The organism is Variovorax sp. MSC1_012, assembly GCF_023667525.1.
In the GTDB taxonomy this organism is placed as follows: Bacteria; Pseudomonadota; Gammaproteobacteria; order Burkholderiales; family Burkholderiaceae_C; genus Variovorax; species Variovorax beijingensis_B.
In genome coordinates this window covers 4219939-4665285 of record NZ_CM174443.1, presented here as the reverse complement: position 1 = coordinate 4665285, position 445347 = coordinate 4219939, and the positions used below count along the sequence as shown (strand labels likewise).

The window sequence follows — 445347 nt, the reverse complement described above, 5'->3', positions numbered from 1 at the left end:
AAGAAGGCGCGGGCTGGCTCGCCTACGACGCCATCGGCCTCGACTACAAGGTGACGCGCCTGATGGCCGACCCCGCCAAGCTCGCGGCCATGGCCGAACGCAGCCGCGCGCTCGGCAAACCGCGCGCGGCGGCCGCGGTGCTGCGCCACGTGCTGGGCGAAGCCGCATGACGGCCGCCGTGGAAAAGACGGGCGTGGCCCGCACACTCGGCTACCTGGCATGGGTGGTAGTGATGGCCTTCTTCTTTGCCAACGCCGAAATCCAGATCGAGGGCGGCGCCGGCTGGGCCACCTCGCTGCCCACCTGGCGCATCGAGAACAGCATCTGGCTCGACATCTTCTGGGGCGGACGCGCGATGACGGGCTATCACGCCTGGGTCTTCACCTTCATGGTGCTGGTGTTCTTTGCGCCGCTGGCCTTCAACGGACGCTGGACCTGGCGCGATGCGGGGCTGGCCGTGGCAGGCCTGATCGTGTTCTGGGTCTGCGAGGACTTTCTCTGGTTCATGATCAACCCGGCCTTCGGCTGGGCCCGCTTCAATGCGGTGGACGCGTTCTGGCACAAGCACTGGATCTGGGGCGCGCCGGTCGACTACTGGGGCGGCCTGGCGGTGGCCCTGCTGATTCTGGTGACGCGGCACTGGCGGCGCGCGAAATGAGCGCGAGGAAACCGACGCGCAGGCACGGCGACGCCGCGGCACACACCGCGCCGCGCCCCGGGCACTGGGCCGATCCGCTCGACACGCTCGGGGTCGAGAACCTGCACCGCATCACGCCCACGCTGTACCGCAGCGCGCAGCCGCGCATTGCCAACGTGGCGGCGCTGAAGGCGCTGGGCATCCGCACCATCGTGAGCCTGCGCTCCTTCAACGACGACCGGAAGGTGTTCGCGGGCAGCGGCATCCGCCTGGTGCGCGTGCCGATCAACACCTGGTCGATCGACGACGCCAAGGTGCTGCGCGCGCTGGTGGCCATTCGCGAGGCCGAGAAGCAGGGGCCGGTGCTGATCCACTGCATGCACGGCGCCGACCGCACCGGCGTGGTCGCGGCGGCCTACCGCATGGCGGTGCAGGGCTGGGACAAGGAGAGCGCGCGCCAGGAGATGTTCCGCGGCGGCTACGGCTACCACACGCTGTGGCGCAACATTCCGCGCTACATCGACCGCTTCGATCCGCAGAAGATGGGCCATGCGCTGGCCCATGCACCGGCGATTCCTGCCGTGTCCTGAAGGCGTCTGCAGCTTTCGCGCACCGCTCCTATACTGGCCGCCCCGTGGCCCCGGGGCCACCTTCGAACTCGCCTCTTTCACGAGGCACAAGGGGCTCATCCATGGCACTGCAACTGCGCTCCCTCATCCGCGCGAACGGCGAACTCGAACTCTCGCTGCACGACGAGCCGATTCCTGAACCCCAGGCGCATGAAGTCGTGATCCGCGTCGAGGCCTCGCCGATGAATCCGTCGGACCTGGGCCTGCTGTTCGGCGCGGCCGACATGGGCACCGCCAAGGTCTCCGGCACGCCCGAGCGGCCCATCGTGACGGCCACGGTGCCCGAGCGCGCCATGCCGGCGATGGCCGGGCGGCTGGACCAGTCGATGCCGGTCGGCAACGAAGGCGCCGGCGTGGTGGTCAAGGCCGGTTCGTCCGCGGCGGCGCAGGCGCTGCTGGGCAAGACGGTGGCCGCGATCGGCGGCGCGATGTATTCGCAGTACCGCGCGGTGGCCGCGGCCCAGTGCCTTGAATTGCCCGCGGGCACGCCGCCGGCCGAAGGCGCGTCATGCTTCGTGAATCCGCTCACTTCGCTCGGCATGGTCGAGACGATGCGGCGCGAAGGCCACAAGGCGCTGGTGCACACCGCCGCCGCATCCAACCTGGGCCAGATGCTCAACAAGATCTGCCAGAAGGACGGCATCGCGCTGGTCAACATCGTGCGCAAGCCCGAGCAGGAGGCGCTGCTGCGCGGCATCGGCGCAAAGTACGTGTGCAACGCGAGTTCGCCCACCTTCCTCGAAGACCTGACGCAGGCCCTGGTCGAGACGGGCGCCACGCTGGCCTTCGACGCCACGGGCGGCGGCAAGCTCGCGGGCCAGATCCTCGGCTGCATGGAAGCAGCGCTGAACCGCACCGCCAGGGAATACAGCCGCTACGGCTCGACCACGCACAAGCAGGTTTACATCTACGGCGGCCTGGACCGCTCGCCGACGGAGTTCGTGCGCAACTTCGGCATGGCGTGGGGCATGGGCGGGTGGCTGCTGTTTCCGTTCCTGCAGAAGCTGGGGGATGAAGGGGTGCAGCGGTTGAAGGCGCGCGTGGTGGCGGAGTTGAAGACGACGTTTGCGAGCCATTACACGCGGGAGGTTTCGTTGTTCGAGGCGCTGCAGCTCGATGCGATCGGGGTGTATGGGAAGCAGGCGACGGGGGAGAAGTTCTTGCTGAATCCGAACAAGGGCGTGGCGGCGTGAATGCCGCGGCCCTCACCCCGGCCCTCTCCCGGAGGGAGAGGGAGAAATACACCGGCCCGGCGCCGTGCATTCGGTCTTGTCCCCTCTCCCTCCGGGAGAGGGCTAGGGTGAGGGCTCTGTGCCCTCGACAAAGCGCGGCGCCCGCCAGCTAAACCACCAGCCGATATCCCACGGCCGTTTCGGTCAGCAAATGCCGCGGCTGCGCCGGATCAGCTTCCAGCTTCTGCCGCAAATGCCCCATGTAGATGCGCAGATAGTGGCTCTGGTCCGTATGCGACGGGCCCCATACCTCGCGCAGCAGCTGCCGCTGCGTGAGCACGCGGCCGGCGTTGGCGACGAGCACTGAAAGCAGTCGGTATTCGGTCGGCGTCAGGTGTACCTCGGCGCCGGCGCGCCGCACGATTCGCGCGGGGCGGTCCAGCTCGACCTCGCCGAAACGGAACACCGCTTCTGCCGTTTCGTCGCCGCCGGCCGCGCGCGGCCGGCGCAGGTTGGCGCGTACGCGCGCGAGCAGCTCGCCGGTGCCGAAGGGCTTGGTCAGGTAGTCGTCGGCCCCGGCATCGAGCGCGGCGATCTTGTCGGCCTCGTCGCTGCGCGCGGACAGCACGATGATCGGCACGGCCGACCAGCCGCGCACATCGCGGATCAGCGACACGCCGTCACCGTCGGGCAGGCCGAGGTCGAGCACCAGCAGGTCGGGCTGGCGCGTGCCGGCCGCCGCGAGGCCTTCGCGCAGCGTTCCGGCCTCGTGCACCAGCCAGCCTTCGGCCTCGAGCGCGCCGCGCACGAAGCGCCGGATCTGCGGCTCGTCCTCGATCACGATGGCGGTGGGCGATGGCATGGGTTCAGAGTTGGGCTTCTTCGGCCGGTTCCGGCGGCTCCCGGCGCGGCAGGGTGACCGTGAATTCTGCACCGCCGCCCTGCGCATTGGCCGCGGCAATCTCGCCGCCGTGCGCACTCACCACGGCGCGGCAGATCGCCAGGCCCAGGCCCACGCCCGGCGTGGCCGATTCGGTTTCGCCGCGGGTGAACTTGTCGAACAGCCTCTGCTCGCGGCCCAGCAGCGCGGCGGGCAGTCCCGGGCCATGGTCGCGCACCGTGAGCACCAGCGCGCCGGGCTCGGCCCGCGCGCCGACCGCGATGGGCGGCGCGCCGTACTTGGTGGCGTTCTCGATCAGGTTGACCAGCACGCGCTCGATCAGCACGGCATCGAACTCGACCAGCGGAAGTCCGGGCTCGAGCGCGGTCTGCACCACGGTATTGCCGAGCGCGGTGCGCGCCGCGCGGATGGCCGAGCCGACCACCTCTTCCACCGATTGCCAGTCGCGCCGCAGATTCACCGCGCCGCCCGCAATGCCGCTTTCGAGCCGCGCCATGTCGAGCAGGTTGTTGACCAGCGCGTGCAGTTCATGCGCCTGCGCAACGATAGCGCGCGCCGCCTCGGCATGCGCTTCGGGCGGCAGCGTCTGCAATGATTCGGCCAGCGCGATCAATGCGGTGAGCGGCGTGCGCACATCGTGCGAGATGGCGCCGAGCAGCGCGTTGCGCAGGCGCTCCGATTCCATCTCGACCACCGCCTGCTGCGCCACCTCCACATAGTGCACGCGCTCCAGCGCAATCGCGATCTGCCGGGCCAGCGTGTCGAGTTGCTGCGCCTGCTCCGGAATCAGCAGCCAGCGCGGCTGCGCCGGCGACAGCGCGAGCACGCCGCGCACGCGCATCGGCGCCTGCAGCGGCACGTAGTGCCAGGGCTGCGCCGCCAGCGTGGCAGTGGCGAGGCCTGCGGGCTGGCCATGGCGGAAGGCCCAGTCGGCCACCTGCGCATCGAAGCCCTCGGGTGGGCTCTGCGGCAGCACGAGCTGGTCGGCCGCGTCGGTGACCAGCACCAGCGCATGGCCGCCGAAATGCCCCTGCACCGCGGCGGCGCCCAGTGCCACCACCTGCGCGCTCTCCAGCGCGGCCGAGAGTTCGCGCGTGAGCTCGAACAGCGAGCGAGCGCGCCGCTCGCGGCTGGTCGACACGCCGGCCGCAAAGCGCAGCCCCGCCATCAGCTGGCCCACGAGCAGGCCCACGCCGAGCATGATGGCGAAGGTCAGCACGTACTGCACGTCGCTCACCGCGAACGACAGGCGCGGCGGCACGAAGAAATAGTCGAACGCCGCCACGTTGAGCAGAGCTGCGAGCGCCGAGGGCCCGCGGCCGAAGCGCATGGCCACGCCGACCACGCCCAGCATGAACAGCATCACGATGTTGGACAGTTCCAGCACGCTGGCCAGCGGCGTACAGACGAGCGTGAGCGCGATGCTCGCGGCCGTGGCCCAGGCATAGCCCGGCCAATGGACGGGAGCCTTCTCGTGTTCGTCGTCATCGGCGCGCGTGCCGTTGATGGACGCGCGCGCCAGGCGTCGCGAACTGTCGGCGCGGCCGACTTCCATGATGTCGAGCGCGGGTGCGCGCAGGGCCAGCGCGCGCGAAAGCGGCATCGGCGCGGCGGGCCACCAGCGGCGCCATCCGCCGGCCGGCTCCGGGCGCCCCAGCACCAGGGTTGCGCAGTTGAGCCGCCGCGCCTGTTCGGCGAGTTGCTCCGCCACGTCGGAGCCGGTGAGCACCGCGGTGGCTGCGCCCAGTTCCTCGGCCAGCTTGAGCACCGCGAGGATGCGGTCGCGCTCCTCGGCGGCGAGCCGCTGCAGCCGCGGCGTCTCGACGTATGCCGCATGCCAGCGCACATTGAGCTGGCCCGCGAGCCGCGCCGCGGTGCGCACCGTCTGCGCGGCGCCTTCGTGCGGCCCGACGCACGCGAGGATCGCGCCCGAGGTGTTCCAGGCCTGCAGCTCGCCGCCCTGCCCATTGCTTGCGTTGCGGCCGGTCGCGCCCGACTGCTCGACGCGCCAGCCGCGCACGTCGTCTTCCACATGCTCGGCGGTGCGGCGCAGCGCAATCTCGCGCAGTGCGATCAGATTGCCCTTGCGGAAGAAGTTCTGCGCGGCGCGCTCGGCTTGCTGCGGCAGATAGACCTTGCCCGCCGCCAGCCGCGCCGCGAGCTCATCGGGCGTGACGTCGACCAGCACCACCTCGTCAGCTTCGTCGAGCACGGTGTCGGGCACGGTCTCGTGCACCCGCACGCCGGTGATGGCGCCGACGGTGCCGTTGAGGCTTTCCAGGTGCTGCACATTGAGCGCCGACCACACCTCGATGCCCGCGGCCAGCAGCTCCTGCACGTCCTGCCAGCGCTTGGCATGGCGCGAGCCGGGCGCATTGGTGTGGGCCAGTTCGTCGACCAGCAGCACGGCGGGCCTGCGCGCGAGGGCAGCATCGAGATCGAACTCGGCCAGCATGCGGCCGCGGTAGTCCAGCTCGCGTGGCGGCAGCACCTCGAGCCCCGCGAGCAGCGCCGCGGTTTCGCTGCGGCCATGGGTTTCGGCCACGCCGACCAGCACGTCGCGGCCCGCCGCGTGCTCGCGCTGCGCGGCGCTGAGCATGGCCCAGGTCTTGCCCACGCCGGCGCTGGCGCCGAAATAGATGCGCAGCTTGCCGCGCAGCGCACGCGCCTCGTCGCTGCGCAATTGGGCAAGCAGGGTATCGGGATCGGGGCGGGTGTCGGGCATGTCGGTTGGCTGCGCAGGTTAGCGCATCGGGCCGCCCTTGCGGCGCCTGGCATGCCGCCGCGCGGTGCGCGACAGCACCCACCAGGCAAAGACCAGCGGCGCGAAGAGTGCTGCGAACGCCAGCAGCAAGTGAAAGAGGTCAGCGGCCATCGAGCGCGAGATTCAATGCCAGCACGTTGACGCGCGGTTCGCCCAGCAAGCCCCAGAGCGGCGCCTGCGTGTGGCGGGCGACCAGCGCATTCACCTGCTCGAGCGGCACGCCGCGCACACGGGCCACGCGCGCCGCCTGGTAATGCGCGGCGGCGGGGCTGATGTCGGGGTCGAGGCCGCTGGCCGAAGCCGTGACGAGATCGACCGGCACCGGCGCAGTGTTGCCCGGGTCCGCGGCGCGCAGCGACTCGACGCGGCCCTTGACCGCTTCGGCCAGCGCCGGGTTGAGCGGCCCGAGGTTCGAGCCGCCCGAGGCGCTCGCGTTGTACGGCTGCGGCGCGGTGGCCGAGGGCCGGCCCCAGAAGTGCTTCGGATCGCTGAAGTTCTGGCCGATGAGGCTGGAGCCCACGGTGGCGCCGCCCTGCACGACCAGGCTGCCGGCGGCCTGCGACGGAAACAGTGCCTTGGCGGCACCGGTGACGGCCAGCGGATAGACCAGGCCGGTGAGCGCGCTCAGCAGCGCGAAGAGCACGAGCGCGGGACGAATGACGTTGTTCATGGTGAAGAACTCCTCAGACCAGATGGACTGCGACCAGCAGCCAGTCGATCAGCTTGATGCCGATGAAGGGAACGAGCAGGCCGCCCAACCCATAGATGGCCAGGTTGCGGCGCAGCAGCGCGGCCGCGCCCACCGGCCGGTAGCGCACGCCCTTGAGGGCTAGCGGAATCAGGAACACGATGACCAGCGCGTTGAAGATCACCGCCGACAGAATGGCCGACGACGGGCTCGCGAGCCGCATCACGTTGAGTGCGCCCAGCTGCGGATACGTCGAGACGAAGATCGCCGGAATGATCGCGAAGTACTTCGCCACGTCGTTCGCGATCGAGAAGGTGGTGAGCGAGCCGCGCGTCATGAGCAGCGCCTTGCCGGTCTCCACCACCTCGAGCAGCTTGGTCGGATTCGAGTCCAGGTCGACCATGTTGCCGGCCTCCTTCGCGGCCTGCGTGCCGCTGCCCATGGCCACCGCCACGTCGGCCTGCGCGAGGGCGGGCGCATCGTTGGTGCCGTCGCCGGTCATCGCGACCAGGCGGCCTTCGGACTGGTACTGGCGGATCAGCGCGAGCTTGTCCTCGGGCGTGGCTTCGGCCAGGAAGTCGTCGACGCCGGCCTCGGCCGCAATGGCCGCGGCGGTGAGCTTGTTGTCGCCGGTGATCATCACGGTCTTGATGCCCATGCGGCGCAGCTCGGCAAAGCGCTCCTTGATGCCGGTCTTGACGATGTCCTTGAGCTCGACCACGCCGAGCACGCGGCTGCCCTCGGCCACGGCCAGCGGCGTGCTGCCGCGGCGCGCCGCTTCCTCGGACGCACGCAGCACCTCGGCGGGCACGCTGCCGCCCAGCGATTCGACATGCCGGCGGATCGCATCGACCGCGCCCTTGCGCAGCAGCACCGCGTCGGTGTCGAGGCTGTTGGATGCGGCCGGCAGGTCGACGCCGCTCATTCGGGTCTGCGCGGTGAACGAAATGAAGCGCGCGCCCTCGACCGGCACGGCATCGAGCCCGTCGCGGCGCGCGAGCTCCACGATGCTGCGGCCCTCGGGCGTCTCGTCGGCCAGAGACGCAAGCATCGCGGCGCGCGCGAGGCGGCCCTTCGGCACGCCGGGCGCGGGCAGGAAGGCGCTCGCCTGGCGGTTGCCGTGCGTGATGGTGCCGGTCTTGTCGAGCAGCAGCACGTCGACGTCGCCGGCCGCTTCCACGGCGCGGCCCGAAGTGGCGATCACGTTGGCCTGCATCATGCGGCTCATGCCGGCCACGCCCACGGCCGAGAGCAGGCCGCCGATGGTGGTGGGAATCAGGCACACCAGCAGCGCCACCAGCGCGGTGAGCGACACCACGGCGCCCGCACCCGCAGCCTCCACGCTGAACACCGAGAACGGCAGCAGCGTGACCGTGACCATCAGGAACACGAGGGTCAGCGCCACCAACAGGATGGTGAGCGCAATCTCGTTCGGTGTCTTGTGGCGCTTGGCGGCTTCGACCATGCCGATCATGCGGTCGAGGAACGACTCGCCCGGGTTCACCGAGATGCGCACCACCAGCCAGTCGGACAGCACGCGCGTGCCGCCGGTCACCGCCGAGAAGTCGCCGCCCGATTCGCGCACCACGGGCGCCGATTCGCCGGTGATGGCGCTCTCGTCGACCGAGGCCACGCCTTCGATCACCTCGCCGTCGAGCGGGATGACGTCGCCGGTCTCGACCAGCACCACGTCGCCCTTTCGGAGATTCGGCGCCTGTTCGGGAAGCCACTGCGCGCCGTGGTGCGGCTCCTTGAGCTTCCTGGCCCAGGTGTCCTTGCGCAGGCCGCGCAGCGAGGCGGCCTGCGCCTTGCTGCGGCCCTCGGCCAGGGCTTCCGCGAAGTTCGCGAACAGCACGGTGAACCACAGCCAGACGGTGATGGCCAGCACGAAGGCGGGCTTCATGCCGGTGTCGCCGGGGAAGCTCAGGGAATGCACCCAGAGCAGCGTCGTCAGGATGCTGCCGACGTAGACGATGAACATCACCGGGTTGCGCCACTGCGCGCGCGGGTCGAGCTTGACGAAGGCGCCCCACAGCGCGGGCTTCACCAGCGCCGCGTCGAGCAGCGAGAGGGAGGTCTTTGAATTGGTCATGGTGCGCTCCTTCATTTCCAGAGCACGAGGTGTTCGACCACCGGCCCCAGGGCCAGCGCCGGCACGTAGTTGAGCAAGCCGACCAGCACCACGGTGCCGATCAGCAAGGAGACGAACAGCGGCCCGTGCGTGGGCAGCGTGCCGCCGGTGACGGGCAGGCGCTTCTTGGCCGCAAGCGCGCCGGCAATGGCCAGCACCGGCACGATCACGCCGAAGCGGCCGAGCCACATCGCGAGGCCGAGCAGGCCGTTGTAGAACGGCGTGTTGGCCGAGAGGCCCGCGAAGGCGCTGCCGTTGTTGTTGGCAGCCGAGCTCAGCGCATAGAGGATTTCGGAGAAGCCGTGGGCGCCGGGGTTCGCGATGCCGGCCTTGCCCGCACCGGCCAGCACCGCCACGGCCGTGCCCGCCAGCACCAGCACCGGCGTGACCAGGATCGCGATGGAGATCAGCTTCATCTCGCGCACCTCGATCTTCTTGCCGAGGTACTCGGGCGTGCGGCCGATCATCAGCCCCGCGATGAACACCGCGAGCATCGCGAAGATCAGCATGCCGTACAGGCCGGTGCCCACGCCGCCGAACACCACCTCGCCGAGCTGCATGAGCACCATCGGGACCATGCCGCCCAACGGCGTGAGCGAGTCGTGCATCAGGTTCACCGCGCCGCACGAGGCGGCCGTGGTGATGGCGGCAAATAGCGCCGAGGCATCGATGCCGAAGCGCACTTCCTTGCCTTCCATGTTGCCACCGCTTTGCAACGCGCTCGACGCCTGGTCGACACCGAGCGCGCCGAGCAGCGGGTTGCCCGCCTGCTCTGCGGGCGTGATCACGATCACGGCGATGACGAACATGATCGTCATCGCGGCAAGCACGGCCCAGCCCTGGCGCATGTCGCCGACCACGCGGCCGAAGGTGAAGCACAGGGCCGCCGGAATCAGGAAGATCGCGAGCATCTGCAACAGGTTGGTGAGCGCGGTCGGGTTCTCGTACGGGTGCGCCGAGTTGGCATTGAAGAAGCCGCCACCGTTGGTGCCGAGCAGCTTGATGGCCTCCTGCGAAGCGACCGGGCCCATGGCCAGCGTCTGCGTCCGGGTGGTGGCGTCTTCCAGCACCGGGGCGCCGGCGGCGTCCTTCAGCGGCTGGCCGTCGGCGCCGTTCTTCGGTTGCTGGAAGGCGGTGGCCTCGAGCGTGTCCACGGTCTTGTAGGCGCCGAAGTTCTGGATCACGCCCTGCTCCGCGAGGCACAGCGCGAGCACGAACGACAGCGGCACCAGCACCCACAGCGTGATGCGCGTGACGTCGGCCCAGAAGTTGCCGACCAGCCCCTTGCCACCGCCGCGGCGGGCGAAGCCGCGCACCAGCGCGAAGGCCACCGCAATGCCGGTGGCGGCGGAGAAGAAGTTCTGCACCGTGAGGCCGAGCATCTGTGTGAGATAGCTCATGGTCGACTCGCCGGCGTAACCCTGCCAGTTGGTGTTCGACACAAAGCTCACCGCGGTGTTGAAGGCCGAGTCGGGCGACACGGCCGCCATGCCCGCGGGGTTGAGCGGCAGCCAGCCCTGCAGGCGCTGCAGGGCATAGACGAAGAGCGCGCCGATGGCATTGAAGGTCAACAGCGCGAGCGCGTAGCGCAGCCAGTGCATCGATCGCTCAGGCTGGGTGCCGGCGATCCTGTAGAGCGGTGCCTCGACGCGCCGCATCCAGCGCGGCACGCGCTCGTTGCAGAGCTCGGCAAGGAATTTACCGGCAGGCCAGGCCAGCACCAGCAATGCGACCAGGAAAAGGGCCAACAGGCCCCAGGCGGAGGAAGTCATCTCAGAATTCCTCTGCGCAGATCAGCGCGAAAACAAGGTAGGCGAACAGGATCACGGCGATCAGGGCGCCGAATCCATAGAGAACGTCGAGGCTGATCACGATGCTTCTCCGTTGCCGGTTTTCGGCGGGTTCGGTCCTTCGAGCCTGTTCAGCCCGACGACCAGGGCCGCCACCACGGCCCACAGCGCCAGCAAGGCGCCCATCCAGACGAAGTCCATTCATCACTCCTCAAGCGAAAACAAGGACTCGAGTCTCGGCAGGCGCCCGTAAAAACGGGGAACAGAGTCGGCCAGGGCGCATAAAGAAACCGTAAAAGCGTCTCCTCTTTTCCAAAGGGCTCGACAACACCTCGGCCACCGCTTGATAATCAAAGCAGTTTCTTTGAATAAGAAAGATGACCACGCGCCCCCTCGACGCCAAGCCCGGCTGGATGCCGCACCAGCCGGCGGACCGCATCCTGTCCACGCTCAAGACCCGTGGTGCGCTCGGCATTCCCGACATCGCCAAGGTGCTCGACGTCACGGTGGAGGCCGTGCGCCAGCAGATGGTGAAGCTGCAGGCCGAGGGCCTGGTCGATGCCGAGAGCCGCCCCGCGGGCCGCGGCAGGCCCACGCAGATATGGCGCCTCACCGGCGCCGGCCATGCACGCTTTCCCGACACGCATGCCGAGATGACCGTGCAGATGATCAGCGCCGTGATCAGCGTGTTCGGCGAGAAGGGCATGGACCGGCTCATCGGCGCGCGCGAGGAGGCCATGCGCACCAACTACCGCGAGGCCATGCGCAGCGCGCGCAGCCTCAGGAACAAGCTCGAGCGGCTGGCCGAGATCCGCAGCCGCGAGGGCTACATGGCCGAGTTCCGGCCCGAGGGCGACGGCTTCCTCTTCATCGAGAACCATTGCCCCATCTGCACCGCGGCGCGCGCCTGCACCGGCTTTTGCCGCAGCGAACTGCAGCTCTTCAACGAAGTACTGGGCCCCGGCGTGAGCGTGAGCCGCGTCGAGCACGTGCTCGCGGGCGCGCGGCGCTGCGCCTACCAGGTGAGCCCGAGGAGCGCGCCTTGATCCGATCTGATTTCTAAACCCGAAAGGAAAAACCCACCATGGAACACACCCTGCCACCCCTGCCCTACGCCCTCGACGCGCTGGCACCCGAGTACTCGAAGGAAACCCTCGAGTACCACTACGGCAAGCACCACAACGCCTACGTGGTGAACCTCAACAACCTGCAAAAGGGCACCGAGTTCGAGTCGATGACGCTCGAGGAGATCGTCAAGAAGTCCAGCGGCGGCATCTACAACAACGCCGCCCAGATCTGGAACCACACCTTCTTCTGGAGCTGCATGAAGCCCCAGGGTGGCGGCGCTCCGAGCGGCGCGCTGGCCAAGGCCATCGATGCCAAGTGGGGCAGCTACGACGCCTTCAAGGAAGCGTTCGTGAAGTCGGCCGTGGGCAACTTCGGTTCGGGCTGGACCTGGCTGGTGAAGAAGGCCGACGGTTCGCTGGACATCGTGAACATGGGCGCCGCAGGCACGCCGCTGACCACCGGCGACACCCCGGTGCTGACGGTGGACGTCTGGGAGCACGCCTACTACATCGACTACCGCAACCTGCGCCCGAAGTTCGTCGAGACCTTCCTGGCCAAGCTGGTGAACTGGGACTTCGCGGCCAAGAACTTCGGCTGAAGAGGCGGGTTCGGCCCCGGGGGCATCCTCACTCGTTGATGAGGTTGAGGATGTTGCCGTCCGGGTCCTTGAACCACGCGACCTTCATGTCGCCCATGACATGGATGTCGCCTTCGAGCCTTGCGCCGGGCATGTCGTAGTGCTCGAAGCGCACGCCCTTGGCCTTCAGCGCGGCCACGAGCCGCTCGATGTCGCCACCGACCGGCCAGGTCACGGCCGTGGCCTGGTTGGTGCCCGCAAAGGCCGAGCGGTACACGTTGATGCGAGAGTTGCCGCTGCGGTAGACGATCACCTCGTCGCCCTCGGCATCGACCTGCGCCAGGCCTAGCGTGTCTTCATAGAAGCGGCGCGCCACGGCGAGATCCTTCACCGCTAGATTGGCCACCGCGTTGATGTTTCCGAGCATGAGAGTCTCCTGTGAAGCCCATCGCACAGTGGAAGCGCGGCGGGCGAGCCAAAAATACTCAACCATTTGGTGGAGTATTTGGCGTTGGCGCGCCGCTGTCAATCCATCGGAAAATACCCCGCCAGCCGATATGGGACCCATCGCGAATGAAGAATCCGCAGGGCCCCGCTTCCGGCACACTGCACCCCCGGTGCAGTGACCGCCATCCACGGCTGCAACCCCGAATCGCTCAGACAAAGAGACAAGCAAACCCATGATCCGCAGACACTTCGGCTCGCTGGCCCTCGCGCTGGCACTTCCCCTGGCCTTCACCGCCCCCGCGCAGGCACAGTCCTACCCCTCCAAGCCCATCCGCATGGTCGTGCCCTTCCCGCCCGGCGGCGGCACCGACATCCTGGCGCGGCTGGTCGCGCAGAAGCTCACCGAGGCCAACCACTGGACCGTGGTGCCCGACAACCGCGGCGGCGCCGGCGGCACCATCGGCATTGCCGAGGCCGCGCGCGCCGCGCCCACGGGCTACGACATCGTGATGGGCCAGAAGGACAACATGGTCGTTGCGCCCTGGCTCTACAAGAACCTGAGCTACCACCCGGTGAAGGACCTCACGGCCGTGGCCCACGTGGCCTACACGCCGGTGGTGATCGTCACGCAGGCCAATTCGAAGTTCAAGACGCTCGACGACGTGGTGAAAGCCGCGCGTGCCGCGCCCGACACCGTCACCTACGGCTCGCCGGGCAACGGCACCACCATCCACCTGGCCGGCGAGATCTTCAACGGCGCCGCCCAGATCAAGATGCGCCACGTGCCATACAAGGGCTCCAACGCGGCCATGATGGACGTGCTCGCGGGCAACGTCGACCTGATGGTGTCGTCGGTGCCCTCGGCGCTGGCGCAGATCAAGGCGGGCAAGCTGCGCCCGCTGGCCGTGACCTCGGCCAGGCGCAGCACCTCGCTGCCCGAGACGCCCACCGTGGCCGAGCTCGGCTACAAGGGCTTCGACGTGTCGACCTGGTACGGCCTCTTCGTGCCCGCCAAGACGCCGAAGGACGTGATCGCCACGCTGAATACCGAAGTCAACAAGCTGCTGGCTACGCCCGAGATGAAGGCCGCCATCATTGCGCAGGGCGCCGAGCCGCAGAGCATGACGCCCGAGCAGTTCGAAACGCTGCTGAAGACCGACTACGAGAAGTGGAAGGGCATCGTGCAAGCCTCGGGCGCGACCATCGAATAAGCGCCGCCGTCGCAGAATGGCGTCTCCACCACAGGCCGCAGCAACGGCATGGAGACACCGATGGCAGCACAGCGCAAGAATTCGAAGAACGCCCTTCTGAAGGCCACCGCCCTGGCAGCGGTTGCCGCCCTGGTGCAGGGCTGCGCGCAGACGCCGGCGGGCAGCACCGCAGCGCTGGCCGCCACCCCGTCGGAGGCCAGCGTGGCGGCCCATGTGGCCACCGCCACGCGCGCGGCGGGCACCGACCTCAGGGCCCTGCTGACCCTGTGCCAGCCCGCCCCCGCCGCCCGGCCGCCGCAGGACGCGCTCGACAAGAGCCTCACCGGCTTCATCAACCGGCCCGCGCCGCCGCCGGGCCAGGCCTTCGACAACCTGTACTTCGTGGGCGCCGACTGGGTCAGCGCCTGGGCGATCAAGACCTCTCAGGGCATCATCCTGATCGATGCGCTCAACACCCAGGCCGAGGCCGCGGCGCTGATCGAAGGCGGCATGCGCAGGCTGGGGCTCGACCCGGCGCAGATCAAGTACGTGATCGTGACGCATGGCCACGGCGACCACTACGGCGGCGCCAGCTACCTCGCGCAGAAGTACCGCGCGCGCGTGGTGATGAGCGAGGCCGACTGGACCATGACCGAAACCAGGCTCGAGTTCGCGACGCCGATCTGGGGCGCGCCGCCCAAGCGCGACATCTCGGCGAAGGACGGCGACCGCATCAGGCTCGGCGACACCAGCGTCACGCTGTACCTCACGCCGGGCCACACCATGGGCACGATCTCGCCCGTGTTCGACGTGAGCGCGGGCGGGCGCAAGCACCGCGCGATGCTCTGGGGCGGCACGGGCTTCAATTTCGGCAAGGACGTGCCGCGGCTGGACGCCTACATCGGCGCCACGCAGCGCATGGGCGCGATCGCGCAGAGCCAGCGCATCGACGTGCTGCTGTCGAACCATTCGAACATCGACGGCTCGCAGGCCAAGCTCGCCGCCCTGCGCCAGCAGCCCGCGCCGGCCGCGAACCCCTTCGTTCTGGGCACCCCGACGGTGGAACGCGCGCTGGCCGTGATGGGCGGATGCGCGCAGGCGCAGCGCGACCGGTTCCTGCTGTAGCGACGTCGCCTTGCTCCTTCCCCCTCTGGAGGAAGGTCGGGATGGGGGCTGCCCCGCATTTGGCGCTGCGAGGGAATTGATGCCGCCGTGCCCCCACCCCTGCCCTCCCCCGGAAGGGGAGGGAAAAATGCGGGATCAGTCCGGCGTGAACTTCTTGTTGAAGATGTCGACGTCCGATGCCAGCTCGAAGGTCGCCACCTGGCCCATCTTGCCGTCGCTGAGGCGGCAGGCGGAGAACAGGCTGTAGCGGCCCTTGAAGTAGAACTCGTCCATCACGATCAGCGCGTACGGATACGGCACGAAGACCTGGTGCTCGAAGATGACGCGGTGCACGTTCCTCGGCGACGGAAAGAGCTTGTAGTCGCCGGTGTCGATCGACTTTGCGGTGGCCATGGTGTGCTCGCTTTGCTGGCGCTCAGGCCGGATCGCGCACGTCGGCCACGGGGTTGCGGCCGAAGTCTTCACGTGCCAGGTACTTGAGCACCTTGGCCGCGGCGGTGGCCGGGCTGTCGAGCCGGCCTTCCTCCTTCATGCTCACGAAGCGCGTGCGGTCCGGAAACTTCTCGGCCGATGCGCCGCGCAGCTGCACCTGCATGTCGGTGTCGATCACGCCGGGCGCGAGCGAGACGATGCGCGCGCCGTTCGGTACGGCAGCCTCCTCGAGCGCCACGGCGCGCGAGAAGTGGTCCATGCCGGCCTTGGCCGCGCAGTACGGCGCCTGGCTGCCCATGGCATTGCGCCCCAGGCCCGAGGAGATGTTCAGCACCTTGCGCGCGCCGCGCCATTCGCGCGTGGCGCCCAGGAAGGCGGCCGTCAGCAGCATTGGTGCTTCGAGGCCGATGCGCAGCGCCTGCGACAGTTCGGCGCCGACCGCGCTCGCCAGCGGTGCGGGGTTGCCGACGGTGCCGGCATTGTTGATCAGGGTGGCGCTGTCGAAGCGCTGGCCGTCGAGCGTCTTGAGCCAGGCCGCGAGGCGCGCCGATGCGGCGACCGGATCGGACAGGTCCTGCTCCCACTGGATGAGTTCGACGCCGGCCTCTTGCGCCAGCTGCGCAAGCTGCGGCTCCTGCCGGCGCGAAATGCCGAGCACCATGTGGCCGGCCTGCAGCAGCTGTTCGGCCATGGCACGGCCCAGGCCGCGCGAGGCGCCGGTGATCAGGGTGAGATGGGAGGAAGCGGTCATCGGGAAAGTCTTTCTGGAACGAAGGCGCGAGGTTAAGGGGTATCGAGAGGCCCCGGGGCTCAACCGGTACGGAACTGCTTGCGCAGGAAGCTGCGGTGCCGCGCAATGTGCTGCAGCTGCGCCGGCGCGATGGTGCCGCCGAGGTCGACCTCGTCGGCCCCGTTGAGCACCGCGTTGGCATGGGTCATCGCACGCGCCACGACCTCTTCCTCGCCCACGCCGAGCTGCGCCGCCAGGTCGAGCGCCACGCGGCGCATGGCGCGCTGCGAAAGCATCCACATCGCGCCGAAGCGGTCCCAGGCGAGCGCGGCCTCGTCGGCCTTCTCGCGCTCGGCAAGGATCTCTGCGAGCGGCTTGGCGAGCACCGCGTCGAGGGCGTCGATCTTCTCGGCGAGCGCCTTGTTGCGCGCGAGGGCTTCCTCGAGCGTCGGGCCGGTGTCTCCGGCCTTGGCCTTTGTTGGTGCCTCGGGCGGCGGAACGAAGGCGGTCTGCGCATCCGCGGGCACGATCTGGAGCTGGTCTTTGAGAGTCATGGATTTTCCGTTTCGGGTGAGCGGCTGTTGTTGTTGCTCTTCTTGTTCGACATCGCGCTCGCGCGCAGGCCCGGCAGATCGAGCACGCGCAGCCCACCGTACTCCACGCGGATCAACCCCTCTGCCGACAGGCCGTTGAGCGCCTCGTTCACGCGCTGGCGCGACAGGCCGACCAGGTAGGCCAGCTCCTGCTGCGTGATGCGCAGCACCTCGCCCACGCCCGGATAGAGCACCGGGTTGAACAGCGAGACCAGGTTGCGCGCCACGCGCGCATCGGGGTTGTTGAGCCGGTCGGTCTCGAGCGCCGCAATGAACTGGCCGAGCCGCTCGTTGAGCTGGTTCATCACGAAGCGGTTGAAGCCGATGGAATGATCGAGCAGCCAGTGGAAGCTCTCGATCGGCAGCCCCGCCACCACGCTGCGCCGCAGCGCCTGGATGTTGTAGCGGTAGGGCTCGCGCTTCATCACCGTGCCTTCGCCGAACCAGCCGCCGGGCGGCACGCCGGTGTAGGTGACGGAGCCGCCGTCGGCGTTGTCGTTGCTCATCTTGAGCAGGCCTTCGACCACGCCGAACCAGTAGGTGGGCGAGCGGCCGACGCGACAGACCAGGTCGCCGACCTCGGCCTCGCCCACCACCAGCGCGGCTTCGGCGCGGCGGCGCTCGGCTGGCGTGAGCGTGAGCAGCCACGGAATGCCGCCGAGTTCGGCACCGCTAGGGGGACGAACTCGGTCCTTGATAGAACCGCCCAGCACGTTGCGTTGATTGAGATTGCCGTGAGGCATCGGGAAACTCCGGGGAGTAGTGTCCCTAGGATTGTCGTTGGAACGACAACCTGACGTCAAAGTGGGGCCTACGATCCGCCCACTGTGCAAACCACCGCCCCCACCTTTCCCCGTCTGCTGCTTGCGCATGCGCAAGCCCAGCCCCAGGCGCCCGCCATCCGCGAGAAGGATCTCGGCATCTGGCAAACATGGAGCTGGAGCGCCGTGGCGCAGGAGGTGCGCGAAATGGCCTGCGGCCTCGCGAGCCTGGGCTTCAAGCCCTTCGACAACCTGTCCATCGTGGGCGCCAACCGCCCGCACCTGTACATGGCAGTGCTCGCGGCGCAAAGCCTGCGCGGCGTGCCGGTGCCGCTTTACCAGGACGCGGTGGCCAGCGAGATGGTCTTCATGCTGCAGGACGCGGCCATCGACTTCGTGATCGTCGAGGACCAGGAGCAGGTCGACAAGCTGCTCGAATGCCGCGAGCTGCAGAAGGACCAGCAGCACGGCATCCGCCACATCATCTACGACGACCCCAAGGGCCTGCGCCACTACGACCAGCCCGGGCTCATGAGCTACGAGCAGCTGCGCGAACTGGGCCGCGAATTCGACAAGGCCCACGTCGGCTACTACGACCGCGCGGTGGCGAGCGGCGAAGCCACCGACGTCGGCGTGATCCTCTACACCTCGGGCACCACCGGCCGGCCCAAGGGCGTGTGCCAGACGCATGCGAGCTTCATCGCGGCGGGCCGCGGCGGCGTGGAGACCGACAGGCTCGGCCCCTGCGACAACATCATGAGCTACCTGCCGATGGCCTGGGTCGGCGACCACCTGTTCTCGGTGGCGCAGTGGCTGGTGGGCGGCTTCACGCTCAATTGCCCGGAGTCGAGCGAGACGGTGATGAACGACATGCGCGAGATCGGACCGAGCTACTACTTCGGCCCGCCGCGCACCTTCGAGGGACTGCTCACGGCGGTGTCGATCCGCATGGAAGACGCGGCGCGACCGAAGCGCTGGCTGTATGCGAAGTTCATGGCGCTCGCGCAGCGCGTGGGCGCGGACATCCTCAACGGCGCGCTAGTGAGCACGGGCGACCGGCTGATGTATGGCCTTGGCAACCTGCTGATCTACGGGCCGCTGCGCAACGTGCTGGGCATGAGCCGCATCCGCGTGGCCTACACGGCCGGCGCGGCCATCGGGCCCGACCTGTTCCGCTTCTACCGCTCGATCGGCGTCAACCTCAAGCAGTTCTACGGCCAGACCGAGACCTGCGCTTATGTGTGCCTGCAGCAGGACGGCAAGGTCAAGCTGCAGACGGTGGGCACCGCGGCACCGGGCATCGAACTGAAGATCGCCGAAGACGGCGAAGTGCTGGTGCGCGGCGTCTCGGTGCTCAAGGAATATTACAAGCGCCCCGACGCCACGGCCGAGGTGCTCGATGCCGAAGGCTACTTCCACACCGGCGATGCCGGCGTGCTCGACAGCGAGGGCCATCTGCGCATCATCGACCGCGCCAAGGACGTGGGCAAGCTCGCGAGCGGCGCGATCTTTGCGCCCAACTACATCGAGAACAAGCTCAAGTTCTTCCCGCAGATCAAGGAGGCCGTGTGCTTCGGCAACGGGCGCGACGAGGTCTGCGCTGCCATCAACATCGATTTCGAGGCGGTGGGCAACTGGGCCGAGCGCCGCGGCCTGGCCTACGGCGGCTACGTCGACCTGGCCGGCAAGCCCGACGTGCTGGCGCTCATCGCCGACTGCATTGCCAAGGTGAATGCCGACCTCGCGAGCGAGGACGGCATGGGCGAGACGCAGATCGCGCGCTTCCTGGTGCTGCACAAGGAACTCGACCCCGACGACGACGAACTCACCCGCACGCGCAAGGTGCGCCGCGGCTTCATCGCCGAGAAATACGCGGTGCTGGTCAGTGCGCTCTATGGCGGAAAGACCGAGCAGTACATCGAGACCCAGGTCAAGTTCGAGGACGGGCGCACGGGCGTGGTGAATGCCACGCTGAAGATCGTCGAGGCCAGGACCTTCCCCATCGTGAAGGCGGCGGCATGAGCAGCAACAACAGAAAAGTCGGCGACGTCATCCTCGACGTGCAGAACATCTCCTTGAGCTTCGGCGGCGTGAAGGCGCTCACGGACATCAGCTTCGACGTGCGCGAGCACGAGGTGCGGGCCATCATCGGGCCGAACGGCGCGGGCAAGAGCTCGATGCTGAACTGCATCAACGGCGTCTACTGGCCGCAGCAGGGCTCCATCACCTTCCGCGGCAAGACCTTCAAGCACATGAACTCGCGCCAGGTGGCCGAGATGGGCGTGGCGCGCACCTTCCAGAACCTGGCGCTCTTCAAGGGCATGAGCGTGCTCGACAACATCATGACGGGGCGCAACCTGCGCATGAAGTCCAACCTCTTCCAGCAGGCGATCCGCTGGGGCGCGGCCGAGCGCGAGGAAACGAAGCACCGCGAGTTCGTCGAGCAGATCATCGATTTCCTGGAGATCCAGGCGCACCGCAAGACACCGGTCGGCCAGCTTCCCTACGGCCTGCAAAAGCGCGTCGACCTGGGCCGCGCGCTCGCCATGGAGCCGCAGGTGCTGCTGCTCGACGAGCCGATGGCCGGCATGAACGTGGAGGAGAAGCAGGACATGAGCCGCTTCATCCTCGACGTGAACGACGAATTCGGCAGCACCATCGTGCTGATCGAGCACGACATGGGCGTGGTGATGGACATCTCGGACCGCGTGGTGGTGCTCGACTACGGCAAGAAGATCGGCGACGGCACGCCGAACGAGGTGCGCAGCAACGAAAACGTGATCCGCGCCTACCTCGGGGTCGAACACTGATGGCCTTCTTTCTCGAAACCCTCTTCGGCGGCCTCATGGTGGGCATGCTGTATTCGCTGGTGGCGCTCGGCTTCGTGCTGATCTTCAAGGCCTCGGGCGTGTTCAATTTCGCGCAGGGTGCGATGGTGCTGTTCGCCGCGCTCGCGATGGCGCGCTTTGCCGAGTGGATCCCGATGTGGACCGGCATCGAGAGCCGCTGGTTCGCCAACGGCGCGGCCTTCGTCGTCGCGGGGCTGGTGATGTTCGCGGTGGCATGGCTCATCGAGCGGTTGGTACTGCGCCACCTGGTCAACCAGGAAGGCGCGACGCTGCTGATGGCTACGCTCGGCATCGCCTACTTCCTGGACGGCGCGGGCCAGACGCTGTTCGGCAGCAACATCTACAAGATCGACATCGGCATGCCGAAGGATCCGATCTTCCTGCTCGACAAGGTGTTCGAGGGCGGCATCCTGATCAACAAGGAAGACCTGTACGCCGCCGCGATCGCGGCCGCGCTGGTGGCGCTGCTCTCGCTGTTCTTCCAGAAGACCGGCACCGGCCGCGCACTGCGCGCGGTGGCCGACGACCACCAGGCCGCGCAGTCGATCGGCATTCCGCTCACGCGCATCTGGGTCATCGTGTGGTGCGTGGCCGGCGTGGTGGCGCTGGTGGCCGGAATGATCTGGGGCAGCAAGCTCGGCGTGCAGTTCTCGCTCACCACGGTGGCGCTGCGCGCGCTGCCGGTGGTGATCCTCGGGGGCCTCACCTCGGTGCCGGGCGCCATCATCGGCGGGCTGATCATCGGCGTGGGCGAGAAACTCTCGGAGGTGTACCTGGGCCCGTACGTGGGCGGTGGCATCGAGATCTGGTTCGCCTATGTGCTGGCGTTGGTGTTCCTGCTGTTCCGGCCGCAGGGTTTGTTTGGCGAGAAGATCATCGATCGGGTCTGAACATGTTCTACAGAGAAAACGGCCAGTTCAAGACCAGCTACCGCGCCGATCAGCAGGTCTTCCCGATCCTGCAGGACCGCGTGGCGATCGGCCTGCTGCTGATCTTCGCGTTCGCAGTCGTGCCCTTCCTGGCCAGCGACTACCTGATGCGCGCGATCCTGATCCCGTTCGTGATCATCTCGCTGGCGGCGCTGGGCGTGAACGTGCTGGTGGGCTACTGCGGCCAGATCTCGCTGGGCTCGGGCGCCTTCATGGCGGTGGGCGCCTACGGTGCCTACAACTTCTTCGTGCGCTTCCCGGGGCTGCCGCTGATTCCCGCGCTGATCCTGGGCGGCCTGTGCGCCACGCTGTTCGGCATCCTGTTCGGTCTGCCCAGCCTGCGCGTGAAGGGCCTGTACCTCGCGGTGGCCACACTGGCCGCGCAGTTCTTCAGCGACTGGATGTTCCTGCGCATCAAGTGGTTCACGCTCGACACGCCCTCGGGCTCGGTGTCGGTGTCGAACCTGCAGGTCTTCGGCTGGCCGATCGAGAGCGCCGCAAGCAAGTACCTGTTCTGCCTCGCGATGCTGGTGGTGATCGCCGTGCTGACCAAGAACCTGGTGCGCGGCGCCATCGGCCGCGAGTGGATGGCGATCCGCGACATGGACGTGGCGGCCGCGGTGATCGGCATCCGCCCTATGTACGCCAAGCTCAGCGCCTTCGCGGTCAGCTCGTTCATCATCGGCGTGGCCGGCGCGCTCTGGGCCTTCGTCTACCTGGGCGCCTGGGAGCCGGCGGCGTTCTCGGTCGACCAGTCGTTCCGGCTGCTCTTCATGGTGATCATCGGCGGGCTCGGCTCGATCACCGGGGCCTTCTTCGGCGCGGCCTTCATCACCGTGCTGCCGATCGTGCTGAACCAGGTGCTGCCGGTCATTGCCGGCTGGTTCGGCGCGCAGATCTCGACCGTCGGCATCGCGCATGCGGAACTGATGATCTTCGGCGGCCTCATCGTGTGGTTCCTGATCGTCGAGCCGCACGGGCTGGCCAAGCTGTGGTCCACGGGCAAGCAGAAGCTGCGGCTGTGGCCCTTCCCTCATTGAAGACAGCAATGCTTTTTTCGAGCGTGACTTTCCCATACAAAACCAGGAGACAACCATGAAGCTGAAATCACTCGCACTCGCCGTGGCCGCCGCATCCGCGCTGGCAGGCGCGGCCCCTGCGTTCGCGCAGGCCAATGAGCAGTTCATTCCCGTGCTGTCGTACCGCACCGGCGCCTATGCGCCGAACGGAACGCCCTGGGCCAATGGCTATGTCGACTACCTCAAGCTGGTGAACGCGCGCGGCGGCATCAACGGGGTGAAGATCTCCTTCGAGGAATGCGAGACCGGCTACGACACGGCGCGCAGCGTGGAGTGCTACGAGCGCCTGAAAGGCAAGAACGGCGGCGCCTCGCTGGTGCAGCCGCTGTCCACCGGCGCAACCTTTGCCATCACCGAGAAGGCACCCGTCGACAAGATCCCCGTGGTGACCGTGGGCTACGGCCGCAGCGAAAGCGCCGACGGCACGGTGTTCAAGTGGAACTTCCCGATCGCCGGCACCTACTGGGTGGCGGCCGACGCGATCATCCAGGCGATCGCCAAGAAGGAAGGCGGGCTCGACAAGCTCAAGGGCAAGAAGATCGCGCTGATCTATCACGACAGCCCCTATGGCAAGGAGCCGATCCCACTGCTGCAGGAGCGCGCGAAGATGCACGGCTTCGACCTGCAGCTGCTGCCGGTGACGGCGCCGGGCGTGGAGCAGAAGGCCACCTGGCTGCAGGTGCGCCAGGCGCGGCCCGACTACGTCCTGCTGTGGGGCTGGGGCGTGATGAATTCCACCGCGCTCAAGGAAGCGCAGGCCACCGGCTACGCACGCGAGAAGATGTACGGCGTGTGGTGGGCCGGCGCCGAACCCGACGTGAAGGACGTGGGCGACGGCGCCAAGGGCTACAACGCCGTGACCATGCAGCACGGTGCCGAGCCGCAGTCCAAGCTCGTGAAGGACGTGGTCTCGATGCTGCACGACAAGAACCAGGGCACCGGCCCGAAGGACGAAGTGGGACAGGTGCTCTACATGCGCGGCGCCATGAGCGCGATGCTCGGCGTGGAAGGCATCCGCGCCGCGCAGGAGCGCTTCGGCAAGGGCAAGGTCATGACGGGCGAGCAGGTGCGCTGGGGCCTCGAGAACCTCAACCTCACGCAGGCCAAGCTCGACGGCCTGGGCTTCGCCGGCGTGATGCGCCCGATCAGCACCTCGTGCACCGACCACATGGGCGCGGCCTGGGCGCGCATCCACACCTGGGACGGCAAGGCATGGAAGTTCACGTCCGACTGGCTGCAGGCCGACGAGCAGATCATCAAGCCGCTCGTGAAGTCGACCGCCGCCAAGTACGCGGCCGAGAAGAAGCTCACGGCGCGCACGCCCGCCGACTGCCAGAGCTAGACCCGCCCACCGTCTTCGCCAGTCCCTGGAAGCACCATGAGTTCACCCAGCATCGTCCTCAACGTCAACGGCATCGAGGTCATCTACAACCACGTGATCCTGGTGCTCAAGGGCGTCTCGCTCGTGGTGCCAGAGGGCGGCATCGTGGCGCTGCTGGGTGGCAACGGTGCCGGCAAGACGACCACCCTGCGTGCGGTGTCCAACCTGCTGGCCGGCGAGCGCGGCGCGGTGACCAAGGGCAGCATCGAGCTGCGCGGCGAGCGCATCGAGGCGCTGTCGCCTTCCGAACTGGTCAAGCGCGGCCTGATCCAGGTGATGGAGGGCCGGCACTGCTTCGCCCACCTGACCATCGAGGACAACCTGATGACCGGCGCCTACACGCGCAAGGACGGCAAGGCGGCAATCGCCGAGACGCTGGAGAAGGTTTACGCTTATTTCCCGCGGCTCAAGACGCGGCGCACTTCGCAGGCGGCCTACACATCGGGCGGCGAGCAGCAGATGTGCGCCATCGGCCGCGCGCTGATGGCCAATCCGACCATGGTGCTGCTCGACGAGCCCTCGATGGGCCTGGCACCGCAGATCGTGGAGGAAGTGTTCGAGATCGTGAAGGACCTCAACACCAAGGAGCGCGTGACCTTCCTGCTCGCCGAGCAGAACACCAACATGGCGCTGCGCTACGCCGACTACGGCTACATCCTGGAGAACGGCCGCATCGTGATGGACGGCGAGGCCAGGAGCCTGCGCGAGAACGAGGACGTGAAGGAGTTCTACCTTGGCGTCGGCGGTGCGGACCGCAAGAGCTTTCGCGACGTCAAAAGCTACAAGCGCCGGAAAAGGTGGCTGGCTTGATGGCATGCATTTCGTGTTGTCCCCTCTCCCTCCGGGAGAGGGCTAGGGTGAGGGTGCAGCGGCACTTGCACATGACCGTCGTGGCCTCGAGGCTACGGCCCTCACCCCAGCCCTCTCCCCAAGGGGAGAGGGAGCAAGACCGAACAGAAAGACAAAGGGTGCGGACATGACCGACCACTACGACAAGCTCGAAATCCGTGATCCCGCCGAACGCGAACGCGACCTGCTGGCCGCGCTGCCGAAGCACATTGCGCAGGCCCAGACTGCCGCGCCCGCGTTTGCAAAGATCCTCGACGGCGTGAAGCCCGCCGACATCACCACGCGCGAGGCGCTCGCCAAGCTGCCCGTCACGCGCAAGACCGAATTGCTCGAACTGCAGAAGCAGCGCCGCGCCGACGATCCCTTCGGCGGCTTTTCCACCATCGGCCGCGGCACCCGCATGCCGCGCGTGTTCGCGAGCCCCGGCACCATCTACGAGCCCGAGGGCGAGGCGCGCGACTACTGGCGCACGGCGCGCGCGATGCATGCCGCGGGCTTTCGCGGCGGCGAACTCATCCACAACAGCTTCAGCTACCACATGACGCCCGCCGGCTCCATCATGGAAAGCGGCGCGCGGGCCATCGGCTGCACCGTGTTCGCGGGCGGTACCGGCCAGACCGAGCAGCAGCTCGAGGCCATGGCCGACCTGAAGCCCGAGGGCTATGCGGGCACGCCGAGCTTCCTCAAGATCCTCTTGGAAAAAGCCGAGGAAAAAGGCCTGAAGCTGCCCTCGCTCACCAAGGCGCTGGTGTCGGGCGAAGCCTTTCCCCCGAGCCTGCACGACTGGATCGCTGCGCACGGCGTGCAGGGCACGCAGTGCTACGCCACCGCCGACCTGGGCCTGATCGCCTACGAGACCAGCGCCCGCGAAGGCTTGGTGCTCGATGAAGGCGTGCTGGTCGAGATCGTGCGCCCCGGCACCGGCGACCCGGTGCCCGACGGCGAGGTCGGCGAGATCGTCGTGACCACCTTCAACCCCGACTATCCGCTGGTGCGCTTCGGCACCGGCGATCTTTCCGCCGTGCTCGCGGGCACCTGCCCCACCGGCCGCACCAACAAGCGCATCAAGGGCTGGCTCGGCCGCGCCGACCAGACCACCAAGGTGCGCGGCATGTTCGTGCACCCCTCGCAGGTGGCGGAGATCGCGCGCCGCTTTCCGGAAGTGCAGCGCGCGCGCCTCGTGGTCTCGGGCGAGATGGGCGACGACCAGATGACCTTCAGGCTCGAATGCGCCGCAGGCGCGCCGGCCGGGCTCGAGGCGCGCATTGCCGATGCGGTGCGCGAAGTGACCAAGCTGCGCGGCACCATCGAGCTGGTGGCGCCGGGCACGCTGCCGAACGACGGCAAGGTGATCGAGGACGCGCGCAGCTACAAGTAGCGGCGGTAGAACCGGCGCGTGAGCGCGCGCATCGTCACCACCAGCAGCACCAGGTAGATTGCCGCCACCGCGATGGCGAGTGCCGCAAGGCGGCTGCCGCTGCTCACGCCCGAGAAGCTCGCGCTCGCGATCCACAGCAGCCCGCCGAGCGCGAGGGCGGCGCAGACCACCTGCAGCAGCACGAAGGCCGACACCGCGGCCGCCACGGCACGAAACGGACGCGTCTGCGCAGGCCCTGGCGCGGCGCCGAGCCAGCCGCCCCAGAACGCCAGCGCCCAGACCAGCAGCGGCACCGCGAACCAGCCGAGCAGGAGCGGCACCAGGTCCGAGTCCCTCGAGGTGTCGACCCAGCCGCTTGCCACATGGCCGATCCACGCCTGCAGCGAGACGAAAGTCGCGGCGGCCACGAGTGCCACCGCGCGGCGCGGCGCTGCCATGCTCGCGCCGCCATCCGTCGCGCCCGGCAATGAACCCGCGAGCCCGGCGCCGCGCTCGCGCAGCGCGAAGCGGGCGGCCAGCCACACGCTCGCGATGAGCACGAGCATCTGGATGGCCGACTGGACGAACATCGACACGGCCATGACCGGGCGCAGGCCGTACATGCCGACGCGTTCGTGCAGCGGCCCACCGGGCATGAAGAGCAGCTGCGCCTGGTAGAACAGCGGCGTCAATGCAAGCATGTTGACGACCATCACCGCAAGGAACACGGCAGCGAAGCGGCTGCCAGGGCCGCGAAGCTGCGCGATGCGGGCCGCGCCGCGCTCGTCGAGCGCCTTGCGCGCATAGCACCAGGCCAGCGTGGCCGCCAGCAGCCATACCGTGGCAACGCGCGACAGCAGCGGCACCCATACGCCGGGTTGCGCATACACGCCGCGCATCTGCTCGCCGTGCGGCGAGAGAGGCAGCAGCTGCGCCGCCATGCCCAGCGCGAACAGGGCCGCATCGACCGCCACCGCGATCCATGCGAAATTTCCGGGCAGGCGCTGCGCGCGCTCGAACGAAGAGGATGCCGCCATGGGATGCGAGCGTACCGGAACCCGCGGCCCCATCCGCGCGCGCGCGCACACCAGCCGCAGGCTCAGTGAATCGCCGCCTCGTGCGCGAGCTCGAACATCGTCGTCATCTCGCGAATGAACGCGGGCAGGTCGCCGGGCCTGCGGCTCGTCACCAGGCCGCTGTCGACCACCACCTCCTTGTCGATCCACGTCGCGCCGGCGTTGTGCAGGTCGGCGCGCAGCGAAGGCCACGAGGTCATCCTGCGGCCCTTCGCACCGCCGGCATCGATGAGCGTCCATGGCCCATGGCAGATGGCCGCGATGGGCTTGCCCGACTCGACGAAGGCACGCACGAAGGCCACGGCCTTCTGGTTGATGCGCAGCGCGTCGGGGTTGGCAACGCCGCCGGGCAGCAGCAGCGCGTCGAAGTCATCGGCATTGGCGTTCTTGAGCGGCACGTCGACCTCGAAGGTGTCGGCGGGCTCGAGTTGCTTCCAGGCGCGCACGCTGCCGTCGAGCGGCGAAACGATCTGCGTCTGTGCGCCGGCATGGTCGAGCGCCTTGCGCGGCTCGGTCATCTCGGCCTGCTCGAAGCCGTCCGCCACGAGGATGGCAACCTGCATTCCGTCCAGCGAAGAAGAAGAGATGGTGGGCATGGGTGAGTCACTCCTTGAAGGTGGTTTTTTGATGGCAATGACACTTCACCCTAGGGCCCGCTCCCGTGGCGCGCATCGGCGCCCGCCGGGTCCGCCTGTCGGACGGTTCGACGGGCGGCAACCTTCTCTTACGACGAGCTGCCGCTATTTGCGGCAGCTGGCCGGCAGCGCCTTTTCGGACAGGTCGTCGCCGGCCACGCAGTTCCAGGCAATGCCGTCCTCGGTGGCCGAGGGCTCCATGCGCAGCGTGCCCTTGGCCTTTGGAAGCACCGCTTCGACCACCATGGTGTCGGGGTCGAGGGTCAGCTCCGAGCCGCCGGGCAGGGTTTCGGGCGCGCCGGCCGTGGCCAGGGAATCGGGAATCTCTTCCTTCTGCTTGTAGTAGTTGCCGAGCGCTTCGCGCACCGGCGCGGCTTCGGACCAGGCCTGCGAAACGGCCGCGCGCGACTCGTATTGCTGATAGGCCGGCAGCGCCACCGCGGCCAGCATGCCGATGATGGCCACCACCACCAGGAGCGCCAGCGCGCCGCCGCCGGCGCGGCCGGTGTACGGCACGAAGACCGCGAGCAGGTAGGCGACCGGATTGCGGCTCGGCAGCTTCGCGCCCGGATCGATGGCGCGCGCGACGCGCTTGGTGAGCCAGGGATAGCCGGCGATCAGTTCATGGAACGAGGCCCAGAAGCCGCTGTTGCCCACCGACTGGTCGGCGTAGCGCTGCAGGTCGACGTGGCGCCATTGCTGCGCGCCGGCGGCCAGCGCCACCAGCGCGCGGGGCGCGGAGTCGGTCTGCTTGCAGCAGGCAGCGCCGTGCAGGTCGCAGGTGTATTCCTGGGCCCGCGAATAGGCAGCGCCGAGCAGCGGCAGCCATAGCACCGGGGCGCGCCAGATGTGGCCCGTGAGGTGACCGCGCCGGATGTGGCCCAGCTCGTGGCCGATGTAGAAGTTGATGCCGTCGGGCTGGGCTTCCATGGCGTCGACCACGTCGGACAGCAGCACCACGAAGTTGCGGCCGAAGAAGCGCGTGGCAAAGGCATTGAAGATGCCGTCGCCGTGCAGCAGGTAGGCCTCGGGCGGGTTCTCGATGCCCAGATGGCCGCAGCAGGCCTGGAACCGCGCATGCAGCTCCGGCAGCTGGGCGGGCGAGAGCTTCACGGCCGTGCCCTTGATCCAGGCGATGACGGCCGACTGCGCGAACACGTAGGCGATGAAGCCGAGCAGCACGTAGACGAGCGCGATGCCCAGGGTGCCCAGGACCAGCAGCACCCAGACCAGCAGGCCGAGCCAGAGCGTGATGTTGCCGAGCCAGCGCTCGCGCGGATAGACCCATGGATCCATTGGAATTTCCTCCTCGATGCGGCCCGAAGGCCTGCGGTGTTGTGGTTTTTCTTCGCGCCTCCCCAGGCGCGACTTGCGAGCGCGCATCATGCCCCAGGAAGGGGCGGATTCAGGCCCGTACCTAAGGGCTATTCGCTATTCGTCAGGTCATGGTCAGCCTTTATGATCGCGGCCGTTTTTGCATTTCACCAACCCGAGAGACACTCATGAAGAAACTGCTTGCACTCACGGCGTTCGCCGCTGCTGCCGCTGGCGCCTATGCCCAGGATTTCCCCGCAGGCAAGACCGTCACGCTGGTGGTGCCTTTCTCCGCCGGCGGTCCGACCGACCGGGTGGCCCGCGACCTGGCCGAAGCCCTGCAAAAGACCCTTGGCACGACCATCGTGGTGGACAACACTGCGGGCGCCGGCAGCTCCATCGGCACCGCCAAGGTGGCCCGCGCGGCGCCGGACGGCCACACGCTGCTGCTGAACCACATCGCCATGTCGACGATGCCGGCGCTCTACCGCAAGCTGCCGTTCAACGTCGAGAACGACTTCGAATACCTCGGCATGGTCAATGAAGTGCCGATGACGCTCATCGGCAAACCCGGCCTGCCGGCCAACAACTACAAGGAACTGACGACCTGGATCGCGGCCAACAAGGGCAAGATCAACCTCGGCAACGCCGGCCTGGGCGCTGCCTCGCACCTGTGCGGCCTGCTGTTCCAGAGCGCGCTCAAGACCGAGATGACGCCGGTCCCCTACAAGGGCACCGCGCCGGCCATCGCCGACCTGCTGGGCGGCCAGATCGACCTCTTGTGCGACCAGACCACCAACACCACCTCGCAGATCGAGGCCAAGAAGGTCAAGGCCTATGCCGTGACCACGACCAAGCGCCTGACCACGCCGGCCCTGAAAGACCTGCCGACGCTCGCCGAATCGGGCCTGAAGGACTTCGAGGTCACGATCTGGCACGGCGTGTACGCGCCCAAGGGCACGCCGGCACCGGTGCTGAAGAAGCTCAACGAGGCCATCAAGGCCGCCATGAAGGACCCGGGCTTCATCAAGCGCCAGGAAGGCCTTGGCGCCGTGATCACCACCGACAAGCGCACCGAGCCGGCCGAGCACAAGAAGTTCGTCTCGGCCGAGATCGGCAAGTGGGGCCCGATCATCAAGGCCGCCGGCGTGTACGCCGACTGACTGCGGCCCACCCCCGATGCGGCTCACTTCGTGTAGCCGCCTCCCCCTCGAGGGGGCAACACCAGCGGCCCGGCAAAGCCGGCTCCGCGGTGTTCCTGGCCTTGGATTCGGAAGCCGCCGCCCCCTTCGGGGTCGGCGGCTTTTTTTCCGGGAGCGCGGCGTCTACTTCGGCCGGATCGCGTCGGCCGTGCCCTGGATGAAGGCCTTGATGCTCTCGATGTCCTCGCCCGAGAGCTTGCCGGTGAAGTCGGGCATGCCGCGCGCCATGGCCGGGCCCTTGAGGATGAACTTGTCGAGGTTCTCGATGTAGGCCGCGTCCATGTAGCCGAGGTTCGGGATGTTGCCGCCGCGGTCCACGCCCGGCACGCCGTGGCAGAACACGCAGTTGCTCACATAGAGCATGGTGCCGGCCTGGACCTTGGCGGGGTCGTACTTCACGCCCTGCACCAGCTTGTCCATGCGGTACTGCACGAAGTCGGGCATCTTCGCGGTGCCGCCCACCGCGAAGGTGTAAACCGTGCCCGGGCCCTGCCGCTCGGTGGCGCGCTGCGCGAGGCCGTACACGCCGCCCCAGCCCACCGCGACCGACACGTACTGCTTGCCGTCGACCATGTAGGTGGCGGGCGCGGCCACCACGCCGGTGCCGGTGGCCGTTTCCCAGAGCTTCTCGCCGGTCTTCGCGTTGTAGGCCACCAGGCGGCCGTCGGCCGTGCCCTGGAACACGAGGTTGCCGGCGGTGGTGAGCGTGCCGCCGTTCCAGGGCGAGACGTAGTCCACGCCCCAGGCCTCCTTCTGCGCCACCGGGTCCCAGGCGACGAGGCGGCCGAAGGGCTTGCTCTTGGGCGCCTCGGCGTTGATCGACATCGCGGTGTTCCAGCCCAGCGCGGCATGCGGGCGGCCGGGCGCGTTCTGGTCGAACTTCCAGTCCTTGTCGTCCATCAGGTTGACCGGGATGTTCTGCGCCGGCAGGTAGGCCAGGCCGGTCTGCGGGTTGAACGACATCGGGTGCCAGTTGTGCGCACCGAAGGGGCCGGGGATGCTGTCGCCGGGCTTGTCGTTCTGGCGCGCGGCGGCGATCTCGACGGGACGGCCGTTCTTGTCGTAGCCCGTGGCCCAGTTCACGTCGACGAAATTCTTCGCCGAAATGAACTTGCCGTTGGTGCGGTCGATGACGAAGAAGAAGCCGTTCTTCGGCGCATGCAGCAGCACCTTGCGCGCCTTGCCGCCGAGCGTGACGTTGGCTAGGATCATCGACTGGGTGGAGGTGTAGTCCCAGTTGTCGCCGGGCGTCTCCTGGTAGTGCCACACGTACTTGCCGGTGTCGGGGTTCAGGGCCACCACCGAGCCGAGGTAGAGGTTGTCGCCGCCCTTGGGGCTGCGCTTCCTGTGCGCCCAGGGCGAGCCGTTGCCGGTGCCCACGTACATCAGGTTGAGCTCGGGATCGAAGGCGAAGCTGTCCCATGCGGTGCCGCCGCCGCCGGCTTCCCAGTATTTGCCGCTCGGGTCCCAGGTCTTGGCGGCGCGCGCCATCGATTCGTCCTCGAAGGGCTTGGCCGGGTCGCCCGGCACCACGAACCAGCGCCACTTCTGCTCGCCGGTCTTCGCGTCGTAGGCCGTGACGTAGCCGCGCACGCCGTACTCGGCGCCGCCGTTGCCGATGATGACCTTGCCCTTGAAGACGCGCGGCGCGCCGGTGATGGTGTAGGAGCCCTTCTGCCCCTCGATCGTGTTCTTCTCCCAGACCTTCTGCCCCGTGGCCGCGTCGAGCGCGATCAGGCGGCCGTCGTAGGCGCCGACGTAGACCTTGCCCTCGTGCAGCGCCACGCCGCGGTTCACCACGTCGCAGCAACCCCTGAAGCCCCTGGACTTGTCGACCTGCGGATCGAAGCTCCAGAGCTTCTGCCCGGTGCGCGTGTCGATGGCATGCACCACGCTCCACGATGCGGTGACGTACATGATGCCGTCCACCACCAGCGGCGTGGCCTCGACGCCGCGCGTGGACTCGAGGTTGTAGGACCAGGCCAGGCCCAGCTGCTTCACGTTGCCGGCGTTCACCTGGTCGAGCTTGCTGAAGCGCGATTCGGCGTAGTCCAGGCCGTAGCTCGGCCAGTCGGGCGTCTTCTTCTGGGCCGCATTGGCGCGAATGAAGTCGCCGTTCACCTGCTTGGCGGCCGAGGCCTGGGCCGCGGCGGGCGAGCTGCCCAGGCACAGCAATGCACCGGCGAGCACAAGCAAACCGGAGTGGATCTTTTTCATCGTGGGTCTCCTTTGTGCCGCAAGGATCGTTTTTGCCGCACTCGCGTTCACCTTCGGGATTTCCCCAGTCCGGCGCTGTTCCATTGCGGAACACATTCGACGGGGGCAGCGATCTCCCTTTCCTGATTCCCCCGATTTGCGAGGAGCGGCGAACAGCATGGCTTTCGAACGGCTGGGCACGGCAACCGCGCCGCGCCAACTTTTTTCCAGCACGCCGGCGCAGCGCGTGGCGCTCGCGCGGCAGCAGTTCTTCGAGGAAGGCGTGCGGCCTTCGGGCCTGGTCGGCGAGGCGGTGATCCAGTCGTGGCTGCGCTGCACCCGCAACCACAGCGACCGGCAGCGCATCGTGCCTTTCGACGCGGTCACGCCGAGCCGCCTGCACGCCACGCTGGCGCGCAACCGCGAGCTGCTCGAGGTGGCGCGGCAGGAACTCGCGAGCATGGAAAGCGCGCTCGCAGGCACCGACTGCCGCGTGATCCTGACGGACGGCGAAGGCGTGGTGGTGCACGTCACGCACCAGCCGGCCGCCGCGCACCAGCCGGTACTGCGCAAGACCGCGCGCGTGGGCGTGAACATTTCCGAGCGCATCGTCGGCACCACCGCCCCCGGCATCGTGGCGACCACCGGGCAGGCCTGCACGGTCGACGGCGCGGAGCACTACTTCGACGTGCTGTCGCAGATGCAGTGCGCCGCGGCGCCGATCCGCGACGTGGCGGGCCGGCTCGCGGGCGTGCTCGACATCACGATGGAGGCGCGGCGCTTCGGCTTCGATGCGGCCTCGATGGTGGGGCTCTACGCCACGACCATCGAGAACCGCCTGCTGCAGGCGCAGTCGCGCGACCACCTGATCCTGCGCTTCCAGGCCAGCCCCACCCTGCTGGGCACGCCCATGGAAGCGCTGGCCGGCGTGGCGCCCGACGGGACCATCGCCTGGCTCAACAGTGCCGGCGCGCGGCTGATCGGACGCCTGCCCGAAGAGGCCTGCGAACGCGATGTCGAATCGATGCTGGGCCACGACCTCGCGAGCCTGCTGCGGCTCGAAAGGCGCGAAGCCGCGCAGCCACTGCGCCTGGCGAGCGGGCTGGGCGTGTGGGTGCAGGCGCGCCTGAAAGCTGCGGACGGCGTGGACTTCAGGCATGCGGTGGCGATGCCCGGCAACGCCGGCGCGATGCTGCCCGCCGAGCCTGCAACGGCAGCCGAGCCGTTGACGGCGCACGAGCATCCGCCAGCGATCGCCTCGCACCACGTGCCGCCGGAACCGCCGCCGGGCGAAACCCTGCGCGAGCACAGCCGCAAGCTGATCGAGGAAACGCTGGCGGCGCAGGAGGGCAACGTGTCGCAGGCGGCGCGGCAGCTGGGCGTGTCGCGCGGCACGCTGTACCGGCGGCTGCGCGGCTGGCGCGAACAGGACAAGGGCCTGCCGCCGCGCGCGCCGGGCTGAACGCTCAGCGCCTGGGCAGCGCGTAGGCGATCACGTGGTCGCCCGTGCGCGTGCCCAACGAGCCGTGGCCGCCCGCTGCCACCACCACGTACTGGCGTCCGTCGCTGCCGCGGTAGCTCATCGGCGTGGCCTGCCCGCCCGCGGGCAGGCGGCTGCGCCAGAGCTCCTTGCCACTGGCCACGTCGTAGGCGCGCAGGTAGTAGTCGAGCGTGCCCGAGAGAAAGGCCACGCCGCCAGCCGTCATCATCGGCCCGCCGAGGCTGGGCACGCCCATCGCAAAAGGCAGCGGCAGCGGCGAGCTGTCGCGCACGGTGCCATTCTTGTGCTTCCACACCACCCGGCCTGTGCGCAGGTCGGCCCCGGCCACATGGCCCCAGGGCGGCGCCTGGCACGGCAGGCCGAACACCGAGGTGAAGGCGCGCAGCTGCACCGCGAATGGCGCGCCGAAGTTCTCGTTGAGCGCGGGCAGGCTGTCGTTGGGCCGGTCCTTGCCCTGCACGTAGAGCGAGGTGTCGTCGGCGCGCGGAATGAGCCTGGACACGAAGGCCAGCGAAGCCGGCGTGGTGAACGCCATCTGCCGCACCGGGTCGACCGCCACGCCGCCCCAGTTGAAGACGCCGAAGTTGCCGGGGTAGATCAGCGAGCCCTCGGTCGACGGCGGCGTGTAGCGGCCTTCGTAGCGCAGCCGGTGAAAGGCGATGCGGCAGGCCAGCTGGTCGAACACGGTGCCGCCCCACATGTCGGCCGGCGTGAGCGCGGGCGGATCGAAGGACAGCTCCGACACCGGCTGCGTGAGCGAGGTGTGGTCGCCCGCGGCCGGCCCCTGCGGCGCGGGCCGTTCATGGACCTTGGTCACGGGCTTGCCGTCGCGCCGGTCGAGCACGAACAGCTCGCCCTGCTTGGTCGGCTGCACCAGCGCGGGCACCGTCTCGCTGCCGATGCGCAGGTCGACGAGGCTGGGCTGCGAGGGCACGTCGTAGTCCCAGAGGTCGTGGTGCACGGTCTGGAAGCTCCAGCGCACGCGGCCGGTGGCCAGGTCCAGCGCCACCACCGAGGACGAGTAGCGCTCGGCCCCTTCGGTGCGCTTTCCGCCCCACTGGTCGGGCGGCTGGTTGCCGGTGGGCACGTAGACCAGCCCCAGCGCCTCGTCCACGCTGGAGATCGACCAGCTGTTCGGCGAGTTGGCCGTGTACGTGCGGTCGGCCGCGATGGGTGCGGTGTCGTCCGGGTTGCCCGAGTCCCAGTTCCACACCAGCGCGCCGGTGTCGATGTCGAAGGCCCGGATCACGCCCGAGGTCTCCTTGGTCGAGACGTTGTCCAGCACCGTGCCGCCCACGATGACGAGCGAGCGTGTCACCACCACGGGAGAGGTCGAGTAGTAGGCGCCGGGCTTCACGTTGGGCATGTTCTTCCAGAGGTCGATCTGGCCCGTGCCGCCGCCAAAGCGCATGCAGGGCCTCCCGCTCCCGGGGTCGAGTGCGATGACGCGGCCGTCGGCCGTGGGCATGAAGAGCTTGGCGTCGCAATCGCCACCCGCAGCGGGGGGCGATGAAGCAGCCGCGGCCGGCGCGGCCCGCACCGCGCTGCCCGGGTCGTAGGACAGGCCGCGGCAGGTCAGGTGCTGCAAGGCCAGCGGGCGCCGGATCTCGGGCGTGTAGCGCCAGAGCTGCTCGCCGGTGGTCGCGTTCAGCGCCACCACCGACTGGTGAGGCGTGCAAAGAAAAAGCCGCTCGCCGATCTTCAGCGGCGTGACCTCGAAGGTCGTCTCCTCGGGGTCGCCGCTCTGGCCGCGCATGTCACCGGTGCGAAAGTGCCACGCCTCCTGCAGCTCGCCCACATTGGCCGGCGTGATCTGGTCGAGTGCCGAATAGCGCTGGCCCATGCCGTTGCCGCCGTAGGCCGTCCAGTCGTCCTTCGGCGGGGCCGGTGCGGCGTTCGCCGATGCCGCGGCGGCTGCCGTCGGCGCCGGCATGGCGCCCTCCACGCGCGTCGCATCGCGCGTCCACGAGAACACCGCGGCGGCCAGGAAGGCCAGCAGCACCACGCCGAGGAAGCCGCGCGCGGGCGCCACGCCCGCGGCGCTGCGGCGCCCGAGCGCACGCGCCACCCAGGGCGTGAGCAGGAACACGCCGAGCACAAAGAACACGTCGCCGCGCGCCGCCAGCGGCCACCAGTCGAAGCCCACTTCCCACAAGGCCCACATCAGCGTGAACGCCACCACGGCCGCATAGACCCAGAGGCCCGCGCCGCTGCCGCGCGGCAGCAGCACCGCCGCGACGATCAGCCCGAACCCCGCCACGAGGTAGTACCACGAGCCGCCGAGCACGACGAGCCATGCGCCTGCCGCCGCCAGCCCCAGGCCTGCAAGGCCGATGACAACAGCAGTGATGTTGAGCAGCGCGGAAGAAGGCGCACGAACGCGCGCGGCAGCATCGGGCATGGCTTGGGCTCCAAGTTTTTTCTCGAACCTAGGCCAAGGCAGCGGCGATGCGCGTAGGCGGTTTGCGCATGTCGCCGTGTATCACCGGACGCGCGGCCACGCGCAGCCGATCTTTTTTAAACAGAAGGTATTCGGTATTCGCTGCGCGCGGCGCGGGCCCGGCGCGTGCGCGCATCGGGCTGCAGCGGCCGGAGGTATTCGTGCAGTGCCAGCGCGGCGGCGCCCACGGCGGGTGCAAGCGCGCGATAGCGCGCGATGCGCAGATCGGGCGCGGGCATGCCGGCTGCATCGGCATGGCGTCCCACGCTCTCGAAGGCCGCCTGCGCCAGGCCGAGATGGCCGGTGCAGGACTTGCCGCCGAGCACGATGGCGCGCGGATCGAAGGTGACCCACAGGTTCTGCAGCAGCACGCCGAAGAAGGCCGCCGCGTGCGCCATGCCGGGCGCTTCGCGCTCGAGCGCGCGCGAGCCGAAGAAGGCCTCGGCGCAGCCGCGGCGCCCGCACGAGCACAGCGGCCCATCGAGCTGCAGGATGGTGTGGCCGATCTCGCCCGCCATGCCTTGCGCGCCCGTGAAGAGCCGGTCGTTCAGCACCACCCCGGCGCCCACGCCCACGTCGCAGCTCACGAAGATCAGCGGATCCGCGCTTTCGCCACCGGAGAACTCGTACTCGCCGAGCGCGGCGGCATCGGCGTCGTTCTGCAGCTGCACCGTGACGCCCGGCAGCCCGGCCGCGGCAAAGGCTTCTTCCAGCGCGGGCAGCAAGCTCACGTTGCGCCAGCCGAGGTTGGGCGCAAAGCGGACCATGCCGGTGCAGTCGTCCACCGCGCCGGGCACGCAGACGCCGATGCTCGACAGGCGCAGCCCCAGTGCGTTGAGCTGCCCGTGCGCTGCCGCGGCCATGCGCGCAACCTGCGCGCAGGCGCCGGCCGGTGCGCTGTCGGTCAGCGCCTGCGTGTCGGCATGCAGCACCTCGCCCTGCAGCGAGACGCACACCAGCCGCACCGTTTCAACGGCGATCTCGACCCCCATCAGCGCGCGCACGCCGACGTTGATCCGCAGCGGCGTCGAAGGCCGCCCCAGGCCATCGGCAACGGTGGTGCCGGCTTCGCTGAGCCAGCCCTCGTCGAGCAGCTCGCGCACCAGCAGGCTCACGGTCGACTTGGTGAGGCCGCTCTCGCTCGCGAGCCGTGCGCGCGACAGGCCCGGGCGCGCACGCAGGAGGCGCAGCAGCACGCTGCGGTTCATGCGCTTGAGCAGCTGCTGGTCGCCGATGGTCACGGGGCCACCCTGCCTTCGTTCACCTGTGGGCCTGCTCTTTTCCCTCGGGGCGCTTGCCCGCGATGATCATGCCGAGCACTTCGTCTTCGGTGACGTCCGCGGTGCGGTAGGTGCCCACGAGCTTGCCGTTCTTCATGACCGCGACGCGGTCGCTCAGCGAGAACACGTCGGGCATGTCGTGCGTGATCAGGAAGATGCCGACGCCGTCGGCCTTGAGCTGCTTCACGAGCCCGCCGACCATCGCGGTTTCTTCGGGGCCGAGGGCGGCGCAGGGCTCGTCCATGATCAGGATGCGCGCGTTGAAGTACAACGCGCGCGAGATCGCCACCACTTGCCGTTGCCCGCCCGAGAGCCTTCGCACCGGAATGCGGATGTTGCTGAAGTTCTTGTTCAGGCGCTGGAACACCTTGCGCGCCTGCACCTCCATGAAGTGGTCGTCGAGCGTGTTCCAGCGCGTCATCTTCTCGCGGCCGAGAAAGAGGTTCGATACGGAGTCGAGGTTGTCGGCCAGCGCCAGCGTCTGGTAGATGGTCTCGATGCCGAGCGCCTGCGCTTCGGCGGGCGTGCGGATGTGGACCTTCTCGCCCGCGATCAGCGTGTCGCCCGAATCGACCGGGTAGGCGCCCGCGAGCATCTTCATGAGCGTGGACTTGCCCGCGCCGTTGTGGCCGAGCACAGCCACCACTTCGCCGGGATGGAGGTTGATGCTCACGCCGTCCACGGCCTTCACGCCGCCGAAGGCCTTGCGGATCTCCTTCAGTTCGACCAGGGGCGTTGATGTGTCGACCGTGGTCATTTGAATTCCTTTTGCGGTGTGCCGTGGAAAGGACTTTTTGCATCCTGGGTTCCGATGTTCAGGGCGCGTGCACAGGCCACCGGGTACTCCCCTCCGCGAATGTCCCCCGCCTTCGGCTCCTCCTTTATTTCGCTGCGGGGAGCACCCGATGCCCTGCGCACAGGGCACGCTCTGCGTGTACCGCCGATCAACAGCGGCTCTGTCCAACGCACTTGCATCCTAGTTCTCCCCGAACTTGCGCCGATACAGCACGTCGAACACCACCGCCACGATCAGCACCTGCCCGATGATCACCATGCGCTTGCCGATCGGCACGTCGAGCAGCAGCATGCCGCTGTCGAGCGACTGCATGATGAGCGCGCCCAGCACCGAGCCGAAGATCGAGCCGGTGCCGCCCGCGAGCGCCGTGCCGCCGATCACGGCGGCCGCAATCACATACAGCTCCATACCCGTGCCGAGCGAATTGGTACCCGCGTTGAGCCGCGCGATCGACACGATGGCCGCCACCGTCACCAGCACCGCGAGCAGCGCGAACAGCATCAGCGTGACGCGCTTGACCGGAATGCCCACCAGCGCCGCCGCATCGGGGTTGCCGCCCATCGCGAACACATAGCGGCCGAAGCGCGTGCGGTGCACGATGAACGACAGCACGATCGCCACCACGGCCCAGATCAGCACCGGGATCGGCAGGCCCTGCGGCGCGTCCTTCGAGGCGATCTGGTAGTTGTTCATGACCGCCGCGAAAACGAACACCACGGCCGCCGGCACCGCCGTCAGCAGCAGCTCCAGCCAGAGCGGCTCGTTGGGCATTTCGTGGTGCGCGCGTGCGCGGCGCTTCTGCAGCATGCGCGCGAACAGCACCAGCGCCACGAAAGCCGCGAGCACCCAGGTCATGGTGGTGCCGATGCCGCCGTCGTAGCCGCCGCCCAGGCGCTGGAAAAATTCGTCGTTCACGGGCTGGGTCTTGCCGTCGGCCACCAGGAAGGCGGCGCCGCGGAACGACATCAGCCCGCCGAGCGTGACCACGAACGAGGGCACGCCCAGCATCGCCGTGAGCCAGCCCTGGTAGATCGACACCAGCAGCGCCACAGCGAGCCCCGCGAGGCAGGCCGCGGGCCACGACCAGCCCGAGGTGTACTGCAGGTAGGCGATCAGCACGCCCACGAAGCCCATGACCGAGCCGACCGACAGGTCGATGTGGCGCGCCACGATCACCAGCACCATCACCGTCGACACGATGCCCACCACCGCCGTCTGCTGCGCCACGTTGTAGAGGTTCTCGGGCGACAGGAACACGCCGCCCGACATCACGTTGAAGACCACCCCCATGGCGATCAGCAGCACGCTCATCAGCAGGAGCCGCAGGTCGACGCCCGTGCGCCGCCACCAGCCTGGCGTTGGATTGCTCATTTTTCAGATCCTCTCGAAGGAACAACAGGTGCGCGGCGGCGGTCCGGGCGGGCCCATGGGCCGGCCGAACGCGGCAATGCGGCGCGGATCGGGGCGCTGCTTGCGGCTCGCTCTGCTACTTGCAGGCCGCGGGTGCGGTGGCCGCCGGGACGCCCTTGCAGAGCTCGTCTTTCTTGATCCAGCCGGCCTTCACGACCACGTCGAGGTTGTCGCGCGTGATCGGCACCGGCGTGAGCAGGCGCGACGACAGCGAGATCTTCTTCGGCCCGGAATTCCAGGGCGCGGCCTTCTCGGCCGGCTTGCCCTGCGACAGCGCGATGGCGGCGCTGGCGGCTTCACGGCCGAGTTCGCGCGAGTCCTTGAAGATGGTGGCGGTCTGCGTGCCCAGCGCAATGCGGTTGAGCGCCGCGAAGTCGGCGTCCTGGCCCGACACCGGAATGCCGCGCAGGCCCTTGGCGGTGAGCGCGGCCACCGCGCCGCCGGCCGTGCCGTCGTTGGCAGCCACCACCGCGTCGACCTTGTTGGCGTTCTTGGTGAGGATCTGCTCCATGTTCTTCTGCGCCACCTCGGGCTTCCAGCCTTCGGTGTATTCGTCGCCGACGATCTTGATGTCGCCCTTCTTGATGGCGGCGTCCAGCACCTCCTGCTGGCCCGCGCGCAGGAAGTCGGCGTTCGGGTCGCTCGGCGAGCCCTTGATGATCACGTAGTTGCCCTTGGGCTTGACCTTGAAGACCTCGCGCGCCTCCATGCGGCCGACCTCGACGTTGTCGAAGGTGATGTAGAAGACGCCCGGCGCCTCGATCAGCCGGTCGTACGCGACCACGGGCACCTTCTGGCGCGTGGCCTTGGTGACGGCGGGAAGAATCGCGTCCTTGTCCATGGCCAGCACGATCAGCGCCTTGGCGCCCTTCGACATCAGCCCCTCGATGTCGCCCAGCTGCTTCTCGGGCGAGCCGCCCGCATCGGCGCTGATGTACTTGGCGCCGAGCTTCTCGAGCTGCGCCTTGATCGCGGCCTCGTCGGTCTTCCAGCGCTCTTCCTGGAAGTTGGACCAGCTCACGCCGACCACGGTCTGGGCCACTGCGCCCACGGCAGAAAGGCCGAAGGCCATGGCGGCCAGGGTGTGCTTGAGTTGCATGGATGTCTCTCCTTGGAAGGGTGTGCCCGGCGAAGAACGCCGTGTAAGAAATTAGTTAGTTTGAAGGGCGAACTAACTATCCCATCGCGGCCACGCGCTGGGCACCCGGGAATTCCCGGGGGAATGCGCACGCCGGCGCGGCGGACCGAGCATCGAAAAAATCGATGCTCAGCAAGAAAAGATATCGTTTTCAGTTATGAGCGCGGCTGCTTAAAGTCCGGGCCATCCCGACCCCATCGATGCGATCGCTGCCATGAATGCACCCCACCCGAGAATTCCGTTCCACCTGGCCTTTCCCGTCCGCGACATCGCCGAAGCCCGCGTCTTCTACGGCGATCTGCTGGGATGCCCCGAGGGCCGCAGCGCGCCCGAATGGGTCGACTTCGACTTTTACGGCCACCAGATCGTGGCGCACCTGGCGCCCGATGAATGCGGCCACAAGGCCAGCAGCGCGGTGGACGGCCACGACGTGCCGGTGCGCCACTTCGGCGCCATCCTTCCCATGGACCAATGGCAAGCGCTGGCCGACAAGCTCATGGCCCGACAAACCCGGTTCGTGATCGAGCCCTACATCCGCTTCAAGGGCGAGCCGGGCGAACAGGCGACCATGTTCTTTCTCGATCCGTCGGGCAATGCCATCGAGATGAAGTCCTTCGCGAATCTCGATTCGCTGTTCGCCGTCTGAAGGCGCCAACGACAGTCCATCGTGATGAATCATTGAACCAGGCATCGATTCTTGAGATGCTCGGTTCATGATCAACGAGCTCAGAACCTTCATCGCCGTCTGCCGCCACGGCACCTTCGCCGCCGCGGGAGAGCGGATCGGCTTGACGCAGTCGGCGGTCAGCAGCCAGGTCAAGCGGCTCGAGGAAGCCCTGGGGTTCGCGCTGTTCGAACGGACCGGGCGCTCCGCCACCTTGAATGCGGCCGGCCAGACGACGCTGGCGCGCGCAGAGGAGATCTGCGCGCTCTACGCCAAGCTCGGCGAGCTTCCCGATGACGCCGCGAGCGGCGGGCTGCTGCGCATCGGCGCCATTGCCTCGGCGCAGTCGACGCTGGTCGCGCGGGCGCTCGCAAGGCTGCGCAAGGAACTGCCGCTGCTGCGCGTCCATGTGTCACCCGGCGTATCGATGCGGCTGATGGACGAGCTCGACGCAGGCACGATCGATGCGGCGGTGATCATCCGGCCGCCGTTCGGCATTCTTCCGGAGCTGGCGTGGCAGCCGCTGGTGCAGGAACCGTACGTGCTCATCGCGCCCAGGAAACTGCCGGGAAAGGACTGGCGCGCGCTCCTCCGGGAGCAGCCCTTCCTGCGCTACGACCGCGCATCGTTCGGTGGCCGCATGGTGGAAAGATTCCTCCGGCGCGAAGGCATTGCGGTCAACGATTCGATCGAACTGGACGAGATCGCCGGGCTCATCCACATGGCGTCCAAGGGGCTGGGCGTCGCGCTCGTTCCGCTGGTCGAAGCGCACCTTCCGCTGCCCGCGGGTGTTCGCATGCTCTCGCTCGGCGAGCTCACGTTCCACCGCGAGGTGGGGCTCCTGCTGCGCAAGCCGCGCGCAAGCCCGCCTGCCGCCGCACAGTTTGCGCAGTGCCTGCGGGAAGCCGCTCAGTAGACATCGCGCCGGTAGCGGCCCGCTGCCACCAGCGCGTCGCAGGCCGGCGCGCCCAGCACCTCGCGCAAGGCCAGGTCGACGCCCGGCGCCATGCCTTCGAGGCTGCCGCAGACGTAGACCACCGCACCCTCGGCCACCCATTGGCGCAGCAGGCCGGCCGCTTCGCGCAGCCGGTGCTGCACATACAGGCGCTCGGCCTGGTCGCGCGAGAACACCAGATCGACGCGCTCGAGCGCTGCGGCCGCCTGCCATTGCGCGACCTCCTCGGCGCAGAAGGCATCGTGCGCGGCGTTCCGCTCGCCGAACACCAACCAGTTGCGCCCGTGGCCTCGGCGCACGCGTTCGCGAAGATGCGCACGCAGGCCGGCAAAGCCGGAGCCATTGCCGATGAAGACGCAGGGCACCTCGTCGTCGACGAGTGCAAAAGCGGGATTGGGCAGCAGGCGAAGCTCGACCTGCGCATCCAGTGGCGCCCCGTCGGTCAGCCAGCCCGAGGCCACGCCCATGCCGTCCGCGTGGCGGACCTGGCGCACCAGCAGCTGCACGCAGCCATCGGCCATGGTCGAGGCCACCGAATAGCGCCGCGGTGCAAGCGGCACCAGCATGTCGGCCATCGCCTGCGCACTGGCCGCCGGTGCGGCCGGAAGCATGCTGCGAGACAGCGCGTCTTCGAGCGTGCACTCGCGGCCATCGCAGCGCACGTGCGTTCGCCCGTCGAGGCCGGCGCGGCGCAGGAATTGCCCGACGGCGTGGCCGGACTGGCGCGGCAGCAGTTCGACGAGCGCACCCGGCACCCAGGCGGCCTGGCCCGCATGCGCGAGCTCGATCTCGAAGAGCGGATCGCCCTGGCTGCCGGCATTGAGCAGGGTCCGCCGCACGAGCCGCCAGGGCTCGAAGGACGCCGCCTTCGGTTCGTGCGACTTCCATGCGCCGGGCTGCAGCACGCCGAAGGCCTCGGCCAGCGCATGCTGCCAGCGCGCCAGCGCACCGGCATCGCCGTTGTGCACTTCGATCATCGGGAACAGCGCCTCTGCGCCATGGCCGCGCAGGTCGTGGTCGAGCGACCGGCCGAAGCCGCAGAAGTTGGCGTAGTGCCGGTCCCCCAGCGCGAGCAGGCCATAGCGCACATGCTGCAGCCCGGAGCCGGTCTGCAGCGCGAACTGGCGCGCAAAGGCGCGCAGGCTGTCCGGCGGATCGCCATCGCCGAAGGTGCTGGCCACCAGCAGCACCTTGCGGTAGCGCCGCAGCGCATCCACGCTCAGGCGCACCAGCGGCTGCAGCACCACCGCGACGCCGGCCGATTGCAGCACCGCGGCCGTCTGCAGCGCGATGCGCTCCGCCTGGCCGGTCTGGCTCGCAAAGGTGAGCAGCACGGGCTCGGCGCCGGCCCCCTCGGGCCGCAGCGCAGGACCGAGTCGCATGCGCTCTTCGCGCACGGCCCGCTTGGTGCGGCGGCGCCCGAGGTAGAGCATCCACCCCGTGACCGCGAACAGCGCCAGGCCCAGGCTGCTGAGCAGCATCACGATGCGGCCCGGCAATCCCCAGTAGGTGCCCATGTGCATCGGATAGATGCTGTTGACCAGGCGGCCGGCCAGCGGCTTGTCGGCGTAGCGCTGGTGCCGGGTGGGCTCGCCGGTGGCGGCGTCGAGGTAGAGGCGGTTGCGCGCGCGTTCGTGTTCAGGGTGGGCACGCAGGTAGGTCACTTCCATCTGCGATGCATTGCGCGCTGGCGGGCGCAGCGTGGCCAGGCTCCAGTCGCCGCCGGTTTCGGCGAGGAAGGACTGCCACACGCGCTGCAGGTCGGGCGCCGCCTGCGCCTTGGCGGGCGCGCTGCCGGCATGCATGCCCTGCGCACGGACCACGCGCCCTTCGCCGGCGGCGTTGTCGACCACCGTACGCACGGCATCGAAGGCCCAGTAGATGCCCGTGAGGCTCGAGACCAGGTACACCAGCAGCGCGAGGGTGCCGGCCACCGCATGCAGGTTCCAGAGAAACGCGCGGCCGGTCAACGCGAAGTCCAGCTTCAACCAGGCCCGCCACGCGAGCGGCCGACGCGGCCAGCGCAGATAGAGGCCCGACAGCGCAAGCACCAGCAGCCCCGCGGCCAGGGTGCCGGTGACGGGCTTGCCCGCATCGCGCGGCAGCAGCAGCCAGCGATGCAGGTGCTCGGCGAACTCGAAGAAGGCATCGCCCGTGGGCACGGGCAGCAGCGCGCCGGTCCAGGGATCGATCAGCCGGACCTCGCCCTGGCGCTGGCCTTCGGTCGGCGCGAAGTTGACGCGCGCCGGCCGCCCGGGTTCGGCGAACACCGTGAGTGCCGCGATGCGCAGTGCCGGTTCCGCCGCCTGCACCTGCGCCGCCAGCGCCGCGGGCCGCAGCGCCGATGCACCGGCGGGGTTGGGAATGTGGCGCAGCGCAGGATTGAGCGCGTCGACGATCTCGGCGCGAAAGGAGAGCACCGCGCCGCTCAGCCCGATCACGACGAGCACGCTTCCGGCCGTGATGCCGATGAACCAGTGGATCTGGAACCAGATCCGTCTCAGGAGAGCCATGGAAAAACGCCGAAGGATGTGGAGGGCCGCTGCCGCCTTGTTGCGGATGCGTTCAAAGATCGACCTTGAGCGTCGCCTTGATGCTGCGTGGCGCGCCCACGGCCAGCCGCGTGCCGGCCGCCGCCCAGTAGCGCTTGTCGGCCACGTTGTCGATATTGACCTGCCACAGCGTGCGCTTGCCGAACAGCTGCGTCACGTAGCGCGCGCCCAGGCCGAAGAGGGTATTGCCGCCGATGAAGGCCTGGTTCAGGTCGTCCACCGGCCGGCGCCCCGTGTAGTAGGCGCCCGCGTTGACCGACAGGCCCGGCACCGCGGCAATGTCGTACGAGAGGAAGGCGCTGGCCGTTTGCCTGGCGGTGTTCTCGGGCATCTTCCCGTTGTATTGCGCGTTGATGCCGCGGAACTCGGCATCGAGCGACTGGGCCGACAGCTGCCAGGCGAGCGCGCGCGTCAGGCGGCCCTGCGCCGAAATTTCGAGTCCGCGGTAGCGCTGGCGGCCATCGGCCACGAAGGTGTTGGCGCTGTTGGTGTAGGCGCCGGGGCGTTCGATGTCGAACAGCGCGCCCGACAGCAGCATGCCGCCGTCGGTGAGCCAGCGCAGGCCGATTTCCTTCTGCTTGCTCACGCCGGGCGGCATGTGGGCGTTCTGGTTGGCGGTGCCGGCCGGTGCGATCTCGCCTTCCTCCACGCCCTGCGCATAGGAGACGTAGCCCACCAGCGCGGGCGTGAACTTGTAGCTCAGCGCCGCGAGCGGCGTGGTCTTGCGCACGTCGTAGGCGAGCGACGGGATCGTGGCGCTCGCGCCCTGCGTGCTCTCGTAGTGGGTGCGGCGCAGGCCGGCCACCAGCTGCCACTGCGGCGAGAAGGTGATGCGGTCGAGCGCATAGAGCCCGAGCTCCTCGCTCTCCTGGGCACCGGTGGTGGGCCGGGTCGGCCGCGCCGTCAGCGGCAAATAGCCGATGGGCACCGGGTTGTACAGGTTCTGCACGGTGCTGGCGCCGCCGTAGTTGCGCTGGAAGATCGGGTCCTGCGTCTTCTTGCTGCGCGCAGCGCCGAGCGTGAGTTCGTGCTGCACGCTGCCGGTCGAGAAGGTGCCGAACAGCTCGGTGCGCAGCAGGTCCGAGGTCTGCTTCAGGCTCTGGTCGTTGCCGGTGATGCGGCCGGCGCCGGTCAGCACGTTGTAGTTGCTGAAGCTTGCAAGCCGGCGGTCGCGCTCGGCTTCGGAGTGGCCGGCTTCCACGGTCAGCGCCCAGTTGTCGCCGAGCGAATAGTCGGCGCGCAATTGCGTGTTGGTGACCTCGGCGTCGAACACGGCCCACGGCGGCCCGAGCAGCTTGTCGGGGTTGGGCAGGGCGGGCAGCGCGATCACGCCGTTGACGGCCGCGAGCCGGGTGATGCCGGCCTGCTCGGTGATGCGCTTGCGGTAGTTCTCGACGTCGGCCTTCAGGGTGAGCCGGCTGTTGACGCGCCAGTCGAACGCGGCCGACACGAACCTGCGGTGGCCGTCCACGTTGTCGATGCTGGAGCCGATGCGGCCGCCGGCTGCGTTGATGCGCAGCCCGTACTGCTTCTGGTCGCCGAACTGCCGTCCGAGGTCGACCAGCGCCTGCGCCGAGCCGCGGTCGTCGAGCGTGAGGCCGACGGTGCTCACGGGCGTGCTGCCCGCGCGCTTGGTCACGAGGTTGACAATGCCCGCGGGCGTGGTGAAGCCGTAGTAGAGCGCCGATGCGCCTTTCAGTACCTCGACGCGCTCCTTGTTCTCCATGGGAATCTCGGAGATGTTGGGAATCGCGAGCGAACCGTTGAGCCGGTAGTTCGTGCGGTTCTCCACCGCGATGCCGCGGATCACGAGCTGGTCGAAGGTGTCGCCGCCGTTCTGCTGGCGCGTCACGCCGGCCGTGTTGCGCAACGCCTCGTAGATGCTGGCCGCGCCCTGCAGCTCCAGCACCTCGCGCGTGACGGTGTTGACCGTGGCGGGCACGTCCATGATGCCGGCGCCGCGGAAGGTGCCGGCCTCCACCGTGTTGGCGACGAAGCCGGTGGTCGCGCTGGATTCCACCGTGACGGTGCCGAGCTGCCCGCGCGCCTCGGCGGCGGCTGGATCGTTGGCTTGCGCGTAAGAGAAGGTCCCCGCGAGCGCGAGAGGCGTTGCCAGAAAAAGCTTGTGCATGGAGAAAGGCAAGGGCGGGCGCTGCGTCGCTCGACGCGAGCAGCACCCGGAGAAAGAATCGTGCGAACGGGGGCGCCATTCTACCGATGCACTTGAGAATCATTCTCAAATCATCCTTATTGAAGAGAGGCAGGGGGTAAGCACTGTGACGCCATGTCGTCACGCTTGATACGATTTTTGCCGGAACGCCCCCGTCAAGGGCGCTGGAGACACGATGGACCCGAGCAATTCAGGCACGGCGCTGTACCGCGCCATGGTGCGCATCCGCGCCTTCGAAAACGCCGCCGAAACCGCGAGCCAGGGCGGCGTGAGCGCCTATGGCCAGCAGGCCGCCGGCGCCGCCAAGGTGCGCGGACCGCTGCACCTGTCGACCGGCCAGGAGGCGGTGCCCGCGGGCGTCTGCGCTCATCTGCGGGCCAGCGACTACCTCACCTCCACGCACCGCGGCCACGGCCATACGCTGGCCAAGGGCGCCGACCTCGCCCGCATGATGTGCGAGCTGTTTGGCAAGGCCACCGGCTTCAACGGCGGCAAGGGCGGCTCGATGCACATCGCGGACTTCTCGGTCGGCATGCTGGGCGCGAACGGCGTGGTGGCCGCGGGGCTGCCGATTGCGGTGGGCGCGGCGCATGCGCAGAAGCTGCTCGGAAAGGGCAATGACATCACGGTCTGCTTCTTCGGCGACGGCGCCATCAACCGCGGACCTTTCCTCGAAGCGCTGAACTGGGCGCGCGTGTACGGCCTGCCGGTGCTCTTCGTCTGCGAGGACAACCGCTGGAGCGCCACCACCGCGAGCGGCCCGATGACGGCGGGCGAGGGCGCATCGGCGCGCGCCGCCTCGATGGACATCGCGGCCACGCAGGTCGATGGCAACGACGTGTTCGCGGTGCACGAAACCGCCGCGCGGCTGGTCGCCGAAGTGCGCGGCGGCAGCGGACCGCGGCTTTTGCATGCGCTGACCTACCGGGTGAAGGGGCATGTGTCGGTCGACCTTGCGGCCTACCGCGATCCGGCGGAGCTGGCTGCCGCACTCGAAACCGATCCGATCGCGCGGGCACGCGGGCACCTGCTCGCAGCCGGCGTGGGCGCGGCCGCGCTCGACGCCATCGAGAACGCGGCGCGCGACGAGGTCGATACCGCGCTCGCCATCGCCGAGGCAGCGCCCTGGCCCGAGCCCGGAGCCGCCTACACCGACGTGCAGACCACCGGGGCAGGCCAATGGCATTGAAGGATTTGAGCTATTCCGAAGCCGCCGTGCTCGCGCTCCAGCGCGAGATGCAGGCCGACCCGCGCGTGATCGTGCTCGGCGAGGACGTGGGCCGCGGCGGCATCTTCGGCCAGTACAAGGGCCTGCAGCAGGCCTTCGGCGACGAGCGCGTGATCGACGCACCGATCAGCGAGGCCGCGATCATGGGCGCCGGCGTGGGCATGGCGCTCGCGGGCCTCAGGCCCGTGGTCGAGATGCGCGTGGTCGACTTCGCGCTCTGCGGCATGGACGAGCTGGTGAACCAGGCCGCCAAGAACCGCTTCATGTTCGGCGGCCAGGGCCGCGTGCCGCTGGTGGCGCGCATGCCCGGCGGCATCTGGGACGCCTCGGCCGCGCAGCATTCGCAATCGCTCGAGGCCTGGTTCGCGCACCTGCCGGGCCTGGTGGTGGTGAGCCCGTCGACGCCGCAGGACAACTACGGCCTGCTGCGCGCCGCGCTCGCATGCGGCGACCCGGTGGTCTACATCGAGCACAAGACGCTCTGGGGCCTGCGCGGCGAGGTCGACGAAGACATCGCGGTGCCGCTCGGCAAGGCGCGGCGCGTGCGCGAAGGCAATGCGCTCACGCTCGTGAGCTGGAGCCGGCAGATGCAGGCCTGCGCCGCGGCCTGCGACGCGCTGGCGGCCGAAGGCATCGCGGTCGACCTGATCGACCTGCGCACGCTCTGGCCCTGGGACCGCGAGACGGTGCTCGCATCGTGTGCGCGCACCGGGCGGCTGCTGGTGGTGCACGAGGCGGTGCAGGTCGCAGGCTTCGGCGCCGAGATTGCCGCTAGCGCCGCGGAGGCCGCGGGCTGCCGCGTGGCGCGGCTTGGCGCGCCGCGCATTCCGGTCGGCTATGCGCCGGTGCTGGAGGCGCAATCGCGCGTCGGCCCCGAAGCCATCGCGGCCGCGGCGAGAAAACTGCTAGGCTGAACCGCGCCGCGCCATGGACCCGCTGTTCTTCAAGCTGGTGCGGGTGGTCAACCTCACGGCGCGGCCCTTTCACGAGAAGGTGGGCCGCGAGCACCATCTCACGCTCAACGAATGGCGCGCCATGGCGGTGCTTGGCGCACAGCCGGGGCTCAATGCCACGCAGATCGCCGATCTCACCGGGCTCGACAAGATGGCGGTGAGCCGCGCGCTGGCCGGCCTGAAGCGCCACAAGCGCGTGCAGCGCCTGGGCGACCCCACCGACCGGCGCCGCAGCCGGCTCTACCTGACGGCGGCCGGCAAGGCGCTGCACGAAACCGTCGGCATGCTGGGCCGGCAGCGCGAGGCCGCGCTGTTCGAGGGCATCGCGGCCGACGAGCTCGCCCGCCTCGACGCCACCCTGGACAAGCTCATTGCCGCCGTCCAGCGCGCCGGATAGCCATCAGGCCGCGAAACCGCCGTCGATGTTGAGGCTGGCGCCGGTGACGAAAGCGGCTTCCGGGCTCGCAAGGTAGGCCACCATGCCGGCGATTTCCTCGGGGCGCGCGTGGCGGGCCAGCGCCATCAGGCCGTGCATCGCGGCGGCGTTCGGGCCGTCGACCGGGTTCATGTCGGTGTTGACCGGGCCGGGCTGCACGTTGTTGACCGTGATGCCGCGCGGTCCGAGGTCGCGCGCGAGACCCTGCACCAGGCCCTTGAGCGCCGACTTGCTCATGGCATAGGCGCTGCCGCCGGGCCAAGGCATGCGCTCGGCATTGGTGCTGCCGATGTTGATGATGCGCCCGCCCTCGCCCATGTGGCGCACGGCGGCCTTGGCCGCCACGAAGACGGCGCGCACGTTGATGTCCAGCGTGCGGTCGAAATCCTCGAGCGAGAAGTCATCGAGGGTGCCGGGCAGGAAAACGCCGGCGTTGTTGACCAGCACATCGATGCGGCCGAGCTTGCGCGCGGCTTCGTCGATGCCGGCGGTGAGCCCGGCGGCATCGGCGCTGTCGATCTTCAGCGCCAGCGCACGGCCGCCCTCGGCCTCGATGCTGCGCACGAGTTCATCGGCCGGCGCGCCGGAGCTGGCATAGCTGAAGGCGACGGCGGCGCCGTCCTCGGCCAGGCGGCGCACGATGGCGGCGCCGATGCCGCGCGAACCGCCGGTGACGAAAGCGACCTTGCCCGTGAGCACAGGGGAAGTGGATTTGCTGAGTGCCATGGTGATGGTTTCCTATCGGTTGTGAGGTGGAAGAGCTTCAGTGTCGGGATTCCATTACCGTTCCGGTAGCCATCAATTGGTCCAATCAAATTCAACCATTGGTTGAAAATAGGCCCATGGAACCGCTCAATCACCTCCAGTCCTTCGTGCAGAGCGCCGAAAGCGGCAGCTTCTCGGCCGCCGCCCGACGGCTCGGGCTCACGCCGGCCGCGGTCAGCAAGAACGTCGCGCGGCTCGAAGCGCGGCTGGGCGTGCGGCTGTTCCAGCGCAGCACGCGCCGCCTGACGCTGACGGAGGGCGGCGAGCGTTTCCTGGGCCAGATCGGCGGGGCGCTGGCCACGCTGCAGGACGCCGTGGCCGGCCTGTCGCAGGACGACGGCCAGCCCGCCGGCACGCTCAAGGTGAGCATGGGCCAGGCCTTCGGCCGCGAGCATGTGCTGCCGATGATGGGCGACTTCCTCGCGCGATATCCGTCCATCCTGCCCGACTGGCACTTCGACAACCAGCAGGTGGACCTGGTGGGCGAAGGCTTCGACGCGGCCATCGGCGGCGGCATCGAGCTGTCGCCCGGCGTGGTGGCGCGCGAACTGGCGCGCATCCATGTGGTGGCGGTGGCCGCACCGGGCTACCTGGCAGGGCGCACGCTGCCGGCGCAGCCCGCGGAACTGGCGCAGCTCGACGCCCTGCTGCGCCGCTCCTCGCCCACCGGCCGGCTTCGCAGCTGGACGCTGCAGCATGCGAGCGGCAACCAGGCCACGGTGGAGTTGCCGCGGCCGCGCGCGATCTTCAACGATCCGGAAGCGATTGCGCATGCCGCGCTGATGGGGCTCGGCGTGGCCATGCTGCCGATGCCCTTCGTCGAACGCGGCCTGCGCAGCGGCGAGCTGGTGCGCCTGCTGCCCGAGTGGCATTTCGACGCGGGCGCGGTCTGGCTCTACTACCCGAGCAAGAAGCTGCTGCCCGCGAAGACGCGCGTGTTCATCGATTTCGTGCTCGAGCGTTTTCGCAGCGAGCGTTTCGCGCAGCGAATGCAGGTGGCATAGCCGGCATGCCCACGGGGTTTTTACCCGCCACACGCGCGGTGGTTCCCCTGTACAAACGCCCGCATGACTTCTTCAAACTTCAAGACGAACCGCCGCGCCGCGCTGGCCGCTTCCGCCGCAGTGATTGCCCTCGCGGCCACCCCTTCCTGGGCCCAGAACACCTGGCCGAACAAGCCGGTGCGCATCGTCGTGCCCTTCGCGGCCGGCGGCACCACCGACATCCTGGCGCGCGCCGTCGCGCCCGAGCTGTCGAAGGCCTTCGGCCAGCAATTCATCGTCGACAACCGTGCGGGCGCGGGCGGCAACGTGGGCGCCGAACTCGTGGCGCGCGCGCCGAACGACGGCTATACGCTCTTGATGGGCACGGTCGGCACGCACGGCATCAACCGTGCGCTCTATCCCAAGCTGCCGTTCGACCCGATCAAGGATTTCGTGCCGATCACGCTGGTGGCGGCCGTGCCGAACGTCATGGAAATGAACGCCGATAAGGCCAAGGCGCTGAACATCCACAATGTGCAGGACTTCATCAAGTACGCCAAGGCCAACCCGGGCAAGCTCAACATGGCCTCGAGCGGCAGCGGCACCTCCATCCACCTGGCAGGCGAGCTTTTCAAGAGCATGACCGGCACCTTCATGGCCCACATCCCCTACAAGGGCTCGGGGCCGGCGCTGCTGGACCTGGTGGGCGGCAATGCCGACGTCATGTTCGACAACCTGCCCTCGTCGATGGCGCAGATCAAGGCCGGCAAGCTCACGGCCCTGGCCGTGACCAGCGCCAAGCGCTCACCGGCGCTGCCCGACGTCCCGACGGTCGAGGAAGCGGGCGGCCCGGCGCTCAAGGGCTTCGAGGCGAGCTCGTGGTTCGGCCTGCTGGCGCCGGCCGGCACCTCGCCCGAGATCGTGAACCGGATCCAGCAGGAAGTGGCCAAGTCGCTCGGCACGCCCGCCATCAAGGAAAAGATGCTCGCCCAGGGCGCCATCCCGAGCGGCAATTCACCTGCCGACTTCACCAAGCTGATTGCCAGCGAGCACGTGAAGTGGGCGAAGGTGGTGAAGGACTCCGGCGCGAAAGTGGACTAACCCCCAGGCTTCGCGCACTTCGTGTCGCTTCTCCCTCCCCCTTGCAGGGGGCAGCGCCTGCGGCCCGGCGAAGCCGGTTCCGCGGCGCTCCTTGAAATGAAAAGACAGGCGCTCAGGTCTTCCAGGTCACGTCTTTTTTGTCGGCCAGGGAATCCCTGAGCATGTGGAGCAGCGGGGCTGCGCGCTGGTGCAGGCCCACGTGCTGCTTCTCGGCCTCGTTGGCATGGCCTTCGACGGCGTAGTCGTCGTGGTTGTGCGGATTGCTGGCCTCGCGTGCCAGCGCGGATTCGAGCGCTGCAATGGCGCCGGGAATCTGCTCGAGCGTGATGATGCCTTGCGGCGCAGGCGCCTTGCCGACGATGTCGAACAGCTGGCGGGCATGCACCTCCAGCATCACGAAGTCAGGGGAGGCCCGGGACTGGAATCGGTACAGCATGGTTGTTCTCACTCATTTGTAGATGTAGTCACGGGCAAAAGGGTACACCGATTGCGAACCGCGCAAAACACCATGCTCGACCCGGCCGTCGGGCTTGGTCGAAAGCATCTGGTGCAGTGAGATCCAGCCCTGCTCGAAGCTCATGGCCGAGCCCGCCAGGTAGAGGCGGTAGGCCCGCAGAATGCGCTCGGCATTCTCGCCCTGGCGCCCGCCCGCGCGCGCGAGCACTTCGCGCGCCGTGTCGAGCTGCGACTCCAGCGCGTCGGACCAGGCCCACAGCGTGCGTGCATAGTGCGGGCGCAGGCTTTCGGTATCGACCATCTCCAGGCCCGCGGCCGCCGTCTCGCGCAGCACGTGCGTCACGTGCAGCAGTTCGCCGCCCGGAAAGATGTACTTCTCGATGAAGTCGCCCATGCCCGCCCCCAGCTGGCGGTAGTCGAGCTGGCCCGAGGTGATGCCGTGGTTCAGCACCAGGCCGCCGGGCTTGAGCAGCGAATGGATCTTGCGGAAATAGGTGGGCATGTTGGCCGCGCCCACGTGCTCGAACATGCCGACCGACGAGATCTTGTCGAAGGGCGCGTCGGCGGAAAGTTCGCGGTAGTCGCGCAGCTCCACCCGCACGCGGCCCTGCAGGCCCTTTTCCTCGATCAGGCGCTGCACGTGCGCATGCTGGTTCTTCGACAGCGTGATGCCTGTGGCGTCGACGCCGTAGTGCTCCGCCGCCCACAGCAGCAGCCCGCCCCAGCCGGAACCGATGTCGAGAAAGCGCTCGCCGGGCTGCAGCAGCAGCTTGCGGCAGATGTGGTCCAGCTTGGCCTCCTGGGCCTGCGCCAGCGTCAGCCCGGGGGTGCGGAAATAGGCGCACGAATACACCCGGCGCGGGTCGAGCCACAGCGCGTAGAAGTCGTCGGAAACGTCGTAGTGGAACTGGATCTGCTCGGCATCCTTGTGCAGCGAATGCGAGTTGTGGGACTTGGCCAGCCGCATCAGGCGGGTCCACCAGGTGGTGTTGGTCTCCGCGGGATTGCCCGGCAGCATGCCGACCGTGGCATCGATCAGGTCGCGCATCGCGCCTTCGATCTGGACCCGGCCTTCCACATAGGCCTCGCCGATGGCCCCCACCTGGTGCGCCGCCAGCTTGGCCAGCGCCGACCACTCGCTGAACGCCAGGGTGACGCGCGACCCCGGCTTGGCAACTCTCCGACCATCAGGCAGTTCCAGCGCGATGGGCACGGGCAGCGACGCAAGCTGCGACTCGATCTTGGGTATCAAGCTTTGCATGGTGAAGCGATGGTATTGAGTTTTTCAGTTTTTTGCATGCCGCCCGCAGCACCCGGGGTACCCCGCTGGGGATGGTCCCGTTGACACCAGATTGTTTATGCTTAAACTATTCAATCATGAACAGCCTAACCGCCGGCTCCTCTGCCGCACCCGCCATGGACCTTCAACGCATCCTGTGCATCGGCGGCGGCCCCGCGGGCCTGTACTTCGCGCTGCTGATGAAGGCGCGCAACCCCGCCCTCGAGATCACCGTGGTGGAGCGCAACCGCCCCTTCGACACCTTCGGCTGGGGCGTGGTGCTCAGCGACCAGACGCTCGCCAACCTGCGCGCGGCCGACGCCGAGACCGCGGCGCTGATCGGCAGCGAGTTCCATCACTGGGACGACATCCAGGTGTTCTTCAAGGGCCGGCAGGTGCGCTCGGGCGGCCACGGCTTCTGCGGCATCGGCCGCAAGCGGCTGCTGAACATCCTGCAGGAGCGCTGCCTCGCGCTCGGCGTGAAGCTGGTCTTCGAAACCGACGCCACCGACGACCAGGCGATCGCCGCCCAGTACAACGCCGACCTGGTGATTGCGAGCGACGGCCTGAACAGCCGCATCCGCCAGCGCTATGCCGACGTGTTCAAGCCCGACATCGACCTGCGCAACTGCCGCTTCGTGTGGCTGGGCACGCACCAGACCTTCGACGCCTTCACCTTCGCCTTCGAACAGACCGAGCACGGCTGGTTCCAGGCCCATGCCTACCAGTTCGACGACAAGACCTCGACCTTCATCGTCGAAACGCCCGAGGCGGTGTGGAAGGCCCACGGCCTCGACCAGATGGAGCAGCCCGAGGCCATTGCCTTCTGCGAGAAGCTGTTCGCCAAATACCTGGGCGGCCATTCGCTCATCAGCAATGCCACGCACCTGCGCGGCTCGGCCAACTGGATCCGCTTTCCGCGCGTGGTGTGCGAGCGCTGGACCCACCGCATCGATGTCGAGGGCCGCTCGGTGCCCGTGGTGCTGATGGGCGATGCGGCGCACACGGCGCACTTCTCGATCGGCTCGGGCACCAAGCTTGCGCTGGAAGACGCCATCGACCTTGCAAACGAATTCGAGCGCGGCGGCACCGTGGACCATGTGCTCGAGGGCTACGAGGCGCGCCGCAGCGTCGAGGTGCTCAAGATCCAGAACGCCGCGCGCAATTCCACCGAATGGTTCGAGAACGTGCCGCGCTACACCGGCATGCAGATCGAGCAGTTCGCGTATTCGCTGCTCACGCGCTCGCAGCGCATCAGCCACGAGAACCTGCGCGTGCGCGACACGCAGTGGCTCGGCGGCTACGAGCGCTGGCTCGCCGGCGGCAAGCCCGTTGCGCCCATGCTGATGCCGCTGCAGGTGCGCGGCCTCACGCTGAAGAACCGCATCCTGGTGTCGCCGATGGCCACCTACAGCGCGGTCGACGGCGTGCCGCAGGACTTCCTGCTGGTGCACCTGGGCGCCCGCGCGCTCGGCGGCGCCGCCATGGTGTTCGTCGAGATGACCAGCCCGGCGCCCGAAGGCCGCATCACCCCCGGCTGCACGGGCCTGTACAACGACACGCAGCAGGCCGCGTTCAAGCGCATCGTCGACTTCGTGCACACGCAGTCGAGCGCGAAGATCGCCATGCAGCTCGGGCACAGCGGTCCCAAGGGCTCGACCCGCGTGGGCTGGGAAGGCACCGACGAGCCGCTGGCAAGCGGCAACTGGCCGCTGCTGGCCGCCAGCGCGGTGGCCTACGGCGAACAGAACCAGCTGCCGGCCGCCATGACGCACGAGCAGATGGACGCCATGCGCGACCAGTTCGTGGCGTCCACGCGCCGGGCCGCCGAATGCGGCTTCGACTGGCTCGAGCTGCACTGCGCGCACGGCTACCTGCTGTCGGCCTTCATCAGCCCGCTCACCAACCTGCGCACCGACGAATACGGCGGCGGCATCGAAGCGCGCTGCCGCTATCCGCTCGAGGTGTTCCGCGCCATGCGCGCCGCCTGGCCGCAAGACAAGCCAATGAGCGTGCGCATCTCGGCGCACGACTGGGCACCCGGCGGCAACACCGATGCCGATGCCGTGGTGGTGGCGCGCCTCTTCAAGGAAGCCGGCGCCGACTTCATCGATGTGTCCTCCGGCCAGACCACGCGCGCCGCCAAGCCGGTGTATGGCCGCATGTATCAGACGCCGTTCTCGGACCGCATCCGCAACGAGGTCGGCATCTCGACCATCGCGGTGGGCGCCATCACCGACGCCGACCAGGCCAACAGCATCATCGCGGCCGGCCGCGCCGACCTCTGCGCCATTGCGCGCCCGCACCTTGCCGACCCCGCATGGACCCTGCACGAAGCCGCCAAGCTGCAAAGCCGCGACGTCGACTGGCCCAGGCAGTACCTGAGCGGGCGCGACCAGATGTACCGCGAGATCGCCAAGCAGCAGCAGCTCGCGGCGGCCGCCAATGCAGCGATGGCCGCGCAAAGCAGCGAGGAGGCGCACTGACATGGACCTCGAAGCACGCGCCCACAGCGAGCACCCCGAGGCCCTGCGCCTCTGGCTGCGGCTGCTCACCTGCACCCAGCTGATCGAGAAGCAGGTGCGCAACGAACTGCGCTCGCAGTTTTCAACCACGCTGCCGCGCTTCGACCTGATGTCGCAGCTGGAGCGCTCGCCCGATGGCCTGAAGATGAACGAGCTGTCGCGCCGCATGATGGTGACGGGCGGCAACGTCACCGGCATCACCGACCAGCTCGTGACCGAAGGGCTGGTCGAGCGCATCAACGTCGAGGGCGACCGCCGCGCCTGGCGCGTACGGCTCACCGCGCGCGGCCGCAAGCTCTTCAACGAGATGGCGCAGCAGCACGAGGACTGGATCGTCGATGCCTTCGCGGCGCTCAGCGCCAAGGAGATCGCGCAGCTGCACAAGCTGCTCGGCAAGGTCAAGCAACACTCACACAGCCAGATGGCGGAGGCCGAATGAAGCACTACATCGGCGCGGGCAATCCCATGCACGCGCAATTCGAGGCCAAGGCGCCTTACGCGGCGAAGCACTTCGCATGGCACTGCGAAGCGGGCGTCGGCACCATCACGCTGAACCGCCCCGAGCGCAAGAACCCGCTGACCTTCGATTCGTACGCCGAGCTGCGCGACCTGTTCCGCGCCTTGACTTATGCGACCGACGTGAAGGCCATCGTGGTCACCGGCGCCGGCGGCAACTTCTGTTCGGGTGGCGACGTGCACGAGATCATCGGCCCGCTCACCGGCATGCGCATGCCCGAGCTGCTCGAGTTCACACGCATGACCGGCGACCTGGTCAAGGCCATTCGCCATTGCCCGCAGCCGATCGTCGGCGCGATCGACGGCGTGTGCGCTGGCGCCGGTGCGATGATCGCGCTGGCCTGCGACCTGCGCTACGGCTCGCCCGCCACGCGCACCGCCTTCCTGTTCACGCGCGTCGGCCTTGCCGGCGCCGACATGGGTGCCTGCGCGCTGCTGCCGCGCGTGATCGGCCAGGGCCGCGCCTCGGAACTCCTCTTTACCGGCCGCGCGATGACGGCGCAGGAAGGCCAGGCCTGGGGCTTCTTCAATGCGCTGCACGAAAGCGAAGCACTGCTCGAAGCGGCCACCAAGGTGGCACGCGAACTGGCCGAAGGCCCGAGCTTCGCGCACAGCATGACCAAGACCATGCTCTCGCAGGAGTGGTCGATGACCATCGACCAGGCCATCGAGGCCGAAGCGCAGGCGCAGGCAATCTGCATGCAGACCGAGGATTTCAAGCGCGCCTACGAAGCGTTTGCGGCCAAGCGCAAGCCCGTGTTCGGCGGAGACTGAAGTCATGATGACCAAGTTCCCCGCACCGCCCTCGACAGCGCACCTCGCGCTGCCGTTCTTCGACGACGCGCATCGCGCGCTCGCAAGCGAGCTGCTGCCCTGGTGCGCCGCGCAGGAGATAGACGAGCGCGACGACCGCGCGGCCTGCCGCGAATGGGTGCGCCGCCTCGGCGACGGCGGCTGGCTGCGCTATGCCGTGCCCGGCAGCGCAGGCGGCGCGCTGGAGCGCCTCGATTCGCGCGCGCTCGTGCTGCTGCGCGAAACGCTCGGCTACCACTCGCCGCTGGCCGACTTCGCGTTTGCGATGCAGGGACTGGGCAGCGGCGCGATCACGCTCGCGGGCACGCCAGAGCAGCAATCGCACTACCTCGGGGCCGTGGGCAAAGGCGAGAAGATCGCGGCCTTTGCCCTCAGCGAACCCGATGCGGGCTCCGACGTGGCAGCCATGGCCATGCGCGCCGAGGCCACGGCCGACGGCTGGCGCCTTCACGGCGAGAAGACCTGGATCAGCAACGGCGGCATCGCCGACTTCTATTGCCTGTTCGCCAAGACCGACCCCGCGGGCGGCACGCGCGGCATCACGGCATTCATCGTCGATGCAACGGCGGCCGGCCTCGACACCTCCGAGCACATCGACGTGATGGCGCCGCATCCGCTTGCCACGCTGCGTTTCGAGAACTGCATCGTGCCGCGCACGGCGCAACTCGGCGAGCTCAACAGCGGCTTCAAGCTCGCGATGCGCACGCTCGACATCTTCCGCGCATCCGTTGCGGCGGCGGCATTGGGCATGGGGCGCCGCGCGCTCGCCGAAGCCATCGCGCATGCGAAAGGCCGGCGCATGTTCGGCCAGACGCTCGCCGATTTCCAGCTCACGCAGGCCAAGCTCGGCGAGATGGCCGCGCTGATCGACAGCGCCGCATTGCTCACCTACCGCGCCGCATGGATGCGCGACGACGCCGAACAGCGCGGCGCCCCCGCGGCGGGCGACGTGTCGGCCGCCGCCGCCATGGCCAAGATGTGCGCCACCGAGAACGCGAGCCGCGTGATCGACATGGCGCTGCAGATGCATGGCGGTCTCGGCGTGAAGGTTGGCACGAAGATTGAGAGCCTCTACCGCGACATCCGCTCGCTGCGCATCTACGAAGGCGCGACGGAAGTTCAGCAACTGATCATCGGCAAATCCGTTTTGCGGGGATAAACATCGTGTCTGTCCAAGTCGACCGCTTCGTTCACGACCGCCTGCCGCCCGCCGAGCAGCTGCCGGTCTTCCGCTACGACCTTCCGGAGCTGCAGCTGCCCGACCAGCTGAACCTCGTCGAGGAGCTCCTGGACAAGGCGCCCGCCAAGGGCTTCGGCGACAAGCCGATGCTGCGGTCACCCGCCAGCACGCTGACCTATTCGCAGGCCGCCGTCGAAGTCAACCGCATCGCGCAGGTGCTGACCGAAGACCTCGGCCTCGTGCCCGGCAACCGCGTGCTGCTGCGCGGCGGCAACTCGGTGGCCATGGCGCTGTCGTGGCTCGCGGTGGTCAAGGCCGGCTTGATCGCGGTGGCCACCATGCCGCTGCTGCGCGCCAAGGAACTCGGCGAGATCATCGAGAAGGCACGTCCCGTGGCGGCGCTGTGCGACGGACGCCTGCTCGACGAGCTCGTGCTGGCGCAGCGGGAGCATCCCGTGCTCGCATCGGTGATCGCATTCAACAAACCCGACGCGCCCGATTCGCTGTCGGCACGCGCGACGAGCAAGAGCGGCGTGTTCACCGCCTGCCCCACGGCTTCGGACGACATCGCCCTGCTCGCGTTCACCTCCGGCACCACGGGCAGGCCCAAAGCACCGGTCACCACGCACCGCGACGTGCTCGCAATGTGCGAAACCTGGCCGCGCCACGTGCTGCAGGCGCGCAGCGACGACATCGTGATCGGCTCGCCGCCGCTGGCCTTCACCTTCGGGCTCGGCGGGCTGCTGGTGTTCCCGATGTGGGCCGGCGCCTCGGTGTACTTTGCCGATGCGCCGTTCACGCCCGAAGGCCTGGTGAAGCTCATCAACGAGGTCGGGGCGACCATCTGCTACACCGCGCCCACCTTCTATCGCCAGATGGCGCCCTTCGTGCGCCAGCACGGCGCGCCGAGCCTGCGCATCTGCGTGAGCGCCGGCGAGGCACTGCCCGACGCCACGCGGCAGCTGTGGAAGGAAGCCACCGGCATCGAGATGCTCGACGGTATCGGCGGCACCGAGGTGTTCCACATCTACATCTCGGCCGCCGGCGACCAGGTGCGCCGCGGCGCGGTCGGCAAGGTGGTGCCCGGCTTTACCGCCAAGGTGGTGGACGACCAGGGCAACGAAGTGCCGCGCGGCACGGTCGGCAAGCTGGCGCTGCAGGGCCCCGTGGGCTGCCGCTACCTCGACGACCCGCGCCAGGCCGACTACGTGAAGAACGGCTGGAACTACCCCGGCGACTCGTTCGTGCAGGACGACGACGGCTACTTCTTCTACCAGGCGCGCGCCGACGACATGATCATCACGGCCGGCTACAACGTCGGCGGACCCGAGGTCGAGGATGCACTGCTCAAGCACCCGGCCGTTGCCGAGTGCGGCGTGATAGGCAAGCCCGATGCCGACCGCGGCATGATCGTGAAGGCCTTCTGCGTGCTGAAGCCCGGCCATGAAGGTGATGCGGCGCTCGTCAAGGCGCTGCAGGACCACGTGAAGGCCACCATCGCGCCCTTCAAATACCCGCGGGAGATCGAGTTCGTGACGGTGCTGCCGCGCACCGAGACCGGCAAGCTCCAACGATTCAAACTGAGACAACTCAACGACGACACCACATCATGATGAACAAACTCTTGCAGCCCTCGGGCTGGTTGCCCCCCAAGGGCTATGCGAATGGCGTGGCCGCGCGCGGCACCATGGTGTTCGTCGGCGGCCAGATCGGCTGGAATGCGCAGCAGCAGTTCGAGTCGGACGACTTCATCGAGCAGTGCGGCCTGGCGCTGCGCAACATCGCCGAAGTGCTGCGCGAAGCCGGCGCCGGTCCCGAGCACATGGTGCGCATGACCTGGTACGTGACCGACCGCGACGAATACAGCCGCCGCCTCGGCGAACTCGGCCCGGTCTACCGCGACGCGATGGGGCGCAACTTCCCGGCCATGACCTGCGTGCAGGTGGCCGCGCTGGTCGAGCATCGCGCCAAGGTCGAGATCGAGGTCACGGCGGTCATTCCGGACTGACGGAACGCCTGCGAGAAGCCGCAGCGCGGCATAAACAAGAATGCCCTCTTCGCGAGGGCATTTTTTATGGACGCATGGATCTGCCGATCCGAAGATCGACGGCCAAAGAAAAAAGGCCCTTTGAAATTCAAAGGGCCTTTTAAATTGGTTGCGCGAGCAAGATTTGAACTTGCGACCTTTGGGTTATGAGCCCAACGAGCTACCAGGCTGCTCCATCGCGCGGCAAGATGGAATTATACCTTATTCAGCAGCGCCTTGCTCGGCGGCTTCTTCTTTAATTTCAGGACGGTCGACCAGTTCGACGAGTGCCATGGGTGCATTGTCGCCAACGCGGAAACCCATCTTCAGGATGCGGGTGTAGCCGCCCGGACGCGCTGCGAAGCGCGGGCCGAGTTCGCCGAAGAGCTTGACGACGCTGTCGCGGTCGCGCAGGCGGTCGAAGGCCAGGCGCTTGTTGGCAACCGTGGGCTTCTTGGCGAGCGTGATCATCGGTTCGATGACGCGGCGCAGTTCCTTGGCCTTGGGGACCGTGGTCTTGATGACTTCGTGCTCGATGAGCGAATTCATCATGTTCTGCAGCATCGCAAGGCGGTGCGAGCTGGTGCGGTTGAGTTTGCGGAGTCCGTGTCCGTGACGCATGGTGCTTTCCTTTACTTTATTAAACAGGCAGCCGTATCAGGTACTGCCCGGGCACGAGCCCTCATGGGCTCAATTCAAAAATCAACGCTTGTCGAGACCGGCCGGCGGCCAGCTTTCAAGCTTCATACCCAAGGTCAGGCCGCGCGAGGCAAGCACTTCCTTGATTTCGTTGAGCGACTTGCGACCCAGGTTAGGGGTCTTGAGCAGCTCGTTCTCGGTGCGCTGGATCAGGTCGCCGATGTAGTAGATGTTTTCGGCCTTCAGGCAGTTGGCCGAACGCACGGTGAGCTCGAGCTCGTCGACAGGGCGCAGCAGGATCGGATCGAATTGCTGTGCGCTGCGCGGTGCCGGCGCATCGAATGCAGCCAGTTCGCCGCCTTCGAGCTGCGCGAACACGGCCAGCTGTTCAACCAGGATTTTAGCCGAGGCGCGCACGGCGTCTTCGGCGCTGATCGCACCGTTGGTTTCGATTTCGACCAGCAGCTTGTCGAGGTCGGTACGCTGTTCGACACGGGCGCTTTCGACCGTGTAGCTCACGCGCTTGACGGGCGAGAACGAGGCGTCCAGGACGATGCGGCCGATCGACTTGGTCGGCTCGTCGGCATAGCGGCGCATCGTGCCGGGCACGTAGCCACGGCCCTTTTCGACCTTGATCTGCATGTCGAGCTTGCCGCCTTGCGACAGGTGCGCGATCACGTGGTCGGGGTTGATGATCTCGACGTCGTGCGGGGTCTGGATGTCCGATGCCAGCACCGGGCCTTCGCCGTCCTTGCGCAGGCTCAGCGTGACTTCGTCGCGGTTGTGGAGCTTGAACACCACGCCCTTGAGATTCAGCAGGATGTTGACGACATCTTCCTGCACGCCGTCGATCGACGAGTACTCGTGCAGGACGCCGGCGATCGTGACTTCAGTGGCCGAATAACCGACCATCGACGACAGCAGAACGCGGCGCAGCGCGTTGCCGAGCGTGTGGCCGTAGCCGCGCTCGAAAGGCTCGAGCGTGACCTTGGCCTTGTTGGCGGCAAGTTGCTCGACCTGGATGGTCTTGGGTTTCAGCAGGGTGGTTTGCATGCAGACTTCCTCTCAATACCCCCGGCTCGTTACACCGGTAAGGCTGGTGAAGCACCCGTCGGGAGTGCCTCCCGATGGGAACAAAAAAATCAAAATCGGGCCGCGAAGCGCGGCCCGTTGTCGCCCGTTTAGCGCGAGTACAGTTCGACGATCAGCGATTCGTTGATGTCGGCTGCGAATTCGTCGCGATCGGGCACCTTCTTGAAGGTACCTTCGGCCTTGTCGGCGTTCACTTCGACCCAGGCCGGAATACCGACTTGCTGGGCGAGCTGGAGCGCTTCGGCAATGCGGGTCTGCTTCTTCGACTTGTCGCGAACGGCGATCACGTCGCCGGTCTTCACCAGGTACGACGGGATGTTGACCGACTGGCCATTCACCGTGATCGCCTTGTGCGACACCAGCTGGCGTGCCTCGGCGCGCGTCGAGCCGAAGCCCATGCGGTAGACGACGTTGTCCAGGCGCGATTCGAGGATGAACAGCAGGTTGGCGCCGGTGTTGCCGCGGCGGCGGTCGGCTTCTTCGAAGTAGCGGCGGAACTGCTTCTCGAGCACGCCGTACATGCGCTTGACCTTCTGCTTTTCGCGCAGCTGCAGGCCGTAGTCGGAGGTACGCTGACCCGAAGTGCGGCCATGCTGGCCGGGCTTGGAATCGAACTTGGCCTTGTCCTGGATGGAGCGGCGGGCGCTCTTGAGGAACAGGTCGGTGCCTTCACGGCGGGAAAGTTTGGCCTTGGGGCCGAGGTAGCGTGCCACGATTTTTCCTTTGTGTCATCTGCCGCAGTTGCCTGCGGGAGCCATCGGCGAGGACGCGGATGGCGGTGGGCTTAGTAAAAAAACAAATGCGCAGCCGCTCAAAAGCCGGCTGCGCCTTGCGGACTGACGATCAGATGCGGCGACGCTTCTGGGGACGGCAGCCGTTGTGCGGAACGGGCGTCACGTCGGCAATGGAATTGATCCGGATGCCGAGCGCAGCCAGTGCGCGCACAGACGATTCGCGACCGGGGCCAGGGCCCTTGATCTCGACGTCGAGGTTCTTGATGCCTTGTTCGACAGCAGCACGGCCGGCCACTTCGGAAGCCACCTGCGCAGCGAACGGCGTCGACTTGCGCGAGCCCTTGAAGCCCTGGCCACCCGACGAAGCCCACGACAGGGCGTTGCCCTGACGGTCGGTGATCGTGATGATGGTGTTGTTGAACGAGGCATGCACGTGGGCGATGCCGTCCGCAACGTTCTTGCGAACCTTCTTGCGAACGCGCTGTGCGGCGTTGTTTGCAGGTGCTTTAGCCATGCTGGTCTATCCTTATTTCTTCAGGGACTGCGCAGCCTTGCGCGGACCCTTGCGGGTGCGGGCGTTGGTGCGCGTGCGCTGGCCGCGCATCGGCAGGCCGCGACGGTGACGGAAGCCGCGATAGCAGCCGATGTCCATCAAACGCTTGATGTTCATCGTCGTCTCGCGACGCAGATCGCCTTCGATGGTGAACAAGGCGATCTGGTCGCGGATCTTTTCGAGATCGGCGTCAGTCAGGTCCTTGATCTTCTTCGAATATTCGATGCCGCTCGCTTCGCAGATCTGACGGGCGCGGGTGCGACCGATGCCGAAGATGGCGGTCAGGCCGATTTCAGCGTGCTTGTGCGGCGGAATGTTGATGCCAGCAATACGTGCCATGTGCGTCCTCTAATACTCTTCAATCAACCCTGGCGCTGCTTGTGGCGCGGGTCGGTGCAAATCACACGCACCACACCTTTACGGCGGATGACCTTGCAATTACGGCAGATGGTTTTGACCGAAGCCGAAACTCTCATTTCATTCTCCTAAAACTGTTTAACGTGGCGGTACACCGCCCACACCCAAATTCTCAATACTGAAACTCACAGCCCTACGATGTCTTGAAGTTGGCCTTCTTCAGCAGCGATTCGTACTGCTGGGACATCATGTAGTTTTGCACCTGGGCCATGAAGTCCATCGTGACGACCACGATGATCAGCAGGGAGGTACCACCGAAGTAGAACGGTACGTTGTACTTCAGGATCAGGAACTCGGGCAGCAGGCAGACGAAGGTGATGTACACCGCGCCGGCCAACGTCAGGCGAACCAGAATCTTGTCGATATAGCGAGCGGTCTGGTCACCCGGACGAATGCCCGGAATGAATGCACCGCTCTTCTTCAGGTTGTCGGCCGTTTCCTTGCTGTTGAACACGAGTGCCGTGTAGAAGAAGCAGAAGAAAACGATCGCGGCAGCGTACAGCAGCACGTAGATCGGCTCGCCCGGACGCAGTGCGCCGGCAATGTCCTTGATCCAGCCGAAACCACCTTCGCCGGTGCTGAACCAGCCGACCACCGTTGCGGGCAGCAGGATGATCGACGAGGCGAAGATCGGCGGAATCACGCCGGCCATGTTCAGCTTCAAGGGCAGGTGCGACGACTGGCCGCCATAGACCTTGTTGCCGACCTGGCGCCGCGCATAGTTCACGAGGATCTTGCGCTGGCCGCGTTCGACGAACACCACGAAGTAGGTGACCAGCACCACGATCGCGATGATGAACAGCGCGATGATCGGGTTCATCGCACCGGTGGTCACCAGCGAAGCGAGGCCGCCGATGGCTGAGGGCAGGCCGGCCGCGATACCTGCAAAGATCAGGATCGAGATGCCGTTGCCGAGTCCGCGTTCGGTGATCTGCTCGCCGAGCCACATCAGGAACATCGAACCTGCCGTGAGGCTCACCATGGCGGTCAGGCGGAAGCCGAAACCAGGGGAGTTCACCAAGCCGGCCGAAGACTCGAGCGCCACTGCAATGCTGAACGACTGGAACAGGGCCAGGCCGAGCGCGCCATAGCGCGTGTACTGCGTGATCTTGCGGCGGCCGGCCTCGCCTTCCTTCTTCAATTGCTCGAAGGTCGGAATCACGTAGGTCATCAACTGCATGATGATCGACGCCGAGATGTACGGCATGATCCCCAACGCGAACACGGTGAAGCGCGACAGCGCCCCGCCCGAGAACATGTTGAACAAGCTCAGGATGCCGCCCTGCTGGCCCTGGAACAACGCTGCCAGCTGGTCCGGGTTGATGCCCGGCACAGGAATGTGCGCGCCGATCCGATAGACCACGAGCGCGAGCAGCAAGAAGACGAGCCGGCGACGCAGGTCGCCGAACTTGCCTGTCTTTGCGATCGTTGCCGCGTTAGTTGCCACGAAGAACTTCTTTCAGTCCAGTGTGATCAGGCGACGCTGCCGCCGGCTGCTTCGATCGCAGCCTTGGCACCAGCGGTTGCACCCACGCCCGTCAGCTTGACGGCCTTGGTGAGTTCACCGGTCTTGACGATCTTGACGACCTTGGCGAGCTGGCCCACGAGGCCGGCTTGCTTGAGCGCCAGGACATCCACTTCGGCCAGGCCGAGCTGCTCGAGGGCAGCCAGCGTGACTTCGGCGTTGAACTTCAGCAGGTGCGACTTGAAGCCACGCTTGGGCAGGCGGCGCTGCAGCGGCATTTGACCGCCTTCGAAGCCGACCTTGTGGAAACCGCCTGCGCGCGACTTCTGACCCTTGTGACCGCGGCCTGCGGTCTTGCCGATACCGGAGCCGATACCGCGGCCGACACGGCGCTTGGCGTGCTTGGCGCCAGCTGCCGGCTTGATGCCATTGAGTTCCATATCAGTCTCTCTTACAGAACTTTGACCAGATAACTGATCTTGTTGATCATGCCGCGCACCGCCGGGGTGTCTTGCAGCTCGCTCACGCTGTTGAGCTTGCGCAGGCCGAGGCCACGCACGGTCGCGCGATGCGATTCCTTGGTGCCAATCGGGCTCTTGACCAATTGCACCTTGAGGGTTTGTTGTTGCGTCGTCATTTGAATGCTTCCTTCAGCCTTGCGAGAGCTTGCGCTCAGGCGAAGATTTCTTCGACGGTCAGGCCGCGCTTGGCAGCCACTTCGGACGCGGTCGTCGAGTTCTTCAACCCGTCGAGCGTGGCGCGAACCATGTTGTAGGGGTTCGACGAACCATGGCTCTTGGCCACGATGTCGGTGATGCCCATGACTTCGAACACGGCGCGCATCGGGCCGCCGGCGATGATGCCGGTACCCTTCGGGGCCGGGATCATGACCACCGAGGCAGCGCCCCAATGGCCCGTCACGCGGTGATGCAGCGTGCCGTTCTTGATCGAGATCTTGGCCAGGTTGCGACGGGCTTCTTCCATCGCCTTCTGCACGGCAGCAGGCACTTCCTTGGACTTGCCCTTGCCCATGCCGACGCGGCCGTCGCCGTCGCCCACGACGGTGAGTGCTGCGAAACCGAGGATACGACCACCCTTCACCACCTTGGTGACGCGGTTGATCGCGATCATCTTCTCGCGCAAACCGTCTTCAGGGCCTTCGTTCTGCGTTCTTGCTTGAATCTTTGCCATTTTGAATCTCGTGTCCGTTTAGAACTGCAGGCCGGCTTCGCGGGCAGCGTCGGCCAGCGCCTTGACGCGGCCGTGGTACGCGAAACCAGCGCGGTCGAAGGCAACCTTCTCGACGCCGGCAGCCTTCGCCTTTTCAGCGATGCGCTTGCCGATGGCCGTTGCAGCGGCGGCATTGCCGCCCTTGCCCGAACCGCCGAGTGCGGCGCGCACTTCGGCTTCGGCCGTCGATGCGGTGGCGATCACCTTGGTGCCGTCGTCGGAGATGACGGTGGCATAGATGTGCAGGTTGGTGCGGTTCACCGTCAGACGGGCCACACCCTGCGTCGCGATGCGGATGCGGGTCTGGCGCGAGCGGCGAAGACGCTGTGCTTTTTTGGTCAACATCATTTTGCTGCCCCTTACTTCTTCTTGGTCTCTTTGATCACGATCTTCTCGTCCGAATAACGGATGCCCTTGCCCTTGTAGGGCTCAGGCGGACGAACAGCGCGGATCTCAGCGGCGATTTGACCAACGCGCTGACGGTCAGCACCCTTGATCACGATTTCGGTCGGGGTCGCAGTGGCCACCGTGATGCCTTGCGGCATGTCGATGTTGACAGGGTGCGAATAGCCGACTTGCAGGTTCAACTTGTTGTTGGACGCCGCAGCCTTGTAGCCGACGCCGACCAGATTGAGCTTCTTCTCGAAGCCCTTGGTCACGCCAACCACCATGTTGTTCACCAGCTGACGGATCGTGCCGCTCATCGCGTTCGCTTCACGCGACTCGTTGGCGGGCTCGAAATTCAGCTTGCCGTCGTTGCTGACGACCTTGACCAGGGGGTTGCGCGCGAGGTTGAGCGTGCCGCCCGTGCCCTTGACGCTGATCTGGTCTTCCTTGATCGACACATCCACGCCTGCGGGGATGGTGATCGGCATTTTTCCTACTCGGGACATTTCAGTTACTCCTCGATGTCTCGGTTAGGCGACGTAGCACAGCACTTCGCCACCGACACCGGTAGCGCGCGCCTTGCGGTCGGTCATCACGCCCTTGGGGGTCGTGACGATCGCGACGCCGAGGCCGTTCTGGACTTGCGGAATGGAAGCACTGGCCTTGTAGACGCGCAGGCCGGGGCGGCTCACGCGCTCGATGCGCTCGATGACCGGGCGGCCAGCGTAGTACTTCAGGGTAATGACGAGTTCGGACTTGCCGCCTTCGGTCTTGACCTCGAAACCGTCGATATAGCCCTCGTCCTTCAGGACCTGCGAGATCGCGATCTTCACCTTGGAAGACGGGATCGACACAGTGGGCTTCGCCACCATCTGCGCGTTACGGATACGCGTCAGCAGGTCGGCAATGGGATCACTCATGCTCATGTTGTTTGCTCCTGCCTGGCTTACCAGCTGGCCTTGGTGACACCGGGGATGTCGCCATTGAAGGCCAGTTCGCGGATCTTGGCGCGGGCCAGACCGAATTGACGGAAGGTGCCACGGGGGCGACCGGTGATTTCGCAACGGTTGCGCTGGCGCGTGGGGTTCGCGTTGCGCGGGAGCTTCTGCAGGCCCAGGCGGGCAGCAGCGCGCTCTTCGTCGCTCTTCTTCAGGTCGTTGGAAATTGCCTTCAGTTCCGCGTGCTTCGCAGCGTACTTGGCGACCAGCTTGTCGCGCTTGAGTTCGCGTTGGATCAGGGATTGTTTAGCCACGGTTCGCCTCAGTTCTTGAACGGGAAACGGAAACCAGCGAGAAGCGCCTTGGCTTCTTCGTCGGTCTTGGCCGTCGTCGTGATGCTGATGTTGAGACCGCGCAGGGCATCGACCTTGTCGTATTCGATCTCGGGGAAAATGATCTGTTCCTTGACGCCGATGTTGTAGTTGCCACGGCCGTCGAACGCACGGCCGGAAATGCCGCGGAAGTCGCGAACACGCGGCAGCGCGATGGTCACGAAACGGTCCAGGAACTCATACATCTGCACGCCACGCAGCGTGACCATGCAGCCGATCGGCTGGTTTTCGCGGATCTTGAAACCGGCGATGGCCTTCTTCGACTTGGTGACCACGGGCTTCTGGCCGGCGATCTTGGTCAGGTCGGCAACTGCGTTGTCCAGGACCTTCTTGTCGGCGACAGCTTCACCCACGCCCATGTTGAGCGTGATCTTGGTGAGGCGGGGGACCTGCATCGGCGACTTGTAGCCGAACTTTTCCGTCAGGTCTTTCGCGATCTTTTCGCGATAGTGTTGTTGGAGACGTGCCATGTGAGTACCTCTTAGGCGAACTTGATTTCGTCGCCGCTGGACTTGAAGACGCGAACAGCCACGCGCTTGCCGTCAGCACCCTGGGTGATCTTGATGCCCACGCGATCGGCCTTGCCGGTCGCGGCATTGAAGATCGCCACGTTGGATTGGTGGATGGGCATGGTCTTCTCGACGATGCCGCCGGTCGTACCCTTGAGGGGGTTCGGCTTGGCGTGCTTCTTGACGATGTTCACGCCCTCGACGACGAGGTGCGAATCATCCTTGCGCAGCGAGACGGTGCCGCGCTTGCCTTTGTCGCGCCCGGCCAACACGATGACCTGGTCGCCTTTGCGAATCTTGTTCATGGCGTTGTTGTCCTTAGAGAACTTCGGGGGCCAGCGACACGATCTTCATGAACTTTTCGGTGCGCAGCTCGCGCGTCACCGGTCCGAAGATGCGGGTGCCGATCGGCTCCAGCTTGGCGTTGAGCAACACGGCTGCGTTGCCATCGAATTTGACGAGCGAACCGTCGGCGCGACGGATGCCCTTGGCGGTGCGGACCACCACTGCGCTGTAGATCTCGCCCTTTTTGACGCGACCACGCGGAGCGGCTTCCTTGATGCTCACCTTGATGACGTCGCCCACGCTGGCATAACGCCGCTTGGAGCCACCGAGCACCTTGATACACAGGACGGACTTCGCGCCTGTGTTGTCGGCCACTTCGAGCCGGGATTCAGTTTGGATCATTGCTAGTAGTTCCCAACTTGTACCGATGCGCCTCCGGGAGGGAAACGCTGCGGTCAGTCTTGGGCCCGTCGTCCGCACCCCGAACCACTCGAGGCACTTCCGCTTTGGGCTGAAAGCTTCGCCTTTTTTGAAGCGAAGCCTGCGATTGTTGCACGCAGGCCAAGGCATGTCAACTGCCTTGTGCGATCGAAATGGACTGGAACTAGACTTGGCGGCGTGCGCACCTTCGATCCAGGCCTTACATCGCCCATGCGCCGCCGGCTGCTGGCGGGCGCGGGCGCCATGGCGGCGGGGCTGGGATTGGCCGGCTGCCGCAGCCCGGTCATTCCGCCGGCGGGGCCGGCGCGGCTGCGCCGGCTTGCCGAGGCGCACTGGTCGCACCGGCTGAATATACAGGGCACGACCGCTGGCGGCCTTTCGGGGATCGACTACGATCCAGAAAGAAGTGAGTACCTGCTACTGAGCGACGATCGATCAGACCTCGATCCTGCGCGCTTCTATCTGGCGCAATGGGCGCCTCCCTGGGTCCAGCCGCCCGAGCCCAGGAGTGTCGTGCAGATGCAACGCCCGGGCGGCGGCCCTTGGCCTGCACGGCGCCGCGCCGAGCCCGGCACCCCGGTTCCGGACCCCGAATCGCTGCGCCTGCGCCCAGGTGCCGGAACCCTGCTCTGGACAAGCGAAGGCGACGTCGTGCGGGGGTTCGGGCCGGCCTTGTACGAGTCGGCGCGCGATGGACGGTTGCTGCGCGAGTTCGCGCTGCCGGCCATGTTCAACCCCGATCCGGCGCAGCGCCGCGGCCCGCGCGACAACCTGGGCTTCGAGGGCCTGGCGCTGACAGCCGACGGCCGGTACGCCTGGCTTGCGATGGAGAACGCGCTGATCCAGGACGGCCCGGTGCCCACCACGCGTGTGCCGGGCGGCCCCTGCCGGCTGACCCGGATCGACCTGGAGACTGGCCGGGCCAGGCGCCAGATTGCCTATGTTCCCGATGCGATCCCGCTGCGGCCGCTCGTTCCCGGCACCTATGCCGACAACGGCATCAGCGAGATCCTGATGCTCGACGCCGACCGCATGCTGGTGCTGGAACGCGCCTATGCCACCGGCGCCGGAAACTCGCTGCGCCTCTACGAGATCGATACCCGCAACGCCACCGACGTGCTGGCCATCGAAGCGCTCGCCGCAGGCAACCACGGCGCCGTGGCGAAGGCCCTGGTCGCCGACTTCACCTCGCTCGGCCTTTCGCGCCTCGACAACACCGAGGGCATGTGCTGGGGACCGCCGCTTCCGGACGGCAAGCGCATGCTGGTGGTCGTGAGCGACGACAATTTCAACCCGCTGCAGACAACCCAGTTCGCGGCATTCGAATTCACCGACCGACCATGACCATCGCCGTCACCTTCCTGCCCCGCACCGCACCGCCGCCGCTGCCTCCGATCGCCTTCATCGGCGGCGGCAACATGGCCAGCGCCATCATCGGCGGCCTTATCAAGCAGGGTACGCCCGCCGGCGCCTTCGAGGTGGTCGAGCCCTTCGAGGAAGCCCGCACCAAGCTTGCGCAAGCCTTCGGCATTGCCGCCCACGCCGAGGCCGGCGATGCCCTTTCGCGCTGCTCGGTGGTGGTGTGGGCGGTCAAGCCGCAGACTTTTGCGCAAGCCGCCGCCCCGGTGCGCGGGTTCGCGGCCAACGCACTGCACCTGAGCGTGGCGGCCGGCATTCCGTCGGGCAGCATCGCGCGCTGGCTGGGCAGCGAACGCGTGGTGCGCGCCATGCCCAACACGCCGGCGCTGGTGGGCCAGGGCATGACCGGCCTCTATGCGCGGGCCGCGGTGGACGCCGCCGACCGCGCGCTGGTCGGGCAGCTGCTGGCGCCGACCGGCGAGCTGCTCTGGGTCGACGACGAAGCCGCGCTCGATGCGGTCACGGCCATGTCCGGCTCCGGCCCGGCCTATGTGTTCTATTTCATCGAGGCGATGACCGAAGCCGGCGTCGAGATGGGCCTGCCGCTCGAGCAGGCGCAGCGGCTGGCCATCGGCACCTTCACCGGCGCTTCGGCGCTCGCGCACAGCGCCACCGAACCGCCTTCGGTGCTACGCGAACGCGTGACCTCGAAGGGTGGCACCACCCATGCAGCGATCACCTCGCTCGAGGGCGCCGACGTCAAGGCGAAGTTCAAGGCCGCCATCCACGCGGCGCAAAAGCGCGCCGCCGAGCTGGGCGAGGAATTCGGCCGCGCCTGAACTTCCTCAGGCCGGCAATGCGCGCGGCCCGAGGAAGAACAGCCACTCGGCCGCCAGCGTGACGGTGCCGTCCTCGAGCTCGAGCAGCACCGCCTCCTTCAGCAGGAAGCTGCCGCCGGGCTTGGGCGCCACCTCGAGAATGCGTACCCGCGCCCGGAAGCGCGCGCCGACCGGCATCGGCCTGACGAAGCGCAAGCGGTCGAATCCGTAGTTCAACGCGTGATTCGAATCGAAGGGCAGCAGCGTCCGCATGGCCTCGCCGGTCAGCTTTATCAGGTGCGACACCTGGAAGAAGCCCGGCACGATCGTCCCGCCATAGTTCGCCTCGCGTGCGGCGCGCTCCGGATCGAGGTGGATCCATTCGCCCTCGCCGTCGCCCGACAGCGCCGCGTAGCGGTCGACCATCTCCTGGGTGATGAGGTGCCATCCGGACAGGCCTTCCTGGCCGATCTTCTGTGTCAGGCGATCGAGCATGTGCGTCCTGTCTGTCTAGCGAATCGCGTAGCCGGCCACGATGCCGGCGAACACCGTGAAGCCGAGCCAGTGGTTCAGCCGGAAGGCCTTGAAGCAGCCATCGCGCGTGCGCCCGCGGATCAGCCGCCAGTGCCAGGCCGCCTGTCCCGCGGCCACGGCGATCCCCGCGAAGAACAGGGCACCCAGCGAGCGGCTCGCACCGGCCCAGGCCCAGACCGCCAGGAAGATCGCGTAGCTCAGCATCACCGCCGCCACGTCGAAGCGGCCGAAGGTGATGGCCGAGGTCTTCATGCCGATCTTGAGGTCGTCGTCGCGGTCGACCATCGCGTACTCGGTGTCGTAGGCCAGCACCCAGAACAGGTTGCCGGCCAGCAGCCAGGCGGCGAACGCGGGCACGGTGGCTTGCACCGCGGCAAAAGCCATCGGAATGCCGAAGCTGAAGGCGATGCCGAGCACCGCCTGCGGCACCGACACGAAGCGCTTGGCGAACGGATAGGCCAGCGTGATGGCCAGCGCCGCGAACGACCACAGGATGGTGAGCCGGTTGGTCGTGAGCACCAGCCCGAAGGCCACGAGGGCCAGCACGGCGCCCAGCACCAGCGCCTCCCTGACCGAGACCGCGCCGCTGGTCACCGGCCGCTGGGCGGTCCGCTTGACGTGGCGGTCGAAGTCGCGGTCGGCCACGTCGTTGACGCAGCAGCCCGCGCTGCGCATCAGGATGGTGCCCAGCACGAACACGGCCAGCAGGTGCCAACCCGGCCAGCCTTCGGCCGCGAACCAGAGCGCGCCCAGCGTGGGCCACAGCAGCAGCAGCCAGCCGGCGGGGCGATTCCAGCGGATCAGGTCGAGATAGAGCGCAAAACGGCGGGCGAGCATGCGGCAGGCAAAAAAAGAGCGGCCATTGTGCCGCTCCTGGGTTCCCGGGCTCGGGCGATCAATCCTCGAGCAGCGAGCGCAGCATCCAGGCGGTCTGGTCGTGCACGGTGCAGCGCGCGGTCAGCATGTCGGCCGTCGGGTCGTCGCCGGCTTCTTCGGCCACGGGAATGAATTCGCGCGCGATGCGCGACACGGTTTCGTGGCCCTTGACCAGGATGCGCACCATCTCCATCGCCTTGGGCGGGGTGAGCGGCACGTCGGGCACGGTGGCGATCTTGCTGAACTCGGCGTAGGAGCCCGGTGCGTAGTGGCCCAGCGCGCGGATGCGCTCGGCAATGATGTCGGTGGCACCCCAGAGCTCGGTGTACTGGCCCATGAACATCGCATGCAGCGAATTGAAGTGCGGCCCCGTCACGTTCCAGTGGAAGTTGTGGGTCGTGAGGTAGAGCGTGTAGGTGTCCGCCAGCACGCGGCTCAGGCCCTCGGCAATCGCGGCGCGGTCCTGCCGCTCGATGCCGATGTTGATGAGGGGCGCATTGCGGCTGCCGGACTCCTGCGCCACCACGGTGCCGCCCTTCTTGGGCACCTTGCCGGACGACGAGGACGACGATGTTTTCTTCGATGCTTTGGCCATGGCTGGAAACTCTTTCTTCAGGTTTTGCGGAGACACCGTTATTCTGAAAGCCGACCCGCGGCTTCGCAACAGCGCCACTCTATCCCGGCGATGAATGAATTCGAACGGCCGCTGCGTAGGCCAAGTTCGCGTCTTTCCTTCTACGACAGCCGCTTGACGCCCGGCAGCTCGCACGCATAGATCGCGTTGCGCAGCGCCGCGATCGCCTCATAGCGCGTGAACGTGCGGCGCCAGGCCAGCACCACGCGCCGCGTCGGCGGATCGCGGTCCTGCGCGTCGCGCACCGGCAGGTAGCGCACCATCTGCTCGGGCTCCTTGCGTCCCTTGACCTTGGGCTTGAGCGCTTCGGCCGGCACCGACAGGCGCGGCACCAGCGTCACGCCCATGCCCGACGCCACCATGTGCTTGATGGTTTCGAGCGACGAGCCCTCGAAGCTCTTGCGGATGCCCTCGGCATTGCTCGAGAAGCGCGCGAACTCGGGGCACACCTCGAGCACGTGGTCGCGAAAGCAATGGCCGGTGCCCAGCAGCAGCATGGTCTCGTTCTGCAGTTCTTCCGAAGTGATCGACTCGCGGTCGGCGAACTTGTGCTTCACGGGCAGCGCCGCCATGAAAGGCTCGTCGTAGAGCGGCGCCATGGCAAGGCCGGTGTCGGGGAAGGGCTCGGCCATGATCGCGCAGTCGATCTCGCCGGCACGCAGCATCTCGAGCAGCTTGGCGGTGAAGTTCTCCTGCAGCACCAGCGGCATCTGCGGCGTGCGCGCAATCACCTGGCGCACCAGGTCGGGCAGCAGGTAGGGCCCGATGGTGTAGATCACGCCAAGGTTCAGCGGGCCGGCCAGCGGGTCTTTTCCGCGCTTGGCAATTTCCTTGATGCTGGCGGCCTGGTCGAGCACGCTCTGCGCCTGCTGCACGATCTGCTCGCCGAGCGGCGTGACGGTGACTTCGCCCGCGCTGCGCTCGAAGAGCTTGACCTCGAGTTCGTCCTCGAGCTTCTTGATGGCCACCGAGAGAGTGGGTTGGGAGACGTAGCAGGCCTCGGCCGCCTTGCCGAAGTGCCGTTCGCGGGCTACTGCGACGATGTATTTGAGTTCGGTGAGAGTCATAGCTTGCGTCAATTATGCGCAAGCGTCCGTGACCGGACGCTGCCTGGGGTTGCCTTTCGGCCGGTGGGCCGTGTCGGCTACGCGCCGGCGCAGCGAACAGGCCTATGCCTTCAGGTACTCGGCCTTGGTGCCGAGCCAGCGATCGATGTGGCGCTGGGCCAGGTCCGGGTGCTTGTCGAGCATCAGCGGCGCGAGCTCGCGCGCCCAGTCGAGCAGCATCGTGTCGGTGGCGAGGTCGGCAAAGCGCAGCAGCGGCGCGCCCGACTGGCGCGCGCCCAGGAATTCGCCGGGGCCGCGGATCTCGAGGTCGCGCCGCGCGATCTCGAAGCCGTCGCCGGTTTCGGCCATGGCCTTGAGCCGGGCGCGGGCCGCTTCGCCGACGCGGCCGCTGTCGCCCGGCGCGTAGAGCAGCACGCAGGCCGAAGCCGCGGCGCCGCGCCCCACGCGGCCGCGCAGCTGGTGCAGCTGCGAGAGCCCGAAGCGCTCGGCATGCTCGATCACCATCAGCGAGGCGTTCGGCACGTCCACGCCCACTTCGATCACCGTGGTGCTCACCAGCACCTGGATCTCGTTGGCCGTGAAGGCGGCCATCACCGCCTGCTTCTCGGCCGTGGGCATGCGCGAATGCAGCAGCCCGACGTTGACGGCCGTGCCGAGTGCATCGGCGAGCTCGTCGCGCGTCTCGGTGGCGTTGCGCAGGTCGACCGCCTCGCTTTCCTCGATCAGCGGGCAGACCCAGTAGACCTGCCGGCCCTGGGCGATCTGCGCCTGGATGCGGTCGACCACCTCGTCGCGCCGGTGGTCGGCCACCAGCTTGGTGACGATGGGCGTGCGGCCCGGCGGCAGTTCGTCGAGCGTGGAAACGTCCAGGTCGGCGTAGTAGCTCATCGCCAGCGTGCGCGGGATCGGGGTGGCGCTCATCATCAACAGGTGCGGTTCGAGGTGGCTTACCGCCTTGCCGCGCAGCGCAAGGCGCTGTGCCACGCCGAAGCGGTGCTGCTCGTCGATGATCGCCAATGCGAGGTTCCTGAAGCGCACTTTCTCCGAAATGACGGCATGGGTGCCGATGACCAAGGCCGCCTCGCCGCTCTCGACGGCAGCCGACATCGCGTCGCGCTCCTTCTTCTTCTGGCTGCCCGTGAGCCACGCCACGCGCAGGCCGCGTTCGGCCAGCAGTGGATCGAGCCAGCCGACCAGCTTGCCGAAGTGCTGGGCCGCAAGGATTTCGGTCGGTGCCATCAGCGCGCACTGAAAGCCCGCATCGATGCAGCGCGCCGCCGCGAGCGCCGCCACCACCGTCTTGCCCGAGCCCACGTCGCCCTGCAGCAGGCGGTGCATCGGGATCTCGCGGCGCAGGTCGCGCGTGATTTCCTCGCCCACGCGCTGCTGCGCGCCGGTCAGGCCGAAGGGCAGCACCGCGAGCAACTGCGCATGCAGCGAACTTGCCTGCGGCTCGGCCGGGGAAGGCAGCATCGGCGCACGCTGCGCCGCGCGCTCCAGCCGCGCCTGCAATTGCGAGAGCTGCTGCGCGAGCAGTTCCTCGGCCTTGATGCGCTGCCATGCCGGATGGCTGTGGTCTTCGAGCGTGGCCATCGCCACATCGGGCGTCGGGTAGTGCAGGAAGCTCAGCGAACTGCGCAGGTCCCAGGCGCCGCGCCATCCAATCTGCACGGGAATCGTCTCGTCGAGCACCGCGCGCGCCAGGCCCGAGCGCACCTCGCGCCGCAGCACCGGCTGCGGGAGGCCCGCAATGGTCGAGTAGACCGGCGTCAAGGCCTGCGGCAATGCCGTGCCGGCCGCCTTGACGGTAGGATGCATCATCTGCCGCCCGACGAAGCCGCCGCGAATTTCGCCCCGCACGCGCACGCGCGCGCCGACGGCCAGCTGCTTCTGCTGCGAGGGATAGAAGTTGAAGAAGCGCAGCTGGCAGGTGTCGCTGCCGTCGTCGATGGTGGCAATCAGCTGCCGGCGCGGGCGGAACACCACCTCGCATTCGGTCACCACGCCCTCGACCTGGGCCATGTCGCCGTCGCGCGTGTCGGCCAGACGCACGATGCGTGTCTCGTCCTCGTAGCGCATCGGCAGGTAGAGCGCGAAGTCGATATCGCGCACCAGGCCGAGCTTGCGCAGCGCGCGCTGCACGGCGCTCAGCCCGGCACCGGGCGCGGCCGGGGCGGCGGCGGGCGGGCTTGTGGTCTTTTCGGGCGGCGCGGACTTCGCGGAGGCGGGCATGGGACAATTCTGCCCGGCTCCGGCCACGTCTCACTCATCTTCCATGCCTCCTTGGCACGGGCCCGTCCGGCCCTCAAGCACCATGCGCGCCTTCACGCTTTCCGATTTCGATTTCAACCTGCCGCCCGAGCTGGTGGCACAACACCCGGCCCCCGAACGCACGTCCTCCCGCCTCCTCGACGGCACGGGCGACGCGCCCGCCGACCGCATCTTCAAGGACTTGCCCTCATTGCTGCGCGCGGGCGACCTGCTGGTCTTCAACGACACGCGCGTGGTCAAGGCGCGCCTGTTCGGCGAGAAGCCGACCGGCGGCAAGCTCGAACTGCTGGTCGAGCGCGTGCTGCAGGGCCACGAAGTGGTGGCGCACATGAAAGTGAGCAAGAAGCCGCCCGTGGGCACCACGCTGCAAATGGTCGGCGGCTTTCGCGCGACGCTGCTGGGCCGTTGGCCGGAGGAAAATGGCGCCCTGTTCCGCTTCGGCTTCGAGAGCGACGCCGGCGAAGATCCCTACGCGCTGATGGCTCGCTGCGGCCACGTGCCGCTGCCGCCCTACATCACGCACAGCGATTCGGCCGACGACGAGCGCCGCTACCAGACCGTGTTCGCGCGCGTGCCCGGCGCCGTGGCTGCGCCGACCGCCGCGCTGCATTTCGACGAAGGGCTGCTGGCCGAACTCGAGGCGCGCGGCGTGCAGCGCGCCAGCGTCACGCTGCACGTGGGCGCCGGCACCTTCCAGCCGGTCAAGACCGAGAACATTTCAGAGCACACGATGCACGCCGAGCGCTACGAAGTGCCCGAGGCCACGCAGCGCGCCATCGCGGAGTGCAAGGCGCGCGGCGGCCGCGTGGTCGCGGTCGGCACCACCACCGTGCGCACGCTCGAATCGTGGGCCAGGAGCAGCGAGGCCGCGGGCGACACGCGCATCTTCATCACGCCGGGCTTCGTGTTCGAGCACGTCGACCTGCTGGTCACCAACTTCCATTTGCCGAAGAGCACGCTGATGATGCTGGTCTCGGCCTTTGCGGGCTATGAACACGTGATGGCGCTCTATGCCCACGCCATCGCGCAGCACTACCGTTTCTTCAGCTACGGCGACGCCATGCTGCTGGCGCGCGCTCCCGCATGAAAACCAACGCCGTCCGTTCCTCGCTGGCCGCGTTCGCATTCGGATGCGCGGTGCTGCTGCCCGTGGCCGTGCATGCACGCGGCTACACGCCGCAGGGGCTCTGCGGCGGCTATGCGCGGCTCGACATCGGCAGCCCCGCGGGCACCTGCGTCGCGCTGCTGGCCGACGAGGCCCAGGGCCTGCGTGCGCCCCGGCGCATCCTCGAGGTGGCGCCGGGCCGCTACTGGGTCGTCGACATGGGATCGTGGGAGCCGCGCCGCGGCCGCCTGCTCGAGATGGTGCTGCCCACCGAGGGCCCCGCGCCGCGGCGTGCGCGCTTCAGCGTGCTGGCCGAGCAGCTCGACCGGCCGCTGGGCCTCGCCGCCGGACCCGACGGCAAGATCTACGTCGGCGAGTCGGGCACGATCTGGCGCACGCCGATCCCTTCTTCGCCCGGCGGCGCGCTGCAGCGCGAGACGGTGATCGACGGCCTGCCGGGCGACGGCACGCATCCGCTCAAGGAATTGGCCTTCGGACCGGGCGGTCGGCTCTACGTCAACGTCGGCTCCGACTCCGATGCCTGCCGCGATGCCTCGTCGAAACAATACCCGCTGCCCTGCCCCGACCTGGCCGGGCCGAAGCCGCGCGCCGCCGTGTACGAAGCCGTGCTCGCCGGGCCGGACCACAAGCTGCAGAGCTTCAAGCCCTTTGCCACCGGCCTGCGCAACTCGGTCGCCCTGGCCGTGCTGCCGGACGGCCCCGCCAGGGGCACCGTGCTGCAGGGCGAGAATTCCATCGACTACGAAGACGTGGGCCAGCCGCCCGAAGAGCTGAACCGGCTGCAGGCCGGGCGCGACTACGGCTGGCCCTATTGCGTAGGCAACCGGCGGCCCGCGCGCGGCTACGAGAACCGGCACGACTGCAAGGCCACCGAGGCACCGCTGATGCTCTGGCCCGCGCACGCCGCGCCGCTGCAGATGATCACCGGGCCCGCGGACAGCCGTTTCGCGGGCCAGCTGCTGGTCGCCTGGCGCGGCCACCAGCCGCCCGGGCACCGCGTGGTGGGCTACAAGCTCGATGCGCGCGGCCTGCCATCGGGCAAGCCGATCGAATGGCTCGCCGGCTGGAGCCCCAAACCGGGCGTGCGCCCGATGGGCCGCCCCACCGGCATCACCGTCGACCGGCAGGGCCGCCTGCTCGCCGTCGAAGACTTCAACCGTACCATCCTGATGCTGCTGCCGGACACCGGCGCCGCCCCCCAGAAATGACCGACACCACGTCCCTGCCGCGCCTGAAGTTCGAACTTCTCAAGACCGATCCCGGGAGCCACGCGCGCCGCGGCACGCTCACGCTCAACCATGGCGTGGTGCAGACGCCGATCTTCATGCCCGTGGGCACCTACGGCACCGTCAAGGGCGTGATGCCGCGCAGCCTCGATGAGATGGGCGCGCAGATCATCCTGGGCAACACCTTCCACCTGTGGATGCGCCCCGGCCTCGACGTGATGGCCAGCTTCGGCGGGCTGCACCAGTTCGAGAAATGGAACAAGCCCATCCTCACCGACTCCGGCGGCTTCCAGGTCTGGTCGCTGGGCGCGATGCGCAAGATCAGCGAAGAGGGCGTGAAGTTCGCCTCGCCCGTCAACGGCGACAAGCTGTTCCTCACGCCCGAGGTCTCGATGCAGATCCAGACCATCCTCAACAGCGACATCGTGATGCAGTTCGACGAGTGCACGCCCTACGACACCAAGGGCCACATCACGACCGAGGCCGAGGCGCGCATCTCGATGGAGCTGAGCCTGCGCTGGGCCAAACGCTGCCAGCACGAGTTCGCGCGGCTCCAGAACCCGAACGCGCTGTTCGGCATCGTGCAGGGCGGCATGTTCGAGAACCTGCGCGAGGAATCGCTCGCGGCGCTGGTGGAGATGGACTTTCCGGGCTACGCCATCGGCGGCGTGAGCGTGGGCGAGCCCAAGGAGGAGATGCTGCACATCATGGGTCACACGCCGCATCGGCTGCCCGCGAACAAGCCGCGCTACCTGATGGGCGTGGGCACGCCGGAAGACCTGGTGCAGGGCGTGGCCGACGGTGTCGACATGTTCGACTGCGTGATGCCGACGCGCAATGCGCGCAACGGCACGCTGTTCACGCGCTTCGGCGACCTGAAGATGCGCAATGCGCGCCACAAGAACGACCCGCAACCCATCGACCCGAGCTGCACCTGCTACGCCTGCGCGGGCGCACCACGAGGCCCCTCCGGTAGCCCGGGCGTCTCGTGGAACGACGGCGGGCGCGAGGGCTTCAGCCGCGCCTACCTGCACCACCTCGACCGCTGCGCCGAGATGCTCGGGCCGATGCTCGCCACCATCCACAACCTGCACTACTACCTGAACCTGATGCGCGAGATCCGCGAATCGCTCGAGGCGGGCACCTTCACGGAATTCCGCGCGCGCTTCAAGTCGGAGCGCGCGCGCGGCGTCTGACGCGGGCGCGTGCCACGCACGCCCGCGCCGGCCATTCGCCGGAAGCCATACGCCGGCCGGCGGCCCCTCGCCATGCAGGGGCACGCCCATCCGGTACGCTTGCCGCTCGTAGCCATCGCTGTTGCCGCATTCACATGACCGACGCATCACCACTTTCGTCCTACACCGCCCGTTATCCCTCGCTGGCCGGCCGCACCGTCTTCATCTCCGGCGGTGCGAGCGGCATCGGCGAGGCGCTGGTGCGGGCCTTCCATGCGCAAGGCGCGAAGGTCGGCTTCTGCGACCTCGACGCGGCCGCCGGCACCGCGCTCGCGGCGCAGCTGCAGGGCGACACGCCCGCACTGTTCATCGCATGCGACGTGACCGACACGGCGGCGCTCGCGGCCACCATCGCCGCAGTGCGCGCGCAATTCGGCCCGATCGGCGTGCTGCTCAACAATGCCGCCAACGACCGGCGCCACGAGATGGCCGACGTCACGAGCGAGGAGTTCGACCGCCTCGTGGCCGTCAACTTCAAGCACCAGTTCTTTGCCGTGCAGGCGGTGGCCGACGACATGCGCGCGCTGGGCGGCGGCTCGATCATCAACTTCGGCTCGATCAGCTGGATGATCAAGGGCCAGGGCTATCCCGTCTACCAGGCCTGCAAGGCGGCCGCGCGCGGCCTCACGCGCTCGCTGGCGCGCGACCTGGGCAAAGAGAACATCCGCGTCAATTCGATCGTGCCGGGCTGGGTGATGACCGAGCGGCAGATCAGGCTGTGGGTCAAGCCCGAGTCGGCCGCGGAGATCGATGCGGCGCAATGCCTGCCGGGACGCGTGATGGCGGAAGACATCGCCGCCATGGCGCTGTTCCTGGCAGCCGACGATTCGCGCATGTGCACCGCGCAGGACTACGTGGTGGATGCCGGCTGGACCTGAAGCACAAAGCCCGGCATGCCGGGCTTTGTGCTGGGCCGAAGCGGACGATCAGTCGCGCAGTTCGGCAGGCACCTTGCCGCCGTTGGCGGCCAGCTTGGTCATGACCTGGCGATGCAGCCAGATGTTCATCTTGGCGCTGTCGCTGGTGTCGGCGCCGTAGCTCAGTTCGGCGGCGAGCTGCTTGCGCGCATCGAGGCTGCTGTCGAGGCCGAGCAGCTTCATCAGGTCGACGATGGAGGTGCGCCAGTTCAGGCTGCTCGCACCGGGCATGCCATCGAGCAGGGCCTCGACATCCACCACCGTGATGGCGGGCGGCGGTGCCGCGGCGGCGGGTGCGCCTGCGGGCACCGGGGCTGCCGGAGCAGCAGGTGCGGGGGCGGCGTTTGCGGAAGGAAATATCTTGGAAAGGATGCTGCCGAAAATGCTCATGCTTTTTGCTCCGTCAAGGTTGATGGCTGGCTGAAAACCGCGGCACCTCCGTACCGCAGCCGGCGGTTGTAGCACGCGCATGCGGCGCCGCCGCTACACGGCCGGCTTGAGCGGCCCGCCGGGCGTGAACGAATCCACAGACCCGGGCGCCGATCCACCGGTCGCTGCCTGCGGCACCCGCGGCGCGGCGGAGGTACCGCAGGCATGGCAGAACTTGGAGAACGCGCTCTTGCGCGCCTCGCACTGGCCGCAGTGGTCGAACAGGCCGATGCCGCAGTGCGGGCAGAAGTCGATCTCGTCGTTCTTCAGGTCGACCGGGCGTTCGCAGCCGGGGCACACGCCCTTGCCGAGCCGCGCGAGCGCGACGTCGTAGCTGAGCTCCTCGCGTCGCACCTGGTCGGGCTGCTGCTCGGCGAGCTTCTGCCGCGCGAGGTAGGCGTTGAGCGCGACGATCGCATAGCGGCCCACGAGCACCGTGACCACAATGCCCACCGCGTAGCGCACATAGCCGCCGTAGCTCGGCAGGTAGGGCACCAGTTCGACAAAGAAGGCGAACAGCGCGAAGAAGATGAAACCCCAGACGAAGGGCCAGTAGGTGCTCTTTCGCTTTTTCGCGAACAGCCAGCCGGCCACGACCAGAAGCGGCAGCGTGAGCGCAAGGCGGTAGGCGAACACGCGCAGTTCGACACGGCGGTACTCGGCGTCGAGCTTTTCCCGCGCATCGCGCTCCAGCAGCGACAGTGCCTCGCGGGCGCGCTGCTCGGCCTGGCGCGCGTCGAGCACGACCTGCTGCTGCGCATTCACGAGCCGCTGGACCTCGTCTTCCTTCTGCTTGAAGGCATCGAGCGCCTTGGTGCGCGCAATCAGCTCGGTGTCCTGGTCAGGCTGCGCGGTGGCGCGCCGCGTGGCGATCCAGTTGCCGAAGGTCTCGCGGGCGTTGGCGCTCGCCTGCCGCGCGGCGCTCTGCTGCAGGCGGACCTGCTCCAGCTGCCGCGTCGCCTGCAGCTCGGCGGCCTCCGACGCCTTGATGGTGCTGCGCAGCGGCTCGGCCGCGGGGCGGTCGATGAAGTCGTCGAGCTCGAGCGCGCGCTCGACCCGCGGCAGGTCGTCCACGATGGCGCCGCCGAGTCCGATCAGGAAGCTCGCGAACACCAGCGCCACGAGCCAGAGGCCGCGGCGAAACCACTTTTCGGACAGACGCAATGACTTGCTCATTTCATTCTTTCGGTGAGAGAAAGGGATTTCTTACTGCAGCTTGAACGCCACCGGCGCCGCGCCGAGCCCCGCGCGCGGCATCCACGCGAACACCGAGTCGACCGTCACCGTCTCGATGCGGTCCGAGAACCGCTTCTCGTTCGGATGGTCGTCGAAGGCCACGTTGGCCGAGCCCACGCGGCCGCCCAGCCGCGTGAGCGGGCCGAGCTTGAGCGTGGTCGGCTCGTAGCCCTTGAACTGCAGCCACGCCTGCGCCTGCGCGCGGCTCGCGATGGTGGCGGGCTCCATGGCCGCGGCCAGCGTCTCGACCGCCCACTGGTTCGACTGCTGGTACTTCTGCCCCCAGGCGTAGCTCACGATGCTGTAGGGCGCGATGTTCAGCCGCACGATGCGCGCAGGCGGCTCGTGCAGCGCGGCCAGCAGCTGCGTTTGCACGGCAGGCGTGGGCACGACCCAGGCGGCCTCGTAGCGCCACAGGTCGTCGAGGAAGAACTCCCCGAGCCCCTGGCGGTAAACGGCGGCCACCGAGGTGCCGCACTGGTTGAGCTTGTGCACCACGCGCCATGGACCCTCGTCGGTCTTGTAGGCGATGCCCAGGTGCGAATAGCGCAGGCCGTACTTGCCCAGGTCCTGCCCGGCGCGCGCCAGCAGCACGGCGCGCGCGCCGCTCGCATCGAGCTGCTGCGAGGTGCGCTCGGCCAGCTGCATGCCCTTGACGATCAGCGCCGCGGTCGGCCTGGCCTGTTCGCAGGAGCGGCCGGCCTGCGCCTGCAGCGGCAGTGCCGCCGCGAGCGCCAGCAGGAGCGCAGGAAAGGCCGCGCGCTTCACGATAGCCTCTCGTTGTGCAACAGCGCGCGGCCGATGGCATTGGGCACGAAGGCCAGCACCTCGCCCGCGGCCGACAGCACGACGCCGCTGCCGATCACGCTGACCAGCACGCCCATGCCCACCGCCGCCGATGCGCCGTTGGCGGCGCGCCCCATCACCTTGACGCTGGCGCGCGCGCCATCCGAGGCGCGCTCCAGCAGATAGACGGTGCCATCGGCCGAGGCCTCGACCGCCACCACCGTGAGCATCGAGCCACCCACCGAGAGCGCGGCGGGCAGCGCGACCACGGCCGTGGCAGAGGCGCTCACCGCCGAAGCGGCGCCCACGACCGAGGCCACAGGCAGCAGCGAGAGCGCGGCCGAAGCCTCGCTCTGTGCCTGGGCATGGAGGGGCAGCGCGGCGCCCGCGAACGCGGTGCAGGCGGCAACCAGAAGCGCAGCAACGGATTTTTTCATGGCGGTCTTTCGTGGATGGATTGATGAAGAAAAAGGCGGCGCTCATTCGGCCGAGGCGGCGGCTTCCTGGCGGGCGGCGCGGCGGCCTTGCAGCCGCGCTTCGGCCAGGTCGGCCTCGTGGCGGTCGCGCAGGGTCTTGGCCAGCGTGAAGGCCGAGCTGATCAGGAACAGCCAGCTCACGCCCAGGAAAGCCTTGTAGGCCTCGTTGATCTCCATGCGGACCAGGCCCCAGCCGGTCAGGCCCATCGCGGTGAAGAAGCTGCCCCAGACCACCAGGCGCCACATCGGCACGTCGCGGCTCGCTGCCGTGCCGCCGGCGACCGCCGGCTGGCTGTCGCGCACGAACTTGGCCAGCATGAAGGCGGTGCTGAGGCAGAACACATAGCCCATCACCATGAACGCACGGTCCAGCGCCTCGCCCGGCAGCCAGCTCAGGCCGGTGGCGCACAGGAACACGGCAATCGCGAAGGAAGCCCAGACCTGGAACTGCCAGGCCCGCGTGTCGCGCTGGATCGAAACGGTGGTGGAAGGGAAGGGTTGCATGAGTGCCTCGCGGCGTAGTGAAGGTGAGCGAATGATGGTTCGCTCCCGCACTGCGGGGCTCGAATGCTTCGACCAGTTCCGGTTTGAGCCGCTACGGGTATCTGGAAGAGATACTTTTTTGGCGCCTCAGGCGGCCAGCAGTCCGCTCACGCGCTGCTGCAGCGCCTCGGGCCGCACCTCGAGCGGCGGCACGGCATGGCCGACGTTGAGCCCCACGCGGCTGAAGAAGCCGCGGCGGAAGGGCTTGGCCATGGCCACGTTCTCGCCGCCGCGCAGCTCGATGCGGCTGAAGTACGAGCCCCAGAGATTGGTCAGCGCCATCGGGATCACCGGCGGCTCGATGCCTTCGGCGCGCGCGCTGTCGATGATCTTCATCACCCCGCCCTTGAAGGGCTGCAGCTGGCCGTCGCGCGTGATCGCGCCCTCGGGAAAGATGGCCAGCAGGTCGCCTTCGCGCAGCACGCCCAGCGCCCTGGCAAAGGCTGCTTCGTAGGCGGCCGGATCTTCCTTCTGCGGCGCGATCGGAATCGCCTTGGCCAGCCTGAACAGCCAGCCGAGCACCGGCACCTTGAAGATCCGGTGGTCCATGATGAAGCGGATCGGGCGCGGGCTTGCGGCCATCAGCAATATCGCGTCGATGAAGCTCACGTGGTTGCACACCAGCACCGCGGCGCGTTCGGTGGGAATGTGCTCTTCGCCCTTGATCTCGAAGCGGTAGACGAAGTGCGACAGCATCCACGCGATGAAGCGCAGCAGGTACTCGGGCACCAGCATGAAGATGTAGAACGCCACCAGGGCGTTGGCAATGCCGGTGAACAGGAAGATCTGCGGAATCGTGAAGCCCGCGCCGAGCAAGGCGCCCGCGATCACCGAACTGCCGATCATGAACAGCGCGTTGAGGATGTTGTTGGCCGCGATGATGCGTGCGCGGTGCGTCGGCTGGCTGCGCAGCTGGATCAGCGCGTACATCGGCACGCTGTACAAGCCCGCGAAGAGCGACAGCAGCGCCAGGTCGGCCATCACGCGCCAGTGCGCGGCCTGGCCCATGAAGGCGCCCAGGCCCATGACCGCCACCGGAGGCAGCGCGCGCGATGCAAAGTACAGGTCGATGGCGAACACGCTCATGCCGATCGCGCCCAGCGGCACCAGGCCGATCTCCACCTGCCGGCGGCTCAGCGTCTCGCACAGCAGCGAGCCCACGCCGATGCCCACCGAGAACACCACCAGCAGCAGCGAAGCCACCTGCTCGTCGCCGTGCAGCACTTCCTTCGCGAAGCTGGGGAACTGGCTCAGGAACACCGCGCCGAAGAACCACATCCACGAGATGCCCAGCAGCGAGCGGAACACCACGATGTTGCCGTGCGCGAGCTTGAGGTTGCGCCAGGTCTCGCTGAACGGGTTCCAGTTGATCACCAGCCCCGGGTCGGTGGCAGGCGCCCGCGGAATGGCCTGCGCCACGCCGCGCCCCACCAGCGCCAGCAGCACGCAGGCCACCGCCACCGTGGTGTGGCCGACCTGCGGCAGCGCCACCAGCAGCCCGCCCGCCACCTGCCCGAGCAGGATGGCAACGAAGGTGCCCATCTCGACCATGCCGTTGCCGCCCGTGAGCTCGCGCGCGTCGAGCACCTGCGGCAGGTAGGCGAACTTGACCGGCCCGAACAGCGTGGAATGCAGGCCCATGAGAAACACGCAGCCCAGCAGCACCACCGCATCGGCCGCGACGAAGCCCCAGGCCGCAATCAGCATGATCGCGATCTCGAGGTTCTTGACGAAGCGGATCATCTTCGTCTTGTCGAACTTGTCGGTGAGCTGCCCCGCCGTGGCAGAGAACAGCAAGAACGGCAGGATGAACAGCGCGCCGATGGCCAGGCCCGCCATGGCCGGCGGCATCCAGCTCAGCTGGAGCTGGTAGGTCACCATCACGGTGAAGGCGAACTTGAAGAGGTTGTCGTTCGCCGCGCCCGCGAACTGGGTCCAGAAGAAGGGCGCGAAGCGCCGCTGCCCGAGAAGCGCGAACTGGTTCGCGTGGGCGTTTGCCTCGTGGGGCGCGGTGGCGGCAGTGGCAGCAGCGGCGGGGGTTGTCATTCGGAACATCTCCTCTTGTTATCTACTGGCGCAGCGACACGCAGTGCGCGAAGACTGGGGGGCCTATGTCATGCCGTCAGGGCGGCGGCTGCGTCGGGATTGTGCCGCAGCAGGGTCGCGCGCCAGTTCATGTCGAGCTTGCGCAGCGCCGCCAGCACCGGCAGGCCCGCCAGCGATGCGGTCAGGTGCTTGAGGGTGTGGCCCGAGACCACCTGCTGCGTCGCCTCGTAGATCGCGTGGTCCGCCAGCTCGAAGACCTTGGCCAGGGCATAGAAGCAGATCACCCAGCCCAGCTTGAGCCCGACCGCGCCGCGCATCGGCGTGGCCAGTGCGAGCGTGAGCACCAGCGCCATGCCGCCGAACTGCACGATGGCCCAGGGCAGCACGTTGCCGCTTTCCTGGAACACCTCGGCCGACAGCAGCCCGGCCATCAGCACGAACCAGGCGGCCGGCCAGCCGGCGCGCTGGCTCACGCGCTCGCAGACCGCGATGCCGATCAGCCCCGCAAAGGCCACCGCCATGCCGGCGCGGTCGGCCGCGAGCCGGGCGCCGTCGGGCACCAGGTGGAAGAAGGCCGATCCCGCGGCGGTGGCGACCAGCCCGGCAAAGAAAAGCCAGGCGCAGTCGAGCGTGTTGTCCGGCGGATCGTTGGCCGGCGGCGCCAGCGGGAACTGCGCCAGCGCCTCCTGGTGGGCGCGGTCGATCCGGTTGAGCCGGTACAGGCCCCAGAAGCCGATCAGCAGGAAGGGCAGGTTGCTCAGCACGTCCATCGCGTTGGGCAGGCCGTGCCAGCTGCGGCCGTCGGCGAACACCGAGGCAATGGCCACCTCGGCCGCCGGCAATGCGGGTCCGAAGAGGGCCACCAGCGCGAGCAGCGCGAAGGTGAAGAGCAATCCGCGTTCGCGGCGGCTGAGGGTGGGCAAAGGCATGGCGGTCCTCGGTGGTGATGGGTGGCAGGAGCCGCGGAATCTAGTTGCCAGTCGCGCCACAGGCATCGAGAATCGATACGAGGCACTAATTCACACCTTTCGGTATCTTTTTTCAATACCCCTTTCCGCATCGCCACCCTCATGAGCACCACCGTCGACCTCGTCCAAGCCCTCAAGAACGAACTCAAGAGCGCCCGCATGACCTACGCCGACCTGGCGCGTTCGCTCGACATGGCCGAATCCAGCGTGAAGCGCATGCTGGCCAAGAGCGACATGCCGCTGTCGCGGGTCGACGCGATCTGCCGCGCGCTCAAGATCGACTTCGCCGAGCTGGCGCGCCGCGTCGCCGACGCCCAGCCGCTGCTGAAGGAACTCACGCAGGAGCAGGAAAAGGCGGTGGTCAAGGACAAGAAGCTGCTGCTGGTGGCCATCAGCGTGCTGAGCCAGTGGACGCTGGAGCAGATCGTGGCTTCGTACCGGATCAGCGAGGCCGAGTGCATCAGCTGCCTGGCGCAGCTGGACCGCATCGGCATCATCGAGCTGCGCCCGCTGAACCGCTACCGGCTGAAGCTGGCCAAGACCTTCCGCTGGCGGCCGCACGGCCCGGTGATGGAGTTCTTCCGCGAGAACGTGGTGCTCGACTACTACCGCGGCGGCTTCGATGGCCCGGCCGAGGGGCTGCTGCTGGTGCACGGCTCGATCAGCCGCTCGCTCGCGCCCGCGTTCCTGGAACGCCTGCAGCGCGTGGCTCAGGACTTCGCGCAGCAGCACCAGACCGACCAGAAGCTCTCGGCCAAGGACCGCGAGGGCTACACGCTGCTGCTGGGGATGCGCAACTGGGAGTTCGAAGCCTTCACCAGGCTGCGCCGCGCCTGATTGGCTCTCCCCCAGGCTTCGCGCACTTCGTGTCGCTTCTCCACCCCCTCACCGGGGGCAACACCAGCGGCCCGGCAAAGCCGGTTCCGCGTGTTCCACGAGAAGCCCGTCAGGCCTTGGCGGTTTCCAGTGCGTCGCGCGTGGTGCGCGCGGCCTTTTGGGCCGCCTCGGCAAAGTCGTCGCCCGAGGAGGCGTAGATGATGGCGCGCGACGAGTTCACGATGATCGGCGCATCGGGGCGCCAGCCGGCGCGTACCGTGGCCACCGCATCGCCGCCCTGGGCGCCGACGCCCGGAATCAGCAGCGGCACGGTCGGCGCGAGTTCGCGCACGCGCTCGATTTCCGCCGGATAGGTCGCACCCACCACGAGACCGAGTTGCCCGTTGAGGTTCCACGGGCCCTGCGCCAGCTTGGCAACGTGCTCGTAGAGAAAGGGCTGGCCCTCGATGTCCGCCAGGCGCTGGCCCTGCAGGTCGGAGCCGCCGGGGTTGCTGGTGCGGCAGAGCAGGAAGGCGCCCTTGCCCTGGTGCTTGAGGTAGGGCGCCACCGAGTCGAAGCCCATGAAGGGCGACAGCGTCACGGCGTCGGCGCCGTAGCGCTCGAAGGCCTCGATGGCGTACTGCTCGGCCGTGGAGCCGATGTCCCCGCGCTTGGCGTCCAGGATCACCGGCACGTCGGGCGCGTTGCGGCGCATGTGCTCCATCAGTTGTTCGAGCTGGGCTTCAGCGCGGTGGGCCGCGAAATAGGCGATCTGCGGCTTGAAGGCGATGACCAGGCCGGCCGTCGCGTCGACGATGCGCGCGCAGAAGTCATAGATGCGGCTGGCGTCGCCCTTGAGCTGCCCCGGGAACTTGGCTGGCTCCGGATCGAGCCCCACGCAGAGCAGCGAACCGTTTTTTTGCTGTGCGTTGGCCAGCTTGTCGAGGAAAGTCATGGGGTCCGATTTTAAGGACCCGCCCGCCGGCCCCTAGTTCGACGGTGTTTGCTGTTCAGCGGCCAGGCAGAGATCGGCCCAGGCGCGGGCCTTGTCGGCCGGGTTTCGCAGCAGGTACGCCGGGTGGTAGGTGGCCACCACCGGCACCCCGCTGGCCGAGGGCAGCGGCACCGCGCGGCCGCGCAGCTTGCCGAGCGGATCGGTGCTTTGCATCAGGCTCTGGGCGGCCAGCGGCCCCATGGCGAGCACCAGGCTCGGTGCCAGCGCGGCCGCATGTTCCGCGAAAGCCTCGTCCATCGGACGCGGACTGCCAGGCTGGCCGGCGCCCACGCCGCGGTGCGTGCGCATCAGGTGCACCGGCGTCCTGCCGTCGTGCAGCTGGAGGGCGCGCAGCATGTTGTCGAGCAGCTTGCCGGCATCGCCCGCAAAGGGCTCGCCGTGGCGGCCGTCGGCTTCGGGCGGCATGTCGGCCACCACCAGCCAGCCGCCTTGCGCCGCTTCGGCGGCGGCCTCGGCGTAGAGGCGGCGGGGCGCGTCGACCAGCACGGCGGCGCCTTGCGCGAGCAGCGCGGGCGCGGTGGGACGCGCCGCCGGGGCCGGTGCGGCTGCAACGGGCCTTGCGGCCGGCGTGGGCGCGGCGGACGGCGCTTCGGCCACGGCGGGCGCGCGCTCGCGGACGGCGGACGGCGGCGCGGCCACCGCTGCCGCTTCCACGGCCACGGGCGCCGCTTCGGCAACTTCGGGCATCGGCCACCAGAACTTCACGCCCATCTCGTCGAGCATCGCGCGCCGGCGGGCGTCGAGCTTCAGTGTCTGTACCGCGTTCATCGCAAGGCTCCCCAGGCAGAGCCTGATTCGTTCAATCGCAGGCTCATGACGACCGCGTCCTCGCGCTTGCCCTCATGCGCCGGGTAGTAGCCCTTGCGCACGCCGACGCTGCGAAAACCCTGGCGCATGTAGATGTCGAGCGCGCGCCGGTTGCTCTGGCGCACCTCGAGCCAGAGCCACTGCGCGCCCTGCCCGCGCGACCAGCCGGTCAGCGCCTCGAGCATCAGCGGCGCCCAGCCCTGGCGCTGGAAGATCGGCGCCACGGTGATGTTGAGCAGGTGCACCTCGTCCACGCCCTTCATGGCGACGAAGTAGCCGATCAGCGTCTCGCCGAGGCTGGTGATCGGCGTGCCCAGGTCGGGCCGCGAAACCGGGGCCAGCAGGCATTGGCAGTGGTAGCCGACCGCCATCGAATCGATGAAGTTGGCCCGCGTCCACGGATGGCTGTAGGCCGTCTGCTCGACCGCGCAGACGGCATCGAGCCGCTCGACGGTGAGCGGCTCGAGGCGGGCTTCGACGGGCTGGAGGACGGCGCTCATGGCTAGTTGGCAACAGGTGGAACCGCCAGTGCGGCCGCCTTGATGGCAGCGCGCTCATCGGTGGTTTGCGCCACTTTATCGCGAACATAGAGCGGCCAGGCATGTGCCGCATCCACCGTGCGCCCCGCGGCCAGCAGCGCCGGCGCCAGCCGGAGCATGGCGGTGGCCGTGGGCAGCACTTCGTGGCGCGCCGCGGCCGGGGCCAGGCGGGGGCCATAGGCGGCAAAGGCGTTGCCGGCCAGCGACCAGCCGGCGGGCACCTCGAGGGCTTCGGGCGCGAGCAGCAGCGGTTCGACGGCCGGGCCGCCCAGCGCACCGCCCCCATCGAAGTCGTAGCGCGCGGCATAGAGCTGGTCCATGCGCGCGTCGAGCACCGCCACCACCTGGCGCGCACCGAAGGCATGGCGCGCTTCCTCGGCCACGGCCAGCAGCGTGTCGACCGGCAGCAGCGGCACGCCGGCGCCGAAAGCCAGCCCCTGCGCCACCGAGCAGGCGGTGCGCAGGCCCGTGAAGGAGCCCGGCCCGCGGCCGAAGGCGATGGCGTCGAGCGCGGCCAGTTCGAGCCCGGCCTCGGCCAGCAGTTGCAGGATGAGCGGGATCAGCGTGCTCGACGCCTGCGCGCCGCCGGCCCCGCCGTGCGTGAACAGGCGCTCGCCGTGGCGCACCGCCACCGACAGGTGCTCGGTGCTGGTGTCGAAAGCCAGGAGCCTAGGCATCGCGGCACCCCGTGGCGGTGGCCGGCACCGCGGGCCGCGCAGCAGCCGCGCGACCACCGGCCGATGTTTTCTGCACGCCGAACAGGATGCCGGCGGTCACCAGCAGCAGGCCGGCGATCAGGTTCCAGTAAAGCGGCTCGTCGAGCCAGATCACCGCGCCGAAGGCCGAGAGGCCGGGCACCAGGGCCGTGATCATGGTGCTGCGCACCGGCCCGAAGTACTGGATCATCTTCGTGAAGGTAATGCCCGAGACGACGACCGAGCCGACGCCCTGGAACAGCATCTGGAACGCCACCTCGCCCCAGGGCGCCGAGCCGATGTGGCTCACGACCGCGCCGCCCGCCACCAGCAGGCCGTAGGCCGGAACGTAGGCCAGCAGCGCGAACACGGTGATGGCGATGGTCGCGCGCACGGCGTCCAGCCCATGGCGGCGCGCCACCACGCTGTAGCAGGCCCAGCAGAAGGCCGCGGCCATGAAGAGCAGGTCGCCCTTCCAGACCTCGCCGCCCTCGAAGGCATGCAGCAGGCTGCGCCCGCCGACCACCAGGTCACCGGCCACGATCAGCGCGAGGCCGAAGGCACGGCCCGGCGTGATGCGGTCGCGCAGCACCAGCGCGGCCAGCAGCGTGGTCCACAGCGGCAGGCTGCCGGGCATCAGCACCGAGGCGTGGCCCGCGGGCGCGAAGAAGAAGCCGCTGTAGGCCAGCAGGGCATAGGCCACGCCGCCGAAGATGCCGGCGCTGGCCGTGAGGCGCAGGGACAGCGGCGACAGCCCGAAGAGCGACGACGCGGTGCCGTCCTTCTGCCGCAGGTCCTTCATGACCATCCAGGCGCCCCAGGGCACCAGCACCAGGCTGGCACCGCAGATGCGCGCGAGCGCCAGGTCCAATGGGGTGAGCGAGCGTGCGGCCGAAGCCCGGGCGATCACGATGAAGGCGGTCCAGACCAGCACGGTGACCACGGCCGCGCCGATGCCGATCGTGCGGGGCGAGAAACGGGGCGGGGCGGGCATCCCCCGATTATCCAGGGCAGGCCGCGGCCGCGCCGGCCAGGGGCGAATGCATCGGCGGCAGACGGGCGCGCTTAGCCGCCGTCGCTGCGCAGGATGGCAAGCCCGGCCTTGCGCAGCGGTGCCAGCGCGGCGGCGGGCGCTTCCGGCGACACCAGCAGGCTGGTGGCGGCCGAGACCGGGTGGATGACCCAGGCCGAGGCCGCGCCGATCTTTTCCGACGAAGCCAGCACCACCGTCTCGGCCGCGGCCGCCATGAGTGCGCGCTTGATCGCGGCCTCCTCGACGTCGCCGGTGGTCAGGCCCGCCTCGGCATGCACGCCGGTCACGCCCAGGAAGCAGGTGTCGGCGTGGATGCGCGAGATGGCGTCCATGGCCGCGGCGCCCACCGCCACCATCGAATGCCGGAACAGGCGCCCGCCGATCAGCACCACCTCGATGCCGGCATGGCCCGCCAGCTCGACCGCCACCGACGGGCTGTGCGTGACCACGGTGGCGCGCAGGCCGGTCGGCAGGTGCCGCACCATCTGCACGGCCGTGGTGCCGCCGTCGATCAAGACCACCTGCCCGGGCCGCACCAGGCGCGCGGCGGCGCGGCCGATGGCCACCTTTTCCGCGGTTGCGAGCTGCAGGCGGCCCGCGAAGTCGGCTTCGGCCGGGGCGACCGGCAGCGCGCCGCCGTGCACGCGCTGCAGCAGCCCCTCGGCGGCCAGCTCGCGCAGGTCACGCCGGATCGTGTCTTCCGAGAGGCCGAGTTCCTCGCTGAGCGACTTGGCCACGACGTTGCCGTCGCGTTGCAGGACCGAGAGGATGTGTTGCTTGCGCTGGCGGGTGAGCATCGGGCGATGGTAGCGGGCAGGACCGCGGATTGCACGAATTTTCTTGTTTCTGCACGAATTTGCACATAAGCTGCGCGCCATGACAACCCTCCACGACCGCGTCCGGGTGCACGAAGTCACCCTGCTTTCCGACAACTGGTACACGCTCAAGACCACCGCCTTCGACTGGCGGCGCAACGACGGCCGGTGGCAGCGCATGCACCGCGAGACCTACGACCGCGGCAACGGCGCCACGCTGCTGCCCTACAACCTCGCGCAGCGCACGGTGCTGCTGACGCGGCAGTTCCGCTACCCGGCCTTCGTCAACGGGCATGACGACCTGCTGATCGAGGCGGCCGCCGGCCTGCTCGACAACGCAGCGCCCGAGGAGCGCATCCGCGCCGAGGTGGAAGAAGAACTGGGCTATCGCCTGGGCGCGGTGCAGAAGGTGCTCGAAGCCTTCATGAGCCCGGGTTCGGTGACCGAGAAGCTGCATTTCTTCGTGGCCGAGTACGAGCCGTCGATGCGCATCGGCGACGGCGGCGGCCTGGCCGAGGAGGGCGAGGACATCGAGGTGCTCGAGCTCGGCATCGACGAGGCGCTGGCCATGGTGGCGGACGGGCGCATCGCCGACGCCAAGACCGTGATGCTGCTGTATCACGCGCAACTGCATGTTTTTCCGCCGAGATAATCGGCACGATGCGTCTTCTTCGTCTCTCCTTCTTCCTGCGCACCGCCTGCGCGCTGTCCTTCATCGCCCTGGCCGTTCCGGGCGCCCTTGCGCAGCAGGCCTTCCCAGGCGAAGTGGAAACCGCCCTTGCGCGTGCCAAGGTGCCGCGCGATTCGGTGACGATGCTGGTGGCCGACGCCGACGGCCTGCGCCCGCCGCGCCTGGCCTGGCGCACGCAGGTGCCGGTGAACCCGGCATCGATCATGAAGCTGGTCACCACCTACGCCGCGCTCGACCTGCTCGGGCCGGCCTACAGCTGGAGCACGCCGGTGTATGTCGACGGCACCGTGAGCAACGGCGTACTCAACGGCAACCTCTACATCAAGGGCCAGGGCGATCCCAAGCTGGTGCTGGAGCGCGCCTGGCTGTTGCTGCGGCGCGTGCAAGGCCTGGGCATCACCAGCGTGAGCGGCGACATCGTGCTGGACCGCAGCGCCTTCGACGGCGCGATCGAGAACGACCCCGCCGCCTTCGACGGCGAGCCGCTGCGGCCCTACAACGCCTCGCCCGAGGCGCTGCTGGTCAACTTCAAATCGGTCAACATGGTCTTCACGCCCGAGCGCGGCGGCCAGCAGGCGCGCGTGAGCTACGAGCCGCCGCTCGCCAGCGTGTCGATGCAGCCCACGGTGGCGCTCGCGCCCGGCGAATGCGGCGACTGGCGCGCGGCCATCAAGCCCGACTTCAGCGACCCGAACCGCATCCGCTTCATGGGTGCCCTGCCGACCGCCTGCGGCGAGAAGAGCTGGGCCGTGGCCTATGCCGATCCGCGCACCTACGGCCTGCGCGCCATCGGCGGCATGTGGGCCGAGATGGGCGGCCGCGTCGGCGGCCAGATGCGCGACGGCCGCGTGCCGGCCGGGCTCAGGCCGGTGTTCGAGTTCGGCTCGCCGCCGCTTGCGGAAGTGGTGCGCGACATCAACAAGTACAGCAACAACGTGATGGCGCAGCAGCTGTTCCTCACGCTCGGGCTGACGCAGAAGAACCGCGGCAGCTTCGAGGCCTCGCGCAGCGCGCTGGGCCAGTGGTGGCGCGAGCGCATCGGCACCGCCGAGGCGCCGCCGGTGTTCGACAACGGCTCGGGCCTGTCGCGCGACGAGCGCATCAGCGCCGCGGCGCTCGGCAAGATGCTGCAGGTGGCCTGGCGCTCGCCGCTGATGCCGGAGCTGGTGTCCTCGCTGCCCGCCATGGGAGTGGACGGCACGCTCAGGAAGCGCACGCTGCGCTCGGGCGGCGCGGCCCACCTGAAGACCGGCTCGCTGCGCGATGCGGCCGGCGTGGCCGGCTATGTGCACGGTGCGAGCGGCCGCCGCTACGTGCTGGTGGCCATCGCCAACGGCGAGAACGCAGGGGCTGCGCGCGCCGCGTTCGACGCGCTGGTCGACTGGGCTTCGCAGGACAACTAGCAACGGCATCCGGCCATCGAAAAGCCACGGGCGGCCGGCCTCATGTCGATCCGCGACATGTCGGCGTCGCATCGAGCGAACCCGCAGCGCGGGGCGCAACTACAGTCGAACCGGCATCTTTAACCGCCCGTTCGGAGCCCACCCATGACCTGCGATCTGTCGAGCCTGAATCGCCGCCGTTTCATCACCGGCACCACCACCCTGGCACTGGCCAGCACACCCCTGGCCGTGCTGGCCCAGGCCAAGCCGATCCGCATCGGCTGGACCGCGTGGTCGGACGCCGAGGTGGTGACCCAGATGGCCAAGCTGATCCTCGAGCAGCGCCTGGCGCAAAAGGTCGAGCTGGTCATGACCGATGTCGCGCTGCAGTACGCCGCACTGCAGCGCGGCCAGATCGACCTGATGCTCATGGCCTGGCTTCCGGGCACGCACAAGGCCTACTGGGAGAAGGTCAAGGACGATGTGGAGGACCTCGGCGTGCTCTACACCGACGCCCGGCTGGGCTGGGCCGTGCCCGACGAGATCCCCGTGTCCGTACTGCGCTCCATCGAGGACCTGAAGAAGCCGGAGGTGCAGGAGAAGCTGAACGGGCGCATCCAGGGCATCGACGCCGGCGCCGGCCTGATGAAGCTGTCGGAGGCGACGATCAAGGCCTATGGCCTGGACTACAAGCTGCAGGCCGCCTCCGACGCCGCCATGGTCTCGACGCTGGACCGCGCGATCCAGCGCAAGCAGTGGATCGTCGTGACGACCTGGTCGCCGCATTGGATGTTCTCCCAGTACAAGCTGCGCTACCTCGAAGATCCCAAACAGACGCTGGGCAGCACCGAAGAAATCCACGCGCTCGCGCGCAAGGGCTTCGGCGCGGCTTTCCCCAAGGCTGCGGCCTTCGTGCGCAACATGAAGCTGCCGCTGGCCGACCTCGAGGCCGTGATGTTCAAGGCCCGCGAGAGCAGCGCCGCGAAGGAAGCGGCGGCCTACGTCTCGACGCACGGCGAGGTCGTGGAACGCTGGCTTGCCAACGCCGTCTGAAGTCGGCGGGGCCGGGTCAGCCGGCCGCGGCGCTCGTCAGGTCAGGAGAGGTGCATGGCCGCGCCGCCAGCGGCAGCCTGCTCGGCGGCCAGCATGCCCGCGACGGTGCCGGCATCGGACGCCGCGCCCAGGTGCACCAGCCCCTGGCCACCTCCTTGGCGGCGATGGTCGCTGGGCGAGTGCCCGAACTGGGCCCTGTAGGCCTTGCAGAAATGCGATGCGGTCTGGAAACCGCAGGCGACGGTGATCTGCATGATCGGCGCGCTGGTGTGCGCCAGCAGCTCGCGGGCGCGGCGCAGGCGCAGCGCCAGGTAGTGCTGCGCGGGCGTCACGTCGTGGTAGCGGTGGAACAGGCGCTCCAGCTGGCGCAGCGAAACGCCGGTCGCGTCCGCAATTTCCGACAGCGCCAGCGGCTCCTCGATGTTCGCGGCCATGAACTGCGTGGCCTCGACCACGTGCTCGTAGCCCGGACCGACGAACTCGGGCTGCGGCAGCTTTTGCTGATCGGTCTGGTCCCGCACGCGGTCGATGATGAACTGCTCGGAAATCGCCATTGCCAGCTTGCTGCCATGATGGCCGCGCACCAGGTGGAGCATCAGGTGCAGCGGCGCAATGCCGCCGGAAGCCGTGACGCGGTCGCGATCGACGACGAAGACCTCGAGCGCGAAATGCACCTTGGGACAGGCTTCGCGCAGCGCCGACAGGTTCTCCCAGTGCACGGCACAGCGGTAGCCGTTCATGACGCCGGCCTCCGCCAGCGCGTGCGTGCCGGTACACAGCCCGCCCAGCTTCTGGCCCCGGGCCGCACGGCGGCGAAGGTCCTGCACCACGGCATCGCTGATCGCCTTCTGCACTTCGACACCGCCGCAGACAAAGACCACGTCGCACTCGTCCAGGTCGGCGAGGCATCCCGGGTTCGCAAACCTGAGGCCGTTGCTCGCGCGGATACTCTCGCCGTCGACCGTGGCAATGCTCCAGGCATACAGCCGCTGCCCGCTCAGCAGATTGGCCATGCGCAGCACTTCCAGCGCATTGGCAAAGGCAATCATCGAATAGCTGTCGAGCAGCAGGAAGCCGAAGTGGCGGACCGTCGAATCGGGGCAGGAAGTTGCAGTCATCGTGGTGGGGCGTTTTTTTATGATCAGCCGACCGCTCTACGCTCTCGCTTGCGCCGCGATCTGCAGGGGCCTATGGGCGGCGCACGCTATACAAGCTCATCGCGACTTCGGTTTTGATTCTCATCAAGGCGGGTGCTGCCAGCACCGGGACTTACGCTTAGGGGAACGTGTCGCAAAGTGTCCCGTCCGCGATACGAGAGGCACTGGGCACCGCTGCCCCATCGTCGTGCCGTCTCGCGCTGGCCTGTTCGATCCATGCAAGCGCCGCGCCAGGTTTGCGGAAACTTGTGCAGCCGGCGCTCGGCCCATCGACGGCATGCTCGGCATCGCTGCGTCCAAGCCGGCCATGCCCAGTCTCCAGGCTCGCTAGGCCGGAGGCCGGACGAGCGACAGCCTGCGCAGGTGGTCCAGCAGAAGCTGCGCCTTGTCCATGGCGGAGCCGTCGCGGACCACGGTGCCGCCCTGGCCGGCCGACTCGGCCGCCCCCGTCGCGCGCGCCATGCGCGCAGCGCCGCTTTCCGTGGATACCGGTGCCAGTGCCCGCCGCTGCTTGCGTGCCGGCTCGAAGCGCCAGTCGGCGGCAGCCTTCGACCGCGGGGACGCGGGTGCGGCCGCCAGCAGTTCCACGATGCGGCCCGCCTGTGCGGCCACCCAGGAATGCCGCTGCGGCAGGTCCTCGCGCTGCGCCAGGCGCGGGCTGGTCACGAGCACCGCCGGCACCCCCGGTTCCAGGCGCCAGGAGCGGCGGGCGCCGCGGGGCAGCGCCTGCACGACACGCCAGCCGCCGTCCGCTTCGGGCAGCAGGTCGATCACCTCGTGGATCACCGGCCGCTGCAGATGCTGCGCCAGCGCGTAGGGCAGCAGCCCGCTGCCGAGCCCGGATTCGGCACGCGGCCCCGTGATGGCCAGTCCGCCATCGCGGCAGGCGCTTGCGAGCGCGGACACGACCTCGTCCAGCGTGGCCTCGCCATGGACCGGCAGCCGCGTGAGCTGGCTCACGCCCTGGGCCAGGTAGTCCCGCGCGACGCCGGCCGGCATCTCGCCCGCCGTGCACAGCCGCGGCTCATGGTCTTCGCCGAGCGCCTTCTGCGCCAGCGCGACGGCCGCGGCATCGGCCCGGCTGCGCGTGGCGCGGCCGCTGGTGGGATCGATCCGGACGCTCACCAGGACCACGATCCCGGATCGTTCGATTGCACTCATTGCACCACCTCCGGCGACTCCGGCGCCGCGCGCACCAGTGTGAGCAGCGCGCGCATCAGATCCTGCACATCCTCGGCCACGATGAATTCCGAGCGCTGCGCGATCGGCGCGGCGGGATCGGTGTTGACAGCCATGACGTGCCGGCATTCGCGTATGCCCTGCAGATGCTGGACCGCGCCGGAGATGCCCATGGCCAGGTAGCCGCGGGCCTGCACGGTGCGGCCGGTGGCTCCGATCTGCTGGCTGCGCGGGAAGCGCCCGTCGTCCACCGCCACGCGGGAGGCGCCCACGGCGGCACCCAGCGCTTCCGCCAGCTGGCGGAACAGTGCGACGTCGGTGACGCCGTTGCCGGCCGCCAGGATGAAGTCGGCTTCTTCCAGCGCGACCTGTTGCGCCGTGCCGGCAACGCACCCCAGGTCCCGCAGGCCGGCGGCCGGCCGCGCCGCGGGCGCTTCCAGCACCAGTTGCTCGCCCAGGCCGAGAAAGGGCAGCTCGGTGCGCGCAACCTGGCGTGCGACCAGCAGCAGGTCCAGGCCCGCGAGCTCCGCCGTCGCATCGCCGCTTGCCCGGTCCACCGTGCCGTGGTCGCGCACGCGGGCCCGGCCGTCGGCGATCTCGACCACGGAGGCAGCCGATGACAGGTCTTGCACCACCGCCAGGCGGCGTCCCAGGTCCGCGTCATCCCCCCGGTCGGGCACGAGCACCAGCCGGGGCCGCAAGGCCCGTCGGCGCTGCGCCACGGCCTCGGCCAGCGCGTCGGCCGTGGTCGCAGGTGCGACCGGCAGGAGTTCGAGCCGGTCGATGCCGAGCGCGGGCGCATCGAGCTGCAGCGCCGTATCGGCGCAGGGAACGAGGACAACGACGGCTTCGTCGGCGCGCGCCAGCAGCGCTGCCGCGGCGATGGCCTCGCGGGCGTGCTCGTCGAGGCTGCCGCTGTCGGGATGGGTCACGACCAGCAGGCAGTCCGGGACCGCCTGCGCCAGGCGCGGACGGCGCACGGCGGCATGGCTGGCGGCGGACTGGCGCAGGTCCCGCTCGCCCTCGGTGCCACCCAGGACGATGCGGCGCAGGCCCTGCGGCGTGATGAGCGCCGGACGGCGCGGATCGACACGTCGGATCATCATGCGGCCTCCAGCGCGCGCGCCACCAGTTCGGCCACGTCCAGCACTTCGGGACGCTTGCCGACCACGCCTTCCAGCATTGCGGTGCACTGCGGGCAGGCCACGGCCAGGATCTCGGCGCCGGTGGCGCGGGCGTCGTCCATGCGGATGTCGGGGATGCGGCGCTGGCCCGGGATGTCGGTGGTCGGTGCCCCGCCCCCGCCGCCGCAGCAGCGCGCATTCAGGCCGTGGCGCTCCATCTCGACGATGCGGATGCCGATGGCCTTGAGCGCGCGCCGCGGCGCTTCGGTCTGCCCGTTGTAGCGGCCGAGATAGCAGGGATCGTGCAGCGTGACGGTGGTCGCCGGCGCATCATCCGCGCGCGCGGCCGGCCGCAGCGCCTTGCGCTCCAGCAGGTCGGCCAGCAGTTCGGTGTGGTGCCACACGCGGGTCTGGCCGCCGGCCAGGCGCCGGGCCCAGTCCGCATCGAGCAGCGGGTATTCGTTGCGCAGCGCGTGCAGCAGGTGCGGGTCGGCCGTGACGAGGTTCGCCGCCGGCCGGCCCTGCAGCGTGGCGATGAGCTGGCGCGCCAGGCGCTGGTAGCCCTCTTCGTCTCCGAGGCGGCGCGCCACGTCGCCGCAGTCGGTTTCGGCCGCGCCCGGCACCGCCGGGACGATGCCGCCGGCCTTCATGGCCTGCACCAGCGCGCGCAAGGTCTTCTGGCCGCGCATGTCGAAGCCGGCCTCGCCCGCCAGCAGCAGCCACTCCACCTGCTGCCCCGGCTCGGCCAGGGGCAGGCCCAGGTCCACGGCCCAGTGGTAGCGCGCGGCCAGCGGATAGCGGCCCTGCGTGTCGGTCTCGCGCAGCGCGGCCAGCACCTCGCCACCCTTGTTGGGCACCACGCCGCCTTCCATCGTGAGATTGCGGCGCAGGTCGACCACCAGGTCGACGTGCTCGATCAGCATCGGGCAGGCCTGCACGCAGGCGCGGCAGGTGGTGCAGCTCCAGAGCGTGTCGGCCTCCACCAGGCCGGGCACGGCGCGCCGGTCCGGCGCGCCGGCGCGGCGGCCGAGTTCGCGGCCCGGATAGGGATTGCCGTGGTAACCGGCATCGCTGCCGCCCGCCATGCCGACGACCAGATCCTGGACGAGCTTCTTGGGATTGAGTGGCTGCCCCGCGGCGAAGGCCGGACAGGCCGCCTCGCACTTGCCGCACTGCACGCAGGCATCGAAGGACAGCAGCCGGTTCCACGCCAGGTCGGCCGGCCTCGCGATGCCCGGCGCATCGCGGTCCAGCGCCAGCGGCCTGAGCGCGCTGGCGGGACGCTGTGCGGCCGGCCCCACCTGCTGGCGCTGGAAGCGCTCGGGGCGCGGATGCAAGCCGAGGTGCAGCAGGCCGGCCACGGCATGCTTCATCGGCCCCGCCAGGCCGACGCCCAGCGCCAGTTCGGCGGCGCCGGCGCACAGCGCCAGCGCGCAGAGCGCCGCCCACCACGGCGCGATCTGGTCATGCCACAGCGCACCCGCGGCCAGTGCGCCCATCCCGGCGGCGCCGGCGGCGAGCGTCCAAGGCAGCCGGGTCCAGGGCCCGCGCGACACCCGCGCGGCCACGGCAGGCTGGCGCCGCCGCTGCGCCATCATGAGCGCGCCCCCCAGCATCAGCGCGGCGCAGGCCACCAGCGCGATGTCCAGCACCGCCAGCCGCAGCCGCAGGCCGTCGTTGACGGCAACCAGCGCCAGGCAGCCGAGCGCGCCGCCGGCCACCGCGACGTGCGCGCGCGCCACGGCAGGCTCGCGCGCCACGACGTCGTGCAGGTCCACGAAATAGCGCTTGGGAATGGCCAGCAGGCCGCTCCAGGCCACCGGCGCCGGGCGACCGCGGCGCCACAGCGCCGCGCGGCGCGCCGTGCCCACGGCCAGCGCCGTCACGGCCAGCCAGAACACGGCGGTGACGAGGTCCCGCCACACGAAGGCAGACATCAGGCTTTGCATGCTCAGAAGTCCTTGGCGAGGCGCAGCGCGTCGTAGATGGCGCCGTGGATGTTGTGCATCGACACCCCGTCGCCGATGCGGAACAGCGCGAACTTCCCTTCGCCGCGCAGCGCCTGCGACAGCACCGGCTGGGGCTGTGCGGCGTAGAGCGCGTCGATGTCGGTCTGGCCGCGGTTGGCGGAGCGCTCCTTGAGTTGCCAGTACAGCGCCTCGTCGGGGCGGATGCCGTTCTCGATCACGACCTGGTCGACCACGCGCTCCTCCTGCACGTCGGTGTATTCGTTGCGCAGCACCGCCACGAGCTTGTCGCCGTCCGGCGTCGTCTCGCGGTAGACGCGGTCCAGCCAGTGGTTGGGCGTGAGGATGACACCGTGCGCGTAGAGCCCTCGGTAGAAGATGGGAAAGGTGGTGCCGCCGGTGTCGTCGGCGATCTTCACGTCCGGCGTGACCATCTCGACCAGATGGCCGCGGCTGGCGATGAAGTCGGCCACGCCGCTGCCCGCATGCGTGCTGATCGCGTCGTACACCAGCACGTTGCCGCGCGGTGCGACGCGGCCGCTCAGGATGTCCCAGCCGGACACCGACAGGCCCTCGGCCACGCCCCAGCCCGGGGTCTGGCCGGTGTGCGGAATGCCGCCGGTGGCGAGCACCACGATGTCGGGCCGCTCGTCCATGATCATGGAGACGTCGGCCTCGGTGTTCAGCCGCCGGTCCACGCCCAGGCGCAGCGTTTCCAGGTCGAACCAGCGGATGATGCCGGCCATCTGTTCGCGCCTGGGCGCCTTGGCCGCCAGGTTCACCTGCCCGCCGACCTGGGCCTGCTTCTCGAACAGCACCACGTCATGGCCGCGCTCGCGCGCCACGCGGGCGGCTTCCAGCCCCGCCGGACCTGCGCCCACGACCACCACCTTCCGCTTGGGGCCCGTGCTCCTGGCAATGGTGTGCGGCATGGTGCGCTCGCGGCTGGTCGCGGCGTTCTGCACGCACAGCACGTCCAGGCCGTTGTACTGCCGGTCGATGCAGTAGTTGGCGCCGACGCACTGCTTGATCTGGTCCTCGCGACCATCGCGGATCTTGATGACCATGTGCGGATCGGCGATCTGCGCGCGGGTCATGCCGACCATGTCGACGGTGCCGTTGGCGAGCAGCCGTTCGGCCTGCTGCGCGTCGCGGATGCTCTGGGCGTGCATCACCGGGATCTTCACCACGCTCTTGATGCCGCCGGCCAGGTGCACGAAGGGCTCGGGCGGCAGCGCCATGGGAGGCATGCAGTTGGCCAGCGTGTTGTGCGTGTCGGCGCCCGAGCCGATGACGCTGAGGAAGTCGATCAGGCCGGTTTCGCTCATGGCCTGGGCGATCTCCTTGAACGCCTCGTGGTCCAGCCCGTCCTCGTGGAACTCGTCGCCGCACATGCGCAGGCCCACGCAGAAGTCGCGGCCCACCTCCTCCCGCACCGCATCGAGCACCTCGATGCCGAAGCGCAGCCGGTTCGCGAGCGAGCCGCCGTATTCGTCGGTGCGGTGGTTGCTGCGCGGACTCCAGAACTGGTCGATGAGGTGCTGGTGCGCGGCCGATATCTCGATGCCGTCCATTCCCGAGGCCTTCACGCGGCGCGCGGCCCGCGCGTAGTCCTTGACGATGCGGCGGATTTCCTCGATCTCGATGGTCTTGGCGTTGCCGCGGTGAACGGGCTCCCGCACCCCCGAGGGACTGACCAGGTGCGGCCAGTCGAAGCCGTGCCAGGCATTGCGACGCCCCATGTGCGTGGCCTGGATCATGATCTTGGCGCCATGGCCGTGCATGGTCTCGGCCAGCTTGGCGAGGCCTTCCATGGTTTCGTCGCGCGAGAGATTCACGGAGCTCCACCAGTCGCTGGGACTGTCCTTGGCCACCGGGCTGGAGCCGCCGCAGATGGCCAGGCCCACGCCGCCGCGGGCCTTCTCCTCGTAGTAGCGGATGTAGCGCTCGCCGGGCATGCCGTTTTCGGCATAGACCTCGGCGTGGGCCGTGCTCACGATCCGGTTGCGGATCTTCAGCTGGTTGAGCTGGATGGGTTCGAACAGGTGCGGGTAGCGCATGGTCGGGTGCTGCGTGTGAGGGTCAGGCCGCGAGGGGCGCCACCGTGAACACGCAGTGCGCATGTCCCTCGGCGGCGCAGCGGGTTTCTTCGCTGTGCGTCTTCCAGCTCTTGCCCGTGTCCTGGCCGACCCAGTCCATGGCACCGGAGAACCAGCCGGAGAACAGGTAGCAGACCTTGTCCCGCGTCACCGGCACGCCGGCGATGCCCTGGGCCAGCACGAACACCGAGTGCTCGAGCACGATGCGGGCATGGCCGGTGGCGGCGTCCACCGCCTCGAAGGAGAACAGGCCCCAGCCGCGCTGCGACAGGCGCTTGAGGTAGTGCTCGTACACAGCCAGGCCCTTGAGGCCATGGGTCTTCGATTCCTGCTCGCACCAGAAGTACGCGGAGCGGTAGCCCGCCTTGTAGAGGCTCTGCGCATAGGCTTCGCGGCCGATGGCGGCTTCGGCCTCCACATGGTTGTTCACGAAGAAGTGCCGCGGCACGTAGATCATCGGGAGCCCGTCGGTGCTCCAGATGCCGGTGTGTTCATCGACCTCGATGGGCAATTGCGGCTGCATGCTCAGGCTCCCCACACGTCCTTGAACACCCGCAGCCAGTTGCCGCCGATGACCTTCTCGATCTTGCTCGCCGGCCAGCCGGCATGCGCCATCTCGGCCGTCAGGTTGGGCATCTCGCCGATGGTGCGGATGCCTACGGGGTTGAGCACGGTGCCGAAATCGGTGAGCCGGCGGTGGCGCCCCTTGTCGTGCGTGATGTGGTCGAAGAACTCCTGCCCGTAGCCCTGGGTGTGGTCGGTGCCCACGCCTACGCAATCCTCGCCCACCAGGTTGACGACGTAGTCGATGGCCTCGACATAGTCCGCAACGGTGGCCTCGATGCCGCGGCGCAGGAAGGGCGGGAACATGGTCACGCCGATGAAGCCGCCGCGCTCGGCGATGAAGCGCAGCTGCTCGTCGCTCTTGTTGCGCGGGTGCTCCTTGAGCCCTGCGGGCAGGCAGTGGCTGTAGGTGACGGGCTTCTTCGAGGCGAGGATCGCCTCCTCGCTCGTTTTGGCCCCGACATGCGACAGGTCCACCATGATGCCCACCCGGTTCATCTCGGCGATGACTTCGTGGCCGTAGCCGGAGAGCCCGCCGTCGCGCTCGTAGCAGCCGGTTCCGATCAGGTTCTGCGTGTTGTAGCAGAGCTGGACCACGCGCACGCCCATGTCGGCGAAGGCTTCGATGTGGCCCAGGTGGTCCTCGAAGGCATGCGCGTTCTGGAAGCCGAGGATGATGCCGGTCTTGCCCTCGGCCTTGGCCTGCCCGATGTCGCGCGTGGTCCGCACCAGCGTGAGCAGGTCCGCGTTGGCGCGGATGAGCGACTTCATCTGCGCGATGTTGTGCACCGTGCCCTTGAAATCCTCCCAGACCGAGACGGTGCAGTTGGCGGCGGTGAGGCCGCCCTTGCGCATGTCCTCGAATACCGGGCGATCCCACTTGGAGATGATGAGGCCGTCGATGACGACGGCGTTGGCATGGATCGGATTCATTGTCTGGGTTCCTTGCGTCTGGTTCATGGGTGGCTGGCGTTGTGGCTGGCGGCGGACCGCGCCGGGTGCCTGATTCTTCGAGCCCCCGGTCGCCAAGGCTTGTGCAGCGCGGACGCGCACTTGCGCAAATCCGACATCGGCGGCCGCAAGCGGGCACCGGGCCCGGAGCGCTCGAAGCGGCGTGTCGATTCCTGACAAGTCCGCGTCCTGCCGACGCAAGGTGCGCGCGGCGGCTCGCCAAACAATGCGCCCACCACGTTGACAGGCGCTCCCCGGCGCCAGCTCTCGCGAGGCTCATCCAACGGATTCCAGGATCTCCGTCATGCCCACTCAAGCTTCCATCATCACCCTGCATCCCCGCGCCGGTTCGGCGAACGACATGCTGAGCGCCCTGCTGGCGCGGCGCCGCCCCGGCTACAGTCTGGAGGCGCCCTTCTATCTGAGCGAGGACATCTTCGAGGCCGACATGGAATACATCTTCCGGCGCCACTGGATCTTCGCGGGCGTTGCGCCGCAGGTGCCTGAGCCGGGCGACTACATCACGGTCGACGTCGGCGCCGATTCGGTGCTGATCGTGCGGGACGACGACATGAACCTGCGCGCGTTCCACAACGTCTGCCGCCACCGCGGCTCGCGGCTGTGCCAGGACCACCAGGGCAGCCTGGGCAACATCGTGTGCCCCTACCACCAGTGGACCTACGACCTCGAAGGCAAGCTGATCCATGCCGACCACATGGGCGAGGCCTTCCTGCGCGAACAGCACGGCCTCAAGAAGGTGCACCTGCGCAACCTCGAGGGCCTGATCTTCATCTGCCTGGCCGATGAGCCGCCGGCAGACTTCGAGGAAGCGGCCGCGCGCATGCGCCCCTACCTCGCACCGCACCGCCTGGACGACTGCAAGGTGGCGGCACAGATCGACATCATCGAAGAGGGCAACTGGAAGCTCACGCTGGAGAACAACCGCGAGTGCTATCACTGCATGAGCAACCATCCGGAACTGACGATCTCGATCTACGAGCAGGGCTTCGGCTACCAGCCCGGGCCGCAGAACGCCGAAGGGCTGGCGCAATTCGAACATGCCGTGAACGAGAGCCGCGCCCGCTGGGAAGCCATGGGCCTGCCCAGTGCGCGGATCGAGGAGCTGGACACCCGCGTGAGCGGCTTTCGCGTCCAGCGCCTCCCGTTGGACCGCGCCGGCCAGTCCCAGACGCTGAACGCCGAGGTCGCCTGCAAGAAGCTGCTGGGCAATTTCGAGGACAAGGCCCTGGGCGGCCTGTCCGTCTGGACCCAGCCCAATTCCTGGCACCACTTCATGAGCGACCACGTGGTCAGCTTCTCCACCATCCCGCTGAGCGCCGGACGAACCCTGGTGCGCACGACCTGGTGCGTGCACCGGGATGCGGTGGAGGGCGTGGACTACACGGTGGACAACCTCACCGCCGTGTGGAACGCCACCAACGCCCAGGACCGCCAGCTGGTCGAGGCCGCGCAGTCCGGTGTGGCCAGCAGCGCCTACGAGCCCGGGCCCTACTCGCCCTATACCGAGGCCCTGGTCGAGGCCTTCTGCACCTGGTACGTGGATCGCATGCGGGCCAGTACCACGGCCGCGCGCTGAAGCCGCGACCGCACGCACCGACCCTGCCGCCGAACCGGAGCGCCGACCCCATGACGGTTTCCTACCTCGACCTGGCGGAGCCGCCCGCCGCTGCCTGGGGCCCCGACGACGAGTGGCTCGAATGCGTGCGGGTGCGCGACGAGACGCATGACGTGCGCAGCTTCGTGTTCCGGCCGGTGGAGGCGCGCAGCTTCCGCTACCGCCCCGGCCAGTTCATCACCCTGAGCCTGGACATCGACGGCGAGCGCGTGAACCGCTGCTACACGCTGTGCTCCAGCCCGACCCGGCCCGACACGCTGACCATCACCGTCAAGCGCGTGCCCGGCGGCCGCGTGTCGAACTGGCTGCACGAGCACATGCGCCCGGGCACGCGGCTGTCGGCGGCCGGCCCGGCCGGAGGCTTCTGCTTCCCGCCCGGACCGGTGCAGGCGCCCGCGCGGGGACAGCTCTACCTCTCGGGTGGCAGCGGCATCACGCCGTTGATGTCGATGTCCCGCGCCTGGAGCGACCTGGGGCTGGACGCCGACGTGCAGTTCATCCACGCCGCCCGCACGCCGCAGGACATCGTCTTTGCCGACGAGTTCAGGCTGCTGGCGCGCTCGCTGCCGCGCTGGCGCGCCACCATGGTGTGCGAGGGGCGCGGCAGCACGCCCGGCTACAGCGGCCTGCTGGGCCGCCTCAGCCTGCCGCTGCTGCGCGCCCAGGTGCCCGACCTGCTGGAACGCGAGGTCTGGTGCTGCGGCCCCGGGCCGTTCATGGCCGCGGTGCGCGCCATGCTGGCCGAGGCGGGCTTCGACATGGCGCGCTATCACGAAGAGAGCTTCTCCTTCGAGAGCCTGGCGCCAAATACGGACGAGGCGGGCGAGGCATCCGCCGAAGCCGGACCCTCCGGTACCGAGGCCAGGCGCTTCATCGTCACGCTCAAGTCGCGCGGCGAACGCTTCGAATGCGCAGCCGACGAAAGCATCCTGAAAGCCGCGCAGCGCGCCGGCATCCGCTGGCCCTTCTCGTGCGCCAGCGGCGTGTGCGGCACCTGCCGCACACGCAAGATCGCCGGCGACATCGACATGAACCAGGGCGGCGGACTGCGTCCGCGCGAGGTGGCGCAGGGCTGGATCCTGCCCTGCTGCAGCAAGCCGCTGAGCGACCTGGAACTCGACCGATAGCCGGTTTGCCCCGGCCACTCCTCCGATGAAAAATCCCCCACGCCCACCACTGTCCCAGGAACCGAGCATGTCTAGACCGAAGATCCAGATACGCGACTTGACCAAGGTCTTCGGCACCAAGCCGGAGCAGACGCTGAAGCTGCTGCGGGAAGGCCAGTCCAAGGACGACATCTTCCAGCGCACCGGCCAGGTCGTTGGCCTCAACCGCGTCAGCTTCGACGTGCATGCCGGCGAGATCTACGTGCTGATGGGCCTGTCCGGCTCCGGCAAGTCGACGCTGATCCGGCTCATCAACCGACTGGTCGAGCCCACGTCTGGCTCGGTCATCGTCGATGGGCAGGACATCGTCAAGATGCGGGCGGCGGATCTCGTGCGCTGGCGCCGCAAGCGCGTGGCCATGGTCTTCCAGAGCTTCGCGCTGATGCCGCACCGCACGGTGTTCGACAACGTGGCCTTCGGCCTGGAGATCGCCGGCGACAAGCCCCGCCTGTACCGGGAAAAGATCATGGGCGTGCTGGAGCAGGTCGGCCTCAAGGCCTATGCGCAGAAATACCCGCACCAGCTCTCCGGCGGCATGCAGCAGCGCGTCGGGCTGGCGCGGGCCCTGGCGGCGGACCCGGACATCCTGCTGATGGACGAGGCCTTCTCCGCGCTGGACCCGCTCAAGCGCACGGAGATGCAGGACCTGATGCTCGATCTGCAGCGCGAGCAGCGCCGCACCATCTTCTTCGTCTCGCACGACCTGGAGGAAGCGCTCAGGATCGGCTCGCGCATCGGCATCATGGAAGGTGGCAGCCTGGTGCAGGAGGGCACGCCGCACGAGATCGTCACGCGGCCGGCCAACGACTACGTGCGCCGCTTCTTCAAGGGCGTGGACACATCGCGCTATTTCACCGCGGCCGACCTGGTCGACAGCGCACATGCGGACTTCACCGCATACAGCAAGTCGAACAGACTTTTGGCGACTACCACTTTGCCCGATGCCCTGCGCGCCGTCCTTGAGGTAGATCAACCCGTGAGAGTCTTCGACGATGCCGAGCACCTCGTGGGCTGCATCACGACCAGGAGCCTTCTCATCAAGATTGCGAGTACCCGCCATGCCAACTGACATCATCCGGGCCCTCATGGGCCAAGACAAGGACGTGCTGCCGCTGGGCGCACTGGTGAACGACGGTGTCAAGCTGCTGCTGAGCCGGGGCGCGGGCCTGTTCGACGCGGTCGGCCACGTCGTCGAGGCCTTCGCGGGCCGGGTCGAGTCCGCCTTCGTCGCGCTGCCCTTCTGGCTGGTGCTGCTGGCCGTGGTGGCCGTGGGCACGTGGCGGCTGAAGTGGCGCTTCGGGCTGTTCGCCTTTGCCAGCCTGATGGTGATCCGCCTCACCGGCTTCTGGGACCAGACCATGGTGACCCTGGCCCTGGTCTTCTCCGCCACGCTCATCAGCCTGTTCGTGGGCGTGCCGCTCGGCATCCTGTGCGCGCGCAGCGACCGCTTCAACGCCCTGCTGCGCCCGATGCTGGACTTCATGCAGACCATGCCGGCCTTCGTCTACCTGATCCCGGCCGCCATGCTGTTCGGGCTGGGCCGCGTGCCGGGCATCCTGGCCACCGTGGTGTTCGCGATGCCGCCGGTGGTGCGGCTCACCGCGCTGGGCATCCGCCAGGTCAATCCGGAGCAGGTCGAGGCGGGCAAGGCCTTCGGCTGCACATCGCTGCAGCTGCTTTGGAAGGTGCAGCTGCCCATCGCGCTGCCCACGCTGATGGCGGGCGTCAACCAGACCATCATGATGGCGCTGTCGATGGTGATCATCGCCTCGATGGTCGGCGCGGGCGGCCTGGGCAACGATGTGCTCTCGAGCATCCAGCGCCTGGACATCGGCCTGGGCTTCGAGAGCGGCCTGTCGGTGGTGCTGCTGGCGATCATCCTGGACCGCCTGACCGAGAGCTTCGGCACGCGGCACCGGGACGGCTGAAAGCCCGGCCCCTTCGGACCTGCCGCCTCGCCGGCGCCGTACGCAAGTGCGGCGCTTGTTTTGTCGCGCGCGCATGAACCGCAGCCTTGCTTCATGCCGGCGCAAAACGGCCCGCATACGCGTGTCGGCATCCGGTTGATCCGCGTCGCCTCACGGCAATTGCACGCGCAGCGCCTCCCTAGCATCGCCTGGCGTGATGTTCACGTGCTCCACATCAATCACACCCATCGACCGGAGAGAAACACGATGAGATCGTTCAGGCTTATTGCCAATCCCGTCACGACGACGGCGCTTCTTTTCGCAAGCACGGCGGTTCATGCCCAATCGTCGGTCGTCATCTCCGGCCTGTTCGATTTGGGTGTGTTCCGGGATTTCAACAAGACGAAGAACGTCGGCACCATCCAGCGCAGCAACATCGCGTTCAGCGGCACCGAGGATCTCGGCGGCGGCCTGGCCGCCACCTTCAAGCTGTCGCATCGATTCGAAGGCGACACGGGGCGGCCGGAAGGGGAGGGCTCCAAGCCCTACTGGCAGGGCGAATCGACCGTCGGCCTCAAAGGCGCCTGGGGCAGCGTGCGTCTCGGCCGTGCGCTCGATGCCGTGTGGGCCAATGACTGGGCCTACGACCCCTGGTACAACTTCAACCGCATCGCGTCGCCGGCCTGGCAGTACTGGCACTACAACTACTCGAGCAGCCGCACCAGCAACAACGGCTCACCCGAGTATGGGCGGCTCGCCAACGGCGTCTTCTACGACTCGCCCGTGTTCGGCGGCTTCAGCTTCCACTACAGCGGCGCGTTCGAGAAATCCGACGCGGCCGGCGCGGGCCGCGGCCACAACAACGGCCTTTCGCTCAACTACGACCAGGGACCCCTCTCGATGATGGCGGCCACCTCGAAGAACAGCAACAACGACACGGTCACCTTCCTCGGCGCCAAGTACACCATCGGCTCCCTGTCGCTGATGGGTGCCTACGACCGGAGCAAGTTCGAAGCGGCGGTCGACTCCATTGCCAAGGCCTACACCGTGGGCGCGAGCTACACGATCGGCGCCGCGGTGCTCAAGGCCAGCTACGGCCAGCTCAAGGTGGACGGCGCCAGGTCGCGCTTCCTCGGAATCGGCGCCGACTACCTGCTGTCGAAGCGGACCAGCCTCTACGCGAGCGCGGGCCGCAGCAAGCCCGACAACAGCAGCGGCGCGACGGCCTACGGCGTCGGCATCGCCCACAGTTTCTGACAACCCAAGGAGATCGAAATGACGAGCAATCGCGGCGTAGCGTATGTGGGAGCGGGCACAGTCGAAGTCCGGTCCATCGACTTTCCCAAGCTGGAAGATCCGCGCGGCAGGCGCATCGACCACGGCGTGATCCTGCGCGTCGTGTCGACCAACATCTGCGGTTCGGACCAGCACATGGTGCGCGGCCGGACCACGGCGCCGGAAGGCCTCATCCTCGGCCATGAGATCACCGGCGAGGTCATCGAGCTCGGGCGCGACGTCGAGACGCTCGCCATCGGCGACCTGGTCTCGGTGCCGTTCAACGTCGCCTGCGGCCGCTGCCGCACCTGCAAGGAGCAGCACACGGGCGTGTGCATGACGGTCAATCCGGCGCGTGCGGGCGGGGCTTACGGCTATGTCGACATGGGCGGCTGGGTCGGCGGCCAGGCCGAGTACGTGATGGTGCCATATGCCGACTTCAACCTGCTGAAATTCCCCGACAAGGCCCAGGCGATGGAGAAGATCCGCGACCTGACCTGCCTGTCGGACATCCTTCCCACCGGCTACCACGGCGCCGTCACCGCAGGCGTCGGGCCGGGCAGCACCGTGTACATCGCGGGCGCGGGGCCTGTGGGCCTGGCGGCAGCAGCTTCGGCGCGTCTGCTGGGCGCGGCCGCGGTGATCATCGGAGACGTCAATCCGGCGCGGCTGCAGCACCCCAGGAGCCTGGGGTACGAAGTCGTCGACCTGTCCCTGGACGCGACACTGGCCGAGCAGGTGGCGCAGATCCTGGGCGTGCCGGAAGTGGACTGCGCGATCGACGCGGTGGGCTTCGAGGCGCGCGGGCATGGCCACGAGGGCGCGCGCCATGAAGCGCCGGCCACCGTGCTGAACTCGCTGATGGAAGTGACCCGCGCGGCCGGCCGCATCGGGATTCCGGGGCTCTACGTCACCGAGGACCCGGGCGCGGTCGACAGCGCGGCCAGGCAGGGCGCGCTGAGCATCCGGCTGGGCCTGGGCTGGGCCAAGTCGCACAGCTTCTTCACCGGCCAGACGCCCGTGATGAAGTACAACCGCGCGCTGATGCAGGCCATCCTGTGGGACCGCATCAAGATCGCGGAGACGGTGGGCGTGGAAGTCATCGCACTGGATGACGCGCCTCGGGGCTATGCGGAATTCGACGCCGGCGCGCCGAAGAAGTTCGTCATCGACCCGCACGGCCTGGTGTCAAAGGCCGCCTGAGCCCGCCGAGCAAAAAGGGCTGCGCCTACCTCAGCACCACGGTGCGCAGCCCGTTGATGAAGACCCGGTGCTCGAGCACGTAGCGGATGGCGCGCCCGAGCACCAGGCATTCGACATGGCGCCCCGCATTCAGCAGCTGCTCCGGTCCGTACGCATGGTCGACCCGCTCCAGCGCCTGCTCGATGATCGGTCCTTCGTCCAGGTCGGTGGTCGCGAAGTGCGCCGTGGCGCCGATCAGCTTCACGCCGCGGGCATGGGCTTGCGCATACGGACGCGCGCCCTTGAAACCCGGCAGGAAGGAATGGTGGATGTTGACGACGCGACCCGCGAGCGCCCGGCACATGTCTTCCGACAGCACCTGCATGTAGCGCGCCAGCACCACGAGTTCGGCATCGTATTCGTGGATGCAGCGCAGCACCTGCGCCTCCTGCTGCAGCTTGGTTTCGGGCGTGATCGGAAAGTGGTGGAAGGGCACGCCCTCGGCCGCCGCGACGGCAGCGAGGTCGGCGTGGTTGGACACCACCGCGACGACCTCCATGTCGAGCTCGCCGCGCCGGCGCTGCGCGAGCAGGTCGTGCAGGCAGTGGTCCGCCTTGGACACCATGATCAGCACGCGCGCCGGGCGCCGCGTGTCGTGGATCGCGCCCTCTGCATCTGAAAAGTCCGACAGCGCCGCGGCGTAGCCCGCACGCAGCGTGTCGATGTTGCGCGCAGCCGCGCCGCGGACGCGGAAGACCGCGCGCACGTAGAAGCGCTCGCTCAGAACGTCGTCGAACACCGCGAACTCCTCGATGTAGGCACCGTGCCGCTCGAGCAGCGCGGTGACCGTCGCCACCTGGCCGCGGGCACTCCGGCAGGCCAGGGTCAGGCAGTAGCGGTCTTCGTCAGGCAGGCTGGTGCTCATTGCGGGTCCTTTCGCTCGGCATGCACAAGGCCGCCATCGTCTGTCCATGGCGGCGCTGCGCTTCGAAATCCGCGCGCGAGACGCTGCGTTCGATGCCCACCGACACCGCCGAGCCGCTCACGCGTTCCTTGGCGAGGCCGGCGCGCACTTGCTGCACGCGCCCATCGAAATCGAAGGCGAAGGCGATCAGCTCGTTGACCCGCGTCTCCAGCAGCGGAATGTGCGGGGTGCCTGGCCACTCCTCGGTGATCCAGCGGCACAGCGGCTCGTAGTCGAGGCACTCGCCGAGCGCCGCCGGACAGGCCGCAGCGGTACCGTGCAGCACCAGGTCGACCCATACCGGCTGCGGCTCGAGCTCATCGGCATAGATGCCGACGCGAAGCTGCGTGCAGAGGCGTTCGATCCTCACCGACCAGGTCGTGTTCACGCAAACCGCCGCGTGACGAGGCCGCACTCTGCGGTGGCGCGCTCGAGCATCAGCCACACATAGCCCGTGAAGCTGCGGCGCACCAGCAGCTCGTACTCGGGCGCGTCGTCGGTCTGCCACAGCCAGACCCCTGCCTTGAAGAAGTGCGACCCGGCACATGCGCCGCGCGCGAAGGCGCGCGGATGCAGATCCAGCGGGCAGCCCTGGGCGAGCACGTCGCGCGCCGGCGTACCGCTCAGGTGCAGCACCGTATAGCCGCTGCTGACGTCGGTCACGGCGTGGTGCTGGCCGGCCAGCGCCTTGCGCAGCCGGCTCGCCAGCGCATCGGCCTGTCCCTTGGGACCGACGATGAACCAGTCATCGGGCCCCGCCCACAGGACGCGCACCGCGCTGCCTTCGCCGGTGGTGCAGGGCTTCACCGGCAGCGGCGCATCCAGCACGCTTTCCACGGCCTGGCGGAACGCCGTGTCCTCGGCATTGCCGCGCAGGTTGACGATGGAGAGGCCCTCGCGCCATCCGGCGAGCAGGCTTCGGGTGACGGGGGTGGCAGACGCCACCGGCCGGCGGGTGGCCGTCTCGGCTTTGCGTTGGATGACCTCAGGCATTTTGACGCTCCGATTTCGGGTCGAAGAACACGGGACTGGCGATGGTGGCGGTGACCGTGCGGCCACCGTGCATGGAGAGGTGCACCCGTTCGCCCATGCGCTGGGCACCGCCCTTGACCAGCGCCAGCGCGATCGAACGGCCCAGGGTGGGACTGGCGTAGCTCGACGTCACATGGCCGGCCGAGCGCGCGGGGATGCTCGGCGCCGGCTCGTCGATGACCTGGGCGCCCTCTTCGAGCACGACCTGGGGGTCGTCGGTGAGCAGGCCGACGAACTGCTTGCGGTCCGCGCGCGCGGTGTCGCTGCGCGAGAGCGAACGCTTGCCGAGGCAGTCCTTGGTCTTGGCCACCATGGCGCCCATCCCGAGGTCGACCGGCGTGACCGAGCCATCGGTGTCCTGGCCGACGATGATGTAGCCCTTCTCGGCACGCAGCACGTGCATGGTCTCGGTGCCGTAGGGCGTGATGCCGTACGGTGCGCCCGCGGCCTGGATCGCTTCCCATACGCGCAGGCCGTCCGCCGCCGGCACGTTGACCTCGTAGCTGCGCTCGCCCGAGAAGCTGATGCGCATGATGCGCGCCCTGACGCCGGCCACGGTGCCCTCGCGGTACGACATGAAGGGGAACGCGGCGTCGTCGAAGTCGATGTCCTGGCACAGCTTCTTCAGCACCTCGCGGCTCTTCGGCCCGGCGAGCGCGGTGGTGGCCCAGTGGTCGGTGACGGTCGTGAGGAACACCTTCAGGTGCGGCCATTCGGTCTGCAGCCAGCGTTCCAGCCAGGCCAGCACGCGCGCCGCACCGCCCGTGGTCGTGTGCATGAGGAAGTGGTTCTCGCCCAGGCGCACGGTGACGCCGTCGTCGAACACCATGCCGTTCTCGTCCAGCATCAGGCCGTAGCGGCACTTGCCGACCTCGAGCTTGGACCAGGCGTTGCTGTAGATCCAGTTGAGCAGCGTGGCGGCGTCCGGCCCCTGGATGTCGATCTTGCCGAGCGTCGAGGCGTCGAGCGTTCCGACGCTCTGCCGCACCGCGAGGACTTCGCGCTTCACCGCGGCATGCAGGTCTTCGCCCGGCTGGCGGTAGTACCAGGGCCGCTTCCACTGGCCCACGTCCTCGAACAGCGCGCCTTGCCGCAGGTGCCAATCGTGCATGGCGGTGGTGCGCACCGGCTCGAAGGCGTCGCCCAGCTCCAGCCCGGCCACCGCGCCGAAGGTCACCGGCGTGTAGTTGGGACGGAAGGTCGTGGTGCCGACCTGCGGAATCGACTTGCCGAGCGCCTGGGCGGCGATGCCCATGCCGTTGATGTTGCCGGTCTTGCCCTGGTCGGTGCCGAAACCCATGGCGGTGTAGCGCTTGACGTGCTCGATCGATTCGAACCCCTCGCGCACCGCCAGGTGGATGTCGGAAGCGGCCACGTCGTTCTGCAGGTCGACGAACTGCTTGGGCGCCCGGCTCACGCGCTTGGCATGCGGCACCAGCCACAGCGGACGCAGCGAACCGGGCTCGGTGTCGGCCACGCGGGGCAGCGGCGTTGGCTTCACCTGGAAGCCCGCTGCCTGCGCAGCGGCCACGCCCGCGGCCCATCCGCTGTGGGCGCACAGGAAAAGGCTCTGCAGGCCGCAGCAGCTGCCGGCCGAAGATTCGGCCTGCGCCGGACGGCCGGGCAGGAAGGCGGCATGGCCGTCGTCCCAGACCGGCTTGCTGCCCGCCTGGCACTGCAGGTGGATCACCGGGCTGAAGCCGCCCGACACGGCGACGAGGTCGCATGCGAGCATTCGCGGCGATCCGCCGAGGCGGCCCTGTGCATCGAGCTGCTGCACCACGGCCGCACTCACCCGCTTGCGGCCGTGCGCTTCGGTGATCACCTGGCCCGGAAGGATCTCGATGCCCTTGCCTCGGGCACGCTGCGAGAGGCTGCCGTCGGGCTCGCTGCGCGCATCGACGACAACCACCGATGCGCCCGCGCCGTGAAGCGCCAGCGCGGCGTCGTAGCCGGTGTCGTTGTTGGTGAAGACCACGGCCCGCTGCCCCGGCAGCACCGCATAGCGCCGCACATAGGTCGACACGGCCGACGCCAGCATGATGCCGGGCAGGTCGTTGTTGCCGAACACCAGCGGACGCTCGTGCGCGCCGGTGGCCAGCACCACCTGCCGGGCGCGAAGCCGCCACAGGCGCTCGCGGAAGACCGGCGCTTCGGCGAAAGGCAGGTGGTCGGCGCGGCGCTCGAGCAGCGTGACCAGGTTGTGGTCGTGGTAACCGAAGGCGGTCGTTCGCGGCAGCACCTGCACCTCGGGCAGTGACGCAAGCTCCTCGCGTGCCTGCTCGACCCACCGCGCCGCGGGCAGGCCGTCGATCTTCTCGTCGCTGGTCAGCAGCCAGCCGCCGAGCTCGGCCTGCTCGTCGCACAGCATGACGCGCGCGCCGCTTCGGCCCGCGGCGAGCGCGGCCGTGAGGCCCGCAATGCCGCCACCCACCACGAGCACGTCGCAATGCGCGAAGCGTTTCTCGTAGCGGTCCGGATCGCCGACCGTGGGCGAGGCGCCCAGGCCGCTGGACGCCCGGATGTGCTTCTCGAAGAAATGCCAGGCCGCCTGCGACGCCATGAAGGTCTTGTAGTAGAAACCGGCCGGGATCAGGCGCGAGAACCATCCGTTGACCGCCTTCAGGTCGAACTCGACACTGGGGCTCGCATGGATGGACGTCGCAACCAGCCCTTCGACCAGGCTCACCTCGGTCATGCGGGCGTTGGGTACGGTGCGTGCGCCGTCGAACAGCTGCACCAGCGCATTGGGCTCTTCCACGCCAGCGCTCAGGATGCCGCGCGGGCGGTGGTACTTCCAGCTGCGCGCCACGACCGACACGCCGCTCGCGAGCAGCGCCGAGGCCAGCGTGTCGCCGGGATGCCCGCGGTACGCACGGCCGTTGAAGGTGAAGTTGAGGACGCGGTCGCGGTCGATGCGTCCTCCGGCGGCAAGGCGGGCGTTCATGCGTTGCTCCCGGAGGCGGCGGCCTGGCCTTCGGCATCGGGCATGGCCTCGCCGATGCGCCACGTGGCATGGATGCGGTAGCTCACCGTGTCGCGCAGGACATTGAACCAGCGGCCGCAGCCGCTCGCATGGCGCCACTGCTCGTGGTGCACGCCCTTGGGGTTCTTGCGCATGAACACGTAGTCGCCCCATTCGGCATCGGTCAGCGACTCGCTGTTGGGCGGGCGGACGATGCCGCCCTCGCCGCCGCAGCTGAACTCGGACTCGGCGCGCGGGCCGCACCAGGGGCAATCGATCTGCAGCATGGTGTGTCTTTCGAAAATGATCTGGAAGTGAAGGCGGTCAGTGGGCGACGGCGGCAGCGCCGTGCTCGTCGATCAGGTGGCCGTTGTAGAAGCGGTCGAGCGAGAAGGCTTCGTTGAGCGGGTGCGGCCGGTCCTGCGCCACCGTGTGCGCCATGGCCCAGCCCGAGCCCGGCGTCGCCTTGAAGCCGCCGGTGCCCCAGCCGCAGTTGATGTACAGGCCCTTCACCGGCGTGAGGCCGATGATCGGGCAGGCATCCGGCGAAACGTCGACGATGCCGCCCCACTGCCGGTTCATGCGCACGCGCGAGAACAGCGGGAACAGCTCCACGATGGCCTGCAGCGTGCTTTCGATCACGTGGTAGCTGCCGCGCTGGCCATAGCCCGCGTACTGGTCGATGCCGGCACCGATCACCAGATCGCCCTTGTCCGACTGGCTGATGTAGGCGTGGATGGCGTTGCTCATCACCACCGTCGGGAAGATCGGCTTCAGCGGCTCGGAGACCAGCGCCTGCAGCGGATGGCTTTCCAGCGGCAGCCGGATGCCCGCCATCTCGGCCAGCACGCTGGAGTGGCCGGCCGCGACGATGGCCACCTTCTTGGCCTTGATGAAGCCGCGCGCCGTGTCCAGCCCCGTCACCGCGCCGCCGTCGCGGCGGATGCCGTGCACCTCGCAGTTCTGCAGGATGTCCACGCCGTAGGAGTCGGCTGCGCGCGCGAAGCCCCACGCGACCGCGTCGTGCCGCGCCACGCCGGCGCGCCGTTGCAACGATGCGCCGAGCACCGGATAGCGCGCGTTCAGGTTGATGAAGGGCAGCATCTCCTGGATCTGCTGCGGCGTGAGCACCTCGGCATCGACGCCGTTCAGGCGGTTGGCGTTGACGCGTCGCTGGATGTCGCGCATGTCCTGCAGCGAATGGCCGAGGTTCATCACGCCGCGCTGGCTGAACATCACGTTGTAGTTGAGGTCCTGCGACAGGCCCTCCCACAGCTTCATCGACTTCTCGTACAGCTGCGTCGCCTCGTCCCAGAGGTAGTTGGAGCGCACGATGGTGGTGTTGCGCGCGGTGTTGCCGCCGCCCAGCCAGCCGCGCTCGACCACCGCCACGTTGCGCAGGCCGTGCTCCTTGGCCAGGTAGTAGGCGGTGGCCAGCCCGTGGCCGCCCGCGCCCACCACGACGACGTCGTATTCGCGCTTGGGCTCCGGCGAGCGCCATTGCTTCTGCCAGCCCTCGTGGTACGAGACCGAGTTGCGCAGCAGCGACCAGATCGAGAATTTCTGCATCACTATCTCCTGTTGGCTTCAACATTCCACGACGTTGACCGCGAGGCCCCCGCGCGAGGTTTCCTTGTATTTCGTCTTCATGTCGGCGCCGGTCTCGCGCATGGTCTTGATCACCCGGTCGAGGCTCACGTGGTGCGTGCCGTCGCCGCGCAGCGCCATGCGCGCGGCGTTGATCGCCTTCACCGAGGCGATCGCATTGCGCTCGATGCACGGGATCTGCACGAGGCCGCCCACCGGGTCGCAGGTGAGGCCCAGGTGGTGCTCCATGCCGATCTCGGCGGCGTTCTCCGCCTGCTCGGGCGTGCCGCCGAGCACCGCGCACAGGGCCCCGGCGGCCATCGAGCAGGCCACGCCGACCTCGCCCTGGCAGCCGACCTCGGCGCCGGAGATCGAGGCGTTTTCCTTGTAGAGGATTGCGATGGCGGCGGCCGTGAGCAGGAAATCGAACACGCCCTGCTCGTTGGCCCCGGCCGTGAACCTGCGGTAGTAGTGCAGCACCGCGGGCACGATGCCGGCCGCGCCATTGGTCGGCGCCGTGACCACGCGGCCGCCGGCGGCGTTCTCTTCGTTGACGGCCAGCGCATAGAGATTGACCCAGTCCAGCACCTGCAGCGGATCGCTCAGCGCCGCCTCCGGGTGGGCCGTCAGCCCGCGGTACAGGTCGGCCGCCCGCCGGCGCACCTTGAAGCCGCCGGGCAGCGTGCCTTCGCTGGCCACGCCGCGCTTCACGCAGGCCTGCATGGCCTCCCAGATGCGGCGCAGGCCGCCGCGCAGATCGTCGGCGCTGCGCCAGGCCAGCTCGTTCTGCCACATCAGCTGTGCGATGGTGAGGCCGCTCGCCCGGCACTGCTGCAGCAGTTCCTCACCGGTGCGGAACGGGTGGGGCAAGGGGCGCGTGTCCGGCGCCAGCTGAGGCGTGCCGGATTCGTCATGGAGAACGACGAAGCCGCCGCCGACCGAGAAGTAGGTGCGCTCGAGCACCGGCTGCGCCATCGCGTCCAGTGCCGTGAGCCGCATGCCGTTGGGATGGAAGGCGAGCGTTTCCCTCCGCAGGAACAGCAGGTCCTCGCGCTCGTCGAAGGCGACCGGATGGCTGCCCGCCAGGTTGAGCATGCGCTGGCCGCGGATCTGCTCCAGCCGGCCAGGGATGCAGTCCGGGTCGATCTGGTCGGGCTGCTCGCCTTCGAGGCCCAGCATGACGGCCTTGTCGCTGCCGTGGCCTTTCCCCGTGGCCCCGAGCGAGCCGTAGAGCGCACAGCGCACGCGCCGCACCGCGTCGAGCGAGCCGCTGTCGCGGAGGTCCGCGATGAACAGGTTGGCCGCGCGCATGGGGCCCACGGTGTGCGAGCTGCTCGGCCCGATGCCGATCTTGAACAGGTCGAAGGTGCTGACGGCCACGGCAGCTGCCTCAGGCGGTGTAGACCGGGAAATCGCGCGTCAGCGTCGCCACCTGCGAGCGCGCCTCGGCCAGCGTGGCCGCATCCTGCGGGCGGTCCAGCAGGTCGGCGATCAGGTGGCCCACCAGGCGCGCTTCGCGCTCCTTGAAGCCGCGCGTGGTCATGGCCGGCGAGCCGAGGCGCACGCCGCTGGTGACCATCGGTTTTTCCGGATCGTTGGGGATCGCGTTCTTGTTGACGGTGATGTGCGCCTGGCCCAGCAGGGCTTCGGCCGCCTTGCCCGTCAGGCCCTTGGCGCGCAGGTCGACCAGCATCACGTGGCTTTCGGTACGGCCGCTGACGATGCGCAGCCCGCGCTCGACCAGCGCCTCGGCCAGCGCCGCGGCGTTCTTCACGACCTGCTGCTGGTATTGCTTGAACTCCGGCGCCTGCGCCTCCTTGAACGCGACCGCCTTGGCGGCGATCACGTGCATCAGCGGGCCGCCCTGCAGGCCCGGGAACACGGCGCTGTTGATGGCCTTCTCGTGCTCCGGACGCATCAGGATGATGCCGCCGCGCGGCCCGCGCAGGCTCTTGTGCGTGGTGCTCGTGACGATGTCGGCGTGCGGGATCGGGTTGGGGTACTCTCCTGCGGCGATGAGCCCTGCGTAGTGCGCCATGTCGACCATCAGCAGGGCGCCGACATCCTTCGCGACGCGCGCGAAGCGTTCGAAGTCGATGCGAAGCGCATAGGCCGAGGCGCCGGCGATGATGACCTTCGGTTTGCTCTCGTGCGCCTTGCGCTCCATGGCGTCGTAGTCGATCTCCTCGCGCTCGTTCAGGCCGTAGCTCACCACGTTGAACCACTTGCCGCTCATGTTCAGCGCCATGCCGTGGCTGAGGTGCCCGCCTTCGGCGAGATTCATGCCCATGAAGGTGTCGCCCGGCTTCATGAGCGCCATGAACACGGCCTCGTTGGCCTGCGCGCCCGAATGCGGCTGCACGTTGGCGGCCCAGCCGTGCGTGTCCGCGCCGAACAGCTGCTTGACGCGCTCCAGCGCGAGCTGCTCGGCCAGGTCGACATACTCGCAGCCGCCGTAGTAGCGGCGGCCCGGATAGCCCTCGGCGTATTTGTTGGTGAGCTGCGTGCCCTGCGCCGCCATGACGGCCGGCGATGCGTAGTTCTCGCTGGCGATCAGCTCGATGTGCTGCTCCTGGCGCTGGTGTTCCTGTTGCACGACCGCCCACAGATCGGGGTCGACGGCCTTGAGCGATTGTTTGCTGTAGCTGAACATGGATGACGTCCTGGGTGGTAGGTGGCGAAGTGGGCTCATCTTCGGCGCGCAGGGCCGCCGGTGCTGGTCTGCTTACGACACACAACATGCCATTTGCGACAGCCCTTCATGGCTGGATGTCGATCTTCGATTCGCGGATCACGCGGCCCCAGCGCACCGACTCGGAGGCCTGGAAGGAGCGCAGCCTGTCCGCGGGCAGGACCATCGGCTCGCCGCCCTGGGTCTCCAGCCAGGCCACCATGTCCGGCTGCGTCGCCGCCTTCGAGAACCAGTCGCCGAGCTTCTTCTGGACCTCGGGCGCAGTGCCCCTGGGAGCGACCAGCCCGAACCATTGCTGGACGACCACATCCGCATAGCCCAGCTCGGCTGTCGTCGGCACGTCCGGCAACACGCGGGCGCGGCTCGGGCCGGCGAGCGCCAGCACCTTGAGCTTGCCGGTCTTGCGGTTCTGCTCGGCCGCGGCCACCGGCAGGATCATCATGTCGACGGTGCCCGCCAGCAGCGCCTGCAGGCCCGGCGCCGCCCCCTGGAACGGCACGTGCATGAGCTGGACGCCAGCCGTGGCACCGAAGGCTTCGCTGCCCAGGTGGGCCAGGCTGCCGTTGCCCCAGGTGGCGTAGGTGTAGCGGCGCGGGTTCGCCTTGGCCAGCGCCACGAATTCGGCCAGGGTGTTCGCCGGCACGTGCGCGCCGATGGCGAGGGTGTAGGAAAACTTCGCGAGGCCCGTGATTTCCGCGAAGTCGCGGGTGCCGTAGTTCAGCCGGGCGTAGTAGACGGGATTGATGGCATGCGTGTCGGACGACGAGACAAGCAGCGTGTAGCCGTCTGCGGGCGCCTTGCTGACGGCGTATGAACCGATCGCGCCGCTGGCGCCGACCTTGTTCTCGACGATGAAGGCCTGCCCTGCGTCGCGCGAAACGGTTTCCAGGATCTTGCGGGCGGTCGCGTCGGTGATGGCGCCGGCCGGCCACGGCACCACGACCTTCACCGAGCGGCTCGGATAGTCCTGGGCCTGCGCGCCGATCGCCGCGACGAACATGCCGCCCACCGCGGCGAGTCTTGCCTTGGCGATGAGGCCTCTGGGCATTGCACGGATGATGAGAAGCATGGGGTTTCCTGTGGCTTGGTGATGTGTCGGATGCGGCTTTTCATCTTCGGCGTGCAGGGCCGCGGACGCCGATCGGTTTGCGACGCGCAACTTGCGCTTTGCGACATAGCCGCTAGCATCCCGCGATGAAATCCCACCCGCGGGACAAGGTCGACTGCAAGCTCCGCGTCGCATTCCTCCTGACCCCAAGCTTCACGCTCACGGCCTTCGCCGGCTTCGTCGATGCACTGCGGCTCGCCGCCGACGAGGGCGACCGGAGCCGTCCGCTCCTGGCCCGGTGGGCCGTGCTGGATGCGAGCGGCGGGCCTGTGCTTTCCAGTTGCGGGGCGAGCGTGGCGCCCAATGCGCCGCTCGATTCGCCGCAGGCCTACGACTACGTCGTGGTGGTCGGCGGCCTGCTGCACGGCGGCCAGCGGGTGCCCGCGCGCCTCAGCGCGTTCCTGCGGCAAGCGGCGGCAGCGGGCGTCAAGCTCGTGGGGCTGTGCACCGGCTCCTTCGTGCTGGCGCGCGCCGGGCTGCTGGACGGACACGTGGCCTGCGTCAGCTGGTTCCACCGCGAAGAGTTCGCCGCCGAATTCCCCGAGTGCCGCATCGTGTCGAACCAGATGTTCGTGGTCGACCGCGACCGGCTCACCTGCGCGGGCGGCACCAGCGTCGTCCATCTTGCGGCGCACGTCATCGAGCGCACCATCGGCCGCGCCAGCGCGGTGAAGGCGCTGCGCATCATGATCGAGGAACAGCCGCTGCCCTCGCGCACCCTGCAGCCGGAGCAGGTGCTGTCGGTTCGCTCCACCGACACGGTGGTGCACAAGGCGATGCTGCTGCTGGAGCAGCAGCTGCACGCGCCGGCCACGATCGAGAAGCTGTGTACGCCCCTGGGCATCGGCCGCCGCCAGCTCGAACGGCGCTTCCGGCAGGACGTGGGCCTCAGCCCCGCCGAATACCGGCAGCAGCTGCGCCTGGAGCGGGCGCGCTGGCTGCTGCAGAACACCGACCTCGAGGTGACCGAGGTGGCGCTGGAGTGCGGCTTCCAGGACGGCGCGAGCTTTGCGCGCGTGGTGCGCAAGGCGCTCGGAAGCAGCCCGCGCGAAGTGCGCCAGGCGGCGCGCACGGACCGGTAGCCGGAGCCAGGCCGCCCTCGCAGCGGCCCTGTACTGAAAACTTCTGCTGGTAGACGCGCCGCTTGCGCGCGGCCGTGGCGCTGCCCAGAATCGGACGCCCGTTCGATCCGACGACCAGCGAACAAACGACACGCAGGAGCCACGCCTTGAAAAAGCCGCAACGACAACTCCCCACTCCGCTGCACAAGATTGCGGCACTCGCCGGCGCCACGCTGCTGCTGGCGGCCTGTGGCGGCGGTGGTGGTGGTGGAGGCAGCATCGGCATCGGCCTGCCGCCGCCGGCCGGCGACACCGGCCGCGGCACGGTCGTCACGGACCCGCCCGAGCAGACCGCCAAGCTCTCGGCCGACCAGTTCCGCACCAGCCTCCAGGCTACCGACCAGGGCAAGGCCCTGCTGCAGGTGGCCGGCACGCCCAGGTGCGGGGTCGAGGTGCGCTATCTCGAGTACCGCACCGTCGGCGGCAAGAACGAAGCCACCAACGCCACCGCCGCGATCATGCTGCCCACCGGCGCCGACGTGGCCTGCAACGGGCCGCGGCCGGTGGTGCTGTATGCGCACGGCACCACCGCCGCTCGCAACTACAACCTTGCCAGGTGGACCGATTCCACCCAGCCGGCCGCCGGCGAAGGCCTGACGGTCGCCGCCATGTTCGCGGCGCAGGGCTACATCGTGGTGGCGCCCAACTACGCGGGCTACGACAAGTCGACGCTGGCCTACCACCCGTATCTCAACGGCGACCAGCAGGGCAAGGACATGGTCGATGCGCTGACCGCGGCGCGCAAGACCTTCGCGGGCATCAGCGCCAGCGACGCCGGCTCGCTGCTGATCACCGGCTATTCGCAGGGCGGCTACGTGGCGCTGGCGGCGCACCGCGAGATGCAGGCCACGGGCCGGGCGGTGACGGCGTCGGCGGCGCTCTCGGCGCCTTCGGCCATCGGCCTGCTGGCGGACTACCCCTTCATGGGCTGGCCGGCGCTCGGCAGCACGCTCTTCGTGCCGCTGCTCTCGGCCAGCTGGCAGCAGCAGTTCGGCGATGTCTACGGCAGTACCGGCGACGTCTACGAGTCGCAGTACGCCACCGGCATCGACACCCTGCTGCCGAGCCTGACGCCCATCGCCACCCTTTATGCCAACGGCAAGCTGCCGCAGCTCGCGCTGTTTCCCGCCGGTGCAACGCCGGGGCCTGTGAGCCCGGAGCTGTCGATCTTCTATGGCGCCAACAACCTGATCCGCCAGAGCTACCTGACGCAGGCGGCCGGCGACATCCAGGCGAATCCCTGCCCCGGCAATGCGCTGCCCGCCACGGCCGCCTCGCTGAGCACGACATCGCCGCTCGATTGCCGGCCGGCCGTGGGCTTCCGCAAGGCGGCGCGCGCCAACGACCTGCGCAACTGGCTGCCGACGCGGCCGGTCCTCATGTGCGGCGGCGCCAACGATCCGACCGTGAACTTCCTGAGCACCCGCGCCACCGCCGGCTACTTCCGCGCCCGCGGCATGCCCGCCGCCGCGCTGACGGTGGTCGACCTCGAGGATCCGGGCACCACCGATGCCTATTCAGCCGCGCGCGCCGGCTTCGCCCAGGCCAAGAGCACCTTGGCGCAGAACACCCCCGGCAGCGACGCCGACAAGCGGCAGGCCGTCACCCTGGCCTACCACGGCACCCTGGCGCCGCCGTTCTGCCTGGCTTCGGCGCGTGGCTTCTTCCAGGGCGTGCTGGCCGCCGGCGGCTAGCGAAGGCTTGAGGGGTCAGCCCATTGAAGCGCGATGCAGGCGGTCGCGCACGCCTTCCCATTCGGGCGTGTCGGGCGGCGTCTCGACCCAGATCAGCTTGACGCCCTCGGCATCGAACTCGCGCAGCACCGCGAACAGCTGGTGCGCGCTGGCCGCCGCGTCGTCCGGCATGCGCCGCTGCAGCACGCGCTGGGAGTGGCTGCGCACCTCGGCGCGCGTCCACACCGCGATGTGGGCCGCGCCCGGGCCGAGCACGTCGAGGCCGGCCTGGATGGCCTTGGCATCCATCAGCCGCAGCTTGGCGTTCGGCGCGTAGTGCGCCTCGAGCGTGCCGGAGGCGCGCGGATCGGGCGTCTCGAGCACCTCGCGGTTGCTCAGGCGCTCGCCCGCGGCGGCCTCGATTTGCGCGCGCGTGATCAGGCCCGGGCGCAGCAGCACGGGCGCGCCGCGGCTGCAGTCGACGATGGTCGACTCGATGCCGACCTCGCAGGCGCCGCCGTCGATCACCGTCAGCGCATCGCCGAACTCGTCATGCACATGCTGCGCGGTGGTGGGGCTCACGCGGCCGAAGCGGTTGGCGCTCGGGCCCGCGAGCCCCGGCACGCCCTGCTCGGCGCAGGCCTCGAGCAGGGCCTGCGCGACCGGATGCGACGGGCAGCGCAGGCCGATGGTGTCCTGCCCGCCGGCGGCCGCGGCCGCCACGCCGGGCTGGCGAGTGACGATCAGCGTCAGCGGGCCGGGCCAGAAGGCCTGCACCAGCTTCTGCGCGAAGGGCGGCAGCGGCTGCGCGAAGCGCGACAGCGCCTCGGTGCCCTTGATGCCGGCCGCCACGTGGACGATCAGCGGATGGTCGGCCGGCCGGCCCTTGGCCTTGAAGATGCCGGCCACCGCCATGTCGCTGGTGGCGTCGGCGCCCAGGCCGTAGACGGTTTCGGTCGGGAATGCGACCAGCCCGCCCGCGCGCAGCACGCGCACGGCCTCGGCAATGGCTTCCGGGGATTGGCCGTCGAGGATCATGCGAAGTCGGCCGCCGACAGCGCCGGCAGGCCGAGCACGGTGGCGGCCCGGGAAGCCGCGGCGCGCACGCTTTCGAGCGTGGCGCCGGTGAGGGTCAGATGGCCCATCTTGCGGCCGCGGCGCGGTTCGATCTTGCCGTAGAGGTGCAGGTGCACGCCGGGCAGCGCGAGCACTTCGCTCCAGCGCGGCGCCACCGGCTTGTCGCCGCCCGCGGTGAACCACAGGTCGCCCAGCAGGTTCAGCATGATCGCCGGGCTGTGCTGGCGCGGCGCGGCCAGCGGCAGGCCCGCGAGGGTGCGCACCTGCAGCTCGAACTGCGAGACGTCGCAGGCTTCCATGGTGTAGTGGCCGCTGTTGTGCGGCCGCGGCGCCATTTCGTTCACCACCAGCGAGCCGTCGGCCAGCGCGAAGAACTCCACGCACAGCACGCCCACGTAGTCCAGCCCGGTGGCAATGCTCTTGGCCGAATTGATGGCCGCCTGCGCCACGGTCTTGGGCATGTTCTGCGCATGCACCTCGGTCACGGCCAGGATGCCGTCGCGATGCAGGTTGCGCTGCGGCGGAAAGTGCACCAGCTGCCCGTCGCGGCCGCGCGCGACGATCACCGAGCATTCGAATTCGAGCGGCAGCAGCTTCTCGAGCACGCAGGGCACGCAGCCCGCGGCCTGCCAGGCGTCGACCAGTTCGGCGCGCGTGGACACGCGCTGCTGGCCCTTGCCGTCGTAGCCCAGGCGCGCGGTCTTGAGGATGCCGGGCAGCAGCACATCTTCGACGGCGGCGAGCTGGGCCGCGGTCTCGATGACCGCATAGGGCGCGCAGGCCACGCCGCAGCGCGTGAAATGGGCCTTTTCGGCGATTCGGTCCTGCGCGATGGCGATGGCGCCCGCGTCGGGGGCCACGGGCCGGGCCACCGACAGCTTCTCCAGCGAGGGCGCCGGCACGTTCTCGAACTCGGTCGTGACCGCATCGGCCAGGCCCGCGAGCCGCGCCAGGCCGTCGACGTCGGCGTAGTCGGTGTGGATGTGGTGGTGGCTCACGCGGCCGGCGGGGCTGTCGGCGTCGGGGTCGAGCACGGCCGTGAAATAGCCCATGCGCTGGGCGGCATGGGCGAACATGCGGCCGAGCTGGCCGCCGCCGAGCACGCCGAGCGTGGCGCCCGGAAGAATGGGAAGGCCGTTGTTGCCGTTCACAGCGCACCCCCGCCCTGGGGCGAGAACGGCGACACGGCAGCGGCATCCGGCGGCGGCGGCAGTGTCATGGCCTCGGCCGCGGCGGTTTGCGCGGCGCGGAAGGCATCGAGCCGGGCCCGCAGCGCCGGGTCGTTCACCGCCAGCATGGCCACCGCGAACAGCGCCGCATTGGCCGCCCCCGCGTTGCCGATGGCAAAGGTGGCCACCGGCACGCCCTTTGGCATCTGCACGATGCTGTAGAGCGAATCGACGCCCTGCAGGTGGCGGCTGGCCACCGGCACGCCGAGCACCGGCACCGTGGTCTTGGCGGCCAGCATGCCCGGCAGGTGGGCGGCGCCGCCCGCGCCCGCGATGATCGCTGCGAGCCCGCGCCCGGCGGCGCTTTCGGCATACGCGAAGAGCGCATCGGGCATCCGGTGGGCCGAGACCACCTTCGCTTCGTGCTGGATCCCGAATTGCTGGAGAATCTCGACCGCGTTGCGCATCGTCTCCCAATCGGAGTTCGAGCCCATCACTACACCGACCTGAATGGTTTCGTTCATGGTTCCAATTTTACGTTTCACCCCCAGTTGTTCCCGATGATCGACATCACTCTCGAAAATTTTCAGGCCGAACTGATCGAAGGCTCGGTCGCCACGCCGGTGCTGCTCGACATCTGGGCCGAATGGTGCGGACCGTGCAAGCAGCTCGGCCCGGTGCTCGAAAAGCTCGAAACCGAGTACGCCGGCCGCTTCACGCTGGCCAAGCTGGACGCCGACAAGGTGCCCCAGATCTCGTCGCAGCTGTCCGAAATGTTCGGCGTGCGCAGCATCCCGTTCTGCGTGATGTTCAAGGACGGCCAGCCGGTCGACGGCTTCGTGGGCGCCATTCCGGCCGACAAGATCCGCGAATTCCTCGACAAGCACGTGCCCGCCGCCGAGCAGCTCGAAGCCGCCTCCCAGGAGGCCGCGGCCCAGGAAGCGCTGGCCGAAGGCGACACCGAGGGCGCGCTCGAGCGGCTGCAGCATGCGGTGGCGACCGATCCGGCCAACGACGACGCGCGCTTCGACTACATCAAGCTGCTGCTGCAGATGGGCCGCATCGACGATGCCAAGGTGGCGTTCGCGCCGGTGATCGCCAGGACCACGCTGGTGCGCCGCTTCGATTCGCTGCAGCGCTGGATGGACGCCCTCGATTTTGCCGCGCCGGTGTCGGGCGCCGCGCCCGCCATCGCCGAGCTCGACGCGAAGATCGCCGCCGGCAAGCGCGACTTCGACGCCCGCTTCGCCCGCGCCCGCCTGCTGATGGCCGCGCAGCGCTGGACCGACGCCATGGACGAGCTGCTCGAGATCCTGATGCGCGACAAGACCTGGAACGAGGAGCTCGCGCGCAAGACCTACATCGCGATCCTCGACCTGATCGAGCCGCCCAAGGTGAAGGTGGCGGACGGCCAGATTCCGCCGGACGATCCGGTGGTGGCCACCTACCGCCGCCGGCTCAGCAGCGTGGTGCTGAGCTGAGCTGAACCGGGCTGCGCGGCCGATTGCGGCAAACGCAAGCATCTTGGCGAGCCGGGGCGGCCTCGCATACGATGGCGGCGATTCAACTTGTTGCAATTGAGAAGGACACACCGGCCATGCGCTTTCCCGCCCGCCACCGCGCCCGCATCGCGCTTTCCGTTTTCGCGACCGCACTGATGGCCGCCGCCCTGGCCGGCTGCGGCAGCGGCATCAGCCTCGACGAGCCGATCGAAGGGCCGGTCTGGCGCCTGGTGCAGCTGGGCGACGAGCCCATGCCGCCCGGCGGTGAAGCGCAGATCCAGTTCGACCGCAGCAGCGGGCGCGTCAGCGGAACGGGCGGCTGCAACCGCGTGTCGGGGTCGTTCACGCGCAGCGGCATCACGCTGCGCATCGGCCAGCTGGCCTCGACCCGCATGGCCTGCGCGGACCCGGTGCGCGGCGCCAACGAGGCGCAATTCATCTCGGCGCTGCAGACCACCGCGACCTACCGCCTGGCCGGCCCGGGACGGCTCGCACTGCTCGACGCGAGCGGGCGGACCGTGGCCACGCTGAACTCGGCGAACCGCTGAGGCGGGCGTCGCCGGGGGGCCAATGCGGCCGCCGCCGGGCCGCCCCAAGGCGGGCCGCGCCCCCCTCGGGGGGTGGCGAATTACACGCAGCGAAGCGAAGTGAAAAGCCGGGGGGCCAATGCGGCCGCCGCCGGGCCGCCCCAAGGCGGGCCGCGCCTCCCCCTCGGGGGGTGGCGAATTACACGCAGCGAAGCGAAGTGAAAAGCCGGGGGGCCAACACTTCAGCCGGTAAGGCGCTCCAGCGCCTCGCGGTACTTGGCCGCGGTCTTTTCGATCACTTCGGCCGGCAGGCGCGGCGCCGGCGGGGTCTTGTCCCAGGGCTTGCCGTTGATCTTGGTGGCTTCGAGCCAGTCGCGCACGAACTGCTTGTCGTAGCTCGGCGGATTGGCGCCCGCGGCCAGCGCGGCCTGGTAGCCCTCGACCGGCCAGTAGCGCGAGCTGTCGGGCGTGAGCACCTCGTCCATCAGCACCAGCGTGCCGGCCTCGTCCAGTCCGAACTCGAACTTGGTGTCGGCAATGATCATTCCCTTGGCCAGCGCGATCTGCGCAGCGGTTTCGTAGATCTCGAGGCTGGTCTCGCGGATCTGCTGCGCCAGCTTGGGGCCGACGATCTCGACCACGCGGTCGTAGCTGATGTTCTCGTCGTGCTCGCCGGCCGCAGCCTTGGCGGCGGGCGTGAAGATCGGGCGCGGCAGTTTGCTCGCGTTGGTGAGCCCTTCGGGCAGCGGCACGCCGCAGACCGAACGGCTTTCCTGGTACTCCTTCCACCCGCTGCCGGCCAGGTAGCCGCGCACCACGGCCTCGACCGGGATCGGCGTCAGGCGCTTGACCAGCATCGAGCGGCCGGTGACCTGCGGCACTTCTTCGGGTGTGACCACGCTCTCGGGCGCCTCGCCCGTCAGGTGGTTGGGGCACAGCTGGCCGAGGCGGTCGAACCACCAAAGCGCCATCTGCGTGAGGATCTCGCCCTTGCCCGGAATCGGCTCGCCCATGATCACGTCGAAGGCGCTGAGCCGGTCGCTCGCGACCATCAGGATGCGGTCTTCGCCGACGGCGTAGTTGTCTCGCACCTTGCCGCGCGCAAGCAGGGGCAGGCTCTGGATGGAAGAGGTGTGGACGGTGGTCATGGGACGGTGCTGCTGTGCGGAAACGGGTGACGGGGAAAACGGATTGTGCGCGCAGAAAAAAGCCACCGCGAACGGTGGCCTGCGAATCGCGGAAAAAGTTTGTCTTCAGACCACTTCTTGCGCGAGCTCGCCCTTGGCGTACTTGGCGGCAACGACCTGCAGCGTGTCGCCCTTGATCTTGGCGCCCTGGCCTTCGCAGCCGAACTCGATGTAGCGCTGCTTGCAGATCAGCCTGGCGGCTTCGCGCGCGGGCTTGAGCCATTCGCGGGCGTCGAACTTCTCGGGGTTCTCGGCTAGGAACTTGCGCACCGCGCCGGTCATGGCCAGGCGGATGTCGGTGTCGATGTTGATCTTGCGCACGCCGTGCTTGATGGCTTCCTGGATTTCCTTCACGGGCACGCCGTAGGTTTCCTTCATGTTGCCGCCGTACTGGCGAATGATGGCCAGCAGCTCCTGCGGCACGCTGGACGAGCCGTGCATCACCAGATGGGTGTTGGGAATGCGGCGGTGGATTTCCTTGATGCGGTCGATCGCCAGGATGTCGCCGGTGGGCTCGCGCGTGAACTTGTAGGCGCCGTGGCTGGTGCCGATGGCAATGGCCAGCGCGTCGATCTGGGTGCGCTTGACGAAGTCGGCGGCCTGCTCGGGATCGGTCAGCAGCTGTTCGCGCGTCATGGTGTCGTCGGTGCCGTGGCCGTCTTCCTTGTCGCCCTTCATGGTCTCGAGCGAGCCCAGGCAGCCGAGCTCGCCTTCGACGGTCACGCCCAGGCGGTGGGCCATGTCCGACACCTTCTTGGTGACGTCCACGTTGTAGTCGTAGCTGGCAATGGTCTTGCCGTCGGCCTCGAGCGAGCCGTCCATCATGACCGAGCTGAAGCCCAGGTCGATGGCGCCCTTGCAGACGTCCGGGTTCTGGCCGTGGTCCTGGTGCATGACCAGCGGGATGTTGGGGTACTGCTCGATCGCGGCCTGGATCAGGTGCTTGATGAAGGCTTCGCCGGCGTATTTGCGGGCACCGGCGCTGGCCTGCAGGATGACGGGCGCGCCGGTTTCCTTGGCGGCCTCCATCACGGCCTGGACCTGTTCGAGATTGTTGACGTTGAAGGCCGGAATGCCGTAGCCGTTGGCGGCTGCGTGGTCCAGCAGTTCGCGCATCGAGACGAGTGCCATGGGAAATACCTCGCGGAAATTGGGAAAAAAGAAGGCGGAAAGACGAGAGAAAACTGCCCCAATTCTATCGAGCCCCCTTGTGGGACGGCACTGACACGGGCCGCAAGGCCCGCCGGCGCGCAGCCGCAGGCGCTCCTAGATCGGCAGCTGCGTGGTCGACAGCACCTGCTTGAGCACCACGAAGGTCCGGATCTGCCGCACGCCCGGCAGGTACAGCAGCTGCTCCGCATGCAGGCGGTTGAAGCTGTCGTTGTCGCGCGTTCGCACGAGCATGAAGTAGTCGAACTCGCCCGTGACCACGTGGCATTCGAGGCAGCCCGAGACCTTTTGCGCGGCCTTCTCGAAATCGGCAAAGGAATCGGGCGTGGAGCGGTCGAGCACCACGCCGATCATCACCAGCATGCCGAGCTCGAGCGCCTGGGCGTCGAGCAGCGCCACGATGCCCTTGACGAGCCCCGCGGCCTTGAGCCGCTCGACCCGGCGCAGGCAGGCCGGCGCGCTGAGGTTGACCTTGGCGGCCAGCGCCACGTTCGACACCGAGGCATCGCGCTGCAGGGCGCGCAGGATGGCGCGATCGGTGCGGTCGAGCTCCGCCGCCGCTTCGGCTGCCTGTGCCGGCGTGCTACGCAACTTTGTTGTGCTCATTTGTGTTCTGGCGAATCAAAAACCGCTGATTCCCCGATCTTGTCTTTTTTTGCGCCGAAATTCCACCAAAGTTTGCAAGCACGTTTCGGCGGCTTCTTCCTACGATCGATGGCATCCCTTTTCTGCTGGAGCAGCACCGATGAACCTGAAGAAATTCCCCCGCCACGCGCTCACCTTCGGCCCCACGCCGATCCATCCGCTCAAGCGCCTGAGCGCCCACCTGGGCGGCGAGGTCGAGCTCTACGCCAAGCGCGAGGACTGCAACAGCGGCCTGGCCTTCGGCGGCAACAAGACGCGCAAGCTCGAATACCTGATTCCCGAGGCGCTCGAGGGCGGCTACGACACGCTGGTGTCGATCGGCGGCATCCAGTCGAACCAGACGCGGCAGGTGGCGGCCGTGGCCGCGCACCTGGGCCTGAAGTGCGTGCTGGTGCAGGAGAACTGGGTCAACTATTCCGATGCGGTGTACGACCGCGTCGGCAACATCGAGATGTCCCGCATCATGGGCGCCGACGTGCGGCTGGACAGCGCGGGCTTCGACATCGGCATCCGCAAGAGCTGGGAAGAAGCCATGGCCGACGTGCGCAAGGCCGGCGGCAAGCCCTTTCCGATTCCGGCCGGCTGCTCGGAGCATCCGCGCGGCGGCCTGGGCTTCGTCGGCTTTGCGGAAGAAGTGCGGCAGCAGGAGGCCGAGCTGGGCTTCAAGTTCGACTACATCGTGACCTGCTCGGTCACGGGCAGCACGCAGGCCGGCATGGTGGTGGGCTTCGCGGCCGACGGCCGGGCCGACCGCGTGATCGGCATCGACGCCTCGGCCAAGCCGCAGCAGACCTTCGCGCAGATCGTGCGCATTGCCAAGGGCACGGCCGAACTGGTCGAGCTGGGCCGCGACATCACCGACAAGGACGTGGTGCTCGACCGCCGCTTCGGCGGCCCCGAATACGGCCTGCCCAACGAAGGCACGCTGGAATCGATCCGCCTCTGCGCGCGCCTGGAAGGCATGCTGACCGACCCGGTGTACGAGGGCAAGTCGATGCACGGGATGATCGAGAAGGTGCGGCTGGGCGAATTCCCGGCCGGCTCGAAGGTGCTCTATGCGCACCTGGGCGGCGTGCCCGCGCTGAACGCCTACAGCTTCCTCTTCAGGAACGGCTAAGCGGGCTCAGCTCGCCCTGCAGATCTTGAGCATGTTGGTGCCGCCCGGGGCACCCATCGGCTCGCCGCAGGTGATGGCGTAGACATCGCCGGTCTGCACGATGCCGCGCTTCTTCAGGTGGGCTTCGGCCTGCTCGAGCGCGGTGTCGCGGTCGCTCTCCGAATCCATCAGCAGCGGGCGCACGTTGCGGTAGAGCGCCATCCTGCGCTGCGTGGCCAGGCGCGAGGTCAGCGCGTACATCGGGATGTGCGCGCGGTGGCGGCTCATCCACAGCGGCGTGGAGCCCGACTCTGTGAGCGCGACGATGGCCTTGGCGCCCAGGTGGTGGGCCGTGAACAGCGCGCCCATGGCAATCGACTGGTCGATGCGGCTGTAGGTCTTGCCGCTGAAGTCGGCATCGAGCATCTTGTCCTCGGCCGATTCGGCGGCCTCGCAGATGCGGCTCATCTCCTGCACGGTTTCGAGCGGATAGCGGCCCGAGGCGGTCTCGGCCGAGAGCATCACGGCGTCGGTGCCGTCGAGCACGGCGTTGGCCACGTCGCTCACCTCGGCGCGCGTGGGCACGGGGTTGGTGATCATCGACTCCATCATCTGGGTCGCGGTGATCACCACCTTGTCCATGTCGCGCGCCATGCGGATCATCTTCTTCTGCAGCGCCGGCACGGCAGCATTGCCCACCTCGACGGCCAGGTCGCCGCGCGCCACCATGATGCCGTCGCTTGCGCGCAGGATTTCCTCCAGCTTGGGAATGGCCTCGGCGCGCTCGATCTTGGCGATCAGGCCGGGCTTGTGGCCATATTCGGCCGCGGCCACGTTGCAAAGCTGGCGCGCCATTTCCATGTCGGTGGCGTTCTTGGGAAAGCTCACGGCCACGTAGTCGGCCTGGAAGCTCATCGCGGTCTTGATGTCTTCCATGTCCTTGGCGGTGAGCGCCGGCGCCGTGAGGCCGCCGCCCTGCTTGTTGATGCCCTTGTTGTTGGAGAGCTCGCCGCCGAGCTTGACGGTGGTGTGCACCGCCTCGCCGCGCACCGCGTCGACCGTGAGCACGATGAGGCCGTCGTTCAGCAGCAGCCGGTCGCCGGGGCGCACGTCGCGCGGCAGGTCCTTGTAGTCGAGGCCGACCGCCTCGGCGTCGCCGGGCTCGGTGCGCGAGGCGTCGAGCACGAACTTGGCGCCCGGCTCGAGCCAGACCTTGCCCTGCGCGAACTTGCCGACGCGGATCTTGGGGCCCTGCAGGTCGGCCATGATCGCCACCTCGCGGCCCGTCTTGCGTGCCGCCTCGCGCACCATGGCCGCGCGGTCGATGTGGTCCTGCGCGGTGCCGTGGCTGAAGTTGAGCCGCACCACGCTGACCTTGTTCAGGATCATCTGCTCCAGCAGCTCGGGCGTGTTGGACGCCGGGCCGAGCGTGGCGACGATCTTGGTGGCGTGGCGGGGAAGGCGATCCGTGATCATTGAACTTGTCTCCATTTTGTATCCGCTACTGTATACACTTTGTGTGACAACAGGAAGCGGGCACCGCCGCGCGGGCGCGAAAAATCAGCCTGCGGCACGCTTGGCAAGGATTTCGAAAGCCGGCAGCGTCTTGCCCTCGAGCACTTCGAGGAAGGCGCCGCCGCCGGTCGAGATGTAGCCGACCTGCTTCTCGATGCCGTACTTGGCAATGGCCGCGAGCGTGTCGCCGCCGCCGGCAATCGAGAACGCGCTGCTCTCGGCAATGGCCTGGGCGATGGCCTTGGTGCCGCCCGCGAAGGCGTCGAACTCGAACACGCCCACCGGGCCGTTCCAGACGATGGTGCCGGCTTCGCGCAGCTGCGCGGCCAGGATCGCGGCGGTCTTGGGGCCGATGTCCAGGATCAGGTCGTCGTCGGCCACGCCGCTCGCGTCCTTGACGCTGGCGGGCGCATCGGCCGCGAAGGTCTTGGCCGTGACCACGTCCACCGGGATCGGCACGTCGGCGCCGCGCGCGCGCATGGATTCGATCACTGCCTTGGCCTGGTCGACCAGGTCGGGCTCGGCCAGCGACTTGCCGATCTTGAGGCCGGCCGCGAGCATGAAGGTGTTGGCGATGCCGCCGCCGACGATCAGCTGGTCGACGTTGGCCGACAGGCTCTTCAAGATGGTGAGCTTGGTGCTGACCTTGGAGCCCGCCACGATGGCCACCAGCGGCCGCTTGGGCTGGGCCAGCGCCTTGGTGATGGCGTCGATCTCGGCCGCGAGCAGCGGGCCGGCCGCGGCCACCTTGGCGAACTGCGCGATGCCGTAGGTGGTGGCTTCGGCGCGGTGGGCGGTGCCGAAGGCGTCGTTCACATAGATGTCGGTGAGTGCGGCGAGCTTGCGGGCGAGCGCCTCGTCGTTCTTCTTCTCGCCCTTGTTGACGCGGCAGTTCTCGAGCAGCACGACCTGGCCGGGCTTGACGTCGACGCCGTCGACCCAGTTGGCGACCAGCGGCACTTCGCGGCCGAGCAGCTCGCCCAGGCGCTTGGCCACGGGGGCGAGCGAGTCCTCGGGCTTGAATTCGCCTTCGGTCGGGCGGCCCAGGTGCGAGGTCACCATCACGGCTGCGCCGGCGTCGAGCGCCAGCTGGATGCAGGGCACCGCGGCGCGGATGCGCGTGTCTTCGGTGATGTGGCCGGCATCGTCCTGCGGCACATTGAGGTCGGCACGGATGAAGACGCGCTGGCCGGCGGCCTTGCCCTGCGCGCAGAGGTCGGTGAATCGAATGACGTTCATGGATCTGGAGGAGGAGGTGGTGGAAGACAGGTCGCCTTCCATTGTAGGTTTGGCCCCGGCACCACCCTGAGCGCCTGTTGCGGCGCGCCGATGCTTTTCGTCAGCCCTTGGGCTGCGCCCGGGCGTAGCGCTCGAGGATCTCGACGAAGCTCGCGGCCGCGGGCGACAGGGTGCGCCGCGCCGCGCTGTAGATGCAGACCTCGCGATGGAAGTCGGGCGATTCGAGCCGCACCATCTGCAGGCCGTGGGCGCGCACCAGCGGCGCCGAATAGGTCGGGCACACGGTGAGCCCCAGCCCCGAGGCCACCATGCCGAGCGCGGTGGTCATGTACGACACCTCCTGGGTGCCGGGACGCAGCATGTAGTCGCGCTCCGCCGGCGCCAGCTCGGGCAGCACGCGCTGGCGGAAGTCGCGCGTGGGCGCAATGAAGGTGTAGGGGCCGAGTTCTTGCCAGCGCACCTTGCGGCGTTTCGCAAAGGCGTGGCCGGGCGGGCAGATCAGCCAGTGCCGGTCGCGAAACAGCGTGCGGCGCTCGATGGCGCCGTCGACCGCCACGTCCTGCCCCACCGCGAGTTCCACGTCGCCGGCCGCCACGCCAGCCAGCAGGTGCTCGGGCAGCGTGTCGGCCAGGCGCACGTCGACGTCGGGGAAGGCCTCGCGGTAGAGCGCGATCACGCGCGGCATCAGCGTGCAGGCCATGAGCTGCGGCGCTGCAAGCCGCAACAGCCCTTTCTTCTTGTCACGCAAATCCGTGACGCCGGCCACCGCGCCCGCGAGGTCGCCCAGCAGCCGGTGCACCGAAGGCAGGAACTCGCGCCCGGCCTCCGACAGCTGCACGCGCCGCGTGTGGCGGTCGAGCAGCTGCACGCCGATCTCGCGCTCGAGTTCGCGCACCAGCACGCTGAGCGCCGATTGCGTGAGGTGCAGCTGCTGCGCCGCCGCGGTGAAGCTTCCGGTCTCGGCCACGGCCGCGAAGGCGCGCAATTGGCGCAGGGTCAGATTCATATGCTTATTTCATCAATCGATGAATTAATTTCGATTGCATCATAAGACGCGGCATTGCCCAATCGCGGCTCACCGGAGACAAGAAAGCCATGCCGACGACCGTCCACGCGGCCCCGCCAGTTCGCGGGCTGCACCATTTCGCCTGGCGCTGCCGCGACAGCGAGGAAACCCGCCGCTTCTACGAAGACCTGCTGGGCCTGCCGCTCGCGCACGTCATCAAGAGCGACCACGTGCCGAGCACGGGCGAGTACTGCCCCTACGTGCACATCTTCTTCCGCATGCGCGATGGTTCGTACATCGCCTTCTTCGACCTGGGCGACGACGTCGCCGCGCTGCCTTCGCCCAATACGCCGGCCTGGGTGAACCACATCGCGCTGCGGGTCGATTCCGTGGCCGACCTGCTCGCCGCCAAGGCGCGGCTCGAGGGCGCGGGCGTCGAAGTGCTGGGCGTGACCGACCACCACATCATCGAATCGATCTACTTCTTCGATCCCAACGGCCTTCGCGTCGAGCTGACCACGCCGACGGTGCCGCAGGCCGAGATGGAGGCGCATGCGCTGCGCGCCCGCGCGGACCTCGATGCGTGGACCGTGCGCAAGGCCGGGCTGCGCACGGCGAAAGGCGCGGCGCATGTCTGAGCTGCAACTCGCCGTCATCGACGTGAAGCCCGGCGCGGCCATGGAGAGCCAGTCGGGCCTGCAGATGCTGCGCCCGCGCATCTACGGCGCCTTCCGCGCGCCGCCGGGCCCGAAGAAGGTCGCGGCCATCGTGATGCACCCGACCAGCAACTTCATGGGCCACTACCTGATCGGCCCGCTGGCCGAGCGCGGCATCTGCTGCATGGGACTGAACTCGCGCTACGTGGGCAACGACACGGTGCTGCTGATGGAGCGCGCAATCCAGGACCTGGGCGCCGGCGTGCAGTACCTGCGCGCGGCCGGCTACCAGAAGGTGTTCCTGGTCGGCAATTCCGGCGGCGCGGCGCTCTCGGCCTTCTACCAGGCGCAGGCCGAGAAGCTCACCGCCACCCACCTGCCCGACGGCGATCCCACGCACCTGCACCCGGGCGACCTGCCGCCCGTGGACGGCATTGCGCTGTGCGCCGCGCACCTGGGCCGCACGCGGCTGATGCGCGACTGGATCGACCCGTCCGTCACCGACGAGCACGACCCGCTCTCGGTGGACCCCGAGCTCGACATGTACGACCCGCGCCACCGCATGCCCTACGACCGCGGTTTTCTCGCGCGCTTCAGCGCGGCGCAGAAAGCGCGGCTCGATCGCATCGAACAATGGTGCGTCGACCGCCTCGCGCTGCTGCGCAGCACCCCGGGCGCGCCGCGCGACCAGACCTTCATCGTCTACCGCACGCATGCCGATCCGCGCTGCGTGGACCTTTCGCTCGATGCCAACGACCGCCTGCCGGGCAGCGTGTGGGGCGATGCGCGCCAGGTCAACTACTCGGCCAATGCGATGGGCCGCACCACCTCGCTCACCGCGTTTCTCTCGCAATGGTCTTCGCGCTCGCAGGCCGATGGGCCGGCCAACCTCGCGCGCACCAGCGTTGCGAAGCTGCTGCTGACCTACACCGGCGACCAGTCGACCTTCCCGAGCACGCGCGCCGCCTGGATGGCCGCGGGCGGTGCGCGCATCCGCAACGTCGACATCGTGGGCGGCAACCACTATCTCGCGGGCCAGCCCGAGCTGATTCCGAAGGCGGCCGACGCCATCGCCGAATTCGCCCACGCGCTGTAGAAGAGACATGGAAAGCTTTGCATTTGCGCCGGCCTACGAGTTGCCGGTCTGGCCCTTCGTGCCGCCGCCCGAACTGGGCAGCACCCAAACCGTTCGCCACCCGATCGTGATCGTCGGCGCCGGCCCCTCGGGCCTCACGCTGGCCTGCGACCTGGCACAACGCGGCGTGCGCGCGGTGCTGCTCGACGAGGACGACACCGTCGGCGTGCGCGGCGCGTCGTCGCGCGGCATCTGCTACGCGCAGAAGAGCCTCGAAATATTCGAGCGCCTCGGCATCTACGAGCGCATCGCGGCCAAGGGCATCACCTGGTCGCTCGGGCGCACCTTCTCGGGCGAGCAGGAGGTCTACAGCTTCAACCTGCAGGCCGAGAGCGTCTCCAGGCAGCCGCCCTTCATCAACCTGCAGCAGTTCTATGTCGAGTGGTTCCTGGTCGAGCGCATCCTCGAACTCGGGCTGACCGACGCGCGCTGGAAGAGCCGCGTGACGCACATCGAGCCCTTGAGCGATGGCGTGCGCATCGACGTCGAAACGCCCGCAGGCCGCTACACCATCGAGGCCGACCGCCTGATCGACGCGACCGGCGCCAACAGCCCGATCCGCACGCAGCTCGGCATCGATGCACACGCCTCGCGCAGCACCGACCGCTGGTGCATCAGCGACGTGCGCTTCAAGAAGCCGCTGCCCACCGAGCGCTGGACCTGGGTCGACGCACCCTTCAACGAAGGCCGCGGCGTCTGGCAGCACCTGATGGCCGATGGCGTGTGGCGCATCGACTGCCAGATGCCCGAGGACTGCGACACCGCCCACATCAGCCGGCCCGAAGTGGCGGGCGCGCGGCTACGCGAGCAGCTCGGGCCGGGCGTGGAATTCGAGTTCGTCTGGATCGGCCCGTACGGCTACCGCGACCACCTGCTGGACAGCTTCCGCCACGGCCGCGTGTTCTTCATCGGCGACGCCGCGCACGTGGTGAGTCCCTTCGGCGCGCGCGGCGGCAACAGCGGCATCCAGGATGCGGCCAACCTCGGCTGGAAGCTCGCGCTGGTCGCGCAAGGCCGCGCGGGCGATGCGCTGCTCGACAGCTACGACGCCGAACGGCAGCCGGCCGCGAAGGAGAACCTCAGGGTGACGAGCCGCTCGGCGCGCTTCCTTGCGCCGCGCTCGCCGGCCGAGCACACGCTGCGCCGCGCGGTGGTGGCGCTGGCCGCGCGCCATCCGTTTGCGCGTGCGCTGGTCAACACCGGCCGCATGTCGGTCGCCAACGACTATCCGCCCGCGCCGCAGTTGCCGGAAGGCGCACGCACGGTGCAGAACCTGCCGCTGCGCTGGGCCGATGGCCGTGAGACCACGCTGATGCAGCTGCTGGCCGAGGGCACGCAGTGCCTGGGCCTGTGGCTCGCCCCCACGCGCGCCGCGGCCAGGGCGGCAATGGACGCCACGGCGTCCCTGCCGCTGCGCCTGCTGGCCATCGGCGGCGACAGCGGGCTGCCCACGCTGCAGGCCGACGAGAAGCTCACGCGCCACCTCGGCCTCCACGACGCGGGCAGCTTCGTCCTCGTGCGGCCCGATGCCTACCGCGGCGCGACGCTGCCGAAGGCCACGCCCGACGCGATCGCCAGCGCGCTGCGCACGGCGCTCGCCCTCGACCAGCACGCCCCATGATCACCGAGCCCCGCATTCCCGACCCCGACGGCTTCTACGCCGCGCTGCTGGCCGCGCACGAAGGCCTGGACGAAGCGCGGAGCGCCGACCTCAACGCCCGCCTCGTGCTGCTGCTGGCCAGCCAGTGCGGCGACTCCGCCGTACTGCTCGCCTGCATCCGCGCCGCGGCCGAAGACCTCACGACTACCGCCACCCCATGACCAGCAACGTCTCCTTCGCCTCGGCTTCCGACACGCGCGAGCAGAAGCCGCAACTGCGCGAACTCGCGCCCAACGTGTATGGCTACATCAGCGACTTCGATCCGAACTGCGGCTTCGTCGTCGGCGGCGAACAGGTGGTGCTGATCGACACGCGTCCCACGCCGCGCATGGCGCGCGACTTCCTGGCCGCCATCCGCACGGTGACCGACAAGCCGATCAAGACCATCGTGCTCACGCACTACCACGCAGTGCGCGTGATGGGCGCGAGCGCCTTCGGCGAGGTCGAGGCCATCATCGCGAGCCACGGCACGCTCGACTGGATCCGAACGCGCGGCCAGGCCGATTTCGATTCGGAGGTCGGCCGCTTCCCGCGCCTCTTCGCGGGCGTCGAGGAGATTCCGGGCCTGACCTTTCCGACGCAGAGCTTCGAGCGCGAGATGAGCCTCTGGCTCGGCCCCCATCGCGGCCAGAACCGCGAGCTCCGCCTGATGGCCCTGGGCCGCGGCCATTCGAGCGGCGACACGGTCGCATGGCTGCCCGACTGCGGCGTGCTGTTCTCGGGCGACGTGGTCGAGAACCGCTGCGGCGTCTACGCGGGCGACGCCTACATCGGCGACTGGTCCGGCACGCTCGATGCGGTGCAGGCCTTGAAGCCGCGCGTGCTGGTGCCGGGCCGCGGCGCCGTGCTGCAGGGCGAGGCCGAATGCGCCGAGGCCATCGGGCTCACCCAGGCCTTTCTCCAGGCCCTGCTCGACAGCGTGAAGGCCGGCATTGCCGCGGGCGAAACGCTCAAGGGCTGCTTCGCGCGCGCCGAAGCGGCGATGGCGCCGCGCTTCGGCAGCTGGCCCGTATTCCAGCACGTACTGCCCTTCGATGTCTCGCGCGCCTACGACGAACTGCGCGGCATCGAACATCCCGTGGTGTGGACCGCGGAGCGCGACCGCGCGCTGTGGCAGACGCTGCGCGGCGAATGACCCGAACAGATTTCAAGTCAAGCAACGGAGACACGAAATGATGAAGCGACTGATTCCCCTCGTGGCCGCGGCCCTCGCGCTGGCCGCCCCCTTCGCATCCGCGCAGCAGCCCGCCGCCTATCCGAGCCAGCCGGTCAAATGGATCGTGCCCTACGTGGCCGGCGGCGGCACCGACAACCTGGCGCGCTCGCTGGCCGAGGCGATGCAGCCTTCGCTGGGGCAGCCGCTCGTCATCGACAACCGGCCGGGCGCATCGACCAACATCGGCGTCTCGGTGCTGATGCAGGCCAAGCCCGACGGCTACACCATCATGCAGGCCGAGAACGCGGCGCTGCTCTTCAACGAGCACATGTTCGCCAGGCTGCCCTACAAGCCCGCGAGCGACTTCACCTACATCGGCGCCATCGGCCGCTTTCCGGTGGCGCTGGTGGTGCACCCGGACTTTCCCGCGAAGAACGTGGCCGAGTTCGTGCGCTACGTGAAGGCCAACCCGGAGAAGGCGAGCTATGCCTCGCCCGGCAACGGCTCGCCGCACCACGTGGCGATGGAGCTCTTCAAGCAGAAGGCCGGCCTGACCATCACGCACGTGCCCTACAAGGGCGCCGCGCCCGCCATGACCGACCTGATGGGGGGCCAGGTGCCCACGATGATGCTCGACCTGGCCTCGGGCCTGCCGATCATCAAGGCGGGCAAGGTGCGGGTGCTGGCGATTGCGCTGCCGCAGCGCGCGAGCGCTCTGCCCGAGGTGCCCACCTTCGTCGAGGCCGGCTTCAGCGACGTCAATGCCTACGCCTTCCACGGCCTGATCGGCCCGGCCGGCATGCCGCCCGAGGCGGTGGCGCGCATCAACGGCGAACTGCACAAGGCGATGAAGGCACCGAAGGTGGCGAAGCTGTTCTCGGAGTTCGGCTTCGAGGCGCTGCCGGGCACGCCGCAGGATTTCTACAAGCTCTCGCGGGCCGAGAGCGATCGCTGGGGCAAGATCATCCAGGCCGCCGGCGTGAAGCTGGACTGAAAGGAAGTGCCGCCGGCTACCAGCCGAGGCCCAGGTGCAGCGGCAGGTACACCGCCATGCCCGCGAGCATCGTGCCGAGCACGCCGCGCCGCCAGTAGTAGTAAGCGGCGCCGACCACGGCCGCATACAGGCGCGCGTCGTGCAGCGTGGTGATCAGGTGGCCCTGGGTCATCACGATCTCGGGCGCGATCACGCCGGCCAGCGCGGCGGCCGGTGCGTAGTGCAGCGCGCGGTGCGCCCACTCGGGCAGGCCCCAGGGCCGGTCGAGGATGAAGAAGAAGCAGCGCGTGAGCACCGTGACCGCAGCCAGCCCGACGATCACGCCCATCGTCCACAGGTCGGTGCCCTTCACTTGTCGTCCTCCGCGTCGGGGTCGAGCCCGAACCGCCTCTCGAGCCAGAAGCACAGCAGCACCGCGGCGCCAATGGCCACCACGATGTTGAGCTTGAGCGGCAGGGCATAGGCGGCCACCGCGGTGGCGCTGGCGACCAGCGCGGCCAGCACGCGCAGCCGCGTGGTGGCCATCGAGCAGACGATCGCCACCAGGCTCAGCACACCGGCAAAGCCCAGGCCCCAGCTCTGCGGAATGAAGTTGGCCAGCGCAATGCCCAGGAGGCTCATGCCCATCCAGGAGCACCAGGTCACGAAGTAGTTGCCGGTGAGGTAGGCCTCCTGCGACTGCTGCTCGGCGACGGTGGCCGGCGGTGCCGCGTATTGCCGGGTGAAGAGCGCATAGCTCAGGTCGGCCGTCAGGTAGCCGTGCGTCATGCGGCGCCAGCGCGGCATGTGCATGAGGTAGGGCCGCAGGTGCAGGCTGAAGACCACGAAGCGCAGGTTGACGCAAAAGCCCGTGGCCAGGATCACCCAGGCCGGCGCGCCCGCGAACAAGAGCGGAATGGCCGCGAGCTGGGAGCTGCCGGCGTAGACCAGCAGCGTCATGGCCACCGACTCCAGCACGCTCATGTTCGACTTGACCATGGCCACGCCGGTCATCAGGCCCCAGGCGCCGATACCCAGCGCGGCCGAGGACATGTCGCGGATGCCGGCGCGGAATTCGGGGCGGCGGCGGATGGCTGCGGAAAGGAACATCAGCCGAACCGCTGCCCGGGCTTCAGGTCGAAGCCGCGCAGGAAGTCGGCCACGGCCAGGCGCTTGCCGCCGGGCCGCTGCAGTTCGGTGGCCATCACGATCGAGCCGGCCGCTGCCACCGCAAGGCCGGCGTCGCTCACGGCCAGCAGGGTGCCCGGCGCGGCCGACGAGACCTCGGCCGGCGGCGCTGCATGCGCGGCCCAGAGCTTGATGGTCTCGCCGTCGAGCGAACTGTTGGCGCCCGGAAACGGGTCGAAGGCCCGGATGCGCCGCACGATGGCGTCGGCCGGCTGGCTCCAGTCGACCTGGGCTTCGTGCTTCTCGACCTTGCTCGCGTAGGTGACGCCTTCGTCCGGCTGCGGCGTACGCACAAGGTGGCCGATGTCGGCCAGCGCCTGGACGATCATGCGGCCGCCCAGTTCGGCCAGGCGGTCGTGCAGCCGGGCGGTGTTGTCGCTGCCGATGTCGACGGCTTCGCGCAGCAGCATGTCGCCGGTGTCCAGGCCGGCGTCCATCTGCATGATGGTGATGCCGGTCTGCGCGTCGCCGGCCTCGATGGCGCGGTGAATGGGCGCAGCGCCGCGCCAGCGCGGCAGCAGGCTCGCGTGGATGTTGAGGCAGCCGTGCGCCGGCAGGTCGAGCACCCATTGCGGCAGGATGAGGCCGTAGGCCGCCACCACCATCACGTCGGGCGCGGCCGCCAGCAGCGCCTCGCGCGCGGCCGCGGCGTCTTCCGGGTACTTGCCGTCCAGCCGCAGGCTGCGCGGCTGCGCCACCGGCCAGCCGTGGGCGGCGGCGCATTGCTTGACGGGAGAGGCCTGCAGCTTCATGCCGCGGCCCGCGGGCCGGTCGGGCTGGCTCAGCACCAGCGCGATCTCATGGCCGGCGGCGGCAATGGCTTCGAGCGCGGCGCGCGCGAACTCGGGCGTGCCCGCGAAAACGACCTTGAGCGCAGTCAATCGCGGATCCGGACGAGTTCGAGGTCGTCCCCCGTGTGATAGCGGCGAACCACGCCGGTGGGGTCGATGTAGATATAGAGCATGCGGCGCTCGTTCACGGCCTTGTAGCGCCAGGTCCAGATCACGCCGTCGAACGAGCTCACGCGGCTGATTTCAAAAGGCCGGCCATAGAAGGCGAGCACGTCGTTCTGGCGCCACTGGTCGACCTTGATGTCGTGGCCGAAGCGCGCCTCGCTGAGCACCTGGGTCACGGAGACGACCTTGCCGGAAGCATCGACGTCGATGTCGGTGACCTCGAAGCCCGCCGGCATGCGCGAATACTGGAGGCGCTCGCCGCCGCCGGTGAGCGGATAGCGGCCCGTGGGCGGGCCCAGGCGCTGCAGGGTTTCGGCGGCGGTGGTGCCGGGAACGATGCGCGTGGGTTCGCTGGCGCAGCCCGCAAGCACGAGCACTGCGGCAAGGCCGAGCGCCCAGGGCCGCAGGGAGGCTTTCATGCCCGGCCCTCTTTGGCTTCTTCCCGCTGCTGCTTGAGCAGCTTGCTCTTGATGCGGTTGCGCTTGAGCGGCGACAGGTATTCGACGAACACCTTGCCCAGCAGGTGGTCGAGCTCGTGCTGGATGCACACGGCCAGGAGGCCTTCGGCCTCGATGGTGCGCAGTTCGCCGTTCTCGTCCAGCGCCTGGACCTTGACCGAGGTGGAGCGCATGACGCCGTCGTAGATGCCCGGCACCGAGAGACAGCCCTCTTCGTTCAACACCTTTTCGTCGCTTGCCCAGATAATTTCGGGGTTGATGAGCACCAGCGGCTCGTTGCGTTCCTCGGACACGTCGATGACGACCAGCCGCTCGTGCACGTCGACCTGGGTCGCGGCCAGGCCGATGCCGCTGGCGTCGTACATGGTCTCGAGCATGTCGGCCACCAGGGCCTTGATGCGCGCGTCGACGCCCTGCACGGGCTTGGCAACCGTGTGCAGGCGCTTGTCCGGGTAACTCAGAATGATTCGTTTGGCCATGAAACAGGGAGAAAGTTGTGGCTATTTTCGCCAATTCCGCGACGCGGCGACTCCGGATCGCCTGAAAACGTTGCCCTCCCAAGGGCTTCGGGCGCAGAATTCGTAGCAAATTGTGAGATTCGTATGCGCGCCGATACGCGGCGCGCTCACCCATCCAGACATGAAAAAGCTCCGAATCACTGTCCGCCAGCGCCCGCATCTTCTCGCCACGTTGGCTGCCCTTGCGGTGATCACTGGCGGCACAACGGCGTGGGCGCAGAACTACCCCGTCACGCCGCAGCAGCGCGCCACCGCCCAGCAAACCGCCCAGAACGGCGTTCCGCTGAGCGAGCTGGCGCCCAATGCGCCGGACGAATACACGGTCAAGCCCGGCGACACGCTGTGGGCCATCTCGCGCCTCTACCTGCTGCGCCCCTGGCGCTGGCCGGAACTGTGGGGCATGAACATCAGCGAAATCGCGAACCCGCACCGCATCTACCCCGGCCAGGTTCTCTACCTGGACAAGACCGGCGGCCGCGCACGCCTGACCATGCGCCGCGGCGCGGGCGGCAGCGCCGACAGCGGCACCATCAAGCTGTCGCCGCGCACGCGCTTCGACTCGCTGGCCGGCATGGCATTGCCCACGCTCAACCCGAGTGTCATCGAGCCCTTCCTGAGCGAGCCGATCGTGGTCGATGCCGACACGCTGCAGGCCGCGCCGCGCATCGTCGCGGGCAACGACAGCCGCGTCCTGCTGTCGCGCGGCGACCGTGCCTATGCGCGCGGCAACGCCGAGACGCCGCTGCTCGAAACGCCCGGCCCGCTGAAGAATTTCCGCGTGTTCCGCAGCGCCACGCCGCTGAAGGACCCGGGAACCGGTGAAATCCTCGGCTACGAGGCGCAGTACCTGGGCAAGGCGCAGCTCCAGCGTGGCGAATCGACCACGGTCGAGACCACCAACGACAAGGACGTCATCACCGTGGTGCCGGCCAGCGTCGACATCATCGCGGCGCGCGAGGAAATCCGCGCCGGCGACCGCCTGCTGCCCGAACCGCCGCGCCAGCTGCTGAGCTATGTGCCGCGCGCCCCCACCACGCAGGTCGAGGGCCGCATCATCTCGGTCTATGGCAACGCGGTGCAGTTCGCGGCCCAGAACCAGGTGGTGGCCATCAACAAGGGCACCCGCGACGGCATCGACAGCGGCCACGTGCTGGCCATCCTCAAGAACGGCGAGACCATTCTCGACCGCACCGGCGCGCGCAAGGAAACCATCAAGCTGCCGAACGAACGCATCGGCTTGCTGATGGTGTTCCGGCCCTTCGAAAAGGTTTCGTACGCACTGGTGCTCGAGATCACCGACACTCCGAAGGCGGGCGACTTCCTCGTCAATCCCTGACGCTTTTTCCGTTTTCTTCTTTCTCCGCTTCATTTGGACCGAGCAGAACTCGCAGGCTGGCTGCGGCTTTCACTGACGCCGGGCATCGGCGATGGCGCCGCGCGCCGGCTGCTGGCGGCCTTCGGCCTGCCCGAGAAAGTCTTTGCGCAGACGGGCGAGGCGCTGCGCCAGGTGGTGTCGGCGGCGCAGGCCGATGCCTTGCACCAGCCGCCGCCGGGCCTGCAGGCCCAGCTCGACCAGACCTGGCAATGGCTGCAGCCCGGCCACGATGACGGCGCCGCGCGCCGCCTGGTCACGCTGGGCGATGCCGCCTACCCCGCCTCGCTGCTCGAAATGGCCGACCCGCCGCTGATGCTCTACGTGCTCGGCGCCGCGGACTTCGACCTGACCCAGCTCGGCCACAGCATTGCGGTGGTCGGCAGCCGCAACCCCACGCCGCAGGGCGCCGCCAACGCCCGCGCCTTTGCGCGTGCGCTCGGCGAAGCGGGCCTGCCGGTGGTGTCGGGCCTCGCGCTCGGGGTCGATGGCGCCGCGCACCAGGGCGCGCTCGATGCGGCCGGCGACATGCCGCGGCTGGCCACGGTGGCCGTGGTGGGCACCGGCCTGGACCGCGTCTATCCCGCGCGGCACCGCGACCTGGCGCACCGCATCACGCTGCAGGGCCTGATCGTGAGCGAGCTGCCGCTCGGCACGCCGCCGCTCACGCAGAACTTCCCCAAGCGCAACCGCCTCATCGCCGGCCTGGCGCGCGGCACGCTGGTGGTCGAAGCCGCGCTGGCATCGGGCTCGCTGATCACCGCACGGCTCACCTCGGAGCAGGGCAAGGAAGTGTTCGCCATTCCGGGTTCGATCCATTCGCCGCAGTCGCGCGGCTGCCATGCGCTGATCCGCCAGGGCGCGAAGCTGGTCGAATCGGTCAACGACATCCTCGAGGAGCTGCCGTCGCTGCACGCGGGCAGCGCGGCGGCGCCGGCTGCCGCGAACGGCGATGCCGGCGCTATGCCCGCCGCGCGCGAAGAGCCCTTGCTGGATGCGCTCGGCTTCGATCCCGTGAGCCTGGACGCGCTGAGCGCGCGCACCGGCTGGAGTGCCGCCGCGTTGCAGGCCAGGCTGCTCGAACTCGAGCTCGACGGCCACGTCGCGCGCCTGCCCGGCGGCCTGTTCCAGCGAGCAGCCATCGGCTGACGCCCGGGCCCGCGCCCGCTTTTTCGTGAAACACCGCGGAACCGGCTTTGCCGGGCCGCCGGTGTTGCCCCCGGTGGGGGGAAGGCGCGCGTGACACGAAGTGCACGAAGCCTGGGGCAAGCCACGTTTCCTCGGCTATATTGGGCCCATGTTCGAAGTGCTCGTGTTTGTCTACGAAAACTATTGGCGCGGCGATGCCTGCCCCGAACCCGAACAACTGGGCCGCAAGCTCAGCGCCCACGGCTTCGAGGCAGAAGAAATCCGCGATGCGCTGCACTGGCTCGACGGCCTGAGCCTTGCCACGCAGGGCATGCAGCTCGAACGAAGTCCCGGCGACGACGCCGTGGCCACGGTCACGCTGCGCGGCGTGACCGAAGCGGCCCTGCCCCAGTCGGACAACGCCATGCGGGTCTATTCGCAGGCCGAGCAGGAGCACCTGGGCGCCGACTGCCTGGGCTTCATCCGCTTTCTCGAATCGTCGAACGTGCTGTCCTGCGGCCTGCGCGAGATCGTCATCGAGCGCGCCATGGCAGCACCGGGCGATCCGGTCGCGCTCGACGAGCTCAAGATCATCGTGCTGATGGTGCACTGGAGCACCGGCATCGAGCCCGACGCGCTGGTGCTCGACGAACTCTGCGAGAGCCGCGAGGGGCGTACAGCGCACTAGCTAGGCTCTCCCCCAGGCTTCGCGCACTTCGTGTCGCTTCTCCCTCCCCCTCGCCGGGGGCAACACCTGAGGCCCGGCGAAGCCGGTTCCTCGGTGTTCCACGAACGGACAAGAACAGCCAAGGCGGCTGACTAATTCAAGAGCCGTTCGGGATTCGCGTCGAGCTTGGCCAGCGCCTCGCGCGTGGCGCGCACCGTGAGCGTTTCTTCCTCTGCCGGCACCAGCAGGCCGGCCTGCAGGTAGTTGGCCAGCCGGCCGACCTGGATCAGGAAGCTGCGGCCATCGGCCGAGGCGAACAGGTGCAGCTGCTTGCGGTCGCTGCGCCAGACGAACTGCACCTGGCTCACGCGGTCGTTGTGGTCGAGCATGAACCAGTTGCCCACCTCCAGTTCGTGGGCCCACGCCAGCATGTCTTCGGCCGGAACGCCGCCCACAGTGTCGGCCACGACCTCGATCGAGGCTGCATCCACGCCCAGCAGCAGTTCGATGCTGTTCGCATCGAGCGGCAGGCTGGAGGCGCCGCCGTCGTCGGTCACGAAATCTTCCAGGTGCGCGAGGCGCTCGGCCATGGCCTCGATCTTGGCCGCGGGAATGGCTTCGGTCTTCGACAGGAAGGCGTCGGACAAGGTGGCGCCGATGGCCTTGATATGGGCTTCCTGCGGCTCATCGATGATGCCCAGCAGGTTCATGCCCAGGCGCAGGCGCTGCAGCAGCTGCGGCAGGTCCTGGATCACGCGCGCGCGGTCGGCGCGGTTGGGCTTGGCGCTTGCCGCCCACACCAGCTCGGAGGCCACGCGCTTGAGCATCACCGTCTGCTCGCCCTGGGCGCCGTAGCGCAGCGCCGCAATCGCCAGCACCTCGGCCCAGACCTTGAAGAGGAACTCGCGGATCTCCTCGCGCACCGGCATGTCGTTGAGCATCTTGCGCAGCTCGATGGTGTATTGGATCGCCATCGTCTCCTTCTGCTCGACCTGCTGCGCCACGCTCATGACGCGCTGGGTGGCGTCGCTTTGCGTGAGATAGCGGTTCAGGAAGGCGACGAACTCGTCGAACACCAGCTTGAAGACGCGCTGGCCGGTTTCGGGGTACTGCTCGATCACCTGCACCACGCGCCGGATCTCGCCCTCGAGAGCACTGCCCGAGATGGCGGCGGCATCGAAGCCCATCACGCACGAGCCCATGCGGTCGATCAGCATGCGCGCCGGATGCTGCAGCGTGCCGAAGAACTCGGGCTCGGCAATGGCCACGCGCAGCACCGGCATCTGCAGGCGGGCAAACCACACGCGCGCCGAGAAAGGAATGCGCTCCTCGGCGAGGATGGCCTGGAACATGAGCGCCACGATCTCGACAGTGGCCTTGTCGGCGGTGGTGGGCGCCCTTTTCTTGAGCTCGGTGCTGCGCCGCCGAAGGTCGACCGCGGTCTGCTGGATGAGGGTGGCCTGCTCCTCGGAGCCCGGCACCGAGCCCTGCATGTACTGCGAGGCAGCCGCCCGGTAGGCGGCCTCGGCCTCGGCGATCACGCCGACAAAGGTCCTGGAGGCGGCGCGGGCGCTCCCCGCGCTGGTCACGCCGGCCCCCGCGGCGGCCGCATGGCCGTCCATTCCCGTCGTCGTCATCGAAGGCGAAGCCGGCGGCTCCGCGCCGATGCGGGCAGCGACGAAGCGCTTGAGGCTCAGGAGCGCCGTCTGCGCGCGCTGGCGGGCGACCATCAACGGCGAGCCGCCCGTGGTGAAGGCCGGCGCGGACGGCGCAAAAGCCCGTGCCTGCGGGGAGGAGTTGTCGGCGCTGCCCGGCCGCTGCACGGCACCCGCGGCCTGCGCCGCACCGCCGGCGTAGGGCGATGTCGGCATCGTCGCCGGTCCGGTGGCGCTGCCGCCGCTGCTGCTGCTGCCGGTGCGGCGGACAAAGCTCTTGAGATCGATTTCGGGCATCACGCCCTGGGAAACCAGGAAGGCGTTGGCGTCTTCATAGGCCTTGACGACCACGCCGACGAGCTGCTGCTGCACGGTGTCCTGCACCCGCGCCCACAGCGCGCGGCTCAGGCCGGCCGCCAGCCACTGGTCCACCAGCAGCCTGGCCAGGGTTTCGGGCCTGAGCACGTCGTGGGCGTCGAGTTCTGCGGTGCCTTCCAGGAACTGGATGCGCAGCCGCAGGTCGCTGAGTTCGAAGCTGGCCTTGTCGTGGATCAGCTGCGCCAGGCGCGACGACAGGATGCTGCTTTCCATCGCATCGTCGTCGATGAGTTCGAGCCGCAGCTTCGCGCCGGACGACACCACCGGCGCCGCCCCCGGGGTGCCGACCGACCTGCGCCAGCCCGCCTGCGCGAGCGACACCCATTGCGAGGCCTGGCCCTGGAATGCCACGAAGTCGTCGCGGCTCTCCTGCATGGCGCGCGCACTGCCGATTTCCGAGGCCTGCTGCGTCAGGCGGTCCCGTATCGCCTGCGCCAGCGGGACGATGACGCCCTCGGTGGCGCGAACGAAACGCTCGCGCGTCTCGCGTGCGAGCTGCAGGGAGGAGGCGGACCGCGCAATGCTCATTGAAGGATCGGGAAGGCCAATGGGACTCTATTTTTCGGCGAAAGCCGAGAGCTTGCATCGGCAAGCGCCACCGCACAAGTGTGCATCACCTGCGGCATGGCGGCGGGCTTGCGCGGCGCGTCCCGTTGATCCGGCGCAAATCAGACCACGGCGCCGGCGTTCGGGTCGTCCTCGGAGCCGCCGTCGCGCTTGGTCGGTCCGCCCTTGATCAGGTCTTCGCGCTTGATGCCCAGCCACATCGCGATGGCGGCCGCCACGAAGCACGACGAGTAGATGCCGAACAGGATGCCGATGGTCAGCGCCAGCGCGAAGTAGTGCAGCGTCGGGCCGCCGAAGAAGAACATCGAGAGCACCACCAGCTGGGTCGAGCCGTGCGTGATGATGGTGCGGCTGATGGTCGAGGTGATCGCGTTGTCGATGATCTCGACCGTGCTCATCTTGCGGTAGCGCCGGAAGTTCTCGCGCACCCGGTCGAAGATCACGACCGACTCGTTGACCGAATAGCCCAGCACCGCCAGCACCGCCGCCAGCACCGCGAGCGAAAACTCCCACTGGAAGAAGGCGAAGAAGCCTAGGATGATGACCACGTCGTGCAGGTTGGCCAGCACGGTGGCTACGGCGAACTTCCATTCGAAGCGAATCGCCAGGTAGATCATGATGCCCACCACCACCATGGCGAGCGCCTTGAGCCCGTTGGTGGTGAGCTCCTCGCCAACCTGCGGGCCGACCACCTCGATGCCGCGCTGCGTGGCCGAGGGATCGACCGACTTGAGCGCCTGCATCACCTGCGCGCTCTGCTGGTCGGAGTTCATGCCCTTTTGCGCCGGCAGGCGGATCTGCACGTCGCGCGAGGTGCCGTAGCTCTGCACCTGGACTTCAGGGTAGCCGAGCTTGCTGACGGCTTCCCGCACCTTGCCGATGTCGGCGGACTGCTGATAGGCCACCTCCATCACGGTGCCGCCGGTGAACTCCACCGACAGGTGCAGCCCGCGGTGCAGCAGGAAGAACACCGCCAGCGCGAAGGTGACGAAGGAGATGATGTTCAGCACCAGCGCGTGGCGCATGAACGGGATGGTCTTGTGGATGCGGAAGAATTCCATGGCGCTTGTCCTTGACCTTTACTTGCCTTCAGCCACGGCGGTGCCGTCGGTCTTGGGGCGCCAGACCGTGCCGATCGACACCGTCTTGAGTTTCTTCTTCTGGCCGTACCAGAAGTTCACGAGGCCGCGCGAGAAGAACACGGCGGAGAACATCGAAGTGACGATGCCGATGCAGTGCACCACCGCGAAGCCGCGCACCGGCCCCGAGCCGAAGGCCAGCAGCGCGATGCCCGCGATCAGCGTGGTCACGTTGGAGTCGAGGATCGTGCCCCAGGCGCGGTCGTAGCCGGCGTGGATGGCCGCCTGCGGGGAGGCGCCGTTGCGCAGTTCCTCGCGCACGCGTTCGTTGATCAGCACGTTGGAGTCGATGGCCACGCCGATGGCCAGCGCCATGGCCGCGATGCCGGGCAGCGTGAGCGTGGCCTGCAGCATCGAGAGAATGGCCACCAGCAGCATCAGGTTGACGGCCAGCGCGATCGAGGAGAACAGGCCGAACAGCGCGTAGTAGGCGCACATGAACACCATGATGGCCAGGAAGCCATACATCACGCTCTTGAAGCCCTTCTCGATGTTGTCGGCGCCCAAGGTCGGGCCGATGGTGCGTTCCTGGATGATTTCCATCGGCGCGGCCAGCGAGCCGGCGCGCAGCAGCAGCGCAAGGTCGGCGGCTTCGGTCACGGTCATCGAGCCGGAGATCTGGAAGCGGTTGCCGAGCTCGCCGTTGATCGACGGGGCCGTGAGCACTTCGCCCTTGCCCTTCTCGAAGATCAGCATGGCCATGCGCTTCTTGTAGTTCTCGCGGCTCACGTCGCGCATGATCCGGCCGCCCTTGGCGTCCATGGTCAGGTCGACCTTGGGCTGGTTGCTCTGCTGGTCGAAGCCGGGCTGCGCGTCGGTGAGGTTCTCGCCGGTGACGAGCACCTGCTTCTTCACGATCACCGGGCGGCCGTTGCGCTCGAGGAATTTCTCGGAGCCGAAGGGCACCGGCCCGCCGCTCAGCTCGGCCGCGCGGCCTTCGGCGCTTTCGTCGACCAGGCGCATCTCGAGCGTGGCGGTGCGCCCCAGGATGTCCTTGGCCTTGGCCGTGTCCTGCACGCCGGGCAGCTGCACCACGATGCGGTCCAGGCCCTGCTGCTGGATCACCGGCTCGGCCACGCCGAGTTCGTTGATCCGGTTGTGCAGCGTGGTGATGTTCTGCTTGAGTGCCGCGTCCTGCAGCCGGCGCGCGGCTTCGGGCTTGATGGTGGCCACGAGGCGCCAGTTGCTGCCATCCTGGCTGTCGGTGGTGGCGAGATCCTGGAACTGGTCCTGGATCAGCCGCTTGGCCGCTTCCAGCGCGGCCGCGTCGCGGAACGAGACCTCGATGGCCTGGCCATTGCGGTTCACCGAGGTGCCGCGGATGCCCTTGTCGCGGAAGGTGGTGCGCAGGTCGCTGGCGAAGGATTCGGCCTTCTTGTCGATGGCTCCCTTCATGTCGACCTGCAGCAGGAAGTCGACGCCGCCGCGCAGGTCGAGGCCCAGGTACATCGGGAACGCATGCAGCGCCGTGAGCCAGGCCGGCGAGCGCGAGACCAGGTTCAGCGCCACCACGTAGGGCGGATCGGCGGGATCGGGCACCAGCGCGCGCTGCACCGTGTCGCGCGCCTTGAGCTGCTCGTCAGGCGTGGCGAAGCGCGCGCGCAGCGAGCCGCCTTCGAGCGTGAGCAGGTCGGGCGCGAGCCCGGCTGCCTTGAGCGCCTCCTCGACCCGGCTCTGGGTGGCCGCGTCGACCTTGACGGTGGACTTGGCCGCGGACACCTGCACGGCAGGCGCCTCGCCGAAGAAATTCGGCAGGGAATAGATCAACCCCACAAGCAGCACGATCACGATGATCGCGTACTTCCAGACCGGATAACGGTTCATGAGAAAGCGCTTTTCAGAAACGGAACAGTGGCGTGACTTGAGGCCATGCGCCGCAAAGCGCAAGGCCGGGCCGCGCGTTGATTGCCTGGCTTACTGCTTGACGGCGCCCTTGGGCAGGACCTGGACCACAGCGCTGCGCTGGATCTTGATTTCCACGCCATTGGCGATTTCGAGGCCGAGGTACTGGTCGCCGAGCGAGGTGATCTTGCCGAGCACGCCGCCGGCGGTTGCGACTTCATCGCCCTTGGCCAGCGCCTCGATCATGGCGCGCGCTTCCTTCTGGCGCTTCATTTGCGGACGGATCATCACGAAATACAGCACCACGAACATCAGCACCAGGGGCAGCATGCTGCCCAGCGAGGACAGCATGTCGCCACCGCCGGAAGCTGCGGGTGCGGTTTGGGCGAAAGCAGAGGAAATGAACAAGAGAGTCTCCAGCAGAGAGAAGAGAGGAATGTCAGAAGCGCGGATCGGGCCCGCGGTTCCGCGGCCCCGTGGAAAAGGCCGCGAGTCAGAGCTTGAGGCGGCGTCGGCCGCGCGCAGCAGCGGGCATTGTATTCGTGGCAATGCCCCGCTCCGCGCGCTTATCCGGCGCGCGGGGCAGGGCTTTCCATGGGCTTCGGCTGCGCGTCTCTTGCTAGCTTTTCAGGAGCAATAGCGCGGGGCGGCCGGCGGCGCCAGGCCGGCCTCGGGAAAATCACGCGGCGGTGCGCTGCGCCTGCTGTGGATTGCGCCACTTGGCGAGCAGTTCGCTCCAGCGGGTGCGGGCGGCGGCAAGGTTGCGGTCCTTCACATGGCCGTAGCCGCGGATCTGCTCGGGCAGGCTCGCGATCTCCAGCGCCAGCGCATGGTTCTCGGCGCGAAGGCCAGCAATCACTTCCTCGATGCTCGCGCGGTACTCCCCGATGAGCGCGCGCTCGGTCCTGCGCTCTTCGGTGCGCCCGAAGATGTCCAGCGCCGTGCCGCGCAGGCCCTTGAGCCGGGCCAGCAGCCTGAAGCCGGAGAGCATCCAGGGGCCGAACTTCTGCTTCTGCAGCTGGCCCTTGGCGTTCTTCCTGGCGATGATGGGCGGCGCGAGGTGGTAGTTGAGCTTGAAATCCTTGCCCATCTCACCTTCGAACATGCCTTCGACGCGATCGAGGAAGCTGCGGTCGGTGTGCAGGCGCGCCACCTCGTACTCGTCCTTGTAGGCCATGAGCTTGAACAGGTAGCGGGCCACCGTTTCGGCCAGCGCGGTCTTGCCCAGCGCCGACTCGGCCTGCCGGACCTTGTCCACGAACTGCCGGTATTCCTCGGCATAGGCCGCGTTCTGGTAGCCCGTGAGGAATTCGGCCCGGCGCGCCACCAGGCTTTCGACGGTTTCGCGCTTCTTGAACTCGATCACCTGGCCCGGGCGCAGGCGCTTTTGCAGCTCGTCCGGACGGACGGCCGCCTGGCGGCCCCATGCGAAGGCGGCCTTGTTGTTCTCGACCGCCACCGCATTGAGCTCGATGGCGCGCAGCAGCGACTCGAGCGCCAGCGGGATCCAGCCCTTTTGCCAGGCGAAGCCCAGCAGCATCGGATTGGCATAGAGGCTGTCGCCCATCAGCGTGGTGGCCGCGGCATCGGCGTCGAAGGTGCCGAGCGCATCGGCGCCGATGGCGCGCGCGATCTGGCTGGCGCAGTCGTCCTGCGGGTTCACCCAGTTGGCGTTGCGCACGAAAGCCGCCGTGGGCGTGCTGTGCGTGTTGAGCGCCACGTGCGTGCGCCCTTCGCGCATGCGCGCCAGGGTTTCGGCGTTGACGGCCACCAGCGGATCGGCCGCCAGGATGAGGTCGGCCGCGGCGGTGCCGACGCGCGTGGTGCGGATCGCGTCCTGCGACTGGCCGATCAGCGCATGGCTCCAGGTGGCGCCGCCCTTTTGCGCGAGGCCGGCCGCGTCCTGCGTGACGATGCCCTTGCCCTCGATGTGCGCCGCCATGCCCAGCAGCTGGCCGATGGTGATGACGCCCGTGCCGCCGACGCCGGCCACCACGATGCCCCACACCTGGTCTTGCGCCAGCACCGGCACGGCCGGCTCGGGCAGCGGGCCCAGCGCGAGCGGCGAATCGGCCTTGTCCCTGGCCTTCTTCTTGAGCTGCCCGCCTTCGACCGTGACGAAGCTGGGGCAGAAGCCCTTGAGGCAGCTCATGTCCTTGTTGCAGCTGCTCTGGTTGATGGTGCGCTTGCGGCCGAACTCGGTTTCCAGCGGCTCGACCGACAGGCAGTTGCTCTGCACGCTGCAGTCGCCGCAGCCTTCGCAGACCAGCTCGTTGATGACCACGCGCTTGGCCGGATCGACGGCCGTGCCCCGCTTGCGGCGGCGGCGCTTCTCTGTGGCGCAGGTCTGGTCGTAGATGATGGCGGTGGTGCCGGCGATCTCGCGGAACTCGCGCTGGACCTCGTCGAGCAGGTCGCGGTGCTTGACCGCCACATGGTCGCCCGGGATGTTCACGCCTTCGTACTTCTCGGGCTCGTCGGTGACGATGACGACCTTCTTGGCGCCCTCGGCATGCAGGCTCTCGGCGATCTGCAGCACCGAGTGGCCCTCGGGCCGCTCGCCGACCTGCTGGCCGCCGGTCATGGCGACGGCGTCGTTGTAGAGGATCTTGTAGGTGATGTTCACGCCGGCCGCGATGCTCTGGCGGATGGCCAGCAGGCCGCTGTGGAAGTAGGTGCCGTCGCCCAGGTTCGCGAAGATGTGCTGGTCGGTGGTGAAGGGCTGCTGGCCGACCCACGGCACGCCCTCGCCGCCCATCTGCGTGAAACCGATGGTGGAGCGGTCCATCCAGGTGGCCATGAAGTGGCAGCCGATGCCGCCCATGGCGCGCGAGCCCTCGGGCACCACGGTGCTGGTGTTGTGCGGGCAGCCCGAGCAGAACCAGGGCTGGCGGTCGGCGCCCTGCACGCCGCCCACCTTGAGCACTTCCATCGAGCGCTCCTTGGCCTCGAGGATGGCCATCTGGGCGTCGATGCGCGCGCGCATGTCGGCGCCGGCCTGCTCCAGGATGCCGAGCTTGCGCAGGCGCTGTGCAATCGCCTTGGCGATCAGCGCCGGGTTCAGGTCGGCATTGGCGCGCAGCAGCGTGTTGGCCGTGGGGTTGGGCATGGCCCATTCGCCGCCGGAGAAATCGCCGTCGAGCTCGTTGAACTTGCCGAGCACGGTGGGGCGCACGTCGGCGCGCCAGTTGTAGAGCTCTTCCTTCAGCTGGTATTCGATGACCTGGCGCTTTTCTTCCACCACCAGGATCTCTTGCAGGCCGGTGGCGAAGTCGCGCGTGAGCTGCGCCTCCAGCGGCCACACCACGCCCACCTTGTGCAGCCGGATGCCCAGCTGGCGGCAGGTGGCGTCGTCCAGGCCCAGGTCGATCAGGGCCTGGCGGGTGTCGTTGTAGGCCTTGCCGCTGGCCATGATGCCGAAGCGGTCGTTCGGGCCCTCGATCACGTTGTGGTTCAGCCGGTTGGCGCGGATGTAGGCGAGCGCGGCATACCACTTGTAGTGCATGAGCCGCGCTTCCTGCTCGAGCGCGTGGTCGGGCCAGCGGATGTGCAGGCCGCCGGGGGGCATCTGGAAATCGGTGGGAATGACGATCTCGACGCGGTCCGGGTCGATCATGGCCGTGGCGCTCGACTCGACGATTTCCTGGATCGTCTTCATGCCCGACCAGATGCCCGAGAAGCGGCTCATCGCAAAGGCGTGGATGCCCAGGTCCAGGATTTCCTGCACGTTGGCCGGAAAGAACACCGGCGTGCCGCAGGCCTTGAAGATGTGGTCGCTCTGGTGCGCGGCCGTGCTGCTCTTGGAGATGTGGTCGTCGCCCGCCACCGCGATCACGCCGCCCCATTCGGTGGTGCCCGCCATGTTGGCGTGCTTGAAGACGTCGGAGCAGCGGTCCACGCCCGGGCCCTTGCCATACCAGATGCCGAAGACGCCGTCGAACCTGTTGGTGCCCGCGGGCGAGAAGCCCAGTTGCTGGGTGCCCCAGAGCGCGGTGGCGGCGAGCTCTTCGTTCACGCCGGGCTGGAAGACGATGTTCTGTTCCTTCAGGAACTTGCTGGCCTTCCACAGCGCCTGGTCGTAGCCGCCGAGCGGGGAGCCGCGGTAGCCGCTGATGAAGCCTGCGGTGTTCTTGCCGGCCTGCTTGTCTCGCAGGCGCTGCAGCATCGGCAGCTTGACCAGCGCCTGCACGCCGCTCATGAAGGCACGGCCGTAATCGAGGCTGTATTTGTCGTCGAGCGTGACCGTTTCGAGGGCCTTGCGAATGTGCTCCGGCAGCGGTGCGTTCATTGTTGTCTGTCTCCGTGTGGCAGGGCTTTTTGGGCCTGGCTGATGGGGTGTGGGTCTATGCCCGGGTCGGGCGCGAGCCCATGATCACGCAAAGTGTATGCCGGGGTGCGCGATAGGTGTTTGCGTTCTGTGCCCCAAAAAACCGGCTTCCCGGAAGAATCTTGCTTAATATCGCCTTCCATGGAAAGCATTGACAAGTTTGACCTCTCAATCCTGCAAGAACTGCAGGCCGACGGCCGCCTCACCAACGCCGAGCTAGCGCAGCGCGTGGGGCTCTCGGCGGCGCCCTGCTGGCGCCGCGTGCGGGCGCTGGAAGAGGCCGGCTTCATCAAGGGCTATCACGCCGAGATCGACCGCCACAAGATCGGGCTGGGCGTGCTCGCTTTCGTGCGCGTGGACACCGAACGCGTCACCCACGAAGCCACGCGCAGGCTCGAGGACGCGATCCGCAAGCTGCCCGAGGTGGTGGCCTGCCACTACATCAGCGGCACCGGCACCTTCGAGCTGCAGGTGGTGGCGCAGGACCTGGACAGCTTCTCGGCCTTCGCGCGCCAGCACCTCATGAACCTGCCCAACGTGAAAGACCTGCACACCAGCTTCTCGCTGGGCGAGGTGAAGGCCAGCAGCGCCTGGCCGCTCGGGCATCTGGCGCGTTAGCCGCACCCTAGAATTCCCGCCCACCCCGCATATGCATACACATACCGCCGTCTGGCGGAACAAAGAGGAAGAGGTCCCCGCATGAATCCCATCCGCCGCGCCCTGGCGCTCGGCCTTGCCGCCGCCACGCTCGCCTTCGGCGCCGAGGCCCAGAACCGCGAACTCACCGTGGCCTCCAGCGCCACCTACGCGCCCTTCGCCTTCGAGAACAAGGACAAGCAGATCGTCGGCTTCGACATCGACATCATCAACGCCATTGCCAGGCAGCAGGGCCTGAAGATCAAGGTCGTGAACACGCCGTTCACCGGCATCTTCGGCGCGCTCAACAACGGCGACGTCGACCTCGTGATCTCGGGCGTCACCATCAACGACAAGCGCAAGCAGAGCTACGACTTCACGCCGCCCTACTTCGCGGCGCGCCAGCTGATCGCGCTGCCCAAGGGCAGCACGGTCGCCTCGCTGAAGGACCTCGCGGGCAAGAAGATTGCCGTGGTGAGCGCCTCCACCGCCGACGACATCGCCTCGCGCGAGTTCGGCAAGACCAGCCCCAACATCCGCCGCTTCGAGAGCACGCCGCTCATCATTTCCGAGCTGGCCGGCGGCGGCGTCGATGCCGCCATGGGCGACAACGGCGTGATCGCCTACCGCGTGGCGCAGAACCCCGAGCTCAAGACGCTCGATGACAAGTCCTTCCCCGAGGAAGGCTTCGGCATCGTCGTGAAGAAGGGCGACAAGGCGCTGCTCGACAAGCTCACGGCCGGCCTCGCCGCAATCCGCGCGGACGGCAGCTACGCCGCGATCTACAAGAAGTGGTTCAACAAGGACCCGAACGCGCGATGAGCGCGGCAGGCCCGGGCGCGAGGGCGCAATAGATGGAACAGCCGATCCTTCTGTTCGGATGGTTCCGCTGGGACATCCTGGTCGAATACAAGGACCTGTTCTGGCAGGGCGCCTGGATGACGCTGCGCATGACGGTGGTGTGCGTGCTGCTGGGCGCGAGCTGGGGCCTGTGCCTGGCGCTCGCGCGGCTCGCCCGGCCGCGCCATGCGCCCTGGAGCTGGGTGGCGCGCTTCTTCCTGCGCTGGCCGGCCACGGTGTACGTGAGCTTCTTCCGCGGCACGCCGCTCTTCGTGCAGATCCTCTTGATCCACTTCGCGGTGATGCCGGTGTTCATCCATCCGGCGACCGGCCTCCTGATCAGCGGCGACCTGGCGCGCGAGCTCAAGCAGGAGCATGGCGCGCTGATCTCCGGCGTGGTGGCGCTCACGCTCAATTCGGCGGCCTACATCTCCGAGGTGTTCCGTGCCGGCATCCAGTCGATCTCGCGCGGGCAGTTCGACGCCGGCCGCTCGATCGGCTTCACGCCCATGCAGGTCATGCGCTACGTGGTGCTGCCGCAGGCCTTCAGGCGCATGCTGCCGCCGCTGGGCAACAACGCGATCGCGCTGCTGAAAGACACCTCGCTGGTCTCGGCCATCGGCCTGGCCGAGCTGGCCTATGCCGCGCGCACGGTGGCCGGCGCCTATGCGCGCTACTGGGAGCCGTACCTCGCGATCTCGGTGGTGTACTGGGTGATGACGCTGGTGCTCACGACGATGCTGCGGCGGCTCGAACACCGCCTGGCTCGCAGCGACAGGGGATAGGCACAATCGGGCGACATGCCACCGATTTCCCCCGAAGAGACACCCATTCCCCCGGCCCGGCCGCAGCCGCCGAAGTTCGCGGCGCTCGAGCCGCTCAAGCTGCCCGTGTTCCGCATGCTGTGGAGCACCTGGCTCATCGCCAACATCTGCATGTGGATGAACGACGTGGCGGCGGCGTGGATGATGACCTCGCTGACCACCTCGCCGATCTGGGTGGCGCTGGTGCAGTCGGCCTCCACGCTGCCGGTGTTCCTGCTGGGCCTGCCCAGCGGGGCGCTGGCCGACATCCTCGACCGCCGGCGCTGGCTGGTGGCCACGCAGTTCTGGCTGGCGGGCACGGCCATCGTGCTGTGCGCGGCCATTGCGATGGACATGATGACCGCGCCGCTGCTGCTGGCGCTCACCTTCGCCAACGGCATCGGCCTGGCGCTGCGCTGGCCGGTGTTCTCGGCCATCGTGCCCGAGCTGGTGCCGCGGCCGCAATTGCCGGCGGCGCTGGGCCTGAACGGCATCGCGATGAACGCCTCGCGCATCATCGGCCCGCTCACGGCCGGCATGCTGATTGCCAGCGCGGGCAGCGTCTGGGTGTTCGCGCTCAACGCGGTGCTGTCGGTGGCCTCGGGCTTCGTGGTGCTGCGCTGGCGGCGCGAGCACACGCCCAATCCGCTGGGCCGCGAAAAGCTCATCAGCGCGATGCGCGTGGGCGTGCAGTTCGTCTGGCAGTCGCAGCGCATGCGCGCGGTGCTCTCGCGCATCACGATCTTCTTCTTCCACTCGACCGCGCTGCTCGCGCTGCTGCCGCTGCTGGCGCGCAACCTCAAGGGCGGCGGCGCGGCCACCTTCACGCTGCTGCTGGCCGCCATGGGCGCGGGCGCGATCATCGCGGTGCTGTTCCTGCCGCGGCTGCGCCAGGCGCTCGGGCGCGACCAGCTGGTGCTGCGCGGCACGGTGCTGCAGTCGCTCGCCACCGCGGTGATGGCCTTCGCGCCCAACGCCTGGGTGGCGGTGCCCGCGATGTTCTTCGGCGGCATGGCCTGGATCACAGTGGCCAACTCGCTCTCGGTCTCGGCGCAGCTCGCGCTGCCCGACTGGGTGCGCGCGCGCGGCATGTCGACCTACCAGATGGCGATCATGGGTGCGAGCGCGATCGGCGCGGCGCTCTGGGGCCAGGTGGCCACCGTCACCGACCTGCGCTCCAGCCTCGAGATCGCCGCCGTGAGCGGCACCCTGCTGATGCTGGCGGCGCTGCGCTGGGTCACCGACGTGTCGGGCGAGGAAGCCGACATGAGCCCCGCGCGCGCCGGCTGGGCCGCGGGCCCGCCGGCGGAAACGCCCGAAGAAAACGGCCGCGTGGTCATCACCATCGAATACATGATCGACCCCGCGCGCGCGGCCGCCTTCCACCTGGTGATGCACCAGACCCGCCGCGCGCGCCTCGGCCAGGGCGCCATCGGCTGGGAACTGCTGCACGACATCGCGGAGCCGGGCCGCTACCTGGAAGAGATCGTGGACGAAAGCTGGACCGACCACCTGCGCCGCTTCAACCGCGCCACGGCCGCCGACATGGCGCTGCGCGAGCGGCGGCTGGCCTTCCACATCGGCGAGTCGCCGCCGGTGGTGACGCGCTACGTGGTGAAGCGCTGAATTGACCGGCCGCTTCGATTTGCAGCGGCGGCGTCTTTGGGCACTCCCATGTTTGGGTAACTACCAACCCATCTTTTTTTGACCGATCGGATAATTTAGCTCATCATCACGCCCTGTTGCCGCCACCACGAGGTACGCCACGATGAACCCGCACCCCCTGCGCAGCCGCTTCTGGTCCGACCTGACCAGCGAAGAGTTCTCCCGCCTCGACCGCGAACGGCTGATCGCCGTGCTGCCGGTGGGCGCGACCGAGCAGCACGGCCCCCACCTGCCGATGTCGACCGACACCGCCACCATCGACGGCATGGTGCGCGCCGCGCTTCCGCACCTGCCGGACGAGCTGCCGGTGCTCTTCCTGCCCACGGTGGCCTACGGCAAGAGCAACGAGCACTCGCGCTACCCGGGCACGCTCACTGTCTCGGCCACCACGTTGATCGCGCTGTGGAAGGACATCGGCGCCTGCGTGGCCAGGGCCGGCGTGCGCAAGCTGGTGCTCTACAACAGCCACGGCGGCCAGATGAGCGTGATGGACATCGTGGCGCGCGACCTGCGCGAGGAGCACGGCATGATGGTCATCGCCGCCAACTGGTACACGCTGGGCCTGCCCGAGGGGCTCTTCACCGCACACGAAGGCCGGCACGGCATCCATGCCGGCGACCTCGAAAGTTCGGTGATGCTGCACCTCACGCCCGACCATGTGCGCCGCGACCGGTTCCAGAACTTCAGCTCGATGACCGAGCAGCTGGCCGACGAGAACAAGTTCCTCTCGATCACGCCCAGCGGCAAGCTCGGCTGGCAGATGCACGACATCAACCCCGCGGGCGCGGCCGGCGACGCCACGCGCGCCACGGCCGAGAAGGGTGCCGCGGTGCTCGACCACGTGGGCCAGCGCTTCGTAGAACTGCTGCAGGAGGTGGACCGCTTCCCGCTGTCGCGCCTCGCCAACGAACCCGCCTGGCGCTAGGCTCGCACCCACCATGGAAAGCCTCGCGACCTCTTCCCCGCCTTCCCCGCCGCTGGTCAGCCTGCGCCGCGTCAGCAAGCGCTTTGCCAACGGCACGCTCGCGCTGCAGGGCATGACGCTCGACATCGGCGAGCACGACTTCATCAGCTTTCTCGGCCCCTCGGGCTGCGGCAAGAGCACTGCGCTGCGGCTGATCGCCGGCCTCACGCGCCTGAGTTCGGGCGACATGCACTGGTCCGGCACCAACACCGGCAAGACACAGAGCGACCGCGACCTCGGCTTCGTGTTCCAGGAGCCCACGCTCATGCCTTGGGCCAAGGTGTTCGACAACGTGTGGCTGCCGCTCAAGCTCGCTGGCCAGAGCCGTGATGCAGCGGCGCCGGTGGTGCAGCAGGCCCTCGAGATGGTCGGCCTCTCGCGCTTCGCGGGCGTGTACCCGCGCGAGCTCTCGGGCGGCATGAAGATGCGCGTGTCGATTGCGCGCGCGCTGGTCACGCACCCGCGGCTCCTGCTGATGGACGAGCCCTTTGCCGCGCTCGACGAGATGACGCGCATCAAGCTCAACAACGATCTGCTCACGATCTGGCGCGAGCATCGTTTCTCGGTGGTGTTCGTCACCCACAGCGTCTACGAGTCGGTGTACCTCTCGAACCGCATCGTGGTGATGGCGGCGCGCCCGGGCCGGGTGATCGACGAGATCCGCATTGACGAGCCCTATCCGCGCGGCGAAGAATTCCGCACCTCGAGCCGCTACAACGCGCACTGCACCGCCGTGTCGCAATCCCTGCACGGAGCCCTGCATGGCGTCGACATCGATCACTGAGCCGGTCACCCTCGCGGATGCGGACACGGCACCCTCCGAAGCCGCGCTGCGCGCGCACGAAGACAAGGCGCGCCGGCGCGAATCGATGCTGCGCATCGCGGTGCCCGCGGGCATCGTCATCGCGCTGCTGCTGGCGTGGGAGTGGATGGTGCGCGCCAACAACATCCCGCACTACATCCTGCCCGCGCCCTCGCTGATCCTGCGCACGCTGTTCGACAACTGGGGCTCGCTCTCCAGCGCGCTGTGGTTCACGGTGAAGCTCACGCTGCTGGCGCTCGGCGCGGCCATCGTCGGCGGCGTGCTGCTGGCGATTGCCTTCGCGCTCTTCAAGTGGGTGGAGATCGGCCTGTTCCCGATCGCGGTGATCCTGCAGGTGACGCCAATCATCGCGATCGCGCCGCTGATACTGATCTATGTGTCGAGCACCACCGCGGCGCTCCTGCTGTGCGCCTGGATCGTGGCCTTCTTCCCGATCCTGTCGAACACCGTCATCGGCCTGAAAAGCGCCGACAGCAACCTGCGCGACCTGTTCCAGCTCTACAAGGCCTCGCCGTGGCAGACCTTCCGCTACCTGCTCGCGCCCAGTGCGCTGCCCTACTTCATGGCGGGGCTGAAGATCGCGGGCGGGCTGAGCCTGATCGGCGCGGTGGTGGCGGAGTTCACGGCCGGCACCGCGGGCAAGGAGACGGGGCTGGCCTCACGCATCCTCGAATCGAGCTTCCGCACCGAGATTCCGATGATGTTCGCGGCGCTGCTGCTGGTATCTCTGCTCGGCATCGTGATCTTCATCGTGTTCGCGGCCCTGTCCAGGTTGGTGCTCGGCCACTGGCACGAGAGCGAGATGCGCCGTGAGAACTAGGCTCGCCCCCAGTCTTCGCGCACTTCGTGTCGCTTCGCCAACCCCCTACCGGGGGCAACACCAGCGGCCCGGCAAAGCCGGTTCCGCGGTGTTCCACGAACAAAGTTGAAACGCAGTCCATGAACTCAACTACCGCACGCGCGACTGAATGGGGGGCCGTGCGCAATGACCTGCGCGGGCTCAACCTCGTCACCGCGCCGGCCCAGCGCAAGCAGCTGTCGAAGGACTTCTACTGGTACAGCCCCATCCTCAGCGCGCAACTCGCGGGCTGCGTGGCCGACCTCGTCGTCAAGGTCAGCACCGAGGACGACGTGCGCCAGGCCGCCGCGGTGGCCGCGAAGTGGAAGCTGCCGCTCACCGTGCGCGCCGGCGGCACCGGCAACTACGGCCAGTGCGTGCCGCTCGAAGGCGGCATCGTGCTCGACGTGACGCAGATGTGCCGCGTGCTCGACATCCAGGATGGCCGCATGCGCGTGGAAGCCGGCGCGCGCATGCACGACATCGACCTTGCGGCGCGCGAAACCGGCCAGGCGCTGCGCATGTGGCCCTCGACCTGGCACGTGGCCACCATCGGCGGCTTCATCGCGGGCGGCTTCGGCGGCATCGGCTCGTTCCGCCACGGCATCCTGCGCGACCCCGGCAACCTGCTGCGCGCGCGCGTGATGACGGTGGAGCGCGAGCCGCGCATCATCGAACTGCACGGCGACGAGATCCAGCAGGTGCATCATGCCTACGGCACCAACGGCGTGATCCTCGACGCGGAAGTGGCGCTGAGCCCGGCCGTCGAGTGGGTGCATTGCACGGTGCTGTTCGAAACCTATCGCGCAGCGTTGGCCTTCGCCGTCGCGGCGCAGGCGCCCGCGCTCGACATCTTCCTGCTCTCGACGGTCGAGGCGCGCTTCTCGCCCTACTACACGGCGATGCGCGATCGCTTTCCTTCTGACCGGCATGCGGCGTTCGCGATGGTCTCACCCGAATCGATGGCCGGGTTCCGCGCGCTGGCCGCCGCGCATGGCGGCACCCTCTCCGTCGCCGGCACCGAGCCCGAGCTGCTCGCCGAGGGCCTGCCGCCCGCCTATGAATGCGCGTTCAACCACACGACGCTGCAGGCGCTCAAGGCCGACCGCGGCTGGACCTACCTGCAGGTGGCCTACGCCCAGCCCTTCGACCCGGCCGTGGTCGAGCGCCATCTGCAAATCTTCGGCGACGACGTGCTGCAGCACCAGGACTTCGCGCGCGCCGGCGGCGAATGCGGCACCTTCGGCATCCTGCTGGTGCGCTGGAAGGGCGAGGCTCACCAGTACGAAGTGATCCGCGAGATCGAGTCGCAGGGCGGCTGCAAGATCTTCAACCCGCATGTCGTGACCATCGAGGACGGCGGCATGAAGACCATCGATTCGCAGCAGATCGAATTCAAGAAGCGCAGCGATCCGATGGGCTTGATGAACCCCGGCAAGACGCGCGGCTGGACTTCCGAGATGGCTGTCGAGCGTTGAAGCAGCAACGCCTCTGAACTGACATGAAAATCCCCCACACGCATTCAACCCAGGAGTCCACTGCCATGCGCGTTCCCGCTCTGACAATCCGTCCGCTTGCCCTAGCCCTGGCCCTTGCGGCCACTGCCTTCGCCGCGCAGGCGCAGGAAAAAGTGGTGTTCGCCACCAACTGGAAGGCGCAGGCCGGCCACGGCGGCTTCTACCAGGCGCTGGTGGACGGCACCTACAAGAAGTACGGCCTCGACGTCGACATCCAGCAGGGCGGACCGATGGTCAACAACCGGCCGATGCTGCCGGCCGGGAAGGTCGACTTCCTGATGACCGGCAACCTGCTGCAGTCCTTCGACAACGTGAAGAACGGCGTGCCCACCGTGGTGGTCGCGGCCTTCTTCCAGAAAGACCCGCAGGCCATGTTCGCGCATCCGGGCCAGGGCTTCGACACCTTCAAGGACATGGCGAAGGCGCCCGTGGCCTTCATCGGCAAGGACGGCCAGTTCAGCTTCTGGCAGTGGATGAAGTCGGAGCACGGCTTCAAGGATTCGCAGCTCAAGCCCTACACCTTCAACGTCGGCCCGTTCCTGGCCGACAAGAAGTCTATCCAGCAGGGCTACGCCATTTCGGAGCCGCTCTCGATCAAGGCGCAGGCCGGCTTCGACCCGGTGGTGCAGCTCTTGGCCGACAACGGCTTCTCGACCTACTCGACCACCATCGAGACACGCGCCGACCTCGTCAAGACCAAGCCCGAGACGGTGCGCAAGTTCGTCGAGGCCTCGATCATCGGCTGGAACAACTACCTCTACGGCGACAACCAGGCCGCCAACGAGATGATCGCCAAGATCAACCCCGACTCGCCCGTGGCCGCGTCGCAGGGCTCCATCGAGCTGATGAAGAAGATGGGCATCGTCGACAGCGGCGAATCGCTCGCCAAGGGCATCGGCGCCATGGACGAGGCCCGCGTGAAGGACTTCTACGACAAGATGGTGAAGGCCGGCCTCTACAAGCCGGGCGAGGTCGATCTGTCGAAGGTCGTCACCACGCAGTTCGTCAACAAGGGCGTCGGTCTCGACATCCGCAAGAAGCTCGCTGGAAAGTAGGCGCGCCGATTTTTTTATCTCCCGCGGGCCGCGCGGGGCTTGCGCCGGGGTCAGATGCCGGCGCCTGGGTTGCCATAAGGCACCGCGCGGCTCTTCATTCCCTGGGCTCTGACCCCGTCTCGCCGACCCGGCGAACCGGCCCTCCTCATGAAAACGCTCGTCGTCCACTGCCATCCGAACCCTGACAGCTTCAACCACGCGCTCTACCGCACCGCCCTCGAAGCCCTCGAACCGCGGCACCCGGTCAAGGCCATCGACCTCTACGCCGAAGGCTTCGATCCCACGCTGACGCGCGAAGAGCGCATTGCCTATCTCGACAACCCCGAACTGATCCGCGAACGCGTCAAGCCGCATGTCGAAGCGCTGCTGTGGGCCGAGCACCTGGTGTTCATCTATCCCACCTGGTTCCATGGACCGCCGTCGATGCTCAAGGGCTGGCTCGAGCGCGTGTGGCTGCCGGGCGTGGCCTTCCTGCCGGCAGAGCGCAAGGGACAGCTCGCGAGGTCGGGCATGCGGCACATCCAACGGCTGACGGTGGTGACCACGGGCGGCTCGCCGCGCTGGTTCGTGATGCTCATCGGCGATCCGGGCCGGCGGCTGTTCACGCGCGCGCTGCGGGCGCTGTTCGCATGGCGCTGCAAGGTCACGTGGCTGCAGCTGCACGACATGAACGCGGTCACCGCGCGCGACCGCAGCCACTTCATCGAACGCGTTGCGCGCAAGCTGCAGAGCATCTAGCAGGAGAGAGACAGAACCCACCATGAGCCTCGAACGCACGCTCACCGTCCGCGTCGAACGCATCTCGCGCGAGACGCCGGAAATCCTGGCCTTTGAACTGGCCCACCCGTGGGGCCGCGCGCTGCCGGGCTACGAGGCCGGCGCGCACATCGACGTGCACATGCCCGGAGGCTTCTCGCGCCAGTACTCGCTGGCGCGATGGTCTCTTTCGAATGCGCCGTCGAACGCCGCCTCGTCCTACGTGATCGGCGTCAAGCGCGAGGCCGAAAGCCGCGGCGGCTCGGCCTCGATGCACGAGCGCGTGCGCGAGGGCGACCTGCTCGCGATCAGCGCACCGCGCAACACCTTTGCGCTGCGCGAAGAGGCCGGGCACCATCTGCTGATGGCCGGCGGCATCGGCATGACGCCGCTGCTGGCGATGGCGCAGGCGCTCGCGGCGCGCGGTGCCTCGTTCACGCTCTGCGTGTTCGCGCGCAGCGAGGAGCACCTGGCCTTTGCCGATGCGCTGCATGCACCCGCACTGACGCCGCACCTGCGCCTGCACCTCGATCAGGGCGACGCTGGCCAGCGCATCGACCTGCACGCGCTGCTGGCCGAGCGCACGCCGGATACGCACCTGTATGTCTGCGGCCCCGGCGGCTTCATGCGGGCGGTGCGCGAGGCCGCGGCGCATTGGCCCGAGGACACGTTGCACGCCGAATACTTCGCCGCCCCCACCGATGCGAACTCGAGCACCGGCCTGCCCTTCACGCTGAGGCTCGCGCAGCGCGGCATCAGCGTCCAGGTGGCGGCCGACCAGACCGCCGTCGATGCGCTGCACGAAGTGGGCATCGACATTCCGGTGTCGTGCCAGCAGGGCCTGTGCGGCACCTGCGTGGTCGAGGGCGATGGCGAAGGCGCGGAGCACCGCGACTTCTGCCTCACGGGCAGCGAGCGGCGCCACAAGGTGGCCCTGTGCTGCTCGCGCGCCAGAGGCCGGGAACTGGTGCTGCAGCTGTGAGCATCGAAGAGGAAGAAGAACAAGGCGACGCCGAGGCGCCCGCCGCCACGCGCGGCCGCTCGCGCAAGTACACGCAGGTGCTCGGCCTCATCAACCAGGCCGCCATCGAGGTGTTCGCAAGCGAGGGCCTGGCTGGCGCATCGACCCAGGCCATTGCCGACAGGGCCGGGCTCTCGAAAGCGCAGCTGCACTACTACATCGAGAGCAAGGAAGCGCTCTACCGGCAGATCCTGCAGGACATCCTCAACGACTGGATCGTGGTGTTCGGCTTTGCCGACGAGGCCTTCGGCCCGCGCAAGGTGCTGGGCGACCTGATCCGCCGCAAGATGGTGTTCTCTTTCGAGCACCCGCTGCGCTCGCGCATCTTCACGGCCGAGATGATGCGCGGCGCGCCGGTGCTCAACACCATGATGGACACGAGCAAGCAGCGCACCGACCAGGCCGCCGCCGTCATACAGAACTGGATGAACCACGGCTTGATGGACAAGGCCGACCCGATGCTGGTGCTGTTCCACATCTGGGCAGTGACGCAGTTCTATGCCGACCACGCCACGCAGGCCGCGTACTTCCGCGACACGGCGCAGCAAGGTGACGACAAGGACCGCCGCTACCTGATCGAGCAGGTGACCGAATTCCTGCTCAAGGGCGCGGGCGTCAGGTAGGGCGGGATTTTTCGCGGAACACCGCGGAACCGGCTTTGCCGGGCCGCAGGTGTTGCCCCCGGCGAGGGGGTTGGCGTAGCGACACGAAGTGCGCGAAGCCTGGGGGAGTGCCTATTTCGGCAGGTACATGGTGGCTTCCACTTCCACCAGCACCTCGTCGCCCGGCAGGAAGCGCGACACCTCGACCACCGTGCTGACCGGCGGCTCGCCCGGATAGAACAGGCCGCGCACGCGGTTGTAGAAGGCGTAGTGCGGCAGCTGGCGGAAGTACTGCACCAGCTTCACCACGTCTTCCATCGTGCCGCCGTGCTCGGCCGCGATCTGGCGGATGCGTTCGAGCACGAACCAGCTCTGCGCCACGATGGGCGCCTCGAAGATGTCGACCGACATCTGGCCCGTGGCATAGCCCAGGCCCTGCAGCGCCGTGCGGCCTTCCTCGGGCAGGGCGTCGTAGCCGGCCACGGCGCGGCGCGTGGCCGGGTCGACCGCGACCACGCCGCTCATGAAGACGAAATCGCCCACGCGCTTGGCGGCCGCGTAGTTGGCCATTGGCTTGCCCATGCTCATTGCGTTTGCTCCAGGATTTTTTGACCGCCGCGGATCACGGTGCGCCGGCGCCCGCGCGGGCCGACGAGTTCATGCTCGCCGGTGGCCGCGAGCAGCACCAGGTCCGCGGGGCAGCCCGGCGCGATGCGGCCGTCCCACGCGAGGCCGAGCGCCTTCGCGGGGCTGACGGTGATGGCGTCGAGCCATTCTTCCGCGGGCGCAAGGTGCGCCATCTGCACGCCGAGGCCGAAGGTTTCGAGAAGGTCGTAGCTGCCATAGGGATAGAAGGCGTCCTGCACGTTGTCCGTTGCCAGGCTCGCACGCAAGCCCCGTGCCGCCGCCTCGTGGATGCGCGTGATGCCGCGCGGCACGGGCGTGCGGTCCCAGGCGCCCTGCAGGTAGAGGTTGGTGGTCGGCAGCGCGACGATGTGGATGCCGGCGCCCGCGCACAGCGCCAGCGTTTCGTTGGCGACGGCATCGTCCTGCATCGCCAGCGAGCAGCAGTGGCCGCAGACCACGCTGCGCCGGAAATCGCGCGCACGCATCAGCTGCGCAATGCTGCGCAGGCCGCTCGCATCGGCGTCGAGGCCCTCGTCGACATGGAAGTCGAGGCCGAGGCCCTGGTCCTGCGCCAGGTCGAACACGCGGCCCAGCTTGTGCACCAGGCCCTCGTTGCGATACACGAAGGCGCCCAGCACGCCGCCTGCGCGCTTCACCTGGCGCGCAATGCGCTCGCCGGCCGCGAGGTCCGCGAACAGGTCGAGCGGCGTGAGCGAGACGAACTGCAGCTCGATGCGGCCGCGCCATTCTTCGCGCAGCGCCTCGAACACCGCCAGCGCGGCGGGCGGCTCGCCCTCCACCCAGTCGATGTGGGTGCGCAGCGCGCGCGCGCCCGACTGCCAGGCCTCGTGCAGCGCGCGCTCCATGCGTGGGCGCAGCGTCTGGCCGCTCCAGCCAGCACGGTGCTTCGCCATGCGGTCGATGGCCGCGAACAGGTTGCCCTGGGCCGCGCCGACTTCCTGAACGGTGTAGTTCTTGTCGATGTGCGCATGCGCCTCGACCAGTGCGCTCAGCAAGGTGCCACGCGCCTGCGACTGCGATGCGCTCGGCGCGATCGATTCGACCCTGTCGCCGGCCAGCGTGACGTCGAAGACCTGCGCATCGCCCGCGGCAAAGCCGCGCAGCCGCGGCGGAATGCGCAGCGACTCGAGCTTCATGCGCGCTGTTGCAGCGCCCGCAGCCAGCCCAGGCCGGCCGAGGTGCCGCCGGGTTCCGAACCGCGCCGGGGCCGGTACTCGCAACCGATCCAGCCCTGCCAGCCGCACTGCGCCGACACCTCGTCGATCAGGTCGAACAGGTAGGGATAGTTCTGCTCGCCGATGTCGGGCTCGTGGCGCTCGGGCACGCCGGCAATCTGTATATGGCCCACGCGGCCCGTGGGCAGGTACTTGCGGATCTTCATGGCCACATCGCCCTCGACGATCTGGCAGTGGTACAGGTCCATCTGCACCTTGAGGTTGGGCGCGCCCACCATGCCGACGATCTCGTGCGCATGGTCCTGCCGATTGAGGAAGAAGCGCGGAATGTCGCGCGTGTTGATCGGCTCGATCAGCACGTCGCGCCCGGCCTTGGCCGCCTCGGCCGCGGCCCAGCGCAGGTTGTCGACGTACACGGGCTGCACGGCCTCGCGCTCCAGGCCTTCGGGCACCAGGCCCGCCATGACGTGGATGCGCGGGCAGCCGAGCGCCACGGCGTAATCGATGGCGCTGGCCATGCCTTCGCGGAATTCGGCGTCGCGTCCCGGCAGGCAGGCCAGGCCACGCTCGCCGCGGTCCCAGTCGCCCGGCGGGGCGTTGAAGAGCACCTGCTGCAGGCCGTTGTGCCGGAGCCGCGCGGCGAGCTCTTCCTTTGCGAAGGCATAGGGGAAAAGATACTCGACGGCCTTGAAGCCGTCCTTCGCGGCGGCTTCGAAGCGATCGAGAAAGTCGAGCTCCGGATAGAGCATCGAGAGATTGGCGGCGAATTGGGGCATGGCGTGTTTTTACTACTAGTGGCTACCAGCGCGCACCGAAGGCGCGGCGCAGTTCATCGATCTGTTCGCTGCCGAGCGGCTCGGGCCTGGCGGGGCCGGCGAGCAGCTGGAGCTTGGCGGTTTCCTCGAGTTCCTCGAGCACGGCCATGGCGGCGGCCGGGCTCTCGTGCCACACGTTGGGACCGAGGCGTTCGAGCATCACGGCGCGAATCGGCATGCCGGCCGCGCCGTGGCGCTCGATGGCCTGCGCCACGAGTTCGGCCGCTTCGGGCGCGCCGGGGCGGTGGTACGGAATGAGCGGCACGTGGCCGACCTTCATCACGAAATACGGCGTGAGCGCGGGCAGCAGTTCGTCGCCCGGCGTGTTCGCCAGCGTGAGTGCGACGCAGTGCGTGCTGTGCGTGTGGATCACGCAGGCCGTGTTCGCATCGAACCTGCACGCCGCGGCGTAGATGCGGGTGTGCAGCGCAATGGTCTTGCTGGCGCGGTCGCCGCCGGTCTGCTGGCCCTGCGCATCGAGTTTTGCCAGGCGCGCAGGGTCGAGAAAGCCCAGGCAGGCATCGGTCGGCGTGATCAGAAAACCGTCGTCCAGCCGCACACTGATGTTGCCGGCGGTGGCATGCACGTAGCCGCGCTCGAACAGGCTACGGCCGACGCGGCAGATTTCTTCGCGGACTTGGTTCTCGGTCATGCCAGCACTGTAAAGGCCTTGGTGAAGAAATCGTCCCCACCGAAGTTGCCCGACTTCAACGCAATGTGCAGACCCGCCTCGCGCGCAGCGTCGGAACGCGCATGGCACCACGGCACCCCCGGATCGATCTGCGGACCGATCTGCATCTGCGCGATACCCAGCGCCTGAACGCAGGCACCGGAGGTTTCGCCGCCCGCCACCACCAGCTGGCGCACACCCCGCTCGACCAGGCCGCGCGCAATCGCGGCAATGGTGCGCTCGACCATCGCCCCGGCTTCCTCGACGCCGAGCTTGCCCTGCACCGACTTGACGGCGCCGGCCTCGGCCGTGGAATAGACCAGCACCGGCTGCTTCTCGACCAGCGGCGCAGCCCATGCCAATGCCTCGGCAGCGACATCCACGCCCGCGGCAATGCGCAGCGGATCCACGGCCAGCGCCGCGCCGCCGCGCTGGATGAAGTCGAGCACCTGCCGGTTGGTCGCGAGCGAGCAGCTGCCCGACACCACGGCGCGCAATCCGCCGGCCGCCGGCAGCGCACTGGCCTGCGACGACGGCGCAAGGCCGAAGTTGGCCGGCAACCCGATGGCCACGCCCGAACCCGCGGTGACCAGCGGCATCTTCGCGAGCGCCGGGCCGAGGCGCAGCAAGTCGTCGTTCGACACCGCATCGACGATGGCGATCGACACGCCCTCGCCTTTCAGCTGCTCGATGCGCTCCGCGATGGCCGCCGCGCCGCGCGCCACCACCGCATGGTCGATCAGCCCCACCTTGCGGGTGCACTGCGCCTGCAGCACGCGCACGAGGTTCGGGTCGGTCATGGGCGTGAGCGGATGGTTCTGCATGCCGCTCTCGTTGAGCAGCACCTCGCCCGCGAAGAGGTAGCCCTTGAACACGGTGCGCTTGTTGTCGGGGAAGGCGGGCGTGGCGATGGTGAAGTCGCACTTCAGCGCCTCCATCAGCGCCTCGGTCACCGGGCCGATGTTGCCTTGCGGCGTGCTGTCGAAGGTGGAGCAGTACTTGAAGTAGATCTGCTGCGCACCCTGCGCCTGCAGCCAGCGCAATGCGTCGAGCGATTGCGCGATGGCCTCGGCCGGCGCGATGGTGCGCGACTTGAGCGCGACGACGACGGCATCCACGTCGGCATCGAGCGGCGTGGCAGGAACTCCGATGGCCTGCACCACGCGCATGCCGGCGCGCACAAGATTGTTGGCGAGGTCGGTCGCGCCGGTGAAGTCGTCGGCGATGCAGCCGAGCAGCAACTTGGCCATGGATCAGTCCTTGGTGACAGCAGGCAATACAGGCAGCTTCACCGCCTGCGGGTTCTCGCGCACGTAGTCGCGCAGGATGGCGTCGAAGCTCGCGTCGCCCTGGAGGCCCAGCGCCTCGGCGCGCGCGGCGTGGATACGGCTGGGCCAGCTGGTCACGATCTTCGCGATGGCCGCGTCGGGTTCCCAGTCGATCAGCCCGCTGGCTTCCTTGCCGGCGATGCGTTCGAGCGCATCGGCCATCTCGCGCACGGTGGTGGTCAGCGCCGGCAGGTTGATGGCGGTGCGCGCCCCCCATTCGGCGGCGCTGGCCGTGGCTGCGCGCACGATGCCCGCGACGGTGTTGCCGGGCGATGCGAGCGCGACCGCCGTCTCGGGCGCGACGGGGCAGCGCGCGCGCTCGCCGGCCAGTGGCTCGCGCAGCATGCCGCTCAAGAAGCTGGAGGCCGCGCCGTTGGGCCGGCCCGGGCGCACCGACACGGTCATGAGCCGCACGTTGCGGCCCTGCACGAAACCCTTGCGCGTGAAGTCGGCCACCAGCTGCTCGCCGATGAACTTCTGGATGCCGTAGCTGTTCTGCGGTGTCGGCAGCGTGGTGTCTTCGATCACCGCGGGCAGCCGCTGCTCGGGCGAATCGCCGAACACCGCCACCGAGCTGGAGAACACGAACACCGGCGCATGGCCCGCGCGGCGGCAGGCGTCGAGCAGGGCACGCGTGGTGTCCAGGTTGCTGCGCATGCCCAGGTCGAAGTCGGCCTCGCATTCGCCGCTCACGGCTGCGGCCAGGTGGAACACGGCATGGGTGTCGGCCAGCGGCAGCGCGCCGCCGGTGGCCTGCTCGTACAGGTCGCCCTGCACGAACTGCACGCGCGCATCGGCCCCGAGGTCGGCGGGCGGCGCCACGCGGTCCGCCAGGGTGATGCGAGAGATCGGCTGTGCCGCGCCGCCGGCCAGCGCCAGCGGGCCGCCTGCGAGCAGCGTGCGGGCAAGCCGCGCGCCGAGAAAACCGCAGCCGCCGGTGATGAGGATGTTCATGGTGTCGTCTTTTCTTTCTGGATTCAGGAAATCGCGGGCAGGAAGCGCAGCAGCGCGGCCGCCACCGCCGCGGGCGCTTCGCGCTGCGGGAAATGGCCGACGCCGTCGAGCAGTTCGCGGCGATAGGGGCCGCTGAAGAATCGCTCCTTGCCTGCCGAAGTATCGGGATGATTGCAGCTGTCGGCCGCGCCATGCAGCACGAGCGTGGGCACCGGCAGCACCGGCGCCGGATCGAGCGCGGCGTCGTCCGCCGCATAGCGCGGGTCGCCGGACGCGTAGCCCCAGCGGTGGCGGTAGGAATGCAGCACCACCCGCGCCCAGTCGTCGCCTGCGAAGGCGGCGGCTGTGGCCTCGAATTCGGCTTTCTCGTACCAGCCCGTGGGCGCCCAGGTGTCCCACATCATCCGGGTGAAGGCGATGCGGTCGTCGTGCACCGTGCGTTCGCCGCGCGGCGTGGCCATGTACCAGTGATACCAGTAGTTGCGCGCCTGCTCGAGCGCCATCGGCTGGTCTGGCGCATTGGTGCCGTAGCCGACCGACATCAGCACCAGCGCACGCGCCACCTCGGGCCTCAGCCCGCAGGCGTTGGCCACCGCGCGGGCGCCCCAGTCGTGGCCGACCAGCGCGGGCTTGTCGAGGCCGAGTGCATCGACGAAGTCGAGCAGGTCGCGCCCGAGCGCGGAGAGCTGGCCGCTGCGCGGCGTGCCGTCATGCAGGAAGCGCGTGGGTGCAAAGCCGCGCAGGGCGGGTGCGAGCACGCGCCAGCCGGCCTCGGCCAGGCTCGGCGCCACGCCATGCCAGCTGCGCGTGCTGTCGGGCCAGCCATGCATCAGCACCACGGTGGCGCTGCCGCCGGGGTTCCACTCTTCGTAGCCGATGCGAAGCAGCGGCGTGTCGATGGTCTTGAGATCGGTCACGAAGCCTTTCCGTTTGCAGCCGGCAATTCGATGCCGGGGAAAATCTTGATGACCGCGCTGTCGTCCTCGCGCGCGAAGCCCGCGGTCGATGCCTGCATGAACATCTGGTGCGCGGTGGACGACAGCGGCAGCGGAAACTTGCTGGCGCGCGCCACGTCGAGCACCAGGCCCAGGTCCTTCACGAAGATGTCGACGGCCGACAGCGGCGTGTAGTCGCCCGCCAGCACGTGCGCCATGCGGTTCTCGAACATCCAGCTGTTGCCCGCGCTGTGCGTGATGACCTCGTACAGCGCGGCCGGGTCCACGCCTTCGCGCAGGCCCAGCGCCATGGCCTCGGCCGCCGCGGCAATGTGCACGCCGGCCAGCAGCTGGTTGATGACCTTGACCTTGCTGCCCGCGCCCGCGCGGTCTCCGAGACGATAGACCTTGGCTGCCATGGCGTCGAGCACGGCGCCGGCCTTTTCGTAGGCCGCGGGGGTGCCGGCGGTCATCATCGTCATCTGGCCGCTCGCGGCCTTGGCGGCCCCGCCGGAGATCGGCGCGTCGAGGTACAGGATGCCCTGGGCGGCCAGGCGCGCCTCGAGCGCGACCGACCAGTTCGGGTCGACGGTGGAGCACATCACGAACAGGCTGCCGGGCTTCATCGCCGCCGCGCAGCCAGGCGTGGTGCCATCGCCGAACAGCACCGACTCGGTCTGCGCCGCGTTGACCACCACGGAAACCACGATGTCGCACTGCGCGCCGAGCGCGGCCAGCGTGTCGCAGGCCACGCCGCCGTCGCGCGCGAAGGCGTGGGCGACGTCCAGGCGCACGTCGAACACATGCGGCTCGTAGCCCGCGCGGCGCAGCGACTGCGCCATGCCGCTGCCCATGGCGCCGAGGCCCACGACGCCGACGACGGGTGTGTTGGTGTTGGAAGTCATGTGGGGGTTCTTTCGATCAGCGGTTGACGAGTTGCTTGGGCGTGAGCCACACGCCGATGGCTCCGAGCACCAGCGCACCGGCCAGTACGTACATGCCGATCTGCGTGCTGCCCGTGAGGTCCTTCAGATAGCCGATGAGATAGGGGCTCACGAAGCCCGCGAGGTTGCCCACCGAATTGATGGCCGCGATGCCGGCCGCCGCCGCCGTGCCCGAGAGAAAGGCCGTGGGCAGCGACCAGAAGAGCGGCGCGCAGGTCAGCACGCCGGCCGCGGCGAGCGAAAGGAATGCGAGCGACACGACCGTATTCTGCGTGTACGACGCGGCCACCGTGAAGCCCACCGCGCCCATCAGCGCGGGCACGATCAGGTGCCAGCGGCGCTCCTGCCGGCGGTCGGCGCTGCGGCCGAAGAGGTTCATCGCGACGATCGCGCAGATGAACGGAATGGCGCTCAGGAGGCCGATGTGCAGGTTGCCCTTCACGCCCGTGGCCTTGACCAGCGTGGGCAGCCAGAAGGTCAGCGCGTACTGGCCCATCACGAAGGCGAAGTAGATGAGCGCCATCCACCACACGCGCATGTCGCGGAACATGGCGCCCACCGAGTGCGGCCCCTTGGCGCCATGCGCCTGGTCGCGCTCGACCTCGCGCTGCAGCAGGCTCTTCTCCTCGGGCGAGAGCCAGCGCGCATGCTGGATGCCGTTGTCCAGGTAGAGCAGCACCATCACCCCCACGAGCACCGCCGGAATGGCCTCGATGATGAACATCCACTGCCAGCCCTGCATCGACGACACGCCGTGGAAGGCGTCCATGATCCAGCCCGACAGCGGATTGCCGAAGATGCCCGCCACTGGAATGGCCGACATGAAGACCGCGATGATCCGCGCGCGCCGGTGCGCCGGATACCAGTGGGTGAGGTAGAGGATCACGCCGGGATAGAAGCCCGCTTCCGCCACGCCCAGCAGGAAGCGCAGGATGTAGAAGCTGGTCGGCGTTTCCACGAACACGAAGCAGGCCGACAGCACGCCCCAGGTGATCATGATCCGCGCGATCCAGATGCGCGCGCCCACGCGGTTGAGCAGCAGGTTGCTCGGCACCTCGAACAAGAAGTAGCCCAGGAAGAAGATGCCCGCGCCCAGGCCGAACACCGTTTCGCTGAAGCCCAGGTCCTGCCCCATCTGCAGCTTGGCAAAGCCCACGTTCACGCGGTCGAGGTAGGCGACCACGTAGCACAGCATCAAAAAGGGAACCAGGCGCCAGAACACCTTGGCATAGGCGCGCTTCTCGAGCGCGGCGTCGGCGGACACGGGCAGTGCGCCCGCCGGGAGGGTGGAGGAAGTCATAGGAAGGGTTGTCCCGCTTTGGATGAGAAAGAGGCCTTGCCGCCGCTGGCTCGCGTGGCCGCCGCCTTATTTGTCAGGTCATCATACAAATTTGATTTCAGTGCTTTGCCTCGGGTAAACCCGAAGACATCGCCATCCGCAGCGCCTTTTTGGTTTCCTTGTGTGTCGCGGCCGCTCAGCTGCCGAACGGCCAGCCTTCGACCAGCGGCCGCGCGAGCTGCGCGCCCTCCTGCTGCCAGAACGCGGGGTCGGCCTGCTCGATGCGGCGGATCGCGTTGTCCATGTGGGACTTGGCCGCCTCGCGGGCCCGCAGCGGATCGCCGGCCTCGATGGCCTCGACGATGCGGGCGTGCTCCTGCGCCACCTCGCGCGCGAAGTCGGCACGGCGCGCCTCGTTGGCGCGCGTGACGCGCGTGGCGCCATGCAGGAACTGCCGCAGGTATTGCAGCGTGCCGATCAGGAACGGGTTGCGCGCGGCTTCGGCAATGGCGCGGTGAAAGCGCACGTCTTCCTCGGCGCCGTTGCCGCCCGCGGCCACGGCCGCATGCAGCGCGTCGATGGCCGCACGGATGCGCTGCACGTCGTCGGGCGTGCGGCGCTCGGCCGCGAGCGCGGCCACCTCGGCTTCGAGCGCGCGGCGCAGCTCGACCATCTGGATCACCGCTTCGCGCGAGGCGACGTGCGGCATCTCGAAGCGCAGCGGCTCCACGCCCGCGGCGCGCACGTACACGCCGCTGCCCTGGCGCGAATCGAGCAGCCCCAGCGACTTGAGCCGCGACACCGCCTCGCGCACCACGGTGCGGCTCACGCCGAACTGCTCGGCCAGCGCGCTCTCGGTCGGCAGGCGGTCGCCCTCGGACAGGCGGCCGCTGCGCACTTCGGCGGCCAATGCGTCGGCCACCTGGTCGGCGAGGCGGGCACCGGGAGCGATGGATTGGAAGCGGGCGGTCATGGGCGCGAAAGGGATGGGGCCTGCGACTCTAACGCAGGCCCGCACGACAAGGCGCCGCCCGGAAGGCTCAGCCGAGCGCGTGGCGCGCCGCGTTCGCAATGCTCGCCGCATCCACCCCAAAGAACGCCCGCAGCGCCGCGCGTGTGTCGCTGCGCCCGAACCCGTCGGTGCCCAGCGTGAGGTAGCGGCGCCCCTCGGGCAAAAAGGCGCGCACGCTCTCGGGCACGGCGCGCACATAGTCGGTGGCGGCGATGATCGGCCCCTTGCCGGCGCCGAGCTGCTGCGCGATGAACGGCACGCCGGCGTCCTTCTTCTCGCCTGCGATCGCGCGCTGCTCGCAAGCCAGGCCGTCGCGCGCGAGCTCGCTCCAGCTCGTGACACTGAACACCTCGGCCTCAATGCCTTCATCGGCCAGCAGCTGCGCGGCCTTGACGACTTCGGTGAGGATCGCGCCCGAGCCCATCAGCGTGACCTTCTTCTTCGCCTTGCCCGAAGCCGGCGCATACACGCCGAAGCGATAGCAGCCGCGCAGGATGCCGGCCTCCGCGCCTTGCGGCACGTCGGGCTGCGCGTAGTTCTCGTTCATGAGCGTGACGTAATAGAACACGTCCTTCTGCTCGACCATCATTTCGCGGATGCCGGCATCGACGATCACCGCCATCTCGCCCGCGAAGGCCGGGTCGTAGGCCTTGCAGTTGGGAATGGTCGCGGCCACGAGGTGGCTGCTGCCGTCCTGGTGCTGCAGGCCCTCGCCACCGAGCGTGGTGCGGCCCGAGGTGGCCCCCAGCAGGAAGCCGCGCGCGCGCTGGTCGGCCGCGGCCCAGATCGCATCGCCCACGCGCTGGAAGCCGAACATCGAGTAGTAGATGTAGAAGGGCAGCATCGCCAAGCCGTGCACGCTGTAGCTGGTGGCCGCGGCCGTCCAGCTTGCGATGGCGCCGGCTTCGCTGATGCCTTCTTCGAGGATCTGGCCGTCGGTGGCTTCGCGGTAGCTCAGCACGGAGCCGATGTCTTCGGGCGCGTAGCGCTGGCCCACGCTCGAATAGATGCCGACCTGCTTGAACAGGTTGGCCATGCCGAAGGTGCGCGCCTCGTCGGCCACGATGGGCACGATGCGCGGGCCCAGCGCCTTGTCCTTCAGCAGGTTGCCCAGCATGCGCACGAAGGCCATGGTGGTGCTCATTTCCTTGCCGGCTGCCGCTGTCGCGAACTGCGCGTAGCTTGCGATGTCGGGCTTGGGCACCACCTCGCAGGCGGTCTCGCGGCGCGGCATGGCGCCGCCGAGCGCGGCGCGGTGGCTGCGCAGGTACTGCATCTCGGCGCTGTCTTCGGGCGGGCGGTAGAAGTCCATCGCAATCGCCTGCGCGTCGGTCAGCGGCAGGCTGAAGCGGTCGCGGAATTCGAGCAAATCGACGTCGCCCATCTTCTTGTGCGAGTGCGTGGTCATCTTGCCCTGCGCGGCGCTGCCCATGCCGTAGCCCTTCTTGGTGTGGGCGAGGATCACGGTGGGCCGGCCCTTGTGCGCGGCCGCGGCGGCGTAGGCCGCATGGATCTTCACGAGGTCGTGGCCGCCGCGCTTCAGGCGGTCGATCTGCTCGTCGGTCATGCCTTCGGCCAGCCGCGCGAGTTCGGGGTTCTGGCCGAAGAAGTTGTCGCGGTTGAAGCGCCCGTCCTTGGCCGCGAAGGTCTGCATCTGGCCGTCGACGGTTTCGGCGAAGACGCGCGCCAGCGCCCCGCTCACGTCCTGCGCGAAGAGGCCGTCCCAATCGCTGCCCCACACGAGCTTGATGACGTTCCAGCCCGCGCCGGCAAAGAGCTTTTCGAGCTCGTCGATGATGCGGCCGTTGCCGCGCACCGGGCCGTCCAGGCGCTGCAGGTTGCAGTTGACGACCCACACGAGGTTGTCGAGCTTCTCGCGTGCGGCCAACGTGAGCGCGCTCATCGATTCGGGCTCGTCCATCTCGCCGTCGCCGAACACGCCCCACACTTTCCGGCCTTCGCAGTCGAGGAGGTTGCGGTGCGTGAGATAGCGCATGAAGCGCGCGTGGTAGATCGAGCTGATGGGGCCGATGCCCATCGAGCCGGTCGGGAACTGCCAGAAGTCCGGCATCAGGTAGGGGTGCGGATAGCTGCTGAGGCCGCGTGCGCCGCTGCCTCGCGTGAATGCCGGCGCGGTCAATTCCTGGCGATAGTGCTTCAGGTCTTCTTCGCCGAGGCGGCCTTCGAGGTACGCGCGGGCATAGACGCCCGGTGCGCTGTGCGGCTGGAAGAACACGAGGTCGCCGCGGTGCGTGTCACTGCGCGCGCGGAAGAAGTGGTTGAACCCGGTCTCGAACAGATCGGCCGCGCTCGCATAGCTCGCGATGTGGCCGCCGAGCTCGCCATAGGCCTGGTTGGCCTTGGCCACCATCGCGAGCGCATTCCACCGCATCAGCGAGGCCAGCCGCTCCTCGATGCCCAGGTCGCCCGGAAAGGGCGGCTGGTCTTCCACCGCAATGGTGTTGACATACGGCGTCGCAAGCTCGGGCTGCCAGCCGATGCGCTGCTGCCGCGCGAGGCGGGCGAGCTCCGCCAGCATCTGCCGCGCGCGCTGGGGCCCGTGCGCCTGGGCCAGCGCCAGGAAGGCGTCGCGCCATTCGGCGGTCTCGGCAGGGTCGGGGTCGTGCGTGAGCGGCGTGTCGAGCAGCAGCGCGCGCATCTGGTCGGCGGAAATCGGGGCGTTCATGCCGGCACTTTAGGCCGCAACAGCAAGAATTAGCTACCGGCTTGGACATATCCATGGCACGAGCGCAGCATAAAATTCCTCGAAATCATCTGAGCGCCGCATTTCGTGCAACTCGACACCATTGACCTGCGCATCCTCGACGAGCTGCAACGCGACGGCGGGTTGTCGAACGTGGAGCTTGCGCGCCGGGTTCAGCTGTCGCCGTCTCCGTGCCTTGCGCGGGTGAAGGCGCTCGAAACCAGCGGCGTGATCGACCGCTACGTGGCGCTCGCGAACGCAAAAGCGCTGGGCCTGGGGCTCAACGTGTTCATCTCGATCAGCCTGACGACGCAAAGCAAGCAGTCGCTCGCCGACTTCGAAGAGCGCATTGCCGAGCACGATGAAGTGATGGAGTGCTACCTGATGACGGGCGACAGCGACTATCTGATCCGCATCGCCGTGGCCGACATGGCGGCGCTGGAGAAATTCATCCTGGAACAGCTCACGCCGATCCCGGGCATCGAGAAGATCCGCTCGAGCTTTGCGCTCAAGCAGGTGCGATACAAAACGGCGCTGCCGTTGCCGGTAGCGCCGCTTCAGTTCAAGGGGTGAGCCGGCCACCCGCATGGGCGGCCTGGCTCATCGCCGGCCGTCGTCAGCTGCCGACGCGTCCGCCGTCATCCTTGGTGATGACGATGGTTGCCGAGCGCGGGCGCTTGCCTGCGCCGTAGCCAGCATTGGAAGGCCACTGGCTGGTGTACTTCGACGGATCCGCCAGGTCGGTTTGCTTGGTGCTTTCGCCCGGGTGCTGGATGTTGACGAAGATCGCCTTGCCGTCCGGCGTTTCGCAGAGGCCGGTGAGCTCGCAGCCCGAGGGGCCGACCAGGAAGCGCTTGAGCGTGTCCGCCGTCGGCTGCTTGCCGATCATGGTGTCGACCGTGTACTGCGTGCTGTCCGCGCGCTGGTAGGTCAGGGTCTTCTTGGCGCCGTCTCCGACCTGGCCCGGCAGCGCGGCCAGCATCATGCAGTTGGTCACGTCGGTGTAGGCGCCGTCGTCGGTCTGGATCCAGCAGATGCCGGTCGACCGGCTGAACACCAGGCCGTCCGGGCTGGAGAAGTCCTGGTCGGCGGTGAGCTTGGAGAGATTGACCGTGTCGGCATTGGCGCCCGACTCGGCGCCGAAGGCGTAGACGTCCCAACGGAAGCTGGTGCTCGCCGGATTGCTGCCGGCATCGGCCATGCGCAGGATGTGGCCGTTCGGATTGCCGGATTGCGCCGTCGCGCCCTTGAAGTCGGTGTAGACGCGCGGATTGGCCGCATCGGGAGCCAGCTGCGAGGACGAGGCCGGCTCGATGCGCCGGTTGCTGTTGTTGGTCAGCGTGAGATAGACCTCGCCGTTGGCCGGGTTGGTGGCGCACCACTCGGGGCGGTCCATCTTGGTGGCGCCTGCGGCATCGGCGGCGAGGCGCGCGTTGACAACCACGTCGGCCAGGTTCGCGAACGAATAGCCGGCAAAGCCTGCCACCGCCGGATTCGACAGCGACAGCTCCTGCCAGGTGCCCGTGCCGTCCGCCCCGAAGCGCGCCACGTAGAGCGTGCCCTGGTCGAGGTACTTGGCGCCGGTGGCGAGCGGATCGACCGGATTGGCATCGGCCTCGGACCAGACCGCGTCGGAAACGAACTTGTAGAAGTACTCGTTGCGCGCATCGTCGCCCATGTAGCAGGCCACCTTCTGGCCAGCGACCGGCTTGCTGAAGGCAATGCTCTCGTGCGCGTAGCGGCCCAGCGCCGTGCGCTTGACGCCCAGCTTCGACTTGTTGTACGGGTCGAACTCGACGGGGAAGCCCATGCCGTTCATCTCGTTGCGGTAGTCGTCCGTACCATCGACGGAAGCGCCGGTCTTGCTGATGTTCCAGCGCTGGTACTTGTCGTCCGCGCCGCCGGTTTCCCAGCCATGGCGGCTGGCCCCGCCTGCGGCCCGGCCGTAGCGCTTGAGCGAGGTCACGCTCTTGTCATTGCCGCGCGCAGCATCGTCGCCGGCAACGCGGGTGAAGTAGTTCACCCAGTTCTCCTCGCCGGTGAGGAAGGTGCCCCATGGCGTCTTGCCGGTGCCGCAGTTATTGAGCGTGCCGCGCGTCTTCACGCCGGTGGGCGAGTACTTGGTCTTCATCAGCGCGTCGCCCTTCGCGGGGCCGGCGATGTCGATCTCGGTCAGGGGCGTGACGCGGCGGTTGAAGGCCGAGTCCTGGACGTAGCTCCACTTGCCGGCGCCATCCTTGCGCACTTCGAGGACCGCGATGCCGTGAACGGCAACTTCCTTGTCCACTTCCGCCGCCGGACGGGGCAGCGTGGTGGTGCCGCCATTGGCGTGCAGGAAGAACGAGGACAGGGTTTCGTCGGTGGTTGCCTCATGGTTCACCGCGAGCAGGCCGCGATCGATGCTCGAGTCGGAGCGCTTGCCATCGGCGCCCAGGCCGAACCATTCCATGCCGTCGTGGTGGTCGCCGCCGCGGTTCTCGAAGCCGGTGTCGGTGCCGTCATTGGCATAGGCCGGCGTGGCGCCGGTCAATGGGTCGCCCAGCGCATACAAGACACTGGCGGTGTAGCCGGCGGGGATGACCACGCTGTCGGCCAGGCTCTTGGACACGGCGCCGAAGCCCAACAGCTTCTCGGTCGGTCCCGGCGCAGGTCCAGGGGCAGGCGCGGGCGCGGGGGCAGGCGCCGGGGGAATGATGGGAAAGGCCGGGCCGCCGCCGCTACCGCCGCCGCAGGCGGTCAGCACGGCAGAACCGACGCCGCCCAGCAGCAGGCCACGCCGGTTGAGCCGGCTGGTCAGGATGCTGTCGAACGTGGGGTTGGCGGATCGGTTGGAGTCTTCGTCGTTGAAGTCGATGCGGTCTGACATGGAGGATCTCGTGGGGTGTTGGAAAAAAACACCTCATGCTAGAAACCGCCCATGACATCGCCATGAATACGAAATGACAGTCCGCTTACTGCCTAAGTCTTACTGCTTGGGCCACAGCGCCCACAGGCGCAGCGGCTGGTTCATGCTGGCCGCCAGGCGCCCCGCGTCGGCGCCGGTGCCGGCAAAGTAGTCCGCGCGCACCGCGCCGACGATGGCGCTGCCGGTGTCCTGCGCCACCACCAGCTTCTGCAGTTGCGCCGCGGGCCCGCTCGATGCGAGCCAGACCGGCGTGCCGTACGGGATGCTGTCGCGGTCGACCGCGATGGAGCGACCGGCCGTCAGCGGCACGCCCTGCGCGCCGCGCGGGCCGAAGGCCGCATCGAGCTCGCTCATGGTCTCCTCGCGGAAGAACACGTAGCGCGGATTGCTCCACAGGAGCTGCGTCACGCGCTGCGGGTTCTGCGCGGCCCAGGCCTTGGTGTCGTCGGGCCATTTGCCGACCTTGGCCACGCCCTGGCCGATCAGCCATTGCTGCACGCTCTTGTACGGCTGCTCGTTGGTGGCCGAGAACGCCACGCGCACGGTGCGCTGGACGCCGTTGGCCTCGGTGATGCGAAGGCGCCCCGAGCCCTGGATGTGCAGCATCAGCGCGTCGATGGGGTCGGCCATCCAGGCGATCTCGCGGCCGCGCAGCGCGGCCTGGGCTTCGGGCAGGGTTTCGATTTCCTGGCGGGTGTACCAGGGGCGGCGCGGCACCAGCCCTTCGGGCGCCTGGTAGATCGGAACGCTGAAGGTGGCGGTGGGCACGCGCGAAGCCTCGTACACCGGCTCGTAGTAGCTCGTGAGCTTGCCTTCGCTCGAGCCCGCGAGCGATTCGACGCGGTAGGGCTGCAGCCTGTCGGTCATCCACTGGCGCTGCTCCTCGGGCGTGGCGATGGCCAGCTGGCGCACGTCGCGGCACAGCGGCGCAAAGGCGGCGTTGGGCCGCGCGCAGTTGGCCAGGAGCGCAATCCAGGCTTCGTGCAGCGGGTCGTCGCCGAAACCCGGCAGTTCGGACCAGCCAACGGGCACCCACCGGCTCTTGGGATGCGCCAGCGAACCGGTCAGCGGTCCGAGGTCGCGCGGCGGCGTGGCGGCCGGCCGGGCCGGGGTGTCGGGCGTGCGCGGGGCGATCGAGCAGCCGGCCAGCGTTGCTACGATCGCGAGCCCAACCAGCCACTGGAGTCCATTTCTCATGGGTTTGATTTTGCTTGAAGCCCTCGGGGCCGGGCTCGTGTTCATATTGATCGTCTGGTGGACCATGTTTTCCGGTCGAAAAAAAGGCGAACTGCACGACGACGACGAAGCCGCCGATGGCAATGGAGCCGAAGAGAAAAAGAATCCCCCGCCCGAAGTGTGAATTCCTTGCGTAGCCGAGCACCGCCGCGGAATGTCGGAGAACAGGCCGTCAGCTATTACTTTAGTAGCAATCATCGCAGCATTCACGGGCCTTTGCAGAAAGTTTTCTGCTTTCCTGCAGGTTGGGAAGGCCGTACCATCGCACGTTCGCCGAGGCTAAGCTGTGGCCCGCCTGATTCAACCTTGAAAGGGATTGCCATGAAAAAGTTTGTACTCGCCACCACCGCTGCTGCCCTCGTCCTGTCCGGCTGTGCCGGCGGCATGACCGAAACCCAGCGCAACACCGGCATCGGCGCCGGCATTGGCGCACTGGGCGGCGCGGCCATCGGCTCGGCCACCGGCGGCGACCGCGGCGCCATCGGCACGGGTGCCGTGGTCGGCGCCGCAGCCGGCGCGCTCGGCGGCTACCTGTGGTCGCAGCGCATGGAAAACCAGAAGCGCCAGATGGAAGCCGCCACCCAGGGCACCGGCGTGGCCGTGACGCAAACGCCGAACAACGAGCTCAAGCTGCAGATCCCGAGCGACGTCTCCTTCGACGTGGGCCGTTCCAACATCAAGCCCAACTTCGCACCGGTGCTCGACCAGTTCGCGAGCGGCCTGCGCAACAACCCGAACGCCGAGGTGCGCATCATCGGCCACACCGACAACACCGGCTCGGACGCCATCAACAACCCGTTGTCGGTCGACCGCGCCGCCAGCACGCGCGACTACCTGGTGGCGCGCGGCGTGAGCGCCGCGGCCTTCCGCATCGAAGGACGCGGCTCGCACGAGCCGGTGGCCAACAACAACAGCGATGCCGGCCGGGCGCAGAACCGCCGCGTCGAGATTTACGTGGGCGAGCGCGCGCCGCGAGGCTGACCGGATCGGCTGATATAAATAAAAACAAAGCCGGCCGTGCGGGAGCGGCCGGCGCCCATCGTCATCGTTTCATGTTCACAAAGAGGGAAAAACTCATGAGGAAGCTTGTTGTTTCGGGTGCGGCTGCGGCCGCATTGTTCGTTGCGGGGTGCGCCTCGCAATCGCCCGCGCCGGGAGCGGCCGCCGCGCCGGCCGCCCAGGCGGCTGCGCCGGCCAACAGCTGGACTGCGCGCCTGGCGGCGCTCAAGACCGAGCTGGAAAATTCCACCAAGGGCACGGGCGTGGTGATCGAGCAGACCGCAGACAACCAGCTGCATCTCGTGGTTCCCAACGAACTGTCGTTCGACGTGGGCCGCGCCAACGTCAAGCGCAACCTGGCCCAGGTGCTCGACAAGGTGGCCGAAGGGCTGCGCAGCGCGGCCGCGGCCAGCGTGCGCGTGGTGGGCCACACCGACAACACCGGCAGCGAGGAAGGCAACGAGCGCCTCTCGGTGAGCCGCGCCGACAGCGTGCGCAACCACCTGGTGAGCCGCGGCGTCTCGACCACGGCCATCACCACCGACGGCCGCGGCTCGCGCGAACCGCTGGCCGACAACAGCACGCCGGCAGGCCGGGCCCAGAACCGCCGCGTCGAGATCTTCGTCGCGGAAAAAAGCTGACCCCCAGTCTTCGCGCACTTCGTGTCGCTTCGCCAACCCCCTTCCAGGGGGCAACACCAGCGGCCCGGCAAAGCCGGTTCCGCGGTGTTCACACGAAAAACCGAAGCTCGTGACAGCTAGAGGTCCCGCAGGCGGTTGGCCAGCTCGACCGCCGATTTCACTTCCATCTTGTCGAACACGCGTGCCCGGTGGACCTCCACCGTGCGCACGCTGATCGCCAGCTGATCGGCGATCAGCTTGTTCGGCAGGCCCTCGACCACGAGCCGCATCACGTCGCGCTCGCGGTCGGTCAGCTCGCTGATGCGGCCCACAAGGCCGCGCCGCACGCGCCGCACCTCCAGCGCCCGCAGCGAAGCACCGAGCGCCTGCTCGATGCGGTCGACCAGGGCGTTGTCGGAGAACGGCTTCTCGCAGAAGTCGAAGGCACCGCGCTTTACCGCGTCCACGGCCGTGGGCACGTCGGCATGGCCGGTCAGGAAGATCACCGGCATGGCGTCCAGCAGGCCGCGCTCGGCGAGCCGGTCGAACAGCACCAGGCCGCTGGTGCCGGGCATGCGCACGTCCAGCAGCAGGCACAGCGGCTGATCGGGCAGCGGGCCTTCGGCCAGGCGCAGCTCGAAGGCCTCGGCGCTCGCGAAGTGCTCGCTCTCGAGGCGGCGCGAACGCAGCAGCCAGGCCAGCGCCTCGCGCACGCTGGCGTCGTCGTCCACGATGAAGATCAGGCCGTCGATCAGCGGTTGCATGTCATGTCGATTCCAGAAACGGGCGCAAAAGCCTGGGAGTAAATCATGTGCTCGGCAGGGTAAACCGGAACACGGTGCCGCGGGGGCGGTTGGGCTCGAACACGAGCACCCCGCCATGCTGCTCCACCACGGTGCGACACAGGCTCAGGCCCAGGCCCATGCCGTCGGCGCGCGTGGTGAAGAAAGGCGTGAAGAGGCGGCCCGCCACCTCTTCGCTGATGCCGCAGCCGAGGTCGGCCACCGAGAACTCCAGCCAGCGCCGCGCGTCCTCGGTCCCTGCCAGGCCACCGACCGCGACGACGCGCGACACGCGCAGCCGCAGCACGCGCTCGCCCACGTGCTCCGGCGTGTCCATGGCCTGCATGGCATTGCGCGCGAGGTTGAGCAGCACCTGCTCGACCAGCGTGCGGTCGCACACGGCCGCAGGCAGGCGGTCTTCGAACACCACCTCGATGCTCACGCCGAGCTTGCGCGCCTGCAGCCGCACCAGCGGCAGCACCGCATCGATCAGCGCCTGCGGCGCCACCGCCTCGCGCGTGCGGTCGCGGCGGCGCACGAAGTCGTGCACGCTGCGGATCACCTGGCCGGCGCGGTCGGCCTGCTCGGCAATGCGCCGCACCGCCATGGCCACCTCGGCCTGCTCACCCCTGGCGTGCGGCCCGAGCATGTTGAGCGACCCGGTCGCATAGCTGGCGATGGCGGCCAGCGGCTGCGTGAGTTCGTGGCTCAGCAGCGAGGCCATTTCGCCCACCGTGGCAAGCCGCGCGCTGGCCTGCAGCCGTTCCTGGCTGGCGCGCGAGAGCTCCTCGATGCGGCGCTGCTCGCTGATGTCGATGAAGGCGCTCATCCAGCCGGTCTGCACGCGCTGCGCGTTGATCAGCGGGGCCTCGAAAATGAGCACCGGAAAGCGCGTGCCATCCTTGCGCATGAAGACCGACTCGAAACCCTCGCGCGGCGGCATGCCGCCGGCCAGCCGGCGGGCCTGCCGCTGCTGGTATTCGTGCGCCAGCTCGGTCGGCCAGTAGGGCGCCTCGATGGCTTCGCCGCTGCCGGCCATCAGCTCTTCGGGGCTGAAGCCGACCATTTCGCAGAACGCGGGGTTCACGTAGGTGATGCGCCCCTGCAGGTCGCGCGCGCGCAGGCCGGTGATGACCGAGTCTTCCATCGCCTTGCGGAAGGCCAGTGCATCGGCCAGGTCGCGTTCAGCGCGCAGCCGGCGGCGCGTGTCGCGCGCGAGCAGCACCAGCACCGACACCAGCGCAATCGAAATCGCCGTAACCAGCGCCGTCAGCACGTTCGGAAAAAGATCGGGCGCGGCGCGCCAGCCGTCAACCCGCAGCATCAGCGCGGCGCCGGGCAGGTCGATCAGCTGCTGCGAGGTGAAGACGCGCGTCCCGGTGCGGCGCGAGGTGCCGAGCGCCACCAGGCGCGTGCCGTCGGCCTCGGTAAAGGCCACTTCCTGGCCGCGCGTGAGCGTGGGGCCGACCAGCTCGATGAGCGTGTCGCGCAGCGAGTAGCTCGCCACCAGGAAGCCGCCCGCGTCGATCGGCACGCAGAGCTCCATCACCTCGACACCGCCTCCGCCGAGGATCGGCACGTAGTGGCTCGGCGAATAGGCCGGTGCGCCGAGCTTGCGCGCGGCCGCGCAGGCGAGCCCCACGTCCGACTGGTCGGCGCCGCGGCTCTCGTCGGCGATCAGCCGCATGCGGTAGGGCGTGTTCACCGCTTCGAGCGGGCGCAGCGCGGCGTCGCGCCATTCGAGCCGGAGCCACTCGCGGTGCTCGCGCAGCAGGGAGGCCGCGGCTTCGGGCCAATGCGTGCGGTCCAGGCCCGGGGCCTGGGTGGCGCGCAGGCTCTGGGCGTTGCGCTGCAGGCCGATGCGAAGGTCCGAGACCGCATCGGCGGTGTCGCGGTCGAGGTTCGCCTGCACCTGCTCGACCTCGTGCCGGCCCGCGAGCCACACCACGGTGACCAGCAGCGCCGACACCAGCACGGCCAGGATCAGCCAGAGGAACCAGCGCTGCCACAGCGAACGCAGCCGCGCGAAGGCCAACAGCGCCCACCGCGGCGGTGCGACAGTCAGGGCGGCTTCCTCCATCTAGAGCACGCAGTGCGAGAGAACGGGCAGCTGGGTGCGCACGCGCTCGATCTGCCCGGCATCGAGGTCGAACAGCACCACGCCCTCCTCGCTCGCCTGCTGCGCCACCACCGTGCCCCAGGGGTCGACCACCATCGACTGGCCCCAGGTGTGGCGGCCGTTCTCGTGCGTGCCGCCCTGCGCGGGCGCCACCACCCAGGCCAGGTTCTCGATGGCCCGTGCGCGCAGCAGCACTTCCCAGTGCGCGGCGCCCGTGGTGCGGGTGAAGGCGCTGGGCACCAGCAGCAGCTCGGCGCCCTGTTTGGCGAGCGCGCGGTACAGCTCGGGAAAGCGCAGGTCGTAGCAGACGCTCATGCCCACGCGCCAGCGGTGGCCGTCGCGCGAGGGCAGCTCGAACACCACGGGCTCGGCGCCCGGCGCGATGACGCGGCGCTCGTCGTAGCGCTCGGTGCCGTTGTCGAAGAAGAAGAGATGGATCTTGTCGTAGCGCGCCACGCACTGGCCGTCGGGCGCGTAGCACAGCGAGCTGTTGAACACATGCTCGGCATCGCCGCTTTCGATGGGCAGCGTGCCGCCCACGATCCAGAGCCCGAACTCGCGCGCCGCATCGGCCAGAAAGCCCTGCACGGCGCCCGCGCCGGCGGTTTCGCGCAGGCCCAGCTTGTCGGTGTCGCGCGCGCCCATCATGCAGAAGTACTCGGGCAGCACCGCCAGCTCGGCACCGGCCGCGGCGGCTTGCGCGAGCAGGCCGCGGGCGCGGGCGAGGTTGGCTTCGCGGGCGATGGCCGACACCATCTGGATGGCTGCGACTTTCATTGCGTGGTCTCCGTTTTCACTTGCCCTGCCCGCCGGCCGGCGCCGCGGCGGGGCCGGGTACGTTCGGCAGGATGGATCGTGGCACCTTGGCTATTTTGGGGTCGGCCCAGGTGCCTTCGATATGGAACTCCTGCGTGGCCGCGGCCGCAAGCGGCTTGCTCAGCACCCACTGCGCAAGGAAGGTGCCCAGGCCGATCGCGGGATTGATCGCGGTGGCCACCAGCGCGGCCGTGCCGGCGTTGATCTCGGGCACCACCACCACGCGCAGGTCCTGCGTTTCGCGCACGATGTCGGCCGAGCCGTCCATCAGCGCGCCCGCGTTGACGCCCTTCATCTGCAGGTTGTTGGTGCTCGCGATGCCGTTGTGGATCTTCGCGTCACCGCGGATGAAGTCGAAGGCGAAGCCCTGGCTGAAGACATCGCGGAAATCCAGCGTGAGCCGGCGCGGCAGCGCCTGCAGGCTCAGCACGCCCAGCAGCTTGGCAAGGCCGGGGTCGGCCTTGAGGAACTGGCCCGATTCGACATTGACCTGGAGCTGCCCGCCCAGGCTCGGATAGTCGAGCGAGAACGGCGAGCCGCGCCAGTTGACGTCGCCTTCGAGCCGCCCGCTGCCGCGCCGCAGGACGCCGGACATGCCGAAGCGCGTGAGCAGGTCGCCGGCGTCCGCGATGTCCAGCCTGAAGGTCATGGCCGTGCGGCGCTGCTCTGCATGCCCAGGGGTGCCGCCCGGCGCGGCGGCCCAGGTGCCCTTGGCCGAAAAACTGGCCTCGGGCATGGTGAAGCTCAATTTGTTGAGCATCCATTCGCGGCCCGCGCCGCCGCGGTTGACGGCATCGATCTCGGCGCGGCCCAGGCGCTTGCCCAGCAGCTCGAAGTCGTCGATGACGATGTCGAGCGCGGGCAGCGTGCCCGGCTGCTCGTCGAGCAGGGTTTCGACCTGCTTCGCCTCCGTGGGTGCAATCTTGAGCCGCGCGAGCCGCGCATAGAGCCGCCCGGCCTGGGTGTGGCGGTATTCGGCATAGCCGCTGAGCTCGGTGGCATCGATGTTGGCGCGCCAGAGCGCGCCGTCGCGCGTGCCGCCGAGCACCACGTTGTGCAGCGTGCGCCCCGCGATGCCGAGTTCCTGCGCACGCACCGCGACGCGAGTGGGCAGGTAGCCCGTTGCCGCGTCTTCGGGCCGCTCGGCGCCGCCCGCCGCTTCGGGCGCGCTGCTTCCGGTGTCACCGACCAGCGCCTGCCACGCAGGCATGTCGAGCTTCGCGACGTTGACGTTGGCCAGCACGCCCTTGTCGGGCAAGGGAGCGGTCTCGCCCGCGGCCAGGCCGATGCCGATGCTGCCGCGCAGCACGCGCGCCTCGGCGCCGGAGATGTCGCGCACATATTGGGCGGCGCCGACGCGGCCGAGCTCCATCGAGAGCTGATCCTGCACGGCGACGGCGGCACCCGCCCGGGTCTCGCGCTGCAGCACTTTTTTCTCGATGCGCAGCGGCATCTGTTCGTCCGCCGTCTTCACGAGCGGTGCGGGCAGCTGCAGCGCCAGGCCCTGCAGCGTGCTGGTGAGCAGGAACTCCGGCGCGCCGTCGCGCATCGAGAAGGTGGCCGCATAAGGCGTGCTGCCGCTCGCCTTGGCCGCGATGCGCGGGAGCCACTCGGCCTCGCGCGCAGCGCGCAGACCCTCGGCCGTTGCGGTGCCCTGCGCCTTCAATGCGACCTCGCGGTTGGGCCCGGCGAAGCGGCCGCGGCCTTCGACCCGGACGTCGCCGCCGAGCAGCCTGGCGCTGACGCCGGCCAGCGAAAAGCCCGTTTCGGTGAAGCCGACGACGCCCTTCGCATGAATGAAGGACGGCGCCTCGGGCACCAGTTGCAGCTCGCTGTCGGAAAGCGCGATGCTGGCCTGGACCTTGGCCGACTCGAGTGCGGCAAGCGGCAGTTCGAGATGCAGGCGGTAGTCGGCCGTGCCGGTGGCGCGCACGCGGGACAGCACTTCGCCGGTTTCCCCGGCCAGCGGCGCGCCCACACGCAGCAGTTCGGCGAGCGGGCCCTTGGCCTGGGCATCGACGCGCAGCAGCGAGGCATGGTGCGACATGTCGGCAATCTGCGCCTCGGCCTTGGTCACCTCGATGCCGGTGGCGCCCGCCAGCCGCCCGCGCGCATTGCGCACCAGCATGCCCGCGCGCTCGAACACCAGTTCGCCCGAGAGCCCGGTGAGCGCGGGCCACACGGGCGCCGGCGCGCCGCTGCGGGCCGCGGAGGCCGGCGCCTTCGATGCCGTCGACGCGGCAATGGCCGAGGCCGGCGGCACATAGGCGTAGTTGACGTCGGCCACCTTGGCCGCGATGCGGAACTCGCCCTGCTTCGGGTCCATGAACGGCATGTCGTGCAGGTCGCCGCGCACGCGGAAGTCGACGCTGCTGGCCGTGCCCTTGGTGACCGCATCGCGCACGTAGTCGCGCGTGTGCTGGGGAATCTCGAGCGGCAGGTAGCGGAACACGCGCGTGCCGTCGGCGCGGGTCAGCTTGCCCTGCAGGTCAAGCACGCCGGGATAGAGCGACTGCCCGCGGGACACGGCGGGATCGCTGGTGCGCCAACTGGCTTCGGCTTCGCCGTCGGCATCGGCATTGGCGAAACGCAGCTTGGAAACCTGCAATTGCGCATGGCCCTTGTCGAGCTTCCACTGCAACTGGGCCGCGAGCCGGTCGATGGGAATGACCGGCTCCTCGAACACGCCTGGGAATTCGAGCGTGCCCTGCGCCATCGACAGTGCGGCGCTGCCGCCGGCTTGGGTGGCGTCGAACTCGATGGTGGCGCCGCTCAGGCCCGGCGAGCCGGCATGCGGCCGCTGGGGCGCCGGCGCGGCGCCGCCGGGTCGGGCTGCGGTGGCCGGCGGGACGGGGGTGGTTTCAGGCGGGGCTGCCGCCTGCGACGCGACGCGCAGGCCGCTGACCCGCCCCTTGGCCTGGTAGCGCTCGGGCGCGCCCAGCGAGCCTTGCCAGTTCAGGTCGATGCGCTCGACCAGCCCGCGCGGCGCGTAGGCATCGAGCACGCGGTGCGTGGCATCGCCCAGCGGCAGCCGGTCGGCAATGAGGGCCAGCGCGGCCAGGTCGAGCCGGTCGGCGCGCAAGGCGCCCTGCTCCGGCGTGCGGCCCCGCGCCGGGGAGTGCTGCAGCCACAGGTTGCCGCCGGGCCAGCGCATGCCGTCCGCGGTGTCGAACTGCAGGGCGGCGGTCGAGAACTCGAGCTTTTCGTCGTCCAGCTGGCCGGCCAGCCGTCCGGTCACCGCGCGCAGCACCAGCGGCTGCAGGCCCCGGCCCAGCGAGGCGTCGATGCGGTTGAGCCCGAGGTCCGCCGCGCCGCCCACGATCTGACCCCTCTTCACGTCGGCCCAGAGGCGCAGCGCGCCACTGCCTTCGCGGATGCGGGCGTCGATGGAGACGTAGCGGCCCAGGCGCGTGACGTCCATGTAGGGCAGGTCGGCGTAGATCTGGCCATCCCACGTTTGCCAGCGGCCCGAGCGCACCGACAGCAGCGGCTGGCGGAACTGCCCGCGCAGCGTGAAGCGCTCGCCCCAGCCGACCGGCGGCGTGGCGTCGAGCCGCATGCCATGGCGCCGGGCCGTGTTGCGCGCCACAAAGCGCACGTCGGTCAACAACAGGGGCTCTGCCTGGCGCTGCTCGTCGGTCCAGCGCACGGTGCCGCCTTCGACCACAAGCTCGCGCTGGGCGAAAAACCAGTCGGCGGCGCGGGTCTCTCCCGTGGTGTCGGTTTCCATGTGGAGGCCCGCCACGTGCAGCTTGCCGAGCGCATCGCGGCGCACGTCGACCTGCGGCCCCTCGATGTAGAGCTGCTCGAAATTGAGGCGCCACAGCGAGCGCGGCGACACGCTGGCCACCACCCGTACGAGGCGCAGGGCTTCCCGCTTCTGGGCGTCGTGCAGCACCACGTCGCGCAATTCGAAGACGGGAAACAGACTATCGGAACGGGCCGTGATCGACCCGATGCGCACGGGTACCCCGATGGCCTTGCTGGCTTGTGCCTCGAGCGCACCACGGTAATCGCCGATTCGCGGCACAATCCATGCGTGTAGGACAACCACTGACAGTGCCAGCAGAAGCCATGCAGCGATCAGTAAACCCAACAGCCAGCGCGCCGTCGCAGCGGTGATCTTGAGCAGACGTGAAGGGGAAGACGCCGTGTCGTTCATTGAGGATCGCGCTGTGTCCGGAATTATGACCGCCAGCATTCAGAGGGGTTCCACGGAAACCAACACCAGTGTGAACCAGTTGCCAGCCACGCCATCGACGACAGCCGCGACCGAGGTCGCGCTCTCTTCCTATTCGCGCTTCGTCCAGCGCCTGCGCCGCAGGTATGCGGCCGAACTTGCATTGCTTTCCCCTGGCGCGCCGCGGCGCGAGTCGATGTCGAAGGCTTACGAGGCACTGCGCAAACGCGGGGACGGCGTCGGCGATGCGCTGCGCATTGTGCGGCAGCTCGTGATGGAACGCCTTGTCACCCTCGATTGCGACGCGAAGGCGCCGCTGGCCGTGGTGACCACCGCCGTGACCGAGCTCGCGGAATTCGCGCTCGACGTCGCCTGCCGCGACGCCTGCCAGGAACTCGACGCGGTGCATGGCGCCCCGCTCGGCCCCGAAGGCCAGCGCGCGCAGCTCTGGGTGGTGGGCATGGGCAAGCTCGGCGCGCGCGAGCTCAACGTGTCGAGCGACATCGACCTGATCTACCTGTACGACCTGGACGGCGAGACCCGCGGCGATGCCGACGGCCGCGGCCGCCTCTCCAACCAGGAGTATTTCTCGCGCGCAGTGAAGCGCATCTATGCACTGGTGGGCGACATCACCGAGCACGGCTTCGTGTTCCGTGTCGACCTTGCGCTGCGGCCGAACGGCAACTCCGGGCCTAGCGTGGTGTCGCTCGACGCGCTCGAAGAATATTTCCAGGTACAGGGCCGCGAGTGGGAGCGCTTTGCCTGGATGAAAAGCCGGGTCGTCGCGCCGCGCGACATCGTCGCGGAAGGCCTTGCGCAGGGCCTGCGCGCCACCGTGCTGCCCTTCGTGTTCCGCCGCTACCTGGATTACAGCGTGTTCGATTCGCTGCGCACGCTGCACCGGCAGATCCGCGAGCAGTCGGCCCGCCGCAGTGCGGGGCGGCCCGAGCGCGCCAACGACGTCAAGCTCTCGCGCGGCGGCATCCGCGAGATCGAATTCACCGTGCAGCTGCTGCAGGTGGTGCGCGGCGGCCAGTTCCCCGAACTGCGCACCCGCCCCACGCTCGACGCCCTGCAGCGGCTCGCGCGCGCCGGCCTGATGCCGCAGGAAACCGCCGGCACGCTGGCCGCGGCCTACGAATTCCTGCGCCGCGTGGAGCACCGCATCCAGTACCTGGACGACCAGCAGACCCACGTGCTGCCGGTGGCCGACGACGACCTGCGCTGGATCGCGCAGACCATGGGCTACGCCGGCTGCTGCCCGTTCCTCGAGCAGCTCGACACGCACCGCGAGTTCGTGGCGCAGGAGTTCGACAAGCTGCTCGGCGGCGAAAAGCCCTGCAACGGCAAGTGCAACGGCAAGAAGGCGGCCGCGCCCACCGACCTGGCCGACCTGCTCGACGAACTGCCGCCGGCCTTTGCCGACCGCATCCGCAACTGGTGCGAGCAGCCCCGCGTGCTGGCGCTGCGCGAGGAAACGCGCGCACGGCTGCGCCAGCTGGTGCAGCGCACCGGGCAATGGCTGAAGGAGCCGGACGGCGACGGCCCCGGCCAGACGCCGCGCCATGTGGACGCCGCCCTGCGCTGGGCCGACTGGATCGAACCGCTGCTGCGGCGCGAGGGCTACCTGGCGCTGCTGGTCGAGCGGCCCGCGGTGCAGGAACGGCTGCTGCGGCTCTTGGGCGCCGCGAAGTGGCCCGCGCGCTACCTGATGCAGCACCCGGGCGTGATCGACGAGCTCGCGAGTGACGAGATGCTCTCGGGCCGCTTCATGGCGGCCGAGTTCGAGCGAGAACTCGAAGCGCGCCACGTCTCGCTCAGCCGCACCGGCGAAGCCGACGAGGAGCGCCTGCTGAACCTGCTGCGCCACGCCCACCACGCCGAGGTGTTCCGCACGCTGGCGCGCGACGTGGACGGCCGCCTCACGGTGGAACAGGTGGCCGACGACCTGAGCGCACTGGCCGACACCACGCTGCGCGTGACCGCCCATTGGTGCTGGCCGCATGTGCGCAACAGGCACCGCGAGTTGCCGCAGTTCGCCATCATCGGCTACGGCAAGCTCGGCGGAAAGGAGCTGGGCTACGGCAGCGACCTCGACATCGTGTTCGTCTACGACGATGACGACGAGCGTGCGGGCGAGGTCTACGCGGCCTATGTGCGCAAGCTGATCAACTGGCTCACCGTGAAGACGCGCGAGGGTGACCTGTTCGAGATCGACACCGCCTTGAGGCCGAACGGCAACTCCGGCCTGCTGACCACGAGCTTCGAAGCCTACGAGCGCTACCAGCTCGGACGCGGCAGCAACACCGCATGGACCTGGGAACACCAGGCCATGACGCGCGCGCGTTTTGTGCTCGGCAGCGCCGAACTCGGCACCCGCTTCGACCAGGTGCGCGAAGCCGTGCTGGTGGCGCCGCGCGATCGCGAGGCACTCAAGGCCGAGATCATCGCGATGCGCAACAAGCTGCGCGGCGCGCGGCCGGTGAAGGCCGACCGCTTTGACGTCAAGCACAGCCCCGGCGGCATGGTGGATGCCGAGTTCGCGGTGCAGTTCCTGGTGCTGTCGGCCTCGGGCGAGCATCCGGAGCTGATTCCCAACGTCGGGAACATCGCGCTGCTGGTGCGCGCGGAAGAAGCCGGCCTGCTTCCTGCAGGCGTCGGCCGCAACGCCGCCGCCGCCTACCGCGAACTGCGGCGCGTGCAGCATCGCGCCCGCCTCAACGAAGAACCGACCCAGGTCACCCCGCCTGCATTGGCCGCCGAGCGCGACGCGATGCTGACGCTATGGAAGGCCGTATTTGGCTGACCGCGCCCGCTCCCTCGCCACCCCCGCGCTGGCCGCCTGCGCGGTGGCCGCCGCCGTCCTTCTCGCGGGTTGTGCGAGCGGCACGCGCAGCGGTGGCGGTGCACTGAGCGGCCGCGATGGCCCGGGCAGCAACATCCCGTCCGACCTGGACCGCGTGCCCGATGCCGAGCCCCGCGTCGAAGCCATCCGCAACAGCGGCGGCACCAGCAAGCCCTACACCGTGCTGGGCCGGGCCTACCAGCCGATCACCGACGACCGGCCGTTCCGCGAATCGGGCATCGCCTCGTGGTACGGCCGCAAGTTCCACAGCGCCTCGACCGCGAGCGGCGAGCCCTACGACATGTACGCCATGACGGCCGCGCACAAGACGCTGCCGCTGCCCAGCTACGTGCGGGTGCGCAACCCGGCCAACGGGCGCGAGGTGATCGTGCGGGTGAACGACCGCGGACCCTTCGTCGACGGCCGCATCATCGACCTGAGCTACACGGCGGCGCTCAAGCTCGACCTGCTGCGCGGCGTGGCGCCGGTGGAGATCGAGCGCATCACGAACGAGGACATCCGCACGGGCGCATGGCGGCGCGATGCGGGGACGGCGTATGCCTCGGCGTCGCAGGTGCCGGCGCAGGCGCAGCCCCAGCGCGCGGCGGCTGCGCCGGTGGCCGTGCCCTCGGCATGGGTGGCGCCGGTGGCGATGAACGCTGCTCCATCGGCGTCGGCGATGCCGGTCGCGCCGCAAACGCCGACCACGCAGATGGCGCCCGCCGAGCGGATCGCGCAAGCCGCGCCGGCACCCGAGCCGGAGGTCGCGTCGCCCCGCCAGCCGATCATGGTCACCGACCTCCCGCCGCTGGCGCCGCTCACCGCGCCGCCACCAGCGCCCCGGGCCGCATCGCAGGACCCTGCGCCCTCCTCGCCTTCAGCCGCGGCCGCGGGCTTCTGGGTGCAGCTCGGCGCCTTCCGCGAGCGCGATGGCGCCGAGAGCCTGCGGAGCCAGGCCGCGCGCGGACTGCCCACCCTGGCGCCGCAGCTGCGCGTGTTCAGCGAAGCCGGCACGCACCGCCTGCAGGCCGGGCCCTTCGCCTCGCGCAGCGAAGCCGGCGAGGCCGTCACGCAGCTGCGCGAGAACCTGCGCATCGCGCCGATGGTGGTCGAGCGCCGCTAGTCTTGCCCGCGCTCAGCGCGCGCAGGAAGCAACGGCGCAACCACCTCGGCCACCTGCCGAGCGTTGCCGGCGCTGATCTTGCGCATCGCCTTGGACAGCCGGTCATCCCTGGCCGCCTTCGTCCAGAAGGCGTGCGCGGCCTGGAACGCCGGTTCCCAGACCTCGGGCCTGGCCCCCAGCGACTGGAACGAAGGGGCGACGAGCCGCAACTCCGGCTCGATGCTGCCGCCCACAGGCGCGTACATCATGGGGAGCATGTCGTAGGCAGGTGCCACGCCAACGGGTCGCCCGCGCTCGTCGGTCATCAGCGAGAGATTCTCGAAGTGCCGGTCCCCATTTCCAATCAATTCCGAAAAGGCGGTCAGGACGAGGACCTGCCGCACGGACTCCGGCCCGAGCATTCCAGCCTCCTCGCAGCGCTGCGCGAACGACGGCCAGTTGTCCCGCATACCGAACAGCTCGTCGTCGATCGCGCCTGCGGAGATCATTCCCCTCCGGCCGAACCGCCCCACGCGGTCGAAGCGCTCGACTTCGAGGAAGCCATACCCGCCGATCTCCAGATAGCGCGCTGGCGCTGCCTCGACCCCGGCTTCGTCGAGCGCACGCAATGCCAGTTCTTCCAGGACGAGCATCTCCGAGGACCGAGTTCCGGCGCGGGCAAACTTCACGATGAGATGCCCACGGGCCTCGGTCTCGCAGGTGAACTTGGGCTGCTCGCCACCCGCACTGCTGCCGGCACCGGTCTGGCTGGTGGCGCTCGCCAGGTCCTGGTAGGCCGTGGGGACATCGGCGACGGCGATCGGCGCGACCTGCCGAGAAGCCATGTGGGCAGCGAACGAGCTCGCACCCCACATCAGCGAACCCGCCACGTCCGAACCGACCGAGCACAGGAACTTCATGCGGTGGTCGTCAGACCAGTCGCGAAGCGAGGACGGCACGCCGATCTCCGCGGCCACGGCCTTCGCAATGCGCGCTCCAAGGTAGCCGGACGGTGCCGCGAACGCCATGGCGGGCGGCAGCCCCTCGTGAAAGCGGCTGTCCGGTCCGCCCAGATCAACCCAGGTGCCGCCACGCAGGAAGGTGACGGCGCCCACCTCGGTGACCCGGCCGTCTTCGCCAACTCGAAAGATGGGCTGGGGGGAAGGGACGGGCTCGCTTCGCACGAGCGCATACCGCGGTGTGCGCACGCCGGGCTCCCTGAACCGGATCACCTCGCGACCAAGTTCCTGAATAGTTCGGGAAAAGGTTGCTTGGCTCACCTGGAGACCGGCCACCAGCTCGGCAACGGGCCTTGGTCCCTGGGCGAGCGCCTGCCGGACAAGAACTGCCCTCTCGGATTCCCCGGCTCCCGCAGGCTTGGATGCGGTGTTCATTGAATGCGTCGATGAATAGTTCGACGCATTGTATGCGGACTTCCTTGCGAAGGCTGTAGCTGGCCCCGGGCCGATGCCTCAGGGCATTGCCTTGGCCGCCACCGGCAGGCGCATGCCCACGCCCATGCGGTTCCACGCGTTGATCTGCGCAATCGCGATCGAGAGTTCGACGATCTCGAGTTCGCTGAAATGCGCCTGGAGCGCCTCGAACTCGGCGTCGCGGTCTTCGTGATGGTCGGGCAGGCGCGTCAGCGTTTCAGCCCAGGCGAGGGCCGCGCGCTCGCGCTCGCTGAAGAAGCTCACTTCGCGCCAGGTGGCCAGGCTGTTGATGCGCTGCCAGTCCTCGCCCTGCTGGCGCAGGTCGCGCACATGCATGTCGAGGCAATAGGCGCAGCCGTTGATCTGCGAAACGCGGGCAAAGACAAGGTCGATCAGCACCTTGCCGAGGCTGGACGATTCGATGGCGCCGTTGACGGCGATCATGGCCTGGAAGGCCTTGGGGGCGATCTTGACCCAGGTGAGGCGGGGGGTGGTGGTGTTGCTCATGGCGTGTACTCCAGGTGGTCGAGATGAAAAATCTGCTTGCTACCTGTTGAAGACGGGCCAGCCATCGGCCCTGTGACACACCGCCGGAAAATTATTTTGGCGAATAGAGCTGCGCGATGCGCGCGAGCTTGTCGGGATTGCGCTGCACGCGGACGCGCACGATGCGCTCGCCCTCGATCTCGAAGGTCTGGGCCGATTCGAGCTGGCCCTCCAGAAAGCGCAACAGCCCCGGCTCGCCGTTGATCTCCACCAGTTCCATGCGCACCGCGGCGCCCATGCGGCGCCACAGCGCGAAGTACAGCTGCGCGAGCCGCTGGCTGCCGCGCAGGACCTTGCTGAAGCTCTGCACCTTGCCGCCGCCGTCGCCGATGAGCTCCACGTCTTCCGCCATCAGCGCCTTCAGGTCCTGCAGGCTGCCGCGCGCGGCCGCCTCGGCAAAGGTGCGCAGCAGGCGCTGGTGGGTTTCGCGCGGCACCTGGAAGCGCGGGCGGGCCTCCTGCACCTGCGCCTTGGCGCGGTGCACCAGCTGCCGGCAGGCGGCTTCGCTCTTGCCGAGCGTGCGGGCCACCTCGTCGTAGCCGGCGTCGAACACTTCGCGCAGCAGGAAGGCCGCGCGCGCCTCGGGTGCCAGCCGCTCGAGCACGGCCAGGAAGGCAACGGAGATGCTGTCGGCGCGTTCGAGCAGCTGCTCCGGGGTGTCCGGCCCGCCGGTCAGCGTGGGCTCCGGCATCCAGGCGCCGATGTAGTGCTCGCGCTGGACCTTCGCGGCGCGCAGCCGGTCGATCGAAAGGCGTGTGACGACGGTGACCAGCCAGGCTTCGGCGCTGCCCAGGGCGGCCTTGTCGGCCTCGTGCCAGCGCAGCCAGGCGTCCTGCACGACCTCCTCGGCCTCCGCGACGGAGCCGAGCATTCGGTAGGCGATGCCTTGCAGGCGACGGCGGTGGCTGTCGAAGGCGAGGGTGGGATCGTCCATGCTCACAAGACGGGCGACCCACCGGCTTTGTGACAGGCGGCTGTTATGCGCCCTGGTATTCGGCCTTGGGGCCGAGCGTGGCGGCCAGTTCCTTGCGGTAGCGGTTGAGCTCCTGCACGGTCTTGAAGCTGCGGTTCATCAAGAGGCTCAGGTTGTGCAGGATGCGTTCGCCGACCTTGCTTTCCCAGACCGCGTCGAACTTGATCTGCTTGTCGAGCCAGTGCTCGAGCCAGTCAGGGTCGGGCATGCGGCTCTGGATGGTGTCGTTGGGGAACAGCGCCTTGTTGACGTGCAGGTTGGTCGGATGCAGCGCCTGCGCGGTGCGGCGCGCGCTGGCCATCAGCACGCCCACCTTGGTGAACGCGGCGCGCGCCTCGTCGCCGAACTTTTCCATGGCGCGCTTCATGTAGCGCAGGTAGGCGCCGCCGTGGCGGGCCTCGTCCTGGCTCAGCGTGGTGTAGATGTGCTTGATGACCGGCTCGGTGTGCCACTGGGCGGCACGGCGGTACCAGTGGTTGAGGCGGATCTCGCCGCAGAAATGCAGCATCAGGGTTTCGAGCGGCGGGGCCGGGTCGAAGTCGAAGCGCACTTCGTGCAGTTCCTGCTCGGTGGGCGCATGCTGGGGGCTGAAGCGCTTGAGGTACTCCATGAGCACCAGCGAGTGCTTCTGCTCCTCGAAGAACCAGATCGACATGAAAGCGGAAAAATCGCTATCGTGGCGGTTGTCGCGCAGGAACATCTCGGTGGCCGGCAGCGCCGCCCACTCGGTGATGGCGTTCATCTTGATGGTCTGCGCCTGCTCTTCGGACAGCAGCGAAGCATCGAATGACTGCCAGGGAATGTCCTTGTCCATGTCCCAGCGGACAGATTCGAGTTGTCTGAAGAGTTCCGGATAAAGCATCAAAGTCTTTCTAAGGCCGTCGATTTTAGTCGGCTCGTTTGGCGCACCCATGACAGACGCGCGATGATGTGTGGATAAGCGCGGTCTTATGACGCGAAATGCACACCTTTTTGTCTTCAGGAGCCCCCTTATGCGAATCCCTGCCGCCCTGGCCGCATGCCTCCTTGCCGCTGGCACGGCGGCCGCCCAGGCACCCTCTCCCAGCCCCTCTCCCAGCCCCTCTCCTGCGCCGTCCGCTGCGGCTGACGGCGCCGCTGCGGCCTGCCCACCCACCCTGCAACACACCTTCCCGCGGCTGCAGGACGAAAAACCACAATCGCTGTGCCAGTACGCGGGCAAGGTGGTGCTGGTGGTGAACACCGCGAGCTTCTGCGGCTTTACCCCGCAATACAAGGGGCTGGAGGCGCTGGACAGCAAATACCGCCCGCGCGGGCTGGTGGTGCTGGGCTTCCCGTCCAACGATTTCTCGCAGGAATCGGGCTCGAACAAGGAAATTGCCGATTTCTGCGAAAGCACCTTCGGCGTGAAGTTTCCGATGTTCGCGAAGTCGTCGGTGCGCGGCGCCAATGCCAACCCGCTGTTCAAGCAGCTGGCGCTGGCCTCCGGCACCACGCCGAAGTGGAATTTCTACAAGTACCTGATCGGACGGGACGGCAAGGTGGTGCAGGCCTGGTCCAGCATGACGGCGCCCGACGAGAGCGCCTTCATCAAGGTCATCGAGAGCCAGCTCGCGGCCGGGGGCTGAGGGCCTTGCCGCCCTGAACTAACGGTCACAAACGTTTACCACTGGAGGGGGAACCGGGCTGGCACACTGTGCTCATAACGGACGAGGGCAGCAAATGCCTTCCAGTTTTTATGTTGCGAGGTCTTCCGGGCGTCTGCCTGGTCGAAATCCCGAGGCGATTCTTCTCCTCCTCCCTCCCTCCCTCCTTCGCGTCGGGGCGCCTCGCAGCATTTTTGTATTTCCCGCACGGGCGGGGCGCGGCAGACACCGGCGCCCTGAAACGAAAAAGGCGCCAGAGGCGCCTTTTTTTCATGGTTGGGTGTCGATGAAGCTGGGCCGCAGCATCAGCTTGTCGTACAACTTTGCGAGATTGGCGTGCTCATGGCGCCAGTCGATCTCGGGAAAGCGCAGCCCCAGCCAGCCGAGCGCGCAGCCCACGGCGATGTCCGAGAGGCTCAGGTGGATGCCGCTGCAAAAGGGCTTGTCGGCCAGACCCTTGGCCATGGCGGCGATGCCGCCTTCGACCTTGGCACGCTGGCGCTCGATCCAGGCGGCACTGCGCTCGCCGTCGCTGCGGCCGGACCAGGTGGCTTCCAGGCGCCAGAGCACGCCGGCGTCCATGACGCCGTCGGCCAGCGCTTCCCAGGTCTTGACCTCGGCGCGCTCGCGGCCCTGCTGGGGAATCAGCTTGCCCACGGGGGACAGGGTGTCGAGGTATTCGACGATCACGCGCGAATCGAACATCGCGTCGCCGCCTTCCATGATGAGGCAAGGCACCTTCCCGAGGGGGTTGGAGTGCGCGATGGTGGTGTCGGCCGCCCAGACGTCCTCGATCACGAACTGGTAGTCGAGACGCTTTTCGGCCAGCACCACGCGCACCTTGCGCACATAAGGGCTGGCGGCCGATCCGATCAGTTTCATGAAAGCTCTCTCCCCTTGCATTGATAACGTTTGTTCATGATCATTTTAGGGGAAGGGCCAAGGAGCGGGCCCCGATCCGTGGCAAACGTGCATCGGCGCCAAGCCACCTAAAATTCGGGGAATGAGCTTCTCCACCGTTTCCGCCCTCTCCCCACTTGACGGCCGCTATGCGGCCAAACTCGCGGCCTTGCGCCCGCTGATGAGCGAACAGGGCTACATGCACCGGCGCGTGCAGGTCGAAGTGGCGTGGTTCATCGCGCTGTCGGACTGCGGCTTTGCCGAATTCAAGCCGCTCACGGGCGGCGCCCGCAAGTACCTGCTGGGCTTGGTTTCGCACTTCTCGGAGGCCGACGCGCTGGCCATCAAGGACATCGAGAAGACCACCAACCACGACGTGAAGGCGGTCGAGTACTGGATCAAGTCCAAGTTCGAAGCCCGGCCTGAGCTGCTGGCCGCCGCCGAGTTCGTGCACTTCGCCTGCACCAGCGAAGACATCAACAATACCAGCCATGCGCTGCAGATCCAGGCCGCACGCGAGAAGGTCATGCTGCCGGCCATCGACGGGCTGATTGCCAAGCTGCGCGAAATGGCGCACCAGTTCGCCGGCGTCTCGATGCTGTCGCGCACGCACGGCCAGACCGCCAGCCCGACCACCGTGGGCAAGGAAATCGCCAACGTGGCGGTGCGGCTCTCGAAGGCGCGCGCACAGATCGCCTCGGTGCAGCTGCTCGGCAAGATGAACGGCGCCGTGGGCAACTACAACGCCCACCTGGCCGCCTGGCCCGACTTCGACTGGGAGGCGTTCAGCCGCAAGGTCATCGAAACGCCGGCGCCGCTCGGCCTGGGCCTGAGCTTCCAGCCCTACAGCATCCAGATCGAGCCGCACGACTACATGGCCGAGCTGTTCGACGCGGTGGCGCGCGCCAACACCATCCTGATCGACTTCTCGCGCGACATCTGGGGCTACGTGAGCCTGGGCTACTTCAAGCAGCGGCTCAAGAAGGGCGAGATCGGCTCCTCGACCATGCCGCACAAGGTCAATCCGATCGACTTCGAGAATGCCGAAGGCAACCTGGGCCTGGCCAACGCGGTGCTGCGCCACCTGAGCGAGAAGCTGCCGATCAGCCGCTGGCAGCGCGACCTGACCGACAGCACGGTGCTGCGCAACATCGGCGTGGCCTTCGGCTATGCCACGCTGGCCTACGCGAGCCTGGCCACGGGCCTGGGCAAGCTGGAGCTCAACGAGGAAGCGCTGGCCGAAGACCTCGACGCGTCCTGGGAAGTGCTGGCCGAGCCGATCCAGACCGTGATGCGCCGCTTCGGCGTGCAGGGCGCCTACGAGCAGCTCAAGGAAGTGACGCGCGGCAAGACCGTGACGGCCGAGGCGCTGCACGGCCTGATCCGCTCGCTCGACATTCCCGAAGCGGAAAAGGAGCGCCTGCTTGCCATGACGCCCGCGAGCTACGTGGGCAAGGCCGCGGAGCTCGCCAGTAGAATCTAGCCTCCCCGCACGCCGATGCAGCAGCCGCCCGAGGGCGGCTGTTTTCTTCGTGCCACGCCCCCTTTTCAGCCAACGCGCCCCATGCGGCGCGCCAGCCAACAACCAGACGGGGCTTTTTCGAAGTCCCTGTTGCCCATGCTGCGCGCCCCCCTGAGACGCCTCTGGCTCAAGATTCACCGCTGGGTCGGCCTCTCGCTCGGTCCGGTCCTGGCCCTCACGGCGCTGCTTGGCGCCGTGCTGGTGGTGGCCTTGCCGATCGACCGCTACGCGCATTCCGCGCTCTTCGTGGCGCGAAGCGCGGACCATGCGGGAACGACAACGGCCGCGCTGCCGCTCGAGCCGCTGCGCCAGCGCATCCTGGCCGAGTTCGGCCCCGGCACCAGCTTCACGCTGCGCCCGCCGCGCACCCCGCGCGAGACGCTCTGGGTGTATGTGCGCGGGCCCTGGGACGGCACGCTCTACCTCGACCCCGCCACCGGCGCGGAGCAAGGCCGGCGCGGCTCGCACGAGGGCGCCTACAACCTGCTCTTCGAGCTGCACAGCAGCCTGCTGCTGGAAGACACGGGCAAGGGCATCCTGGCCTTCGTGGCGCTGGCCTACCTCTTCCTGCTGGTCACCGGCCTGGTGCTCTGGTGGCCCACGCGCTGGCCGCCGCCGCTGCGCATCGTGCTGAACCGCGGCCTGCTGCGCGGGCTGTTCGACCTGCACCGCATCGGCGGCGCGGTGCTCGGGCTGGTGATCGCAGTGTCGATCTTCACGGGCGCCTACATGGCCTGGCGGCCGCTCGGCGGCTTCATTTCCACCGCCATGGGCCAGGAGCTGGTCAAGCCGCCCGTGGTTCCCAAGAGTCCCGCAACAGGTCCGCGGCTCTCGCTCGACGAGCTTGTCGCCCGCGCCCAGCAGGTGTTTCCTGGCCAGCCGATCGGCTATGCCCAGGTGCCCGCCAAGCCGGACCGACCGATGCGCGTGCGCTTCCGGCTGCCCGACGATCCGCATCCGAACGGCATCAGCTCGGTGTGGCTGCATCCGCTGACGGGCGAGGTGCTGGCGGTGCGCCGCTGGCAGGACCTGGACGCCGGCAGCGGCGCGGTGGTGGTGATCTACCCGCTGCACACGGGCGAGCTGGGCGGGCTGGTGCACCAGGCGATCACCGTGCTGCTCGGCCTGGCGCTCGGCGGCCTGGGCCTGAGCGGGGTCTGGCTCTGGTGGCGGCGCCGCGCGGTGGCCGCCGCGGCCCGCGACATCGCCCTTGCCAACAACCGCACGAGCTCCTGAGCGGGACGTCGCGGCTTTCGATTTACTGATATCCGAGGAGAAGCCTTGTTCAAACAAAAGAAGTGCGCCGCGCTGGTCATGGCGCTGTTCCCCATCAGCTTCCAGAGCCTGGCGGCCGAAGCCGAACCGGCCGGTCCCGCATCCGGCGCGAAGTCGCTGGAGGCGGTGACCGTCACCGGCGACTGGCTCGGCACGCCCAGCGAGACCAAGGTGCTCGAGCACCCGGGCGCGCGCAGCATCATCGAGCGCACGCAGATCCAGGAAAGCGGCGCCACCAGCGTGCGCGAGGCGCTGCGCCAGGTTCCCGGCGTGCAGGTGCAGGAGAGCAACGGCACGGGCGGCAGCGACATCTCGCTCAACGTGGGCGTGCGCGGGCTCACCTCGCGGCTGTCGCCGCGCTCGACCATCCTGCTGGACGGCGTGCCGCTGGCCTATGCGCCCTATGGCCAGCCGCAGCTGTCGCTGGCGCCGCTGTCGCTCGGCAGCCTGGAGGCGGTCGACGTGGTGCGCGGCGCGGGCTCGGTGCGCTACGGCCCGCAGAACGTGGGCGGCATCATCAACTTCGTGACGCGCGCTATTCCCAAGCAGTTCGCGGGCGAAGTGAGCGTGGGCGTGGAAAGCGCGGGCCATGGCGGCGGCACCAAGACCACACCCAGCCTGTTCATCGGCGGCACCAACGAGAACGGCCTGGGCCTGGCGCTGCTCTATTCGGGCACGCATGGCGACGGCTTTCGCCGGAGCAACGACCACACCAGCATCGACGACCTGATGCTCAAGGGCGCCTACCGCCTGTCGAAGACCGACGACATCGCGGTGACGCTGCACCACTTCGAGGGCAAGGGCCGCATGCCGGGCGGGCTGACCACCGCGCAGTTCGCGGCCGACCCCTTCCAGTCCGATCGCCCCTTCGACGAATTCACGGGACGCCGCACCGACGGCTCGGTCAAGTACACGCACGACGACGGCGTGAACAAGTTCGAGATGCTGACCTACTACACGGACTCCTACCGCAGCAGCTACCTCGAGCAGGAAGGCACCGGCGCCAGCGCCGGCCGGCGGCGCCTGACCTCGGCGCCGCGCAACTACAAGACCTACGCCTTCGAGCCCCGCTACTCGCGCCTGATCGATTCGGGCAGCGTGGTGCAGGAGATCAGCGTTGGCGCACGCTACCTCAAGGAAGAGGCCTCCGAGGTGGCGACGCGCAGCGGCTACTACCAGCCGCGCCCGGGCTTCGACGCTTACACGCTCGCCCAGCCCGCCTACCAGTCCAGCAAGGGCGGCACCACCGCCCATGCCTTCTACATCGACGACCGCATCGACTTCGGCAATTGGACGGTCACGCCCGGCGTGCGCTACGAATCGATCCGCTCGCACAACGACGTCTTCACGCTCGTGAACGGCCGGGTCACTGGCGCGAACTATCCGAAGATCGACTCCAACGAAGTGCTGCCGACACTGTCGGTGCTCTACCGCATGAACGAGCGCTGGTCGGTGTTCGCGAACGCCGGCGTGTCGTTCGGGCCGCAGCAGTACGCGCAGCTCGCACAGTCCACCAGCGGCCTGCACCCCGAGAAGGCCAAGACGTATGAGATCGGCACGCACTACAAGGGCGAGGCCTGGAGCGGCGAGCTGACGCTGTTCAACATCAACTTCGACAAGGAACTGCTGCTGGCCCGCTCCATCACCGGCGACGTCGGCCAGTGGACCGACCTGGGCGCCACGCGGCACCGCGGCCTGGAGTCGGCCCTGCGCTACCAGCTCGGCAGCCTGAGCGACTCGCTCAAGGGCCTGTCGGTGTCCGCGACCTACACCTACACGCAGGCCATCGCCAAGGCCGGGGCCTTTGCCGGCCGCGACCTGCCCTTCTACTCGCGCCAGGTGGCCACGCTCGGCGCGCGCTACGAGCGCGGGCCGTGGACCTTCAATGCCGACGTGTACGCGCAATCGAAACAGCGCTCGCCGGGCTCGCCCGACGACGGCGCGCAGTACATCACGCTGGAAGACTCGAACGGCCGGCTCGGCAACATTCCGGGCTACGCCACCATGAACCTGCGCGCCGCGTACGACTTCGGCCCCTCGATGAGCAACCTGAAGCTCGCCGTGGGCATCAAGAACCTGTTCGATCGCCGCTACTACAACCGCTCGGTCGACAACAACGGCGGCAAGTACGTGGGCCAGCCGCGCACGGTGTACCTGCAGGCCTCGGTGGCGTTCTGACGCGGCCCGTGGGGGCGCATACACTCGCGCACCCATGGCCCTCAAATCCACCATCTTCAAGGCCGCCCTCGCGGTGGCCGACATCGACCACGGCTACTACGCCGACCATGCGCTGACCCTGGCGCGCCACCCGAGCGAGACCGACGAGCGGATGATGATCCGGCTCGTCGCGCTCGCGCTCAACGCGCACAAGCTGCAGGACGTGTGCAACGGCGACGGCACGCTGGCCTTCGGCGCGGGCCTGTCGAACGTGGACGAGCCCGATGTCTGGCTGCGCGACTTCACGGGCGAGACCAAGCTGTGGATCGAGGTCGGCCAGCCCGAGGACAAGCCCGTCATCAAGGCCTGCGGCAAGGCGGACGAGGTGATCGTCTACTGCTTCAACCACGCCGCCGAGATCTGGTGGCGCGGCATCGAGAACAAGCTCACGCGGCCGCAGAACCTGCAGGTCTACCGGGTGCCGACGGAAGCCTCGCAGGCGCTGGCCGCGCTGGCGCAGCGCAGCATGCAGCTGCAGGCGACGATCCAGGAGAACACGCTGACGCTGGGCGACGGCACGAACAGCATCGACGTCGAGCTCCTGCGCTGGAAGTAGCCTCAGGCCACCGGCATCATCGCGCCGCAGTGCCAGCACTGCTCGAAGCCGCCTTCGATGCGCTCGCCGCAGGCGCACTGCCAGTTGCGCTGCGGCCGATGCTGGGCCGCATGCAGCACCTGCTGCGCGCGCTCGAACTGCGTTTCGTCGTCGATCCAGATTTCGGGCAGGCACTGGTCGGGCGGCAGCTGGCCCATGACGGCGCCCAGGTATTCGCGCTGCACCGTCGCCGCCACGCCCTCCTCGCGCAGCGCATGCACCCACAGGGCCGCGATCGCGAGGTTCGGAGCCTGGGCAAGGCGGCGCATGGGGCGGCCTCTTTCAGGGGGTGTCGTCGGGGCCGAGGGGCTCGGCGGGATCGTCGGGCCATTGCGGCGGCTCGGCCTCGCGCGCGCGCTCCGCGTACTTGTTGAAGCGCCAGGCCGAGTCTTCCATGGTGATGCGGCGCCAGGTCACGCGCTTCTCGGCCGGCGTCATGGCGGGCCAGTGCTGCACCTCGTCGAAGCTGCGCCCGCAGCCCTTGCACTGGTCGTCGCCCTGGCTGGTGGAGCAGATGGCGATGCAGGGGGTGTCGGGCGTGGAGTGATACCAGTCGAGCCAGGCGGCCCAGGCCTTTTCGGGAAAGCCGAACTCGTCGACCTCGTCCTCGTGGTGGAACACCATGAGCGCGTAGACCTCGGCGAGCGCGCGCAATTCGGGTGCCAGCGTGATGCCGTCGGGCGAGGGGCTTTTCTCCCGCCAATGGTTGATGGCGGCCTCGATGTCGGTGATGTGAATGGCGGCCATGAAGAGAGAAAAATCAGCGAGCGGCGATCATAGTCCGGCAATGTCCCACGTCAGCCGAAGGTTATAGGAGCTACAAAACCCATAGCGCCGCAGCCCCTGTTCATACGGCCTTCGAGAGCATTCTTTTCGACGCCCAAAAATTTTCAGGTTGCCAGAACAGGGGCTGCGATGCTTTAATCCCGCCCACGAAGGGGAGTAGCTCCCGACCGCCGCGCACAACGGCGGAAATCGACAGGTCGTCAATACGAAGCACAACACTTCCGGCCTGTCGGGCAACACGTGCCCTCCGGGGTGCGCGCTGTCGAGCAAGACCTTCGATTTGAACCTGCGCAGGTTTGGTCGAAGCGTTCCAGAAATCCCCGGTCTTCATCGCCCGGTCTTCGCCATCGCTTCGACATTCCTGCACGGGATGGATCGAAATGCAACGCATGCGCCGGACCGGCGCCATCCAGCCTAGGATGGACGGACCGCGCGAAGACAAGAGGAATCTATGGAACAGTTCATGACCCCGGAATTCTGGGTCGCGGTCGGTCAGATCATCATGATCGACATCCTGCTCGGTGGCGACAACGCCGTCGTCATTGCCCTGGCGTGCCGCAAGCTGCCGCCCGCGCAGCGCACCAAGGGCATCCTTTGGGGCACGGCCGGTGCCATCGTGCTGCGGGTCATATTGATCTTCTTCGCGCTCACGCTGCTGGCCATTCCGTTCCTGAAACTGGTCGGTGCCGCACTGCTGGTGTGGATCGGCATCAAGCTGCTGGCGCCCGACCATGACGACGCGCACGGCAACATCCAGAGCAGCGACAAGCTGTGGGGCGCGGTCAAGACCGTGATCGTGGCCGACCTGGTGATGAGCGTGGACAACGTGATTGCCATTGCCGGTGCCGCGCAAGGCGCCGGCCAGGACCACCAGATGCCGCTGGTGATCTTCGGCCTCTTGGTGAGCATTCCGATCATCGTCTGGGGCAGCCAGCTGGTCATCAAGCTGATGGACCGCTTCCCGATCATCATCACGCTCGGCGGCATGCTGCTGGGCTGGATTGCCGGCACCATGGCTGTGTCCGACCCCGCGCTGGCGAACACCGCGGCCTGGACCTGGGTGCCGAAGCTCCCTCAGACCGACACCATCAGGTACGCAGCAGGCATTGCCGGCGCGCTGCTGGTGCTGGCCGTCGGCAAGTGGGTGGCCGTGCGCCAGGCTCGCCAGAAGCCGGCCGAAGCCGCCACGTCGTCGAGCTGACGGCCGCCTAACTACTTGAAGGAGCACCCATGGAAAAGGTCATTCTGTACGTCGACGACGCCGGCTACGCGGCCGAGCAGTTCGCCGAACTGGCCCCGGACGCCAGCAGCGTCGTGGCACGCCATTGGGTACTCGTGGCCTGCGCTCCGCGCATGACGCACCGCATCAGCAAGTGGGTGAGCCACAGCGCGCGCGAGAACTGGCGCGCCAAGTGGTTCAGCAAGGTGCAGGCGCAGCTGCTGCCGCTGCTCGAGCGCAATGGCGGACAGGTGACGCCGGTGCTGGCCAAGGGCCCGCTGGCCGAACTGACGCAGCAGCTCAAGCGCGAGCATGCGGCCACGCTGGTGGTCGATGCGCGCCGCCCCAAGATCGGCGTCGACCTGGAGCCGGTCACGCTCGACCAGGCGCCGCCGCGCCAGTCGGGCTGGGCCTTTCCCGGCGCCGTGATGGGCATGGGGGCGCTGCTGGTGCTGGCGAACGAACTGGCCGAATAAGGGCGCAACTTCTGCCTGACGAGCCCCGGCGCGGCAACGCTCCGGGGCTCGTTGTTTTGGGGGCTCTGGGGTATCCTGCGCCGCATGCGCATCATCATCAAATGGCTGCTCAGCGCTGTCGCGCTGCTGGCGGTGGCTTATCTCTATCCCGGTGTCCAGGTTGCCAGCTTCGGCTCCGCGCTGATCGCGGCAGCCGTCATCGGCCTGCTCAACATGGTCGTGCGGCCGGTGCTGGTGGTGCTGACGCTGCCGGTCACCATCGTCACGCTCGGGCTGTTCCTGTTCGTGATCAATGCGCTGTTGTTCTGGGCCGCATCGGGCCTGTTGTCCGGCTTCCAGGTCAGCGGCTTCGTGGCGGCGCTGATCGGCTCGCTGATCTATTCGCTGCTGGGCCTGCTCATCGAAGCCGCGCTGGGCGGGCTGCTCTCGAAGCGCTGAGCCGCCAAGGCGAGCAGCGAGCGCTCTCCTCGCTCACCTCAGCGGCGGCTCCTCGGCCTGCCGCTTCACCAGCACCTCCACGGCCCGCGCGCGGGTGTCGATGATCGACGCCTCGTAGTGGTCAACGGGCACGCCGGGCTTGCGGATCAGCTCCTGCGCGGCCTTGAGGCGGTCGCGTGCGGCCGGATAGTCGAGGATGGCCACGTTGGCCTCGGCATCGGCGCGCACCGCGCGCACGGAATCGTTCTGCGCGCCATACAGATTGGCCAGGGCCCGCCAGGCGGTGGCGTCGCGCGGATTCGTGGCCACCCAGTCGCGCAGCACCGGCACCATGGGCGCGGGCTGGCGCGTGGCCACGGCGGCATCGGCTGCGAGCAGCATCTCGGGCCGCTCCTTCGACTTGGCGTCGAGCAGGCTGGCGGCCTTGGGGGCGCCGCCGCCGGCAAGCTCGATCTCGGCATTGAGCCAGCGCGCCAGCCTGGCGGCCGAGGGATCGTCGGCGGTGCGCGCCGTCAGCCGCTCGGCCATGGCGCGCGCGGCGCGGAAGTCGCGCAGTTCCTTGGCCGACAGCGCCGCCGCGTAGAGCGTGCCGGCCTGCTGGGCCGCGCTGCTCTTGGCGAACTCGCCGCTGGAGGCCGCATCGACCCACAGCCGCAGCACGTCCACACCCGGCCGCGTGAGCACGCGGGCACGCGCGGCGATCATCGCGTGGTCCATGGCCAGCGGCATGGCCGGGGCGGTATCGAGGCGGAACTGGAAGCGTCCCTGCATGTCCGAGATGCGCTCCGAGGTGAGCGGATGGCTGCGCAGGTAGGGGTAGGAGCCGTTGTCGTTCAGGCGCGAGGCGTACTGCAGCTTTTCGAACATGGCGGCCGCGCCCTGCGGCGCGAAGCCCGCCTGCGTCATCACGCCAAAGCCGACGCGGTCGGCCTCGCGCTCCATGTCGCGCGAGAAGCTCAGCTGGTTCTGCATGAAGAGCGCCTGGCTACCCATCATCACGGCCTGGCCCGCATCGGCGTTGCGGCTCTTGCTGGCCGCGATCATGCCGAGGATCAGGCCGGCCAGCATCAGCGGCAACTGCTTGCCCTGCTGGTTCATCATGCGCGAGATGTGGCGCTGCGTGACGTGCGACAGCTCGTGCCCGAGCACCGTGGCCAGCTCGTCGCGGCTGCCCACCGTGGCAATCAGGCCCATGTTCAGGCCCAGGTAGCCGCCCGGCAGCGCAAAGGCATTGATGTTGCGGTCGCGCCCCAGCAGGACGGTCCAGGCAAAGCGCTCGTCGAGCTCGGGCGTGAGCTCGCCGCGCTGGCGGGCGGCCGCCAAGAGGCGCTGCCAGATGTCCTGCACGTAGGCAGCGACCACCGGATCGTCGATGTAGTCGGTGTCGCGGTAGAGCTCGCGCGCAATCTGGTCGCCCAGCTGGCGCTCGGCACTGGCGGTCATTTCGCCGCCGTCGCCCAGGCCCGGCAGCACCTGCATCTGGGCGCGGGCCGGCACCGGCAGCAGGACCTGGCCCGCTATCAAAACGGCAGCACAGAGCGACCGCAAGGCGGGCGCGGCGGAAGTCTTTGTGGTGGACTTTTTGGTGGCAAAGGGAGTCAAGCGCGGCATTCCTCGTCCATTGGCTCGGGCTCGTATGATGCACCTCCACACCGATCGTTCACACCATGAGCTCCCTCACCCATTTCGATGCCCAGGGCCAGGCCCACATGGTCGACGTTGCGGCCAAGCCCGCCACCCATCGCGTGGCCGTGGCCACGGGCCGCATCGAGATGCAGCCCGCCACGCTGGCGCTGATCGAATCGGGTACCGCCAAGAAGGGCGACGTGCTCGGCATTGCCCGCATCGCCGGCATCCAGGCCGCCAAGAAGACCAGCGACCTGATCCCGCTGTGCCACCCGCTGGCGCTCACGCGCGTGGCGCTGGCATTTGCGCTGGCCGAAAAAGGCAATGCACCGCAGGTGGTGTGCACCGCCACCGTCGAGACCGTGGGGCCGACCGGCGTCGAGATGGAAGCGCTCACCGCCGTGCAGGTGGCGCTGCTCACCATCTACGACATGTGCAAGGCCGTGGACCGGGGCATGCGGATCACCGACGTGCATGTGCTGGAGAAGCATGGGGGCAAGTCGGGCAGCTACCTGGCAGCCCCTCAAGGCTAGGGTGCCAGCCCATCCACGGGCAGCCCCTTCAGCCAGCGCTCGTACTCCGCCGGAAAGGCAATGCGGAAACGCTCCGCCTGGTCGCGGGCTTCCTCGCCCCGCCCCATCAGCTCGGCGCTTTCGATCAGCTTGACGATCACGCGCGGCTCCGGCGAAAAGTGCAGCGTGCGCTCGGCCAGTGAATGCATCGCGGCCGCGTTGGCCGGCGTGACGGCCGTGAGCGTCAGTTCGGCAAAGTCGACCTGCCTTGCGAAGAGCCACGATTTCCGGGCCTTGGCGAGCGTGCCGTCTTCATAGGCCGGCAGGCGCTCGTCGCGCGGCAGGTAGATCTGGCTGATGCGGATGTAATCCCAGGTGGCATAGCCGACCACCGCCATCAGCACCGTGGCCGCAATCGAAGACAACACCGGCGGCTCGAGCCACCGGGCCTTGAAGCGCTGCCGCAGCGATGAAGCCGTTGCGGCGCCCCGCGCCGGCCACAGCATGCCCAGGCACAGCCCGAACACCAGCTGGAATGGCCCGTACCAGAGCGGATATTCAAGCAGGCTGTGCAGCGCGATCGCGCCCAGCATGCCCCACGCCATGAGCCGCACCGCATCGCGCTCGCGCCAGGGCCTGGCCCCCATCACCATCCAGAGGAAGCCGCCGCACACCAGCACCGACACCGGAATGCCCATTTCCACCGCCAGGTGCAGCGGCAGGTTGTGCGCGTTGTCCAGGATCTCGGGGAAGCGCGGCCCGTCGTACAGCGTGCTGTAGTGCGCGAAGGCCAGCTCGCCCCAGCCCCACCCCGCGAGCGGATGCGCGGCAATCAGCGAGAGCACGTTGCGCCAGAGGATCATCCGCGTGTGGTCGCCCGGCGCGCCCTCCTGCAGCCGCTGCATCATGCCCTCGACCTCGCCCGCCGCAAGCTGCGGCAGCGCCCACGCGATGGCGAAATAGACCGGGACCATCGCCAACAGCACCAGCGGCGGCGGCAGGCTGAAGGGCGTGCCGGCGTGCTCGGCGGCCATGCCACGGCGCTCCCGCCGCGCGATAAAGGCGGCAACGCCCACGATCGACAGCAGCTGGAGCAGCCCGGTGCGCGAGGTGGACGCCGCCGCGGCCACCAGCAGCAGCAGCACCGCCGCCACCAGCCAGCGCCGAATGCGCGCTGAAGGCTGCACAGCGTAGATCCAGAGCGCCGCCACCAGCGCCATGCTGATCAGCGTGGCGAACTGGTTGCGCTGGCGCAGGTTGCCATACGCCTGGCCGAGTGCGGGCGTGGTGGTCCAGGGCACCAGCGGCTCGGCCAGGCCGTAGTACTGGAGCAGCCCGAGCACCGCGCTGACCAGGCCGGCCACGAGCACGCCCACCGCCAGCACCCCCGAGGTGCCCGGCCCGCCGCGCCCCATGCCCGCGCCGACACAGGCCGCAGCCGCCATGGCGGCGAGTACGACCACGGCGGGCAGCCACGAGGCGGCGGTGGCATGCGGGGAGGAAAAAAGCACGACCGCCGCGGTTCCGGCGCCGAGCCAGGCCCAGATGCCGCGCGCCGGCACGGCGGCAGGAACGGCCAGGAGCATCGCCGCTAGGCAGACCCAGGTGGCCAGCAGCTGCCAGGCCTGGACCGAAGGGCCGGCGACGAGGGGGCAGAGGAACGGAAACGCGACCAGCCCTGCCTGGGTCACGAAAACTACACGCTGAGCCGCAGGCTTTTGAGCGCGGGCAATGTCGGCGGTCATCCGCCCGCATTGTGCCCTTGGCTCAGATCTCGGGCAGACGTCGGGTCCGTCTCAGCACGCTCTTGTCGACATCCTGACATCCTGCTCAGAACGGCGGGGAGACCACCGGATGCCAGCTGCGGCGCCAGGCCTTGGCCACACAGCCGTCGCCGGCTTTCTGCGTGCCCCCCACACCGGTCAGGAAACCGGATTCGTTGGTGCAGTCAACGTCGGGCTTCAGATCCGGACGCCCCTCATTGGGCTGGCCGATCAAGTTGCGCGAACTCACGTTTCCGCGTGTGAAGCCGCCGGCAGGAATGGAAACGATGGAATAGAGGTCAAAACTGCCATTGGAATCGACGTCGAAGGAATACTTGTTCTTGCCGGTCAAGGCGTCCAAGACATAGATGATGTTGGGCAGACTGCCGGTGGCCGTACAGGACTCGAGGGTCAGGTTCTTGTCCTCCGGCAGGAAGGACGTGATGATGACACTGCTCCCTAGGTTGGATAGATCGCCCACTACCCGCTCGCCATTCGCCATGGCGCCGGTGTAGGTAATCACGCCCAGATTCAGCAGCCATCCCTTCTTCGTCTTCCAGTCCACCGGATTGGCACTGACCTGGTAGAACTTCTTGCCAGTTTCGATGCCCGTCCCGTCCTTCGCCGAGCTCAGGTCGATGGTTTGCGCTACCAGATCCGTGACCGTGACCTTGCCGAAGCTTGTCTTGTCGTCACCACCGATCGGCGTCTGGTCCCAGATCCCGTAGATGGCCTGCTTCGTGGCCGGCGTCGCCAGGTCGTCCTCGTCCAGCAGGATGCCAGTGCCCACCACCACGATGGCGCCGCACTGCGAGGTGGTGCTGTACGTGCAGGCGGTTGCGTCACCGGGGTGAGTCTGCCATGTCGGCGTGGCGTAAATGGGCTGCTTCTTGCCGAGCGGGGTGGTGAACAACGGCCTGCCATAAGACACAACGAACTTCGAACTGCGCAGGTCGAAGCGCCACAGGTTGCCATTGGCGTCGCCCGCATAGGCCGCCACGATCTTGCGGTTGGTGTCGCGCACGGCGACCACGCCGCCCAGGCCGCGGTTGCCGCCGTTGGCCGTGTCGTCGGTGCCAAAGCCTGCCGGCAGTGGAATGAATGCCTTGAGCTTGCCGGTCAGCGCTTCCACCACATACAGGCCGATCTTCTTGCCCGAGGCCGCGTAGTGCCCGCTCCCCGTTAGCATGACCCAGGTACCGTCGTCCAATTGGCCCGCGGTTGGGTTGTTGGTCACATTGGCCAGATCGCCGTAGCCAGTGGTCTTGTTGTCCAATTCCCAGAGGAAGTGATTCTTGGTTGGCGTCCGGTTGCCCTCGTTCATGGGCGACTCCAATCCATACATGAAGCTGCCCGCGCGCCCGCCGGTGCCCAGTACCAGTTGGCGCCAAGCGGCCGTGCCGCCCGCGGGAGTCTGGCTCCTCGTGTCATAGACGTCCTGCTCTACCAGCGGACCATCCAGCGTGTAGCGGAAGCGGAAATTGGTGTTCGCCAGGTCGATCTGCGAGGCCATGGCGCCCTTAGGCATGAACTCGGCCAGTTCCGTGCCGGCCGGGACTCCCGTCAGCGTGGTGTCGTTCTTGGCGGCGTTCAGCACATGCACCTTGCCGTTGTTGGTGGCGGCAAAGATGGTGGGCGGCAGCGTTGTCTTGCGCGTCTTGTAGGCGGCATAGGCGTCCTTGCCATCGACCGAACCATAGGTGTTGTAGCCCATGTCGATGCGCCCCCCCACGAACACCGGCGGCGAGTTGACCGAGGCGCCGATCGGCTGCTTGCGCGAACGGTAGATGGTGCCGTTGATATCCGTCTGCGGGTCTTCGCCCAACATGTAGCGGATAAAGCTGTTGTCGGTCTTCTGCAGGCTGTCTGCGTTCAGCAGTGCCTTGAAGTCGGCCGGGAGGCTCGTTAGCGTCGTGGTGGAGTTCAGTTCCTTGCGCTTGGCGGCCGCTGCGTCGGGCGCATTGGCGTCATAGTCCGACAACGCAAAGATCTTGCGGTTTGCCAAGGTCGGCATCCTAGTATTGGCAGACCAGGCGGGTATCGGCTTGCCGGACGTATCCACCGACAGGTAACCGCCATTGGCATTCAACTGGAAGGCCTTGATGTCGCCGCTGTTGTCTGCGGTCTGATACTCGGTCGTGTATTTGTATTGGTTTTCCAGGGTCTGGAATTCGCTGCTGTTGCCCGAAACCGCCACGCCGGCATCGTTGCCTGAGCCCACCATGCTGCTCAGTGCATTGTCGAGGGCTCGGCGAACGTCTTCGCCCGAGTAGACGCTGTAGGCACGGCCACCGCCGGTGAAGCCTGCGCGAATGAAATCATTCACTCGCAATGAATCGCTCGTATCCGAGCTATCCAGATTGACGCTCGACGAGCCATCGGCCCATTTGGGTCGCGTAGTCGCTTGTCCTGCAAGCCAATCGTTGTTGTATTTGTTGATTTGATCCCAGGTCAAGCCGCCCGAAGCGCCTGCATCGCCGGATGGCGTCAAACCCCAACCAATGGTGAAGGTGGTCATGTTCTGCCAGAACGTGGGATTGTGCTGACCCCCAATGGAAGGGACGTTGTTCGGCAGAGAGGAGAAGTCTGTATTCCAGAAATAGCGGGCGGTCAGGTCGGCGAAGCCCTTGCTGCTGATTCCTCCGTCGCTGTAGGGGATGTAGAGATTTCGGGCAGCCAGCTTGGTTGCCAAATCGTTGCTGTTGTAACCGACGGCCCCACTGGGATCGAATTGGAGTGCAGCCGCATTGCCTCCTGGATTTCCGCTGTAATTGGTTCCTTGGGTGCTTGCATATTTGGTGCCGGCATTTGTTGAGGTTTCAGCATTCCAAGCGCCATCAGACAGCACGATCGAATATGCGCGCCTGCAACTCAAGTCTTGACTGTTGCTGACATCAGCGGTGCTCGTCGGATCATTTTTCCAAGGATTGCCGTAATCGGATTTTACGTTACCAGCATAATAATTGGCCGCAAGGACTAGGGCATTGTGGCTTGGCGTTCCTTGGGCTGGAATGATGCCGTAAATCCAATCGTAAAATTGTGTTTTCCATTTGTTGCTTGAATTGACCGCATCATCCTTGAAATAGCGTACACCACGTACGATATTACTGGCTCTTCCACTGGTCTGGTTACCGGTGTTGGTGAAGTTGTATTGACTATATCCGACCCGGAATTTATTCTCATAGCTTTGCATCGCTTGACCCACGGCCGTACCAACCGCAAGCGCCCGGTTGCGATACCACCGATACCAGTTCAAGATGTTTTGGAGTTCCAACGCCTTGGTGCACGTGGTCGTGTTCTTTCCACAGTCTGTACGTTTGTGGTCAGAGGGCAAGTCGACGGTATCGGAACCAACTGGGTAGGCTATTTCCGTGACCGTTCGATTCGAGCTGGAGCAATTTTCACTGCGACACTGCACATAAGTGAACTTGCTTCCGGAAGGAATTGAATTTTTGTCTGTATAGGGACTGTAATAAGGCACGTATGGCCCAGTTGGATTCCCCCCACGATCTAACCCCCACGAGTAGCCGACGCTTGGCGCGTTTATATAAAATCTGCCCGAATTTTGATTATCAACAAAGGCAAGGGGATTCACCATCGAAGCACCGGCCGGCTCAATTCTTGGCAGATAGGTGATCGCAGGGTTGTAGTATTGCGTATTAACGTCGCTTGAACGCATGCGATACCATGCGAAATTGCAATTGCTGTTTTTGCAATCGCTTCCCATCGAATACCCTTCTTGGTATTCGAACCCCATCGATCCCGAGTTGTCCAGCACAAACATCAGGTTGGGCTTTGCGCCCGGCACAGCGCTGTACAGGGGTGCCTGACTCGGCGCATCGGCGGCGAGCGCGTCGCCAGTGGGCAGGACGGCGGCAACCCAAGCCACGGCAAGGCCAACGATCGTCAGCAGCAGGCTCAAGCGCGCGCGCTCGGCTCTGGCAGGTGCAAGAACAAGAACTGGGGGGGTGGTTTTCATGCGATCTTCCCTATCGATCAAGGGCTTCATGGGCGTGTGTGTGCAGCCAGCCAATGGCTGCTGTTGCTATTTCCAGCAATCCGTAGCGGTGAGGCCGGTGGTCGCGCTTTCCATGCCTTTGACGCCCTGCCCGCTTAAAACCAGCGTGCCGCACTTGTCGCCGGTCATGCTGCCGGTGCGGGTGGCCTTGAGGGTGTAGCTGGGCGGCGTGTCACGCGCCAAGACGGCGATGGTGTAGTTGGCAGAACCCGATTTGGGTGATTGGCGCAGACTGGCAGGCAAGATGCTGACGTTGTCGACTTCCTGCACGACTTCAGTGGTAGCAGTGCCACCAGCAGTGGCGGTATAGCGGTCGTTGGCCGAGTAATAGCGCTGCATGAACTGCGCGGCTTCCATCAGGATGCCCTCGGCTTCGGCGCGCTTGGACCGGCGCACATATTCTTGGTAACTAGGCATCGCAATCATCGACAGGATGGCGACGATGGCAACGACGATCATGACTTCGATCAGCGTGAAGCCGCGACCGGATCGGCGGAAATCAGAAGGTTGGCGTGTCATTGCAGTGATGGATGGGTGCATGGTGGTGGTCAACTGCCGCGCGTCAGCACGGACTGCATCCACGATTCGGCGCCCTTGGTCGATTTCCCGGTCGAGGTGTCGAAAGCGGCGTTGTTGGCAAAGCCTCGGGCGGTGATCAGATAGCCGGTCAGCTTGGGCGTGGAGGTGGTTTCGATCTTCTGGATGAGACAACGCGGTGCAGTGACCAGCTGCAAGGCATCAGCGTCGGCGCTGCCGCCAGTGGTCTTCTTGAAGTACGCGGCCGGGACATTGATGACATTGCCGCCCGTCCAGTTGGAACTGGTGCGCCATGCGGCCTCGGCATCGGATTCCGAGCCGACTGTGGTCGTGATGATCTTGTCGCGCAGGCCAGTGGTGGCGTACTCGGTGTAGTCCTTGCTGTCGCCGTCGAAGATGGCCACCTGCTCGCAGAAGCGCAGGGCGGTTTCCGCTGCTTCGCGGGCCACTTCTGCCGATCGGATGCCGTTGATGCTGCGCTCGCTCTGAGTGGCGTTGCGGATGGCGAAGGTGCCCAGCAGCGTCAGGATCACGATCAGGATCAGTGTGATGACCATCACTACGCCGCGCTCCTGGGGACGTAGGCTGCCGATGGTGCGACGCAAGGAAGCGTGCGGGCCGGAGGGGGCGAAGGGCATTGTTGTCATTGAATGACCAGGCGATTTCTCAGCAGAACCGTGGTGATGTAGGCCCTGCGCAGATAGCCGTCGGTGCCGGTCTTGTCGACATTGCTGCAGTCCTTGTAGGACATGCCGCCAGCAGGCACGTCTCCCACGCGCTGGTCACTGCGCATAAGCAGGCATACGCGTACGCTCAGCACACGGCCCCAGCGGTCTTCGGTGATGTTGGGCAATACGCCGGTACTGGCCAGGGCGTCTACGCCGGTCGCATTCAGATAGCTGATGATCTGGTGCCGCATGGGATCGTAGGTGGCGGCCAGTTCGGCGCTGGGACGACTGGCCACGCCGTAGAGGATCTGCATGCTTTCGACGTTGGACAGCAGCGGCTGCGAAGTGCCGATGACGTTGCCGGCGCCGCTCTTTTCCGATCCCTGGCAGGACAACATGGGCTGCGCACTGGCGTCGGTGACCAAGTAGCGGTTGTCGGCCAGGGCGTAATTGCCGGCTGCAGACGCGGGCGTGGGAGCCGGGGCCACCTGTGACGGCGTCGCGGCGTTGATGCCGTTGCCCACGCAGTTCGTCGCCAAAGGTGGGGTATCTGCCGTGGGCATGGTGTTGTCGACGGTGGCCTCGTAGCGGATGGCGATTGCGTCGCTGCCGGCGCCCGTGGCGCACGTGAGGCTGCCGAAGGCGGCGCCCGCATCCGTAAAGCCGCCGTCGCATCCGCGCACTGCGGGGCCTGCGTAGTTGCCCATCACACTGGCGCCACTGCCTGGAATGATCTGACGGGAATAGCCGGCCTGCTTGAGTTGCTGCTGGATCAGGTTGATGGCGAGGATGCCGTCCTCGTTCATCTGCGTTTCGACCTGAGACATCTGGCTGCCGCGGCTGGACGCGACATACATGGACAGGCTGGACGCCAAGATCACCAATCCGATCGTCAAGGAGATCAGCAGTTCGACCAGCGTGAAGCCATCGGCTGCATGGCGCACCCGCGGTGGAAGGAAGAGTGCCTTTCTTCTCATAGCGTGATCCGGAAGTACATGCAGTTCACGGTAGTGGGGTCCGAGATGTTGGCGCCCGTGGGGCAGAGTTGCTGCTGCCGAAAGCCGTCCTCCTCCCGGATGGCGTTCCAGATCAGCCAGATGTTCAACACGCGGGTGGCCGGCAAGCCGTTCACGCCAGGTGGAGCGGGCGTCAATTCCGTGGTGACGTAGGCCGTGCCGCCCGGCAGTCGGTTGGCGACGTTGGTGAGCCACTGGGACTGGTCGTAGTCCGCGATGGCTGAGCCGCAAGTGTTTATCGGGTTGGTTGGAGTGGAGGTATCGACTTGGCAGCTGGTCGGTGCCGCCGTGGGGTCGGTCGTGGCAGCTGAACGCGAGCTGGCGCTGTAGGCCGTGGTGTAGGCATAGTCAGCAAAGCCCGCGAGATTGGCGCGGGCGCGCTCCGCGTAATCGGCCACCAAGCTCAGACCCGTCGCCTGCATACGGGAAAACTGGTTGTACTTGATGGCCGAGGATGTGAGTCCCGCCATTCCGAACAGTGCCACGGCCAAGATGACGATGGCCACCATGACCTCGATGAGCGTGGCGCCTCGCTCCTGCGTGTTGTGGATTCTCATGTCCGTGAAAAGAGGTCGGGGCTGCATAGAAGCAGCCGATCGTTGCGGTCTCATCCTTCGTTGTCGCCGCAGTTGGCCGAACTCGCCACAGAGCGAATGCGGCCGGGTTTGGTGATGCAGAGGCCTTTGCGCAGCCATGGCGTGGTGCTGGCGCTGTTGAAGCCGGTGGCGTCGATGTCGACACCATTGGCCGTGGCGTTCAACAGACCGTTAGGAAGGAAAACGAAGCGACCCGCGTTCGTCAGAGTGATGTTCGCGATGCCAGCAGGCGCTTCCTGGCGCAGCAGCAGTTCGTCGCCGTTTGTCGGGGAATAGTCGAAGCTGGTGTCGCGATCATTGTTGACGAAGACGATCCAGCCGCTGGCGAACCCGTTGGTGCCCGCGGTGGACAGACAAGTCGTGGAGCTGTTGGAAGCCACCCGGCACACGACGACGGGACGCGCGCGAGCGATGGCTTCGGTGCGCGCGGTACGGAGCGAACCGGTCAGAGCGTTGACGGCATTGGAGGCGCGCCACTGGCCGATGAAGCGCGACATCGAGGGGGCGGCAATGCCGATCAGGATTGCCAAGATGGCGAGCGTGACCAGCAGCTCTATGGCCGTCAAGCCGCGCTGACGGCATTGAAAATCGAGGCGGTTCGTGCTCATAGGCAAGTGATGCGTTGGAACGCGGGAGCCTAGTTGAAGCTTTGCCGATTCGGTGACAGTTGCCGACGATCGGTTAACTTGAATGGACGAACGGCAACATTTTGTTGCATCGCTGAGCAAGAACGGCTCGGTTCTTCGCCCATAGCACCATCGGCACGTATGGCTTGCCAGCCCGAACGGCAGTGCTGCAGCAGTCCGAGGATGACGACCTCAACGAAGAGGAAGTCCTTTCGTATTCAGCGTCGTGAAAGTTCGCCGCCGTTTTTCAGCGGCAGCGTCGCCGAGCCGCTCACGCCAGCCGCAATGCTCATGTGTCATTCAGCCCTTTGTGAATGGCCCATCGTCCGGCCTTCTACAACTAGATCAGGCACAGCACAAATGAATCTCGATGCTTCACAGCTAACGGAGGTTTCTCTCGACGACAGCAGGTGGGCAGGCGATAGGTGTATCCAGCAGCTCTGCAATCGGTTTCTCAAGATCCGCCAACGCATTAAGTTCTAAGCGACGAAGCGCCCCCGCGTAAAGCACCCCTTGAGACGTCAACATGTGCGTGCCAGTGTTGAAATAGGATCGAACGTATTGGCCACTGGTCAATACAGTGCTCGACCCTGGAGGATAGAAGCTGCTTGGGCACCTACGCTCTAAGTGCTCAAACAGCCGATCAAATCGTGTTTGTTGCGCGACGGCAGCGGCTACTTCGCCTTGGCTCGCCCGCTGCAGCCGACAAAAGAAAATCTCGTAGCCACCGCGACGCGTGCTTTCCGCAAAAAAAGTTGTGGGAGTGAAGTTCAGCGCGCCACGCGCGCATTCGCCACCTGGCGTCATCTTGAGGCCGTAGGGCATTAATACAGTGTTCAAGCCTGACCAATCAATGCGTTCCCAATCAATTGCCTGAATCACTTGTTCAGCCCGATTGAACGACCTCATCAGATAGATAGGGCGCATCTCATTCTGAAGAATTGCTCGCAACCGAGGTGGCATGCTTGTGCCGCTAGGCTGTACATACTGCCCTGTTAAATTCAGGAGAGCTGCGTCGGGAGACAGTTTGAGCCCAACGGCAGACAATGATTGAGTCTCCAGCGACAAAAATATGCCAGAGCTCTCCGATATTTGACGAGGTATATCAAGGTCGAGCCAAGCGCCAGACCAGCGAGTTCCCTCCCAACGCTCTAGCCTATTCTCTGCACTCAGTAAGCCTTGAGCGAGGACGATCATGCCGCCCAGCCCGATGGCATAGCGCTTAAAGAGTTGCGTCTGAAGCACCGCAATGATTAGTACCGGAAGCATCAACCACAGCACAAGAGCGTAGCGACCAATGCGGAACAGCCCTCCCCAGATGAGGAACGAAACGACAAAGAAAAGAACGATCTGCTTGGTAACATGCCTCTGCGTACTTGCAGGCGTAGGCCCGTGCAACGCTGCTTGGCCAATCCTTCGGAGTCGAAGTATTACAAAAGACGCAGCCAGAATTGCCATTAAGATGATCAGTGCTGCGAAGCGCAAATCCGGTGCAATGGTTTCGGTGTAGATCCACGCCTCAGAGCGGACCATCTGGAAGGGTAGCATGAAGAGCCCTAACCACCCACCACCAAGGAATCGCCGGTCTTGGATAGCTATGTCGGGAAAATCAGGGGCGTGAAATAGATTGTTGTAATAAGGAAAAATTGGGCTATGAAAGTTGATGAGAAGCTTCCAACTCCAGTAGCCATGCAATGCAAGAAAGCCGACGACCAACCCAAGTCCAAGTACGGTTGCCCGCACCAGAATAGATGTGTCACGACGGTAGAACCTCAGCGCGTAGTCGACGGCAGCGACGGCGAACAGGCTCAAAATAAAAATGGCATTGGTCAGTTTGATGCCCAGCGCAACACCAAGACACAGACCGGTCAGCACCAGCGACCAAAGAACGCGACGCGATTCTTCATGCGACACATAAAGCAGCAGCGCACCCAGCACGAAGATGGAACTCAATGGATCATTGAATGAAGATCCGACTTGAATCAGATACATCGGCGCCATCAGAGCCAGCGCACCTGCAATAACGAGGAGTGCGAGTCGCTGCCACGCCGATCCTTCAAGCAATCGAGCCATCAATGCGAGCACCAGAAGAATGTTCACGAAATGAACTGCCGCCAAAATGATCGCAATGAGACGATCGTTCCAGCCCTGGGTCACCATCCAATAGAACGGAAGGTACGACACCCCGTTCAGGTATGTCTGCAGACTTGCAGCGAAATAATCAACCTGCCACCGGTTCTCGAGCAGCAGACGAGGGCCGTATAGATGGTAGTTCAGCTGGTCAAAGTTAATGTCCTTGCCCGCGAGAAGAGTCCAGCCAATGGAAAGGGCAAACAGGATGAGCAAAGACATCGCTAAAACGATGCGTTGCGTGCGATCGAAAGGACGAAACAACGACATCACTTCGTAGCATTCTCATAGGGATCAATTGGGACTAAATCGATCACCCGAAATGAGGAGGAAACAAAAACGGCTGCCCATGCCTCGTCACGGTCAGTGATTGGTAGAAAACGAAGGCTCGTTTCGGCTAGGTGCGCCCGCTTGGCATCCGCGATCACCGGCTGAAGCAATGCTATTTGTCGGTCACTGCCGGCAAGTCGCTCAAGACCATGACCGGCGTTAGGCGCTGTCAGATCGGTTTTCTCTATCGCTGTCCACAGTTCACGTCGAGCTTGGAGCGGCGCCCCGCTCAGAGCTTCGAAGGTATAGCGCGTACTCTCTTCAGGACTGGTAAACGGCCTAAGCGCAATTACAGGTATGCCGTGAAACCGTGCCGTAGTCCGCGTTAAAAATTCATGGCCGGTGGCGTCGGGAACGTTGATCGCGCGCAGCACGGTGAACTTGCTGTATTCGTAGACCAGCGCCACGGGCCGGGCAACGTAGAGGGCATGCATACCGTAGATCAGCGCGGCCAACTGTATCAACACAATCACGGATGCGTCGAGGATGCGTTCGCGCACCGACTTGTGACCGCCAAAAACTACAAAGGTAAGGCACGGGCCAAGGATCACGTCCACGGCCAACAGAATAAAAAACAAGTGCGTTCCGCCAGCCAACCGATGCAGCGGCGCGGGGTACCACGCTAAGAAAACAACAGCGGCAAGGGCAGCGCTAACTACAAGGCCCGCTCCAAGGTGTGCGCCCGCGGCTCGCCAACGAAGAGGTTTGAACATAAAAAAAAAGGCCCCGAAGGGCCTCTTGGTGACACGTAGCCCAATTAGGTGGTCGACTTGCAGGAGCCGGGCAGGTACTTCGTCGCAAGCGGATTGGTAGTAGCGGGGCCGCACTTCCAAGAAGTGATGGTCTTGCCGCCATCGGTCGTAGCAACAAAAGCCGTTGCACCGATATATGGAACCATGCTGATCGCGTTGGTAGTTGCAGTCACGGCGCCACCAAGAGCCGTTGCATCGCCAACAACCGTGATCACGCCGGCTGCCGAGGTGTCGACAGATGTCACGAACTTGGTATTGGTGCTTGTAGCAGTGCCAGCTTGGCAAGAGTTCTGCAGACGGGTACCCATGGCCGCGTCAGGTGACGTTGCGACTGCTTCAGTAATCGAAGTGCGGCAGGCAGACGCGGCCAGAATCATTTCCGACACACGCGCGCGCACCGTGTAATCCTGATACGCCGGCAGAGCCACAGCAGCCAAGATACCGATAATCGCCACAACGATCATCAATTCGATAAGGGTGAAACCCTTTTGCACAGCACGTGCGATAGAACGACGGTTCATTCAAAAACTCCAGGTTGGTTTGTACAGCCCGGGAACCAAGCCCGGAGCGCAGTACCTTCCGCAGCATCTGTGCCATCCCCCTACCGAGGCCGTGCGGCGCCAAAATCGAGTACTTTGTGCCCACAAAAGTTACATTAAGTGACACAAACAGCCCTCAGGTGCTACGAGTCGTGACAAATTTGTCAGGCCTCTCCCCGCCACAGACTCAAAACGTCAGCACCCCATCCGCCTTCAACCACCGAATATCCCGCTGCGCCAACCCCGCCACCTGGTGCCCCGCCAGCTGCTCGATCTGCCACATGATCTCTTCGGTCTCCGCAGGCTTGGTGTGCGTGATGTAGATCGGAAACTTCTTCCCCGGATCGATATGCGCCAGCTCGTCGGCCAGCGCGCGGGGCGACAGGTGCAGGCTGCGTTCCGCCAGGGCCTGCTCGCGGTTGCTGAATGCCGTTTCGATGACAAGCATGGCCACGTCCAGGGCGTTGAGGCGGTCCCAGAAGGGGGTGTTGCGCTCGGTGTCGCCGGTGAAGACCCAGTTGGCGCCGCCCTCGGCGCGGCTCACGGCAAAGCCGCAGGCGGGCACGGTGTGCACGGCCGGCAGCACCTCGATGCGCTTGGGGGCGGCGGTGCCCAGCTGCAGCACCTGGCCCACGGCAATGTCGTGAAAGCTCACGAAGGGCGCCTCGGGGCTGGGAATGCTCTCGAAGTCGGGCCAGATGACGTTGTTGAACACATGGGCGCGCAGCGCCTCGATGGTGGCGCGCAGCGCGTGCACACGCAGCGGGCGGGTGCGGCGGCCGGCCACGGCGTCGAGCATGAGGGGCAGCGCGGCGATGTGGTCGAGGTGGCTGTGGGTGAGCACCACGTCGTCGATGCCGGCCATTTCTTCGAGGGTGAGGTCGCCCACGCCGGTGCCCGCATCGACGAGCAGGTCGGTGTCGATCAGGAACGAGGTGGTCCGGCAGTCCTTGGCAATGGCGCCCGAGCAACCCAGCACGCGAACCTGCATTGTGAGAGACCCTCTGCTTGTGTCTTCTGCTGCCGTCATTTGGTTTCGAACCGGGTTGCGCCGTCCCATTCGGGGTCTTGGGGCCGCAACGCCATGGAGGCTAATCGTTGTGCGTAGAGCTGGTAAAGGACTTTTTTGGCATCCGCGGCCAACAGCGGATCCAGCAAGTTTCGGCCCATGGCCCAGTCCTGGCGGCGGTAGGCGGCAAGCACTTCGGCCCAGCGCTGCAGCTGCGCGGATTGCTGCAGTGCGGCAGGCGTTGGCGCTTCGGCTTCCTGGGTGGCGGCGCCCAGCGGCGTGAACACGGCCACGGCCTGGGCGCGGCCCTTGACGAGCACGCTGTCGAGCTCCTGCCAGACGAAGCCGGGCGCGAGTTCGCGGGTGGCGCCGCTGGCGACGATCTCGACACCGTAGTGCACGCTCAGGCCTTCGAGGCGGGAGGCGAGATTGACCGCATCGCCCACCACGGTATAGCTGCGCCGCGCGGCCGAGCCCATGTCGCCCACGCTCATGACGCCGCTGTTGAGGCCGATGCCCACGCTGATCTCGGGGCGGCCGGTGGTGCGGTGGATGTTGTTGATGTCGCGCACGGCCTCGGCCATGTCGAGCGCGGCGCGCACGGCCAGGGTGGCGTGGTCGGGGGTGTCGATGGGGGCGCCCCAGAAGGCCATGACGCAGTCGCCCATGTATTTGTCGACGGTGCCGCGGTGGGTGCTGATGACGTGGGTGAGCCGGTTGAACACGTTGTTCAGGAAGGCCTGCAGTTCGGCCGGGGCCATCTGCTCGGACAGGCGTGTGAAGTTGCGCATGTCGCAGAACATGACGGTCATGTGCTTGCTCTCGGCGCGCATGCTGTAGCGGCCGGGCGTCGCGAGCATTTCGTTGACGAGCTGCGGCGGCACGTAGGTGCCGAAGAGCCGCACCAGCCCCCGGCGCGCGCGCGATTCGATGAAGTAGCCCCAGCCCATGTTGAAGGCAAAGGCGAGCGCCGCCATGGCCAGTGCGGAAGCAAGTGGCAGCACGAGGCTGTGGCGCTGGTAGAGCCAGGCGTTGACGCCGACCAGCGCCGCGACGGTGGCAATGGCCAGCACCACCGCGCGCGGGGCCGGCAGCAGCGACAGGCCGAGTGCGAGCACCAGGCCCGCGGCCAGCACGCTGAGCACTTCGTAGCCGGGGGCGTAGTCGGGCACCGCGAGCAGGCGGCGGTCGAGCATGGCCGAGACGATGTTGGCATGCACTTCGACGCCGGGAAAGGCGGCGCCGACGGGGGTGGCGCGCAGGTCCTGCAGGCCCGGCGCGGTGGCGCCGACAAGCACGATGCGGTCCTTCAGCTCGCCCGGTGCGAGTCGCCCTTCGAGCACGTCGCCGGCGGACACGTAGCGGAACGACCCGCCCTGCGCGCCGCCGGGGCCGCGGAAGGGCACCTGCATGGAAGCGGCTTCGTTGACGGGGATGCGCAGGCCGCCGACCAGCAATGACTGGAGCGGGGGCGCGGCACCACCCGACGCAAAGGCCGGCCGCACGGGCGGCGAGCCGCTGGCGAGCCGGTAGACGGCGAGCCCCAGCGACTCGTAGTAGCCGGGCAGGGCGCGGTCGCCTTCATAGCGGGCGATGAGCGGCACGGCGCGGATGACGCCGTCGCCGTTCGACATGACCAGCGTGTTGAGAAAACCCGCCGCTGGCGCGGCAGCGGCCAGCACGGGCAGGCTGGCGCCAAAGCCGTTCCAGGCGGTGGCATAGCCGCGGCCCGGCGGAAAGGCCCCGGCCTGCAGCACGGGGGCCGGCGGCAGCTGTCCCTTGGCGCCGGGCTTTTCGGTGCGCGTGAAGTAGTAGCCGAGCGCCACGCGCTGGCCCTGCATGGCGGCGGCAAAGATGGCGTCGTTGTCGAGCGTGGGGGCGAGGCGGTCTATTTCCGCAGACAGGCCCGGCATGTCGCGCAGCGGGCCGCGCGCGATCTGGCGCAGCTTGTCGAGGCCGGCGCTCCGGTCGGGCTCGACGAACATCACGTCGAAGCCCAGCGCCGCCGCCTGCTGCCGCCCGGTGAGTTCCCGGGTGAGCCGGGCCAGCTTGTCGCGCGACCAAGGCCACTGGCCCTGCCGGGTGAGGCTGGCGTCGTCGACGTCGACGATCACGATGCGCGGATCGAGCGTGCCCGGCATGGTGGCGCGCAGGCGGGTGTCGTAGATCAGGTGGTCGAGCCGGTCGATGGCATCCAGGCGCCAGAGGCCGGCGGCATGCGCGAGCGCGAGCAGGACCGGCAGCAGGGTGATGGCAATGCGCGGCCAGTGGCGCCTCATGGCAGTCACCAGCGCACCCTTGGCGCCGCGCCGCCGCAAGGAAAATCAGACCCGCACGAACTGCATGCGCGTGGTGCCGCCGAGCTCGAGCACGTCGCCCTCCTGCAGCCCGACGGGCTCGGCGCCGAGCGGAGCGTCGTTGAGCGTGACGCCGCCCATGATGGTGGAAGCCAGGTAGCTCTGCCGGCGGCGCGTGACCACGGCCACTGCGACGCCGGGCTTGCCGATGGTGGTGACCACTTTCTGCAGCGGCACTTCCTGGCCCTGGTCGGTGCCCGAGAGAACGCGCAGCACGGGCACGCCCAGTTCGAGCAGCGCGCCGGCTTCGGTGGGCGCGGCCGACAGGGGGACGGAGGCCGCGTAGTCGCCCCGCGCAGCGCGGGTGGAACCGGTATCGGAAGCCGCGCTGCTGCGGGCGCGGAAGTGCAGGCGGCAGCCGCCGATTTCGATGACGTCGTTGTCCTTGAGCTTCTGCTGCTTCTGGACGACGATCGCATTGACGTAGGTGCCGTTGGTGCTGTTGAGATCTTCAATTTCGACTTCGCCACCGCGCATGTGCAGCACGGCATGCTCGCCGCTGACCGCGAGATTGTCGAGCACGATGTCGTTGTAGGCGCGCCGCCCCAGCGTGGTCCGGTCCTTGGCAAGCGCCATTTGCCCGATGACAGTGCCATCGATCGAAATGATCATCTTCGGCATTGCCGACTCCCTGAATGCATGTTTTTATTCAAGCGCACTGCCAACGCGCGCCCTGGCCAGGACAACTGAAATATTGTCTCGGCCGCCATTGTCGTTGGCAACGGCCACCAGGAGTGATGCTTTCTGCTGAAGCTCGACATCGTGATTCAAAAGCGTGAAAAGCTGCGCATCCGGGACCATCTCGCTGAGCCCGTCGGAGCAGAGCATATAGAGATCGTCGGGCCTGGCGGTGTGCTCGTGCATCTCGAGCACGACCTGCGGCTCCACGCCCATGGCGCGCGTCACCAGGTTGCGGTGCGGCGAGATCAGCGCTTCCTCGGCCGTGATGGCACCGGCGTCGAGCTGCTGCTGGCGCAGCGAATGGTCGCGCGTGAGCTGCTCGAGCTTGTTGTTGCGAAGGCGGTAGCAGCGCGAATCGCCGATGTGGCCGACCAGCACGCGCTGGGGCCGGAATGCGGCCAGCACCAGGGTGGTTCCCATGCCCTGGAGTTCGGCATTGGCGATGCCGGCGTCGAGGATCGCGGAATTGGCCTCGTCGGTGGCCGCCTGCAAGGCACGTCGGACCACGCGCGCGGGCGCCTGCAGGCCGGCCTGCGCGAACCAGCGCGCGAAGCTGGCGTGCACCAGCGACACGGCCATGGCGCTGGCCACTTCGCCGCCCTTGTAGCCGCCCATGCCGTCGGCCAGCACGGCCAGGCCGAGGGCGGGGTCGACGTGCAGGTCGTCCTCGTTGTGGGCCCGCGCGCGGCCGACGTCGGTCAGTGCCGCAAAGTCCCAGGAGAGCTGGGGCCGGGTAGAGAAAAGGGACGCGCCGACACTCGCCATATGTTTTTAGAAATGTCGACGCGCGACGGTTTCAGCGCCTCGCGCCGGCCTGCGCGCGCCGCTGAAGCAGGCGGCCCACGGCAACGACGAAGAAGGCACCGGCGGCGGCTGCCGCATGGAGGAGCCACGGGTTGGCAGCCAGCACCTCGCGCAGCGAGACGTCGCTCACCATTGTTTCGCCGCCGACCCAGCCGATCAGGGCGGCGCCCAGCATGACGACAATCGGAAAGCGTTCCATCAGCTTGATCATGAGCGTGCTGCCGAAGATCACCAGCGGAATGCTGATGGCCAGGCCAAGCACCAGGAGCAGCATGTTGCCCTGCGCGGCGGCCGCCACGGCAATCACGTTGTCCAGGCTCATGACCAGGTCCGCCAGCAGGATGGTGCGCACGGCCGCCATCATGCTGCCGTATTCCTTGGCTTCGCCGCCGTCATCATCTTCTTCCTCGCCGAGCAGCTGCAGGCCGATCCACAGCAGCAGCAGGCCGCCGACGATCTGCAGGTAGGGCAGCGCGAGCAGCCTGGCCGCCACCACCGTGAGCACGATGCGCAGCACCACGGCCGCGCCCGAGCCGAGCAGGACGGCTTTTTTCTGCTGCGCGGGGGGCAGCGCACGAGCCGCCATGGCAATCACCACGGCGTTGTCTCCCGAAAGAATGATGTTGATCCAGACAATCTTGATCAGACCGATCCAGAAATCGGCGCCTTGAAGGAGTTCCATGTCTCTTGTTCCACTGTGTTGTAGTGAAAAAAGCGCCCGCAATCCAGATTGCGGGCGCTTTTTCTTTTTGCGTGGTTCGCGAGAAACTGCCTGGGGCTGGTTTAGAGCTGTGCCTTGAGCAGCTTGGCGAGTTCCGAGAAGTTGCGCGTCACGGTGAAGCCGCACTCTTCCATGATGGCGAGCTTGGCATCGGCCGTGTCGGCGCCGCCCGAGATCAGCGCGCCGGCGTGGCCCATGCGCTTGCCGGGAGGAGCGGTGACGCCGGCGATGAAGCCGACCACCGGCTTCTTCATGTGTTCCTTGCACCAGCGGGCCGCGTCGGCTTCGTCGGGGCCGCCGATTTCGCCGATCATGATGACGGCGTCGGTGTCGGGATCGTCGTTGAAGGCCTTCATCACGTCGATGTGCTTCAAGCCGTTGATCGGGTCGCCACCGATGCCGACTGCCGACGATTGGCCGAGGCCGATTTCGGTCAGCTGCGCCACGGCTTCATACGTGAGCGTGCCCGAGCGCGAGACCACGCCGATGCGGCCCTTGCGGTGGATGTGGCCGGGCATGATGCCGATCTTGATTTCGTCGGGCGTGATGAGGCCGGGGCAGTTGGGGCCCAGCAGCAAGGTCTTCTTGCCGCCGGCCGCTTCCTTGGCCTTCATCTTGTTGCGCACTTCGAGCATGTCGCGCACCGGGATGCCTTCGGTGATGCAGATCGCCAGGTCCAGGTCGGCCTCGACGGCTTCCCAGATGGCGGCCGCGGCACCTGCCGGCGGCACGTAGATCACCGACACGGTAGCGCCGGTCTGCGAAGCGGCTTCCTTCACCGAGCCGAAGATCGGGATGTTGAAGATCGACTCGCCGGCCTTCTTCGGGTTCACGCCCGCCACGAAGGCGTTCTTGCCGTTCGCGTATTCCTGGCACTTCTCGGTGTGGAACTGCCCGGTCTTGCCGGTGATGCCCTGGGTGATGACTTTGGTGTCTTTGTTGATGTAGATCGACATGACTTGTTCCTTAGGCCTTCTTGACTGCTGCCACGACCTTCTGGGCCGCTTCCGCCATGGTGTCGGCGCTGATGATCGGCAGGCCCGAATCGGCCAGCAGCTTCTTGCCTTCGACTTCGTTGGTGCCCTTCATGCGCACGACCAGCGGCACCTGGAGGTTCACGGCCTTGCAGGCTGCGATCACGCCGGTGGCGATGGTGTCGCACTTCATGATGCCGCCGAAGATGTTGACCAAGATCGCTTCCACGTTCTTGTTCTTCAGCATGATCTTGAAGGCTTCGGTGACCTTCTCGGGGGTGGCGCCGCCGCCCACGTCCAGGAAGTTGGCCGGCTCGCCGCCGAACAGCTTGATGGTGTCCATGGTGGCCATGGCCAGGCCGGCACCGTTCACCAGGCAGCCGATGTTGCCGTCCAGGCTGATGTAGGCGAGGTCGAACTTGGAGGCTTCGACTTCGGCCGCGTCTTCTTCGTCGAGGTCGCGCAGGGCCACGATTTCGGGGTGGCGGAACAGCGCGTTGCTGTCGAAGTTGAACTTGGCGTCCAGCGCCATGACCTTGCCCTTGCTGTCACGGTTGAGCGGGTTGATCTCGACCAGCGAGGCATCCGTCTCCATGTAGCAGGTGTAGAGCTTCTTGAGGATGTCGACCGTTTGCGCGGTGGAGTCGGCCGGCATGCCGATGCCGTCGGCGATCTGCTTGGCTTGCGCGTCGGTCAGGCCTTCCTTGGGGTCGGCATACACCGTGATGATCTTCTCGGGCGTGGAATGGGCCACTTCCTCGATGTCCATGCCGCCTTCGCTCGAAGCGATGAACGCAACCTTCTGCGTGGCGCGGTCGGTCACGGCCGAGACGTAGTATTCCTTGTTGATGTCGGCGCCATCTTCGATGTAGAGGCGGCGCACCTTCTGGCCTTCGGGGCCGGTCTGGTGGGTCTTGAGCTGCATGCCGAGGATCTCGCCGGCGAGCTTCTTGACGTCTTCGATGGACTTGGCCACCTTGACGCCGCCGCCCTTGCCGCGGCCACCCGCGTGGATCTGGGCCTTGACGACCCACACCGGGCCTCCAAGTTTCTGGGCGGCCTCGACCGCCTCCTGAACCGTATAGGCCGGAATGCCGCGCGGCACCGGCACGCCGAACTTGGCAAGGATTTCCTTGCCTTGGTACTCGTGAATCTTCATGAGGGATGTCTCTCGGAAGGAGGAGGTTGAGAACGGGGGATCTGGGGTCTGAGGCGTCTTTGGCTCTGTTGCTCGCGGGCGACGGCAGCCTGACGGCTGGGGGCGGCGAACAACCGCGGACTGTATCATGGTGCGGCGCACCAATACTCGACGTAGCCTTGCGGTCAATACGTACTTTCTTCTAGCCTCTCTACGCATACTCCGATATGGCCAAGGTTTTCATCGACGGCGAAGCCGGCACCACCGGTTTGCAGATCCGCGAGCGGCTCCAGACGATGCCGCAGATCGAACTCGTGAGCATTGCGCCCGAGCTGCGAAAAGACGTGGCCGCCAAGCGCGAGCTGATGGCGGGCGTCGACCTGGTGGTGCTGTGCCTGCACGACGATGCGGCGCGCGAATCGGTCGCGCTGATCGACCAGCTGCCCGGCAGGAAGCCCAAGATCATCGACGCCTCCACCGCGCACCGCGTGGCGCCCGGCTGGGTGTTCGGCTTTCCCGAACTGGTGGAAGGCCACTGGCAGGCCGTGGCCGCGGCCGACCGCGTCGGCAACCCGGGCTGCTATGCGACGGGCGCCATTGCCATGGTGAGGCCGCTGGTCGATGCCGGCCTGCTGCCGGCCGATTTTCCGATTTCGCTGCCCTCGGTGAGCGGTTATTCGGGCGGCGGGCGGGCCATGATCGAAGACTACGAAAACGGCAAGGCGCCGCTTTTCGAGACCTACGCGCTGGGCCTCAAGCACAAGCACATTCCCGAGATCATGAAGTACACCGGCCTCACCCGCCGGCCGGTCTTCATTCCTTCGGTGGGCAATTTCAAGCAGGGCATGCTGGTGCAGCTGCCGCTGCATCTCGACCTGCTGCCCGGCAAGCCGAAGGCGGGCGACCTGCAAGAGGCGCTGGCGGCGCACTACGCAAAGAGCAACACGCCCGAGCAGTTCGTGAAGGTGCTGCCGCCGACCGACGACGGCAAGCTCGACGCGCTGGCGCTCAACGACACCAACAATCTCGAAATTCGCGTGTTCCCGAACGAGGACCACCGCCACGCCGTGGTGATTGCGCGCCTCGACAACCTGGGCAAGGGCGCGAGCGGCGCCGCGGTGCAGAACCTGAAGCTGATGCTGGCGCTCTGAGCGCCTGCTGCTGAGCCTCCCTTGGCAGGCCGGGGCCGCGCGCCCGGCCGTCAGTCTTCGTTGAAATCGCTGCGGAGCACCTTGGCCACCACCGCGCCCGAAAAGCCGCGCGCCAGCAGGAAGCGCGTTTGCCTGGCGCGCTCCTTCGCATCGGCGGGCGGTGCGTCGAAGCGGCGGCGCCACAGGGCCGTGGCGCGTTCCACCTCGGTGTCCTGCAGGCTGGCCACGGCCTGTGCGATGGCCTCGGGCGCAATGCCCTTGGCCTGCAGTTCCTGCCGCACCCGCAGCGCGCCCGAGCGGGCGGCGCGCTGGTTCAGCACCGAGGCCACCACGCGCGGCTCGCTGATGAAGTCCTTGGCGGCCAGCTCGTCGAGCGCGCGGGCCAGTTCGCCAGGCACTTCTTCGTGCCTTGCGAGCTTGCGCTCCAGTTCCGCACGCGAATGCTCGCGCTGGCTCAGGAGCCGCAGCGCGCGGCCTTTGAGGGAGGGGGCGCCGAAAGCCATGCGCCGCTTCCGTGCGTGCTCGCCTGCTTACTCGCCCTTGTCGGCTTTGTCGGCCTTGGCCGCCTTGGCGGGCTTCTCGGCCTTTTCGGGGGCGGGAGCACCGGCATCGGCCGCCAGCAGCGGGATGCCCAGCGATTCGCGCACCTTGTTCTCGATCTCGCGCGACAGCTCGGGGTTCTCGCGCAGGAACTCGCGGGCGTTGTCGCGGCCCTGGCCGATCTTTTCGCCGTTGTAGGCGTACCAGGCACCCGACTTGTCGAGGATCTTGGCGGTCACGCCCATGTCGATGATCTCGCCTTCGCGGCTGATGCCTTCGCCGAACAGGATGTCGAACTCGGCCGTCTTGAAAGGGGGCGAGACCTTGTTCTTCACCACCTTGACCTTGGTTTCGTTGCCGATGGCCTCGTCGCCCTTCTTGATGGTGCCGATGCGGCGGATGTCCAGGCGCACCGAGGCGTAGAACTTCAGCGCGTTGCCGCCGGTGGTGGTTTCGGGCGAACCGAACATCACGCCGATCTTCATGCGGATCTGGTTGATGAAGATGACCATGCAGTTGGTCTTCTTGATGGTGGCGGTGAGCTTGCGCAGCGCCTGGCTCATCAGGCGGGCCTGCAGGCCGGGCAGCGAGTCGCCCATTTCGCCTTCGATTTCGGCCTTGGGCGTGAGCGCGGCGACGGAGTCGATGACGATCAGGTCGACGGCGCCCGAGCGCACCAGCGAATCGACGATTTCGAGCGCCTGCTCGCCGGTGTCGGGCTGGCTGATGAGCAGGTCGGACAGGTTCACGCCGAGCTTCTGGGCGTACTGCACGTCGAGCGCATGCTCCGCGTCGACGAAGGCGCAGGTGCCGGCCTGCTTCTGCATGGCGGCGATGACCTGCAGCGTGAGCGTGGTCTTGCCCGACGATTCAGGGCCGTAGATTTCGATGACGCGGCCGCGCGGCAGGCCGCCGACGCCCAGCGCGATGTCCAGGCCGAGCGAACCGGTGGAAACCACCTGGATGTCTTCGAGCGCCTCGCCTTCGCCGAGCCGCATGATCGTGCCCTTGCCGAACTGCTTTTCGATCTGGGCCAGCGCGGCCTGCAGGGCCTTGGCCTTTTCGCTGCCTGCGACCGAGATGCTGGTGCCTTTGACGAGTGCGTCCATGTGGAAATCTCCTTGAAAATCAACGGTTTGTGTGCGGATGCGGTCCATCTGCTTTTAATTACAGGCTGGATGCTTGAACAGTAGTGTAGGGGCTGATTGGTTTGAGTAAACCCATTTTTTGGTCAGTTTGCTTTACCATCTAGCCGATGGCCGAAACCGCTTTTCCGACCGACCCGGACGCCTGGCGGCAGACCCACCTGGGCCGCCTGCTGGGCCATGCGATGCGCCGCTTCGACGAGCGCGTGCTCGAGCTCATGGCGCACGACATCGACGTGCCGCTGGCACTGTCGAACCTTGCCGCGCGCGCGCAGGTGAGCGCCGCGCACATCCACATCACGCGGCACCTGGCGCGCGAGGGCTCGCGCCTGACCGAGCTGGCCGGGCGCGCCGGCATGACCAAGCAGGCGATGGGTGCGCTGGTGGACCAGTGCGAGGCCTGGGGCCTGGTCACGCGCGGGCCCGATCCGCTCGACGCGCGGGCGCGGCGCGTGCTCTTCACGGCCGACGGCCTGGCCTGGCTCGACGCCTTCCGCGGCGCGGTGACGCAGGCCGAGCGCGAGTTCCGCGCCAGCGTGGGCAACGACGTTGCCACCGTGGTAACCATCGGACTCGAAGCCTACACGGCGGGCTAGACTCGGCTGGAGAGAGACATATGTGAACGCGGCGCCGGGGCGGCGCCCGAACCGGCCGGAGGTGGCTCATGCGGATTCTGATTGCCGAAGACGACCAGGTGCTGGCCGATGCCCTGCTGCGCAGCCTGCGCACCTCGGGCGCGGCGGTCGACCACGTGGCGAACGGATCGCAGGCCGACACCGCGCTCATGACGCACAGCGAGTTCGACCTGCTGATCCTCGACCTGGGGCTGCCCAACCTGCACGGCATCGAGATCTTGAAGCGGCTGCGCGCACGCGGCTCGCAGCTGCCGGTGCTGGTGCTCACCGCGGCCGACAGCGTGGAAGAGCGCGTCAAGGGCCTGGACCACGGCGCCGACGACTACATGGCCAAGCCCTTCAGCCTGCAGGAACTCGAGGCGCGCGTGCGGGCGCTCACGCGGCGCGGCATGGGCGCCACCAGCAACACGATCCGGCACGGCCCGCTGGTGTACGACCAGGCCGGCCGCGTGGCCACCATCGACGGCAAGATGGTCGAGCTGTCGGCGCGCGAACTGGGCCTGCTGGAGGTGCTGCTGCAGCGCGCCGGCCGCCTGGTCAGCAAGGACCAGCTGGTGGAGCGCCTGTGCGAATGGGGCGAGGAAGTGAGCCTCAACGCGATCGAGGTCTACATCCACCGGCTGCGCAAGAAGATCGAGAAGGGGCCGGTGCGCATCGCCACGGTTCGCGGCCTCGGCTACTGCCTCGAGAAAATTCCCTAGATGAAACCCACCCCCGCCCCTCGCTCACTTCGTGTAGCTCGACTCCCCCTCCAGGGGGCAACACCAGCGGCCCGGCAAAGCCGGTTCCGCGGTGTTCCTGGGCTTGGGCCGTATCGGTTTCATGCGTCGTGGGTCGCGCACAGCGCGGTGGAAAACTGACTTGACGCGCGGCACGTCGTTCGCGTAGACCGGGGGCGAGTCCTTTGAAACTCTTTCAGCGCGCACAGCGCTCCCTGTTCGGCGAGATCCTCGACTGGATGCTCACGCCGCTGCTGCTGCTGGTGCCGGTGAGCATCGGCGTGACGTGGCTGGTGGCGCAGGGCATTGCCAATGCACCCTTCGACCGCGCGCTCGAATACAACGTGCAGACGCTGGCGCGGCTGGTCACGGTGCAGCAGGGGCAGACGCAGTTCGTGCTGCCGCAGCCGGCGCGCGAGATCCTGCGGGCCGACGGCGCCGACCGCGTCTACTACCAGGTGCTCGACAGCCACGGCGCGCTGCTCAGCGGCGAGCCCGACGTGCCGCATCCCAGTACCGACGAGCCCCCGGTTCCCGGCGTGGTCACGCTGCGCAACGGCGAGATGCGGGGCAAGTCGGTGCGCGTGGCCTCGCTCTGGCTCGCGGGCCCCGACAACGACGCGGAGCCGGCGCTGCTGCAGGTGGCCGAGACGCGCGAGAAGCAGTCGGTGCTGGCCACCGAGATCATCAAGGGCGTGCTGCTGCCGCAGTTCGCGATCCTGCCGCTGGCCGTGCTGCTGATCTGGCTGGCGCTGGTGCGCGGCATCAAGCCGCTGTCGGTGGTGGAGGCGCGCATCCGCGAGCGGCGTCCGGGCGACCTGAGCCCGCTGGACGAATCGTCGGTGCCGCTGGAGGTGGTGCCGCTGGTGTCGTCGGTCAACGAGCTGCTCGACAAGCTCAACGATTCGATCCACACGCAAAAGCGCTTCCTGGCCGATGCAGCGCACCAGCTCAAGACGCCGCTCGCGGGCCTGCGCATGCAGGCCGACCTGGCGCAGCGCGAGGGCGCCAATGCCGACGAGCTCAAGCAGTCGCTCAAGCAGATCGGCCGCGCCAGCGTGCGCGCCACCCACACGGTGAACCAGCTGCTTTCGCTCGCGCGCGCCGAAAGCACCGGCGCCGGCACCGGCCGCCAGCCCTGCGACCTGGCGCGGCTCACCATCGAGGTGGTACGCGAAGCCGTGCCGCGCGCGATCGAAAAGCGCATCGACCTGGGCTACGACGGCGCCGAGGCGGGCGCGCCCGGCGTGGTGATCGAAGGCAACCCGACCCTGCTGAAGGAGCTGGTGCGCAACCTGGTCGACAACGCGCTCAACTACACCTCGTCGACGGCCGGGCGGCCCGGCGTGATCACTGCGCGCGTGCTGGCCGACCCCTTCGGCCAGGTGGTGCTGCTGCAGGTGGAGGACAACGGGCCGGGCATTGCGGAGGCCGACCGCGAACTGGTGTTCGAGCCGTTCTACCGCGTGCTCGGCAACGAGGCGGACGGCTCGGGGCTGGGCCTGCCGATCGTGCGCGAGATCGCCAACCAGCACCATGCGCAGGTGAAGCTGGAGGACGCGCATCCGGGCCGGCAGCCACCGGGGGCGCGCTTCACGGTGCGCTTCGAGGGCGAAGAAGCCGCGTCCTGAGGCGCGGCAGCGGGTTCGTCAGGGCGTGCCCTTGGCGTCCTTGCGGATCTGGAGCCACTCGGGATGCACCTGGCGCGAGAGGCGCTGCGGTTCGCGCTCGTTGAAGCCCGCGGGTGCCAGACCAAAGCCGGCCAGGTCGCCGCGCGACCACAGCCAGTAGGCGAGGTTGGCGACGAGCAGGGCAATCAGCACCAGGCGCAGTTTCATGGTGGCGGGCCTCAGAACGCCATGCCGCTCGGGCGCACGCTGACTTCGTCGCTCGAGACCAGCTGCAGCCCGTCGGCGGTGCGCACCTGGAGCTCGCCGCCCCAGGCCACGCCCTCGCACAGGCCGAAGCTGCCGTCGCTGAGCTGGACTTGCCGCCCGCGCAAGGCGTCGCGCGCGGCAAAGCGTTCGGCAAACGGCCCGAAGCCCTGCGCCTCGAAGGCCTGCACGCTGCGCACCAGTGGCGCGGCCAGCTCGGCCAGCACCTCGGGCGCGGTGGCATCGGGGCGCCACTGGCGCAGCCAGGCCGGCGGGGTGCGCATGCCATCGCCCTCGCGCGGGCCGATGTTGATGCCGATGCCGATCACCAGGTAGCGCGGCGGGGCCGGCGCATCGGCGCGGCCCGCATGCGGCATGGCGGTTTCGATCAGGATGCCGGCCAGCTTGCGGTCCTCCACCCACAGGTCGTTGGGCCACTTGAGCGCGACCTTGGCCGCGCCCGTGGGATCGAGGCTTTCCGCCACGCTCACGCCCACGGCCAGCGAGAGGCCGGCCCAGTCGCGCGGCGCGAGCGGCAGGCCCAGCGAGAAGGTGAGGGAGGCGGCGCCTTGTTCCTCGCTCTGCTGCGCGCTCTGCCAGGGCCGGCCGAGCCGGCCGCGCCCTGCCGTCTGGCGCTCGGCCACCAGCAGCACCGGCGGGGTCTGGCCGGCGCGCGCGCGGCGCATCAGTTCTGTATTGGTGGAATCGATCTCGGCCACGGCCTCGACCGCGAAGCCGGGCAAGAGCGGCGCCACCGCCGCGGCGATCCGGTCTTCGAGCCAGGCAGCCTGGGTACCCATGCTCAGCCCTTGCCGGCTCCGTCGTCCTTTTTGGACTTCTTTTTTTCCGGCTTCTTTTCGGCCTTGTTCCCGGCCTTTTTTTCGGCCTTTTTTTCGGCTTTCTTGTCCGCCTTCCTGGCTTCCTTCTTCTCGGCCTTTTTCTTGTCGGCCTTCTTCCTGGCCTTTTTCTTCTTTTTCTTTTCTTCGTCTTCGTCCTTGGGCGTCAGCAGCGTGCCGCGGCAATTCTCGGAGCCGCACCAGCAGGGAAACTCGGACAGCAGCTTCGGCGTGTAGGGCTCGTCGATGATCAGGCCGTAGTCGTAGTTGAGCTCTTCTCCTGCAGCAATGTTGCGCAGCGCCTTGATATAAACGCGCCCATTGATCTCGTCGGCCTCGCAGTTCGGCTCGCACGAATGGTTGATCCAGCGCGCGTCGTTGCCCTTGACGTTGCCGTCGATCACGCGCCCGTTGTCGATGTGGAAGTAGAAGGTGTGGTTCGGCTGGGCCGGGTCGTGCGGATGGCGGCGCAGTGCCTCTTTCCAGCTGATGACCTCGCCCTTGTATTCGATCAGCGTCTCGCCCTCGGCCAGGTCGTCCACGGCGAACACGCCGTTGCCGTGGACATCCGAGCGCCGCATCTGGATGCGGCGGCCGCTGGGCCGCCCCGAGGCAAGCCGCGCCTCCCCCTCGGGGGGGCGGGGGGCTTCGGTATTGCGGCCGGCGAATTGTGGGGATTTGGAAGGCATCGCCGAAGTCTGTTAGGTTGAATATGCACACATGCGCGTGTGCGCGTGCGCACACGCGGGAAGCCGCAGATTGTATGTGGCCCCCACGCTCCCGCACTGCGTGTCGTCGCTGCCCCCCGAGGGGGCCGCAGGCCGCCTTGAGGCGGCTCGGCGGCGGCCTGAGAACTCTTTTAGGAATTTGTTGATGAAGACCTTGGTAATCGCAGAAAAGCCGTCGGTGGCACAGGACATCGTCCGTGCACTCACGCCGGTGGCCGGCAAGTTCGACAAGCATGACGAGCATTTCGAGAACGACAGCTATGTCGTGACCAGCGCTGTCGGCCACCTGGTCGAGATCCAGGCGCCCGAGGAGTTCGACGTCAAGCGGGGCAAGTGGAGCTTCGCGAACCTGCCGGTGATTCCGCCTCACTTCGACCTGAAGCCGGTCGACAAGACGAAGACGCGCCTGAACGCCGTGGTCAAGCAGGCCAAGCGCAAGGACGTGACGCAACTCATCAACGCCTGCGACGCGGGCCGCGAGGGCGAGCTGATCTTCCGCCTGATCGAACAGTACGCGGGCGGCAAGACCGGCCTGAACAAGCCCGTGAAGCGCCTGTGGCTGCAGTCGATGACGCCGCAGGCCATCCGCGACGGCTTCGACGCGCTGCGCACCGAAAAGCAGATGCAGGGTCTGGCCGACGCCGCACGCTCGCGCTCCGAGGCCGACTGGCTGGTGGGCATCAACGGCACGCGCGCCATGACGGCCTTCAATTCGCGCGACGGCGGTTTCTTCCTGACGACGGTGGGCCGCGTGCAGACGCCCACGCTGTCGGTGGTGGTCGAGCGCGAGGAAAAGATCCGCAAGTTCGTGAGCCGCGACTACTGGGAAATCCACGGCGCGTTCCAGGCCGAGGCCGGCCAGTACCCGGGCAAGTGGTTCGACGCCAACTTCAAGAAGCCGCCGCCGGGCCCCGACGACATGGCCGACGCGGAGATCCGCGCCGATCGCGTGTGGAGCGAGCGCGAGGCGCGCGAGATCGCCGATGCGGCGCGCGGCAAGCCCGCCACCGTCACCGAGGAAAGCAAGCCCACCACCCAGGCCTCGCCGATGCTGTTCGACCTGACCTCGCTGCAGCGCGAGGCCAACGGCCGCTTCGGCTTCTCGGCCAAGACCACGCTGGCGCTGGCGCAGAGCCTGTACGAGCGCCACAAGGCGCTGACCTATCCGCGGACCGACTCGCGCGCGCTGCCCGAGGACTACCTGCCGGTGGTCAAGGACACCATGAAGATGCTCGCCGACAGCGGCATGAAGCACCTGGCGCCCTTCGCGCAGCAGGCGGTCGACGGCAGCTACGTGAAGCCGAACAAGCGCATCTTCGACAACGCCAAGGTGTCGGATCACTTCGCGATCATTCCGACGCTGCAGGCGCCGAGCGGCCTCTCCGACGCCGAGCAGAAGCTCTACGACTTCGTGGTGCGCCGCTTCATGTCGGTGTTCTTCCCGAGCGCCGAATTCCAGGTGACCACGCGCATCAGCACGGTGGAAACGGGCGGCAAGAAGTACCCCTTCCGCAGCGACGGCAAGGTGCTGGTCAAGCCGGGTTGGCTCGCGATCTGGGGCAAGGAAGCCATCAGCGACGACGACGAGAAGGACGGCAAGAACCTGGTGGTGGTGAAGCCGGGCGAAACGGTGAAGACCGAATCGGCCGACCTGAAGGCGCTGAAGACCCGACCGCCCGCGCGCTATTCGGAAGCCACGCTGCTGGGCGCCATGGAAGGCGCCGGCAAGACCATCGACGACGACGAGCTGCGCGAAGCCATGCAGGAAAAGGGCCTGGGCACGCCAGCCACGCGCGCGGCCACCATCGAAGGCCTGATCACCGAGAAATACATGCTGCGCGAAGGCCGCGAGCTGATCCCCACGGCCAAGGCCTTCCAGCTCATGACGCTGTTGCGCGGCCTGGGCGTGGAGGAACTCTCCAAGGCCGAACTCACGGGCGAATGGGAATACAAGCTCGCGCAGATGGAAAAGGGTGCGCTGAGCCGCGACGCCTTCATGCGCGAGATCGCCGAGATGACGCAGCACATCGTCAAGAAGGCCAAGGAGTACGACCGCGACACCGTGCCGGGCGACTACGCCACGCTGTCGACCCCATGCCCCAACTGCGGCGGCGTGGTGAAGGAAAACTACCGCCGCTACAGCTGCACCGGCAAGGCCGGGCAGGAGCCCTGCGGCTTCTCGTTCGGCAAGTCGCCGGCAGGTCGCACCTTCGAGGTGGCCGAGGCGGAAGTGCTGCTGCGCGACAAGCACATCGGCCCGCTCGAGGGCTTCCGCTCCAAGGCGGGCTGGCCCTTCACCTCCGAGATCATCCTGAAGTTCGACGAAGAGGCGAAGAACTGGAAGCTGGAGTTCGACTTCGGCGACGACAAGAACGCCGACACCGGCGAGATCGTCGACTTCAGCGAGCAGGACACGGTGGGCCCGTGCCCGATCTGCGGCGCGCCGGTGTTCGAGCACGGCAGCAACTACGTCTGCGAGAAGTCGGTGCCCACCAATGCGCAGCCGACGCCGAGCTGCACCTTCAAGACCGGCAAGATCATCCTGCAGCAGCCGGTGGAGCGCGCGCAGATGGAAAAGCTGCTCGCCACCGGCAAGACCGACCTGCTCGACAAGTTCGTGAGCATGCGCACGCGCCGCGCCTTCAAGGCCTTCCTGACCTGGAACGCGGAGGAAGGCAAGGTGACCTTCGAATTCGCGCCGCGCGAGGGCGGCAGCAAGTTCCCGCCGCGCAAGACTTTCGGCAAGGCCGCGCCGGCGGGCAAGACCGCGGCCGCCAAGAAGGTGGCGGCGAAGAAGACGCCCGCCGCCAAGAAGGCACCGGCCGCGAAGAAGGCCGCGGCGCCGCGCAAGCCCGGTGCGGGCCTGAAGCCCAGCGACTCGCTGGCCGCGGTGATCGGCGCCGAACCGGTGGCGCGCACCGAGGTCATCAAGAAGCTCTGGGACTACATCAAGGCCAACGGCCTGCAGGACGCGGCCAACAAGCGCGCGATCAATGCCGACGCCAAGCTCAAGCCAGTCTTCGGCAAGGACCAGGTGACGATGTTCGAGCTCGCGGGCATCGTGGGCAAGCACCTGTCGGCGCCATGAGGGCGGGGCGCAGGCATTTCGCCACGGGCCTGGCGGCCGGCGCGGCGGCGTTGCTTGCCGGCGCGGCCGGCCTGGCGCAGGCCGCGGCGTGGCCCGAGCGGCCCGTGAAGCTGGTGGTGCCGTTCCCGCCGGGGCAGGCCACCGACATCTTCGCGCGCGCACTGGCCGAGCAGCTCGGCAAGCGGCTGGGCCAGCCGGTGATCGTGGACAACAAGGCCGGCGCCGGCAGCAACATCGGCACCGAGTTCGTGGTGCGCTCGCCGGCCGACGGCTACACGCTGGTGGTGGCGGGCAGCGCGATGGCGGTGAACCAGACGCTCTACGCCAAGCCGGGCTTCGACCCGCGCCGCGACCTGGTGGGCATCTCGCTCATCGCCACGGTGCCGCTGGTGTTCCTGGCCACGCCCGAAAGCGGCATCCGCAGCATGGCCGACCTGGCGGCGCGCGCCAAGGCCGAGCCCGGCCGGCTGAGCTACGCGAGCGCCGGCATCGGCGGCACGCAGCACCTGTCGGGCGAGATGTTCAAGACGGCCGCGCGCGTCTTCATCACCCACATTCCGTACCGCGGCAGCGGGCCGGCGCAGTCGGACTTCCTGGGCAACCAGATTCCGCTGATGGTCGATTCGGTGACGGCCGCGCTGCCGCACATCAAGTCGGGCAGGGCGGTGGCGCTGGCGGTGACCTCGGCCAAGCGCTCCTCGCAACTGCCCGACGTGCCCACGGTGCGCGAAAGCGGCGTGGCCGGCACCAGGGACTTCGAGGCCGTGGGCTGGCTCGGCCTGATGGCGCCGCGCGGCACGCCGCCCGAGATCACGGCGCGGCTGAACCAGGAAGTGACGGAGATCCTGAAGAGCGAGCAGATGGCGCGCTTCATCCGCGACCGCGGCTCGGAGCCCGCGCCCACCACGGGCGCCGAGTTCGACCGCTTCGTGGCGAACGAGATCCAGCGCTGGGGCGGCGCGGTGAGGGCATCGGGCGCCAAGCCCGAGTAGCCCGCGGCGCCGGTCAGGCGAGGGCCGGCGGCGTTTCCGCGCTGCGATCGGCATCCGCCAGCAGCCAGCGGCGGAAATGGTCGAGCGTGGCCAGTTGCCCTCGGCCCTCGGGGTAGCAGAACCAGTAGCCCTGGTCGCCGCGGTAGCCGCCGCCCGGCAGCGGCTCGTCGACCAGCCCGGACGCGATCTCGTCCTGCACCAGGCAGCGCGGCACCAGCGCCACGCCCATGCCCACCATCACCGCGCGGATCATGGTCTGGAACTGGTCGAACTGCGGGCCCGCGAGCGGGTCGAGCCCGCGCACGCCATGCGCCTCGCTCCATTGCAGCCACGATTGCGGCACCGTGACGTGGCGCAGCAGGGTGCAGCGCGCCACGTCCTGCGGCGTGCGGATGGCGGCTTCGGCCAGCTCCGCGCGCGGCGCGATCAGTGCCACGTCCTGCCCGGCCAGGTAGTGCGAGCGCGCGCCGGGCCAGTGGCCGTCGCCGAACAGGATGGCGCAGTCGAGTTCGGGCCGCTCGAAGTCGTAGCCGTGCACGAAGGGCACGAAATGCAGCGTGATCTGGGGATGCAGGCGCTGGAAGTCGGGCAGGCGCGGAATCAGCCACTTGGCGCCGAAGGTAGGCAGGGTGGACAGGTGCAGCGCGCCGCCGCCGTCGCCGCTGGTGATGAATTCCAGCGTGGCCGCCTCCAGCTGCGCGAGCACGGCGCGCACGGCCTTCTCGTAGCGCTCGCCCGCGGGCGTGAGCGCCAGGCGCTTGCGGCTGCGCTCGAACAGCGGCACGCCAATCCAGCGCTCCAGCTCCTGCACCTGCTTGCTGACCGCGCCCTGCGTCAGATGCAGCGCCTCGGCGGCGCGCGAGACGCCGCCGAAGCGCACCACGGTGGAAAAGGCGCGCAGCAGGTTCAGCGGCGGGTTGAGGCGGCGGAGCGACATGTCTGGATGCCCATTAAAACATTCCAAATCAGAATGTTAGCTGGTCTATCCTTTGCTTCAAGTAGCGCAGCAACTTTTGCTTCATTACTTCCGTCTCATTGGAGAAACCCCCATGCAACGTCGTCATCTTCTTTCCGCCCTGGCCGCTGTTTCTGTCGCGCCTGGAATATCCTTTGCCCAGCAAGGCAAGCCGATCCGCATGATCGTGCCGTTCCCGCCCGGCGGCGCCACCGACATCACGGCGCGCGTGCTGTCGGAGCCGCTGGCCAAGATCCTCCAGCAGCCCGTGGTCATCGACAACCGCGCCGGTGCCGGCGGCTCCATCGGCATGGCGGAAGTGGCCCGCTCCGCGCCGGACGGCCTCTCGTTCGGCGTGGCCACGCTCTCCACGCACGGCGTGAACCCGGCCGTGTACCAGAAGCTGCCCTACGACCCGGTCAAGGGCTTCGTCGCCGTGACCGAGCTGGTGAAGGCGCCGGGCGTGGTCGTCATCAACCCGCGGGTGCTGCCGGTGCAGAGCTTCGCGGAACTCGTGAAGTACTTGAAGGCCAATCCGGGCAAGGTGTCGTACGCCTCGCCGGGCAACGGCACCATCGGCCACATGTGGGGCGAACTCTTCAAGAGCAGCACCGGAACCTCGATGGTGCACATCCCCTACCGCGGTGCGGGCCCGGCCATCAACGACGTGCTCGCGGGCGAGGTGCCGGTGTACTTCGACCAGGTGGCCTCGTCGCTGCCGCACGTGAAGGCGGGCAAGCTGAAGGCGCTGGCCGTGTCCTGGAGCAGCCGGCTCGACGTGCTTCCCGAGGTGCCGACCTACCGCGAGCTCGGCTATCCGGCCAACAACGATCCGTCGTGGTTCGGGCTGGTGGCGCCCGCCGGCACGCCGGCCGACATCGCGCTGCGCATGCAGCAGGCCGTGGCCACGGCGCTGAAGGACAGCACGGTGCGCGAGCGCCTGGCGCTGCAGGGGCTGTACGCCTCGGGCACCACGCCGGCCGAGTTCGCGAAGCAGATCGACAGCGAGATCGAGAAGATGAAGAAAGTCGCCGCCTTTGCCCGCATCCGATTGGACTGAGACATGAACCCCCACGCTCATCACTTCGTGTATTCGCTGCCCCCCGAGGGGGCGCAGGCCTCCCTTGGGGCGGCCCGGCGGGAGGCCTGAGCCGCCTATGCATCCTGTCCTGAAACTGATCCAAACCCGCGCCCAGGTGACGAGCGTCGCCGGGCACACGCCGCTGGTGCTCGATTCACCGCACAGCGGCACCGTCTACCCCGAGGACTTCCGGCCTGTGTGCGACCTGGCCACGCTGCGCCGGGCCGAGGACACGCATGTCGAGAAGCTCTACGCCTTTGCGCCCGCGATGGGCGCGGCGTGGATCGAGGCGCACTTTCCGCGCAGCTACCTGGACGCCAACCGCGACACCACCGAGCTGGACCCCGCACTGCTCGACGGCCCGTGGACCGGGCCCCTTTCGACCGACCCGCGCGTGCTTTCGAAGGTGCGCCTCGGCAAGGGCCTGGTCTGGAAGCTCACCGACGAGGGCCTGCCGATCTACGACCGGCTGCTCACTGTGGACGAGGTGCGCGCGCGCATCGACAACTGCTGGCGGCCCTACCACGCCGCGGTGGCCGAGGCCATCGACGCGGCCCATGCGCGGCACGGCTACAGCATCCACATCAACTGCCACTCGATGCCGGCGGTGGCGGGCAGCCATGCCACCGATTTCCCGGGGCTCGTGCATGCGGACTTCGTGATCGGCGACCGCGACGGCAGCACGGCCGATCCGGCGCTGTCGAAAAAGATCTGCGAGCAGCTGCGCGCGCGCGGCTACAGCGTGGATTACAACCATCCGTACAAGGGCGTGGAGCTGGTGCGCCGCCACGGCCGGCCGGCCGGGCACCGGCACAGCATCCAGGTCGAGGTCAACCGCAGGCTCTACATGGACGAGGCCACGCTGGCGCTCGACGAGGCGGGGGCGGCGCGGCTGCGGCAGGACCTGCAGTCGATGGTGGCGATGCTGCTGGCCACCGATCCGCGCTGACCGGCACAACAACCCTGCCGCCGGCGCGTGTGTTGCGGCAGGGCCGGAAGGCGCCGGGCCTATAGTGGCCGCAAGTCTTCCCACCATTGCCTGGAGTTTTACGTGAAGCCATTCATTGCAGCTGTTCTTGCCATTGCGATGGGCGCCCTGGCGGCGGGCTGCGCCGGCACGGGGTCGGCCGGCGGCAGCGACCGCGCCGCCTCGTCGTCCGGCAGCGGCGTGACGGTGTTCGGCACCATCGACGCGAGCGTCAGCGGCAGCTCGAACCGCTCCGAGCGGCGCTAGCCGGCCGGGGCGTCAGCGCCGCAGCAGCGCCTGGCGCAGCACCCGCGCCGCGCGGTCGCGGATCCGGCCGTGCCCGGCATCGGGCACGGTGCGCGGCGCGACCTTTGCTGTGGCACAGGCCCACAGGAAGTCGTGCAGGATCGGCGTGTCGTCCACAGTCTCGGTGCTGCCGTACTTGTGAAACTCGGGGTGCCACTGCGTGGCGGCGATGTAGCTGCGGCCCCTGTCGGCACTGCGGCGGATGGCCTCGGGCACGCGGTCGGGCAGGCTCCAGGCCTCGATCTCGAAACCCGGCGCGAGGTCTTTCACGCCCTGGTGGTGGATGCTGTTGACCTTGGCGGTCTTCACCTCGGGGTAGAGCTTGGCCAGGCGCGTGCCCTCCACGATCTCGATCTGGTGGAAGTTCTGGTCGTAGGTCACCGGGTCGCGGTGTCGCACGGTTTCGGGGTGCTCGTGCTGCGCCTCGATGTCCTGGTAGAGCGTGCCGCCGAAGGCCACGTTGATCAGCTGCAGCCCGCGGCAGACGCCGAAGATGGGCTTGCCGGCCTGTTCGAAGGCCTCGACCAGCGCCAGGTCGTAGAGGTCGCGGATGCGGTCGCCCACCCATGCATCCTTGAGCGGCACCTCGCCGTAGCTGCCGGGCCAGACGTCGGCGCCGCCGTGCATCACGACGCCGTCGAGCCATTCGGCGTAGTGCGAGAGCTTGGTGTCGCCGCGTGCGGTTTCGCCCGTGGGGCAGGGCACCATCACCACCATGGCACCGGCCGACATGAGCCAGTGCGCAATGGACTGCTCGACGTACTGCAGCGTCTTGTTGGTGAAGAGCGAACGCGCCGGGTCGGCATGGGAAAAGCAGGCGGACAAGCCGATCTTGAGCCGGGCGGAAACTGGTTGCGGCATCGCGGGACGAGCAGGGCGTGCTGTGCGAAAAGGAAAGTCCATTGTGGCGCTTTGGCCTCTCGCACGGGGTCGGACGACACGCCAAAGTATGCTTTCAACGCCGCCACGACCAAGAAGGAAGACAAGCCATGAAAACGATCAAGGGCCCAGCCATATTCCTGGCCCAGTTCGTCGGAGACGAAGCCCCGTTCAATTCGCTCGACGCCATTGCCGGCTGGGCCGCCGGGCTGGGCTACAAGGGCGTGCAGATCCCGAGCTGGGACGCGCGCCTGTTCGACCTCAAGAAGGCCGCCGAGAGCAGGACCTACTGCGACGAGGTCAAGGGCACGCTGGCCGCGCACGGCCTCGAGATCACCGAGCTGTCGACCCATCTGCAGGGCCAGCTGGTCGCGGTGCATCCGGCCTACGACGCGGGCTTCGACGGCTTCGCGGCGCCCGAGGTGCGCGGCGACCCGGTGCGGCGCCAGCAGTGGGCGGTGGAGCAGTTGCACTTCGCCGCGAAGGCCTCGGCCAACCTCGGGCTCACGGCGCACGCCACCTTCTCGGGCGCCTTGGCGTGGCCGTATCTCTACTCATGGCCGCCGCGCCCGCCGGGACTCATCGAGGAAGCCTTCGACGAGCTCGCGCGCCGCTGGCATCCGATCCTCGATGCCTTCGACGCGGCGGGCGTGGACGTGGGCTACGAGATCCATCCGGGCGAAGACCTGCACGACGGCGTGAGCTACGAGATGTTTTTGGACCGCGTGAACAACCATCCGCGCGCCTGCCTGCTGTATGACCCGAGCCACTTCATGCTGCAGCAACTCGACTACCTCGCCTACATCGACCACTACCACGAGCGCATCAAGATCTTTCACGTGAAGGACGCCGAGTTCAATCCGACCGGCAAACAGGGCGTGTACGGCGGCTTCCAGAGCTGGATCAACCGCGCGGGGCGCTTCCGCTCGCTGGGCGACGGGCAGGTCGATTTCAGCGCCATCTTTTCGAAGATGGCGCAGTACGACTTCCCGGGCTGGGCGGTGCTCGAATGGGAGTGCTGCATCAAGCACCCCGAAGACGGCGCGCGCGAGGGCGCGGCCTTCATTGCCGACCACATCATCCGGGTTGCGGAGCGGGCTTTCGACGATTTTGCGGCGGGCGGCGTGGACGTGGCGGCCAACAAGCGGATGCTGGGGATCGGCTGAGACGCTTTTCAGCTATATGTTTGATAGCATCAAACACCTGGTCGGCGGGTGTTTGATGCCGAATTCGCTAATGCGTTGTTTTTAAGACAAGCAACTGTCATGCCCCGCGGGCTATAATGCCGGGTTCGTTTCGATACCACGACGAAGCACTTTTCGTCACTCCGCCGGCTGACCTGCACCGTCCCTTGGATTTTTCAGGCCTCTTTCCCTCAAGCCGGCTTCACAGTGTGTTGGAGCGCCAGACCGGGCGCCCATGATTGCCACCACTGCCTTCGTTCTTGTTGAAGCGAATAGCGCGTCCGTCGCGCCATTCCGGCCGGCCCACGCCCGTTTTCAATTATTTTTCCGGCATCTTGCGCACACTTTTCGCGCAGGGTGCCAAGGCTTCATGGACATCATTCAACACAGTATCGCGGTGGGCAAGTACCTTGTTTCCCCGCTCATTCGCCACCAGGACGACGGCAAGTACGCCGCGTCCGTCTCGATCCGCTCCGGCCGGGGCAGCGGCATGCACGACCGCGTGATGCGTTTCACGCCGCGCTTTGCCAGCCACGCCGCAGCAGCACGCTATGCCGTCGCCCAAGGGCTCGGCTGGGTGCGCGAACGCCACCCCCGCAGCGCGCCGCTCGCTTTGCCGTGCGCGGGCTGAAACAATTACGCCCATCTTCATCTCCAACACACATCGAACGAGAATTCAGAGGTAATCACACATGCCCAAGGAAGAACTGATCGAAATGAACGGCGCAGTGACCGAAGTCCTGCCCGACTCGCGCTACCGCGTGACGCTCGACAACGGCCATCAGCTGATCGCCTACAGCGGCGGCAAGATGCGCAAGCACCACATCCGCATCCTGGCGGGTGACAAGGTGTCGCTCGAACTCTCGCCCTACGACCTGACCAAGGGCCGTATCACCTTCCGCCACCTGGAGCGTCGCGGCCCGCCGCCGACCAACTCCGGCAACAACAACGCACCTCGCCGCTGATCCGCGACGGACGAAGGGCCTTGCAAGCGCCCCGCGCGGGCGCTTGGCAAGGCCTTTGTTTTTGTTGCGGCCGTCCGGCTGCAAAACGATGACCACACCCTCTTCCACAGCCGGCGGCCCCCAGGCCGAGAACGGTTTTGCCGCGCTGGCGCTCTCGCCCCAGATGCTGGCCAACCTGACGCAGCTGGGCTACACGCAGATGACGGCGATCCAGGCGGCCGCGCTGCCGCCGGCGCTGCTTGGCAAGGACCTGATCGCGCAGGCCAAGACCGGCAGCGGCAAGACCGCCGCCTTTGCCCTCGCGCTGCTCTCCAACCTGAACCCGCGCCGCTTCGCCATCCAGGCGATGGTGCTGTGCCCCACGCGCGAACTGGCCGACCAGGTCACGACCGAAATCCGCCGCCTGGCGCGCGCGGAAGAGAACATCAAGGTGGTCACGCTCTGCGGAGGCGTTGCGCTGCGCGGGCAGATCGCGAGCCTGGAGCACGGCGCGCACATCGTGGTGGGCACGCCGGGCCGAATCATGGACCACCTGGAGCGCGAGAACCTGAACCTCGAGGCGCTCAACACGCTGGTGCTCGACGAAGCCGACCGCATGCTCGACATGGGCTTCTTCGACGACATCGTGAAGGTGGCGCGCCAGTGCCCTTCGGCCCGCCAGACGCTGCTGTTCTCGGCCACCTATCCCGAAGGCATCGCCAAGCTCGCGCAGCAGTTCATGAAGAGCCCCGAGCAGATCACGGTGCAGGCGCAGCATGAGGGCAGCAAGATCCGCCAGCGCTGGTACCAGGTGAAGGAAAGCGAACGGCTGCATGCCGTGAGCCTTTTGCTCGACCATTTCCGCCCCGTGAGCACGCTGGCCTTCTGCAACACCAAGCAGCAGTGCCGCGACCTCGTCGAGGTGCTGCAGGGCCAGGGCTTCAGCGCGCTCGCTCTCTTCGGCGAGCTGGAGCAGCGCGAGCGCGACCAGGTGCTGGTGCAGTTTGCCAACCGCAGCTGCTCGGTGCTGGTGGCGACCGACGTGGCGGCGCGCGGGCTCGACATTGCGCAGCTCGAAGCCGTGATCAACGTCGACGTGACGCCCGATTCCGAAATCCACATCCACCGCATCGGCCGCACCGGCCGCGTGGGCCAGCAGGGCGGCGCCGAGGGCCTCGCGCTGAACCTGGCGAGCATGGACGAGATGGGCAGCGTCGGCAAGATCGAGCAGCTGCAGGGCCGCGAATCCGAATGGCACGACCTGGCCGAGCTCACACCGGCCAAGGGCGCGCCGCTCGCGCCGCCCATGGCCACGCTGCAGATCGTGGGCGGGCGCAAGGAAAAGATCCGCGCCGGCGACGTGCTGGGCGCCCTCACCGGCGACTGCGGCTACGCCAAGGACCAGATCGGCAAGATCAACGTCAACGAGTTCTCGACCTACGTGGCCGTGGAGCGCGGCATTGCGGCCGAAGCGGCGCGCAAGCTCTCGAGCGGCCGCGTGAAGGGCAAGAGCGTGAAGGTGCGCCTGCTGGAGCTCTGAAAGAACCCCTGCCGTGCCGGTTGCTTCGGCTTCCGGCAGGCAAAATCCCCGCTGTGGCCTAATTGAGCCTCGAACATCACTTTTTTACCCGAGCTTTTCATGCCCAAGAAAATTCGTACCGAAGCCGACCGCGTTGCCACCCCGAAGCCGACGCCCATGCCCGGCTACGCCCTGACCAAGTCCGGTGGCGGCCAGAAGGTCAGCCTGGAACGCGGCACCGCCACGCGCAGCAAGAAGAACCCCGGCAAGCGCGCCAAGAAGGGCGGCTGATCCAGCCCCCGGAGGCTCGCAAGAGCCGCGACGAACGCGCCCCCGGGCGCGTTTTGTCATTGGGGAGCCCCCTTCAGATCCACAGGCCCGCGATGTCCGACGACAACCAGATCTTCATTCCGCCCTCGTTCTTCGCGGTCTACAGCGATGCGCGCCAGCGCCTCCTGGAGCCGATCGGCGTGGTGCGCGAGCGCTACGAGATCTGCGAGGACCTGGCCAGCCACCTCGTGGGCCACGCGCAGATCCAGCACCACACCGAGGTGCCGGTCGAGAGCGAGATCCTGCGGCGCATCCATGCCGGGCTCGCAACGCCCGAAGCCGGCGTGTCGGCGGCCGAGGCCGGCTGGATCGTGCAGCGGCTGGCCGAACTGCTGGGCTGGCCCGGCCCCGAGCCGGCGCCGGCCGAAAACTGAAGCGCGAACGCCCAACGGGACAACTGGCTACATTCATCGAATGACCAGCCGCACCACCGACCTTCTGCTCACCGCGGCCGCGCCCGCCATCTGGGGCAGCACCTACATCGTGACCACCGAGCTCCTGCCGGCCGACTACCCGCTGACGGTCGCGCTGCTGCGCGCGCTGCCGGCGGGCCTGCTGCTGCTGCTGATCGTGCGGCAGCTGCCCGAACGGGCATGGTGGGGGCGCATCCTCGTGCTGGGGGCGCTGAACTTCTCGATCCTCTGGGCCATGCTGTTCCTTGCGGCCTACCGGCTGCCGGGTGGCGTCGCCGCGACGATCACTTCGGTGCAGCCGCTCTTCGTGGTGTTCCTGGCAAGTTTCTTCCTGGGCTCGGCGGTGCGCGCGCTCTCGGTGGCGGCGGCGGTGGTGGGCATCGGCGGGGTCGCGCTGCTGGTGCTCACGCCGAACGCCACGCTCGATGCGCTCGGCATTGCCGCGGCCTTTGCCGCCGCGGTGTCGATGGCGTTCGGCACGGTGCTCAGCCGGCGCTGGCAGCCGCCGGTCTCTGCACTGACCTTCACGGCGTGGCAGCTGACCGCGGGCGGCCTGCTGCTGCTGCCGGTGGCGCTGTGGCTGGAGCCGCCGCTGCCCACGCTCAGTGCCGCGAACTGGATCGGCTTCGCCTGGCTCGGCCTGGTGGGTGCCGCGCTGACCTACATCGTCTGGTTCCGCGGCGTGGCCCGGCTGGAGTCGTCGGCAATCGCGCCGCTGACTTTCCTGAGCCCGGTCACGGCCGTGATCCTCGGCTGGGCGCTGCTGGGGCAGAGCCTGTCGGCGCTGCAGGTCGTGGGCATCCTCGTGGTGATCGCGAGCATCTGGCTCAGCCAGCATGCGCAGCGCGGCGTGCAGCCGCCGGCGCTGGCGAGGCCCGCCGCCCGCTAGGCGGAGCGAGCCGGGGCGGCGCGCTTCAGCAGGCCCAGGTAGCCACCGGGCTGCACTTCCATGCGTGCGGTGGCGCCGCGCCGCTGCAGAAGCCGGTGCGCCTTCGGCAGGCTCCAGCAGGGCAGGCTGGTGAACATGTGGTGCTCGCAGTGGTAGTTGACCCAGTAGGGTGCCACCAGCGCGCGTTCGAGCCAGCCGGCGTGCGTGGTGCGCGCCTGGCGCAGCGGATCGGCCTCGTTCTGCGCCACCAGCGCATGCTCGGCGATGTTGCGCACGCGGCTCACGAGCGGCAGCCAGGTGGCCATCGGCAGCAGCCACATCAAAAGCCAGGCCCACCCGTACCCGGCCAGCGCGAAGGCCAGGAAGCCGAGGCCGTTGCCGGCGAGGAAGCGCCGGTCCTTCGCCAGCTCGCGCCTGAATGCCTTCAGCGCCGATTCGCCCGGAGCGCGACGGCGGATGCGCTCGGCGATGTGGCCGAAGCGCTGCTTGTAGAAGGTCTGCCCGCTGAGGTCGCGCACGACCTTGCGCCACATCGAATCGCGCGTGATCGGAAAGGGCGCGGACAGCACGAGGTCCGGGTCTTCGGTCTGCTGCACGAAGCGGTGGTGCTGCAGGTGATAGGGCCGGTAGTCGCGCAGCGTGGACGAGCAGAGCCAGTAGCCCACCCAGTCGTTGACCCTGCGGCTGCGGTGCAGGCCCGCATGCGCGGCATCGTGCATGAGGATGAAGAGCCCGAGCTGCCGCGCACCGACGATCGGCACCATGAGCGGCACGGTCCACGGCCAGACGATGCCCGCGAGCATTGCGGCGCCGATGACGCCCCAGCAGTGCGCCACCAGCCACAGGCCCTTCCATGAAGAACGGGTGGTGAGCGACTGCCACTCTTCGGTGCTGAAGAAGTCCTCGGGTTGGGCGCGGGGGGCGACGGCCATCGGGCCAGTATGCGCCGATGGCCCGGCCGCGGCACGCGGAATTCCCCGGGCTTGCCGCTTGGCGGATGCGCTCGCGGCAGCCCGGGCCTCAGTTGTCGATCACCTTGCGGGCGAACAGTTCGAGGTAATCCATCAGGCGGTTGGCGCCGGCAACGGCCGCCGCCTCGTCGCCGGTCGCGATGCCCTGCGCGAGTTCGAGGTGCGCATTGGCGCCTTCGACGATCTCGCCTTCATGCTGGTAGGCGTACCAGAAGCGCCGGCACTGCACGATGAGCGGGATCACGGCCTTCACCGCCGAGTCGTTGTGGCTCGCCTGGTGGTTGACGAGGTCGAGCGCGCGGTCGGCCTGCATGTAGTCGTTCAGGTCGCCGCGATGGGCGGCCTTCACCATCAGCTCGGCGCAGCGCACGATCTCCTTGCGCTGCAGCGCGGTGGCGCGGCGCGCCGAACAGGCCGCAATCAGCCGCTCGAGCACACGCCGGGTCTGGATCACGTCGAGGTGGTCGGCCAGGTCGATGGTCGACACCAGCAGGCCGCGACGCGGCTGCTGCACGATGAGGCCGATGGACACCATGCGCATCAGCGCCTCGCGCACCGGCGTGCGGCCCAGGCCGGTGCGCTCGGCGAGGTCGGCCTCGACGATCTGGCTGCCGGGCTCCAGCTGCAGCGTGGACAGCAGCGTCTCGATCGCGTCGTAGGCGAGGTCGGCGGCCCGTCGCTTGGGCTGGGGGCGGGGCACGGTCTTCGTGGCGGGCATTGTTTTCTTTTGCTGCAGCTGCTTCGGGCTCATTGTCGGTCCACATCCTCATGGCCCGCGAGGCCGGCCAGCGTTGCAATGCGCGCCGGCGAGAGCGGCGGACGCGGCGCGGGCGGCGTCCAGCCGAAGAGGAACTGCGCCGCATCGCCGCACACGCGGCCCTGGCAGGCACCCATGCCGCAGCGGCGATGGAGCTTGGCGTCGGTCCAGCCGCTGCAATCCACCAACGCGGAGAAGGGTACGTCTTCGCAGCGGCACACGAGGGTGTCAGGCTGCGGCATCTGCCTGATGGCGGCGCCGAGCGCGAAGCTGCGGTGCAGCTGCGCAGCAAAGGCATTCCAGCGGGCGCGCCCGGCTTCGTGCGGCTTTGCGGCGCGCTCGTTGCCGACGGCCGCATGGCCGGCGATGGTGCCCTGGGCCAGCGCGCGCTCGCTGCCGCCGAAGCCGGTGCATTCGCCGGCTGCGTAGATGCCGGGCAGGCTGGTGGCTTGCAGCGCATCGACAGCCAGCGCCTGTGCGCCGGCGTCGGCAGGCGTGAGCGCGCAGCCCAGCATCCGGCCGAGCTGTATGTTGGGTGTGAGGCCGAAGCCGCAGGCGATGCGGTCGCAGGCGAGCTCCACCTCGCGCTCGCCCTGCAGGAGCCGAACCGACGCGACCTGCGCGCCGCCGTGTGCCGAGACGATGCGCGACGAAGTGCGGTACTGCGGATCGGCCAGCGCCACCGCCTGCACTGCCTTGCCCGGCCATCTCAGCAGGCTGGCGGCGAAGCCCGCGACCGCCGCGAACGAAGCCTGCTCGGCGATCCGCACGACCTTTGCGCCCGCCGCGCGCGCCGTGGCCGCAGCGGCGAGCAGCAAGGGCCCGCTGCCCGCGATCACGATGCGCTCGCCCTCCACCAGCAGCCCCGCCTTGATGAGCGCCTGCAGTCCACCCGCGCCCGTGACGCCGGGCAGCGTCCAGCCAGGGAAAGGCAGCAGCAGCTCGCGCGCGCCGGTGCAGAGGATCAGCTTGCTCCACCGCATGTGCCAGCCGCGCTCGGCATCTTCGAGCAGCAGTTCGTTGCGCGCAGGCGCCGCAACGACGCGCGTGCCGCTGCACACGCGGATGTTGGCATGGCCTTCGAGCGCATCGCGCCACTTGCGCGCAGCCGCGGGCAGCGATGCGCCGGGACCGTCGCGCCAGATCTGCCCGCCGGGCGCGGGGTTGTCGTCGATCACGGCGATCGATGCGCCGCTCGGTGCAGCGGCCACCGCCGCGGCCATGCCGGCAGGGCCCGCGCCGACGATCAGCAAGTCGCAGTGCTCCAGCGCCATGGCGGTCATGCCAAGGTCTCCACGCGCATGCCTTCGGCGCAGACCGCCTGGCAGGCGAGCCTTTGCCGGCCGTCGATCCGCACGCGGCATTCCTGGCATACGCCCATGCCGCAGAAAGGCGCGCGCGGCTGGCCCGTAACGGAGCGGCGCGCCACGCCCACGCCGCCGGCCACGCGCAATGCGGCGGCGACCGAGCTGCCCGCCTTCACGCGGACGGGTTGGCCGTCGATATGCAGCAAGGTCTCACCGCTCATGCGCGCTTCTCCAGCAAGCCGCGCGGCGCATAGGGCGCCGCATCGAACCCGGGCGCCGCGCCGGTCATCAGCGCCGCGAGCAGGAGCGCGCTGCCTGGCGCAGTGGTCACGCCCAGACCTTCGTGGCCGACCGCGAGCCAGAGCTTCTCGCGCCAGGGATGCTTGCCCAGCAGCGGCAGCCCGTCGGGCGTCGCGGCGCGCAGGCCGGTCCATGAGCGGACCGCGTTGAGTTCCGCAAGCCCCGGCAGATAGCCGATCGCGCGCTGCAGCATGCGCGCGAGCATCGGCGCTTCGACGGCCAGATCGGTGGTGTCGAACTGGCGCGAGGAGCCGATCAGCAGTTGGCCCGTGGGCCGCGGCTGCACGTTGAAGGCGACCGAATCGCCGTCGCTGTGGTGTGCGCTCGTCACATAGCCGAGTTCGACGAGCTGGTGGTGCACCGTGCCCGGGTAGCGGTCGGTGATCAGCAGGTGGCCCTTCTTGGGGCGGATCGGGAGTTCGGGGCACAGCGCCGTGGCTTCGATGCCGTTGGCCAGCACGACCTGCGGCGCGCTGCGGCAGCTGCCGTCCGCGAGCTGCAGCGTGCCGTCGTCTTCGATCGCATCGACCTTCGCATGCTCGACGCGGATCGAAGCGCCGCCCTGCGCGAGCAGCCAGCGCGCCGCGTTCGGCGCATAGAGGATGCCGTCGCCGGGCACTTCGAGCGCGCCTGCGAGGCCTTGGCGCAGCGCCGGCTCGGCGCGTACGAGCGCGGGCGCATCGAGCAGGCGGCTGTCGATGCCGTGTGCATGCAGCCGCTGCTGCTTGCGCTCGGCCTCGGCCATCTCTTCTTCGTTGGCGGCGATCCAGAGCGTGCCGCAGGCGCCGTACGCGCAGTCCTCGCCCATGCGGGGCACCAGGGCGCGCCACTGGGCAATCGAATGGCGGCTCAACGCGAGTTCGGCCGGGTTGTCGTCCATCACCACGAGGTGGCCCATGCCCGCGCCGGTGGCGCCGCCGATGCGCGCATCGAGCACCAGCACATTGCGGCCGGCCTGCGCGAGCGCGTGTGCGCACGCGGCACCGACGATGCCGGCGCCGATGACGATGGCATCCGCATCCATGCCGCGCGGAGTCAGAGCCGGATACCCCAGCCGAAGGGGTCGTTGTCGTCGATCAGCAGCGTGGCTTCGGCGCTGATGTGGGCGCGGCCGCGCAGCGTCGGAATGACCTTGCCGCCGTCTTCCAACGCGTAGCTGGCCTCGAAGCGGCTGCCGATCACGCTGGCCTGCGTCCACACTTTGCCTGGCGCGAGCTTGCCGTCGGCCGCGAGGCAGGCGATCTTGGCGCTGGTGCCGGTGCCGCAGGGCGAGCGGTCGTAGGCATTGCCGGGGCACAGCACGAAGTTGCGGCTGTCGGCGCCTTCGCTGTCGTCGGCAAAGAGTTCGATGTGGTCGATCTCCGCGCCGTCGGCGCCCGTGATGCCCTGCGCCGCGAGCGCGCGGCGCAGGGCCGCGGTGTAGCCGGTCAGCGCGTCGAGGTTGTCGCTGGCCACGCGCTGGCCGTGCTCGCTCACGAGGAAGAACCAGTTGCCGCCCCAGGCCACGTCGCCGTGCACCCTGCCATGGCCGGGCAGTTCCACCGCCGCCTGGTGCAGATGCCGGTACGCGGGCACGTTGCGCACGCTGACCGAACCATCGGCATGCAGCGTGGCCGTGACCGTGCCCACGGGCGTTTCGATCCGGTGCTCGCCGGCGCCGATGCGCCCCATGTGCGCGAGGCTCGCGACCAGGCCGATGGTGCCGTGGCCGCACATGCCCAGGTAGCCGGTGTTGTTGAAGAAGATCACGCCGGCCGCGGCGTCTTTCGACACCGGCTCGCACAGCAGCGCGCCCACCACCACGTCGCTGCCCCGCGGCTCGAGCACGGTGGCCGCGCGCCATTTGTCGTGCCGGTCGGCCAGCAGCGCGCGGCGCTCGGCCATGGAGCCGCCGCCCAGATCGGGAAACCCGCCGATGACCAGGCGCGTGGGCTCGCCGCCCGTGTGCGAATCGATGATCTGGATGCGCTGCATGCGGCCTCGTCCGTTCAGTAGCTGGCGATGGGCACCGGGGCCGCGTTCTTGAAGGTGAAGACGGTGATCGGCGCCTGCTTCATGTTGCCCTTGTCGTCGTAGCTGTAGGTGGCGGCCACGCCCTTGTAGGTGTCCTTGTAGAGCTGTGCGCCCACCTTGTCGGGGTCGATCGAGTTGGCCTTCTTCATCGACTCGCCGATGAAGAGCACCTGGTCGTAGTAGGAGGCGGCATACGCATCGGGGTCCGCATTGAAGCGCTTCTTGAATTTCTCCTTGAAGGCCGGACCGGTCTGCGCCTTCTCGAGCATGGAGCCGCCCTGCGCGCAGAACACCAGGTCGTTGACCGCGTCGCCGCCGATCTTGCCGGTGGCGGGGCTGCAGACGGTGTCGCCGCCCAGCAGCTTGCCGGGCACCGCGAGCTGCTTCATCTGGCGCGCCATGGGGGCGGCCTGCGGCGCATAGCCGCCGAAGAAGATGGCCTCGGGCGCCTTGGCCTTCAAGTTGGTGAGGATGGCGGTGAAGTCCACGGCCTTGTCGGTGGTGAACTCCTGGCCGACCACCGTGAGGCCCTGCTTCTTCGCTTCCTTGGTGAACTCTTCCGCCAGGCCCTGGCCGAAGGCGGTGCGGTCGTCGATCACGCCGACCTTCTTCACCTTCAGCTCCTTGGCCGCATACACGGCCATGCTGGAGCCGATCTGGTTGTCGCTCGCGATGATGCGGTAGAGGTTCTTGTAGCCGCCCTGCGTGACCTTCGGGTTGGTGCCCACGGTGGAGACCATGGTGCCGCCGTCGGCATAGATGCGCGAGGCCGGAATGGCCACGCCCGAGCAGTACGGGCCCATGACGTACTTGACGCCGTCGTCCACGAACTTCTGCGCCACGCTCACGCCGGTCTTGGCGTCGCACTGGTCGTCTTCGGACACCAGCTCGAACTTCAGCGTCTTGCCGCTGGCCGTGAGCTTCTTCGCATTGAGCTCCTCGATGGCCAGGCGCACGCCGTTTTCATTGTCCTTGCCCGCGAAGGCATTGGGACCCGAGAGCGGCCCGCTGTGGCCGATCTTGACGACCTGCTCCTGCGCGTTCGCCAGGCCAGCGATGGCAAATGCCACGAGGCCGACGACGCCGAGAAGTGGAACCATGCTTGCTTTTGTCTTCATGCTTCTTCCTGGGTTGGAACAATGAAAAGAGCGGTTATTACATAACCGACTGGTACTGCACCGGCCGCGTGGCCAGCGCCTTCTTCACGATGGCCTCGATGGCCGCGCGCTCCTGGCCGATCAGCGGCAGCCGCGGGCGTCGCATGTGCTCGCTGCCCACGCCCACCAGCACGTCGATCAGCTTGAGGTTCTGCACCAGCTTGGTCGACACGTCCAAGTGCAGCATCGGCGTCATCCACTGGTAGAGCTTCAGCGCCTCGACGAACTTGCCCGCCTTCATCAGGTCGTACAGTGCCACTGTCTCGCGCGGGAATGCGCAGCCTACCCCGGCGAGCAGGCCGTCGCAGCCCAGCGCCAGGCCTTCGTAGGCCAGGTCGTCCACGCCCAGGAACAGCTGGTAGCGATCGCCCACCGTGTTGCGCAGGTCCGTGATGCGGCGGATGTCGTCCGAGCTTTCCTTGATGGCCGCGATCCATTCGCAGTCCGCGAGCTCCAGCATGTGCTCGGGCTTCAGGTCCACCCGGTAGGCCACCGGGTTGTTGTAGACCATGATGGGTTTCTGCGCCGCATTGGCGATGGTGCGCACATTGAGCATGGCCTCGCGGGCGTCGGCCACGTAGATCACCGAGGGCATCACCATGAAGCCGGCCACGCCGAGCTTGTTGGCGCCGTCCACATAGCGCAGCGCCTCGCGCGTGCTGGTTTCTGACACATTGGCCAGCACCGGGATGCGGCCGTCGGCGGCTTCGAGCGCGATCTTCGCGACCTGCAGCTTTTCTTCGAGCGTGAGCGTGCTGGCCTCGCCGAGCGAGCCGCAGGTGACGAGGCCGTGGATGCCGTTGCGGATCTGGAAGTCGATATGCCGCGCGGTGCCTTCGGCATCGATGCTTTCGTCGGCGTGGAACTTGGTGGTGATGGCGGGGAAGATGCCTTGCCAGCGGGGGTTGGTCACGTGAGCGCTCCTGGATGTGCGGTGGGGAAGGGTCCTACTTTAAATATATTAAGGATATATCGTCAAGATATGCATGGGGCATGCGCTCTTTCGGGCGGGGTTTTTGTGTGATATCCGTGGAGGGCAGGTGTCTGCCGTTCAGGGCGCGCTCCCGCCGACGGGGTACGCGGCGAAGCGAATGTCCTCCGGCCTTCGGCCTCCCCCTTGATTTCGCTGCGCAAGGCACCCCATCGACGTGATCGTGTTCAGAGCACTGGTTGATCAGCCGCGAACCGACAGCGTGCCCTGTGCACAGGGCATCGGGTGCTCCCCGCAGCGAAATCAAGGAGGAGGCCGAAGGCCGGGGGACATTCGCGGAGGGGAGTACCCGGTGGCCTGTGCACGCGCCCCGAACAAGAGCGCCGAGTACAACGGCACAAGTTCAGTCGATCTTCGCCCCCGAAGCCTTCACCACCGCCCCCATCGCATCCCAGTCCGCGCGCAGCAGCTTCTGGAACTCCTCGGCGCTTTGCGTGCGCGGCTCCACGCCCAGGCGCTTGAATCGCTCCTGGATCGCCGGATCGGACAGCACCTTGTTGGTGGCCGCATTGAGGCGCTCGACCTCGGCCTTGGGCGTGCCGGCCGGCGCGAGCAGGCCGATCCATGAATCGAAGGCGTAGCCCGGCAGGCCGCTCTCGGCCACCGTCGGCAGGCTGGGCAGGAACGGGCTGCGCGCCTGGCCGGTGGACGCGAGCAGCTTCATGCGCGGATCGGCCTGGAAGCCCATCACGCCGATGCTCGACGAGATCACGGCCTGCACGCGGCCCGCGAGCACCTCGTTGACGGCCTCGCCCGTGGACTTGGTCGGAATGTGCGTCATCTGCAGCCCGGCCTTGGCAAGGAACGATGCCATCGCGAGGTGCGTGGCGCTGCCGTTGCCGGCCGAGGCGTAGTTGTACTTGCCCGGGTTGGCCTTGACCTCCTTGATGAAATCGGCCGTGCTCGACACGTTGAGCCCGCTCGCCACTGCCAGCACATAGCCCGCGTTGCCGATGTTGGCCACGCCCACGAAATCCTTCAGCGGGTCGTAGGGCAGCTTGCTGTACAGGAAGCCCGCGATGTTGTGGCTCGCGGCCGCGAGCACCAGCGTGTTGCCGTCCGGCGGCGCCTTGGCCACGACGGCCGCGCCCACCGTGCCGCCCGCGCCCGCGCGGTTCTCGACGATGGCGCTGGCGTTGAGCGCCGCGCCCAGTTCGGCATTGAAGGCGCGCGCCACGGTGTCCTGCACCGCGCCGGTGCCGAAGGGCACGACGATGTGGATCACGCGCGGCTGCTGCGCGTGCACGGGCGCGAACGCGCCGAGCGCCGTGGCGGCTGCAAGGGCAGCCAGCGAACGCCGGGTGAACAGGGAGGAGGTCATCGAAGTGGCCACTTTCATCATCGTCAACAGAAAAAGATTCAGCCGCCCGAAGGCAGCCAGCGCTGCACCAGCTTCACGAAGTAGCTGGCGCCGATCGGAATGATCTCGTCGTTGAAGTCGAACGACGTGTTGTGGATGATGCAAGGGCCGGGCCCGTGGCCGTCGAGCCTGTGGTCGCCGTCGCCATTGCCCAGGAACGCATAGCAGCCGGGCCGCGCGAGCAGCATGTGCGCGAAGTCCTCGGCGCCCATCACGGCAGGAAAGTTGTCGGTGACCATGCCGTCGCCCACCACCTCGCGCATCACGCCGGCGGCAAAGCGCGCCTCCGCCGGGTGGTTGACCACCGGCGGCGAGGAGCGGTTGAAGAAGACCTCGGCCGTGCAGCCATGCGCCGCAGCCACGCCCGCCGCGACCTCGCGCAGCCGCGCCTCGATCTTGTCGATGGCGTCGATAGAGAAGGTGCGGATGGTGCCACCGACCGTGGCTACATCCGGAATCACGTTGGGCGCGTCGGAGCCCTGCAGCTGCGTGACCGCAAGCAGGGCACGCTCGGTGCTGGGAATGGTGCGCGGCACGATGGTCTGCAGCTGCTGCGCGAGCGTGACCACCGCGGCCACGGGGTCAATGCCGGTGTGCGGCATCGAGGCATGCGTGCCGCGCCCGCGCACGGTGATCTTGTAGGTGTTGCTCGAGGCCATCAGCGCGCCTTCGTTGAGCGCGAAGCGGCCCACATCGCCGACCGGGAAGTTGTGCAGCGCAAAGACCGCGTCGCACGGAAAGCGCTCGAACAGGCCGTCCTGGATCATCTTCTTGGCGCCGGCCTTGCCCATCTCCTCGGCCGGCTGGAAGATGAAATGCACGGTGCCGTCGAAGTCATCGGGCCCCTGCTGCGACAGGTGCCAGGCGGCGGCCAGCAGCATGGTGGTGTGGCCGTCATGGCCGCAGGCGTGCATGCGGCCGGCGTGCGTGGACTTGTGGGCGAACTCGTTGGCTTCGTGCAGCGGCAGCGCGTCCATGTCGGCGCGCAGGCCGATGGTGCGCGTGCCGGTGCCCTTGCGCAACACGCCGACCAGGCCGGTGCCGGCAAGGCCGCGGTGCACCTCGATGCCCCATTCGGCGAGCAGGCCCGCCACCTTTTCGGAGGTGCGGTGCTCCTCGAAGCCGAGCTCGGGATGGGCGTGGATGTCGCGCCGGATATCGACGAAGCGGGAGGCGTGGGCGGCAAAGGAATCGACGATGTTCATGGTGGCAAGGGTCGTGGGGGCGAACAATTCTGGCGCAAGGCGGCGCGCGGCGCCATGCGTGGCAGCGAGGAGGCGATGCGTCAGAGGCCGGCCAGCACCTGGCCCAGCGTCTCGACCAGCAAGTCGGCATGGGCCTCGGAAAACACCAGCGGCGGGCGGATCTTGAGCGTGTTGGCGTGCTCACCGGTGGCGCTCAGCAGCACCTGCCGCTCGCGCAGGCCGTTGACGATGCGCGCGGTTTCCGCGGTGGCGGGCGTGCGGGTGCGGCGGTCGGTGACGAGCTCCACGCCCACGAACAGGCCCGCGCCGCGCACGTCGCCGATCAGGCTGTGGCGCTCGGCGAGCTTCGCGATCTGCGCGCGCAGGTAACCGCCGACGCGGTGTGCATTGGCCATCAGTTCTTCGCGGTCGATCACGTCGAGCACCGCCATGCCCGCGGCCATCGACACCGGGTTGCCGCCGAAGGTGTTGAAGTAGCGGCACTCTCGTCCGAAGGCGGCCAGCACCTCGGGGCGCACCGCGAGGCCGGCCAGCGGATGGCCGGCGCCCAGCGGCTTGCCCATGGTGACGATGTCGGGCACCACGCCGTGCCGCTGGAAGCCCCAGAACGCGTCGCCGGTGCGGCCGAGGCCGGGCTGCACTTCGTCGGCGATGAAGAGTCCGCCGGCCTCGCGCACCACATCCACCGCCTCGGCCACGAAGCCTGGCGGGTCGGTGAAGATGCCATCGCTCGAGAACACGGTGTCGACCATCAGCGCGGCCGGGCGCATGCCCTGCGCCTTGAGGTCGGCGATGGCCTCGCGCACGCCCTGCGCGAACGCGCGGCCCAGCTCGCCGGGCGCGATGCGGTAGCTGTCGGGCGCGGGCACGGTGCGCACCGCATCGCCGAGCTGCACGAACTTGCCGAGCGAGGGCGAGGCCTCGGCGATCGACGCGGTGACGCCGTGGTACGCGAAGCGCGTGACGATCAGCCCCTCGGCCCTGGTGTGCGCGCGTGCGATGCGCATCGCGAGGTCGTTGGCCTCGCTGCCGGTGCAGGTGAACATCGCGTGTGCGAGTTCGGCCGGCATGGTGGCGAGCAGCCGCTCGGCGTAGTCGAGCACGCCCTCGTGCAGGTAGCGCGTGTGGGTGTTGAGCACGCCGGCCTGGCGCGCGATGGCCTCGACCACGTGCGGATGGCAGTGGCCGACCGAGGCGACGTTGTTGTAGGCGTCGAGATGGGGCCGGCCCTCGGCGTCGTACAGCCACACGCCTTCGCCGCGCACCGGGTGCAGCGGCGTGTCGTAGAACAGGCGATAGGCCGGGCCGAGCATGCGCGCGCGGCGCTCGACGAGGGCCTGGGTCGAAGGGGCGAGGGAAGTCATGGGCGATCTCTCAGAGGTTCAACGCGCGTCGGAAGGCGGCCGTTGCCGCGGCGCTGCCGACGCGCTCGCAGGCCTGCAGCCGCGCCCACGACAGCGGGTTGTTGCGCAGCAGGTAGGGCGCGTTCTCGGGGTAGCGCGCGGCGCGCCAGCCGCTGATGGCTACCACCATCACGAGCCGCGCCGCAATCAGGTCGAACAGCACGCCGGCCTCGGCCGGCGACAGCGGCCGCACCGCGTGATAGGCCGCCACCAGCGGCACGATGGCCGCGAGCGGGTCGTCGCCGGTGCCGGCCTGGTAGGCGGCGGCCACGGCCAGGTCGTTGATGCACGGCGCGCGCACCATGTCGCCGAAGTCGAGGATCGCGGCGATGCGGTCGGTGTCGGCCGGGTCGACCAGCAGGTTGTAGATGTTGAAGTCGTTGTGGATCGGCTGCGCGGGCAGCGTGCGCAGCACCGGCTTGGCATCGCGCTCGAAGCGGTCGAGCGCGGCGGCGGCCAGCGCGCGGCGCTCCGGCTCCGCGATGTGCGCGAGCAGGCCGCGCACGCTCTCGGCGCGCTGCAGGTCCCAGGGCAGCGGCAGATCGCCGGCCGGGTGGTCGAAGCCCGCGAGCGCGAGGTCGAGCCGGGCCAGCATGCGCGCGAGGTTCCGCTGCTGCCGCGGCGTGCGCGGCGCCTCGGGCAGCGGCAGGCCCGGCAGGTAGGTGAAGAGGCGCACCACGCGCGGCAGGCCGTCGCCCGGGTCGCACACGAAAGAGGCTGCGCCCTCACACGTCGGCACGATGCGCTGCACCGGCAGGCCGGGGTCGGTGGCCGCGAGATGCAGCAGGGCCTGGGTCTGGAAGTCGGCGACCAGCGCGGTCTCGGCCGGGTGCGAGATCTTCAGCATGAAGCGGGCGCCGTCGGTGGCGCGCTCGAGCCGGTAGTTGCGGTCGCGCTCGCCGGTCAGCGGCTTCATCTCGCCTTCGATGCGGTAGCGCTCGCGCGCGAACTCGCGCACCCAGGCGTCGTCGAGCGCGGGCGAGGCTTCGCTGAGCACCTGCGCGTCGGCAAATTCCACCGCCGTCATGCGGCGCTCTCGAAGCCGCGCAGCGCGCTCGCGATGTTCGGACCGAGGTCGTCGGAAAGGTAGCCGCCTTCCTGCACCAGCACCGTGGGCAGTCCCAGGCGTGCGATCTCGGCCAGCAGCACGGCGAAGCCGGCGGTCTGGATCTTCATGCCCTTGTAGGGATCGCGCTCGTGCGCGTCGAGCCCCAGCGCCACCACGAGCGCGCCGGGCGCATAGGCGCGGATGCTGTCGCAGGCGTCGCGCAGCGCGGGCAGGTAGCTGTCGATGCCGGTGCCCAGCGCGAGCGGCTTGTTGATGTTGTAGCCCAGGCCTTCGCCTTCGCCGCGCTCGTGCGCGTGGCCGATGAAGAAGGGCGTGAAGTTGCGCGGATCGCCGTGCAGCGAGATGGTCAGCACGTCGGCGCGGCGGTAGAAGATGCCCTGCGTGCCGTTGCCGTGGTGCACGTCGATGTCGAGGACGGCCACGCGGTCGTGCACGCTGCGCAGGTGCTGTGCGGCAATCGCCACGTTGTTGAGGTAGCAGAAGCCGTTGGCGCGGTCGGCGTAGGCGTGGTGGCCGGGCGGGCGGCACAGCGCATAGGCCGCGCGCTCGCCATCGAGCACGAGCTGCGCCGCATGCGTCGCCATGTTCGCCGAGGCGATGGCGGCGTCCCAGGTGCGTGCGCCGATGGAGCAGGCGTTGTCGCCCATGTGGAAGCCGGCCTGGCCGACCACGCTGTCGGGATAGGTGCAGGGCTGGCCCGGGAAGGGATGGATGTTGGGCATCACTTCTTCCGACGGGTCGTCCAGCAGCTGCCAGCGCGCGTAGGCGGTTTCGAGGAAGCGCAGGTACTCGGGCGTGTGGATGGCGGCGCGCGGGCCGGCGCCGAAGTCGCGCGTGGCGACGATCTCGTGGCCTTCCCGCTGCACCGCCTCGAGCAGGCGGAATGCGCGCTCGGGCTGCTCGTTGCTGCGCTTGAGCTTGCCGCGCACCATGAAGAGCTGCGGGTCGTGGTCCTTGTGGGTGTCGCTGTAGACGACTTTCATCGGCGTGTTTCTCCGGTCTCAGGCATTGGCGGGAAGGGGCGCGGCGCCGTGCTGCTTCACGAACAGCGCGCGCACGTGCTGCCAGGCGTCTTCCAGGTGCACGCGCATCGCCGCCTTGGCGGCCTCGGGGTCGCGGCGCACCAGGGCGTCGACGATGGGGCGGTGGGTTTCGGCCATGGCGGTGGGGTCGTGGTAGACCGCGTCGATCAGCGCGATGATCATCTGCATCTCGGTCTGCGTGTTCATGAAGATGCGGTGCAGGTGCGCGTTGCCCGACAGCTCGCAGATCAGCGTGTGCAGCGCCAGATCGTTGGCGATGCGGTGGTGCTGCGGCTGCGTGTTGGCCTCGCGCACCATGGCCTCGACCAGCGCCTGCACGCGCGCGATGCCCGCGTCGTCGGCCTTGCGGCAGGCCAGCTCGATGGAGGTGAGCTCCAGGCTCAGCCGCACTTCGAACAGATCGTCGATCTCCTGCACGCTGATGGTCCGCACCGCGAAGCCGTGGCGCGGCTTGGCCACCAGCACGCCCTGGCGCTCGAGCCGCCGCGCCGCTTCGCGCACCGGCGCGCGGCTCACGCCCATGCGGCGCGCGATGTCGGCCTCGACGATGCGGCTGCCGGGCGCCAGGCGGCCCTCGACGATGGCGCGCGTCAGCTGGGCCTCGACCAGGCCGACGAGGTCGGTCGACTCGACCGATTCGAACAGCGCCGCGTCGGCAGAAGGAGGAGGAGAAATTGTGGAAATTGCCATGTTGCTTGTCTCGTCATTGGTGTGCGCCAGGGGCGATTCTTCACCGGATGGCATCCGGCGCGGCCGGTGCGGTCTTCAGGCCCCGCCCCGCGCGCGCCAGGTAGATACCCGCCGCCATGATCAGCGCGATGCCGGCCATCGCGATCGCGTCGGGCGGCCGGCGGAACCAGAAGGTGCTGAAGGCCACGGCCAGCAGCAGCTGGAAGTAGTTGAGCGGTGCCAGCGTGGAGGCCTCGACGCGCTCGAAGGCGGCCAGCAGCAGCCACTGTGCGGCCGCGCTGCAGGCGCCGCCCGCGAGCAGCAGCGCCACGTCGCCCCAGGGCGGCTGATGGGCGGGCAGGAAGAAGGGGGCTGGCAGCAGCGTGACCACGAAGCAGGCCAGCGCGGTCCAGGCGTACTGCACCGGCCCCGCGACCAGGCCGGCGAGCCGCCGCGTGAGCAGCTGAAAGATCGCATAGCAGACGGCCGACACCGCCATCAGCACCGTGCCGAGCAGCGGCAGGTCGGCGCCCGGGCGCACGATCAGCAGCATGCCCCCGAAGCCGACCATCACCGCCACCCAGCGGCTGCGCCGCACCTGCTCGCCGAGCAGCCACGGCGACAGCGCCACCATCAGCAGCGGCGCGGTGAAATAGATGGCCGTGGCCTCGGCCAGCGGCATCCAGATCAGCGCCGTCATGAAGCAGGTCGCCACCGTCGCGAGCATCAGCCCGCGCAGCAGCAGCAGCGGCTTGTGCGGCGTGCGCCACATGCGCAGGTCGCCATGGCGCAGCAGCATCGCGAAGGCAATGCCGCTCACCGCGACATAGCGCATCACGTTGACGAAGGGCGCCGGGTAGAACTGCAGCATGTGCTTGCAGAACGCGTCGTAGGAGGCAAAGGCCACCAGCGCGCAGAAGAACAGCGCCACGCCGGCGCGCCTGGAGCCCGCGGAGCGCAGTGCGAGAGCCGTGGCGGCAGTGCTCATCGCGCGGCCTGGAAGCCCCGCAGGAAATTGTCGAGCGCGGGGCCGATGGCCTCGACCATGTAGCCGCCTTCCTGCACGATCACCGTCGGCAGCTTGAGCGCGCCGACGCGCTCGCCGATGTGGCGGTAGGCGTCGAGGTCGAGCTTGAGCACGCTGATGGGGTCGTCCTTGTAGCTGTCGAAGCCGAGCGCGAGCACCAGTGCCTTGGGCGCGAATTCGCGCAGCGCGGCCGCGCCCTGGTCCACCGCCTGCAGGAATGCCGCGTTGTCCGCGCCGTGCGCGAGCGGCAGGTTCAGGTTGAAGCCTTCGCCCGCGCCCACGCCGCGCTCGTGCGCGTAGCCCGTGTAGAACGGGTAGTAGCCCGCAGGGTCGGCATGCGTCGAGACGGTCAGCACGTCATCGCGCGCATAGAAGATGTTCTGCGTGCCGTCGCCGTGGTGCGCATCGACGTCGAACACCGCCACGCGGCCGTGCCGCTCGCACAGGCGCTGCGCCGCAGTGGCGCTGTTGTTGATGTAGCAGAAGCCGCCCGCGCGGTCGCGGTGCGCATGATGGCCCGAGGGACGGCACAGCGCGTAGGCCGCGTCACCGCTTTCCAGCACCGCATCGGCGGCGGCCACTGCCGTGTGCGCGGAGCGCAGTATCGAGCGCCAGGTGTGCGGGCCGAGCGGGCACGAGAGGTCGCTGATGTAGTAGCCCGTGCGCGCCACCAGCGAAGGCGAGGGGCAGGGCGCACGCGCCACGCCCGGCGTGCCGTTGTAGTACGGCGAAAGATTCGGCAGCACCTCGATGCCGGGCTCCACGCCGGGCACATCGAGCTCGCGCCACAGCGCGTAGGCGGTTTCCAGGTAGTCGAGGTAGTCGGCGCTGTGCACGGCTTCGAGCGGCGCGCGGCCGTAGTCGCGCGGCTCGGCCAGCGCAATGCCGCGCTGGGCCAGCGCGTCGCGCAGCGCATGCGCGCGGCTGGGCAGGTCGGTCGGCTTGCAGATGCGGCCCAGCCGCATGAACTGCTGCGGATCGTGCAGCAGCTGCTCGTCGGTGAAGAAGGCCTTCACGCGAAGCTTTCCTCGAAGATTGCCATGGCGCGGCCGAAGCGCGCGAACATGTCGTCGATCTGTCCGGCCGTGATGATGAGCGGCGGGCAGAAGGCGATGGAATCGCCCATCGCGCGCACGATGAGGCCTTGCGCCAGCGCGAGTTCGGCCAGCCGGGCACCGGCCTTCTGCGCGGGATCGAACGGCGTGCGCTTCGCGGGATCGGCATACAGCTCGATCGCGCCGATGAACCCCACGCCGCGCACTTCGCCAACGTACTTGCGCGCGGCGTGGCTGCGCAACCCCTTCTGGAATTGCGGCGCCAGCGACTGCACGTGCGCGAGGATGTTCTCGTCCTCGTAGACCTTGAGCGTCTCGAGCGCAACGGCGCAGGCCACCGGATGGCCCGAGTAGGTGAAGCCGTGGCCGAAGGTGCCGATCTTTCCGCTGTTGGCGGCCACGGCCGCATGCACCTTCTCGTTGACCATCACGGCCGAAATCGGCACGTAGCCCGAGGACAGCGCCTTGGCCGCGGTCAGGATGTCGGGCCTGAGGCCGAAGGTGCCGGAGCCGAACATCTGGCCGGTGCGGCCGAAGCCGCAGATCACCTCGTCGGCGATCAGCAGCACCTCGTACTTCGCGAGCACCTTCTGGACCTTGTCGAAGTAGGTGGCCGGCGGCACCAGCACGCCGCCCGCGCCCATCACGGGTTCGGCGATGAAGGCACCGACCGTCCCGGGGCCTTCATCGAGGATGCGCTGCTCAAGCGCAGCGGCGAGCCGCGTCGCGAAGTCTTGCTCGCTCTCGCCGGCCTCGGCGTAGCGGAAATGGTGCGGGCAGTCGACGTGCAGGATGCGGTCGATCGGCAGGTCGAAGTCGCGGTGGTTCGGCACCAGGCCGCTCAGGCTTGCAGCCGCGACGGTGACGCCGTGGTAGGCATTGCGGCGCGCGATGACCTTCTTCTTTTCAGGCTTGCCGATGGCGTTGTGGTAATACCAGACCAGCTTGACCGCGGAGTCGTTGGCCTCCGAACCCGAGTTGGCGAAGAACACCTTGGACATCGGCACCGGCGCCAGCGCGAGCAGCTTCTCGGCCAGCGCGATCGCGGCCGGGTTCGAACGACCGTTGAACGTGTGGTAGTACGGCAGCCCATGCAGCGCATCGCTGCCGGCCTTGGCCAGGCGTGCGTTGCTGAAGCCCAGAGAGGCGCACCACAGGCCCGACATCGCTTCGAGATAGCGGCGGCCCTGGTCGTCCTCCACGAAGATGCCGTCGCCGCGCTGGATCACCAGCGGGCCGAGCTGCGGATGGGTCGCGAGGTTGGTGAAGGGATGGAGATGCGCGGCGATGTCGTTGGCGGCGTTCTCTGCATGCGTGCTGGCGTTCATGAAGTCGGTTCCGGTTTGTGGGAGTTCAATAGCCGCGCGCCAGGTCGACCTGGTTGGCGGGCCGGCGGCCTTGCCGCAGCGACGCAAGGTTGTCGAGCGTCTGGCGGGCGATCACGAGGCTGTCGGTGCGCGTGGCGATGTGCGGCGTGACGAGGATGCGCGGGTCGCCCCAGAACGGATGCTCCGGCGGCAGCGGCTCCTGCGAAAAGGCATCCAGCGTGGCTGCCGAGAGCTGGCCCGCGGCGAGCGCCGGCTGCAGGTCGGCCTCGACCAGGTGATCGCCGCGGCCGACGTTGACCAGGTGCGCGCCGCGCGGCAGCTTGGCGAACAGCGCGGCATCGAGAAAACCGCGCGTCTCTGCGGTGAGCGGCAGCAGGCACACCAGCGTGTCGCAGCCCGAGAGGAATTCATCGAGCTGCGCCGTGCCGTGGAATCCTTCGACGCCGGCCGGCAGCGCCTCTTTCGCACTGCGGCTCCAGCCGCGCACCGGGTAGCCGATGGCGGCCAGCGCCTGGGCGCAGGCCATGCCCAGCGTGCCCAGGCCCGCAATGCCGACGCGGTGGTGGCGCGGCGACACGATCGGCTGCTCCTCCCACCGGCGGGCCGCGGAACTCGCAACGTACGCGCGCATGCCACGGTGCTGCTGCACCACGGCCCAGCAGACATAGGCTTTCATGCCGGCCGCCATGCCGGTGTCGACGATGCGGCACAGCGGCACCTCGCGCGGCAGCTGCGCATCGGCCGTGATGTGCTCGATGCCCGCGGCCAGCGATTGCACGAGCCGCAGCCTCGGCATCTGCGCGAGCAGGCCGTGCGGCGGAAACCAGCAGACGGCCGCTTCGATCTGGTCGAGCGCGCCGAGCTCTTCGCCCAGGCGCAGGTCGATGCCGGGATGGGTCTCGCGGAAGGCCGCGGCAAGGTATTCCATGTCCAGCACCTCGCTCAGGATCGCCACGCAAGGCGTGCCGCCTTTGTCGTCCAGCGCCATCACGCGACCAGCGCCTCGGCCGGCGACGCGGCGGACACCAGCCGCGGCACCGCCTCGATCAGCTTGCGCGTGTAGGCGTGCTTCGGATCGCCGAGCACCTTGTGCGTCTCGCCATATTCGACGACCTCGCCGCGCTGCATCACCGCGATGTGGTCGCACATCTGGCCGGCCACGCGCAGGTCGTGCGTGATGAAGACCATGGCGAGCTGGAACTGCTCGCGCACCTGCGCAAAAAGTTCGAGCACCTGCGCCTGCACGGACACGTCGAGCGCCGACACCGGCTCGTCGGCCACCAGCAGTTCGGGCTGCATGGCCAGCGCACGCGCAATGCCGATGCGCTGGCGCTGCCCGCCCGAGAACTCGTGCGGATAGCGCTCGGCCGCATCGGCGCCCAGGCCCACGAGCATCAGCAGCTCCATCGCGCGCGCCATGGCTTCGGCCTTGCCCACGCCCTGTGCAATGGGCCCGCCCGCAATGGCCGCGCCCACGCGGTGGCGCGGATTCAGCGATGCGTACGGATCCTGGAACACCATCTGGATCTTGCCCGCGGCCTCGCGGCGAAACGCCGGACCCTGCGACAGGCTGCGGCCCTTGAAGAGGATGCGGCCGCTGTCGAACGGCGAGAGCCCCACCAGGCAGCGGCCCACGCTCGACTTGCCCGAACCCGATTCGCCGACCAGCCCCAGCGTCTGGCCGCGTCGCAGTTCGAAGCTGACGTTCTTCGCGGCCTGCACCGAGCGGCCGCGCTTGAAGAGGCCGTTGCCCGACGTATAGGTCTTGCACAGGTCCTGCACCTGCAGCACGCGCGCGATCTCGCCGCTCGGCGTGTCGCGCTCCGCGTTGCCGGTGGGAATGGCCGCGATCAGCTTGCGCGTGTACGGGTGCTGCGGCGCGTCGAGCACCTGGCGCACCGGCCCCGCCTCGACCACCTGGCCGGTCTGCATCACCACCACGTGGTCGGCAATTTCCGACACCACGCCAAAGTCGTGCGTGATGAACAGCACCGCCGTGCCGCGGCGCTGCTGCAGCTCGCGGATCAGCGCGAGGATCTGCGCCTGCGTCGTCACGTCGAGCGCGGTGGTCGGCTCGTCGGCAATCAGCAGCACGGGCTCGAGCACCAGTGCGCAGGCAATCATCACGCGCTGGCGCTGGCCGCCCGAGAGGCGGAACGGATAGGCGTCGATCAGCAGTTCCGGGTCGGGCAGGCCCACGTCAGCCAGCGCGGCCAGGATGCGCCGCCGCTTCTCGGCCGCGGGCACGCTGCCGTGCGCGTCGAAGACTTCGCCGATCTGCTCGCCGATGCGCATCACGGGGTTGAGCGCCGTCATCGGCTCCTGGAACACCATGCCGATGCGGCGTCCGCGCAGCTCGCGCATCTGCGGCTCGCTGAGCTGCAGCAGATCGCGGCCCTCGAACAGAATCTGCCCGGCCACGGGCTCGACGTGCGGGCGCGGCAGCAGGCCCATCACGGCGTTGGCGATCATCGACTTGCCCGAGCCCGATTCGCCGACCACGCACAGCGTCTGGCCCGGCAGCACCGACAGCGTGGCGCCGTCGACGGCCAGCGCGCGGTCCGCGCCCTTGGGCAGGCGGATGCCGAGGTTGACGACGTCGAGCACCGGCTGCACCGGCTTCATGGGCGTGACGGTGGCGCTCATTTGCCCCTCCCGTCGAGCCGCGTGTTGAGCCCGTCGCTCAGGCCTTCGCCCACCAGGTTGAGCGCAAGCACGGTCAGCACGATGGCCAGGCCGGGAAACAGCGCCATCCACCAGGCCTGGCGCAGCACGGTGCGCGCGGCGCCCACCATGTAGCCCCAGCTCATCTGGTTCGGGTCGCCCAGGCCGAGGAAGCTCAGGCTCGACTCCAGCAGGATGGCCGTGGCCGTCATGAGCGAGGCCATCACGATGATCGGCGACATGGCGTTGGGCAGGATCTGCGTGAGGATGATGCGCGGCGTCGACTGGCCCGCGAGCAGCGCGGCCTGCACGAAGTCGCGCTGGCGCAGCGTGAGGAACTCGCTGCGCACCAGCCGTGCTACCGGCGGCCACGAGACGATGGCGATGGCCACGACGATCGAATTGACCGAAGGCTGGAAGATGGCCACCAGCACGATGGCGAGCGCGAAGCTCGGCACGGCCTGGAACAGCTCGGTGAAGCGCATCAGCGCCGCGTCGATCCAGCCGCCGAAGTAGCCGGCGATGGCGCCGAGCGTCACGCCGATGAGCAGCGCCGCCACGGTTGACACCAGCCCGATCAGGAGCGAGATGCGCGCGCCGTAGATCACGCCCGAGAGGATGTCGCGGCCCAGCGTATCGGTGCCGAGCGCGAAGCCGGGCTCGGTCCACGGCCGCAGGAACGGCTGCTCGACCATGTTCCATGGATCGTTGGTCGCAACCCATGGACCGATGATGGCGACGACCGCCACCAGCACCAGCACCGCCATGCCGAGCACGGCGCCCTTGTTGCGGCAGAAGCGCCGCCAGAATGGACTTTGCAGCAAGGTCATAGCTCGATCCGGGGATCGACCAGCGTGTAGACGAGGTCGGTGATGAGGTTGAACAGCACGGCCATGGCCGCGGTCACGAGGAAGGCGCCGAGCAGCAGGTTGTAGTCGCGCTGCAGCAGCGCGTCGAACATCAGGCGGCCGATGCCGGGCCAGGCGAACACGGTCTCGGTCAGCACCGCGCCGCCGATCATTCCGCCGGCCTGGATGCCCGCGAGCGTGACCACCGGCAGCAGCGCGTTGCGCAGCACGTGCGCGCGCAGGATGCGCCCGGGCTTCACGCCCTTGGCGCGCGCGGTCTTCACGAAGTCCATCTGCGCGACTTCGAGCATGGCGGCGCGCGTCATGCGCGCATACACCGCCATGTAGAAGAGCGCGAGCGTCAGCGCCGGCAGCACCAGGTGGCCCGCGATGTCCCAGGCCAGCGCCAGGCCGGTGGCGCCGGAGCCCACGGTGCTGAAGCCGAAGCCCGGCAGCCAGTCGAGTTGTACCGTGAACACCAGCACCGCCATCAGCGCGAGCCAGTAAAGCGGCGTGGCATAGAAGATGAGCGCCACCACGGTGATCGAGCTGTCGACCCAGGTGCCGGCGCGCCGCGCGGCAAGGGCACCCAGCGTGACGCCGAACAGCAGCGACAGCGCAAACGCCGTGCCCGTGAGCAGCAGCGTGGCGGGCAGCCGGTCCATGATGAGCTTGAGCACCGGCTGCTGCTGCCGGTACGAGAAGCCCAGGTCGAGCCGCACCACCTTGCCGACGTAGGTGGCAAGCTGCGTCGTGATCGGCTGGTCGAGCCCGAACTGCGCGCGCAGCTGCGCCACGAACTGCGGATCGGACGCGCCCGCCTCGCCCGCCAGCACCGACACCGGATCGCCCGGCGCGGCGCGCACCAGCATGAAGTTGACCGTGGCAATCAGCAAAATCGCCAGCAGGCCCTGCATCACGCGGCCCAGCATGAACTGCGTACGTTTCATCGGCGGCTCCTGTGGAGTTGCATGTGCGGCAGGCTGGCCGTCATGCGAGCGTTGCCGTACCGAGGCTGTCGTTCAGGCCGATGCCCGATGTGATCAGGTTGCCGAGCTTGGTGCGGTACAGCGTCGGAAAGTTGAGCTCGTGCAGCCAGGCGACAGGCACCTCGTCGAGCAGGATCTTCTGCACCTGCAGGTAGATGGCCTTGCGCTTCTCGGGGTCGCTCTCCTTGGCGCCGGCGTCGAACAGCTCGTCCACCTTCGGGTTGGAGTAGCCCTCGACGTTGTTGAAGGGCGAGCCCTTGGCGATGTTGCCGGTGGTGTAGTTGCGCGCCACGCCCAGCGCCGGGTCGCCGTACTGGTACACGTAGGTAAAGGCGAGGTCGTAGTCCCACTCGTTGAGCTTCTGGTTCCACCCCGCCACGTCGGTGGCCACCAGCTCGACCTTGATGCCGGCCTGCGCCAGGTTCTGGCGCAGGATCTCGGCCGAGCGCGCCCAGGTTTCGCCGTAGGGCAGCGGCAGCAGGCGCAGCGTCTCGCCCTTGTAGCCGGCTTCCTCGAGCAGCTTCTTGGCGGCGGCCACGTTGCGCGGGTACTTGGCGACGTCGGTGCTGTGGAACTTGATGTTGCTGTTGAACGGGCCGGTCGCCGGCTTGGCGAAGCCCTGCCAGGCGATCTTGGCCATGGCCTCGCGGTCGATCGCGTACATCACGGCCTGGCGGAACTTGACCTTGTCCATCGGCGCCTTGCGGTTGTTGAGCCACAGCCACGAATGCGGCGCGAAGAACTCCCAGCCCTTGGTGGTGACCGCCGCGCCCGGCAGCTTGGAAAGCCGCAGCACGTCGAAGTACTCGACCGCGCCGCCGGGCACCAGGTCGACCTTGCCCGACTCGAAGGCCGCCGCGCGCGAGGCCGCATCGGGAATGACGTGGAAGTACACGCTCTCGACCAGCGGCACGTCCTTGACGTGGTACTTGTCGTTGGCCACCAGCTGGATGTACGAGCCCTTGACCCACTCCTTGAACTTGAACGGCCCGGTGCCGATGGGCGTGGCGTTGGCCGGGTTGGTCGCGAAATCGGTGCCTTCGTAGATGTGCTTCGGAAGCATCGGCATGCTGCCGACCTCGAAGATGCCGATGAAGGGGCCGAAGGGGTACTTGAGCTTGAACTCGACCGTGAGTGGGTCGATGGCCTTGATGCTTTCCACCGCGGCCAGGTTGGCGCGCAGCCGCGCATGCGTCTTGCGCAGGAACACGTCGGCCGAAAACACCACGTCGGCCGAGGTGAAGGGCTTGCCGTCGTGCCAGGCGACGCCGGGCTTGAGCTTGAAGGTGTAGAGCGTGCCTTCCTTGTTGACGGTCCACGAGGTGGCCAGCGAGGGCAGCGGGTTGATCTTCTCGTCGTAGCGCAGCAGGCCCTCGTAGATGTTGCCCGCGATCATCTGCGTGGGGGCGTTCTGCGTGATGCCCAGCATCAGCCCCGGCGGCTCGGGCTGCACGACGGCGTTGATCACGCCGCCTTTCTTGCCCTGCGCCAGCAGATGCAGCGGGACACCCGCCAGCGTCAATCCGGCGGCCGAGGCGGCGCCCATCTGGATGAGGTTGCGACGTTTCATGTGCGGAAACTCCTTGTGGCTCTGTGCGAGCGGGTGGGGACGAAGAAACGGGGAGCGGGAGAACGCGGACGCCGCAGATGGCGGCGCCGCCGCGTTCAGTCGCGGTACGAGGTGGCGGGAAGCGGGTCGATGCGCTGCAGCAGTGCACGCCATTCGCGCGCGTTGGGGTCGGGCTGGCCCGGCTGGCGCACGCTGTCGCCGCTTTCGTACTGCTGCGCGGTCTTCTCGCAGACCTCGGGCGGCACGGGGTAGACCGGCTGCCCGCTCGAGGCGATGGCCACCTGCACGCGGCAGGCGCGCTCGAGGTTCAGCATCAGGATGAAGGCCTCCGGCACCGTGCGCCCGAGCGTGACCAGGCCGTGGTTGCGCAGGATCAGCGCACGCGCCGCCGGGCCCAGGTCGGCCACGAGGCGCTCGCGCTCGTCGGCGTCGAGCGCGATGCCTTCGAAGTCGTGATAGACCACGCGGTTGTAGAACTGCAGCGCCCACTGGTTGCACGGCTGCAGCCCCGCGGCCAGCGACGACACCGCCACGCCCGCCACCGTGTGCGTGTGCAGCACGCAGGCCGCGTCGTGGCGCGCCGAATGCACGGCGCTGTGGATGGTGAAGCCGGCCGGGTTCACGTCCCAGGGCGAGTCGTCGAGGATGCGGCCGTCCAGGTCGATCTTGACCAGCGACGAGGCCGTGATGTCCCTGAACAGCATGCCGAAAGGGTTGATCAGGAACTGGTCCTCGGTGCCCGGCACGCGCGCGGAGATGTGCGTGTAGATGCTGTCGTCCATGCCGTAGTGCGCCACCAGGCGGTAGGCGGCGGCCAGGTCTTCGCGCACCTGGCGCTCGGCATCGGAAACGGGTGGGGCCTTGCGGCCCACTGCCTGCAATTGCATGTCGCGTTCCTTTTTCAGGCCCGGCGGGAGGCCGCCGGTGCCATGTTCGGGGTTTATCGGATCGACTGTGCAAACTGTCGACAGTCAACCGACGACAGTCTTAAGCAATATGCAGGCCTGCGTGATGGGGTAAGCCCTTGGTGAGCCGGTTGGAAGCGTGCAAAGGCGCGCCGGCAAAGGGCGCGCGCCAGGAAAAACGCCCCGCGCACTGGGGAAAGTGCGCGCGGCGCGTGGGGCCGGACGGTGCCTTTGGGGCGGCATGGCTGCGCCATGAAGGCGCCGGCTGCACCAGGGTGCAGCGCTGAAACGCGCCTCAGCGCAGGCGGCCTTCCTCGCGCAGCCGCGCGCCGATGCGGCGGATCTCGGCCTCGCCTTGCTCGAGCGCGGCCTTGCTGGTGTGCACCGAGTAGTGCCCCATCACCAGCTCGTGCGGATGCTTCGCCGCCGAGCCCAGCACGAAGGACGTGTCGCCGTGGGCCACGAAGCCGATGGCCGCGCCCGATTCCTCGAACACCGCCAGCTCGCCGGCAGCGACCGGTTCGCCGTCGCCCGCATCGAGCCGGCCCGCGTCGACCGCGATCCAGCCCACCGTGTGGCCGGCGGGTGGCGTGTAGCGCCAGTGCTCGCCATCCTTCAGCTGCACGGCCAGGTAGTTGATCGGCGCCGGGGCCGGAATGGGGCTTTGCGCCGCGCCGTGGCGCCCGAGCAGCACGCGCGCCGGGCCTTCCCGCGGCACCTGCGAGGGCGACAGGTAGATGCTCTGCGCCGGCGCGTTTTCTTCCGAGGCCGGCAGGGCCACCCAGAGCTGGAAACCCTGCACGCGCCTGGTGCCCGGCGCGGGTGCGCCGTCGTGCCACACGCCGTTGCCGGCGCGCATCCACTCGACGCCGCCGGCCGGCAGCACGCCTTGCTCGCCGGTCGTGTCTTCGTACAGCGTGTCGCCTTCGATCAGCCAGGTCAGCGTGGCAATGCCCGAATGCGGATGCATGCCGAAACCCTTGCGGCTGCCGGAAGTGTCGAAGCCGAAGAGGTCGAGGAACACGAAGGGCTTGAGGAATTCGCCCAGGTCGCCCGGGCTCATGAGCCGCGTGATCGGCCCGTGCTGCGAGCCGCGCGTGCGGTAGACGATGGCGCGGGCTTCGGTGGTGGGGGCAGTGGCAACGGCGGTGGTCATGGGAGGCTCCTTAACCGATGGAAGAAGAAAAGAAAGATCAGGCGGCCCTGGCCGCCGGCACGGGCCGCAGGCGCCAGGCCACGAAGGCCGACAGCAGCAGGAGCACCACGGCCGGCGCGGGACTGCCGCCGATCAGCACGAGGTGCGTGGCCACGGCGCCGGCCATGGTCGCGGTCAGCAGCAGGCCGCCGATGAAGCCGGTTGCCGGCACCAGCAGCAGCACCGCGCCGCCGACCTCGACCACGCCCGTCAGGTAGCGGAACCACTGGCCGAAGCCGACCGCCTCGAACACCTGGACCATCTGCGGCAAGCCGGCCAGCTTGGCGAGGCCGGCGGCACCGAAGGCCAGCGCGAGAAGAATGCGAACGCCCCAGACGATGCGGCGCTGGATCGGGGAAGTGGAGGATGAGGAAGTCATGGGCACAAGGTTAGGGCTGCACCCATTGATCGACTAGACGGCAGAATCGGATTGCACTCGTCCATCAATAAAAGGAATCCACACCATGCTCGACCTCAACGACATCGCCATGTTCGTGCAGGTGGTGCGCCACGGCAGCTTTGCCGGGGCGGCGCGCCGGCTGGGCCTGCCGCCCAACACCGTGAGCCGGCGCATCCAGCAGCTCGAGGCGCAGCTGGGCACGCGGCTCATGCAGCGCTCCACCCGCAGGCTCACGCTGACCAGCGCGGGCCAGGCGTTTCACGAGCGCTGCGCGGGCCCGGTCGACGGGCTGGTCGAGGCCGGGCAGGAGCTGATCACCGGCAGCCAGCAGCCCAGCGGCCTGGTGCGCGTGGCGGCGACGGCCGATTTCTTCGATTTCTTCCCGATGGAGTGGGTGGCCGACTTCCTGGCCGCGCATCCGCTGGTGCGCGTCGACTTTGTTCTGAGCGACGCCCGGGCCGACCTGATCGCCGAGCAGATCGACATCGCATTCCGCGGCGGCGCGCTGCCCGACTCCGGCTACGTCGGCCGCAAGCTCCTGGGCGCCCGCACCGACGGCATGGTCGCGAGCCCCGCCTACATCGCCGCGCGCGGCGCGCCCGCCACCCTGCAGGACCTAGCGGACCACGACTGCGTGACCTCGCCCCACCCGAGCGGCCGCACCCTCTGGCGCCTGGCCGGCCCCGGCGGCGCGGACGAAGAAGTGCAGGTCGCGGGCCGCTTCAGCGGCAACACCGCGCAGGCGCTGCGCAAGGCCGCGCTCGCCGGCCTGGGCATCGCGCTGCTGCCGCCCACCATGGCCCGGCTCGACCTGGAGGCCGGCCGGCTGGTGCCGGTGCTGCCGCAGTACCAGCGCACGGGGCAGGGGCTGAGCGTGCTCTACCCGAGCCGCAAGCACCTGCCGCTGGCGGTGTCGGCGTTCATCGGAATGGTGATGGAGAAGCTCAGCGCGGTGGAGGCGCTGCCGGAGATGCTGCGCACCGACCGGATTTCATGACCCATGCTCAGCCGCGCGGGGCCGTGTTGCGCAGCGCGTGCCGAATGGTCGACAGGCCGCGCAGCAGGTGCGCATCGAGCTCTTCGAGCATCGCGTTGAGGTCGTTGCCGATGGCCAGCTCGAGGAACAGGTGGTGGTTCTCCGCGAAGTCGGGCTTGGGCGCATGGGTCAGACGGCACACCGCAAAGCCGAGCTGGATCTTCTGCGTCATCTGGCGCCAGACATCGAGCAGCAGCTGATTGCCGCAGCGCTCGTAGACCAGGCCGTGGAAGTGGGCCTCCGCCGCGCTCTCGCGATGCAGCTCGCTGCTGGAAGCGGCTTCGGCCAATGCCTCGTAGCGCGCGGTCATCTCGGCGCGAAAGGCTTCGTCGCGCTGCGGCCACAGGCGGATGAACGCCTGCCTTTCCATGATGCGGCGCACCTCGTACACGTCGCTCATGGTTTCTTCGCTGATGTCGGTCACGTAGGTGCCGGCGTAGGGCTTGTTCACGAGCAGGCCGGTCTCGATGAGCTCGCGGATCGCCTCGCGCAGCAGGCCGCGGCTGACGCCGAACTGGGTGGCGAAGTGGCTCTCGACCAGCTGCGTTCCGGGCGCGATCTTGCCGGTGAGGATGGCGTCGCGCAGGGTCTGCGCCACGTAGTCGCGCCGCGTGGCCGAGGGGGCGGGTGCGAAATCGGGGAGGGTCTTCATCGCGGCGGGTCGGGTGTCGGGGCGTGGGCGGTGGACGTCAATGGCTGCGCAGGGCAAGGCGCTTTTCGAGGCGGCTTGCGGCATAGGCGCCAGGGTAGATGAGCACGAAGTACACCACGGCCACGGCCGTCAGGATTTCCAGCGGCCGGTAGTAGGCGGCGCTCAGCGCGCGGCCCTGGTACATGAGTTCGTGCACCGCGATGACGGACGCGATGGACGTGTTCTTCGCCAGCTCGATGCCGCGGTTGGTGAAGGCCGGCAGCATGCGCTTGAGCACCTGCGGCAGCACCACGCGGCGCAGCACCTGCACACGCCGCATGCCCAGCGCGCGCGCGCCCTCCCACTGGCCCGCCGGCAGCGAGGCGATGCCGCCGCGGAAGATCTCCGAGCAGTAGGCCGATGCGTTGAGCGAGAGCGCCAGCAGCGCCGCCACGTAGGGAGTGAGCTGCCAGCCCGTGAGGATCGGGAACGCGTAGAAGAACCACACCAGCTGGATCAGGATGGGGATGTTGCGGAACAGCTCCATGTAGCCGCGCGTCGCGGCGCCCACGAGGCGGCTTTTCGACCGCGCGCCCAGCGCGATCAAGAGGCCGATCGCCATGGCCGAGGGAAAGGCCACGGCCCACAGGCCGGCCGTGACGCCCACGCCCTTTAGCAGCACGGGCCAGTGCTGCAGCACGGCCGAGAAGTCCCAGGTGAAGTCCATCGTCAGTGTCCTGCGGCGCGGGTGGAAATGGCCAGGCGATGCTCGGCCACGCGTGCGACGAGGCTCAGCGAGAACAGCGCCAGGAAGAAGATGGCCGCGACCACCGTGTACACCTCCAGCGGGCGGAAAGTGATCGAGTTGACCTGCATGGCCTGGTAGAGCAGGTCGGAGTAGGCCAGCGTGGAGGCCAGCGCGGTGGTCTTGATGAGTTCGAACGAACGCTCGATGAACGGCGGCAGCATGCGCGCGAGCGCCTGCGGCAGCACCACGCGGCGCAAGGCCTGGTGCGAGCGCATGCCGACGGCGCGCGCCGCTTCCCACTGCCCGCGCTCGATCGACACCAGGCCGCCGCGGAACACCTCGGCGAAGAACGCGCCCGACTGCGTCGACAGCGCAATGACCGCCGCCGCGTACGGGTCCAGGCTCACGCCGATGAGCACCGGCAATGCGTAGAAGGCCCAGAAGAAGTGCACCAGCGGCGGCGTGTTGCGATAGAACTCGATGATCCACAGCGCGGGCCTGGCGAGCCACGCCCTGCCCGATAGCCGAAGGGCCGCGAGCACGATGCCGAACACCACGCCCAGCGCGATGGCGACGGCAGCGATCTTCATCGTGCCGACGAAGCCCGCGAAGAGCATGTCGCGGTGCGCCCAGACGCCGCTGAAGTCCCATTCATAGTTCATGTGCGCCCGCCCGCCAGTTCGATCCGCTCGGCCTATTGGCCGAGTGTTTCCTTCATCACGCCAGGCACGGTGGCCGGATCAATGCCCTTGGTCTTGAGGTACTGGCCGTACAGCGCTTGCGTCTGCCCCGATGCATAGAGCTTGGCGATCAGGCCGTCGAGCTGGTTGCGGAAGCCCGCATCGGCCTCGCGCCGGATGCCCACGCTGGTTGGCAGCGCAACGACCGGCTGCGGCACCTGCACCTTGCCCTTGCGGATCTTCGAATATGCGATGACCAGCGCCGGGTGATAGAAGCCGATCGCGTCGACGCGGCCCGACATGAAGGCCGCCACGGTTTCGTCGGTGTTGGTGAAGCGCTCGATCTTCGCCTTCGGCAGGCGCGTGGTCAGGTCGCGGTCGGTGGCCGTGCCGAGCGCCACGCCGATGCGCACTTCGGGCTTGTCGAGGTCGGCCCAGTTCTTGGCGACGAGGCCGTCCTTCGCGAGCACGCCCTGCGCGTACCAGAGCAGAGGGCTGGCCGGGAAGTCGATGGCCTTCTTGCGCTCTTCGGTGGCGTCGAGCACGAACATGGCATCGATCTGCCCGGCCTGCAGCGCCGCCACGCTGTTGCCCCAGGTGGTCTCGACCGGCGTCATTTTCACGCCCATCTCCTTGGCCACCTGTTCGCCGAGCAGCACGCCGAGCCCGGTCCAGGTGCCCGAGGCGGGATCGCGGAAGTACCACGGGTCGCCGGGCGCGACGCCGATGCGCAGCTCGCCGCTCTGCTTGATCTTCTGCAGCGTGTTGGTCTGCGCGCCGGCGGCGAGGCTGGCGAGCGACAGGGAGGCGGCCAGCGCAAGGGCGAGGGCACGGCGCAGGCGCCGGAAGGGAGTGGTGGCGTTCATGGGATGGCTTTCCGTGGACTGTGAAGTTGAAGGGAGCAGGCGGTGTGCGGTGTTCAGGCGGCCGCGGGCAGCGCGCCGTGGGCCTCGTTCGCGCTGGCGATGTAGGCGCGGTAGAGCGCGTCGAGCCGCTGCGTGAGCGGGCCGAGCGGCGCCAGCGCGCGGCCGTCGACCGACGACACCGGCGTGAGGCCGGCCAGCGTGCCGGTAACGAAAGCCTCGTCGGCCGCGTAGACCTCGGCCAGCGTGAAGTCGCCTTCGTGCACCGGGATGCCCGCCTCGCGTGCGAGCCGCACCACGGTGGCGCGCGTGATGCCGTTGAAGCAGTAGCGCCCCGATGAGGTCCACAGTGCGCCGTTGCGCACCGCGAAGAAGTTGGTGGAATTGCAGCTCGAGACGAAGCCGTTGGGGTCGAGCATCAGCGCCTCGTCCGCGCCGGCCTGGATGGCCTGGATCAGGGCCTGGATCAGGTTGAGGCGGCTGTGCGAGTTGAGCCGCAGGTCGAACACGTCCGGCCCGCTGCAGCGCAAGGTCGAGGTGAAGAGCTTCAGGCCGTTGCGCTTGGCCTCCGGCGTGACCACCTTGTGCTCGGCCACGCACACCACGGTGGCGCCGCCGATGATGAAGCGCGGATCCTGGTTGGGCGTTTTCTTGACGCCGCGCGTCACCATGAGCCGTGCGTGCGCGCCATCGCGCATGCCGTTGCGCAGGAAGGTATCGACGACCACCTGCTTCATCTGCGCCCGGGTCCTGCCGATGTCCAGCGCGATCGACTTCGCGCCCTCGTACATGCGGTCGATGTGGGCGTCGAAGGACACGATGCGGCCGTCGACCAGGCGCACGCCTTCCCACACGCCGTCGCCGCACACGTAGCCGGCGTCGAACACCGACACCACCGCCTGGTGGCGCGGAACGAACTGCCCGTTCACGTAGACGAGCACCTCGTCGTTGCGTGCATCGGGGGCATAGGCCTGGGAACTGGTCTTCGAGGGGGCGCTGTCGGCATGCATGAATAAGGGTCCTGCGGTGGTTCGCGTGGGATCAGAAGTGGAAGGCGGTGAAGCGCTCGATGAAGCGCTGCGTGCGCTCCTGCTTCGGGTGCTTGAGCACCTCGTCGGGCGTGCCGCTCTCGTGCAGCAGTCCGTCGGCGAGGAACACCACCTTGTTGGCGAAGTGGTAGGCAAAGCCGAGCTCATGCGTCACGAGCAGCATGGTCCGGCCTTCGTCGGCCAGCGTGCGGATGGTGCCGAGCACCTCGCCGACCAGCTCGGGGTCGAGCGAGGAAGTGGGCTCGTCGAACAGCAGCACCTCGGGCTCCATGGCCAGCGCGCGGGCGATGGCGACGCGCTGCTGCTGGCCACCGGACAGGTGGCCCGGGTAGGCGGCGGTCTTTTCCGCCAGCCCCACCTTGGCGATTTCGGCCAGAGCGCGCTCGCGGGCCTGGGCCGCGGGCAGGCGCTTGACGGTCACCAGACCCTCCATGACGTTCTGCAGCACCGTCATGTGCGGGAACAGGTTGAACTGCTGGAACACCATGCCGACCTGCTTGCGCACCTCGCTGAGCTCGGCCTCGCCGTAGCGCAGGGTGTCGGAACCCGGCGCGGGCCGGCCCACGGCGCGGCCCTTGAGGATCACCCGTCCGGCGGAAGGCATTTCCATGAAGTTGAGGCAGCGCAGCAGCGTGCTCTTGCCCGAGCCGCTCGCGCCGATGATGGCGATGCGGTCGCCCGGCAGCACGTCGAGGTCAATGCCGCGCAGCACGTGGTGGCTGCCGAAGCGCTTGTGCAGGGCCTGGATGCGGAGAACGGGCGGCGGGGCGGCTGTCATGGCATGCGATGGTATGGATTGTCGAACAATCGACAATCGGGAGTTGTACTATCCAAGCAAAGTCCATGCCATGCCTACCCGCGGCCGCGCTCGCCAGGCGCGCGGCCGCTTCGCCCCTGCGGGAGAATCGCCCTCATGAAAATCGAAAAAGACACAGTCGTCACCCTCAAGTACAAGGTTGCCGACGCGCAGGGCAAGCTCATCGAAGCCAGTCCCGAGCCGATGGCCTACCTGCATGGCGGCTACGAGAACACGCTGCCCAAGATCGAGGAAGCGCTCGATGGCAAGGAAAAGGGCTTCCAGACCACGCTGAACCTGGCGCCCGAAGACGCCTTCGGCCTGCGCGACGAGTCGCTGGTGCGCAGCATCCCCAAGTCCGAATTCCCGCCGGGCGTGAAGGTGGGCGGGCAACTCGAGGGGCGGCTCGACGATGGCACCGAGCACCTCTTCACCGTGATGAAGATCAAGGGCCCGGTCGTGCTGCTGGACGGCAACCATCCGTGGGCCGGCAAGGCGCTGAAGTTCAGCCTCCAGGTGACGGACGTGCGCGCGGCGCTGCCGGTGGAGATCGAGCATCGGCACGTGCATGGTGCGCATGGGCACCATCACTGACCGTTCGGGTGCGGCGGTCCGGTCGTTCTCGTTCTAGTTGTTCTTTTTCCAGAACCGCGGCGCCTTCCCGATCCGGCCCAGTGCCTTGCGGCAGGCCTTCGCATGCGCCGCATGGCGCGCGCTGAACCAGCCGACGGCGAACCATGCGCGGGCATCGCGCCCGGTGGCTTCGCGGTAGAGCGCGAGCGCCACGGCTTCGTCGTTGAACTCGCCCAGCGCGTCCTGCGCGGGGCGCAGGCGCTTCAGGTAGCGCTCGGCGGCCGGTTTTTTTTCCTCATCCACATCGGCAAACAACGGCGCCGCGAATTCGGCCAGGTAGCGCAGGCGCTTGAGCCGCTTGCGCGTGCGGTGCTGGTCTTCGGTGGCCAGCGATTCGAAGCGCCGGCCGTCGCGCACCGCCTGTTCATGCAGGCGCTGCAGGCGCTTGCGCAGATGGCGGCGCGCCTCGCCGGCATCGAGCGGCGCCGGCGCTGACGGGGGCTGCCCGGCGCCTTCGGCATCGCCTTGTGGCAGTGCTTGTGCAGCGGTGGCCGCGGTGAAGCCGATCAGCGACACCAGCACCGACTGGAACGCGGGTGCGCGCACCACCTCGCCGGGCGACGGTGCCTCGGCCGCCGCATCGTCGCCAGCCAAGGGATCGAACTCCGGCGCCCTCGCATCGCGCAGTTGCGGCTGGGCCAGCTTCACGATCTGCTCGCGATCGCGCAGGGCGCCGAGCGCGCGGAAGGCCTCGACCAGCGGCGGCTCCCATTCGGCGCCGTTGAAAAGACCGGCGCGCGGGTCGAGCCCCGCGAGTTCGCGCAGCGCGGTGCGCAGGCGCCGGATGCCGATGCGCAGCTGGTGGATCTGCTCTTCATCCGTGCTGCCCGCGGCGATCTCGCTCGCGTTGGGCAGCATCTGCGCCAGGCACGACGCGACCACCGCCTGCTGGATGGCACGGCCGTCCGGCTTGCGGTCCTTCTCTTCGGCAAAGCGCGGCGCCTCGGCCTTCACGGCCGGCACCACGTCGAGCCTGGCCAGCAGGCGCGCGCCGCGCTCGGCCTTGGACACGGTGCTGAACCACAGGCCGTGCTGCTGCGACCAGCGGCGTGCAAACGCGACCAGCCCCTGCACATCGCCGCGCTTGAGCTCGAGCTCCAGCTCGCACACGGGCGATTCGCGCTCGTCCGGCGTGCCCGCATGGGCGATGACCTTGCCGACATCGAGCGCCAGCTCCACCACGGCCGCGCCGGCGCCGGTGGTGCGCACGTCGCGCGTGAGCCGCACGATGTCGGTGGACTGGCGCTCGACCAAGTGCGCGCCGCCCGCGGCCAGCGCCTTGGCAAGCCGCTCGCCCACAGGCGTGCCGTGGTGGCGCTGCGGGTCGATGGCCGGCGCGGCGCCGCCCGCCGCCGCGGCGCCCAGGTCGACGTTGTGTTCGAGCCGGTGCAGCGCGTTGTCCCCGGTGGCCTTGGCGGTTTGCACCCAGCGCCGCCCTTCCTTGCGCAGGCGCAGCACGATGCCCTGGGCGGCCAGCGCCTGGTCCGCGGTGTCGAAATAGCGCGCCTGCAGACGGGTGCGCACCACGGCGCCGCGCCGCATGGCAGCCTCCACGGCTTTCAGGTGCTCCGCGGGAACATGAAACTTGAACTCGATTTCCATGACGGCCATGATGCCCGGTCTTTTCATCGCGCAGCCGGCTCTGCGTCCGCCGCCGCGGCATCAAGAAAGAAAGAAAGGCTCGCCATGGCCACACCGCTCGATCCCACCGCCCTTCTTGCTGCGGGCGCCGCCCGATCGGCCAGGGCACTGGCCGCGGGCCAGCTGAGCGCCGCGGCGCTGTGCGAAGCCGCCATCGCCCGCATCGAAACGCTCGATGGTGCGCTCAACGCGGTGGTGGTGCGCGACTTCGACCGCGCGCGCCGTCAGGCCGCCGAGGCCGACGCGGCGCTCGTGCGCGGCGAGCGCCGGCCGCTGCTGGGCGTGCCGATGACGGTGAAGGAGGCCTTCAACGTCGCCGGCCTGCCGACCAGCTGGGGCCTGCCGCCGTTCCGCGATTTCGTGCCGCGGCAGGACGCCGTCGCCGTGGCGCGCCTCAAGGCGGCGGGCGCGGTGATCCTCGGCAAGACCAATGTGCCGCCGGCGCTGGCCGACTGGCAATGCGCCAACCCGGTGTACGGCCGCACGGTGCACCCGCTCGACGCCGGGCGCACGCCGGGCGGCTCGTCGGGCGGCGGCGCCGTGGCGGTGGCCGCCGGCATGGTGGCGCTGGAACTCGGCAGCGACCTGATGGGCTCGCTGCGCATTCCCGCGAGCTTTTGCGGCGTGTACGCGCACAAGCCGAGCCACGGCCTGCTGCCGACGCGGGGCTTCGCGTTTCCGGGCACGGAGGAGGCGCCGGCTGGGCTGCCCTCGGTGATCGGGCCGATCGGCCATGGCGCGGACGACCTCTCGCTGGCGCTCGATGTGCTGGCCGGACCCGACGCGGCCCACGTGGCGCAAGGCCGCTTCATGCTGCCGGCAGCGCGCCATGCGGTGGCCAAGGACTGGCGCGTGCTGGTGGTCACCGCGCATCCGCAAGCCGCGGTGGCGGCCGACGTGCGCGCCGCCATCGACGGCGCCGGGCAGCGGCTAGCGAAGTCCGGCGCCTCGGTGGCCCAAGCCTCAGACCTGTTGCCCGACCTGGCCGAAGTCGGCGACACCTACGGCCAGATCGTGCAGACCGTGCTCGCGCATGCCGAGCCCGGGGGCCGGTCGCCGATGCCGCTGCGCACCTGGTTCGACCTGCTGGCCACCCGCACACGCATCCGGGCGCAGCTGCGCACGCTGTTCACGCAATTCGACGCCGTGCTGTGCCCGGCAGTGGGCTGCGCGGCCTTCAAGCATGTGGCCGAGCCCGATTTCGAGAAGCGCACGCTCACTATCGACGGAAAGCCCACACCCTATGGCGCACTGGCCGCCTGGTCCGGGCTCGCGAGCCTGGGCGGGCTGCCCGCTACAGTTGCTCCCGCGGGCTTCACGGCCGACGGATTGCCGCTGGGCGTGCAGATCGTCGGCCCGTATTTCGAGGACCGCAGCACTCTCGCGCTGGCCAGGCTGCTGGCAAAAAGTGCCGCTTAAAAAAATAATGTGGACACCGTACATTTTCTTTGGTATCTTTTGTGGACGGTGTACACAACACACCGGCAACCCTCCGATCCACTCGTCATCGATATAGGAAGACAACCATGGCCAACAAGCAGATCTTCGTGAACCTCGCCGTCAAGAACCTCGACAAGTCCAAGGCTTTCTTTGCCGCGCTGGGCTACACCTTCAACGAGAAGTTCACCGACGCCAACGCCGCCTGCATGGTGATCCAGGAAGGCAGCATCCACGCCATGCTGCTGGTGGAAGACTTCTTCAAGACCTTCACGAGCAAGAGCCTCACCGACACCAGCAAGAGCACCGAGGTGCTGCTGTGCCTGTCGTGCGAAAGCCGCGCCGAGGTCGACGAGATGGTGGCCAAGGCGGTGGCTGCGGGCGGTACGGTGCCGCGCGAGCCGCAGGACTACGGCTTCATGTATGGCCACGGCTTCCAGGACATCGACGGCCACCTGTGGGAGCTGATGTACATGGACCCGAACGCCGAAATGCCGGCGCAGTGAGCTTGCGCCACAGCGGACCAGAACGATGCCCATCGTTCCATATGCGCTCCTCACTGTTGCGCGGAAGGCCCCTTCCTTGAAGCGGGTGCGCCCCGATATTCCAGAAAGCAGCGTCGCCGCGCATTCAGCGGCGGCGCACCCAACCGAAAGGAATACCGAGGTGTCCAGCAACAACGACAGCAGCAGCCATATCGAGGAAGGCCGCAGCCCCGTGCTGCAAGTGAGCCCGCTCGGCTTCCCGTGGCAGACGATCGACCCGTTCCTGTTCTGCGTCTATCACGACGACGCCTATCCGAAGGCCAACGCGCAGATGGGGCCCGAGGCCCCGCTCGCGGGCCGCCAGATCGGCCAGGACTTCAGCCGCAAGGACGGCTGGAGCATGTACCACGGCGACACGGTGCCGGGCTTTCCCTCGCACCCGCACCGCGGCTTCGAGACGGTGACCATCGTGCGCAAGGGGCTGGTCGACCATTCCGATTCGCTGGGCGCCACCGCGCGCTTCGGCGGTGGCGACGTGCAGTGGCTCACGGCCGGCAAGGGCATCGTGCATTCGGAGATGTTTCCGCTGCTCGATGCGAACGCGCCGAATCCGCTGGAGCTGTTCCAGATCTGGCTCAACCTGCCGGCCAGAAGCAAGATGGCCGAGCCGCACTTCACGATGTTCTGGTCGGAAGCCATTCCGCACTTCACGTCCGACGATGCGGCGGGCGGCCGCACCGAGGTCGCGGTGATCGCGGGCCGGTTCGGCGGCACTGCCGCGGACGGCGGACCGGCGCCGATCCACCCGCTGGCGCCGCCGCCCGATTCATGGGCCGCGCAGGCCGATGCCGACGTGGCGATCTGGACGCTCAAGATGACGCCCGGCGCGCAATGGACGCTGCCTGCCGCCGCGGGCGAGGGCACGCAGCGCATGCTGTACTTCTTCAAGGGCGTGGTGGCGACCATCGCAGGCCGGCGCGTGGAAGGCCCGGCCGCCATCGAACTGCGCGCCGACACGGCCGTCGAACTGCGCAATGGCGATGAAGAGCCGGGCGAATTCCTGCTGCTGCAGGGCCGGCCCATTGCCGAGCCGGTGGCGCAGTACGGTCCGTTCGTGATGAACACGCAGGCCGAGATCAGCCAGACGCTGGCCGACTACCGCCGCACGCAGTTCGGTGGCTGGCCCTGGAGCGATCCGGCGCCGGTGCATGGCCGCGATGCGGAGCGTTTTGCGCGGCACCCCGGCGGGCGCGAGGAAAAGCCGGCGGCCTGAACCCCGCGGCCCCGCGGCCTTGTATCTTTAAGCCTCGGACCGGCTCGGGTAGCCCGAGCGGCCTCTGGGCCATTTGTTGAAGCCCGCCTCTGAGCACTGGGCGCCCGAGCCGGACCGTCCTTCTCTGCAGCCCGAACGGTTGTAGGAATTTGAAGTTCGCATAGACAAGGATGGGAGTGAGAGGACGTGTCCGACTCTGTTTTTATCGGTATTGACGTCTCCAGCCAGACCCTGGAGATCGCCAGCAGCGATCAGGCCAAGACTTGGCAGCTCGCCAATGACGTGGCTGGCATCGAGCAACTGGTCAACCAGGCATCGGCTTTGGCGCCCGCGCTGGTTGTGCTGGAGGCCACGGGCGGCTACGAGTTCGAAGCGGCCTGCGCGTTGCAGGCCGCGGGCCTGGCGGTGGCGGTGGTCAACCCGCGCACCGCGCGCGACTTCGCCCGCGCGATGGGCGCGCTGGCCAAGACCGATGCGCTGGATGCGCGCATGCTGGCGGCCTTCGCCCGCGTGCTGCATCAGCACCCCGAGCGCGAGCGCTTCGTCAAGCCGCTGGCTGATGCCGAGTTGCAGCAACTGCAGGCCTTGGTGCTGCGTCGGCGCCAGTTGGTGCAGATGCTGACCTCCGAGCGGCAGCGCCTGCGCCTGGCTCACGCGGCGGCGCGCCCGAGCATCGAGCGGCTCATTGAATTCTTGAAGCACGAACTCGGCGACAGCGAAGCCGAGGTGGCCGCGCATGTGCAGCGCCATCACGCCCAATTGGCCCAGGCGCTGGCCAGCGTGCCGGGCATCGGCGCTGCCAGCGTTGCAGTGCTGCTGGCCGAACTTCCCGAACTCGGCAAGCTCGACCGGCGCCGCATCGCTGCGCTGGTGGGCGTTGCGCCCTTGAACCGCGACTCCGGCCAGATGCGTGGCCAGCGCTGCATCTGGGGTGGGCGCGCCGATGTGCGGCGAACCCTGTACATGGCCACGCTGACGGCGGTGAGGCATAACCCGGCGCTCAAGGCCTGCTACGAGCGCCTGCTGGCGGCAGGAAAGCGCAAGAAGGTCGCCCTGGTGGCCTGCATGCGCAAGCTGCTGACCATGCTCAATGCCATCGCCAAACACGGCTCCACATGGGATTCGACTATGCATATCGCTTGACTGCCAAGACGGTTGCTCAGAGCGCCTTGAGGATCTCGGTCGCGGGCGCGGTCATGCTGGGCACGAACTCGATCACGTGCGTGCTGGCCGCGCCGTTCTGCACGAAGGGGTCGCGTGCGAGCACGGCCTCGAGCTCTGCCCGATCGCCCGAGCGCGCGAAGATCACGCCGCCCTTGCGCGGCACCTGCCGGCCCGAGGCCAGGAACAGGCCACTTTGGTAGTGCTTTCGCAGCCACGCCATGTGCCCATCCATCAATACATCGAGCTCTTCAAGCGGACGGATGTAGGTGAGGGTGACGATGAACATGGCGGGGGCGGCAAGTGGATCGGAAGGCTCCGATCGTATGGCCTGGAACGCGGCCATCTCATGACCAGAAGTAACGGAGTGATCCAGGTTTTACGGCTTTCTGATACCGTCTTTTTTGTTGCCCTCAACTGCAAAGGAGAGTCGCCCATGCCGCTTCGCTCGCCAGGCCTTTCGCCGCCCAGCTTCGTACCGCCGTACCTGCTGGACCGGCTCGCGCAACATGCCAGTGCGCATGCCAGCGCGAAGGCGGCGCAGACGCTGATGATCGACCGCCAGCACCGCGGCCTGCGCGAGGTGGTGGCCGGGCAGGGCGTGTCGTCAGGCCCCGCGCCCAGCTATGTGCGGCGCGGCTCGCCCGCACGCGCCATCCACGACGCGGAGCACACCATGGCCCTGCCGGGCCGGCTGGTGCGCGCCGAAGGGCAGGCCGCCATCGGCGACATCGCCGCCGACGAGGCCTACGACTACCTGGGCGCCACCTACCGCCTGTTCCACGACATCTACGAGCGCGATTCCATCGACGGCGCGGGCCTGCCGCTCACGGGCAGCGTGCACTACGGCAACGACTACGACAACGCCTTCTGGAACGGCAGGCAGATGGTGTTCGGCGACGGCGACGGCGAGGTCATGAACCGCTTCACGATCGCGGTGGACATCATCGGCCACGAGCTCACGCACGGCGTGATCGACCACGAGTCGGGCCTGGTCTACCAGGGGCAGCCGGGCGCGCTCAACGAGTCGATCTGCGACGTGTTCGGCGCGCTGGTCAAGCAGCACCTGCGGAAGCAGACGGCGCAGCAGGCCGACTGGCTGGTGGGCGCGGGGCTCTTCACCGACAAGGTCAAGGCGCGCGCGCTGCGCTCGATGGCCGAGCCCGGCACGGCCTACGACGACCCGGTGCTGGGCAAGGACCCGCAGCCTGCCCACATGAAGGACTTTGTCGACACGCGGCAGGACAATGGCGGCGTGCACATCAACTCCGGCATTCCGAACCGCGCCTTCCATCTCGCTGCCACGGCCATCCAGGGCCCGGCATGGGAGACGGCCGGGCGCGTCTGGTACGACACGGTGTGCGACCGGCGGCTGCGCCAGGACGCCGATTTCCTGGCCTTCGCACAGCTCAGCGTGGAAAATGCGGCCAAGCGCTTCGGCGCCGGCAGCGCGGCGCACAAGGCCGTTGGCGCCGCATGGAACACCGTGGGAGTCACACCATCATGATTCAGCTTCCGCCCCTGGACCAGGCCTCCGTCGTGCGCGTGACGCGCGAGGGCGGCGTGGCCTACGTGCCGGGCCTGTCGCGCCCGCGCAGCTACCAGCTGGGCAACTGCAGCGAAGAACTGCGCCAGCAGATCGGCGAAGCGCTGCAAAGCGCCGCGCCCCACGCGGAGCCGCGCGGCGGCCCCGGTTCGCCGGGCGGCGACCAGCGCTTCTACCGCGTGGAAGTGGTGGTGGAAAGCGCCACTTCCCATTCAGGTTCTTCGGTCAGCTTCGAGGTGCCCGAGAACGAGGCGCCCGAGTCGCTGGTGCACCTCTGGAAAGACGCGGCCGAGCGCTGAGGCTCCGTCTCTTCACCGACTCAAAGGCCGCCGAGCACCGTCGACGCCACCAGCCACACGTTGGCCGAGCTGATCACGCCGAACAGCCCCCAGGCCAGCAGCTTGACCAGCGTGCCGTTGGCAAAGCCGCCCATCAGCGCGCGGCTGCTCGTGAAGCGGATCAGCGGCCACATCGCGAAGGGCAGCTGAAAACTCAGCACCACCTGGCTCAGCACCAGCATCTTGCCCACACCGCCATCGCCGAACCACCAGACCCCCAGGAACGCCGGCCCGAGCGCCAGCCCCCGCGTGATCAGGCGGCGCTGCCAGCACGGGATCTTCAGGTCGAGAAAGCCTTCCATGATGATCTGGCCCGCAATGGTGCCGGTGAAGGTCGAGCTCTGGCCCGAGGCCAGGAGCGCAATGCCGAACAGCGTGGCCGCCACCGCGCTCCCCACGATGGGCTCGATGAGCCGGTAGGCGTCGTCGATCTCGGTCACTTCCACATGGCCGGTGCTGTGGAAGGCGCTGGCCGCCAGCACCATGATGGCCGCGTTGACCAGCAGCGCGAGCGAGAGCGAGAACACCGCGTCGAAGGTGCAGAAGCGCACCGCCTCGCGCCGCGCCGCATCGCTGTCGGCCACCAGCCGGGTCTGCACGATCGACGAATGCAGGTACAGGTTGTGCGGCATCACGGTGGCGCCGACCACGCCGATCGCAAGGTACAGCGCACCGGGCTGCTGCAGCCGCTCGAAGCTGGGCGCGAAGCCCATCGCCACGCCGAACCAGTTGGGCTGCGACATCGCAAGCTCCACCACGAAGCAGCCCGCGATGGTGCCCACCAGCCCGAGCACGATCGCCTCCACGCGCCGGAAGCCCGCGCCCTGCAGCCCCAGCACGAGCAGCGTGTCGAACGCCGTGATGCCGATGCCGACCGGGATCGACACGCCGAACAGCAGGTGCAATGCGAGCGCGCTGCCCAGCACCTCGGCCAGGTCGCAGGCCACGATAGCCAGCTCCGCGCCCAGCCACAGGAAGCGGCTCGCGCGCGGCGAATAGTGCTCGCGGCAGGCGCGCGCCAGGTCTTTCTGCGCCACCAGGCCGAGCCGCACGCACAGCGTCTGCAGCAGCATGGCCGCCAGGCTCGCGAGCAGCACCACGAAGAGCAGGCCGTAGCCGAAGCGCGAACCGGCCTCGATGTCGGTCGCCCAGTTGCCCGGGTCCATGTAGCCCACCGACACCAGCAGACCGGGGCCCGCGTAGCGCAGCAGCTTCTTGCCGAACGGCAGGTCGTGCGGGACCGCCACGCTGCCCTTGACTTCGGAGGGGCAGAAGGGCGCGGTGGCCGTGCGGGGCAGGGGAAAGAACATGCGGGCGATGATAGGGGTCGCGCACGGGACCGCTGGCCGGGCGGCCGGTCTTTTAGATTCGGCGGTCCCACTCATTCACAAGCACACCGGAGCCTCTTTCATGATCCACGTCGTCGCCGTCATCACCGCCAAGCCGGGCCAGCGCGCCAGCCTGCTCGAAGCCTTTGCCGCCAACCGCGCCGCCGTGCTGGCCGAGGAGGGCTGCATCGAATACGGCGCCACGGTCGACGCCGCGGGCGTGCCGGCATCGAAGGCCAGCTTCGGGCCGGACACCTTCGTGGTGATCGAGAAATGGGAAACGCTGGCGCATCTGCAGGCCCATGGGGTGGCACCGCACATGGCGGCCCATGGGGCGAAGACGAAGGAGCTGGTCCAGAGCAAGCTGATCCACGTGCTCGAGCCGGTCTGACGCGGCCGGTTTACGTCATGTTACTGTCGCGCCTCCAAACAACTCTGGAGGAGAAGAAACATGGCAAACAACCGCCTGCTCGGCGTTGTCCTCTGCGCGCTCGCCGTCCTGGCGACGGGTTGCGCATCGCCCAAGGCACCGCCCTACGCGCCGGACTACGCCGCGCTTGACCAGCTCAAGGCCTCGAAGCCTTCGACCGTCGCGGTGGTGAAGGTCGAACCCACCGATCCCAATGCGTCCGTCAACCGAATCTCGCTGCGCGGAACCCGGCTGGATTCGCCCAGCGGCACCTTTGCCAAATATCTCGAGGAAGCGCTGGTGCGCGACCTGAAGGAAGTCTCCGCCTTCGATGCCAAGTCGCGCACGCGGCTCGACGCCCGCATCCTGGCCAACGACGTCAGCGTGGGGAACATCTCCACCGGCACGGGCGTGATGGAAGTGCAGATCGAGGTCACGCGCGAAGGCGTGCAGCGGCTGAAGAAGACCTACAAGGCCGACATCAGCTTCGAGTCCAGCTTCGCGGGCATGGTGGCCATTCCGGCCGGTCAGACGGCCTATCCGACCCTGGTTCGCGCGCTGCTGAAAAAGGTCTACACCGACCCGCAGTTCGCCGCCGCCATCGGCTCCTGACGCCATCCGTTCGAAAAAAAAAGGAAGACCATCATGTCCTTTTCCGGAACCGTCCGCATTGCGCTGGCGCTGGCCTTCGCCGCGGTGCTCGCAGGTTGCGCACACCCCATCTCGCTCAGCACCGAGGCGGCGCCGCCGCAGCGCGTCGACACCTACCTGGTGCCGAAGAAGGTGGCCTATGCCATGAGCGATGCCGAGCGCGGCAAGCAGGCCATCACCCCCGGCGGTGGCGGCGACCGCATCAGCTACTACCCGTATCGCGACCTGGAAAAGTCGATCCGCGATGCGCTGCGCGCGGTCTACCAGGACGTGGTCGTCATCCCCTCGGCGGCAGATGCCAGTGCCGTCAAGGCGTCGGGGGCAGCCTATGTGTTCACGCCGATGATCACGACCAGCTCCAGCTCCTCGTCGGTCCTCACCTGGCCACCCACGGAGTTCACCACCGAGATCGCCTGCACCGTGACCGACCCGGCCGGCGCGGAAATCACGCGGGTCAAGGCGACCGGCAGGGGTGCCGCGGAGTTCAGCGAGTTCAAGCACGACCTTGCGCTCTCCGCCAAGCGTGCATCGGCCGAGGTGGCGAACCAGCTGGCCAGCGAGATCCGCAGGAACGAGAAGCTGCGCTGATACGACCGGTGCCTCGCCCATGAAAAAACGCGCCCGAGGGCGCGTTTTTGCTGCCGAGGCCGCGAAGCCCTGCTTACTTGGCCACAACCTTCACCATCTCCAGGCACTTGTTCGAGTAGCCCCATTCGTTGTCGTACCAGCTCACGAGCTTCACGAAGGTGCTGTCCAGCGCAATGCCGGCTTCGGCGTCGAAGATCGAGGTGCGCGGGTCGCCGCGGAAGTCGGTGGCCACCACCTTGTCCTCGGTGTAGCCCAGCACGCCCTTGAGCGCGCCTTCGCTCTGCGACTTCATCTCGGCGCAGATCTCCTTGTAGGTGGCTTCCTTCTCGAGCTCCACCGTGAGGTCGACCACCGACACGTCGGAGGTCGGCACGCGGAAGCTCATGCCCGTGAGCTTTTTGTTGAGCTCGGGGATCACCACGCCCACGGCCTTGGCGGCGCCGGTGCTCGAGGGAATGATGTTTTCCAGGATGCCGCGGCCGCCGCGCCAGTCCTTGTTGCTCGGGCCGTCGACGGTCTTCTGCGTGGCGGTGGCAGCGTGCACGGTGGTCATCAGGCCGCGCTTGATGCCCCACTTGTCGTTCAGCACCTTGGCGAGCGGGGCCAGGCAGTTGGTGGTGCAGCTGGCGTTGCTGACGATGGCTTCGCCGGCGTACTTCTTGTCGTTCACGCCGTAGACGAACATGGGGGTGTCGTCCTTCGACGGCGCCGACATGATCACCTTCTTTGCACCCGCGTCGAGGTGCTTCTGGCAGGTTTCCTTCGTGAGGAAGAGGCCGGTCGACTCGAGCACGATGTCGGCGCCGACTTCGTTCCACCTGAGTTGCGACGGGTCGCGCTCCTGCGTGAGGCGGATCTTCTTGCCGTTGACGATCAGCGTGTTGCCTTCAACCGTGACTTCGCCCTTGAAGCGGCCGTGCACCGAGTCGTACTGGAGCATGTAGGCCAGGTAGTCGGGCTCGAGCAGGTCGTTGATGGCGACGATCTCGATGTCGTTCTTGAAGTTCTGCACCGCTGCGCGCAGCACGTTGCGACCGATGCGACCGAAGCCGTTGATACCGAGTTTGATAGCCATCTGATTTGCTCCTAAGGTTGAAAAACTTGTGGTCGGACAGAAAGGAAAAACGCCTCGCCGGGCTCAGCCGCGCAGGGCGGCTTCGACCGTGGCGGCAACGTTCTCGGCGGTGAAGCCGAAGTGCTTGAACAGCGCCGGAGCCGGTGCCGACTCGCCATAGCTGTCGATGCCCACGACGGCCGCGCAGCCGTATTTCCACCAGCCGCCGGTGCAGCCCATTTCCACCGCGATGCGCGGCAGCTTCTTGGGCAGCACGGCCTTCTTGTAGGCCACGTCCTGGCGGTCGAAGGTGGTGGTCGAGGGCATCGACACCACGCGCACCGCGATCTTCTTCTCGGCCAGCAGCTTCTGCGCGGCCAGCGCCAGCTGCACCTCGGAACCGGTGGCGATGATGACCGCCGCGGTCTTCTTGCTCTTGAGGCCGACGGCTTCGGGCTCCGACAGCACGTAGGCGCCGCGGCTGATGTCGCCGAGCTCGCCCTTGGACGCATAGGCGATGTTCTGGCGGCTCAGCAGCAGCGCGGTCGGGCGCGACTGGTTCTGCAGCGCCACGGCCCAGGCCACGGCGGTCTCGGCGGTGTCGCCCGGGCGCCAGACGTCGAGGTTCGGAATCAGGCGCAGCGAGGCGGCGTGCTCGATCGACTGGTGCGTGGGGCCGTCTTCGCCCAGGCCGATGGAGTCGTGCGTGAACACGTGCACCACGCGGCGCTTCATGAGCGCGGCCATGCGGATGGCGTTGCGGCTGTAGTCGCTGAAGGTCAGGAAGGTGCCGCCGTAGGGAATGAAGCCGCCATGCAGCGCAATGCCGTTCATGATGGCCGCCATGCCGAACTCGCGCACGCCGTAGTTGATGTGGCGGCCGATCTCGCCGTGCGGCGGCTCGACGGCTGCCCCCTGCGCGGCTTCGTCTTCGGCGCCTTGCGCAGGCTGCGTCGCGACAGGCGCGTTCTGCACCACGGCGCCGGTCTTGGCGTCGAAGCGCAGCGCGGCGGTGCTCTTGGTGTTGGTGAGGTTGGAGCCCGTGAGGTCGGCGCTGCCGCCGAGCATTTCGGGCAGTGCGGCGGTGAAAGCCTCGAGCGCGAGCTGGCTGGCCTTGCGGCTGGCCACGGTTTCGCCCTTGGTGTGGGCGGCCACCACGGTGTCGAACGCCACCTGGTGGAAGTTCTTCGGCAGCTCGCCCTTCATGCGGCGGGTGAACTCGGCAGCCAGGCCGGGGTAGGCCTTGGCGTAGGCCTCGAAGCTGTCGTTCCAGGCCGCTTCGGCCCGGGCGCCTTCTTCCTTGTGGTTCCAGTCGGCATACGCCTCCTGCGGCACTTCGAAGGCCGCGTATGGCCAGTTCAGCGCAGCGCGGGTGAGCGCGATTTCGTCGGCGCCCAGCGGCTCGCCGTGGGCCTTGGCGGTGTTGGCGCGGTTCGGGCTGCCCTTGCCGATCTGCGTCTTGCAGATGATGAGGGTGGGCTTCGAATCTTCCTTCTTGGCCTTGGCGATGGCCTTGGACACGTCCTTGGCGTCGTTGCCGTCGATCGGGCCGATCACGTTCCAGCCGTAGGCCTTGAAGCGTTCTTCGGTGTTGTCGATGAACCAGGGCTTGACCTGGCCGTCGATGCTGATGCCGTTGTCGTCGTACAGCGCGATCAGCTTGTTCAGGTGCCAGGCGCCGGCCAGCGCGCAGGCTTCATGGCTGATGCCTTCCATCATGCAACCGTCGCCCAGGAAGGCGTAGGTGTGGTGGTCGACGATGGCGTGGTCCTTGCGGTTGAACTCGGCCGCGAGCAGCTTCTCGGCCAGCGCAAAGCCCACGGCGTTGGTGATGCCCTGGCCCAGCGGGCCGGTGGTGGTTTCCACGCCGGGGGTCACGTCGACCTCGGGGTGGCCCGCGGTCTTGCTGTGCAGCTGGCGGAAGTTCTTGAGTTCGCTGATGGGAAGGTCGTAGCCCGTGAGGTGCAGCACCGAATACAGCAGCATCGAGGCGTGGCCGTTCGACAGCACGAAGCGGTCGCGGTCGAACCAATGCGGGTTCGCGGGGTTGTAGCGCAGGTGTTCGCCCCAGAGTGCGACGGCCATGTCGGCCATGCCCATCGGTGCGCCCGGATGGCCGGAGTTTGCTTGTTGGACGGCATCCATGGCCAGCGCGCGAATCGCGTTGGCCATCAGGGCTTGGTTTGCCATGGGCGGTGGACTTTCGGGGAATGTGGATTGGGGGGAACCCGCGATTTTACCGGGCTCGCTCCAACCCCCTCCGATACGGGCCGAACACCCGACTGATGTTCTTTGGCGACACGCGGACTGCTAGAGTTGCCACCCATGCACGGGCTGCACCTCACCGCCGATCTCCACGACTGCCAATGCGCCATGCAGTGGCTCACCGACAAGGAGGCGCTCGGCGCCGTCTGCCTCAAGGCGGCAACGGCCGCAGGGTTGCAGCCGGTGGGCAAGCTGGTCCATGGTTTTCCGGCCACGCCGCAAGGGCCGGGCGGGGTCACGGCCACCGTGCTGCTGGCCGAATCGCACCTGTGCATCCACACCTGGCCCGAACAGCGCGGCGCAACGCTCGACGTGTATGTGTGCAACTTCGGCGGCGACCATTCGGCCAAGGCGCATGCGCTGATGGAATGCCTGGTGGCCCTCTTCCAGCCCCGCCACAGCGAACGCAACGAACTGCTGCGCGGCCAGGTGGCGGCTTGAAGCCGGTGGCGTCTTCCTTTTCTGCGGTGCGGGCGATGATCCTCGCGGCCGGCCGCGGCGAACGCATGCGGCCGCTGACCGACACCACGCCCAAGCCGCTGCTCGAAGTGCGCGGCAAGCCGCTGATGCAGTGGCCCATGGAGGCGCTGGCCGCCGGCGGCTTCACCGAACTGGTGGTCAACACCGCCTGGCTCGGCGAGAAGATCTCCAGCCGCTTCGGCCCCAACCCCTTGCTGGATGGGCATCCTGCGCTATCGATTTCATACTCCGACGAAGGCCGTGACTTCGGCGAAGCGCTGGAAACGGCCGGCGGCATCGTGCGTACGCTGTCGCAACTGGGCGAGATTTTCTGGGTGGCCGCCGGCGACGTGTTCGTGCCGGATTTCGCCTTCACGCAGGCCGCGGTGGACCGCTTCGCGGCCAGCGGCAAGCTGGCGCACCTGTGGCTGGTGCCGAACCCGGCGCACAACCCGAAGGGCGACTTCGGCCTTTCCGCGGAAGGCCTGGCGCTCAATTCGGCGGCCGAGAAATACACCTTCTCGACCATCGGCCTCTACCGGTCCGCGCTCTTCGCGCCGCCTTACTGCGGCATTCCGGCCGGTAACCCGGCGGGCGACAAAGCCCCGCTGGCCCCGATCCTGCGCGCCGCGATGGACAATGAACTCGTGAGCGCCGAGCTCTACACCGGTCCCTGGACCGACGTGGGAACGCCCGAACGGCTTCTTCAACTGAACACGCCAAGATGACCTCAGAAGACAACCGGATCTACGCCGAGCGCCGCGCGCGCCTCGCCTCGCAACTGGGCAAGGACGGCATCGCCATCGTCCCGACCGCGCCCGAGCGCCAGCGCAACCGCGACAGCGACTTCCTGTTCCGGCACGACAGCTACTTCTATTACCTGACCGGCTTCACCGAGCCGAACGCCTGGCTGGTGCTCGCGGGCGACGGCCGCAGCATGCTGTTCTGCGCGCCCAAGGACCTGGAGCGCGAGATCTGGGACGGCTATCGCCTGGGCCCCGACGCGGCGCCCGCGGCGCTTGGCGTGAACGAGGCCTTCTCGGTCGACGAGCTCGACGCCCGGCTGCCGAAGCTGCTCGAGAACAAATCGACCGTGTGGTTCCCGTTCGCGATCCACAAGGGGCTGGAAACACGCGTCGACGGCTGGCTGCAATCGGTGCGCGCGCGCGTGCGCTACGGCGCGCTGTGCCCCGAGGAGCTGCACGACCTGTGCGGCCCACTCGACGAAATGCGCCTGGTGAAGGACGCCCACGAGCAGGACATCATGCGGCGCGCCGCGCAGATCAGCGCCCGGGCGCACATCCGCGCGATGCAGCTGTCGGCGCGCATGCTGCGTGAAGGCAAGGACGTGCGCGAGTACCACCTCGATGCCGAACTGCTGCACGAGTTCCGCCTGGGCGGCTCGCAGTACCCGGCTTACGGCTCGATCGTGGCGGCGGGCGCCAACGCCTGCGTGCTGCACTACCGCGCCGACGCGGCGCCGGTGCGAAGCGGCGAGCTGGTGCTCATCGACGCCGGCTGCGAACTCGACGGCTACGCGAGCGACATCACGCGCACCTTCCCAGCCAACGGCAAGTTCAGCGGTCCGCAGCGCGCGCTGTACGACCTGGTGCTGGCCAGCCAGGACGCCTCGGCCGCAGCCACCAAGGCCGGCAACCGCTTCAACGATCCGCACGACGCGGCGGTGAAGGTGCTGGCGCAGGGCATGCTCGACCTCGGCCTGCTCGATGCCAACAAGGTGGGCAGCGTCGACGACGTGATCGACTCGCGCGCCTACTTCCAGTTCTACATGCACCGCACCGGCCACTGGCTCGGCATGGACGTGCACGACTGCGGCAGCTACGTGGAGCCCACGCAGGTGGGCGAGGTGAGCGAGCGCAAGGACCCGCTGTCGAACGAAGTCATCAAGAACCGGCCGAGCCGCATCCTCCACCCGGGCATGGTGCTGACGCTGGAGCCCGGCATCTACGTGCGGCCCGCCGAGGGCGTGCCCGAGCAGTTCCACAACATCGGCATCCGCATCGAGGACGACGCGATCGTCACGGCCACGGGCTGCGAGCTCATCTCGCGCGGCGTGCCGGTGAAGGCGGACGAGATCGAGGCACTGATGCGAGCTTGACGGCGCGCTGCGACACCGGCGGCGGCGCATGCCGCGCCTGCAGGAAGTCGATGAACACCCTGAGCTTGCGCGGCATCTGCGCGCGGCTCGGGTGGTACAGGTAGAAGCCCGGAAACGTGGGCCACCAGGGCTCGAGCAGCGGCACCAGGCGGCCGCTTTCCAGATCGCCGCGCACCATGCCTTCGAAGGCCACCATGATGCCCGCGCCGTCGCGCGCGGCGGCCAGCAGCACATCGCCGTCGTTGCTGATCAGCGGCCCGGCCACTTCGACGTCGAGCACGCGGCCGTCCTGCGCGTATTCCCAGCGATAGAGGGCCCCGGTGGTCAGGCGATAGTTCAGGCACTGGTGCTCGCGCAGGTCCTCGGGCGTCTTCGGCAGCCTGCGCCCCGCCAGGTAGCGCGGCGACGCCAGGGTCACCATGCGCTGCGGCCCACCCACCGGCAGGGCCACCACGTCCTGCGCCAGGCTTTCGCCAAGCCGGATGCCGGCATCGAAGCCGCCTTCGACCAGTTCGATCATGCGGTTGTCGCAGACCAGCTCCAGCGTGATGTCGGGATAGGCCTCGGCAAAGTCCGCGAAGTGCGGGTTCAGCAGCAATTCGGCCGACACGCGCGCGACATTCAGGCGCAGCAGCCCGGCCGGCTTGTCGCGCGCCTCGTCGAGGCCTTCGACCGCCTGCGCGAGCGCGGCCAGCGCCGGCTGCGCGCCCTTGAGCAACTGCTGGCCCAGTTCGGTCACGCCGACGCGCCGCGTGGTGCGGTCGAGCAGGCGCACGCCCAGCCGCCCCTCGAGCGTGCGCACGGTCTGCGACAGGGCCGAGGGCGATACGCCCAGCTCTTGCGCGGCCCGCGTGAAGCTGGCGTGGTGCGCAACGCGTGCGAAGGCGGCGATCGCGGGGAGCAGTTCGGGGGACATGCGCGAATTATGAGGACGCGCTTGTGCCGACGGCTCGCGCCGGCGCTACCTACCTGGCCTGCAGCAGCGCCCCGGCTTCCAGCAGCACCAGCTCGTTGTCGTCCGCCTTGTTGGGCTCGCGGCTGCTGGAGAACGGCAGGTTGTTGTCGTTGCCCACCACGATGTGCGTGGCATCGACGACGTCGACGTTCTCGATCGTGAAGAACGGGAACTTGAGCACGCCGTCGTTCAGCGGCTTGCGCGCGAGCCTGGCCGGGTCGGCGATGTTCAGCAGGTCGATGTAGCCGATCTTGCGCACGGCGCCGCCCACGTTGGCGTCGCTCAGCTCGATCTTGTAGACGCGCTTGAACTTCGCGATGTCGTGGAAGCAGTCGCTGCGCTTCTGGCCCTCGGGGCAGGCCTTGTCGCTGGTGCCCTCGCCGTTGTCGCGCTCGATGATCAACCCGGTGGTCGCGTCGATCATGTTGAAGTCGCCGATGGCGTGGCCGTTGGCTTCGAGCGGGTACTTCCAATGACGGCCCGTCCATTTTTCAGACGCCACGTCGAACTCCAGCACGCGCAGTGCTTCCTTGCCGTCCAGCTTCTCGTAGTCCTTCGCCTCGGCGTTCCACACCGGGCCTTCGAGCAGCGCGTAGAGCTTGCTGCCGTCCTTCGATGCCGCCATGCCTTCGAAGCCCTTGGAGCGCTTGACCTGGAAATCGACCGTGCCGCCCGGTGCGCCCGGCGTCGTGACCGCCGGATGGTCGGGCGAGCGCACGGCCTTTCCGTCGACCTGCGTGTCGAACACCGCGAGCACCTTGCCCTTCCGGTCCGCCTTGATCAGGAACGGGCCGAACTCCTCGCCGATCCACAACGCGCCGCCGGCAAACTGGAAGCTCTCGGGGTCGAATTCGGAGCCGGTCAGGTAGCGCTGCCTGGTGCCTTCATGGACGATGCGGAAGGGCACCTTCTTGTCGGGGTCGTGCAGGAAGATGGTGTTCAGGCGATTGAACTTTCCGCTCTTGAAGTCCACCTTGTAGTGGTTCAGGTAGAGCATGAAGTCGGGCGAGTTGGCCTTGGCGCCGGCGCCGTTGTCGGTGAGGATCCAGAACGAGCCATCGTCCATCTTCTTGATGCCCGAGTGGCCCTGCAGCGGCTGGCCCTTGAAGGGCACCGAGACACCGGTGCCGCGTCCGCCGGAGAGGCCTTCGATGGTGCCCAGTGCCTCCACGCGCTTGCCCGAGGTGAACTTGCCGCTGGCCTGCAGGTCGGGGGATGCATCCTTGGGCGCAGCGACGAAGCTCTGTGCAGGCAGCACGGCGTGGCCCGCGAGCGTGGCGGGGAAGGCGGTCTGTGCGGCGGCGTGGCCGCAGGCGAGCGCGGTGGCCAGCGCGATGAAAGAAGAACAGAAAAGAGAGGCAGGGCGCGTCATTGGAAAAGAGGGGTTCCGTGTCGAAACGCGAGACCATGCCGGCCACGCGTGACGCGGCCATGACATGAAGGCACCTGCGCCTTCAGGCCAGCGCCGCGCCCGCGACGTGACCGCGCGTGAACGCCTCCTCGAAGATCGAGTAGCCCGACCAGTCGGCATGGGCGAACGAAAGCCGGCCCGCGACGACGCTGCCGCGGTGCGCCGGGTCCGGTGCCGTGCGGTGCGCGCCGAGCTGCGCGAGCAGGCCGGGCCGGGGAATGGCCATTGCATGGCCATAGCGCATGATCTCGACGCGCGTGGCAAGCGAAGGCAGGTCGGGGTGCGGCACCGAGAGCTCGGCGAGCAGGTCGTCGCGCCAGCCGGTCCAGGGGCGGTCGAGCAGCAGGCGGCGGCCATCGGCGCCGTCGTGGCGGCTCGGGCCGAGCGGGCGGTACCAGCTCAGCACGGTGCCGCGCGGCGTGGGGTCGAGCGCCTGATGGCGCGCATCGACGTAGCCGAGGCCGCGCGTGCCGTAGATCACGTTGTCCCAGCTCGGCGCGGCGCCTGGGCGGTCCGCAAGCGGTCCGCGCAGGTGCACGTTGGCCACGAGCCAGGGGGCATAGCGCAGGTGCGCGGCGGCGTTCTTCAATACCTCCGGCGCGTTTTCGACCACGCGCGCGGCAACGAACACCGGCAGCGCGACGATGCAGCGCTCGGCCTGCCAGCGCACCAGGGATTTCGTCCCCACGTCCCACGCATCGACCTCGACGCCGCCGCGAAGCCCGGCGATGCGCGTGACGGCCTGGCCCGTATGCAGGCGATCGCCCAACGGCTCGGTCAGCCGCTTCGTGAGCCAGCCGTTGCCCTCTGGCCAGGTCAGCACGCCGTCGCGTTCGGTGTTCGGATCGGCGCCGCTGCTCGATGAACCCGGCGCGTGAAATCCGTGCCGGCTCGCGAAGTAGTGGATGCCGGCCCAGGCCGAGACCTGTTCGATGCCCGCGCCGTAATCGTCGCGGCAGCAGTAGTCGAGATACCAGCGCAGTTGCGCATCGCCGAAGCCCTCGCCGTCGAGCCAGTTCGCGAAGGGGAGGGCGTCGAGCGCGAGCAGCTCGGGCGTGACCGCGGCCCGCTGCGCGGGAATGGCGAAATGCGCAGCGTGCTGCAATGCGTCGATGCGCTGCGCGAACTTGCGGTATTGCGCGTGCGTCTCGGGGCCCACGCCGTGCACGGGCAGCAGGCCGTCCTGCCACTCGCCCTGGAAGAACAGCCGCTCCTGCGGGCTGTGGCAAAGGTGGCGCTCGTCGTATTCCCAGCGGCCCGCCACGCGCCGGCGCAGGCCGAGTTCCTCGAGCAGGTCCTGCACTTCGCGCGCATCGTCGCCGGGCGTCGGCAGGTAATGCGCGCCAAGCGGACAGGCAATGCCGCTCACCATGCCGCCGCGCGCATTGCCGCCCGCCGCGTCCTCGAGTTCAAGCAGCACGAAGTCCTCGATGCCCGCGAGCCGCAGTGCGCGCGCGGCGGCGAGACCTGCGACACCGCCACCGGCAATCACCACGCGCGTGCGCTTGACGGCCGCCGGAGACGAGCTCTTGAGTGCGCCGTCGCGCAGCGCATGGCCGCGCGCCACATCGATGCCGGTGAAGCCGCCGTCAATGGGCGGCGGCGGGGCCTCGCAGCCCGCGAGCGCAAGGGCGCCCGCCGCACCGGCCACGCCGAGGAAATCGCGCCGCTGCATGCCGCCCGTCCCTAGTGGGTCGTGATCACCTTGCCCCACTCCTGCTCATAGGTGGTGACAAGGGTCTGGTTCGACAGCCGGTTCACTTCGGCCGGCACGCGCGCCATGTCGAGCGGAAAGTCGAACATCAGCGGCAAGGTGGAACGCGAGAGAAAACGCAGGCCCGAAGGCAGCGCATCGGGCAGCCGGTACGGCCGCCGGCTCGCGATGATGTAGCCCCATTCGCCGAAGCTCGGCACATGCGCGTGGTAGGGCGTCGCGCGCAGGCCGACCGATTCGATGGTCGCCGCCACGGTCCAGTAGCTCTTGCGCGCGACCAGCGGCGAGGTGGTCTGGACCACCGCGTAGCCGCTCGCCGAAAGGCGCTTTTCGAGCAGCGCATAGAAGCTGTTGGTGTAGAGCTTGCCGATCGCGAAGTTGGTGGGATCGGGGAAGTCGACCACGATCACATCGAAAAAGTCCCCGGCCTCCTGCAGCCACTGGAACGCATCGGTATTGACGATCTTCACCTTCGGCGACGAGAGCGCATGGCCGTTGAGCGCCGCCAGCGTTTCGTGCCCGGTGAAGAGCTGGGTCATGTTCGGATCGAGCTCCACCAGCGTGACCGATTCGACCGAGGGGTATTTGAGGATCTCGCGCACCGCCATGCCGTCGCCGCCGCCGAGCACCGCGACTTTCTTCGGTGCGCCCTGCGCGGCCATCACCGGGTGAACGAGCGCCTCGTGGTAGCGGTACTCGTCGCGCTCGGCGAACTGCAGGTTGCCGTTCAGGAACAGCCGATGCCCGAGCTGCCCGCGCGTGACCACGATGCGCTGGTAGGGCGAGGTGGCGCTGAACACGATGCGGTCCTGGTAGAACCTGTCTTCGGCCAGCGTGGTGATGTGACCGGCCCCGGCGAAGGCGCCGATCAGCGCGGCCAGCGCGAGGAAGCAGGCCAGCGCGTGCGCGCCGATGCGGCGCAGCTCATGCCGGAACAGCCACAGCGCCCACACGGCCACCGCCGCATTCATGATGCCGAACAGCAGGCCGGTGCGGATCATGCCGAGCTGCGGCACCAGGATGAGCGGAAAGGCCACCGACACCGCCAGCGCGCCGAGATAGTCGAAGGTGAGCACCTGCGACACCAGGTTCTTGAGCTGGATATTGCGCTTGAGGATGCGCATCACCAGCGGGATCTCGAGCCCCACCAGCGTGCCGACCACCACCACGAGCCCGTAGAGCAGCAGGCGGAACGCGCCGGGCACATAGGCATTCGCGAGGAAAAGAATGGCCGGCAGCGCGCCGCCGACCAGCGCCACGAGCAGCTCGATGCGCAAAAAGTGCGCCGGCAGCTGACGCTCGAAGAAGCGCGAGAGCCACGAGCCCACGCCCATCGCGAACAGGTAGGTGCCGATGATGGTGCTGAACTGCAGCACCGAATCGCCGAGCAGGTAGGAGCTCAGCGCGGCCGCGGTCAGCTCGTAGACCAGGCCGCAGGCCGCGACCACGAACACGCTGGCGAGCAGCGCGATCTCGACCGGCTGCGGCCCGCGCGCATCGGCGGAATGCGCGGACACGGCCGCCTCCCCGCTCAATGGATGGCTGCGGCGACGATGACGCAGATGCCCAGGCTCATGGCGGCCACGACCAGGCCCAGCGCCACGTTCTGCTTCTCGACGATCTCGCCCCAGAGGTCATAGGGCGTGACCTTGTCGATGATCAGGAAGCAGAGCCAGAAGATCAGCACGCCAAGCAGCGCATACACGAGCGATCCGAGGACCACGCCCGGTTTCAGCCATTCAAATCCCATGGGGACCTCCAGTCGTAGTAGCAGTAGTAGTAAGTGACATCAACGCGAACCTGCCCTGTCGTTCCTCATTTGTGGCCGCCGCCGCTCGAATAGCCGCCATACGAGCCGCCGTAGCCGCGCGACCCGCCGGACGATCCACCGCTGCAGGTGCTCAGGATGACCAGCAGCACGATGATGAAGATCACGATGAGGATGATGGTGCCGCAGCCCAGGCCCGATGCGGCGCTGACCGGCAGCGCATCGCCGCGCACGAACATGTCCTTCTTGTCGTCGAGCTTGAAAGCGGCGGACACCAGGCCGCTGTCGAGCTTGCTGCCCGAGGACCAGGTCAGCTCGTTGGCCGAGCGCTCCATCGAGAGCAGCGCGCTGCCGTTGGCGAAATCGCGGTTGAAGGTTTTCTGCCCGCGCTCCACCTGCCAGTAGAACTCGCCCGCCACGTAGGTGGTTTCGGCGTTGTAGGCGTATTGCTGCGTGTAGCGCTTGCCCAGGTAGCTGGCGCTGCTGCCGTTCTCGGCCATCACCGGTGCGCCGGTGGTCGGCTTGACCATGCTCCAGCCGTCCTCGGCATCGACCAGGAAGCTGAAGCCGCGCTTCTTGTTGTACAGCAGGTATTCGTTCCAGCCGAAGTGCTCGTCGTCGCCGGGCTCCACGCCCATGCGGTGCTGGAAGCCCACCACCTGCCATTGCGCACCCTGCAGCTGGCCCATGCTGCCGATGGCGATGAGCGGACGGACCGGTTCGTTCTGCTCCGCGTGCTTCAGCTCGCCGCCGATGCCCTGCGACAGGTCGATGATGCTGTCGCACGAACCGCAGGTGATGCTCTTGCTGTCGGCCAGGTTGACCGTGACGGGCGCGCCGCAGTTGGGGCAGTTGAAGGCGCGGCCCTTTTCGTCCTTGGCGGATTCGTCGCGCAGGCCGGTGAGCTGCAGGTCCTCCAGCTGGACCGAGCGGCCCAGGTAGGCGCCGGGCGGCTCGGTGCCGTAGTCGATGCTGAGCACCAGCCCCTTGTCGCTGCGCAGCTCGACCATGGGGAACGGGCGGCCCAGCTCGGGCAGGTGCGGCAGTTCGCCCTGCGCGGACAGCAGCGCCACCTGTTCGTTCGACGAAACGGTGTAGCTCTGGCCGTTGAATGCGCTGGTGGCGCCCACGCGCAGATCCATGGGCGGCGGCGCAGCGCGCTGCAGCTCGAAGGGCAGCGCGAAGACATAGGCGCCGTTGTCCTCGCTCAGGATGCCGGTGCGGTCGCCGTCGAGCGCGGCGATCCACTCGGTCCAGCGCCCGCCCGGGTTGCTGTATTGCAGCCGCCCGACGATGGTGAACGGCTGGTTCTGGATGCGGCCCGCGGCAAACAGCTGGAGCGGGCTGAAGTCGTCGAACAGCTCGGCCATCTTGCCGATGCGCGCGAGCGTCTCGCCCTGGCGCACGACGGTGCTCTGGCAGTACGGGCAAACGGCGAAGGCCGATTGTGCGGACCTGAATTCGACCGGTGCGCCGCAGCCAGGGCAGGGCGCACGGTAGGCGCGCTGGGCGCCGCCTTCTTCAGCCATGGCAAACGGCAGCGGATGCAGTTGCGGGAAATGCCGTGGAACCGGCTACGCCGGGCCACAGGCATTGCCCCCTGCAAGGGGGAGGGAGTAGCGACACGAAGTGCGCGAAGCCTGGGGGTTAAACCAACTTCTTGAGCAGTTCCGCCTTCTTGGCGTCGAACTCTTCCTGCGTGAGGATGCCCTTGGTCTTGAGCTCGCCGAGCTTCTCGAGCGTGGTCATCACGTCGGCCGGGCTCACCACGGCCACGGCCGGCTGCTGCTGGGTCGCCGCGGCCTGCGCTGCCGCGCTCGGGCTCAGGCCCTGCGCGAGGTTCTGCGCCAGCACCTGGCCCAGTGCCACGCCGGCGCCCAGGCCCATGGCATCGCCCGCGATGCCGCTGCCGCCGCCTGCGCCTTCGGCGAACTTGGGGATGGCCTGCGCGGTCTGGTACTGCATGAACTTGCCCATGTCGTTGCCGACCATGCCCATGCCGATCTTCTGGTCGAGGATCTTCTGCAGCTCTTCGGGCAGCGAGACGTTCTGGACCGTGATGTTCTCGAGCTTGATGCCGATCTTCTCGAACTCGGGCACCAGCTGCGCGGCCAGCGCCTGGGCAAACTGGATCTGGTTGGCGGCAAGGTCCAGAAACGGCACGCCGCTGGAGGCGATGGCATTGCTGATGTTCTGCAGCACCAGCCCGCGCAACTGGCCGTCGAGGTCGGCCACGCCGTAGACGTCGCGCGTACCCGAGATCTCGGTGTGGAACAGCTTGGCATCGCCGATGCGGAAGCTGTAGTTGCCGAAGGCACGCAGGCGCACGGCGCCAAAATCCTTGTCGCGGATGGTGATGGGCTGCGGCGTGCCCCACTTCTGGTCGACCTGCTGGCGCGTGCTGAAGAAGTAGACGTCGCTCTTGAATGGGGATTCGAACAGCTTGTCCCAGTTCTTCAGGTACGTGAGCACGGGCAGCGTCTGCGTCGTGAGCTTGTACATGCCGGGGCCGAACACGTCGGCCACCTGGCCTTCGTTGACGAACACCGCCACCTGCGACTCGCGCACGGTGAGCGAGGCGCCGTTCTGGATTTCCATTTCCGCCATCGGGAAGCGCCAGGCCAGCGTGCCGTCGCCAGTCTCGGTCCACTGGATGATGTCGATGAACTGTTTCTTGATGAAATCCATCAGGGCCATGGCCGCTCCTCGTCGATTTTTTTCCGGACTGCGCATATTGCCACATCGTCTTGACGGGTCTTCGTGCTTTTGACATGGCCGATCTCCGCCATGCGGCCTATGGCGTCATGGGCCGAGGTCTACAATCGGCGCCCCCAGAAGAAGCGCCACCAGGAGCAACGGCCCATGTCCGATTCGACGATCTCATCGACCCCCACGCCCGAAGACAAGCGCGCCGAATTGCGGCGCGCCGCCCTCGAGTACCACGAGCTTCCGGTGCCGGGCAAGATTGCCATTGCCGCCACCAAGCAGATGGTCAACCAGCGCGACCTGTCGCTGGCCTATTCGCCCGGCGTGGCCGCGCCCTGCGAGGAAATCGTCAAGGACCCGGCCAACGCCTTCAAGTACACGGCCCGCGGCAACCTGGTGGCGGTGATCACCAACGGCACCGCGGTGCTCGGGCTGGGCGACATCGGCGCGCTGGCATCCAAGCCGGTGATGGAAGGCAAGGGCGTTCTCTTCAAGAAGTTTGCCGGCGTCGACGTGTTCGACATCGAGATCGACGAGAAGGACCCGGCCAAGCTGGTCGAGATCATCGCCTCGCTGGAGCCCACCTTCGGCGCCATCAACCTGGAGGACATCAAGGCCCCCGACTGCTTCTACGTCGAGCGCGAGCTGCGCAAGCGCATGAAGATTCCCGTGTTCCACGACGACCAGCACGGCACGGCCATTACCGTGGCCGCGGCCATGCTCAACGGCCTCAAGGTGGCTGGCAAGGACATCAGCGAGGTCAAGCTGGTCACCTCGGGCGCGGGCGCCGCGGCGCTGGCCTGCCTGAACCTGCTGCTCAAGGTGGGCCTGAAGCGCGAGAACGTGTTCGTGACCGACCTGGCCGGCGTGGTCTATGAAGGCCGCGAAGAGCTCATGGACGACGACAAGCGCCAGTACATGCAGAAAACCACGGCCCGCACGCTGGCCGAGGTGATCGAGGGCGCCGACGTGTTCCTGGGCCTGTCGGCCGGCGGCGTGCTCAAGCCCGCCATGGTGGCCCGGATGGCGCCGCGCCCGGTGATCTTTGCGCTGGCCAACCCGAACCCGGAAATCTCGCCCGAGGACGCCCATGCGGTGCGCCCCGACGTGATCATGGCCACCGGACGCACCGACTACCCGAACCAGGTCAACAACGTCCTGTGCTTCCCGTACATCTTCCGCGGCGCGCTCGATTCGGGCGCCACCACGATCACCGACGAGATGGAAATTGCCGCGGTGCGTGCCATTGCCGATCTCGCCCAGGCCGAGCAGAGCGAGCGCGTCGCCGCCGCCTACGTCGGCGAAAAGCTGACTTTCGGCCCCGAATACCTGATCCCTAAGCCCTTCGATCCGCGTCTCATGATGAAGATCGCGCCGGCGGTGGCCAAGGCCGCCGAGGAAAGCGGCGTGGCTTCGCGCCCGATCAAGGACATGGACGCCTACCGCGACCGGCTGCAGAGCTTCGTCTACGCCTCGGGCACCACGATGAAGCCGATCTTCGACGCCGCCAAGCGGGCGCAGAAGAAGCGCGTGGCGTACTGCGAGGGCGAGGAAGAGCGCGTGCTGCGCGCCGCCCAGATCGTGGTCGACGAGGGCATTGCGCGCCCCACGCTGATCGGCCGCCCGGCCATCATCGCGCAGCGCATCGAGAAGTTCGGCCTGCGGCTGAAGGAAGAACTCGACTACGACATCGTCAACGTCGAGCAGGACCACCGCTACCGCGACTTCTGGCAGACCTACCACCGCATGACGGAGCGCAAGGGCCAGACGGTGCAGACCGCCAAGATCGAGATGCGCCGCCGCCTGACGCTGATCGGCGCCATGCTGCTGCACAAGGACGAGGTCGACGGCATGATCTGCGGCACCTGGGGCACCACGCTGATCCACCTGCACTACATCGACCAGGTGATCGGCAAGCGCCCCGGCGGCTGCGAAAGCACGCCGCAGGACGTGCCGGTGTACGCCTGCATGAACGGCCTGCTGCTGCCCGACCGCCAGGTGTTCCTGGTCGACACCCACGTCAACTACGATCCCTCGCCCGAGGAACTGGCCGAGATCACGACCATGGCGGCCGAGGAGATGATGCGTTTCGGCCTCAAGCCCAAGGCCGCGCTGCTGTCGCATTCCAACTTCGGCACCAGCAACGAGCCCAGCGCCATCAAGATGCGCAAGACGCTCGACCTGCTGCGCGTGCAGGCGCCCTGGCTCGAGGTGGACGGCGAAATGCACGGCGACGTGGCGCTCGACAGCAAGCAGCGCGCGGTCGTCATGCCGCACAGCGCGCTGGCGGGCGACGCCAATCTGCTGGTTTTCCCGAACATCGACGCGGCCAATATTTCCTACAACCTGCTCAAGACCGCGGCCGGTGGCAACATCGCGATCGGCCCGGTGCTGCTCGGCGCCGCCAAACCTGTGCATATTCTCACGGCCAGCGCAACAGTTCGGCGCATCGTGAACATGACAGCCTTGACAGTGGCTGACGCAAACGCAGAGCGATAAGCCATTTGGCGAGAGTGGCCGCCAACTTAAAGCGCCACTCCATCCCCTGGCGACTGCTCAAACTTTGGGCAGTCGCTTGCTATTTTCGCCAGCGTGGTGCACACTCGCGGGCTTGAATTTGCGGGTTAACCCCAGGGTTGGCTGCCAATTCGGAACCCCGCTCTTTTCTTGTGGTGCCCCATGGCGGCTTACGCCTCGATCACGTCCTCTATCACTAAGTTTGCGCTCACCGGCTTGATGCTGGCGGCGTTGGCGACGGGGGCCGAGGCCCGCGGATGGTTCGGCACCGGAAAGCCCGCCCAGGAATCGATCGCACTGTCCGACTTGCCGGTTCAGGGCCAGCGAACCTACGAAGCCATCCTGAGTGGCGGCCCCTTCCGATACGAAAAGGACGGCACGGTATTTGGCAACCGCGAGCGTCTTTTGCCGCCCGCGCGGCGCGGTCACTACCGCGAGTACACGGTGGCAACGCCCGGCTCGCGCGATCGCGGTGCACGGCGCATTGTCTGCGGCGGAGAACAGCGCACCACACCCGAGGCCTGCTGGTACACGGCAGACCACTACGCGAGTTTCAGACGGATTGCACCATGAGCGATGACAAAGACTTGAGCGGCGCCCCGAAGCGCCCCGAAGAAATGATGATGACTATGGAAAGACCAGCGGAGATGACTTTATCCCTTCGTGCCGTACGCCCGAACATCGTGCAGTCGATTCGTGCGTTCCGCGTGAACGACCTGCAGGAAGCCGCCAATGCCGCGGGCCAGCATTTCCTGTACGCCAATCTGGGGAATGCCCAGACCAAGCAGGACGTTCTGGACCTGATCGCCCAGCAGTTCACCTTTCCGGCGCATTTCGGCAAGAATTTCGACGCGCTGTACGACTGCATGACCGACCCGTTGCATAAATCGGGCCCGCAGCCCGGTTTCGTGATCGTGCTCGAGCAGATCCCGGCCAACGCCAAGTTCGACAAGGAAGCGCGCGAGCAGCTGCTCGACATCTTCCGCGACGCCTCCGACTACTGGGGCGACCGAAAAGTCCCGTTCCGCTGCTTCTATTCTTTTCTGTAGCCCGTTCTGCACACACCAGCCAAGCAGAACGGGCGAACGAGGCTCAGCCGAACGGCGCAGCACTCGATGGCATCGAAATCAACGGCAACACCGCCAATGCGGCAGCCGGCACGGAACCCGAAGGCGAGAAGATGCCGACCGACAAACTGGTCGACGTCTCGCCGCTCGCATTGCGCATGAGCAGCCCCTTCAACGCGGGCTACTGGCTCGCGGCGGCCTGAACGAGCCCACCCCAGCAGCGGCTCACTTCGTGTAGCCGCCGCCCCCTCGAGGGGGCAACACCTGCGGCCCGGCGAAGCCGGTTCCGCGGTGTTCACGAACGAAAGCCCGCCTTTGCCAAGGCGGGCTTTTTCATGGGCGCGGGGGAACGGCTTGCGCGAGCGCCACGTATTCGGCCACCGGCACCTCTTCGGCGCGGCGCTGGACGTCGAATTCGCCTGTAAAGCCGTGTTCGTCGAGCCATTTGCCCAGCGTGTGCCGCATGATCTTGCGGCGCTGGCTGAAGGCAACCTGCACGATTTCGCCCAGGCGGGCGGCATCGACGGCCGGGGGCTCGGCCAGCGGCACCATCCGCACCACGGCGCTGTCGACGCGCGGCGGCGGATCGAAGCTCTCGGGCGGCACGAACAGCACGTTTTCCATCCTGTAGCGCCACTGCAGCATCACGCTCAGGCGGCTGTAGTCGGACGTGGCAGGCCGCGCGACCATGCGGTCGATCACTTCCTTCTGCAGCATGAAGTGCTGGTCGGCGATCAGGTGGGCGAAGCCCAGCAAATGGAACAGGATGGGCGTGGAGATGTTGTAGGGCAGGTTGCCGACCACCCGCAGCGGCGCCGCAAACCTGGTGGACAGCGCGGCGAAATCGACCTTGAGCACGTCGGACTCGATGACGTCGAGCTGCGGATGCTCGCGCAGCCGCCTGGCCAGGTCGCGGTCGAGCTCGATGACGGTCAGGCGTCCGAGCCGCTCGACCAGCGGCTGGGTGAGCGCCGCCAGGCCCGGACCGATCTCGACCATGGCATCGCCAGGCTGCGGCGCGATCTCCTGCACGATGGCATCGATGATGCCCCCGTCGGACAGGAAGTGCTGCCCGAACCGCTTCCTGGCGATGTGTGCCATCAGGACTGGGGCGCCTCGCGGTATTCGACGTAGGCGCGCGCGCGCACTTCCTGCACCCAGGTGCTGAAGGCTTCCTCGACCCGCTGCTCGCGCAGCACGGCCCGCGCGGCTTCGCGCTGCTCGGCCTGAGTGAGCTTGGATTCGCGCCGGCCGACCACCTGGATCAGGTGCACGCCGAAGCGCGACACCACGGGGTCGCTGATCTGGCCCGGCGCCAGGCGGTCCATGGCTTCCTCGAACTCGGGCACGAACTGGCCCGGGCGCGACCAGCCGAGGTCGCCGCCTTCCTTGGCGCTGGCATCCTGCGAGTTGTCGCGCGCGAGGCCGGCGAAGTCGGCGGTGCCGGCCTGCAGGCGGCGTTTGAATTCCGCGAGCTGCGCGACGGCCTGCGCGGTGGTGCGCCTCGGGTCGTTGAGCAGCAGGATGTGGCGCACCTGCGTCTGGGTCACGGTGGCGTCGGTGGCGCCGACCTGGGCCTTGGCCAGCACCTTGAGCACGTGGAAGCCCGCACCCGAGCGGATCGGGCCGGCAATGCCGTTGACCGGCGTCGACTGCGTGGCTTCGACGAACAGCGACGGATAGCGGTCGGCGCTGCGCATGCCGACGGCGCCGCCATTGGCGCGGTCGGGCGAATCGGAGTTTTCCTGCACCAGCTTGGCGAAGTCTTCGCCCGAGCGGGCGCGCTGCGCGAGGCCCTGGGCCCGCTGCTGCAAGGTGGCGACCTGCGCCTCGGTAGCGTTCTCGGGCACGGCGACCAGCAGGTGCGCGAGGTTGATGTTCTGCAGTGCCGCGTCCTTGGTGGGGGCGTTGCGCTGGTCGCGCAGGTATTCGTCGGCCTCGGAGTCGCTGATCTTGACCTTGGACTCGACCTCGCGGTCGCGCAGGCGCGTGAGCAGCAGCTGGTCGCGCAGGTCGTTGCGGAATTCGCGCAGCGAGAGGCCCTCGGCCACCACGCGGCGGCGCAGTTCCTCGACGCTGACCTGGTTCTGGCGCGCCACGGTCTGCTCGGCCTGGTCGATGGCAACGTCGTCCACCTTGATGCCGTTTTCCTTGGCCAGCTGGAGCTGTGCACGCTCCGAGATCAGGCGTTCGAGCACGAGGCGCGTGAGTTCGGCGCGCGGCACGCGCTCGGCTTCGGCATTTTCCCGCATCAAGCGCGTGACGCGCGACTGCACCTCGGTGTTGGTGATGGGCTCGGAATTGACCAGCGCGACGATGTATTCGGCCGCGCGCTGCACCGGAGCGGCGGTGGAAGGCGCGGTGCGCGGCGCCGGCGGCGCCAGGCGCGGGCCGGCGCGCATGATGTCGGTGATGCCGCTGCCGCCACCGGGACGCAGGCCCTGCGCGCCCGAGGTTGCGGCCAGCGCCGCGAGGCAGCCCAGGGTCAGGATGGAACGGATGTGTTTCATGGCGTTGCTCAATCGTCTCAGTCGTAATTGGTGAAGCGGCTCGGCCCTTCGGTGGGCTGGCGAAGGGGCTGGTAGCGCTGGATGTTGGTCCGCAGGGTCTGCATGGGGCTCGAGCCGATGCTGGAGAACCCGACGAATTCGAGCTGGAACATGATGCGCGTGTTGGCCGTCACCGTGCCGGTCGTGATGCGCTGCAGCACCACGCGTCCGATCCAGCAGCAGCCGTCGTACTCGAAGCCGAGCACGCCGTCGGTGAGTTTCTTGTCCTGCAGGCTGTAGTTGAGCCGGCCGACCGCATACCACCGCCCGCCGCCCTGGCCCTTGCCCGGGCCGAGGTCCTTGCCCTTGTCGCCCCACAGGTCGTTGAGCGGCCACTGCCAGCCCACGTCGAAGGACTTGTTGCCGTCGGTGGCAAGGGGGGTGGTGGGCGCCTGGTAGCGGAAGGCCGCGCTCAGGTTGCGGTACGGCCCGGGGTTGTAGCGCGCGGTGATGGCGGAGCGCTCCGACTTGCGCGTGTCGGGGTTGTACTGGACGACCGTGTCCAGGCTCCACTTGGGCGTCCAGTTGATCTGGGCGCCCAGCAGCAGGTCGCTCGCGCGGTCGGTCACCGGCGTGCCGCCCGGCAGCGTGACCCTCTGGTCGCTGAAGCGCAGCCGCTGCGCAACGCCGAAGCGCGCCGCCTCGACGCCGGTGTCGGGGTCGATCAGGCGCGAGGTGACGCCGAGCGTGAGCGTGTTGGTGTCGGAAATGCGGTCGTTGCCCGAGAAGGCGTTCTCGGTGTAGATGGTCGCAAAGCTGAAGTCGTTGGCCGCCGAATCGTAGTTCGGCAGCATGCTCTGGTTGCGGAACGGCGTGTAGACGTAGTAGGCGCGCGGCTCCAGCGTCTGTCGGAAGGCGCGGCCGAAGTAGTTCGCGTCGCGCTCGAAGATCAGGCCGCTGTCGAGGCTGAAGGTCGGCACCGTCCGGTTGCTCGAGGTCGGGAAGAAATACAGCGAGTTCGGGTTGTAAGGCACGCCGTTGACGTACTGGGTCCCGTTCACGGTGAGCCTGGGAACGTCGGACTGCGGCAGGTAATAGTTGTACGAAGCCGTGTTCAGCTGCAGCTTCGGGATGACGAATGAGCTCGGCGTAATGAACGGCCGGCTGATGGTGGCAATGGCCAGGGCGCGGTCGCCGTCGGGCTGCGACTGCTGGTTGACGTCGAAGCCCGGCTGGCCGGCCAGGATGGTGTTGACGCGGAAACGCGTGTAGTCGAGGTTCAGCGAAACGTCGAAGCCGTGCCAGTCGTACTTGTTGTAGTTGGCCGTGATCTGCGGCATCCGGTCATAGGACGGCACGATCGGCGACAGGCTGTATTGCAGGGTCTGATAGCGCAGCGCGCGGATGCCGCCGTTCCAGTCGCCCTTGCTCCAGTTGAGCGAGGCGTCGTTCGACAGCTGGCGCTGTGCCAGCGTGGGCGTGCGCGTGAAGTCGCGCCAGTAGTCGTTGTCGCTCACCCGGTTGATGTTGATGCTGGCCGAGAGCGAATCGAGCCCGAGCGCCTTGGCGTTGAAGTCCTGGTGGTGATTGGCCCAGATGCCCCAGCGCTTGGTGCTGCCGGGGGCGGCCGTCAGATCCTTCGCCTGGATTTCGCCGTTGGCCAGCTGCTGCAGCTGGGTGGCGCGCAACTCGTTGTAGCGCTGGCCTACCAGGCGGTCGCTGCCCATCAGGTCCATGCGGATGCTGCCGCTGTATTCCTTCTCGAGGTAGCGGAATTCCGAACCCAGGTTGAGGCCGCGCTTGCTCATCAGCGTAGGCGTGAAGGTGGCGTCGCGGTTGGGCGCGATGTTCCAGTAGTACGGCTGCGAGATCTCGATGCCGTTGGTGTTGTCGATGCCGATCGTGGGCGGCAGCAGGCCGCTCTTGCGCTCGTTCGACAGCGGAAAGCTCACGCTCGGCAGCGGCGGCGTGCTGATGCCCATGAAGCTCAGCCGCGCGTCGGTGGCCACGCCGACGTTTTCCTCGGTGTCGGTGGTCAGCGTGGCCGCGGACAGCAGCCAGGCCGGCATCCAGCCCGGGTAGTCCTCGCGGCGGCAGGTGGTGTAGGTGGCGGTGCGGGCCACCGACACGTTGCTGTCGACGAAATCGATGCGCTGCGCCTCGCCATGCCCGCCGGTGGAAAGGAAGGAGTAGCGCACGTTGTTGAAGAAGCCCTCGAAGGTCTCGAGCTTGAGTTCGAGCTCGGGGCCTTCGTACACATTGCCGGCCTGGTTGACGCGCACGTTGCCCTTGGCCCTGGCGCGGTCGTCGGGCTGGTAGTACTCGAGCCGGTCGGCGGTGATGGCGACTTCGCCGCGACGCAGCGTGGCATGGCCTTCGACCACGGTTTCGAGGTCCTGGCGGCCCGACAGGCGGTCGCCGGTGATCAGGCTGGGCAACTGGCTGCGTTCGGCGGGCGGCAGCGTTTCGGTCAGCTGCGGCGTGCGCTTGAGCGTGAGCGGGCCATCGAGGCCCCCGGCCGGCTGGGCCGAGGCGCCGTGCGCATGCAGCAGCGCCAGCGACAACAGGGCCAATGGCAGGGGCGGGCCGGAACGCCGCAAGGCAACGCGCCGCCTCATCAGGCCTCCCGCCGCATCGTTCCGGAGAAGGTCCGCAGTCTTCCCGAAGAGGGCTGCGAGTGCACAGGGTGCCAAGCGTGGGGGCTTTGGATCGTAGGCATCGGTCAGGAACGAAGGATCGTCGGGAGGACGGCGCGGCAGGCCGGCAGGTTGCAGGAGCCGGCGGCAACTCGGTTCGACCAGGGAGGACCGCAGGAGTTGCCGCGCCAGGCGGATTTGTAGAATCGATTATCCATGACAGCACCCCCGCTCCCGGCCTCCGAGCCCACACCCTCCGCCACCGCCATTCTCTGGGCAGATCCGGAGCGCGCCGCGGCGTTCCAGAACTGGCTGGCCGGCATCGGCCCCGCGCACGGCCTGCTGCCCGAAACGGTGCGCCTTGCGTCCGCCGACGCGAGCTTTCGCCGCTACTTCCGCATCGAAGCCACGGGGAGCGCCGCCAGCCGCATCGTGATGGATGCGCCGCCGGACAAGGAGAACAGCGAGCCCTTCGTGCAGGTTGCCCGCCTGATGGCCGAGGCCGGCGTGACTGCGCCGCAGGTGCTCGAGTGGGACCGGACCCACGGTTTCCTGCTGCTCGACGACCTCGGCCGCGAAACCATGCTCGACGTGATCGACCCGGCCCGGCCCGACGCCAGCCGCCCGCTCTACGACCAGGCGATCGATGCGCTGATCCGTTGGCAGCTCGCCTCCAGGCCGGGCGTGCTGCCGCCTTACGACCGTGCATTGCTCGAGCGCGAACTGGCGCTTTTTCCCGAGTGGTACATCGGGCGCCACCGCGGCATCGCCGTCGAGGGCCAGATCAAGGAGCGGCTGGAACGCAGCTTCAGGCTCATCGTCGAGAGCAACCTGGCTTCGCCGAGCGTTTACGTGCACCGCGACTTCATGCCGCGCAACCTCATGGTCCGCAATGGGGCCGATCTGGGTGTGCTCGACTTCCAGGATGCGGTCTACGGCCCCATCACCTACGACATCGCGAGCCTGATGCGCGACGCCTTCCTGAGCTGGGACGAGGAATTCGTGCTCGACATCACCATCCGCTACTGGGAAGCCGCCCGCAAGGCCAAGCTGCCGGTCGATGCCGATTTCGGCGCGTTCTACCGGTCGGTCGAATGGATGGGACTGCAGCGCCACCTCAAGGTGGCCGGCATCTTCGCCCGCCTTACGCTGCGCGACGGCAAGCCGCGCTACCTGGCGGACACGCCGCGCTTCATCGCCTACATCCGCTCCACCGCCAGCCGCTACATGGAGCTGACGCCGCTGCTGCGCGTGATCGACGAGATCGAAGGCACTTCGGCCCTCACCGGTTTCGCCTACGGCAGGGTCTAGATGCCCCGTTTCCACTGCCCGGTGCCTTTGACGGCAGGTGCCACGCTGGAACTGCCTCCCGGCCCCGCGCGCCACGTGCAGGTGCTGCGCATGCAGCCCGGCGACGCGCTCACGCTGTTCGATGGTTCGGGCGGCGAATACGCGGCCACGGTCGAGCGCATGGGGCGCAGCGATGTGTCGGTGGCGATCGGCGCCCATGCGCCGGCCGAGCGCGAAGCCATGCGCGCGGTGCACCTGGCCGTCGGCATGCCGGCCAACGAGCGCATGGACTGGCTGGTCGAAAAAGCCACCGAACTGGGCGTCGCGAGCATCCAGCCGCTGGCCACCGCCCACGGCGTGCTGCGGCTCACTGGGGAGCGCGCCGAGAAGAAGAGGGCGCATTGGGAAGCGATTGCCATTGCCGCCTGCGAGCAATGCGGCCGCAACCGCGTGCCGCGGATCCATCCGGTGCGACCGTTCTCGAGCCCCATGGCCTGGATCGACGCGAATGCGGGCGAGGCCCCGCTGCGCCTTGTCCTGAGCCTTGCCGAAGGCACGCGGCGCCTGGCCGATGCCACCGCCTCGGCGCCGTCCGATCGCAGCGTGCTGGTGCTGAGCGGCCCCGAGGGCGGCCTGAGCAGCGTCGAAGAGCAAGAAGCGCTGGCATGCGGCTTTGCGCCGGTCACGCTCGGGCCGCGCGTGCTGCGCGCCGAAACCGCAGCGCTGGCCGCGCTGGTATTGCTTGCCGGCCCTTGAGGAATGCTTTCCGCAAAGGCTTGCCACACCCACTCCCCGTCACAAGAAAAGGAACTTCACGCCATGCCTCGTTCGCCCCGCGCCCTCCGGCTCGCTCCCCTTGTGCTGGCCATGCTCTGCGCCGTCCACGGCGCACAGGCCCAGAACACCGCCGTGGCGCCCACGCCGGCACAGGTCGCTCCCGAGGTGGACAAGACCTTCACGCAGCTGATGGCGGCGCCCGCGATCCAGAAGCTGCTCGACGCGGTCAAGGCCGACCATGAGCGTTCGGTCGAAGACCTGAAGATGCTGACCGAGATCGAAGCGCCGCCGTTCAAGGAAAGCAGGCGCGCCGAAGCCTTTCTTGCGCGCATGAAGGCGCTCGGGCTCGCCGACGCGAAGATCGATGTCGAGGGCAATGTGATCGGATTGCGCAAGGGCAGCGGAAACGGCCCCAAGCTGCTGGTCTCCGCCCATCTGGACACCGTGTTCCCCGCCGGCACCGATGTGAAGGTGAAGGAGCGCGACGGCAAGCTCCACGCGCCCGGCATCGCGGACGACACGCGCGGCCTGTCGGTGCTGCTGTCGTGGCTCAAGGTGCTCAACGACAACAAGATCCAGACCGTCGGCGACCTGCTCTTCGTCGCCAATGTCGGCGAGGAAGAGCTCGGGAACCTGCGCGGCATGAAGGCCATCTTCCGCGACCATCTCGACATCGACGGCATGGTGGGGCTGGAGCCTTCGCCGGACGGCAATGTGCTGGTGCTCGGCACGGCGAGCCACCGCTACGAAGTCACGTTCAAGGGCCCGGGCGGCCACAGCTTTGCCGCCTTTGGCCAGGTGCCCAGCGCGATCCACGGCATGGGCCGCGCCATTGCCAAGATCGCCGAGGTCCGCACGCCCAGCTTTCCCAAGACCACCTTCACCGTCGGCACCGTGGGCGGCGGCACCTCGGTGAACACCATTGCGCCCGATGCCCGCATGGCCATCGACATCCGCTCGGACGACATGGCATCGCTGCTGGAGACGGAGAAGAAGATCCTCGCGGCCATCGACGAAGCGGTGGCCGAGGAGAACAAGCGCTGGAACGTGGCAACGCTGAGCGCCAGCAACAAGCTGATCGGCGACCGGCCGGGCGGGCGCACGCCCTCCGATTCGGTGATCGTGGAAGCGGCCGTCCGCTCGAACACCGCCTTCGGCCACAAGACGCTGCTGCGCGGCGGCAGCACCGACGCCAACGTGCCGATGTCGTACGGCATTCCGGCGATCATCATCGGCGGCGGCGGAAAGTCGACCGGTTTCCATGCCCTGAGCGAATCGATCGACGTGACAGATGCATGGAAAGGCGCGCAGAATTCGCTCGTGACAGTGCTGGGTCTGGTCGGCGTGCAAGGGGTAAGCCCCGCATTGCTGCCGAAACGCGCTCCGCGTCCCAGGTAATTTGTCACGCTGCGGACTGAAAAGTAAACAAGCTTGTTCGCCCGCAGGCCCTTCGCGCTGGGAAAATGCCAGCGGTTCTGTCACACACCAAGGAAACGTCCATGGGAATGCTCGATTCGGTACTCGGCCAGGTTCTCGGGGGCGCCGCTCAACAGCAGCAGCCGCAAGGCGGCGGCATCGGCGGGCTGGGAGACCTGGGAGGCCTCGCTGGCGCGCTGGGCGGCCTGCTGGCCAACAACGGCGGCGCGGGTGGCCTGGGAGGGCTGGTCTCGAAATTCGAGCAGGCCGGCATGGGCGACGTGATCGGCTCCTGGATCGGCAAGGGCGAAAATCAGCCCGTGTCCGGCGGCCAGCTGGAGAACGCGCTGGGCAGCGACACCATCGCCAGCATCGCTTCCAAGCTCGGCATCAACGCGCAAACGCTGCTGCCCATGCTGGCCACCATGCTGCCGGCCCTGATCGACCAGCTCACGCCGCAGGGCAAGGTGCCGGAGCAGGGCCTGGACAACCCGAACGACCTGCTGGGTGCGCTCGGCGGCCTGCTGCAGAACAGGCAGCCTTGAGCGAACTGTTTGCTCATCGGAAATTCTGGCGCCCGCGAGGGCGTTTTTTTTGGCCTGCCGCATCTCGGCTGGCGCATCCGCGGCGATTCGCGTAGAACCGCAGCCTTCCATGCCGCATCGCGCCTTCGCCGCCATTTCTCCATGAACCGCAACCTCTGGCTGCTCGCCATCTGCCAGGGCCTGTTCCTGACCAACAACGTCACCTTCATTGCCATCAACGGGCTGGTGGGCCTGAGCATCGCGCCGCGCGGATGGATGGCCACGCTGCCGGTCATGGGCTATGTGGTGGGCGGTGCGCTCACAACCGGGCTGGTGGCGCGCACGCAGCAGCGCTTCGGGCGGCGCGGATCGTTCCAGATCGGGCTGGCGGTGGGGCTGGGCTCGGCCTTGCTGTGCGCATTCGCGGCCATCTCGAAGAACTTCTGGCTCCTGTGCCTTGCCACGGTGGTGGCGGGCTACTACAACGCCAACGCAAACCTCTATCGCTTCGCGGCCGCCGAACTCGCGGCCCCGGCCTGGCGCGAGAAGGCGGTGTCGCTGGTGATGGCCGGCGGGTTGATCGGCGCCGTGGCGGGCCCCAACCTCGCGGCCGCCACGCGCGAGGCGTTCGCGGTGCCTTTCGCGGGCGCCTACATCGCGCTGGCGGCGGTGGCGCTGCTGTCGATGGCGGTCATGCGCTTCATCGAGTTTCCCGCCACGCTCACGCGCCAGGAGGCGCTGGGCGGGCGGCCGCTGTCGCAGATCATGCGTCAGCCGGTGTTCATCGTGGCGGCAGCGGCCGGCGCGCTGGGCTTTGGCGTGATGAACCTGCTGATGGCCGCCACGCCCATTGCCATGCAGATCTGCAGCCTGCCTTTTTCCGATGCCGCACTGGTGCTCGAATGGCATGTGATCGGCATGTTCGCGCCGGGCTTCTTCACCGGCCACCTGATTCGCCGCTTCGGCGCGCTGCCGGTGATGGGCGTGGGGCTCGCGCTCAACTTCGGCTGCATCGCCGTTGCGCTGTCGGGCGTGGAGCTGCAGCACTTCCTCGTGGCTCTGTGCCTGCTGGGCGTGGGGTGGAATTTCCTGTTCACGGGCAGCACCACGCTCTCGCTCACGGCCTACACCGCGGAAGAGCGCGACCGGGCGCAGGGCGCGCTCAATTTCTGCGTGTTCGCGACGCTCGCGCTGACCTCGTTCGCCTCGGGCGTGCTGGTCACGACACAGGGTTGGCAGCTGCTGAACTACGGCTCGCTGGTGCCGGTGGCGCTCACGGGCGCGGCGCTGCTGTGGCTTGCGCAGACGCGCCGGCGCGAGGCGGCGGCCGCGCGCACCTGAAGCGCTTCTTCCTTCCTCAGTCCGGCGGAAAGCGCTTGCCGAGCCAGCGCTGCAGCGCGGCGAACACGGGTTCGGCATCGAACTCGTTGAATATCTCGTGGTACAGCGATTCGAAGCACCGCGCTTCGACCATGCCGGCGGGCGCGGCGGCGGCCGCGAAGGCACGGCTGGCGGCCGGCACCACCAGGCGATCGTCGCCCGCATACATGAGCAAGGTGGGCACCGGCCAGTGCGCCGCCGCCTGCTGCACTACCGCCCCTTCGTACGCAAGAAAGCGCGCGAGCCGGCCGCCAATGCGGTCATGCGTAAGCGGATCGTTGCGATAGGCCTGCACCACCGCCCGGTCGTGCGAGAGAAAATTGTCGTCGAGCCCGTTGCCGACGCGCAGCCCCGGCGCAATGCGCGGCAGCACCGCGAGCAGCGCCTTCTGGAATCCGTTGAGGCCCGGGTCGAGCCCCGGCGAAGACAGCACCAGCCCATCGACCGGACGCACACCGCGCGCTACCAGGCTGGCAGCAACCAGCCCGCCCAGGCTGTGGCCGAGCAGCACCAGCGGCAAGCCGGGGTTCTCGCGCCGCGCATCGTCGATGACCAGCGCGAGGTCCTCGACCAGCCGCAGCTCGCCGGGCAGTGCGCCGCGCGCGCCGGACGATCCGCCATGGCCGTGATGGTCATGGGCCCACACCGCGAAGCCCCATGCGTGCAGTCGCGCCGCCAGTTGGTGATAGCGCCCGGCATGCTCGCCGAGCCCATGCACCAGCACGACGACGCCGCGCGATGCGCCGGCCGCCGGAAGGCGGCGCAGCAGCAGCGTTTCGCCGTCCGGCGTGGGCAGCGAAACCCGCTGCGGCAAAGGCAGCGGCGGTGCCGCCGGGTTCAAGCGGCCGCCGGCTCCGCAGCCGCGGCGCGGTGCGCCGCCGGCAAGGCCGCAATCACCTCGGCCACCGCGGCCGTCAGCTTCTTGGCGTAGGGCACGTGCAGGAATTCATTGGGGCCGTGGGCATTGCTCTTCGGACCCAGCACGCCGCAGACCATCATCTGCGCCTTCGGGAAGCCGGCGCTCAGCATGTTCATCAGCGGGATCGTGCCGCCCTGGCCAATGTAGCCGCAGGACGCGCCGAAATGCGCCTGCGAGGCCTTGTTGAGCGCATCCTCGAACCACGGCGTGATCGTCGGCGCATTCCAGCCGGTGGCGCCGCCGCCGCTTTCGAAGGTCACGCGCGCCTGGTAGGGTGCGTTGTCCTCGAGCAAGGTCTTCAGCTGCTGCACCGACTCGGCCGCATCGACCAGCGGCGGCAGGCGCAGCGAAAGCTTGAAGGCGGTGTAGGGGCGCAGCACATTGCCCGCGTCCTTCAACGCCGGGAAGCCTTCGGCGCCGGTCACCGACAGCGTGGGCTTCCAGGTGCGGTTGAGCAGCGCTTCGACCGGGTCGGTGGTGGTCGGCAGCGCGAACATGGTCGAGCCGCCGCAGTCGTAGTGCGCCCACGGAAAGCGCTTGTAGACCTCGTCGCCCAGGATCGCCGCGGTTGCCCTGGCCTGCGCCAGGCGGTCGGCCGGCACTTCGCAGTGGAAGCTCGCGGGCAGCAGGCGGCCGGTGGCGCTGTCCTCGAGGCGGTCGAGCACCTGCCGCATGATGCGGAAGCTCGAGGGCACAAGGCCCGAGGCGTCGCCCGAGTGGATGCCTTCAGTCAGCACCTCGACCTTGAGCGTGCCGCTGGCCATACCGCGCAGCGAGGTGGTGAGCCACAGCTGGTCGTAGTTGCCAGCGCCGGAGTCGAGGCAGATCACCAGTTCGACGTTGCCCAGCCGCGGACGCAGTGCGTCGACATACGGCAGCAGGTCGTAGGAGCCGCTTTCCTCGCAGGTCTCGATCAGCCCGACGATGCGCGGATGCGCCGCGCCCTGGTTCTTGAGTGCCTGCAGCGCGGCAATGCTGGCGTAGACCGCATAGCCGTCGTCAGCGCCGCCGCGGCCGTAGAGCAGGCCGTTCTCGTACTTGGGCGTCCAGGGGCCGAGGTCGTTGCGCCAGCCGGTGAATTCGGGTTGCTTGTCGAGGTGGCCGTACATCAGCACGGTCTCGTCCATGTCGGTGCCGCTGGCGGCCACTTCGAAGAACAGCACCGGCGTGCGGCCTTCCAGGCGCACGATCTCGAGCTTCAGGCCCTCGACCTTCTGTGCCTCGACCCACGCCGCCGCATTGCGCAGCACCGTCTCCAGATACCCGTGGGCCGACCAGTCCTTGTCGAAGCCGGGCGACTTGGCGGGAATGGCGATGTAGTCGGTGAGCTGTTTGACGATGTCGCCGTCCCACTGGGCGCTGACGTCGGACAGGGCACGCTCGGCATCGAGCAGGCCGGCGGGCATTTCGCGGTGCAGGGGGGCGTTCATCGGGTTCTCCGCGGGTAAGGAAAAAATCGCATTTTGCGCCCTTGGGCGACCACGCGTAGAGTGCGGCGATCTCAACCCGGAGCGCAATGTGAGCAAGGCAGCATCGACTCGGATCAAGGTGGGCATCGGCGGCTGGACCTACGAGCCCTGGCGTGACAACTTCTATCCCAAGGGGCTCGCGCAGGCGAAGGAACTGCGCTATGCGAGCCGCCAGGTGAGCGCCATCGAGATCAACGGCACCTACTACAGCACCTTCAAGCCCGAGACCTTCCGCAAATGGCACGACGAGGTGCCGGAAGACTTCATGTTCTCGATGAAGGCCTCGCGCTTTGCCACCAATCGCAAGGTGCTGGCCAGCGCGGGAGATTCGATCAAGCGCTTCATCGACAGCGGCGTGAGCGAGCTCGGCGACAAGCTCGGCCCGATCGTCTGGCAGTTCATGCCCACGAAGCCCTTCGATGCGGAAGATTTCGAGGCGTTTCTCGAGCTGCTGCCCAAGAAGGAAGGCAGCCGCGCGCTGCGCCACGTGATGGATGTGCGCCACCCGAGCTTCATCACGCCCGCCTACCAGGCGCTCGCGAAGAAGCACAAGGTTTCGACCGTGTTCACCGACGCCGACAAGTTTCCTTCGTTCGAGGAGCCCGAAGGCGACTTCGCCTATGCGCGGCTCATGATGGCCGACGCCAAGCTCAAGACCGGCTATGCGCCAAAGGCGCTCGACGCCTGGGCCGAGCGCGCGCAGCGTTGGGCCGAAGCACCCAAGAAGCGCGACGTGTTCGTCTACTTCATCAACGGCGCCAAAGAGAAAGCACCGGCCGCGGCCGGTGCCTTGCTGGAGCGCCTGGGTTGGAAGCCGCCCGAAGAGGCGGCCTGGGCCGAAAAGGCCTGATCGGTCAGGCTGCGGCTTGCAGCGACGGCTTGGCGCCGAAGCTGATTTCGCCGGACAGCTGGCCGCCTTCCTCGATCACGATCTTGCCGTAGCGGATCTTGCCGGTGACCTTGCCGGTCGAGTGGATCACGAGCTTTTCGCGCACCGTGAGGTTGCCGTCGAACACGCCGCGGATCTCGGCGATGTCGATCTCGGCCGAGCCCTTGAACTCGCCCTGTTCGGCGATCTGCATCAGGCGCGAGTCCATGGTCGCTTCGACCAGGCCTTCGACCACGAGCGTGTCGCAATCGGTGATCTCGACGCCCTTGAGCTTGATGTTGGGGCCGACGGTGAGCTTGCTGCCGCCTTCCTTGGCAGCGGGTGCGGCCGCTGCGGAGAGGCCGCCTTGCTGTGCGGTCAGCGACGAAGGATTGACGGGCGAGCCCGAGAGATTGGTGCCCGAGCCCACCAACGGCGCGGGGCGAGAGGTCAACGAGTCGGTATCACGATCACGCTTGCCGAAAAAGGGGGACTGTGTGGCCAATGGGGAGCTCCTCAACAAAACGACTATCGTAAGAACCCGCTCGCGGCCTGCGGCACTTCATTGCGCAAGAAACGTAACTGAATAAGTCCCCCGGGGCCCCCGACAATGACCCTCTCCAGTGACCCCGGCCCCGCAAGATGACCCGATCGAACACCGCACCTGCCGCCCGGAGCCTCGCGATCTCCTCGACCATCGATTCGCGCTTCGACAAGCCTGCCAGCGGCTGGCGGCGCCAGCTCTTCACGGTGATCTTCGAGGCCGACACGCGTGCGGGCCTGCTGTTCGACCTGGCCTTGATCGCCGTGATCGTGGCCAGCGTGCTGGTGGTGATCCTCGACAGCGTGCAGTCGATCCGCGAACAGTGGCGGCCCGTGTTCAACGTGCTCGAATGGATGTTCACCATCCTGTTCACGCTCGAGTACATCGCACGGCTCGCCTGCGTCAACAAGCCGCTGCGCTATGCGCTGAGCTTCTATGGCGTGATCGACCTGCTCGCGCTGCTGCCGACCTTCCTGGTGGCGCTCGCGCCCGAGCTCGCCTACCTGATCGACGTGCGCGTCCTGCGGCTTTTGCGCGTGTTCCGCATCTTCAAGCTCTCGCGCTACTCGGTGGAATACCGCGCGCTGGTCTCGGCCGTGGCCGCGAGCCGGCGCAAGATCACGGTGTTCGTGGGCTTCGTGATGCTGGTGGTGCTGGTGATGGGCACGCTGATGTACGTGGTGGAAGGCCCGCAGCACGGCTTCACGAGCATTCCGGTGGCGATCTACTGGGCCATCTCGACCATGGCCACGGTGGGCTTCGGCGATCTCGTGCCCAAGACGGACCTCGGCCGCGCGATTGCCTCGGTGATGATGCTGCTCGGCTGGGGCGTGCTCGCAGTGCCGACCGGCATCGTGACGGCCGAGATGGCGCGGCGCGGTCCCGACGACGACACGCCAGTGCCCGTGGCGCTCGCGTCGCGCGGCGTGCTGGCGATGGCGCCGGCCTCGGCCGTGGCCGCACCCGCGCGGCGGCTCACGCCTGCGGCCAGACGGCGCGCCCTTGCGCAGCATCGTCGAGCCGGGCGATGAAGGCTTGGGCCTCGGGCTCGGGCAGCGTGAAGGTGAAGTCCACCGCGTCGCCATGCCGCACGTCCACCAGCGAGGCACCGGCCACGGCGGCGATCTCGCGCCGTACCAGCCCTTCGAGCGCATAGGGCACGGCGCATTGCAGCAGCCGCTGGCGCACCAGCGGCACCAGCGTGGCACCGAGGCAGGCCTGCGCAACCGCATCGGTGTAAGCCCGCACGAGTCCGCCCGCGCCGAGCTTGATGCCGCCGAAGTACCGGACCACCGTGGCAAGCACGCCTTCGAGCTGCTGGTGCCGCAACACCTCGAGCATGGGACGCCCCGCCGTGCCGCCCGGCTCGCCGTCGTCGTTGGCGGCCGACTGGCCGCCCGCCATCAGCGCCCAGCAGACATGCGCGGCGGCGGGATGCTCGCTGCGCAGCGAGGCCACCACCGCCAGTGCCGCAGCCCGGTCCGCCACCGGCTGCACGCAGCCGATGAAGCGGCTTTTCTTGATCAGCAGTTCGCTGTGCGCCGGTTGCGCGAGCGTGAAGCTCATGGCCTGCCGTTTTCAGTCGGGGCGCGGAATCGCTCAGCGCTCCCGCTCGAACTTGAACACGGCCGTGCCCGCGCGCGCATTGGGCAGCCAGCGCACGCTGCGGCCTTCCTGCACGCCGAAGGCATCGAGCACGCGCAGGCTGTTCTTCTGCGCCAGCACCTCGAAATCCTTGAAGGTGCCGACCCGGATGTTGGGCGTGTCGTACCACTGGTAGGGCAGGCGGCGCGTCACCGGCATGCGGCCGCGCGCAATGCTGATGCGGTTGGGCCAGTGCGCGAAGTTGGGAAAGGCCACGATGCCGATGCGGCCCACGCGCGCGGTTTCGCGCAGCATGATCTCGGCGTTTCGCAGATGCTGCAGCGTGTCGATCTGCAGCACCACGTCGAACGAGGCGTCGTCGAACATCGCGAGGCCTTCGTCGAGGTTCAGCTGGATCACGTCGACGCCGCGGCGGATGCACTGCAGCACGTTGCCGTCGGCAATTTCCACGCCGTAGCCGGTGCAGCCGCGCTCGCGCTGCAGCAGGTCGAGCAGGGCGCCGTCGCCGCAGCCGAGGTCGAGCACGCGTGCGCCTTCGGGCACAAGGTTGGCAATGAGCCGCTGGGTCGCTATATCGCTCACGATGCGCTCCCTTCGGCCAGCACTTCGTGCGCCACGCGTTCGAAATAGGAACGCACCACGCCCATGTAGCGCACGTCGTCGAGCAGGAAGGCGTCGTGCCCGTGCGGCGCATCGATCTCGGCGTAGCTCACGTTGCGGCGGTTGTCGAGCAGCGCCTTCACCAGCTCGCGGCTGCGGGCGGGCGAAAAGCGCCAGTCGGTCTTGAAGCTCACGAGCAGGAACTTGGCCGTGGCGCCCGCGAATGCCGCGCTGAGGTTGCCGCCATGCGAACGCGCGGGGTCGAAGTAGTCGAGCGCGCGCGTGATCAGCAGGTAGGTGTTGGCATCGAAGTATTCGCTGAACTTGTCGCCCTGGTAGCGCAGGTAGCTCTCGATCTGGAACTCGACATCCTGCGTGGAGTAGCGGTAGTCGAGCCCCGCCGCCTCGCCCTCGACCGCGCTGCGCAGGATGCGGCCGAACTTCGCGTTCATGACGTCGTCGCTCAGGTAGGTGATGTGGCCGATCATCCGCGCGATGCGCAGGCCGCGCTTGGGGATCACGCCGTGCTCGTAGAAATGGCCGCCGTGGAAGTCGGGATCGGTGACGATGGCGCGGCGCGCCACTTCGTTGAAGGCGATGTTCTCGGCCGTGAGGTTGGGCGCGCTGGCCACCACCACGGCATGCCGCACGCGATCGGGATACTGCAGCGTCCACGACAGCGCCTGCATGCCGCCCAGGCTGCCGCCCATCACGGCCGCGAGCGTGCGGATGCCGAGCGCGTCGAGCAGCGCCGCCTGCGCATCGACCCAGTCTTCGACCGTGACCACCGGAAAGTCCGCGCCATAGACGCGGCCGGTGGCGGGATCGACGTGCATCGGGCCGGTGGAGCCGAAGCAGGAACCGAGGTTGTTCACGCCGATCACGAAGAAGCGGTCGGTGTCGACCGGCTTGCCCGGGCCCACCATGTTGTCCCACCAGCCCTCGGACCGCGCCTGGCCTTCGTAGGTGCCGGCCACGTGGTGCGAGGCATTGAGCGCATGGCAGACCAGCACCGCGTTGCTGCGCTCGGCGTTCAGGCTGCCGTAGGTTTCGTAGGCGAGCGTGTAGCTGCCGAGCGATGCGCCGCTGCGCAGGGCCAGCGGGCCCTCGAACTGCATCGACTGCGGAGTGACGACCAAGGGAGGTGACGACATCAATGAAAAAAACCCGGCCTCGCCAAAAACGAGCCGGGTTGCTTGTTCGCCAACTTGACTGTCTTTAGCTGAATTTATTAAGCGCCCGCAAGCTGAAGCAAATCGGCGCAGCCGGCAGTATATCGCCCCGCCGCGCTACCAGCCGACGATCATCACGATGCCGAGCACGAGGAAGATCGCGGCCGAGATGCCGTGCACCAGCTTGATGGGCACGCGCCGCACGATCTTCTCGCCGAGCCACACCACCGGCGCGTTCGCCAGCATCATCCCGAGCGTCGTGCCGGCGACCACCCAGACGTAGTCCTGCATGAAGCGGGCGGCCAGCATGACGGTCGCGATCTGGGTCTTGTCGCCCATTTCGGCCAGGAAGAACGCGACCAGCGTGGTGCCGAAGACCCCGTAGTGGGTGGCCGCGGGAGCGTCGTCCTCGTCGAGCTTGTCGGGGATCAGCATCCACGCCGCCATGGCGATGAACGAGCCGCCCAGGATCCAGCGCAGCACGTCGGGCCCGAGCCAGTGGGTGATCCAGTTGCCGACCGCGCCGGCCAGCGCGTGGTTGACGATGGTGGCCGCGAAGATCCCGAGCACGATCGGCCAGGGTTTCCTGAAACGCGCCGCGAGCAAGAGAGCCAGCAGCTGGGTCTTGTCGCCCATTTCGGCGAGCGCAACCACGCCGGTTGCAACGAGAAAAGCTTCCATGAAAGAGCAGGGTTCCTTGGGCCGAAGGACGCAATTGACCGTGCAACACCTTCGGCCATAGTCCCGAAGTTGCACGGTCAAAGGTCTCGCCAGGTGTGTTCACTGCACGCGCCATGTCCTGTGTGGGGCAGGACAAGTCTGTTGACGCGGGCCCTTCTCGCGATGGAAGGCGGCTACTCCCCAATGACGGGTCGGATTCTACCTGCTGCGCCGCAGGCACCGGTCAGGCTTGTAAGCGTGCGCTAGCTTCTCTTAAATTTTTGGAGGCCCTACAGGATGCGGCAAATTACTGCTTGCATTTCACGTATTTCACCCATAATGCACGAGCCTCCCTCTTCATTTTGCCGGGGAGGAAGTTCGGTGATCGGTCAGTTTCGCGCGACTCGACGGCTCTCGTTTGAGTGATGCTTTCGGGACTCCATCGCTTTTCTTGCTATGTGTTTATAGGAGTCCCTTGATGGGCAACAAACTGTATGTCGGCAACCTGCCTTATTCGGTGCGCGACAGTGATCTCGAACAGGCTTTTGGACAGTTCGGCGCAGTGACCAGCGCCAAGGTCATGATGGAACGCGACACGGGCCGTTCGAAGGGCTTTGGCTTCGTCGAGATGGGCAGTGACGCGGAAGCGCAAGCAGCCATCAATGGCATGAACGGCCAGCCGCTCGGCGGCCGCAGCGTCGTCGTCAACGAAGCGCGTCCCATGGAAGCACGTCCCCCGCGCAGCGGTGGTGGCGGCTACGGCGGCGGCGGTGGTGGTTATGGCGGCGGTGGTGGCGGTGGCTACGGCGGCGGTGGTGGTGGCGGCTACGGTGGTGGCGGCGGTGGCCGCTCCGGCGGTGGCGGCGGCTACGGCGGCGGTGGTGGTGGCCGTTCCGGCGGTGGTGGTGGTGGCGGTGATGGCGGCTTCCGCAGCCCCTACGGAGCCGGTCCCCGTGGCGGTGGCGGCGGTGGCCGCTCCGGCGGCGGTGGTGGTGGCGGCTACGGTGGTGGCGGCAACAGCGGCTACTGAACGCTGCATCCAGGTACACACAAGTAAAAAAGGCTCCTCAGGGAGCCTTTTTCATTGGGGCTGCCGCCCCCGGGGTGAATTCATCAGCCTTCGCCGCTGCGCTTCTTGCGGGCGCGGCCCTGCACGGCGCGGTCGAGCAGCGCGTTCGGCAGCATGCGCATCAGCTTGGCGACCACGCCCATCTGCCAGGGAATCACGCGATAGCTGGTGCCGACCTCGATGGCGCGCAGTGCCTGGTCGGCAAAGTCCTGGGCCTTCATGAGAAAGGGCATTCCGTAGCGGTTGCCCTGGGTCAGCGGCGTGTCGATGTAGCCGGGACAGAGCGTGACGACCTTGACGCCGCTGTTGTGCAGCTCGCCGCGCAGGCTCTCGCAGTACGCGACCACGCCCGCCTTGCTGGCGCAATAGGCGCCGTGCCCCGGCAGCCCGCGAATGGCCGCGACGCTCGCAATGCCGACCAGCCGGCCGCTGCCGCGCTGCCTCATCGCGGCCACGAAAGGATGGAAGGTGGCCATCAGGCCGACGTTGTTGGTGGCGAAGGTCCGGGCCATCACCTCGATGTCCTCGCGCTCTGCCGTGTCGATGCCCACGCTGATGCCGGCGTTGGCAATCACCACGTCGGGCAGGCCCTGGCGCTCGATGCAGGCAGCGCCGGCGGCCACGATGCTGTCCGTTTGCGCCACGTCGGCGCCATAGACCTGGTAGCGGGCGAGGTCCAGCTGGCGCTCGCCGGCCCAGGATTCGATTTCCGCGGTGCGCCGTGCCACCAGCGCGAGGCGGTAGCCTGCCTCGTAGAAGCTGGCCGCCAGGGCCTGGCCGATGCCGCTCGATGCGCCGGTGATGAAGACGAGCGGGGATGGGCTCATGCGCGGATTCAGCGCGGCTTGCCGGCCGCCGATGGAATCAGGACGCCGCGCACCCGGCCGGTCAGATTGGCGACGCCGCTCAGGTTGTCGTAGTCGAGGTTGTCGGCGGTGAACTGGTCGGTGCCGCGGATGAGCGTGACCGGCTTGTTCGAGGTCACGCGTTCGGTATCGAGGAAGGCATGCAGGAAATCGCCGCGGAACTCCAGGCGCGGCGTGGACTTGCCGTTGGCGCCCACCACCGGGTCGCGAATGACGATGGCGTTGCCGAAGAGCTGGATCTCGCTGCCGTCGGAGTTCGAGAGGCCGCGATTGGCAGTGGCGTGGGTCGTGAAGCCCTGCGGCGAAACGGAGCGCATGCGCACCTCGTCGACCTCTACGGTATCGGTGTCCGGATAGTGCCGGCCTTCCTTGCCGTGGAGTTCGCTGCGCAGGTCGCCGTTGGGCAGGAAGTTCTTGATCACGAAGCCGCGCATGAAATAGTCGGGCTCGTGCGTGGGTGCGGCCTTGGCCGTGGGTTCGAGCAGCTTGGGCGCGTTGCGCACGAGCCAGTAGGTGCCGAGCGCAACGGCCGCCGTGAGAATGATGGGCAGGTAGATCGTGGCGCGGTCGAGCACGTCGCGCAGCAGGTCCCAGGCACGCTTCATTGCCTCGGACCCCGGGCGGCATCGAGCAGGCGGAGGTACTGGCCGCAGGCGGTCAGCAGCAGATCGCAGAACTCGCGCGCCGCGCCTTCTCCGCCGCGTGCGCGGGTGACGTAGTTGACCGCATCGCGCACTTCGACATGCGCATTGGCGGGTGCGGCCGCAAAACCGACGCGCGCCAGCACGGGCAGGTCGGGCCAGTCGTCGCCGATGGCCGCGGCCTGCAGCCAGCTGAAACCGAGCTCCTCGAGCATGGCCTGCGCCGCGGGCAGCTTGTCTTCGGTGCCGTAGCGCACATGCTGGATGCCCAGTGCTTCGAGCCGCACGCGCAGCGGCTTGGAGTCGCGCCCGGTGATCACCGCGGGCGTGATGCCCGCCAGGCGCAGCAGCTTGAGGCCGTAGCCATCGAGGATGCTGAAGCGCTTGAGGGTTTCGCCGTGTTCGGTGAAATACACGCCGCCGTCGGTCAGCACGCCATCGATGTCGAAGAACGCGATGCGCACGTCCTGCGCGGCGAGCAAGGTCTCGGCCTGGAAGTCGATCGGCATCAGATGACCTTCGCGCGCATCAGATCGTTGGTGTTCACTGCTCCGACGATCACCCCCGCGCCGTCGATCACGAACAGGCGGGTGATGCCGCATTGCTCCATGAGTTCGGCCGCTTCCACCGCCAGCGCATCGACGCGGATGGTGCGCGGGTCGCGGTGCATGATGTCGGCCGCCTTGGGCGTGCGCAGGTCGGCGCCGGCCTCGATCAGGCGGCGCAGGTCGCCGTCGGTGAAGATGCCCAGCGCCCGGCCGTCGGGCTCGACCACCGCGGCGGCACCGAAGCCGTTGATGCTCATCGCGCGCATCAGCTCGCTGACGGTGGCCGTCGGCGCCACGCGCGGCACATCGTCGCCCGAGCGCATCACGTCGCTCACATGCGTGAGCAGCTTGCGGCCGAGCGCACCGCCGGGGTGCGAGCGCGCGAAGTCCTCGGAGCCGAAGCCGCGCGCGTCGAGCAGTGCCACCGCCAGCGCGTCGCCCATGGCCATCTGGGCCGTGGTGCTTGCGGTGGGGGCGAGGTTGAGCGGGCAGGCCTCCTTGGCAACGCCGGCGTCGATCACGATGTCGGCATGGCGCGCGAGGGTGGAGTCGGTGCGGCCGGTCATGGCGATCAGGGGCACGCCCTGGCGCTTGACCACCGGCAGAATCACGGTGAGTTCGTCGACCTCGCCGCTGTTGGAGATGGCCAGCACCAGGTCGACCGGCTTGATCATGCCGAGATCGCCGTGGCTGGCCTCGGCCGGGTGGACGAACATGGCCGGCGTGCCGGTGGAGGCCAGGGTCGCCGCGATCTTGCGGCCGACATGGCCGCTCTTTCCCATGCCCATGACGACCACGCGGCCGCGCACGTCGAGGATCTTGCGCACGGCGTCGACGAAGCTCGGGCCCACGCGCGACTTGAGGCCGAGCACGGCATCGGACTCGATGTCGAAGGTGGCGCGCGCCCGCGCCAGGATTGCGCCGGCGTCGACCACGGGGGGCAGGGGAGCTGAACTCATCCGGCGGATTTTACGGGCCGGCCGGCGCGCACTGCCGCTCGGTACAAGCCGCACGTTCGGGGCATGGACATTGCTCTAGCATCCGGCCATGTCCTCGTTTGATCTCACGCTGATGTATTTGCTGGCCGCAGTGCTCGGCGTGGTGGTCTGCCGCTCGCTGAAACTGCCGCCGATGCTGGGCTATCTGTCGGCCGGCGTGCTGATCGGGCCGCATGCGCTGGCATTGGCGCAGAACTCCGAGGCCATCCGCCACCTGGGCGAATTCGGCGTGGTGTTCCTGATGTTCGTGATCGGGCTGGAGTTCAGCCTGCCCAAGCTGCGCGCCATGCGCAAGCACGTGTTCGGCCTGGGCCTGCTGCAGGTGCTGCTGACCATGGCCATTGCCACCGCCGGGGCGCTCGTCATCGCCTCGCAGCTCCCGCCGGCCTGGCGGCTCGGATGGCAGACGGCGCTGGCGCTGTCGGGCGCCCTCACGATGAGCAGCACCGCGATCGTGGTCAAGCTGATGGCCGAGCGGCTCGAGCTCGAGAGCGAACACGGCAAGCGCGTGATGGGCGTGCTGCTGTTCCAGGATCTGGCGGTGGTGCCGCTGCTGGTGCTGATTCCTGCGCTCGGCGCACCGCCCGAGGCGCTGGCCAAGGCCATCGGCCTGGCGCTGGTGAAGGCCACGCTGCTGATCGGCGTGCTGCTCTACGGCGGCCCGCGCATCATGCGCTGGTGGCTTACCCTCGTTGCGCGGCGGCGCAGCGAGGAGCTCTTCATCCTGAACGTGCTGCTGGTCACGCTTGGCCTGGCCTGGCTCACCGATCTGGCCGGCCTGAGCCTGGCGCTGGGCGCCTTCATCGCCGGCATGCTGGTGTCGGAGACCGAATACAAGCACCAGGTCGAAACCGACATCCGCCCGTTCCACGACGTGCTGCTGGGCCTGTTCTTCATCACGGTGGGCATGTCGCTCGACTGGCACATCGTGGTGGAGCGCTGGGCGCTGGTGGCGGTGCTGCTGCTGCTGCCGCTGGCGTTCAAGCTGGCGCTGGTGACGGTGCTGGCGCGGGTGCTGGGCGCCACCTCGGGCGTGTCGCTGCGCACCGGCCTCTACCTGGCGCAGGCCGGCGAATTCGGCTTCGTGCTGCTGGCGCTGGCACAGGAGCGCAGCCTGCTGCCGCCTTGGCTGGCCAACCCGGTGCTGGCCTCGATGGTGCTGTCGATGCTCGCCACGCCCTTCATCGTGATGTACACCAACGCCATCGTGCGCAAGCTGGTGGCGAGCGACTGGCTCCAGCAATCGCTGCAGATGACCAGCATCGCGCGCAAGACCATCAATACCGCCAAGCACGTGATCATCTGCGGCTACGGGCGCTGCGGCCAGAACCTGGCGCGCATTCTGGAGCGTGAAGGCATTCCCTACATGGCGCTGGACCTCGACCCCGACCGCGTGCGCCAGGCCGCCGCCGCGGGCGATTCGGTGGTGTTCGGCGACGCGGCGCGGCTCCAGGCGCTGATGGCGGCCGGCCTGGCGCGTGCGAGTGCCGTGGTCGTGACCTATCTCGACGTGCCGGGCGCCATGAAGGTGCTGGCCAACATCCGCTCCCACGCGCCGCAGGTGCCGGTGATCGTGCGCACGCAGGACGACCTCGACCTCGAGAAGCTGCAGGCGGCCGGCGCGACCGAGGTGGTGCCCGAGGCCATCGAGGGTTCGCTGATGCTCGCGAGCCATGCGCTGGCGCTGGTCGGCGTGCCGATGCGGCGCGTGATCCGCGTGGTGCAGGACCAGCGCGACGCGCGCTACAACCTGCTGCGCGGCTACTTCCACGGCGCGGACGACGACAACGCCGACGAGCTCGACCACGAGCGGCTCAACACCTTCACCCTTACCCCCGGCGCCCGCGCGGTCGGCCAGACCCTGGCGCGGATGGCGCTCGAAAGCCTGGGCGTGCGCGTCGCCAGCCTGCGCCGCCACGACGGCCAAAACCAGGTGTTCACCGACGACACGGTGCTGACCGACGGCGACACGCTCGTGCTGTGCGGCAAGCCCGCCGCCCTGGCCGTGGCCATCGAGCGGCTGCAAAAGGGCTGAGCCCTCTGCGCCAGAGCGGGTGAGCTCAGTTCATCAGCGTCGGATTGCGCTTTTCTTCTTCGATGCGTTGCTGCCGGCGCACGGCTTCGCACTGCGCATGCGGCTTGTATTCGGGCTTGAGGCACTGCGCGGCCATGCACTGGGCCTTCGCGATGAAGTTCCGGTCGCCGCAGAGGGCCTGGGGATCGGCAGGCGCCGCCGGTGCCGGAGACGAAGGTAGCGCGGCGGCGGGAGCCGGTGCCGGCTCGGCCGCGCCAGGCTGCGAAGGTGCCACTGGCGCCGGCTTGCGCGGCTTGGCCGTGGCGGCCGGCGGCTTGGGGTTGGAGGCGGCCGACGCGTCCACTGCCGAAACCGATGCCGCCGTGTCCGCGGCGGTCGCTTCGGCGGCAGGAGGTTCTTCCGGCACCGTCGCGGCAGGCTCGGGCAGCAGGGCGGGCGCCGGGGGCGGCATGGGAGGCACCGCAGCCGGAGAAATCTCTTCGGACGGCTTGCCGGTCCCGTAGCCGTACCAGCCGGCGGCGATCATGAGCAAGCCCACCGCCAGCAACGCCCCCCACAGCCACATGCCGCGGGAGCGCGACGGCTTCTTCTGCGCCTGGGCTCCAGCGGGCCGCCGCGTCCTGCTCCCGGAAGAAGAAGAGGATTTCTTCCTCGCACGGCCCTCCCGCTGCCGCGAAGGCTGCCGCTCGGAAGACCCCGGCGCAACGATGACGGTCTTGTCGTTGTCCGGCAGGCCCGTGCTCGCGGAAGAGGCAGCGGAAGCCGCGTAGGCGTCGGCTTCGAACAGCCCGCCCGGAATGGTGGGTGCACGCAGTTGCGCGGGCGCCGTGGCGGCCCACTCGCGCTCCGATCTGCTGCCGGGGCCCGGAGGCGGCGCCATCGGCGCAGGGGCCGCGGGCGCCAGCTTGCCGCCGCAGCCGCGGCAGAAATTGGCGCCCGCGCGGTTCTCCGCGCTGCACACCGGACAGATCAAGGCCATGACGACGGACTTCTAGGGGAAAACGATTTCAGAAAAACTGGCGGCGAAGAGCCGTCGGGGCCGAATGAATTCGAGGAGCGAACCGGCAGGCCGGTGCTCAGGTCACCGCAACGCGCTTGGACCGGTGGGCCATGCGCTTGGCGATCACCGCGCCGAGCCCCATGGCAATTTCGAGGGCCAGGTTGGGCTGCCGGTTCGACATTTCCGCGAAACGGATCGCCGTGAGACGCCACACGCGGCCCGCGCCGGTGACCACCACGTTGGCGGAGTGCGGCTGGCGCGAGAAGAAGGAGCCCTCGCCCACCACCGATCCGGGCATGAGCACGGCCAGCTTCATCTGTTCCTTGCTGCTCACGCGGTGCACGCTGATTGCGCCGCTCTCCAAGAAGTACACAGACCGGTCGTGCGTGCCCTGCTCGATGAGAACGTCGCCGACGCCCGTCTCGATGGGCTGCAGGTAGCCCGCCAGCGTTTCCCATTGCTGTACGTTGAGCGTCAACGCGAAGGCGTCGCTGCTGCTGTTGTTGTCCGCGATTGCGCGGCTCAGGTTCTGGATGGACATGCTTTTCTCAACCCCCGCATCTGTGCCGGAGTATCCGCGAAGGGCGCGGTTTTCGACTACAACTCTTTACGTTTTTCGGGCGAGCTGTCGCTATTTGCCGATACAGAAGCGAGAAAAGATGACGCCCAGCAAGTCGTCGGCGCCGAATTCGCCGGTGATTTCGTTCAGCGCGTTCTGCGCAAGGCGCAGCTCCTCGGCCAGCAGGTCGAGCAGTTGTGCCTGCGCCGCCAGATGGCTCGCGGCCAGCCCCAAGTGGATCTCGACCTCGTCCAGCGCCTGCACATGGCGCGCCCGCGCCAGGTAGACGCCCTCGGGCACGGCCTGCCAGCCGGCCATGGCCAGCAGCTGTTCGCGCAGCGCCTCGATGCCGAGGCCGGTCTTGGCGGACAGGGCGATGCCTTGGGCCGCACCCGCCGTATCCGGCATTGGCGCGGCATCCTGCTTGTTCCAGACATCGAGCACCGGCACGCTCGCGGGCAGCTTCTGTTGCAGCCCGCGCAGGATCTCGGCGTCGGCGGCGGCGTAGTCGGGCTGGCCGGCACGCGTCAGGTCGTGCAGGAACAGCACGGCATCGGCGCCCTCGATCTGGCCCCAGGCGCGGGCCACGCCGATCTGCTCGACCTCGTCGCTGCTTTCGCGCAGGCCGGCCGTATCCACCACGTGCAGCGGTACGCCGTGGATCTGGATGGTCTGCGACACCACGTCGCGCGTCGTGCCCGCCACCGCGCTCACGATGGCCAGCTCGGCGCCCGCCAGCGCGTTGAGCAGCGAGCTCTTGCCCGCATTGGGCTGGCCCGCAATGACCACCTTGATGCCTTCGCGCAGCAGCGCACCTTGTTTTGCGCGCTGCTGCACTGCCGCCAGTTGCGCCTGCAGCTTCGCCAATTGCCCCGCCGCATCGGCTTTTTGGAGAAAGTCGATTTCCTCTTCCGGAAAGTCGAGCGTCGCCTCGACCAGCATGCGCAGATGGATCAGCGCATCGCGCAGCGTGTGGATCTCGCGCGAAAAGGCACCTGACAGCGAACGGCCGGCGCTGCGCGCGGCGGCCTCGGTGCTGGCGTCGATCAGGTCGGCAATGGCTTCGGCCTGGGCGAGGTCGATCTTGCCGTTGAGAAAGGCGCGCTGGCTGAACTCGCCCGGCTCGGCCACGCGCAAGCCGGGCAGGCGCGGCCGTCCGGTGACCGGGTCAGGCTCGGCCGCGGCTTCGAGGCAGCGCGCCAGCAGCAGCTGCAGCACGACCGTCCCGCCGTGGGCCTGCAGTTCGAGCACGTCTTCACCCGTGAACGAATGCGGCGAGGGAAAGTGGATGGCCAGGCCGTGGTCGACCGGCTCGCCGGCCGCATCGCGGAAAGGAAGGTAGGTGGCTTCGCGTGGCTTCAACGGCCGGCCGCAGAGCGCGTCGATCAGCGGCACGAGCCGGACACCAGACACCCGCACGATGCCCACCGCCCCGCGCCCCGAAGCGGTGGCGATGGCGACGATGGGATCGGTGGTACGGGCGAAGGTCATGGAGGTGCGATTCTTCCAGCAAAAAGAAAAAGGGCCGCGCAGGCGGCCCTTTCTTGCGAGTGACGTGGCGCCCGGCTTACTTGCCCAGCACGCCCAGCCGCTTGTTGATGAACCATTGCTGCGCGATCGACAGCACGTTGTTGGTGATCCAGTACAGCACCAGGCCGGCCGGGAAGAAGATGAACATCACGCTGAACGCGAGCGGCATGATCCACATCAGCTTGGCCTGCATCGGATCGGGCGGCGTCGGGTTGAGCCAGGTCTGGAACAGCGAGGTGAGCGTCATCACGATCGGCAGGATGTACCAGGGGTCCGGTGCCGACAGGTCGGTGATCCAGCCGATCCACGGCGCGTGGCGCATTTCGACCGACGACAGCAGCACCCAGTAGAGCGCGATGAACACCGGGATCTGGATCAGGATCGGGAAGCAGCCGCCCATCGGATTGACCTTCTCGGTCTTGTAGATCCGCATCATTTCCTGCTGCATTTCCTGAGGCTTGTCCTTCAGCCGCTCGCGCATTTCCATGATCTTGGGGTTGATGGCCTTCATCTTGGCCATGCTTGCGTAGGCCTTGGCGTTGAGCCAGTAGAAGGCGGCCTTCAGCAGCACCACCAGCGCCACGATGGCCCAGCCCCAGTTGCCCAGGATGCCGTGCAGCTGGTTCAGCAGCCAATAGAGCGGCTTGGAGATGATCGCGAAGATGCCGTAGTCCTTGACCAGGTCGAGGCCCGGCGCGATGGCTTCGAGCTTCTTTTCTTCCTCGGGGCCGGCGAACAAGGCGCTGTTGACCACCTGCGTCTGCCCCGGCGCGATCTTCGGCAGCGTCGCCACCATGGCGACGGTGTAGAGGTTGTCGCCCAGGTCCTTCACGCGGAATTCGCGCTTGAGCTGTTCGCTGGCCGGGTCGCCCTTGAGCAGCCAGGCCGACACGAAGTAATGCTGCACCATGGCAATCCAGCCATCGTTGGCGGGCGGCGGCGGCTGGACCTTGCCCTTGGCAATGTCCGAGAAGTCGAGCTTGTGGAACTTCTTCTCGTTGGTGTAGGCGGCCGGACCGGTGAAGGTGTTGGTGCCGAACATCGTGCTGGCGGCCACCGTGCCGTGGCGCAGCAGTTGCATGTAGAGCTGTGCATCGCGCGGCTGGTCGCTCACGTTGACGACCTCGTGGCGCACGCCGATGGTGTAGTCGCCGCGGTTGAAGATGTAGGTCTTGACGTACTTCAGCCCGCCGACGGGCGCGCTTTCGAAGCCCACCTCCAGCGTGTTCTGGCCTTCGGCCATTTCGCGCGGACCGGCCTTCGGCGCCATCGCCGTCAGGTGGTTGGGAAAGCGTTCGCCGGTATCGACCGGGTTCAGCAAGCCGGTCTGCGCCAGGTAGCGGGTGGCCGGCGAGGCGTTCTCGAACAGCACGACGTGCTTGGTGCGGTCGGCCTCGTCGTACTTGAGCAGTTCGAGGTAGTTGACCGTGGCGCCTTCGCTGTCGATCACCGCCTTGAACAGGTCGGTGGTCACGTTGACCTGCTCGCGCGGCGCCGCGGGCGCGGCCTGCGTGGGCACGGCGCCGGCGCTGCCGGCGGATGCGGTGGGCACACCGTTGCTGGCGGCTGGCGTGGTGCCTGCCGGGGCGCTGGCCACGGCCGCCGGCTTGCTCGATGGCAGGAAGGTCGGCTTGTTGCCGTTGAAGACCTGCCATTGGTCCCACAGCAGCACCAGCGAGAAACCAAAAATCACCCACAGGATCGTGCGGCGGATATCGTTCATGACGAAGACTTCTTGTCGGAGGAGAGGAGAGACGAAAACAGTGAGCCTGACTTGTCAGTACGACACTGTGATGCCGGTGGAACCGGATCGTGCCCGCCCTGGCACCAGGGCTGGCAGCGCGCGATGCGGTGCAGGGTCAGATAGCTGCCCTTGAGCGCACCGTGCACTTCCAGCGCCTCGATCGAATACACGGAGCAGGTCGGCGTGAAGCGGCACGACTGGCCGAGCCAGGGGCTCAGCAGCAGGCGATAGCCCTTCACGAGGCCGATCAGCAGGCGTTTCATGAGGAGGAGGAGGGAGAAGAGGGCACGGCGGGCGGCACCGGCGCACGCGCAGCGCGCGCCAGCAACTGCTGGAGTTCAGCCCGAACGGCACCCTTGAGCTTGTCCGAGGAGGCGCTCACGAATTCCTTGCGGTCGAAACCCGCGCGCAGCCGCACCACGTGCGCAGCACGCGGCAGGCCGGCGTCGGGCGCGGCGCTCACGGTGTAGATCTGGCGCTTGATGGCATTGCGCGTGACCGCGCGGCGCGCCCAGCGCTTGGGCACCATGGCGCCCAGCCAGACATCGTCGGACGCGAACAACGGCTGTGCGCTCGACGAAAGATCGAGCGCACAGCGATGCAATGCGAAATGAGCAGTGCGCGCCACAGTGGCACCTGCGAGGACGGCCTGGAATTGCGCGCGGGTCTTGAGCCGCTGCATGGAAGCCGAGCCGCGTCCGCCGTTACGGGTCGGGCCAGAAGCGCTGGCTGCAGGAGCTGGCGCTGGCGGTTCGGCTGCTGGCAACGGCAGGTGGGCTGCCGTCAGACGGCCAGGCGCTTGCGGCCCTTGGCGCGGCGTGCGTTGATGACGGCACGGCCGCCACGGGTCTTCATGCGGACCAGAAAGCCGTGGGTACGGGCGCGGCGGACTTTGGATGCTTGGTATGTGCGTTTCATGATGGTTCCTGATTCCCTGTTTCCGCAGGCGAAAAAGCCGCGGGCGCCGGAGAGCGTGTTTCGGATTGGCCCCCGAAAGACGCAATGAGGTTTTCAGGGAAACCCGCAATTATCGCAAACATTCGGCCCCCGAACAATCTTCGACTGGAATTGCGGGCCTTTCGCCGCCGCTGGCAGCGTGTGGATAAGGTTTTGACAAGTTAGAATGCCGAGCGCCTTCAGCAGAGAATATCCACAATACATATACCAAAAAATGCCCGAGGGTTTCACCATTTTTTCAAGCGCCCATGTCCACTGACGGCATCGGCGAAAGCCTCTGGCAAGCCTGCGTCGACCAGCTCGCGCAGGAGCTGTCCGAGCAGCAGTTCAACACCTGGATCAAGCCCCTGACAGCGCAGGTCGCGGACGACCTTTCGCGCATGACGGTGTTCGTTGCCAACCGCTTCAAGCTCGACTGGATTCGGGCCCAGTACGCCGGCAAGATTGCCGCCATGGCCGAGAAGATGTACGGTCAGCCGGTAGCGGTTGAGTTAGCGCTTGCTCCGCGGGAGGCGCCCGTGCGTTCTGCCCCGGTTGCCGTGCTGGCTGAAACCGACGTGCCGCGTGACGTGGCCGGCCCGGGCGAGGAGCCCGCCAACGCCGGCTTCAAGAACCGGCTGAATTCAGGCCTCACTTTCGACACCCTGGTGGAGGGCACGGCCAACCGCATGGCGCGCGCCGCCGCCATGCACGTGGCCGGCATGCCGGGCCACCTGTACAACCCGCTGTTCATTTACGGCGGCGTCGGCCTGGGCAAGACCCACCTGATGCACGCGGTGGGCAACCGGCTGTTGGCCGACCGCCCGGATTCCAAAGTTCTCTACATCCATGCCGAGCAGTTCGTCTCGGATGTGGTCAAGGCCTACCAGCGCAAGACTTTCGACGAGTTCAAGGAGCGCTACCACTCGCTCGACCTGCTCTTGATCGACGATGTGCAGTTCTTCGCCAACAAGGACCGCACGCAGGAAGAATTCTTCAACGCGTTCGAGGCCCTGCTGGCCAAGAAGTCGCACATCGTGATGACCAGCGACACCTATCCGAAGGGCCTGGCCGACATCCACGAGCGGCTGGTCTCGCGCTTCGATTCGGGCCTCACGGTGGCGATCGAGCCGCCCGAGCTCGAAATGCGCGTGGCCATCCTGATCAACAAGGCGCGTGCCGAATCGGCCGAAATGCCCGAGGAAGTGGCCTTCTTCGTGGCCAAGAACGTGCGCTCCAACGTGCGCGAGCTCGAAGGGGCGCTGCGCAAGATCCTGGCCTACTCGCGCTTCAACCAGAAGGAGATCTCGATCGCCCTGGCGCGCGAGGCGCTGCGCGACCTGCTGTCGATCCAGAATCGGCAGATCTCGGTCGAAAATATCCAGAAGACGGTGGCCGACTATTACAAGATCAAGGTCGCCGACATGTACAGCAAGAAGCGCCCGGCCAGCATTGCGCGGCCGCGGCAGATCGCGATGTACCTGGCCAAGGAGCTCACGCAGAAGAGCCTGCCCGAAATCGGCGAGCTGTTCGGCGGGCGCGACCACACGACGGTGCTGCACGCGGTGCGCAAGATCTCGGGCGAGCGCCAGCAGCTCACCGAACTCAACCAGCAGCTGCACGTCCTCGAGCAGACGCTCAAGGGCTGATCCCGGATGTCATCAGGAATGCCCCTCGCAACAGCGGAGAATGGCGTCTCACTGGCGGATTCAAAGAGATAAGAGAAGAGGAAGAAGACATGATCGTTTTGAAGGCAACCCAAGACAAGGTCCTCGCCGCGCTGCAGTCGGTGGCAGGCATCGTGGAGCGGCGCCACACGCTGCCGATCCTGGCCAACGTGCTGATCCGCAAGACCGGCGGCCAGCTGCAGCTGACCACCAGCGACCTCGAGATCCAGATCCGCACCACGGCCGAGCTCGGCGGCGATGAAGGCAACTTCACCACCACCATCGGCGCGCGCAAGCTGATCGACATCCTGCGCACCATGCCGGCCGACCAGACCGTGAGCCTCGAATCGAGCGCGAGCAAGCTGGTGCTCAAGGGCGGCAAGAGCCGCTTCACGCTGCAGTCGCTGCCGGCCGAGGACTTTCCGCTGGTGCAGGAAGCCGCCAACTTCGGCCCGGTGTTCAGCGTGCCGCAAAAGACGCTGAAGGACCTGCTCTCGCAGGTTTCGTTCGCGATGGCCGTGCACGACATCCGCTACTACCTGAACGGCATCCTGTTCGTGGCCGAAGGCAAGCAGCTGAGCCTGGTGGCCACCGACGGCCACCGCCTGGCGTTCTCGTCGGCCACGCTCGACGTCGAGGTGCCGCGCCAGGAAGTCATTCTTCCGCGCAAGACCGTGCTCGAGATGCAGCGCCTGCTGTCGGACGCCGAAGGCGCCATCGAGATGCAGTTTGCCAACAACCAGGCCAAGTTCAGCTTCGGCGGCATGGAGTTCGTCACCAAGCTGGTCGAGGGCAAGTTCCCCGACTACAACCGCGTGATCCCCAAGAACCACAAGAACAGCGTCACGCTCGGCCGCGCCCCGCTCCTGGCCAGCCTGCAGCGCACCGCCATCCTGACGAGCGAGAAGTTCAAGGGCGTGCGCCTGAACATCGAGCCCGGCACCCTGCGCATCGCGTCGAACAACGCCGAGCAGGAAGAAGCGCAGGACGAGCTCGACATCGACTACGGCGGCGACGCCATCGAGATCGGCTTCAACGTGACTTACCTGATCGACGCGCTGTCCAACATGGGCCAGGACATGGTCAAGCTGGACCTGGCCGACTCCAACAGCTCGGCCCTTTTGACCATCCCCGAGAACGCATCCTTCAAGTACGTCGTGATGCCGATGCGAATCTAGAAGCCAGAAAACACAGCGCCTTGCGCAGACAGCCCGCGGCCCTCCGCGGGTTTGCGCTTTCAAGAGGCAGGAAAAACCGGCTCCGAGAGCCCGAGAAATCCCGTGAATGCCGTGAGAGATAGAGGAATATCCGAATGAGTGCAGAAGAGAACAAGCCCGAAGTGCCCCACACCGAACCGGTCTACACGCCCGAGATCGAGAGTGCGGTGCCGATCGAGATCACGCCCGCCGACACCAGCTACGGCGAAGGCTCGATCACGATCCTCGAAGGGCTCGAGGCGGTGCGCAAGCGCCCCGGCATGTACATCGGCGACACCTCCGACGGCACGGGCCTGCACCACCTGGTGTTCGAGGTGGTCGACAACTCCATCGACGAGGCGCTGGCCGGCCACTGCGACGACATCGTCGTCACCATCCACACCGACAACTCGATCTCCGTCACCGACAACGGCCGCGGCATTCCCACGGGCGTGAAGATGGACGACAAGCACGAGCCCAAGCGCTCGGCCTCCGAAATCGCGCTCACCGAACTGCACGCGGGCGGCAAGTTCAACCAGAACAGCTACAAGGTGTCGGGCGGCCTGCACGGCGTGGGCGTGAGCTGCGTGAACGCGCTGAGCGTGATGCTGCGCCTGGTGGTGCGGCGCGAAGGCAAGATCCACGAACTCGAATTCAGCCGCGGCTTCGTGCAGAACCGCCTGATCGAGACCGTGAACGGCGTCGAGGTGTCGCCGATGCGGATCATCGGAGAGACCGACAAGCGCGGCACCGAAGTCCACTTCCTGCCCGACACCCAGATCTTCAAGGAGAACGCCGATTTCCACTACGAAATCCTCTCGAAGCGCCTGCGCGAGCTGAGCTTTTTGAACAACGGCGTGCGCATCCGCCTGAAGGACGAGCGCAGCGGCAAGGAAGACGACTTCTCGGGCGCCGGCGGCGTCAAGGGCTTTGTCGACTTCATCAACAAGGGCAAGACCGTCCTGCACCCCAACGTGTTCTACGCGATGGGCGAGAAGCCGGCCGACACCTACGGCGGCATCCCGGGCACGCACATCGGCGTCGAGGTGGCGATGCAGTGGAACAGCGGCTACAACGAGCAGGTGCTGTGCTTCACCAACAACATCCCGCAGCGTGACGGCGGCACCCACCTCACGGGCCTGCGCGCCGCGATGACCCGCGTCATCAACAAGTACATCGAAGAAAACGAGTTCGCCAAGAAGGCGAAGGTCGAAGTCACCGGCGACGACATGCGCGAAGGCCTGTGCTGCGTGCTGAGCGTGAAGGTGCCCGAGCCCAAGTTCTCGAGCCAGACCAAGGACAAGCTGGTGTCCAGCGAAGTGCGCGCGCCGGTGGAAGACATCGTCGGGCGCCTCTTGACCGACTACCTGCAGGAACGCCCGAACGACGCCAAGATCATCTGCGGCAAGATCGTCGAGGCCGCCCGCGCCCGCGAAGCCGCGCGCAAGGCCCGCGAAATGACGCGCCGCAAGGGTGTGCTCGACGGCATGGGCCTGCCCGGCAAGCTGGCCGACTGCCAGGAAAAAGATCCCGCGCTGTGCGAGGTCTACCTGGTGGAGGGCGACTCCGCCGGCGGCTCCGCCAAGCAGGGCCGCGACCGGAAGTTCCAGGCCATCCTGCCGCTGCGCGGCAAGATCCTGAACGTGGAAAAGGCGCGCTACGAGAAGCTGCTCACCAGCAACGAAATCCTCACGATGATCACCGCTTTGGGCACCGGCATCGGCCGCGCCGGCGCCACCAGCGCGGGCGGCGGGGCGGACGACTTCAACGTCGCCAAGCTGCGCTATCACCGCATCATCATCATGACCGACGCCGACGTCGACGGCGCCCACATCCGCACGCTGCTGCTCACCTTCTTCTACCGGCAGATGCCGGAGCTGGTCGAGCGCGGCCACATCTACATCGCGCAGCCGCCGCTGTACAAGGTGAAGGTCGGCAAGGAAGAGCAGTACCTGAAGGACGGCCCCGCGCTGGACGCCTTCCTGCTCAAGGTGGCGCTGAAGGACGCGAGCATCGAGACCGGCGGCCCCAACTCGACCACCCTCGCCGGCGACACGCTGGCCGAGCTCGCGCGCAAGCACCAGCTGGCCGAGGCCGTGATCGCGCGGCTGCGCAACTTCATGGATGCCGAAGCCCTGCGCGCCATTGCCGACGGCGTGGCGCTCGACCTCGACACCACGCCCGCGGCCGAAGCCTCGGCCGTGGCGCTGCAGGCCAAGCTGCGCGAGCTCAACACCACCGGCGTGCCGGCCGAGGTGAGCAGCGAGTTCGACGCCCGCACCGACAAGCCGCTGCTGCGCATCAGCCGCCGCCACCACGGCAACGTCAAGAGCAGCGTGCTCACGCAGGACTTCGTGCACGGCGCCGACTACGCCGCGCTCGCAGAAGCCGCCAACACCTTCCGCAACCTCTTGAGCAGCGAGGGCGCCACCGTCCGCCGCGGCGAAGGCGAACGCGCCAAGGAAGAAAAGGTGGCCGACTTCCGCATCGCGATGAAGTGGCTCATCGGCCAGGCCGAAAACGCCACCTCGCGCCAGCGCTACAAGGGCCTGGGCGAAATGAATCCCGCGCAGCTGTGGGAAACCACCATGGACCCGACCGTGCGCCGCCTGCTGCGCGTGCAGATCGACGACGCCATCGAAGCCGACCGCGTGTTCACGATGCTGATGGGCGACGAGGTCGAGCCGCGCCGCGAGTTCATCGAGCAGAACGCGCTGCGGGCGGCGAATATCGACGCCTGATCGGTCGACCGATCAGCGGCAGCCCAGGCGAAATCGCTGGTCCCTGGCCTGCTGCCTGTCGTTGCGCAGCCAGTCCTGCATGGCCGCGCCCTGCGGCTGCCGAGCCATGGTGTCGATCCACTTGACGTGGGCGTCGAGCGCATCGCACTCGGCCCGTGTGTCGCTCGCCGTGTTGCGAGCGACCTGGCGTTCATGGGACTGCTGCTGCGCCGCAAGCGCAGCGCTGTTCCGATTCGATGCCTCGCGCGCCTCGGCACTCATTCCATCGGCCAAGTTCAGATTGCGGTCGACGCGCACGGTCGTGGCGGTCGAGCCTTCGGGGCAGGGCCCGTCGGAATAGGCTGTCTGACCCGCCGCGCCCGTGCATTTGCTGACCTCGACAGTCGTTGAGGTGGTTGAAGAACCACCTGAAGGATTTGCCGCGGGCCGCGACGGAACGCGGCGCGGCGACTCGGCCGCGCCCGGCACAGGCGGCGGCGTTGATTTCACGCCGACCGGCCGCGCCACACGTTGCGCCAACAGCCATTCGGCGCCGCGATAGAGCCCGAACAGGAGCAAGGCCGACAGCGCGATCCACATCGCCCAGTGGCGCTCCCGCACGGGGCGCAGGCTGCGCTCCCATTCCGTCATCGCATTGCGGCTATCGTGCAGCGGGTCGCGATGATCGGGGTGCATGAAACCGAGTATCCCCGCTTGGCCGCCTCTTTCGACAGCCAAGCGGGCCCCGGCTCAAATAGACCGATGCACGCGAACGCCGCTTTTGCCTCCGCCTCGCTCGCCCCGCCCACCGTGCATCATCCGCGCGACGCGCGCCAGTCCGCCGGTGCCGCTCGCCGCGCGGCCGACCAGCGCACCGCCGGCGGCGCCTGCCAGCAGGCGGCGTCCCAGCGAGCGGCTGCGCCCCGCCGTCAGCAGCAGCAGGAGACCCGTGCCCAGAACAGCGAGGTGTTCACCCGGAAAACCCGGCCTCCGGGCGTCCTTCTGCTTGATTGCTTCGATCCTGGATCCGATGTTCATTTGAACGCTCCTTTTCTGTACGAACTTTCTTCATAGCCAGCGATGCGGTGCACCGCTGTAGGCGCCGATGACGTGCGTCGCGTCGAATCGGGCCCACAGCGCGGTCTCTCAGGGTTTTCATAGGCAAGAGCCTCCGAAAGGGCGCCGACGCCCGTCACACGTCTGTCATCAGCTATTAAAACAATAGCGTTCAGTACTTCCCTGAGGATCCTTCCTCGTAAACGCTATATCTAGCCCGACTCTTGCTAAGCAAAATCCTCGACGGATTTCACGTCACCCCATGATCGAGGACATCGAAGCAATGAACCTTATGCGTCTGCGGCAGCCGATGGCTGCACTGGTACTGGGCGGCACAGCAGCATTCTTCGGGGCGATGACATCGGCCCATGCGTTCTCGAACCCGCCCATCCAGATGGCGCAGGGCGTCGAATACATGTGCGGCGGCACGAACAAGGCCGAGGCGGCCTTCATGCAGATGGTCTCGCCGCGTTGGGCGGCCACCATTGAGTTCGGCATCAACGACAGCGCGCAGCGCGGCAATTTCCCGGTGCGCGCGGCGGTTCAGGTGCGCGAGAAGTACACGGGCCGCCCCGTGATGGAAGCGCAGTCGCACGGGCCCTACATGCTCGCGCGGCTGGATCCGGGCGCCTACGACGTGAACGTCACGCTCGGCGGCCTCACGATCACGCAGACGCTGACGGTGATTGCAGGCGTGCCGGCCCGGGCGGTGTTCATGTGGCCATCGAACTTCGACATGGCCTCGGTGATGCCGCCGATGCCGCAGGCGCTCGCGCAGACCTCCGCGGCGCGCTGAGCCTTCCTTGCGTTAAGCCTTGTCTAAGCCGTGCGCCGCACAGTGGCGCCGTGGCCTTTTTTCGGCCATGCAGACAAGCAAGCAAGAAAGGACTCAGACCATGACTCCCCGGATTTCATCGCAAACGCGGCTCGTGGCGGCCGCCATGCTGTGCGGCGCCGTTCTTCTCGCGGCGCTTTCCTCTTCGGCGCATGCGGCGTTCAATCCGCCGATCCTCATGACGCACGGCATCGAATACATGAGCGGCGGCATCGGCAGCGACGAGGCCAAGCTGATGGAGACGGTGGCGCCGCGCTGGCCCGCCACCTTCGAATTCGCGATCAAGGACCACAAGGGCGCCGAGTTCGCATCCGACGTGCGCGTGACCGTGCGCGACAGCCATGGCACGGTGCTGCTTGACAACGTGGAATCGGCCGGCCCGTTCATGGTGGCGCGGCTCGACCCCGGCATTTATGAAGTGGAGGCTCGCTTGCGTGGAAATACGCTCAAGCAAACGCTGCAGCTCAGGCCTGGCATGCCCGCGCGGGTGGCATTCCTGTGGCCGGCGGGCACCGATATGGCTTCTGCCGGCACGCACGCGGTGCAGTGATCGGCAGGCTCCGCTCCGGAGGCGGGGCACCGGAACTGGAGCTTGGCCGTCCACTTCACTCGCAGCGCACGCTATCCGGCTGCCCGGCGCTATAGAAAAAATAGCGAAAGGTCGATCGCAGGCTGCCTTGAATGCGCGGCATGCGCCTTGCAGATGCCGTGTCCCGGGCCATGCCCGTTCCCATTGCCCTCATGCCGATACGTTCCCTGAGCGTGCTCACCGCGCTCCTGCATGCCTACATCGCGCTGCGGCTGCTGCCCGCGCTGGCCATGCTCACGCCGGCCTGGCCGCTCGCCCTGGCCGCGCTCGCCATCTCGGCCTTCACGATCCCGCTGCCCTTTGTCTCGCGCGGCAGGGAGCACGGCGCCTCGGTGGGCGAACTGCTCCAATGGACGGGGCTCATCAGCATGGGCTGGTTCTCCTCGCTGTTCGTGGCGACGTTGCTGCGCGACGCGGGCCTGCTGCTCGCCTGGCTGGCGAGCGTGCTGTTCGGCGCGCCGGTGCCCTGGCACGCCGTGCTGCCATGGAGCGCGATGGCCGTGCTGATGCTGGCCACGCTGGTGTCGATGGTGGGCTTCCTCAACGCCCGCCGCACCGCGGACGTGAAGCGCGTCGAGGTTCCGATCCGCGGCCTGCCGGCGGCGCTCGAGGGCTTCACGATCGCGCAGCTCAGCGACATCCACGTCGGCCCCACGATCAGGAGTGCCTACATCCAGCGCATCGTCGATGCGGTGAACCGGCTCGGCGCCGATGCCATCGCGATCACCGGCGACCTGGTGGACGGCAGCGTGGCCGAGCTGCGCGAGCACATCGCGCCGCTGGCCGGACTGCGTGCGCGGCACGGTACTTTCGTCGTCACCGGCAATCACGAGTACTACGCCGGCGCGCACGCGTGGATCGACGAGCTGCGCAGGCTCGGCCTGAAGGTGCTGCTCAACGAGCACGTGGTGCTGCAGACGCGCAATGTGCGCGGCGCCCAGAACGACGAAGAGCTGTTCGAGAGCCAGCTGGTGCTGGCGGGCGTGACCGACTACACGGCCGGCCATTTCGACGCCGCGCACGCCAGCGATCCGCACCTGGCGCTGCTCGACGCGCCGCCGCTGGTGCACACGCGGGTGCTGCTAGCGCACCAGCCGCGCAGCGCGACGCTGGCGGCCCAGGCCGGCTACCAGTTGCAGCTGTCGGGCCACACGCACGGCGGCCAGTTCTTTCCATGGAACCTGTTCGTGCCGATGCAGCAGCCCTTCACCGCCGGCCTGCACCAGCTGCACGACATGTGGGTCTATGTGAGCCGCGGCACGGGCTACTGGGGGCCGCCGAAGCGTTTTGGCGCGCCGTCCGAAATCACGCTGCTGACGCTGGTGATGGCGCGCGGCTGACGCGCCGGCGGGTCAGCCGCGCAGCTCGGACAGCCGCCGGGCGTTCGAGGTGGCTGCGGCGTGGATCGGCTTCAACCCTTCGCGCGCAATGCGCACCGCCGCGCCCGAAAGCCGGCTGGCCGTGCCCGCCGCCCGGGCCGTGGCCTGCACGAAGGCGTCGCTGCGCTCCGCGGCCTGCGCGGGGGTGATGCTGCCGGCCATCGACAGAAAGGCCCCGGCACTCAGAAGCCATTGCTGCAGCGCGCGGTTCGCCAGCGAGACATGGCTGCTGTGCCATTGCCTGACCATGGCGGCCCCGGATGCGCCCGCGGCGGCAATTTTTTCATCGCCCATGAGCTGAAACTCCGCGAGATCGGCCGCGCTGGGCGCGAGCCCCGCCTTGGCCATGCGCTCGGTGCGCATCTGGATCACGGACCCGGAGGACAGCAGCATCTCCTGGGTCTTGAGAGCCACGTCGACCCACAGCATCAGCGGGTTGGACAGGCGGGCGACAGAGGTGAGGGACGGCATGGGCGCGATCTATGAGGACGGATGAGTCCCACTATAGACGCGAGCCGCGGCAATTGCTGCACTGCAACAAAACCGACTCTGCAATTTGTTGAACAAGTCCGACTTTCCGACATGGCAATAGCCTCGGCCCAAGGCGCGGACTGCTGCGGAAAGTAATTATTTCTTTTCTTTCATTATTTGCAGACAACAACCACATCATGAAAGCACACAGGTCCGCGTCCCTCGGGGCCGCCGTGTTCGCAGGCGTCCTGAGCCTGCTGGGCGCGCAGGCTCATGCGTTCGAAGACAGCGCACGCGGCTTTTATTTCGAGGGCGGCCATGCGCCGCATGGCGACAAGGGCGGCACCGAGTCGGCCACGGTGGGTGTGACGCTGCCGTGGTCGCCGCGCCAGCCGGTGCACGAAGGGGCGCTCACTTCGTACTGGGATCTGTTCGCGAGCCATTGGCATGCGCCGGCCCTGGGCGGCGGTTCACGCAACTACACGCAGATCGGCGCGATCTACACCTGGCGCTACCGCTTCGACAGCGGCAGTTCGCCCTGGTTTGCCGAAGGCGGCGTCGGCGGCACGGTGATGGACCACCTCTACAGGACGCCCGACCGCACCTTCAGCACCGCGTTCCAGTTCACCGAAGTGCTCGGCGTGGGACGCAGCTTCGGCGAGAACGGCAAGCACGAACTGACGTTGCGGCTGCAGCATTTTTCGAATGCCGGCATCAAGAAGCCCAACCCGGGCGAAAACTTCGTCCGGCTGCGCTACACCTATCACTTCTAACGCTTGGACGGCACGGCGTGCCGCCAGCGCCGCGCACGCAGTTCAGTGACGAAGTAGGCCACCGTGGCCACGCCCAGCGGCAACAGGTAGTAGAGCCCGCGGTAGACCAACAGCACGCCCAGCAGCCGGCCCTGCGCCACCTCGTGCGAGAGCAGGGCAAGGAACACCGCCTCCAGCACGCCCAGGCCCGCCGGCACGTGCGTGACCACGCCCGCCACCGCGGCCACCAGCAGCACCGCAAGCACCGCGTGATAGGCCACCTCGCCCTGCAGCAGGACCCAGATCACGCTGCCGATCAGCGCCCAGTTCAGGCACGACATGGCCAGCTGGAGCAAGGCCATCCGAAGGGACGGCACCTTGAACGGATAGTGGCGCAGCCGGAACACGTGCCCGCTGGCCAGGGCGCACAGCACGAAGTAGGCTGCGGCCAGCAGCAGCAGCACCGCGCCCAGGATGCGCAGCCCGCCGTTGCCGACCTTCCATTCGGCCGGCAGCACGAGCGGCCAGAAGCTGAAGGCGACACCCGCCACCACCAGGTAGCCGAGCCAGTTGGTCAGCATGCTGAAGCCGAGCACCCGCGTGATGGTGCCGTTGGGAAGGCCCAGGCGCGAATAGAGCCGGTAGCGGAACGCCACGCCGCCCACCAGCGAACCGAGGTTCAGGTTGAAGGCATAGCTGATGAAGGTCACGCCCATGACGGTGCGGGTGCCGAGCGGATGGCGCGTGAGATGGCGGCCCAGCAGGTCGTAGGTGCTGTAGGTGGCAAAGCTGCCGGCGGCCAGCGCGCCGGCCAGCCACAGCGTGGCCGCGGGCAGCGCGCGCATGGCGTCGAACACCTCCTGCCAGTCGATGGAACGCGCCTGGCTCACGAGCAGCCAGGCAATCAGGCCGAAGAAGGCCCAGACCGCGATGCGGCGCAGCCAGGGCCACCAGGGCCGGTGGGCGAGCCTCGCGGTGCGGGCGGAGCTCATCATGCTGCTTCCGTCGGCGTGGCCCCGTTGTCGCCGGTGCCCTCGCGCTTTTCGCGCTTCTCGGCAAGCTCGGTGGCCTCGGCCAGGGTGAGGCGCGGCACCTGCCGCGGCAGCCACCCCAGCCATGACGGATACCAGCGCAGGAAGTGGAAGATGAAGAAGCTGCGCACCAGGCGCCAGCCGCTCCATCCGGTCTCCAGGTCGGCCTCGCCGATCTGCTGGCAGCTCTTGCACATGAGCGTGTCCATGCGCTCCCACAGCAACTGGTTGAAGGCCCGGTCGCGCGCAAACACGTTGGCCTCCAGGTTGAGCGACAGGCTCAGCGGATCGAGATTGCTCGAGCCGACCGTGGTCCACTCGTCATCCATCAGCGCGACCTTGGCATGCAGCGGGCGGTCGCAGTATTCGTAGATGCGCACGCCCGCATGCAGCAGGTGGTGGTAGAGCATGGTGGCGGCCGTCTTGACGATCGGCATGTCGGGCTCGCCTTGCAGGATGAGCCGCACATCCACGCCGCGCCGGGCGGCACGGCGCAGTTCCTTGATGAGCCTGTAGCCGGGAAAGAAATACGCGTTGGCAATCACGATGCGCTTGCGCGCGGCGCGGATCGCGGCCAGGTATTCGCGTTCGATGTCGCTGGTGTGGCGCCGGTTGTCGCGCGTGATGAGCACGGCCTCCACATCGCCGACGGGCTCCCGGTCGACGGGCGGCGCCTGCTTGAGCCGGCGGCGAAACCAGCGCGGCCCCTTGTCGCCGAGCGCGATGGCGCGCAGCACGAACTGGTGGATCTGCGCCACGACGGGCCCGTGCAGCTCCACTGCGTAGTCCTGCTTGGCCTTGGGCCCGAAGTCCAGCAGGTGGTCGGCCGAGTAGTTGATGCCGCCCACGAACGCGAGTTCTCCATCGACCACCACGATCTTGCGGTGCATCCGCCGAAACACGTTGAGCCGCTGGCCGAGGATGGGTTGCCCCGGATCGAACACCCGCACCCGCACGCCCACGGCGCTCAGTTCTGCGATGAATTCGCGCGAGAGATCCGGCGAGCCGAAGCCGTCGACCATCAGGTCGATCTTCACGCCGCGCTGGGCCGCCGAGCGCATGGCGGCATGCAGCGCAAGGCCCACCTTGTCCTCGAACAGGATGAAGGTTTCGATGATGACTTCGCGCTGCGCGTGGCGAATGGCATCGAACACGCGCGCGAAGAATTCCTCGCCGTTCTCGAGCAGCGCGATGCGGTTGCCGCCCACCCATTGGCCGACGTTATCCATGGCGTTCACCGCAGGTCATGGGGAGTCCGCTTCAAAGATCGATGTTCGCCACCAGCGGCGCGTGATCCGACAAGTGCGACCAAGGCTTGCGCGGCAGCACCACGGGCGCATGCACGCCGGCGTTGCGAACATAGATGCGGTCCAGCGACAGCAGCGGAAAGCGCGCCGGAAAGGTCTTGGCGGCTGAACCGTTCGCATGCACGAAGACCTCGCGCAGCGCGGCGCCTTCCTCCAGCACCTGGTGGGCACGGCCGCGCCAGTCGTTGAAGTCGCCCGCGACGATCAGCGGCGCATCGGCCGGCACCTCGTCGCGCACGATGTGCAGCAGCAGTTCCAGCTGCTGCTGCCGGTGCGCCTCGGCCAGGCCGAGATGCGCGCAGATCGCATGGACGTCGACCGTGCGGCCCGGCAGGCGCAGCACGCAATGGAGCAGGCCGCGCTTTTCGGGCCCGGCCACCGACACGTCGTGGTTGCGGAAATGCACGATCGGAAACTTGGACAGCACCGCGTTGCCGTGATGGCCCCTCGGGTACACGGCGTTGCGCCCGTAGGCGAACTGCGGCCACATGGTGTCGGCGAGGAATTCGTAGTGCGGCGCCTCGGGCCAGTTGTTGACCTTGCGCGAATGACGCGAATGGGTACCGAGCACTTCCTGCAAAAACACCACGTCGGCTCCCACCGTGCGCACCGCGTCGCGCAGCTCCGGCAGGATGAACTTGCGGTTGAGCGCGGTGAAGCCCTTGTGGGTGTTCACCGTCATGACCTTGAGCGAAGTCGGCGCCGCAGCGGCAAGTGGAATCGGTGAGGAAGACATCGGTGTTGTGGTTGTACGTTGCCGCGCCCGGCGCGCCTGTAGGAACGCGCCACCTTCTTCGCCGCCTTTCGAGAGGCGACGGCCGGCTCCTACAGGCAGGCCTGCCGCACCCCGACACGGGCCGGGCGGGGGCCCTCCTACGGTGGTTTTCAGGCCGCAGGAAACAAGCCGGCGGTCTTCTTCCTCATCATCATTTTTCAAAGGAACGGACCATGAAGCACGCAATCCTTCACGCCACGGCGCTGGCCGGCCTGATGGCCGCGGCCGGTGCCGCCATGGCGCAAGCCACGTCGATACCCGCCCAGCCGGACCCGGCCTTGGGCGGCCAGGCCAGCACGCAGACACCCGCCGGCGTGCCCAACCCGCCGCAGCGCCCCGACGCCAGCATGCCGGTGTCGCGCGAAGCCGTGAAGGCCGAGGCGCGCGCCCACAACCGCAACAACACCAACAACCTGGTGCCGAAGGGCGAGGCCAGCACCACCGTGAACGGGCAGCCGAACGCCATGCCGCAACCCACGGGCGAGATGTCGCGCGCCGAGGTGAGCCAGCTGGCCCGCAAGCCCAAGCCCCAGTTCGGCCAGCCGGGCGAGCGGCCGGAGGTGCCCACCAACCCGACCGAAAAGACCGGCACGCCCCAATAAGGGTTCGTGTACGAAAAAAGCCCGCGGTGCTCGAGGCATCGCGGGCTTTTCATCGTGTGCGCCGCACGGGCGCACTGTCTGCGGGTCAGCTCTTGGCAGGGGCCGTGGAGGCCTCGCCGTGATGGCCATGACGGCCCCGGTGGCCGTGCATGCCGGCATGCACCGTTTCCGCGTCGAAGGTCTTCTGCTGCTCGGGCGTCAGCGCGGCATAGAAAGCCTTGGTGGCCTCGGCGCGCTTGGCGAACCTGGCGCTGCGCTCGGCCTGGCGGGCCTGCATGCGCTCCAGGCGCTCGGGCGTGGTGAGCTTGGCGAATTCCGCACGGTCCATGCGCTGCGTGCGGGCCGCCGGCTGGCTGGCCGCTGTGAAGGTGGTCCACGCGCTTTCCTGTCCGGCGTTCAGCTTGAGCTTTTCCTTCAGCGCGGCAAGCCGCTTGGCGCGGTGCTCCTGCATGCGCTCCATGCGCTGTGCCGGATCCATGCGCTTGTGCTGCGCCTTGGGTGCTGCGCTGCCCTCGGCCTGCGCAACGGCGGCGGCGGGCGTGGAAGTCGAAGTGCCGGGTGCCGCCGGGGCCTGTTGTGCAAAGGCGCCCGAAGAGGCGAGGGCGGCCGAGCCCAGAAGGCTGGCCCAGACGATGCGTTGGCGAAGAGAGATCATGAAAAGTGCTTCCTTTCGAAGAAGCCCGCCGCCAATGGGCAGCAGGTGAGACGAAGTGTGGAAGACCTCTGTATCGCCCAGGTGAGCCGGAAGTGAGCGTGCGTAAAGAATCATGAACGCGCAGGCCTTTCGCCGCCCGCGGCGTGACTTACTTGGGCCTTGGCGGCTTCAGTCCGCGGTCGGGCGCCTGCAGCCTGCCCGAGCGCAGTTCGCCCACGGCCAGTGCCACGACACGGGCCACGTTGCGCACTTCCTCCTGCACGCCTTCGTCGGCATCGAGGCTGTCGTGGCTGGTGGCGTAGGGCTCGTAGTAGCCGATGTAGCGGTCGAGCCGGGCCTGTGCGCCCGCGTCGACCAGGCCCATCCAGTCGAGCCAGTCCGACAGGTTGCGCCGCAGGCTCTCGGCGCCTGCCACGTCGCCGTGCACCACCACGCCGTAGACCCGACCCGCCAGGTGCTTGGGATAGCCCCAGCCCTGGAGCTCGAGGGCCTTGGCTTCGTCGGGCTTCTTGCCGTGGGTGCTGGTGGGGTCGGGGTTGCCGCCGTCGGCGCACACCAGCCGGTCGGCCATGAGCTTGAGCGGGCTGGTGGACTGGTACCAGTGCGTGGGCGTGAACAGGATCACGCCATGCGCGGCCACCCAGCGCTCATAGATCTCGTTCATCCAGTCGCCGGTCTGGCGCATCGCGTGGTTGGGATAGCAGCTGCAGGGCCAGTGGCACAGCGGCATGGCGGTGGACACGCAGCCCTTGCAGGGATGGATGTGGCGCCCGTAGTCGGAGGCGAGCAAGCTCAGGTCGAGCACGTCGGCCTCGATGCCGCAGCTTTCGAGCACCTCGCGCGCAAGCTGCACCAGCCGCCATGTCTTCGATATCTCGCCGGGGCAGGTGCCGTCGTTGCGCGGCGAGCCGTTGACCAGCAGCACGCGCGACTTCGTCTGCGCCTGGCCCCAGGCGGCCTGCGCAGCATCGATGCGCGCCCTGGCTTCGAGCCAGTCGACCGAAAGTTCGTAGTCGGGGTCGGCATGGCCCGGGCCGGCCTTGCGCGTGACGGGTGCCTTGCGGCCTTGCTCGTAGGCCTCCCATGCGATGAGTTCGATGCGCTGCAGCGCATTCTTTTCGGCCTGGAAGGCGGGGTCCTGGAACGGCTGCATGAAGCGCTCGTGGAACTGGTCGCGCTTCAGTGTTTCGGGCGCCTGTCCCTTGCGGACCTCCGGGGCTTGGATCGTGCGATGCGGCATGGCAGCCAATCTATGCCCCACGCGTGCGCCCGTGACCTGCGGGCGATGCCGATTTTCGGTAGGCCGGCGACTACATCAAGCGCCGAACTTGCCGCTCTGGAAGTCCTGCACGGCCTCCTTCAGCTGCTCCTGTGTGTTCATCACGAAGGGCCCGTACTGCGCGATCGGCTCGTGCAGCGGCTTGCCGGCGATCAGCAATGCGCGCGCCGGGCTGTGGTTGGTGGCCCCAGCGCGCAGCACCACGCCGTCGCTGCCGGGGTCGTTCGCAAGAATGGCCATGCGGCGCGTCGACACCTCGCTGCCCGCGATCCACACCGATTCGCGAAACGCATACACCAGCGCGTTGTGGTCGTCGGGCAGCGGCTGAGCGAATTCGGCGCCGGGCGGCAGGGTGATGTCTAGGTACAGCGGCTCGGTGTTCTCGCGCCGCACCGCGCCCTCGATGCCATGGCTCGCGCCTGCGATCACGCGCACGTGCACGCCAGCGGCGGTGGTGTATTCCGGAATTTCCTCGCTCTGGATATCGCGATACCAGGGCTCGCGCATCTTGTCCTTGGCGGGCAGGTTGAGCCAGAGCTGGAAGCCTTCCATCAGGCCGTCCTCCTGCTCGGGTAGCTCGCTGTGGACGAGCCCGCGGCCGGCCGTCATCCATTGCACGCCGCCGTTCTGCAGCAACCCCTCGTGGCCGGCACTGTCGCGGTGCCGCATGCGGCCCGCGATCATGTAGGTCACGGTTTCGAAACCGCGGTGCGGATGATTGGGAAAGCCGCCGATGTAGTCGCCCGGGTTGTCGCTGCCGAAGGCGTCGAGCATCAGGTAGGGATCGAGCCTTTTCTGCAGCGGCTGCTGCAGCACGCGGGTGAGCTTGACGCCGTCGCCATCGCTGGTGGAAACACCGGCCACGATGTGGTCGATGCCGCGCGGCGTGGCCACGGGATCGGTCGGGTGGTTGGCGTGGTGGTTTGCATTCGTCATGCAGCCATGGTGGCACTAACGGCCCGACCGCGCCACCCGGTAGGAATTGCGGAATCCGCCTCGCCGCACTGCTGCGGCTTCAGCGCGGCCACTGCTGGCGCTGCCAGTAGCGGTACTGCCATTGCGTCGAGAAACCGGCGCGCCGGTAGAGCGCATGGGCGGCCATGTTGTGCGCGTCGACCTGCAGGAACACGCGCTCGAAGCCGCGCTCGAGCGCGGCCCGCGCAAGGCCCGCCAGCACGCGCCCGGCCAGGCCCCGGCCGCGCTGCGACTGCTCGGTTCGCATGCCGTGCACGCTGGCCCACCCGTGGCCGAAGGCCATGGCGCCCGCTGCGACGGTCCGGCGGCCCTCGCGCACGCTGGCATAGAGCGAGCCCTTGGCGCGCGAGAGCGCACGCACGCGATGGGCACCATCCACGGGATCGAAGCCCTCGCCAAGGAACAGGGTGGCCCAGGCGTCGTCGGGCGCAAGGTCGACATCGGCCAGCGCAGCGCCGGCCGCGGCCACCTCGCGCATGCGCCGTGCGGAGCCGATCTGCACGCAGGTCGGCGAGTCCCCGACGTAGTGCCGCTGCTCCAGCTCGGACTGCAGCGCCACGAAAGAGGGCACATCGGCCAGGCGGAAGGCGGGCACGAAGTGCCGGCGGTCGTAGCGGTCCTCGATCCGGTCGATCGTGCGGCCTGCGACCGGCTCGCGGTGCAGCGGAACGGCCGACCTGGCGCGCTTGACGGTGCCGTCGTCGAAGGGCAGCAGCCAGCCGTCGATCTCTTCGACGGCAAGGGGCGAAACGGCGGCCACGGTGGCGCGCTCGATGGCTTCGACCTCGTTCATGGGAAAGCCTCCGGTGCGGTGAATCTGGCCGCCGCCACGCTCTTGAGCAGCGTCTCGCGCTGGTTGCGGCTGATGCCACGCACGCTTTCGGCGACCCACTTGGTGCGGTCCGGGTCGATCTGCCCGTCGCGCCGCCATTGCTCGAGCACCGCCTGCGGCTTGTGCAGCATCGACGCGAGCCAGACCGCCTGCGCGGGCTCCAGGCTGCGCGCGGAACGCTTGAAATAGCGCCGGGCGGCGGCTTCGGCGCCGCACAGGTTGCCGCCCCATGGCGCGTTGTCCAGGTAGAGCTGCAGGATGCGCGCCTTGCCCAGGGTCTGTTCCATTTCGACCGCGTAGAGCAGCTCGCGCAGCTTGCGTTCCGCCGTGCGGTCGCTGCCGGTCACCAGCATCTTGGCGAGCTGCTGCGTGAGCGTGCTGCCGCCGCGCTTGGGCTGGCCTTCCTTCTGGTTGTTGTCGATCGACGCGACGATCTCCGCCAGGTCGTAGCCGGCATGGGTGAAGAAACGCTGGTCTTCGGCCGCGATGACGGCCCGCGCCAGCCAGCTGTCCTTGGCCAGCTTCGACGGTGCGCCGCAGCTGGTGCGCGCGCCCAGCATGGCTTCGGTGCCCAGCCCCTCGACGGTGAACTGGCTCACGGTGGGCTGCACCGCGAACGTGGCCTCGGGCAGCGCGACTTGCCCACGCAGCGCCAGCGTGCCGCCGATGCGGGCGCGCTGCAGTTCGGGCAGGTTGGGCGCGAGCACGGCATACCAGCGGGCAATGGGCGCGTCCTTGATGTCGGCGCTGAGCTGCAGGCCTTTGCCCTTGGGCGGCAGCTGTCCTTGCCACTGGCCCTGGAGCATGGCGGCGGCATCGGCGCTGCGGGGCGTGGCCTCGATGGTGCCGGCCAGCGTGTTGCCGTCCCGCTTCACGGTGGCGACCAGGCCTTCGAACACGATCGGCTGCGTGCCGAGCGCGGCAACCTCGGCGCTGCAGGGCGAGCAGCGCACTTCGAGCACGCCAGCCGCATCCTTCCAGGCGAAGTGCAGGGTGCCGAACCGGCTGTCGAACGAGTGTCCGTCGAGCCGCGGCGCGAACCAGGACGAGGTGGCCAGGCGCACCGCCGTGGGCACGCCCACCGCCACGCGCAGCGGGCCGGCTCCGACCGTGGTGCTCCACTCGCCCGCCGCCGGTGCGAGCACCAGTTTTACTATCAGGAAGATAGCAACACACGTCGTCACGACAAGGGCCAGCAGCCCGTAGATCACGAATCGCAGAAACTGTTTCACAAAACTCTCATCACATCGGCCTCGCCACCGTCACAGCTTGCCACGGACCGCTCGAGCGTCCACTGGCCGCCGCCCAGTACCAGGCTGAAGTGTCGGTGAAAGCCGTGCCTTCGGCATCGACGATGCGCTCGCAGACGCGGATCTTTTGCGTGCTGTGCCGTTGCGCAACAAAACAGCGCCACAGCCGCTCCTGCGCATCGCGTTCGAGGCGCGCCTGCTCGATGCGAAAACCCAGCGCGCGGTAGCAGTCGGCCGCCGGATGCAGCATGCGCGTGGGGGCGTTCACCGCGCGCATCACGATGGTCTGCGTGCCGTCGGTCATGCGGCCGATGGCGCCCGGAAAGCGGTCGGCAAAACGCTGCTCGACGTCGCCGAGCGCCAGCGGCCGCAGTGGAACGCCGTCCCATTGGCTGGGCCATTCATGCGAGGCCATGGCCATCGAAGGCTCGGGCGGCGCGCGCAGCGCCGCCGCGGTCGACCACAGCATGCACAGCAGCATCGCGAGCGCAAAGGCGGTCTTGTGGCCGATGCGGTTGATGAAATGGTTGGCAAACAGGGCTTCAAAGAACCGTGTCGACATGGCGGCCTCCTTGCGTGGTGATCAGGCCCGGGATCGGCTGGTCGGCAAATTCGCGCAGGGTGCGCGCCGGCACCATCAGGCGGGCGATGCCGCCGCACACCGCGGCCAGCACCACCAGCCCGAGCAGGTTGTGCGCCCAGGGCGCGAGCGGGTGGCCTGCGCCTTCGAATGCAATCAGCACGCTGTTGCGCAGGATGTTTCCGCCCAGCACCAGCAGGCCGACCATCGGCAGCCGGCGCAGGAAGCCGCGATCGCTCCGGCGGGCCCAGAGCGCCACGGCGCAGGCCGTGAAATAGCCGAGCCACACCATCTGCACGCCCGAGCACGGCGCATCGACGATCACCAGCCGGCCATCGACCACCAGGCTCGCGCCCTCGCGCGCCACGCTGAAGCCCGGCGCCAGCAGCCAGCGGCTCGCCTCGGCCGTGACCACGCGCAGCGGATAGCCCGCATAGAACTGCAGCGACGACAGCAGCGGCAGCGCGAGCACCGCCAGGCCGGCCACCGGCAGCGCGGCCACGCGCCGCGGCAGGAAGGCCAGCAGGCCGCAGGCCAGCGCCAGCACGGCCACCAGGCCCGCCGCGAGCGGTGGCAGCGCGGGCAGGGCGCCCAGCCCGGTGCGCAGCAAGGTCGCGAGCACGGTGCCAGCGCCTGCCAGCGCCAGCCAGCCCAGCTGCGGCGCGGCCCGCAATTCGCGCCGGCAATGCCACGCCAGCGCAGCCAGGGCGGCTAGCGCCAGCGGGCCCAGCGGATCGTCGGAGCCGTCGCGCAGCCGCCGGACCATCCAGGCCCAGGTCGGCGCGAGCGCGGCAAATTGCAGTGCGAGCCAGCCGGCGGCCGGTGCGCGGTCGACGTGGATGCCCCAATCCACGATGCGCGGATGGCGATGGGCGAGTGCGGCCAATGACATTTTTTCTTCTTCCCTGGCTCAGGCCGTGAAGCGGCGCGGATCGTTGCGGCGCGCGCGGCGGCGCAGCATCGCGAGCATCGACAGCACCACGGCAATGGCGCCCAGCGTCTCGGGCTCCGGCGTGCTCGGCACCTCGGCGCCGAGCGCGAGTTCGCTCACGCCCTGCGGCAATGGCAGCGGCTGGTTCACGCCCACGCTGTTCTGCGGCGCGGGGTTGCGCACCACCTTGTCGACGGCGATGAAGCTGGTGTACTGGGTCAGCAGGCTGTACTTCAGGCCGAGCTCGGTGATGCGCTCCTTGAAGGCGTTGCCGCCCTCGAGCGTTTCCTGGTCGCTCAGGCTCTGGATGCGGTGGCGCGCCCACAGCGTGCGCAGCGCAGCAGTGTCCTGGCGCAGCTGCGGGTCGATGCGCAGTTCCTGGCGGTACGGGCCATTGGCAGCCTGGCCTTCGACGATGACACGGCCCTTGGCTTTGCCTTCCGAATCAGCGCGCCACTTGCCGAACACGATCACCGGGCGCTCGCCCAGCACGTCGGGCAGCGCCTGCGGCTCCACGTCGTACACGTCGAGCCCGCCGAAAGTCACCTTCACGTTGGTCAGCACCGGCGACTCCACCATGCGGCGGAAGCGCGCGGCCTGCTCCGGCGCCTGGATCGGGTCGGTGATGATGAAGGGCTCGCCCATGCCGGCGCGCGCAATGCCTTCCATCAGGCTGCGGTTCACCGACGAGCCGATGCCGAAGGCGAATACATTGGCCTTCGAAAGGTTCTTGCGCACGAGCTCGAAAGCCTCGCGCTCCACGCTCACGTAGCCGTCGGTCACCAGCACCACGGTGCGCGACACGTTCTCTTCCTTCGGTTCGGCGTAGACGCGCTTGAGCGCGGGAATCAGCTCGGTGCTGCCGCTGCCGCCGTAGTTCCGGAGGGTGGCCAGCGCCTGCTCGATGTTGGCGCGCGTGGCCGGCACCGACCTGGGCGAGAGCATCTTGTTGCTGCCCGAGAACAGCAGCACGTTGAAAGTGTCGCTCGGCCTGAGGCCGCCGATCAGCCGCTCGAGCACGGTCTTGGCGGTGTCGAGCGGGAAGCCGTGCATCGAGCCCGAGATGTCGACCACGAAGATGTAGTCGCGCGGCGAAATCGCGCTGGCAGCCACGGCCTTGGGCGGCTCGACCATCGCAAGAAAGAAGTTCTCGGCGCTGCCATCGGTGTTCTGGCCCTTGTAGAGCATCAGGCCCGATTCGATCTTTTCGCCCGCAAGGCGGTAGTCGAGCACGAAGTCGCGGTTGTCCGCGGGCCGGCCGTCGGCAGCGAGCACGATGTCGGCGTGCCGGTCTTCGTCGCTCTTCTTCACCTCGATGGTGTGGGACGAGGAGCGCACCTCCTTCAGCCCCATGGGCGTGTCGATGCTGGCCTTGAGCCTGAAGCTGGTGTTCGGCGCCACGCCTGCGCGCAGCGTGGGCTGCGCCATCCACTTGGCCTGGGCGTTCTCCGACTGCGGGCTGTTGTAGCGCGGGCCCACCACGGTGGGAAAGACGAACGCATAGTTGCCCGACTGCGGCACCAGCAGTTCGGTGTAGCGCAGCTCCACCTTCACGTCGTCGCCCGGCAGGATGTTGGCGACGTTCATCTGGAACACGTTGGGCAGATGCTGCTCGAGCAGCGCGGCGGTCTTGCCTTCCTTCTTGGCGGTGTCGTATTCGATCTGCGCCTGCTGCTTCTCGCGGATCTGCGCGGTGATCAGCCGGTCGGCCAGGCGCACGTTGAGGCCGCTCACGGCAGCCTTGGTCGAGCCCGGAAAAACATACTTGGCCTCGATGGCGCGCTGGCCTTCGTTGCGGTAGGTCTGCGTGACGGTCACGTCGGCAATGACGCCCGAGATCTTCACCGCTACCTCGGTGGCCTTGAGCGGCAGGCGGTCGACCGAGGGATCGTCGCTTTTCACGAAGAAATACGGGCTCTCGGTCTTCAGCCGCGGGCCCGGTGCTTCCTGTGCATGCACGGGGTTGAGGCTGAGCGCGACGAAGCCCGCCGTGGCCAGGCTCACGGTGGCGAGCCAGAGCCAGCGGCCGGGACGGGTGGAGATGTGGGCATCCATGGCGGTGTGGGTGTTGGTGTCCGTGCGAACTTGCACAGCCGCAACTGTCGGCACCGCGCGAGAAGGAAATTGGAAGGCTCTTTGAAGTCCGGCGCGCGGATGCGGCGTTGTGTGAAGCCTGTGTGAAGTCCGCCGGCGTCTGCGCTTCACACGAGCTTCGGATTGCGCGGCGAGCATCGCGGCTTCGACAATCGACGAGGAGAAAGAACATGTTCCAGTTGCTGAAGGCCCTGCAGGGTTCGATGCTGGTCAAGGTGGCCGGGCTGCTGATGCTCACGCTCTTGCTGTGCATTCCGCTGGCCGAGATCAATGCGATCAACCGCGAGCGCGGCAACAGCCAGCGCGAGGCGGCCGCAGAACTCGCCGCCACCTATGCAGGTCCGCAGACCGTGGTAGGCCCGCTGCTGCTGGTGCCCTATGTGGAGCGCTGGACGGAGCCGCTGCGCAACGCGCAGGGCCAGGTGATCGGCCAGGAGGCGCGCAGCAAGGAAATGACCCATGTGGTGTTTCCCGACAAGCTGCACATCGAAGGCTCGATGACACCGCACGAACGCTACCGGGGCATCTTCAGGATTCCGTTCTATACACTCGACGCCACGCTCGGCGGCGGCTTTGCGGCCTTCGATCCCAAGTCGGTGGCGCACAGCGAAACCGATTCGGGCATCGAGTTCAAGGCGCCTTTCGTCGTCTTCGGCGTGAGCGACCTGCGCGGAATCGATGGTTCGCCTTCGATCGCGATGAACGGCGAGGCTTTGCGTTTCAGGCAGCGCGTGCCTGGCCTGGCGGACGATGCCTCGCTGGCCGATGGCATCCACGCACCGCTCACCGGCGCCGCGCTCGCCGCATGGGAGGCGAAGGCGCCGCTGCCCTTCGAGATGAAGCTCGGCCTCGTCGGGCAGGACACGCTCTCGATGGTGCCGATTGCCGAGGAGACCACCGCCCACCTGAAGTCGCCCTGGGCGCATCCGAGTTTCGGCGGCCGCTTTCTCGCCACGCAGCGCGAAGTGACGCCGCAGGGCTTCGATGCGCACTGGCGCGTGTCCTCGCTCGTGACCTCCGCGCGCGAGCAGGTGCGCGCCGGACTGCCTGGCCGCGGCGATGCCGCCAGTGCTGCCACGGCGGCAGCCGCAGTTGCAACCAGCCGCGCGCCACGCGACCTCGGCCCGCTGCAGACCTTCGACGTGTCGCTCGCGCAGCCGGTCAACGTGTATTCGATGAGCACGCGCGCCGGCAAGTACGGCGCGCTCTTCATCGGCCTGGTGGTCATGGCGGCCTTCATGTTCGAGCTGTTCCGCAGGCAGCGCATGCATCCGGTGCAGTACGGCCTGGTCGGCCTCTCGATCGCGCTGTTCTTCCTGCTGCTGCTGGCCCTGTCCGAGAAGCTGGCCTTCTGGCTGGCCTATGCCAGCGCGGCCGGCGCGAGCGTGCTGCTGCTCGGCATCTATTTCAGCGCGGTCTTGCAAAGCTGGAAACGCGGCGCGGGCTTCGGGGCCTATGTCGCGGTACTCTATGGCGCGCTCTACGGCCTGCTGGCATCGGAAAGCAATGCGTTGCTGCTCGGCGCCCTGCTGACATTCGGCATGCTGACGGTGTTGATGCTCGCCACGCGCAAGGTCGACTGGTATGCACTGTCGGCCGGGAACCCCCGAACGCCCGAGCCGGTCTTACCTGAGGCGGCCGCGTCCGTGTAACCAACGCTACGGACTGTTTTTTTCCTTACCTATTGCCAGTGACCTCCATGGACGATTCTTCTCCTTCCACCGACCCCGCGCGCTCGCAGCGTTCAGTGAAGCTGCGTCGCGCGGCGCGGTGGGGCGCCATCGCGCTCGGCTCCGGCGCGCTGGTGCTGCTGGTGGCCGCCGTCGTCGCGGTGGCCGCCATCTATCCCCGGCTGCCCGACATTTCCGAACTGGCCGACTACCGGCCGAAGCTGCCCCTGCGCGTGTACACGGTCGAAGGCACGCTGATCGGCGAATTCGGCGAGGAGCGCCGCACGCTCACGCCCTTTGCGAGCATTCCCAAGGTCATGAAGGACGCCGTGCTCGCAGTGGAAGACGCGCGCTTCTACGATCATGGCGGCGTCGACTACAAGGGCTTCGCACGCGCGGCTGTGGCCAGCCTGAAGGGCGGCCGCAAGCAGGGCGCATCGACCATCACGATGCAGGTGGCGCGCAATGTCTACCTGAGCTCGGAACGCACGCTGAGCCGCAAGGCCTACGAGATCCTGCTGGCCCTGCGCCTGGAGCAGCAGCTCAGCAAGGACCAGATCCTGGAGATCTACCTGAATCAGATCTACCTGGGCAACCGCGCCTATGGCTTTGCCGCCGCATCCGATGCGTATTTCGGCAAGCCGCTGCAGAACATCACGCTGGCCGAAGCCGCCATGCTGGCCGGCCTGCCCAAGGCGCCCGGCGCGAACAACCCGGTGGCCAATCCGCGGCGCGCCCGCGCGCGCCAGCTCTACGTGATCGACCGCATGCAGGAAACTGGCTTCATCACCGCCGAGCAGGCGGCCGAAGCCAAGAAGGAAGAACTGCACCTGCGCGATGCCGCCGATCCGAACCGGCTGCATGCGGAATATGTGGCCGAGACGGTGCGCCAGATGATGTACGCGCAGTACGGCGACAGCATCTACACCAGCGGCATGAAGGTCTACACCTCGCTGGTCGCGGCCGACCAGGCCGCGGCCTACAGGTCGCTGCGCAAGGGCATCATGGACTACGAGCGGCGCCAGCCCTATCGCGGGCCCGAGCGCTTCGTCGACCTGCCGAGCGATCCCAGGGAAGTCGACGAGGCGGTGGACGAAGCGCTGGCCGAGCATCCCGACAACGGCGACGTGATGGCCGCCGTGGTGCTGGAGGCCGGCAGTAAGGAAATCAACGCGGTGCGCGCGAACGGCGAAACCGTGCAGATTACCGGCGAAGGCCTCCGGCCCGCGCAGTCGGGGCTCGCGGCAAAGGCGCCGCCCCACATCAAGATCCGCCGCGGCGCGGTGATCCGCGTGGCCCGCACGCCCAAGAACACTTGGGAGATCACGCAGCTGCCCGAAGTGGAGGGCGCCTTCATTGGCATGGATCCGCGCACCGGCGCCATCAAGTCGCTGGTGGGCGGCTTCGATTTCGGCAAGAACAAGTTCAACCACGTGACACAGGCCTGGCGCCAGCCGGGCTCGAGCTTCAAGCCCTTCATCTATTCGGCCGCGCTCGAGAAGGGCTTCACGCCCGCGACCATCGTCAACGACGCGCCGCTGTACTTCGAGCCGGGCACCCAGGGCGGACAGCCCTGGGAACCGAAGAACTTCGACGGCGGCTTCGAGGGTCCGATGCCGCTGCGCACCGCGCTGATGAAGTCGAAGAACCTGGTGACGGTGCGCGTGCTGCAGGCCATCGGCGCGCCGTATGCGCAGGAGTGGATCACCCGCTTCGGCTTCGACAAGGACAAGCATCCGGCCTACCTGCCGATGGCACTGGGCGCCGGTTCGGTCACGCCGATGCAGATGGCCACCGCCTATTCGGTGTTCGCCAACGGCGGCTACAAGGTCAATCCGTACCTGGTCACGCGCATCACCGACCTGCGCGACAAGGTGCTGGTCGAAACCGAGCCGCCGGTGCTCGACGAAAGCCGCCGTGCCATTCCCGAGCGCAACGCCTTCATCATGGATTCGCTGCTGCAGAGCGTGGTGAAGGGCGGAACCGCCGCGCGCGCCTACCAGGCGCTCAAGCGCGACGACCTGTTCGGCAAGACCGGCACCACCAACGACTCCTTCGACACCTGGTTCGCGGGCTTCCAGCCCACCACCGTGGGCATTGCATGGATCGGCTACGACACGCCGCGCCAATTGGGCGTGCGCGGCGAAACCGGCGGCAGCCTGAGCCTGCCGATCTGGATCGGCTATATGCAAGCCGCGCTCAAGGGCGTGCCGGTGAGCAAGATTGCCGAGCCGCCGGGCGTCGCCAACATCGATGGCGAGTGGTACTTCGACGACTTCACGCCCGGCCACAGCGTGGCGAGCCTGGGCGTGGAGAGCGAGGCGCCTCCAGCACCGGCCGAAGAAATCATGGGCGTGCCGCCGGCCGCCGTCCCGGTGCCGCTGGGCCCGCCGCCGCCACCCGAAGAGCGCAACCGCATCCTCGATTTCTTCCGCTGAGGCGGCATGGCGGAAAGGAGCCGCACCGAGTCTCTACACTCGGTGCGGCTCCTTTCGCTTTACCCTCCCACGCTTCTTTCCCCATGGAAATCCTTATCCTGGCGACGTCGATCGTCGTCGGCGCCTACATCCTCAAGTCCAGGGACCAGCGCCAGCGCATCGCGCTGCTGGGCAGCCACCTGGGCAGATACCAGATCGAAAGATTGATGGAGAGCCTCACCGAAGGCTACCTGCGCTGCCTGGGCGAGGACAACGCCGAGCGGCGCCAGCAGATCTGGAGCCTGCTCGACTCCACCGAGGAAAAGCTCTCGGCCCAGTTCGACAGCTTTGCCGCCGAGTTTGCGCGGGTCGACGCGGCGGAGGCACGCGTGAGCAAGCTGCCCGTGGCCATTCCCTTTGCGCACAAGCTGTTTCCGGCTGCGACCTTCGATCTGCGCGAAGCACTGGCGATCCACGCGCGCGGCATTGCCGAGGTCATGCGCAACGACGCGGGCCGCTCACCGAAGGCCAAGGCCTTCACCATGTCGGCCGAGCTGTTCCTGATGCAGCACACCTGCCACTGGTTCTGCAAGTCGAAGACGGTGGCCTCGGCGCGCATGCTGGCGCGGCACAAGACCTCGTACGAACAACTGCTCGCCGCGGTGAGCCCCGCAACGCGCAGGGCCTACGCGGCACTCACGGGCCAGTGACCCGCTCAGTGGTGCGACAGCAGCGGCAGCGTGAGTGTGGCCACCGCGCCGCCCCGCGCCGCATTGCCGAGCTCGATGCGCCCGCGGTGCAGCGCGGCAATCTCCTTCACGAAGGCCAGCCCGAGCCCGGTGCTCTTCTTCTGGCTGTGCGGCCGCGCGAGCGAATAGAACTTCTGGAAGACCTTTTCCTGCGCGTAGTCCGGAATGCCCGGGCCGTGGTCGCGCACGCTCACGCGCGCGAGCTTCGCGGTGGTCTCCAGCGTCAGCAGCACCTCGCTGCCCTGCGGTGAAAAATCGATCGCGTTGTCCAGCAGGTTGCTGATGGCGCGCCGCAGCAGGAACGGATCGCCCTCGGTGCGGGCCTCGGTGCGGATGTTCACGCGCACGCCGATGTTGCGCTTGGCCGCCGCAGGCTGCACGCTGATGGCGATGTCCTCGATCAGCGAAGCCAATGCCACCGGCTCCGTGCGGTCGAGCCCGTGGCGGGTTTCCAGTGCGGTGAGCTCCATCATGCGGTCGACGATTTCCTGGATGCGCTGCGTTTCGCGTTCGATGTTCTTCAGGAAACGTTCGCGCTCCGCATGCGGCATCGACGGTTCCTGCAGCAGCTCGGCCGCGCCGCGGATCGCCGAGAGCGGGCTCTTCACTTCGTGCGTGAAGGTCTGCACGTAGTCGGCCACATAGTTGCGGCCGGTCAGCGCGTCGCGCATTTCGCTGAAGCCGGTGCGCACCGCATCGACCGCGCGCCGCGCCATGCGCGAAAGGCTCAGCGTGCGCTGCGCGCGCACCCAGGCCCAGTAGTCCGAGATCAGCCCGAAGGGCCGCACCAGCCAGACCGAGACGATCACCGCCAGCAGCAGCAGCGCCAGCCCCGAACCCACGCCCACCCACAGCGTGCGGGCCCGCGCGTCCTCCACGAACTGGCCGAAGCTCTGCACCGGCTTGCCGACGCTCACCATGCCGACGATCTCGTTGTTCCACCGGATCGGCGCACCCACGTACATCACCAAGGTGCGCGGATCGCCGTCGACGTCGCGCGAGGTGCGTGCGCCGTACAGGCCGGCGAGCGTGCGGCTCACGTCGCTCCACTGCGAGTAGTCGGCGCCCAGGTGCCTGCCGAGCGAATCGAACACCACGCGGCCGCTGCGGTCGGTGACGTACACGCGCAGCTCGACGCGGTTCTTGTGCAGGTTGTAGATCTGTGCGGAGAACTCGCGCGCATAGACCGTGCGGAACAGCGGCTCCAGCCGCGCGGTGTTGATGGCGCCCGCGATCACGTCCTGCTCGACCAGGCTGGCCATGAGCTGCGAAGTCTCGACCAGCGATTCCTCGGCCGACTCGCGGTAGCGCGGATCGATGTCCGAGACCACGCGGTAAAGCAGGAACGCGATGCCCGCCGTGTAGATCAGCAGAATCCCGATAAAGATGCGCGTGCGCCGGCTCACGGCGCGTTGAGAGGCAGTTCTTCGTTCAGCGCATAGCCGGTGCCGCGCAGCGTGCGGATCGGCTCCACCTCGGGCGCCACGGCCTTGAGCTTGGCGCGCAGGGTCTTCACATGGGCGTCGACCGTGCGGTCGAAGCTTTCGCTCGCGTCGTCCCAGACCAATTGCAGCAGCTCATCGCGCGTGAACACGCGCCCCGGCCGCTGGACCAGCAACCGCAGCAGCCCGTACTCGTAGCGCGAGAGCTCGAGCAGGCGCCCGTAGTAGCGGATCTGCATGCGCTCGTTGTCCAGTGCAAACGGCATTGCGGGGGGCTGGGCGGGCGCTGGAGGCGCCGCGCCCGGAATTCGATGGGGTACCCCATCGCTCGGTCCCGCGGGCGCTCCAGGGACCGCTCGTGCGCTGCGCCGCAGGATGGTGCGTACCCGCGCCACCAGTTCGCGCGGCGAAAAGGGCTTGGCGATGTAGTCGTCGGCACCGAGTTCCAGCCCCACCACGCGGTCGATCTCGTCGCTCCTCGCCGTGAGAAAGAGCATCGGCACCTCGGCACCGCCCTGCGACTGGTTCAGCGCGCGCAGCCGCTTGAACAGCTCGAAGCCGTTGAGGTCGGGCAGGCCGACATCCAGGATCGCGAGCGCGGGCGGTTCCTGTGCGAACTGCGCAATGGCGTCTTCGGCCGTGGCGCACCAGACCGGCGTGAAGCCGTCGCTCTTCAGGACGTACTGGAGGGTGTCGGCAATGCCTGATTCGTCTTCGGCGATCAGGATCCGCGGTTTGAAACTCATCCCCGGATGTTAGCGAGCGAGCGCCGATCGGCGAGGCAAGTTTGCCTGCGTGGCGCCGCGAACACGGCGCGGCCGTTCACGGATTTTTTTTCGGGCGCGGCGCTGTCCCCGTTTCTATTTCTTATTTCTCTTATTCAAATTAGTAGTAGTAGATAAGGGTGGCGCCGGTCTGTGGACATGGCACTTTTTCCCTTGCGTGACATGGACTTGTCATGCCTGCGTCACTGTGCGCAGCTGCGCTTCCGTGCTGTCGCGCCAAAAGGAACAACATTGCTGGAAGCGCCAGCCCTGTGGATAACACCCTGTTTGTGCCGGAAATCTCCCCAGGGTTGTCCTTTGACATGGTCCGGAAAATCTGCCAAAGGCGTTTTTCGGCGCGAGAAATTCATTGCCTCATATTTGGGCAGACTGTAGATTTGTCTTTCAGATCAATCACTTAGCTTTCTCTTACAAGGAAGTGCGAGTGTTATCCACAGAGTTGCCCAAGCTTTGTGGGGAGAACCGGCGGCGGAACCTTTAGGCTCCGCGCCGAACGAACTTTGTCCCTCAACCAGTGGAAATTCGAACGTGACACCTTCCGAAACCCGGGCCATCGTGTCCCTCAGCCTCCTGGCCGCCTTCGTCGACGGTGAGAAGCACGAGCGCGAACGCGCCGAGATCAAGCGCATTGCCGAGGGCCTCTCGCAAGCCGACGGCGTGAACCTGCCCACGCTCTACCAGGACGTGCTGATGAAGCGCGTCTCGCTGGCTTCGGTCGCCGGCGAGCTGAAGAGCACGGAATCGAAGCAGCTGGCCTATGAGATGGCGGTGTGCGTGTGCGATGTGGACGGCACGCAGTCCGATGCCGAGCGCATGTTCCTGGCGGACGTGCGCACCTCGCTCGGGCTCGATGCCTCGGCGGCGCAGTTCTCGCGGCAGGCGGAAGAGATTGCGGCAGCGGTGCCGGCGGCGGCCGCCGGCACGGCCGTGGCCGTGACGCCCGCCGCTGCTGCTGCTGCTGCTGCTGCTGCGCTATCGCCCGACAGCGCGGAGCTCGACAAGTCGATCCTCAACGCATCCATCCTCAACGGCGCGCTCGAACTGCTACCCGAAACGCTCTCGACCATGGCGATCATTCCGCTGCAGATGAAACTGGTCTACCGCATCGGCAAGGCCCACGGCTACGAGCTCGACACCGGCCACGTGAAGGATTTCCTGGCGACGGTCGGCGTGGGCTTGACCTCGCAGTACCTGGAACAGGCCGGGCGCAAGCTGCTCGGCGGCCTGCTCGGCAAGATGGGTGGCGGGCTGCTGCGCGGCCTCGGCAACCAGGCGGTGAGCTCGGGCATGAGCTTCGCCTCGACCTATGCGCTCGGACACGTGGCCAAGCGCTACTACGCCGGCGGCCGCACGCTGTCGGCACAGATGCTCAAGGACACCTTCTCGGGCGTGGTGCAGGAAGGCAAGAGCCTGCAGACCCAGTACTTGCCGGCCATCCAGGAAAAGGCCCGCACCCTGGATGCTGGAAAAGTGCTGTCTCTCGTCAGAGGAGCCTGATCCCTTTTTCAGGAACACCGTGGAACCGGCTTCGCCGGGCCACCGGTGTTGCCCCCGGCGAGGGGGAGGGCGTAGCGACACGAGGTGCGCGAAGCCTGGGGGAGAACCTATCCAGCGAGATCGTCGAGGATGGGGCAGTCGGGGCGCGCGTCGCCGTGGCAGCAGTGCACCAGGTGCGCGAGCGTGCTGCGCATCGACTGCATGTCGGCAATGCGCTGTTCCAGTTCGCCCAGGTGCCTTTGCGCGATGCGCTTCACGCTGGCGCTCGCGCGCCGGCGGTTGTGCCACAGGCCCACGAGTTCGGCGATTTCCTCCATCGAGAAACCGAGATCGCGCGAGCGCTTGATGAAGCGCAGCGTGTGGATGTCGGCATCGCCGTACTGGCGGTAGCCGCTGTCGGTGCGCGCCACCGGGGGCAGCAGGCCCAGGCCCTCGTAGTGCCGCACCATGCGCGCCGAGACACCCGAGAGCCGCGCGGCCTCGCCGATCGAGACAGTGCCGAAGCTGCTCATTGGACCCGGTAGCCGGCGTTCTCGATGGCCGCCACGATGTCCTTTCGGGGCTGCGCGCTCAGCACGTCGACATGGCCGGTTTCTAGATCCACCGTCACCTGCGCTTCGGGGTCCACCGTCTGCACCGCGTTCTGCACCGCGCTCACGCAGTGGCCGCAGCTCATGCCCGAGACCTGGAATTTCTGGCTCATCGTCTTTGCTCCTCTGTTGAATGAAATGAAGTGAACGAAGCGCCAGTTTGGACCTTCTCATGATGTCAATGTCCAGCGCAGGGACACTGCGCGTGCCGGCTTGACCTTGCCATGATGTGAGGCTTTAGCCTCGGTGCATGGACAATCTGCTGCAAAACCTACACGACCCGATGAGCACCCTCGATCTTTCCGTCGGCGGCATGACCTGCGCCTCTTGCGTGATGCGCGTGGAACGCGCGCTCAAGAACGTGCCGGGCGTGCAGGACGTCAGCGTGAACCTCGCCACCGAATCGGCGCGCGTGGTGACTGCCGCCGGTGGCGAAGACATGGACGCCCGCCTGCGCCGCGCCGTGCGCGCCGCGGGCTACGAGCCGCGCGCGGCAAGCGGCGCGGCCGACGAGGCCGCTGCGCTGTCGCCCTGGCATGGCTTCGGGCCCGTGGGCCTCGGGCTGCTGCTGTCGATACCGCTCCTGGCACCGATGCTCGGCCAACCCTTCGGACAGGACTGGATGCTGCCGCCCTGGCTGCAGCTGCTGCTGGCGGCGCCGGTGCAGTTCTGGCTCGGCGCGCGCTTCTACCGCGCGGGCTGGCATGCTGCAAAGGCCGGCACCGGCAACATGGACCTGCTGGTGGCGCTCGGCACCAGTGCGGCATTCGGCCTGTCGCTCTGGCTCTGGTGGCGCGCGACCACAGGCGAGCATGCGGGGCACGGCGGCATGCCGCATCTGTATTTCGAAGCCTCGGCCGTGGTGATCACGCTGGTGCTGCTCGGCAAGTGGCTGGAGGCGCGCGCCAAGCGGCAGGCCACCTCGGCCATCCGCGCGCTGCAGCAGCTGCGGCCCGAGACCGCGCATTTGGTGGGCCCGCGCGGCGAAAGCGACATGCCGCTGGCCGAGGTGATGGTGGGCGACCGGCTCGTGGTGCGTCCGGGCGAGCGCGTGCCCGCGGATGCGCGCGTGATCGAGGGGCAGTCCGAGGTCGATGAGTCGATGCTCACGGGCGAGCCGCTGCCGGTGCCGAAGGGACCTGGCGACGCACTGACGGGCGGCGCGGTGAACGGCGACGGCCGCATGGTCGTCGAGGTGAGCGCGGTGGGCGCCGAGAGCGTGCTGGCGCGCATCATCCGTCTGGTCGAGGACGCGCAGGCCGCCAAGGCGCCGATCCAGCGGCTGGTGGACCAGGTCGCGGCCGTGTTCGTGCCGGTGGTGCTGGCGATTGCGCTGGCCACGCTAGCGGGCTGGCTGCTTGCGGGCGCCGGCATCGAGATCGCCATGATCCACGCGGTGGCCGTGCTGGTCATTGCCTGTCCCTGTGCGCTGGGCCTGGCGACCCCGGTCGCCGTGATGGCCGGCACTGGCGTGGCGGCGCGCCGCGGCATCCTCATCAAGGACGCGCGGGCGCTGGAGCTTGCGCACCGTGTCGGCACGGTGGCCTTCGACAAGACCGGCACGCTGACGCTCGGCCGCCCGGTGCTCACGGCGCTGGTGCCCATGGCAGGCGGCAGCGATGAAGCCGCATTGCTCGCAACCGCCGCCAGCCTGCAAGGCGGCAGCGAGCATCCGCTGGCACGCGCCGTGATGGCGGCTGCCGCGCAGCGCGGCCTGCAGGCGCCGCCATTGGGCGTGATGCAGGCGATGCCCGGCCGCGGCGTGCGCGGCCAGGTGAACGGCGAGCCCTGGGCCATTGCCAGCCTGCGCTGGTGCGCGGAACTCGGCGCCGTGCCCGAGGCTGCGCAGGTCGAGCGCCTGCACGCGCAGGGCGCCACCGTATCCGCATTGCTGCGTTTCGACGCAGTGGGCGCTGCCCGGGTGCAGGCGCTGCTGGCCTTTGCCGACGAGCCCAAGCCCGAGGCCGCGCAAGCCATCCGCACGTTGCACGCACGCGGCCTGCGCGTGGTGATGATCTCGGGCGACAACCTGCGCGCCGCGCAGGCCATGGCGGCGCGGCTCGGCATTGCCGCCGAGGACGTGCGCGCCGAGGTGCTGCCCGCCGACAAGGCAGCGCAGGTCAGCGCCTTGAAGAAGAACGGCCAGGTGGTCGCGATGATCGGCGACGGTGCCAACGACGCACCCGCGCTGGCCGCGGCCGACGTGGGCATTGCCATGGCGCCTGCGGGCGGCGGCACCGACGTTGCGATGGAAGCGGCCGGCATCACGCTGATGCGCGGCGACCTGGCGCTCGTGGCCGAGGCGCTCGAGCTCTCGGCGCGCACGGTGGCCAAGATCCGGCAGAACCTGTTCTGGGCCTTTGCCTACAACGTGGCCGGCATTCCGCTGGCCGCCTTCGGGCTGCTGAGCCCGGTGGTGGCGGGGGCGGCGATGGCGCTGTCGAGCGTCAGCGTGATGGCCAACGCGCTGCTGCTGCGGCGCTGGAAGCCCTGAGGCTCATCGATCTCAGTCGATCAGCAGCGCCAGCAGGTGGTCGTCGATGTAGTCGGCCTCGCCGGCGCGCTTGTAGAACTTGCGCAGGGTGCCTTCGTATTCGAAGCCCAGCTTCTCGTAGAAGCGCAGGCCCGGCGCGTTGTCGCTTTCGGCATAGAGCTCGATGCGCTTGACGCCCTCGGCCTTGAGCCTGGCGATGGCATCGCTCACCATCGCCTGCGCAATGCCCTTGCCGTGCAGCGACGGATCGACCGCGAGCGTGCCGAAGCAGGCCACGTGCCGCACGCGGCCCGGATAGCGCGTCGCGCGGTAGAAGCCCGCGACGCGGCCATCGACTTCATAGACATAGAAGCTGCGGCTGTCGACCAGCTCCTTGTGGATGGCGCGGAATTCGTCGAGCGGCATCGGGTCGTAGCCGAGGAACGGCACCACCTGCTCGTGCATGTAGATGGAGAAGACGGCTTCGAGGTCCTGGGGTGTGGCGAGCCTGCGCATGGATGACGGTTTTCTGCAGATGCGGCGAAGGCGTCAGCATACCCAGTCCCGCCGTCACGCCGTTCTTCAGCGTCCCGCGATCAGTACGGCGTTGGTGCCGCCGAATGCGAACGAATTGGAAAGCACGTAGCGCAGGTTGCGGGCCTCGCGCGCCCCGCCGCGCACCAGGTCCAGGTCGAAGGCCGCATCGGGCACCCGCAGGTTGGCAGTGGGCGGAAGCATCCCGCGCGCCAGCGTTCGCAGCGCCGCCACGAGCTCGATCGCGCCGCCGCCGCCCAGCACATGGCCGTGGATGGCCTTGGTGGCGCTCACGGGCGTGGCATTGCCGAACACTTCGCGGATGGACGCGGCCTCGGCGGCGTCTCCGGCAATGGTCGCCGTGCCGTGCGCGTTGACGTGGCCGATCTGCGCCGCCTCGATGCCTGCATCGCGCAGTGCCGCGCGCATGGCGCGCACCTGGCCGGCCGTGTCGGGGTTGGTGATGTGCGTCGCATCGCAATTGGTGGCGTAGCCTGCAAGAAAGAGCGACGAGGCATGAACGGCGCCTCGCGCATTGGCATGCGCCGCTGATTCGAGCACCAGCGCGGCCGCGCCTTCGCCCAGCGCGAAGCCCGCGCGGTCGCCCGAGAACGGCCGGCAGGCGCTGGCCGGCGCACCCGGCGGTGGCGGCGCCGTCACGCGCATTGCATGCCAGCTGGCCATCACGCCCGGCGTGAGCATGGCCTCGTGTCCGCCGACGATGGCCGCGTCGATCCAGCCGCCCCGGATGGCGCGCATTGCCTCGCCGATGGCCACGGCCGACGACGCGCAGGCGCAGGCATACGCAATGGCCGCGCCCTGGGCGCTGAACTGCAGGGCGAGCTCCGCCACCGCCGCATTGGGCATCACGGTGAGCACGGTCGTCGGCCGCATGCGGCGCTGCTGGCCGTAGAGCGCGCGCGTGGTGTCGTCGAAGCTGCCGGCGCCCGCCAGCCCGCTGCCCCAGAAGATGCCGAGGCGCTCGGGGTCGATGCTGCCGGCCCCGAGCCCGGCCTGCGCGGCGGCATCTCGTGCGGCCGCGAGCGCCATCGCGCTGCCTCGATCGAGCGGCAGGCGCGAGCTGCTGCGCACGGCGGCCGGGTCGAAATCGCAGGCGGCCACGGCAAGTTCGATCGGATCGAGGCCTTCGATCCCGAGCGTTCGCGTGCGCACTGCGGAATGGCCGTTGAAGAGCGCATCGTCGAACGACACGGTGGTGCAGCCCAGCGGCGTGACGAAGCCGATGCCCGTCACCTGCACGCGCGTGCTGATCACGCCTGCGCGGCCATCGGCGATTCGAGCTTGCACTCGATCTGGGCTTCGATCGCCTCGCACAGGTGGCCGAGCGTGATGCCGGCCTCGCGCGGATCGAGCCGGTCTTCGGGCAGGCGCAGATGAAAGGCATCCTCCACCGCGAACACGAATTCCATCAGCGACAGCGAATCGAGGCCGAGCTCGGACAAGGCCGCGCCGGGCGCGATGGTGTCGCGCGCCACGTCGAACTGCTTGACCAGGATGGTTGCGATGCTGTTGAAGACGGGCGAGGAAGAAGAATAGGAGGGCATTGGCGTGCTTTGTTTCAGGCGGCAAGGGAACGTGCGGGCAGGGCGCCGGCGGGGCCGGGCGTGCCATGCGCCACGGCGTCGGCGAAGGCGGAGGTTTCGCGCGCCACCTGGTGGCGGTCGTTGTCGATCGTGATCATGTGGTAGCTGTTGGCAAGCACCACGCTGCGGAACGTGCCGCAGCGAAGCCCGCGCGCAAGGAGGCCGAGATTGGCCACGCTGGCCACCTCGTCCTCGCGTGCATGCAGCGCGAGCACGCTGCCGCATTGCACGCGGTGCAGGTTGCGCCTCACGTGGCGGATCAGCCGGTCGTGCTCGCGCAGGTGGCCCACGCCGATCACCGTGCTGCCGGCGCTCGACACCTTGCGGTGGCGCAGCTCGCGCTCGATCCAGGCGCGCACGCGTTCGTTCTTCACGCCGTAGGGCGGGCATTCGCGGTATTGCCAGAATCGCCCGAGCGGCGTGTAGAAGGCCAGCGGCAGCAGCACCTGCGTTCGCGGCACGGCCCAGCCGTCGAAGCGCAGCGTGGTCGACATCAGCACCAGCGCATCGACGCCGCTGCCGCAGCGGATGGCCGTGCCAAGCGCCAGTGAAGAGCCGGCCGAGATGCCCACCAGCATCACGCGATCGTGCTGCGCGCGCAGTGCCTTCACCCGTGCTTCGACGGCGTCGATCCAGCGTTCGTACGGCAGGGCCTGCTGCACCGGTGCGGCGGCATCGAAGGAGTAGCCGTCGATGCGCATCGGATGCACCGGATAGCCGCTCGCGCGCAGGGCCGATTGCACGGTCAGGAGCTCGTCAGGTGTGCTGCATAAACCATGCAGCAGCACGATGGCCGTGCGGCGCACCGCGGGGTGCACCACGCTCAGCAGATCGGAGGGATCGCGGGCGCTCATCGCGTTGTCGCAGCGGCCTGGAAAGAGACCCGTGCCGCAGGTTGCTGTCGTATGCTCATGGCGCGTTTATCGCCGGGGTGTGCTGACCGGCCGCTGACCCTCCTTCGCGCAAGAATAGGCACTTCAAACCACCACACACACCATGCGAATCCTGCTTGTCGAAGACGATGCCGTGCTGCGCGACGTGATGCTGCGCAGCCTTGCGGATGCCGGCCACCGGGTCGACGTGTCGACCAACGTCGAGGACGCCGACCACCTCTGGCGCGTGCAGCCCTTCGATGCGGTGCTGCTCGACCTGAACCTGCCGGCCACGGCCAGCCCCACGAGCGGGCTGGCGAGCGGCCTCAGCGCCCTGCGCCAGGCGCGTGCGCGCGGCGACCGCACGCCGGTGCTGGTGCTGACGGCGCGCGGCCGCACCGAGGAGCGCATCGCGGGCCTCGATGCCGGTGCCGACGACTACCTGGGCAAGCCCTTCGACCTGGCCGAGGTCGAGGCACGGCTGCGCGCTTTGGTGCGGCGGGCCAAGGGCACCGAAGACATCGTGTTGCTGGGCCAGCTCAAGCTGGACCGCAAGGCGCGCCGCTTTTCCACCGCGAGCGGGCCGCTCGACCTGCCGGCGCGCGAGTTCGAGGTGCTGTGGGAGCTGATGAGCCCGCCGGGCCGCACGGTGAGCAAGCGGGCGCTGTCCGACAAGCTCTCCAGCTTCGATGAATCATTGGGCGACAACGCGCTGGAGGCCTTCATCTCCCGGCTGCGCAAGAAGCTGGCCGGTTCGGGCGCGGGCATCCGCACGCTGCGCGGCATCGGCTACCTGCTCGAAGCCGAAGTGTGAGCCGCACGCAACCGGCCGCGTCCGGGCCGCCGAAGGCCGCGCCTTCGCTCACGCGGCGCGTGCTGCGCAACGTGCTGGTGCCGCTGGCGCTCACGTGGATGGTGGGCGCGGTGATCGCGCTGGTCATTGCCAACTATTTTTCCGAACAGGCCTTCGATCGCGCCATGCTCGACGACGCCTATGCGCTCTCGGCCAACGTGCAGGCGGGCGAGCGCGGCATCGAGCTGCTGCTCACGCCGCGCGAAGTGGCCACGGTGCTGTTCGACCAGGTCGACAAGATCTACTTCGCGGTGCAGCGGCTCGACGGCACGCTGATCTCGGGGCAGGCAGGCCTGAATGCACCGCTGCCGCCGGCAGGCGCGCACTATCGCTTCTCGGACCTGGACTACGATGGCAAGGTCCTGCGCGCGGTGGTGCTCGAGCCCGTCACCGAGCCCGGCCGGCTGACGCCCTACCGGGTGGTGATTGCACAGACCACGCTGAGCCGCGCGGCGCTGGTGCAGCGGCTGCTCGGCTACGCATTGGCGCCGCAGGTGCTGCTGCTGATGCTGCTCGCGGTATGGCTCTGGCATGGCATTCGCAGCGACCTGCGCCCGCTCGGCGAACTCCAGCAGGCGCTGGACCGCCGCGACGTGTACGACCTCTCTCCGGTCGCGGTGGTGCGCACCTCGCGCGAGGTGCAGCGCCTGGGCAATGCGGTCAATGCGCTGTTCGACCGGCTGAACCACAGCGTGCGCGCGCAGCGCGAGTTCGTGGGCAACGTGGCGCATGAGCTGCGCACGCCGCTCGCGGGCATCCGCGCACTGGCCGAATACGGGCTCGCGCAGCACGACTCCACCGTGTGGCGCGAGCAGCTCGCGCGCGTGGCCGAGCGGCAGGCCCGCGCGAGCCATCTCATCGACCAGCTGCTGGCGCTCGCGCTCGCAGATGAAGCGCGCACCGGCCTCGCGCGCGAGCCGGTGCAGCTCGACATATTGGCCGAGCAGACGGTGCTGCGGCACCTGGCCCGCGCCGACGCGCACGGCGTCGACCTGGGTGCGCGCGGCCTCGACGAGCGCGTGACGGTGCTTGCGAACGAAGCGCTGGTCGAAGGCATTCTCGACAACCTGATCGACAACGCGCTGCGCTACGGCGGACGCACCATCACCGTCGAGCTGGCGGGCCGCACCCTGAGCGTGATCGACGACGGCCCCGGCATTCCGCTGGAAGCGCAGCGCGACCTGATGCAGCGCTGGGCGCAGGGGCCGGCGGGCCAGAAGCTGGGGCAGGGCTCGGGCCTGGGGCTGTCGATCGTGTCGCGCTATGCGGAGTTGCTGGGTGCCGAGCTGCGGCTCGATGCGGCCGAACCCGCGGGACTGCGCGTGAGCATCACCTTCGCGGAGCTGCGTCCGATGGCGGCGGGCGATGCGGCCGGCACGGCGCCGGCGCGCGGCGCCTGACCGACGGCGCGGCGCTCAATCCCCGAACTCCACTTCGCCTTCGATCTCGACCGGGATGCTGAACGGAAGCTCCGCCATGCCGACGGCACTGCGTGCGTGCGCGCCGATCTCCGGGCCGAAGAGTTCGAGCACGAGGTCCGAGAAGCCGTTGATGACGGCGGGCTGCTTGTCGAAGCCCGGTGCCGAAGCCACCATGCCGAACACGCGCGTCCAGGCCGTGATGCGGTCGAGGTCGCCGAGCGCGCGCTGCAGGCTGCCGAGCATCGCCAGCGCAGTGAGCCGCGCCGCTGCGTAGCCCTGCTCGACCGTCAGCTCGCGGCCCAGCTTGCCGAGCGGCGCGGCAATGGTGCCGTCGGCATTCAGCGGGCCATGGCCCGAAACGATGGCGCGGCGCCCGGCGATGCGCACGAAGGCGAAAGGCAGCACCACGCTGGGCGGCGGCGCGACCGGCGGCGGCAGCACGAGGCCGAGCGTGGCGAGTCGCTGTTCGATGCGGGCCATGGCGTTTTTCTCCTGCGCACTCAGCCCAGCGCCGGGTAGTCCGTGTAGCCCTTGGTGCCGCCGCCGTACATCGTGGCCTTGTCCACGGCGTTGAGCGGGGCGTTCTCGCGCAGGCGGCGCACCAGGTCGGGGTTGGCGATGAAGGGCTTGCCGAAGGCGACGAGGTCGTCGCCTTCCTTGACGGCTTGGTCCGCCAGCGGCTTGTCGTAGCCGTTGTTGACCATCCATGCGCCCTTGCCGCCGGCCTGGCGGTAGGCGGCCTTGAGCGCCTCGTAGTCGAAGGGACGGTCCTCGATCTCGCGCGGACCGCCGGTGGCGCCTTCGATGATGTGGATGTAGGCCAGGCCGAGCGGGGCGAGCTGCTTCACCACGTAGGTGAAGAGCGGCTGCGGATCGGAGTCGTGCACATCGTTGGCCGGCGTGACGGGCGACAGGCGGATGCCGGTCTTGCCGCCGCCGACCGCATCGACCACGGCGCGCGTGGCTTCCAGCAGCAGGCGGGCGCGGTTCTCGATGCTGCCGCCGTAGTCGTCGGTGCGCTTGTTGCTGCCGTCCTTGAGGAACTGGTCGAGCAGGTAGCCGTTGGCGCCGTGGAGTTCCACGCCGTCGAAGCCGGCGGTTTCCACCGCGTTGCGCGCGGCGGCCGCATAGGTGTGGACGATGCCGGGCAGTTCCTCGGCGTCGAGCGCGCGCGGCTCGGAGGTTTCGACGAAGGTCGGCACGCCCTCCTTGATGAGCACGGTCTTGGTCCTGGCAATGATGGCCGAGGGCGCGACGGGCTTGCCGCCGCCCGGCTGCAGTTCGCTGTGCGAGACGCGGCCCACATGCCAGAGCTGCACCACGATCTTGCCGCCCTTGGCATGCACCGCATCGGTCACGCGCTTCCAGGCATCGAGCTGCTCGGTGCCATAGAGGCCCGGCACGTCGGCGTAGCCCTGGCCCTGGTGGCTGATGGCGGTGGCTTCGGTGATGAGCAGGCCCGCGCTGGCGCGCTGTGCGTAGTAGGTGGCGGCGATGTCCTGGGGAATCGCGTTGGGCGAGCGGTTGCGCGTGAGCGGCGCCATCACGATGCGGTTGGCGAGCTGCAGGTCACCGGCCTGTACGGGATCGAAGAGGGAGGGCATGGCGAAACGTCAAAGAGTGGGACAGAGGCCGCGAGGCTAAACCTGCGCAGTCAAACCTGCTGTCGCACGGTTGTCCGTTTGCTGCTAGGCGTTCGGAGCGCTGCGATCGGACCCAGCGAGCGCGAGCAGTTCCGCGCTCACGCGCACGGGCATCGCGAGCAGGATCTGCCCCATGCCTTTGCCGAGCGGATCGTTGCGCAGCGACGCCATGCCGCCGCCGCCGAGCGCCTGCTCGCAGACGAAGTTGAAGGCGCCGATGCCCGGCACTTCATAGCGCCTGACCGGCCCCTTGACCAGGTGTGCGAGCCATTCGGCCACGCGCGCTTCGGTGAGCTGCTCGCGTAGCAGCGGCAGCAGGGCAGGGTGGCGCGCAATGACGCCGATGTTCGAGGTGTCGCCCTTGTCGCCGCTGCGGGCCCAGGCCAGGTGGATGAGCGGCACTTCGCTGGCGCCGGCATCGACGGAGACCAGGGCATTCGCATCGCCGGTGGCCTGCCGTGGTGAAGGCGCGTCGGCAGCCGCCGCAACCACGGCGTCGCGCGGCAATTCGATGCGCTGCCCGTCGATGCTCACGCGCGCTTCGACCATCGTCTTGTCAAGCAGGAAGGCGTACTGCCGGATCGACGGCGAAACCGAGGCGCGCCCGCCCGCGCCCGTGGTGCCCGGCGCCCACGAGGTGCCGGCGGGCGCCACTTCGCGCGCGAAGAGTTCCAGCGCCTCCTTGCGCGCATGCGTGACCGCGAGCCGCAGCACGGCTTCGCGGGTTTGCAGGGCCTGCGCATGCGGGCCGTAGCAAGATTCGGCGCCGAGCACCTCGAGTTGCGCGCCGCTGTAGGGGCCGAAGCCTTGCTGGTCGAACAGCGCGCCGGTGCGCGCAAGGATCGCCTCGCCGGTGCGCCTGGCCTTGGCGACGGCGTCGAAGCCGACGATGGTGAGCTGCGCCGCGGCCTTGAAGCCTTCTGCATAGGTGGCGCAGACCTTGTAGCTCGCAGTGGACGGGCGGCCCCGGGCGCCATGCACGCGCACGCGGTGCTCGCCGGCCTGCGCGATGCGCACCTGCGTGAAGTCGGCCACCACGTCGGGCAGCAGGTAGGCCGACGGATCTCCGATCTCGTAGAGCATCTGCTCGCCCACCACGGCCGGTGTGACCTTGCCGCCGGTGCCCGCGGGCTTGGTGACGACGAAGCCGCCATCGGCGCTGCACTCGACGATCGGATAGCCGATGTTCGGCCAGTCGGGCACGGTGTCCCAGTCGGTGTGCAGGCCGCCGGTGGCCTGGCAGCCGCATTCGATGATGTGGCCCGCGAGGCTGCCGGCGGCGAGCAGATCGTGGTCGCCGGGCTGCCAGCCGAACTCGTGCATCAGCACGCCGAGCGTCACGGCCGAATCGACGCAGCGGCCCGTGATGACCACCTGCGTGCCCGCATCGAGCGCGGCCTGGATCGGCCGCGCACCCAGGTAGGCATTGGCCGTGAGCACGCGCTCGGGCAGCGGCGCGCCGCTCTGCAGTTCGCGCACGGCGGGCTGTTGCTGACGCAGCTGCGGTAGCAGCGGCGATACGTCGTCGCCGCTGACCACTGCAATCTTCAGCGCGATGCCTTGCTCGGCCGCGAGCGCGGCCAGTGCATCGGCGCAGCCCTGCGGATTGACGCCGCCCGCATTGCTCACCACGCGAATGCCCTGCTGCACGACATCCTTCAGCACCGCCTTCATCGCGATGGAGACAAAGTCGGTGGCGTAGCCGAGCTCGGGCTTCCTGAGCCGCGCGCCCGCGAGGATCGACATCGTGAGCTCGGCCAGGTAGTCGAACACCAGGTAGTCGATCTGCCCGCTGGCCACGAGCTGCGGTGCGCCCACGCTGCTGTCGCCCCAGAAGCCCGAGGCGCCGCCGATGCGTACGATGCGTTCGTTGTTGTTGCTGCTGCCGTGGGTGCTCATCGGCCGCTCCACTGCGGCTTGCGCTTTTCGCGGAAGGCGAGCTGGCCTTCGGCCGCATCTTCCGTGAGCGCGAAGAGGCCGATCTGGCTTTCGGTGAAGGCGATCGATTCCTCGAAGGCCATGGCCTCGATCTTCTTCATCGTGTACAGGCCGCGGCGGATGGCGGCGGGCGACTTGTCGAGCATGCGGCCAAGCAGCCAGTCCAGGCTTTCGTCGACGTCCTCGCCCACGCGATTCACGAGCCCGTGTTCGAGTGCCTGCGCGGCGGTGATGGGTTCGCCGGTCAGGCACATCTGGGCCAGCACGCGGCGCGGCAGCAGAGGGCCGAGCACACTGAGCACCTGGGCCGGAAAGAGGCCGACCTTGACTTCGGGCAGGCCGAACACGGCGTGGCTGCCGGCGGCCGCCATGTCGCACATGCCCAGGATGCCCATGCCGCCCGCCATGCAGGCACCGTTGACGCGTGCGACCAGCGGCACCGTCAGCTGCCGGGCCTGGCGCAAAAGGTTGGCGAAGCCCTGGTACGGCTCGGCATGGTCGAACTTGAAAGAGGTGCCGCCTTGCAGGTCGGCGCCGGCGCAGAAGGCGCGCGTGCCGGCGCCGGTGATGACTACCGCGCGCACGGCGCGGTCGGCGTCGGCGCGGGACAGTGCCGACGAGAGCGCCGCCAGCACGCCGGGGTTGATGGCGTTGCGGCGTGCCTCGCGGTCGATGGTGAGCCACATCACGGGCCCGCGCATCTCCTCGCGCAGTTCTTGATGATGAAGTGCGGGGGCCTCGGCCATCGGCGGTTCCTTCGCTACGGAGTCTGGAGCAGGGCCGTAGCGTGACCCGAAAAAAAAGCCGCGGCATGCGGCTTGTGGCTGAAGCAGTCCGGGTTTTCCCGGGGTTGGGGCGGACTGCTTCGCGGCTCTTTCGAGCTTCTGTCGGCTTCTTCTTACTTCAGCAGGCCTTCAGCCTTCATCGCCTCCTGAACAGCGGGGCGAGCGGCCACGCGCGCGTGCCAGGCCTGGAGGTTGGCGAAGCCCGCGATGTCGACGCCGGTGGGCTTGGCCCAGTTGGTAACGGTGAACAGGTAGCCGTCGGCCACGCTGAACTGGTCGCCCATCAGGTACTGCTTGTCGGCAAGCTGTCCGTCGAGCCATTCGTAGCGCGACTTGAGCTTGTCCTTGAAGATGGCCTTGGCTTCTTCGGGCATGTTCGGGTTGAACAGCGGGCTGTAGCCCTTGTGCATCTCGGTGCCGATGAAGGTCAGCCATTCCTGCAGGCGGTAGCGCTGCAGCGTGCCGGCGGCCGGTGCGAGGTTCTTGGTGGGTGCCAGGTCGGCGATGTACTGCACGATGGCCGGGCCTTCGCGCAGGCGGGTGCCGTCGTCGAGCTCGAGCATGGGCACGTAGCCCAGCGGGTTGATGCCGTAGTAGTCGGTGCCGTCCTGCAGCTTGTGGGTCTTGGTGCTGGCCAGCACGGGTTCGAAGGCAAGGCCTGCCTCGTGCAGCGCGATGTGGGGCGAAAGGGAGCAGGCGCCGGGCGAGTAATACAGCTTCATGCGAAGAATCTCCAATGTTGGGAATATGGATATCGGGGAATCGATCCATGGACCCACGGGATGCTAGCGGGTTTGTGTGCTGGGCGTTTGTCCTACGGCCGCTCGCGCGGGGCGACTATCGGGGCGGGTGTGGCCGGTTCCTAAGCTCCCCCGCACGGTGGGCGAGGCTCGCCGCAAGGAGTTTTTCAGATGTTGAAGTACGCGATTATTTTTGCCTTGATCTCGCTGGTGGCCGGGGTGCTTGGCTTCGGCGGCATTGCGGCAGGCGCAGCCGGCATCGCCAAGCTGCTGTTCGGCCTGTTCCTGGTCCTGGCGGTGGTGTTCGTGGTCTTGGCGGCACTGGGGATTGGCGCAGTGAAAAAGGCGATCGATTGAGACACCGTCCGCAACCGGTCTGGCCGCGGTCCCGCCCCCTCGGCCTGCTGCTTCAGAGCCCGGCACATCGCGTGGTGCGCGTGCTGCTCGTCACGCAAACGCACTGGCAGCTTCCCGAGCATCGCTCGCGCCGGCGACACGCCTGAGAGCTTGGATGGATTGCTATTAAATTAATAGCGAACTATCCAAGATACGAGAGGGAAATGGCGGGCACAGGTGATTCAGGCGCCATTAACCATATTGCCCGCATATCGGACGCAGACCGGTACCCCCGATTAAAATTGGTGCCCCTTTGCGCAGCGCACGCGTCAGTAGTGCGCCCCTCTTTCAAATGCTGTATCCCGAAGAATTCGATGTAATCGTCGTCGGCGGTGGCCATGCCGGCACCGAGGCCGCGCTCGCGGCTGCCCGCATGGGCGCCAAGACGCTGCTGCTCTCCCACAACATCGAGACGCTGGGGCAGATGAGCTGCAACCCGTCGATCGGCGGTATCGGCAAGGGCCACCTCGTGAAAGAGGTCGATGCGCTGGGCGGCGCGATGGCCATTGCCACCGACGAGGCGGGCATCCAGTTCCGCATTCTCAATTCGAGCAAGGGTCCGGCAGTGCGTGCGACCCGCGCGCAGGCCGACCGCGTGCTGTACAAGGCCGCGATCCGCCATCGCCTGGAAAACCAGCCGAACCTGAGCTTGTTCCAGCAAGCGGTCGATGACCTGATGGTGGAGGGCGACCGCGTGGTTGGCGCCGTCACCCAGGTGGGCATCGCCTTTCGCGCGCGCACCGTGGTGCTCACCGCGGGGACTTTTCTCGACGGCCGCATCCATGTGGGCCTCGACAACTACCAGGCCGGACGCGCGGGCGATCCGCCCGCGGTCAGCCTGTCGGCGCGGCTCAAGGAACTGAAGCTGCCGCAGGGACGCCTGAAGACCGGTACGCCCCCGCGCCTGGACGGCCGGAGTATCGATTTTTCGAAGTGCACCGAACAGCCCGGCGATGGCATGCCGGGCGGGGCGGGGCCGATGCCGGTGTTCAGCTTCATGGGTCGGGTCGACATGCATCCGCAGCAGATGCCGTGCTGGATCACCTACACCAATGCGCGCACGCACGACATCATCCGCTCGGGCTTCGACCGCAGCCCGATGTTCACGGGCAAGATCGACGGCGTCGGCCCGCGCTACTGCCCGAGCGTGGAAGACAAGATCAACCGCTTTGCCGACAAGGAAAGCCACCAGATCTTTCTCGAGCCCGAAGGGCTGACCACCAACGAGTACTACCCCAACGGCATCTCGACCAGCCTGCCGTTCGACATCCAGTACCAGCTCGTGCGCTCGATGCCTGGGCTGGAGAACGCCCACATCCTGCGGCCGGGCTACGCCATCGAGTACGACTACTTCGATCCGCGAGAACTCAAGAGCAGCTTCGAGACACGCTCGATCAAAGGCCTTTTCTTTGCCGGGCAGATCAACGGCACCACCGGCTACGAAGAGGCTGCGGCCCAGGGCCTGTTTGCCGGCATCAATGCGGCGCTCCAATGCCGTGGTGAGGAAGCCTGGCTGCCACGCCGGGATGAGGCTTATCTGGGCGTGCTGGTCGATGACCTGATCACCAAGGGCGTGACCGAGCCATACCGCATGTTCACCAGCCGCGCCGAATTCCGGCTGCAGCTGCGCGAGGACAACGCCGACATGCGACTGACCGAAGCAGGGCGCAAGCTGGGCCTGGTGGACGATGCGCGATGGGACGCCTTCAGCCGCAAGCGCGACACTGTTTCACGTGAAACAGAACGGCTCAAGTCGATCTGGGTGAATCCGCGCAACCTGCCGGCCGCCGAATCGGAGCGCGTGCTCGGCAAGGCCATCGAGCATGAATACAACCTGGCCGACCTCCTGCGCCGGCCCGATGTGAATTACGAGACGCTGATGTCACTGGACGGCGGAAAGTACAGCGCAGGGTCACCACTCAGTGAAATTGAAATCGAGCAGATCGAAATCTCGGCCAAGTACTCGGGCTACATCGAGCGCCAGCACGATGAAGTGGAGCGCGCAGCGCACTTCGAGAACCTGCGCCTCCCGGCCGATTTCGACTACAGCCAGGTCAAGGCGCTGAGTTTCGAAGTGCGCCAGAAGCTCGACAAGCACCGGCCCGAAACGCTGGGCTTGGCGTCACGCATTTCGGGTGTCACGCCCGCCGCAATTTCCCTGCTGATGATCCATTTGCGGAAGGGCGGCCACAAGGCTTTCAACCGCGACGCCGCCACGGAAGCCGCTGCAGAATCGCAGCCCGCCCAATGAGCGCCGCGCCGGGCCGCCCCAAGCAAGCTCGCTCCCGCTTGGCGGGAAGGCGCGCAGCGCCAAGGGTGCACCAATGACCGCGCCCATCGACACGCTGCGCCAAGGCGCGGCGGACCTGGGCACGGCCTTGTCCGATCAACAAGCAGAGCAGTTGCTGGCCTACGGCACGCTGATGCTCAAGTGGAACAAGGTCTACAACCTTACAGCTCTGCGCGATCCGGCCAGCGTGCTGACGCACCATCTGCTCGACAGCCTGGCAGCCGTGGCGCCGTTGCAGCGCGAATGGGCAGGGAAGGGCAAGTTGCTCGACGTCGGTTCCGGGGGCGGCCTGCCGGGCGTGGTGATTGCCATCATGCGGCCGGATCTCGAGGTGAGCTGCCTCGATGCCGTTGCCAAGAAGGCAGCTTTCGTCCAGCAGGTGGCAGCCGAACTCGATCTGCCCAATCTGCGCGGCCTGCATGCGCGCGTCGAATCGCTGACGGGCAGCTATGAAGTCATCAGCTCCCGGGCTTTTGCCTCGCTGCCTGATTTCTTCAACGGGTCCAGGCACCTGCTCGCGCCTGACGGCGTCTGGTTGGCAATGAAGGGTAAGGTACCCACCGATGAACTCGCTGCCTTGCCCCAAGGTATCGCAGTGTTTCACGTGGAACAATTGACCGTTCCAAGCCTGGACGCCGAGCGCTGCATCGTCTGGGCGCGCAAAGAAGCGGCCTGAATCGCCAAAAAGAAGCCGCCGCATCGGTGAAAGCCGATGCCGGGTGGTCCTCGCAAGGGCCGGCCTCGCTTAGACTCGACGCCTCCCCCTGGCTCTCTTTCTCGAGGCAAATCCCATGTTCGGCATTGCTGACTACGGCGCATTCGTTGCCGCCATCGTCCTCTTTCTCCTGATTCCCGGTCCGGGCAACCTCGCGTTGATCACCTCGACCAGCAAAGGCGGAATCCGTGGCGGCTTGGCGGCCACGTTGGGCGTGATCATCGGCGACCAGTTCCTGATGTGGGCGGCGGTGGCGGGCGTGGCGGCGGTGCTGGCGGCGTATCCGGCCGCATTCAAGGCGGTGCAATGGCTGGGCGCCGCCTACCTCGCATGGCTGGGCGCCAAGATGCTGCTGGCCAAGCCCGGCGCGGCGCCGATCCTCAACATCCGCCCCAGCCACTTCATGCGCCAGGCGCTCGCCATCACCTTGCTGAACCCCAAGGCCATTGTGTTCTACATGGCCTTCTTCCCGCTGTTCGTCGACCCCGCACGCCACCAGGGCCTGGTCACTTTCGGCGCCATGGCCGTGACGATTGCCGTTCTGACCTTTCTTTATGGCCTGACTTCGACGCTGCTCACGCACTTTCTGGCGGAGCGCATTCGCGCCAACCCGCGCATTTCGGGCATGCTCGAAAAGCTCGCGGGCGTCTTCCTGATTGCCTTTGGCGTCAAGCTCGCCATTTCCCGCTGATCCTCATATGGCCAAGATTTTCTGCATTGCCAACCAAAAGGGCGGCGTCGGCAAGACCACCACCACCGTCAACCTTGCCGCCGGGCTGGCCAAGGTGGGCCAGCGGGTGCTCATGATCGACCTCGATCCCCAGGGCAATGCAACCATGGGTTCGGGCATCGACAAGCGCCAGCTGGAGCTCACGGTGTACGACGTGCTGCTCGAGTCGGCGTCGGTGGCCGAGGCGCGCGTCAAGGCCGACAAGCTCGTGGAGGGCGGCTGCGGCTACGACGTGCTGGGCGCCAACCGCGAACTGGCCGGCGCCGAAGTCGAGATGGTGGCGCTCGACCGCCGCGAAAAGCGCCTGCGGACGGCGCTTGCCGCGGTGGGCGCCGAGTACGACTTCGTGCTGATCGACTGCCCGCCGAGTCTGAGTCTGCTGACGCTCAACGGCCTGTGCGCCGCCCATGGCGTGATCGTGCCGATGCAGTGCGAGTACTTCGCGCTCGAGGGGCTCACGGACCTGGTCAACACCATCAAGCAGGTGCATGCCAACCTCAACAAGAACTTGCAGATCATCGGCCTGCTGCGCGTGATGTTCGATCCGCGCATCACGCTGCAGCAGCAGGTGAGCGAGCAGCTCAAGGCCCACTTCGGCGACAAGGTGTTCGACACCGTGATCCCGCGCAACGTGCGACTGGCCGAGGCGCCGAGCTATGGCCTGCCGGGCGTGGTGTTCGACCCGGCCGCGCGCGGCAGCCAGGCCTTCGTTGCCTTTGCCAGGGAACTGGTCGAGAAGATGCCGCCGGCCAGTGCCTTCGCATCCGGGGCCGTTGCGCCGCCCATTGCGCCGGTCGGGCCGGTCGCGCCGCCCAACCTGGCCGTCCCCGAGGACGTGTTGTCGCCGGCGGGTGGCCCCGATTCGGGCGAGAAAAGCTTCTGATGGCAGCGTCCCGTGTCTTCCTGCTGCCGGGCTGGCAGAACAGCGGTCCCGGCCATTGGCAAACCCGCTGGGAGTCGGTCCACGGCGACCACCGCATCGAACAGCACGACTGGATGCGGCCGCTGCGCGGCGACTGGTCCGCACGGCTCGAGGAAGAGGTGCTCGCAGCGCCTGGCCCCGTGGTCTTTGCGGCACACAGCCTGGGATGCATCCTCGTCGCGGCCTGGGCTGCGCATTCGCGCAACACGCACAAGGTGCGGGGTGCGCTGCTGGTCGCACCCGGTGACGTCGAGCGCGACGACCTGCGCCAGCTGATCCCGGGCTGGGCACCCATCGTGCGCAAGCCGCTGCCGTTTCCCTCGGTGCTGATTGCCGCCAACGACGATCCCTACTGCGAGGCCGCGCGCTCGCGCCAGATGGCCGCCGACTGGGGCGCGCGCTTCGTCGACGCCGGTGCGGGCGGCCACCTGAACGCCGAATCCGGCCTGGGCGACTGGGTCCAGGGCCGGAAACTATTGAACGAAATCTCGAAAGACACGCACTGATGGCGACCAAGAAACCCAAGGGCCTGGGACGCGGCCTCGAAGCGCTGCTCGGCCCCACGGCCGCGCCGTCCGCCGACCCCACCGGCTCCGACGAGGGCGCCGCCGCGCAGAATCCGAACACGCTGATGCTCGACGAGATGGTGGCGGGCGTCTACCAGCCGCGCACCCGGATGGACGAAGGTGCGCTGTACGAGCTGGCCGAGAGCATCAAGGCGCAGGGCATCATGCAGCCGATCCTGGTGCGCCGGCTCGATGCCGAATCGGCCGCCGCCAAGAACGCCGAGTACGAAATCATCGCGGGCGAGCGCCGCTTCCGCGCCGCCAGGCTCGCGGGCCTGGACCGCGTGCCAGTGCTGGTGCGCGACGTGCCCAACGAGGCTGCGGCGGCCATGTCGCTGATCGAGAACATTCAGCGCGAAGACCTCAATCCGCTCGAAGAAGCCCAAGGCCTGCAACGCCTGGTGTCAGAGTTTGGGCTCACTCACGAAGCTGCCGCACAGGCCGTAGGGCGGTCGCGCAGCGCGGCCAGCAACCTGCTGCGCCTGCTGAACCTGGCCGAGCCGGCACAGCAGATGCTGATGGCGGGCGACATCGACATGGGCCATGCCCGCGCGCTGCTCTCGCTCGACCGCGGTACGCAGATCACCGCCGCCAACCAGATCGCGGCCAAGAAGATGTCGGTGCGCGAAGCCGAGGCGCTGGTGAAAAGGCTGGCGGCCGAGTTCACCCTCACGCCGTCGCGCCGCAGCAACGACGGCGAGAAGTCGCGCGACCTGCAGCGCGTGGAAGAGGAACTGGCCGACCTGCTGACCGCCGAGGTCGAGGTCCGCATCAAGAAGCGCAGCAAGCGCGGCGGCAAGGTGGAGGAGAGCGGCGAGCTGGCGATCCACTTCGGCTCCATCGAGGCGCTCAATGGACTGATCGAGCGCATCCGCCGAACGGCCTAGGCGCGGGGGCGTCCAGTCGGACATTCGCGTGATTGATTCTTGCAATCTTTTACGCGTATCCTCGCCGCTGACGTTTCAACACCAGATCTCGACGAGAGGGAGTTCTCCATGAAGTTCAGGACAAAGTTTCCGTTCGCGGCCGTGGCTGCGGGCGCGCTGCTGCTGACCGGTTGCGCGACCACCGACATGCAGATGGGCAGCCAGTCGGCCAAGACCATGGCCACGGGCAGCGCCGCGGGTTCTGCCACCGCTGGCGAAAGCAGCCAGCTCGAGCGCTGCGAATCGCCGCTCGGTACAGTCTCGCTGATCGAGAACGTGAATTCCGGCTGGTACACCATCCTCACCGGCGAATACCGCCTGCCGCCCACGGCCAACCTGCTGCGCCTCTTGGTGCAGCAGTCGAACTGCTTCGTGGTGGTCGAGCGCGGCGCGGCCGGCATGAACGCCATGACGCGCGAGCGCGCGCTCATGCAGTCGGGCGAAATGCGCGGCGGCAGCAACTTCGGCCGCGGCCAGATGGTGGCTTCCGACTACGGCCTGTCGCCCGAGATCGTGTTCAGCAACAGCGATGCCGGCGGCATCGGTGGCGCGCTGGGCGGCTTGGTGGGCGGCGGCCGGGGCCGCGCCCTGGCGGCCGTCGGCGGCAGCTTGCAGACCAAGGAAGCCAGCGCGCTGCTGACGCTCATCGACAACCGCTCGGGCGTGCAGGTCGCGGCTTCGGAAGGCAGCGCCTCCAAGACCGATTTCGGCGCCTTCGGTGCCCTGGCGGGCCGAAGTGCCGGCGGCGGCCTCGGCGGCTACACCAACACGGCGCAAGGCAAGGTGATTGCCGCAGCCTTCATGGATGCCTTCAACCAGATGGTGCGCTCGCTGCGCAGCTACAAGGCGCAGACGGTGCGTGGCCAGGGCCTCGGCGGCGGTGGCCGCCTGGGCGTGGATGGCGGCGCGGCACCGTCGCAGACCTTCGTGCCGGCCGAGCAGCCGGCGCCCGCGCGCCGCCGCAGGTAAGCAAGGCGCGCGGCCACCGACAAGAAAGCCCGGGGCTCTCGCGAGCCGCCGGGCTTTTTTCATGGGCGCTTTCGAAGAGATCAGAGCGCGAAGATCTTTCCGGGGTTCATGATGTTCTTCGGATCGAGCGCGCGCTTGATCGTGCGCATCATGTCGATCGCACCCACGCCTGCTTCCGTCACCAGGAAGTCCATCTTGTGCAGCCCCACGCCGTGCTCGCCGGTACAGGTGCCCTCGAGCGCCAGCGCGCGGCTCACGAGCGAGTGGTTCAGCTCCTCGGCCTTCACGCGCTCTTCGGGAATGTTCGGGTCGAGCAGGTAGCCGAAGTGGAAATTGCCGTCGCCCACGTGGCCGACCAGGAAGTAGGGGATGCCGCTGGCATCGGCCTCGGCCACGGAGTCGAGCAGGCAGTCCGCCAGGCGCGAGATGGGCACGCAGGTGTCGGTCGAGATCACGCGGCAGCCGGGGCGCGACTGCACGGCCGCAAAGTAGGCGTTGTGCCGCGCGGTCCACAGGCGCGTGCGCTCTTCGGGCGTGCTGGCCCATTCGAAGGCATTGCCGCCATGGCCGCTCGCGAGCTCCTGCACGGTCTCGGCCTGCTCCTTCACGCCGGCCGGCGAGCCGTGGAATTCCATCAGCAGCATCGGCTCTTCGCGCAGGTTCAGCTTGGCGTAGGTGTTGACCATGCGCACCGTGTTCACGTCGATCAGCTCCACGCGCGCGATCGGCACGCCGAGCTGGATCGTCTCGATGGTGGTGCGCACCGCGGCCTCGATGCTCGGGAACGAGCAGATCGCGGCCGACACCGCCTCGGGCAGCGGATAGATGCGCAGCGTGACTTCGGTGACCACGCCCAGCGTGCCCTCGCTGCCCACCATGAGGCGCGTGAGGTCGTAGCCGGCGGACGACTTCTTCGCGCGCGTGCCGGTACGGATGACCTCGCCACCGGCCGTGACCACTTCGAGCGCCAGCACGTTCTCGCGCATGGTGCCGTAGCGCACGGCGTTCGTGCCGCTCGCGCGCGTGGCGGTCATGCCGCCGATGGAGGCGTCCGCGCCCGGGTCGATGGGAAAGAACAGGCCCGTGCTCTTGATCTCGTCATTGAGCTGCTTGCGCGTGACGCCGGGCTGCACGGTCACGGTGAGGTCGTCGGCATTGACCGACAGCACCTTGTTCATGCGCGAGACGTCGATGCTGATGCCGCCCTGCACCGCCAGCAGGTGGCCTTCGAGCGACGAGCCCACGCCGAAGGGAATGACCGGCACGCTGTGCTCGCTCGCAAGCTTCACCGCGTCGGCCACGTCCTGCGTGCTTTCGGCAAACACCACGGCCGAGGGGGGCGGCGCGTCGAAGGAGGACTCGTCCCGGCCATGCTGCGTGCGCACGGCCATGGCCGTGGAACAGTTGCCGCCGAAGCGCGCTTTCAGGCCCTCGATCAGGCTGTCGGGCACATCGCGCAGATGAAGCTCCGGCATCAGGTGCGAGGTTTGGGTCGGGGCGTTCATCGGGCGTCTCCTGGGCGTGAAATGGGGCGGGGGCTCTGTTCGGCCATTTTACGGAGCGAGCACCATAATGCGCTTCGGAAAAAGCCATGAACCCCACGACCCTCGCAGCGCTTGCTGCATTCCCCTCGCAGCTCGAAGCCCACTATGCGGCCATTCCCGATGCCTTCCGGCACTGGGCGCCGCCCTCGTGGGAGGGCGTGCCCAGCGAGGCCTTCACGGCCATCGAGCAGCTCTGCCATGTGCGCGACATCGAGGTCGAGGGCTACCACGTGCGCTTTCGCCGCACACTGGAAGAAAGCCATCCGACGCTGGCCTCGATCGACAGCGAGCCGCTCGCCATTGCGCGTGCCTATGGCATGGCCGACGCGGCAAAGGTGCTGGCTGAATTTCGCATCGCGCGTACCCGGACCATGGAAATCGTCTCGAACCTGACGGACGTGCAACTTGCGCGCACGGCGGTGTTCGAAGGCTATGGGGCGCTCACGATGCGCAGCCTTGTCCACTACCTTTGCAGCCACGACCAGCAGCATCTGGCGGGCCTGCAATGGCTGGCCGGCAAGATCGACGCGTCGAAGGCCGCGGTCGCCGCATAAACCAGGAGCAGCCATCATGGGCAACCGACTTTCGCAGATCGCCACCCGCACCGGCGACGACGGCACCACCGGCCTCGGCGACAACACCCGCGTGCCCAAGGACCATCTGCGCGTGCACGCGATGGGCGACGTGGACGAACTCAACTCGCAGATCGGCCTCTTGCTGTGCGAGCCCATGCCGGGGCCTGTGCGCGAGCTGCTGGTCGACGTGCAGCACCAGCTCTTCAACCTGGGCGGCGAGCTTTCGATGCCGGGCTACACGCTGCTGAAGGCCGACGCGCTGCTGCAGCTGGACAACGCGCTGGCCGAGCACAACGCCGCCTTGCCGCGCCTGGCCGAATTCATCCTGCCCGCGGGCACGCGCGCGGCCTCGCTCGCGCATGTGTGCCGCACGGTGGCGCGGCGGTCCGAGCGCGCCGTGGTGGCGCTCGGCGCGACGGCCGAGCTCAACGATGCGCTGCGCCAGTATCTCAACCGGCTCAGCGACCTGCTCTTCGTGCTCGCGCGCGTGCTCAACCGCATGAACGGCGGCGACGACGTCTACTGGAAGAGCGAACGCATGGCGCGCGCCGCGGCGGCGGATGCAGCCGAGTCCATCGATGAAAAAGGAAGCCCGTCATGACGAAAATACCTGCCCATGGATTCGCGTTGGCCGCGGCAAGCGCCGCGCTCCTGCTGCTGTCCTCCGCCACCGTTCACGCGCAGAGCGCCGACAGTCCGCCCACGGCGCAGCCCGCGCACACGCTCAAGCCGCCGCCGCGTGACAGCAAGGTCGTGAACGGCGTGCAGCGCGGCACCAACGCCGCCGGCCGCGGCATCGACCGCGCCGAGGACGCGACGCGGCGCGGCGTCAACAACGTTTCGGAAAAAGCCAGCCGGCCGGTGCGCCGGGTGGGCGAGTCCTTCGGACGCAAGCTGGCCCCCGGTTCCAGCGGCCGCACCGCGCCGCCGCCTGTGGGGCCGCAGGGCAACGCGCCCTGAGCGAGAGCCGCCGCGACGAGGCAGACCACCCGAAATGGCAAGAAACATAGAGATCAAGGCCCGCATCGACAGCGTGGAACGCGTGGCACTCATCGCCGCGAAGCTTGCCGATTCGGGCCCCATCGAAATCGCGCAGGACGACACCTTCTTTCGCTGCGAAAACAGCGCCGACCGCCTCAAGCTGCGCACCTTCGCGCCCGACCGCGCCGAGCTGATCTTCTACCGCCGCGCGAACAGCAGCGGCCCGAAGGAATCGTTCTACCTGATCTCGCCCACCACCACGCCCGACGTACTGCGCGAATCGCTCACGCTCGCCTGGGGCCAGGCAGGCCGCGTGCGCAAGCAGCGCCGGCTGTTCATCGTGGGCCGCACGCGCGTGCACCTCGACCGCGTAGAAGGCCTCGGCGAATTCCTCGAACTCGAGGTGGTGCTGAAAGAAGGCGAGCCCGCCGAGGTCGGCACGGCCGAAGCCCATGCGCTCATGGCGCAACTGGGCATTGCGTCCGGCCAACTCGTGCAGGGTGCCTACGTCGACCTGCTGCAGGCCGCCTGAGCCCCGCCGTCAGCGCCAGCCCGCGGCCTTGAGCTGGTCGGCGAGCTGCTGCGCAACGCGGGCATAGCCCTCGGCATTGGCATGGATGCGGTCGGAGCGCAGCGATGCGTCCGACAGCACGCTCGAATACACATTGGGCACGAGCAGCGCCTGCCCCGTCTTCGCCACCTCCTCGTAGAACAGCGCATCGCTCAGCGAGCCGACGGCCGCGCGCATCGCGTCGGGCGAGGGCGTGGCCAGCAGCGCCACGTAGGGCGTGTGCGCGCGCGCCTGGCTGACTAGGGCCGCGAGGTTCTCGCGCGTGGCCGCTGGCGACACGCCGCGCAGCATGTCGTTGCCGCCGATGCCGATCAGGACCGCGTCGTAGCTGCCGGCGGCCAGCAGCGGCGGCAGGCGCTCCAGCGCGCCGGCCGAGGTGTCGCCGTTGAGGCCTGCGTTCTCGATCTGCCAACCGGTGAGCTCGCCCAGCTTCACGGGCCAGGCAGCCTCGGGCGGCGCGCCGTAGCCGAAGGTCAGGCTGTCGCCCAGTGCGAGCACGCGGGCATCGGGTTTCAGTGCGGCGGCGGAAGGCTTGCGCTTGCCGCAGGCGGCCAGGATGGCGGCTGCAGGCACGCCGGCCAGCAGGTGGAGGAGGTGTCGTCGCTTCATGCTGCGCGCGAGCATAAACGCAGTCCAGGAATCGCCCGCTTGCGCCTTCGCTCAATCGGAACGCTTGAAGAAGCGGTACAGGCCCGCAACCAGCATGACGGCGCCCAGGAGAGCCCCGACGGTCTGGCCGCCTTGATAGCCGCCGATTCCAGCAGGCGGCCCCGACATGAGCCACCTCAGGAGCATGCCGCCGCCCCACACGATGCCGATGGCACCAATGATCTTGTCACGCATGTTGATGAATGGCGCCTCCACGCCTGATGCTTTGCAGGCCCATTGTCGCCAGAGCCCCGGGCCCGGCGCAAATCGGTACCGCGGAAACCGGCTTGAAGGACAACGCGCCGCCCCGATACCAGCACTTACCTGATTTCACCTGACCGCGACCTGATGGGTGCAAGGCAGACACAAGCGCCGCTGACAATGGACTCGTCATCAACACGAAGGAGTTCCAGATGATCATCAATTCAAAGAGCATGGCCGTCGCTGCTGCGGCGCTCGCGATGTGCATGGCAGCGGGAAGCGCCTTCGCACAGGACCGAGGCCATGATCGCGATCATGACCGCGGCAACGATCGAGGCAACGGCCGCTACGAACAACAGGACCGCCGCTTCGACCGGCACGACGACCGCCGCGGCGACCGCTACGGGCGCCAGGACTATCGGCCGGGCCGCCAATTCGACCGCGCCGGCTACCCCCAGCCGCACGCGGAGTGGCGTCGCGGCGGGCGCGTGCCTCATGAATACCGTGGCCGCAACTACGTGGTGAACGATTGGCGTGCCTACCGCCTGCAGCAACCGCCGCGCGGCTACCAGTGGGTAGGTGTGGGCGGCGACTACGTGCTCGCGGCCATTGCCACCGGCGTGATTGCCCAGATCATCGTGGGCAGCCAGTAAAGCGCCTTGCGCGCAGGCCGTAGCCTGCGCCAAGCCTCATCAAGACCGCCGCAGCTTCCTGCGGCGGTCTTTTTGTTTTGAAAGGAGCGAAGCCTCTCAGGCGGCCACGGTGGGCAGCGACTGGGCGCAGACATTGCGCCCGGTGATGGTGAGCCGCAGGCCGCCGCCGTGCCATTCGAGCCAGTTCAGGCTCACGTAGGCGTCGATGTCGCTGTCGTCGATGCGATCCGCCTGGCGGCTCTGCAGCAGCTCCACCGTGGCGGGCAATGCCCGCCTCAGCCGCTCGCGCCGTTCGGCGGCGTCGGCGGCCTTCAGGGCGGCCCTTGTTTTCTGTTGCTGCTGCGGGGTCGATGCCATTGCTGATCCGTTCCGGGAAGCCAAGGAATTAACCCGAATGTACGCCCCCTGTGTGAAGCAGCGCGCATCTTTTTAAAACCTGTTGCTGCGGCCGCCGAATACGTTGCGCAGACGCTAGATTTCGTAGTGCGATCCCCTGGGATCATCGCCCAGAGCCTTTTCGACGACCGCGCGCGTCAAAGTGGGTGCGAACGACTCGATGAAGGCGTGGACGTACTTGCGCAAGTAGTTGCCGCGCCGCACGGCGAGCTTGGTCATGTTGATGCCGAAGAGCCGGCCCGCATCGAGCGCGCGCAGCTGCGTGTCGCGCTCCGTCTCGTAGGCCACGCCGGCCACGATGCCCACGCCCATGCCCAGCTGCACGTAGGTCTTGATCACGTCGGCATCCATCGCGGCCAGCACGATGTTGGGTTCGAGCCCGCGCTGCGCAAATGCCTCGTCGATGCGCGAGCGCCCGGTGAAGCCGGTGTCGTAGGTGATCAGCGGATGGCGCATGAGCGCCTCGAGCGTCAACGGCGCGTCGAGCAGTGCATGGCCCGGCGGCACGATGACCGAATGCGTCCAGCGGTAGCAGGGCAGGGCCACCAGCTGGGGATAGTCGCCCAGCGCCTCTGTTGCGATGCCCACGTCGGCCTCGCCGTCGATCAGCATCTGCGCGATCTGCTTGGGCGAGCCCTGGTGCAGATGCAGCTTCACGTTGGGAAACTGCGCGCGGAATTCCTGCACCGCCACCGGCATCGCATAGCGCGCCTGCGAATGCGTGGCCGCCACCGAGAGCAGGCCGCTCTGCTGCGCCACGAACTCCTGCCCCGCATGCCGCAGGTTGCTGCTCTCCATCAGCATGCGCTCGATGATCGGCAGCACGTGGCCGCCCGGCTCGGTGAGCCCGGTGAGCCGCTTGCCGGCGCGCACGAAGAGTTCGATGCCGAGCTCTTCCTCCAGCTCGCGGATCTGCCGGCTCACGCCCGGCTGGGAAGTGTGGAGGGTATGGGCGACTTCGGTCAGGTTGAAGCCGCAACGAACGGCCTCGCGTACCGAGCGCAGTTGTTGGAAGTTCATCTGGCGCGGAGGAAGATCGGAGAGAAAAAGAAAGGCCCGGATCGGGCCGAGCGGCGATTCTCGGCACAAGTGCTTATGCGGGGAACGATGCGTTTGTTGGTTCCACATGAGCAAAACATCTGTGCCTGCCACCTGTCGCTGTGGCTGCGAGCGAATTTGCAATTTCGCACGACTGTGCTAAAGTTGCCTGCATGGACGCCAAGACCCAGAAAAGCGAACTCACCCGCGCCGCCATCGTCGGCGCGGCGATGGACCTTGCACTGGCCGAAGGCCTGGAGGCCATCACGCTGCAGGCTGTGGCCAGCCGCCTGGCGCTCTCCAAGAGCGGCGTGTTCTCGCGCGTGGGCTCGCGCGAGGCGCTGCAGAAGGCGGTGATCGAGGAATACGGCCGCCGCTTCCTGGCCGACGTGTTCGTGCCGGCCATGCAAAAGCCCAAGGGCCTCGCGCGGCTCGACGACATCGTCGGGCGCTGGATCGCCCGCACCCGCGACATCGAGGCCGAAACCGGCTGCATCTACATGGCGGGCGCCTTCGAATACGACGACCGCGAAGGCGAACTGCGCGACCTGCTGTTCGGCGAGATCACGCGCTGGCGCGCCGCGCTGCGCCGCACGGTGCTCCAGGCGGTGGAAACCGGCGAGCTGCGGCCCGACACCGACCCGGCGCAGCTGGTCAGCGAATTGAACGGCCTCATCATGGGCCTGCTGCACGACGCGCGCTTCCTGCGCGACCCCCAGGCCGCCGATCGCGCCACGCAGACCTGGCAGCGGCTTCTTTCGAGCTACCGCGCCTGAGCCGCGGCACAGGCCATTCCGTTACGTCTTTCTTTGTCTTAATTTCGCACGATCGTGCGATAAAAAGGAGAAGCACCATGCTGATCATTGCCCTCTGTCTTGTCGTCTACCTGGGCGCCATCGGCGCCGAAACGGTCCGCACCGCGCTGCGCAGCCTGCCGCGCAGCAATGAGGACTGGGTCTGGTACTGAATGAAGAACGCAGGAGCCCACGCATGACGAGTACGACCACCTCCGCGGCCACGCATGCCGCGCAGTCGAACTATTACCGCCCGGGCCGCCTGATGCGCGCCTTGCGCTTCGGCCTGACCGCCTCGCAGCGCCTGTGGCCCGCGCTGGGCGTGCGCGCTGCCTACCGCGTGTTCGGCACGCCGCTGCCGCCCAAGTGGCTCTACCGCGGCCAGGGGCCCGGTGCCGGTTGGCGGCGGGAGGCCTGGGCTTTCGAAAACGCCGGCCTCGGCCTCTATCACCTGGCTGCGCAGGACTTCGGTGCGGAATCTGCGCCCGTCGTGCTGCTGGTGCACGGCTGGGGCGGGCATGCGGGGCAGATGCTGGCGCTTGCGCAGGCGCTGGCCGATGCGGGCCTGCGGCCCGTGCTGCTCGAACTGCCGGCCCATGGCCGCAGCGCGGGCACGATGAGCAACTCGCCGCAGTTCGCGCGCGCCATTGCGTACGTGGTCGCCAGGCTCGCGGCCGACGGCCATGCGCTGCGCGCGGTGGCCGCCCATTCGCTGGGTGCCAACGGGCTGGCGCTGGCGGCCGCGCAGGGCCTCTGCGCCGATCGGCTGGTGCTGCTTGCGCCGCCGGCGTCGCCGCGCGAATACACGCGCTATTTCGCGCACACCTTCGGGCTCAGCGAGGCCACGCGCCTGGCCATGCAGCGGCGGTTCGAGGCGCGCGAAGGCATCCTGATGGCGCAACTGGAGCCGGTGGCCGTCGGTCCGCGCATCGCGCAGCCGACGCTGATCGTGCATGACCGCGACGACCGCGTGAACCGCTTTGCGGACGCCGAGGCCTATCGAGACGCGATCAGGGGAGCGCGGCTGGTGGCCACGCAGGGACTGGGGCACCGTCGCATCCTCAAGGAGGAGGACGTGGTCCGCCAGGTGGTGCGCTTCGTGGCGCAGCCCTGAGCGACGGACGGGCAAGCGCGGGCGGGCAATGCCGCCCGCCGCGCGTTCTTTCTTTTTCAGCGCGCCGGCGAAGGTGCCGGGTCGGGCAGCTCGATCTTGATGTCGAGCACTTCGAGGTCGTCCTGTTTTTCCAGGTGAACCTTGATGTCATCGGCATTGATCTTCACGTACTTGGAGATCACCGCCATCAGCTCGCGCTGCAGGTCGGGCAGGTAGTCGGGGCGCTTCTTGCCGCTGAGGCTGGACCGCTCGTGCGCGAGGATGATCTGCAGCCGCTCCTTGGCGACGCTGGCCGTCTTCTTCTTTTCGCCGAGCAGGAACGAGAAAAAGGACATGGCCTACTTGCCTCCGAAAATTCGCTTGAAGAAGCCCGGCTTTTCGGCGTCGACGAAGCGCATCGGGCGGTCTTCGCCCAGGAAGCGCGCCACCACGTCGCTGTAGGCCTTGGCCACGTCGGTATCCTTGTCGTGGATCGCGGGCACGCCCTGGTTGGAAGCCTGCAGCACGCTTTCCGACTCGGGAATGACGCCGATCAGCTTGATGCGCAGGATGTCCTGGATGTCTTCCAGCGAGAGCATCTGGCCGCCGGCCACGCGGTTGGGGTTGTAGCGGGTGATCAGCAGGTGCTCCTTGATGGGGTCGCCGCCTTCCTTCGCCCGCTTGGTCTTGCTGCTGAGCATGCCCAGGATGCGGTCGGAGTCGCGCACCGAGGATACCTCGGGGTTGGTCACCACGAGCGCCTCGTCGGCAAAGTGCATGGCCATCATCGCGCCGGTCTCGATGCCGGCGGGCGAATCGCAGACGATGTAGTCGAAGTCCATCGCGGCCAGGTCGGTCAGCACCTTTTCCACGCCTTCCTGCGTGAGCGCTTCCTTGTCGCGCGTCTGCGAGGCCGCGAGCACGAACAGGTTGTCGCACTGCTTGTCCTTGATGAGCGCCTGGCTCAGGTTCGCCTCGCCCTGGATCACGTTGATCAGGTCGTACACCACGCGGCGTTCGCAGCCCATGATGAGGTCGAGGTTGCGCAGGCCCACGTCGAAGTCGATCACCGCCGTCTTCTTGCCTGCGAGCGCGAGGCCCGACGCGAAGCTGGCGCTCGTCGTGGTCTTGCCGACGCCGCCCTTGCCTGAGGTCACCACCACAATTTTGGCCATGGCCATTCCTTCTTGTTTCGATTCGGTTGTTGGTTTTTCAGATTCGCCGCGCCCGTCAGGGAATCGCGTCGATCACTAGCTTCTTGCCATCGAGGCGTATCTGGGCCGGCTTGCCGAGTACCGGGTCCGGCAGCGGCACTTCGTTGGTGCGGTAGATGCCCGCGATGGCCACGAGCTGCGCTTCCATGCAGGTCGAGAAGATGCGCGCCTCGGTGTTGCCGCGCGCGCCGGCAATGGCCTTGCCCCGCAGCGGCGCGTAGACGTGCACGTTGCCGTCGGCAATGACCTCGGCGCCGAAGCTCACCACCGCGGTCACCACCACGTCGCCGCCGCGGGCGTAGACCTGCTGGCCCGAACGCAGCGGCTTGTCGATCAGCAGGGTACCGTTGGCCGGTACCGGCACTTCGCGCACGATCTGCGGCGCTTCGCTGGCGGGCGCCGGCGAAGCGGCCGGTGGCGCCGGTGAGCGCGGCGCGGGCGCCACCGGCATGGCCGTGAGCGACAGGCCGGCCGCGCGGGCCGCGGCATTCTGGGCGTTGTTGCCCCCGCGCACCGCAATCGGCTGCGTCTGGTGGCGCGCCAGCAGGCCGCGCAGCGCCGCGAAGTCGAGCTCGGCGGGTTCCTCGCCGCTCTCTTCGTCCGGCTGCAGCTGCGAGAGGTCGATGACCACCGGCTCCTGCTCGAAGAAATCGGGCGAGTCGGCCAGCTGCGCGTCGAGGGCCTCGGCCAGCACGGCCAGGTCGGCCGTCTTGAGGATCACTGCGATCAGCGGCAGCGTGGCGCTCTTGAATTCGAAAACCGCCTTGGTGCGCGCGGCGGAGACATCGGCCATTGGAAAACGTCGGTGCGAAAAGCGTTGAAGTCTAACGGGCGCGGGCTTCGGGCCAATGACCGGGGCCCGCTTCAAGCACCTCGGACAACATTTCTTGCACGAGGTTTCACTTTGCAGGGCCTCAGGCGTTGCGCGTCCGGCCCAGAAGCGCGTAGAGGATGATCGCGCCGAAAGTCGCGGTTCCGATGCCGCCCAATGCGAAGTCGCCGAACTTCAGGGTGAAGTCGCCGGTGCCGATGATCAGCGTGATGGCTGCCACGATCAGGTTCTTGTTCTGCGAGAAGTCGACCCTGTTGTCGACCCAGATCTTGGCGCCCGCAATGGCGATGAGACCGAACACCACGATGCTCACGCCGCCCATCACCGGCAGCGGAATGGCCTGGATCAGCGCACCGAACTTGGGGCTGAAGCCCAGCACCAGCGCGATGAGCGCGGCCACCACGAACACCGCCGTCGAGTAGATGCGCGTGGCCGCCATCACGCCGATGTTCTCGGCATAGGTGGTCACGCCGGTGCCGCCCGAGGCACCGCTCACCACGGTGGCAATGCCGTCGCCGATGAAGGCGCGGCCGATGTAGGGGTCGAGGTTGCGGCCGGTCATGGCCGTGACCGCCTTCAGGTGGCCGAGGTTCTCGGCCACCAGGATGATGGCCACGGGCGCGATCAGCAGCATGGCACTGGCCGTGAACACCGGCGCGGTGAAGGTCGGCAGGCCGAACCAGGCGGCATTGGCGATGCCGCTCAGGTCCACCGGCTTGCCAAGGCCCATGCCGTTGGTCAGCGCCGCATAGACCAGCGTGGCCAGGATCAGCCCGACCAGGATCAGCAGCCGCTGCAGCATGCCGCGCGTGAACACCGCCACCAGCCCCACGCAGAGAAAGGTGACGGCCTGCATCCAAGAATCGAAATTGCTGGCCGCCATGTTCTTGATCGGCACGCTTGCCAGGTTGAGCCCGATCACCGCCACCACCGCGCCCGTGACCACCGGCGGCATGAAGCGCTCGATCCAGCCGGTGCCGATGGCCTGCACCAGGGCGCCGATCAGGATGTAGACCACCCCGCAGGCCACGATGCCGCCCAGCGCCACCGCGATGTTGGCGTTGGGCCCCTTGCCCGCATAGCCGCTGGCCGCGATCACCACGCCGATGAACGCGAAGCTCGAACCCAGGTAGCTGGGCACCTTGCCGCCCGTCACCAGGAAGAAGATCAGCGTGCCGATGCCGCTCATCAGGATGGCGATGTTGGGATTGAAGCCCATCAGGATGGGCGCCAGCACCGTGGCGCCGAACATCGCGATCACGTGCTGCACGCCCATCGCGCCGGTCTGCAGCCAGGGCAGGCGTTCGTCGGGCGCGACCACGCTGCCCTCGGTGGCGGCGACTTCGCGCCAGCTGAACAGGTTGCTCATGAGTGGTTATCTCCTCGGTAGTTATGTTCCTGGGGGGCTTCTCTCGGCCCGCTGCCGCCCGCGTGCCGGGCGGATTTCTTCTCTTCGCTAGCGCGGCGGCAGCACCGCCATTGTGATGCGTGAGACGCAGGTCAATTCGCCCGCGTCGTTGGTCATGTCGATCTGCCACACCTGCGTGGTGCGCCCGCGGTGCACCGGCCGCGCGGTGCCCGTGACCCAGCCGCTGGTGGCCGAGCGGATGTGGTTGGCGTTGATGTCCAGCCCCACGGCCCGGTCGCCCTCGGGGGCCGAGTAGTGCGCGCCGCAGGAGCCCAGCGTCTCGGCCAGCACCACCGACACGCCGCCATGCAGGATGCCGTAGGGCTGGCGGGTGCGTTCGTCCACCGGCACGCGGGCGCGGATGAAGTCGTCGCCCACCTCCAGGAATTCCATGCCCAGCGTCGACACGGCGGTGCCGATGTGGTTGCGGGTCAGCTCCTCGACAGAGACTTCTTTTTTCCAGATACGCATTCGGTTTCTCCGGTGCAGGGTTTGGGAAACTATAGCGACGGCAGCTGACAACGGCAGTCGCCTTTGCGTGCTAAGTTGGCCCGATGAAACGCCCTGTCCGCCGTTGGCTCATCGGCATTGCCGCAGTCCTGCTGCTGGGCATCGGTGCGGTGGTGTGGGTGGCGAGCACCCGCCTGCCCAGCGACGAGGAAGTGGCCGCGCGGATTGCCGATGGCTTCGAGAAGCGCTTCGGCGTCGGCCTGAAGATCGGCGGCGCGCACTGGGCGCTGTGGCCCAGCCCGGTGCTGGTGCTGTCCGACCTGGCCACCGAACAGCCGCGCCCCGTCACGCTGCGCCGCATCACGGTCCAGCTCAAGCTGCGGGAACTGCTGCGCCGCGTCGTCGCCATCGACGAGGTCGAGATCGAGAGCCTGGTGCTGCCGCGCGAGTCGGTGCGCGCCTTCCGCGGCAAGGGCCCCAAGCCGAACGAGGGCGGCGGCATCGTCACGCTGCCCGCGCCCTGGGCGCTGGCGCCGGTTCCGCTCGAAAAGCTGCGCTGGCGCGACCTGACCTGGATCGACCGGCGCGACATTGCGCTGGCCTACGACGGCGAAATAACCTTCGACGCCGGCTGGCGCCCGCGCCAGGCGCGCATCGAGCGCGCGGGCGTGTCGCCGCCCGCCCGGCTGCGGCTGGACCGCGCCGCCGGACAGGACCGGTGGCGCACCCGCATCGACATTGGCGGCGGCACGGCGAACGGCGTGGCCTGGTTCGAGACACTGCCGCCGAACGACCTGCTGCGCGTGTCGGCCGAGCTCGAGCCCCGGCAGGTGGACATCGAGGGCCTGCTGCAGGCCTTCGACCGGCGCAGCGCCGTGGCCGGCAAGGCCTCGGGCCAATCCACGCTGGTGGCCGAGGCCGGAGAGGTGGGTGCGCTCTTGCGCAGCCTGCGCACCCGCACCGCCTTCTCGGTCCAGCCCGCCACGCTCACGCGGCTGGACCTGGCCAAGGCCGTGACCACCGCCGGCATCAGCCGTGGCGGCAGCACGCCGCTGGACGAGCTCACCGGCGTGCTCGACACGCAGGGCACCGACGACGGCGTGGTGCTGCGCTACACCGGGCTCAGGGCGCGCTCGGGCGTGCTCACGGCCAGCGGCCACCTGCGGCTCTTCAACCGCAAGCTGGACGGCGAGATCGCGGTGGACCTCATCGACGGCGTGGTGGGCATGCCGCTCCAGATCGGCGGGACCATGAGCGAGCCGGAGGTGTCGCTGACCGGCGGCGCGCTGGCCGGCGCGGCGGTCGGCACCGCGGTGTTGCCGGGCGTGGGCACGGCGCTCGGCGCGCGGGTGGGACAGCAGTTGGAGAAGCTCTTCGGCGCGGAAGAGCCGGCGAAGAAGAAGCCGGCACCCCGCCAGGGGGCGCGGGCTTCGCCCTGAGGCGCAGGCGGGGCATGGCGGCGGAAGCTCTTCGAAGCCTTGCTGCACATGCCGGGGCGTCAGCCGAAGGCCTTGATGGCGGCCGGCACCGTCAGCACCGCCGTGTAGTAGCCCATGAACTGAACGCCGGTGTTGAAGCCGATGGCGCGCGACAGCAGGCCGCCGAGCAGGCCCATCGTGAGGATCACCAGCAGGCCGAGCAGCTGCCCTTCCCATACGCTGATCACGACGATCAGGCCGACGAAGGTCGCAATGATGGCCTCGTGGCTCACCTTGCGCGAGACGAAGAGCGCCGCGCGGCGCGCGAAGTTCATCGTGAACGGATAGGCCACCAGCGCCGCGAGCACCACCGCCAGCAGGCCGTAGCCCAGGAACTCCCAGTGGTTCAGCAGGTTGTGCAGGTTGTGGGTCTGGCCGGTGGCCGAATCGATGGTGAACACCGGCGGCGCATTGAAGAGCGGCGCCGCCGGCCCCGCCGCCACGGGACTCAGCGGCAGGCCGATCGCGATCAGCGGAATCAACGCCTCGGCGATGTAGGTGGCCTCGGTCACGCCGTTGCGTGCGGCCAGCGTGGTGGTGAGCCGGTGGTAGGCGTGCTTGATGCGCGAGCCCACCAGCTCGCCCAGCACCACCGTCATCGCGACCGGGCTGAACACGAAGGTGGCGCTGGAGATCGCGGCGGTCGCGAAGGTCCACTTCACCTGGCCGCGGTCGAGCACCTTGAACGGGTTCGGGAAGTAGCCCGACCAGCCCTTCACGTCCGGCGCGAGCGAGAAGGTGCGGACCTTGTCGCGCTTCATGCGCGCCCGCGCCGCGGGAGAAATCACCGAGAACAGATCGGCCACCAGCGGCCCGATCGCGATGCCCAGGAAGTAGCTGATGCTGAGCTTCACGCCGTACTTGCCGGTGAGCGCCTGCAGCGCCACGATCACCATCACGAACGGCACCAGCGTGGCCACCGAGGCCCAGCGCCCGCTCGAGAAATATGCAATGGCCGCGGCCGCCACCACGAAGATCCAGGGCGCCGCCTTGGTGATGGCCGCGCCGTAGGGCGCCAGCAGCACCGCGAAAAGCACGGCCAGCGGGACGGCGAGAAAGGCCGCGATGATTGCGCCCGACACCATCTTGCGCAGCGCGATGTGCGGCACGCCGAGGTTGCGCAGCACGTTCGCGTCCTGCAGCAGCGGTGTCGCCATGGTGTCGCCCGGGATGCCCAGCAGCGCGGTGGGCACCGCATGCGTCATGTGCTTGGCCACGGCCGCTGCGAGAAAGAAGGTGAACACGCCTTCGGGCGGCACGCCGAGCAGCACCACCAAGAGGGTGAGCGGCGCGAGCGTGGTGGTTTCGTCGGTGCCCGAGACGAGGCCGATGGCCGCGAACACGATGGCGCCCACCAGGCCCATGCCGGTGGCGACGAGGATCTGGTTCAGGAGTGCGGCATCGATCACGGTGCGGCTCCTTCGGCATTCCTGGCGCGGGGCTTGTACGACGCGAACAGGTCGTAGATCTCCAGCTCCTTCATCTCGCGTACCACGGACGGCGGCAGGTCATCCACCGAGCCCAGGTCGCCGTGCTCGCCGGCCAGTTCGGCCAGCACTTCTTCGCGCCAGCGCGGATCGGCTTCTGTGCCTTCCACCACTTCGCGCTTCGGCGTGAAGAGCTTCGCGCAGACCAGGCCCGACACCACGCAGCCGCCGAGGCCGGCGAGCATGGCGTAGGCGCGTGCCAGCTCGGGCGTGCTCACGGCGCTCGCGAGCACGCGGCTGGCCACGAGATAACCCGTGAGGCTCACCGCGACACCGATGACGATCGACCATCCGAGATGGCCCAGGTCGGCCGTGTCGCCCCATATCTCCACCAGCCGCCATCTGGCGCGCGTTGCACTGTCTGCGTTCATTTTTCGTGTGTCTCCGTCTGTGGTTATGTGACGGCCACTTCCATGGCCGCCGCGGTTTCGGCCGCGGTCCGTCGCGCGGGCCTCTCCCGCCTTGCCTACTTCCTGCGCAGCGCTTCGAGCAACGCCATGGCGCGGTCGGTGCGCACGTCGTGCTCTGCGGCCATCTGCCTGGCGATGCTGTCGATCTCGTCGCCGATGGCACCCGCGACGAGCGCGATGTTGCGGGCATGCAGCGCCATGTGGCCACGCTGGATGCCTTCGGTGGCGAGCGCGCGCAGCGCGCCGAGGTTCTGCGCGAGGCCCACGGCCACCGCGACTTCGCCGAGCTCCTGTGCCGACTTCACGTCGAGGATCTTCAGTGCGAGCCGGGCGAGTGGATGCGTCTTGGTGGCACCGCCGACCAGCCCCACCGGCATCGGCATCTCGATGGTGCCGACCAGTGCGCCCGTCGTGTCCTTCTCCCAGGTGGTCAGCGAGCTGTAGCGCCCGCTGCGGCACGCATAGGCATGCGCACCGGCTTCCACCGCGCGCCAGTCGTTGCCGGTCGCGACGATCACCGGATCGACGCCGTTCATGATGCCCTTGTTGTGCGTCGCCGCGCGATAGGGGTCGACGGCCGCGAAGGTGTAGGCATCGATCACACCCTCGACCACTTCCTCGCCGCTGCGCTCGCGCGTGGCGAGCACAGCGGGGGCGAGCCGCACGCGGGCGCGCGCCAGCCGCAGGTCCGCGAGGTTCGACAGGATGCGCAGGCGCACCGTGCCGCCCGTGAGCTTTTCGACCAGCGGCGACACCGCCTCGGCCATCGTATTGACGGTGTTCGCGCCCATCGCGTCGCGCACGTCGACGATCAGGTGCATCACCACCATCGCGCCGCGCGGCGTGTCGCCGAACACATGCACCTCGATGTCGCGGCAGCCGCCGCCCAGGCCGATCAGCACCTTGTCGCGGCTGTTCGCCGCGGCCAGGATCTGGTCGCGCGCACGCAGCAGCGCGAGCCGCGCGCCGTACGGGTCGGTGAGGCCGATCACCTGCACCTGCGCGCGCATCAGCGGCCCGGTGCTCGAGGCCTCGAAGCCGCCGCCCTCGCGCGCCAGCTTGGCCATGAACGACGCGGCCGCCACCACCGAAGGCTCTTCGACAGCCATCGGCACGAGGTAGTCGCGCCCGTTCACGGTGAAGTTGCCGGCCACGCCCAGCGGAAGCTCGAAGGTGCCGATCACGTTCTCGACCATGCCGTTGGCGCGGTCCACGCTCAGGGCGCCGGGTTGGGCGAGCAGCGCCACCTCGTCGCCGGTGAGCGAGGCGGCTTGCGCAATGTGGGCCAGGCGCTGCGCGGGTGTGAGCGCGCGGAAGTTGGGAATGCGGGAATCGGCGACCATCGTTGCTTGTCTCTTCGGAGGATGAATTCAGGAGCAGGCAATTTAGGTCGGCTGTACCGGCAGCGGAAGGTACAGTTTGGCGGGACAGTACGGACAGTGCTGCGCCGCAGCGGCCCGCTGTGTCACAGTCGCAGCCCATGACCACGATTGCCGATTCGCTTGCCGACACCCTCGCGCGCCAGATCGCGAGCGGCGCCTACAAGGCCGGCGACAAGCTGCCGTCGCTGCGCGAACTCGCGCAACTGCACGGCTATGCCAAGAACACGGTGGTGGCCGCGTTCGAGCTGCTGGTGTCACGCGGCCTCGTCGAGCCGCGGCGCGGTTCGGGCTATTTCGTGCTCGCGCAGTCGACCCCCAGGCCCGTCGAGGAAGACGCGGGCAGCCTCGGCCGCGCGATGGACATCGTCTGGCTCATGCGCGAGCAGCTCAAGACCCAGCCCGACGCGGTGGCCGTGGGCGATGGCTTTCCGCCGGTCGAATGGCTGGCCGACGTGCGGCTCGACAAGTACCACCCGAAGGTGGTCCGCACGGGGCTCGGCGCGCTGTTCCGCTACGGCAGCCGCTTCGGCTATGCGCCGCTGCGCGACCACCTCGTGCGCAAGCTGGCCGACTTCGGCATCGGCGCCGAGCCGCGGCAGATCGTGCTCACGCACGGCGCCAACGAGGCGATGGACATCGTCATCCGCTATTTCGTGCCGCCCGGCGGCAAGGTTCTGGTGGACGACCCGGGCTACTACCCGCTGTTCGGAAAGCTCAAGCTCGCGGGCGCGCAGATGCTGGCCGTGCCGCGGCTGGCCGACGGGCCCGATCTCGACGTGCTGGAGCGACTGTTGATGGCCGAGCGGCCGCGCCTCTTCTTCACGCAGTCGCTCGCTCACAACCCCACGGGCTCCGACATCTCGCCGGCCAAGGCCTTCCGCGTGCTGCAGCTCGCGCAGAAATACGACCTGCTGATCGTCGAGAACGATCCGCTGGCCGACTTCAAGCCCACGGCCTTGCCGCGGCTGTCGGCGCTCGACCAGCTGGAGCGCACCATCTACATCGGCAGCTTCTCGAAATCGTTCTCGGCGGCGCTGCGCGTGGGCTTCATCGCCTGCGGGGCCGACCTGGCGAGCGACCTCGCGGACCTGAAGGCGCTGATCCACGTGAGCAGCTCGGAGTACAGCGAGCGCACGGTCGACGTGATCCTGAACGAAGGCCACTACCAGCGGCACCTGAACCGCCTGCAGGACCGCCTCGGCGAGGCCACGCGCAAGGCGTTGCAGCTGTTCGATTCGGTCGATGCGGAGGTCTTCGCGCGCACCCCGCAGTCGCTCTATGTCTGGGCCGCGCTTCCCGGCGTGGCCGACTCGCTGGTGCTGGCGAAGGAACTGCTGCCGCGCAAGATCGTGATGGCGCCGGGGCGCATCTTCAGCGTCGATTCGACGCAGGTCTCGCGCTGGTCGCGCTTCAACGTCGGTGCCATGGCCGATCCGCGTTTCGCGAAGGCGCTGCGCACCGCGCTGCGGCGCCGTCCCGGCGGCTGATCTTTTTCAGTCAGTCGCGCAGCCGGATGACCTGCAGGTCGTGATCCGCGCCGGCATGCAGCCGCGCCACCTCGGCCGCGCGGCGCGTGAGCACCGCGCGCTGGTTGATGTAGCCCTTGTCGGTGATCTCGCCCGCGTCGAGGCTCGGCGGTTCGCTGAGAACCAGCGCACATGCGGGGCATTGCGAGGAGCCCGCACCTTCGCTGCGCAGCGTGCGAAGCACTTCGGCGATGCGCCCGGCCAGCGCCTGCGGCGCGAGCGAAGCGGCCTGCGGGCTGGCAAACACCAGCATGCCGATCTCGTCGCGGTCATGGCCCGTGAGCACCACGTCCTGCACATGCGGCGCCAGCAGCGAGACCAGTTTCACGCGCAGCGTGCCCACCGAGACCCAGGTGCCGCTCGAGAGCTTGAAGTCCTCGGCCACGCGGCCGTTGAAGATCACCCCCTGCGAGGGCTCGGTGGGATTCGCAAGAAAACCGGCATCGCCGATGCGGTAGTAGCCCTCTTCGTCGAAGGCCTCCGCCGTTTCGCGCGGCGCATGGCGGTAGCCCGGGAACACCGAGACGCCCTTGACGCGCATCTCGAGCTTCTGGCCGTTGGGCACGAACTTGAGTTCGAGCCCCGGCAGCGGCGCGCCGATGCAGCCCGCGCCATCGAGCTTCCAGTGCGCCGAGGTGATGGCCGGCGAGGTCTCCGTGGCGCCCCACGAGGTGGTGAGCCACAGCGGGCGCTCGGGCCGCACGCGCTGCGCCACGGCTTCGAGCCGCTGCCAGGTCGAGGGCGCGAGCGCCGCGGCCGCATAGAAGGCCAGCCGCAGCCGCGAGAGCACTTCGCGCGCGAGCGCATCGTCGGCTTCGAGAAAAGGCAGCAGCATGTCGAAGCCGCGCGGCACGTTGAACAGCAGCGTGGGCTTCACCTCGCGCAGGTTGCGCATGGTCTTATCGATCAGGCCCGGCGCGGGCCGGCCCTCGTCGATGTAGAGCGCGCCGCCATGGGCGAGCACCATGTGCAGGTTGTGGTTGCCGCCGAAGGTATGGCTCCAGGGCAGCCAGTCGACCAGCACCGGTTTTTCCTGCGCGAGGAAGCGCCAGGTCTGCGCCATCATCTGCTGGTTGGCGCAGAGCATGCGGTGCGTGTTGATCACCACCTTGGGCTTGCCGGTGGAGCCCGAGGTCAGCAGGTACTTGGCGTGGGTGTCGGGCAGGATGGCCTCATAAGCCTGCATCACGGCGGGTGTCTCGCGCGCCTGCAGAAGTTGCGCAAAGGGCAGGGCGCCGGCATGCGTGTCGGCATGGCGGCTGAACACCGTGACCGCCTCGACGCCGCAGCCCGCGAGCGCGCCGCCGTAGATCCTGGCGTCCGAGGCGTAGATCAACGCGGGTTGCAGCGCCTGCAGCATGCCGTGCAGCCGCGATGGATCCCTGGCCAGGCGCGAGTACGCGCTCGACAGCGAGCACGCCGTGCGCCCGATGTGCATCGCCGCGAGCATCAGCACCGCGTGATCGATCGCGTTGTCCGAGAGGATCACGACGGGCTTTTCGGCCGGCAGCTTCAGGTCGAGCAGCGCCTGCGCGACGGCACCCACGGCCTGGCGCAGCGCGCGGTAGTCGAGCTTGCGCCAGCCTTCGCCGTTGTCGTCGCGCTCCGCGAAGGCCAGCGCCTCGGGTGTCTCGCGTGCCCAGCGCTCCAGCCATTGACCGATGCAGCGCGCATACGGCTTGAGCACCATCGGCGATCGCAGCGCGAAGGAGCCGTCGTCGAAGTCGATGCGCACCGTGCGCGGCGGGGCGATCTGGCTTTCGTCCAGGAGGAAATCGTCGTTGGTCATATGCGGTCGCTGCCGGGCCGCCCCAAAGCGAACCGCGCCTCCCCCACGGGGGGTGGCGAAGCACACGAAGTGGCAAGCCGGGGGGCAGTCATTTCTAGTCGAGTCTGCCGGTTTCGGACTTCGCGCGAATCAGGTCCAACAGCAGGATGTCGCGCGCGGCCTCGAGCTCGGCCACGCGACGCGCGCCCAGTTCCTCGGCCACGCCCTCGGCCACCTTCTGCTTGAGTTCTTCCGTCATCGCCGGCGCGCCCAGGTCCTTCCACCAGTCCTCGATCGGGCCGCCCAGGTGCGCGAGCACATGTTCGATGCCGCCCGCGCCGCCCGAAAGATGCAGGTTCATGAACGGCCCCATCACCGCCCAGCGCAGGCCGGGGCCATGCGCAATGGCGGTGTCGATGTCGGCCACGCTCGCTACGCCTTCATCGACCAGGTGGAAGGCCTCGCGCCAGAGCGCGGCCTGCAGCCGGTTCGCGATGTGGCCCTTGACCTCGCGCTTCACGTGGATCGGCCGCTTGCCGATGGCGGCGTAGAAGGCCATCGTGCGTTCGATGGCCTGGGCCGAAGTGCGCTCGCCGCCGACCACCTCCACCAGCGGGATCAGGTGCGGCGGATTGAAGGGATGGCCCAGCACCACGCGTTCCGGATGCTTGCATTCGGCCTGCACCGCGCTGATCGCCAGCCCCGAGGAGCTCGATGCCAGGATGGCGTGGGCCGGCGCGGCCTCGTCCATGCGCCGGAACAGGTCGACCTTGAAATCCAGCCGCTCGGGGCCGCTTTCCTGGACGAAGTCGGCCTGGGCCACCGCATCCTCGAGCCGCGCGTGAAAGTGCAGACGCCCGGCCGAGGCGCCGGTGGCCAGGCCGAAGCGCTCCAGCGTGGGCCAGTGGGCGGCCACGGCCGCGCGCAGCCGCGCCTCGGCATCAGGGGATGGGTCGGTGGCCTCCACGTCGAGGCCGCGCGCGAGAAAGTAGGCGGCCCAGCTGGCGCCGATGACGCCGGTGGCAACCACCGCCACGCGTTTAGGAGTCGGGTCCATCTGCATCGCCTCAGGAGTCGGCCGTGAAGCCGATCTTCTTGACCAGCGGGCCCCAGCGCTCGGCCTCGGCGCGCTGCGAGCGCGCCATCTCCTCGGCGGTGGAGCCCTGGGCGATCAGGCCGACCACGGCCAGGCTGTCCGTCACCACCTTTTCCTTGATGGCCGCGTTGATCGCCGCATTGGCCGTTGCCACCACGCTGGCCGGCGTCCTGGCCGGGGCGTAGAAGCCGAACCATTCCTCGGTGGTCAGCTCGGCGAAGCCCTGTTCGGCAAAGGTCGGCACTTCGGGTGAGAAGGGCGAGCGCGCCTTGCCCGAGGTGGCGAGCAGCCGCAGCTTGCCGGCCTTGTGGTTGGGAATGAAGTCGCCGCTGGGCGTGACCATGGCGGCGATCTGGCCGCCCACCACGTCGGTCACGCCCGGGATGGAGCCGCGGTAGGGCACGTGCTTGAGATCGACCCCGTTGTTGAGGCCCAGCAGCGCGCCGATGAAGTGCGGCGTCGAGCCGGCCGCGGGCGAGCCGTAGCTGGCCTGGTTCGGGTTGGCCTTGGCCCAGGCGAGGAAGTCCTTCACCGTGCGCACCTCGGGCGGCACCAGCGGGCCGACAGCGAGGCCGTGGTGCATGACGGCGGCGATCGACACCGGCACGAAGTCCTTGGCCGGGTCGTAGCTGAGCTTGCCGTAGATGTGCGGATAGATCGAGGTGCACGAGAAGGGCGACAGCGCCAGCACGCTGCCGTCGGCCGGCGCGCTCTTGAGGGTTTCCAGCGCGATGCGCCCGCCGGCGCCCGGCTTGTTCTCGACCACGGCCACGTTGCGGGAATAGGCCGAGCCCGCGAGCTTTTCGCCCACGCGGCGCGCCACGCTGTCGCCCGCGCTGCCGGCCGGGAAGCCGTAGTAGATCTTGACCTGTTCGAGCGCCTGGGCCAGCGCGGCCAGTGGCGAGAGGGCGCCCAGCGCAGTGGCTGCGCCGAGCGTGTGGAGGAAGTGGCGGCGGGTGTTCATGGGATGTCTCCTTGGGTTGTTCTTCAGCGCGGCGCGAATTCGGGTCGCGGGCCGCCCTTGCGCGGCAGCCCCATCATCTGCCTTGCTTCGGCCGGCGTGGCCACTTCCATGTCGAGCTCATGGATGACGCGCACGATGCGTTCGGTGAGCTGCACGTTGGTGGCCAGCTCGCCGTGGCGGAAGTAGAGGTTGTCTTCGAGCCCCACGCGCGCATGGCCGCCCAGCAGCAGCGCCGCCACGTTGGCTTCCAGCTGCGAGGGGCCGATGCCGCTCACGCCGAAGATGCTGCCGCGCGGCAGGGTGTCGACCATCATCTGCAGGAAGCGCGGCGAATACGGCATCGCATTCTGGAAGTTGCGGTGCACGTTCATCACCAGGTTGATGAAGTAGGGCTCGTCGTCATGGCCCTCCTCGATCAGCGTCGTTGTGTCCTGCAGGATGTGCGTGGGGCTGAACACCTCCCACTCGGGCTTGATGCCGCGCGCCTTCATGCCGGCGGCGAGCTCGCGGCCCTTGGTAATGGGCGTGTCCATCAGGATCTGCCTGCCCTCGAAGCTCAGGTTCAGCGTGGTGGCGTCGAGCGTGCACATCTCGGCGCCCGCGTCCATGCCCTTGATGCGCTCTTCCCAGGCGATCTCCCAGCGATCGCCGGCCAGAGGCTTCACCATGTCTCCGTGCACGCCGCCGCCGGTGGAGTTGTTGATGACGATGTCGCAGCCGGCGTTGCGGATGCGGCTGTTGATGTCGCGGTAGACGTCGGCGCTGCAGGTGGCGCCGTCATCGGGGCGGCGCGCATGGATGGCGGCCACGCTGGCGCCGGCGTTCCAGCAGCGCAGCACGTCGGCCGCGATCTCGTCGGGCCGGGTGGGAAGGTGGGGGTTCTGCGACTTGTGCGCCATGCCGCCGGTGGGGGCGATGGTCACGATCACTTTGCGCTTGGACGACGACATGCTCCGGATCTCCTGGGGTGTCTTCTTTCATGAGGGGCGCGCTATTATTTTTGGCGGCGCAGGCACACTCAGTCATTGCGACGACATTTGGGCTCAGGGTTTACGCACCCGGGCCCCAGGAGCTCTCATTTCATGGCCACGACGAAGCCGGCCTTCAAGGCGGCATCGCTGACGATTCCCCAGTTGCTGCAGCGCTCGGCCTGGTATCCGCTGCTCGACGAAACGGCGCGCGAACGCGTGCTCGACGAGATCCGCGAGGTCGAAGTCGCGGCCGGCGCCGCGCTGTGCCGGCGCGGCGATACGCCGCTGCACTGGTACGGCACGCTCGAAGGCTTGCTCAAGTGGTCGATCACCTCGAGCGACGGCCGCTCGGTCACCTTCGGCGGGCTGTCGGTGGGCAGCTGGTTCGGCGAAGGCACGCTGCTGCGCGGCGCTCCGCGCTCGGCCGATGTCATTGCGCTGCGGCCGAGCCGCGTCGCGCAGCTGCCGGTCGAGACCTTCGAATGGCTGCACCGCACGCAGCGCGGCTTCGATCACTTCCTGCTGCAGCAGCTCAACGAGCGGCTGCACTGGTTCATGGGCAACTACGCGGCGCACCGGCTGCTCGACGCCGACGGCCAGGTGGCCCGTGCGCTGGCGGGGCTGTTCCATCCGTGGCTGTATCCGGGCAGCGAGCTGCACCTGCAGACCTCGCAGGAGGAGATCGCCAACCTTTCCGGCGTGTCGCGCCAGCGCTGCAATGCGGCGCTGAACCGGCTGAAGGAAGCGGGGTTCCTGCGGATCGAATACGGCGGCATCACCGTGATCGACCTCGAAGGGCTGCGCCGCTTCATCAGCGAATAAGCCGCCTGCTCACCGCGTGTGGAAGGACGGCGCGCGCTCGTACACCGGCGTGTCGATGCCTTCCATGCGCGCCTTCAGCTGCAGCGCCAGGAACTGCGAGTAGTGGCGCGACTGGTGCAGGTTGCCGCCGTGGAACCAGAGGTTCTCGACCTGCGTGGGCTTCCACATGTTGCGCAGCTCGCCCTCCCAGGGACCCGGGTCCTTCGGCGTGCCGGAGCCCAGGCCCCAGCACTTGCCCACCTTGTCGGCGATCTCGGGCGAGATCAGGTCGGCCAGCCAGCCGTTCATCGAGCCGTAGCCGGTGGCGTACACCAGCAGGTCGGCCGGCAGCTCGGTGCCGTCGGTCAGCGTGACCGAGCGCTCGTTCACCCGCTCGATGTTCACGCCGCTCTTGAGGTGGATGCTGCCGTTGGCCACCAGCTCGGAGGCACCCACGTCGATGTAGTAGCCCGAGCCGCGCCGCAGGTACTTCATGAAGAGCCCGGAGCCATCGACGCCGAAATCGAGCAGGAAGCCCGCTCTCTCGAGCCGCGCGTACAGGTCGGCATCGCGCTTCTTCATCTCCTCGTACACCGGGATGTGGAAGGTGTGCATGATCCTGTAGGGCACCGAAGCGAAGATCAGGTCGCCCTTGTGGTGGTCGATGCCGTTCTTCACTGCCTGCTCGGAGTAGAGCCCGCCCAGTGCCAGCTCCATCAGCGACTGCGACGGCGCGATGTGCGTGGATGAGCGCTGGATCATCGTCACGTCGGCGCCGTGTTCCCACAGCGCCGCGCAGATGTCGTGGGCCGAGTTGTTCGAGCCCAGCACCACGCACTTCTTGCCGGCATAGGCCTCGGGCCCGGGGTGTTGGCTCGAATGGTGCTGGTCTCCCTTGAAGTTCTCTGCGCCCGCGATCTTCGGCACGTTCGGGTAGCCCGAGACGCCAAGCGCGAACACCAGCTGCTTCGGCCGCAGCACCACCTGCTTGCCTTCGCGCTCCACCGTCACCTCCCAGCGCTGCGTGGCCTCGTCGAAGCGGGCCTTCTTCGCGGTGGTGGAGCTCCAGTAGTTGAGCTCCATGATCTTCGTGTACATCTCCAGCCAGTCGCCGATCTTGTCCTTGGGCGCGAACACCGGCCAGTCGTCGGGAAAGGGCATGTAGGGCAGGTGGTCGTACCAGACCGGGTCGTGCAGGCACAGCGACCTGTAGCGCTTGCGCCAGGAGTCGCCGGCCTTCGCGTTGCGCTCCACGATGATGGTCGGCACGCCCAGCCGGCGCAGCCGCGCGCCCAGCGCGATGCCGCCCTGGCCGCCGCCGATGATCACCACCTCGGGCTGCTCGGTGTAGCCGAGCGCGGCCTCTTCGTCGCGGCGCTTCTCGAGCCAGTTCTTGCGGCCCTTGTGCACGCCGTGCTCCGCGCCCTTGACGCGGTTCTCGCCGGTCTTTTCCTCGAAGCCCTTGAGCTCGGTCATGGTGGTGAGCAGCGTCCAAGCCTTGCCGCTGCGCAGCCGAAGATGGCCGCGGCCGCGCGCCACGCGGGTCTCGAAGCTGAACCAGGCATCGACCACGCCGTCGACCTCTGTTGCCTCGCCCTCCAGCGCGAAAGCCGCGGGTTGCGTGTCGGCCAGCCGCGCCTGCAGCATCGCGCGGATGGCATCGGCGCCTTCCTGCGTGCGGATGTTCCAGGTGAAGGCGACGAGGTCGCGCCAGTAGCTGTCGGCCTCGAACAGCGAGACGGCCGCGTCGACTTCGCCGTGCGCGAGGGCGGCGGCAAAGTCGGCGAGCCAGGTGGCGGCGGCCCGGGTGGGGCCGGTGGTCGGGTCTGTCATTGCATGTCTCCGTGTGTCGTTGAACGAATCGCGGCGCGGCAAGGCGCACGCGGGGTTCGTGGCGCAGCTTTCGTGCCGTGCGGGACAGGGCGAAGAATCAACGGCTTGGCGGGGGTTTTGTCGCCGGCGCTTGTCGCTGTCTCACCGAGACTGAGACAAGGCATGAGAATTTGAACGACGTTTAAAATTGGACGAAGTTTAAATTCAAGGGCCCTGCACCGTGACAGAACTCGACCCCCCCGGCCGCCGCGAGCGCCGCCGCACCCAGACGCTCGACCACGTGGCCTCCACCGCCATGCGCCTGTTCGAAGCCCAGGGCTACGACGCGACCACCATGGAGCAGATCGCGCAGCAGTCGGACGTGGCCAAGGGCACGCTCTACAACCACTTTCCGACCAAGGAAGCGATCCTGGCGCACTGGGTGCACCTCGAGCTCGAGGCCGATGTGCAGCGCCTGCACGAAGCGGTCGACCCGAAGGCGGGCTTCGCGGTGCAGCTCGCCGGCCTGCTCGACGCGTCGGCCGAGTGGTCCGAGCGCTACCGGGCCTACCTGCTCGACTACTTCCGCTTTCGCTTCCTCAACATCGAGAGCGAACTCGGCGGCGGCGACCGCAGCACGCCGCGCGACCTGTCGGGACTGTTCGAGGCGATGATCGCCGCCGCCCAGCAGGCGGGCACGCTGCGCACCGACGTGTCGGCCGCGCACCTCGCGAGCCTGCTGCACCATCTGTACTTCGGTGCGCTGATGCGCTGGCTCACGCTGCCTGGCCTCGTGCTGCGCGACGAGTTCGCCGTGGTCGTCGATCTCTTCTTCGGCGGCGCACGCGTAGCCCCGAAACCTCCTGCGAGGAGGCGCTCCTCATGAAAATTGCCGTGCTCACCTACGGCACCGAGGGCGACGCCCGGCCGCTCGCCGCGCTGTGCCGCGCGCTGGACGACGCGGGCCATGCATCGGTGCTGCTGGCGGACGCGACCACGCTCGGCGCGGCCGAACGGCTCGGCGTGCGCTCGCAGGCGCTGGCCGGCGACATGCGGCAGGCCCTCGGCGGCGTCATCGCGCAGGGCGATAAACCGGCCGCGGCCGCGAAGGCGCTCGCGGACATCGCCAATGCCAACGCCACACCCTGGCTGCGCCAGACCGTCGAGACTGCGCAGGGCTGCGACGCGGTCGTCTGCGCAGGGCTCGCGGCCTTCGTGGGCCTGTCGGCGGCCGAGGCGCTGGGCGTGCCCGCCATCGGCGCGGGCATGTTCCCGCTTACGCCGACGGCCGCATTCGCCTCGCCCTTCCTTCCGCCCACACGCGTGCCGCGCTTCCTGAACCGCGCGAGCCACCACCTCGTCAACGGGCTGCTCTGGCGCGCCTTCCGGCCGGCCGTGAATGCCGCGCGCGCCGAGGTCTGCGGCCTGCCGCCGCGGCGCCGCCTGTGGACCACGCACGCCGTGCTCTACGGCTATTCGCCGAGCCTGCTGCCGCGCCCGGCTGACTGGCCCGCCAACGCCGCGGTGTGTGGCCAGTGGCTCGCGCCCGCGCCCGACTGGCAGCCACCGCCGGCGCTGCGCGACTTTCTCGCCGGTGGCGAGGCGCCCGTCTACATCGGCTTTGGCAGCATGACGGGCTTCGACAAGGCGCGGCTGCTCGCGGCCCTCGTCGAGGGCGTGGCCGGCCGGCGCGCGGTGCTGCATCCCGGATGGAGCGGCCTGGATGCGCGGCAGCTGCCACCGAACTTCCACGCCGTCGGCGACACCCCGCACGACTGGCTGTTTCCGCGGGTGGCGCTGGTGGTGCACCACGGCGGCTCGGGCACCAGCCACTCGGCCGCGCGCGCGGGCGTGCCCTCGGTGGTCGTGCCGTTCGCGGGTGACCAGGCCTTCTGGGCGCACCACCTCGCGCAGGCGGGCGTGGCACCGCCCGCTGTGGCGGGTGCCCGGTTCGGCGCCGAGGACCTGGCGCGCGGCATCGCGTTCGCGCACGACCCGCAGGTGCGCACGCGGGCCCAAGCGCTGGGCGAACGGATGCGCGCGGAAGACGGCCTGGGCACGGCCGTCCGCGCGATCGAGCAGATCCTGGCGCGTTAGAGCAGGTCAGCCGCGCTGCGGCGCCACGATGCCGAAGCGCTTCATGTGGCGGTACGCGGTGGCGCGGCTGATGCCGAGCGCCTGCGCGGCCCGCGCCACATGCCAGCGATGGCGCTGCAGCGCGTCGAGCAGGCGCGTGGCGTTGGCGGCGCTGTCGCCGTCGTCGGTCGGAGAGGGCGTGGCGCCGCAGGGGTCGAGCGATGGACGATGCGGCGCCAGGCGAAGCTCTTCGGGCGTGATGCCGGCGCCCGTGCAGAGCGCGAGCGCCAACCGCAGCACATTGCGCAACTCGCGCAGGTTGCCCGGCCAGTCGTGCGCCATCAGCCGCAGCATCGCGGCTTCCGAAAGCCGCGCGGCCGAGCCCATCGCCGCGGCCTCTTCATTGAACATCGCCTCGATCAGGTAGCGCCGGTCGCCCCGCGCGCGCAGCGGCGGCAGCTTCAGCACCGCGCCGCACAGCCGGTAGTACAGGTCCTCGCGGAAGCGCCCGGCCGCGACCAGCGCCGGCAGGTCGCGGTGCGTGGCCGCCACCACGGCAAGGTCCACGCGCTGCGGCGACTCCGCCCCCAGCGGCAGCACCTCGCCTTCGGACAGCACGCGCAATAGCCGCGTCTGCAGCGCCATCGGCATGTCGCCGATCTCGTCGAGGAACAGCGTGCCCCGGTCGGCCTGCGCGATCAGCCCCTTCATGCCCTTGGCGCGGCCGCCGGTGAAGCTGCCGGGCGTGTAGCCGAAGAGCTCGCTCTCGATCAGCGAATCGGGAATGGCCGCGCAGTTCACCGCCACGAAGGGCATGGCCGCGCGGCGGCTCGCGCCGTGCATGGCGCGAGCCAGCACTTCCTTGCCGCTGCCGGTTTCGCCTTCGACCAGCACATGGATGCCGCGGTCCACCAGACGGCGCGCCTGCGCGAGAAGCTGCTGCATGGCCGGGTCGTCGCCGGCGATGCGCGCGAGCGGCGGCAGGCGATCGGAAGGACGGGCCGTGCCAGGCGCTGGCGCTGCCGCCCGCCGCATGCGCGGCGCCAGCAGCGAGGCGTGGTATTCGCCGCCGCCCGGCAGCAGCACCGTGTGGGCGAAAGGCATGGCCAATGCGCCGCCATTGCCCAGGCGCCAGACCGCGTCCATCGGCATGTGCAGCAGCTGCGACACCTCGCGGCCCAGCGGGTTTCCGGCCAGGGCCTGCCGCGCACCGCTGTTGGCGCCGACCACCGTGCCGCCCTCGTCGAAGGCCAGCATCAGCTCGCCGACCACGTCGACCAGCCCGTAGGCCGTGCCCAGCCGCAGGATCCAGTGGCCGCGGAAGCTGCGCAGGAAATCGGCGTCCTCGATCATCCGCGCGTAGATCGACACCAGGTGCCGCACCAGGTGCTGGCTCTCCCGGGCCTCGGGCGAGCGCAGCGCCGAGACGTCGAGGATGGCCGTGAGCTTGCCGCTGTGGTCGAACAGCGGCGCCGTGGTGCAGGTCAGCGCGATGTGCGTGGCATCGAAGTGCTCGGTCTGGTGGCAGGTCATCGGCTGGCGCTCGACCAGGCAGGTGCCCACGCCGCAGGTGCCCGCGTGGGCCTCGTTCCAGTCGGCGCCTAGGTAGAGGCCGGCGCGGCGCAGCTGGTCGTCCCAGGCTGGGTTGCCGATGTAGTCGACCGTGATGCCTTCGGCGTCCGTCAGCAGCACCATGTAGCCGAGGTCCGCGACGCGGCGGTAGATGTCTTCCATGCCGGCGCGCGCCGCGCGCAAGAAATGCTCCAGCTGCTGCTGGTGCGCGCGCAGCTCCTGCGCCGGCAGGATGCGCGCGGGGCTCGGCTTCGTCGGATCGAGCCCGTGCTCGCGCACGCAGCGCGCCCACGACTTGTGGACCAGGCTCGCCGCCGGATCGGCCAGCGCCGTGCCGGTGGCGATGGAGTAGACGTTGTCGATGTGACGCGATTGCAGGGAAGTCATGCGCAGCCTCGTGCGTGGAGTGGGCGCGGCACTGGGAGGGGCCGCGCAGCCGGACATGATTCGGCTGTCGCACTGTCGCAGGACAGAGGTGAAACCCGGTGGGTTGACTTGATCTGTCCGCTTTTCGCTTGCTCAAGAAGAAATTTTCTCAACTTAAGACAGCACGTCGTCGCCAAGACAGGGCTTGCTACAAACTGTAGAAAAGTAACCCCATCAATTCGCGAGGCGCAGGATGAAGCTGTCGGACTTCATATTTCAGTTCCCTATTGGCATCGCTCACACGAGGCAAGGCCTTTGTCGCGTCCGCACGTTCTTTGGTCCTCAAAGTGGCGTCACCGCGCTTCTGACGGATCTCGGTGAGTTTGTTGTTGGGTCGTCGATAACGAACTCCGTTGAACACATTCACCAAGCACTGCTACTGCGCGGAATGATTCAGCCCGACGCGCGTGTCATCGAGCACTACGAGAGGCACGATGGCGGAGGGGGATCGTTCTCGGGGGTCAGCTTTGGACCCATGGGCGATCCGTCGTGGGCGCGGATGTCCATGCAAGACGTGCTGTCGACTCTTTCTTGTGATTCAAGCGAGTTCAAAAGCTCGACAGCGATGAATCTGCGGTTGGTCGCGGAAATCGAACGTCTGCGAAATGCAATCGATCCCTTTGCTGATGCGCCATGGTTGGAAGAACCCGAGATCGTCAACCGACGGGAAACCATAGAAAGCGGAATGATCTCCAAAGCCATGCTTTCTCAGCTGGTCAATGCGGGCGCAACGGAACGACAGTTTCAGGAATTGTTGAAGCGAGACCCTTCCTTCTTCGGGGAGGTCTACGGAGATCCCCATGAGGAGTACATCGTCCTTTCAGAGTATCCGCTGGCCGATGGATTCATTGACTTCGTTGTCTTCACGGGGCGCTCACGGATGGAGGTCGTGCTGATAGAGATCAAAGGAGCGGATTTCTTCCTGGTAAACGACGACAGCTATGCTGAGTTCTCGCACAAGGTCAACCAAGCGGCGGGCCAGATACGACGTCGGATCGGGGACATCTACAGAGACATGTCGACGTTCCGGCGCTACGCCCACAAAGTACGGCACGCGGTCGAGTCAGGCGCTGCTCGTCACGGCGCCTTCATGGGACCGCATCCGAAGTTGTTGGTCGACTCCGACAAGGACATCGAGATTCGCTCGGTGGTTATCGGTGGCCGGACACGCGACGACTTCTCCGAGAGCAAGAAGCGGCACGATTTCGAGCACGGCATGTCGCCGCCCATACGCATCGAGTCATGGGACACATGGATTCGGAAACTTCAGCGTCAGTGAAGTCCCTGCATCGCAGGCCGCCTGAAACCTGTCTGTAGACAGTTGGAAGCGGCGGGCCGTAGCGTTGCGCATGGCCCTATGGACCTTCAAACGCCCAGCAGTTCTTCCAACACCAGCGGCTGCCCCAGCAGGTCCGCCGACGTCCCGTGCCGCACGATCTGCCCCTTCTCCATCACCACCGCCAGGTCGGTGTGCGCGAGCACCTTGCGGTAGTCGCGGTCGACGATCAGCGTGGCGATGCCGGTCGCGCGGATCTCGCCGATCACGCGCCAGATCTCGGCCACGATCAGCGGCGCGAGGCCCTCGGTGGCCTCGTCGAGGACCAGCAGGCGCGGGTTGGTCATGAGCGCGCGGCCGATCGAGAGCATCTGCTGCTCGCCGCCCGAGAGCTGCTGGCCGCCGTGCGAGAGCCGCTCGGCCAGCCGCGGAAAGGTGGCCATCACGCGGTCGAAGGTCCAGGCGCGCCGGCCGTCGATGCCCGCGCGCTCGCTCATCACGAGGTTCTCGCGCACCGAGAGATTTGGAAAGATGCCGCGGCCCTCGGGCACGTAGCCGATGCCGAGACGCGCCATCTTCTCGGGCGGCCAGCCGGTGACGGTGCGGCCATCGACCTGCACTTCGCCCGACGCGGGGCGCACATAGCCCATGACCGTGCGGATCAGCGTGGTCTTGCCCATGCCGTTGCGCCCGAGCAGGCCGACCGAGGTGGCGGCCGGAATGCCGGCATGCACGCCGCGCAGGATGTGGCTGTTGCCGTAGCAGGTGTTGAGATCGCGGACGACGAGCATGGTCAGTGATCCTCTCCAAGGTAGGCGGTGCGCACTTCGGGGTTCTCGCGGATCGATTTCGGATCGCCGGTCGCGATGACCGTGCCGTTCACCATCACCGTGATGCGGTCGGCAATGCGGAACACCGCATCCATGTCGTGCTCCACCAGCAGGATCGCGTGCGTGGCCTTCAGCCGCGCGAGCAGGGTCAGCATGCGGTCGGTTTCCTCGGCGCCCATGCCCGCGAGCGGCTCGTCGAGCAGCAGCACGCGGGGCTTGGTGGCCAGGCACATTGCCACCTCGAGCTGGCGCTGCGCGCCGTGGCTCAGCGTGCCGGCGATGCGCAGGGCTTCGTTCGAAAGGCCCGCGGCCTCGAGTGCCGCATCGGCCGCCGCATTGCTGGCCGCGCAGCGCCCGGACGACTGCCACACCGTCCAGGGCCGCGCCGTGGCGGCTTGCGCTGCGAGGCGGCAGTTCTCGTGCACGCTGAACTCCGGGAAGATGGTCGTGCGCTGGTAGCTGCGGCCCACGCCGGCACGCGCGCGGCGCCACTGCGCGCGCCGCGTGATGTCGACACCGTCGAGCGCGATGCGGCCTTCGGAGGCTTCGATCTCGCCCGAGAGCATGTTGATCAGCGTCGACTTGCCCGCGCCATTGGTGCCGATCACCGCATGGACTTCGCCGATGTGCAGGTCGAGCGTGATGGCGTTGACGGCCGTGAGGCCGCCGAAGCGGCGCGTGAGTCCTTCGACGGAAAGCAGTGCGGTCGTCATGCAGCCCCCTTCGGCGAGAGCCGCTTTGCCAGCCCGATCAGCCCCTTGGGCAGCCACGCCACGAACACGATGATCGCGATGCCCAGCGTCAATTGCCAGTGGTCCGCCAGCGGCCCCATCACGGCGTGCGTCGAGAAGATTTCCTTCAGCAGCGTGAACGCAATGGCGCCGATGACCGCACCGCGCAGGTGGCCGAGGCCGCCGAGAATCACCATCAGCAGCACCTCGCCCGAGTTGTGCCAGGCCATCAGCTCGGGGTTGACCACGCCGTCGCGCGAGGCCAGCAGGAAGCCCGCAAGCCCCGCCAGTGCACCCGCCAGCACGAAGGCCGCGAGCTTGTAGCCGTACACCGGGAATCCCGCCGCGCGCATGCGCTGCTCGTTCACGCGGATGCCCGCCAGCGCCGCGCCGAAGCGCGAGCGCCGCACCAGCGCCAAGAGGCCGTAGGTGAACACCAGCGATGCGAGCACCACGTAGAACAGCACCATGCGGTTCTCCAGGTCGAGCTTGCCGATGGCCGGCCGCACGTACAGGTAGATGCCGTCGCTGCCGCCGCCCACCTTGGTGTCGTGGAACACGAAGAACGCCATCTGCGCGAAGGCCAGCGTCACCATGATGAAGTACACGCCGCGCGTGCGCAGGCTCAGCGAACCCACGAACAGGGCATAGAGCGCCGCCGCGCCCATGGCCAGCGGCAGCAGCAGCGCGAGGTTGCCGCCCTCGTTGCCCGAGGCCAGCACCGTGACGTAGGCGCCGATGCCGTAGAACGCCGCATGGCCCAGGCTCACGAGCCCCGTCATGCCGACCAGCAGTTCGAGGCTCAGCGCGAAGATCGACAGGATCATCACCTTCACGACGAAGTCCGAGACGTAGTTGCCCATCAACGGGCCGAGCACGCCGATGGCAATGGCGCAGACCACCGGCACGAGAAACGCGCCGCGCCGCATGGAGGTTCCGGTCTGCGTCATGGCCGCCTCCCCATCAGCCCTTCGGGCTTCCAGATCAGCACGATGGCCATCAAGAGGTAGATGCCGATGCCGCTCAGGTCCGCGAAGAACACCTTGCCGAAGGTGTCGACGAAGCCCACCAGCAGCGAGGCCACGAGCGCGCCCGTGATCGAGCCGATGCCGCCGATCACCACCAGCACGAAGCAGATGATGAGCACGCTCGCGCCCATGTTCGGATACACCGAGGACATCGGCGCCGCGATCATCCCGGCCAGCGCCGCGAGCGCCACGCCGGCCGCGAACACGATGCGGTAGAGCCGCTTCACGTCGATGCCCAGGCCCCGCACCATGTCGCGGTTGCTCGCGCCGGCGCGGATCATCATGCCCAGCCGCGTGCGGTTGACCACCCAGTACAGCGCCACCGCCAGCACGATGCAGGCGGCCGAAGCGAAGAGCCGGTACCAGGGATAGCTCATGACGTTGCCCAGCGCGAAGCTGCCGTCCAGCCAGGCCGGCACCTTCACGCCATGCACGTCGTTGCCCACGAGGATGGAGCGCAGCTCCTCGAACACCAGGATGAGCCCGTAGGTCATCAGCACCTGCTGCAGGTGGTCGCGCTGGTAGAGGTAGCTGAAGAAGGCCCATTCGAGCAGGTAGCCGAAGATGGCCGCCAGCACCACGCCGGCCACCAGCATCAAGAGGAACTGGTCGCCGAACAGCGGCGCGAGCGCGAACGCCATGTACGCGCCGATCATGTAGAAGCTGCCGTGCGCAAGGTTGATCACGCCCATGATCCCGAAGATCAGCGTGAGCCCCGAAGCCACCAGGAAGAGCAGGAGTCCGTACTGAACCGAGTTCAGGCACTGGACAAGAAAGGTGCCGAAATCCACGTTAGGTCATCCCGGTAGGGGCTTAAAGAAAGAGCGTGGCGCGAAAGCGCCCGCGATGTTCGTGAGACACCGCGGAACCGGCTCCGCCGGGCCGCAGGTGTCGCCCCCTCGAGGGGGGAGTCGAGCTACACGAAGTGAGCGAGGGACGGGGGTGGGTCACATCCTGCAGCCGCGCGCCGGGTCCGTCAGGCCCTTGATCGCGATGCTCACCAGCTTGTTCTCCTTGCCTTCCACCTTGCGCAGATAGATGTCCTGCACCGGGTTGTGCGACTTGCTCATGGTGAACGTGCCGCGCGGGCTGTCGATCTTCGCCTTCTCGATGGCGGCCGTGAATTCGGCCTTCTTGCCGATGTCGCCCTTGGTGGCGGCCAGGCCCACGCCCAGCATCTGCGCCGCGTCGTAGCCCTGCACGGCATACACGTCGGGCTGCAGCTTGAAGGCCTTGGCGTAGCCGACGCGGAAGGCGTTGTCGCGCGCCGTGTTCAGGCCGTCGGCATAGTGCAGCGTGGTCAGCATGCCTTGCGCGGCTTCGCCCTGCGCGTCGAGCGTGCCGTCGGTCAGGAAGCCCGGGCCGTAGAGCGGAATCGTCTTGTTGAGGCCGGCGGCCTGGTAGTCCTTGACGAACTTCACCGCGCCGCCGCCCGCGAAGAAGGCGTACACCGCATCGGGCTTGGCCGCCGCGATCTCGGTCAGGAGCGCCTGGAACTCGACGTTGGGGAAGGGCAGCGTGAGCTGCTTGTCGACCTTGCCGCCGTTCTTCTCGAAGCCTTCCTTGAAGCCGTTGACCGATTCGTCGCCGGCCGCGTACTTCCAGGTGATGGTCATCGCCTTCTTCTTGCCCTGCTGCTTGGCCGCCACTTCGCCCATCGCGAAGGCCGGCTGCCAGTTCGAGAACGAACTGCGGAAGATGTTGGGCGCGCACATCGGGCCCGTGACCGCGTCGGCGCCGGCATTCGGCACGATCAGCACGGTGCCGCTTTCCTTCGCGGCCTTGGCCATGGCCATCGCCACGCCGGAGTGCACGGTGCCCACGATCACGTCGACGTTGTCGCGCTTGATCAGCTTGTTGACGTTGTCGGTGGCCTTGGCGGGGTCGGACTCGTCGTCGACCTTGAAGTATTCGATCTCGCGGCCGGCGAGCTTGCCGCCCTGCTCGTCCACGTAGAGCTTGAAGCCGTTCTCGATGGCGACACCCAGGGCGGTGTAAGTGCCGCTGTAGGGCAGCATCAGGCCGACCTTGAGTTTGCCGGTGCCCTGGGCACCGGCGGCGGTGGCCAGGGCGGCGAAGGCGATCGCGGTGAGCGCGAGGCGGGCGGTACGGATGGTCATGGTGTTTGTCTCCTGTTTTTGGCAATGAAAGAAGTGGCCGCGACGATGACACGATCCGGCTGATCGCGATGCGGGGAATGCCCGCATTCCGGGATTTCGAGCAGCTCGCATCCCCTGACCCGCGCCGCAATGCCGTGGATCTGCGCGAGCGTGCCGTACTCGTCGCCCGTGCCCTGGATGGCGAGGACAGGGCAGCAGATGGTGTCGAGCTCGGCCTCGATGTTCCATTCGCGGAAAGGCGGATGCAGCCAGATGCGGTTCCAGCCCCAGAAGGCCGAGTCGGCGCTGTCGTGGTAGCGGCCGAGCTTCGCCGGCAGGTCGGTCGAGAGATACGCGGTGCGGGCCTGCTCGATGTTCGCGACTGTCACGTCTTCCACGAAGATGTGCGGCGCGAGCACCACGAGGCCGCTGGCGCGGTCCGGAAAGCGCGAGGCATACAGCAGCGAAATCGATCCGCCGTCGCTGTGGCCGAAGAGCCAGGGCTTCTCGTCGTCGAGCTTCAGGGCGGCGAAGAGCGCGGGCAGCACCTCGTGCGCCTGGCGGTGCATGAAGTCGACGTCCCAGATCTCGTCGTCGGCGCGCGGCGTGGAGCGGCCGTAGCCGGGGCGCGAGAACACGAGGCCGCGGGCGTTGGCGGCGTTGCAGACTTGCGCGGGGAAGTCCTTCCACATCGCGATGGAGCCGAGGCCTTCGTGCAGGAAGACGATGAGCGGAGCATCGGTGCGCTCGGGGGCGATCCACTGGCATTCGATCTGCACGGGGCGGCCGCGCCAGTTGATGGTGGTGAAGTCGGGGGTGCTCACAGCCTTGCCCCTGGCTGTTGCTCCCTCTCCCTCTGGGAGAGGGCGGGGGTGAGGGCCAGCGGCGCTGGCGAAAGCGGTGCGTTTGCGAAGGCCGACGCCCTCACCCTGACCCTCTCCCAGAGGGAGAGGGAACAACACGGGAACCTCATGCTCATGCCTGCCTCTCCCGCTCGCGCAGCCTGAACCGCTGGATCTTCCCCGTCGCCGTCTTCGGCAGCTCCTGCACGAATTCCAGGAAGCGCGGGTACTTGTACGGCGCGAGGCGTTCCTTGACGAAAGCCTTCAGTTCCTCGTCGCCGACCGACTGGCCGTCCTTCAGCACGACAAAGGCCTTGGTCTTGGTCAGTCCGTCCGCATCCTCCTTGCCGATCACCGCGGCCTCGAGCACCGCGGGGTGCTGCATCAGCGTGGCTTCCACCTCGAAGGGCGACACATAGATGCCGCTGACCTTCAGCATGTCGTCGCTGCGCCCGGCGTAGGTGTAGTAGCCGTCGGCGTCGCGCGTGTACTTGTCGCCGCTCTTGGTCCAGCCGCCCTGGAAGGTCTCGCGCGACTTCTCGCGGTTGCACCAGTACATCAGCGCCGCGCTCGGGCCGCGGATGTAGAGGTCGCCCACTTCGCCATCGGGCACCGGGCGGCCGTCCTCGCCGCGCAGCTCGACCTCGTAGCCCTCCACCGGCTTGCCCGTGGTGCCGTAGCGCACGTCGCCGGGGCGGTTGGAGATGAAGATGTGCAGCATCTCGGTCGAGCCGATGCCGTCGATGATCTCGCAGCCGAAGTGCGCCTTGAAGCGCTGCGCGATCTCGCCGGGCAGTGCCTCGCCGGCGGAAGAACACATGCGCAGGGCCACGGCTTCGCGCGCCGGCAGCTTCGGCGAGGCGAGCATGCCGGCAAAGCCGGTGGGCGCGCCGAAGAAGACGGTGGGCCGGCGCGAAGCGCCCTGGGGGCCCGTATCTCCGACCCAGCGGCGGAAGGTGGCGTCGGGCGTCGGCCGCTCGGCCATCAGCACCACGGTCGCACCGACCGACAGCGGAAAGGTCAGCGCGTTGCCCAGGCCGTAGGCGAAGTACATCTTGGCGGCCGAGAAGCACACGTCGTTCTCGGTCAGCCCCAGCACCGGCTTGCCGTAGAGCTCGGCCGTCCACCACAGGTTGGCATGCGTGTGGACCGTGCCCTTGGGCTTGCCGGTAGAGCCCGAGGAATACAGCCAGAAGCCGGGGTCGTCGGAGGCCGTGGGCGCCGGCGCCGCCATCGGCTGGGCGGCAGCGAGCGCGGCTTCGAATTCCTGCGCGCCTTCGGGCAGCGCGCCCGTGGGCTGCGAGACGATCAGCGTGTGCACTTCATGCGCGCCGAGCGCCATCGCCTCCTGCAGCGCGGGCAGCAGCGCGCCCGACACCAGCGCGGCCTGCGCGCGGCTGTGGTCGAGCATGTAGGCGTAGTCCGCGGGCGTGAGCAGCGTGTTGACGGCGACGGGAACGATGCCGGCATAGAGGCAGCCCAGGAAGCTCACGGGCCAGTCGCTGCTGTCGAGCATCAGCAGCAGCACACGCTCTTCGCGCCGCACCCCGGCGGCCTTGAGCGCGGCGGCCAGGCGGCGCGCGCGGTCTTCGAGCTGGCCGTAGGCGAGCGTGCCGCGGTCGTCGATGTAGGCAGTGCGCTCGGCGCGGCCGCGATTCAGCGCGAACAGGTGTTCGGCGAAATTGAATCGTTGGGGCAGGGTCATGGTTGTCTCCTTCGGCCGGGTTCTTTTTCTAGAGGCCCAGTGCGGCCAGCACGCCGGGGCTCGCCTGCACCGCGCTGCGGCGGTGGTAGAAGTCCAGCGCGCGGAGGCCGCCGAGTTCGGCGCCGCCGCCCGCGCGGCCCGGGCCGCCGTGCAGCGACATCGGCATCACGTTGCCGTGGCCGGTGTGGGCCTGCGCCACCTCGGGCGTGATCACGTGCACGCGGCCGTGGCTCGGCGCAATGGCGAGTGCGGCTTGCGCCAGCGCGGCGTCGTCGCTGCCATAGAGCGAAGTCACCAGCGAACCCTGACCGCGGTGCGCCAGCGCGATGCCGTGCGCCAGATCGCGGTAGGGCAGCAGCGTGGCGACGGGTCCGAACACTTCCACGTCGTGCACGCGCTGCGCCGCATCGGCATCGCGCGCGCCCAGCAGCACGGGGCCGATGCAGGCGGCCACGGCCGGTTCGGCATCGATCAGCGGCGTGTTGCGGCCGTCGTACAGCACGGTGGTCTGCGCAGACAGTGCCTCCAGACCTTCGCTCACGGCGTTCATCTGTGCCCGGCTCACGAGCGAGCCCATGCGCACGCTCTCGTTGCGCGGATTGCCGACCGTGATGCCCGCGAGCTTGGCGCCGATGGCCTGGGCCGCGGCGTCGTAGAGCTCGGCCGGCACCAGGATGCGGCGGATCGCGGTGCACTTCTGGCCCGACTTGACCGTCATCTCGCGCACCGCTTCGCGCACCAGCAGGTTGAAGGCGTCGCTGCCGGCCGCGGCGCCGGGCAGCAGCAGGGCGCTGTTGAGGCTGTCGGCCTCGATGTTCACGCGCACCGAGCGCTCGGCCACGGCCGGGTGCGAGCGGATCACGGCGGCCGTCTCGGCCGAGCCGGTGAACGAAACCACGTCGAAGGGCTGCAGCGCATCCATCAGGCCCGCCGAGCTGCCGCAGACGACCGAGAGGGCGCCCGCGGGCAGCACGCCCGCATCGACCACGTCCTTGACCATGCGCTGCGTGAGCCAGGCGGTGGCCGTGGCGGGCTTCACGATCACCGGCACGCCCGAGAGCAGCGCCGGCGCGGCCTTTTCCCACAGCCCCCATGACGGGAAGTTGAAGGCGTTGATGAACAGCGCCACGCCGTGCGTCGGCAGCTGCAGGTGCTGCGACTGGAACACCGGCTCCTTGCCGAGCTTCACGGCCTCGCCGTCGCGCAGCGCGTGCACGTCGCCGAGCGCATCGCCCCACTTCGCGTACTGGCTCAGCGTGAAGATCGCGCCGTCGATGTCGACCGCCGAGTCGTTCTTCACCGTGCCGGAGTTCGCGGTGGCAATCTCGTAGTAGGCATCGCGGTTCGCCTGCAGCACCTTCACGATGGCGC

At 67.9% G+C, this 445347-nt stretch carries 429 protein-coding genes, 1 tRNA gene, 1 pseudogene and 1 riboswitch (2 of these 432 cut by a window edge); of the genes and pseudogenes, 165 read left to right on the top strand and 266 right to left on the bottom strand.

What is annotated here, in order from left to right:
• The 4 genes from L1081_RS21880 to L1081_RS21865 all read left to right on the top strand — a co-directional run.
• Positions 1–170, top strand: the final stretch of a protein-coding gene (locus L1081_RS21880) for an MGDG synthase family glycosyltransferase (protein WP_489414050.1). Its footprint begins 970 nt before the window's first position; the window shows 170 of its 1140 coding nt (coding positions 971–1140); its start codon lies off the left edge, out of view; the stop codon is at positions 168–170.
• The gene (locus L1081_RS21875) at positions 167–658 is read left to right on the top strand and encodes a hypothetical protein (RefSeq protein ID WP_489414049.1); all 492 of its coding nucleotides are present in this window, start codon (positions 167–169) and stop codon (positions 656–658) included. Before L1081_RS21880 ends, L1081_RS21875 begins: the two co-directional genes overlap by 4 nt.
• Positions 655–1227 (top strand): tyrosine-protein phosphatase, encoded by a 573-nt coding sequence (locus L1081_RS21870; RefSeq protein WP_489414048.1) that lies wholly within the window; start codon positions 655–657, stop codon positions 1225–1227. The genes L1081_RS21875 and L1081_RS21870 overlap by 4 nt, the downstream gene beginning before the upstream one ends.
• A 101-nt stretch (positions 1228–1328) precedes the next feature.
• Entirely contained in the window at positions 1329–2459 is a 1131-nt protein-coding gene (locus L1081_RS21865; RefSeq protein WP_489414047.1) for a zinc-binding dehydrogenase, read from the top strand.
• Between the two features lie 148 nt (positions 2460–2607).
• On the opposite strand, the gene kdpE is transcribed toward L1081_RS21865, so the two are convergent.
• The 8 genes from kdpE to L1081_RS21825 are packed head-to-tail and all read right to left on the bottom strand — an operon-like array spanning position 2608 to position 10913.
• The gene (gene kdpE / locus L1081_RS21860) at positions 2608–3300 is read right to left on the bottom strand and encodes a two-component system response regulator KdpE (protein WP_489414046.1); all 693 of its coding nucleotides are present in this window, start codon (positions 3298–3300) and stop codon (positions 2608–2610) included.
• Positions 3301–3304: 4 nt separating this feature from the next.
• A complete protein-coding gene (locus L1081_RS21855; protein WP_489414045.1) occupies positions 3305–6064 on the bottom strand; it encodes a DUF4118 domain-containing protein in 2760 nt (919 codons plus the stop codon).
• An 18-nt stretch (positions 6065–6082) separates the two neighbouring features.
• Entirely contained in the window at positions 6083–6214 is a 132-nt protein-coding gene (locus L1081_RS21850) for a hypothetical protein (RefSeq protein WP_489414044.1), read from the bottom strand.
• A complete protein-coding gene (gene kdpC, locus L1081_RS21845) occupies positions 6204–6773 on the bottom strand; it encodes a potassium-transporting ATPase subunit KdpC (RefSeq protein ID WP_489414043.1) in 570 nt (189 codons plus the stop codon). Before kdpC ends, L1081_RS21850 begins: the two co-directional genes overlap by 11 nt.
• Before the next feature lie 13 nt (positions 6774–6786).
• A complete protein-coding gene (gene kdpB, locus L1081_RS21840; protein ID WP_489414042.1) occupies positions 6787–8883 on the bottom strand; it encodes a potassium-transporting ATPase subunit KdpB in 2097 nt (698 codons plus the stop codon).
• A gap of 11 nt (positions 8884–8894) precedes the next feature.
• Positions 8895–10694 carry a potassium-transporting ATPase subunit KdpA gene (gene kdpA, locus L1081_RS21835; protein WP_489414041.1) on the bottom strand — a complete coding sequence of 600 codons (1800 nt, stop codon included), beginning with the start codon at positions 10692–10694 and terminating at the stop codon, positions 8895–8897.
• Between the two features lies 1 nt (position 10695).
• Positions 10696–10794: a K(+)-transporting ATPase subunit F gene (gene kdpF / locus L1081_RS21830; protein WP_489414040.1), complete on the bottom strand. Its 99-nt coding sequence runs from the start codon at positions 10792–10794 to the stop codon at positions 10696–10698.
• Entirely contained in the window at positions 10791–10913 is a 123-nt protein-coding gene (locus L1081_RS21825; RefSeq protein ID WP_489414039.1) for a hypothetical protein, read from the bottom strand. The genes kdpF and L1081_RS21825 overlap by 4 nt, the downstream gene beginning before the upstream one ends.
• 176 nt (positions 10914–11089) lie before the next feature.
• Here L1081_RS21825 and L1081_RS21820 point away from each other — a divergent pair, with 176 nt between their 5' ends.
• Together L1081_RS21820 and L1081_RS21815 are read left to right on the top strand one after the other, a co-directional pair.
• Positions 11090–11758, top strand: coding sequence for a helix-turn-helix transcriptional regulator (locus L1081_RS21820; protein WP_489414038.1), 669 nt, complete (start codon positions 11090–11092; stop codon positions 11756–11758).
• Positions 11759–11796: 38 nt separating this feature from the next.
• Positions 11797–12378 carry a Fe-Mn family superoxide dismutase gene (locus L1081_RS21815; RefSeq protein ID WP_489414037.1) on the top strand — a complete coding sequence of 194 codons (582 nt, stop codon included), beginning with the start codon at positions 11797–11799 and terminating at the stop codon, positions 12376–12378.
• A gap of 28 nt (positions 12379–12406) precedes the next feature.
• On the opposite strand, the gene L1081_RS21810 is transcribed toward L1081_RS21815, so the two are convergent.
• Positions 12407–12784, bottom strand: coding sequence for a VOC family protein (locus L1081_RS21810; protein ID WP_489414036.1), 378 nt, complete (start codon positions 12782–12784; stop codon positions 12407–12409).
• Positions 12785–13037: 253 nt separating this feature from the next.
• Between L1081_RS21810 and L1081_RS21805 the strand changes: the two genes are divergently transcribed.
• Positions 13038–14015 carry a tripartite tricarboxylate transporter substrate-binding protein gene (locus L1081_RS21805; protein WP_489414035.1) on the top strand — a complete coding sequence of 326 codons (978 nt, stop codon included), beginning with the start codon at positions 13038–13040 and terminating at the stop codon, positions 14013–14015.
• Between the two features lie 60 nt (positions 14016–14075).
• Positions 14076–15119, top strand: coding sequence for an MBL fold metallo-hydrolase (locus L1081_RS21800; RefSeq protein ID WP_489414034.1), 1044 nt, complete (start codon positions 14076–14078; stop codon positions 15117–15119).
• 135 nt (positions 15120–15254) lie between these two features.
• On the opposite strand, the gene L1081_RS21795 is transcribed toward L1081_RS21800, so the two are convergent.
• From L1081_RS21795 to L1081_RS21780, 4 genes are read right to left on the bottom strand one after another with little or no spacing between them, the layout of a single operon-like run.
• Positions 15255–15512 (bottom strand): hypothetical protein, encoded by a 258-nt coding sequence (locus L1081_RS21795; protein WP_015867751.1) that lies wholly within the window; start codon positions 15510–15512, stop codon positions 15255–15257.
• 22 nt (positions 15513–15534) lie between these two features.
• Complete coding sequence (locus L1081_RS21790; protein WP_489414033.1) at positions 15535–16302, bottom strand: SDR family NAD(P)-dependent oxidoreductase; 768 nt, start codon at positions 16300–16302, stop codon at positions 15535–15537.
• A 59-nt stretch (positions 16303–16361) separates the two neighbouring features.
• The gene (locus L1081_RS21785; protein WP_489414032.1) at positions 16362–16835 is read right to left on the bottom strand and encodes a hypothetical protein; all 474 of its coding nucleotides are present in this window, start codon (positions 16833–16835) and stop codon (positions 16362–16364) included.
• Complete coding sequence (locus L1081_RS21780; protein ID WP_489414031.1) at positions 16832–17617, bottom strand: helix-turn-helix domain-containing protein; 786 nt, start codon at positions 17615–17617, stop codon at positions 16832–16834. The genes L1081_RS21785 and L1081_RS21780 overlap by 4 nt, the downstream gene beginning before the upstream one ends.
• An 84-nt stretch (positions 17618–17701) precedes the next feature.
• Between L1081_RS21780 and L1081_RS21775 the strand changes: the two genes are divergently transcribed.
• The 7 genes from L1081_RS21775 to L1081_RS21745 all read left to right on the top strand — a co-directional run bounded on the left by L1081_RS21775 (position 17702) and on the right by L1081_RS21745 (position 26100).
• The gene (locus L1081_RS21775; RefSeq protein WP_489414030.1) at positions 17702–19657 is read left to right on the top strand and encodes an AMP-binding protein; all 1956 of its coding nucleotides are present in this window, start codon (positions 17702–17704) and stop codon (positions 19655–19657) included.
• Entirely contained in the window at positions 19654–20445 is a 792-nt protein-coding gene (locus tag L1081_RS21770) for an ATP-binding cassette domain-containing protein (protein WP_489414029.1), read from the top strand. Before L1081_RS21775 ends, L1081_RS21770 begins: the two co-directional genes overlap by 4 nt.
• Positions 20445–21374 carry a branched-chain amino acid ABC transporter permease gene (locus tag L1081_RS21765; RefSeq protein ID WP_124958983.1) on the top strand — a complete coding sequence of 310 codons (930 nt, stop codon included), beginning with the start codon at positions 20445–20447 and terminating at the stop codon, positions 21372–21374. The genes L1081_RS21770 and L1081_RS21765 overlap by 1 nt, the downstream gene beginning before the upstream one ends.
• Positions 21375–21376: 2 nt before the next feature.
• Entirely contained in the window at positions 21377–22453 is a 1077-nt protein-coding gene (locus L1081_RS21760; RefSeq protein ID WP_124958984.1) for a branched-chain amino acid ABC transporter permease, read from the top strand.
• Positions 22454–22508: 55 nt separating this feature from the next.
• Positions 22509–23834 carry an ABC transporter substrate-binding protein gene (locus tag L1081_RS21755; protein ID WP_489414028.1) on the top strand — a complete coding sequence of 442 codons (1326 nt, stop codon included), beginning with the start codon at positions 22509–22511 and terminating at the stop codon, positions 23832–23834.
• A gap of 36 nt (positions 23835–23870) precedes the next feature.
• Positions 23871–24683 carry an ABC transporter ATP-binding protein gene (locus L1081_RS21750; protein ID WP_021012891.1) on the top strand — a complete coding sequence of 271 codons (813 nt, stop codon included), beginning with the start codon at positions 23871–23873 and terminating at the stop codon, positions 24681–24683.
• A 166-nt stretch (positions 24684–24849) separates the two neighbouring features.
• Entirely contained in the window at positions 24850–26100 is a 1251-nt protein-coding gene (locus L1081_RS21745; RefSeq protein ID WP_489414027.1) for an AMP-binding protein, read from the top strand.
• On the opposite strand, the gene L1081_RS21740 is transcribed toward L1081_RS21745, so the two are convergent.
• From L1081_RS21740 to L1081_RS21730, 3 genes are all read right to left on the bottom strand, one after another.
• Positions 26091–27116: a hypothetical protein gene (locus L1081_RS21740; protein ID WP_489414026.1), complete on the bottom strand. Its 1026-nt coding sequence runs from the start codon at positions 27114–27116 to the stop codon at positions 26091–26093. The genes L1081_RS21745 and L1081_RS21740 overlap by 10 nt on opposite strands.
• Positions 27117–27178: 62 nt before the next feature.
• On the bottom strand, positions 27179–27751 hold the full coding sequence (locus L1081_RS21735) for a DJ-1/PfpI/YhbO family deglycase/protease (RefSeq protein ID WP_489414025.1): 573 nt from the start codon (positions 27749–27751) through the stop codon (positions 27179–27181).
• A 144-nt stretch (positions 27752–27895) separates the two neighbouring features.
• Entirely contained in the window at positions 27896–29086 is a 1191-nt protein-coding gene (locus tag L1081_RS21730) for a M48 family metalloprotease (RefSeq protein ID WP_489414024.1), read from the bottom strand.
• A gap of 206 nt (positions 29087–29292) precedes the next feature.
• On the opposite strand from L1081_RS21730, the gene L1081_RS21725 reads away from it, so the two are divergent.
• Positions 29293–30267: a tripartite tricarboxylate transporter substrate-binding protein gene (locus L1081_RS21725; RefSeq protein ID WP_489414023.1), complete on the top strand. Its 975-nt coding sequence runs from the start codon at positions 29293–29295 to the stop codon at positions 30265–30267.
• A 162-nt stretch (positions 30268–30429) separates the two neighbouring features.
• On the opposite strand, the gene L1081_RS21720 is transcribed toward L1081_RS21725, so the two are convergent.
• Positions 30430–32523: a PQQ-dependent dehydrogenase, methanol/ethanol family gene (locus tag L1081_RS21720; protein ID WP_489414022.1), complete on the bottom strand. Its 2094-nt coding sequence runs from the start codon at positions 32521–32523 to the stop codon at positions 30430–30432.
• Positions 32524–32680: 157 nt separating this feature from the next.
• Here L1081_RS21720 and L1081_RS21715 point away from each other — a divergent pair, with 157 nt between their 5' ends.
• Positions 32681–33964, top strand: coding sequence for a helix-turn-helix domain-containing protein (locus tag L1081_RS21715; protein WP_489414021.1), 1284 nt, complete (start codon positions 32681–32683; stop codon positions 33962–33964).
• A 4-nt stretch (positions 33965–33968) separates the two neighbouring features.
• Here the strand turns inward: L1081_RS21715 and L1081_RS21710 are convergent, their stop codons facing one another.
• The 5 genes from L1081_RS21710 to xylF form a co-directional block, all read right to left on the bottom strand.
• Positions 33969–36404: a membrane-bound PQQ-dependent dehydrogenase, glucose/quinate/shikimate family gene (locus L1081_RS21710; protein WP_489414020.1), complete on the bottom strand. Its 2436-nt coding sequence runs from the start codon at positions 36402–36404 to the stop codon at positions 33969–33971.
• Positions 36405–36520: 116 nt separating this feature from the next.
• A complete protein-coding gene (locus tag L1081_RS21705; RefSeq protein WP_489414019.1) occupies positions 36521–37684 on the bottom strand; it encodes an ROK family protein in 1164 nt (387 codons plus the stop codon).
• 19 nt (positions 37685–37703) lie between these two features.
• Positions 37704–38480: an ATP-binding cassette domain-containing protein gene (locus tag L1081_RS21700; protein ID WP_489414018.1), complete on the bottom strand. Its 777-nt coding sequence runs from the start codon at positions 38478–38480 to the stop codon at positions 37704–37706.
• Positions 38481–38699: 219 nt separating this feature from the next.
• The gene (locus L1081_RS21695) at positions 38700–39890 is read right to left on the bottom strand and encodes a sugar ABC transporter permease (protein ID WP_319439916.1); all 1191 of its coding nucleotides are present in this window, start codon (positions 39888–39890) and stop codon (positions 38700–38702) included.
• A gap of 115 nt (positions 39891–40005) precedes the next feature.
• Positions 40006–41028: a D-xylose ABC transporter substrate-binding protein gene (gene xylF / locus L1081_RS21690; RefSeq protein WP_489414017.1), complete on the bottom strand. Its 1023-nt coding sequence runs from the start codon at positions 41026–41028 to the stop codon at positions 40006–40008.
• Positions 41029–41281: 253 nt separating this feature from the next.
• On the opposite strand from xylF, the gene L1081_RS21685 reads away from it, so the two are divergent.
• Complete coding sequence (locus tag L1081_RS21685) at positions 41282–41713, top strand: VOC family protein (protein WP_489414016.1); 432 nt, start codon at positions 41282–41284, stop codon at positions 41711–41713.
• Between the two features lie 67 nt (positions 41714–41780).
• Positions 41781–42647, top strand: coding sequence for a LysR substrate-binding domain-containing protein (locus tag L1081_RS21680; RefSeq protein ID WP_489414015.1), 867 nt, complete (start codon positions 41781–41783; stop codon positions 42645–42647).
• Here L1081_RS21680 and L1081_RS21675 read toward each other — a convergent pair.
• Positions 42641–45199, bottom strand: coding sequence for a PepSY domain-containing protein (locus tag L1081_RS21675; RefSeq protein WP_489414014.1), 2559 nt, complete (start codon positions 45197–45199; stop codon positions 42641–42643). The two genes, L1081_RS21680 and L1081_RS21675, sit on opposite strands and share 7 nt — an antisense overlap.
• Positions 45200–45251: 52 nt before the next feature.
• The gene (locus L1081_RS21670) at positions 45252–47369 is read right to left on the bottom strand and encodes a TonB-dependent siderophore receptor (RefSeq protein WP_489414013.1); all 2118 of its coding nucleotides are present in this window, start codon (positions 47367–47369) and stop codon (positions 45252–45254) included.
• Between the two features lie 214 nt (positions 47370–47583).
• Here L1081_RS21670 and L1081_RS21665 point away from each other — a divergent pair, with 214 nt between their 5' ends.
• The 3 genes from L1081_RS21665 to L1081_RS21655 are packed head-to-tail and all read left to right on the top strand — an operon-like array spanning position 47584 to position 49986.
• Positions 47584–48597, top strand: a complete 1014-nt coding sequence (locus tag L1081_RS21665) for a thiamine pyrophosphate-dependent enzyme (protein WP_489414012.1) — start codon at positions 47584–47586, stop codon at positions 48595–48597.
• On the top strand, positions 48588–49550 hold the full coding sequence (locus L1081_RS21660; protein WP_489414011.1) for a transketolase C-terminal domain-containing protein: 963 nt from the start codon (positions 48588–48590) through the stop codon (positions 49548–49550). Before L1081_RS21665 ends, L1081_RS21660 begins: the two co-directional genes overlap by 10 nt.
• A gap of 13 nt (positions 49551–49563) precedes the next feature.
• Positions 49564–49986 carry a MarR family transcriptional regulator gene (locus tag L1081_RS21655; protein ID WP_489414010.1) on the top strand — a complete coding sequence of 141 codons (423 nt, stop codon included), beginning with the start codon at positions 49564–49566 and terminating at the stop codon, positions 49984–49986.
• Positions 49987–49989: 3 nt separating this feature from the next.
• On the opposite strand, the gene L1081_RS21650 is transcribed toward L1081_RS21655, so the two are convergent.
• Positions 49990–50751, bottom strand: a complete 762-nt coding sequence (locus L1081_RS21650; RefSeq protein ID WP_489414009.1) for an SDR family oxidoreductase — start codon at positions 50749–50751, stop codon at positions 49990–49992.
• A 116-nt stretch (positions 50752–50867) separates the two neighbouring features.
• Here L1081_RS21650 and L1081_RS21645 point away from each other — a divergent pair, with 116 nt between their 5' ends.
• Positions 50868–51794, top strand: a complete 927-nt coding sequence (locus L1081_RS21645) for a LysR substrate-binding domain-containing protein (RefSeq protein WP_489414008.1) — start codon at positions 50868–50870, stop codon at positions 51792–51794.
• 63 nt (positions 51795–51857) lie between these two features.
• Positions 51858–52874, top strand: coding sequence for a tripartite tricarboxylate transporter substrate-binding protein (locus L1081_RS21640; RefSeq protein WP_489414007.1), 1017 nt, complete (start codon positions 51858–51860; stop codon positions 52872–52874).
• Positions 52875–52986: 112 nt separating this feature from the next.
• On the opposite strand, the gene L1081_RS21635 is transcribed toward L1081_RS21640, so the two are convergent.
• Together L1081_RS21635 and L1081_RS21630 are read right to left on the bottom strand one after the other, a co-directional pair.
• Entirely contained in the window at positions 52987–53310 is a 324-nt protein-coding gene (locus L1081_RS21635; RefSeq protein ID WP_145739360.1) for a DUF1840 domain-containing protein, read from the bottom strand.
• Positions 53311–53322: 12 nt separating this feature from the next.
• On the bottom strand, positions 53323–54591 hold the full coding sequence (locus L1081_RS21630) for a class I SAM-dependent methyltransferase (protein ID WP_489414006.1): 1269 nt from the start codon (positions 54589–54591) through the stop codon (positions 53323–53325).
• 155 nt (positions 54592–54746) lie between these two features.
• Between L1081_RS21630 and L1081_RS21625 the strand changes: the two genes are divergently transcribed.
• From L1081_RS21625 to L1081_RS21600, 6 genes are read left to right on the top strand one after another with little or no spacing between them, the layout of a single operon-like run.
• Positions 54747–57095 (top strand): bifunctional salicylyl-CoA 5-hydroxylase/oxidoreductase, encoded by a 2349-nt coding sequence (locus L1081_RS21625; RefSeq protein ID WP_489414005.1) that lies wholly within the window; start codon positions 54747–54749, stop codon positions 57093–57095.
• Position 57096: 1 nt separating this feature from the next.
• The gene (locus tag L1081_RS21620; RefSeq protein WP_489414004.1) at positions 57097–57573 is read left to right on the top strand and encodes a MarR family transcriptional regulator; all 477 of its coding nucleotides are present in this window, start codon (positions 57097–57099) and stop codon (positions 57571–57573) included.
• Entirely contained in the window at positions 57570–58424 is an 855-nt protein-coding gene (locus tag L1081_RS21615) for an enoyl-CoA hydratase family protein (protein WP_489414003.1), read from the top strand. Before L1081_RS21620 ends, L1081_RS21615 begins: the two co-directional genes overlap by 4 nt.
• A 4-nt stretch (positions 58425–58428) precedes the next feature.
• On the top strand, positions 58429–59622 hold the full coding sequence (locus tag L1081_RS21610; RefSeq protein WP_489414002.1) for an acyl-CoA dehydrogenase family protein: 1194 nt from the start codon (positions 58429–58431) through the stop codon (positions 59620–59622).
• Between the two features lie 5 nt (positions 59623–59627).
• On the top strand, positions 59628–61256 hold the full coding sequence (locus tag L1081_RS21605) for an AMP-binding protein (RefSeq protein WP_489414001.1): 1629 nt from the start codon (positions 59628–59630) through the stop codon (positions 61254–61256).
• Positions 61253–61651: a Rid family hydrolase gene (locus L1081_RS21600; protein ID WP_489414000.1), complete on the top strand. Its 399-nt coding sequence runs from the start codon at positions 61253–61255 to the stop codon at positions 61649–61651. Before L1081_RS21605 ends, L1081_RS21600 begins: the two co-directional genes overlap by 4 nt.
• 145 nt (positions 61652–61796) lie before the next feature.
• Here the strand turns inward: L1081_RS21600 and L1081_RS21595 are convergent.
• The 18 genes from L1081_RS21595 to rplN form a co-directional block, all read right to left on the bottom strand.
• Positions 61797–61873: transfer RNA gene (locus L1081_RS21595), tRNA-Met, on the bottom strand.
• An 18-nt stretch (positions 61874–61891) separates the two neighbouring features.
• The gene (gene rplQ, locus L1081_RS21590; RefSeq protein WP_015867792.1) at positions 61892–62290 is read right to left on the bottom strand and encodes a 50S ribosomal protein L17; all 399 of its coding nucleotides are present in this window, start codon (positions 62288–62290) and stop codon (positions 61892–61894) included.
• A gap of 81 nt (positions 62291–62371) precedes the next feature.
• A complete protein-coding gene (locus L1081_RS21585) occupies positions 62372–63361 on the bottom strand; it encodes a DNA-directed RNA polymerase subunit alpha (RefSeq protein ID WP_056576973.1) in 990 nt (329 codons plus the stop codon).
• 128 nt (positions 63362–63489) lie between these two features.
• The gene (gene rpsD / locus L1081_RS21580; RefSeq protein ID WP_013544104.1) at positions 63490–64113 is read right to left on the bottom strand and encodes a 30S ribosomal protein S4; all 624 of its coding nucleotides are present in this window, start codon (positions 64111–64113) and stop codon (positions 63490–63492) included.
• Between the two features lie 130 nt (positions 64114–64243).
• A complete protein-coding gene (rpsK, locus tag L1081_RS21575) occupies positions 64244–64648 on the bottom strand; it encodes a 30S ribosomal protein S11 (RefSeq protein ID WP_009124825.1) in 405 nt (134 codons plus the stop codon).
• 12 nt (positions 64649–64660) lie between these two features.
• Entirely contained in the window at positions 64661–65026 is a 366-nt protein-coding gene (rpsM, locus tag L1081_RS21570; protein ID WP_013544105.1) for a 30S ribosomal protein S13, read from the bottom strand.
• 23 nt (positions 65027–65049) lie between these two features.
• On the bottom strand, positions 65050–65163 hold the full coding sequence (gene rpmJ / locus L1081_RS21565; protein ID WP_013544106.1) for a 50S ribosomal protein L36: 114 nt from the start codon (positions 65161–65163) through the stop codon (positions 65050–65052).
• Positions 65164–65237: 74 nt separating this feature from the next.
• Complete coding sequence (secY, locus tag L1081_RS21560; protein ID WP_489413999.1) at positions 65238–66551, bottom strand: preprotein translocase subunit SecY; 1314 nt, start codon at positions 66549–66551, stop codon at positions 65238–65240.
• 26 nt (positions 66552–66577) lie between these two features.
• The gene (gene rplO, locus L1081_RS21555; protein WP_435499174.1) at positions 66578–67009 is read right to left on the bottom strand and encodes a 50S ribosomal protein L15; all 432 of its coding nucleotides are present in this window, start codon (positions 67007–67009) and stop codon (positions 66578–66580) included.
• Between the two features lie 11 nt (positions 67010–67020).
• A complete protein-coding gene (rpmD, locus tag L1081_RS21550) occupies positions 67021–67206 on the bottom strand; it encodes a 50S ribosomal protein L30 (protein WP_009124818.1) in 186 nt (61 codons plus the stop codon).
• Between the two features lie 35 nt (positions 67207–67241).
• Positions 67242–67760, bottom strand: a complete 519-nt coding sequence (rpsE, locus tag L1081_RS21545; RefSeq protein WP_015867795.1) for a 30S ribosomal protein S5 — start codon at positions 67758–67760, stop codon at positions 67242–67244.
• 18 nt (positions 67761–67778) lie between these two features.
• Entirely contained in the window at positions 67779–68144 is a 366-nt protein-coding gene (rplR, locus tag L1081_RS21540; protein WP_021012927.1) for a 50S ribosomal protein L18, read from the bottom strand.
• Positions 68145–68158: 14 nt separating this feature from the next.
• Positions 68159–68692 carry a 50S ribosomal protein L6 gene (rplF, locus tag L1081_RS21535; protein ID WP_013544111.1) on the bottom strand — a complete coding sequence of 178 codons (534 nt, stop codon included), beginning with the start codon at positions 68690–68692 and terminating at the stop codon, positions 68159–68161.
• Positions 68693–68716: 24 nt separating this feature from the next.
• The gene (rpsH, locus tag L1081_RS21530) at positions 68717–69112 is read right to left on the bottom strand and encodes a 30S ribosomal protein S8 (RefSeq protein ID WP_489413998.1); all 396 of its coding nucleotides are present in this window, start codon (positions 69110–69112) and stop codon (positions 68717–68719) included.
• A 20-nt stretch (positions 69113–69132) separates the two neighbouring features.
• A complete protein-coding gene (gene rpsN, locus L1081_RS21525; protein ID WP_015867798.1) occupies positions 69133–69438 on the bottom strand; it encodes a 30S ribosomal protein S14 in 306 nt (101 codons plus the stop codon).
• A gap of 8 nt (positions 69439–69446) precedes the next feature.
• A complete protein-coding gene (gene rplE, locus L1081_RS21520) occupies positions 69447–69986 on the bottom strand; it encodes a 50S ribosomal protein L5 (RefSeq protein ID WP_013544114.1) in 540 nt (179 codons plus the stop codon).
• A gap of 11 nt (positions 69987–69997) precedes the next feature.
• The gene (gene rplX / locus L1081_RS21515; protein ID WP_015867799.1) at positions 69998–70330 is read right to left on the bottom strand and encodes a 50S ribosomal protein L24; all 333 of its coding nucleotides are present in this window, start codon (positions 70328–70330) and stop codon (positions 69998–70000) included.
• Between the two features lie 13 nt (positions 70331–70343).
• A complete protein-coding gene (gene rplN / locus L1081_RS21510; protein ID WP_009124801.1) occupies positions 70344–70712 on the bottom strand; it encodes a 50S ribosomal protein L14 in 369 nt (122 codons plus the stop codon).
• 249 nt (positions 70713–70961) lie between these two features.
• Here rplN and L1081_RS21505 point away from each other — a divergent pair, with 249 nt between their 5' ends.
• On the top strand, positions 70962–72095 hold the full coding sequence (locus tag L1081_RS21505; protein WP_489416822.1) for an esterase-like activity of phytase family protein: 1134 nt from the start codon (positions 70962–70964) through the stop codon (positions 72093–72095).
• Complete coding sequence (gene proC, locus L1081_RS21500) at positions 72092–72949, top strand: pyrroline-5-carboxylate reductase (protein ID WP_489413997.1); 858 nt, start codon at positions 72092–72094, stop codon at positions 72947–72949. The genes L1081_RS21505 and proC overlap by 4 nt, the downstream gene beginning before the upstream one ends.
• 6 nt (positions 72950–72955) lie before the next feature.
• Here the strand turns inward: proC and L1081_RS21495 are convergent, their stop codons facing one another.
• The 5 genes from L1081_RS21495 to recG form a co-directional block, all read right to left on the bottom strand.
• On the bottom strand, positions 72956–73423 hold the full coding sequence (locus L1081_RS21495; protein ID WP_489413996.1) for a MaoC/PaaZ C-terminal domain-containing protein: 468 nt from the start codon (positions 73421–73423) through the stop codon (positions 72956–72958).
• A 15-nt stretch (positions 73424–73438) separates the two neighbouring features.
• Positions 73439–74299 carry a 4-hydroxybenzoate octaprenyltransferase gene (gene ubiA / locus L1081_RS21490; RefSeq protein ID WP_489413995.1) on the bottom strand — a complete coding sequence of 287 codons (861 nt, stop codon included), beginning with the start codon at positions 74297–74299 and terminating at the stop codon, positions 73439–73441.
• Positions 74300–74357: 58 nt separating this feature from the next.
• Positions 74358–74933: a ferritin-like domain-containing protein gene (locus tag L1081_RS21485; RefSeq protein WP_489413994.1), complete on the bottom strand. Its 576-nt coding sequence runs from the start codon at positions 74931–74933 to the stop codon at positions 74358–74360.
• Between the two features lie 140 nt (positions 74934–75073).
• Complete coding sequence (locus L1081_RS21480; RefSeq protein ID WP_124959023.1) at positions 75074–76039, bottom strand: LysR substrate-binding domain-containing protein; 966 nt, start codon at positions 76037–76039, stop codon at positions 75074–75076.
• Positions 76040–76141: 102 nt separating this feature from the next.
• Complete coding sequence (gene recG, locus L1081_RS21475) at positions 76142–78271, bottom strand: ATP-dependent DNA helicase RecG (RefSeq protein WP_489413993.1); 2130 nt, start codon at positions 78269–78271, stop codon at positions 76142–76144.
• A gap of 82 nt (positions 78272–78353) precedes the next feature.
• Here recG and queA point away from each other — a divergent pair, with 82 nt between their 5' ends.
• The 4 genes from queA (at position 78354) to L1081_RS21455 (ending at position 82775) form a co-directional block, all read left to right on the top strand.
• Positions 78354–79397 carry a tRNA preQ1(34) S-adenosylmethionine ribosyltransferase-isomerase QueA gene (queA, locus tag L1081_RS21470; protein ID WP_489413992.1) on the top strand — a complete coding sequence of 348 codons (1044 nt, stop codon included), beginning with the start codon at positions 78354–78356 and terminating at the stop codon, positions 79395–79397.
• Positions 79394–80644 carry a PQQ-dependent sugar dehydrogenase gene (locus L1081_RS21465; protein ID WP_489413991.1) on the top strand — a complete coding sequence of 417 codons (1251 nt, stop codon included), beginning with the start codon at positions 79394–79396 and terminating at the stop codon, positions 80642–80644. Before queA ends, L1081_RS21465 begins: the two co-directional genes overlap by 4 nt.
• Positions 80641–81858 (top strand): tRNA guanosine(34) transglycosylase Tgt, encoded by a 1218-nt coding sequence (gene tgt / locus L1081_RS21460; protein WP_489413990.1) that lies wholly within the window; start codon positions 80641–80643, stop codon positions 81856–81858. Before L1081_RS21465 ends, tgt begins: the two co-directional genes overlap by 4 nt.
• 134 nt (positions 81859–81992) lie before the next feature.
• Entirely contained in the window at positions 81993–82775 is a 783-nt protein-coding gene (locus L1081_RS21455; protein ID WP_489413989.1) for an SDR family oxidoreductase, read from the top strand.
• A 48-nt stretch (positions 82776–82823) separates the two neighbouring features.
• Here L1081_RS21455 and L1081_RS21450 read toward each other — a convergent pair whose 3' ends face one another.
• The 7 genes from L1081_RS21450 to L1081_RS21420 all read right to left on the bottom strand — a co-directional run bounded on the left by L1081_RS21450 (position 82824) and on the right by L1081_RS21420 (position 89259).
• The gene (locus L1081_RS21450; RefSeq protein WP_489413988.1) at positions 82824–83204 is read right to left on the bottom strand and encodes a DUF3597 family protein; all 381 of its coding nucleotides are present in this window, start codon (positions 83202–83204) and stop codon (positions 82824–82826) included.
• Between the two features lie 93 nt (positions 83205–83297).
• Complete coding sequence (locus tag L1081_RS21445; RefSeq protein WP_489413987.1) at positions 83298–84419, bottom strand: serine endopeptidase; 1122 nt, start codon at positions 84417–84419, stop codon at positions 83298–83300.
• 30 nt (positions 84420–84449) lie between these two features.
• Positions 84450–85247 carry a DUF2145 domain-containing protein gene (locus tag L1081_RS21440; protein WP_489413986.1) on the bottom strand — a complete coding sequence of 266 codons (798 nt, stop codon included), beginning with the start codon at positions 85245–85247 and terminating at the stop codon, positions 84450–84452.
• Positions 85244–85702 carry a hypothetical protein gene (locus L1081_RS21435; RefSeq protein ID WP_489413985.1) on the bottom strand — a complete coding sequence of 153 codons (459 nt, stop codon included), beginning with the start codon at positions 85700–85702 and terminating at the stop codon, positions 85244–85246. The genes L1081_RS21440 and L1081_RS21435 overlap by 4 nt, the downstream gene beginning before the upstream one ends.
• A 42-nt stretch (positions 85703–85744) precedes the next feature.
• Positions 85745–86245 carry a YiaA/YiaB family inner membrane protein gene (locus tag L1081_RS21430; RefSeq protein WP_489413984.1) on the bottom strand — a complete coding sequence of 167 codons (501 nt, stop codon included), beginning with the start codon at positions 86243–86245 and terminating at the stop codon, positions 85745–85747.
• A gap of 126 nt (positions 86246–86371) precedes the next feature.
• A complete protein-coding gene (locus L1081_RS21425; protein ID WP_489413983.1) occupies positions 86372–88330 on the bottom strand; it encodes an MFS transporter in 1959 nt (652 codons plus the stop codon).
• A gap of 68 nt (positions 88331–88398) precedes the next feature.
• Positions 88399–89259 (bottom strand): hypothetical protein, encoded by an 861-nt coding sequence (locus L1081_RS21420; RefSeq protein WP_489413982.1) that lies wholly within the window; start codon positions 89257–89259, stop codon positions 88399–88401.
• Positions 89260–89400: 141 nt separating this feature from the next.
• Between L1081_RS21420 and L1081_RS21415 the strand changes: the two genes are divergently transcribed.
• On the top strand, positions 89401–90135 hold the full coding sequence (locus tag L1081_RS21415) for a helix-turn-helix domain-containing protein (RefSeq protein WP_489413981.1): 735 nt from the start codon (positions 89401–89403) through the stop codon (positions 90133–90135).
• Positions 90136–90244: 109 nt separating this feature from the next.
• Here L1081_RS21415 and pyrF read toward each other — a convergent pair whose 3' ends face one another.
• The 6 genes from pyrF to L1081_RS21385 all read right to left on the bottom strand — a co-directional run bounded on the left by pyrF (position 90245) and on the right by L1081_RS21385 (position 95000).
• Entirely contained in the window at positions 90245–91069 is an 825-nt protein-coding gene (gene pyrF, locus L1081_RS21410; RefSeq protein WP_489413980.1) for an orotidine-5'-phosphate decarboxylase, read from the bottom strand.
• Between the two features lie 33 nt (positions 91070–91102).
• On the bottom strand, positions 91103–91897 hold the full coding sequence (locus tag L1081_RS21405) for a uracil-DNA glycosylase family protein (RefSeq protein ID WP_489413979.1): 795 nt from the start codon (positions 91895–91897) through the stop codon (positions 91103–91105).
• Complete coding sequence (gene rimI, locus L1081_RS21400) at positions 91894–92436, bottom strand: ribosomal protein S18-alanine N-acetyltransferase (protein WP_489413978.1); 543 nt, start codon at positions 92434–92436, stop codon at positions 91894–91896. The genes L1081_RS21405 and rimI overlap by 4 nt, the downstream gene beginning before the upstream one ends.
• Positions 92437–92438: 2 nt before the next feature.
• A complete protein-coding gene (tsaB, locus tag L1081_RS21395) occupies positions 92439–93152 on the bottom strand; it encodes a tRNA (adenosine(37)-N6)-threonylcarbamoyltransferase complex dimerization subunit type 1 TsaB (protein WP_489413977.1) in 714 nt (237 codons plus the stop codon).
• On the bottom strand, positions 93145–94164 hold the full coding sequence (locus L1081_RS21390) for an EamA family transporter (RefSeq protein WP_489413976.1): 1020 nt from the start codon (positions 94162–94164) through the stop codon (positions 93145–93147). The genes tsaB and L1081_RS21390 overlap by 8 nt, the downstream gene beginning before the upstream one ends.
• 71 nt (positions 94165–94235) lie before the next feature.
• Positions 94236–95000: a DeoR family transcriptional regulator gene (locus tag L1081_RS21385; RefSeq protein WP_489413975.1), complete on the bottom strand. Its 765-nt coding sequence runs from the start codon at positions 94998–95000 to the stop codon at positions 94236–94238.
• A 79-nt stretch (positions 95001–95079) separates the two neighbouring features.
• On the opposite strand from L1081_RS21385, the gene L1081_RS21380 reads away from it, so the two are divergent.
• The 3 genes from L1081_RS21380 to L1081_RS21370 all read left to right on the top strand — a co-directional run bounded on the left by L1081_RS21380 (position 95080) and on the right by L1081_RS21370 (position 98144).
• Positions 95080–95670, top strand: coding sequence for a GDP-mannose pyrophosphatase (locus tag L1081_RS21380; protein ID WP_489413974.1), 591 nt, complete (start codon positions 95080–95082; stop codon positions 95668–95670).
• A gap of 8 nt (positions 95671–95678) precedes the next feature.
• Entirely contained in the window at positions 95679–97112 is a 1434-nt protein-coding gene (gene dacB / locus L1081_RS21375; RefSeq protein ID WP_489413973.1) for a D-alanyl-D-alanine carboxypeptidase/D-alanyl-D-alanine endopeptidase, read from the top strand.
• Between the two features lie 144 nt (positions 97113–97256).
• Positions 97257–98144 (top strand): glycine betaine ABC transporter substrate-binding protein, encoded by an 888-nt coding sequence (locus L1081_RS21370; RefSeq protein WP_489413972.1) that lies wholly within the window; start codon positions 97257–97259, stop codon positions 98142–98144.
• Positions 98145–98185: 41 nt separating this feature from the next.
• On the opposite strand, the gene L1081_RS21365 is transcribed toward L1081_RS21370, so the two are convergent.
• From L1081_RS21365 to L1081_RS21335, 7 genes are all read right to left on the bottom strand, one after another.
• On the bottom strand, positions 98186–99262 hold the full coding sequence (locus L1081_RS21365; protein WP_489413971.1) for a helix-turn-helix domain-containing protein: 1077 nt from the start codon (positions 99260–99262) through the stop codon (positions 98186–98188).
• Between the two features lie 366 nt (positions 99263–99628).
• On the bottom strand, positions 99629–100462 hold the full coding sequence (locus tag L1081_RS21360) for a hypothetical protein (protein WP_489413970.1): 834 nt from the start codon (positions 100460–100462) through the stop codon (positions 99629–99631).
• Positions 100459–101586: an FAD-binding protein gene (locus L1081_RS21355; protein WP_489413969.1), complete on the bottom strand. Its 1128-nt coding sequence runs from the start codon at positions 101584–101586 to the stop codon at positions 100459–100461. The genes L1081_RS21360 and L1081_RS21355 overlap by 4 nt, the downstream gene beginning before the upstream one ends.
• Positions 101583–103553 carry a DUF3483 domain-containing protein gene (locus L1081_RS21350; RefSeq protein WP_489413968.1) on the bottom strand — a complete coding sequence of 657 codons (1971 nt, stop codon included), beginning with the start codon at positions 103551–103553 and terminating at the stop codon, positions 101583–101585. Before L1081_RS21350 ends, L1081_RS21355 begins: the two co-directional genes overlap by 4 nt.
• A 2-nt stretch (positions 103554–103555) precedes the next feature.
• Complete coding sequence (locus L1081_RS21345) at positions 103556–105631, bottom strand: oxidoreductase (protein ID WP_489413967.1); 2076 nt, start codon at positions 105629–105631, stop codon at positions 103556–103558.
• A 22-nt stretch (positions 105632–105653) separates the two neighbouring features.
• Entirely contained in the window at positions 105654–106193 is a 540-nt protein-coding gene (locus L1081_RS21340) for a DUF5943 domain-containing protein (RefSeq protein WP_489413966.1), read from the bottom strand.
• Positions 106194–106195: 2 nt separating this feature from the next.
• Positions 106196–107167 (bottom strand): membrane dipeptidase, encoded by a 972-nt coding sequence (locus tag L1081_RS21335; RefSeq protein ID WP_489413965.1) that lies wholly within the window; start codon positions 107165–107167, stop codon positions 106196–106198.
• A 379-nt stretch (positions 107168–107546) separates the two neighbouring features.
• Between L1081_RS21335 and L1081_RS21330 the strand changes: the two genes are divergently transcribed.
• From L1081_RS21330 to fdhA, 6 genes are all read left to right on the top strand, one after another.
• A complete protein-coding gene (locus L1081_RS21330) occupies positions 107547–108782 on the top strand; it encodes an SRPBCC family protein (RefSeq protein WP_489416821.1) in 1236 nt (411 codons plus the stop codon).
• Positions 108783–108832: 50 nt separating this feature from the next.
• The gene (locus L1081_RS21325; RefSeq protein WP_489413964.1) at positions 108833–109948 is read left to right on the top strand and encodes an FAD-binding oxidoreductase; all 1116 of its coding nucleotides are present in this window, start codon (positions 108833–108835) and stop codon (positions 109946–109948) included.
• Between the two features lie 67 nt (positions 109949–110015).
• A complete protein-coding gene (locus L1081_RS21320; protein WP_489413963.1) occupies positions 110016–111056 on the top strand; it encodes a betaine/proline/choline family ABC transporter ATP-binding protein in 1041 nt (346 codons plus the stop codon).
• Entirely contained in the window at positions 111046–111915 is an 870-nt protein-coding gene (locus L1081_RS21315) for an ABC transporter permease subunit (RefSeq protein WP_489413962.1), read from the top strand. The genes L1081_RS21320 and L1081_RS21315 overlap by 11 nt, the downstream gene beginning before the upstream one ends.
• Before the next feature lie 246 nt (positions 111916–112161).
• On the top strand, positions 112162–113151 hold the full coding sequence (locus L1081_RS21310; RefSeq protein ID WP_489413961.1) for a porin: 990 nt from the start codon (positions 112162–112164) through the stop codon (positions 113149–113151).
• Between the two features lie 18 nt (positions 113152–113169).
• Complete coding sequence (gene fdhA / locus L1081_RS21305) at positions 113170–114372, top strand: formaldehyde dehydrogenase, glutathione-independent (protein ID WP_489413960.1); 1203 nt, start codon at positions 113170–113172, stop codon at positions 114370–114372.
• Positions 114373–114397: 25 nt separating this feature from the next.
• On the opposite strand, the gene purU is transcribed toward fdhA, so the two are convergent.
• The 9 genes from purU to L1081_RS21260 all read right to left on the bottom strand — a co-directional run bounded on the left by purU (position 114398) and on the right by L1081_RS21260 (position 124660).
• A complete protein-coding gene (gene purU / locus L1081_RS21300; protein WP_489413959.1) occupies positions 114398–115276 on the bottom strand; it encodes a formyltetrahydrofolate deformylase in 879 nt (292 codons plus the stop codon).
• The gene (locus L1081_RS21295) at positions 115257–115703 is read right to left on the bottom strand and encodes a dihydroneopterin aldolase (RefSeq protein ID WP_489413958.1); all 447 of its coding nucleotides are present in this window, start codon (positions 115701–115703) and stop codon (positions 115257–115259) included. Before L1081_RS21295 ends, purU begins: the two co-directional genes overlap by 20 nt.
• Positions 115700–116308 carry a sarcosine oxidase subunit gamma family protein gene (locus L1081_RS21290; RefSeq protein WP_489413957.1) on the bottom strand — a complete coding sequence of 203 codons (609 nt, stop codon included), beginning with the start codon at positions 116306–116308 and terminating at the stop codon, positions 115700–115702. The genes L1081_RS21295 and L1081_RS21290 overlap by 4 nt, the downstream gene beginning before the upstream one ends.
• Positions 116301–119294, bottom strand: coding sequence for a sarcosine oxidase subunit alpha family protein (locus L1081_RS21285; protein ID WP_489413956.1), 2994 nt, complete (start codon positions 119292–119294; stop codon positions 116301–116303). Before L1081_RS21285 ends, L1081_RS21290 begins: the two co-directional genes overlap by 8 nt.
• Complete coding sequence (locus L1081_RS21280) at positions 119291–119599, bottom strand: sarcosine oxidase subunit delta family protein (protein ID WP_489413955.1); 309 nt, start codon at positions 119597–119599, stop codon at positions 119291–119293. Before L1081_RS21280 ends, L1081_RS21285 begins: the two co-directional genes overlap by 4 nt.
• A gap of 37 nt (positions 119600–119636) precedes the next feature.
• Entirely contained in the window at positions 119637–120881 is a 1245-nt protein-coding gene (locus tag L1081_RS21275) for a sarcosine oxidase subunit beta family protein (protein WP_489413954.1), read from the bottom strand.
• 18 nt (positions 120882–120899) lie between these two features.
• The gene (locus tag L1081_RS21270) at positions 120900–122279 is read right to left on the bottom strand and encodes an L-serine ammonia-lyase (RefSeq protein WP_489413953.1); all 1380 of its coding nucleotides are present in this window, start codon (positions 122277–122279) and stop codon (positions 120900–120902) included.
• Positions 122280–122289: 10 nt separating this feature from the next.
• Positions 122290–123552 carry a serine hydroxymethyltransferase gene (glyA, locus tag L1081_RS21265; protein WP_489413952.1) on the bottom strand — a complete coding sequence of 421 codons (1263 nt, stop codon included), beginning with the start codon at positions 123550–123552 and terminating at the stop codon, positions 122290–122292.
• 106 nt (positions 123553–123658) lie between these two features.
• Positions 123659–124660 (bottom strand): tripartite tricarboxylate transporter substrate-binding protein, encoded by a 1002-nt coding sequence (locus L1081_RS21260; protein ID WP_489413951.1) that lies wholly within the window; start codon positions 124658–124660, stop codon positions 123659–123661.
• A gap of 125 nt (positions 124661–124785) precedes the next feature.
• Here L1081_RS21260 and L1081_RS21255 point away from each other — a divergent pair, with 125 nt between their 5' ends.
• Both L1081_RS21255 and L1081_RS21250 read left to right on the top strand, forming a co-directional pair.
• The gene (locus L1081_RS21255; protein ID WP_489413950.1) at positions 124786–125781 is read left to right on the top strand and encodes a helix-turn-helix domain-containing protein; all 996 of its coding nucleotides are present in this window, start codon (positions 124786–124788) and stop codon (positions 125779–125781) included.
• Between the two features lie 146 nt (positions 125782–125927).
• Entirely contained in the window at positions 125928–127514 is a 1587-nt protein-coding gene (locus L1081_RS21250) for a prolyl oligopeptidase family serine peptidase (RefSeq protein ID WP_489413949.1), read from the top strand.
• Between the two features lie 15 nt (positions 127515–127529).
• On the opposite strand, the gene L1081_RS21245 is transcribed toward L1081_RS21250, so the two are convergent.
• The 3 genes from L1081_RS21245 to purE are packed head-to-tail and all read right to left on the bottom strand — an operon-like array spanning position 127530 to position 130263.
• A complete protein-coding gene (locus L1081_RS21245) occupies positions 127530–128531 on the bottom strand; it encodes an L-threonylcarbamoyladenylate synthase (protein ID WP_124959047.1) in 1002 nt (333 codons plus the stop codon).
• Complete coding sequence (locus L1081_RS21240; RefSeq protein ID WP_489413948.1) at positions 128528–129721, bottom strand: 5-(carboxyamino)imidazole ribonucleotide synthase; 1194 nt, start codon at positions 129719–129721, stop codon at positions 128528–128530. The genes L1081_RS21245 and L1081_RS21240 overlap by 4 nt, the downstream gene beginning before the upstream one ends.
• Complete coding sequence (gene purE / locus L1081_RS21235; RefSeq protein ID WP_489413947.1) at positions 129718–130263, bottom strand: 5-(carboxyamino)imidazole ribonucleotide mutase; 546 nt, start codon at positions 130261–130263, stop codon at positions 129718–129720. The genes L1081_RS21240 and purE overlap by 4 nt, the downstream gene beginning before the upstream one ends.
• Before the next feature lie 36 nt (positions 130264–130299).
• Between purE and L1081_RS21230 the strand changes: the two genes are divergently transcribed.
• Positions 130300–131220, top strand: a complete 921-nt coding sequence (locus L1081_RS21230) for a tetratricopeptide repeat protein (RefSeq protein WP_489413946.1) — start codon at positions 130300–130302, stop codon at positions 131218–131220.
• Between the two features lie 116 nt (positions 131221–131336).
• Positions 131337–131789: an META domain-containing protein gene (locus tag L1081_RS21225; protein WP_489413945.1), complete on the top strand. Its 453-nt coding sequence runs from the start codon at positions 131337–131339 to the stop codon at positions 131787–131789.
• Positions 131790–132010: 221 nt separating this feature from the next.
• Here L1081_RS21225 and L1081_RS21220 read toward each other — a convergent pair whose 3' ends face one another.
• From L1081_RS21220 to L1081_RS21210, 3 genes are all read right to left on the bottom strand, one after another.
• Positions 132011–132916: a phosphoribosylaminoimidazolesuccinocarboxamide synthase gene (locus L1081_RS21220; protein WP_192327598.1), complete on the bottom strand. Its 906-nt coding sequence runs from the start codon at positions 132914–132916 to the stop codon at positions 132011–132013.
• 105 nt (positions 132917–133021) lie between these two features.
• On the bottom strand, positions 133022–134086 hold the full coding sequence (gene fba, locus L1081_RS21215; RefSeq protein WP_018905207.1) for a class II fructose-bisphosphate aldolase: 1065 nt from the start codon (positions 134084–134086) through the stop codon (positions 133022–133024).
• A gap of 135 nt (positions 134087–134221) precedes the next feature.
• On the bottom strand, positions 134222–134731 hold the full coding sequence (locus tag L1081_RS21210) for an Lrp/AsnC family transcriptional regulator (protein ID WP_145739257.1): 510 nt from the start codon (positions 134729–134731) through the stop codon (positions 134222–134224).
• 139 nt (positions 134732–134870) lie between these two features.
• On the opposite strand from L1081_RS21210, the gene L1081_RS21205 reads away from it, so the two are divergent.
• On the top strand, positions 134871–135887 hold the full coding sequence (locus L1081_RS21205; protein ID WP_489413944.1) for a 1-aminocyclopropane-1-carboxylate deaminase: 1017 nt from the start codon (positions 134871–134873) through the stop codon (positions 135885–135887).
• Positions 135888–135893: 6 nt separating this feature from the next.
• Here the strand turns inward: L1081_RS21205 and pyk are convergent, their stop codons facing one another.
• The 3 genes from pyk to L1081_RS21190 form a co-directional block, all read right to left on the bottom strand.
• Positions 135894–137342, bottom strand: a complete 1449-nt coding sequence (gene pyk, locus L1081_RS21200) for a pyruvate kinase (RefSeq protein ID WP_489413943.1) — start codon at positions 137340–137342, stop codon at positions 135894–135896.
• An 84-nt stretch (positions 137343–137426) separates the two neighbouring features.
• Positions 137427–138620 (bottom strand): phosphoglycerate kinase, encoded by a 1194-nt coding sequence (locus L1081_RS21195; RefSeq protein ID WP_489413942.1) that lies wholly within the window; start codon positions 138618–138620, stop codon positions 137427–137429.
• Between the two features lie 100 nt (positions 138621–138720).
• Positions 138721–139626: a LysR substrate-binding domain-containing protein gene (locus L1081_RS21190; RefSeq protein ID WP_489413941.1), complete on the bottom strand. Its 906-nt coding sequence runs from the start codon at positions 139624–139626 to the stop codon at positions 138721–138723.
• Positions 139627–139715: 89 nt separating this feature from the next.
• Between L1081_RS21190 and L1081_RS21185 the strand changes: the two genes are divergently transcribed.
• The 6 genes from L1081_RS21185 to L1081_RS21160 are packed head-to-tail and all read left to right on the top strand — an operon-like array spanning position 139716 to position 145227.
• Positions 139716–140264, top strand: a complete 549-nt coding sequence (locus L1081_RS21185) for a VOC family protein (protein ID WP_489413940.1) — start codon at positions 139716–139718, stop codon at positions 140262–140264.
• Entirely contained in the window at positions 140257–141378 is a 1122-nt protein-coding gene (locus L1081_RS21180; RefSeq protein ID WP_489413939.1) for an alpha/beta hydrolase family protein, read from the top strand. The genes L1081_RS21185 and L1081_RS21180 overlap by 8 nt, the downstream gene beginning before the upstream one ends.
• Before the next feature lie 7 nt (positions 141379–141385).
• Positions 141386–143038, top strand: coding sequence for an FAD-dependent oxidoreductase (locus L1081_RS21175; RefSeq protein ID WP_489413938.1), 1653 nt, complete (start codon positions 141386–141388; stop codon positions 143036–143038).
• The gene (locus L1081_RS21170; protein ID WP_489413937.1) at positions 143035–143238 is read left to right on the top strand and encodes a DUF2783 domain-containing protein; all 204 of its coding nucleotides are present in this window, start codon (positions 143035–143037) and stop codon (positions 143236–143238) included. Before L1081_RS21175 ends, L1081_RS21170 begins: the two co-directional genes overlap by 4 nt.
• Positions 143235–144212 (top strand): MBL fold metallo-hydrolase, encoded by a 978-nt coding sequence (locus L1081_RS21165; protein ID WP_489413936.1) that lies wholly within the window; start codon positions 143235–143237, stop codon positions 144210–144212. The genes L1081_RS21170 and L1081_RS21165 overlap by 4 nt, the downstream gene beginning before the upstream one ends.
• Positions 144213–144252: 40 nt before the next feature.
• Positions 144253–145227 (top strand): tripartite tricarboxylate transporter substrate-binding protein, encoded by a 975-nt coding sequence (locus L1081_RS21160; RefSeq protein WP_489416820.1) that lies wholly within the window; start codon positions 144253–144255, stop codon positions 145225–145227.
• A 16-nt stretch (positions 145228–145243) separates the two neighbouring features.
• On the opposite strand, the gene L1081_RS21155 is transcribed toward L1081_RS21160, so the two are convergent.
• The 5 genes from L1081_RS21155 to def are packed head-to-tail and all read right to left on the bottom strand — an operon-like array spanning position 145244 to position 148287.
• Positions 145244–145579, bottom strand: a complete 336-nt coding sequence (locus tag L1081_RS21155) for a branched-chain amino acid transport AzlD family protein (protein ID WP_018905216.1) — start codon at positions 145577–145579, stop codon at positions 145244–145246.
• Complete coding sequence (locus tag L1081_RS21150) at positions 145576–146316, bottom strand: AzlC family ABC transporter permease (protein WP_124959063.1); 741 nt, start codon at positions 146314–146316, stop codon at positions 145576–145578. Before L1081_RS21150 ends, L1081_RS21155 begins: the two co-directional genes overlap by 4 nt.
• Complete coding sequence (gene fmt / locus L1081_RS21145; RefSeq protein ID WP_489413935.1) at positions 146316–147275, bottom strand: methionyl-tRNA formyltransferase; 960 nt, start codon at positions 147273–147275, stop codon at positions 146316–146318. The genes L1081_RS21150 and fmt overlap by 1 nt, the downstream gene beginning before the upstream one ends.
• Entirely contained in the window at positions 147272–147769 is a 498-nt protein-coding gene (locus tag L1081_RS21140; protein WP_489413934.1) for a hypothetical protein, read from the bottom strand. Before L1081_RS21140 ends, fmt begins: the two co-directional genes overlap by 4 nt.
• A complete protein-coding gene (gene def, locus L1081_RS21135; protein WP_015867852.1) occupies positions 147766–148287 on the bottom strand; it encodes a peptide deformylase in 522 nt (173 codons plus the stop codon). The genes L1081_RS21140 and def overlap by 4 nt, the downstream gene beginning before the upstream one ends.
• A gap of 160 nt (positions 148288–148447) precedes the next feature.
• On the opposite strand from def, the gene L1081_RS21130 reads away from it, so the two are divergent.
• The 3 genes from L1081_RS21130 to L1081_RS21120 all read left to right on the top strand — a co-directional run bounded on the left by L1081_RS21130 (position 148448) and on the right by L1081_RS21120 (position 151514).
• Positions 148448–149662, top strand: coding sequence for a LysM peptidoglycan-binding domain-containing protein (locus L1081_RS21130; protein ID WP_489413933.1), 1215 nt, complete (start codon positions 148448–148450; stop codon positions 149660–149662).
• 33 nt (positions 149663–149695) lie between these two features.
• A complete protein-coding gene (gene dprA, locus L1081_RS21125) occupies positions 149696–150847 on the top strand; it encodes a DNA-processing protein DprA (protein ID WP_489413932.1) in 1152 nt (383 codons plus the stop codon).
• A 148-nt stretch (positions 150848–150995) separates the two neighbouring features.
• Positions 150996–151514 carry a DUF494 family protein gene (locus L1081_RS21120; RefSeq protein ID WP_489413931.1) on the top strand — a complete coding sequence of 173 codons (519 nt, stop codon included), beginning with the start codon at positions 150996–150998 and terminating at the stop codon, positions 151512–151514.
• Positions 151515–151645: 131 nt separating this feature from the next.
• On the opposite strand, the gene L1081_RS21115 is transcribed toward L1081_RS21120, so the two are convergent.
• The 5 genes from L1081_RS21115 to L1081_RS21095 form a co-directional block, all read right to left on the bottom strand.
• Positions 151646–154054 (bottom strand): DUF1631 family protein, encoded by a 2409-nt coding sequence (locus L1081_RS21115; RefSeq protein ID WP_489413930.1) that lies wholly within the window; start codon positions 154052–154054, stop codon positions 151646–151648.
• Between the two features lie 140 nt (positions 154055–154194).
• Entirely contained in the window at positions 154195–155154 is a 960-nt protein-coding gene (gene secF, locus L1081_RS21110) for a protein translocase subunit SecF (protein WP_489413929.1), read from the bottom strand.
• Positions 155155–155172: 18 nt separating this feature from the next.
• Positions 155173–157056 carry a protein translocase subunit SecD gene (secD, locus tag L1081_RS21105; RefSeq protein WP_489413928.1) on the bottom strand — a complete coding sequence of 628 codons (1884 nt, stop codon included), beginning with the start codon at positions 157054–157056 and terminating at the stop codon, positions 155173–155175.
• A gap of 90 nt (positions 157057–157146) precedes the next feature.
• A complete protein-coding gene (gene yajC, locus L1081_RS21100; protein WP_018905224.1) occupies positions 157147–157482 on the bottom strand; it encodes a preprotein translocase subunit YajC in 336 nt (111 codons plus the stop codon).
• 271 nt (positions 157483–157753) lie between these two features.
• Positions 157754–161362 carry an indolepyruvate ferredoxin oxidoreductase family protein gene (locus L1081_RS21095; RefSeq protein WP_489413927.1) on the bottom strand — a complete coding sequence of 1203 codons (3609 nt, stop codon included), beginning with the start codon at positions 161360–161362 and terminating at the stop codon, positions 157754–157756.
• A gap of 180 nt (positions 161363–161542) precedes the next feature.
• Between L1081_RS21095 and L1081_RS21090 the strand changes: the two genes are divergently transcribed.
• The 12 genes from L1081_RS21090 to L1081_RS21035 all read left to right on the top strand — a co-directional run bounded on the left by L1081_RS21090 (position 161543) and on the right by L1081_RS21035 (position 172942).
• The gene (locus tag L1081_RS21090; protein WP_489413926.1) at positions 161543–162019 is read left to right on the top strand and encodes an Lrp/AsnC ligand binding domain-containing protein; all 477 of its coding nucleotides are present in this window, start codon (positions 161543–161545) and stop codon (positions 162017–162019) included.
• A gap of 81 nt (positions 162020–162100) precedes the next feature.
• Entirely contained in the window at positions 162101–162859 is a 759-nt protein-coding gene (locus L1081_RS21085; RefSeq protein ID WP_489413925.1) for a transporter substrate-binding domain-containing protein, read from the top strand.
• Between the two features lie 32 nt (positions 162860–162891).
• On the top strand, positions 162892–163662 hold the full coding sequence (locus tag L1081_RS21080) for an amino acid ABC transporter permease (protein WP_124959076.1): 771 nt from the start codon (positions 162892–162894) through the stop codon (positions 163660–163662).
• Between the two features lie 15 nt (positions 163663–163677).
• On the top strand, positions 163678–165306 hold the full coding sequence (locus L1081_RS21075; protein WP_489413924.1) for an MFS transporter: 1629 nt from the start codon (positions 163678–163680) through the stop codon (positions 165304–165306).
• 142 nt (positions 165307–165448) lie between these two features.
• Positions 165449–166270: a creatininase family protein gene (locus L1081_RS21070; protein ID WP_489413923.1), complete on the top strand. Its 822-nt coding sequence runs from the start codon at positions 165449–165451 to the stop codon at positions 166268–166270.
• A gap of 13 nt (positions 166271–166283) precedes the next feature.
• Positions 166284–167093: an ATP-binding cassette domain-containing protein gene (locus tag L1081_RS21065; RefSeq protein ID WP_489413922.1), complete on the top strand. Its 810-nt coding sequence runs from the start codon at positions 166284–166286 to the stop codon at positions 167091–167093.
• Positions 167071–167952, top strand: a complete 882-nt coding sequence (locus L1081_RS21060; protein WP_489413921.1) for an ABC transporter permease subunit — start codon at positions 167071–167073, stop codon at positions 167950–167952. Before L1081_RS21065 ends, L1081_RS21060 begins: the two co-directional genes overlap by 23 nt.
• 119 nt (positions 167953–168071) lie before the next feature.
• The gene (locus tag L1081_RS21055) at positions 168072–169448 is read left to right on the top strand and encodes an FAD-binding protein (protein ID WP_489413920.1); all 1377 of its coding nucleotides are present in this window, start codon (positions 168072–168074) and stop codon (positions 169446–169448) included.
• 65 nt (positions 169449–169513) lie between these two features.
• Entirely contained in the window at positions 169514–170542 is a 1029-nt protein-coding gene (locus L1081_RS21050; protein ID WP_489413919.1) for an ABC transporter substrate-binding protein, read from the top strand.
• A 147-nt stretch (positions 170543–170689) separates the two neighbouring features.
• The gene (locus L1081_RS21045) at positions 170690–171280 is read left to right on the top strand and encodes an NAD(P)H-dependent oxidoreductase (RefSeq protein WP_489413918.1); all 591 of its coding nucleotides are present in this window, start codon (positions 170690–170692) and stop codon (positions 171278–171280) included.
• A 22-nt stretch (positions 171281–171302) separates the two neighbouring features.
• Positions 171303–172280: a 2Fe-2S iron-sulfur cluster-binding protein gene (locus tag L1081_RS21040; RefSeq protein WP_489413917.1), complete on the top strand. Its 978-nt coding sequence runs from the start codon at positions 171303–171305 to the stop codon at positions 172278–172280.
• On the top strand, positions 172277–172942 hold the full coding sequence (locus L1081_RS21035) for a TetR family transcriptional regulator C-terminal domain-containing protein (RefSeq protein WP_489413916.1): 666 nt from the start codon (positions 172277–172279) through the stop codon (positions 172940–172942). Before L1081_RS21040 ends, L1081_RS21035 begins: the two co-directional genes overlap by 4 nt.
• Positions 172943–173053: 111 nt before the next feature.
• Here the strand turns inward: L1081_RS21035 and L1081_RS21030 are convergent, their stop codons facing one another.
• From L1081_RS21030 to mdeB, 11 genes are all read right to left on the bottom strand, one after another.
• The gene (locus tag L1081_RS21030; protein ID WP_489413915.1) at positions 173054–173509 is read right to left on the bottom strand and encodes a Rid family hydrolase; all 456 of its coding nucleotides are present in this window, start codon (positions 173507–173509) and stop codon (positions 173054–173056) included.
• On the bottom strand, positions 173506–174705 hold the full coding sequence (locus L1081_RS21025) for an amidohydrolase family protein (RefSeq protein WP_489413914.1): 1200 nt from the start codon (positions 174703–174705) through the stop codon (positions 173506–173508). The genes L1081_RS21030 and L1081_RS21025 overlap by 4 nt, the downstream gene beginning before the upstream one ends.
• Positions 174702–175520: a 2-oxo-tetronate isomerase gene (gene otnI, locus L1081_RS21020; RefSeq protein WP_489413913.1), complete on the bottom strand. Its 819-nt coding sequence runs from the start codon at positions 175518–175520 to the stop codon at positions 174702–174704. Before otnI ends, L1081_RS21025 begins: the two co-directional genes overlap by 4 nt.
• A 22-nt stretch (positions 175521–175542) precedes the next feature.
• Positions 175543–176211 carry a class II aldolase/adducin family protein gene (locus tag L1081_RS21015; protein ID WP_489413912.1) on the bottom strand — a complete coding sequence of 223 codons (669 nt, stop codon included), beginning with the start codon at positions 176209–176211 and terminating at the stop codon, positions 175543–175545.
• Positions 176208–177479: a 3-oxo-tetronate kinase gene (gene otnK, locus L1081_RS21010; RefSeq protein ID WP_489413911.1), complete on the bottom strand. Its 1272-nt coding sequence runs from the start codon at positions 177477–177479 to the stop codon at positions 176208–176210. The genes L1081_RS21015 and otnK overlap by 4 nt, the downstream gene beginning before the upstream one ends.
• Before the next feature lie 3 nt (positions 177480–177482).
• Complete coding sequence (gene denD / locus L1081_RS21005; RefSeq protein WP_489413910.1) at positions 177483–178511, bottom strand: D-erythronate dehydrogenase; 1029 nt, start codon at positions 178509–178511, stop codon at positions 177483–177485.
• Between the two features lie 23 nt (positions 178512–178534).
• Entirely contained in the window at positions 178535–179428 is an 894-nt protein-coding gene (locus tag L1081_RS21000) for an alpha/beta fold hydrolase (RefSeq protein WP_489413909.1), read from the bottom strand.
• Positions 179425–180351, bottom strand: coding sequence for an L-threonate dehydrogenase (ltnD, locus tag L1081_RS20995; protein ID WP_489413908.1), 927 nt, complete (start codon positions 180349–180351; stop codon positions 179425–179427). Before ltnD ends, L1081_RS21000 begins: the two co-directional genes overlap by 4 nt.
• Positions 180352–180367: 16 nt before the next feature.
• Positions 180368–181690: an MFS transporter gene (locus tag L1081_RS20990; RefSeq protein ID WP_489413907.1), complete on the bottom strand. Its 1323-nt coding sequence runs from the start codon at positions 181688–181690 to the stop codon at positions 180368–180370.
• Positions 181691–181865: 175 nt separating this feature from the next.
• Positions 181866–182642 carry an FCD domain-containing protein gene (locus tag L1081_RS20985; RefSeq protein ID WP_489413906.1) on the bottom strand — a complete coding sequence of 259 codons (777 nt, stop codon included), beginning with the start codon at positions 182640–182642 and terminating at the stop codon, positions 181866–181868.
• 67 nt (positions 182643–182709) lie between these two features.
• Positions 182710–185367 (bottom strand): alpha-ketoglutarate dehydrogenase, encoded by a 2658-nt coding sequence (mdeB, locus tag L1081_RS20980; protein ID WP_489413905.1) that lies wholly within the window; start codon positions 185365–185367, stop codon positions 182710–182712.
• A gap of 105 nt (positions 185368–185472) precedes the next feature.
• Between mdeB and L1081_RS20975 the strand changes: the two genes are divergently transcribed.
• Positions 185473–185958: an Lrp/AsnC ligand binding domain-containing protein gene (locus L1081_RS20975; protein WP_489413904.1), complete on the top strand. Its 486-nt coding sequence runs from the start codon at positions 185473–185475 to the stop codon at positions 185956–185958.
• A 43-nt stretch (positions 185959–186001) separates the two neighbouring features.
• Here L1081_RS20975 and L1081_RS20970 read toward each other — a convergent pair whose 3' ends face one another.
• Entirely contained in the window at positions 186002–188251 is a 2250-nt protein-coding gene (locus L1081_RS20970) for an alkaline phosphatase PhoX (protein ID WP_489413903.1), read from the bottom strand.
• A gap of 99 nt (positions 188252–188350) precedes the next feature.
• Positions 188351–189487, bottom strand: a complete 1137-nt coding sequence (gene mltA / locus L1081_RS20965) for an MltA domain-containing protein (RefSeq protein ID WP_489413902.1) — start codon at positions 189485–189487, stop codon at positions 188351–188353.
• Here mltA and L1081_RS20960 point away from each other — a divergent pair.
• From L1081_RS20960 to L1081_RS20950, 3 genes are all read left to right on the top strand, one after another.
• The gene (locus L1081_RS20960; RefSeq protein ID WP_489413901.1) at positions 189486–189650 is read left to right on the top strand and encodes a hypothetical protein; all 165 of its coding nucleotides are present in this window, start codon (positions 189486–189488) and stop codon (positions 189648–189650) included. The two genes, mltA and L1081_RS20960, sit on opposite strands and share 2 nt — an antisense overlap.
• A gap of 197 nt (positions 189651–189847) precedes the next feature.
• Positions 189848–190507, top strand: a complete 660-nt coding sequence (locus tag L1081_RS20955; RefSeq protein WP_489413900.1) for a YiaD family glycine zipper/OmpA-like lipoprotein — start codon at positions 189848–189850, stop codon at positions 190505–190507.
• A 95-nt stretch (positions 190508–190602) separates the two neighbouring features.
• Positions 190603–191166 (top strand): OmpA family protein, encoded by a 564-nt coding sequence (locus L1081_RS20950; protein ID WP_489413899.1) that lies wholly within the window; start codon positions 190603–190605, stop codon positions 191164–191166.
• 116 nt (positions 191167–191282) lie between these two features.
• On the opposite strand, the gene L1081_RS20945 is transcribed toward L1081_RS20950, so the two are convergent.
• The 4 genes from L1081_RS20945 to L1081_RS20930 are packed head-to-tail and all read right to left on the bottom strand — an operon-like array spanning position 191283 to position 199024.
• Positions 191283–191909 (bottom strand): response regulator, encoded by a 627-nt coding sequence (locus L1081_RS20945; RefSeq protein ID WP_489413898.1) that lies wholly within the window; start codon positions 191907–191909, stop codon positions 191283–191285.
• A gap of 43 nt (positions 191910–191952) precedes the next feature.
• Entirely contained in the window at positions 191953–194007 is a 2055-nt protein-coding gene (locus L1081_RS20940; RefSeq protein ID WP_489413897.1) for an ATP-binding protein, read from the bottom strand.
• On the bottom strand, positions 194008–194823 hold the full coding sequence (locus L1081_RS20935) for a nitrilase-related carbon-nitrogen hydrolase (protein ID WP_489413896.1): 816 nt from the start codon (positions 194821–194823) through the stop codon (positions 194008–194010).
• 16 nt (positions 194824–194839) lie between these two features.
• Positions 194840–199024 (bottom strand): YhdP family protein, encoded by a 4185-nt coding sequence (locus L1081_RS20930; protein WP_489413895.1) that lies wholly within the window; start codon positions 199022–199024, stop codon positions 194840–194842.
• A 25-nt stretch (positions 199025–199049) separates the two neighbouring features.
• Between L1081_RS20930 and glnE the strand changes: the two genes are divergently transcribed.
• Together glnE and L1081_RS20920 are read left to right on the top strand one after the other, a co-directional pair.
• Positions 199050–201848 carry a bifunctional [glutamate--ammonia ligase]-adenylyl-L-tyrosine phosphorylase/[glutamate--ammonia-ligase] adenylyltransferase gene (gene glnE, locus L1081_RS20925; RefSeq protein ID WP_489413894.1) on the top strand — a complete coding sequence of 933 codons (2799 nt, stop codon included), beginning with the start codon at positions 199050–199052 and terminating at the stop codon, positions 201846–201848.
• Positions 201841–203010 carry a septal ring lytic transglycosylase RlpA family protein gene (locus L1081_RS20920; RefSeq protein WP_489413893.1) on the top strand — a complete coding sequence of 390 codons (1170 nt, stop codon included), beginning with the start codon at positions 201841–201843 and terminating at the stop codon, positions 203008–203010. The genes glnE and L1081_RS20920 overlap by 8 nt, the downstream gene beginning before the upstream one ends.
• Here L1081_RS20920 and L1081_RS20915 read toward each other — a convergent pair.
• The 4 genes from L1081_RS20915 to L1081_RS20900 form a co-directional block, all read right to left on the bottom strand.
• The gene (locus L1081_RS20915) at positions 203007–204383 is read right to left on the bottom strand and encodes a HipA domain-containing protein (protein WP_489413892.1); all 1377 of its coding nucleotides are present in this window, start codon (positions 204381–204383) and stop codon (positions 203007–203009) included. The two genes, L1081_RS20920 and L1081_RS20915, sit on opposite strands and share 4 nt — an antisense overlap.
• Before the next feature lie 78 nt (positions 204384–204461).
• Positions 204462–204929, bottom strand: coding sequence for a carboxymuconolactone decarboxylase family protein (locus L1081_RS20910; RefSeq protein WP_489413891.1), 468 nt, complete (start codon positions 204927–204929; stop codon positions 204462–204464).
• Positions 204930–205020: 91 nt separating this feature from the next.
• Complete coding sequence (locus tag L1081_RS20905; RefSeq protein ID WP_489413890.1) at positions 205021–205902, bottom strand: RNA polymerase sigma-70 factor; 882 nt, start codon at positions 205900–205902, stop codon at positions 205021–205023.
• Between the two features lie 43 nt (positions 205903–205945).
• Positions 205946–206803 carry a ferritin family protein gene (locus L1081_RS20900; protein ID WP_489413889.1) on the bottom strand — a complete coding sequence of 286 codons (858 nt, stop codon included), beginning with the start codon at positions 206801–206803 and terminating at the stop codon, positions 205946–205948.
• Between the two features lie 130 nt (positions 206804–206933).
• Here L1081_RS20900 and L1081_RS20895 point away from each other — a divergent pair, with 130 nt between their 5' ends.
• Positions 206934–207548, top strand: coding sequence for a glutathione peroxidase (locus L1081_RS20895; protein ID WP_489413888.1), 615 nt, complete (start codon positions 206934–206936; stop codon positions 207546–207548).
• 288 nt (positions 207549–207836) lie between these two features.
• Here L1081_RS20895 and L1081_RS20890 read toward each other — a convergent pair whose 3' ends face one another.
• The gene (locus L1081_RS20890) at positions 207837–208448 is read right to left on the bottom strand and encodes a glutathione S-transferase N-terminal domain-containing protein (protein ID WP_145739142.1); all 612 of its coding nucleotides are present in this window, start codon (positions 208446–208448) and stop codon (positions 207837–207839) included.
• A gap of 121 nt (positions 208449–208569) precedes the next feature.
• Between L1081_RS20890 and purB the strand changes: the two genes are divergently transcribed.
• From purB to L1081_RS20870, 4 genes are all read left to right on the top strand, one after another.
• Positions 208570–209949, top strand: a complete 1380-nt coding sequence (gene purB, locus L1081_RS20885; RefSeq protein ID WP_124959115.1) for an adenylosuccinate lyase — start codon at positions 208570–208572, stop codon at positions 209947–209949.
• 135 nt (positions 209950–210084) lie between these two features.
• Positions 210085–211224, top strand: coding sequence for a PepSY domain-containing protein (locus tag L1081_RS20880; RefSeq protein ID WP_489413887.1), 1140 nt, complete (start codon positions 210085–210087; stop codon positions 211222–211224).
• A 78-nt stretch (positions 211225–211302) separates the two neighbouring features.
• Positions 211303–213441, top strand: a complete 2139-nt coding sequence (locus L1081_RS20875) for a TonB-dependent siderophore receptor (protein WP_489416819.1) — start codon at positions 211303–211305, stop codon at positions 213439–213441.
• A 34-nt stretch (positions 213442–213475) separates the two neighbouring features.
• On the top strand, positions 213476–214036 hold the full coding sequence (locus L1081_RS20870) for a YaeQ family protein (RefSeq protein ID WP_412512059.1): 561 nt from the start codon (positions 213476–213478) through the stop codon (positions 214034–214036).
• Between the two features lie 2 nt (positions 214037–214038).
• Here the strand turns inward: L1081_RS20870 and L1081_RS20865 are convergent, their stop codons facing one another.
• Together L1081_RS20865 and L1081_RS20860 are read right to left on the bottom strand one after the other, a co-directional pair.
• Positions 214039–214344 carry a putative signal transducing protein gene (locus tag L1081_RS20865; protein WP_489413886.1) on the bottom strand — a complete coding sequence of 102 codons (306 nt, stop codon included), beginning with the start codon at positions 214342–214344 and terminating at the stop codon, positions 214039–214041.
• Between the two features lie 13 nt (positions 214345–214357).
• Complete coding sequence (locus tag L1081_RS20860; protein ID WP_125965383.1) at positions 214358–214822, bottom strand: DUF3717 domain-containing protein; 465 nt, start codon at positions 214820–214822, stop codon at positions 214358–214360.
• A 490-nt stretch (positions 214823–215312) separates the two neighbouring features.
• On the opposite strand from L1081_RS20860, the gene L1081_RS20855 reads away from it, so the two are divergent.
• The 3 genes from L1081_RS20855 (at position 215313) to L1081_RS20845 (ending at position 216994) form a co-directional block, all read left to right on the top strand.
• Positions 215313–216062, top strand: coding sequence for a YjbE family putative metal transport protein (locus L1081_RS20855; RefSeq protein WP_489413885.1), 750 nt, complete (start codon positions 215313–215315; stop codon positions 216060–216062).
• A gap of 29 nt (positions 216063–216091) precedes the next feature.
• Positions 216092–216556, top strand: coding sequence for a hypothetical protein (locus L1081_RS20850; RefSeq protein WP_489413884.1), 465 nt, complete (start codon positions 216092–216094; stop codon positions 216554–216556).
• An 84-nt stretch (positions 216557–216640) separates the two neighbouring features.
• On the top strand, positions 216641–216994 hold the full coding sequence (locus tag L1081_RS20845) for a phage holin family protein (protein ID WP_489413883.1): 354 nt from the start codon (positions 216641–216643) through the stop codon (positions 216992–216994).
• 33 nt (positions 216995–217027) lie between these two features.
• Here the strand turns inward: L1081_RS20845 and L1081_RS20840 are convergent, their stop codons facing one another.
• Complete coding sequence (locus L1081_RS20840) at positions 217028–218605, bottom strand: M48 family metalloprotease (protein WP_489413882.1); 1578 nt, start codon at positions 218603–218605, stop codon at positions 217028–217030.
• Between the two features lie 56 nt (positions 218606–218661).
• On the opposite strand from L1081_RS20840, the gene moaC reads away from it, so the two are divergent.
• Positions 218662–219153, top strand: coding sequence for a cyclic pyranopterin monophosphate synthase MoaC (moaC, locus tag L1081_RS20835; protein WP_192324895.1), 492 nt, complete (start codon positions 218662–218664; stop codon positions 219151–219153).
• On the opposite strand, the gene L1081_RS20830 is transcribed toward moaC, so the two are convergent.
• The 18 genes and pseudogenes from L1081_RS20830 to sucC form a co-directional block, all read right to left on the bottom strand.
• Entirely contained in the window at positions 219150–220877 is a 1728-nt protein-coding gene (locus L1081_RS20830) for a Wzy polymerase domain-containing protein (protein ID WP_489413881.1), read from the bottom strand. The two genes, moaC and L1081_RS20830, sit on opposite strands and share 4 nt — an antisense overlap.
• A gap of 85 nt (positions 220878–220962) precedes the next feature.
• The gene (locus L1081_RS20825; protein ID WP_489413880.1) at positions 220963–224874 is read right to left on the bottom strand and encodes a PilC/PilY family type IV pilus protein; all 3912 of its coding nucleotides are present in this window, start codon (positions 224872–224874) and stop codon (positions 220963–220965) included.
• 66 nt (positions 224875–224940) lie between these two features.
• Positions 224941–225465, bottom strand: coding sequence for a type IV pilin protein (locus L1081_RS20820; protein ID WP_489413879.1), 525 nt, complete (start codon positions 225463–225465; stop codon positions 224941–224943).
• Positions 225462–226088: a PilX N-terminal domain-containing pilus assembly protein gene (locus L1081_RS20815; protein ID WP_489413878.1), complete on the bottom strand. Its 627-nt coding sequence runs from the start codon at positions 226086–226088 to the stop codon at positions 225462–225464. The genes L1081_RS20820 and L1081_RS20815 overlap by 4 nt, the downstream gene beginning before the upstream one ends.
• Positions 226089–226093: 5 nt before the next feature.
• Positions 226094–227095, bottom strand: coding sequence for a PilW family protein (locus L1081_RS20810; RefSeq protein ID WP_489413877.1), 1002 nt, complete (start codon positions 227093–227095; stop codon positions 226094–226096).
• The gene (gene pilV, locus L1081_RS20805) at positions 227092–227691 is read right to left on the bottom strand and encodes a type IV pilus modification protein PilV (protein ID WP_489413876.1); all 600 of its coding nucleotides are present in this window, start codon (positions 227689–227691) and stop codon (positions 227092–227094) included. Before pilV ends, L1081_RS20810 begins: the two co-directional genes overlap by 4 nt.
• A 50-nt stretch (positions 227692–227741) precedes the next feature.
• Positions 227742–228338: a GspH/FimT family pseudopilin gene (locus tag L1081_RS20800; RefSeq protein ID WP_489413875.1), complete on the bottom strand. Its 597-nt coding sequence runs from the start codon at positions 228336–228338 to the stop codon at positions 227742–227744.
• 399 nt (positions 228339–228737) lie between these two features.
• A complete protein-coding gene (locus tag L1081_RS20795) occupies positions 228738–230759 on the bottom strand; it encodes a hypothetical protein (protein ID WP_489413874.1) in 2022 nt (673 codons plus the stop codon).
• On the bottom strand, positions 230756–231394 hold the full coding sequence (locus tag L1081_RS20790; RefSeq protein ID WP_489416861.1) for a hypothetical protein: 639 nt from the start codon (positions 231392–231394) through the stop codon (positions 230756–230758). The genes L1081_RS20795 and L1081_RS20790 overlap by 4 nt, the downstream gene beginning before the upstream one ends.
• Before the next feature lie 60 nt (positions 231395–231454).
• Positions 231455–231529: pseudogene (locus L1081_RS20785) on the bottom strand (hypothetical protein); the annotation flags it as partial.
• 44 nt (positions 231530–231573) lie between these two features.
• Complete coding sequence (locus L1081_RS20780) at positions 231574–232089, bottom strand: prepilin-type N-terminal cleavage/methylation domain-containing protein (protein WP_489413873.1); 516 nt, start codon at positions 232087–232089, stop codon at positions 231574–231576.
• A gap of 205 nt (positions 232090–232294) precedes the next feature.
• Positions 232295–233098: an MBL fold metallo-hydrolase gene (locus tag L1081_RS20775; RefSeq protein ID WP_489413872.1), complete on the bottom strand. Its 804-nt coding sequence runs from the start codon at positions 233096–233098 to the stop codon at positions 232295–232297.
• 35 nt (positions 233099–233133) lie between these two features.
• Entirely contained in the window at positions 233134–235404 is a 2271-nt protein-coding gene (locus L1081_RS20770) for a CHASE2 domain-containing protein (RefSeq protein WP_489413871.1), read from the bottom strand.
• 36 nt (positions 235405–235440) lie between these two features.
• A complete protein-coding gene (locus L1081_RS20765) occupies positions 235441–236094 on the bottom strand; it encodes an FHA domain-containing protein (protein ID WP_489413870.1) in 654 nt (217 codons plus the stop codon).
• Positions 236095–236118: 24 nt separating this feature from the next.
• Positions 236119–236919: a Stp1/IreP family PP2C-type Ser/Thr phosphatase gene (locus L1081_RS20760; RefSeq protein WP_489413869.1), complete on the bottom strand. Its 801-nt coding sequence runs from the start codon at positions 236917–236919 to the stop codon at positions 236119–236121.
• Between the two features lie 31 nt (positions 236920–236950).
• The gene (locus tag L1081_RS20755; protein ID WP_489413868.1) at positions 236951–237640 is read right to left on the bottom strand and encodes a YjbE family putative metal transport protein; all 690 of its coding nucleotides are present in this window, start codon (positions 237638–237640) and stop codon (positions 236951–236953) included.
• 101 nt (positions 237641–237741) lie between these two features.
• Complete coding sequence (sucD, locus tag L1081_RS20750; protein ID WP_007828710.1) at positions 237742–238635, bottom strand: succinate--CoA ligase subunit alpha; 894 nt, start codon at positions 238633–238635, stop codon at positions 237742–237744.
• A 10-nt stretch (positions 238636–238645) separates the two neighbouring features.
• The gene (sucC, locus tag L1081_RS20745) at positions 238646–239812 is read right to left on the bottom strand and encodes an ADP-forming succinate--CoA ligase subunit beta (protein ID WP_489413867.1); all 1167 of its coding nucleotides are present in this window, start codon (positions 239810–239812) and stop codon (positions 238646–238648) included.
• A 206-nt stretch (positions 239813–240018) separates the two neighbouring features.
• Between sucC and argC the strand changes: the two genes are divergently transcribed.
• Positions 240019–240942 carry an N-acetyl-gamma-glutamyl-phosphate reductase gene (gene argC, locus L1081_RS20740; protein WP_489413866.1) on the top strand — a complete coding sequence of 308 codons (924 nt, stop codon included), beginning with the start codon at positions 240019–240021 and terminating at the stop codon, positions 240940–240942.
• 50 nt (positions 240943–240992) lie between these two features.
• Here the strand turns inward: argC and recX are convergent, their stop codons facing one another.
• Both recX and recA read right to left on the bottom strand, forming a co-directional pair.
• Complete coding sequence (gene recX / locus L1081_RS20735) at positions 240993–241445, bottom strand: recombination regulator RecX (protein ID WP_489413865.1); 453 nt, start codon at positions 241443–241445, stop codon at positions 240993–240995.
• Positions 241446–241472: 27 nt separating this feature from the next.
• A complete protein-coding gene (recA, locus tag L1081_RS20730) occupies positions 241473–242591 on the bottom strand; it encodes a recombinase RecA (RefSeq protein ID WP_489413864.1) in 1119 nt (372 codons plus the stop codon).
• A gap of 146 nt (positions 242592–242737) precedes the next feature.
• Here recA and L1081_RS20725 point away from each other — a divergent pair, with 146 nt between their 5' ends.
• The 3 genes from L1081_RS20725 (at position 242738) to L1081_RS20715 (ending at position 245612) form a co-directional block, all read left to right on the top strand.
• Positions 242738–243223 (top strand): MarR family transcriptional regulator, encoded by a 486-nt coding sequence (locus L1081_RS20725; protein WP_489413863.1) that lies wholly within the window; start codon positions 242738–242740, stop codon positions 243221–243223.
• Between the two features lie 68 nt (positions 243224–243291).
• Positions 243292–243963 (top strand): response regulator, encoded by a 672-nt coding sequence (locus tag L1081_RS20720; protein ID WP_015867936.1) that lies wholly within the window; start codon positions 243292–243294, stop codon positions 243961–243963.
• 203 nt (positions 243964–244166) lie between these two features.
• Complete coding sequence (locus L1081_RS20715; protein WP_489413862.1) at positions 244167–245612, top strand: sensor histidine kinase N-terminal domain-containing protein; 1446 nt, start codon at positions 244167–244169, stop codon at positions 245610–245612.
• 18 nt (positions 245613–245630) lie between these two features.
• Here L1081_RS20715 and L1081_RS20710 read toward each other — a convergent pair whose 3' ends face one another.
• From L1081_RS20710 to L1081_RS20700, 3 genes are read right to left on the bottom strand one after another with little or no spacing between them, the layout of a single operon-like run.
• Positions 245631–245819: a sporulation protein gene (locus tag L1081_RS20710; RefSeq protein WP_489413861.1), complete on the bottom strand. Its 189-nt coding sequence runs from the start codon at positions 245817–245819 to the stop codon at positions 245631–245633.
• A gap of 11 nt (positions 245820–245830) precedes the next feature.
• Positions 245831–246655 carry a biotin--[acetyl-CoA-carboxylase] ligase gene (locus L1081_RS20705; RefSeq protein ID WP_489413860.1) on the bottom strand — a complete coding sequence of 275 codons (825 nt, stop codon included), beginning with the start codon at positions 246653–246655 and terminating at the stop codon, positions 245831–245833.
• Positions 246656–246657: 2 nt separating this feature from the next.
• Positions 246658–247380: an SET domain-containing protein-lysine N-methyltransferase gene (locus L1081_RS20700; RefSeq protein WP_489413859.1), complete on the bottom strand. Its 723-nt coding sequence runs from the start codon at positions 247378–247380 to the stop codon at positions 246658–246660.
• 184 nt (positions 247381–247564) lie between these two features.
• Between L1081_RS20700 and L1081_RS20695 the strand changes: the two genes are divergently transcribed.
• Positions 247565–250507 (top strand): DNA topoisomerase III, encoded by a 2943-nt coding sequence (locus L1081_RS20695; RefSeq protein ID WP_489413858.1) that lies wholly within the window; start codon positions 247565–247567, stop codon positions 250505–250507.
• The gene (locus L1081_RS20690) at positions 250504–251499 is read left to right on the top strand and encodes a tripartite tricarboxylate transporter substrate-binding protein (RefSeq protein WP_489413857.1); all 996 of its coding nucleotides are present in this window, start codon (positions 250504–250506) and stop codon (positions 251497–251499) included. The genes L1081_RS20695 and L1081_RS20690 overlap by 4 nt, the downstream gene beginning before the upstream one ends.
• A gap of 13 nt (positions 251500–251512) precedes the next feature.
• On the opposite strand, the gene L1081_RS20685 is transcribed toward L1081_RS20690, so the two are convergent.
• Complete coding sequence (locus L1081_RS20685; RefSeq protein ID WP_489413856.1) at positions 251513–252436, bottom strand: LysR substrate-binding domain-containing protein; 924 nt, start codon at positions 252434–252436, stop codon at positions 251513–251515.
• A 112-nt stretch (positions 252437–252548) separates the two neighbouring features.
• Between L1081_RS20685 and L1081_RS20680 the strand changes: the two genes are divergently transcribed.
• From L1081_RS20680 to L1081_RS20670, 3 genes are all read left to right on the top strand, one after another.
• Positions 252549–253514, top strand: coding sequence for a tripartite tricarboxylate transporter substrate-binding protein (locus L1081_RS20680; RefSeq protein ID WP_489413855.1), 966 nt, complete (start codon positions 252549–252551; stop codon positions 253512–253514).
• A gap of 97 nt (positions 253515–253611) precedes the next feature.
• Entirely contained in the window at positions 253612–254484 is an 873-nt protein-coding gene (locus tag L1081_RS20675; RefSeq protein ID WP_489413854.1) for an N-formylglutamate amidohydrolase, read from the top strand.
• A gap of 102 nt (positions 254485–254586) precedes the next feature.
• Positions 254587–254769: a hypothetical protein gene (locus tag L1081_RS20670; protein WP_489413853.1), complete on the top strand. Its 183-nt coding sequence runs from the start codon at positions 254587–254589 to the stop codon at positions 254767–254769.
• A gap of 12 nt (positions 254770–254781) precedes the next feature.
• Here the strand turns inward: L1081_RS20670 and L1081_RS20665 are convergent, their stop codons facing one another.
• Positions 254782–255669 (bottom strand): gamma-glutamyl-gamma-aminobutyrate hydrolase family protein, encoded by an 888-nt coding sequence (locus L1081_RS20665; protein ID WP_438999170.1) that lies wholly within the window; start codon positions 255667–255669, stop codon positions 254782–254784.
• A 128-nt stretch (positions 255670–255797) separates the two neighbouring features.
• On the opposite strand from L1081_RS20665, the gene L1081_RS20660 reads away from it, so the two are divergent.
• The 7 genes from L1081_RS20660 to L1081_RS20630 all read left to right on the top strand — a co-directional run bounded on the left by L1081_RS20660 (position 255798) and on the right by L1081_RS20630 (position 260966).
• A complete protein-coding gene (locus tag L1081_RS20660; RefSeq protein WP_489413852.1) occupies positions 255798–256853 on the top strand; it encodes a TIM barrel protein in 1056 nt (351 codons plus the stop codon).
• A 388-nt stretch (positions 256854–257241) separates the two neighbouring features.
• Positions 257242–257502 carry a hypothetical protein gene (locus tag L1081_RS20655; RefSeq protein WP_489416818.1) on the top strand — a complete coding sequence of 87 codons (261 nt, stop codon included), beginning with the start codon at positions 257242–257244 and terminating at the stop codon, positions 257500–257502.
• A gap of 61 nt (positions 257503–257563) precedes the next feature.
• Complete coding sequence (infA, locus tag L1081_RS20650) at positions 257564–257836, top strand: translation initiation factor IF-1 (RefSeq protein ID WP_015867950.1); 273 nt, start codon at positions 257564–257566, stop codon at positions 257834–257836.
• A gap of 88 nt (positions 257837–257924) precedes the next feature.
• Positions 257925–259355, top strand: coding sequence for an ATP-dependent RNA helicase DbpA (dbpA, locus tag L1081_RS20645; protein ID WP_489413851.1), 1431 nt, complete (start codon positions 257925–257927; stop codon positions 259353–259355).
• A 99-nt stretch (positions 259356–259454) separates the two neighbouring features.
• Complete coding sequence (locus L1081_RS20640) at positions 259455–259625, top strand: hypothetical protein (RefSeq protein ID WP_021013096.1); 171 nt, start codon at positions 259455–259457, stop codon at positions 259623–259625.
• 92 nt (positions 259626–259717) lie between these two features.
• A complete protein-coding gene (locus tag L1081_RS20635; protein WP_489413850.1) occupies positions 259718–260038 on the top strand; it encodes a hypothetical protein in 321 nt (106 codons plus the stop codon).
• Positions 260039–260078: 40 nt separating this feature from the next.
• Positions 260079–260966: an EamA family transporter gene (locus L1081_RS20630; protein WP_489413849.1), complete on the top strand. Its 888-nt coding sequence runs from the start codon at positions 260079–260081 to the stop codon at positions 260964–260966.
• On the opposite strand, the gene L1081_RS20625 is transcribed toward L1081_RS20630, so the two are convergent.
• The 25 genes from L1081_RS20625 to L1081_RS20505 all read right to left on the bottom strand — a co-directional run bounded on the left by L1081_RS20625 (position 260963) and on the right by L1081_RS20505 (position 287171).
• Positions 260963–261898 carry a fatty acid desaturase gene (locus L1081_RS20625; RefSeq protein WP_489413848.1) on the bottom strand — a complete coding sequence of 312 codons (936 nt, stop codon included), beginning with the start codon at positions 261896–261898 and terminating at the stop codon, positions 260963–260965. The two genes, L1081_RS20630 and L1081_RS20625, sit on opposite strands and share 4 nt — an antisense overlap.
• A gap of 88 nt (positions 261899–261986) precedes the next feature.
• Positions 261987–262655, bottom strand: a complete 669-nt coding sequence (locus tag L1081_RS20620; RefSeq protein WP_489413847.1) for an FCD domain-containing protein — start codon at positions 262653–262655, stop codon at positions 261987–261989.
• 29 nt (positions 262656–262684) lie between these two features.
• Positions 262685–263977, bottom strand: a complete 1293-nt coding sequence (locus tag L1081_RS20615) for an FAD-dependent oxidoreductase (protein ID WP_489413846.1) — start codon at positions 263975–263977, stop codon at positions 262685–262687.
• Complete coding sequence (locus L1081_RS20610; RefSeq protein ID WP_489413845.1) at positions 263974–264222, bottom strand: 2Fe-2S iron-sulfur cluster-binding protein; 249 nt, start codon at positions 264220–264222, stop codon at positions 263974–263976. The genes L1081_RS20615 and L1081_RS20610 overlap by 4 nt, the downstream gene beginning before the upstream one ends.
• Entirely contained in the window at positions 264219–265325 is a 1107-nt protein-coding gene (locus L1081_RS20605) for an FAD-dependent oxidoreductase (RefSeq protein ID WP_489413844.1), read from the bottom strand. Before L1081_RS20605 ends, L1081_RS20610 begins: the two co-directional genes overlap by 4 nt.
• An 11-nt stretch (positions 265326–265336) precedes the next feature.
• Positions 265337–266275, bottom strand: a complete 939-nt coding sequence (locus tag L1081_RS20600) for a 4-hydroxyproline epimerase (RefSeq protein ID WP_489413843.1) — start codon at positions 266273–266275, stop codon at positions 265337–265339.
• Positions 266276–266289: 14 nt separating this feature from the next.
• Complete coding sequence (locus L1081_RS20595) at positions 266290–267432, bottom strand: ABC transporter substrate-binding protein (protein ID WP_489413842.1); 1143 nt, start codon at positions 267430–267432, stop codon at positions 266290–266292.
• Positions 267433–267469: 37 nt separating this feature from the next.
• A complete protein-coding gene (locus L1081_RS20590) occupies positions 267470–268384 on the bottom strand; it encodes a dihydrodipicolinate synthase family protein (RefSeq protein ID WP_489413841.1) in 915 nt (304 codons plus the stop codon).
• Between the two features lie 421 nt (positions 268385–268805).
• Positions 268806–269783 carry a tripartite tricarboxylate transporter substrate-binding protein gene (locus L1081_RS20585; protein WP_489413840.1) on the bottom strand — a complete coding sequence of 326 codons (978 nt, stop codon included), beginning with the start codon at positions 269781–269783 and terminating at the stop codon, positions 268806–268808.
• Between the two features lie 38 nt (positions 269784–269821).
• Positions 269822–271027, bottom strand: coding sequence for an amidohydrolase (locus L1081_RS20580; RefSeq protein ID WP_489413839.1), 1206 nt, complete (start codon positions 271025–271027; stop codon positions 269822–269824).
• An 80-nt stretch (positions 271028–271107) separates the two neighbouring features.
• Positions 271108–272391, bottom strand: a complete 1284-nt coding sequence (locus L1081_RS20575; RefSeq protein WP_489413838.1) for an aminotransferase class III-fold pyridoxal phosphate-dependent enzyme — start codon at positions 272389–272391, stop codon at positions 271108–271110.
• Positions 272392–272401: 10 nt separating this feature from the next.
• Positions 272402–273457 carry a phosphotransferase gene (locus tag L1081_RS20570; protein WP_489413837.1) on the bottom strand — a complete coding sequence of 352 codons (1056 nt, stop codon included), beginning with the start codon at positions 273455–273457 and terminating at the stop codon, positions 272402–272404.
• Complete coding sequence (locus L1081_RS20565) at positions 273454–274482, bottom strand: histone deacetylase family protein (RefSeq protein ID WP_489413836.1); 1029 nt, start codon at positions 274480–274482, stop codon at positions 273454–273456. Before L1081_RS20565 ends, L1081_RS20570 begins: the two co-directional genes overlap by 4 nt.
• 18 nt (positions 274483–274500) lie before the next feature.
• Positions 274501–275286, bottom strand: coding sequence for a GntR family transcriptional regulator (locus L1081_RS20560; RefSeq protein ID WP_337309716.1), 786 nt, complete (start codon positions 275284–275286; stop codon positions 274501–274503).
• Positions 275273–276199 carry an EamA family transporter gene (locus L1081_RS20555; RefSeq protein ID WP_489413835.1) on the bottom strand — a complete coding sequence of 309 codons (927 nt, stop codon included), beginning with the start codon at positions 276197–276199 and terminating at the stop codon, positions 275273–275275. Before L1081_RS20555 ends, L1081_RS20560 begins: the two co-directional genes overlap by 14 nt.
• Positions 276196–277254 (bottom strand): histone deacetylase family protein, encoded by a 1059-nt coding sequence (locus L1081_RS20550; protein WP_489413834.1) that lies wholly within the window; start codon positions 277252–277254, stop codon positions 276196–276198. The genes L1081_RS20555 and L1081_RS20550 overlap by 4 nt, the downstream gene beginning before the upstream one ends.
• Positions 277251–278621 carry an aminotransferase gene (locus tag L1081_RS20545; RefSeq protein WP_489413833.1) on the bottom strand — a complete coding sequence of 457 codons (1371 nt, stop codon included), beginning with the start codon at positions 278619–278621 and terminating at the stop codon, positions 277251–277253. Before L1081_RS20545 ends, L1081_RS20550 begins: the two co-directional genes overlap by 4 nt.
• A gap of 25 nt (positions 278622–278646) precedes the next feature.
• Complete coding sequence (locus L1081_RS20540) at positions 278647–279609, bottom strand: NAD(P)-dependent oxidoreductase (protein WP_489413832.1); 963 nt, start codon at positions 279607–279609, stop codon at positions 278647–278649.
• Positions 279609–281267 (bottom strand): dipeptide ABC transporter ATP-binding protein, encoded by a 1659-nt coding sequence (locus L1081_RS20535; protein ID WP_489413831.1) that lies wholly within the window; start codon positions 281265–281267, stop codon positions 279609–279611. Before L1081_RS20535 ends, L1081_RS20540 begins: the two co-directional genes overlap by 1 nt.
• Complete coding sequence (locus L1081_RS20530; RefSeq protein WP_489413830.1) at positions 281264–282115, bottom strand: ABC transporter permease subunit; 852 nt, start codon at positions 282113–282115, stop codon at positions 281264–281266. The genes L1081_RS20535 and L1081_RS20530 overlap by 4 nt, the downstream gene beginning before the upstream one ends.
• A complete protein-coding gene (locus L1081_RS20525) occupies positions 282112–283083 on the bottom strand; it encodes an ABC transporter permease subunit (RefSeq protein WP_489413829.1) in 972 nt (323 codons plus the stop codon). The genes L1081_RS20530 and L1081_RS20525 overlap by 4 nt, the downstream gene beginning before the upstream one ends.
• 40 nt (positions 283084–283123) lie before the next feature.
• Complete coding sequence (locus tag L1081_RS20520) at positions 283124–284692, bottom strand: ABC transporter substrate-binding protein (protein ID WP_489413828.1); 1569 nt, start codon at positions 284690–284692, stop codon at positions 283124–283126.
• Positions 284693–284787: 95 nt separating this feature from the next.
• Entirely contained in the window at positions 284788–285579 is a 792-nt protein-coding gene (locus tag L1081_RS20515) for a class II aldolase/adducin family protein (RefSeq protein WP_489413827.1), read from the bottom strand.
• Positions 285580–285892: 313 nt separating this feature from the next.
• Positions 285893–286753 (bottom strand): pirin family protein, encoded by an 861-nt coding sequence (locus L1081_RS20510; RefSeq protein WP_489413826.1) that lies wholly within the window; start codon positions 286751–286753, stop codon positions 285893–285895.
• A 37-nt stretch (positions 286754–286790) separates the two neighbouring features.
• Positions 286791–287171 (bottom strand): DoxX family protein, encoded by a 381-nt coding sequence (locus L1081_RS20505; RefSeq protein WP_489413825.1) that lies wholly within the window; start codon positions 287169–287171, stop codon positions 286791–286793.
• Positions 287172–287256: 85 nt separating this feature from the next.
• Here L1081_RS20505 and L1081_RS20500 point away from each other — a divergent pair, with 85 nt between their 5' ends.
• Complete coding sequence (locus L1081_RS20500) at positions 287257–288189, top strand: LysR substrate-binding domain-containing protein (RefSeq protein ID WP_489413824.1); 933 nt, start codon at positions 287257–287259, stop codon at positions 288187–288189.
• A gap of 7 nt (positions 288190–288196) precedes the next feature.
• On the opposite strand, the gene L1081_RS20495 is transcribed toward L1081_RS20500, so the two are convergent.
• Genes L1081_RS20495 through L1081_RS20470 form a run of 6 tightly spaced genes read right to left on the bottom strand, consistent with a single transcriptional unit; the run spans position 288197 to position 292977 of the window.
• Positions 288197–288880 (bottom strand): GntR family transcriptional regulator, encoded by a 684-nt coding sequence (locus tag L1081_RS20495; RefSeq protein WP_489413823.1) that lies wholly within the window; start codon positions 288878–288880, stop codon positions 288197–288199.
• A 37-nt stretch (positions 288881–288917) separates the two neighbouring features.
• Positions 288918–289586, bottom strand: a complete 669-nt coding sequence (locus L1081_RS20490) for an amino acid ABC transporter permease (RefSeq protein WP_015867980.1) — start codon at positions 289584–289586, stop codon at positions 288918–288920.
• Positions 289587–289588: 2 nt separating this feature from the next.
• Entirely contained in the window at positions 289589–290269 is a 681-nt protein-coding gene (locus L1081_RS20485) for an ABC transporter permease subunit (RefSeq protein ID WP_489413822.1), read from the bottom strand.
• Positions 290270–290301: 32 nt separating this feature from the next.
• Entirely contained in the window at positions 290302–291153 is an 852-nt protein-coding gene (locus tag L1081_RS20480) for a transporter substrate-binding domain-containing protein (protein WP_489413821.1), read from the bottom strand.
• A 53-nt stretch (positions 291154–291206) separates the two neighbouring features.
• Positions 291207–292160: an aminotransferase class IV gene (locus L1081_RS20475; RefSeq protein ID WP_489413820.1), complete on the bottom strand. Its 954-nt coding sequence runs from the start codon at positions 292158–292160 to the stop codon at positions 291207–291209.
• A 31-nt stretch (positions 292161–292191) separates the two neighbouring features.
• Entirely contained in the window at positions 292192–292977 is a 786-nt protein-coding gene (locus tag L1081_RS20470; protein ID WP_489413819.1) for an ATP-binding cassette domain-containing protein, read from the bottom strand.
• 135 nt (positions 292978–293112) lie between these two features.
• Here L1081_RS20470 and L1081_RS20465 point away from each other — a divergent pair, with 135 nt between their 5' ends.
• Positions 293113–293589: an FKBP-type peptidyl-prolyl cis-trans isomerase gene (locus L1081_RS20465; protein ID WP_015867985.1), complete on the top strand. Its 477-nt coding sequence runs from the start codon at positions 293113–293115 to the stop codon at positions 293587–293589.
• A gap of 33 nt (positions 293590–293622) precedes the next feature.
• Here L1081_RS20465 and L1081_RS20460 read toward each other — a convergent pair whose 3' ends face one another.
• Positions 293623–295239 carry a CHAD domain-containing protein gene (locus L1081_RS20460; protein WP_489413818.1) on the bottom strand — a complete coding sequence of 539 codons (1617 nt, stop codon included), beginning with the start codon at positions 295237–295239 and terminating at the stop codon, positions 293623–293625.
• Between the two features lie 75 nt (positions 295240–295314).
• On the opposite strand from L1081_RS20460, the gene L1081_RS20455 reads away from it, so the two are divergent.
• The 4 genes from L1081_RS20455 (at position 295315) to L1081_RS20440 (ending at position 299607) form a co-directional block, all read left to right on the top strand.
• Entirely contained in the window at positions 295315–296688 is a 1374-nt protein-coding gene (locus tag L1081_RS20455; protein WP_489413817.1) for an amidase family protein, read from the top strand.
• A gap of 107 nt (positions 296689–296795) precedes the next feature.
• The gene (locus tag L1081_RS20450) at positions 296796–297212 is read left to right on the top strand and encodes a VOC family protein (RefSeq protein WP_319428267.1); all 417 of its coding nucleotides are present in this window, start codon (positions 296796–296798) and stop codon (positions 297210–297212) included.
• Positions 297213–297288: 76 nt separating this feature from the next.
• Positions 297289–298464, top strand: coding sequence for a pirin family protein (locus tag L1081_RS20445; RefSeq protein ID WP_489413816.1), 1176 nt, complete (start codon positions 297289–297291; stop codon positions 298462–298464).
• A 186-nt stretch (positions 298465–298650) separates the two neighbouring features.
• Positions 298651–299607 carry an IS110 family transposase gene (locus L1081_RS20440; RefSeq protein WP_489412789.1) on the top strand — a complete coding sequence of 319 codons (957 nt, stop codon included), beginning with the start codon at positions 298651–298653 and terminating at the stop codon, positions 299605–299607.
• A gap of 16 nt (positions 299608–299623) precedes the next feature.
• Here L1081_RS20440 and L1081_RS20435 read toward each other — a convergent pair whose 3' ends face one another.
• Complete coding sequence (locus tag L1081_RS20435) at positions 299624–299914, bottom strand: YciI family protein (RefSeq protein WP_215248273.1); 291 nt, start codon at positions 299912–299914, stop codon at positions 299624–299626.
• Between the two features lie 147 nt (positions 299915–300061).
• Between L1081_RS20435 and L1081_RS20430 the strand changes: the two genes are divergently transcribed.
• Complete coding sequence (locus L1081_RS20430) at positions 300062–301132, top strand: M4 family metallopeptidase (protein ID WP_489413815.1); 1071 nt, start codon at positions 300062–300064, stop codon at positions 301130–301132.
• On the top strand, positions 301129–301470 hold the full coding sequence (locus tag L1081_RS20425; RefSeq protein WP_319428270.1) for a protealysin inhibitor emfourin: 342 nt from the start codon (positions 301129–301131) through the stop codon (positions 301468–301470). Before L1081_RS20430 ends, L1081_RS20425 begins: the two co-directional genes overlap by 4 nt.
• Before the next feature lie 20 nt (positions 301471–301490).
• On the opposite strand, the gene L1081_RS20420 is transcribed toward L1081_RS20425, so the two are convergent.
• Entirely contained in the window at positions 301491–302819 is a 1329-nt protein-coding gene (locus L1081_RS20420; RefSeq protein ID WP_489413814.1) for an Nramp family divalent metal transporter, read from the bottom strand.
• Between the two features lie 100 nt (positions 302820–302919).
• On the opposite strand from L1081_RS20420, the gene L1081_RS20415 reads away from it, so the two are divergent.
• From L1081_RS20415 to L1081_RS20405, 3 genes are read left to right on the top strand one after another with little or no spacing between them, the layout of a single operon-like run.
• Positions 302920–303228, top strand: coding sequence for an antibiotic biosynthesis monooxygenase (locus tag L1081_RS20415; RefSeq protein WP_489413813.1), 309 nt, complete (start codon positions 302920–302922; stop codon positions 303226–303228).
• Positions 303229–303288: 60 nt separating this feature from the next.
• A complete protein-coding gene (locus L1081_RS20410; RefSeq protein ID WP_489413812.1) occupies positions 303289–303858 on the top strand; it encodes a hypothetical protein in 570 nt (189 codons plus the stop codon).
• Positions 303859–303891: 33 nt separating this feature from the next.
• Positions 303892–304485 (top strand): hypothetical protein, encoded by a 594-nt coding sequence (locus L1081_RS20405; protein WP_489413811.1) that lies wholly within the window; start codon positions 303892–303894, stop codon positions 304483–304485.
• Positions 304486–304558: 73 nt separating this feature from the next.
• On the opposite strand, the gene gap is transcribed toward L1081_RS20405, so the two are convergent.
• Positions 304559–305560 (bottom strand): type I glyceraldehyde-3-phosphate dehydrogenase, encoded by a 1002-nt coding sequence (gene gap / locus L1081_RS20400; protein ID WP_489413810.1) that lies wholly within the window; start codon positions 305558–305560, stop codon positions 304559–304561.
• A 63-nt stretch (positions 305561–305623) separates the two neighbouring features.
• Positions 305624–307729: a thiamine pyrophosphate-binding protein gene (locus L1081_RS20395; protein WP_489413809.1), complete on the bottom strand. Its 2106-nt coding sequence runs from the start codon at positions 307727–307729 to the stop codon at positions 305624–305626.
• Between the two features lie 135 nt (positions 307730–307864).
• Here L1081_RS20395 and speD point away from each other — a divergent pair, with 135 nt between their 5' ends.
• The 3 genes from speD to L1081_RS20380 are packed head-to-tail and all read left to right on the top strand — an operon-like array spanning position 307865 to position 310382.
• A complete protein-coding gene (gene speD / locus L1081_RS20390) occupies positions 307865–308245 on the top strand; it encodes an adenosylmethionine decarboxylase (RefSeq protein WP_489413808.1) in 381 nt (126 codons plus the stop codon).
• A 35-nt stretch (positions 308246–308280) separates the two neighbouring features.
• The gene (locus L1081_RS20385) at positions 308281–308991 is read left to right on the top strand and encodes a sugar phosphate nucleotidyltransferase (protein ID WP_489413807.1); all 711 of its coding nucleotides are present in this window, start codon (positions 308281–308283) and stop codon (positions 308989–308991) included.
• A complete protein-coding gene (locus tag L1081_RS20380) occupies positions 308988–310382 on the top strand; it encodes an aminopeptidase P N-terminal domain-containing protein (RefSeq protein WP_489413806.1) in 1395 nt (464 codons plus the stop codon). Before L1081_RS20385 ends, L1081_RS20380 begins: the two co-directional genes overlap by 4 nt.
• Here L1081_RS20380 and L1081_RS20375 read toward each other — a convergent pair.
• From L1081_RS20375 to L1081_RS20345, 7 genes are all read right to left on the bottom strand, one after another.
• Positions 310324–311298, bottom strand: a complete 975-nt coding sequence (locus L1081_RS20375; protein WP_489413805.1) for a LysR substrate-binding domain-containing protein — start codon at positions 311296–311298, stop codon at positions 310324–310326. The two genes, L1081_RS20380 and L1081_RS20375, sit on opposite strands and share 59 nt — an antisense overlap.
• Positions 311299–311347: 49 nt before the next feature.
• Positions 311348–312709, bottom strand: a complete 1362-nt coding sequence (locus L1081_RS20370; RefSeq protein WP_489413804.1) for an esterase-like activity of phytase family protein — start codon at positions 312707–312709, stop codon at positions 311348–311350.
• An 82-nt stretch (positions 312710–312791) separates the two neighbouring features.
• The gene (locus L1081_RS20365; RefSeq protein WP_489413803.1) at positions 312792–314423 is read right to left on the bottom strand and encodes an FAD-dependent oxidoreductase; all 1632 of its coding nucleotides are present in this window, start codon (positions 314421–314423) and stop codon (positions 312792–312794) included.
• An 11-nt stretch (positions 314424–314434) separates the two neighbouring features.
• Complete coding sequence (locus L1081_RS20360; RefSeq protein ID WP_489413802.1) at positions 314435–315979, bottom strand: polyamine aminopropyltransferase; 1545 nt, start codon at positions 315977–315979, stop codon at positions 314435–314437.
• A gap of 14 nt (positions 315980–315993) precedes the next feature.
• On the bottom strand, positions 315994–316212 hold the full coding sequence (locus tag L1081_RS20355) for a DUF350 domain-containing protein (RefSeq protein WP_124959215.1): 219 nt from the start codon (positions 316210–316212) through the stop codon (positions 315994–315996).
• A gap of 65 nt (positions 316213–316277) precedes the next feature.
• Positions 316278–317759 (bottom strand): DUF4178 domain-containing protein, encoded by a 1482-nt coding sequence (locus tag L1081_RS20350; RefSeq protein WP_489413801.1) that lies wholly within the window; start codon positions 317757–317759, stop codon positions 316278–316280.
• Between the two features lie 118 nt (positions 317760–317877).
• The gene (locus L1081_RS20345; RefSeq protein WP_124959217.1) at positions 317878–318927 is read right to left on the bottom strand and encodes an SPFH domain-containing protein; all 1050 of its coding nucleotides are present in this window, start codon (positions 318925–318927) and stop codon (positions 317878–317880) included.
• A 165-nt stretch (positions 318928–319092) separates the two neighbouring features.
• Here L1081_RS20345 and L1081_RS20340 point away from each other — a divergent pair, with 165 nt between their 5' ends.
• From L1081_RS20340 to L1081_RS20330, 3 genes are all read left to right on the top strand, one after another.
• Entirely contained in the window at positions 319093–321435 is a 2343-nt protein-coding gene (locus L1081_RS20340; protein WP_319440110.1) for an NADP-dependent malic enzyme, read from the top strand.
• Positions 321436–321615: 180 nt separating this feature from the next.
• Positions 321616–322026 carry a ribonuclease domain-containing protein gene (locus L1081_RS20335; protein WP_489413800.1) on the top strand — a complete coding sequence of 137 codons (411 nt, stop codon included), beginning with the start codon at positions 321616–321618 and terminating at the stop codon, positions 322024–322026.
• Between the two features lie 50 nt (positions 322027–322076).
• Positions 322077–322502: a barstar family protein gene (locus L1081_RS20330; protein WP_086012221.1), complete on the top strand. Its 426-nt coding sequence runs from the start codon at positions 322077–322079 to the stop codon at positions 322500–322502.
• 351 nt (positions 322503–322853) lie between these two features.
• Here L1081_RS20330 and rsmA read toward each other — a convergent pair whose 3' ends face one another.
• Genes rsmA through lptD form a run of 3 tightly spaced genes read right to left on the bottom strand, consistent with a single transcriptional unit; the run spans position 322854 to position 327627 of the window.
• Positions 322854–323621 carry a 16S rRNA (adenine(1518)-N(6)/adenine(1519)-N(6))-dimethyltransferase RsmA gene (gene rsmA / locus L1081_RS20325; protein ID WP_489413799.1) on the bottom strand — a complete coding sequence of 256 codons (768 nt, stop codon included), beginning with the start codon at positions 323619–323621 and terminating at the stop codon, positions 322854–322856.
• Positions 323621–325030, bottom strand: coding sequence for a peptidylprolyl isomerase (locus tag L1081_RS20320; RefSeq protein ID WP_489413798.1), 1410 nt, complete (start codon positions 325028–325030; stop codon positions 323621–323623). The genes rsmA and L1081_RS20320 overlap by 1 nt, the downstream gene beginning before the upstream one ends.
• Positions 325031–325047: 17 nt before the next feature.
• Entirely contained in the window at positions 325048–327627 is a 2580-nt protein-coding gene (gene lptD, locus L1081_RS20315; RefSeq protein WP_489413797.1) for an LPS assembly protein LptD, read from the bottom strand.
• A 234-nt stretch (positions 327628–327861) separates the two neighbouring features.
• Here lptD and L1081_RS20310 point away from each other — a divergent pair, with 234 nt between their 5' ends.
• From L1081_RS20310 to L1081_RS20290, 5 genes are all read left to right on the top strand, one after another.
• Positions 327862–328956, top strand: coding sequence for a phosphotransferase (locus tag L1081_RS20310; protein ID WP_489413796.1), 1095 nt, complete (start codon positions 327862–327864; stop codon positions 328954–328956).
• Positions 328957–329691: a 16S rRNA (uracil(1498)-N(3))-methyltransferase gene (locus tag L1081_RS20305; protein ID WP_489413795.1), complete on the top strand. Its 735-nt coding sequence runs from the start codon at positions 328957–328959 to the stop codon at positions 329689–329691.
• Between the two features lie 63 nt (positions 329692–329754).
• On the top strand, positions 329755–331110 hold the full coding sequence (locus L1081_RS20300) for a M20/M25/M40 family metallo-hydrolase (RefSeq protein ID WP_489413794.1): 1356 nt from the start codon (positions 329755–329757) through the stop codon (positions 331108–331110).
• A 101-nt stretch (positions 331111–331211) separates the two neighbouring features.
• Entirely contained in the window at positions 331212–331673 is a 462-nt protein-coding gene (locus L1081_RS20295) for a YidB family protein (RefSeq protein WP_489413793.1), read from the top strand.
• A gap of 141 nt (positions 331674–331814) precedes the next feature.
• Entirely contained in the window at positions 331815–332993 is a 1179-nt protein-coding gene (locus L1081_RS20290; protein ID WP_489413792.1) for an MFS transporter, read from the top strand.
• A 16-nt stretch (positions 332994–333009) separates the two neighbouring features.
• Here L1081_RS20290 and L1081_RS20285 read toward each other — a convergent pair whose 3' ends face one another.
• Together L1081_RS20285 and L1081_RS20280 are read right to left on the bottom strand one after the other, a co-directional pair.
• Positions 333010–333873 (bottom strand): alpha/beta fold hydrolase, encoded by an 864-nt coding sequence (locus L1081_RS20285; RefSeq protein WP_489413791.1) that lies wholly within the window; start codon positions 333871–333873, stop codon positions 333010–333012.
• Positions 333870–335381, bottom strand: a complete 1512-nt coding sequence (locus tag L1081_RS20280) for a M20/M25/M40 family metallo-hydrolase (RefSeq protein WP_489413790.1) — start codon at positions 335379–335381, stop codon at positions 333870–333872. Before L1081_RS20280 ends, L1081_RS20285 begins: the two co-directional genes overlap by 4 nt.
• A gap of 88 nt (positions 335382–335469) precedes the next feature.
• On the opposite strand from L1081_RS20280, the gene L1081_RS20275 reads away from it, so the two are divergent.
• On the top strand, positions 335470–336270 hold the full coding sequence (locus tag L1081_RS20275) for a DUF72 domain-containing protein (protein WP_489413789.1): 801 nt from the start codon (positions 335470–335472) through the stop codon (positions 336268–336270).
• Between the two features lie 4 nt (positions 336271–336274).
• Here L1081_RS20275 and L1081_RS20270 read toward each other — a convergent pair whose 3' ends face one another.
• The gene (locus L1081_RS20270; protein ID WP_021013166.1) at positions 336275–336793 is read right to left on the bottom strand and encodes a bactofilin family protein; all 519 of its coding nucleotides are present in this window, start codon (positions 336791–336793) and stop codon (positions 336275–336277) included.
• 137 nt (positions 336794–336930) lie between these two features.
• Between L1081_RS20270 and L1081_RS20265 the strand changes: the two genes are divergently transcribed.
• Positions 336931–337863 carry an ion transporter gene (locus L1081_RS20265; protein ID WP_489413788.1) on the top strand — a complete coding sequence of 311 codons (933 nt, stop codon included), beginning with the start codon at positions 336931–336933 and terminating at the stop codon, positions 337861–337863.
• On the opposite strand, the gene L1081_RS20260 is transcribed toward L1081_RS20265, so the two are convergent.
• The 4 genes from L1081_RS20260 to L1081_RS20245 all read right to left on the bottom strand — a co-directional run bounded on the left by L1081_RS20260 (position 337808) and on the right by L1081_RS20245 (position 340890).
• Positions 337808–338398, bottom strand: a complete 591-nt coding sequence (locus L1081_RS20260; protein WP_489413787.1) for a YigZ family protein — start codon at positions 338396–338398, stop codon at positions 337808–337810. The two genes, L1081_RS20265 and L1081_RS20260, sit on opposite strands and share 56 nt — an antisense overlap.
• A 33-nt stretch (positions 338399–338431) precedes the next feature.
• Positions 338432–339019 (bottom strand): methionine biosynthesis protein MetW, encoded by a 588-nt coding sequence (gene metW / locus L1081_RS20255; protein WP_412512109.1) that lies wholly within the window; start codon positions 339017–339019, stop codon positions 338432–338434.
• Positions 339016–340191: a homoserine O-succinyltransferase MetX gene (gene metX / locus L1081_RS20250; protein WP_489413786.1), complete on the bottom strand. Its 1176-nt coding sequence runs from the start codon at positions 340189–340191 to the stop codon at positions 339016–339018. Before metX ends, metW begins: the two co-directional genes overlap by 4 nt.
• A gap of 135 nt (positions 340192–340326) precedes the next feature.
• Positions 340327–340890 carry a TMEM165/GDT1 family protein gene (locus tag L1081_RS20245; RefSeq protein WP_489413785.1) on the bottom strand — a complete coding sequence of 188 codons (564 nt, stop codon included), beginning with the start codon at positions 340888–340890 and terminating at the stop codon, positions 340327–340329.
• Between the two features lie 8 nt (positions 340891–340898).
• A riboswitch (yybP-ykoY riboswitch) is annotated at positions 340899–341084 on the bottom strand.
• A 263-nt stretch (positions 341085–341347) separates the two neighbouring features.
• Between L1081_RS20245 and rbp the strand changes: the two genes are divergently transcribed.
• Complete coding sequence (gene rbp, locus L1081_RS20240) at positions 341348–341899, top strand: RNA-binding regulator (protein ID WP_489413784.1); 552 nt, start codon at positions 341348–341350, stop codon at positions 341897–341899.
• An 83-nt stretch (positions 341900–341982) separates the two neighbouring features.
• On the opposite strand, the gene L1081_RS20235 is transcribed toward rbp, so the two are convergent.
• Genes L1081_RS20235 through L1081_RS20220 form a run of 4 tightly spaced genes read right to left on the bottom strand, consistent with a single transcriptional unit; the run spans position 341983 to position 344952 of the window.
• Positions 341983–342765 carry an SDR family oxidoreductase gene (locus tag L1081_RS20235; protein ID WP_489413783.1) on the bottom strand — a complete coding sequence of 261 codons (783 nt, stop codon included), beginning with the start codon at positions 342763–342765 and terminating at the stop codon, positions 341983–341985.
• A gap of 8 nt (positions 342766–342773) precedes the next feature.
• Positions 342774–343409: an LPS export ABC transporter periplasmic protein LptC gene (lptC, locus tag L1081_RS20230; protein ID WP_489413782.1), complete on the bottom strand. Its 636-nt coding sequence runs from the start codon at positions 343407–343409 to the stop codon at positions 342774–342776.
• Positions 343406–343954, bottom strand: a complete 549-nt coding sequence (locus L1081_RS20225) for an HAD hydrolase family protein (RefSeq protein ID WP_489413781.1) — start codon at positions 343952–343954, stop codon at positions 343406–343408. Before L1081_RS20225 ends, lptC begins: the two co-directional genes overlap by 4 nt.
• Entirely contained in the window at positions 343954–344952 is a 999-nt protein-coding gene (locus tag L1081_RS20220; RefSeq protein ID WP_489413780.1) for a KpsF/GutQ family sugar-phosphate isomerase, read from the bottom strand. Before L1081_RS20220 ends, L1081_RS20225 begins: the two co-directional genes overlap by 1 nt.
• A gap of 88 nt (positions 344953–345040) precedes the next feature.
• Between L1081_RS20220 and L1081_RS20215 the strand changes: the two genes are divergently transcribed.
• Positions 345041–347026, top strand: coding sequence for a monovalent cation:proton antiporter-2 (CPA2) family protein (locus tag L1081_RS20215; RefSeq protein WP_489413779.1), 1986 nt, complete (start codon positions 345041–345043; stop codon positions 347024–347026).
• Positions 347027–347051: 25 nt separating this feature from the next.
• On the opposite strand, the gene L1081_RS20210 is transcribed toward L1081_RS20215, so the two are convergent.
• The 7 genes from L1081_RS20210 to rpmH all read right to left on the bottom strand — a co-directional run bounded on the left by L1081_RS20210 (position 347052) and on the right by rpmH (position 352777).
• Positions 347052–348005 carry a hypothetical protein gene (locus L1081_RS20210; protein ID WP_489413778.1) on the bottom strand — a complete coding sequence of 318 codons (954 nt, stop codon included), beginning with the start codon at positions 348003–348005 and terminating at the stop codon, positions 347052–347054.
• A gap of 97 nt (positions 348006–348102) precedes the next feature.
• Complete coding sequence (locus L1081_RS20205; protein WP_124959242.1) at positions 348103–348567, bottom strand: Crp/Fnr family transcriptional regulator; 465 nt, start codon at positions 348565–348567, stop codon at positions 348103–348105.
• A gap of 90 nt (positions 348568–348657) precedes the next feature.
• Entirely contained in the window at positions 348658–350076 is a 1419-nt protein-coding gene (gene mnmE / locus L1081_RS20200; protein ID WP_489413777.1) for a tRNA uridine-5-carboxymethylaminomethyl(34) synthesis GTPase MnmE, read from the bottom strand.
• A 76-nt stretch (positions 350077–350152) separates the two neighbouring features.
• Positions 350153–351838, bottom strand: a complete 1686-nt coding sequence (gene yidC / locus L1081_RS20195; RefSeq protein ID WP_489413776.1) for a membrane protein insertase YidC — start codon at positions 351836–351838, stop codon at positions 350153–350155.
• Entirely contained in the window at positions 351835–352122 is a 288-nt protein-coding gene (gene yidD, locus L1081_RS20190; RefSeq protein WP_015868039.1) for a membrane protein insertion efficiency factor YidD, read from the bottom strand. Before yidD ends, yidC begins: the two co-directional genes overlap by 4 nt.
• Complete coding sequence (locus L1081_RS20185) at positions 352119–352541, bottom strand: ribonuclease P protein component (RefSeq protein ID WP_489413775.1); 423 nt, start codon at positions 352539–352541, stop codon at positions 352119–352121. Before L1081_RS20185 ends, yidD begins: the two co-directional genes overlap by 4 nt.
• Positions 352542–352642: 101 nt before the next feature.
• Positions 352643–352777, bottom strand: coding sequence for a 50S ribosomal protein L34 (rpmH, locus tag L1081_RS20180; RefSeq protein ID WP_007834827.1), 135 nt, complete (start codon positions 352775–352777; stop codon positions 352643–352645).
• A gap of 287 nt (positions 352778–353064) precedes the next feature.
• On the opposite strand from rpmH, the gene dnaA reads away from it, so the two are divergent.
• The 3 genes from dnaA (at position 353065) to gyrB (ending at position 358399) form a co-directional block, all read left to right on the top strand.
• Complete coding sequence (gene dnaA / locus L1081_RS20175) at positions 353065–354444, top strand: chromosomal replication initiator protein DnaA (protein ID WP_012745166.1); 1380 nt, start codon at positions 353065–353067, stop codon at positions 354442–354444.
• 89 nt (positions 354445–354533) lie between these two features.
• The gene (dnaN, locus tag L1081_RS20170) at positions 354534–355640 is read left to right on the top strand and encodes a DNA polymerase III subunit beta (RefSeq protein ID WP_124960362.1); all 1107 of its coding nucleotides are present in this window, start codon (positions 354534–354536) and stop codon (positions 355638–355640) included.
• A gap of 134 nt (positions 355641–355774) precedes the next feature.
• The gene (gene gyrB / locus L1081_RS20165; protein ID WP_489413774.1) at positions 355775–358399 is read left to right on the top strand and encodes a DNA topoisomerase (ATP-hydrolyzing) subunit B; all 2625 of its coding nucleotides are present in this window, start codon (positions 355775–355777) and stop codon (positions 358397–358399) included.
• A 12-nt stretch (positions 358400–358411) separates the two neighbouring features.
• Here the strand turns inward: gyrB and L1081_RS20160 are convergent, their stop codons facing one another.
• Entirely contained in the window at positions 358412–359074 is a 663-nt protein-coding gene (locus L1081_RS20160; protein WP_489413773.1) for a hypothetical protein, read from the bottom strand.
• Positions 359075–359128: 54 nt separating this feature from the next.
• Positions 359129–359416 (bottom strand): hypothetical protein, encoded by a 288-nt coding sequence (locus L1081_RS20155; protein WP_489413772.1) that lies wholly within the window; start codon positions 359414–359416, stop codon positions 359129–359131.
• Positions 359417–359717: 301 nt separating this feature from the next.
• On the opposite strand from L1081_RS20155, the gene L1081_RS20150 reads away from it, so the two are divergent.
• The 3 genes from L1081_RS20150 (at position 359718) to L1081_RS20140 (ending at position 362198) form a co-directional block, all read left to right on the top strand.
• Entirely contained in the window at positions 359718–360230 is a 513-nt protein-coding gene (locus tag L1081_RS20150) for a hypothetical protein (RefSeq protein ID WP_489413771.1), read from the top strand.
• 100 nt (positions 360231–360330) lie between these two features.
• Positions 360331–360819, top strand: coding sequence for a hypothetical protein (locus tag L1081_RS20145; RefSeq protein ID WP_489413770.1), 489 nt, complete (start codon positions 360331–360333; stop codon positions 360817–360819).
• Positions 360820–360950: 131 nt separating this feature from the next.
• Complete coding sequence (locus L1081_RS20140; RefSeq protein WP_489413769.1) at positions 360951–362198, top strand: metallophosphoesterase; 1248 nt, start codon at positions 360951–360953, stop codon at positions 362196–362198.
• 12 nt (positions 362199–362210) lie between these two features.
• Here L1081_RS20140 and L1081_RS20135 read toward each other — a convergent pair whose 3' ends face one another.
• On the bottom strand, positions 362211–362708 hold the full coding sequence (locus L1081_RS20135) for a polyhydroxyalkanoate granule-associated phasin (protein WP_489413768.1): 498 nt from the start codon (positions 362706–362708) through the stop codon (positions 362211–362213).
• Between the two features lie 197 nt (positions 362709–362905).
• Between L1081_RS20135 and L1081_RS20130 the strand changes: the two genes are divergently transcribed.
• Positions 362906–363481, top strand: coding sequence for an acyloxyacyl hydrolase (locus L1081_RS20130; RefSeq protein WP_489413767.1), 576 nt, complete (start codon positions 362906–362908; stop codon positions 363479–363481).
• Here the strand turns inward: L1081_RS20130 and L1081_RS20125 are convergent.
• Genes L1081_RS20125 through L1081_RS20115 form a run of 3 tightly spaced genes read right to left on the bottom strand, consistent with a single transcriptional unit; the run spans position 363478 to position 366534 of the window.
• Positions 363478–364455, bottom strand: coding sequence for a lysylphosphatidylglycerol synthase domain-containing protein (locus tag L1081_RS20125; protein ID WP_489413766.1), 978 nt, complete (start codon positions 364453–364455; stop codon positions 363478–363480). The two genes, L1081_RS20130 and L1081_RS20125, sit on opposite strands and share 4 nt — an antisense overlap.
• On the bottom strand, positions 364452–365720 hold the full coding sequence (gene clsB / locus L1081_RS20120) for a cardiolipin synthase ClsB (RefSeq protein ID WP_489413765.1): 1269 nt from the start codon (positions 365718–365720) through the stop codon (positions 364452–364454). Before clsB ends, L1081_RS20125 begins: the two co-directional genes overlap by 4 nt.
• Before the next feature lie 31 nt (positions 365721–365751).
• Positions 365752–366534, bottom strand: coding sequence for an endonuclease/exonuclease/phosphatase family protein (locus L1081_RS20115; RefSeq protein WP_489413764.1), 783 nt, complete (start codon positions 366532–366534; stop codon positions 365752–365754).
• A gap of 212 nt (positions 366535–366746) precedes the next feature.
• Between L1081_RS20115 and L1081_RS20110 the strand changes: the two genes are divergently transcribed.
• Positions 366747–367175 carry a serine/threonine protein kinase gene (locus L1081_RS20110; protein WP_489413763.1) on the top strand — a complete coding sequence of 143 codons (429 nt, stop codon included), beginning with the start codon at positions 366747–366749 and terminating at the stop codon, positions 367173–367175.
• Between the two features lie 85 nt (positions 367176–367260).
• On the opposite strand, the gene L1081_RS20105 is transcribed toward L1081_RS20110, so the two are convergent.
• The 8 genes from L1081_RS20105 to L1081_RS20070 all read right to left on the bottom strand — a co-directional run bounded on the left by L1081_RS20105 (position 367261) and on the right by L1081_RS20070 (position 375732).
• A complete protein-coding gene (locus L1081_RS20105; RefSeq protein ID WP_489413762.1) occupies positions 367261–367830 on the bottom strand; it encodes a Spy/CpxP family protein refolding chaperone in 570 nt (189 codons plus the stop codon).
• 148 nt (positions 367831–367978) lie between these two features.
• Positions 367979–369070: an NAD(P)H-dependent oxidoreductase gene (locus L1081_RS20100; RefSeq protein ID WP_489413761.1), complete on the bottom strand. Its 1092-nt coding sequence runs from the start codon at positions 369068–369070 to the stop codon at positions 367979–367981.
• A 75-nt stretch (positions 369071–369145) separates the two neighbouring features.
• Positions 369146–370045, bottom strand: a complete 900-nt coding sequence (locus tag L1081_RS20095) for a pirin family protein (protein WP_489413760.1) — start codon at positions 370043–370045, stop codon at positions 369146–369148.
• 79 nt (positions 370046–370124) lie between these two features.
• Entirely contained in the window at positions 370125–370877 is a 753-nt protein-coding gene (locus L1081_RS20090) for a GNAT family N-acetyltransferase (protein WP_489413759.1), read from the bottom strand.
• Positions 370874–372148 (bottom strand): transglycosylase domain-containing protein, encoded by a 1275-nt coding sequence (locus L1081_RS20085; protein ID WP_489413758.1) that lies wholly within the window; start codon positions 372146–372148, stop codon positions 370874–370876. Before L1081_RS20085 ends, L1081_RS20090 begins: the two co-directional genes overlap by 4 nt.
• 10 nt (positions 372149–372158) lie before the next feature.
• Positions 372159–372728 carry an exosortase Q subunit 2 gene (gene xrtQb, locus L1081_RS20080; RefSeq protein ID WP_489413757.1) on the bottom strand — a complete coding sequence of 190 codons (570 nt, stop codon included), beginning with the start codon at positions 372726–372728 and terminating at the stop codon, positions 372159–372161.
• Positions 372709–373638, bottom strand: a complete 930-nt coding sequence (gene xrtQa / locus L1081_RS20075) for an exosortase Q (RefSeq protein ID WP_489413756.1) — start codon at positions 373636–373638, stop codon at positions 372709–372711. The genes xrtQb and xrtQa overlap by 20 nt, the downstream gene beginning before the upstream one ends.
• 18 nt (positions 373639–373656) lie before the next feature.
• Positions 373657–375732, bottom strand: coding sequence for an XrtQ-dependent VIT and vWF-A domain protein (locus L1081_RS20070; RefSeq protein ID WP_489413755.1), 2076 nt, complete (start codon positions 375730–375732; stop codon positions 373657–373659).
• 209 nt (positions 375733–375941) lie between these two features.
• Here L1081_RS20070 and creD point away from each other — a divergent pair, with 209 nt between their 5' ends.
• From creD to L1081_RS20055, 3 genes are all read left to right on the top strand, one after another.
• On the top strand, positions 375942–377423 hold the full coding sequence (gene creD / locus L1081_RS20065; protein WP_489413754.1) for a cell envelope integrity protein CreD: 1482 nt from the start codon (positions 375942–375944) through the stop codon (positions 377421–377423).
• 47 nt (positions 377424–377470) lie between these two features.
• The gene (locus L1081_RS20060) at positions 377471–379879 is read left to right on the top strand and encodes a PBP1A family penicillin-binding protein (RefSeq protein ID WP_489413753.1); all 2409 of its coding nucleotides are present in this window, start codon (positions 377471–377473) and stop codon (positions 379877–379879) included.
• Positions 379880–379962: 83 nt separating this feature from the next.
• Positions 379963–380568, top strand: a complete 606-nt coding sequence (locus tag L1081_RS20055) for a hypothetical protein (protein ID WP_489413752.1) — start codon at positions 379963–379965, stop codon at positions 380566–380568.
• Positions 380569–380573: 5 nt separating this feature from the next.
• On the opposite strand, the gene creC is transcribed toward L1081_RS20055, so the two are convergent.
• Together creC and creB are read right to left on the bottom strand one after the other, a co-directional pair.
• Positions 380574–382013, bottom strand: coding sequence for a two-component system sensor histidine kinase CreC (gene creC, locus L1081_RS20050; protein ID WP_489413751.1), 1440 nt, complete (start codon positions 382011–382013; stop codon positions 380574–380576).
• Positions 382010–382795, bottom strand: coding sequence for a two-component system response regulator CreB (gene creB, locus L1081_RS20045; protein ID WP_489413750.1), 786 nt, complete (start codon positions 382793–382795; stop codon positions 382010–382012). The genes creC and creB overlap by 4 nt, the downstream gene beginning before the upstream one ends.
• 567 nt (positions 382796–383362) lie before the next feature.
• Here creB and L1081_RS20040 point away from each other — a divergent pair.
• The gene (locus L1081_RS20040; protein ID WP_489413749.1) at positions 383363–384331 is read left to right on the top strand and encodes a TerB family tellurite resistance protein; all 969 of its coding nucleotides are present in this window, start codon (positions 383363–383365) and stop codon (positions 384329–384331) included.
• 107 nt (positions 384332–384438) lie between these two features.
• Here the strand turns inward: L1081_RS20040 and cueR are convergent, their stop codons facing one another.
• Positions 384439–384843, bottom strand: coding sequence for a Cu(I)-responsive transcriptional regulator (gene cueR, locus L1081_RS20035; protein ID WP_489413748.1), 405 nt, complete (start codon positions 384841–384843; stop codon positions 384439–384441).
• Positions 384840–385034, bottom strand: a complete 195-nt coding sequence (locus tag L1081_RS20030) for a heavy-metal-associated domain-containing protein (protein ID WP_018903395.1) — start codon at positions 385032–385034, stop codon at positions 384840–384842. The genes cueR and L1081_RS20030 overlap by 4 nt, the downstream gene beginning before the upstream one ends.
• A gap of 137 nt (positions 385035–385171) precedes the next feature.
• Between L1081_RS20030 and L1081_RS20025 the strand changes: the two genes are divergently transcribed.
• Positions 385172–387415 carry a heavy metal translocating P-type ATPase gene (locus L1081_RS20025; protein WP_489413747.1) on the top strand — a complete coding sequence of 748 codons (2244 nt, stop codon included), beginning with the start codon at positions 385172–385174 and terminating at the stop codon, positions 387413–387415.
• A gap of 12 nt (positions 387416–387427) precedes the next feature.
• On the opposite strand, the gene L1081_RS20020 is transcribed toward L1081_RS20025, so the two are convergent.
• The 4 genes from L1081_RS20020 to L1081_RS20005 all read right to left on the bottom strand — a co-directional run bounded on the left by L1081_RS20020 (position 387428) and on the right by L1081_RS20005 (position 390386).
• Positions 387428–387910 carry a GNAT family N-acetyltransferase gene (locus L1081_RS20020; RefSeq protein ID WP_489413746.1) on the bottom strand — a complete coding sequence of 161 codons (483 nt, stop codon included), beginning with the start codon at positions 387908–387910 and terminating at the stop codon, positions 387428–387430.
• Positions 387911–387976: 66 nt separating this feature from the next.
• Positions 387977–389236: a beta-ketoacyl synthase N-terminal-like domain-containing protein gene (locus tag L1081_RS20015; protein ID WP_489413745.1), complete on the bottom strand. Its 1260-nt coding sequence runs from the start codon at positions 389234–389236 to the stop codon at positions 387977–387979.
• Positions 389200–389493, bottom strand: coding sequence for a phosphopantetheine-binding protein (locus L1081_RS20010; protein ID WP_489413744.1), 294 nt, complete (start codon positions 389491–389493; stop codon positions 389200–389202). The genes L1081_RS20015 and L1081_RS20010 overlap by 37 nt, the downstream gene beginning before the upstream one ends.
• Positions 389494–389507: 14 nt before the next feature.
• On the bottom strand, positions 389508–390386 hold the full coding sequence (locus L1081_RS20005; RefSeq protein ID WP_489413743.1) for an alpha/beta fold hydrolase: 879 nt from the start codon (positions 390384–390386) through the stop codon (positions 389508–389510).
• 142 nt (positions 390387–390528) lie between these two features.
• Between L1081_RS20005 and L1081_RS20000 the strand changes: the two genes are divergently transcribed.
• Positions 390529–391218: a response regulator gene (locus L1081_RS20000; RefSeq protein WP_489413742.1), complete on the top strand. Its 690-nt coding sequence runs from the start codon at positions 390529–390531 to the stop codon at positions 391216–391218.
• Positions 391215–392657 carry a sensor histidine kinase N-terminal domain-containing protein gene (locus L1081_RS19995; protein ID WP_489413741.1) on the top strand — a complete coding sequence of 481 codons (1443 nt, stop codon included), beginning with the start codon at positions 391215–391217 and terminating at the stop codon, positions 392655–392657. The genes L1081_RS20000 and L1081_RS19995 overlap by 4 nt, the downstream gene beginning before the upstream one ends.
• Positions 392658–392672: 15 nt before the next feature.
• Here L1081_RS19995 and L1081_RS19990 read toward each other — a convergent pair whose 3' ends face one another.
• The 5 genes from L1081_RS19990 to gstA all read right to left on the bottom strand — a co-directional run bounded on the left by L1081_RS19990 (position 392673) and on the right by gstA (position 397766).
• Entirely contained in the window at positions 392673–393158 is a 486-nt protein-coding gene (locus L1081_RS19990) for an Atu1372/SO_1960 family protein (RefSeq protein ID WP_489413740.1), read from the bottom strand.
• Positions 393159–393178: 20 nt separating this feature from the next.
• Positions 393179–394282, bottom strand: a complete 1104-nt coding sequence (locus tag L1081_RS19985; protein ID WP_489413739.1) for an oxidoreductase — start codon at positions 394280–394282, stop codon at positions 393179–393181.
• Positions 394283–394366: 84 nt separating this feature from the next.
• Positions 394367–396220 carry an acyclic terpene utilization AtuA family protein gene (locus L1081_RS19980; RefSeq protein WP_489413738.1) on the bottom strand — a complete coding sequence of 618 codons (1854 nt, stop codon included), beginning with the start codon at positions 396218–396220 and terminating at the stop codon, positions 394367–394369.
• Positions 396217–397005: an enoyl-CoA hydratase-related protein gene (locus L1081_RS19975; protein ID WP_489413737.1), complete on the bottom strand. Its 789-nt coding sequence runs from the start codon at positions 397003–397005 to the stop codon at positions 396217–396219. The genes L1081_RS19980 and L1081_RS19975 overlap by 4 nt, the downstream gene beginning before the upstream one ends.
• 152 nt (positions 397006–397157) lie before the next feature.
• Entirely contained in the window at positions 397158–397766 is a 609-nt protein-coding gene (gstA, locus tag L1081_RS19970; RefSeq protein WP_489413736.1) for a glutathione transferase GstA, read from the bottom strand.
• 189 nt (positions 397767–397955) lie between these two features.
• Between gstA and L1081_RS19965 the strand changes: the two genes are divergently transcribed.
• The 8 genes from L1081_RS19965 (at position 397956) to L1081_RS19930 (ending at position 405298) form a co-directional block, all read left to right on the top strand.
• On the top strand, positions 397956–398141 hold the full coding sequence (locus L1081_RS19965; RefSeq protein WP_012745208.1) for a DUF1328 family protein: 186 nt from the start codon (positions 397956–397958) through the stop codon (positions 398139–398141).
• Positions 398142–398472: 331 nt separating this feature from the next.
• A complete protein-coding gene (gene mnmG, locus L1081_RS19960; protein ID WP_489413735.1) occupies positions 398473–400431 on the top strand; it encodes a tRNA uridine-5-carboxymethylaminomethyl(34) synthesis enzyme MnmG in 1959 nt (652 codons plus the stop codon).
• A 73-nt stretch (positions 400432–400504) separates the two neighbouring features.
• On the top strand, positions 400505–401146 hold the full coding sequence (gene rsmG, locus L1081_RS19955; protein WP_489413734.1) for a 16S rRNA (guanine(527)-N(7))-methyltransferase RsmG: 642 nt from the start codon (positions 400505–400507) through the stop codon (positions 401144–401146).
• A 115-nt stretch (positions 401147–401261) separates the two neighbouring features.
• Positions 401262–401876, top strand: a complete 615-nt coding sequence (locus L1081_RS19950; protein ID WP_489413733.1) for a LysE family transporter — start codon at positions 401262–401264, stop codon at positions 401874–401876.
• A gap of 7 nt (positions 401877–401883) precedes the next feature.
• Positions 401884–402798: an AAA family ATPase gene (locus tag L1081_RS19945; protein ID WP_489413732.1), complete on the top strand. Its 915-nt coding sequence runs from the start codon at positions 401884–401886 to the stop codon at positions 402796–402798.
• Positions 402798–403343 (top strand): alpha/beta hydrolase, encoded by a 546-nt coding sequence (locus L1081_RS19940; protein WP_489413731.1) that lies wholly within the window; start codon positions 402798–402800, stop codon positions 403341–403343. Before L1081_RS19945 ends, L1081_RS19940 begins: the two co-directional genes overlap by 1 nt.
• Positions 403343–404290, top strand: a complete 948-nt coding sequence (locus L1081_RS19935; protein WP_124960315.1) for a ParB/RepB/Spo0J family partition protein — start codon at positions 403343–403345, stop codon at positions 404288–404290. Before L1081_RS19940 ends, L1081_RS19935 begins: the two co-directional genes overlap by 1 nt.
• A 108-nt stretch (positions 404291–404398) precedes the next feature.
• Positions 404399–405298, top strand: coding sequence for a CsgG/HfaB family protein (locus L1081_RS19930; RefSeq protein ID WP_489413730.1), 900 nt, complete (start codon positions 404399–404401; stop codon positions 405296–405298).
• A gap of 80 nt (positions 405299–405378) precedes the next feature.
• Here the strand turns inward: L1081_RS19930 and L1081_RS19925 are convergent, their stop codons facing one another.
• Positions 405379–406803, bottom strand: coding sequence for an FAD-linked oxidase C-terminal domain-containing protein (locus L1081_RS19925; protein ID WP_489413729.1), 1425 nt, complete (start codon positions 406801–406803; stop codon positions 405379–405381).
• Positions 406804–406889: 86 nt separating this feature from the next.
• Here L1081_RS19925 and L1081_RS19920 point away from each other — a divergent pair, with 86 nt between their 5' ends.
• From L1081_RS19920 to L1081_RS19905, 4 genes are read left to right on the top strand one after another with little or no spacing between them, the layout of a single operon-like run.
• The gene (locus L1081_RS19920) at positions 406890–407396 is read left to right on the top strand and encodes a DinB family protein (protein ID WP_489413728.1); all 507 of its coding nucleotides are present in this window, start codon (positions 406890–406892) and stop codon (positions 407394–407396) included.
• Positions 407397–407412: 16 nt separating this feature from the next.
• Complete coding sequence (locus tag L1081_RS19915) at positions 407413–408018, top strand: cob(I)yrinic acid a,c-diamide adenosyltransferase (protein WP_489413727.1); 606 nt, start codon at positions 407413–407415, stop codon at positions 408016–408018.
• Positions 408015–408377: a hypothetical protein gene (locus L1081_RS19910; protein WP_489413726.1), complete on the top strand. Its 363-nt coding sequence runs from the start codon at positions 408015–408017 to the stop codon at positions 408375–408377. The genes L1081_RS19915 and L1081_RS19910 overlap by 4 nt, the downstream gene beginning before the upstream one ends.
• A gap of 34 nt (positions 408378–408411) precedes the next feature.
• Positions 408412–408930, top strand: a complete 519-nt coding sequence (locus L1081_RS19905) for a CYTH domain-containing protein (RefSeq protein WP_489413725.1) — start codon at positions 408412–408414, stop codon at positions 408928–408930.
• A gap of 9 nt (positions 408931–408939) precedes the next feature.
• Here L1081_RS19905 and L1081_RS19900 read toward each other — a convergent pair whose 3' ends face one another.
• On the bottom strand, positions 408940–409578 hold the full coding sequence (locus L1081_RS19900) for a GDSL-type esterase/lipase family protein (RefSeq protein ID WP_489413724.1): 639 nt from the start codon (positions 409576–409578) through the stop codon (positions 408940–408942).
• Between the two features lie 51 nt (positions 409579–409629).
• The gene (locus L1081_RS19895; protein WP_489413723.1) at positions 409630–409812 is read right to left on the bottom strand and encodes a hypothetical protein; all 183 of its coding nucleotides are present in this window, start codon (positions 409810–409812) and stop codon (positions 409630–409632) included.
• Between the two features lie 218 nt (positions 409813–410030).
• On the opposite strand from L1081_RS19895, the gene L1081_RS19890 reads away from it, so the two are divergent.
• Positions 410031–410471 carry an RcnB family protein gene (locus tag L1081_RS19890; protein ID WP_489413722.1) on the top strand — a complete coding sequence of 147 codons (441 nt, stop codon included), beginning with the start codon at positions 410031–410033 and terminating at the stop codon, positions 410469–410471.
• Positions 410472–410567: 96 nt separating this feature from the next.
• Here the strand turns inward: L1081_RS19890 and L1081_RS19885 are convergent, their stop codons facing one another.
• Both L1081_RS19885 and L1081_RS19880 read right to left on the bottom strand, forming a co-directional pair.
• The gene (locus tag L1081_RS19885; protein ID WP_489413721.1) at positions 410568–410828 is read right to left on the bottom strand and encodes a hypothetical protein; all 261 of its coding nucleotides are present in this window, start codon (positions 410826–410828) and stop codon (positions 410568–410570) included.
• A 114-nt stretch (positions 410829–410942) separates the two neighbouring features.
• Positions 410943–411887, bottom strand: a complete 945-nt coding sequence (locus tag L1081_RS19880; RefSeq protein WP_489413720.1) for a CysB family HTH-type transcriptional regulator — start codon at positions 411885–411887, stop codon at positions 410943–410945.
• A 191-nt stretch (positions 411888–412078) separates the two neighbouring features.
• On the opposite strand from L1081_RS19880, the gene L1081_RS19875 reads away from it, so the two are divergent.
• Positions 412079–412681, top strand: coding sequence for a TetR/AcrR family transcriptional regulator (locus L1081_RS19875; protein ID WP_489413719.1), 603 nt, complete (start codon positions 412079–412081; stop codon positions 412679–412681).
• A gap of 214 nt (positions 412682–412895) precedes the next feature.
• The gene (locus L1081_RS19870; RefSeq protein ID WP_489413718.1) at positions 412896–413813 is read left to right on the top strand and encodes an alpha/beta fold hydrolase; all 918 of its coding nucleotides are present in this window, start codon (positions 412896–412898) and stop codon (positions 413811–413813) included.
• Between the two features lie 56 nt (positions 413814–413869).
• Here the strand turns inward: L1081_RS19870 and minE are convergent, their stop codons facing one another.
• The 5 genes from minE to L1081_RS19845 all read right to left on the bottom strand — a co-directional run bounded on the left by minE (position 413870) and on the right by L1081_RS19845 (position 417717).
• Positions 413870–414148, bottom strand: coding sequence for a cell division topological specificity factor MinE (minE, locus tag L1081_RS19865; RefSeq protein ID WP_012745230.1), 279 nt, complete (start codon positions 414146–414148; stop codon positions 413870–413872).
• A 3-nt stretch (positions 414149–414151) separates the two neighbouring features.
• Complete coding sequence (minD, locus tag L1081_RS19860) at positions 414152–414967, bottom strand: septum site-determining protein MinD (protein ID WP_319428366.1); 816 nt, start codon at positions 414965–414967, stop codon at positions 414152–414154.
• A 55-nt stretch (positions 414968–415022) separates the two neighbouring features.
• Positions 415023–415799: a septum site-determining protein MinC gene (gene minC, locus L1081_RS19855; RefSeq protein ID WP_319428367.1), complete on the bottom strand. Its 777-nt coding sequence runs from the start codon at positions 415797–415799 to the stop codon at positions 415023–415025.
• Between the two features lie 121 nt (positions 415800–415920).
• On the bottom strand, positions 415921–417207 hold the full coding sequence (locus L1081_RS19850; protein WP_489413717.1) for a solute carrier family 23 protein: 1287 nt from the start codon (positions 417205–417207) through the stop codon (positions 415921–415923).
• 87 nt (positions 417208–417294) lie between these two features.
• A complete protein-coding gene (locus L1081_RS19845) occupies positions 417295–417717 on the bottom strand; it encodes a hotdog fold thioesterase (protein WP_047784496.1) in 423 nt (140 codons plus the stop codon).
• Positions 417718–417800: 83 nt separating this feature from the next.
• Here L1081_RS19845 and L1081_RS19840 point away from each other — a divergent pair, with 83 nt between their 5' ends.
• Complete coding sequence (locus tag L1081_RS19840) at positions 417801–419135, top strand: AsmA family protein (RefSeq protein ID WP_489413716.1); 1335 nt, start codon at positions 417801–417803, stop codon at positions 419133–419135.
• A 59-nt stretch (positions 419136–419194) separates the two neighbouring features.
• Here L1081_RS19840 and L1081_RS19835 read toward each other — a convergent pair whose 3' ends face one another.
• The 3 genes from L1081_RS19835 to L1081_RS19825 form a co-directional block, all read right to left on the bottom strand.
• The gene (locus L1081_RS19835; RefSeq protein ID WP_489413715.1) at positions 419195–420583 is read right to left on the bottom strand and encodes a tripartite tricarboxylate transporter permease; all 1389 of its coding nucleotides are present in this window, start codon (positions 420581–420583) and stop codon (positions 419195–419197) included.
• The gene (locus tag L1081_RS19830) at positions 420580–421032 is read right to left on the bottom strand and encodes a hypothetical protein (protein WP_489413714.1); all 453 of its coding nucleotides are present in this window, start codon (positions 421030–421032) and stop codon (positions 420580–420582) included. The genes L1081_RS19835 and L1081_RS19830 overlap by 4 nt, the downstream gene beginning before the upstream one ends.
• A gap of 95 nt (positions 421033–421127) precedes the next feature.
• A complete protein-coding gene (locus L1081_RS19825; RefSeq protein WP_489413713.1) occupies positions 421128–422414 on the bottom strand; it encodes a hydroxymethylglutaryl-CoA reductase in 1287 nt (428 codons plus the stop codon).
• A 137-nt stretch (positions 422415–422551) separates the two neighbouring features.
• Between L1081_RS19825 and L1081_RS19820 the strand changes: the two genes are divergently transcribed.
• Positions 422552–423940, top strand: a complete 1389-nt coding sequence (locus L1081_RS19820) for an aminotransferase class I/II-fold pyridoxal phosphate-dependent enzyme (RefSeq protein ID WP_489413712.1) — start codon at positions 422552–422554, stop codon at positions 423938–423940.
• 10 nt (positions 423941–423950) lie between these two features.
• On the opposite strand, the gene L1081_RS19815 is transcribed toward L1081_RS19820, so the two are convergent.
• From L1081_RS19815 to L1081_RS19800, 4 genes are all read right to left on the bottom strand, one after another.
• Positions 423951–425768, bottom strand: coding sequence for an AMP-binding protein (locus L1081_RS19815; RefSeq protein ID WP_489413711.1), 1818 nt, complete (start codon positions 425766–425768; stop codon positions 423951–423953).
• A 94-nt stretch (positions 425769–425862) separates the two neighbouring features.
• A complete protein-coding gene (locus tag L1081_RS19810; protein WP_489413710.1) occupies positions 425863–426804 on the bottom strand; it encodes a 3-hydroxyacyl-CoA dehydrogenase NAD-binding domain-containing protein in 942 nt (313 codons plus the stop codon).
• Between the two features lie 10 nt (positions 426805–426814).
• The gene (locus tag L1081_RS19805) at positions 426815–427807 is read right to left on the bottom strand and encodes a tripartite tricarboxylate transporter substrate-binding protein (RefSeq protein WP_489413709.1); all 993 of its coding nucleotides are present in this window, start codon (positions 427805–427807) and stop codon (positions 426815–426817) included.
• A 23-nt stretch (positions 427808–427830) separates the two neighbouring features.
• Positions 427831–428757, bottom strand: coding sequence for a 3-keto-5-aminohexanoate cleavage protein (locus L1081_RS19800; protein ID WP_489413708.1), 927 nt, complete (start codon positions 428755–428757; stop codon positions 427831–427833).
• A gap of 132 nt (positions 428758–428889) precedes the next feature.
• Here L1081_RS19800 and L1081_RS19795 point away from each other — a divergent pair, with 132 nt between their 5' ends.
• Positions 428890–429600 carry a cyclic nucleotide-binding domain-containing protein gene (locus tag L1081_RS19795; protein WP_489413707.1) on the top strand — a complete coding sequence of 237 codons (711 nt, stop codon included), beginning with the start codon at positions 428890–428892 and terminating at the stop codon, positions 429598–429600.
• A gap of 9 nt (positions 429601–429609) precedes the next feature.
• On the opposite strand, the gene L1081_RS19790 is transcribed toward L1081_RS19795, so the two are convergent.
• On the bottom strand, positions 429610–431412 hold the full coding sequence (locus L1081_RS19790) for an NAD(P)-binding domain-containing protein (RefSeq protein ID WP_489413706.1): 1803 nt from the start codon (positions 431410–431412) through the stop codon (positions 429610–429612).
• A gap of 220 nt (positions 431413–431632) precedes the next feature.
• Between L1081_RS19790 and L1081_RS19785 the strand changes: the two genes are divergently transcribed.
• Together L1081_RS19785 and L1081_RS19780 are read left to right on the top strand one after the other, a co-directional pair.
• Positions 431633–432277: a TetR family transcriptional regulator gene (locus L1081_RS19785; protein WP_489413705.1), complete on the top strand. Its 645-nt coding sequence runs from the start codon at positions 431633–431635 to the stop codon at positions 432275–432277.
• On the top strand, positions 432274–433488 hold the full coding sequence (locus L1081_RS19780) for a nucleotide disphospho-sugar-binding domain-containing protein (RefSeq protein WP_489413704.1): 1215 nt from the start codon (positions 432274–432276) through the stop codon (positions 433486–433488). Before L1081_RS19785 ends, L1081_RS19780 begins: the two co-directional genes overlap by 4 nt.
• A 6-nt stretch (positions 433489–433494) precedes the next feature.
• On the opposite strand, the gene L1081_RS19775 is transcribed toward L1081_RS19780, so the two are convergent.
• Positions 433495–435426 (bottom strand): sigma 54-interacting transcriptional regulator, encoded by a 1932-nt coding sequence (locus L1081_RS19775; protein WP_489413703.1) that lies wholly within the window; start codon positions 435424–435426, stop codon positions 433495–433497.
• Between the two features lie 232 nt (positions 435427–435658).
• Between L1081_RS19775 and L1081_RS19770 the strand changes: the two genes are divergently transcribed.
• Positions 435659–436744: a Shedu anti-phage system protein SduA domain-containing protein gene (locus L1081_RS19770; RefSeq protein WP_489413702.1), complete on the top strand. Its 1086-nt coding sequence runs from the start codon at positions 435659–435661 to the stop codon at positions 436742–436744.
• An 86-nt stretch (positions 436745–436830) separates the two neighbouring features.
• On the opposite strand, the gene L1081_RS19765 is transcribed toward L1081_RS19770, so the two are convergent.
• The 8 genes from L1081_RS19765 to L1081_RS19730 all read right to left on the bottom strand — a co-directional run.
• Positions 436831–437532: an ATP-binding cassette domain-containing protein gene (locus L1081_RS19765; protein ID WP_489413701.1), complete on the bottom strand. Its 702-nt coding sequence runs from the start codon at positions 437530–437532 to the stop codon at positions 436831–436833.
• 2 nt (positions 437533–437534) lie between these two features.
• Positions 437535–438284, bottom strand: coding sequence for an ATP-binding cassette domain-containing protein (locus L1081_RS19760; protein WP_489413700.1), 750 nt, complete (start codon positions 438282–438284; stop codon positions 437535–437537).
• Positions 438281–439252, bottom strand: coding sequence for an ABC transporter permease subunit (locus L1081_RS19755; RefSeq protein WP_489413699.1), 972 nt, complete (start codon positions 439250–439252; stop codon positions 438281–438283). The genes L1081_RS19760 and L1081_RS19755 overlap by 4 nt, the downstream gene beginning before the upstream one ends.
• Positions 439249–440121, bottom strand: a complete 873-nt coding sequence (locus L1081_RS19750) for a branched-chain amino acid ABC transporter permease (RefSeq protein WP_021004792.1) — start codon at positions 440119–440121, stop codon at positions 439249–439251. The genes L1081_RS19755 and L1081_RS19750 overlap by 4 nt, the downstream gene beginning before the upstream one ends.
• Before the next feature lie 156 nt (positions 440122–440277).
• Positions 440278–441450 carry an ABC transporter substrate-binding protein gene (locus L1081_RS19745; protein WP_489413698.1) on the bottom strand — a complete coding sequence of 391 codons (1173 nt, stop codon included), beginning with the start codon at positions 441448–441450 and terminating at the stop codon, positions 440278–440280.
• A complete protein-coding gene (locus L1081_RS19740) occupies positions 441447–442253 on the bottom strand; it encodes an alpha/beta fold hydrolase (RefSeq protein ID WP_489413697.1) in 807 nt (268 codons plus the stop codon). The genes L1081_RS19745 and L1081_RS19740 overlap by 4 nt, the downstream gene beginning before the upstream one ends.
• A 151-nt stretch (positions 442254–442404) precedes the next feature.
• Positions 442405–443976: a benzoate-CoA ligase family protein gene (locus L1081_RS19735; protein WP_489413696.1), complete on the bottom strand. Its 1572-nt coding sequence runs from the start codon at positions 443974–443976 to the stop codon at positions 442405–442407.
• A gap of 28 nt (positions 443977–444004) precedes the next feature.
• On the bottom strand, positions 444005–445347 hold the 3' portion of the coding sequence (locus L1081_RS19730; protein ID WP_489413695.1) for a 3,4-dehydroadipyl-CoA semialdehyde dehydrogenase. The gene runs 208 nt beyond the window's last position; only the last 1343 of its 1551 coding nucleotides appear in the window; its start codon lies off the right edge, out of view; it ends in the stop codon at positions 444005–444007.

What these genes read in the sequence shown, in the direction of transcription:
- L1081_RS20705 (WP_489413860.1), bottom strand. Translation starts at nt 246,655, where the DNA reads ATGGGTACCCAGGCTGCCTGGCTCGAAGACCGGATCGCCGCGGCGGTG.
- L1081_RS20300 (WP_489413794.1), top strand. Translation starts at nt 329,755, where the DNA reads ATGCCTCGTTCGCCCCGCGCCCTCCGGCTCGCTCCCCTTGTGCTGGCC.
- fba (WP_018905207.1), bottom strand. Translation starts at nt 134,086, where the DNA reads ATGGCACTCGTCTCGATGCGCGAACTGCTGGACCACGCAGCCGCCAAC.
- L1081_RS20330 (WP_086012221.1), top strand. Translation starts at nt 322,077, where the DNA reads ATGACTATGGAAAGACCAGCGGAGATGACTTTATCCCTTCGTGCCGTA.
- L1081_RS21725 (WP_489414023.1), top strand. Translation starts at nt 29,293, where the DNA reads ATGAAGAAACTGCTTGCACTCACGGCGTTCGCCGCTGCTGCCGCTGGC.
- L1081_RS19825 (WP_489413713.1), bottom strand. Translation starts at nt 422,414, where the DNA reads ATGGTCGCCGATTCCCGCATTCCCAACTTCCGCGCGCTCACACCCGCG.
- L1081_RS20815 (WP_489413878.1), bottom strand. Translation starts at nt 226,088, where the DNA reads ATGCCCTTCGCCCCCTCCGGCCCGCACGCTTCCTTGCGTCGCACCATC.
- L1081_RS21260 (WP_489413951.1), bottom strand. Translation starts at nt 124,660, where the DNA reads ATGCTTCTCATCATCCGTGCAATGCCCAGAGGCCTCATCGCCAAGGCA.
- L1081_RS19965 (WP_012745208.1), top strand. Translation starts at nt 397,956, where the DNA reads ATGTTGAAGTACGCGATTATTTTTGCCTTGATCTCGCTGGTGGCCGGG.
- L1081_RS21855 (WP_489414045.1), bottom strand. Translation starts at nt 6,064, where the DNA reads ATGCCCGACACCCGCCCCGATCCCGATACCCTGCTTGCCCAATTGCGC.
- rbp (WP_489413784.1), top strand. Translation starts at nt 341,348, where the DNA reads ATGGGCAACAAACTGTATGTCGGCAACCTGCCTTATTCGGTGCGCGAC.
- L1081_RS20135 (WP_489413768.1), bottom strand. Translation starts at nt 362,708, where the DNA reads ATGCCGTCCCTCACCTCTGTCGCCCGCCTGTCCAACCCGCTGATGCTG.
- L1081_RS20710 (WP_489413861.1), bottom strand. Translation starts at nt 245,819, where the DNA reads ATGAAACTGCGCCTGGTGCTGATTGCCCTGCTCGTCGCCAACCTCGCC.
- tgt (WP_489413990.1), top strand. Translation starts at nt 80,641, where the DNA reads ATGACCGACACCACGTCCCTGCCGCGCCTGAAGTTCGAACTTCTCAAG.
- L1081_RS20110 (WP_489413763.1), top strand. Translation starts at nt 366,747, where the DNA reads ATGAAGCACGCAATCCTTCACGCCACGGCGCTGGCCGGCCTGATGGCC.
- L1081_RS20245 (WP_489413785.1), bottom strand. Translation starts at nt 340,890, where the DNA reads ATGGAAGCTTTTCTCGTTGCAACCGGCGTGGTTGCGCTCGCCGAAATG.
- L1081_RS20385 (WP_489413807.1), top strand. Translation starts at nt 308,281, where the DNA reads ATGATCCTCGCGGCCGGCCGCGGCGAACGCATGCGGCCGCTGACCGAC.
- L1081_RS20455 (WP_489413817.1), top strand. Translation starts at nt 295,315, where the DNA reads ATGGCCACACCGCTCGATCCCACCGCCCTTCTTGCTGCGGGCGCCGCC.
- L1081_RS19805 (WP_489413709.1), bottom strand. Translation starts at nt 427,807, where the DNA reads ATGAACACCCGCCGCCACTTCCTCCACACGCTCGGCGCAGCCACTGCG.
- L1081_RS20140 (WP_489413769.1), top strand. Translation starts at nt 360,951, where the DNA reads ATGCGCGGCATGCGCCTTGCAGATGCCGTGTCCCGGGCCATGCCCGTT.
- secD (WP_489413928.1), bottom strand. Translation starts at nt 157,056, where the DNA reads ATGAACCGTTATCCGGTCTGGAAGTACGCGATCATCGTGATCGTGCTG.
- L1081_RS21230 (WP_489413946.1), top strand. Translation starts at nt 130,300, where the DNA reads ATGATCGACATCACTCTCGAAAATTTTCAGGCCGAACTGATCGAAGGC.
- L1081_RS21600 (WP_489414000.1), top strand. Translation starts at nt 61,253, where the DNA reads ATGATGAACAAACTCTTGCAGCCCTCGGGCTGGTTGCCCCCCAAGGGC.
- L1081_RS21805 (WP_489414035.1), top strand. Translation starts at nt 13,038, where the DNA reads ATGATCCGCAGACACTTCGGCTCGCTGGCCCTCGCGCTGGCACTTCCC.
- L1081_RS19885 (WP_489413721.1), bottom strand. Translation starts at nt 410,828, where the DNA reads ATGGCATCGACCCCGCAGCAGCAACAGAAAACAAGGGCCGCCCTGAAG.
- L1081_RS20700 (WP_489413859.1), bottom strand. Translation starts at nt 247,380, where the DNA reads ATGCCTTCCAAATCCCCACAATTCGCCGGCCGCAATACCGAAGCCCCC.
- L1081_RS21780 (WP_489414031.1), bottom strand. Translation starts at nt 17,617, where the DNA reads ATGCCTCACGGCAATCTCAATCAACGCAACGTGCTGGGCGGTTCTATC.
- L1081_RS20930 (WP_489413895.1), bottom strand. Translation starts at nt 199,024, where the DNA reads ATGAACGACACGGCGTCTTCCCCTTCACGTCTGCTCAAGATCACCGCT.
- L1081_RS19755 (WP_489413699.1), bottom strand. Translation starts at nt 439,252, where the DNA reads ATGACGCAGACCGGAACCTCCATGCGGCGCGGCGCGTTTCTCGTGCCG.
- L1081_RS21370 (WP_489413972.1), top strand. Translation starts at nt 97,257, where the DNA reads ATGACCTGCGATCTGTCGAGCCTGAATCGCCGCCGTTTCATCACCGGC.
- L1081_RS21150 (WP_124959063.1), bottom strand. Translation starts at nt 146,316, where the DNA reads ATGTTCCTTTCCGCAGCCATCCGCCGCCGCCCCGAATTCCGCGCCGGC.
- L1081_RS21435 (WP_489413985.1), bottom strand. Translation starts at nt 85,702, where the DNA reads ATGAAAAAATCCGTTGCTGCGCTTCTGGTTGCCGCCTGCACCGCGTTC.
- L1081_RS19800 (WP_489413708.1), bottom strand. Translation starts at nt 428,757, where the DNA reads ATGTCGTCGTCCAAGCGCAAAGTGATCGTGACCATCGCCCCCACCGGC.
- rpsK (WP_009124825.1), bottom strand. Translation starts at nt 64,648, where the DNA reads ATGGCTAAAGCACCTGCAAACAACGCCGCACAGCGCGTTCGCAAGAAG.
- L1081_RS20345 (WP_124959217.1), bottom strand. Translation starts at nt 318,927, where the DNA reads ATGGCCCTGATGGATTTCATCAAGAAACAGTTCATCGACATCATCCAG.
- L1081_RS20990 (WP_489413907.1), bottom strand. Translation starts at nt 181,690, where the DNA reads ATGACTTCCTCCACCCTCCCGGCGGGCGCACTGCCCGTGTCCGCCGAC.
- L1081_RS21065 (WP_489413922.1), top strand. Translation starts at nt 166,284, where the DNA reads ATGGAAAGCCTCGCGACCTCTTCCCCGCCTTCCCCGCCGCTGGTCAGC.
- L1081_RS19780 (WP_489413704.1), top strand. Translation starts at nt 432,274, where the DNA reads ATGAAAATTGCCGTGCTCACCTACGGCACCGAGGGCGACGCCCGGCCG.
- rplO (WP_435499174.1), bottom strand. Translation starts at nt 67,009, where the DNA reads ATGGAACTCAATGGCATCAAGCCGGCAGCTGGCGCCAAGCACGCCAAG.
- L1081_RS20025 (WP_489413747.1), top strand. Translation starts at nt 385,172, where the DNA reads ATGGACAATCTGCTGCAAAACCTACACGACCCGATGAGCACCCTCGAT.
- dnaA (WP_012745166.1), top strand. Translation starts at nt 353,065, where the DNA reads ATGTCCACTGACGGCATCGGCGAAAGCCTCTGGCAAGCCTGCGTCGAC.
- creB (WP_489413750.1), bottom strand. Translation starts at nt 382,795, where the DNA reads ATGAGTTTCAAACCGCGGATCCTGATCGCCGAAGACGAATCAGGCATT.
- def (WP_015867852.1), bottom strand. Translation starts at nt 148,287, where the DNA reads ATGGCCAAACGAATCATTCTGAGTTACCCGGACAAGCGCCTGCACACG.
- minC (WP_319428367.1), bottom strand. Translation starts at nt 415,799, where the DNA reads ATGGCCGATGTCTCCGCCGCGCGCACCAAGGCGGTTTTCGAATTCAAG.
- L1081_RS20125 (WP_489413766.1), bottom strand. Translation starts at nt 364,455, where the DNA reads ATGATGAGCTCCGCCCGCACCGCGAGGCTCGCCCACCGGCCCTGGTGG.
- L1081_RS20555 (WP_489413835.1), bottom strand. Translation starts at nt 276,199, where the DNA reads ATGAGCACTGCCGCCACGGCTCTCGCACTGCGCTCCGCGGGCTCCAGG.
- L1081_RS20940 (WP_489413897.1), bottom strand. Translation starts at nt 194,007, where the DNA reads ATGGAGGAAGCCGCCCTGACTGTCGCACCGCCGCGGTGGGCGCTGTTG.
- L1081_RS21075 (WP_489413924.1), top strand. Translation starts at nt 163,678, where the DNA reads ATGCCACCGATTTCCCCCGAAGAGACACCCATTCCCCCGGCCCGGCCG.
- L1081_RS20690 (WP_489413857.1), top strand. Translation starts at nt 250,504, where the DNA reads ATGAGGGCGGGGCGCAGGCATTTCGCCACGGGCCTGGCGGCCGGCGCG.
- L1081_RS21685 (WP_489414016.1), top strand. Translation starts at nt 41,282, where the DNA reads ATGAATGCACCCCACCCGAGAATTCCGTTCCACCTGGCCTTTCCCGTC.
- L1081_RS20760 (WP_489413869.1), bottom strand. Translation starts at nt 236,919, where the DNA reads ATGGCGAGTGTCGGCGCGTCCCTTTTCTCTACCCGGCCCCAGCTCTCC.
- glnE (WP_489413894.1), top strand. Translation starts at nt 199,050, where the DNA reads ATGACCGCCAGCATTCAGAGGGGTTCCACGGAAACCAACACCAGTGTG.
- L1081_RS20860 (WP_125965383.1), bottom strand. Translation starts at nt 214,822, where the DNA reads ATGGCCGCCATTCACATCACCGACATCGAGGCCGCCATCAACCATTGG.
- L1081_RS21025 (WP_489413914.1), bottom strand. Translation starts at nt 174,705, where the DNA reads ATGAAGCTCGAGTCGCTGCGCATTCCGCCGCGGCTGCGCGGCTTTGCC.
- L1081_RS20130 (WP_489413767.1), top strand. Translation starts at nt 362,906, where the DNA reads ATGAAAGCACACAGGTCCGCGTCCCTCGGGGCCGCCGTGTTCGCAGGC.
- rpmH (WP_007834827.1), bottom strand. Translation starts at nt 352,777, where the DNA reads ATGAAACGCACATACCAAGCATCCAAAGTCCGCCGCGCCCGTACCCAC.
- L1081_RS21185 (WP_489413940.1), top strand. Translation starts at nt 139,716, where the DNA reads ATGCCGACGACCGTCCACGCGGCCCCGCCAGTTCGCGGGCTGCACCAT.
- purU (WP_489413959.1), bottom strand. Translation starts at nt 115,276, where the DNA reads ATGAGCACCAGCCTGCCTGACGAAGACCGCTACTGCCTGACCCTGGCC.
- L1081_RS21485 (WP_489413994.1), bottom strand. Translation starts at nt 74,933, where the DNA reads ATGGCCAAAGCATCGAAGAAAACATCGTCGTCCTCGTCGTCCGGCAAG.
- L1081_RS20900 (WP_489413889.1), bottom strand. Translation starts at nt 206,803, where the DNA reads ATGCTTTATCCGGAACTCTTCAGACAACTCGAATCTGTCCGCTGGGAC.
- L1081_RS20830 (WP_489413881.1), bottom strand. Translation starts at nt 220,877, where the DNA reads ATGACCGCCGACATTGCCCGCGCTCAAAAGCCTGCGGCTCAGCGTGTA.
- L1081_RS20030 (WP_018903395.1), bottom strand. Translation starts at nt 385,034, where the DNA reads ATGAGCCAGAAATTCCAGGTCTCGGGCATGAGCTGCGGCCACTGCGTG.
- L1081_RS20780 (WP_489413873.1), bottom strand. Translation starts at nt 232,089, where the DNA reads ATGAACCGTCGTTCTATCGCACGTGCTGTGCAAAAGGGTTTCACCCTT.
- L1081_RS20220 (WP_489413780.1), bottom strand. Translation starts at nt 344,952, where the DNA reads ATGAGTTCAGCTCCCCTGCCCCCCGTGGTCGACGCCGGCGCAATCCTG.
- xylF (WP_489414017.1), bottom strand. Translation starts at nt 41,028, where the DNA reads ATGCAACTCAAGCACACCCTGGCCGCCATGGCCTTCGGCCTTTCTGCC.
- L1081_RS20280 (WP_489413790.1), bottom strand. Translation starts at nt 335,381, where the DNA reads ATGAACGCCCCCCTGCACCGCGAAATGCCCGCCGGCCTGCTCGATGCC.
- rplR (WP_021012927.1), bottom strand. Translation starts at nt 68,144, where the DNA reads ATGTTGACCAAAAAAGCACAGCGTCTTCGCCGCTCGCGCCAGACCCGC.
- L1081_RS20460 (WP_489413818.1), bottom strand. Translation starts at nt 295,239, where the DNA reads ATGGCCGTCATGGAAATCGAGTTCAAGTTTCATGTTCCCGCGGAGCAC.
- L1081_RS21790 (WP_489414033.1), bottom strand. Translation starts at nt 16,302, where the DNA reads ATGACCGCTTCCTCCCATCTCACCCTGATCACCGGCGCCTCGCGCGGC.
- cueR (WP_489413748.1), bottom strand. Translation starts at nt 384,843, where the DNA reads ATGAGCAGCTTCGGCACTGTCTCGATCGGCGAGGCCGCGCGGCTCTCG.
- L1081_RS21350 (WP_489413968.1), bottom strand. Translation starts at nt 103,553, where the DNA reads ATGCAAAGCCTGATGTCTGCCTTCGTGTGGCGGGACCTCGTCACCGCC.
- L1081_RS19735 (WP_489413696.1), bottom strand. Translation starts at nt 443,976, where the DNA reads ATGACCCTGCCCCAACGATTCAATTTCGCCGAACACCTGTTCGCGCTG.
- L1081_RS20970 (WP_489413903.1), bottom strand. Translation starts at nt 188,251, where the DNA reads ATGTCAGACCGCATCGACTTCAACGACGAAGACTCCAACCGATCCGCC.
- L1081_RS21650 (WP_489414009.1), bottom strand. Translation starts at nt 50,751, where the DNA reads ATGGCACTCAGCAAATCCACTTCCCCTGTGCTCACGGGCAAGGTCGCT.
- L1081_RS21095 (WP_489413927.1), bottom strand. Translation starts at nt 161,362, where the DNA reads ATGAACGCACCGCTGCCGGAGCACATTCGCAAGGCCCTCGAAACGGTC.
- L1081_RS21085 (WP_489413925.1), top strand. Translation starts at nt 162,101, where the DNA reads ATGAATCCCATCCGCCGCGCCCTGGCGCTCGGCCTTGCCGCCGCCACG.
- L1081_RS20950 (WP_489413899.1), top strand. Translation starts at nt 190,603, where the DNA reads ATGAGGAAGCTTGTTGTTTCGGGTGCGGCTGCGGCCGCATTGTTCGTT.
- L1081_RS21320 (WP_489413963.1), top strand. Translation starts at nt 110,016, where the DNA reads ATGTCTAGACCGAAGATCCAGATACGCGACTTGACCAAGGTCTTCGGC.
- L1081_RS20865 (WP_489413886.1), bottom strand. Translation starts at nt 214,344, where the DNA reads ATGCGCCGCCTTGCCCAGGCTCCGAACCTCGCGATCGCGGCCCTGTGG.
- L1081_RS21040 (WP_489413917.1), top strand. Translation starts at nt 171,303, where the DNA reads ATGAGCCTCGAACGCACGCTCACCGTCCGCGTCGAACGCATCTCGCGC.
- L1081_RS21610 (WP_489414002.1), top strand. Translation starts at nt 58,429, where the DNA reads ATGATGACCAAGTTCCCCGCACCGCCCTCGACAGCGCACCTCGCGCTG.
- L1081_RS21815 (WP_489414037.1), top strand. Translation starts at nt 11,797, where the DNA reads ATGGAACACACCCTGCCACCCCTGCCCTACGCCCTCGACGCGCTGGCA.
- recX (WP_489413865.1), bottom strand. Translation starts at nt 241,445, where the DNA reads ATGGCTTTCGGCGCCCCCTCCCTCAAAGGCCGCGCGCTGCGGCTCCTG.
- gstA (WP_489413736.1), bottom strand. Translation starts at nt 397,766, where the DNA reads ATGAAGCTGTATTACTCGCCCGGCGCCTGCTCCCTTTCGCCCCACATC.
- L1081_RS21380 (WP_489413974.1), top strand. Translation starts at nt 95,080, where the DNA reads ATGACAACCCTCCACGACCGCGTCCGGGTGCACGAAGTCACCCTGCTT.
- L1081_RS21405 (WP_489413979.1), bottom strand. Translation starts at nt 91,897, where the DNA reads ATGAACGCGGTACAGACACTGAAGCTCGACGCCCGCCGGCGCGCGATG.
- L1081_RS20625 (WP_489413848.1), bottom strand. Translation starts at nt 261,898, where the DNA reads ATGGCCGTCGCCCCCCGCGCCCAACCCGAGGACTTCTTCAGCACCGAA.
- L1081_RS20620 (WP_489413847.1), bottom strand. Translation starts at nt 262,655, where the DNA reads ATGCCCGCCACGAAGACCGTGCCCCGCCCCCAGCCCAAGCGACGGGCC.
- pyrF (WP_489413980.1), bottom strand. Translation starts at nt 91,069, where the DNA reads ATGACTTTCCTCGACAAGCTGGCCAACGCACAGCAAAAAAACGGTTCG.
- L1081_RS21430 (WP_489413984.1), bottom strand. Translation starts at nt 86,245, where the DNA reads ATGCAACCCTTCCCTTCCACCACCGTTTCGATCCAGCGCGACACGCGG.
- L1081_RS19980 (WP_489413738.1), bottom strand. Translation starts at nt 396,220, where the DNA reads ATGAGCACCCACGGCAGCAGCAACAACAACGAACGCATCGTACGCATC.
- kdpA (WP_489414041.1), bottom strand. Translation starts at nt 10,694, where the DNA reads ATGACTTCCTCCGCCTGGGGCCTGTTGGCCCTTTTCCTGGTCGCATTG.
- rplQ (WP_015867792.1), bottom strand. Translation starts at nt 62,290, where the DNA reads ATGCGTCACGGACACGGACTCCGCAAACTCAACCGCACCAGCTCGCAC.
- proC (WP_489413997.1), top strand. Translation starts at nt 72,092, where the DNA reads ATGACCATCGCCGTCACCTTCCTGCCCCGCACCGCACCGCCGCCGCTG.
- L1081_RS21090 (WP_489413926.1), top strand. Translation starts at nt 161,543, where the DNA reads ATGGAAAGCATTGACAAGTTTGACCTCTCAATCCTGCAAGAACTGCAG.
- L1081_RS20850 (WP_489413884.1), top strand. Translation starts at nt 216,092, where the DNA reads ATGGAAAAGGTCATTCTGTACGTCGACGACGCCGGCTACGCGGCCGAG.
- L1081_RS19895 (WP_489413723.1), bottom strand. Translation starts at nt 409,812, where the DNA reads ATGCGTGACAAGATCATTGGTGCCATCGGCATCGTGTGGGGCGGCGGC.
- L1081_RS21335 (WP_489413965.1), bottom strand. Translation starts at nt 107,167, where the DNA reads ATGAATCCGATCCATGCCAACGCCGTCGTCATCGACGGCCTCATCATC.
- L1081_RS21695 (WP_319439916.1), bottom strand. Translation starts at nt 39,890, where the DNA reads ATGAGCAATCCAACGCCAGGCTGGTGGCGGCGCACGGGCGTCGACCTG.
- L1081_RS19950 (WP_489413733.1), top strand. Translation starts at nt 401,262, where the DNA reads ATGTTCGGCATTGCTGACTACGGCGCATTCGTTGCCGCCATCGTCCTC.
- L1081_RS19795 (WP_489413707.1), top strand. Translation starts at nt 428,890, where the DNA reads ATGGCCACGACGAAGCCGGCCTTCAAGGCGGCATCGCTGACGATTCCC.
- L1081_RS21365 (WP_489413971.1), bottom strand. Translation starts at nt 99,262, where the DNA reads ATGACTGCAACTTCCTGCCCCGATTCGACGGTCCGCCACTTCGGCTTC.
- L1081_RS19935 (WP_124960315.1), top strand. Translation starts at nt 403,343, where the DNA reads ATGGCGACCAAGAAACCCAAGGGCCTGGGACGCGGCCTCGAAGCGCTG.
- L1081_RS20915 (WP_489413892.1), bottom strand. Translation starts at nt 204,383, where the DNA reads ATGAACACCGCATCCAAGCCTGCGGGAGCCGGGGAATCCGAGAGGGCA.
- L1081_RS21635 (WP_145739360.1), bottom strand. Translation starts at nt 53,310, where the DNA reads ATGCTGTACCGATTCCAGTCCCGGGCCTCCCCTGACTTCGTGATGCTG.
- L1081_RS19850 (WP_489413717.1), bottom strand. Translation starts at nt 417,207, where the DNA reads ATGAGCAACCTGTTCAGCTGGCGCGAAGTCGCCGCCACCGAGGGCAGC.
- L1081_RS21180 (WP_489413939.1), top strand. Translation starts at nt 140,257, where the DNA reads ATGTCTGAGCTGCAACTCGCCGTCATCGACGTGAAGCCCGGCGCGGCC.
- L1081_RS20265 (WP_489413788.1), top strand. Translation starts at nt 336,931, where the DNA reads ATGACCCGATCGAACACCGCACCTGCCGCCCGGAGCCTCGCGATCTCC.
- L1081_RS19820 (WP_489413712.1), top strand. Translation starts at nt 422,552, where the DNA reads ATGACCACGATTGCCGATTCGCTTGCCGACACCCTCGCGCGCCAGATC.
- yidC (WP_489413776.1), bottom strand. Translation starts at nt 351,838, where the DNA reads ATGAACGATATCCGCCGCACGATCCTGTGGGTGATTTTTGGTTTCTCG.
- L1081_RS20105 (WP_489413762.1), bottom strand. Translation starts at nt 367,830, where the DNA reads ATGATCTCTCTTCGCCAACGCATCGTCTGGGCCAGCCTTCTGGGCTCG.
- rpsH (WP_489413998.1), bottom strand. Translation starts at nt 69,112, where the DNA reads ATGAGCATGAGTGATCCCATTGCCGACCTGCTGACGCGTATCCGTAAC.
- L1081_RS20540 (WP_489413832.1), bottom strand. Translation starts at nt 279,609, where the DNA reads ATGGCGCTGGACGACAAAGGCGGCACGCCTTGCGTGGCGATCCTGAGC.
- L1081_RS21120 (WP_489413931.1), top strand. Translation starts at nt 150,996, where the DNA reads ATGTTCGAAGTGCTCGTGTTTGTCTACGAAAACTATTGGCGCGGCGAT.
- mdeB (WP_489413905.1), bottom strand. Translation starts at nt 185,367, where the DNA reads ATGAACGCCCCGATTTCCGCCGACCAGATGCGCGCGCTGCTGCTCGAC.
- L1081_RS21175 (WP_489413938.1), top strand. Translation starts at nt 141,386, where the DNA reads ATGGAAAGCTTTGCATTTGCGCCGGCCTACGAGTTGCCGGTCTGGCCC.
- L1081_RS19870 (WP_489413718.1), top strand. Translation starts at nt 412,896, where the DNA reads ATGACGAGTACGACCACCTCCGCGGCCACGCATGCCGCGCAGTCGAAC.
- L1081_RS19945 (WP_489413732.1), top strand. Translation starts at nt 401,884, where the DNA reads ATGGCCAAGATTTTCTGCATTGCCAACCAAAAGGGCGGCGTCGGCAAG.
- sucC (WP_489413867.1), bottom strand. Translation starts at nt 239,812, where the DNA reads ATGAAGATTCACGAGTACCAAGGCAAGGAAATCCTTGCCAAGTTCGGC.
- L1081_RS20810 (WP_489413877.1), bottom strand. Translation starts at nt 227,095, where the DNA reads ATGAGAAGAAAGGCACTCTTCCTTCCACCGCGGGTGCGCCATGCAGCC.
- L1081_RS21480 (WP_124959023.1), bottom strand. Translation starts at nt 76,039, where the DNA reads ATGACTCTCACCGAACTCAAATACATCGTCGCAGTAGCCCGCGAACGG.
- L1081_RS20500 (WP_489413824.1), top strand. Translation starts at nt 287,257, where the DNA reads ATGCTCGACCTCAACGACATCGCCATGTTCGTGCAGGTGGTGCGCCAC.
- L1081_RS20985 (WP_489413906.1), bottom strand. Translation starts at nt 182,642, where the DNA reads ATGACCGCCCGCTTCCAATCCATCGCTCCCGGTGCCCGCCTCGCCGAC.
- L1081_RS21390 (WP_489413976.1), bottom strand. Translation starts at nt 94,164, where the DNA reads ATGCCCGCCCCGCCCCGTTTCTCGCCCCGCACGATCGGCATCGGCGCG.
- L1081_RS21140 (WP_489413934.1), bottom strand. Translation starts at nt 147,769, where the DNA reads ATGAAAGCCTCCCTGCGGCCCTGGGCGCTCGGCCTTGCCGCAGTGCTC.
- L1081_RS20880 (WP_489413887.1), top strand. Translation starts at nt 210,085, where the DNA reads ATGCTGCGCGCCCCCCTGAGACGCCTCTGGCTCAAGATTCACCGCTGG.
- L1081_RS21800 (WP_489414034.1), top strand. Translation starts at nt 14,076, where the DNA reads ATGGCAGCACAGCGCAAGAATTCGAAGAACGCCCTTCTGAAGGCCACC.
- L1081_RS21670 (WP_489414013.1), bottom strand. Translation starts at nt 47,369, where the DNA reads ATGCACAAGCTTTTTCTGGCAACGCCTCTCGCGCTCGCGGGGACCTTC.
- L1081_RS20580 (WP_489413839.1), bottom strand. Translation starts at nt 271,027, where the DNA reads ATGAACATCGTCGATTCCTTTGCCGCCCACGCCTCCCGCTTCGTCGAT.
- xrtQb (WP_489413757.1), bottom strand. Translation starts at nt 372,728, where the DNA reads ATGTCGACACGGTTCTTTGAAGCCCTGTTTGCCAACCATTTCATCAAC.
- L1081_RS21070 (WP_489413923.1), top strand. Translation starts at nt 165,449, where the DNA reads ATGAACCCGCACCCCCTGCGCAGCCGCTTCTGGTCCGACCTGACCAGC.
- L1081_RS20505 (WP_489413825.1), bottom strand. Translation starts at nt 287,171, where the DNA reads ATGACTTCCTCATCCTCCACTTCCCCGATCCAGCGCCGCATCGTCTGG.
- L1081_RS21415 (WP_489413981.1), top strand. Translation starts at nt 89,401, where the DNA reads ATGAGCACCACCGTCGACCTCGTCCAAGCCCTCAAGAACGAACTCAAG.
- minD (WP_319428366.1), bottom strand. Translation starts at nt 414,967, where the DNA reads ATGGCCAAAATTGTGGTGGTGACCTCAGGCAAGGGCGGCGTCGGCAAG.
- L1081_RS21385 (WP_489413975.1), bottom strand. Translation starts at nt 95,000, where the DNA reads ATGCTCACCCGCCAGCGCAAGCAACACATCCTCTCGGTCCTGCAACGC.
- rplX (WP_015867799.1), bottom strand. Translation starts at nt 70,330, where the DNA reads ATGAACAAGATTCGCAAAGGCGACCAGGTCATCGTGTTGGCCGGGCGC.
- L1081_RS20365 (WP_489413803.1), bottom strand. Translation starts at nt 314,423, where the DNA reads ATGCAGCGGCGCGATTTCCTCGGCGTGGCCGGTGCGGCGGGCGCCCTT.
- L1081_RS20010 (WP_489413744.1), bottom strand. Translation starts at nt 389,493, where the DNA reads ATGCCCTCCTATTCTTCTTCCTCGCCCGTCTTCAACAGCATCGCAACC.
- L1081_RS20150 (WP_489413771.1), top strand. Translation starts at nt 359,718, where the DNA reads ATGAACCTTATGCGTCTGCGGCAGCCGATGGCTGCACTGGTACTGGGC.
- secF (WP_489413929.1), bottom strand. Translation starts at nt 155,154, where the DNA reads ATGGAATTCTTCCGCATCCACAAGACCATCCCGTTCATGCGCCACGCG.
- rplE (WP_013544114.1), bottom strand. Translation starts at nt 69,986, where the DNA reads ATGGCACGTCTCCAACAACACTATCGCGAAAAGATCGCGAAAGACCTG.
- L1081_RS21645 (WP_489414008.1), top strand. Translation starts at nt 50,868, where the DNA reads ATGGAACCGCTCAATCACCTCCAGTCCTTCGTGCAGAGCGCCGAAAGC.
- L1081_RS21875 (WP_489414049.1), top strand. Translation starts at nt 167, where the DNA reads ATGACGGCCGCCGTGGAAAAGACGGGCGTGGCCCGCACACTCGGCTAC.
- L1081_RS20600 (WP_489413843.1), bottom strand. Translation starts at nt 266,275, where the DNA reads ATGCAGCGCATCCAGATCATCGATTCGCACACGGGCGGCGAGCCCACG.
- L1081_RS20845 (WP_489413883.1), top strand. Translation starts at nt 216,641, where the DNA reads ATGCGCATCATCATCAAATGGCTGCTCAGCGCTGTCGCGCTGCTGGCG.
- L1081_RS20355 (WP_124959215.1), bottom strand. Translation starts at nt 316,212, where the DNA reads ATGGGATTTGAATGGCTGAAACCGGGCGTGGTCCTCGGATCGCTCGTG.
- L1081_RS19770 (WP_489413702.1), top strand. Translation starts at nt 435,659, where the DNA reads ATGAAGCTGTCGGACTTCATATTTCAGTTCCCTATTGGCATCGCTCAC.
- L1081_RS20765 (WP_489413870.1), bottom strand. Translation starts at nt 236,094, where the DNA reads ATGCCGAAGATGATCATTTCGATCGATGGCACTGTCATCGGGCAAATG.
- recA (WP_489413864.1), bottom strand. Translation starts at nt 242,591, where the DNA reads ATGGACGCACTCGTCAAAGGCACCAGCATCTCGGTCGCAGGCAGCGAA.
- L1081_RS19930 (WP_489413730.1), top strand. Translation starts at nt 404,399, where the DNA reads ATGAAGTTCAGGACAAAGTTTCCGTTCGCGGCCGTGGCTGCGGGCGCG.
- L1081_RS20340 (WP_319440110.1), top strand. Translation starts at nt 319,093, where the DNA reads ATGTCCGATTCGACGATCTCATCGACCCCCACGCCCGAAGACAAGCGC.
- L1081_RS20545 (WP_489413833.1), bottom strand. Translation starts at nt 278,621, where the DNA reads ATGAACGCCAGCACGCATGCAGAGAACGCCGCCAACGACATCGCCGCG.
- L1081_RS20410 (WP_489413812.1), top strand. Translation starts at nt 303,289, where the DNA reads ATGGCAAACAACCGCCTGCTCGGCGTTGTCCTCTGCGCGCTCGCCGTC.
- L1081_RS20485 (WP_489413822.1), bottom strand. Translation starts at nt 290,269, where the DNA reads ATGAACTATGAATGGGACTTCAGCGGCGTCTGGGCGCACCGCGACATG.
- L1081_RS20605 (WP_489413844.1), bottom strand. Translation starts at nt 265,325, where the DNA reads ATGGATGCGGATGCCATCGTCATCGGCGCCGGCATCGTCGGTGCCGCG.
- L1081_RS20520 (WP_489413828.1), bottom strand. Translation starts at nt 284,692, where the DNA reads ATGAAACGTCGCAACCTCATCCAGATGGGCGCCGCCTCGGCCGCCGGA.
- L1081_RS21765 (WP_124958983.1), top strand. Translation starts at nt 20,445, where the DNA reads ATGGCCTTCTTTCTCGAAACCCTCTTCGGCGGCCTCATGGTGGGCATG.
- L1081_RS20875 (WP_489416819.1), top strand. Translation starts at nt 211,303, where the DNA reads ATGGCGCTGTTCCCCATCAGCTTCCAGAGCCTGGCGGCCGAAGCCGAA.
- L1081_RS20465 (WP_015867985.1), top strand. Translation starts at nt 293,113, where the DNA reads ATGAAAATCGAAAAAGACACAGTCGTCACCCTCAAGTACAAGGTTGCC.
- L1081_RS19905 (WP_489413725.1), top strand. Translation starts at nt 408,412, where the DNA reads ATGGCAAGAAACATAGAGATCAAGGCCCGCATCGACAGCGTGGAACGC.
- L1081_RS20630 (WP_489413849.1), top strand. Translation starts at nt 260,079, where the DNA reads ATGACCAGCCGCACCACCGACCTTCTGCTCACCGCGGCCGCGCCCGCC.
- L1081_RS20595 (WP_489413842.1), bottom strand. Translation starts at nt 267,432, where the DNA reads ATGAAGACAAAAGCAAGCATGGTTCCACTTCTCGGCGTCGTCGGCCTC.
- L1081_RS20095 (WP_489413760.1), bottom strand. Translation starts at nt 370,045, where the DNA reads ATGACGAATGCAAACCACCACGCCAACCACCCGACCGATCCCGTGGCC.
- L1081_RS21055 (WP_489413920.1), top strand. Translation starts at nt 168,072, where the DNA reads ATGAACTCAACTACCGCACGCGCGACTGAATGGGGGGCCGTGCGCAAT.
- L1081_RS21625 (WP_489414005.1), top strand. Translation starts at nt 54,747, where the DNA reads ATGGACCTTCAACGCATCCTGTGCATCGGCGGCGGCCCCGCGGGCCTG.
- rimI (WP_489413978.1), bottom strand. Translation starts at nt 92,436, where the DNA reads ATGAGCGCCGTCCTCCAGCCCGTCGAAGCCCGCCTCGAGCCGCTCACC.
- L1081_RS20840 (WP_489413882.1), bottom strand. Translation starts at nt 218,605, where the DNA reads ATGCCGCGCTTGACTCCCTTTGCCACCAAAAAGTCCACCACAAAGACT.
- L1081_RS20320 (WP_489413798.1), bottom strand. Translation starts at nt 325,030, where the DNA reads ATGAAACACATCCGTTCCATCCTGACCCTGGGCTGCCTCGCGGCGCTG.
- ubiA (WP_489413995.1), bottom strand. Translation starts at nt 74,299, where the DNA reads ATGCTCGCCCGCCGTTTTGCGCTCTATCTCGACCTGATCCGCTGGAAT.
- L1081_RS21325 (WP_489413964.1), top strand. Translation starts at nt 108,833, where the DNA reads ATGACGGTTTCCTACCTCGACCTGGCGGAGCCGCCCGCCGCTGCCTGG.
- L1081_RS20370 (WP_489413804.1), bottom strand. Translation starts at nt 312,709, where the DNA reads ATGACGCGCCCTGCCTCTCTTTTCTGTTCTTCTTTCATCGCGCTGGCC.
- L1081_RS20215 (WP_489413779.1), top strand. Translation starts at nt 345,041, where the DNA reads ATGTCCTCGTTTGATCTCACGCTGATGTATTTGCTGGCCGCAGTGCTC.
- L1081_RS20425 (WP_319428270.1), top strand. Translation starts at nt 301,129, where the DNA reads ATGATTCAGCTTCCGCCCCTGGACCAGGCCTCCGTCGTGCGCGTGACG.
- L1081_RS20205 (WP_124959242.1), bottom strand. Translation starts at nt 348,567, where the DNA reads ATGTCCATCCAGAACCTGAGCCGCGCAATCGCGGACAACAACAGCAGC.
- L1081_RS20680 (WP_489413855.1), top strand. Translation starts at nt 252,549, where the DNA reads ATGCAACGTCGTCATCTTCTTTCCGCCCTGGCCGCTGTTTCTGTCGCG.
- L1081_RS20070 (WP_489413755.1), bottom strand. Translation starts at nt 375,732, where the DNA reads ATGGATGCCCACATCTCCACCCGTCCCGGCCGCTGGCTCTGGCTCGCC.
- L1081_RS20090 (WP_489413759.1), bottom strand. Translation starts at nt 370,877, where the DNA reads ATGAACGAGGTCGAAGCCATCGAGCGCGCCACCGTGGCCGCCGTTTCG.
- L1081_RS20635 (WP_489413850.1), top strand. Translation starts at nt 259,718, where the DNA reads ATGTCCGACGACAACCAGATCTTCATTCCGCCCTCGTTCTTCGCGGTC.
- L1081_RS20955 (WP_489413900.1), top strand. Translation starts at nt 189,848, where the DNA reads ATGAAAAAGTTTGTACTCGCCACCACCGCTGCTGCCCTCGTCCTGTCC.
- rpmD (WP_009124818.1), bottom strand. Translation starts at nt 67,206, where the DNA reads ATGACGACGCAACAACAAACCCTCAAGGTGCAATTGGTCAAGAGCCCG.
- L1081_RS19830 (WP_489413714.1), bottom strand. Translation starts at nt 421,032, where the DNA reads ATGAACGCAGACAGTGCAACGCGCGCCAGATGGCGGCTGGTGGAGATA.
- L1081_RS21700 (WP_489414018.1), bottom strand. Translation starts at nt 38,480, where the DNA reads ATGACCACGGTCGACACATCAACGCCCCTGGTCGAACTGAAGGAGATC.
- L1081_RS20005 (WP_489413743.1), bottom strand. Translation starts at nt 390,386, where the DNA reads ATGAGCGCCCGCGATCCCTCCGATCTGCTGAGCGTGGTGCACCCCGCG.
- L1081_RS20415 (WP_489413813.1), top strand. Translation starts at nt 302,920, where the DNA reads ATGATCCACGTCGTCGCCGTCATCACCGCCAAGCCGGGCCAGCGCGCC.
- L1081_RS21730 (WP_489414024.1), bottom strand. Translation starts at nt 29,086, where the DNA reads ATGGATCCATGGGTCTATCCGCGCGAGCGCTGGCTCGGCAACATCACG.
- L1081_RS20480 (WP_489413821.1), bottom strand. Translation starts at nt 291,153, where the DNA reads ATGAACGCCACCACTCCCTTCCGGCGCCTGCGCCGTGCCCTCGCCCTT.
- L1081_RS19840 (WP_489413716.1), top strand. Translation starts at nt 417,801, where the DNA reads ATGAAACGCCCTGTCCGCCGTTGGCTCATCGGCATTGCCGCAGTCCTG.
- L1081_RS20695 (WP_489413858.1), top strand. Translation starts at nt 247,565, where the DNA reads ATGAAGACCTTGGTAATCGCAGAAAAGCCGTCGGTGGCACAGGACATC.
- L1081_RS20640 (WP_021013096.1), top strand. Translation starts at nt 259,455, where the DNA reads ATGCCCAAGAAAATTCGTACCGAAGCCGACCGCGTTGCCACCCCGAAG.
- L1081_RS20295 (WP_489413793.1), top strand. Translation starts at nt 331,212, where the DNA reads ATGGGAATGCTCGATTCGGTACTCGGCCAGGTTCTCGGGGGCGCCGCT.
- L1081_RS20395 (WP_489413809.1), bottom strand. Translation starts at nt 307,729, where the DNA reads ATGGCAAACCAAGCCCTGATGGCCAACGCGATTCGCGCGCTGGCCATG.
- L1081_RS21220 (WP_192327598.1), bottom strand. Translation starts at nt 132,916, where the DNA reads ATGACCACCGTCCACACCTCTTCCATCCAGAGCCTGCCCCTGCTTGCG.
- kdpB (WP_489414042.1), bottom strand. Translation starts at nt 8,883, where the DNA reads ATGACCAATTCAAAGACCTCCCTCTCGCTGCTCGACGCGGCGCTGGTG.
- L1081_RS19915 (WP_489413727.1), top strand. Translation starts at nt 407,413, where the DNA reads ATGGGCAACCGACTTTCGCAGATCGCCACCCGCACCGGCGACGACGGC.
- L1081_RS20855 (WP_489413885.1), top strand. Translation starts at nt 215,313, where the DNA reads ATGGAACAGTTCATGACCCCGGAATTCTGGGTCGCGGTCGGTCAGATC.
- L1081_RS20475 (WP_489413820.1), bottom strand. Translation starts at nt 292,160, where the DNA reads ATGCATGCCGACAGCGCCCCCTCGAAGACCAGTTCCCAGGCCTATGCC.
- L1081_RS21360 (WP_489413970.1), bottom strand. Translation starts at nt 100,462, where the DNA reads ATGAGTGCAATCGAACGATCCGGGATCGTGGTCCTGGTGAGCGTCCGG.
- L1081_RS19900 (WP_489413724.1), bottom strand. Translation starts at nt 409,578, where the DNA reads ATGAAGCGACGACACCTCCTCCACCTGCTGGCCGGCGTGCCTGCAGCC.
- lptC (WP_489413782.1), bottom strand. Translation starts at nt 343,409, where the DNA reads ATGAAGCGTGCCTGGGACCTGCTGCGCGACGTGCTCGACCGCGCCACG.
- L1081_RS20060 (WP_489413753.1), top strand. Translation starts at nt 377,471, where the DNA reads ATGGACGATTCTTCTCCTTCCACCGACCCCGCGCGCTCGCAGCGTTCA.
- L1081_RS21050 (WP_489413919.1), top strand. Translation starts at nt 169,514, where the DNA reads ATGCGCGTTCCCGCTCTGACAATCCGTCCGCTTGCCCTAGCCCTGGCC.
- pyk (WP_489413943.1), bottom strand. Translation starts at nt 137,342, where the DNA reads ATGATCACGGATCGCCTTCCCCGCCACGCCACCAAGATCGTCGCCACG.
- L1081_RS20335 (WP_489413800.1), top strand. Translation starts at nt 321,616, where the DNA reads ATGGCGGCTTACGCCTCGATCACGTCCTCTATCACTAAGTTTGCGCTC.
- L1081_RS21015 (WP_489413912.1), bottom strand. Translation starts at nt 176,211, where the DNA reads ATGACCGAGAACCAAGTCCGCGAAGAAATCTGCCGCGTCGGCCGTAGC.
- L1081_RS21245 (WP_124959047.1), bottom strand. Translation starts at nt 128,531, where the DNA reads ATGATCCTCGACGGCCAATCCCCGGAAGCCATTGCCGAGGCCGTGCGC.
- L1081_RS21720 (WP_489414022.1), bottom strand. Translation starts at nt 32,523, where the DNA reads ATGAAAAAGATCCACTCCGGTTTGCTTGTGCTCGCCGGTGCATTGCTG.
- L1081_RS20960 (WP_489413901.1), top strand. Translation starts at nt 189,486, where the DNA reads ATGGGTTTGATTTTGCTTGAAGCCCTCGGGGCCGGGCTCGTGTTCATA.
- L1081_RS19775 (WP_489413703.1), bottom strand. Translation starts at nt 435,426, where the DNA reads ATGACTTCCCTGCAATCGCGTCACATCGACAACGTCTACTCCATCGCC.
- dacB (WP_489413973.1), top strand. Translation starts at nt 95,679, where the DNA reads ATGCGTCTTCTTCGTCTCTCCTTCTTCCTGCGCACCGCCTGCGCGCTG.
- L1081_RS21505 (WP_489416822.1), top strand. Translation starts at nt 70,962, where the DNA reads ATGCGCCGCCGGCTGCTGGCGGGCGCGGGCGCCATGGCGGCGGGGCTG.
- mltA (WP_489413902.1), bottom strand. Translation starts at nt 189,487, where the DNA reads ATGAGAAATGGACTCCAGTGGCTGGTTGGGCTCGCGATCGTAGCAACG.
- L1081_RS21165 (WP_489413936.1), top strand. Translation starts at nt 143,235, where the DNA reads ATGACCAGCAACGTCTCCTTCGCCTCGGCTTCCGACACGCGCGAGCAG.
- dnaN (WP_124960362.1), top strand. Translation starts at nt 354,534, where the DNA reads ATGATCGTTTTGAAGGCAACCCAAGACAAGGTCCTCGCCGCGCTGCAG.
- L1081_RS20725 (WP_489413863.1), top strand. Translation starts at nt 242,738, where the DNA reads ATGGCCGAAACCGCTTTTCCGACCGACCCGGACGCCTGGCGGCAGACC.
- kdpC (WP_489414043.1), bottom strand. Translation starts at nt 6,773, where the DNA reads ATGAACAACGTCATTCGTCCCGCGCTCGTGCTCTTCGCGCTGCTGAGC.
- L1081_RS21760 (WP_124958984.1), top strand. Translation starts at nt 21,377, where the DNA reads ATGTTCTACAGAGAAAACGGCCAGTTCAAGACCAGCTACCGCGCCGAT.
- L1081_RS19975 (WP_489413737.1), bottom strand. Translation starts at nt 397,005, where the DNA reads ATGGCCGAGGCCCCCGCACTTCATCATCAAGAACTGCGCGAGGAGATG.
- L1081_RS20155 (WP_489413772.1), bottom strand. Translation starts at nt 359,416, where the DNA reads ATGAACATCGGATCCAGGATCGAAGCAATCAAGCAGAAGGACGCCCGG.
- L1081_RS20755 (WP_489413868.1), bottom strand. Translation starts at nt 237,640, where the DNA reads ATGGAACTCCTTCAAGGCGCCGATTTCTGGATCGGTCTGATCAAGATT.
- L1081_RS20160 (WP_489413773.1), bottom strand. Translation starts at nt 359,074, where the DNA reads ATGCACCCCGATCATCGCGACCCGCTGCACGATAGCCGCAATGCGATG.
- L1081_RS20870 (WP_412512059.1), top strand. Translation starts at nt 213,476, where the DNA reads ATGGCCCTCAAATCCACCATCTTCAAGGCCGCCCTCGCGGTGGCCGAC.
- L1081_RS21715 (WP_489414021.1), top strand. Translation starts at nt 32,681, where the DNA reads ATGGCTTTCGAACGGCTGGGCACGGCAACCGCGCCGCGCCAACTTTTT.
- L1081_RS20225 (WP_489413781.1), bottom strand. Translation starts at nt 343,954, where the DNA reads ATGCCGATCGACTTCCAGGCCGAGACCTTGCTCGCCGCGCAGGACGTG.
- gap (WP_489413810.1), bottom strand. Translation starts at nt 305,560, where the DNA reads ATGGCTATCAAACTCGGTATCAACGGCTTCGGTCGCATCGGTCGCAAC.
- L1081_RS20115 (WP_489413764.1), bottom strand. Translation starts at nt 366,534, where the DNA reads ATGTCTTCCTCACCGATTCCACTTGCCGCTGCGGCGCCGACTTCGCTC.
- L1081_RS20530 (WP_489413830.1), bottom strand. Translation starts at nt 282,115, where the DNA reads ATGACCTTGCTGCAAAGTCCATTCTGGCGGCGCTTCTGCCGCAACAAG.
- L1081_RS21465 (WP_489413991.1), top strand. Translation starts at nt 79,394, where the DNA reads ATGAAAACCAACGCCGTCCGTTCCTCGCTGGCCGCGTTCGCATTCGGA.
- L1081_RS21345 (WP_489413967.1), bottom strand. Translation starts at nt 105,631, where the DNA reads ATGCGCTACCCGCACCTGTTCGAACCCATCCAGCTCAACCAGCTGAAG.
- kdpE (WP_489414046.1), bottom strand. Translation starts at nt 3,300, where the DNA reads ATGCCATCGCCCACCGCCATCGTGATCGAGGACGAGCCGCAGATCCGG.
- L1081_RS20935 (WP_489413896.1), bottom strand. Translation starts at nt 194,823, where the DNA reads ATGAAAGTCGCAGCCATCCAGATGGTGTCGGCCATCGCCCGCGAAGCC.
- L1081_RS21660 (WP_489414011.1), top strand. Translation starts at nt 48,588, where the DNA reads ATGGCATTGAAGGATTTGAGCTATTCCGAAGCCGCCGTGCTCGCGCTC.
- L1081_RS21640 (WP_489414007.1), top strand. Translation starts at nt 51,858, where the DNA reads ATGACTTCTTCAAACTTCAAGACGAACCGCCGCGCCGCGCTGGCCGCT.
- lptD (WP_489413797.1), bottom strand. Translation starts at nt 327,627, where the DNA reads ATGAGGCGGCGCGTTGCCTTGCGGCGTTCCGGCCCGCCCCTGCCATTG.
- L1081_RS21225 (WP_489413945.1), top strand. Translation starts at nt 131,337, where the DNA reads ATGCGCTTTCCCGCCCGCCACCGCGCCCGCATCGCGCTTTCCGTTTTC.
- recG (WP_489413993.1), bottom strand. Translation starts at nt 78,271, where the DNA reads ATGCCCGCCTCCGCGAAGTCCGCGCCGCCCGAAAAGACCACAAGCCCG.
- L1081_RS21280 (WP_489413955.1), bottom strand. Translation starts at nt 119,599, where the DNA reads ATGCTGCAGATCGATTGCCCCTGGTGCGGCCCGCGCGCCGAGTCCGAG.
- L1081_RS20375 (WP_489413805.1), bottom strand. Translation starts at nt 311,298, where the DNA reads ATGTCCCCCGAACTGCTCCCCGCGATCGCCGCCTTCGCACGCGTTGCG.
- L1081_RS20660 (WP_489413852.1), top strand. Translation starts at nt 255,798, where the DNA reads ATGAAAACGATCAAGGGCCCAGCCATATTCCTGGCCCAGTTCGTCGGA.
- rpsM (WP_013544105.1), bottom strand. Translation starts at nt 65,026, where the DNA reads ATGGCACGTATTGCTGGCATCAACATTCCGCCGCACAAGCACGCTGAA.
- tsaB (WP_489413977.1), bottom strand. Translation starts at nt 93,152, where the DNA reads ATGCCTAGGCTCCTGGCTTTCGACACCAGCACCGAGCACCTGTCGGTG.
- L1081_RS19985 (WP_489413739.1), bottom strand. Translation starts at nt 394,282, where the DNA reads ATGCCCTCCCTCTTCGATCCCGTACAGGCCGGTGACCTGCAGCTCGCC.
- L1081_RS20235 (WP_489413783.1), bottom strand. Translation starts at nt 342,765, where the DNA reads ATGAGCCCATCCCCGCTCGTCTTCATCACCGGCGCATCGAGCGGCATC.
- moaC (WP_192324895.1), top strand. Translation starts at nt 218,662, where the DNA reads ATGAGCTCCCTCACCCATTTCGATGCCCAGGGCCAGGCCCACATGGTC.
- L1081_RS19760 (WP_489413700.1), bottom strand. Translation starts at nt 438,284, where the DNA reads ATGACGACCGCACTGCTTTCCGTCGAAGGACTCACGCGCCGCTTCGGC.
- L1081_RS21205 (WP_489413944.1), top strand. Translation starts at nt 134,871, where the DNA reads ATGAACCTGAAGAAATTCCCCCGCCACGCGCTCACCTTCGGCCCCACG.
- L1081_RS21655 (WP_489414010.1), top strand. Translation starts at nt 49,564, where the DNA reads ATGGACCCGCTGTTCTTCAAGCTGGTGCGGGTGGTCAACCTCACGGCG.
- L1081_RS20185 (WP_489413775.1), bottom strand. Translation starts at nt 352,541, where the DNA reads ATGCAGCGGCTCAAGACCCGCGCGCAATTCCAGGCCGTCCTCGCAGGT.
- L1081_RS20145 (WP_489413770.1), top strand. Translation starts at nt 360,331, where the DNA reads ATGACTCCCCGGATTTCATCGCAAACGCGGCTCGTGGCGGCCGCCATG.
- L1081_RS20685 (WP_489413856.1), bottom strand. Translation starts at nt 252,436, where the DNA reads ATGTCGCTCCGCCGCCTCAACCCGCCGCTGAACCTGCTGCGCGCCTTT.
- L1081_RS20570 (WP_489413837.1), bottom strand. Translation starts at nt 273,457, where the DNA reads ATGACGGCGGTGGAATTTGCCGACGCGCAGGTGCTCAGCGAAGCCTCG.
- L1081_RS21160 (WP_489416820.1), top strand. Translation starts at nt 144,253, where the DNA reads ATGAAGCGACTGATTCCCCTCGTGGCCGCGGCCCTCGCGCTGGCCGCC.
- L1081_RS21745 (WP_489414027.1), top strand. Translation starts at nt 24,850, where the DNA reads ATGACCGACCACTACGACAAGCTCGAAATCCGTGATCCCGCCGAACGC.
- L1081_RS20720 (WP_015867936.1), top strand. Translation starts at nt 243,292, where the DNA reads ATGCGGATTCTGATTGCCGAAGACGACCAGGTGCTGGCCGATGCCCTG.
- L1081_RS20665 (WP_438999170.1), bottom strand. Translation starts at nt 255,669, where the DNA reads ATGCCGCAACCAGTTTCCGCCCGGCTCAAGATCGGCTTGTCCGCCTGC.
- L1081_RS20610 (WP_489413845.1), bottom strand. Translation starts at nt 264,222, where the DNA reads ATGAGCGGTGAGACCTTGCTGCATATCGACGGCCAACCCGTCCGCGTG.
- L1081_RS20310 (WP_489413796.1), top strand. Translation starts at nt 327,862, where the DNA reads ATGACAGCACCCCCGCTCCCGGCCTCCGAGCCCACACCCTCCGCCACC.
- L1081_RS20535 (WP_489413831.1), bottom strand. Translation starts at nt 281,267, where the DNA reads ATGAGCGCCACCGTCACGCCCATGAAGCCGGTGCAGCCGGTGCTCGAC.
- sucD (WP_007828710.1), bottom strand. Translation starts at nt 238,635, where the DNA reads ATGTCGATCTACATCAACAAAGACACCAAAGTCATCACCCAGGGCATC.
- L1081_RS19790 (WP_489413706.1), bottom strand. Translation starts at nt 431,412, where the DNA reads ATGACAGACCCGACCACCGGCCCCACCCGGGCCGCCGCCACCTGGCTC.
- L1081_RS19890 (WP_489413722.1), top strand. Translation starts at nt 410,031, where the DNA reads ATGATCATCAATTCAAAGAGCATGGCCGTCGCTGCTGCGGCGCTCGCG.
- rpsE (WP_015867795.1), bottom strand. Translation starts at nt 67,760, where the DNA reads ATGGCAAAGATTCAAGCAAGAACGCAGAACGAAGGCCCTGAAGACGGT.
- L1081_RS21785 (WP_489414032.1), bottom strand. Translation starts at nt 16,835, where the DNA reads ATGACTCTCAAAGACCAGCTCCAGATCGTGCCCGCGGATGCGCAGACC.
- L1081_RS20260 (WP_489413787.1), bottom strand. Translation starts at nt 338,398, where the DNA reads ATGAGCTTCACGCTCGCGCAACCGGCGCACAGCGAACTGCTGATCAAG.
- L1081_RS21820 (WP_489414038.1), top strand. Translation starts at nt 11,090, where the DNA reads ATGACCACGCGCCCCCTCGACGCCAAGCCCGGCTGGATGCCGCACCAG.
- L1081_RS21870 (WP_489414048.1), top strand. Translation starts at nt 655, where the DNA reads ATGAGCGCGAGGAAACCGACGCGCAGGCACGGCGACGCCGCGGCACAC.
- otnI (WP_489413913.1), bottom strand. Translation starts at nt 175,520, where the DNA reads ATGCCCCAATTCGCCGCCAATCTCTCGATGCTCTATCCGGAGCTCGAC.
- L1081_RS20800 (WP_489413875.1), bottom strand. Translation starts at nt 228,338, where the DNA reads ATGAGCACGAACCGCCTCGATTTTCAATGCCGTCAGCGCGGCTTGACG.
- xrtQa (WP_489413756.1), bottom strand. Translation starts at nt 373,638, where the DNA reads ATGTCATTGGCCGCACTCGCCCATCGCCATCCGCGCATCGTGGATTGG.
- L1081_RS21675 (WP_489414014.1), bottom strand. Translation starts at nt 45,199, where the DNA reads ATGGCTCTCCTGAGACGGATCTGGTTCCAGATCCACTGGTTCATCGGC.
- L1081_RS21750 (WP_021012891.1), top strand. Translation starts at nt 23,871, where the DNA reads ATGAGTTCACCCAGCATCGTCCTCAACGTCAACGGCATCGAGGTCATC.
- L1081_RS20905 (WP_489413890.1), bottom strand. Translation starts at nt 205,902, where the DNA reads ATGGACGATCCCACCCTCGCCTTCGACAGCCACCGCCGTCGCCTGCAA.
- L1081_RS21425 (WP_489413983.1), bottom strand. Translation starts at nt 88,330, where the DNA reads ATGACAACCCCCGCCGCTGCTGCCACTGCCGCCACCGCGCCCCACGAG.
- L1081_RS20910 (WP_489413891.1), bottom strand. Translation starts at nt 204,929, where the DNA reads ATGAGCAACACCACCACCCCCCGCCTCACCTGGGTCAAGATCGCCCCC.
- rpmJ (WP_013544106.1), bottom strand. Translation starts at nt 65,163, where the DNA reads ATGAGAGTTTCGGCTTCGGTCAAAACCATCTGCCGTAATTGCAAGGTC.
- creD (WP_489413754.1), top strand. Translation starts at nt 375,942, where the DNA reads ATGTTCCAGTTGCTGAAGGCCCTGCAGGGTTCGATGCTGGTCAAGGTG.
- L1081_RS21825 (WP_489414039.1), bottom strand. Translation starts at nt 10,913, where the DNA reads ATGGACTTCGTCTGGATGGGCGCCTTGCTGGCGCTGTGGGCCGTGGTG.
- L1081_RS21060 (WP_489413921.1), top strand. Translation starts at nt 167,071, where the DNA reads ATGGCGTCGACATCGATCACTGAGCCGGTCACCCTCGCGGATGCGGAC.
- gyrB (WP_489413774.1), top strand. Translation starts at nt 355,775, where the DNA reads ATGAGTGCAGAAGAGAACAAGCCCGAAGTGCCCCACACCGAACCGGTC.
- L1081_RS21585 (WP_056576973.1), bottom strand. Translation starts at nt 63,361, where the DNA reads ATGCAAACCACCCTGCTGAAACCCAAGACCATCCAGGTCGAGCAACTT.
- L1081_RS19990 (WP_489413740.1), bottom strand. Translation starts at nt 393,158, where the DNA reads ATGGCCCGCATCGAACAGCGACTCGCCACGCTCGGCCTCGTGCTGCCG.
- L1081_RS21620 (WP_489414004.1), top strand. Translation starts at nt 57,097, where the DNA reads ATGGACCTCGAAGCACGCGCCCACAGCGAGCACCCCGAGGCCCTGCGC.
- L1081_RS20490 (WP_015867980.1), bottom strand. Translation starts at nt 289,586, where the DNA reads ATGGACTTCACCTGGGACTTCTCGGCCGTGCTGCAGCACTGGCCCGTG.
- L1081_RS19745 (WP_489413698.1), bottom strand. Translation starts at nt 441,450, where the DNA reads ATGACCATCCGTACCGCCCGCCTCGCGCTCACCGCGATCGCCTTCGCC.
- L1081_RS21495 (WP_489413996.1), bottom strand. Translation starts at nt 73,423, where the DNA reads ATGCTCGATCGCCTGACACAGAAGATCGGCCAGGAAGGCCTGTCCGGA.
- yidD (WP_015868039.1), bottom strand. Translation starts at nt 352,122, where the DNA reads ATGAAACGCCTGCTGATCGGCCTCGTGAAGGGCTATCGCCTGCTGCTG.
- L1081_RS21665 (WP_489414012.1), top strand. Translation starts at nt 47,584, where the DNA reads ATGGACCCGAGCAATTCAGGCACGGCGCTGTACCGCGCCATGGTGCGC.
- L1081_RS20470 (WP_489413819.1), bottom strand. Translation starts at nt 292,977, where the DNA reads ATGACAGCCGCCCCGCCGCCCGTTCTCCGCATCCAGGCCCTGCACAAG.
- L1081_RS21810 (WP_489414036.1), bottom strand. Translation starts at nt 12,784, where the DNA reads ATGCTCGGAAACATCAACGCGGTGGCCAATCTAGCGGTGAAGGATCTC.
- glyA (WP_489413952.1), bottom strand. Translation starts at nt 123,552, where the DNA reads ATGTTCAGCTACAGCAAACAATCGCTCAAGGCCGTCGACCCCGATCTG.
- L1081_RS20495 (WP_489413823.1), bottom strand. Translation starts at nt 288,880, where the DNA reads ATGAAGACCCTCCCCGATTTCGCACCCGCCCCCTCGGCCACGCGGCGC.
- L1081_RS20890 (WP_145739142.1), bottom strand. Translation starts at nt 208,448, where the DNA reads ATGAAACTGATCGGATCGGCCGCCAGCCCTTATGTGCGCAAGGTGCGC.
- L1081_RS21420 (WP_489413982.1), bottom strand. Translation starts at nt 89,259, where the DNA reads ATGCCTTTGCCCACCCTCAGCCGCCGCGAACGCGGATTGCTCTTCACC.
- L1081_RS21190 (WP_489413941.1), bottom strand. Translation starts at nt 139,626, where the DNA reads ATGAATCTGACCCTGCGCCAATTGCGCGCCTTCGCGGCCGTGGCCGAG.
- L1081_RS19940 (WP_489413731.1), top strand. Translation starts at nt 402,798, where the DNA reads ATGGCAGCGTCCCGTGTCTTCCTGCTGCCGGGCTGGCAGAACAGCGGT.
- L1081_RS20615 (WP_489413846.1), bottom strand. Translation starts at nt 263,977, where the DNA reads ATGACCGCCATGGCGCTGGAGCACTGCGACTTGCTGATCGTCGGCGCG.
- L1081_RS20825 (WP_489413880.1), bottom strand. Translation starts at nt 224,874, where the DNA reads ATGAAAACCACCCCCCCAGTTCTTGTTCTTGCACCTGCCAGAGCCGAG.
- L1081_RS21255 (WP_489413950.1), top strand. Translation starts at nt 124,786, where the DNA reads ATGAAATCCCACCCGCGGGACAAGGTCGACTGCAAGCTCCGCGTCGCA.
- L1081_RS21130 (WP_489413933.1), top strand. Translation starts at nt 148,448, where the DNA reads ATGAAAAAGCTCCGAATCACTGTCCGCCAGCGCCCGCATCTTCTCGCC.
- L1081_RS21330 (WP_489416821.1), top strand. Translation starts at nt 107,547, where the DNA reads ATGCTGAGCGCCCTGCTGGCGCGGCGCCGCCCCGGCTACAGTCTGGAG.
- rplN (WP_009124801.1), bottom strand. Translation starts at nt 70,712, where the DNA reads ATGATCCAAACTGAATCCCGGCTCGAAGTGGCCGACAACACAGGCGCG.
- argC (WP_489413866.1), top strand. Translation starts at nt 240,019, where the DNA reads ATGGCCAAGGTTTTCATCGACGGCGAAGCCGGCACCACCGGTTTGCAG.
- L1081_RS21080 (WP_124959076.1), top strand. Translation starts at nt 162,892, where the DNA reads ATGGAACAGCCGATCCTTCTGTTCGGATGGTTCCGCTGGGACATCCTG.
- L1081_RS19920 (WP_489413728.1), top strand. Translation starts at nt 406,890, where the DNA reads ATGAACCCCACGACCCTCGCAGCGCTTGCTGCATTCCCCTCGCAGCTC.
- L1081_RS20525 (WP_489413829.1), bottom strand. Translation starts at nt 283,083, where the DNA reads ATGAAACGTACGCAGTTCATGCTGGGCCGCGTGATGCAGGGCCTGCTG.
- L1081_RS21795 (WP_015867751.1), bottom strand. Translation starts at nt 15,512, where the DNA reads ATGGCCACCGCAAAGTCGATCGACACCGGCGACTACAAGCTCTTTCCG.
- L1081_RS21275 (WP_489413954.1), bottom strand. Translation starts at nt 120,881, where the DNA reads ATGCAGAAATTCTCGATCTGGTCGCTGCTGCGCAACTCGGTCTCGTAC.
- pilV (WP_489413876.1), bottom strand. Translation starts at nt 227,691, where the DNA reads ATGAGAATCCACAACACGCAGGAGCGAGGCGCCACGCTCATCGAGGTC.
- L1081_RS21310 (WP_489413961.1), top strand. Translation starts at nt 112,162, where the DNA reads ATGAGATCGTTCAGGCTTATTGCCAATCCCGTCACGACGACGGCGCTT.
- L1081_RS21865 (WP_489414047.1), top strand. Translation starts at nt 1,329, where the DNA reads ATGGCACTGCAACTGCGCTCCCTCATCCGCGCGAACGGCGAACTCGAA.
- L1081_RS20100 (WP_489413761.1), bottom strand. Translation starts at nt 369,070, where the DNA reads ATGCCGCATCGCACGATCCAAGCCCCGGAGGTCCGCAAGGGACAGGCG.
- L1081_RS20055 (WP_489413752.1), top strand. Translation starts at nt 379,963, where the DNA reads ATGGAAATCCTTATCCTGGCGACGTCGATCGTCGTCGGCGCCTACATC.
- L1081_RS20420 (WP_489413814.1), bottom strand. Translation starts at nt 302,819, where the DNA reads ATGTTCTTTCCCCTGCCCCGCACGGCCACCGCGCCCTTCTGCCCCTCC.
- L1081_RS21290 (WP_489413957.1), bottom strand. Translation starts at nt 116,308, where the DNA reads ATGCCTGAGGTCATCCAACGCAAAGCCGAGACGGCCACCCGCCGGCCG.
- L1081_RS20575 (WP_489413838.1), bottom strand. Translation starts at nt 272,391, where the DNA reads ATGACTTCCCTCGCCCCTTCGACCCAGGCCCTCGTCGAGCGCCGCGCG.
- L1081_RS20560 (WP_337309716.1), bottom strand. Translation starts at nt 275,286, where the DNA reads ATGCCATCCGGTGAAGAATCGCCCCTGGCGCACACCAATGACGAGACA.
- L1081_RS19845 (WP_047784496.1), bottom strand. Translation starts at nt 417,717, where the DNA reads ATGCGTATCTGGAAAAAAGAAGTCTCTGTCGAGGAGCTGACCCGCAAC.
- purB (WP_124959115.1), top strand. Translation starts at nt 208,570, where the DNA reads ATGAGCTTCTCCACCGTTTCCGCCCTCTCCCCACTTGACGGCCGCTAT.
- L1081_RS21170 (WP_489413937.1), top strand. Translation starts at nt 143,035, where the DNA reads ATGATCACCGAGCCCCGCATTCCCGACCCCGACGGCTTCTACGCCGCG.
- L1081_RS20775 (WP_489413872.1), bottom strand. Translation starts at nt 233,098, where the DNA reads ATGCAGGTTCGCGTGCTGGGTTGCTCGGGCGCCATTGCCAAGGACTGC.
- L1081_RS21445 (WP_489413987.1), bottom strand. Translation starts at nt 84,419, where the DNA reads ATGAGCAAGTCATTGCGTCTGTCCGAAAAGTGGTTTCGCCGCGGCCTC.
- queA (WP_489413992.1), top strand. Translation starts at nt 78,354, where the DNA reads ATGCGCGCCTTCACGCTTTCCGATTTCGATTTCAACCTGCCGCCCGAG.
- L1081_RS21045 (WP_489413918.1), top strand. Translation starts at nt 170,690, where the DNA reads ATGAAAACGCTCGTCGTCCACTGCCATCCGAACCCTGACAGCTTCAAC.
- L1081_RS20565 (WP_489413836.1), bottom strand. Translation starts at nt 274,482, where the DNA reads ATGAAAGTCGTCTACAGCGACACCCACAAGGACCACGACCCGCAGCTC.
- L1081_RS21850 (WP_489414044.1), bottom strand. Translation starts at nt 6,214, where the DNA reads ATGGCCGCTGACCTCTTTCACTTGCTGCTGGCGTTCGCAGCACTCTTC.
- L1081_RS19815 (WP_489413711.1), bottom strand. Translation starts at nt 425,768, where the DNA reads ATGACCAACGACGATTTCCTCCTGGACGAAAGCCAGATCGCCCCGCCG.
- rsmA (WP_489413799.1), bottom strand. Translation starts at nt 323,621, where the DNA reads ATGGCACACATCGCCAGGAAGCGGTTCGGGCAGCACTTCCTGTCCGAC.
- L1081_RS21710 (WP_489414020.1), bottom strand. Translation starts at nt 36,404, where the DNA reads ATGCCCGATGCTGCCGCGCGCGTTCGTGCGCCTTCTTCCGCGCTGCTC.
- infA (WP_015867950.1), top strand. Translation starts at nt 257,564, where the DNA reads ATGCCCAAGGAAGAACTGATCGAAATGAACGGCGCAGTGACCGAAGTC.
- L1081_RS20675 (WP_489413854.1), top strand. Translation starts at nt 253,612, where the DNA reads ATGCATCCTGTCCTGAAACTGATCCAAACCCGCGCCCAGGTGACGAGC.
- L1081_RS20350 (WP_489413801.1), bottom strand. Translation starts at nt 317,759, where the DNA reads ATGGCTGAAGAAGGCGGCGCCCAGCGCGCCTACCGTGCGCCCTGCCCT.
- mnmG (WP_489413735.1), top strand. Translation starts at nt 398,473, where the DNA reads ATGCTGTATCCCGAAGAATTCGATGTAATCGTCGTCGGCGGTGGCCAT.
- L1081_RS21450 (WP_489413988.1), bottom strand. Translation starts at nt 83,204, where the DNA reads ATGAGCATTTTCGGCAGCATCCTTTCCAAGATATTTCCTTCCGCAAAC.
- L1081_RS20585 (WP_489413840.1), bottom strand. Translation starts at nt 269,783, where the DNA reads ATGACCTCCTCCCTGTTCACCCGGCGTTCGCTGGCTGCCCTTGCAGCC.
- L1081_RS21210 (WP_145739257.1), bottom strand. Translation starts at nt 134,731, where the DNA reads ATGAGCACAACAAAGTTGCGTAGCACGCCGGCACAGGCAGCCGAAGCG.
- L1081_RS19810 (WP_489413710.1), bottom strand. Translation starts at nt 426,804, where the DNA reads ATGGACCCGACTCCTAAACGCGTGGCGGTGGTTGCCACCGGCGTCATC.
- L1081_RS20515 (WP_489413827.1), bottom strand. Translation starts at nt 285,579, where the DNA reads ATGCAATTGCAGGCAGTGGGCCGCAAGGCCCCACCCGTTTCCGATGCC.
- speD (WP_489413808.1), top strand. Translation starts at nt 307,865, where the DNA reads ATGCACGGGCTGCACCTCACCGCCGATCTCCACGACTGCCAATGCGCC.
- L1081_RS21740 (WP_489414026.1), bottom strand. Translation starts at nt 27,116, where the DNA reads ATGGCGGCATCCTCTTCGTTCGAGCGCGCGCAGCGCCTGCCCGGAAAT.
- L1081_RS21755 (WP_489414028.1), top strand. Translation starts at nt 22,509, where the DNA reads ATGAAGCTGAAATCACTCGCACTCGCCGTGGCCGCCGCATCCGCGCTG.
- L1081_RS21115 (WP_489413930.1), bottom strand. Translation starts at nt 154,054, where the DNA reads ATGAGCATTGCGCGGTCCGCCTCCTCCCTGCAGCTCGCACGCGAGACG.
- L1081_RS21455 (WP_489413989.1), top strand. Translation starts at nt 81,993, where the DNA reads ATGACCGACGCATCACCACTTTCGTCCTACACCGCCCGTTATCCCTCG.
- mnmE (WP_489413777.1), bottom strand. Translation starts at nt 350,076, where the DNA reads ATGACCTTCGCCCGTACCACCGATCCCATCGTCGCCATCGCCACCGCT.
- L1081_RS19765 (WP_489413701.1), bottom strand. Translation starts at nt 437,532, where the DNA reads ATGCTCGTCGTCCGCGATCTCAACACCTGCTACGGCAACAGCCACATC.
- L1081_RS20380 (WP_489413806.1), top strand. Translation starts at nt 308,988, where the DNA reads ATGACCTCAGAAGACAACCGGATCTACGCCGAGCGCCGCGCGCGCCTC.
- L1081_RS21680 (WP_489414015.1), top strand. Translation starts at nt 41,781, where the DNA reads ATGATCAACGAGCTCAGAACCTTCATCGCCGTCTGCCGCCACGGCACC.
- L1081_RS20895 (WP_489413888.1), top strand. Translation starts at nt 206,934, where the DNA reads ATGCGAATCCCTGCCGCCCTGGCCGCATGCCTCCTTGCCGCTGGCACG.
- L1081_RS20430 (WP_489413815.1), top strand. Translation starts at nt 300,062, where the DNA reads ATGCCGCTTCGCTCGCCAGGCCTTTCGCCGCCCAGCTTCGTACCGCCG.
- L1081_RS20020 (WP_489413746.1), bottom strand. Translation starts at nt 387,910, where the DNA reads ATGCGCAGGCTCGCCACACCCCAGGACCTCGAAGCCGTCTTCTCCATC.
- L1081_RS20435 (WP_215248273.1), bottom strand. Translation starts at nt 299,914, where the DNA reads ATGTTCATCGTCACCCTCACCTACATCCGTCCGCTTGAAGAGCTCGAT.
- L1081_RS20450 (WP_319428267.1), top strand. Translation starts at nt 296,796, where the DNA reads ATGGCCAACAAGCAGATCTTCGTGAACCTCGCCGTCAAGAACCTCGAC.
- metX (WP_489413786.1), bottom strand. Translation starts at nt 340,191, where the DNA reads ATGTCGTCACCTCCCTTGGTCGTCACTCCGCAGTCGATGCAGTTCGAG.
- L1081_RS20510 (WP_489413826.1), bottom strand. Translation starts at nt 286,753, where the DNA reads ATGACCACCGCCGTTGCCACTGCCCCCACCACCGAAGCCCGCGCCATC.
- minE (WP_012745230.1), bottom strand. Translation starts at nt 414,148, where the DNA reads ATGTCCTTTTTCTCGTTCCTGCTCGGCGAAAAGAAGAAGACGGCCAGC.
- L1081_RS21285 (WP_489413956.1), bottom strand. Translation starts at nt 119,294, where the DNA reads ATGAACGCCCGCCTTGCCGCCGGAGGACGCATCGACCGCGACCGCGTC.
- fdhA (WP_489413960.1), top strand. Translation starts at nt 113,170, where the DNA reads ATGACGAGCAATCGCGGCGTAGCGTATGTGGGAGCGGGCACAGTCGAA.
- L1081_RS21355 (WP_489413969.1), bottom strand. Translation starts at nt 101,586, where the DNA reads ATGATGATCCGACGTGTCGATCCGCGCCGTCCGGCGCTCATCACGCCG.
- L1081_RS19910 (WP_489413726.1), top strand. Translation starts at nt 408,015, where the DNA reads ATGACGAAAATACCTGCCCATGGATTCGCGTTGGCCGCGGCAAGCGCC.
- L1081_RS20655 (WP_489416818.1), top strand. Translation starts at nt 257,242, where the DNA reads ATGGACATCATTCAACACAGTATCGCGGTGGGCAAGTACCTTGTTTCC.
- L1081_RS19925 (WP_489413729.1), bottom strand. Translation starts at nt 406,803, where the DNA reads ATGAACGCCCCGACCCAAACCTCGCACCTGATGCCGGAGCTTCATCTG.
- denD (WP_489413910.1), bottom strand. Translation starts at nt 178,511, where the DNA reads ATGAACATCCTCATCACCGGCGGCTGCGGTTTTCTCGGCGCGCGGCTT.
- clsB (WP_489413765.1), bottom strand. Translation starts at nt 365,720, where the DNA reads ATGGATAACGTCGGCCAATGGGTGGGCGGCAACCGCATCGCGCTGCTC.
- L1081_RS19875 (WP_489413719.1), top strand. Translation starts at nt 412,079, where the DNA reads ATGGACGCCAAGACCCAGAAAAGCGAACTCACCCGCGCCGCCATCGTC.
- rplF (WP_013544111.1), bottom strand. Translation starts at nt 68,692, where the DNA reads ATGTCCCGAGTAGGAAAAATGCCGATCACCATCCCCGCAGGCGTGGAT.
- L1081_RS21615 (WP_489414003.1), top strand. Translation starts at nt 57,570, where the DNA reads ATGAAGCACTACATCGGCGCGGGCAATCCCATGCACGCGCAATTCGAG.
- L1081_RS20210 (WP_489413778.1), bottom strand. Translation starts at nt 348,005, where the DNA reads ATGGCCTTGATCTGTCCGGTGTGCAGCGCGGAGAACCGCGCGGGCGCC.
- L1081_RS20945 (WP_489413898.1), bottom strand. Translation starts at nt 191,909, where the DNA reads ATGCAACCGCTGATCGACGGCCTGATCTTCATCGTGGACGACGACGCC.
- L1081_RS21630 (WP_489414006.1), bottom strand. Translation starts at nt 54,591, where the DNA reads ATGCAAAGCTTGATACCCAAGATCGAGTCGCAGCTTGCGTCGCTGCCC.
- ltnD (WP_489413908.1), bottom strand. Translation starts at nt 180,351, where the DNA reads ATGACTTCCAACACCAACACACCCGTCGTCGGCGTCGTGGGCCTCGGC.
- L1081_RS21340 (WP_489413966.1), bottom strand. Translation starts at nt 106,193, where the DNA reads ATGCAGCCGCAATTGCCCATCGAGGTCGATGAACACACCGGCATCTGG.
- L1081_RS21315 (WP_489413962.1), top strand. Translation starts at nt 111,046, where the DNA reads ATGCCAACTGACATCATCCGGGCCCTCATGGGCCAAGACAAGGACGTG.
- purE (WP_489413947.1), bottom strand. Translation starts at nt 130,263, where the DNA reads ATGAACGAAACCATTCAGGTCGGTGTAGTGATGGGCTCGAACTCCGAT.
- L1081_RS21195 (WP_489413942.1), bottom strand. Translation starts at nt 138,620, where the DNA reads ATGAACGTCATTCGATTCACCGACCTCTGCGCGCAGGGCAAGGCCGCC.
- L1081_RS20290 (WP_489413792.1), top strand. Translation starts at nt 331,815, where the DNA reads ATGAACCGCAACCTCTGGCTGCTCGCCATCTGCCAGGGCCTGTTCCTG.
- dbpA (WP_489413851.1), top strand. Translation starts at nt 257,925, where the DNA reads ATGACCACACCCTCTTCCACAGCCGGCGGCCCCCAGGCCGAGAACGGT.
- L1081_RS20405 (WP_489413811.1), top strand. Translation starts at nt 303,892, where the DNA reads ATGTCCTTTTCCGGAACCGTCCGCATTGCGCTGGCGCTGGCCTTCGCC.
- L1081_RS20000 (WP_489413742.1), top strand. Translation starts at nt 390,529, where the DNA reads ATGCGAATCCTGCTTGTCGAAGACGATGCCGTGCTGCGCGACGTGATG.
- L1081_RS21030 (WP_489413915.1), bottom strand. Translation starts at nt 173,509, where the DNA reads ATGAGCATGGGCAAGCCAATGGCCAACTACGCGGCCGCCAAGCGCGTG.
- rsmG (WP_489413734.1), top strand. Translation starts at nt 400,505, where the DNA reads ATGACCGCGCCCATCGACACGCTGCGCCAAGGCGCGGCGGACCTGGGC.
- L1081_RS21735 (WP_489414025.1), bottom strand. Translation starts at nt 27,751, where the DNA reads ATGCCCACCATCTCTTCTTCTTCGCTGGACGGAATGCAGGTTGCCATC.
- L1081_RS21770 (WP_489414029.1), top strand. Translation starts at nt 19,654, where the DNA reads ATGAGCAGCAACAACAGAAAAGTCGGCGACGTCATCCTCGACGTGCAG.
- otnK (WP_489413911.1), bottom strand. Translation starts at nt 177,479, where the DNA reads ATGGCCAAGTTGCTGCTCGGCTGCATCGCCGACGACTTCACCGGCGCG.
- L1081_RS19880 (WP_489413720.1), bottom strand. Translation starts at nt 411,887, where the DNA reads ATGAACTTCCAACAACTGCGCTCGGTACGCGAGGCCGTTCGTTGCGGC.
- L1081_RS20305 (WP_489413795.1), top strand. Translation starts at nt 328,957, where the DNA reads ATGCCCCGTTTCCACTGCCCGGTGCCTTTGACGGCAGGTGCCACGCTG.